This window comes from Streptomyces sp. ERV7 (assembly GCF_001653515.1).
In the GTDB taxonomy this organism is placed as follows: Bacteria; Actinomycetota; Actinomycetes; order Streptomycetales; family Streptomycetaceae; genus Streptomyces.
This window is the reverse complement of the sequence record NZ_LYOY01000040.1, coordinates 1,356,059-1,761,277: the sequence shown is the minus strand read 5'-3', so window position 1 is coordinate 1,761,277 and position 405,219 is coordinate 1,356,059. Positions and strand designations below refer to the sequence as shown.

The following is a 405,219-nucleotide window of genomic DNA, read 5'->3' as shown; positions in this document are numbered from 1 at the left end:
CCCACGCAGCCGTGGCTGGTGTTGGTGTTGCCGAACACCGAGGGGTCGCCCCAGTAGTTGCCGTGGAGGAAGGTGCCCGAGCTGGACAGGCGCATCGCGTGCGGCACGTCCTTGATGTCGTACTCGCCGCCGAAGCCCACGGTGGCGCCGTTCATCCGGGTCACCTGGTACTTCTCGCTGATCACCATCTGGCCGTTGTACGTGGTGTTCGCCGGGGCGCCCGCGCTGATCGGGAGGGTGCGCAGGACCTTGCCGTCGCGCACGACGGACATGGTGTGGGCGCTCGCGTCCACCGTGGAGACCTGCGAGCGGCCGACGGTGAACTTCACCGTACGGGTCTGCTTGCCGTAGACGCCCGGGCGGCCCTCGACGCCGTCCAGGTTGAACTTGACGGTCACCTTGGTGCCCGCCGCCCAGTACTTCTCCGGGCGGAAGTCCAGGCGGTCGTTGCCGAACCAGTGGCCCTCGACCGGCACCGACGGCTCGGCCGTCACCTTGATGGCCTTCTCGACGGCCTGCGGGTTGGTGATGCCGCGGCTGAAGTTGATCGACACCGGCATGCCGACGCCGACGGTGTCGCCGTCCTCGGGGGCGTAGGTGCCGATGAAGGTGTTCTTGGGGACGAGCGTGGTGAAGGTGGTGTCCTTGGCGGACTCGCGGCCCTCGTCGTCCTTGGCGACCGCGTGGACCTTGTACTTGGTGGCGGAGGCGAGGTGCTGGTCCGGGGTCCAGGCGCTGCCGTCGGCGGAGATCTTCCCGGCCACCGCGTTGCCCTTGGTGTCCGCGACCGCGACGGCGGTGAGCTTGCCCTGGCTCGCGGAGACCTTCAGCGCGCCGCTGGTCGCCACGTCGCCGGAGCCGTCCTTGGGCGCCACGGTCACGACCGCGGCCGAGGCCTTGGTGTCCTCGCCCGCCTTGCCGGCGCCGGCCTTGCCCTTGCCGTCGCCGCCCCCGCCTGAGGCGGAGTCGTCGCCGCCGCACGCCGAGACCAGCAGGAGCAGCGCCCCCAGCAGCAGAGCCAGCAGACCCGGCGTACCGCGCCGCCGCCCCGCCGCCCTCTTCGGAGCCCCCGATATGTGCTGCCCGTTCACGACAGTTCTCTCCCCTCGCACGGCCTGGATCACGCCACGGCCCGCACTGAAAAACACCCCCGCGCGCGTCCTCGCGCGCACACGATTGCCTAGGTAATCACACGGGACGCACACTCAACGCCACGCGAATGTCACCGTTCAGTCCCAATGGTCCTGTGCGTTCGCTGTGGCGACATCACGACGTCACCGGGGGTGTGTACGGGCCGGGCCGGCCGGCGAGGGTGGGTCAGAGGGCCGAGCCCGCCCTCCACTTCGCCCAGTCCAGGTTCCAGCCACCGAGCCCGTTGTCGGCCGCGACCGTTTTGTCCCGGGAGTTGACGACCTCCACCACGTCCCCGACGAGCGTGCGGTCGAAGAACCAGCCCGCCGGGGTGTCCGGGCTGCCGCCCTTCACATCGCGCAGGCCCACACAGCCGTGGCTGGTGTTGCTGGAGCCGAAGGTGCCCGAGGAGGCCCAGTAGTTGCCGTGCAGGAAGGTGCCGGAGGCGGTCAGCCGGATGGCGTGCGGCACGTCCGGGATGTCGTACTCCCCGCCGAAGCCGACCGTACGGCTGTTCATCCGGGTCACGTCGAACATCTCCGTGACGACCATCTTGCCGTTGTACGTGGTGTTCTTGGGCGATCCCGCCGAGATCGGGACCGTACTGACCAGCTCGCCGCCGCGGCGCACCTCCATCGTGTGCGCGTCGGCGTCCACCAGGGACTCCTGGTCGCGCCCGATGGTGAAGCCGACCCGCTTCTCCTGGACGCCGTAGACCCCCGGGGCGCCGGGGACGTCGCGCAGCCGCATGTCCACGGTGACCTTGGTGCCGGGCTTCCAGTACTCCCTGGGCCGGAAGTCCAGGCGCTCCTTGCCGAACCAGTGGCCCACCACCTCGACCGGCGGCCGCGAGGTGACCCTGATGGCGCGCTCCACGGCCGCCCTGTTCTCGATCGCCTGGTTGAAGTTGAACGAGATGATCATGCCGACGCCGACCGTCGAGCGGTTCTCCGGCTTGAAGTAGCCGATGAACCGGTGCTCGGGCACCAGTGTGGTGAAGCTGGTGTGCCGGGCCTGGCGGTGGCCGTGGCCGTCGAGCGCCACCGCGTCCACCGTGTACTTGGCGGCGAGTTCCAGCCGGGCCGCCGCGCCCTCGGCCGGCTCCCAGTGGAGCCCGTCCTCGGTGATCCGGCCCGGCACCTCCTCGGGCTGCGCGTCCTCGGCCTTCATCACCCTGACCCGCTCCAGGCGCCCGCTGGGCACCCGCACCTCGATCCTCCCGTCCGCCTTGACGCCCTTGGCCCCGTCGTCCGGGGTCACCAGGATCACGTCGCGGGGCGAGGGCGCCTTGCCCGCGACGACGTCCTTGACCCCGTCGACCCCGCCGATGTCCAGGTGGTCCCCGCTGCACCCGGCCGCCCCGGCCACCAGTGCCGCCGTCAGTGCCACCCATGCCAGGGCGGCCGCGGTGCTCGCCCCTGCCCGCTTCAGTACGAATCTCACGACCGGTCAACGATCGCGCCCCGCCGGGGGAAACGTGAGTACGAGCCGGGTAACGGGAAGAAAACCTGCGAGACACGCGTGGGGAGCCGCGGCCGGGACGCCGTGCTCCGTCCAGGCGCCGAGCCGCGGGAGGCTGAGGGGTGTCGAGCGCAGCCGAGCAGGAGGCAGAGCGGGGGGTGGGGCGCCCGGCTCCGCACGGGGAAGGGCACCGGGAACTGAACGGGCACCGGGGCCGTCGGGGCGGACCCGGCGGGCTGCTGCCGCCGGTCTGGCCGGGCGCGCCGACCCCGCTGGGGGCCCGGTTCCGGGTGGGGCCGGGCCACGTACTCCCCGTCCCCGCCCCAGACATAGACGAAGGCGGGATTCCCGAAGTACGTACGGTTGGCGTCGTCCATGTCCGGCAGGTGCAGCGACTCGCCGACGGCGACCCTCACCCCGGCCGGCGCCGCGTCGGCCGCCCGTACATAGGCGTCCTTGACCGCGTCCTCGACGACCAGCACATAGTCGGCCGTCGCCTCCTCGGACAGGGCACGTGCGACGGCGTGCGCGTACTCCCCGGCGATCTGCCGGGAGACCGCCGCCATCGCCGCGTACTCCGCCTCGTCCCCGAGCCGGGCCGCGCGAAGCCACAGCTTCTCCTCGCGCGACCGGAACCAGCCGGGCTCCTGGGTGGGGATCCTGCTCCGGCCCAGCTGCCAGTCGACGTGACCGGCGTAGCGGTCGACTTCCTCCCGCAGCCGTGCGAGGAACTTGCCTCCCGGATTGCCTCCGAGCCCCCAGGCGCAGTGGCTCAGGATCGCGGCCGCCTGGTACGGGTAGTACGCCTCCCCCGTCGGGGTCTCGTCCTCCGCGTCCAGCGCCTCGTCGACCAGGCTCTCCAGCGCGGCGACGTCCCGGGGGGACGGCGGGGTGGTCGCCCACCCCTGAGCCGCCCCGACGGCCGGGCGGTACCCGGAGGGCACCGCCCCGTTCCACCAGGCGGAGACGTCCAGCAGGGCGAGTGGGGCGAACCGGGCGACGGCCAGTCGGGCCACCTGGTCGGATTCGCCGTCACTCAGCGAGTTGAGAACCTCAGCCACACCCACAGTCACTCCTGAACGAGAAGCCCCGGTGTCCGTACGGATACCGCTGGCGGACAGCACCGTCCAGATTGAACACCACGCGCTGTCGCCACGATGTGGGCCCGCCCACGTGACCGTCGGCATTGCGGATGGCGTTCTCGCAGAACGGGCAGACATTGCGGCTCACACCGCCGTCCACCTTAGTCCAGCCGTTCTTGTCGATGTGTTCCATGGCGTTGGTCTCGGCGTGGAGGTTCGGATTGTTGACCGCGGCCTCCTCGCCGTCGCGCAGCATGTTCCGCTGCGCCTGGGACAGACCGTCACCGTTGGCGGCGACCACGTCCACGTAGTCGGGCTTCTCCGCGGTACCGCGGTTCGCCCGGATGATCGCGACCGTGCCGTTCTTGACCGCCCGCTTGCCCGCCTTCGTACCGTCGTCGAGAGCCTTGTTGATCTCGATCGCGCGGTCGCGCAGCTCGGGGTTGCAGTTGTGGACCAGGAGCTCGGCGTCACCGGCGACCACGTAGTACGTGTGCAGTCCGTCGACCGTGAGGTCGTAGGTGACCTGGTGGTCGCTGTAGCCGAGGGCCTGGGTGACCCGGGCGTCCGAACCGTCGGCCGTCTGGACCTTGTCGCCCTCCTTGAGGTCCTGCGCCCGCGTCCACTCACCGGTGGTCGCGTTGTAGATCTGGTGCAGGGCCGTGGTGTGGAGGGTCTTGGAGCCTTCCTTCGTCGCGATGGTCACCGCGACGAAGTCACGGTCGTGGGTGGTCACATGGAGCTCGGTGACCCGGTGCGCCTCCTGCCCCTTCTTGCCGGTCTTGCCGGGCTCGGCGGTGAGGACGTAGTCCCCGACCTTCACCTGGCTGATCGCCTTGGTCGCGCCACTGGCCAGCACCACGGAGGTGGCACCGGTGAAGCTGTGGCAGGCGCCCTTGCTCATCTTGCCCGCCGCGGCACCGAAGATCCCGCCGGTCGCCGCGCCGATCGCGGTGGCCTTGGCCACGCCGCTGACGCTGCAGCCCTCCTCACTCACCCCGCAGGTCACGCCGTAGCTGGCGGCTCCTTCGGCCATGCCGCCGACCGCGCCCTGGATACCGCCCCGGATCGCGTTGCTGGCGATGCCGCCGAGCAGCCGGCTCGCGGCGCTCGTGGCGAGACCGCCCGCCGCACCGCCGATGAGGCCGGTGGCCGCACCGATCGCGACGGCTCCGAGGAAGCCGCCCAGGGTCTTGGGCCCGTCGCTCATGGCATAGCCGACGGCGTTGGCCGCCGCACCGGCGAGCGCGGCGCATCCGAGTGCTCCGGCTCCCGCGGTCAGTGCCGTACATCCGGCGAACACCGCCACACCCGTGGCCACCGAGGCGATCGTCGAGGCGTGTTGCTTGACGAAGTTGGCTGTCGCCTTGGCCGCCTTCTTGACGGCTCTGCCGACCTTCTTGGCCGCCTTGACGACCTTGTGCGCCACGTGCTTGACGGCCTTGGCCACCGCCTTGGCGGCCCGCTTGACGGTCCGGACGACCTTGTGGACGTACTTCTTGACCCGCTTGTACGTCCTCTTGACGTATCTCTTGACCTTCTTGACGGCGTCATGGACGTAGTGCACGGCCTTGCGGACCACGTGCTTGACCTTGTGGACCGCCTTCTTGACGGCCTTCTTGATCTTCTTCGCGGCCTTCTTGACGGCCTTCGCGACGTGCTTGACGGCCTTCTTCGTCTTGTGCCAAGCGGACTTGGCGACGTGCTTGACCTTCTTCTTGAACTTCTTCCAGGCGCCGCCGAAGCTCCAGTGACCGGTGGGGTCGGTCATGGTCATCGGGTTCTGGTCGCCGTAGGCGAACTTGTTGGCGCCGACCGAGTCCGGCAGCGGGTCCAGGTTCACCGTGTCGCGGCTGTTGAACTGGCCGGTCTGCGGCGAGTACCAGCGCGCGGCCATGTTGACCTTGGCCGTCTCCGGGTCGGTCCAGCCGGACTGGTAGCCGAGGCGGCCGAGCATGGTCGCGCTCTGCAGGACCTCGCCGAAGGGCGAGTACGTCGTCGAGCCGGTCAGTGCCTCGCCGGATGCCGTGAACTGCGCGATGAGGTCGGTGTGCAGATCCGTCATCGCCAGGGCCGACTGCGTACCGCTTCTGACGCCGAGCAGTGAGCCGTCGGCGTCGCGGCTGTAGGTGGACGAGCCGTCCGAGGCGACGTCGTTGCCGGCGCCGCTGTACTGGAAGCTGAACACCGGACCCGAGCCGGGGTCGCCGGCGGCCAGCACCCGGTCCAGACCGTCGTAGGTGTAGGTGCGGTCCCCTTCGCTGATCACGCGGTTGAAGGCGTCCGCCTTGACGTCGGTCTGCTTGCCTCCCTCGTCGGTGGTGGTGCTCATCGTGCCGCGGGCCGAGTACGTGTACGTGTTGTGGCCGTCGGAGGTGAGCTCGTTGCGGGCGTCGTAGGTGTAGGTGTCGCCGCCCACCCGCGTCCGGTTGCCGGAGGCGTCGTAGCCGTAGCTCTCCGTCGTCGTCCCGTTGTTCCAGGACGACAGGCGGTTCGCCCAGTCGTAGGTGTACGTGTTGGCGGACGCGCCCGCGACCCCGGTGGTCGTCTTCGACGTCTCGTTGCCGTTCTCGTCGTACCCGTAGTTCACCGAGGCCAGCGTCTTGCCGGTCGGGGAGGTGAGGGTGTCCGACTTGAGCTGCTCCAGGGCGTCGTAGCCGAAGGCGCGCTTGGCCTTGCCGGTGCCGTAGTCGATCGACTTGAGGTTGCTGTTGACGTCGTAGCCGTAGCTCAGCGACGAGCCGGTGACCGCGTCGTTGGCCGTGGACAGGCGTCCGGCGGTGTCGTAGCCGTAGGTGGAGGTGCCCGACGCGTCGGTGCGCGAGGTCAGTCCGCCGTCGGCGTTGTAGGCGAAGGACGAACTGCCCGACGGGCCCGTGGTCGACAGCAGCTGGCCGCGGTCGTCGTAGCCGAAGGTGTCCTTGCCGGTGTCCGAGTCGGTCCCGGTCACCGCCACCAGCCGGTCGTCCGCGTCATAGCTGTAGCTGTGGTCCACGGTCGCGGCCTCGGCGCCGGTGCCGGTCTGCCGGGTGAGCCGGTTCCTGGTGTCGTACTCGTTGGTGACGACCACGCCGCCGGGCGAAGTCTGCTGCCTCACCCGTCCGTTGGCGTCGTACGCCGTGGTGAAGGTACGGTCCGCCGCGGCCGGGTGGGCCGGAGTCGACGGCTCGATCTGCGCCTCGGGCAGGCCCCACGAGTTGTACGTCTTGACGAAGGCGTTGCCGCGGCCGTCGGTGAACCGGGTCGCGTTGCCCGCGGCGTCGTACCCGAAGGACGTGGTGATCGACTCGGTCGCGGAGACCGGCTGCACCGCCTGGGTGACCAGACCCGTCGGGTCGACCGTGAAGCTCGTGGTGTGCCCGCGGAAGTCCTTCGTCGTGAGCGGGTTGCCCATCCGGTCGTAGGTGGAGCTGGTGGTGCGCAGCACGGCACCGTTGGTGTCCAGGTCACTGATCGCGGTGAGCCGGCCGAACCCGTCATACGTGTTCTTGGTGCTCGTCCCGTCCGGATCCGTGGACGTGAGCATCTGCCCGTCCTGGTCGTACGTGAACCGCGTCGTGTTGTTGGCCCCGTCCGTGGTGGACGTGACCTCGCCGAGCGCGTTGTACCCGTAGGACTCGCTCACTCCCGCCGGGCTCACCACCTTGGACAGCTGCTGCCCCGGCGCGTCGTAGTAGTTGATCGCCGTGAACGCGCGCTGGGTGGGCTGGCGGACGATGTCCGTGTTGGTGACCTCGCGGCCCAGGTAGTCGAAGGTCGACTCCTGGCGTGCGCCGTTCGGCCGGGTCGCCGAGAGCTGGTCGCCGTTGGTGTCGTAGGTGTACTTGGTGGTGTCGCCGCCCGGCTCCTTCACCGAGGCCAGGTCACCCAGCTGGGTGTAGCCGTACTCGGTGCGGTTGCCCAGCGGGTCGACCTCCGCGGAGACCTGGCCGAGGTGGTTGTACTCGTTCCAGGACACCGCCTTGATCGGGGTCGAGGCGCCCGGCGGGGTGTAGTCGGGAAGCGCCGTGGACGCCTCCTGGCCCTCGCCGTCGTAGGCCGTGACCGTGACGTTGCCGAGCGGGTCCGAGGACTCGGTCTGCTCGCCGAAGGTGTTGTAGCCGGTGAGCGTGACCGGGCGGACCGACGACGGGGTGCCGCCGTTCTGCTCGGCGTTCACGGCCGGCTCGGTGACGCTGGTCTGCTGACCGGACTCGTCGTAGCCGTAGTCGGTGGTGACGCCGTTGGCATCGGTCGTCGCCAGCGGCATACCGCGCTGGTCCAGCTTCCAGCTGGTGCCGCGCACCGAACTGCCCGCCGCCGGCAGCGTCTTGCCGTAGACGCCGGAGACCTGCGACGCGGTGAGCGCCTCGCCGTAGACCTGGACGTCCGCGAGGGAGCCCTTGTGGTACTCGCCCTGGGTGCCGCCCGACATACGGCGGCCGATCTGGAGCGGCCCGGTGGCCTCCCAGGAGCCGCTGTACGGGGTGGTCGCCTTGAGCGCGCCGTTGACGTAGAGGCGGATCTCGCCCGCCGCCGCGTCGTAGACACCGGTCAGATGCGTCCAGGTGTTGGCCGTGACCGCCGCCGTGCCGGAGGTGGCACGGGCCAGCGTCGGGCTCGCCACATCACCGGAGGTGCGGTTGAAGGACCAGCCGTACGCCGTCGAGTAGTACAGCTGGAAGCCGTGGTCGGCGGTGCCGTCCTGGGAGACGAACGTGTGGTTGGCGGTGGTGTCGGCCAGCTTCACCCAGGTGGAGACGGTGAAGCCGCCGTTGGTGTTGACGGCGGGGCCGGTGCCCTGGCCGTAGGCGCCCGCCGTGCCGTCGAAGACCGCGCTGCCGCCCTGCTCGGTGGAGCGGGTGACGCCGGTGCCGAAGGTGACCTTGTTGTTGCCGCCGGAGGAGTCCGCCGCGTTGGTGCCGCTGGTCTCGTTGAGCTTCCAGCGGCCGACCGGCGCGGTGGTGCCGTCGTGGGCGGTGGTGCCGGTGACGTTGCCGAGCGCGTCGTAGCGCGTGTCGGTGGTGCTGGTGGCGCCGGTCGGGTCGTAGTCCGTCTCGGACACGACGTTGTCGTCCGGGTCGTAGGAGACCTTGTTGGTCCGGGCGAGGCCGCCCGGGTCCATCGTCGTCGACGTCGTACGGTCCGCCGCGTCCACCGTGAACGAGGTGGTCGTGGTGCCGTCGTTGGTCACCTGCTTGGTCAGGTTCCCGGCCGCGTCATAGGTGTTCGCCTGCTCGGTGAACGACTTGCTGTTCTGCGGGTCCTTGCGGACCACCGTCGCGGACAGACCGTCGTCGGTGTAGGTGTACTCGGTGACCCAGCCCATCGCGTCGGTGATCGACGCGAGCCGGCCCGCCGGGTCGTAGGCCCGCGACTCCTGCACCAGCTTGGTGGGAGCGGACGGGCTGTTGGGGTCGCCGGTGTAGTTGAGCAGGCTCGTGGTGAGCGGCTTGCCCTCGGCGTCGAAGGTGTACTCGTTGACGTTCCCGGCCGGGTCCGTCTCCTTGACCTTGTTGCCGTAGACGTCGTACTCGAACGCGGTGCTGTCGCCGCCCGGGTCCGTCCGGGTCGCGACCCGGTTGTACGCGTCGTACGTCATCGAGGTGACCCGGGAGGTGTCGCCGCCGGTGGTGTCCGCGACCGTCTGGGACTGGACGTTGCCGTCCGGGTCGTAGACGGTCGTCGACTTCGCCTGGTGGACGGCGCCGGTGACCCGGTTGGTGACCTTGGGGCTGATCTCCGAGACGACCTGGTCGTCCTTGTCGTACCCGAGCGTGGTCGTCAGACCGGCCGGGTAGGAGTCGGAGATCTCGGTCTTGGTGATCTGGCGGCCCAGGTTGTCGTACGTGTACTTCACCGAGGCGCCGTTGGCGTCGGTGATCTGCGCCAGGTCGCCGTTCTTGAAGTAGGTGTACGAGGTCGAGCGCCCACCGGGCGTGCGCACCGAGGCCACCAGTCCCGCCGGGGCGTAGTTGGTGCCGCCCTCGGCCGCGACCGTGGTCGCGGTGGTGTACACCGTGGAGGCCGTACGGCCCGCGGGCGAGCCCGGCACCGGCGGGGTGGTCACCGAAGTGACGTTTCCGCCCGTGTCATAGGTGTAGCTGGTGAGGTAGGTGTTGTCGGTGGGCCCGGAGGAGCGACCGTCCCGCTCGGTGAGCATCAGGTCGTTGCGCGCGTCCATCGCCGGGAAGAGCGTGGTCGCGTCCGGGTAGTACGTGTAGTACTCGGTGGCGCAGGTGTTGGCCGCCGTGTTCTGGCAGGTGGTCGTGGAGACCGTGTTGCCGCGCACGTCGTGGCCGCTCACCGAGCGGTTGCCGTTGGCGTCCGTCACCGTGTGCAGGAAGCCCGAGGTGTCGTAGCCGTAGGTGGTGCGCTGCCCGGTGCTGTCGACCGCCGCGAGCAGGCGGTTGCCGAGCTCCGCGTCGTACACGTAGGTCAGCGTCTTGTCGGTCGGGTCGGTCAGCTTGACCGTCCGGACCGGGGCGGTGCCGGACGACGACTTGGCGGCCGAGTAGTGGCGGCCGACCTCGTCCTCGGTCAGCGGCGCCGAGTAGAAGGCCACCTCCGCGATCGAGCCGTCGAAGTAGCTGACGTCGGAGGGCGAGCTGATCCAGCCCTTGGTGAAGCCCGCGCCGATGAAGGTGCGGGTGGTCGTCTGGTCACCGGCGGCGCCGGTGTAGTCGGCCTGCTTCTCACCGTCCAGGTAGAGCGTCTGGGTGGTGCCGGAGGCGGAGAGGACCGCGTGGTGCCAGGCGTTGTCGGTGACCGTCGACTTGGAGCCGAAGTCGGTCGTGCCGCTGCCGGTGGCGCTCCACCAGTGGCCGCGCAGCTTTCCGTCCGCGCCCACGTACATCAGCGGCGAGTAGGCCGCGCCCGCGCCCGCCGGGTCATTGGGCACCCGGGCCTGGTCGGCCGCGATCACACCGGGCTTGGCGGTGCGGAACCACAGCTCGACGGCCCGGTTGCCGGAGCGGTGCAGCGGGGCGTAGGGCAGCTCGGCGAACGAGGTGGCGCCGTCGAAGTCCACCGCCGTCGCGTCGTCGGGCCCGAACGGACCCTCCGCGCCCTGGGTGACCGTGTTGTACGTGCCGAAGCCGGTGTGCACCTCGTTGGCGGCCTGCGGCGCGCCCTGGACGTCACCGAGACGCCAGTACCCGGACGGGGCGGAGCCCATCACGGCCGAGCGGTAGACCTGCGAGGAGCCGGTCACGGTGGCCGGGTTGAGCTTCCAGGTGCCGCCGTCGCCGTCCACGGCCTGGGTGACCGTGTCGTCGGCGGTGGAGTAGGTGACGGAGCTCTGGTTCTTGCCGTTCGGCGTGGTGATCTTGTTGAGCAGTCCGGCCGGACGGGTCGCCGCCTGGTACTGGGCGGTGATGACGTCCTGGCTCAGCGGCTCGGAGTAGATCGCCGCCTCGGCGAGCTGGCCGGCGAAGTGGCCGAGCGGGTCGGCCGCGTTCATGTTCGGCCAGCCGTCGGTGTTCACCCCGGCGCCGAGGGTGAGGTAGGGCTGCGCCCAGTCGTTGATGGTGCCGGCCTTGGTGCCCTGGGAGACGCCGTCCAAGTAGAGCGACATGGTGGTGGCGGCGCCGGTGAGGACGGCCTGGTGCCACTTGTTGTCGTTGACGGCGGCGGCGGAGACGATCGTGGTGTTGCAGCCGGGCGACGAGGCGAAGCAGCCGTGCAGCTTGCCGTCGGTGCCGACGTAGACCGCCGGGGTGTTGTGGGTCGTGGTGCCCACCGGGTCGGGGTCGCTCAGCGGCTTGTCGCCGTAGTAGAAGAGGACACCGCCCGTCTGGGAGGTCTTGAACCAGAGCGAGACCGTCGCGTACGAGGGGGTCGCGCCCGGGGCGCTGGGTATCTCCACATAGCTGCTGGTGCCGTTGAACGTGGCGGCCGGCTGGGTGGACCCGGCGAGCACGCCGGTGCCCCCGGTGGTCACGTTGTGGTAGATGCCGTTGTACTTGCCCTGGTTGAGGTCGACCGCGTCCTTGGCGACCGGGTCACCGGCCGCCTCGCCGAGCCGCCAGTACGCGAACGGGTCCTCGTCCAGGACCGTGGTGCGGTAGTGGTTGCCGGTGGCGTAGCCGTAGCCGATGCACTTGGACCAGTCGGCGGGCGGGCAGACCTTGTTGAGCTGGTCGCCGGTGTAGCTGTACTGCCAGGTCTGCGCGGTGGCGGAGTCGCCCGCGGTCGACGGGTCGGTGGCGACCGTGGCGACGTGCGCGGCGGTGGCGCCCGCGGGGGTCTGCCAGCTGAGGCTCAGCGAACGGTTGGACGTGGTGTTCGTGATCTTGGTCAGCTGGTTGCCGGTGTAGGAAAACGTTTCGCCACGGTTGGCGAAGTCCGTGATCGTCTTGATCGCGTAGACGCCCGCCCGGGCCGTGGCCTGGGTGAAGGTGTAGGTGGTGAAGTCCTTGTCGACCAGCGTGTAGCCGCCGGTGACCGCCTGGAAGCGGGCGTAGCGGCCGAGCGGCGGGACGAAGGTGCCGTCGCTGTTGCGGCCGAAGGCGACCTGCTCACCGCCGGGGTAGGTGATGACCACGCTGGTGACCGCGCCGGCGCTGTCCTTGACCTCGGCGGCCTTCATGTCCGCGATGGTCGCCCAGCCCGCGCCGAACGCGCTGTCCTGGCGCGGGTCGAGGCTGTTGTAGGAGCGCTCGATGGAGAGCGAGGGCCCGGTGACCTCGACGTCCGCGTCGGTGTCGTCGGTGGTGTAGTTGCCGTCGCTGGGGTCGAACTCATGGCCGTCGGTGTTCTGGGCGAGCCCCGAGGTCACCGGCGGCTGCGGCACCGCGGTGGTGAACCGGCTGTCGTACACGACCGCGTTGGTGCCGTCGCTGACGGTGGCGAACCAGAGGTAGTTCTTGCTCCACTTCAGCTTGCCGGCCGGGATCGCCCAGGCGCCCTTGGTCAGGGCGCCGGAGCTGGCCACCGCGGTCTGGCCGGCGGCGTCCGCGTCGAAGACGTCGAAGGAGTACGACAGGGCGCTCGGCCCCTTGTCGGCGTCGGTCGCGTAGACCGTGAGCTCCGGACGGAGCGTGTTGGCCTGGTAGTTCTCCGGCGGGTACTGGGCGTTGACCTGCGGGGCCACATTGGCCGTGTAGGTCAGGTCCAGCGCCGGGCGGAAGCCCGCGGTGGTGGAGTTGTCCGAGTGGAACTTCTTCCAGTGCAGCATGTCACTGGTGATCGCGGTCATCGCGAGGCCGTAGTTGGCGCCGCCGCCCGCGACCGTGTTGAACCAGCTGGTGTTGAGCGGGACGGGCATCTTCACGCCGACGCTCGTGGAGCTGGAGGAGTTGGTGCAGGACGCGCCGGGCGCCACCGTCGCCGAGCCGATGGCCGCGCCATAGGTCGGGCCGGGGTAGCTGGTGACCGCGGAGGGCGTCCAGGCCTTGGTGACCGGGTGGACGTTGAACGGCTCGGCGGTGCAGGTCGAGGACCAGACCGCGTAGACGTTCAGGCTCGCCGCGGTGACCTTCTGGCCGGCCAGCGTGGTGCCGAGCGAGGAGAACTGGAGGAACGAGTTCGCCTTGTTGGTGCCGGAGTCGTACGACCCCACCTTGATCATGTTCTCGGTGGAGTGGTCCCCGCCGATGGTGTTCTGGGTGTAGGTGGAGTTGCTGGCCGTCACCGTCGGGTCGACCGTGACCGGGAAGACCCGCTTCGGGTCGTCCAGCCAGGTCCGGTCCGCGGTCATCCGCAGCGCGGGGGCGCCGTCCAGGGTGGTGAGCTCATAGCTGACCGCACGGGACTGGGCGGCGTCGCCCGAGCGCGGGTCGATCTTCGAGTCCTCCATGAACGCGTGCGGGACGGTCGCGGTGACCTTGCCCTCGGCGTCGGTGAACACCACGTCGCCGTTCTCGGCGACCTTCGGCGTGAGCCCCTTCGCCTTCAGCGGGAAGACCCAGCTGGTGGGCGCGCTCGCGGACTTGAGGACGATCCGCTCCTTGAAGCCCTCGGTCAGCGGTGAGAGCTTGAGGTCGGTGTCCTTGAGGACGTTCCTGTACGTGGCGGTGGAGTCGCCGTCGACCACCGGCTCGCTCCTGGCGGCGCCGTGCAGCCCGTACGACAGCGCGCGCCCGGAGCCGAAGTCGACCGAGGCGAGGTCGGGGGTGACCGCGTCGGGGGCGAAGGCGACGCCGAGCGAGTTGGCGTTCTCGACCAGCCGGCCGCCCTTCTCCTCGCGCAGCTTGGTGTCGATCTGCTTCCAGCTGCCGTCGGCGCCCTTGAAGTTGGAGCGGCCGGTGTAGTGGCGCACCGTGGTGGAGCCGTCGGTGTTGGTGAAGAAGTCCGAGGTCGCCGTCGACTTCTTGGCGTCGCGCTTGCTGGTGCGCGCGTCGAAGCTCTTGGCGTTCCCGGCCGCCTTGCCGGTCTTGGTCAGCTCGGCCTTGTCCTCGGGCCGCCGGTACTCGGCGAGCTCGCCCTTGCCCTTGCCGGGCTTGTGGCCGCTGCCGCCCTTGGCGCGGGTCTGCTTGGCGGCGGCGCTGTGGCTCTTGCCCTTGGCCGTACCGCTCTGCTGGTCCGGGGTGTCCAGCGGGGACTTGTTGGCCCACTCCCACAGACCGGACAGGGACCACTTGGGCATCGACAGCCGGGGCAGCGTCGCCCCCGTGGCCTCCGCCGTCTCCGTGGTGAGCATGAAGGAGAAAGCCAACAGGACCAGGAGGGAGATCCTCCTGGTCCTGCGGCGCCCGGTACTACCGGGTGGAAACAACAGACGGGAACTTCGAGCCCATCGAGCACGCATTGAGGCAGCCTTTACTTACGCGAGGCTTACAGAAGACAAAGCCCCGTGATCGTGCCTCACGTTTTTGGAAGGGTTGCTTCCACCCCATGATCCTTTAGCATTTCTTTGCCATGTTCATGCGGGGCGGAACAACAAATTCCGGGCTATCCGGGTGTATTGACCCCCCGCTCGACGGCCCGGGCGACATCGGCCCGCACTCCGTCACCCGGCTTCACCGCCGTCACATTGGCCCCCGCGGCCTGGCCGCCGACCACGACGAAGCGGACCGCGGGGTGCGCCTTCGCCGCCGACTCGGCCGCCGCCACCGGAGCCTTGCCGACCGCCACGACCACATCGCAGGAGCGCTGGATGAGGCTGTTGACGAACGGGGTGGCGTTGGCGGCGGTCTGCTCGCCGGTCACCGGGACGAAGCTGACCCGGGCGCGGGTGGCCTTGGAGGCGTCCTGCATCCCCGCCCAGGCCGGGGCGGCCTCGGTGCCCTCGGTGACGCCCTTGTCGCCGGTCAGCAGACAGGCGTCGACGTTCTTGTACTGCCGGGCCCGCGGATCCGGCGGCCCCGGCTTGTCGTCCCCGCCCAGCACCGAGACCAGGACGGCCGCGACGACGACGGCCGCCACCGCGCCCGCGGCGATCCAGACCCGGCGCCGGTGCACCCGCGCGAGCGCGGTGAGCCTGGCGAACCGCAACCGGTAGCGCGCGTACCTGCCCTGCTTGTCCTGCCCCTCGCGGGCGGCCTTCGCCCGCTGGGCCTGACGTACCTGCTTGACCTGCTTCACGCGCTCTTGCCGTTCTCGTTCGGGGACTGCCGGGCCGCCGGCCACGCCTTCCAGGCGTGCGTGGCCGCTCCGGCCGTGGACAGCCCGATGAGCAGCACGTCGGCCGCGAACCGCGTGCCGTGCGTGGTGTCCGGGGTGGTCGCCAGCTGGAGCACCCAGGACACCCACACCGCGCAGAAGACCGCGAAGGCGACCCAGTCCGCGCTCCGGTGCCGCCGCAGGGCGATCACCAGCGACGGCACCGGGCACAGCAGCCCCAGGGTCGCGAAGGGCAGCAGGGCGAGGCCCGCGCGCGCCGCCCAGGTCCCATACGGACGTATGGGACGAGCAGCGACATTCTCGGCAGGATTCACAATCGGACCTCGCAGTTCCGTACGGGGTGCATGGCAGCGGCCGACGTACGGTACAACCCATTCGCCCTCAGCGCATCAGCACCCCCGCCCCCTCCCCCGTCGCCTCGGTCGGCAGCGCGACCAGGCCGAGATCGGCGCCGTCGGCGAGGAGCCGGTGGGCCGGCAGGACGCGGACCGTGTAGCCGTACGGGCCGGTGCGGTCCAGGGCGAGCGGGCCCTCGTAGACCCAGCGCCCCTCCAGGTCGGGGCCGCCCGCGGGCTTCAGGGCGACCGTCCGGGCCTCCGCGAGGGTGTCCGCGGCGTCCACCCGCCCCGCGACCGCCTGCACCTCCACATCGTCCGGCTGGAGCCCGCCGAGCCCGGCCCGCACCCGCAGGGCGAGCGTGGAGCCGAGCTCCGCGTGACCGTTGACGGCCGTCGCGGCCACCGCCTCCACATGGTCGACGGCCACCTGCGGCCAGGCCGCCCGCACCCGGGCCTTCCAGGCCGCCAGCTCCCGGGCCGTGTCCGGCGCCAGCTCGCGGTGGGCCAGGGCGGCGGGCGCGTACAGCCGCTCCACGTACTCGCGCACCATCCGCCCCGCCAGCACCTTGGGGCCGAGCGAGGCCAGGGTCTCGCGGACCATCTCGATCCAGCGGCCGGGCAGCCCGCCCGCGCCCCGGTCGTAGAAGCGCGGCGCCACCCGGTCCTCGATCAGGTCGTACAGGGCGGTCGCCTCCAGCTGGTCCCTGCGGTCCTCGTCGGTGGCGGAGCCGTCGGCGGTCGGGATGGCCCAGCCGAAGTCCGGCTCGAACCACTCGTCCCACCAGCCGTCCAGGACGGACAGGTTCAGACACCCGTTGAGCGCGGCCTTCATCCCGCTGGTCCCGCACGCCTCAAGGGGCCGCAGCGGATTGTTGAGCCACACATCGCAGCCCGGGTAGAGCTTCTTGGCCATCGCCATCCCGTAGTCGGGCAGGAAGACGATCCGGTGGCGCACCCGGGGGTCGTCGGCGAACCGCACCAGCTCCTGGACCAGCCGCTTGCCGCTGTCGTCGGCGGGGTGCGCCTTGCCCGCCACCACGATCTGCACCGGCCGGGTCGGATGGAGCAGCAGCTCCATCAGCCGGTCCCGGTCGCGGAGCATCAGGGTGAGGCGCTTGTAGGAGGGGACGCGGCGGGCGAAGCCGATGGTCAGGATGTCGGGGTCGAGCACCCCGTCCACCCAGCCCAGTTCCGCCGTCCCGGCCCCCCGGGTGCGCCACGACGCGTACAGCCGCTCGCGCACTTCGAGGACCAGCTGCTCGCGCAGCTCGCGCCGGAGCTCCCAGATCTCGGTGTCGGGGATGTCCGCGACCGCGTCCCAGCGCGGCGAGCCGCCCACGGCCAGCGCGTCCTCGGCGCGCCCGGCGCCGATCTGCCGGGCGCCGAGCCGGAACACCTCGGGCGCGACCCACGTCGGCGCGTGCACGCCGTTGGTGACGGAGGTGATCGGCACCTCCGAGGGGTCGAACCCGGGCCACAGGCCCGCGAACATCTCCCGGCTGACCTCGCCGTGCAGGGTGGAGACGCCGTTGGCGCGCTGGGCCAGGCGCAGCCCCATCACGGCCATGTTGAAGAGGTTGGGCTCGCCGCCCGGGTAGGTCTCCATACCGAGCTGGAGGATCTTCGACACGTCGACGCCCGGCAATTCGCCGTCGTCGCCGAGGTGGTGGGCGACCAGCTCGCGGTCGAAGCGGTCGATCCCGGCGGGGACCGGGGTGTGGGTGGTGAAGACGGTCCCGGCCCGCACCGACTCCAGGGCCGCGTCGAACTCCAGTCCCTCTCCGGCCAGTTCGCGGATCCGCTCCAGGCCGAGGAAGCCCGCGTGGCCCTCGTTGGTGTGGAAGACCTCCGGCGCGGGGTGCCCGGTGATCCGGCAGTACGCCCGCACCGCCCGCACCCCGCCGATGCCGAGCAGCATCTCCTGGAGGAGCCGGTGCTCGCTGCCGCCCCCGTACAGCCGGTCGGTGACGTCGCGTTCGCCCGGGCCGTTCTCCTCCACGTCCGAGTCGAGCATCAGCAGCGGGACCCGGCCGACCCGGGCGATCCACACCACCGCGTGCAGCGCGCGGCCGCCGGGCAGGTGCAGCGAGATCCGGGCGGGCTCGCCGTCGGCCTCCCGCAGCAGCGCGAGGGGCAGTTCATTGGGGTCGAGTACGGGATAGTGCTCCTGCTGCCAGCCGTCGCGCGAGAGCGACTGGCGGAAGTAGCCGTGCCGGTAGAGCAGCCCGACGCCGATCAGCGGTACGCCGAGGTCGCTGGCGGACTTGAGGTGGTCGCCGGCGAGGATGCCGAGGCCGCCCGAGTACTGCGGCAGCGCGGCGGTGATCCCGAACTCCGGCGAGAAGTAGGCGATGGCGCCCGGCAGCCCCTCGGGCTGCTGCTGGTACCACCGCCGCCCGCCCAGATAGTCGGCGAGGTCGTCGGCGCAGGCGGTCAGGGCACGGACGAAGCGGCGGTCCTCGGCCAGCGCGGCGAGCCGGGCGGCGGAGACCGACCCGAGCAGGCGCACGGGGTCCTCTCCGGCCGCCCGCCATCCCTCGGGGTCGACGGACTGGAACAGTTCTCTGGTCTCGGGATGCCAGGACCAGCGCAGATTGCGGGCCAGCTCGCTCAGCGGCCGCAGGGGCTCGGGGAGGACGGGGCGGACGGTGAACCGACGGATTGCCTTCACGTGTTCCACCTTCGCAGGGGAGGTACGCAACAAGGGGGACGTACAGCTCTGTTCGACTGGCCTTCACCCTCGAAGGTAGTGGGCGGGCGTCCCGCACTACCACGGCGCACGGAAGCGACCGCCCCCGGCGTGCGCCCTTGTGGACGTCCCCCCGTGGGCGGGAGGCTGCGAAGGGGGCCGCCGGAGGGGGAGGACCACGGCATGGGAGCGACACGCACCACGCGCCTGCGCACGGCCGGGGCGCTGACCGCGCTGGGCACGGTGGCGGCGCTGGCCCTCGCCCTGCCGGCCCGGGCCGCGCCGCCCGAGGGGCACGTGCTCGGCGCGGACGCGCCGGGCGCGGTCGTCGGCAGCTACATCGTCACGCTCAAGGACTCCACCGGCGCCTCCTCCGAGGCGGGCCGCGGCCTCGCCGCCAGGTACGGGGCACGGATCAGCCGTACGTACGGGACCGCCCTCAACGGCTACGCGGTGCGCCTGGACGCCGAGCGGGCCCGGCGCCTCGCGGCCGATCCGGGCGTGGCGTCGGTGGCGCAGGACAGCGCCGTCTCGCTGGAGCACCGCCAGGACGACCGGCCGGCCCCGCCCGAGGTGCCGTCGGCCGAGGCGTACACCTCGCCGCAGGACGGCGGCGCGGGCGTCACCGCCTATGTGATCGACACCGGGGTGCGCACCACCCACCGGGAGTTCGGCGGCCGGGCGAGCAGCGGCTGGGACTTCGTGGACGGCGACGCCGACGCCGAGGACGGCAATGGACACGGCACCCATGTGGCGGCGACCCTGGCGGGCGCCACCACCGGCACGGCGAAGCGGGCGGCGGTGGTGGCCGTGCGCGTCCTGGACGACCGGGGCACCGGCACCACCGCCCAGGTGATCGCCGGGATCGACTGGGTGACCCGCACCGCCCGCCGCCCGGCCGTCGCCAATCTGAGTCTGGGCGGCGCTCCCAGCCCGGAGCTGGACCGGGCGGTGCGCGGCGCGGTCGCGGCCGGGGTGACCTTCACGGTCGCGGCCGGCAACGACGGGGAGCCGGCCGAGCGGTACTCCCCGGCCCGGGTGCCGCAGGCGCTCACCGTCGGCGCGAGCGACCGCGACGGCGCCCGGGCGCCGTTCTCCAACTGGGGCCCGGCAGTGGATCTGTTCGCGCCGGGTGTGGGCATCGCCTCGGCGTGGAACACGGACGACACGGCGTACCGGACCCTGTCGGGCACGTCGATGGCGGCCCCGCAGGTCGCGGGCGCGGCCGCGCGGTACCTCGGCGGGCATCCGGCGGCGGATCCGGCCGAGGTGGGCGCGGCCCTGACCGCACCGGCCGCCACCGGAAGGATCACCCGTGCCGGTCCCGGCTCGCCCGACCGCCTGCTGCGGGCGGGCGGCGGTCCGGGCGCCAACTGAACTTGTGGGTAGGCAAATTCTGGTGCGGTCCCGCCGAAAGACGGGGCCGTTTCCTTGTCTGAACCGTTACGCCCAGGTAGTTAACAAACCACCGGAATGCCCACTCGGACCCCGTGGAAGGCTCCACCGTGAGGACGCCGTCCGTGCAACCGCTGACCGCCACCCGAGTGAACGCGGACAGGAGCGGCCATGCCCCCAGCCCGTCACCCGTCGACGGAGCAGTTACAAAGAGCAGACCCCGCCACGCCCCGTACCCACCAGCCACCAGGTGAGCCCGTGAATCTGCCCATCGGCCGTATCCCCGTCCTGGACGTCCGCCCCGCCGTCGACTGCGGCAGAAGGCCGGCGAAGGCGGTGGCGGGCGAGACCTTCATGGTCACCGCCACCGTCTTCCGAGAAGGCCATGACGCGGTCGCCGCCAACGTGGTCCTGCGCGACCCCCGCGGGCGGCCCGGCCCGTGGACGCCGATGCGCGAGCTGGCGCCCGGCAGCGACCGCTGGGGCGCCGAGGTCACCCCGGCGGCCGAAGGGCACTGGTCGTATACGGTCGAGGCGTGGAGCGACCCGGTGGCCACCTGGCGCCGGCACGCCTCGATCAAGATCCCGGCGGGTCTGGACACCGAGCTGGTCCTGGCGGAGGGCGCGGCGCTGTACGAGCGGGCCGCGCGCGGGGTGCCGAAGACCAAGGGGCGCGAGGCGGTGCTGGCCGCGGTGGACGCGCTGCGCGACGGCTCCCGCCCGTCGGCCGCCCGGCTCGCCGCGGCCCTGGCCCCCGAGGCGGCGGCCGCCCTGGCCCGCCATCCGCTGCGCGAACTGGTCAGCGCCAGTGAGCCGTTGCCGCTGCTGGTCGAGCGGGAGCGGGCGCTGTACGGCTCCTGGTACGAGCTGTTCCCGCGCTCCGAGGGCGCGGTCGTCGAGCCCGGGAAGCCGCCGGTGAGCGGCACCTTCCGGACCGCCGCCGAACGGCTTCCCGCGGTCGCCGCGATGGGCTTCGACGTGGTCTATCTGCCGCCCGTGCACCCCATCGGCACCACCTTCCGCAAGGGCCCCAACAACAGTCTGTCGGCCGCGCCCGGCGACGTCGGCGTGCCCTGGGCCATCGGCTCGCCGGCCGGCGGGCACGACGCGGTCCACCCCGACCTCGGCACCCTCGACGACTTCGACCACTTCGTGCGCACGGCCCGCGATCTGCGCATGGAGGTCGCCCTCGACTTCGCGCTCCAGTGCTCGCCGGACCACCCCTGGGTGGACAAGCACCCCGAGTGGTTCCACCACCGGGCCGACGGCACCATCGCGTACGCCGAGAACCCGCCCAAGAAGTACCAGGACATCTTCCCGATCGCCTTCGACCGCGACATGCCCGGTCTGGTCGCCGAGACCGTGCGGATCCTGCGGTTCTGGATGGACCACGGCGTGCGGATCTTCCGCGTCGACAACCCGCACACCAAGCCGGTGGTGTTCTGGGAGCAGGTGCTCGCCGAGGTCAACGGGTCCGACCCGGACGTGGTGTTCCTCGCCGAGGCCTTCACCCGGCCCGCGATGATGCACACGCTCGCCCGGATCGGCTTCCAGCAGTCGTACACGTACTTCACCTGGCGCAACGGCAAGCAGGAGCTGACCGACTACCTCACCGAGCTGACCGGCGAGACGGCCGCGTACATGCGCCCCAACTTCTTCGTGAACACGCCGGACATCCTGCACGCCTACCTCCAGCACGGCGGCCGTCCCGCCTTCGAGGTGCGCGCGGTGCTCGCCGCGACGCTCTCCCCCAGCTGGGGCGTGTACGCGGGCTACGAGCTGTGCGAGGGCACGGCGCTGCACGACGGCAGCGAGGAGTACCTGAACTCGGAGAAGTACGAGCTGCGGCCCCGCGACTGGGAGGCGGCCGAGCGGGCGGGCCGTTCCCTCGCCCCGCTGCTGACCTCGCTCAACCGGATCCGCCGCCGTCACCCGGCACTGCGGCAGCTGCGTTCGCTGCGCTTCCACCACACCGACAACGACGCGGTGCTCGCGTACAGCAAGCGCTCGGGGTCGAACACCGTTCTGGTGGTCGCCAACCTCGACCCCCACCACACCCAGGAGGCCACGGTCTCGTTGGACATGCCGGAACTCGGCCTCTCGTGGCACGAGTCCGTCCCGGTGCGCGACGAGCTCACCGGTGAGACCTACCACTGGGGCAGGGCCAACTACGTGCGCCTAGAGCCGGGCCGCGCGCCCGCGCACGTCCTGGTCCTGCGACCGTCCCCGCCGATCGGAGGGTCACCCACACCATGATCGTCAACGAGCCCGTCCACGACACCTTCGAGGACACTCCCGCCAAGGACCGCGATCCCGAATGGTTCAAGCGGGCCGTCTTCTACGAGGTGCTCGTGCGGTCCTTCCAGGACAGCAACGGCGACGGCGTAGGGGATCTCAAGGGCATCACCGCCAAACTCGACTACCTGCAGTGGCTGGGGGTGGACTGCCTCTGGCTGCCGCCCTTCTTCAAGTCACCGCTGCGGGACGGCGGTTACGACGTCTCGGACTACACCGCGGTCCTCCCGGAGTTCGGCGACCTCGCCGACTTCGTGGAGTTCGTGGACGCCGCCCACCAGCGCGGCATGCGCGTGATCATCGACTTCGTGATGAACCACACCAGCGACCAGCACCCGTGGTTCCAGGAGTCGCGGAAAGACCCCGCGGGCCCGTACGGCGAGTACTACGTCTGGGCCGACAACGACAAGCAGTTCCAGGACGCCCGGATCATCTTCGTCGACACCGAGACCTCCAACTGGACCTTCGACCCCGTACGCAAGCAGTACTACTGGCACCGCTTCTTCTCCCACCAGCCCGACCTCAACTACGAGAACCCGGCCGTCCAGGACGAGATCCTGGCCGCGCTGCGGTTCTGGCTGGACCTGGGCATCGACGGCTTCCGCCTCGACGCCGTCCCGTACCTCTACCAGGAGGAGGGCACCAACTGCGAGAACCTGCCCGCGACCCACGACTTCCTCAAGCGGGTCCGGGCCGAGATCGACGCGAGCTACCCGGACACGGTGCTGCTCGCCGAGGCCAACCAGTGGCCCGAGGACGTCGTCGACTACTTCGGCGACTACGCCGCGGGCGGCGACGAGTGCCATATGGCGTTCCACTTCCCCGTGATGCCGCGCATCTTCATGGCCGTGCGCCGGGAGAGCCGCTACCCGGTCTCCGAGGTGCTCGCCAAGACCCCGGCCATCCCCAAGACCTGCCAGTGGGGCATCTTCCTGCGCAACCACGACGAGCTGACCCTCGAAATGGTCACGGACGAAGAGCGCGACTACATGTACGCGGAGTACGCCAAGGACCCCCGGATGCGCGCCAACATCGGCATCCGGCGCCGGCTCGCCTCGCTGCTGGACAACGACCGCAACCAGATCGAGCTGTTCACGGCCCTGCTGCTCTCCCTGCCCGGCTCGCCGATCCTCTACTACGGGGACGAGATCGGGATGGGCGACAACATCTGGCTGGGTGACCGGGACGCCGTACGGACCCCCATGCAGTGGACGCCCGACCGCAACGCGGGCTTCTCGTCCTGCGATCCAGGACGCCTCTTCCTGCCCACGATCATGGACCCGGTCTACGGCTACCAGGTGACCAACGTGGAGGCCGCCATGGCCTCGCCGTCGTCGCTGCTGCACTGGACCCGCCGGATGATCGAGATCCGCAAGCAGAACCCCGCTTTCGGTCTCGGCTCGTACACCGAGCTCCCGTCCTCCAACCCGGCGGTCCTGGCGTTCCTGCGGGAGCACAACGACGACCTCGTGCTGTGCGTGAACAACTTCTCGCGGTTCGCCCAGCCCACCGAGCTGGATCTGCGGGCCTTCGCCGGAGCCCATCCGGTGGAGCTGATCGGCGGGGTGCGCTTTCCGGCCATCGGCCAGTGGCCGTATCTGCTCACCCTCGCGGGGCACGGCTTCTACTGGTTCCGGCTGCGCAAGGACTGCATCGTGATCGGCTGAACCCACCCGGCCGGGGGGCGCTTTCGGGCGGCCCCCGGGCCTCCCCGGGCGGGCCGGTTTCCTGCCGCCCGCCCGGGGCACTCTCCTCAGCGACGCTCCGGACCGCTCCCAGTGGCACACCGGACGCTCCGCGCGCCGCCGGACAGCCCATGCCGCAATCCGGGACACTCTGCGCACATCCTGCTGTGAGCCCGGGGAAAGGACGCGCTGCCATGCCCAAGGCCGCACCCACCCTGACTCCTGTCGCGCTGCTGCCCTCGCTGGCGCCCCTGCTGCACGAATGGCTCCCCAGACAGCGCTGGTTCGCGGGCAAGGGCCGCCCCGTCACCGGCTTCTCGCTCGCCTCGGTCACCGAGCTGCTCCCGGGCACTCTGCATCTGCTCGTCCGGGCCGAGCAGCCGGCCGCCGCCCCCGAGCCCGGCGATGTGTACCAGCTGCTGCTCGGCGTACGGAAGGTGCTGCCGCCGCCGCTCGCCCCCGCGCTCGTCGGCCACGCCACCGCCGGACCGCTGACCGGGCTCACCGTCTACGACGCCCTCCAGGACCCCCAGGTCGCCGCGCTGCTCCTGGAGCGGCTGCGCACCCCGGGGCGGCTGGGCCCGCTGCGCTTCGGCTGCGACGCCGGCCTCCCCGTCCCGGCCGGGCTCGCACCGCGCCTCCTCGCCGCCGAGCAGTCCAACTCCTCGCTGGTGTACGGAGATACGTTCATCCTCAAGGTATTCCGTCGGATCCACTTCGGGGTCAACCCCGACCTGGAGCTTCCGCTGGTCCTGGCGCGGCACGGGTGCGCCCGGGTGCCCGCGCCCGCGGCCTGGATCCAGACGGAGCGGCCCGAGAACGCCACGCTCGCCGTGCTCCAGCCGTTCCTGCGCGGCTCGCAGGACGGCTGGCAGCTGGCGCTGCGCGCGCTCGCCGACCGGCGTGACTTCACCCGCGAGGCCCATGCGCTCGGCCGGGCCACCGCCGAAGTGCACACCGCGCTCGCCGACGCGCTGCCGGTGGTCACCCTCGGCCGTGCCCAGACCGAGCTGCTCGCCACCGCGATGCACGAGCGCCTGGAGGCGGCGGCCCAGGCGGTGCCGACGCTGCTGCCCCATGTGCCCGGGCTGCGCGCCGCCTTCGACGCGGTGACCCGGGTGGCCGGGCCCCGGCCCGCCCAGCGCGTCCACGGCGATCTGCATCTGGGCCAGACCCTGCGCACCGACGGCGGCGAGTGGGCCGTCATCGACTTCGAGGGCGAGCCCGCCCGGCCGCTGGCCGAGCGCCGCCGCCCGCAGCCGCCGGTCCGCGACATCGCCGGCATGCTGCGCTCCTTCGACTACGCGGCCCGCACCCAGCTCCCGTGGCGCCCCGAGTGGGCCGAGTCCTGCCGGGACGCGTACTGCACGGGCTACGCGGCGGCCGCGGGCACCGACCCGCGCGACGAACCCGAGCTGCTGCGGGCGTACGAGACCGACAAGGCGGTGTACGAGGTGCTGTACGAGGCCCGCCACCGCCCCGACTGGCTCGCCGTCCCGATGGCGGCGGTCCGCCGACTGGCCCAGGACTGACCCCTACCCCGCACCACCCCGAGGAGGCCGTACCCGTGACCGCCCGCTCTCCGCCGAGGACCGCGCCCGGCTGCTCGCCGGGGCGCACCACGACCCGCACGCGCTGCTCGGCGCCCACCCGGTGCGCGGCGGCGTCGCGTTCCGGGTGCTGCGCCCGTACGCGCGGGCCGTGACCGTCCTGGCGAAGGGGCTGCGCGCCGAGCTGCACGACGAGGGCGACGGCCTGTTCTCCGGGGTGCTGCCCCTGCGCGAGGTCCCCGGGTACTCCCTCCTCGTCACCTATGACGACAACGAGATCGAGGCCGAGGACCCGTACCGCTTCCTGCCCGCGCTCGGCGAGCTCGATCTGCATCTGATCGGCGAGGGCCGCCACGAGGAGCTGTGGACGGCGCTGGGCGCCTGCCCGATGACGCACCAGGGCGTGCCCGGCACCCGGTTCACCGTCTGGGCCCCCAACGCCCTCGGCGTCCGCGTCACCGGAGACTTCTGCTACTGGGACGGCACCGCGTACCCGATGCGCTCGCTCGGCTCCACCGGGGTGTGGGAGCTGTTCCTGCCGGGCGTCGGCGAGGGCGCGCTCTACAAGTTCGAGATCACCCGCCCCGACGGCTCGCACACCCTGCGGGCCGACCCGATGGCGAGGCGCACCGAGGTGCCGCCCGCAACCGCGTCGATCGTGACCGGGTCGCACCACGTGTGGCAGGACGAGCTGTGGATGGCGGCGCGCGGCGACCGGCCGGTCCACGAGTCCCCGTTCTCGGTGTACGAGGTGCACCTGGCGTCCTGGCGCCCGCGCCTGACCTACCGTCAGCTCGCCGAGCAGCTCCCGGCGTACGTACGCGACCTGGGCTTCACCCACGTCGAGTTCCTGCCGGTGGCCGAACATCCCTTCGGCGGCTCCTGGGGCTACCAGGTGACCGGCTTCTACGCCCCCACCGCCCGGATGGGCACCCCGGACGACTTCCGCTTCCTGGTGGACGCGCTGCACCGGGCCGGGATCGGGGTGATCGTCGACTGGGTGCCCGCGCACTTCCCGAAGGACGACTGGGCGCTGGCCTCCTTCGACGGGCGCACGCTGTACGAGCACGAGGACCCGGCGCGCTCCGAGCACCCCGACTGGGGCACCCTGGAGTTCGACTACGGCCGCAAGGAGGTCCGCAACTTCCTGGTGGCCAACGCCACGTACTGGTGCGAGGAGTTCCACATCGACGGCCTGCGGGTGGACGCGGTCGCCTCGATGCTCTATCTGGACTACTCGCGCGAGGCGGGCCAGTGGTCGCCCAACGAGCACGGCGGCCGGGAGAACCTGGACGCGGTGGCCTTCCTCCAGGAGATGAACGCCACGGTCTACCGCCGCTGCCCCGGCGTGATCACCATCGCCGAGGAGTCCACGGCGTGGGACGGCGTGACACGCGCGACCCACCATGTGGGCCCCGGTGGCTTCGGCGGGCTGGGCTTCGGCCTGAAGTGGAACATGGGCTGGATGCACGACTCGCTGGGCTACGCGGCCCACGAGCCGGTCCACCGCAAGTACCACCACCACGAGATGACCTTCTCGATGGTGTACGCGTACAGCGAGAACTACGTCCTGCCGATCTCCCACGACGAGGTCGTCCACGGCAAGCGCTCACTGGTCTCCAAGATGCCCGGCGACTGGTGGCAGCGGCGCGCCACCCACCGCGCCTATCTGGGCTTCATGTGGGCACACCCCGGCAAGCAGCTCCTGTTCATGGGCCAGGAGTTCGCCCAGGGGGCGGAGTGGTCGGAGACGCACGGCCCCGACTGGTGGCTGCTCGACCCGTCCTACTCGGCCGAGCCCGACCACCGGGGCGTACGCGACCTGGTCCGCGACCTCAACACGGTCTACCGCGACGCCCCGCCGCTGTGGCAGCGCGACACCGACCCGGACGGCTTCGCGTGGATCGCGGGCGACGCGGCGGAGGACAACGTCTTCGCGTTCCTGCGCCACGACGCCTCCGGCGCGCCCCTGCTCGCCGTCTCCCACTTCTCCCCGGTGGTCCGCCACGACTACCGCCTGGGCGTCCCCGACTCCGTCTCCGCCTGGACGGAGGTCCTCAACACGGACGCCGCGCGCTACGGCGGCGGCGACATCCGCAACGAGGACCCCCTCAAGCCGGACTCCACCCCGAGCCACGGCCGGCCGGTCAGCATCCAGCTGACCCTGCCGCCGCTGGCCACGGTGTGGCTGCGGCCGGTGTGAGCGCGTCCGCCAGCGCCTCGGACAGCGGCGCCGAGTGCAGCACGCCGAGCCGCTGGGTGGCCCGGGTCAGCGCCACGTACAGATCGCTCACCCCGTACTCGCCCGGCTCCACCACCAGGACCGTGTCGAACTCCAGGCCCTTGGCCTGACGCGGGTCGAGCAGGACCACCGGGCGGGTCAGATCGGGCTCGCCCGGCGGGACGTCCGGGAGCGCGGCGTGCAGCGCGGGGTGCAGGGTGCGCGGCGCGATCACCGCGAGGCGCCCGGCCTCGGGGGTCTCCGCCTTCACCGCCTCGGCGACGGCGTGCGCGAGCGCGTCCGGCGCGGCCTCGCGCGCCCAGGGCCGCACGCCGGTGGCCCGTACCGAGCTCGGCGGCTCGAACGCCGGGTCCACCGCACGGCAGACCCGCGCCGCGACCTCCATGATCTCGGCGGGCGTACGGTAGTTGACCCCGAGGCGCGCATGCTCCCAGCGGTCCTCCACGTACGGCTGAAGAATCCGCTGCCAGGAGCCGACGCCAGCGGCCTCGGCGGTCTGGGCGGGGTCGCCGACCAGGGTGAGCGAGCGGGTCGGGCAGCGGCGCATCAGCAGTCGCCAGGCCATCGCGGAGAGCTCCTGCGCCTCGTCCACGATGATGTGGCCGAAGGCCCAGGTGCGGTCGGCGGCGGCGCGCTCGGCGGCGCTGCGGTGGTCGGCCTCCTCGTGGCGGTCCGCGAACCGCTCGGCGTCGATGATGTCGTGGGCCGCGAGCACCTCGGACTCCTCGTCCTCGAACTCGAAGCTCTCCGAGCCCGCGGAGAGGTCGAGGACGCCCTGCGCGTACGCGATCCGGTCCTGGCGCTCGGCCTCGGCGGCGGCACGGGCGGCCGAGTCGTCCTCGCCGAGGAGTTCGGCGGCCTCGTCGAGCAGCGGCACGTCGGCCGCCGTCCAGGCCCCGCCCTCGCGGCGGATCACCTCGGCGTCGCACGCGTCCAGATGGACGGGGTCGGCCAGGAAGTCCGCGACGAAGTCCTGCGGGGTGAGCGCGGGCCAGAACTCGTCGATGGCGGTGTGCACCTCGCGGCTGGTGGCGATCTCCTTGCCGAGCTGGGCGAGGTCGTCGGGGCCGAGCAGGTTCTCGCCGCCGAGCGGATCGGCCCCGATCCGCTCGGCCAGCTGCGCGGTGAGCGCGTCGATGATGTGGAAGGCGAAGTGCGGACGGGCCAGGTTGTGCGGCAGTCCGCTCTCGCGGGCCCGCCAGCGGGCGTCCTCGGCCATGGCCCGGTCGAGGCTGAGCGTCCCGTACCCCTCGTGGTCGATCTCGGCGGCGGTGTGCGGCACGGTCTGCCGGTCGCGTACGGCCTTGGCGAGCACCTCGGCCATCTCGGCCCGGCCCTTGACCTCGGCGGCGGCCGGGGTGTCGGTCCCCTCGGCGCGCACGCCGGGGAAGAGCTCGCCCAGGGTGGCGAGCAGCACGCCGGTCTCACCGAGCGCGGGCAGCACCTCGCCGATGTACCCGAGGAAGGCGGGGTTGGGGCCGACGATCAGGACGGCACGCCGGGCCAGCTGCTCGCGGTAGGCGTAGAGCAGATACGCCGCCCGGTGCAGCGCGACCGCCGTCTTGCCGGTGCCGGGCCCGCCCTCGACGACGAGCACCCCGCGCTGCGGGGCCCGGATGATCCGGTCCTGCTCGGCCTGGATGGTCTGCACGATGTCGTGCATCCGGCCGGTGCGGGCCGCGTCGAGCGCCGCGAGCAGCACCGCGTCGGCGTCCGCGCCCTCGTGCCCGGTGCGGGCCGCGTCGGTGAGGTCGAGGATCTCGTCGTGCAGCGCGGTGACCGTACGCCCCTGGGTGGTGAGGTGCCGCCTGCGGCGCAGCCCCATCGGCGTGTATCCGGTCGCGAGATAGAACGGGCGCGCCACATCGGCCCGCCAGTCGATCACGAGCGGCGTGCGTTCCTTGTCCTCACGGCGGATTCCGATACGGCCGATGTGGTGGGCGCGGCCGTCGGAGAAGTCGAGGCGGCCGAAGCAGAGTCCGTTCTCGCCGCCGTCGAGCGCGCTGAGCAGTCCGGACTGCTCGGCCACCAGCACATCGCGCTCAAGCCGCGCCTGGAGACCGGTCCCGACCTGCGCGAGGGCGCGTCGCACCGACACCTCGGCCTGCGCGCGCAGGTCTTCGAGGCGCGCGTAGAGGCTGTCGATGAATTGCTGTTCTTTCCGAATTTCCTCGGTTGACAATTCCGCTCCTGACGCGATACAGTGCTTTCTGTAAGGGTTCTTCATGTGTTTGTTATTCACGCACACACGAAGAGTCCAATATACGCAGAGAAAACCCCCGGCCGCAATATCGGACCGGGGCTTTTTGTTTCTCTGGCACTTATCGCCTACTACAGGACGTCTTCCAGCTCCTGCATGAGCCGGCGCTTGGGGCGCGCGCCCACCATCGACTTCACGGGCTCGCCCGCGCGGAAGACCATCAGCGTCGGCATCGAGAGCACCCCGTACTTCAGGGTCGTCTCCGGGTCCTTGTCCACGTCCAGCTGCACCACCTTGAGCCGGTCGCCCTCCTCGAAGGCGATCTGGCTCAGCACCGGCGCGAGCTGGCGGCACGGGCCGCACCACTCGGCGGTGAACTCCACGAGCACCGGCAGATCCGCCGCCAGCACCTCCGCCTCGAAGGTCGCGTCCGTCACCACGTCCACACCCACGGCCTGAACCGTCATCCCAACCCCTCCGTCATTCCTGTCAGTTCGCACCCGGGAGCCCCGGGCGTCGACGAACCGGCCTCCAGCTCGGCACGGGCCGTCTCGGCCCGCGCCAGCTGCACGCCGACCTGGTCGCGTACGGACCGGAGCTGCCCGATGAGCCCGTCGAGCTCGGCGAGCTTGCGCCGGTACACGGCGAGCGAGGCGGGGCAGGTGTCCCCGGCCTCGTGGCCCGCCCGCAGACACTCCACGAACGGCCGGGTCTCCTCCAGCTCGAACCCGAAGTCCTGCAGGGTCCGGATCTGCCGCAGCAGCCGCAGGTCGTCCTCGTCGTACGCCCGGTACCCGTTCTCCGCCCGCCGCGCGGTCAGCAGCCCGCGCGACTCGTAGTAGCGCAGGGCGCGGGTGGTGGTGCCTGCCCTTGCGGCCAGTTCGCCGATTCGCATGAGCCGACGGTAATCCTTGACGCGGACGTCAAGGCAAGGGAGGAGGCCCCACCCCGCCCCTTCACCTGGACCCTCCGGGGGTTGCAGTGGGCTTCCCGGCGGCTACACCCCGGCCCCCTTTGCGGCGCCTGCGTCCCCTGCACCCCGCTCTGTGTCGGCCTGCGGCCCTGCATCCTGCTTCGCGTCGCCCTGCGGGCCGGTGGGGACTGGCCGCGCAGTTCCCCGCGCCCCTGGAGCGGGGCCTGCGGCCGGCCCCCTAGGGGCGCGGGGAACTGCGCGAGCAACCCAGTGCGGTCCGCAGACGAAAAGAAGCGGGGTGCAGGGGGCGGAGCCCCCGCAACCGGCTACACCCCGCGCCAGGCCGCCACCGCCCGCCGCGTCTTCGCCCACCGCACCCGACGCTATGTGATGACGTCGACGGTCGAGGTGTACGAGTACGAGGACTCGGCCGAGCCCGTGCGCGAGAGCGCCGTCGACCCCCGCCACATCGACGTCGACCTCGAACTCCCCTGGGATGACCACGAGTTCCTCGACTCGCACTACGGCGACGGCAAGCGGCAGGCCGAAGCCGTGTTCGCCGCCGCGCCCGCCTTCCCGTACGTCTCCGTCCGCGTCGCCCACGTCCTCGGCGGCGCCGACGACTTCACCGGGCGGGTCGCGCACTACGCCGACCGGCTGCGCGACAGCGAGCCCATCGCCGTGGCCGCCCCCAACCAGCCCGCCACGTACGTCAACGTCGACGAGATCGCCGACTTCCTCTTCTGGGCGGGCGGGCAGGACTTCACCGGGCCCGTCAACGCCGCCTCGCACGGCCCGCTCACCACCGAGGACATCGTGGCCGCGATCGACGGCGGGCCCGCACGCTACCGGGCGGTGGAGGTCGGCGAGGTCTCGCCGTTCTCCTTCCGGCGCTCGTACGGCATGGACAACACCCGCGCCGAGCAGCTCGGCTTCACCTTCTCGCACACCGGGGACTGGCTCGGCGACGCCGTGACGCAGACCCTGGTCGCCACCCAGGGGGACAACTGACATGCGGTACCGCACACTTGGAGAAGTAAAGGTCAGCGCCATCGGGTACGGCGCCATGCCCCTGTCCATCGAGGGGCGGCCCGACGAGGCCCGCGCCCTCGCCACCGTCCACGCCGCGCTCGACGCGGGGATCACCCTGCTCGACACCGCCGACTCGTACTACGCGCCCGGCGGCGAGCCCGGTCACAACGAGCTGCTCCTCGCCCGCGCGCTCGCCTCGTACGGCGGTGACACCTCCGGCGTCCTCGTCGCCACCAAGGGCGGGCGCGGGCGCACCGACAACGGGGACTGGAGCGTCGACGGGCGACCGGAGCACATCGAGCGCGCCGCGAAGGAGTCACTGCGGCGGCTCGGGACCGAGGCGATCGGCCTCTACCAGCTGCACAAGCCGGACCCGGCCGTCCCGTACGCGGACTCGCTCGGCGCCCTGCGCGAGCTCCTCGACGACGGTACGGTCCGGCTCGCCGGGATCTCCAACGCGGACCCGGAACAGATCCGGCTGGCCCGCGACATCCTCGGGGAGCGGCTGGTCTCCGTGCAGAACCGCTACTCCGCCGCCGTCCGCGACGCCGAGCCCGAGCTGCGGCTCACCGCCGAGCTGGGGCTCGCGTTCCTGCCGTGGAGTCCGCTCGGCGGTATCTCGCGGAGCTCGCTGGACGGGCCGTCGGCAGTGGCCGCCGACTCCGCGTACGACGGCTTCCACACCGTGGCCCGTGCACGCGGGGTCAGCCCCCAGCAGGTCGCCCTGGCCTGGCTGCTCGACCGCTCCCCGAACGTGATCCCCATCCCGGGCGGCAGCCGCCCCGAGTCCGTACGGGACTCGGCGGCGGCCGCTGATCTGGTCCTCGACGAGCAGGAGCTGGCGCTGCTGCCGTGAGGGGCGGGTACGTCAGCCGGCGCGGCGCCTGCGGATCCGGCGCACGATCAGCCAGATCACCAGGACGACGAACGCCACGAAGAGCAGGAAGATCACCAGCAGGAAGATGCCCAGCTTCTTGAGGAAGCTCTTCTTCTTTTTCTTCTTCTTGGGCTTGGCCAGGGTCACATGCGAGGCGTGTCCGAACGCCTGGTGCGCCGCCGCCGGTGCGGCGGCGGGCGCGAGCGCGCCGGACGCGGGCGGCGCGGACACCGTCCGCACCACCGCGCCCGGCGCCGCCTCGGCCGCCGCCGGGGCCACCAGGGCCGTGCCCAGGAGCAGGGCCAGTACCACGGCGAACTTCTTGCTCGTGTTGCTCATCGTGCGGCTTCCCTTCACGTCGTCCCCACCGCGAGGCCGGCCGTCGCCTCGACCTCCATCAGCGACGCGCTGTGCCTCTCCGCCTCAAAGGCTGCCCGCCCGCCGCGCAGGCCGAACAGGCGCTTGGAGAGCAGGATGTAGAGCACGGCGAGGACATTGAGCCCCAGCGTGGCGATCTTGAGGTAGCTGATCTTCTCGGTCAGCTCGTAGATCTCCAGCGGCAGGAACGCCGCCGTGGCCACCACGGTGAGGTACTCCGCCCAGCGCTCGGCCCGCCACAGCCCGACGGCCTCCACGATCTCGATCAGCGCGTACACGAGCAGCGCCGCAGCGACCGCCACCAGCGTGGAGTGCTTGTAGCCGAAGGACTTCTGGATGGTGTCCACGACCGGCGAGTGGTCGAGGTCGTAGTGGAAGTGCTGGAACACCGGGCGGAAGACGTCCAGGTTCTCGTCGAAGAGCCTGCGCACCGAGTCCTGGCTGTTGCTGAACTTCCACACCGCGGCCGCCACCAGGACGATGAACACCCCGCGCACCAGCCGCTCCACGGCCAGGAACCGCAGGATGAACAGATCCCGCAGCACCTTGCCGCGCGGCACCAGCGGCGCGTCGTCGGCGGGCCCCGAGCCGTGCGGGGTGCCGAGGGCGAAGTCGCCGCAGCGCAGACAGCGCCAGGCCTCGCCGAGCCCGGTGTGGGCGCGCAGCCGCTCGCGCAGCTCCGTCTCGCTCGGCTCGTACGTCACATGGCCCTTGCGCGCGCAGGTGCGCCGGTCCCAGTCGATCTTCATTCCGCTCGCTCTCCCCGCCACCCGCTGCCGGACGGACGCCCCGCACGGTAGTGGACACCTGTCCGGACGCGGTCAGCGGGTGGCGGGTTCCCGCTGCTCGGGAACGTCCGGGGCGGCGGTGTCCTTGGCGAGCGTGACCTCCGGCTTCTCCGGGGCGGCCGCCGCGTGCGGGTCGCTCGCCGCGAACGCGAGCTCGTCGAACGGGACGCGGCCCGCGAGGACCTCCTCGACCCGCGCCGTGTCGATCTCCTTGGTCCAGGTGCCCACCAGGACCGTGGCGACCGCGTTGCCCGCGAAGTTGGTCAGCGCCCGTGCCTCGCTCATGAAGCGGTCGATGCCGACGATCAGGCCGACGCCGTCGACGAGTTCGGGGCGGTGCGACTGGAGGCCGCCGGCCAGGGTCGCCATGCCCGCGCCGGTCACTCCGGCGGCGCCCTTGGAGGCGACGATCATGAACAGGAGCAGGGAGATCTGCTGTCCGGCGCCGAGCGGGTCACCCATGGCGTTGGCGATGAAGAGCGAGGACATCGTGAGGTAGATCGCGGTGCCGTCCAGGTTGAAGGAGTAGCCCGTCGGCACCGTGATGCCCGCCACCGACCGGCTCACGCCCAGGTGCTCCATCTTGGCGATCAGCCGGGGCAGCGCCGTCTCGGAGGAGGAGGTGGAGAGGATCAGCAGGAACTCGCGGCCCAGGTACTTCAGCAGCCGGAAGATGTTCACCCCGGCCAGCAGGCGCAGCAGCGTACCGAGGACGACGAAGACGAAGAGCGCGCAGGTGATGTAGAAGCCGACCATGATGACGGCCAGTGACTTCAGGGCGTCCGTGCCGGTCTCGCCGACCACCGCCGCGATGGCGCCGAACGCGCCGAGCGGCGCCGCCCACATCACCATCGACAGGATCCGGAAGACCAGCTTCTGGATGTGCCCGACGCCGCGCAGCACCGGCTCGCCCGCCGAGCCCATCGCCTGCAGCGCGAAGCCCACCAGCAGCGCGATCAGCAGGGTCTGCAGGACCTGGCCCTCGGTGAAGGAGGAGACCATCGTCTTGGGGATGATCCCGAGCAGGAACTCCGTGGTGGACTCGCCGGCCCCGGCCGCCTGCTTGGCGCCCGCGTGCCGGGTCGCCTCGGTGAGGTGGAGGCCGGAGCCGGGCTCCAGGATGTTGCCGACGACCAGGCCGATGGCGAGCGCCACGGTCGACATCACCATGAAGTAGCCGAGCGCGAGCCCGCCGACCGCGCCGACCTTGGCGGCCTTGCGGACCGATCCGATGCCGAGCACGATCGTGCAGAAGATGATCGGCGAGATCATCATCTTGATCAGGTTCACAAAGCCGGTGCCGATCGGCTTGAGCTCGACGGCCACCCCGGGGGCGGCGAAGCCGACGGTGATACCGGCGAGCACCGCGGCGATCACGGCGAGATACAGATAGTGCGTACGGTCCCGGCGTGCGGCTGCTGGGGTCACGGGGGTGCCTCCTCCTGCTTCCGTACGCGTCCCGCGTACGTGCGTCTGTGTTCCGGTGGCCCGATGGATCTCCGCGACTATCGCCCAGGCTGTGACGCCGGTCACCCTTGCGTGCATTTCGTTCACGCGCCTTGTCCGAACGGTGATGTGCGCGGGTGCACACTGTCCGGCATGCGCATACCCCGTCCCCGCAGCCTCGCGGGCCAGCTCTTCGCCATGCAGGTGGTGCTGGTCGCGGCGATCGTGGCGGGCTGCGCGCTCTACTCGTACGTCCAGGACCGGGCCCAGGCCGAGGAGACCGCGCGGCGCCAGACCACCGCCATCGCGACCGCCGTCGCCACCTCGCCCGCGGTGGTCGAGGCGGTCCGCTCCGAGGACCCGACGTCGGTCCTCCAGCCGTACGCGGAGACCCTGCGGCACACCTCCGGCGTCGACTTCGTGGTGATCCTCGCGCCGGACGGGACCCGCTGGACGCATCCCGTGCCCGGCGAGATCGGCCGCAAGTACCTCGGCGACATCCGGCCCGCGCTGCGCGGCGAGACGTTCAGCGAGACGCACATGGGGGTGCTCGGCCCTTCCGTACGGGTCGTCTCGCCGGTGCGCGACCACGGCCGGATCACCGCCCTGGTCAGCGCGGGCATCACCATCGACAAGATCAGCGAGCAGGTGCGCAAGCAGGTGGCGGCGCTGCTCGCGGTCGCCTCCGGAGTGCTGGCGTTCGGCGGCCTCGGCACATATGTGATCAACGCGCGGCTGCGGCGGCACACCCACGGGATGAACGCGGCCGAGCTGAGCCAGATGCACGACTATCACGAGGCCGCGCTGCACGCGGTGCGCGAGGGGCTGCTGATGCTGGACGGGCAGCGCAGGATCGCGCTGATCAACGACGGCGGCCGGGAGCTGCTCGGGCTCGGCGAGGACGCGGTGGGCCGGTCGGTGGCCGAGCTCGGGCTGCCCGCGCCGCTCGCCGGGGCGCTGCTCGCGAGCGAGCCGAGGGCGGACGAGGTCCATATGACGGCCGACCGGATCGTCGTGGTGAACACCCGGCCGGTCTCCAGCGGCGGCCGCCGGGGCACCGTGGTGACCCTGCGCGACCACACCGAACTCCAGCACCTCTCGGGCGAGCTGGACTCCGAGCGCGGGTTCACCCAGGCCCTGCGGGCGCAGGCGCACGAGGCCGCGAACCGGCTGCACGCGGTGGTCTCGCTGATCGAGCTGGGCCGGACCGAGGAGGCCGTGGAGTTCGCGACCGCCGAGCTGGAGCTCGCGCAGGCCCTCACCGACCAGGTCGTCACCGCCGTCGGCGAGCCGGTGCTCGCCGCGCTGCTGCTCGGCAAGGCGGCCCAGGCCAACGAGCACGGCGTCGAGCTGAGCCTGACGCAGGGCAGCGCGATCGAGGACGGGCTGCTGCCGCCGACCCTGCCGCCCCGCGATCTGGTCACGGTCCTGGGCAACCTGGTGGACAACGCGGTCGACGCGGCCCAGGGCAGCGTGGGCGCCCGGGTCGCGGTCACCCTCACCACCGAGGACGAGGAGCTGGTCGTCCGGGTCGCGGACAGCGGACACGGGGTCGATCCGGCCGCCGTGGAGGCCGTCTTCGAGCGCGGCTGGTCCACCAAGAGCCCGGGGCGCGGCATCGGGCTCGCGCTGGTGCGGATGACGGTCGCACGGCACGGCGGAAGCGTGGCGCTGACGCAGGGGCCTTACGGGGGCGCCGAGTTCACCGTCCGGCTGCCGCTGCGCGGTGAGGAGGTGCCGGTATGACGGCCGACGCGGCGCCCATCAGAGTGCTGGTGGTCGAGGACGACCCGGTCGCCGCCGACGCGCACCGGCTGTACGTCGGGCGGGTGCCCGGCTTCACGGTGGCCGGGACCGCCCACTCGCGCGCCGAGGCGCTGCGGGTGCTCGACCGCGTCGAGGTCGACCTGCTGCTGCTCGACCTCTATCTGCCCGACGGACACGGCCTCCAGCTGGTGCGCTCGCTGCGGGCCGCCGGGCACGGCGCCGATGTGATCGCGGTGACCTCGGCCCGCGATCTGACGATGGTGCGCGAGGGCGTCTCGCTCGGCGTCGTCCAGTACGTCCTGAAGCCCTTCACCTTCGCCACCCTGCGCGACCGGCTGGTGCGGTACGCCGAGTTCCGCGCGACCGCGGGCGAGGCCAGCGGGCAGGAGGAGGTCGACCGGGCCCTGTCGACCCTGCGCGTCCCGCAGCCGACGGCCCTGCCGAAGGGGCTGAGCGCGCCCACGCTCCAGGCGGTGACCCGCACCCTGCGGTCCTCGCCGACGGGCGTCACCGCCTCCGCGGCGGCCGAGGCGGTCGGCATCTCGCGCATCACGGCACGCCGCTATCTGGAGCACCTGGTCACCACGGGGCGCGCCGAGCGGACCCCGCAGTACGGGCAGATCGGACGCCCGGAGCTCCAGTACCGCTGGGTCGACTCCCGCCGCTGACAAGCTATTTGACGGCTCGTCAGGCATTCACGGTGGCCGACGGGCCCCATTGACCATGCCCCGGGGCGGCTTTACGTTCACCGGGCAGCCACTCGCTGCCCGAGGAGGTCGTGCCGTGCGCCCCACCGCCGTTGCCCCGCTGGTCCTCGCCACCGCGCTCGCCGCCGGTTCGCTCGCCGCCTGCGGCGGCGGCTCCGGCGGTGGCTCCGACACCGTCAAGGTCGCCTACAACCGCTCCACAGACAACAAGGTCCGCTTCAAGGACGCCTTCCTGGAGTCGGTGAAGCAGCAGTTCGAGAAGGACCACCCCGGCAAGAAGGTCAAGCTCGTCCCCATCCAGGCCCCGGACAACGACTACGCCACCAAGGCCCAGCAGATGATGCGCTCGGCCAAGACCGCGCCGGACCTGATCTACGAGGACACCTTCCGTATCAACTCCGACATCAAGGCCGGATATCTGAGACCCCTCGACGACAAGCTGGCCGCCTGGGACGCCTGGAGCCGCTTCGTCCCCACGGCGAAGGCGGCGGCCAAGGCGGAGGACGGCAGGACGTACGGCGTTCCCGACGGCACCGACACCCGGGGCCTGTGGTTCAACAAGCAGATCCTCGCCAAGGCGGGGCTGCCCGTCGACTGGCAGCCGAGGAACTGGGCGGACATCCTGGACGCCGCCCGCACGATCAAGAAGAAGGTTCCCGGCGTCATCCCGCTCAACGTCCTCACCGGCAAGGCGGTCGGCGAGGCGGCCGTGATGCAGGGCTTCGAGATGCTGCTGTACGGCACCGGCGAGAACCCGCTGTACGACCCGGCCGCCAAGAAGTGGGTCACCGGCTCCCAGGGCTTCAAGGACGCCCTCGACTTCGTACGGACGGTGTACGCGGAGAAGCTCGGCCCCGACGTCTCCGACGCGCTCGACCCCAATGTGAACACCCGCGTCGGCACCGAGTGGCTGCCGGAGGGCAGACTCGCGATCGCGCTGGACGGCTCGTGGCTGGGCCAGTTCTGGAGCGGCAAGGGCGCCAAGGACTGGCCGCAGTGGTCGAGCGTGCTCGGCCAGGCCGCGATGCCGACGAAGGACGGCGGGGCGCCCGGCCGGGTCTCCATGTCCGGCGGCTGGACCTGGGCGATCCCGCAGAAGGCCAAGAACCCCTCGCTGGCCTGGGAGTTCGTCCAGCAGATGCAGACGCCCGCGAACGCGGTGCAGTGGGATGTGGTGGACGCGCAGATCGCGGTGCGCGACGACGTGGCCGCCGACCCGGCGTATCTGCGCTCGACCCCGGGCATCGCCTTCTTCACCGGCCTGGTCAAGTACACCCACTACCGCCCCGCGCTGCCGGTCTATCCGCAGGTGTCGACGGCGATCGGCGAGGCGATGGAGGCGGTGACGACGGGTGACTCCTCGGCGGACGCGGCCAAGGCGTACGACGGCCAGGTCCGGACGATCACCGGGGGCGCGGTGACCTCACGGTGAGGGGCGCGGGGCGCCTGGGCGGGTATTGTCAAGGGGGCGAGGCTGCCCCGACATGATTTTTTTCGCCCTCGGGAGCCCCCGCCGCACCGCCCGCCCGAACCGCCCACCAGTACGACCGAGAAGCACGACGACGTACGACGACGAAGACAGAACGGGAGAGCACGCGTGACGCGCAGCGTGTACGTGACCGGGATCGACCGGGGGGACGGCCGCCAGGTCGTCGAGCTGGGAGTCATGGAGCTCCTGACCCGCCAAGTGGACCGCGTGGGCGTCTTCCGCCCCCTCGTGCACGACGGCCCGGACCGCCTCTTCGACCTGCTCCGCGCCCGCTACCGGCTGTCCCAGGACGCCGCGACGGTGTACGGGATGGACTACCACGAGGCCTCCACGCTCCAGGCCGAGCGCGGCACCGACGAGCTGGTCTCCCAGCTAGTCGAGCGCTTCCACAAGGTCGCCCGCGACTACGAGGTCGTCCTGGTCCTCGGCACCGACTTCGCCGCCACCCAGCTCCCGGACGAGCTGTCGCTCAACGCGCGGCTCGCCAACGAGTTCGGCGCGTCCGTGATCCCGGTGGTCGGCGGCAAGGGCCAGCCGGCCGAGTCGGTGCGGGCCGAGGCGCGCAACGCCCACCGCGCCTACGAGGCGCTGGGCTGCGATGTGCTGGCGATGGTCGTCAACCGGGTGAACCCGCAGGACCGCGAGGCCATCGCGGAGCGGCTCAAGGCCCGTCTCCCGGTGCCCTGCTACGTACTGCCCGACGAGCCCGCGCTGGCCGCGCCGACCGTCGCCCAGATCACCTCGGCGCTCGGCGGAACGGTTCTGCTCGGCGATGACGCCGGGCTCGCCCGGGACGCGCTCGACTTCGTCTTCGGCGGCGCGATGCTGCCGAACTTCCTCAACGCCCTGACCCCGGGCTGTCTGGTGGTGACCCCGGGCGACCGCGCCGACCTGGTGGTGGGCTCGCTGGCCGCGCACAGCGCCGGTACGCCCCCGATAGCGGGCGTCGTGCTGACCCTGGACGAGCGGCCCGGCGAGGCCATCCTCAAGCTCGCCGACCGCCTCGCGCCCGGCACCCCGGTGGTCGCCGTGACCGGCGGCTCCTTCCCGACGGCCGGCGAACTCTTCGCGCTGGAGGGCAAGTTGAACGCCTCGACCCCGCGCAAGGCGGAGACCGCGCTCGGTCTCTTCGAGCGGCACACGGACACCGCCGACCTGCTGGCCCGGATGTCGGTGGCCCGCAGCGGCCGCGTCACCCCGATGATGTTCGAGCACGAGCTCCTGGAGCAGGCACGGGCGAACCGCCGCCGGGTGGTGCTCCCCGAGGGCTCCGAGGAGCGCGTGCTGCGCGCCGCCGACGTGCTGCTGCGCCGCGACGTCTGCGAGCTCACCCTCCTCGGCGACGTCGAGGTCATCCGCAAGAAGGCCGCCGACCTCGGCATCGACGTCACCAAGTGCGAGATCGTCGACCCGCACACCTCCGAGCTGCGCCAGCGCTTCGCCGAGCGGTACGCCCAGCTGCGCGCGCACAAGGGCGTGACGGTGGAGCTCGCGTACGACGTGGTCGCGGACGTCAACTACTTCGGCACCCTGATGGTCCAGGAGGGTCTGGCCGACGGCATGGTCTCCGGCTCGGTGCACTCCACCGCCGCCACCATCCGCCCCGCCTTCGAGATCATCAAGACGAAGCCGGAGGCCTCCATCGTGTCGTCCGTCTTCTTCATGTGCCTCGCCGACAAGGTGCTCGTGTACGGCGACTGCGCGGTCAACCCGGACCCGAACGCCGAGCAGTTGGCCGACATCGCGGTCCAGGCGGCCGCCACCGCGGCCCAGTTCGGCGTGGACCCCCGGATCGCGATGCTCTCGTACTCGACCGGCACCTCCGGCTCGGGCGCCGACGTCGACAAGGTCCGTGAGGCCACCAAGCTGGTCCGCGAGGCGCGCCCGGACCTGCGGATCGAGGGGCCGATCCAGTACGACGCGGCCGTGGAGCCCTCGGTGGCCGCGACCAAGCTGCCGGAGTCGGAGGTGGCCGGGCAGGCCACCGTCCTGATCTTCCCGGACCTCAACACCGGCAACAACACCTACAAGGCCGTGCAGCGCTCGGCCGGCGCCGTGGCCGTGGGCCCGGTGCTCCAGGGTCTGCGCAAGCCGGTCAACGACCTCTCGCGCGGCGCCCTCGTCCAGGACATCGTCAACACCGTCGCCATCACGGCCATCCAGGCCCAGGCACAGGCAAAGGGGCAGGAGACCTCCGCATGACCAGCACCGACCCCACTCCGTCGCGCGTCCTCGTACTCAACTCCGGCTCCTCGTCGGTGAAGTACCAGCTGCTCGACATGGCCGACTCGGCGCGCCTCGCGGTGGGCCTGGTCGAGCGGATCGGCGAGGAGACCTCCCGTCTGGCGCACACCCCGCTGGCGACCGGCGGCGACCGGCGCGAGACGACCGGCCCGATCGCGGACCACGCGGCCGCGCTGAAGGCGGTCGCCGAGGAGCTCGCCAAGGACGGCCTGGGCCTCGACTCGCCCGAGCTCGCCGCGATCGGCCACCGGGTGGTGCACGGCGGGCTGAAGTTCAGCGCGCCCACCGTGATCACCGAGGAGGTCATGGCGGAGATCGAGCGGCTCGTCCCGGTCGCCCCGCTGCACAACCCGGCGAACATCACCGGCATCCGCACCGCGCAGTCCCTGCGCCCGGACCTGCCGCAGGTGGCCGTCTTCGACACCGCCTTCCACACCACGATGCCGGAGCACGCGGCCCGGTACGCGATCGACGTGGAGACCGCCGACGCACACCGCATCCGCCGCTACGGCTTCCACGGCACCTCGCACGCGTACGTCTCGCGCGAGACCGCGAAGCTGCTCGGCAAGGATCCCTCCGAGGTCAACGTCATCGTGCTGCACCTGGGCAACGGCGCCTCGGCGTCGGCCGTGCGCGGCGGGGTGTGCGTGGACACCTCGATGGGGCTCACGCCGCTGGAAGGCCTGGTCATGGGCACCCGCTCGGGCGACATCGACCCGGCGGTGACCTTCCATCTGGAGCGGGTCGCCGGGATGTCCACGGACGAGATCGACGTGCTGCTCAACAAGAAGAGCGGGCTCGTCGGGCTCTGCGGCGACAACGACATGCGCGAGATCCGCCGCCGGATCGACGCGGGCGACCAGCGCGCGGCGCTCGCCTTCGACATCTACATCCACCGGCTGAAGAAGTACATCGGCGCCTACTACGCGGTGCTCGGCAAGGTGGACGCGGTGGCCTTCACCGCCGGGGTGGGCGAGAACGCGGCGCCGGTGCGCGAGGCCGCCGTCCTGGGTCTGGAGGAGCTGGGGCTCGCGGTCGACGGCGAGCTCAACGCCGTACGATCCGACGCGCCGAGGCTGATCTCGCCGGAATACGCGCGGGTGGCCGTGGCAGTGGTACCCACGGACGAGGAGCTGGAGATCGCGACGCAGACGTACGCGCTGGTCCGGTCCGGCGACGGCGCGAGCGGTGCGGGCGCCTGAGACGAGGACCGGTCCTCGGGCCACGCCTGAGCGCGCCTCCGCCCATTTGTACATTCCACCAGACGGAATATTCCGGAGCGAAACAAACCGATAGGATCGCCTCATGCGCCGTTCCAAAATCGTCTGCACACTGGGCCCCGCCGTCGACTCCTACGAGCAGCTGACTGCTCTGATCGAGGCCGGTATGAACGTGGCCCGCTTCAACTTCAGCCACGGGACCCAGGCAGAGCACCAGGAACGGTACGACCGTGTCCGCAAGGCCGCCGCCGACACCGGTCAGGCGGTCGGTGTGCTCGCCGACCTCCAGGGACCCAAGATCCGCCTGGAGAAGTTCGCCGAGGGACCGGTCGAGCTGGTGCGCGGTGACGAGTTCACCATCACCACCGAGGACGTCCCGGGCGACAAGTCGATCTGCGGCACCACCTACAAGGGGCTGCCGGGCGACGTCTCCAAGGGCGACCCGATCCTGATCAACGACGGCAACGTCGAGCTCAAGGTGACCTCCGTCGAGGGCCCCCGGGTCAAGACCATCGTCATCGAGGGCGGTGTCATCTCCGACCACAAGGGCATCAACCTGCCCGGCGCGGCGGTGAACGTCCCGGCCCTGTCCGAGAAGGACGTCGAGGACCTGCGGTTCGCCCTGAAGATGGGCTGCGACCTGGTCGCGCTCTCCTTCGTCCGCGACGCCGACGACGTCAAGGACGTCCACAAGGTCATGGACGAGGTCGGCCGCCGGGTGCCGGTCATCGCCAAGGTGGAGAAGCCGCAGGCCGTCGAGCACATGGAGGGCGTCGTCATGGCGTTCGACGGTGTGATGGTGGCCCGTGGCGACCTCGCCGTCGAGTATCCGCTGGAGCGGGTCCCGATGGTGCAGAAGCGCCTCATCGAGCTGTGCCGCCGCAACGCCAAGCCGGTGATCGTGGCGACCCAGATGATGGAGTCGATGATCACCAACTCGCGCCCGACCCGCGCCGAGGCCTCCGACGTGGCCAACGCCATCCTGGACGGCGCGGACGCGGTCATGCTCTCCGCCGAGTCCTCGGTCGGCGCCTACCCGATCGAGACGGTCAAGACGATGTCCCGCATCGTCGAGGCCGCCGAGGAGGAGCTCCTCTCCAAGGGCCTCCAGCCGCTGGTCCCCGGCAAGAAGCCGCGTACGCAGGGCGGTTCGGTGGCCCGCGCGGCCTGCGAGATCGCGGACTTCCTGGACGGCAAGGCGCTGGTGGCGTTCACCAAGTCGGGTGACACCGCCCGCCGGCTGTGCCGCTACCGCACGGCCCAGCCGATCCTGGCCTTCACCACGGACGCCGGCACCCGCAACCAGCTCGCGCTGAGCTGGGGCGTCGAGTCGTTCGTCGTCCCGCACGTGGACAACACCGACGCGATGGTGGACCTCGTCGACGCGGAGCTGCTCAAGCTCAACCGCCACCACGAGGGCGACACGATGGTCATCACCGCCGGCTCGCCCCCCGGTGTCCCCGGCACCACCAACATGGTCCGGGTCCACCACCTGGGCGGCGGCCAGCAGGGCTGAGCCGTAAGGGCGTTCCCTCTCACGGCACCGAGGGCGGTACTCCGGAATCCTCCGGGGTACCGCCCTCGCCCGTACGCGAGAAGGGTTCTCCTCGAAGTCCGTTGCCCAGTCGCGGAGTGCCCGCAACAGGATCTACATATTCCGTGGGGTACGTTCGCGTTCATGCGTGCCCCGATAACTGTGCAGTTCAGCCGCCCGCTGGCCATCGCGGCCCTCACCGCGGCGGCGGTGGTCTCCGCTGTCGCCCCGGCGGCGGCCCACCCAGTGAAGCCGGGCACGCCCTCGCCCGGCAAGCCGACCCCCGGGGTACCGCGCGCCGGAGCCCCCAAGGAGCCCCCGGCGGCCATGTCCACGCTCGGCGGCGAGCAGTTGGGCCGCCCGGGACCCCAGACGGGCGTGGGCGCCCCCGCGCTGCCCGCCGGCCTCTCCTCCCTCGCCTGGATGGTCTCGGACGCGGACACGGGCCAGGTGCTGGCCGCCAGCAACGCCCACTGGCCGCTGCCGCCCGCCTCCACCCTCAAGATGCTCTTCGCGGACACGGTGCTGCCGGTGGTGCCGGGCACGGTGAGCCACAAGGTGGAGCCGGCGGAGCTGGCCGGCATGGGCGACGGCAGCAGCGCGGTGGGGATCGTCCCGGGCCAGACGTATCTGGGCGCGGACCTGTGGCGGGGCGTGTTCCTGCGCTCGGGCAACGACGCGGTGCACGTCCTGGCCGCCATGAACGGCGGCGTACCGAAGACCGTGACGGACATGCAGGCGAAGGCGGAGTCCCTGGGCGCCAAGGACACCCACGTCCGCAGCCCCGACGGCTACGACGCGGAGGGCCAGGTGTCCTCCGCGTACGACCTGACGCTGTTCCTGCGCTCCGGCCTGCGCAACAAGGACTTCAAGGAGTACTGCGCGACGGCGGACGCCAAGTTCCCCGGCGGCCCGAACACCAAGGGCAAGCCGTTCGGGATCTCCAACACCAACCGCATGCTCTCGGGCATCGGCGGCGTGTCCAAGTACCCCGGCCTGATCGGCGGCAAGAACGGCTACACGACCCACGCGGGCAACACTCTCGCGGAGGCGGCCACCCGCGACGGCCACACCATCCTGGTGACGGTGATGAACCCCCAGGAGAACAAGCACGACAAGGTCTACACGGAGACCCGCGCGCTGCTGGACTGGGGCTTCGCGGCGGTGGGCAGGGCCAAGCCGGTGGGCACCCTGGACCCGGCGAAGCCCACGCCCCCGGCCAAGCCGAAGGGCACGGCCTCGGCCACGACGGACTCCTCCGGCCTGGGCGTCCTGGGCTGGACGGGACTGGGCGCGGGGGCCGCGGTCGCGGCGGGGGGCGGCGTATGTGGTGCTGAAGCGGCGGCCGGTGAAGCGGCGGCGGGTGTGAGGGACCGAACGAGCAGTGGCCCGCACCTGATGGGGTGCGGGCCACGGCCCGACTGCGGCTCCCGGATGGGTCCTTGTACGGCGGCGTGCTACTCGGGATTGCCGTCCGTGATGTAGTTCTGCAGGCCCGGGACCGTCAGCGTGCCGCCGAACTGGCCCGCCTGGTGGACCGTCGCGTTCGTGAAGAACACGAGCGGGATGTTCAGGGGCGGCGGGGTCTGCGGGCTGAACGTGATCGGGATGAGGCCGAAGAGGTTGCCCTTCAGCTCCTCCGTGTACATCGTCACCGGACCGTCGGTAATGGTCGATGTCGAGCCCGAGCGCCCCTTGACGTGGGCGGTGGTCGGCTTGCCGTTCAGCTCCGGGCCGTACACCAGCTGGTGCAGGTTGTCGATGCCCACGTACGACGCCGTGAACTTCAGCACCTTCTTGACCTTGCCGCTGCCCGTCTTGACCTCGACGATGCCCTTGTAGTCGAGACCGCGCAGGTCCAGCTTGGAGGTCTTGAGGATCCACGGCTGGTCCGGCAGCAGCGGGACGTCCGAGGCAAGCTTGGCGTTGGCGAGGGCCTTGGGGTCCGCAGTCGGGCACGGGAAGGGCTGCTTGGCGCCGTCGGGGACGTCGGTGTCCTTCTTGGCCTCCAGGCCCTTGGCGCCGTCCGCCAGGTCCTCGACCTTCTGGCCGGCCTGCCCGGCCGCCGCACGGATCGCGTCGGCCGTCTTGTCGGCGGGCGAGGTCACCGGCTTGGTGGCCGGCTTGCTGGGCGTGGTCTTCGGCGCCGGAGCCTTGGTCGTGGGCTTCGACGTCGGGGCCGTGGCGGACGGCGTCGGGGTCGCCGCCGTCGCCGACTTGCTCGGGTGTACGCCCAGGATGTCGCCCAGCACGTCCCCCAGGCCCAACGGGTCCAGCGGGTTGGTGGACTTGGTGGGCGCGGGCGCCGTGGACGGCTTGGCCGTGGGCGCCTGGGTGGGCGTGGACCCGGAGGAGCCGGACTGCGGCTTCGCCTTGTCCGCCGACGGCGTGGTCGACGGGGTCGGCTCCTTGTCCTTGTCCGAGGACGGCGAGGACGAGGACGACGGACTCGGCGTGCCGGTCTTGCTCGACGACGGGCTGGGCGACTTCGACGGGCTCGCCGACTCGCTCGGCTGGTCGGAGCGCGTCACACAGGGACCCGGCGCGAACGGGATGTCCGTCTTGTCGTCCGCCATCGCCAGCTTGGGCGTGAGGCTCATCCCGACGAACATGGCCGTCGGCATGGCGGCCAGCGCCATCGCCTTGCCCGCGGGCATGTGCAGCTTCGTCAGCAGCGACTTCCGCGGGGCCGCGTGCCGCGGCCCGCCTCTCTCACGGGAGTCGCCGCCTCCGGTCGAGTCCAGCTGCGTCTCGTCACCCCGCACTGTTCCTCCCGCCATTGGCGTCGACTGTCGTTTCGGTGACGGCGGTTCCGGACTCCTCCTCGCGCGGGCCGGGGACGGTCTGGCCGTCCGGCTCGTCGCCCGAGGGGTCGCCCGCCTGAGCGCGCCGGTCGCGCCGCTTCGGCTTCGCCGGCACCCACGACAGCGCGAGCGCGCCGCCGAAGAGAGCGAGCAGGAAGCCCATCAGGAAGCCGCCGATGTTCGCCACGGGCAGGGAGATCAGCGCGAGCAGGATGGCCGCGACACCCGCGAAGACCCTGACCTGCTGGTGGTACCAGATGGTCAGGCCGAGCGTCATCAGCAGTACGCCGATGATCAGCGAGCCGGCGCCCGCCGTGGTGGACATGGCCAGCGTGATGTTCCCGAGGTGGAGATTGGCGTACGGGAAGTACGCGATGGGCACGCCACCGGCCATGGTGTACAGGCCCGCCCAGAACGGACGGCTGCCCCGCCAGGCCCGGAAACGAAGCCGCCAGTAGGTGAAACCGCGGGAACCTGTGGTCTCGGCGCTCATGGAAAACAGCTCCCTGGTACCGCTGTTGCTGTGAAAGTGAAGAGGTCCCGGTGGCCGTGAGGCCGTGCTCTCTCAGCGGCCACCGGGGGAAGTGCCTAGTGCTTCAGCTGGCACTCGTTGGCGCCCGTGGACAGCCGCAGCTTGAGGCCACTGAGCTTGAAGCTGCCGGCGGTGGTCGCCCACGCACGCTGCTCCACGTTCCTCAGGGTGGCGTGCTCGGCGCGCTGCGCGAACCCGTACGGGTTCGACTTCGGCGTCGCGTTCCCCTGCATCTTCGTCTTGCCGTTGGCCGAGCCCTCGCCGGCCGCGACACCGATGTCGATGTTCTTGAACTCGGCGTCGGTGTCGAGCTGGGACACATCGAGGTAGATGTTGTCCGCCTTGACCGGCTCGCTGCCGCCGCCCGCGTTCAGCGTCATCGTGATGTTGCCGAAGATCGGGACCTTCGGCGTGACCACGGACTGGCACATGTTGTAGATCTCGGCGTGGCTGAAGCCCGAGACGACAACGGGGTGCGCGGCCTTGTTGCCCTCAAGGTCCGTACCGGTGGCGACCGACCCGTACTGGAGGAGGTCGTCACCTTCCAACCGGTCCGCCGTGACCTTGAAGTCGACCCCGGACACACTGAACGACGCCGCCAGCGCACCCTGGGCGAGCCCGATGCCTATCGCCGCCGTGGCAGCCACGCTGGGCACCATGACCAGCGCGAACCGCTTCCATCTGGTCCCGCCACGAACTTGGGACTCCATGACTTTCCTCCTTCTCGGACGTACATCTCCGGGACGGACCCTCGCAGGCTGTCCAGGGATGGGAGAAGTGCTACGTCCTCGGGAAGGAGCGCCCGAGCCTCAGGCGCGTACCGCGTCCGAATCACCGGCGATCACCCCCGAGCGACAACCACTGGTCGCGCCTGACGCATCACGCACAACCTGCTGGACAGGCCCCGCCGTACGGCAGAGACCCCCCTGTCCACGGTCGGCGGGACTGGCCGCCGGCCGGCTCGGTGGGGACCCAGGAAACGCCCAGCGCCGAGTGGGTGTCGGGCTGGTGCGTTATTGGACCGAGCGTGGCCGATCGTGGTCCATTCGGAGGAGGGGCGCAAGGGGGTTCGTTACTTGCCAGTAACGGAGGGATAACCGTGGTACGACAGCCCGGCATCGGGCCGCCACACTTCGTACCCCCAAGTCACTGGACAGAAGGGGAAATAGACGTCTCAATACGGACGTAAGAAGCAGTTCAATTTACTGCCAGTAACAGCGACCGCGTTTACCAAGTTTTGGTAAAGCGCGGTCGCCGCTTGTCTCCGTGTCGCCAAATCGTCAGCGGTGTACACACGCGCGATGACAGCTCAGCGCCCCTGGAGCGGCCCGGGCACGGGCCTCGGTTCAGTAAAGAACTCGCGCCAGCGCGCTCCGCGCCTTGGACACCCGCGGGTCGTCCGGGCCGACCACTTCGAAGAGTTCGAGCAGTCGCAGCCGCGCCGCGTTGCGGTCGTCGCCCGCGGTCACCCGGGCGGCCTCGACGAGCCGGCCGAAGGCGTCCTCGACGTGTCCGCCGACCAGGTCCAGATCCGCCGCGGCGATCTGGGCGGTGACGTCGGCGGGCTTCTCGGCCGCGTCCTTGCGGACCTGCTGCGGGTCCATGTCCTGGACCCGGCGCAGCAGTTCGGCCTGGGCGAGGCCGAGCTTGGCCTCGGGGTGGCCGGGGTCGTCGGCGAGCACGTTCTTGTACGCCTGGACCGCGCCGGCCAGATCGCCGGAGTCCAGGGCCGTGACGGCCGCTTCGAGCAGGGCGTCGTAAGGGCCGACCGGAGCCGCCGCGGGAGCCTGCGAGAGCTCCGCGTCCGCGTCGACGGCGATGCCGGTGAGACCGAAGCGCTCCTCGGCCACCTGGATCAGCTGGTCGAGGGTCTCGCGGATCTGCTGCTCGGGGGCCGCGCCCTGGAAGAGGGGCAGCGCCTGCCCGGCGACCACCGCGAAGACCGCCGGGATCCCCTGGATCCCGAACTGCTGCATCAGCATCTGGTTGGCGTCGACATCGATCTTGGCCAGAAGGAAGCGGCCGTTGTACTCCGCGGCCAGCCGCTCCAGGAGCGGGCCGAGCTGCTTGCACGGCTCGCACCACTCGGCCCAGAAGTCGATGACGACCGGCACCTCGGCCGAGCGCTGGAGGATGTCGCGCTCGAACCCGGCCTCGTCTACATCGATGACGAGGGCCGACGGCGGTACGGCCGCGCCCCCGCCCTGGCGGGCGGCCTCGACTCGGGCCTGCTCCGCCTTGGCCTTGGCCTCACCGGCCGCCTTCACCGCGGCGAGGTCGACGACGCCGCTCATGGACATGTTCCTAGGCTGCATGCGTACATCCTCCCCCTTCCGCGCGCGTGTGTGGTCAACCGGTGGCAGGATCCCGGCGCACCCGGGTCCCCACCCGGCGCCTGCGGTCCTGCGGTACTGCTGGTTCGTGGTCGTCGCTCAAAGACCGTCCGAGTCTTTCGCTACGAGTCGTAGCGTAACTGGAGTCGCTACGGGAGACCCTCCGGGGGGCCGTGATCTCCCCCACAGCGCGCCCCCCGGCACTTTCCTTACTGGCCGGTATGGTCGTACGTCATGTGTTCCGAACCCAGCCCCGGCAGAACCGCCCGCCCCGGCCGCCCCCGCAGCGCCGAGGCGGACGCGGCGATCCTGCTGGCGACCCGGCAGGCGCTGGTGGAGCTGGGCTGGTCGAAGCTGACGATGGGGGACGTGGCGACCCGCGCGGGCGTCGCCAAGACGACGCTGTACCGGCGCTGGGCGGGCAAGAACGAGCTGGTCGTGGACGCGGTGGCGGTCCTCTTCGACGAGCTCGAACTCCCCGACCTCGGCAGCCTCGCGGCGGACGTGGAGGGCGTGGTGCTCCAGTTCGCGTCGATCCTGGAACGCCCCGAGACGAAGACGGCGCTGATGGCGGTGGTCGCGGAGTCCACGCGCGACGACGCCCTGCGCGGACGGATCCGCTCGGCGATCGTGGACCGCCAGAAACGGCTCGTACTGATCGGCCGTGAGCGGGCGCAGGTGCGGGGCGAACTCCCCTACGAGGACGACGCGGCCGCCTCCGCGCGCCACGCGGACCTCATCTTCGACGTGGTCGCGGGGGCGGTGGTGCATCGCGCTCTGGTGAGCGCGGAGCCGGTGGACCGGGAGTGGGCCCGGGAATTCACCCTCCTGATCTGCACGGGCCTACAGACCCCCACCCCGCTCTAGCCCCCCTCGGCGCCCGGCCTTTGCCTGCGGCCCGGTGGGGACTGCCCCCTTGGGCCCGGCCTCTGCCTGCGGCCCAAGGGGGCTGCCCCCTTGGGCCTGGCCTCTGCCTACGGCCCGGTGGGGGCTGGTCGCGCAGTTCCCCGCGCCCCTTTTCGGCCCGGACTTTGCCTGCGGCCCGGTGGCGGGTTGCTCGCGCAGTTCCCCGCGCCCCTAACCCCGTGGTCTTCTGCGGACCGTGGTCGGCTGGTCGCGCAGTTCCCCGCGCCCCTTAGGTAGCCCGGCCCCAGCCACGTCCAGCCCCTCGGGCGGCAGTGATTCGGCCCCTCCGGTTGCGCGTCCAGTACCTCGGGCGGCAGCGAGTCAGCACCTCCGGTTGCACAATCCAGCCCCTCGGGGCGGCTGCGATTCAGCCCCTGCGGCTGCCCATCCAGCCTCTCCGGCGCGTGCATTCAGCCCCAAGACCGGGCCAAACAAGCCCCCACCGGCCCGCAGGTGAAGTCCGGGCACAAAACGCGCGCGCTAGAACCCCGCCGGCTCCGTGTAGATGCCCCACTCGTCGCGCAGCACCCCGCAGATCTCGCCCAGCGTCGCCTCCGCCCGCACCGCCTCCAGCATCGGCGCGATCATGTTCGAGCCGTCGCGCGCGGCGGCGAGCATCGCGTCCAGAGACGCCCGCACGCGTGCCTCGTCCCGGCCCGCCTTGCGGTCCGCCAGGGCCCGGACCTGCTCCCGCTCCACCTCGTGGCTGACCCGCAGGATCTCCAGGTCCCCGGTGACCGAGCCGTGGTGCACGTTGACACCCACGACCCGCTTGTCGCCCTTCTCCAGGGACTGCTGGTACTGGAACGCCGACTCGGCGATCTCGCCGGTGAACCAGCCGTCCTCGATGCCGCGCAGGATGCCCGAGGTGATCGGGCCGATGGGGTGCTGCCCGTCGGGGTGCGCCCGCCGCCCGCGCTCCTTGATCTGGTCGAAGATCTTCTCGGCGTCCGCCTCGATACGGTCGGTGAGCTGCTCCACGTACCAGGCGCCGCCCAGCGGGTCGGCCACATTGGCCACACCCGTCTCCTCCATGATCACCTGCTGCGTCCGCAGGGCGATCTCGGCGGCCTGCTCGCTCGGCAGGGCGAGCGTCTCGTCCAGGGCGTTGGTGTGCAGCGAGTTGGTGCCGCCGAGGATCGCGGAGAGCGCCTCGACCGCCGTCCGTACGACGTTGTTGTACGGCTGCTGGGCGGTGAGCGAGACACCGGCCGTCTGGGTGTGGAAGCGCAGCCACTGCGCCTTGTCGGACTTCGCCCCGTACACCTCCTTCATCCAGCGGGCCCAGATCCGGCGCGCGGCGCGGAACTTGGCGATCTCCTCGAAGAAGTCGAGGTGCGCGTCGAAGAAGAAGGACAGACCGGGCGCGAAGACGTCCACGTCGAGGCCGCGGCTGAGGCCCAGCTCGACGTAGCCGAAACCGTCCGCAAGGGTGTACGCCAGCTCCTGCGCGGCCGTCGCCCCGGCCTCGCGGATGTGGTAGCCGGAGACCGAGAGCGGCTTGTAGGCGGGAATCCCGGCCGCGCAGTGCTCCATCAGGTCGCCGATGAGGCGCAGATGCGGCTCGGGCTGGAAGAGCCACTCCTTCTGGGCGATGTACTCCTTGAAGATGTCGGTCTGGAGCGTGCCGTTGAGGATGCCCGGGTCCACGCCCTGCCGCTCGGCGGCGACCAGGTACATGCAGAACACCGGCACGGCGGGGCCGCTGATCGTCATCGACGTGGTGACGTCACCGAGCGGGATGTCCTTGAACAGGACCTCCATGTCGGCGGCCGAGTCGATGGCGACACCGCAGTGGCCGACCTCGCCCAGCGCGCGCGGGTCGTCGGAGTCGCGGCCCATCAGGGTCGGCATGTCGAAGGCGACGGAGAGGCCGCCGCCGCCCGCCTTGAGGATCATCTTGTAGCGCTCGTTGGTCTGCTCGGCGTTGCCGAACCCGGCGAACTGCCGGATGGTCCAGGTCCGGCCCCGGTAGCCGGTCGCGTGGAGACCCCGGGTGTACGGGTACTCGCCGGGCCATCCGATCCGCTCGAAGCCCTCGTAGGTGTCCCCGGGGCGGGGGCCGTAGACCGGGTCGACCGGGTCCCCGGAGAGCGTGGTGAAGTCCGCGTCCCGCTTGCGGGCCTTGTCGTAACGGGCCTGCCAGCGTCGGCGGCCCTCCTCGATGGCGTCAGCGTCCATACCTTCGAATTTACTAGGACGTCCTAGTAAATGTCGATGGCCGACCGCCCACGGTTCTCCGTGGGCGGTGGGGTTACGCCTGGGCCGCGACCGGCGCCGGGTCCGTGACCAGGGCCTCTACCTCGCGGGAGACCTTGCGCTCGACGAAGAAGGCGGCGGTGGGAATGGTGCCCGCGATCAGCACCCACAGCTGCTTGCCGACCGGCCACTTCGCCTTGGAGCCGAGATCGAAGGCGCAGACCAGGTACAGGACGTACAGCCAGCCGTGCGCGATGCCCACGATCTTGGTGAAGTCGGCCGCGCCGTCCATGTCCAGCAGGTACTTGGCGATGACGCCGAGGGTCAGCAGGACGAGGAGGACGCCCGTGATGTAGGCCATCACCCGATACCGGGTCAGCACGCTCTTTTTCATGCCTACGAGCGTAACGGCCGCCAACCCGCGATCTTGGCCGGGCCCGCCTTCGGGGGCTACTCGTCCTCGAAGTCGCGCGCCGAGACGCGAAGGGGCCGCAGCAGGGCGAAGATCTCGCCGCACTCCTCGGAGTCGTACACCCCGAGCCCGAAATCCATCTCCATCAGATCCCGCGTCGCGTTCTCGACGACCTCGCGCCCCTTGTCCGTGATGGACGCCAGCGTGCCCCGCCCGTCGTTCGGGTTGGGACGCTTGTCCACCAGACCGGACCGGACCAGCCGGTCCACCGTGTTGGTCACCGACGTCGGGTGGACCATCAGCCGCTCGCCGATCTTGGACATCGGCAGCTCACCCGCCTTGGAGAAGGTGAGCAGCACCAGCGCCTCGTACCGCGCGAAGGTCAGCCCGTACGGCTTGACGACCGCGTCGACCTCGGCGAGCAGGATCTGGTGCGCGCGCATGATCGAGGTGATCGCCCCCATCGAGGGGACCGGTCCCCAGCGCTGCTGCCAGAGTTCGTCGGCGCGGGCGATGGGGTCGAACGGGAGGCTGAGCGGCTTCGGCACGGATCGACCTTACCGACTGGTCATATGCCGGTCAGCCCCGTCTCACAGTTCGGCCCGTGGCGCTCCCCCGCGGGGAGTGACCGTTATGTCACGATTGCTGCCGTCCTGTGTACGCCTGTGACCCCAGGGAGCCGCATGTCCCGGCACAGAAATGCCCGGCACCGCACCCTCCTCGCCGCCGCCCTGCTCACCGTGGCGGTCGGCTGCTCGGGCTCCCCCGACCCGGACCCGGACCCCGGCGCCACCTCCGCCCAGCGCCACTCCACCGGCGAGGGCGCCGAACCGGCGCCCGGCGGGCCCTTCTGGGTCGATCCGGACAGCAGCGCCGCCCAGCAGATCAAGATCTGGGAGGGACAGGGGCGCACCGCCGACGCCGAGGCGCTGCGGCGGATCGCGGACCGGCCGATGGCGGACTGGCCCGCGTGGGACAACCCCGGGCCCGGGATCCGCAAGGCGGTGGCGGGCGCCGCCAAGGACCGGCGCACGATCCTGCTGGTGGCGTACAACATCCCGCACCGCGACTGCGGCGGGCTCTCGGCGGGCGGCGCCGCGGACGTGGCCGCGTACCGCACCTGGTACGGCATGTTCGGCGACGCGATCGGGGATGCCAAGGCGATCGTGGTCCTGGAGCCGGACGCGGTGGCCCACATGGTCGACGGCTGCACCACGCCCGATCACTGGGACGAGCGCTACCAGCTGCTGAACGAGGCGATCGACCACTTCAAGAAGCTGCCGAACACCAAGGTCTACCTGGACGCGGGCAACCCGGCGTGGATCCCCGACCCGGCCAAGCTGGTCGAGCCGCTGACCCGGGCCGGGGTGGCCCGCGCCGACGGGTTCGCGCTGAACGTCTCCAACTTCCAGACCGACGAGACCGTACGCGCGTACGGCGCCAAGGTCTCCCAGGGGCTCGGCGGCAAGCACTTCGTGATCGACACCAGCCGCAACGGCGCCGGGCCGCTCCTGGACGAGCGCGACCAGGCCTGGTGCAACCCGCCCGGCCGGGCGCTCGGCACCCCGCCGAGCACCAGCACCGGGGACCCGCTGCTGGACGCGTATCTGTGGATCAAGCGGCCCGGTGACTCGGACGGGACCTGCCGGGGCGGGCCGGCGGCGGGCGCCTGGTGGCCGGAGTACGCGCTGGGCCTGGCCCGCCGCTCGACGGCCTGAGCCAGGGGCCACTCCCGTCAGTCGATCAGCAGCCACTTCGCCTCGGACGGCGTGCCCTCGGCGTCCGTGACGAAGAGCATGTACCAGCCGGGCGGGACGAGGGCCTTGTCGCGCGGCACCTCGACCGTCACCGAGTTCCCGTCCTTGGTCAGGCGTACGTCGATCGAGCGCTGCTCGACGTCCGTGGTGTGGGTGACGGCGCTGGGCCGCATCAGCCGGGCCCTGGCGATCCGCTCGGGGTGGGCGGTGGGGAAGGTGGCGCGGCGGTCCTGGCCGACCGCCTGCGGGCCGTCGCCGAGGGCCGGGCGCTTGTCCTTGTCCCGGTAGAGGTAGGGCGGGGTGTAGATCTCCATGCGCTGCTCGAACTTGCCGAGCTTGGTGTTGTCCTTGTCGCCGAAGAGCGAGTCGGAGCCGAAGGTGGCGACCCGGCCGTCGGGCAGCAGCAGCGCCTCCGAGTGGTAGTTGCGGCCGACCGTGGGGTCGGCGGCCTCGCGGAAGGCGTTGCTGCCCGCGTCGTAGAACTGCGCCTTGAGGATGTTGCTGGCGCCCCGGCCCCGGTAGTCCTCGGAGCCGCCGCTGGTGAAGACGGAGTCGTCGGGCAGGATCACGCTGTTGAGGTAGCGGGTGCCCTGCGGGAGGGCGGGCCCGGCCTTGAAGGCGGGGCTTTCCTGGTTGAGGTCGATCAGCGCGGTGCGGGGCGTGGACTTCTTGGACTCGCCGACCCCGCCGCCGCCGAGCAGCATGAACCGCTGGGCCTGGGCCGGGGGCAGCAGCAGTGAGCTGGCCGTCTCCAGCTGGTCGCCGTCACCGAGACCGTCGATCTTCTTGAAGGTGTTGGTGGCGATGTCCCACAGACCCGGCTCGCGGCCCTTGTCGGCGGGCCCGTAGCCCGCGTTGGCGCCGGAGTAGAAGAGCTTGCCGCTCTTGGTGAGGAAGAGCGAGGGGTAGGTCGGGAAGTACCGGAACGGGCCCTTGCCCCACTTCTTGGTCCTGGGGTCGTAGATCTCGTTCTCGCCCGTGAGGATCGTGCCCACGTCGTCGAGCCCGGAGACGGCGAGGACCCGGCCGTCCTGGAGGGTGGTGAGCGTCGGGTACCAGCGGGCCTCCTGCATGGGGGCCACGGGGAGGTACTTCTCCGCCTTGGGGTCGAACTCGTACGCCGCCCTGATGCCCTGGAAGTCCTGCTTGTCCATGGTGATCTTCTCGGCGAGGCCGTACGTGTTGTCGGCGTCGACCCCCTTGAGACCCTCGATCTCGTACTGGGCCTGGTCGACGGCCACGGACTTCGGGCCCTCGGCGGCGGCCTCCACGAACACCCGGGCCTCGGCCGCGGTGACCTTGGTCTTCCACGGCTTCATCTGGCCGGTCGCGTAGTAGCCGACCACGAACTCGCGTTTGGCCCGGGGCACGGTGACGTCGAACTTGGACAGGTACTCCACGCCCGACGGGGAGCGGAACCGGGTGCCCTTCTTGATGGTGACGGGCTTGTCCGGGTTCTCGTTCTTGACCCGCATCCCGCCGCCGGCCCGCTTCACCTGCTCGTCCAGGACCTCGTAGCGGGCAGTGCCGCCCGCCACCAGGAGGCGGCCGTCGGGGAGCTGGGCGTGGCCGGAGCAGAAGAAGTCCTCGGGGGTGGGGACCTTCTTGAACGAGTTGTCCTTCGGGTTCCACAGCACGGTGTCGAAGGAGCCCGCGTCGAACTTCTCCTGCTTGTTGCCGGACCCGGCGATGATCAGGACCTTGCCGGTGTGCAGCAGGGCCGCGTGGATCGCGTTGGTGCGGTACTTCGCGGGGATGTCCACGGTGTCCCAGGCCCCGTACTTGCGCATGTAGTCGGGTTGGCGGATCTGGTACGCGTGGTACTGCTCCTCGGCGAAGGAGAGCGCGGCCGGGGCGTTGAGCCCCGCGAGCAGCACGACGGCGCCGCCGCCGAGGAGCGTCTTCTTGGTGCGCGGGGAGGGCCGGTAGGCCATGGTTCAGTTCCCTCCGGTCGTCGTGGCAGCCGGTGCGGGGGCGGCGAGGCCGGTCTCCGCGTCAGCGGGCTCGGCGGGCCGCGCAAGGGCCCGTCTGCGGGCGGCCGCGCGCTCGCGCCGGGCGGTGAGGGACCAGACGGCGACGGGGGCGAGCGCGATGCCGAGGGCGAGGACCGCCCAGGTGCGCATCGCCGCATGGGTGTGGCCGTAGTGGACCGAGGCGCCGAGCGAGGCGATGAGCACCGCGGCCCAGAAGAGGTGGATGCGGAAGGTCCACAGCCGGTCGGGGCTGGCCTCGCCGCCCTTGGGGGTGACGACGAACCGGCCGCGCGTGCGCAGCACCGCCGAGCCGAGCGACTTGAGGTAGATGGGCGCGGAGAGCGCGGACATCCCCATCCCGGCGAGCCCGCCGGAGCCCTGGGGTTCGTGCGGCGAGACGTTGTGGCGGCGGTTCCAGAGGTAGAGCCCGATCTGGAGGGCGGCCGCGTCGCTGTAGAGCATCAGCCAGACGGAGGCGGAGACCTGGGTGCCGGAGGCGCCGAACCAGAGGAACAGGACGCAGCTGACGATGCCGAGCAGCCAGTTGACGGCGGTCATCGGGTAGTAGACGAGCATCAGCGTGTACGAGAGGAGCCGCCCGGGCGGGACCCGGAACAGCGCCTTCCAGTACTGCTTGAGCAGCGTCTCGTACGTTCCGCGCGACCAGCGCGTCTGCTGGGTGAAGAAGTCGGTCCAGGACTCCGGGCCCTCGCCGACGGCGAGCACGTCCGGGGTGTAGACGGACCTCCAGAAGTGGCCGGTCCCGGGGTTCTTGCGGCGGTGCAGCTCGAAGCCGGTGGCCATGTCCTCGGTGATCGAGTCGTAGAGCCCGCCGACCTGGCGCAGTGCGGTGATCCTGACGATGTTGTTGGTGCCGACGAACATCGGGGCGCGGTAGCGGTTGCCGGCCCGCTGGATCAGCGCGTGGAAGAGGAACTGCTGGGACTCGGCGGCCTTGGTGACGGGCGAGTCGTAGTTCCCGTAGACCTGGGGGCCGACCACGAACGCGACGTCGGGGTCGCGGAAGTAGCCCATCATCCGCTCCAGGAAGTTGGGGAGCGGCACGTGGTCGGTGTCGACGGAGGCGAAGAAGTCGTAGGCGCCGCCGTGCATGGCGAGCCAGGCGTTGTAGTTGCCGTGCTTGGTACGGGCCTTGTGCGGGCCCTTCTCGCGGTTCCACTCGGGGACGCCGCTGCGGGTGAAGTGGCGCACCCCCAGCTCCTCGCAGAGCGCCTTGGCCCGTTCGTCGTCGCCCTCGTCCAGGAGCCAGACGTCCAGGGGGCCGGGGTGGTGCAGGCGGACCGCGCCCTCCAGGGTGGCCCGGACCATCGCCATGGGCTCCTTGCCGGGCACCCAGGTGGTGAGGAAGGCGACCCGGGTGCCGGGCTCGGGGTACACCGGTATGGGGTCCCTGGCGACCATCGTGGCGTGGGCGATCGAGATGACGTTGACGACCATGAAGAGCTCGATCAGGCCGATCGCGACGAGCATCGCGATGTCCAGGCCGACCAGCCACTCGTCGCCGCCCTCGCGCTCCACCCAGTGGGTGGGCCAGACGAGGTAGACGAGGAGGACCGCGGTGAGCACGGGCGCCAGCGTCATCAGGAGCACCGCGCGTATTCGGCGGGGTTCGGCGGAGAGGAGACTTCGGTACCGCACCCGGTAGGCGGCCCTGTCCGGTTCCGTGAGCGGTCCGGCGAGCCGGCTGTGGGTCTCGTAGTCGTACTGCTCCGACGGACTCTCCGACCGCACTGTGCCCTCCAGCTGATCGAGCCAGGTAGATATCCCCACAAAAGTGGAGATTCTTCGGCGTGTCGACTGGAGTACTCCGAGTGAGCGGTTCTTGTTTCAGGTGCCGCGTCACCGTTTTGGCCCGGCGTGCGCGGGCTCGGCCCGGCGTGCGCGGCACAGCTGAGCCCCCGGTGCCGCGCGGGGCGGCCGGGGGCTCGGGCGGGGCGGCGGTCAGACGGAGAGGTGGCGCTCGACCGTCTCCACCTTGGAGGTCAGCCCGTCGGTGACACCCGGACGGATGTCGGCCTTCAGGACGAGCGAGACGCGCGGGGCGCGGGCCTCCACGGCGGCGACGGCCCGCTTGACCACGTCCATCACCTCGTCCCACTCCCCCTCGACGGAGGTGAACATGGCGTCGGTCCGGTTCGGGAGCCCGGACTCGCGTACGACGCGTACGGCGTCGGCGACGTACTCCCCCACGTCCTCGCCGACGCCCAGCGGGGTGACCGAGAAGGCGACGATCACGCTCCGACCACGCCTTCCTTGCGGGCGCGGGCGGCGATCAGGGCGTCCTCGGCCTGGCGCTTGAGCTTGCGCTCGGCCACGAAGCCGCCGAACGGCAGCACGGACAGGACGAAGTACAGGGCGGCGGTCTTCACCGGCCACTTCGCCTTGTTCCAGGCGTCGGCCCAGAAGATCACGTACAGGATGAAGAGGATGCCGTGGATCGCGCCCATCACCGGGACGGCGTTGACGTCGGTCGTCCGCTTCAGCACCGAGCACACGAGCAGCAGCAGGAAGGAGACGGCCTCGGGGGCCGAGACCAGCCGGAGACGGTGGAAAGCGGATGCGGTCTTGATGTCCACGGGGGCACCTTCGGTGGGAGGGTCGGAGGGTGTTGCTTGTGAACGCAAGCACAAACGTTCTCCATTGTGACATCGGCGGTGCCGGGATCTTGGCGGGGGTCCCCGCGGGCAGCGGGGGTTGCCCCCGGCCGGGATCCCGGGGCCTGGTCGGGCGGGGGCCCGGCCGCTAACGTCAGCGCGTGGCAACGTTCCGACTCCAGGGCAGCAAAGTGCTTGCCGTCGACATGACCGGCGACGCCGTCAAGGCGAAGAACGGCTCGATGGTCGCCTACGACGGCCAGATGGCCTTCAAGAAGATGTCCGGCGGCGGTGAGGGCATCCGCGGCATGGTGACCCGCCGCCTGACCGGCGAATCCATGACCGTGATGGAGGTGAAGGGAAACGGCACCTGCTACTTCGCCGACCGGGCCTCCGAGATCAACCTGGTCTCGCTCCAGGGCGACAAACTCTGGGTGGAGGCGAGCAATCTGCTCGCCACCGACGCGGGGCTGCGCACCGGCACCACCTTCACCGGGCTGCGCGGGGCGACCCAGGGCAACGGCCTGTTCACGACCACGGTCGAGGGCCACGGCCAGGCGGCGATCGTCTCGGACGGCCCCGCGGTGGTGCTGCGGGTCTCCGCGCAGTACCCGCTGTCGGTCGACCCCGGCGCGTACATCGCCCACCAGGGCAACCTCCAGCAGCACTTCCAGTCCGGGGTGACCTTCCGCACCCTGCTCGGCGAGGGCTCGGGCGAGGCGTTCCAGATCCGCTTCGAGGGCGAGGGACTGGTGTACGTACAGCCCAGCGAGCGCAACACGATCGGAGGGGACGTCTGATGCCCTTCCGCGAGATCAACTCCAAGATGGTCGAGGCCACGGTGGCCCCCGGCCAGAAGATGTTCAGCCAGCGCGGGGCGATGCTCGCGTACAAGGGCGAGGTGTCGTTCACGCCCAATATGCAGGGCGGCCAGGGCGGGCTGATGTCGATGATCGGCCGGCGGGTGGCCAACGAGGCGACCCCGCTGATGACGGTCGAGGGCAGCGGCACGGTGATGTTCGGCCACGGCGGCCACCACATCCAGGTCATCAACCTCGCCGGGGACACCCTCTACGTGGAGGCGGACCGGCTGCTCGCCTTCGACGGCACCCTCCAGCAGGGCACGATGTTCATGGGCTCGCAGGGCGGGGTCATGGGCATGGTCCGGGGCCAGGTGACGGGCCAGGGCCTGTTCACCACGACGCTCAAGGGCCACGGGGCGGTCGCCGTGATGGCGCACGGCGGAGTGATCGAGCTGCCGATCACCCCGCAGCGCCCGGTCCACGTCGACCCGCAGGCGTACGTGGCCCACCACGGCGACGTACGCAACAAGCTGTCCACGGCGCTGGGCTGGCGGGACATGGTGGGCCGGGGCTCGGGAGAGGCCTTCCAGCTCGAACTGTCCGGCAACGGCGCGGTGTACGTCCAGGCCTCGGAGGAGAAGCTGTGAGCACCCCTCAGCCCGGCGGGCCGGCGGTCTTCGACCCCTACTCGCTCCCCTCCGACGACAACGTCAACAAATACACCTTCTGCGTGGAGCTCAAGTCGAGCCAGTGGTTCCTGCAGAAGGGGAAGATGATCGCCTACTACGGGCAGATCGAGTTCAACGGCATCGGCCACGGCCGCCTCGACCGGCTGCTCCGTACGAGCTTCCACTCGCCGCTGCACGCCAGCGACTGGGTGGTCGCGGACGGCTCCGGCAAGATGCTCCTCGCGGACCGGGCCTTCGACGTCAACTCCTACGACCTGGAGAACGGCAACCTGACGATCCGGGCGGGGAACCTGCTGGCGTACCAGCCGACGCTGGCGCTGAAGCAGTCGATCGTGCCGGGTTTCCTGACGCTGATCGGAACCGGGAAGTTCGTGGCGGCGTCCAATGGACCGGTGGTCTTCATGGAGCCGCCGATCCGGGTGGACCCCCAGGCTCTGGTGGGCTGGGCGGACTGTCCGTCGCCCTGTCACCACTACGATCACGGCTATATGACGGGCGTAGTGGGCGGAATCCGGTCACTGACGGGGCTCGGCGGAACGTCCGGCGAGGAGCACCAGTTCGAGTTCGTGGGCGCGGGCACGGTGCTGCTCCAGTCCACGGAGGTGCTGATGGCCGAGCAGACGACGGGGCAAGTGCCCGCGGAGCCGGGCGTTCCGGGCGGCGGGGTGCCGGCCGGGGCGCAGGGTCCGGCGGGTTCGACACCGCGTCTTCCCGGCCAGCTCGGAGACCTCCAGCGTCGCTTCGGCCTGTGAGCGGTAGTCTGCGGAGTGTGACGTCGAACGCGTGCACCCTTGCCGGGCGCTGACCACGACCCTTGGGCCGGTGCGTGCGGGGCGTCACACTCCGACGCTTCGTTCAGAATTCAACTTCTTAGGTAGAATCCACATATGGAGACCGAGACGGCCACCAACTGGCTGACCGATAGCGAGCAGTGCGCCTGGCGTACCTATCTGGACGTCAACAGGATGCTGACGCACCAGATGGAAAAGGACCTGCAGCCGTTCGGCCTGACCAACAACGACTACGAGATCCTGGTCAACCTCTCGGAGGCCGAGGGGCAGCGGCTGCGGATGAGCGACCTCGCCGCCGCGACCCTTCAGTCCAAGAGCCGCCTTTCGCACCAGATCACGCGGATGGAGAACGCGGGGCTGGTGCGCCGGGAGAACTGCGAGTCCGACCGGCGGGGGCTGTTCGCGGTGTTGACCGAGGCGGGGGTGGAGACGATGGAGAAGGTGGCGCCGCACCATGTGGCGTCGGTGCGCAAGCACTTCATCGACTTGCTGTCGAGTGAGGCGCTGTCGGATCTGCGGGCGTCGCTGACGCCGGTGGCGGAGCACTTGCGCGGCCACCGCGCCAAACTCTGAGGCCTTCGTCCCCCACCCCGCCCCTTCCCTAGACCCTCCGGGGGTGGGCTCCTCAAACGCCGGAGGGGCTGGATTTCCCGCCGGAGGGACAGAAATGTAGCCGCCCCGAGGGGCTGGATGTGCAACCCGAGGGGCTGGGTCACTGCCCCCCGAGGGCTAGAGGTGCCTGAGGCCGGAGATGCCTAAGGGGCGCGGGGAACTGCGCGGCCAGCCCCCACCGGCCCGCGGGTCAACGCGAAAGCGGGTGCAGGGGCCGCAGGCCCCGCGAAGGGGGTTCGGGGGGCGCAGCCCCGCCCAGGGGTGCAGGAGCGCAGGCCCCGCAACGGGGTCCCGGGGGCGTAGCCCCCGGGCAAACCGCCTCCCCACCCTCCCCCGGAGGGTCTGGCGGGGTGGGGTAGGTCACGTGGTCGTCGTCAGGACCGCTACCAGTTCGTCCGCCGCCGCGTACGGATCCAGCTCGCCCCCGACGATGCGGGACGCCAGCGCGTCCAGGCGGCGGTCCCCCCGCAGGTCACCGATCCGCTCCCGCAGCGCCGTGACCGCGATCGTCTCCACCTCACGAGACGCACGCGACAGCCGCCGCTCCGCCAGCACCCCCCGCTCCTCCATCCACGCCCGGTGCTTCTCCAGCGCCTCGACGAGCTCCTCGATGCCCTCGGAACGCGCCGCCACCGTCTTGACGATCGGCGGACGCCAGTCACCGGGGCCCCGGGCCTCCCCCAGGCCCAGCATGTGGTTCAGCTCGCGCGCGGTCGCGTCCGCGCCGTCCCGGTCCGCCTTGTTGACGACGTACACGTCCCCGATCTCCAGGATCCCCGCCTTCGCGGCCTGGATGCCGTCGCCCATGCCGGGCGCGAGCAGGACCACCGACGTGTCCGCCTGCGAGGCGATCTCGACCTCGGACTGGCCGACGCCGACCGTCTCCACCAGGATCACGTCGCAGCCCGCCGCGTCCAGTACCCGGATCGCCTGCGGGGCCGACCAGGCGAGGCCGCCCAGATGCCCCCGGGTCGCCATCGAGCGGATGTAGACCCCGGGGTCGGAGGCGTGGTCGGACATCCGGACGCGGTCGCCGAGCAGCGCGCCCCCGGAGAACGGCGAGGAGGGGTCGACGGCAAGGACCCCGACCCGCTTCCCGGCCCGCCGGTACGCCGTCACCAGCGCCGACGTCGATGTCGACTTGCCGACACCCGGCGAGCCGGTGAGACCCACCACGTATGCCCCGCCCGTCAGCGGAGCCAACTGCGCCATCACCTCGCGCAGTTGCGGGGACGCCCCCTCGACCAGCGAGATCAGCCGGGCCACCGCACGCGGCCGGCCCTCCCTCGCCTGTGCCACCAGCTCGGGGACGTCCACCATTGCCGCTCCGTTCGGTTCAGTGACCAGTGATCAATGCGTACGTACCGCGGGAACAGCGCCTACTTGCCCGGAACCTTGATGATCAGGGCGTCGCCCTGGCCGCCGCCACCGCACAGCGCCGCCGCACCCGTACCGCCGCCGCGGCGCTTGAGCTCAAGGGCGAGGTGGAGCACCACGCGCGCGCCCGACATGCCGATGGGGTGGCCCAGGGCGATCGCGCCGCCGTTGACGTTCACCTTTTCCGGGGAGACGCCGAGGTCCTTCATTGACTGGACCGCGACCGCCGCGAAGGCCTCGTTGATCTCGATGAGGTCGAGGTCCTCGACGCCGATGCCCTCCTTGCCCAGGGCGTGCTGGATGGCGTTGGACGGCTGCGACTGGAGCGAGTTGTCCGGGCCCGCCACGTTGCCGTGGGCGCCGATCTCCGCGATCCACTCCAGGCCCAGCTCCTCGGCCTTGGCCTTGGACATGACCACGACCGCGGCCGCGCCGTCCGAGATCTGCGAGGAGGTGCCCGCCGTGATCGTGCCGTCCTTGGCGAAGGCCGGGCGCAGCTTGCCGAGGGACTCGGTGGTCGTCTCCGCGCGGATGCCCTCGTCCTTGGCGAAGATCACCGGCTCGCCCTTGCGCTGCGGGATCTCGACCGGGGTGATCTCGGCCTCGAACAGCCCGTTCTTCTGCGCGGCGGCGGCCCGCTGGTGGGAGGCGGCCGCGAACGCGTCCTGCGGGGCGCGCTCGATGCCGAGGCGGGTGTTGTGCTTCTCCGTGGACTCGCCCATGGCGATGTTCTCGAAGGCGTCGGTCAGACCGTCGTACGCCATCGCGTCGAGCATCTCGATCGCGCCGTACTTGTAGCCCTCGCGGGACTTCGGCAGCAGGTGCGGGGCGTTGGTCATCGACTCCTGGCCGCCCGCCACCACCACGTCGAACTCGCCGGCGCGGATCAGCTGGTCCGCGAGCGCGATCGCGTCCAGGCCCGAGAGGCAGACCTTGTTGATCGTGAGCGCGGGCACGTTCATCGGGATGCCGGCCTTGACGGCGGCCTGGCGGGCCGGGATCTGGCCCGCGCCGGCCTGGAGCACCTGGCCCATGATCACGTACTGGACCTGGTCGCCGCCGATTCCGGCCCGGTCGAGCGCGGCCTTGATGGCGACGCCGCCGAGGTCGGCGCCCGAGAAGGTCTTGAGCGAGCCGAGCAGTCGGCCCATGGGCGTGCGGGCGCCCGCGACGATCACTGAAGTGGTACCGGTCGTTCCAGACATGAGGCACAGCCCCTTGGGAGGTGAGAAGTGAACGAGGGTTTACTGGAAATGTACTGAGCGGTACCGGCGGCGTCATCGGCCGGCCGGTGTGATCGCGCGCACGTTGCGTAACCACCTCCCGGGGCGCTGCACTGGACCCATGCTGACGCGAATCGACCACATCGGGATCGCCTGTGCCGACCTCGACAAGACCGCCGAGTTCTATCGTGCTACGTACGGATTCGAGGTGTTCCACTCCGAGGTGAACGAGGAGCAGGGCGTACGCGAGGCCATGCTCAAGATCAACGGTACGTCGGACGGCGGCGCCTCGTACATCCAGCTCCTGGAGCCCACCAGGGAGGACTCCGCGGTGGGCAAGTGGCTGGCCAAGAACGGCGAGGGAGTGCACCACATCGCCTTCGGCACGGCCGACGTCGACGGGGACGCCGAGGCCATCCGCGGCAAGGGCGTCCGGGTCCTCTACGACGAGCCGCGGATCGGCTCGATGGGCTCCCGCATCACGTTCCTGCACCCCAAGGACTGCCACGGTGTACTGACCGAACTGGTCACCTCGGCAGCGGAGCACTGACCCCGGGATTCCGGGGCCGGTACAGTGGGCCCTTCCGGGCCGGGGTCGGGTCGGGGCCTGGGACCCACGCCCCCTTGTCGATCTGACACCATTCACCGGGGGCCCGTCCGTCGTCGGACGGTGCTCGTACGGGCAGTGTTCGCGACCAGGGGACGGATGGGACCGCGCAGTGCGGGGCTACGAACGCCAGGACAGCCACCGGCCTGACGACCACCTCTCGCGGTTCGAGGCCGAGATGGACCGGCTGAAGACCGAGCGGGAGAAGGCCGTCCAGCACGCCGAGGACCTCGGCTACCAGGTCGAGGTGCTGCGCGCCAAGCTGCACGAGGCGCGCCGCAACCTCGCGACGCGCCCTGCCTACGACGCCGCGGACATCGGCTACCAGGCCGAACAGCTGCTGCGCAACGCGCAGATGCAGGCCGAGCAGCTGCGCACGGACGCCGAGCGCGAGCTGCGCGACGCCCGTGCCCAGACCCAGCGCATCCTCCAGGAGCACGCCGAGCACCAGGCCCGGCTCCAGGCCGAGCTGCACGCGGAGGCGGTCAACCGCCGCCAGCGGCTCGACCAGGAGCTGGCCGAGCGGCGCGCCACCGTCGAGTCGCATGTCAACGAGAACGTGGCGTGGGCCGAGCAGCTGCGGGCGCGGACCGAGGCGCAGGCCCGGCGTCTGCTGGAGGAGTCGCGCGCCGAGAGCGAGGCGGCGCTGGCATCCGCCCGCGCGGAGGCCGCCCGGGTCGCCGAGGAGACCCGCCAACGGCTCGGCTCCGAGGCCGAGTCGGCCCGTGCGGAGGCCGAAGCGACCCTGCTGCGCGCCCGCAAGGACGCCGAGCGGCTGCTGGCCGCCGCCTCCACGCAGGCCCAGGAGGCCACCTCCCACGCCGAGCAGCTGCGCTCGTCCACCACCGCCGAGTCCGACCAGGCGCGCCAGCAGGCGACCGAGCTGAGCCGGGCCGCCGAGCAGCGGATGCAGGCGGCCGAGTCGGCGCTGCGCGAGGCGCGGGGCGAGGCCGAGAAGGTGCTGGCCGAGGCGAAGGAGTCGGCGAGCAAGCAGCTCGCGGGCGCCGAGTCCGCCAACGAGCAGCGCACCCGTACCGCCAAGGCCGAGATCGCCCGGCTGGTCGGGGAGGCGACCAAGGAGTCCGAGGCGCTCAAGTCCGAGGCCGAGCAGGCGCTCGCCGACGCGCGCGCCGAGGCCGAGCGGCTGGTCGCGGAGGCCGCCGAGAAGGCCCGTACCAGCGCGGCCGAGGACACCGCCGCCCAGCTCGCCAAGGCCGCCCGGTCCGCCGAGGAGGTGCTCACCAAGGCGTCCGCGGACGCCCAGGAGACCACCCGCAAGGCGTCCGAGGAGGCCGAGCGGATCCGCCGCGAGGCCGACGCCGAGGCGGAGCGGCTGCGCTCGCAGGCCGAGGAGCGGGCCGACGAGCTCAAGGGCGCGGCCAAGGACGACACCAAGGAGTACCGGGCCAAGACGGTCGAGCTGCAGGAGGAGGCGCGCAGGCTGCGCGGCGAGGCCGAGCAGCTGCGGGCCGAGGCGGTCGCCGAGGGCGAGCGCATCCGGGGCGAGGCGCGCCGCGAGGGTGTCCAGCAGATCGAGGAGGCGGCCAGGACCGCCGAGGAGCTGCTGACCAAGGCGAAGGCCGACGCGGAGGAGCTGCGCACCTCGGCCGGGGCCGAGTCGGAGCGGGTCCGCGGCGAGGCCATGGAACGCGCCACCACGCTGCGCAAGCAGGCCGAGGAGACCCTGGAGCGCACCCGGGCCGAGGCCGAGCGGATGCGCGCGGAGGCCGAGGAGCAGGCCGAGGCCGTCCGCACGGCCGCCGAGCAGGCTTCCGCCGTGCTGCGCGAGGAGACCGAGCGGGCCGTCGCCGCCCGCCAGGCCGACGCCGCCGACGAGTTGACGCGGCTGCACACCGAGGCCGAGCAGCGGCACGCCTCCGCCGAGCAGGCGCTCACCGAGGCGCGGGGCGAGAGCGAGCGGATCCGGCGCGAGGCCGCCGAGGAGACCGAGCGCCTTCGTACGGAGGCCGCCGAGCGCGTCCGTACGCTCCAGGCGCAGGCCGAGCAGGAGGCCGAGCGGCTGCGCACCGAGGCCGCCGCCGACGCCTCGACCGCCCGTGCCGAGGCGGAGGGCGCTGCCGTACGGCTGCGGGCCGAGGCGGCCGCGGAGGCCGAGCGTCTGAAGTCCGAGGCGCAGGAGACCGCCGACCGGATGCGCGCGGAGGCCGCGGCCGCCGCCGAGCGGGTGGGGGCGGAGGCCGCCGAGGCGCTCGCCGCCGCCCAGGAAGAGGCCGCGCGCCGGCGCCGCGAGGCGGAGGAGACGCTGGACTCGGCGCGTACCGAGGCCGGTTCGGAGCGGGCCCAGGCCCGCGAGCAGAGCGAGGAGCTGCTGGCCTCCGCCCGCAAGCGGGTGGAGGAGGCGCAGGCCGAGGCACAGCGCCTGGGCGAGGAGGCCGACCGGCGCGCCACCGAGCTGGTGGCCGCCGCCGAGCAGACCGCCCAGCAGGTGCGGGACTCGGTGTCGGGGCTGCGCGAGGAGGCCGAGCAGGAGATCGCCGGGCTGCGCTCGACGGCCGAGCACGTGGCCGAGCGCACGAAGACGGAGGCGCAGGAGGAGGCGGACCGGGTCCGCGCCGACGCGCACGCCGAGCGCGAGCGCGCCGCCGAGGACGCCCAGCGCGTCCGCGCCCGGGCCCAGGAGGAGACCGAGGCCGCCAAGGAGCTCGCCGAGCGGACCGTCGCGGACGCCATCGCCGAGGCGGAGAAGGCGCGTTCGGACGCCTCCGAGTACGCGCAGCGGATGCGCACCGAGGCCTCCGACGCGCTGGCCTCCTCCGAGCAGGACGCCTCGCGCACCCGGGCGGACGCCCGCGAGGACGCCAACCGCATCCGGGGCGACGCCGCGAGCCAGGCGGACCGTCTGATCACCGAGGCGACCTCGGAGGCCGAGCGGCTGGCCGCCGAGTCGACGGCGACGGCCGAGCGGCTGGTGGCGGAGGCCCAGCAGCTGCACGACGAGGGCCAGTCGGAGCACGACCGGCTGCTCGCGGAGGCCACCGCCCACGCCGAGCGCACCACGTCCGAGGCGGACACCTACGCGGAGCTCGTCACCACCGAGGCGCGCGCGGACGCCGGTTCGGTCCTGGGGGCCGCGGCCGCCGAGGCCGAGCAGACGGTCGCCGACGCCCGCGAGCAGGGCGAGCGGATCCTCGGCGAGGCGCGTACGGAGTCGGAGCGGCTGCTCGACGAGGCGCGCAAGGCCGCCGACAAGCGCCGCGCGGACGCGGCCGGCCAGGCGGACCAGCTCGTCGCGGAGGCGAGCAGCGAGGCCGAGAGGGTGCTCACCGAGGCGAACGGGGAGGCGGAGCGGCTGCGTGCCGAGGCCGCCGAGACCGTGGGCTCGGCCCAGCAGGCCGCCGAGCGGATCCGCGCGGAGGCCGAGAAGAGCCGCGCCCGGACCGAGGAAGCGGCGGAGAAGACGCGTACGGAGGCCCGCGAGGAGGCCGACCGGCTGCTCGACGAGGCCCGTACGGCCGCGGCCAAGCGCCGTTCGGACGCGGCCGAGCAGGCGGACCAGCTCATCGCCAAGGCCCAGGAGGAGGCGCTGCTCGCGGCCACACTGGCCGAGGAGCAGGCCGACACGATGGTCGGCGCGGCCCGCAAGGAGGCCGAGCGGATCGTCGCCGAGGCGACCGTGGAGGGCAACTCCCTGGTGGAGAAGTCCCGTACGGACGCGGACGAGCTGCTCGCCGGGGCGCGCACGGACGCCACGGCCATAAGGGAGCGCACCGAGGAGGTGCGCACCCGGACCGAGGCGGACATCGAGGAACTGCACGAGCGGGCCCGGCGGGAGAGCGCCGAGCAGATGAAGACGGCGGGCGAGCGCGTCGACAAGCTGGTCAAGGCCGCCACCGAGCAGACGGCGGAGGCCGAGGCGAAGGCCAAGGAGCTGCTTTCGGACGCCAACTCCGAGGCGAGCAAGGTGCGTATCGCGGCCGTGAAGAAGGCCGAGGCGCTGCTCAAGGAGGCGGAGACCAAGAAGGCCGAGCTGATCCGCGAGGCGACGAAGCTGCGCGACGACGCGGAGGCCGAGGCCCGGCGCACGGTCGACGAGGGCAAGCACGAGCTGGACATGCTGGTCCGGCGCCGCGCGGACATCAATGCCGAGATCTCCCGTGTCCAGGACGTACTTGAGGCGTTGGAATCTTTTGAGGCCCCGTCCTCCGGCGGCAAGGAGGCGGCCAAGGCGGGAGCCGCGGCCGGAGGGACACGTTCGAGTGGCAAGTCTTCGGAGGGGTAGCCACTCAAAAGGCTGGACATTCTCCAGATCAAACGGGCATACGCTCGATGACACGCCGCCTGGGCCCCTAGGATTCCCCCTATCACCTCACCGGTCTCATTCGACAGGAACCCCATGAGCGACACTTCCTCCCCCTTCGGCTTCGAGCTCGTGCGGCGTGGTTACGACCGCGGTCAGGTGGACGACCGCATTACCAAGATCGTCTCCGACCGCGACAGCGCTCTGGCACGGATCACTTCTCTGGAAAAGCGCATCGAGGAGCTGCATCTCGAAACGCAGAACGCCCAGGCCCAGGTGAGCGACGCGGAGCCGTCGTACGCCGGCCTCGGCGCGCGGGTCGAGAAGATCCTCCGTCTCGCCGAGGAAGAGGCGAAGGACCTGCGCGAGGAGGCCCGCCGGGCCGCCGAACAGCACCGCGAGCTCGCCGAGTCGGCGGCCCAGCAGGTGCGCAACGACGCCGAGTCGTTCGCCGCCGAGCGCAAGTCGAAGGCGGAGGACGAGGGCGTCCGCATCGTCGAGAAGGCGAAGGGTGACGCCTCCACGCTGCGCTCCGAGGCGCAGAAGGACGCGCAGTCCAAGCGCGAGGAGGCGGACGCCCTCTTCGAGGAGACCCGCGCCAAGGCCGCACAGGCCGCGGCCGACTTCGAGACGAACCTCGCCAAGCGCCGCGAGCAGTCCGAGCGCGATCTGGCCTCGCGTCAGGCGAAGGCGGAGAAGCGTCTCGCCGAGATCGAGCACCGCGCCGAGCAGCTCCGCCTGGAGGCCGAGAAGCTGCGTACGGACGCGGAGCGCCGGGCCCGTCAGACGGTCGAGACGGCCCAGCGCCAGGCCGAGGACATCGTGGCCGACGCCAACGCCAAGGCCGACCGCATCCGTTCGGAGTCCGAGCGCGAGCTGGCGGCGCTCACCAACCGCCGCGACTCGATCAACGCGCAGCTGACCAACGTCCGCGAGATGCTGGCGACCCTGACGGGCGCGGCGGTCGCGGCGGCCGGCTCCCCGGTCGACGACGAGCCCGTCTCGCGCGGCGTCCCGGCACAGCAGTCCCGCTAGTCCCGTTGGTGCCGCAGCCTCTCCCCCGTGGGCTGCGTTCGTACGGTCGAGAGCCCCTCGCCACTCCGGTGGCGGGGGGCTTTCCGCGCCTTTAGCGTGGCGACATGATCGAGCTAGCCGGTCTCACCAAGCGCTTCGGTTCCAAGACCGCGGTCGACGACCTGTCCTTCCAGGTCAGACCGGGTGTGGTGACCGGCTTCCTGGGACCCAACGGCGCCGGCAAGTCCACCACCATGCGGATGATGCTCGATCTCGACAACCCGACCAGCGGCACCGTGCGCATCGACGGCCGGCACTACCGCGACCTCGACGAGCCGCTGAAGTACATCGGGGCGCTCCTCGACGCCAAGTCGATGCACGGCGGCCGCAGCGCGTACAACAACCTGCTCTGTCTGGCGCAGTCGAACCGGATCCCGGAGCGCCGGGTCGCGGAGGTCCTGGACACGGTCGGTCTGACGGCGGTGGCGAAGAAGAAGTCGAAGGGGTTCTCGCTCGGCATGGGCCAGCGGCTCGGAATCGCCTCCGCGCTGCTCGGCGACCCCGAGATCCTGATGTTCGACGAACCCGTCAATGGTCTGGACCCCGAGGGAATTCACTGGATCCGCAATCTCATGAAAGCCCTCGCGGCGGAGGGCAGGACGATCTTCGTCTCGTCTCACCTGATGAGCGAAATGGCGCTGACGGCGGATCATTTGATCGTCATCGGCCAGGGCCGACTGCTCGCCGATACATCGATGGCGGATTTCATTCGGCAGAATTCACGGAGTTTCGTACGGCTGCGCTCACCCCAGTGGGAACACCTGCTCGATGTGCTGGCGCGGGGCGGGATCCCGGTGACCCAGACCGCCGACGGCGCCCTTGAGGTCGACAACGGCAGGATCGAGCGGCTCGGCGAGCTGGCCGCGCAGCACCAGATCGTGCTGCACGAGCTCTCCGGCCAGCAGGCCTCGCTGGAGGAGGCGTTCATGCAGATGACGGCGGGTTCGGTGGAGTACCACGCGCACTCGGACACCTCCCACGGGCCGCCGCCCCCGGCCGCCGCCCCGGACTGGGGCGAGAGCTACCGGGCGAGGACCCGGGGCGGCGCCCCCGAGAACGCCCGGGCCGACGGCGAGGGGGTCTGACCCATGGCTTCGGTACCCGCGGTCCTCAAGTCCGAGTGGACCAAGATCCGTTCGGTCTCCTCCACCTCCTGGACGCTCGTCTGCGCGCTGATCGTCACGGTCGCGGTGAGCGCGGCCCTGTGCGCGCTGATGAAGTCGCAGTTCGACGACCTCAAGCCGGCCGAGCGGCTGACCTTCGACCCGACCTTCATCAGCTTCTCCGGGATGGTGCTCGGCCAGCTGGCGATGGTGGTGTTCGGCGTCCTGGTGGTCGGCACCGAGTACAGCTCGGGCATGATCCGCACCTCGCTCGCGGCCGTGCCGCAGCGGGCCACCTTCCTCTTCGCCAAGCTCCTGGTCGCCACCGCGCTCGCCCTGGTGGTGGGCATGGCGACCAGCTTCCTCTCGTTCTTCCTCGGCCAGGCGCTGCTCGGCCCGCACCGCACCACCATCGGCGAGCCCAACGTGCTGCGGGCGGTCTTCGGGGCGGGCCTCTACATGGCGCTGATCGCGCTCTTCTCGATGGGCGTGGCCACGATGCTGCGCAGCTCGATGCTCTCGCTCGGCATCCTGATGCCGTTCTTCTTCCTGATCTCGCAGATCCTGTCGGCGGTGCCGGGCGCCAAGAAGGTGGCCCGCTACTTCCCCGACCAGGCGGGCTCCAAGATCATGCAGGTGGTGCCGAACGCGATGAACAGCGAGCCGCCGCCGTACGGGCCCTGGGCCGGGCTCGGGATCATGGCGCTGTGGGTCGTCGCGGCGCTCGCGGGCGGCTACGCCGTACTGAAGAAGCGCGACGCCTGACCGCCCGCGGCAGCCGGCAGCAGCCCGCGACAGCCCCTCCGACCTGCGCAAAGGCAAGAACGTAACGGACAAAAGCGAACGTCATCCAACTGTCATCGCTTGGCCGGAACCGTAAAGTCCTGGATAAGCTCCTCACTCATACGGGGGCACCCTGGCGATCGGCCACCGCCCCGACGACCCACACCGTCGATGGGGCTGGAGAATGATCGAGGCAGTCGGCCTGACGAAGCGCTACGGCGCCAAGACAGCCGTGTACAACCTTTCCTTCCAGGTGAGGCCCGGCGCCGTCACCGGCTTCCTGGGGCCCAACGGCTCCGGCAAGTCGACGACCATGCGCATGATCCTCGGCCTGGACCAGCCCACTTCCGGCCATGTCACCGTCGGCGGCCACCCCTTCCGTACGCTCCCCAACGCGCCCCGCCAGGTCGGCGCGCTGCTCGACGCCAAGGCCGTGCACGGCGGCCGCAGCGCCCGCAACCACCTGCTCTCGCTCGCGCAGCTCTCCGGCATCCCGGCCCGCCGGGTCGACGAGGTGCTCGGTGTCGTCGGCCTCCAGGAGGTGGCGGGCAAGCGCTCCAAGGGCTTCTCGCTCGGCATGGGCCAGCGGCTCGGCATCGCCGCGGCGCTGCTCGGCGACCCCCAGGTGCTGCTCTTCGACGAGCCGGTCAACGGCCTCGACCCCGAGGGCATCCTGTGGGTGCGCAACCTCATGAAGCAGCTCGCCGCCGAGGGCCGGACCGTCTTCGTCTCCTCGCACCTGATGAGCGAGATGGCGCTGACCGCCGACCACCTCATCGTGATCGGCCGCGGCCAGCTGCTCGCCGACATGAGCGTCAAGGACTTCATCTCGCACAACTCCGCCGACTTCGCGCGCGTACGCACCCCCGAGCCGGCCGCCCGGGAGAAGCTGACGGCCGCGCTGACCGAGGCCGGCGGCCAGGTCATGCCGGAGCCGGACGGCGCCCTGCGGATCACCGGCCTCGCGCTGCCGCGCATCAGCGACCTCGCGCACGGCGCGGACGTACGCCTGTGGGAGCTCTCGCCGCACCAGGCCTCCCTGGAGGAGGCGTACATGCGGATGACCCAGGGCGCGGTGGACTACCGCTCCACGGCCGACCAGAAGGCCGGTCTGATGCAGCCGCTGCCGCCCGGGTACCAGCCGCCGCCGGTGATCCCCGAGGTGCCGACCCAGGGCTGGTACGCCCCGCCGCCGCCCGGACAGAACCCGTACGCGGCCCCGCACGCCCCCGGACCCGGCGGCCTGAGCGAGCGCTCGCGCTCGGTGCGTTCGGCGGCGGACCGGCGTTCGGGGCGGCCGGGTATCTCGCCGGGCGGGCAGGGCTCGATCTCGCTGCCGTCGACGGGGTTGACGGTGAGCAGGAAGTCGCCCGAGACGAGCTGGACCGTGCGCGCGAGCCCGGCGGCGCGTGCCGCGGGCTCGGGGGTGAGGGCGTCGCGGTCGCGCTCCTTGCGCTGCGCGGCGCCCGGGCCCGGTCCGTTCTGCTCGTCGTCGAACTCGTCCGGTCCCCGGGTGTCCATCGGGTTCATGGTGAAAGCCCCCCAGATACGCCTGCGTAACCTTGCCCCACCCGGCCGCTACGCACTGCGCTGTCGCTCTGGTCCGGTACCCGCCGCAGGGATGTCGACCGGCGGGAGACCGCACCCTAAACCTTCGCCCAGTATCTCCGAACGGGCGGGGTGCCACCCCGCCCAGAGCGTCACAGTCCGGTGAGGATTGCGTGCGGAGGACCGGCTTCCACATCACCTGCACAACTGCCGCACAGGTCGTGCTCAACCGCGCCGTACGAGGCTCGTACGGCGGTGGCGCCGCGCACGCTCACACGCGCGGCAGCGCCTCCGCCGCGATGCCGCCCTCGATGGCCAGGATGCGGTGCAGCCGGGTCGCCACCAGCAGGCGCTGCATCTGGGGCGGCACGCCCCGCAGCACCAGCCGCCGGCCGCAGCGGCCGGCCCGCCGGTGGGCGCCCATGATCACACCGAGGCCGGTGGCGTCCCAGGAGTCCAGCTCGGTCAGGTCGAGCACCAGGTCGCCGGCTCCGTCGTCGACGGCGGAGTGCAGGACCGTACGGGCGTCCGCCGCGCTGCGGACGTCGAGGCGGCCCCCGACGACCAGCTCGACGTGGTCGCCCCTGATGTGCATAAGTACTCCCCGGAGTGCTCCGTATGCCTGTCTGCCTGTCGTCTCTTACTGCACCAACTGACTGCACAGACCGCAGGGAAGTTGCCGTCTGTAAGCGAACCGATACCTAATTCACCCCATGGAGTGATCTGGGGCGAGGGGAGGTGAGGGTGCGTCAATCAGTGCTTGTAGAAGCCCTGCCCGCTCTTGCGGCCGATGTCACCCGCGTCAACCATCCGGCGCATCAGCTCGGGTGCCGCGAACTTCTCGTCCTGGGACTCGGTGTAGATGTTGCTGGTGGCGTGGAGCAGGATGTCCACGCCGGTCAGGTCGGCGGTGGCCAGCGGGCCCATCGCGTGGCCGAAGCCCAGCTTGCAGGCGAGGTCGATGTCCTCGGCGGTGGCCACGCCCGACTCGTACAGCTTCGCCGCCTCGACGACGAGCGCCGAGATCAGGCGGGTGGTGACGAAACCGGCGACGTCGCGGTTGACGACGATGCAGGTCTTGCCGACGGACTCGGCGAACTCCCGGGCGGTGGCCAGGGTTTCGTCGCTCGTCTTGTAGCCGCGCACCAGCTCGACGAGCTGCATCATCGGGACCGGCGAGAAGAAGTGGACACCGACGACCCGCTCGGGGTGCTCGGTGGCCGCCGCGATCTTGGTGATCGGGATGGCGGAGGTGTTGGAGGCGAGCACGGCGTCCGGACGCACGATCTTGTCGAGCGTACGGAAGATGTCGTGCTTGACCTCCAGCTTCTCGAAGACGGCCTCGACGACGATGTCGGCGTCGGCGGCCGCGTCCAGGTCGGTCGTGGTGGTGATGCGGGCGAGCGCGGCCTCCGCGTCCTCGGCGGCCAGCTTGCCCTTGCTCACAAACTTGTCGTACGAGGCCTTGATGCCGTCGGTGCCACGGGCCAGCGCCGCGTCGGTGACGTCACGCAGAACGACGTCCCAGCCCGCCTGGGCCGAGACCTGCGCGATGCCCGAACCCATGAGTCCGGCCCCGATGACGGCGAGCTTCCTGGCCACTTCACACCCCTTTGACGGCTTACTGATACGGCTCTCCGGCGGAGGCTATCGGCCGTGAGGCATCTTGGGAGCCGTAAGAGATGCGCGTCACGTCTCAGATGACGGACATCACACCAAGACGGGTGAGCGGCGTCTCACCGAGGGCCCCGTCGGCCCCCATCGCTCGTCCCGTACCGCGTACTTGGGCGGGGAATGTCCGTGCTGTCGGGCGGGCCCGTACCAGGGCGCGCGGCGGCCCGTGACGGTCGGCACAGAAGCGTGGCGGACGGCCCTCGCGTAACTAGGCTGACCCCATGGTCAATCTGACGCGCATCTACACCCGCACCGGCGACAAGGGCACCACGGCCCTGGGCGACATGAGCCGTACCGCCAAGACGGATCTGCGGATCTCGGCGTACGCGGACGCCAACGAGGCGAACGCGGTGATCGGCACGGCGATCGCGCTCGGCGGTCTCGCCGAGGAGGTCGTCCAGGTCCTCACCCGGGTGCAGAACGACCTGTTCGACGTGGGCGCGGACCTGTCGACGCCGGTCGTGGAAGACCCGAAGTACCCGCCGCTGCGGGTCGAGCAGTTCTACGTCGACCGGCTGGAGGCGGACTGCGACCTGTTCAACGAGCGGCTGGAGAAGCTGCGCAGCTTCATCCTGCCCGGTGGCACCCCCGGAGCCGCGCTGCTGCACCAGGCGTGCACGGTGGTGCGCCGCGCCGAGCGCTCGACCTGGGCGGCCCTGGAAGTGCACGGCGAGACGATGAACCCGCTGACCGCCACCTATCTGAACCGCCTCTCCGACCTGCTGTTCATCCTCGCGAGGACGGCGAACGTGGAGACCGGGGACGTGCTGTGGGTGCCGGGCGGCGAGCGGTAGAGCGGCTGGGTCAGCGGCGGGACCGGGCCGCCTCCACCTTCTTCGGGAACAGCGTGTAGCTGAGCGCGATGACCAGGTTGATGCCGATCAGCCACAGCATCCGCTGCCCCCGCCCTGACCAAGCCCGAGGACGCCCGATGACCACCCCCTACCAGCAGCAGGCACCGGGTGCGCCCCTCGGGACGTACACCTCGCCGATCCCGGTGCGGCCCGCCTCCCTCGGCGACGCCCTCGCCTCGGAGTGGACCAAGATCCGCTCGGTGCGCTCCACGATGTGGACGCTGGGCGTGCTCATCGTGCTCGTGCTCGGCATCGGGCTGCTCGCGGCGGTCGCGGTCAACGCCTCCGACGCGCACATGGGCGACACCCCGCTGCTCACCCTGGGCTTCTACGGCGTGCTGCTCGGCTCGATCTGCGTGATCACGCTCGGCGTGATGACCATCGCCTCCGAGTACGGCACGGGCATGATCCGTACGACGCTGACCGCGTGCCCCAGCCGGGCCCGGATCCTCGCCGCCAAGGCGATCGTGTTCTTCCTGCTGTCCTTCGTCATCGTGACGCTCTCCACCGGCCTGGTGGCGCTGATGCAGATGGGGATGGTGGACACGGCCGAGCAGCCGAGCGGCTCCGAGCTGTTCAAGGCGACGGTCGGCGTCGGCCTCTACGTCTCGGTCCTCGGGCTGCTCTCGCTCGCGGTCGGCGCGCTGATCCGGCACTCGGCGGGCGCGATCACCGTCATGATCGGCGTGGTGCTGCTGCCGCTGGTGATGGCGCTGTTCATGTTCGCGCCGTCGCTCGAATCGGTGCGCGAGGCCCTGCTCGAGTACTCGATCCCCAGCCAGCTGGCCGTGTTCTACGGCTCCTCGGTGAGCGACTCGGGCCCGACCGGCTGGACCCCGCTGCTGATCCTGGGGGCCGTCGCGGCCGCCGCGCTCGGCGGCGCGTTCGCCGTGCTGAACAGCCGGGACGTGTGAGCGCGCGGGCCTAGTACCTCGGCGCGTTCCTGGACCGCTGCACCCTGCTGGTGCGGCGGTCCTTCGCGTTCCAGCACGCCTTGTGCCAGTGCCGGCGGTCGTCCACGCCGCCGTACTCCGGCCAGGCCACCACGTGCGGGACGCCGGAGGGGATCTCCTGGTCGCACCCCGGGCAGCGGTAGCGCTTGCCCTGCGCGCTCGCGCCGCTCACATGCCGGACGGACCACTCCTCGCCCTGGTACGTCTCGGAGCGCTGGAGGCCGAAGCGCTCCCCCGCCCCGCCGGTCGGTTCGGTCGGCTGGTCGCCGCCCTTGGGGCGGTTGCGGCGCGGGGACACGGAAACACCTCACGGGGCCGGGCGGACTGACCTCTCCAGCGTAGAGGTACTTGCCCCGGGTACCCGAGCCCGTACAGGGGTGGCACGGTAACTCGTACGGGGGACACTTACCGGACTATCGCAAGAAGTTCGCGCTGGGCCGTGCCCTTGGCACTTGTCAGACGTTGTTGCCGGTAAGAGGGGGAGCCGCGTCGGCCGCGAGGAGGCATGAAGGCGATGCGTGTCGGAGCTTTTGTACTGGCAGCCCAATTCCCGGGCCAGGGACAGGGGGAGGCGCTGCACCGGGCGGTGCGATCCGCCGAAGTGGCCGAGGAAGCGGGCCTGGACGCGGTGTGGCTCGCCGAGCACCACTTCGTTCCGTACGGGGTGTGTCCGTCGGCGGTGACACTGGCGGCGCTGCTGCTCGGGCGCACCCGCCGGATCCGCGTCGGGACGGCGGTCAGCGTGCTGCCCAGCGCGCACCCGGTGGCCCTGGGCGAACAGGCGGCGCTGCTGCATCTGACGTCCGGCGGCCGGTTCTCGCTGGGCGTGGGCCGGGGCGGCCCCTGGGTCGACCTGGAGGTCTTCGGCTCGGGCCTGAAGGCGTTCGAGGAGGGCTTCCCGGAGTCGCTCGACCTGCTGCTGCGATGGCTGAGCGAGCCCCGGGTGGGATCTTTGGGCGAACGTTTCGCCTTCCGGGAGGTCCCGGTGGTGCCGAGGCCCGACGAGCTGCTCTCGGACGGTCCCGCCGGCCCCGAGGTCATCGTGGCGTGCACCTCGCCGAAGAGCGTGAAGCTGGCGGCCGAGCGCGGGCTGCCGATGCTGCTCGGAATGCACTGCGGCGACGAGGAGAAGGCGGAGATGGTCGCGCTGTGGCGGTCGCACGCGCTGGCGTCCGGCGTCGCGCCGGAGGCGGTGGCGGCCGCGCCGCATGTGTCGGCCGGGGTGGCGCAGATCGAGGACCACGGCTCCCAGGCCGCAGAGACGCTGCTGAAGGCGATGCCCGGCTGGCTGAAGCAGGGGCTGGACGCCCATGTGACGGTCGACGGCCGCCACCGGGCCATGCGCGACCCGGTGATGTACACGGAACTGCTGTGCAGCCTCCACCCGGTCGGCACCCCCCGTCTCGCGGCGGACCGCATCGCGGCGACGTCGGAGAAGACGGGCATCACGCGCTTCGCCTTCCTGGTGGAGGGATCGGGAGACCTGGCCGCGACGGAGGAGAACGTACGGAGGCTGGGCGCGGAAGTGCTGCCGCTGCTGGGGTGAGGGGCCCGAGGGGGACGGCGCCCGTGGGGGCGCGGGACTCGGGGCCCCGCGAAAGGCCCCCGCTCCGCATCAGTTGTACCTCCCGCGATGCGGAGCGGCGGCGAAGACCTCAGCAGTCCCTCAACTCCGGGGACTGGTTGAGCAGTTGACCCCGGACCGAGGTGAAGCGGGCGAGCCGCTCGTCGGCCGACGGGTCCAAGGGGAACACCGCTACGCGGTGGCAGTTCTGGAACGCCAGACGGACACCGAAGTGCCGCTGCAGCGCACCGCGTATGGCGTCACTCGCGAGCGCACGAAGAAGCTGGCCGCGCGCCTGCTCGTCCGGCGGAGGCGTCTGGTTGTCGGCGAACTCGCCACCGTCCACCTTCAGCTGGGCCACCAGAGAACTGATCATCTCCCATGCGTACGGCAGGGAGGTCCGGACGCAGTCGACGAAATCGGCTTCGTCGACCTCGCCTCGCTCGGCCTGTTCGAGTAGGGCCGGTGAGACGTCGAGCGACATGGTTTCTCCTCTCGCGACCCCGGAGAGGGGGTCTTACGGCCAGGGAAAGGGACGAAGTCGGCCACGCAGCGTGCCTGACCGACAACCTCCCGCTTACACGGTAGGCGCGGCATGGTGGCTGCGACAGGTACTTGGCACGTAACCGGCCAATAACGAACAGTGCTTTGCCGGACGAATCGCGTTCGGCGGGGGGATTCGAGTAGCGTTGCCGACCATGCGTCTCGTCATCGCCCGCTGCTCCGTCGACTACGCGGGCCGCCTCACCGCCCATCTGCCCTCCGCCACCCGGCTGATCCTGGTGAAGGCGGACAACAGCGTCTCCATTCACGCGGACGACCGGGCGTACAAGCCCCTCAACTGGATGTCTCCGCCCTGCACCCTCAAGGAGGGGACGGGGGACGATTCGGGCGTCTGGACGGTCGTGAACAAGGCGGGCGAGAAGCTCATCATCACGATGGAGGAGATCCTCCACGACTCGTCCCACGAGCTGGGTGTGGACCCGGGTCTCATCAAGGACGGCGTGGAAGCGCACCTCCAGGAGCTGCTCGCGGACCGGATCGAGACGCTGGGCGAGGGGTACACGCTGATCCGCCGCGAGTACCCGACGGCGATCGGCCCGGTGGACATCCTGTGCCGGGACGCGTCCGGCGGGACGGTGGCGGTCGAGATCAAGCGGCGCGGCGAGATCGACGGGGTCGAGCAGCTGACGCGCTACCTCGATCTGCTGAACCGGGATCCGCACCTTGCCCCCGTGCGGGGGGTGTTCGCGGCGCAGGAGATCAAGCCGCAGGCGCGGGTGCTGGCGACGGACCGGGAGATCGGGTGCGTCGTTCTTGACTACGACGCGCTGCGGGGCATCGAGGACGACAAACTCCGCCTGTTCTGACCCCCGGGGGTGTCGGCCCCTCCCCACCCCTTCCCCAAACCCTCCGGGGGTGGGTGGGGGCCGATGCACCCTTCCTGTAGAGCGGCTGGGTCAGCGGCGGGACCGGGCCGCCTCCACCTTCTTCGGGAACAGCGTGTAGCTGAGCGCGATGACCAGGTTGATGCCGATCAGCCACAGCATCCGCTGCTGCCACATCCGCAGCGAGTCCACGTCCCCGTCGCCGCCCACGTACCAGATGCCGCCCTGGAGCAGCCCCATCGCGATGACGGCGGCGAGCACCCAGCGCCCGGCGGTCCGCCACTCGTGGACCGCGCGGGCCGTGCCGCCCGCCGGCGCCTTGGCGGGGCGGGGCCCGCCCGCGAAGCGGTACGCGAACCAGGCGTCGCCCCACTTCACCATGGAGTGGCCCAGCGCCACCGAGAAGCCGATGTACACGGCGGCGAGGCCGTGCTTCCAGTCCGGCTCGGCGCCGTTCTTCAGGTCGATCACGGTGACGACGAGGAGCAGCAGTTCGAGCAGCGGCTCGCAGAGCAGCACCGCCACCGACGCCCTGGGCATCTTCGCGAAGTAGCGCAGTGCCAGGCCACCGGCCAGCAGCGCCCAGAAACCGACCTCGCAGACGACGATCAGTGTGACGATCACGGCGTTCTCCTCGCTCAGGCTCTCTTTCGGGCTCCCTTTCGGGGCTCCCTTTTCCGGCTCCCTTCCAGCGTCGGCCCGTGATCGCTCCCGCTCGTCGTCGGCGTTGAGGAAACGCCACTGCATCCTTCGATGTAGTGGCGGATCGCCCGGTACGAGGACGCCCGGGGCCGCGACCACGTGTTTCATGGGTATGTGAACCCGTTCCCCCGGCCCCACCGCTTCGACGTCGTCATCGCTGCCGTCGGGCTGGCCGGCGGTCTGCTGATGTGGGCCCTCGGGCTGTTCTCCGGGGGCAGCGGGCTCCTGCGCTGGGGCTGGACGCTGGTGCCGCTCACCGCGATGGCGGCCCTGGAGCTGCTGCGCCGCACCCGCCCGCGGATCGCCCTGCTCGGCGGTACGGCCGCGGTGGTCGCCGACCAGTTCACCTCGGGCAACCTGGCGACGGTCCTGATGTTCACGGACGTCGTCTACGCCGCCGTCCTCTACGGCACCCCGGCGGCGGCCCGCCGCATCCCGGTCACCACCGGGCTGATCACGGTGACCACGACCATCGGCTACCTCGCCTGGTTCCGCACCCCCCAGGCCCTGCTCCTCGGCATCGTCACCGGCCTCGTCTGCTTCGCGCCCGCCACCACCGGCGCCCTGGTGCGCAACCACCGGGACGCGGCCGAGGCGGCCACCCTGCGCGCCGAGCAGACGGCGCTGCTCGCCGAGATGGACCGCGCCCAGGCGGTGGTGGCCGAGCGCGCCCGGATGGCCCGCGAGCTGCACGACATGGTCGCCAACCACCTCTCGGCGATCGCGATCCACTCCACGGCGGCGCTCTCGCTCGACGAGCCGGCCACCACCCGCCGGGCGCTCACCGTGATCCGTGAGAACAGCGTGGACGGGCTCGCCGAGATGCGCCGGCTGATCGGGCTGCTCCGGGACAGCGGCGCCGCCACCGAACCGGCCGCCGCGCCCACTCTCGCCGGGCTGGACGCGCTGGTCGCCCAGGCCCGTACCAACGGCGCCTCCAGCGGACTCGACTTCACGCTCCGGGACGAGCGCCCGGCCGGGGCCGCGCTGCCCGCCCCCGTCGAACTCGCCGCGTACCGGATCGTCCAGGAGTCGCTGACCAACGCCCTCAAGCACGCCTCCCCCGGCACGGTCACCGCCGCGCTCGCGCACACCGGGCGGGCGCTGACGGTCGAGGTGAGCAGCCCGTACGGTGACGGTGAGCGTCCCGGGCCGCGTGCGCCGGGCTCGGGTGCGGGGCTCGTGGGGATGCGGGAGCGGGCCGTACTGCTCGGCGGGACCTTCGCGTCGGGGCCCGAGCCCTCGGAGCAGGGCCGCGAGATCTGGTGGGTACGGGCCGAACTGCCCGTCCAGGAAGGCGAGTCGCAGAGATGACGATCCGGGTGCTGGTCGCGGAGGACCAGTCGTCGGTACGGGCCGGTCTGGTCCTGATCCTGGGGAGCGCCCCGGACATCGAGGTGGCCGGGGAGGCCGCGGACGGCGAGGAGGCGGTGCGCCTCGCGCGTGAACTGCGGCCCGATCTGGTGCTGATGGATGTGCAGATGCCCCGGCTCGACGGGGTCTCGGCGACCCGTCAGGTGGTCGCGGAGCGGCTCGCGGACGTCCTGGTGCTGACGACGTTCGACCTCGACGAGTACGTGTTCGGGGCACTGCGGGCGGGCGCCGCGGGGTTCCTGCTGAAGAACACCGACGCCAGGGACCTGATCGAGGCGGTACGGACGGTGGCGCGCGGCGAGGGCATGATCGCCCCGGCTGTGACGCGGCGGCTGATCGCGGAGTTCGCGGCCCCGGCGGCGCGGACCCCGGCCGAGCCGCCGGCCGCGCTGGGCACGCTCACCCGGCGCGAGCGCGAGGTGCTGTCCTGCCTGGGCGAGGGCCTGTCGAACGCGGAGATCGCCGAGCGTCTGGCGATGGCCGAGGCCACCGTGAAGACGCACGTCAGCCGACTGCTGGGGAAGCTGGAGCTGCGCAGCCGGGTCCAGGCTGCCGTACTGGCACAGGAGTTGGGCGTCTGAGGGCGACTTCCGGCCCTTGGTCTGGACCTCTTGACGCTTGGTCCAGACCTTTCTACGCTCACGGCACCGCTGGGTGAGCGTGCCCCCTTATGCCGTGTGCTCACCGGGCGGAGCAGGGTCCCACCCCACACCCGTCGGACCTCACTCGAGGAGCTTCCTTGAGCACTGCCACGCGCATCCGCACCCGCACCCGCTTCCGCACCAGAGCCGCCGCATGTCTGACCGCGCTGGCACTTCCCCTGGCCGCGGTCGTCGGCCTGGCCGGCGCCTCTCCCGCCGCGGCCGCCGCCTCGGCCACCGCCACCTACGTCAAGACCCAGGACTGGGGCTCCGGCTTCGGCGCCCAGTGGACCGTCAAGAACACCGGCACCACCTCTCTCTCCTCCTGGACCGTGGAGTGGGACTACCCGTCCGGTACGTCCGTGACCTCGGCCTGGGACGCGGACGTCACCCATGCCGCCAACCACTGGACCGCCAAGAACAAGTCGTACAACGGCACGCTCGCGCCCGGCGCCGGCGTCACCTTCGGCTTCAACGGGGCGGGCCCCGGCGCCCCTTCGGGCTGCAAGCTCAACGGCGGCTCCTGCGACGGCACCACCACCCCGCCCGGCGACAACCCGCCGTCCGCGCCCGGCACCCCGACCGCGAGCGGTGTCACCAACACCTCGCTGAGCCTGTCCTGGACCGCCGCCACCGACGACAAGGGCGTCAAGAACTACGACGTCCACCGCGGCTCCGCGAAGATCGCCACGGTGACCGGTACGACGTACGCCGACTCGGGCCTCACCGCCGGGACGGCCTACACGTACAGCGTGACCGCGCGCGACACCGCCGACCAGACCGGCCCCGCCTCCGGCTCGGTCACCGTCACCACCACGGGCGGCGGCGGCAACCCCGACCCGGGCGCCGCGGTCAAGCTCGGCTACTTCACCGACTGGGGCGTCTACCAGCGCAACTACCACGTCAAGAACATCGTCACCTCGGGCTCGGCGGCCAAGCTGACCCACATCAACTACGCCTTCGGCAACGTCACCAACGGCGGCTGCGCCATCGGTGACGCCTACGCCGACTACCAGAAGACGTACGACGCCTCCTCCAGCGTCGACGGCACCGCGGACACCTGGGACCAGCCGGTCGCGGGCAACATCAACCAGCTGCGCGAGCTGAAGAAGAAGTACCCGAACATCAAGGTGCTGTGGTCGTTCGGCGGCTGGACCTGGTCCGGCGGCTTCGGCGCGGCGGCGGCCAACCCGACGGCGTTCGCCAACTCCTGCTACAACCTGGTCGAGGACCCGCGCTGGGCCGACGTCTTCGACGGCATCGACATCGACTGGGAGTACCCCAACGCCTGCGGGCTCTCCTGCGACACCAGCGGCCAGGCCGCGCTGAAGAACCTGCTGGCCGCGCTGCGGGCCAAGTTCGGCTCCTCGGCGCTGGTGACGGCGGCCGTGACGGCCGACGGCTCCGACAACGGCAAGATGGACCAGGCCGACTACGCCGGGGCAGCGCAGTACGTCGACTGGTACAACGTGATGACGTACGACTTCTTCGGCGCGTGGGACGCGAAGGGGCCGACGGCTCCGCACTCGCCGCTCACCTCGTACAACGGGATCCCCATCGCGGGCTTCCACACGGACGCGGCGATCCAGAAGTACCGGGCCAAGGGAATCCCCGCGAGCAAGCTCAATCTGGGGATCGGGTTCTACGGGCGCGGCTGGACCGGCGTCACCCAGGACGCACCCGGCGGCACGGCGACGGGCCCGGCGCCCGGCACGTACGAGCAGGGGATCGAGGACTACAAGATCCTCAAGAGCGCCTGCCCGGTGACGGGGACGATCGCGGGCACGGCGTACGCCCGCTGCGGCTCCAACTGGTGGAGCTACGACACACCGTCGACGATCGCGGGCAAGATGTCGTACGTGAAGACGCAGGGCCTGAAGGGCGCGTTCTTCTGGGAGTTCAGCGGAGACACGTCCGGGGGCGAGCTGATGTCGGCGATCGACAGCGGCCTGAGGTAGCCGAACCAGATTCCGGGCAGGCGGCCCGCCCCCGCTTGCCCGGACCCCCTGCATCTAGGGGCGCGGGGAACTGCGCGACCAGCCCACGACGGCCCGCAGACAAACGGAAAAACAGGTGGTCTCTCGGCCGCGGACCGTGCGTGGCTGGTCGCGCAGTTCCCCGCGCCCCGCCCGGCGGTCCGCCACGCGTGGCCCGCGCGGGCCGTGCCGCCCGCCGGCGCCTTGGCGGGGCGGGGCCCGCCCGCGAAGCGGTACGCGAACCAGGCGTCGCCCCACTTCACCATGGAGTGGCCCAGCGCCACCGAGAAGCCGATGTACACGGCGGCGAGGCCGTGCTTCCAGTCCGGCTCGGCGCCGTTCTTCAGGTCGATCACGGTGACGACGAGGAGCAGCAGTTCGAGCAGCGGCTCGCAGAGCAGCACCGCCACCGACGCCCTGGGCATCTTCGCGAAGTAGCGCAGTGCCAGGCCACCGGCCAGCAGCGCCCAGAAACCGACCTCGCAGACGACGATCAGTGTGACGATCACGGCGTTCTCCTCGCTCAGGCTCTCTTTCGGGCTCCCTTTCGGGGCTCCCTTTTCCGGCTCCCTTCCAGCGTCGGCCCGTGATCGCTCCCGCTCGTCGTCGGCGTTGAGGAAACGCCACTGCATCCTTCGATGTAGTGGCGGATCGCCCGGTACGAGGACGCCCGGGGCCGCGACCACGTGTTTCATGGGTATGTGAACCCGTTCCCCCGGCCCCACCGCTTCGACGTCGTCATCGCTGCCGTCGGGCTGGCCGGCGGTCTGCTGATGTGGGCCCTCGGGCTGTTCTCCGGGGGCAGCGGGCTCCTGCGCTGGGGCTGGACGCTGGTGCCGCTCACCGCGATGGCGGCCCTGGAGCTGCTGCGCCGCACCCGCCCGCGGATCGCCCTGCTCGGCGGTACGGCCGCGGTGGTCGCCGACCAGTTCACCTCGGGCAACCTGGCGACGGTCCTGATGTTCACGGACGTCGTCTACGCCGCCGTCCTCTACGGCACCCCGGCGGCGGCCCGCCGCATCCCGGTCACCACCGGGCTGATCACGGTGACCACGACCATCGGCTACCTCGCCTGGTTCCGCACCCCCCAGGCCCTGCTCCTCGGCATCGTCACCGGCCTCGTCTGCTTCGCGCCCGCCACCACCGGCGCCCTGGTGCGCAACCACCGGGACGCGGCCGAGGCGGCCACCCTGCGCGCCGAGCAGACGGCGCTGCTCGCCGAGATGGACCGCGCCCAGGCGGTGGTGGCCGAGCGCGCCCGGATGGCCCGCGAGCTGCACGACATGGTCGCCAACCACCTCTCGGCGATCGCGATCCACTCCACGGCGGCGCTCTCGCTCGACGAGCCGGCCACCACCCGCCGGGCGCTCACCGTGATCCGTGAGAACAGCGTGGACGGGCTCGCCGAGATGCGCCGGCTGATCGGGCTGCTCCGGGACAGCGGCGCCGCCACCGAACCGGCCGCCGCGCCCACTCTCGCCGGGCTGGACGCGCTGGTCGCCCAGGCCCGTACCAACGGCGCCTCCAGCGGACTCGACTTCACGCTCCGGGACGAGCGCCCGGCCGGGGCCGCGCTGCCCGCCCCCGTCGAACTCGCCGCGTACCGGATCGTCCAGGAGTCGCTGACCAACGCCCTCAAGCACGCCTCCCCCGGCACGGTCACCGCCGCGCTCGCGCACACCGGGCGGGCGCTGACGGTCGAGGTGAGCAGCCCGTACGGTGACGGTGAGCGTCCCGGGCCGCGTGCGCCGGGCTCGGGTGCGGGGCTCGTGGGGATGCGGGAGCGGGCCGTACTGCTCGGCGGGACCTTCGCGTCGGGGCCCGAGCCCTCGGAGCAGGGCCGCGAGATCTGGTGGGTACGGGCCGAACTGCCCGTCCAGGAAGGCGAGTCGCAGAGATGACGATCCGGGTGCTGGTCGCGGAGGACCAGTCGTCGGTACGGGCCGGTCTGGTCCTGATCCTGGGGAGCGCCCCGGACATCGAGGTGGCCGGGGAGGCCGCGGACGGCGAGGAGGCGGTGCGCCTCGCGCGTGAACTGCGGCCCGATCTGGTGCTGATGGATGTGCAGATGCCCCGGCTCGACGGGGTCTCGGCGACCCGTCAGGTGGTCGCGGAGCGGCTCGCGGACGTCCTGGTGCTGACGACGTTCGACCTCGACGAGTACGTGTTCGGGGCACTGCGGGCGGGCGCCGCGGGGTTCCTGCTGAAGAACACCGACGCCAGGGACCTGATCGAGGCGGTACGGACGGTGGCGCGCGGCGAGGGCATGATCGCCCCGGCTGTGACGCGGCGGCTGATCGCGGAGTTCGCGGCCCCGGCGGCGCGGACCCCGGCCGAGCCGCCGGCCGCGCTGGGCACGCTCACCCGGCGCGAGCGCGAGGTGCTGTCCTGCCTGGGCGAGGGCCTGTCGAACGCGGAGATCGCCGAGCGTCTGGCGATGGCCGAGGCCACCGTGAAGACGCACGTCAGCCGACTGCTGGGGAAGCTGGAGCTGCGCAGCCGGGTCCAGGCTGCCGTACTGGCACAGGAGTTGGGCGTCTGAGGGCGACTTCCGGCCCTTGGTCTGGACCTCTTGACGCTTGGTCCAGACCTTTCTACGCTCACGGCACCGCTGGGTGAGCGTGCCCCCTTATGCCGTGTGCTCACCGGGCGGAGCAGGGTCCCACCCCACACCCGTCGGACCTCACTCGAGGAGCTTCCTTGAGCACTGCCACGCGCATCCGCACCCGCACCCGCTTCCGCACCAGAGCCGCCGCATGTCTGACCGCGCTGGCACTTCCCCTGGCCGCGGTCGTCGGCCTGGCCGGCGCCTCTCCCGCCGCGGCCGCCGCCTCGGCCACCGCCACCTACGTCAAGACCCAGGACTGGGGCTCCGGCTTCGGCGCCCAGTGGACCGTCAAGAACACCGGCACCACCTCTCTCTCCTCCTGGACCGTGGAGTGGGACTACCCGTCCGGTACGTCCGTGACCTCGGCCTGGGACGCGGACGTCACCCATGCCGCCAACCACTGGACCGCCAAGAACAAGTCGTACAACGGCACGCTCGCGCCCGGCGCCGGCGTCACCTTCGGCTTCAACGGGGCGGGCCCCGGCGCCCCTTCGGGCTGCAAGCTCAACGGCGGCTCCTGCGACGGCACCACCACCCCGCCCGGCGACAACCCGCCGTCCGCGCCCGGCACCCCGACCGCGAGCGGTGTCACCAACACCTCGCTGAGCCTGTCCTGGACCGCCGCCACCGACGACAAGGGCGTCAAGAACTACGACGTCCACCGCGGCTCCGCGAAGATCGCCACGGTGACCGGTACGACGTACGCCGACTCGGGCCTCACCGCCGGGACGGCCTACACGTACAGCGTGACCGCGCGCGACACCGCCGACCAGACCGGCCCCGCCTCCGGCTCGGTCACCGTCACCACCACGGGCGGCGGCGGCAACCCCGACCCGGGCGCCGCGGTCAAGCTCGGCTACTTCACCGACTGGGGCGTCTACCAGCGCAACTACCACGTCAAGAACATCGTCACCTCGGGCTCGGCGGCCAAGCTGACCCACATCAACTACGCCTTCGGCAACGTCACCAACGGCGGCTGCGCCATCGGTGACGCCTACGCCGACTACCAGAAGACGTACGACGCCTCCTCCAGCGTCGACGGCACCGCGGACACCTGGGACCAGCCGGTCGCGGGCAACATCAACCAGCTGCGCGAGCTGAAGAAGAAGTACCCGAACATCAAGGTGCTGTGGTCGTTCGGCGGCTGGACCTGGTCCGGCGGCTTCGGCGCGGCGGCGGCCAACCCGACGGCGTTCGCCAACTCCTGCTACAACCTGGTCGAGGACCCGCGCTGGGCCGACGTCTTCGACGGCATCGACATCGACTGGGAGTACCCCAACGCCTGCGGGCTCTCCTGCGACACCAGCGGCCAGGCCGCGCTGAAGAACCTGCTGGCCGCGCTGCGGGCCAAGTTCGGCTCCTCGGCGCTGGTGACGGCGGCCGTGACGGCCGACGGCTCCGACAACGGCAAGATGGACCAGGCCGACTACGCCGGGGCAGCGCAGTACGTCGACTGGTACAACGTGATGACGTACGACTTCTTCGGCGCGTGGGACGCGAAGGGGCCGACGGCTCCGCACTCGCCGCTCACCTCGTACAACGGGATCCCCATCGCGGGCTTCCACACGGACGCGGCGATCCAGAAGTACCGGGCCAAGGGAATCCCCGCGAGCAAGCTCAATCTGGGGATCGGGTTCTACGGGCGCGGCTGGACCGGCGTCACCCAGGACGCACCCGGCGGCACGGCGACGGGCCCGGCGCCCGGCACGTACGAGCAGGGGATCGAGGACTACAAGATCCTCAAGAGCGCCTGCCCGGTGACGGGGACGATCGCGGGCACGGCGTACGCCCGCTGCGGCTCCAACTGGTGGAGCTACGACACACCGTCGACGATCGCGGGCAAGATGTCGTACGTGAAGACGCAGGGCCTGAAGGGCGCGTTCTTCTGGGAGTTCAGCGGAGACACGTCCGGGGGCGAGCTGATGTCGGCGATCGACAGCGGCCTGAGGTAGCCGAACCAGATTCCGGGCAGGCGGCCCGCCCCCGCTTGCCCGGACCCCCTGCATCTAGGGGCGCGGGGAACTGCGCGACCAGCCCACGACGGCCCGCAGACAAACGGAAAAACAGGTGGTCTCTCGGCCGCGGACCGTGCGTGGCTGGTCGCGCAGTTCCCCGCGCCCCTTGAGGGCGACCGGCGCCCGCAGGGATTCAGGGAAGGGGCGGGGTGGGGAAAGCTACTACGCCACGTTCACCCGTTGGCCCGGGGGCGCCGCCTCCAGCCACGCCAGGAACCCCGTGAGCGCGTCCTCGCTCATCGCCAGCTCCAGGCGCACGCCACGATGCGTACAGCCGAGAACGATCGCGTCGGACAGGAGCGCCAGCTCCTCCTCCCCCGCCGGCTTGCGCCGCGCCACGACCTCGATCGCGGAGCGCTCAAGGAGCCGCCGCGGCCGAGGCGCGTAGGAGAAGACACGGAACCACTCGATCCGGTCACCGCTGTACCGCGCGACTCCGTACACCCAGCCCTTGCCGCTGGGGTCGCCGCCCTCGGGCACGTCCCAGCGCAGACTGCAGTCGAAGGTCCCGCCGGAACGCTGGATCAGCCGCCGGCGCAGACCGAAGACGAAGAGTCCCACCAGTACCAGCGCGACGACCAGGCCGCCCACAAGCAGAACGAGGGTCATCTACACCGACCTCCTCGCTCCATTTCGGGGCCGGGGGATCGCCCCGGTCACTTGTGCCTGCATCGCCTCAGCCGCGGCCGGGTCCGGAAGATTCCAGACCCGTGACCGCGGCTGAGGGCAAAACTCTTCGGCGGGGTGCTAGCGCACCGACACCGTACGCAGCCGGACCTCGGCGCGGCGCTCGGCGGCGCCGTCCTCGACCGACTTGGCGCTCTCCAGCGCACGCTCGGCACGCTGGACGTCGATCTCGTCCGCGAGCTCCGCGATCTCAGCGAGCATGGAGAGCTTGTTGTCCGCGAACGAGATGAACCCGCCGTGCACAGCGGCGACGACGGTGCTGCCCTCGCTCGTACGGATGGTCACCGGGCCCGACTCCAGCACTCCGAGGAGCGGCTGGTGACCGGGCATGACGCCGATGTCGCCGGACGTGGTGCGCGCGACGACCAGGGTGGCCTCGCCGGACCAGACACTGCGGTCCGCGGCGACGAGCTCGACGTGCAGCTCAGCAGCCAAGGTGGGCTCCTCGGGTCACCACCCGGCGGTTGCTGCCGGGTGTTGGGTCAAAGTCTAGTGGGCGTGAGAGAGGGGGCGGGACGCACCCGCCCCCTCGTCGTCACGAAACCGGGCTCGGGTCAGGAGACGCCGAGCTCCTTGGCGTTGGCCTTCAGGTCCTCGATGCCACCGCACATGAAGAACGCCTGCTCGGGGAAGTGGTCGTACTCACCGTCGCAGATCGCGTTGAACGCGGTGATCGACTCCTCGAGCGGCACGTCCGAACCGTCCACGCCGGTGAACTGCTTGGCGACGTGGGTGTTCTGCGACAGGAAGCGCTCGACACGACGGGCACGGTGGACAACGAGCTTGTCCTCCTCGCCCAGCTCGTCGATACCGAGGATCGCGATGATGTCCTGGAGGTCCTTGTACTTCTGAAGGATTCCCTTGACGCGCATCGCGGCGTTGTAGTGGTCCGCCGCGATGTAGCGGGGGTCCAGGATCCGGGACGTGGAGTCCAGCGGGTCCACGGCCGGGTAGATGCCCTTCTCGGAGATCGGACGGGAGAGAACCGTCGTCGCGTCGAGGTGGGCGAAGGTGGTGGCCGGGGCCGGGTCGGTCAGGTCGTCCGCGGGGACGTAGATCGCCTGCATCGAGGTGATCGAGTGACCACGGGTCGAGGTGATGCGCTCCTGGAGGAGACCCATCTCGTCGGCCAGGTTCGGCTGGTAACCCACCGCGGAGGGCATACGGCCGAGCAGGGTCGACACCTCGGAACCCGCCTGGGTGTACCGGAAGATGTTGTCGATGAAGAAGAGGACGTCCTGCTTCTGGACGTCACGGAAGTACTCCGCCATCGTCAGACCGGCCAGCGCGACCCGAAGACGGGTGCCCGGGGGCTCGTCCATCTGGCCGAAGACCAGGGCGGTCTTGTCGATGACGCCGGAGTCGCCCATCTCCTCGATGAGGTCGTTGCCCTCACGGGTACGCTCACCGACGCCCGCGAACACCGACACACCGTCGTGGTTGTTGGCGACGCGGTAGATCATTTCCTGGATCAGAACGGTCTTGCCGACACCGGCACCACCGAACAGACCGATCTTTCCACCCTTGACGTACGGGGTGAGGAGGTCGATGACCTTGACGCCGGTCTCGAACATCTCGGTCTTCGACTCGAGCTCGTCGAAGTTCGGCGCCTTGCGGTGGATCGGCCAGCGCTCGGTGACCTCGGCGTTCGCCTCGGGGTAGTTGAGCACCTCGCCCAGGGTGTTGAACACCTTGCCCTTGGTGAAGTCACCGACGGGGACGGTGATGCCCGTGCCCGTGTCGGTCACCGCGGCCTGGCGGACCAGACCGTCGGTGGGCTGCATCGAGATCGTGCGGACCATGCCGTCACCCAGGTGCTGGGCGACTTCCAGGGTCAGCGTCTTGAGCGCGCCGTCCTCGGCCGGGTCGGCGACCTGGACCTTGAGCGCGTTGTAGATGTCGGGCATCGCGTCGACGGGGAACTCCACGTCGACGACCGGGCCGATGACCCGGGCGACGCGGCCCGTGGCGGCGGCCGTCTCAACAGAGGTCGTCATTACTTGTCACTCCCCGCGGTCGCGTCGGCCATGGCGCTGGCGCCACCGACGATCTCGCTGATTTCCTGGGTGATTTCGGCCTGGCGGGCCGCGTTGGCAAGCCGGGAGAGGCTCTTGATGAGATCCCCGGCGTTGTCGGTAGCCGACTTCATCGCGCGGCGGCGGGCGGCGTGCTCGGAAGCGGCCGACTGCAGCAGTGCGTTGTAGATACGGCTCTCGACGTAGCGCGGCAGCAGGGCGTCGAGGACGTCCTCCGCCGACGGCTCGAAGTCGAACAGCGGAAGGACCTCGCCCTTCGCACCGCCCTCTTCTTCGACCTTGTCGAGGCTGAGCGGCAGCATCCGGCCGTCCACCGCGTTCTGCGTCATCATCGACACGAATTCCGTGTAGACGATGTGCAGCTCGTCGACGCCACCCTCGGCCGTGTCCAGTTGGATGGCCTCGATCAGCGGCGCCGCGACGCGCTTGGCGTCCGCGTAGGCCGGGCTGTCGGTGAAGCCGGTCCACGACTCCGCGACCTTGCGCTCACGGAAGCCGTAGTAGGCGACACCCTTGCGGCCGACGATGTAGGCATCGACGTCCTTGCCCTCAGCACGCAGCCGCTCGGTGAGCCGCTCCGCCTGCTTGATGGCGTTCGAGGAGTAGCCGCCGGCCAGACCGCGGTCGCTCGTGATGAGCAGGACCGCGGCCCGGGTCGGCGTCTCGACCTCGGTGGTCAGGGCGTGGTTGGTGTTCGAGCCGGTCGCGACCGCCGTCACCGCACGGGTGAGCTCGGTCGCGTACGGCATCGACGCCGCCACCTTGCGCTGCGCCTTGACGATGCGCGAGGCGGCGATCATCTCCATCGCCTTGGTGATCTTCTTGGTCGCCGTGACGGCACGGATGCGACGCTTGTAGACCCGGAGCTGCGCTCCCATGAGTCAGGTCCCTTCCGTCGTCACTTGGAGACGTTGACGGCCGGCGCGTCGTCGCCCAGGAGCTTGCCGTCCGAGGTCTCGAACTGCCGCTTGAAGGCCGTGATCGCGTCGGCGACCGACTGGAGCGTGTCGTCCGACATCTTGCCGCCCTCGGCGATGGAGGTGAGGAGCTCCTTGCGCTCGCGGCGCAGGTACTCCAGCAGCTCCGACTCGAAGCGGCGGATGTCGGCGACCGGGACGTCGTCCATCTTGCCGGTGGTGCCGGCCCAGACGGAGACGACCTGCTCCTCGACGGGCATCGGCTGGTACTGGCCCTGCTTCAGCAGCTCGACCATGCGCTTACCGCGCTCCAGCGAGGCCTTCGACGCGGCGTCCAGGTCGGAACCGAAGGCGGCGAACGCCTCCAGCTCGCGGTACTGGGCGAGGTCCACGCGCAGTCGGCCGGAAACCTGCTTCATCGCCTTGTGCTGCGCGGAACCACCGACTCGGGAGACGGAGATACCGACGTTCAGCGCGGGGCGCTGACCGGCGTTGAACAGGTCCGACTCCAGGAAGCACTGGCCGTCGGTGATGGAGATGACGTTGGTCGGGATGAACGCCGACACGTCGTTCGCCTTGGTCTCGACGATCGGCAGACCGGTCATCGAGCCGTTGCCCATGTCGTCGGACAGCTTCGCGCAGCGCTCCAGCAGACGGGAGTGCAGGTAGAAGACGTCACCCGGGTAGGCCTCGCGGCCCGGCGGGCGGCGCAGCAGCAGCGACACGGCGCGGTAGGCGTCGGCCTGCTTCGACAGGTCGTCGAAGATGATCAGGACGTGCTTGCCGGCGTACATCCAGTGCTGGCCGATGGCGGAACCGGTGTACGGCGCCAGGTACTTGAAGCCGGCCGGGTCGGACGCCGGGGCGGCGACGATCGTCGTGTACTCGAGCGCGCCGGCCTCTTCCAGGGCGCCGCGAACGGACGCGATGGTCGAGCCCTTCTGGCCGATGGCGACGTAGATGCAGCGGACCTGCTTGTTCACGTCGCCCGAGCGCCAGTTGTCGCGCTGGTTGATGATCGTGTCGACGGCCAGCGCGGTCTTGCCGGTCTGACGGTCGCCGATGATCAGCTGACGCTGGCCGCGGCCGATCGGCACCATCGCGTCGACGGCCTTGTAGCCGGTCTGCATCGGCTCGTGCACCGACTTACGGACCATGACGCCCGGGGCCTGCAGCTCGAGGGCGCGGCGGCCTTCGGTCGCGATCTCGCCGAGACCGTCGATCGGGTTGCCGAGCGGGTCGACGACGCGGCCGAGGTAGCCCTCGCCGACGCCTACGGAGAGGACCTCACCGGTGCGCTGCACCGGCTGGCCCTCCTCGATACCGCTGAACTCGCCGAGGACGATCGCACCGATCTCGCGCTCCTCGAGGTTGAGGGCGAGACCGAGGGTGCCGTCCTCGAACTTCAGCAGCTCGTTCGCCATGGCGGAGGGCAGGCCCTCCACCTTCGCGATGCCGTCGCCGGCAACGCTGACCGTACCGACCTCCTCGCGCGAGGCCGCGTCCGGCTGGTACGACTGGACGAAGTTCTCCAGTGCGTCCCGGATCTCCTCCGGCCGGATCGTGAGCTCCGCCATCTGGGTTCCCTGCTCTCCTTGTTGGGCCTGAAGCTTCTTAGGGGGTCTGGGGGCGACCCCCAGGAATCTTCTGCAAGTTCTGCACGGCCCAACCGGGCCGCTGTGATGCTTGTGTTGTTGGTGACGCTGCCGAGGCAGGTCAGCCGGCCAGTCGCCGGCTCGCCTCGTCGAGACGCTGGGCGATGGTGCCGTCGATGACCTCGTCGCCCACCCGCACCGTGATCCCGCCGAGGACCGTCGGGTCCACGTCCAGGTTCAGGTGCATCTGGCGGCCGTAGACCTTCGCCAGAGCGGCGCCGAGGCGCTGCTTCTGCACGTCGGTCAGCGGCACCGCCGAGGTGACCACGGCGACCATGCGGTCGCGGCGCTCCGCGGCGAGCTTGGAGAGGGACTCCAGTCCCGCTTCCAGGCTACGTCCACGCGGCTTGGTGACAAGCCGGGTCACGAGGCGCTCGGTGGCCGCGTTGGCCTTGCCGCCGAGCAGGCTGCCGAGCAGCTCGCCCTTGGCGGACGCCGTGGCGGCGCGGTGGGTGAGCGCGGAGCGCAGGTCGGCGTTGGAGGTGACGATCCGGCCGAACCGGAACAGCTCGTCCTCCACGTCGTCCAGCGCGCCGGCCTTCTGCGCGGCGGTGAGGTCGGCGGTGTTCGCCAGCTCCTCCAGCGCGTCCACCAGGTCGCGCGACTGCGACCAGCGGGAGCGGACCATGCCGCTCACCAGGTCGGCACTCTCGCCGCCGACCTGGCCGCCGAGCAGGCGCCCGGCCAGCTCGGCCTTGGCCTCGCCGGCCTGCGCCGGGTCGGTGAGGACCCGACGCAGCGACACCTCGCGGTCGAGCAGCGCGGTGACGGCCGCCAGCTCCCCGGCGAGCTTCGCCGCGTCGACGGACGTGTTGTCCATCAGCGCGTCGAGCTGCTCGCGCGCGGCAGCCAGTGCCTCGCGGCTCGCTCCGTTCATCGCGTGGCCTCGGCCTTCGAAGCGCTGTCCTCGAGACCCTCGAGGAAGCGGTCGATGGTACGGCTCTGCCGGGCGTGGTCCTCGAGGGACTCGCCGACGAGCTTGCCGGCCAGGTCGGTGGCGAGCTTGCCGACGTCCTGGCGGAGCGCGTGCGCGGCGGCCTTGCGGTCGGCCTCGATCTGAGCGTGACCGGCAGCGATGATCTCCTCACGCTGCCGCTGGCCTTCCGCCCTCATCTCCTGGATGAGCACGGTGCCCTGCTCGGTCGCCTCCTGGCGCAGGCGGGCGGCCTCGTGGCGGGCCTCGGCGAGCTGGGCCTTGTACTGCTCCAGCACGCTCTGAGCCTCGGTCTGCGCGGCCTCGGCCTTCTCGATACCGCCCTCGATGGCTTCGCGGCGCTCCTCCAGCGTCTTGTTGATACGCGGGAGCAGCTTCGTGGCGAAGACGAAGAAGACGATGGCGAAGGCGATGGCGCCGACGAGCAGCTCGGGGCCCGCGGGTACGAGCGGGTTCTGCTCTTCCTCGGCCGCCAGTGCAGCCAGGTTGGCGATCACATCAGTGCCTTTCGTCGATGTGTGTCAGTAATAGGTGCTTACTTACCGAACACGAACGGCATAACGATGCCGATGAGGGCGAGCGCCTCACAGAAGGCGAAGCCCAGGATCTGGTTGGCGCGGATCAGGCCGGCGGCCTCGGGCTGACGGGCCATGGCCTGGGTGCCGTTACCGAAGATGATGCCGACGCCGACGCCGGGGCCGATGGCCGCGAGGCCGTAGCCGATCGAGCCGAGCGAGCCGGTGACTTCGGAGGCAGCGAGGATCTGGGACATGCCAGTTCTTCCTTCTCTTTCATGGACCGGTGGGGGTTGGCCACCGGACGACTGGGGGTTTGCGGGGCGGGCCAGGACTCAGTGGTGCTCGGCCAGAGCGCCCTGGAGGTACGAGCAGGCCAGCAGCACGAAGACGTACGCCTGGACGGCCTGCACGAAAAGCTCGAAGAGGATCATGACGATGGTCATGACGAACGAGACACCGGCGGCCGGGATCATGTAGCTGTTCATCAGGTACCAGGAGGCGACCGTGAACATGACCAGCATCAGGTGACCGGCGAACATGTTCGCGAACAGTCGCACCGCGTGCGTGAACGGCCGGACGAACAGGTTCGAGAGGAACTCGATGACCATGACGAGCGGCAGCACGCCACCGAGCGACTTGTCGTAGCCGGTGATGTTCTTCAGGCCGCCGACGAAGCCGTGACGCTTGAACGTCACGCTCACCCAGAGGACCCACACAAGGCCGGCGAGCACCATCGGGAAGGCGATGACCGAGGACACCGGGAACTGTGCCAGCGGAATCACGGACCAGATGTTCATGATCCAGATGAAGAAGAACAGCGAGACCATGAGGGGGACGTACTTCTCGCCCTCCCGCTTTCCGAGCGTCTCGTACACGATGTTGCGGCGTACGAAGTCGTAGCCGGCCTCGCCGACCATCTGGAGCTTGCCCGGGACCACCTTGGCCTTGCCGAAGGCCGCCCAGAAGAAGCTGCTGACGAGCACCGTGGTGACGAGCGCGAGCAGCATCACCTTGTTGAACTCATAGCCGCCGACGGTGAAGAGCGGCTTGAAGAGGAAGGAGTGCAGGCCCGGAGCCGGAAAGCCACAGCCGTTGTCAGACAGGATGCGGCAGTTCCAGTCGAAGGCGAGCTGGGTCTGGTCAGCACTCACCGCGGGCTCCTTCAGCGTGGCGCATAGGTACGGCAACCTCGTTGTGTCGGCGCGGCGCGCAGCCGCGGTTCGGCACTGGACTGGTGTTACGGATGATGGGGCGGCGGTCGGGCATCAAGCCTCGCGTTCGAGCAGGCGTCAGCTCAGATGCCCGCGCCCGCAGTGCCGCAGTTGGCACCGGACGATAGCAGGGTCTCGAACTCGCATTTATTCCGCCCCTACCTTTCACGACGAAGACCCGGATTTCTGGGGCTTCTCAGCCTCCGAATCCGGCTCGACGTAAAGGATCTTGGCCTTCATGTGCGCACGTGCCTGCATGCCGATCCAGACGAGGGTCAGCGCGATGAGCGTGGCGGCGAATGCCTTGGGGTTGAACAGCGTCGTGTCCTTGAAGACCGCGACGAAGATGAAGAGCAACAGCAGCTGAGCGGTGTACAGCATCAGCCCCATGGCCTGGAACAGGTGGGGCAGGTTCTTTGCCGTGCGTTCCAGGATGAGCAGCCCGATACCCATGAAGCCGATGACCACTACCGTCGCGATGACGGCGCCGATGGCCCCCTTGCCGCCCGCGACCCCGGCGCTGACGGCGACGGCGATCGCGCCGGCGGCAGCGGTGGGTAGGGCGGTCCGAAGGAGGGTGCGGGCGTCGTTGGACGGCATGGCGGCAGCTCCGCTTACTGGTGGGGGCAGGGTGTCGTCATGGACGAGCGTAGGCCCCGGCCGAGGGGGTCCCTCGGGCCAATGGGCCGTCGCACTACGGTCCTTCGGCTCTGTTGCCGGGTCTCGTGAACCGTATCACAAACTATTTGATGAGGTCTTTACCAAGATGGTGTGCTGCCCGTCACACATGAGAGTGAACGCGCGCGCATGTGCAAGACGGGCGGCAACTTGTCTGCTATTGGGGCCCGATGCGGCAATTCGTCAGCGCGACGCGCCGGTCTTCCGCCGGTCGGGGAAGCGCGAACGGGGGCCGATGGCGGTCGCCCCGTTGACGCCGGAGACACCCGCGCCGACCGGTGTGCGCTCCTCCTCGTCCCCGTCCCACTCCTCGGTGCCCTCCGCGGCCGCGGCCGCCGCGGCGAGCCGGGTACGGCGCCGGTAGCGCGGCGGGACGAACGCCTCGGCCCAGCGCGGGGCGCGCGGGGTGAAGCGCGGGAGCAGCAGCAGGACCAGACCGACGGCGCTCAGGGCGACGATGAGGAAGACGATCCACATCGACGCCGAGTGCACCGAGTACGCCAGCGTCCCGAAGGCGATCAGCGCCGCCCAGAAGTACATGATCAGCACGGCCCGGCTGTGCGAGTGGCCGATCTCCAGGAGCCGGTGGTGCAGATGCCCGCGGTCGGCCGCGAACGGCGACTGGCCCTTCCAGGTGCGGCGCACGATCGCCAGCACCAGGTCGGCCACCGGGATCGCGATGATGGTCAGCGGCATCAGCAGCGGGATGAAGACCGGGAGCATCGCATGGGTCGCCTCGCGCTCACTGCCGCTGAGGCTGAGGTTCATCCGCAGCGCGTCCGGGTCGACCTGACCGGTGATGGAGATCGCGCCGGCGGCCAGCACGAGCCCGATCAGCATCGAGCCCGAATCGCCCATGAAGATCCGCGCGGGGTGCATGTTGTGCGGCAGGAAGCCCAGGCACATGCCCATCAGGATGGCCGCGAAGAGGGTGGCCGGGGCCGCGGCCTCGATGCCGTACCCGAACCAGATCCGGTACGCGTACATGAAGAACGCCGCGGCGGCGATGCAGACCATGCCCGCGGCGAGGCCGTCCAGGCCGTCCACGAAGTTCACCGCGTTGATGGTGATCACCACCAGGGCGACCGTGAGCAGCGTGCCCTGCCAGGAGGTGAGCGAGACCGCGCCGACGCCCGGGACGGGCAGCCACAGGATCGTCAGACCCTGGACGACCATCACACCGGCGGCGATCATCTGGCCGCCCAGCTTGATCAGGGCGTCGATCTCGAACTTGTCGTCCAGGACGCCGATGATCCAGATCAGGGCGGCGCCGGAGAGCAGTGCGCGCGGTTCGTTGGAGCGCTCGAAGACGCCGTTGAGGCTGTCGAGGTGGTCGGCGACGAGCAGGCCCGCGCACAGTCCGCCGAACATCGCGATGCCGCCGAGCCGCGGCGTCGGTTCGCGGTGCACGTCTCGGGCGCGGATCTCCGGCATCGCACCGGTCGCGATGGCGAACTTCCGCACCGGCCCGGTGAGCAGGTAGGTCACCGCGGCCGTGACGCAGAGCGTCAGCAGGTATTCACGCACGGGCTGCCCCAGAGGTATCGCTGGCCATCTCAGCCCCACACACTAGCTTTGCGACCACATGGTTGAGGACATGCGGGTGCACGAGATGGTTGCGGTCAACCCAATCTAATGCGGATACGGGGGAAATCTCCCCGCCAGTTCCCGCACTTCGGCGCGGACCTCGCCGCCGGTCCCGCGGTCCTCGCGCAGCGCCGCCGAGAACAGCACCGCGAGCCTCGCCATCTCCGCCTCGCCCATCCCCTGGGTGGTCACGGCGGCCGTACCGAGCCGGATGCCGCGCGCTTCGTCGTACGGCAGGGCACAGGTGTCCAGGACCAGCCCGGCGCCCGCCAGACGGCCCCTGGCGGCCCTTCCGTCGGCTCCCAGGGGGCCCGGGTCGGCCAGGATGATGTGGGTGTCGGTGCCGCCGGTGATGACGGCGAACCCCTCGGCTGCCAGCCCGGCCGCGAGCACGCGCGCGTTGGCGATCACCTGATGGGCGTACCCGGTGAACGCCGGTGTCGCCGCCTCCCCGAACGCGACCGCCTTGGCGGCGATGGTGTGCATCTGGGCGCCGCCCTGGGTGAACGGGAAGACCGCCCGGTCGATCCGGGCCGCCAGCTCCGCGCCGCACAGCAGCAGCCCGCCGCGGGGGCCGCGCAGCACCTTGTGGGTGGTCGCGCAGACCACGTCGGCGTACGGGACGGGGCTGGGCGCCGCTCCCCCGGCCACCAGGCCCATGGGGTGCGCCGCGTCCGCGATGAGGTAGGCGCCCACCGAGTCCGCGATCTCGCGGAACGCCTCGTAGTCGGGGTGGCGCGGGTAGCAGATCGAGCCGCAGACGATCGCCTTGGGGCGGCGGCGCTCGGCGAGGGCCGCGACCTCCTCGTAGTCGATGAGGCCGGTCTCCGCGTCGACGCCGTAGCCGACGAAGTCGAACCAGCGGCCGGAGAAGTTGGCGGGCGAACCGTGGGTGAGGTGTCCCCCGTACGGGAGGCCCATGGCGAGCACGGTGTCCCCCGGCCGCAGCAGCGCCGCGTAGGCCGCGAGCACGGCCGAGGAGCCGGAGTGCGGCTGTACGTTGGCGTGCTCGGCCCCGAAGAGCGCTCTGGCCCGGTCCACGGCGATCCGCTCGGCCACGTCCACGATCTCGCAGCCGCCGTGGTGGCGGGCGCCGGGGTAGCCCTCGGCGTACTTGTTGCTGAGCGGGGAGCCCAGCGCCGCGAGCACGGCGGGCGAGGTGAAGTTCTCGGCGGCGATGAGCTGGAGCGAGGTGGCCTGCCGCCGCGTCTCGCCGAGCAGCACGTCGGCGATCTCGGGATCCTGGCGCCGCAGGGCGTCGAGCGCCCCCTCGGGGGCGGCGGCGCGGGCAGCGGACACGGCTGCGGTGGTGACCGTCATCGGGGTCTCCGGGCCTGGCAGGAGGGTGGTGTGAGGCGTCAGATCCAATGTAGGCCGACGCGCCCCCCGGCGCCCGACGGATTCCCGTCAGCGGATTCGCGTCAGTGCGGCGCGCGCACACCCGTCAACGCCGTCACCACCGGCTCCAGGGCCGTGTTGATCTCGTCGCCGATCGAGCGGAAGAACGTGATCGGGGCGCCGTACGGGTCGTTCACCTCGTCCGCCTCCGCGCTCGGCGCCAGCAGCCAGCCGCGCAGGGCCGCGGCCGCGCGGACCAGGGCGCGGGCGCGTTCCACCATGCCGTCCTGGAGGGGGTCGGGCAGCGTCGCCGGGTCTATGGCGCGCACCAGCCGGGTGAACTCCTTCAGCGTGAAGGTGCGCAGACCCGCCGAGTGGCCCATGGAGATGACCTGGGCGCGGTGATCGCGGGTGGCCGTGAGGACCAGGTCCGCGGTGATGACGTGCTCGTCCAGGAGCTCGCGCCCCGTGAAGCCGGCGGCGTCCGCGCCGAAGTCCGCGAGGACGGCCGCCGCGTTGGCCTCCATCGGGGCGCCCTCGTGGCCCCAGGTGCCCGCGCTCTCCACGATCAGGCCGCCCGTGAAGGGGTCGCCGAGGCGATCGGTCAGGGCATGCCGGGTCAGCCGCTCGGTGATGGGCGAGCGGCACACGTTGCCGGTGCTGACGTGGAGGATGCGGAAGGTGGTGCCGGTGAGCCCGGTGCCTATGCCACGCCCCGTCTCAGGGGCTGTCAATTCGCCACCTCGAGGTCGGGTACCACCTTGCGCAGCTCGTCGGCGTCGAGCGCGCCCGCGCGCAGCAGCACCGGCACCTTCCCCGTGACGTCGACGATCGACGACGGGACGATGCCCGGGGTGGGGCCGCCGTCCAGGTACACCGAGACGGCGTCGCCCAGCATCTCCTGCGCGGCGTCGCAGTCCTCGGGCGAGGGGTGCCCGGTGAGGTTGGCGGAGGAGACGGCCATCGGGCCGACCTCGGTGAGCAGCTCGATGGCGACCGGGTGCAGCGGCATCCGGATGGCGACCGTGCCCCGGGTGTCGCCCAGGTCCCACTGGAGCGAGGGCTGGTGCTTGGCGACCAGCGTCAGGGCGCCCGGCCAGAACGCGTCGACGAGCTCCCACGCCTGCTCGGAGAAGTCCGTGACCAGGCCGTGCAGCGTGTTCGGGGACCCGATCAGGACGGGGGTGGGCATATTGCGGCCCCGGCCCTTGGCGTCCAGCAGGGCAGCGACGGCCTCGGAGCTGAACGCGTCGGCGCCGATGCCGTAGACGGTGTCCGTCGGGAGGACGACGAGCTCGCCGCGGCGCACTGCGGAGGCGGCCTCGCGCAGACCGGTCGTGCGGTCGGTCGCGTCGTTGCAGTCGTATCGCCGAGCCATTTAACGGGCCTCCTCGTACACGTACGCGGTCGTGAAGCGGTTGGGGGTCGGGACGGTCACGGCAGGGCCTTGCGGGCCGTGGCGAAGCGCGGACGGTTGTTCAGGTCGGGGTGGTCGGCGGCGTCCGCCCAGCCGGCCTCCTCGTTGAAGATCCACGGCACCTGGCCGCCCTGGGTGTCGGCGTGCTCGATGACGACGAGGCCGCCGGGCCGCAGCAGCCGGTGGGCGGTGCGCTCGATGCCCCGGATCGTGTCGAGGCCGTCCTCGCCGGAGAAGAGGGCGAGCTCGGGGTCGTGGTCCCGGGCCTCGGGGGCGACGTACTCCCACTCGGTGAGCGGGATGTACGGCGGGTTGGAGATGACCAGGTCGACCTGGCCGTCGAGCTCGGGCAGCGCGGTCAGGGCGTCGCCCTGGTGCAGCACGACGCGCGAGCCCTCGACGTTCTTGCGGGTCCAGTCCAGCGCGTCCTCGGACAGCTCCACGGCGTGCACCCGCGAGCGGGGCACCTCCTGGGCCATGGCGAGCGCGATCGCGCCGGAGCCGGTGCACAGGTCGACGATGAGCGGCTCGACCACGTCCATGGCGCGCACGGCGTCTATGGCCCAGCCGACGACCGACTCGGTCTCGGGGCGCGGCACGAAGACGCCGGGGCCGACCTGGAGCTCCAGATAGCGGAAGAACGCCCGCCCGGTGATGTGCTGGAGCGGTTCGCGCGCCTCACGACGGGCGATCGCCTCCCAGTAACGGGCGTCGAAGTCGGCGTCCTTGACCAGGTGCAGCTCTCCCCGCTTGACGCCGTGGATGTGCGCGGCGAGCTCCTCCGCGTCGAAGCGCGGCGAGGGCACGCCGGCGTCGGCCAGCCGCTGGGTGGCCTGGGCCACCTCCGCGAGCAGCACACTGCGGGGGCCTGGGGTTCGCCCCCCAGAATGTTGCGGCACGCTGGTCCTCCGGGCTGCAATGGGCCTCCCCCGCCCCGTCGTGCGGCGGGGGAAGTACCGGGTGTCTTACGGGTGTCAGCTCGCCGCGGCGAGCTTGGCGGCGGAGTCGGCGTCGACGCACGCCTGGATCATGGCGTCCAGGTCGCCGTCGAGCACCTGGTCCAAGTTGTACGCCTTGAAGCCGACCCGGTGGTCCGAGATGCGGTTCTCCGGGAAGTTGTACGTGCGGATCTTCTCGGAGCGGTCCACGGTACGCACCTGGCTGCGCCGGGCGTCGGCGGCCTCCTGCTCGGCCGCCTCCTGGGCCGCGGCGAGCAGCCGCGAGCGCAGGATGCGCATGGCCTGCTCCTTGTTCTGGAGCTGGCTCTTCTCGTTCTGGCAGGAGGCGACGACACCGGTCGGCAGGTGCGTGATGCGCACGGCCGAGTCGGTGGTGTTGACGGACTGGCCGCCGGGGCCCGACGAGCGGTACACGTCGATGCGCAGGTCGTTCATGTTGACCTCGACCTCGACCTCCTCGGCCTCGGGCGTGACGAGCACGCCGGCGGCGGAGGTGTGGATACGGCCCTGCGACTCGGTGGCGGGCACGCGCTGCACGCGGTGCACCCCGCCCTCGTACTTCATCCGCGCCCAGACGCCCTGGCCGGGCTCGGTGGCGCCGTTGCCGCCCTTGGTCTTCACGGAGACCTGGACGTCCTTGTAGCCGCCCAGCTCGGACTCGGTGGCGTCGATGATCTCGGTCTTCCAGCCGACGCGCTCGGCGTAGCGCAGATACATCCGCAGCAGGTCGCCGGCGAACAGGGCCGACTCGTCGCCGCCCGCGCCCGCCTTGATCTCCAGGAGGACGTCCTTGTCGTCGCTGGGGTCGCGCGGAACGAGGAGAAGGCGCAGCTTCTCCGTCAGCTCCTCGCGCTGCTTCTCCAGCTCCTTGACCTCGGCCGCGAAGTCGGGGTCGTCCGCCGCGAACTCCTTGGCCGTCTCGATGTCCTCGCCCGCCTGCTTCCAGGAGCGGTACGTCCCGACGATCGGCGTCAGCTCGGCGTAGCGCTTGTTGAGCTTGCGCGCGTTCGCCTGGTCGGCGTGGACCGAAGGGTCGGCGAGCTTGCTCTCCAGACCGGCGTGTTCGCCGATCAGTTCCTCGACCGCCTCGAACATCGGGTGCTCCTGGGTTTTCGTTAAGTGGCTGCTGCGGGAGACGGCAAAGCGCCGGTCCCAGCCGCCCCGCACGGGGGCGGCCGAAGACCGGCGCAGTGGCTCGCTACTTGGCGGCAGCAGCCTTGCCGAAGCGGGCCTCGAAGCGGGCCACACGGCCACCGGTGTCGAGGATCTTCTGCTTGCCCGTGTAGAACGGGTGGCACTCGGAGCAGACCTCGGCACGGATGGTGCCCTCGGCGAGGGTGCTACGGGTGGTGAACGACGCGCCACAGGTGCAGCTGACCTGCGTCTCGACGTACTCGGGGTGGATGTCGCGCTTCAAGGTGTCTCCTATGTTCATGGAGGGCGCCGGGTCGTCCGCGCGGGAATGCGCGCACGTGAACCGGGGCCGACGTACCAGTCTGCCAGGACTGGGCGTATCTCCCAAAACCGGGGTGGGCCCCGATCTATTCCACGCCCCGTCCCGTCCAGCGAAAGTGCAGGTCAGCCGGTTTTCACCACGGTACCCGCGTCACCCTTGTCGCCCGCGGAGTCCTTGGTCGCGGAGGCCGGGATCGGCTGGTCCTTCAGCAGGGCGTCCCAGACCTGCTGGGACTGGGCCTGCTGCGGCAGTACGCGGTTGGGGTCGGCCGGGTCGTACATCACCGGCAGGGTGACCATGTGGACGTCGTCCGCGCCCAGGCCCTTGAGCCCGTTGCCGAAGCCGATCAGCTTGTTGATCGAGTTCAGGTCGGAGTCGGTGGTGATGGCCTTGGTGGCGGCGTCGGCGAGCCCGTAGAGCTTGGTGGGGCTGGTGAAGACGCCCACGCCCTTGACCCGCTCGATCAGCGCCTTGATGAAGGCCTGCTGGAGCTGGATGCGGCCGAGGTCGGAGCCGTCGCCCACACCGTGCCGGGTGCGCACCAGGCCGAGCGCCTGCTCGCCGTTGAGGGTGTGCTTTCCGGGCGGCAGGTCCAGATGGCTCTTGGTGTCCTTGATCGGCTTCGCGGTGGTGACGGGCACCCCGCCGAGCTCGTCGATGAGCTTCTTGAAGCCGGTGAAGTCGACCTCGATGTAGTGGTCCATCCGGATGCCGGACATCTGCTCGACCGTCTTGACCGCACAGGCCGGGCCGCCGACCTCGTACGCGGTGTTGAACATCTGGCGCTTGCCGCCGGGGTCGGTCCCGCCGCCCGTGGTGGTGCAGGAGGGCCGGGTGACCAGGGTGTCGCGCGGGATGGAGACGACGCTGGCCGTCTTGTGGCCCTCGTAGACGTGGATGACCATCGCGGTGTCGGAGCGGGCGCCGCCGTCGTCCTTGCCGTACTCCTTGTTGGCGCCGGCCCGGGAGTCGGAGCCGAGGACGAGGATGTCCATGGATCCGTTGTCGACGTCCTGGGGGCGGTCGGTGCCGAGCTGGGCGTTGATGTCGACGCCCTTGATGTTGCCGTTCAGCTTGAAGTAGACGTATCCCAGACCCGCCCCGCCGGCCAGGACCACGCCCGCCGCGGACCAGGCCGCGATGGTCAGCGCTCGGCGGCGCGGGGTCGGGCGCCTGCGGCGCCTGCCACGGCCACCGCCGGATATTCGGTCGCTGCCGCTCTCGCTCTGCTCGGCCATGTTCTCCTCAGTCCTCGCTGCCGCTCCTGGTACCCCCCGCCGTGTCTGTCAGGCACGGTTTGTCGACACTTGTCAGACGGAGAAGCACCAAGAAGGGTTGCACAGGGTTCTAAGAAGCCCTTAAGAACGCCCGGGGCGTGTGGTGAAGCTCTCGGCGCCCCCGGATACGCGAAAACGCCCCCGGCACCGAGGTGCCGGGGGCGTTCGCGCAGGTCGCGGCGGCGACGTCAGTCGTTGCCGTTGCCCGGGGTGGTCTTCTGGATCTGGAGCAGGAACTCGGCGTTCGACTTCGTCTGCTTCATCTTGTCCAGGAGCAGCTCGATCGCCTGCTGCTGGTCGAGCGCGTGCAGCACGCGGCGCAGCTTCCAGGTGACGGCGAGCTCGTCGCTGCCGAGCAGGATCTCTTCCTTACGGGTGCCGGACGCGTCCACGTCCACCGCCGGGAAGATGCGCTTGTCGGCGAGCTTGCGGTCGAGCTTGAGCTCCATGTTGCCGGTGCCCTTGAACTCCTCGAAGATCACCTCGTCCATGCGCGAGCCCGTCTCGACCAGCGCGGTGGCCAGGATGGTCAGCGAGCCGCCGTCCTCGATGTTGCGCGCGGCACCGAAGAAGCGCTTCGGCGGGTACAGCGCGGTCGAGTCGACACCACCGGACAGGATGCGGCCGGAGGCCGGTGCCGCCAGGTTGTACGCACGGCCCAGACGGGTGATCGAGTCGAGCAGCACGACCACGTCGTGGCCCAGCTCCACCAGACGCTTGGCGCGCTCGATGGCGAGCTCGGCGACCGTGGTGTGGTCCTCGGCCGGGCGGTCGAAGGTCGAGGAGATGACCTCGCCCTTCACCGACCGCTGCATGTCGGTGACCTCTTCCGGACGCTCGTCGACCAGGACGACCATCAGGTGGCACTCGGGGTTGTTGGTGGTGATCGCGTTGGCGATCGCCTGCATGATCATGGTCTTGCCGGTCTTCGGCGGGGCCACGATCAGGCCTCGCTGGCCCTTGCCGATCGGCGACACGAGGTCGATGATCCGCGTGGTCAGCACACCCGCGTCGGTCTCCAGACGGAGCCGGTCCTGCGGGTAGAGCGGGGTCAGCTTGTTGAACTCGGGACGGCCACGGCCGGAGTCGGCCGCCATACCGTTCGCGGAGTCCAGCCGGACGAGCGCGTTGAACTTCTCGCGGCGCTCGCCTTCCTTCGGCTGGCGGACCGCGCCGGTGACGTGGTCACCCTTGCGCAGACCGTTCTTGCGGACCTGGGCGAGCGAGACGTACACGTCGTTCGGGCCCGGCAGGTAGCCGGAGGTCCGGATGAACGCGTAGTTGTCGAGGATGTCCAGGATGCCCGCGACGGGGATCAGCACATCGTCGTCGTTGACCTGCGGCTCGACGCCGAACTCGTCCCGGCCACCGCGGCGGCCGCGGCGGTCCCGGTAACGGCCACGGCGGCCGCGGCGGCCCTCGTCGTCGTAACTGTCGTCCTGGGGACCGTTGTTCTGCTGGCCCTGACCGCCCTGGCCGCCGCCCTGGCGCTGCTGGCGCTGGCCGCCCTGGCCCTGCTGGTCGTCGCCCTTGCCGCGGCGCTCCCCCCGCTCGCCGCGGTCGCGGTCGCCCCGCTCACCCCGGTCGCGCTCGCCGCGCTGGCGGCCCTGGCGGTCGCCCCGCTCGCCGCGCTCACCGCGGTCGCGGCGCTCGCGCCGGCCCTCGGCGCCGTCGACGGCGTCGGTCGCCTTGGCGTCCGGCTGGACGTCGGTCTTCTGCTCGGCCCGGGCGTCCGTCTTGGCCTCGGCCTTGGCGGTCTGCGGCTCGGCGGCGGCGGTCGCGGACTCCGGGGAGCCGGCGGCCGCGGTGGCGCGCCGACGGCGGCGCTCGCCCGCGGGCTGGTCGTCTCCCCCGAGCTCTCGGCCTCGCTCGGCCTGGGGGGCGCCCCCGGCCGGCTGGCCCGGGATCTCGATCTGCTGCTGGGCGGCAGCCTTCTCGGCGGCCTCGTCACCCGTACGGGCCTTGGAGGTGGCGCGGCGCTTGGGCTTGGTCTCGGCCGCGTCGGCGCCCTTGGCCGGGGCGGCGGAGCCGGAACCGGCCTGCGCCTCCTTGATGACCTCGATCAGCTGGCTCTTGCGCATCCGCGCGGTGCCCCTGATGCCGAGGCCGGACGCGACCTGCTGCAGCTCGGCCAGGACCATGCCGTCGAGGCCGGTGCCGGAGCGGCGGCGCCGTGAGGTGGTGCCAGAGGCAGCACCTGCGGCGGGCGCGGCGTCGCCGACAGAAGTGTCGGCAGTCACGCCCATCAGATCGGTGGTGTCGCTCACGAAGGGTCCTTCCCTGGAGCGGACGTCGGCCTGTCTGGCTCGGCGACCGGTTGTGCTGTCCGAACATGGCCTGTGACCTGGGGTCACTGACCGTGCCGGGGCGGTGGTCCGCCGCGTACGGCGGAGAGATAAACGTGCGTGGGGTCCGGCCCGAGTTCCCCTACTCGGCCCCCTGAGGAAAAGCGGGGGGTGTCGTGCCGGTTCCGGAGCGTGCTCGGAAACTGCTCAGGCAGGCTGCGCTGGCGGTTTGGGAGGCTCCCGGAAGAAAGGCGGTCCCTGAAGGGGACACGAAGCACCGCGCCACAATGACGACCGATGCAGACTTGAGGTTAACACTACCGGATCCAACAAACATTCCCCCTCTCATCACCGGCAAGCCGCGCGTCCCGCCCTGACGCCCCTATGACCCCATGGCCTAGGACCCCAGGGGCAGGACACTCGCGCCCGAGGCGTCGAGGCGGAGCCGGTTCGCGGCCCACCCGTCGCCCGCCAGCCGTGCGACCTTGTCGGCCGCACCGTCCTCGACCAGCGCCAGGACCGTGGGCCCCGCGCCGGAGATGACCGCGGGGACGCCGTCCGCCCGCAGCCGGTTGACCAGCGCCACGCTCTCGGGCATCGCGGGTGCCCGGTATTCCTGGTGGAGCCGGTCCTCGGTGGCCGGGAGCAGCAGCTCGGGGCGCCTGGTCAGCGCCTCCACGAGCAGGGCCGCACGCCCGGCGTTGGCGGCCGCGTCCCCGTGCGGGACGGTACGCGGCAGCAGCCCCCTCGCGGTCTCCGTCAGCACCGGCTTGCCGGGCACGAAGACCACCGGAACGACGGAATCCGCAGGGTCCATCCTGATGGCCCGCGCAGCTCCCCCCTCCATCCAGGAGAGCGTGAACCCGCCGAGCAGACAGGCCGCGACGTTGTCGGGGTGGCCCTCGATCTCGGTGGCCAGCTCCAGCAGCGCGGCGTCGTCGAGCCTGGCGTCGCCGCCTATGGTCACCGCGCGCGCGGCGACGATGCCGGCGCAGATGGCGGCCGACGAGGAGCCCAGGCCCCGGCCGTGCGGGATGCGGTTGGCGCAGACGACCTCCAGGCCGCGCGGCTGCCCGCCGAGCAGGTCGAAGGCGGTGCGCAGCGACCGTACGAGGAGGTGGCTCTCGTCGCGGGGCAGCGTCTCGGCGCCCTCGCCCGCGATGTCGATGTGCAGGCCGGAGTCGGCGACGCGGACCACCACGTCGTCGTAGAGCCCCAGTGACAGGCCCAGGGAGTCGAAGCCCGGGCCGAGGTTGGCACTGGTGGCGGGGACGCGCACCCGTACGGCGGCGGCGCGGAATGCGGGACCGGCCATCGCTCTGATGACTCTCCTTGTGAGACTGCTGCGAGATTTTCGAAGAGGTACCCAAGAACCCGACGGCCACGTGGGCAACTGCACCGCGGCATATGCGGCGGGGCGGGTTGGGTACAGCCTATCGAAGGAAGGTTGAGTGGCGACATAGGGCGCACAGGAGGCGCACGATGCGTGTCGCGAGCCCCCTGCGCCCCTACGTGCCGAGTTACTCGGGGTTGTACGGGTTTTGACTTCCGGGTGTCGGCTACGCCAGACCGAGGCGCTCGGCCGCGACCGCCGCGTCCACCGGCACCGTAACGGGCTGCGGAGCGCCCGCGACGGCCCAGTCCGGGTCCTTGAGGCCGTTGCCGGTGACCGTACACACGATCTTCTGGCCGGGGTCCACCAGGCCCTGCTCGGCGGCCTTGAGCAGACCGGCGACCGAGGCGGCGGAGGCGGGCTCCACGAAGACGCCCTCCTGGGCGGCGAGGAGCCGGTAGGCCCGCAGGATCTCACGGTCCGTCACCTCGTCGATGAGACCGCCCGATTCATCGCGCGCGGCCTCCGCGAACTGCCACGACGCGGGGTTGCCGATGCGAATCGCGGTGGCGATCGTCGACGGGTCCTTGACCACCTCGCCGCGCACGATCGGCGCCGAACCGGAGGCCTGGAAGCCCCACATACGGGGCGTGCGGGTGGACACCTCGTCCGCCGCGTACTCCCGGTACCCCCGCCAGTACGCCGTGATGTTGCCGGCGTTGCCGACGGGAAGGACGTGAATGTCGGGCGCGTCGCCGAGCATGTCCACGATCTCGAACGCGGCGGTCTTCTGGCCCTCGATACGGACCGGGTTGACCGAATTGACCAGCGCCACCGGGTAGTTGTCGGAGAGGCCGCGCGCCAGCGTCAGACAGTCGTCGAAGTTGCCGTCCACCTGGAGGATCCTCGCCCCGTGGACCAGCGCCTGGCCCATCTTGCCGAGCGCGATCTTCCCCTGCGGCACCAGGACGGCGCACACCATTCCGGCCCGTACCGCGTAGGCGGCGGCGGAGGCGGAGGTGTTGCCGGTGGAGGCGCAGATGACCGCCTTCGCGCCCTCCTCCTTCGCCCGGGTGATCGCCATCGTCATCCCGCGGTCCTTGAAGGACCCGGTCGGGTTGGCGCCCTCGACCTTGAGGTGGACCTCGCAGCCGGTGCGCTCGGAGAGCACCTGCGCGGGCACGAGCGGCGTACCGCCCTCGCGCAGGGTGACGACCGGGGTCGTAGCGGAGACGGGGAGCCGGTCCCGGTACTCCTCGATGATTCCGCGCCACTGGTGGGTCATTGCTCGTTACTCCCCTTCAACACGCATGATGCTGGCGACACCCCGCACGGTGTCGAGCCCCCGCAGGACGTCCACGGTCCCGGTGAGGGCCGCGTCGGCGGCGCGGTGGGTGACGACGACGAGGGAGGCCTCACCGTCCTTGCCCTGCTGACGCACGGTGTCGATGCTGACCCCGTGCTCGGCGAAGACCGTGGCCACCTGGGCGAGCACACCCGGCTTGTCGGCCACGTCGAGGCTGATGTGATAGCGCGTCACCACGTCGCCCATGGGGCTCACGGGCAGCTGGGTGTACGCGGACTCACCGGGGCCGGTGGACTCGGCGAGCTTGTTGCGGCAGACCGCGACCAGGTCGCCGAGAACGGCGGAGGCGGTCGGCGCGCCGCCCGCGCCGGGCCCGTAGAACATCAGCTGTCCGGCGGCCTCGGCCTCGACGAAGACGGCGTTGTACGCGCCGCGCACCGAGGCCAGCGGGTGGTCGAGCGGAATCATCGCCGGGTGCACGCGCGCGGTGACGGACCCGCCGTCGGCGGCGCGCTCACAGATGGCGAGCAGTTTGATGGTGCAGCCCATCTCCTTCGCCGAGGCGAAGTCGGCGGCGGTGACCTCGGTCATGCCCTCGCGGTACACGTCGTCGAGGCGTACGCGGGTGTGGAAGGCGATCCCGGCGAGGATGGCGGCCTTCGCGGCGGCGTCGAAGCCCTCGACGTCGGCGGTGGGGTCGGCCTCGGCGTACCCGAGCGCGGTGGCCTCGTCGAGGGCCTCCTGGTACCCGGCCCCGGTCGAGTCCATCTTGTCGAGGATGAAGTTGGTCGTGCCGTTGACGATGCCGAGCACCCGGTTGACCTTGTCCCCGGCGAGGGACTCGCGCAGCGGCCGGATCAGCGGGATGGCGCCGGCGACGGCCGCCTCGTAGTACAGGTCCCGCCCGTGCTCGACGGCGGCGGCGTGCAGCGCCGCGCCGTCCTGGGCGAGCAGCGCCTTGTTGGCGGAGACGACGGAGGCGCCGTGCTCGAAGGCGGTGGTGATGAGCGTACGAGCGGGCTCGATGCCCCCGATGACCTCGACGATGACGTCGATGTCGCCGCGTTTGACGAGGGCGGTGGCGTCGGTGGTGATGAGCGCGGGGTCGATGCCCTCGCGCACCTTCGAGGGCCGGCGCACGGCGACACCGGCGAGCTCGACGGGCGCGCCGATGCGCGCCGTGAGGTCGTCGGCGTGCGTCGTCATGATGCGCGCCACCTCTGAGCCGACCACTCCACAGCCCAGCAGCGCCACCTTCAGCGGACGCGTACGCATCATCCGACCTCGTTTCCTTCTACCAGCTTGAATGCGAACCAGTCTCACTCACCGGACGGAGGTTTCTGCCCTCCGTCCGGATCCTGAGACACATATTCCACTATTTATTCATCGTTCTATTCATTTATTCATCATCCGACGTCGAGCCGCAGGAGATCTTCCTCGGTCTCGCGCCGGACGATGACGCGCGCCTCGCCGTCGCGGACCGCCACGACGGGCGGGCGCAGGGCGTGGTTGTAGTTGCTGGCCATGGAGCGGCAGTACGCCCCGGTGGCGGGCACCGCGATGAGGTCGCCGGGCGCCAGGTCGGCGGGCAGGAACGCGTCCCGTACGACGATGTCGCCGCTCTCGCAGTGCTTGCCCACGACCCGTACCAGCATCGGCTCCGCGTCCGAGGTGCGCGAGACGAGCGCGACGGAGTACTCGGCGTCGTACAGGGCCGTCCGGATGTTGTCGGACATGCCCCCGTCGACGCTCACATACGTCCGCAGCCCCTCCAGCGGCTTGATGGTCCCGACCTCGTACAGCGTGAACGCGCTGGGCCCGACGATCGCGCGCCCCGGCTCGACGGAGATGCGCGGCGTACGCAGCCCGGCGGCCTCGCACTCACGGGTGACGATCTCGTTGAGCGCCTTGGCGATCTCGTGCGGCTCGCGGGGGTCGTCGTCGGAGGTGTACGCGATGCCGAGCCCGCCGCCGAGGTCGATCTCGGGCAGCTCGACCCCGTGCTCGTCGCGCACGTCGGCGAGCAGCTGCACCACCCGCCGGGCGGAGACCTCGAACCCCGCCATGTCGAAGATCTGGGACCCGATGTGGGAGTGAATCCCGATGAGCTCAAGACCATCCAGCTTGAGCGCCCGCCGGACGGCCTCGGCGGCCTGTCCCCCGGCGAGGGCGATACCGAACTTCTGGTCCTCGTGGGCGGTGGCGATGAACTCATGGGTGTGCGCCTCGACGCCGACGGTCACCCGGATCTGGACACGCTGGCGCTTGCCGAGGCTCTGGGCGATGTGGGCGACGCGAACGATCTCCTGGAAGGAGTCCAGAACAATCCGCCCGACACCGACCTCGACAGCTCGCCGGATCTCTTCCTCGGACTTGTTGTTGCCATGGAAGGCGATGCGCTCGGCGGGCATTCCGGCCGAGAGGGCGGTGGCGAGCTCGATGCCGGAGCAGACGTCGAGGTTGAGCCCTTCTTCGTGCAGCCACCGCACGACAGCACGGGAGAGGAAGGCCTTCCCGGCGTAGAACACATCGGCGTCCTTGCCGAAGGCCTCGGCCCAGGCGCGGCAGCGGGCGCGGAAGTCGCTCTCGTCGAGGAAGTACGCGGGGGTCCCGAACTCCTCGGCCAGCGCGGCGACATCGAGCCCGCCGACGTGGGCGACACCGTCGGCGTTGCGCCCGACGGTCTGCGACCAGACCTTCGGATCAAGGACGTTGAGATCGGCGGGCGGCGCCGAGTAATGCCCTTCGGGAAGGACATCGGCGTGACGGGGCCCGGCGGGATGTGCGGAACGGCTCATGCTGTCACTCTCACAACTCTTACGACTCTCACGAGTTCACAGGAATTCAGGGGTGTCGATACCGAACAGGGACAGGCCACCGGCCAGCACCGCCCCGGCGGCTTCGGCGAGCGCGAGCCGGGCACGGTGGGCGGCCGAGGGTTTCTCGTCCCCGAGCGGCAGCACACGGTGCTGGAAGTCGAGCAGGGCGTCGGCAATCCCTTCGAGCTGCCGGGCGACCCGGTCGGGGGCACGGAGCTCGGCGGCGCGGAGGAGGGTGCTGGGGTGGTCGGCGAGGAGGGCCCCAGACCTCATCCACTCCCACGACTTCCCTCCCACCACTCCCCTCCCGCCCACTGTCATCCGCTCTCATCCGCGGGAGGTGCCGGCCGCGCGGCCGGCTCGGCCGGGCTGCCTGTTGCCGTCGGGAGACGGCGGAGCCTCCCGGTGCATCAGCTGCCGTACGACCTTGACCAGCTCGGCCGGCTCGAAGGGCTTGGCCAGGAACGCGTCCACACCGGCCGCGAGCCCGTTCTCGACCTCGTACTGCGTACAGGCACTGATGATCGCGAGCGGCAGATGCCGCGTACGCGCGTCGGCCCGCAGCCGCGCGGCCGTACGCAGCCCGTCGAGCCGAGGCATCACGACGTCCAGAGTGATGACATCCGGACAGACCCGGTGCACCACTTCCAGACACTCGGCACCATCGGCCGCGGTCACGACCTCGAAGCCCTCTAGCTCAAGGTTGACCCTGATCAGCTGTCGGATGACCTTGTTGTCGTCGACAACAAGCACCCGGCCGGACACGCCTGACACATCTCGAGGTTAGGTCCGCGAACGTCGCCGCGTCCGGGTTTTCCCCACTTCCGCCCCCTGCGGGGGACCCGACCCCCGCCGACCACGGGAAATACCTGTTCACAGCCACCCCATGGGAGCTGGTAGGGTTCTACCCGTCGCCGCCAAGCGCGACGAACGCCCCCGTAGCTCAGGGGATAGAGCAACGGCCTCCGGAGCCGTGTGCGCAGGTTCGAATCCTGCCGGGGGCACTCGCCAGTCAGCCAGCAAGAACCATGCTCTGACCAGTGCGAATGCCGACTTGAGAGAGCGGGAGTCAGTCTCACTGACTCCCGCTCTTTCTCGTTGTCTCTCACCGCTCGCGCACTATCTGCGATACACGCGACACAGTGACGTATGGACGTCACGCGGCGGCGGAAGGATAGGGCTATGCCCCAGCCGAAGAGCTTCACTGTGTGGTTGAAAACTCACACCGATCAAGACAATGCCATTGGTGATCTCGCCCGGGACATCTCGCGCGATCCCGACTGGCCCTCACGCAAGAGCCTGCCAGGCCAGCGCACTTACCTTGAAGAGCGCGGCGCCATTCCGACCGCCATAGAGACACTCGAACGTGCCTGGACTCAGTACGAACAGTACAAAGCCGCTCAACATGAATGACGGTGCCCCGACCCATCACAGCTAGGCGTCGCCGTCTTCTTCCAGCGCCTTTGTGATCTTCGCGTTGGCCGCTTCCTCGTGGCCGTCGATGCAGCCGTGATAGCGGCGGTGGATCACCTCGGGAGAGTTGCCGACCCGTCGAGCCACCTCGGCGATCGGCACACCCGCGTTCAGCCAGCGCGTGATGCAAGCGTGCCGCAGGTCGTACGGGCGCCCGGCCAACGGCGAGTCGACACGCTCAGGCGGGAGGGCGAGCAGCCGCGCTTCCTCCCACACGCGCCAGTACGTTGATGAGCCGACGACTCCCCCGCGCTCGTTGCCGAACACTCGCCCTTCCTTGGCGGTCCCGAACTCCTTCAGATGGTTCCGCAGCACCGCGACCAGGACGGGCGGGATAGGGACCGGACGATCCGTGTCCGCCTCTCGTGCCTTCAGGCCCCGGCGGTCGTGCCGCTCCCCTGAGTCAGTCCACTGCTTACCGGAGACGGGACGCGTCTCCCGCAGCGTCAGCGTGCCCCAACCCGCCTCTGGTAGATGGCAGTCAGAGAGCCTCAGCCCGACCGCCTCAGCGGGCCTGAGCCCCGCGTAGTACAGGACTGCGTAGAAGGCCACCAAGCGGCGCCCACGGTTGCGGTCCCACGAACCGACGTAGGAGACGGCGGTGAGCAACTGGCGCCCCTGTACGGCGTTCACCAGGACGCGCCGGTCCACCACCCCACCGGAGCCTCCGCGCTTCTTGTGTGCCCCTTGGAGTGGGTTCTCCGGTAGCTCCTTCGTGGCCACTGCGTGTTCGAGGGCCGTGTTCAGGACCCGCCGGCGCCGCTTGTTCGTCTCCCCCGCCGCCGGGGTGCCGTCCAGTCGATAGCTGAGGCGGTACAGCACGTCCTCGAACACCTCAAGGTCAACCAGGTCGGCAACCGGCCGGTCCTCATTCGTGAGCCACTCGTATGCGGCTTTCAGTTCGGCAGGCGGGTCCTGTCCCGCGTTCGCGGGGACGATCGCCCACCGGAACGCAAGCCGCAGGTGCTTGTCCTCGGGAGTCTTATCGCTTCGCTTCACCATGGCCAGCGCCACGGCGGCAAGTCCGTCCGCCATGCCCTCACGGGTCTTGGCGGCGCTCATACGCCACCGTCCGGCGACGTACCTCCGGCAGAATTCGAACCACCGCACCGACGGTTTGGCCTCAGCCGCAGTTGCCGCCGCTTCATCCGCCGCACGGACCTCAGACTCAGGCTGCCCACTTGCGATCTCGAACGCTTCGCCCCGGCGCATGGCCTGCCGCAACTCCGAGCGTCGGTTATCGGCAAGAGCCGACGTCGCGAACGTCGCGCTGCTGACCTTCCCGCCTACGACCCACCGAAGCTGATACGGGCGTGCCTTGCGGTCGACCTTCGTGACCTTCCACAGCCGGACATCGAGCGAGTACCCCGGCCGGGCCTCCCCGTGCGGGCGGAGAGGCGGAGTGCCTTCGGTCGTGCTCACGCGGCGTCCTCCCGCTCCGAAAGCCACCGCTCGTACTCCGACCTGCGGATGCGGACATCGCCGTTCGGTAGCTTGATCGAGCGGGGGCCCTTCCCGAGTTGGCGCCACCGGTAGAAGGTCGACGGCGCGACCTTCAGATCGGCGAGAACCTCCTGAACGGTCATCTTCTCGTCCACCGTTCGAGCGCTCATGCCGCCGTCCTCTCAAGGATCGGGGGGTTCCGGGTCGATTCGGGCAGGTGGCGGGTCGACCGGTTCGTGTAGGCGAGTCGGGCCAGTAACGGCAGGTCGACCGGGCGGATGACGGGACGGGTCGGGTCGACCGACCGCAGCAACAGCAGGGCGATCGAGAGGGGGAAGCGGTCGGCCTTGCGGTCGTTGCAGGACCGGCAGGCCAGTACGAGGTGCCGGGCCGACCAGGTGCGGAACAGGGAGACCGGGGCCACGTGGTCCAACGTCGCTTCCAGCGGCGTGGCGAACGGGCTACGGCAGTAGGCGCAGTGCTGTCCGTCGCGCTCGGCAAGGCGCGCCTTGCGGTTGCGGCGGGTCTTGGCCTTGAGCTTGTAGGTGGCGTGCAGGCTCACGGCTACCACCCCACCCGTACGGGCCGCAGCCACGTGCCGTCAGGACCCGCCGGCGGAGTCGCCCCGAGCGCGTAGCCGGCGCCGTCCAACCGCACGATCAGCGGCGAGGGTTGGCAGACGTCGGCCCACAGCAGGGCGAAGCAGAACCGGCGGCGGTGGTAGTCCGGCAGCGCCTGCCGGTACAGCCAGTCCCTCCCCGCCGTGACGACTTCGCCCGGCGACGCGGGAGCGGCGAACTCCCGGCCCATGGCCTCCCCGAGGCGCATGAGCGTCGGGGTGGGGAGCAGGGCGGCACCCTGCCGGATCGCGCGGGAGACCAGCAACGGGGCCCGCCGCGCGGTGACCGCGTCGACCTGGTGGTGCCGGTAGGCGTCCGACAGGTACAGCGCCACGGCCGCCTCCCCGGCCGTCATGGGGCGGGAGCGGGCCCCGGCGTACCAGAAGGACAGGGCGAGCCGGTAGGCGAACGTCCGGCAGGTGTCCGTCTCACGGAACTCCCCCAGCTCGAACACTGCGAACGTCGCGACGACTTGGGCGAGCCCGGCCGGTCCCAGCACGGCCACGGAGGCGCGCAGGACGCGGTACAGGTCGTCCGTGGTCGGCACCCGCCCGCCGAGTTCGTTGTCCGCGCCCGCCTCGAACAGGGCGGCGGCCACCTCCATCGGAGACCATTCCAGACCCCCGGCGGGGACGGTGGGGAAGCCCTCACCGCCCCGGCGGCGCTCCCGCCGTGCCAGGGGCACGGCGGGAGCGGCCGGGGCCGTCACGCGGGCGTACAACGCGTTCAGGCCGTCGGTGTTCACGCGGCGCTCTCCTGAACCGTCGGCCCGCTGACGTACTGGAGCAGCGCGTTCACGGCCTGCGTGTGCAGGCCACGGGCGCGGTCATAGGTCAGGTCGAGGCGGGCGGCGGCCTTGCGGACGCTCAGGCCGTCCTGGATAACCAGGGTGATGAGCTGGCGCTGTACGGCGGGCAGGATCGCCAGCATGCGGTGCAGGTCGAGGGAGGCCGAGACGGTCTCTTCCGGCCGGGACAGTTCGTCGGCGGCGGGGAAGTCGAACGGGCGGTCGTCGTCATCGATCGGGCTGGCGAGCCGCTCGTGACGCTGCGGGTCGTGGTGGCGGCGGTAGGTGCCGATCACCCACCGGGCGTGCATGGCCAGCCACGGGTGCAGCTCTTCCGCGTCCTTCCACTCCTCCACCTTGTCCAGGGCCAGACCCGCGTTGATGAACGTGTCGTGGGTCAGGTCCTCGGCAAGGTGGTAGTCGCCCACGATGCGGTGGATGCGCGCCAGCAGCCACGGCTGGTAGCGGGCGTAGATCCGGCCGAGCCGTTCGGCGTTCAGGGCCTGCGGCTCGGTCGGCTCGGGCAGGCCGAGCACGCTCGCGGACTCGCCGTAGACCGCCGTCAACAGGCGGCGGTACAGGGCGTTCGGCGTCTTGTCGCCGCTCTCCCACGTCCTGATGATCGAGGCCACTGACCGGTAGTGCACCGAGATGCTCACGTCCTGCGTGACAGCCTCGCGACGCAGACGCATCACCAGCTCAGGCAGGTCCCACCCACGCGCCTCACGTGCCGCGCGCAGCGCCGTCATCAGCGTCGCGGGAGCGGGCGCTAACGACGTGTTAGCTGCACTCTCGACACACCGTTCCGTCATGGTTCCAGGCATCATGGAGACACCCCTTCTGGGTCGGGGAGCGGCTATCTGCTTGGCGGTAGGGAGCCGCTCCCTGTTGCGTGTCCCGGTTGTCCCGGGCACGACGAACTGGACCCAACCCTCAACTGGCTTGCGCCAGTTGGGCTGGTGAGACTCAGTGAACTGGCTCACGCCAGTTGCGTCAAGCACTCGCACCAAACTGGCTTGCGCCAGTACGTACACTGGCGGGAGCCACTTAGAAGGGGTCGGCATGGCCAACGAGGACAGGACTCCAGCAAGTCAGCGCATCGCCGCAGAGCTGCGCGACGCCATCGACGTCGGCACGTACGCACCAGGCGCACGGCTTCCATCCACGCGGACCCTGGCGGAGCGATATGGAGTCGTCCGCAACACCATCGATGAAGCGCTGAAGATTCTTCAGCAGCAAGGCGTAATCACGGTGGAGTGGGGCCGGGGTGCGTTCGTTCGGGAAAGGACCCGGCTAATCCGCTTGGGAAGCGATCGGTACTCGCCAAAGTATCGTGAGAGCGGCCTCTCCCCATTCTTGATTGAATGCGCGAAGCAGGGGAAAACTGGCCGCTTTGAAGTGCTGTCAGTCGGAAAGGCCAAGCCGGATGCAGGGGTCGCCGACCGCCTCTCCCTCTCACCCAGCAGGGAATCTGCGCTGCGACGTGAAAACGTATTCTACGCCGACGATGTCCCGGTCTACCGGGTCACCACATGGATTCCCTGGGATGTCGCGCAGGGTACGGGATTGCTCGAAGCCGAGGTTCCCCATCAGTACGGAATTCACGGCGTTCTCGAAGAGCAGGGCCACACAATGGCCCGAATCAACGATGAAATCAGCGCGCGCATGCCCAACCCTGATGAAGCCCGCTATCTGGCCCTCCCGCCTGGTGTGCCGGTCATTGAGGTCGTGCACACGAGCATTGACCAGCAGGGAAGCGCTTATGAGGTGACGAGCTTCGTCATGCGGGCCGACATGAACGGACTCGCCTACAACGTCCCCGTCGAATAGCCCCAGGAGGACACGATGGGCCAACCTGAGCAGCATGGTGACATCGTCATTCGCCCACGGACAGCACACGACGTAGCAGCGGCCGGCGAAGTGCTGCGCGAGGTGTTCGCCATCGACGGCTACCCGGTCGAAGGGGTAGCGGACCCGATTGCCTGGCTTACGCCTCCACGCCTAGTCAGAGCGTGGGTGGCAACCGAGGCAGCCTCGATAGTCGGCCACGTTTCCGTAAGTGAAATCTCGGGAGATTCTGTCCCGCTCTTCCCCGAGTCAACAGAGCGCGCCAGTGGGGAACAGAGTGCCGTGCTTGAAAGGCTGTTCGTGAGCCCAGCAGCCAGAGGGAAACAGGTCGGCGCGCAGCTCGTAGTAGCTGCGACGGAGTACGCCGTTGAGACCGGGGTGCGCCTTTTCTTGGAAGTTCTGGCTAAAGACAAGGCTGCCATCCGGCTCTACGAACGCCTTGGTTGGACGTTTATCGGGGCTGCCTCCCACGCGTACGGCAACGCGGAGCGCGCCGAATCTAGGTGGTACAGAGCACCTTGAGCGGCCGTAGCGATCGCTAGCAGCACCGAGCGACCCGGCCAAGCTCCGTTTTCGGCGAGAAACCGGGGCTCGGCGCTGTGAGGTGCTAGGCGCTAGCTCCCTGCTCACAGGGCAAATGAGGTGCTAGCAGGGGTGCTAGAGCTAGCAGCCCGTGGTGCTAGCTCTAGACCGGCCAGCGCGCCCTGTCTGGCTACGCAAAGCGATGGAAGGAGCGGCCTACGGCCGCGAGACCCTTGGCGGCTCGCTGCGCTCGCGCTGCGACGGCCGCCGTCCGGGCCCGGCAGCGTTGCGCGGGCGGTCGCCGTCCGGGGAAGAGACCACTCCGCCGGCGCGGGTGACCTCTTCCCTTCTCCCCCGCCGGGTGCCAGGTGGGGTGCTTCCTGCTGACCACGGGTTCTTGGGCAGGACGCTCACCCCTGAATCGGTGCCGCCCATGCAGTGACGGAGCGTGGCGGGGAACCCCCTTCGGCCCCGGAACCCCGCCGCACAAACCGCAGAATACGCAAAAATAGCCTGACCTGCGGAAACGTGGCGCCCGGGAGCTCCCGCGTTAATCCCAGAAATTCCGCAAAAATAGCTGAGGGCCCCCGATCCGCCGTTCACCCCCGAGGGGTGGACACTGTACGTGACGGATGCCTGCCAGCCCGAGTCACCCACCGGCCGACGGCACGCCGCGAGCGCAGCGAACCAACAGACGCCCGTCCGCAGGGAGGTCCGTATAGCACTCTCTGTAGTCACCAGAAGGGCCCAAAAGGTCGCTTGCGGTAGCAAGGGGGGTCGCTAGCGCTAGCGACCCTGCTAGCGACCCAAACAGCACCTGATCAGGTTGCTAGCGACTAGCGACTGACGTGCGAGAACACGGTTCCCGCGCCGGAACGAGGGTTCTCGGGCGTTCGGAGTGTCGCTAGCGCCTCACGAGAGACGGTCACGTGGAGTTACGTCGACTGTGCGGGGTCCGTTCCCCTCCGGTGATCGTTGCACCCTGTGACTGTCCGTCGGGGACACGCGGCCGTCCGGGGGCCCTCAGCTATTTTTGCGGAATTTCTGGGATCCCCGCAGTCCGCGCCCCCGCCCCGACCGATCGCCCAGGCGATCTGCGGGGCGGCTTCCTGTGCGGCCGTCGCCGGGCTGTGACCTGCGGAAAGTCACACCCCCAGACCCTGTGTCGTCATCTTGGCGACGCAGTTTTTCCTGCCGCTGTGGCAAGGAGACCCGCAAATGGCACTCGTCTCATCACGCTCCATCCGTCACGACCGGGCTCGGACGGCCTCGGTCACCACGATCGGCCAGAGGTAGAAACGCCATGACTCACGACACCCACGCCGGAGCCGACCAGCCCGGTGGAAGCCGTGCGGGAGACGCGTCCGGCGAAGCGCCGGCGCTCGACCCGCGCCGCTGGCTCGCCCTGATCATCGTTCTGGTGGCCGGGTTCATGGACATGCTCGACGTGACGATCGTCAACGTCGTCATCCCGAGCATCCAGAAGGACCTGCACGCCGACTACACCCAGATCGAGTGGGTCGTGGCCGGCTATGTACTGGGCTTCGCCGCCCTGCTGATCACCGGCGGCCGGCTCGGTGACATCTACGGCCGCAAGAAGATGTTCCTGATCGGCGTGGCGGGCTTCACCATCGCCTCGACGCTCTGCGGTGTGGCGAGCGGCCCCGGCATGCTCATCGGCGCGCGCTTCTTCCAGGGCACCATGGCCGGACTGATGGTCCCGCAGATCCTGGCGATCATCCATGTCACGTTCCCGTCCGAGGAGCGCGGCAAGGTGCTCGGCATCTGGGGCGGTGTGCTCGGCTCCGCGTCGGTGGCCGGTCTGATCGTCGGCGGTGTGCTGGTCGACGCGAACATCGCGGACCTGGAGTGGCGTCCGATCTTCCTGGTCAACATCCCGGTCGGCATCGCCGCCCTGATCGCCGCCTGGTTCTTCGTAGGGGAGTCCAAGTCGGCCGCCGCGCCCAAGCTGGACCCGATCGGCGTGGTGATCGCCGTGACCGGCATCCTGATGCTGGTCTACCCGCTCGCCGAGGGCCGTGCGCTCGACTGGCCGGCCTGGACGTTCGTCCTGATGGGCGGCTCGGTCGTGGTGTTCGGCGTGCTGGTCGTCTTCGAGCGCTACCGCACCCGGACGGTGGGCTCACCGCTGGTGGTGCTCAGCCTCTTCAAGGAGCGGGCGTTCACCGCGGGCATGCTGGTGTGGACACTGTTCTGGATCGCGCTGGGCGGCTTCTTCCTGGTGTGGACGCTGTACATGCAGCTCGGGCTCGGCTGGTCGCCCATGCGCGCCGGTCTGACCGGCGCGGCCTTCGCGGTCGGCGCCGCCGCGGGCTCCGGCCTCGCGGTCGAGGTGTTCACCCCGCGCATCGGACGCCTCACGCTGATCGGCGGGGCGCTCCTGAACGCGCTCGGCTTCGCCGCGTACATCTTCGTCGCCCACCACTACGGCCCGGACATCCCGTCCTGGCAGATGATCGCGCCGCTGGTCGTCACCGGCTTCGGCTTCGGTCTGGTGGTCGCCCCGATGATCGACGCGATCCTCACCAAGGTGCCCGCCAAGGACGCGGGCTCCGCCTCCGGTCTGCTCGGCACCACCCAGCAGGTCGGTATGGCGCTCGGCGTCGCCCTGGTCGGGGTGCTCTTCTTCGGCCACCTCGCCAGCGACTCCGACCACGGCGTCGACAAGGTCACCCCGGCCCTGCGCCAGGAGCTGGTCACCGCCGGGGTCCCGGCGGGCGGCGTCGACGACATCGTCAATGGCTTCCGGGCGTGTGTGCACGACCGGTCGGCCGAGTCGGACCCGACCAAGGTCCCGGCCAGCTGTCAGCCCTCCTCGGTGGCGGGCGCCGACAAGGTCCAGTCGATCCTGACCGAGCAGGGCCAGGAGGCCGTCAGCCACAACTTCGTCAAGAGCTTCGACCTCAGCCTCTGGTACGGGGTCGGGATCCTGGTGCTCGTGGCGCTCGGCATGTTCGCGCTGCCCCGCGAGGTGCACGCGCGCGACCTGGACGCGGAGTTGGAGGCACTGGGCGAGCCGGTCGCCCGGGGAGTGTGAGGCGGCGGCGCTGACGCAGGACCGCTCTGCCGTACGACAGCTCTGACGCAGGACCGCTGCGACGCAGGACCCGAACTCCCCGTAGGCGTACGCCGGTTGATCAGGCCGACGCGCGCTTGCGGGGAGTCGTCTTCTTCGCGGCCGCCTTCTTGGCCGTCGTCGCGGTGGACTTCTTGGCGCCCGCGGCGGAGGACTTGGGGGACGCGGCCGACTTCTTGGCGGCGGCCTTGGAGGTCGACTTGGCGGCGGTCTTGGAGGTCGTCTTCGTGGCGGTCCCGGCCGTCGTCTTCGTGGCCGCCTTCGCGGTCTTCTTCGCCGGGGCCGTCTTGCGGGCGGCCGTCTTGCGCGGCTTGAGCTCGGTGACCTCGGCCGGCTCCGCCGCCTCCTCGCCGCGCGCCTCCTTGGCCGCGCGCACGCTCTTCTCCAGGGCGGCCATCAGATCGATGACCTTGCCGCCGCCCTTGGTCTCCGGGGCCTCGGCCGGGGGCAGCGCGCCGCCCGCCTTGGAGGCGATGAGGGCCTCGACGGCCTCCCGGTAGTCGTCGTGCAGCGTCTCCACGTCGACCTCGCCGAGGGTGTCCATCAGAGCGTCCGCCAGATCGAGCTCGGCGTCACGGACCTTCACGTCGCTCTCCGGGGCGACGCCCTCGGGGGCGCGGATCTCGTCCGGCCACAGCAGCCCGTGCATCGCGATGACGTCGTCCACCACCCGCAGCATCCCGAGCCGCTCGCGCCCGCGCAGCGCGAACTTGGCGATGGCCACCTTCCGGCTCCGCTTGAGCGCCTCTCTGAGCAAGGTGTACGGCTTGGCCGCCGGGACACCGCTGGCGCTCAGGTAGTACGCCGTGTCGATCTGGAGCGGGTCGATGGAGTCGGCCGGCACGAAGGCGACGATCTCGATGGTCTTGGCGGTGGGCAGCGGCAGCGCGGCCAGGTCGTCGTCGCTGATCGGGACCAGCGACCCGTCCGCGTCCTCGTACGCCTTGCCGATCTCGGACGCGTCCAGCTCCTCGCCGTCCAGGTCGCAGACCTTGCGGTAGCGGACCCGGCCGCCGTCCTCGGTGTGGATCTGCCGGAACGAGATCGAGTGGCTCTCGGTGGCGTTGAAGAGCTTGATCGGAATACTGACCAGCCCAAATGAGATCGCACCATTCCATATGGATCGCACTCTTCATCCCCTTTGCCGGGATTAGTGGGATTCTCATCGTATGACGCCGATCACATGGGTGGAGGGGCGGCGGATCGCGCTCTCCCGCCTGGAGAAGGTGCTGTATCCGGCGACCGGCACCACCAAGGGCGAGGTGCTGCACTACTACGCCTCGGTCGCCGGTGCGCTCCTCGCCCATCTGCACAACCGGCCGGTGTCGTTCCTGCGCTACCCGGACGGCCCCGAGGGCCAGCTCTTCTTCACCAAGAATCCCCCGCCCGGCACACCCTCCTGGGTGAAGACGGCCCCGGTCCCGCGCTCCGAGGACAGCGGCGCGCGCCAGGTGACGGTCCCGGACCTGTCGACCCTGATGTGGGCGGCCAACCTGGTGGTGGAGTTCCACACCCCCCAGTGGCAGGCGGACGCGCCCGCGCGGGCCGACCGCATGGTCTTCGACCTGGACCCCGGGGCCCCGGCGACCGTGGTGGAGTGCTGCGCGGTGGCCCGCTGGCTGCGCGAGCGCCTGACTTCGGACGGCCTGCACGCGTACGCGAAGACCTCCGGCTCCAAGGGCCTCCACCTCCTCGTCCCCCTCGAACCGACCGCCTCCGACCACGTCTCCCGCTACGCCAAGGGCCTCGCCCAGGAGGCCGAGGCGGCGCTCCCCGAGCTGGTCACGCACCGGATGGCGAAGGCACTGCGCCCCGGCAAGGTGTTCGTGGACCACAGCCAGAACGCGGCGGCGAAGACGACGGCGGCGCCCTACACACTCCGGGCGAGGGAGCGGCCGACGGTGTCGGCGCCGGTGTCGTGGCAGGAGGTGGAGTCCTGCCGCGCCCCGGAGGACCTGGTCTTCCTGCTCGCGGACATCGAGCCGCGGCTGGCGGCGGACGGGGACCTCCTCGGCCCCCTGATCAACCTGAACCGGGCGGGGCGGGTGCCGTGAACGCGCCGCGGCCGCCGGTACGGGTGGCGCTGGCGCAGTCGGTACGGGAGCACCAGGAGCCCGCGCAGCAGCGGGGCGCCGGACGGGCGCACCACGGGTCGTACCACCGCTCGGGTGGGCCGGATGAACATGGCTCAGCCTTCCTCTCGTACCGCGGCCAGGGCCGCCCTGACCTCCGCCAGGCGCTCCGGCGGGATCCGGACCGACCCGGCGACGTGGCCGCCCGCGGCCCGCACCCCCTTCGCCGCCTCCTCGGCCCACAAGTGCTCGATCAGGACGACCAGCGCACAGCTGCCCAGGTCGAGCAGGCCGGCCGCCTCCTTGACGTCCTCCGGCCCGATCAGCCGCTCGACGCCCTCGCCGACCAGCACCCCGGCGAGCTCCTCGAACGCGTCGAGCTCGGCGGCCAGCACCTCACCGGCGGCGGTCCTGGTGACCACCAGCGCGTCGACCATCCGTACGGCGCGGGATCTGCGCACGCCCACCAGCGAGTCGACGGCCTGCACCCGAAGCTGCTCCTCGGGGAAGGCGAGGACGATGAACTCCACGGGCCCCATGGCCGTACTCCTCAGTGACGGTCCGTCAGTTTCCCCACCCCTCGGCACACTATGACATAAGGGGACATAGGCGTCCTCGCTTGCTACGTTGCCCGCTATGACCGCACCGACGGCGGCGGACGAGCCCCCGCCCGCCCCCCGCCTCGCCAGACGCCGGGGCGTCGAACTCTCGCTGCTCGTCTGCGCCGTCCTCGCCTCGGTCTACGGATACGCGGACGTCGGACTCGCCAGGAGCGGCGCCGTCCCGCCCGACGCGGCGCGCCACGGCGCCGGGCTCGGGCTGCTCGCCCTGCTCGCCCATCTCGCGGTCCGCCGGCGCGCCCCGCACGCCGACCCGCTGCTGCTGCCCATCGCGGTGCTGCTCAACGGGCTGGGCCTGGTGCTGATCCACCGCCTCGACCTGGAGACCCCGCACAGCACGGCCGCCGCCACCCAGCTCGTCTGGTCCACGATCGGCGTCGGGCTCTTCACCGCGGTCGTCCTGGTCCTGCCCGACCACCGCGTCCTGATGCGGTACACCTATCTCTCGGCCGCCTCCGCCCTGGTCCTGATGGTGGTGCCGATCCCGTTCCCCGCCGTGAACGGCGCCAAGATCTGGATCCGGCTCGGCGGACTCTCCTTCCAGCCGGGCGAGTTCGCCAAGATCCTGTTCGCGGTCTTCTTCGCCGGCTACCTGGCCGCCAACCGCCACGCGCTGGCGTACACCGGCCGCCGCGTCTGGCGGCTCCAGCTGCCCACCGGCCGGGTGCTCGGCCCGATCGTGGCGATCTGGGTGCTCAGCGTCGGCGTGCTGATCCTGGAGCGCGACCTCGGCACCTCGCTGCTCTTCTTCGGCCTCTTCGTGATCATGCTGTACGTGGCGACGGGCCGCACCGGCTGGATCGCGGTCGGGCTGCTGCTCGCGGCCGTCGGCGCGGCGGCCGTCGGCGCGCTCGAACCGCACGTCCACAGCCGGGTGCAGGACTGGCTCCACCCGTTCGCCTCCATCGACGCGGGCCAGGGCCCCGGCCAGCTCGCCCAGTCGCTCTTCGCCTTCGCGGCGGGCGGCATGTCCGGCACCGGCCTGGGCGCGGGGCACTCCGTGCTGATCGGGTTCGCCGCCAAGTCCGACTTCATCCTGGCGACGGCGGGCGAGGAGCTGGGCCTGGCCGGGCTGACCGCCGTCTTCCTGCTGTACGCGCTGCTCGTCGCCCGGGGCTACCGCGCCGCGCTCACCCTGAGCGACCCGTTCGGGCGGCTGCTCGCCGTCGGGCTCGCCTCGATCCTCGCCCTCCAAGTGTTCGTGATCGCGGGCGGCGTCACCGGGCTGATCCCGCTCACCGGCCTGGCCATGCCGTTCCTGGCCCAGGGCGGCTCCTCGGTCGTCACCAACTGGGTGATCGTGGCGCTCCTCATCCGGGTCAGCGACAGCGCGCGCACCCCGCACCCGGCCGTGGAGAGCGGCACGATCACCCCCGTCCGGACGGGAAGCCGATGATCCGCCACATCCGCCGCGCCGCCGCCTGCTGTCTGCTCCTGCTGGTGGCGCTCCTGGTGAACGCGGCCCGCATCCAGGTGCTCCAGGCCGACGCGCTCGACGAGAACCCGGCCAACCGCCGTACCACGCTGGCCCGTTACGGCCAGCCGCGCGGCGACGTCCTGGTGGACGGCGACTCCGTCACCGGCTCCAAGGACACCCGCCAGCCGCTGCGCTACGAGCGCACGTACACCGACGGACCGCTGTACGCGCCGGTCACCGGCTACTCCTCGCAGGTCTACGGCACGACGCTCGTCGAGGCCGCCGAGGACCCGGTGCTCTCCGGCACCTCCTCGCTGCTCACCCCGCTGTGGGGCTCCCTCACCCGCAAACGGCAGCCGGGCGGCGACGCGGTCACCACCATCCGGGCCGCCGTGCAGCGGGCCGCCTTCCGGGGCCTGGCCGGCAAGCGGGGCGCGGTCGCGGCCGTGGAGCCGGCGAGCGGCCGCATCCTCGCGCTGGTCAGCAGCCCCTCGTACGACCCGGGGCGGCTGTCGGGGACCGGGCGGGCGGTCAAGGGCGCCTGGGCCGCGCTGAACGCGGACCCCGGCCGGCCGATGCTCAACCGGGCGATCCGGCAGACCTATCCGCCGGGTTCCGCCTTCAAGATCGTGACGGCGGCGGCCGCGCTCGACGCGGGCGCCGTCACCGATGTGGACGCGCCGACGACCACGCCCGACCCGTATGTGCTGCCCGGCACCAGCACCACCCTGCCCAACGAGGCGGACGGCTGCGGCAAGGCCTCGCTGGCGTACGCCGTGCTGGTCTCCTGCAACACGGTGATGGCGCACCTGGGGGTGAAGGTGGGGCTCGCCGGGATGCTGGAGGCGGTGGGGCGGTTCGGCTTCAACGACACCCGGCTGCGGATCCCGTCGGCGGTGGCCAAGTCCAACTTCGACAAGAAGATGGGCCCGGACCAGCTGGCGCTCTCCTCCATCGGCCAGTTCGACACCACGGCGACCCCCTTGCAGATGGCGATGGTCGCGGCGGCGGTGGCCAACGGCGGGGAGCTCAGACATCCGTACCTGGTGGAGCGGACGACCACCGCGCGCGGCACCACGGTCGCCCAGAACGGCCCCCGCGCCTACCACCAGGCGATGAACCCGGCGACCGCGATGCGGCTCCAGCAGCTGATGGTGGACGTGGTGGAGAAGGGCACCGGCACCAACGCGGCCATTCCCGGGGCGAAGGTGGGCGGCAAGACCGGCACCGCGCAGAACGGCGTGGGCAACCGGGGCCACCCGTACGCCTGGTTCATCTCCTGGGCGCAGGCCGCCGACGCGGGCCAGCCGGCGGTGGCGGTGGCGGTGGTCGTGGAGGACGCGGAGGCCAACCGGGCGGACATCAGCGGCGGCGGCGACGCGGCCCCGATCGCCAAGGCGGTGATGGAGGCGGCGCTGGCCGGGTGAGCGCCGCCGCCTCTGCCTCCCGGCGGGACTCCGGTCAGCCCGTCGCGCCCTCCGCGATCGCCTCCTCGACCTCCGCGACCCGCGCCGTCTCCTCCTGGGCGAACCGCTCGGCGTCGAGCCGCTCGGCGATCTCCTCGTCCTCGGCCATCAGCAGGTCGAGGTTGGAGTCGCCCAGTTCCAGGACGCCCATGTCCACGTACGCCTGCTGGAGGCGCTTGCCCCACAGGCCGATGTCCTTGACGCAGGGGACGATGCGGCTGAACAGGAGCTTGCGGAACAGGTGCAGGAACTCGTTCTGCTCCGAGAACTGCTCGGCCTCGGCCTTGGGGATGCCGAAGTTCTCCAGGACCTCGACCCCGCGCAGCCGGTCGCGCATGAGGTAGCAGCCCTCGATCACGAACTCCTCGCGCTCGCGCAGCTCAGCGTCGCTGAGCTGCCTGTAGTAGTCGCGCAGGGCCATCCGTCCGAAGGCCACGTGCCGGGCCTCGTCCTGCATCACATACGCCAGGATCTGCTTCGGCAGCGGCTTGTCGGTGGTGTCGCGGAGCATGCCGAACGCGGCCAGCGCCAGCCCCTCGATCAGGACCTGCATCCCGAGGTAGGGCATGTCCCAGCGCGAGTCGCGCAGGGTGTCGCCGAGCAGTCCCCGGAGGTTGTCGTTGACCGGGTAGAGCATCCCGACCTTCTCGTGCAGGAACCGGCCGTAGATCTCGGCGTGCCGGGCCTCGTCCATGGTCTGGGTGGCCGAGTAGAACTTGGCGTCCAGGTCCGGCACCGACTCCACGATCCGCGCCGCGCACACCATCGCGCCCTGCTCGCCGTGCAGGAACTGGCTGAACTGCCAGGCGGTGTAGTGCTTGCGCAGCTCGCCCTTGTCCTTGTCCGTCATCTTGGACCAGTAGCGCGTGCCGTAGAGGGTCATCGCCTCGTCGGGGGTGCCCAGCGGGTCGTACGGATCGACCTCTTGGTGCCAGTCGATGCGTTTGGCGCCGTCCCACTGCTTGTCCTTGCCCTTCTGGTACAGGGCCAGGAGGCGTTCGCGACCGTCGTCGTAGTCCCAGCTGAAGCGGGCCGCGCCCGAGGCGGGGACTTCCCAGAGGGGGTCCTGCGGGCCGTTCACATACAGGTCGTGCGTCGACACGTGCGGCTCCTTCGCGTCGCGGAATTCCCTGACTGACCGTTACACGCGGGTTCCTTGGCAGGCTCACACGTTGGTAGACGCCGGGTCAACAAGTCGGGCCCAAGGGATTGACGAGCTTGCTGACAAGCAGTCTCATAAGAGTTGACCGCCGGTAACCCCCTTTCGAGGCCGACTCACCGAGGTGCCCCAGCCATGACGACCGTGACCGACAGCGAAGTGCTCCGCGACGCGCTCGGACTGCTCCGGGACCGCGAGGAGGTCGCCGAGCGGCTCCTCGCCTCGTCCGCCAAGCACTCCTTCGACCCCGACAAGGAACTGGACTGGGACGCGCCGTTCGAGGACGGCAAGTGGTTCTGGCCCCCGGAGCTGCTCTCGCTCTACGACACCCCGATGTGGCGCAGGATGTCCGAGGACCAGCGTCTGGAGCTCTCCCGCCACGAGGCCGCCTCGCTCGGCTCGCTCGGCATCTGGTTCGAGATCATCCTGATGCAGCTGCTGGTGCGGCACATCTACGACAAGCCGGTGACCAGCAACCACGTCCGCTACGCGCTCACCGAGATCGCCGACGAGTGCCGCCACTCGATGATGTTCGCCCGCGTGATCAAGAAGGGCGGATCGCCCACCTACCCGGTCCCCCGGCTCTACCACAACCTGGCGCGTGTCCTGAAGACCGTCTCCACCACGCCGGGCTCCTTCGCCGCCACCCTGCTCGGCGAGGAGATCCTGGACTGGATGCAGCGGCTGACCTTCCCGGACGAGCGGGTGCAGAGCCTGATGCGCGGGGTCACCCGTATCCACGTGGTCGAGGAAGCCCGTCATGTCCGGTACGCCCGCGAGGAGTTGCGGCGCCAGATGGTCAGAGCCTGATGCGCGGGGTCACCCGTATCCACGTGGTCGAGGAAGCCCGTCATGTCCGGTACGCCCGCGAGGAGTTGCGGCGCCAGATGGTCACCGCGCCCGCCTGGGAGCGGGAGCTGACCCGGGTCAGCTGCGGCGAGGCGGCCCGGGTCTTCTCCACCTGCTTCGTCAACCCGCAGGTGTACGAGAACGTGGGCCTGGACCGCCGCGAGGCCGTCGCCCAGGTGAAGGCCAGCGGCCACCGGCGCGAGGTCATGCAGAACGGCGCCAAGCGGCTCACCGACTTCCTCGACGACATAGGCGTCCTGCGCGGGGTCGGCCGCCGGCTGTGGGTGAGCTCGGGACTCCTGGCCTGAGCGCCTCCCATGCCCTTCACTCCAGGCCAACCGCACGCGCGCACCCGCCTCATGCACCCGTCCGGGGATTACGCTGCCCGTATGACCTCACCGGCCGCCACCCCCGCGTACCGCAGGCTCAGCGTCGAGGAGCGCCGCACCCAGCTCCTCGACGCCGCGCTGTCGCTCTTCGCGCACCGGGCGCCCGAGGACGTCTCGCTCGACGACGTCGCCGAGGCCGCCGGTGTCTCGCGCCCGCTGGTCTACCGCTACTTCCCCGGTGGCAAGCAGCAGCTGTACGAGGCGGCGCTGCGCTCGGCCGCCGACGAGCTCGAACTCTGCTTCGCCCAGGCCCAGAGCGGCCCGCTCACCCAGCGGCTGACCCACGCCCTGGACCGTTATCTCGCCTTCGTGGACGAGCACGACGCCGGGTTCTCCGCGCTGCTCCAGGGCGGCAGCGTCGCCGAGACCTCGCGGACCACCGCGATAGTCGACGAGGTGCGCCGGGCCGCCGCCGAGCAGATCCTCCTCCACCTGGGGGTGCAGAACCCGGGTGCACGGCTGCGGATGATGGTCCGCACCTGGATCGCGGCCGTCGAGGCCGCCTCGCTGATCTGGCTCGACGAGGAGAAGCAGCCGCCGCTGCCCGAGCTGCGCGACTGGCTGGTCGACCATCTGGTGGCCCTGCTCACCGCGACCGCCGCCACCGACCCGCAGGCGGCCGCCGTGGTCCGGGCCGCGCTGGCCCTGGAGTCGGGCGACGGCCCCGCCGGAATCCTCGCCCGCCGGGTGATCCCGGTCCTCTCCGAAGCCGCCCATCTGCTGTGACGCGCGCGGTGCGGACCGCACCGGTGTGACACTTGAGGCGTGCAGAGCGAGAACACCCTCTTTGTGGGCGGCCCCCTGGACGGGCGCGTCCTGCCCGTCCTGGTCGGCCCCACCGGCAAGCCGCCCCAGTGGTACGAGGTCCCCGTCCCGGACGCCGACGGCGGTCCCGCGACCGTCCACGCGTACCGCCTCGAACCCGCGAGCCACACCAAGCGGCTCGGGCTGCCGCGCGGCTGGAAGTACACCTACGTCCCCGAGGGGCGCGAGCCGCGCCGCTGGCCCTGGAGCAAGCCGAGGCCCCGGGCATAGGTGCGCGCTCACGGTGTCCGCGGGGCGCGATAAGCTCGCTGGTCCACGCCGTGCCGCAGGGGGAGTTGAACCATGGAGGCGCTGACCGCCGAGGAACCGCGCGAGCTGGGTCCGTACCGGATGCGGGCCAGGCTGCGCGAGACCGGCACCGCCCGGGTCTATCTCGCCCACGGGGCGGACGGGCGCGGGGTCTGCGTCACCGCCGCCCGCCCGGACCTGGCCGCGCTGCCCGCCTTCCGCAGCCGCTTCCGCGCCGAGGCGCGGGCCGCCGAGCGGCTCGCCGGGCCCTGGGTGCCGCCGGTCCTCGCCACCGGCCCCGAGGAGTGGCTGCCCTGGCTGGCCACCCCGTTCACGGCCGCGCTCACCCTCGCCGAGGCGGTGGCGCTCGCCGGACCGCTGCCCGAGCCCGCCGTGCGCACCCTGGGAGCGGCGCTGGCCGCCACCCTGGAGCGGGCGCACGCGGTGACCGGCGAGGCCTTCCAGGGCCTGGGCCCCGACGTCGTGCTGCTCACCGCGGACGGACCGCTGGTCACCGCCTTCGGCGTGCTCGGCGGCGCCAGCGCGGCGAGCGCCGGGGAGGGCGGCCGCCTCGGCGTCACCGTCGGCTATCTGACACCGGAGCAGGTCGCCGGGGAGCAGCCCGGACCCGCCGCCGACGTCTTCATGCTGGGCATGCTCCTCGCGTACGCGGCCGGGGGCGCGGGACCGTTCGACTCCGGCCCGGCCGACGCGGCCGCGCACCGCATCGCGCACTCGGTCCCCGACCTCACCCCGGTCCCGGCCGCCCTGCGCCCCCTGCTCGGCCGCTGTCTGGCCAAGTCGCCGGGGGCGCGTCCGGCACCGGCCGAGGTGGCCGCCGAGCTGGTCCCCGGTGGGACGGCCCCGGCGCCCGGGGCGGGGTGGCTGCCGTCGCGGGTGACGGCCGCGATCGCCGAACGGGCCGTGCGGGCCCAGGAGTTGCCCGGTGCGGCGGTCGCCGACCGGGTGCCGGAGCCCGCCGCCGCACCGCCGCCGCCCGTGCCGAGCGCCAACGGGCGTCTGGACCGGGATCTCCGCCGTGCGCTCCGCCCGTTCGGGCAGCATGTTGGAGTTGGCCTCCGCCAGCGCGCCCGGCAGGGTGAAGCGCGGCGCGTCGCCCTGCACCGGCGCCACGTGCGGCGGCGCGGCCGGGGGCGTCTTCGGCAGGATCGCCTCGGGCAGTACGACCACGGCCGCGAGCCCGCCCTGCTTCTGCTCGCGCAGCTCGATCCGCACCCCGTGGCGCCGGGCGAGCAGCGCGGCGACGTGCAGCCCGAGCCCCCCGGTCTCGGTGCCGGGCTCCCCCGGCTCGTACGTGGAGGGGTCCGCCAGGCGCATGTTGAGCTCGGTGCGGCGGGCCGGACCGACGCCGATGCCCTCGTCCTGGACCGAGAGCATGACCTCGCCGCTCTCCAGCTGCCAGCCGGAGAGCTGGACCTGGGCGTCCGGCGGGGAGAACGAGGTGGCGTTCTCCAGGAGCTCGGCGACCAGGTGGCTGAGGTCGTCGGCGGCGAACCCGGCCACCTGGGCGTGCGGCGGCAGCGCCTGGATGACGACCCGCTCGTACCGCTCGATCTCGCTGACGGCGGCCCGCAGCACATCGACGAGCGGGACCGGGCCGGGGTGGTTGTGGTGGTGTTCGGCGCCCGCGAGGACCAGCAGGTTCTCGCCGTGGCGGCGGATGACCGTGGCCATGTGGTCGAGCTTGAAGAGCGTGGCGAGCTGGTCCGGGTCCTGCTCGCGCTCCTCCAGGCCCTCGATGATGCCGAGCTGGCGCTCGACCAGGCCGAGGCTGCGCAGCCCGAGGTTGACGAAGGTGTGCTGGACGGTGCCGCGCGCCCGCTCCAGCTGCGCGGTCAACTCCCGTACGGAGTCGGCCAGTTCGGCGTTCTCGGCGGCGAGTGCGGTCTGCCCCTCGCGGGCCTCGTCCAGTTGGGCGCCGAGGGTGTCGGCGCGGCCCGCGTGGTCGCGCAGCCGGTCGTGGAGCGTGTTGAGGGACCGTACGACCTGGGCGAACTCGTCGTTGCGGCCGGTGAAGCGGACCGGCTCCTCGCTCTCGGGGGCGGCCGCGAGCCGGGCCGCGCCGCGCCGCAGCACGGCGAGCGGCCGGGTGAGGCTGCGCGCGCCGGCGGAGGAGACGCCGACGGCGAGCAGCAGCAGCGCGCCGACCAGCGCGACGCGCAGTTCGAGGCCGGTGACGTCGTCGTCGCGCAGCGCCTCGAACCGCTTCACCTCGGCGGTGGCGAGCGCCGACTCGGTGCCGCGCATCCGGTCGATCCGCGCGGTGAGCGCGGCGGCGACCTTGTCGGCGCCCAACTTGCGGTCGGAGGAGCTCAGTTGGGGCTGGTCGGTGAGGCGGGCGAGATAGCGCTCGGCGGCGTCCACGTCCGGGCCGGTGACCGTGGTGGAGAGCTTCTCGCGCGCGGTGGCGGAGGCGGCCTGGTCGAAGTCGGCGAGCGCGGACTGCTCGCGCACCCGCGCCTGCTGCCCGGCGGCGCTCAACGCGTCCCGGGTGCGCCCCTCTTCGCCGTCGCTCGCGTCCTTCTGTACATACCGCCCGGTGACCGGGTCGTAGACCGTGATTCCGGGCTTCTGCGGCACGGAGAGCGCGGCGACCAGCAGGCCACGGGCGGCGGAGGCCTGCTCGACGGCGCGGCCGAGCTCGGCCGGGGCGCGGGTGGCCTCGGCGGCGCGCGGAGGCGTCCTGCCGGCCAGTTCGTCGGCGAGGCCGAGCAGCTTGGCGATGACGTCCGAGTAGGTGCGGTGCGCCTCCAGGGCGGTGCCCTTGCCGGTCAGGGCGGTGCGGCGCAGCGAGGGCACGGTGGCCAGGTCGCGGCCGAGGGCGGCGGGGGCGGTGGCGCGGATCTCGTCGATGCGCCGGTCGACGCGGGTGGCGCGGTCCTTGAGGGCGGCGTCCTTGCGCGGGTCGCGGCCGCCCGCGATGTACGCGGTGACGTCGTCGCGTTCATCGGCGAGGGCGTGGGCCAGGGTGACGGCCTGCTGGTTCAGCTCGGCCAGGGTGACCAGGCGCTGGGACTCGTTGAGGTCCGAGGAGGCGGTGAGCAGCGTGGGGGCGCCCGCGCCCAGGACGGTGAGCGAGACCAGGGCGACCGAGGTGACCAGCCGGGTCCTCACGCGCACGGTGCGTGCGGCGGCTGGTTCCGTGATGGCGTGCGCGGCGCCCTTGACGGTCTCGCCGTCCTTGCCCCGAGGCCGCTTGTTCTGCACCGGTGCTCTCAATCTTGACTCGTCCACCCATGAAGCCGAGGTGACGACCGGTCATGCGTCTCTTGCGCCGTGTGCGACGCGTTCCCACCCCTGCACGGCTCCCGACCATTCCAGTGGTTTTGGGAGGGAGGCATGCAACATCCACTCCGCCACCCGAACGAGTGAACAACACTCGGGAGTTGGCCATCAACTCCCGCGGAATGGCCGCCACCGCTCGTCTGGAAGGCCGGTTGGAACTTCCGCGCGGGCTTTGGCAGGATGCCCGCCCACAGCTTCCCGGAGGGCCGCCTTCCAGGGCCACAGGGCGCGTTCCGGTCCAGTGGTCCAGGCCAATTGGCCGCCATGGAGGCCGGGTGAAGGCGTCATGCAGACTGGCTCCATGCGCATCGAACTGGCCACGGCCCCCGGTGACCCCGCACGCCCCAACGAGGACTGGGCCGCCACCGCGCTGCCCGCCGCCGGACGGGGCGGGGTCCTCGTGGTGCTCGACGGGGTGACCCCGCCACCGGGCAACGGCGACTGTGTGCACGACGTGCCCTGGTACACCGCGCGGCTCGGCGGCGCCCTGACCGAACTGTCCGGTTCGCGGCGCGACATACCGCTGACCGAGATCCTCGCCGAGTCCATCAGGCGCACCGCCGACGCCCACCGCGACACCTGTGACCTTTCTCACCCCCGTACGCCACAGGCGACCGTGGTCCTGGCGCGTTGGGACGAGGAGGCCGTGGAGCATCTGGTGCTCTCCGACTCCGCCCTGCTCCTGGAGTCCCCCGAGGGCGTGGTCCGGGCGGTCCTGGACGACCGGCTCGACCGCCTCCCGAGCGACCGGCTCGTCTCGGACGAGGTCGCCGACGCGGTCGCCCGCAACAAGGAGGGCGGCTTCTTCACCGCCGCCGCCGACCCGTCGGTGGCCGGGCGCGCGGTCACCGGACGTACCCCCGCGGGGGACGTACGGGCGCTCGCCGCGCTCAGCGACGGGGCGAGCCGCTGGGTGGAGACGTTCCGCGAGGGCGACTGGGCGGGGTGTCTGGCGCTGCTGGCCAAGACGGGCCCGCAGGGCCTGATCGACCGGGTGCGGGAGCTGGAGCTCGCCGACACCGACCGCACGTATCTGCGGCGCGGCAAGACCCACGACGACGCGACGGCGGTGTACGTGGAGCTGTAGCTCCGCTACGGCCGCGCCGCCCCCGGCTCCTGCATGTCCGCCCTCGCGTTCAGCTGGTGCAGCAGCCTCGCCAGCTCCGCGATCTCCCTGCGGTCCCAGTCGGCCAGCTTGGTGACGTACTGGGCCCGGCGGGCGTCGCGGACCCGGCGGAAGCGCTCCAGGCCCTCCTCGGTGAGGCGCACCAGCGAGGCGCGCCCGTCGGCCGGGTCGGGCTCGCGCGCCACCAGGCCCAGGTCCTCCAGGGCGCGCAGCTGGCGGCTCATGGTCGCCTTGCCCACGCCGAAGTACGCGGCGAGCTCGGTGGCCCGCTGCGGGCCGCCCTCCTCCAGGCGTACGAAGAGCCCGTAGGCCGCGGCCTCCAGCTCGGGATGGACCGCGCGGGCCATCTCGCCGGAGGATGCCCGGGCACGCCGCAGGAACACCGCCAGCTCGCGTTCGAGTGCGAGAAACTCCTGGTCCGGACCGTGCACATCAGCTCCCATCCCACGCTGCCTAGACGGGACAGTATTTCCCAGTCCCCTGTGGACAGGGGCCCCCGGTGCCGGACACCGGGGGCCCTTTGGCTCAATCACGCGTCACGCGGGGTGGGGGTCCCCCCTGTTCGAGCGGAGTCGAGAACTCGGGGGAGCGTTCAGCAGGTGCCGGCCGGCCGTTCCCGGGTGACCAGGTCCGTCCAGCCGGTGGTGCCGTCCAGCCACACGACCTGGCGGCCGCCCGCGGCGGACGGGTACAGCTGTTCGCCGCGGTTGCAGGAGAGGCGCTCCTTGCGCGTGCCGTCGGCGCTGAGCTGCCACAGCTTGGGCAGGGTCTCATTGCGGTACTGGGTGTCCGGCAGCAGGGTGTTCACGGTGACCGCGTCGTCCGACGCCGTCAGGTCGAACGCGATCAGCGCGCCGGGTCCGGACTCGGCGCTGATGTCCACCGTGCCGGTGCCCTCCAGGGTGGAGCGGCGCACCGCCAGCTGCCCCTGGTCGGCGAGGTTCTCGTCGGCCAGCCAGAACACGTTCTTGCCGGTGATGCCGGTCTGGCCGATCCCCTGCGGCTCGCCGAGCTGCTGGGTGAGCCCGGCCTTGCCGGTGGCGAGGTCGTACGTCTCGACACCGAGCTTGTAGTCGCTCTCGCCCGGGTAGAGCTTGGCGTACGCGATCTTCCCGTTCTTCAGCGAGGGCAGCGCGGTGCCGAGCTCGTACCGGCCGCCGTCCACCCAGGTGGGCTCGCGGTCGCCGGGCTTGAGGAAGCCGACATGCCGTCCGCCGAACGGGTCGGAGGACTCGAAGACCACCGTGCCGTTCTCGACGCGCAGGTTCTGGACGTTCGTGGTCGAGCTGTACAGCGTCTTGATCGGGCCGCCCGCGAGCGGCCGGGAGAGGATGTCGACGCTGGACGTGCCGAACGCGGCCCACACCGCCGTCCTGCCGTCGGTGGCCGGATACACGTGGTAGCGCCCGTCGTTGGGGCTGATCAGCTTGGGCGCGCCCGTGCCGTCGACCCGTCCGGCGTAGACCGAGTAGGCCTCGCTGCCGTCGTCGTTGGACTTCGACGTCGCCCACCAGCCGCCGCCCGCGGCCGTGCCCGTACCGGCGATGTTGAGCTTGCCGAAGAGGCGGTCGGAGTCGACGCCGATGGCGTTCTCCCAGCCGGGCACGATGCCGTGGGCGTTGAACGACCGCTTGACCACGTTCTGCTGTCTGGCGGAGAGCCCCATCTCCTTGGCTGCCGCGACCACCGCGTTACGGGCCTCGGTGTAGCCGTCCAGCGGGGTCATGTACGTGGAGAGCGCCTTGTAGACCAGCCGGTCCGCGAGGAAGGGGTCCTTCGGGTCGAGGTCCTGGCGGATGTCCCACAGCGCGCCGGAGAAGATCGTCGAGTTGAGGTGGACACCGCCGTTGTCGGTGGAGAAGGTGACGCCGAGGTAGTCCTTGGACGTGGTGCGGCCGTCGTTGAGGTCGCGGAAGGCGCACGCGCGGGGCTTGGCGGTGCGGCACAGGTCCTCGCCGAGGAGCCCGGAGTCCGGGGCGTCCATCTTCGTGCCGCTCGCGGTGACGTCGATGGCGTTGCCGAAGTAGTCCGCCAGCGCCTCGTTGAGGGCGCCGGACTGGCCCGCGTAGACGAGGTTCGCGGTGTTCTCGACCACCCCGTGGGTCATCTCGTGGCCGACGACGTCGAGGTCGGCGGAGAGTGTCTTGTACTGGTCGTCGCCCGCGCCGTACACCATCTTCTGGCCGTCCCAGAAGGCGTTGACGAACGGGCCGCCCGCGTACGTCACGCCGACCAGCGAGTTGATGGCCATGCCGCGCCCGTCCAGGCTGTCGCGGCCGTGCACGTTCTTGTAGTAGTCGTAGACCTGCCCGGCCGCCCAGTGGGCGTCGACCGCGCCCGCCTCGGTGGCGTCGCCGCTGTAGTCGGGGGCCGGGTTGGCGAACTCCTTGAGCCCGTCCGGCCAGCGGCCCGAGGCGTCCTCGACGTCGACCGCGCGCGCGTCCCAGGTGTGCAGGGTGTTCTTGCTGGTGGACGCCATGCGCGCGTAGTCGACGAGGCTGTACTGCTTGGCCGCGTCGTCGAAGTAGATGTCCAGCGGGACCTGGTCGCCGTTGTACTTGACGCCGGTGCCGCTGGTACCGGGGTCGCCCTTGGCGGCGGGTGCCTGCCGGGCCTTCGGTGCGGCGGCCTTCCCCGTCGGGGACGTCTTCCCCGTCGAGGCCGCGGGCCGGTCCGCGGTGACCGTCTTGATCAGGCTGTACTGGAGCACCGGGAATCCCGCGCGGGCGTCGACGTACACGTCCTGGAGGACCGGGCGGCCGGTGGCGGTGTCGGTGCCGCGCACGGTGACGCGGTAGGTGAGGACGCCGGGGCCCTTGGGGATGACGACCAGGCCGCCCGCCCGCCCGGTGAGCGCGGCGGCGGCCTTGGTCTTCGCGCCCTCGGAAGGCTGGATGTCCTTCTTGCCGAGGGTGGCGCCGCCGAGACGGGCGGCGACCGAGGAGACGGCCCGGCGCACGGCGACGTCCTCGGCGACCGTGGCCCGGGTGGTGGCGGTCAGACCGGTGAAGTACTTGCCGGAGGTGCCGGTGACGACGCGTTTGCCGTCCTTCTTCTCCATCCGCACCACGTACTGGCCGCCGAGCACCTCGACGCCGTGGTGCTTCTGCTGGAGCCGAACGGTCTCGTCCTCGCCCTGCTTCAGGGTCTGTACGGGGGTGAGGTCGCGGCCGGGGTCGGCTATCCGGTAGCGCCCCTCCTTGGCGGCGAGGTGGCCGCGGGCCGCGTCGGCGGGTGCCGCCTTGGCGTCGGCGCTCTCGTGGAGGCCGTCCACGAGGGCGGGCGTCTCGGTGCCGGTGCCGGGGACGACATCGGCGGCCGGCGCCTGCGCCGGGGGCGCGGCGTGGGCCGCCGGTACCGCGGTGGCGAGGAGGGCCGCCGCGCCGAGGAGCGCGGCGACTCCCGCGCCCCGGGCCGGTAAGCCGGCCGTCCCCCGGGTGCTGCCTGCTCCGGCTCTGCCTGCTCTGGGCTTGTGCAAGGTCTTTCCTCCACGGGCCGATGCGAGATGCCTCCCGCGGACGGCGTCGGCCGCGCGGGAGGCCGGTGGCGCCGGTGGGCGCCGACTGGTCATGACCATGCAAGCCTGTGGGGCCTGAACTCCTCAATGGGGCCTCTGTGTTGACATGAGGACTTTGGCGCGAACGCGACCCGGGGGAGCGGGCGCGGAGGCGGGCGGCGCGGCTCGGACGGGCTGATTGGCCGTCAACTGCCCACGGCTGAAAGTTACTTGCAGCCGCTCACGGTCGGCGCAGCTCGCACCCGCCTCCGTCGCCCTGCCAGAGGCCTGGGCCAATGACAGTTCCAGAACCTCTTTCGCGTCACGGTCTACGTGCGTAGCTTTTCCGTGTGACATGTCCACAACGACATGTCGACTCACCCGGCACATCCCCCCACCCACGCCTTTCGGAGGCACGCAATGCCCGTGCACAGACCCGGAACGGCCCGTCGCGGTCCCCTCGCCGCGGCCGGAATCCTCCTCTCGGCCCTCACCCTCCTGCTGACCGCCCCCGGTATCTCCGGCGCGGCCCAGACCCCCGCCCGCGGCTCCGCCACCATGGGCATGGGCGTGGCCGCCCACGACGGCACCGGCGGCCCGCCCCGCTCCACCCGCGCCGTCCAGGCTGTGCAGGCTGTGCAGACGGAGGGTGTCGACACCAGCAGCCACAACGGCAACGTCGCCTGGAGCACCCTGTGGAACAGCGGGGTCAAATGGGCCTACGTCAAGGCCACCGAGGGCACGTACTACACCAACCCGTACTTCGCGCAGCAGTACAACGGCTCGTACAACGTCGGCATGATCCGCGGCGCATACCACTTCGCGACGCCGGACACCACGAGCGGCGCCACCCAGGCCAACCACTTCGTGGACCACGGCGGCGGCTGGTCGCGCGACGGCCGTACGCTGCCGGGCGCGCTCGACATCGAGTGGAACCCGTACGGCGCCGCCTGCTACGGCAAGTCCGCCTCCGGGATGGTCAGCTGGATCCGCGACTTCGTGAACCAGTACCGGGCCCGCACCGGCCGTGACGCGGTCATCTACACCGCCACCAGCTGGTGGACCCAGTGCACCGGCAACTCCGCCGCCTTCGGCACCACCAACCCGCTGTGGATCGCCCGCTACAACACCGACCCGGGCGCCCTCCCGGCCGGCTGGGGCTACTACACGATGTGGCAGTACACCTCGTCCGGCCCGACGGTCGGCGACCACTCCAAGTTCAACGGGGCCTACGACCGGCTGCAGGCTCTGGCCAACGGTTAGTGCGCGTGTGCGTGAGGCCCCCGGCGTGCCGACGCGCGCCGGGGGCCTCCTCGTCGCTCGTCCCGTCATACGACAGGATGGTCGCCATGCGCGTGCTGCGAAGGGTGGGGCGGGTGTCCGCCATGGGGATGCTGGCCCTGGTCACGGGGTGCGGCTGGTCGGCCGCGTCGGCGCCCCAGCAGGACCGGCCCGACGAGGTGCCGCCCGCGCCCGCCCCGCAGGTCCTCCGCCGCCCCCACCGCCGGGCTGCCGTCCGTGGGCGTCCTGGTCGACGGCGACCGGCACTGGTGCACGGCCAGCGTCGTCGCCAGCCCCAAGGGCAATGTCGTCGCCACCGCCGCGCACTGCGCGGACGCCGGGTCGGCGGGTTCGATGGAGTTCGCCCCCGGCTTCTCGGGCGCGGTCAAGGGCTCGTATCCGTACGGGACCTGGAAGGTCCGGGCCGTACAGACCGACGAGCGGTGGTCCGGGGACGGCGACGACTCCTTCGACTACGCCTTCCTGACCCTGGAGCCGGACGCCAGGGGCCGCAGTGTGCAGAGCGTGGTGGGGGCCGCCCAGCCCGACTGGGGCTCGGGGCCGCGCCGCCGCGTGACCGTCTTCGGCTATCCCGACGAGGACCACAACCCGGAGAACCGGCCCATCTCCTGCACCACCGACACCCGCCCGGACGCCGATCTGAAGAGCGACGTCCGGATCGACTGCGCCGGGTTCTGGACCGGCACCAGCGGCAGCCCGTGGCTGGCGGACCACCGGGGCCCGGACCACCTCGGCCGCCTCATCGGCGTGCTGAGCGGCGGCGACACCGATGTGGCCTCCACGGCCGTGCTCTTCGACGCGCGGGCGCGGCGGCTGTACGAGAAGGCCGCACGGGCGTAGTTCCCGCGCGGCCCTCTCCCGCCGGCTCCTCGTTACGCCGCCACCGGCACCGGCACCTCGGCCGGGGCCAGCGCGATCTCCAGGACGTGGCGGACGTCGCTGACCGGGTGGACCTCCAGCTTCTCCAGGACCTCCGCGGGCACGTCGTCCAGATCCGGCTCGTTGCGCTTGGGGATCACCACCGTGGTGATGCCCGCCCGGTGCGCGGCGAGCAGCTTCTGCTTCAGCCCGCCGATCGGCAGCACCCGGCCGGTCAGCGAGACCTCACCGGTCATCGCCACGTCGGTGCGCACCAGCCGGCCGCTGAGCAGCGAGGACAGGGCGGTCACCAGGGTGATTCCCGCGCTCGGGCCGTCCTTGGGGACCGCGCCCGCCGGGAAGTGGACGTGCACGCCCCGGTCCTTGAGGTCGGCCACCGGCAGCTCCAGCTCGGCGCCGTGCGAGCGCAGGAAGCTCAGCGCGATCTGCGCCGACTCCTTCATCACGTCGCCCAGCTGGCCGGTGAGGGCCAGACCGGCCGCGCCCGTCTCCGGGTCGGCCAGGGATGCCTCGACGAACAGGACGTCGCCGCCCGCCCCGGTGACGGCGAGGCCGGTGGCCACCCCGGGCACCGAGGTGCGCCGCTCCGCCGGGTCCTGGGCGGACTCGGGGACGTGGTGCGGGCGGCCGATGAGCGCGCGCAGGTCGTCGGGCGTGATCGTGAGCGGCAGTTCGCGCTCGCCGGTCTCGTGCTGGGCCGCGACCTTGCGCAGCAGCCGGGCGAGCGAGCGCTCCAGGTTCCGTACGCCCGCCTCGCGGGTGTACTCCCCCGCGAGCCTGCGCAGCGCGCCCTCCTCCAGGACCACCTCGCCGCTGTCGAGACCGGCCCGCTCCAGCTGGCGCGGGAGCAGGTGGTCACGGGCGATGACGACCTTCTCGTCCTCGGTGTAGCCGTCGAGGCGGACGAGCTCCATCCGGTCGAGCAGCGCCTCCGGGATGGACTCCAGGACGTTGGCCGTGGCCAGGAAGACGACGTCGCTCAGATCGAGCTCGACCTCCAGGTAGTGGTCGCGGAAGGTGTGGTTCTGCGCCGGGTCGAGGACTTCGAGCAGGGCCGCGGCCGGGTCGCCGCGGAAGTCGGAGCCGATCTTGTCGATCTCGTCGAGCAGCACCACCGGGTTCATCGACCCGGCCTCCTTGACCGCCCGGACGATCCGGCCGGGCAGCGCGCCCACGTACGTACGCCGGTGGCCGCGGATCTCGGCCTCGTCGCGGACGCCGCCGAGGGCGACACGGACGAACTCGCGGCCCATGGCATGGGCCACGCTCTCCGCGACGCTCGTCTTTCCCACACCGGGCGGGCCGACGAGCGCGAGCACCGCGCCCCCGCGCCGCCCGCCGACCACGCCCAGACCGCGGTCGGCGCGCCGCTTGCGGACCGCCAGGTACTCGGTGATGCGCTCCTTCACGTCCTCAAGGCCCGCGTGCTCGGCGTCCAGGACCGCCCGGGCGCCGCCGATGTCGTAGACGTCCTCCGTCCGCTCCTGCCACGGCAGTTCCAGGACGGTGTCCAGCCAGGTGCGGATCCAGGAGCCCTCGGGGGACTGGTCGCTGGAGCGCTCCAGCTTCTCGACCTCCTTGAGGGCCGCCTCGCGGACCTTCTCGGGCAGGTCGGCGGCCTCCACCCGGGCCCGGTAGTCGTCGGACTCGTCGCCCTCCGCCTCGCCGTTGAGCTCGCGCAGCTCCTTGCGTACGGCGTCGAGCTGGCGGCGCAGCAGGAACTCGCGCTGCTGCTTGTCCACGCCCTCCTGCACGTCCTTGGCGATGGACTCGGCCACGTCCTGCTCGGCGAGGTGCTCGCGCAGGTGCTCGGTGGCGAGCTTGAGCCGGGCGACCGGGTCGGCGGTCTCCAGGAGCTCGACCTTCTGGGCGGTGGTGAGGAACGGCGAGTAGCCGGAGTTGTCGGCGAGGGCCGAGACGCCCTCGATCTGCTGGACCCGGTCGACGACCTGCCAGGCACCGCGCTTCTTCAGCCAGTCGGTGGCGAGCGCCTTGTACTCCTTGACCAGTTCGGTGACCTGGCCGGGCAGGGGTTCGGGGACGGTCTCCTCGACCTTGCTTCCCTCCACCCACAGGGCGCCGCCGGGGCCGGTGGTGCCGGCGCCGATGCGGACCCGGGCCACACCTCGGATCAGCGCGCCCGGGTCGCCGTCGGAGAGGCGGCCGACCTGCTCCACGGTGCCGAGCACGCCGGTCGCGGCGTAGGCCCCGTCGATGCGCGGGACGAGCAGCACCCGGGGCTTGCCCGCCGAGGGGCCGTCGGAGCGGACGGCCGCCTGGGCGGCCTCGACGGCGGCCCGGACCTCGGTGTCGGACAGGTCCAGTGGCACGACCATCCCGGGCAGCACGACCTCGTCGTCGAGCGGCAGCACAGGCAGGGTGAGCGGTGCGGACGAGTGAGCCATGATCTCCCCTTCGGCAGTCAAGTTGAGCTATGCCGACTCAATGCATGTGAGCCCAGGAATGTTCCCCCCCAGGTGTTCGCTCTGAGCGATCATCTCTTGTAAGAGTCACCAGCAAAGAAAGACCATTACTTTCATCGTCACTGCGCAAGGGGGCAGCCATGGAGTCGGTTCCGGAGCTCGTCGAGGCCTGGACCAAGGGGTGGGTGGTGTCGCGCGGCGCGGCGGCTCCGGTCGCCGAGCCCTGGGGCTGGACCGTCGACGTCGGCCAGGTCAAGCAGGTCTCCCGGCACGTCCTGCCCGAGCCCGACCAGGCCTCGGTGCGCAAGCTGGTCGAGGCGACGACCGCCCCCCACACCTGGCTGAAGCTCTTCGCCGACGACGACACGGTCCGGCCGTGGCTCGGCCCCGGCTGGCAGTACGACCAGCCCGGCTTCCTGATGACGGTGCCGCTGGCCCCGGCCGACCCGGAGGTCCCGGCCGGCTACACGCTCACCCGCTGGACCACCGGCGGTGTCCTGCGCGTCCTGGTGCGCACCGGGGCGGGCCACTTCGCCGCGCGCGGCCAGATCGCCCCCACCGGCGCGACCGCCGTGGCCGACCAGATCGAGACCTCGCCCGGGCACCGGCGCCGGGGCCTGGGCGGCCTCGTCATGCGCACGCTCCAGAGCGGCGCCCACGCGGCGGGGGCCACCACCGGCGTCCTGGTCGGCACCCCCGAGGGGCAGGCGCTGTACGGATCACTCGGCTGGACGACGCATTCGCCCATGGCCAGCCTGTACTTCGCTCCCACTGATCCGGCATCCTCGGCTGCATGAGCCTCACGAGCAGGACCACGACCGCCGGAGCGCTGCTGCTCGTCACCCTGCTCGCGGCGACGGCCTGCGACTCCGACAGCTCCACCGCGGACGGCGCCTCCAAGTCGCCCGCCCCGTCGGCGAGCGCCACCCTGAGCGCGCAGCCCCCGTCGCCCACCACCTCGCCGAGCACCTCCCCGCAGGACACCCCGCCGGCGGGCACGCCCACGCCGCCCGCCCAGGACGGGCAGCTGCTCGGGCTCGTGGTGAGCGGCGGGTTCGCGGGGCTGCACAACGAGCTGGTGGTGAAGGCCGACGGCTCGTACACCTCGACGCGCCGGGACGGGCAGAAGACGACCGGCAAGCTCACGCCCGAGGCCCTGGCGGGGCTCCGCGCGGCCCTGGAGCGCGCCGACTTCGCGCATCTGCCGCCGCGCCCGACCGGAAAGCCGGTGGCCGACGCGCTGATGTACCAGTACACGTACGGGGGACACGTCGTCCTGATCGACGACTTCCACCAGACCCAGGCGCTACGGGACGTACGAGCCAACCTGCCCCTCGGCTACCGCTGACCGCTCCCGCGCACGCCGGGCGGACCCGCGCCGGTCCGCCCGGCGCAGCACCGGCCAGCACAGGACGCCGACGAGCAGCGCGGTCGGATGGCCCCAGCTGGCCAGCGGATCCACCATGTCCAGCAGGTCCTGGACGAGGAGCACGGCCATCACACCGAGCAGCGGCCACCTCAGCAGCGGGGGCAGCAGCCCCGCGAGCGCGCCGACGCTCGCCATCAGCCCGAAGCTGATGCCGTAGTCGAGCCGGTGCAGCGAGGAGTCCGGCAGCCGGCCCGCCAGGACGGAGACGCCCACCGGCACCTCGGTGACCAGCGTCGCCACCACATGGCCGAGCAGGAACACCCCGGCCGTGCGCAGCCCGCCGACGCGCCGTTCGAGGGCGGTGAGGATGAAGACGAAGCCGACGGCCCACGGCGAGGAGATACCGCCCGCGATCCACAGCGCGCTGGCGAGCAGCACCAGCACCGGGGTGCGCGTCAGATGCTGCACATCGGTGCTGGAGCCTTCGAGCAGCGTGCGGACCGTGTCCGGGTCGGCGAGCTCCATGTAGAGCGACGTGGTGAACAGCAGCAGCATGTACGCGAAGGTGAAGGGCGTGCCCGTCGGCGTCGGCAGCAGCTGGACGGCGCGGCGCAGCCAGGCGCGCACCGGCGGCCCGGCGGGCGCTCCGGCCGGCCCAGGGCTCTTCGCGATGTCCCCGCCCTCCGGCGTCTCGTCGGCCGTCTCCTCCCGAGCCGTCGGCCGCTGCCGCGGGATGCCGTTGAGCAGGCCCGCGTGGTCCCGCGTTCTTTCAGGGTGCACCGGTGAGGCCCCTTCCACCGGGCGCCGCACACTCGCGCCCGGAACCACAAGCCACGCCGGTGATCGTCCGGCCTTGCTGCTTACGCTTGTACAACGCTCACCCTCTGCGAACGCTCCCGTCCGCGTCTATGACTTGTGCCACATTGGACAACCATGGGCGCAGGCCGCGCGTCGGCCCCGAGCCGCTCGCTCCGCTTCACGAGGAGGTCCTTCGATGCCCATCGCCGACCCGATCGCCGCCCCGGTCGTCCTCGACCGGCGCGAGGGGCCGTACGGAGAGGTGGTGCTCCGGCGGCGCGGCCCGCACTTCGAGATCATCTCGAACGGCACGTTCCTGATGGACACCTCCGACGGGCGTTCGGAGAGGCTGCTCGTGGACGCCGCGTACGAGGCGCTGCCGGCCGGCCGCGCGCGGCCCTCGGTGCTCATCGGCGGGCTCGGCGTCGGCTTCTCGCTGGCGCACGCCGCCGCCGATCCCCGGTGGGGCCGGATCGCGGTGGTGGAACGCGAGTTGGCCGTCATCGACTGGCACCGCTCGGGCCCCCTCGCGCCGCTCTCGCGAGGCGCCCTGGCCGACCCCCGCACCGAGGTCGTGCACACCGATCTGGTCGCTTACGTGACGAGGGCCCAGGACACCTTCGACGCGCTCTGCCTGGACATCGACAACGGGCCCGACTGGACCGTCACCCGGAGCAACGACAGCCTCTACTCCCCCACCGGCCTCGCGGCCTGCCGGGACCTGCTCACTCCCGGCGGAGTGCTCGCCGTCTGGTCCGCGCAGCCGTCGGCCGCCTTCGAGGAAGCTCTCCGTAATGCCGGATTCCACGGGGTTAGGACCGAAGAGATCACAGTTGCCCGGGGAGTCCCGGACGTGGTCCATCTCGCCGTTCGCCCTGCGTAGCCGGGACGCGGCCGGTGCCTCTAGTCTCTGACCGACACAGGGGATCACCCCACGGATCCCCGGAAGCAATATCAGGGCGGGGCGATGGAGCAGGCACACACCACCCACAACGGCGTCGCGGCGACCCCCGGCGCCCAGCGCCGGGTGCTGGTCGTCGAGGACGACACGACGATCGTCGACGCCATCGCGGCACGGCTGAGGGCCGAGGGCTTCCAGGTCCAGACCGCCCTCGACGGCCCCGCGGCCGTCGACACGGCCGAGGCATGGCAGCCGGACCTGATGGTCCTGGACATCATGCTGCCGGGCTTCGACGGCCTGGAGGTATGCCGCCGGGTACAGGCCCGCCGGCCCGTCCCGGTGCTGATGCTGACGGCCCGCGACGACGAGACGGACATGCTGGTCGGGCTCGGCGTCGGCGCGGACGACTACATGACCAAGCCGTTCTCCATGCGGGAGCTGGCGGCCCGGGTGCACGTGCTGCTGCGCCGGGTCGAGCGGGCCACGCTGGCCGCGGCCACCCCGCGTACCGGGATCCTGCGCCTCGGCGAGCTGGAGATCGACCACGCACAGCGCCGGGTGCGGGTGCGCGGCGAGGACGTCCACCTCACGCCGACCGAGTTCGACCTGCTCAGCTGTCTGGCGAACACCCCGCGCGCGGTGCTCTCGCGCGAGCAGCTGCTCGCCGAGGTCTGGGACTGGGCGGACGCCTCGGGCACCCGGACCGTGGACAGCCACATCAAGGCGCTGCGCCGGAAGATCGGGGCCGAGCGCATCCGCACGGTCCACGGCGTGGGCTACGCGCTGGAGACCCCGGCGCCATGAGCCGGGCGGCGGCCGGGGCGGTGAACGGGCGGGCCCGGCGGAACGGGCCCCGCGCCCGGGCCCGCGACCGGGTGCGCGAACGGCTGAGGGGCGGCCTGAGGGAGGTATCCATCTCCATCAAGACGAAGCTCGGCTCACTCGTCGTGGTCTCGGTGTTCATCACCACCGGGCTGCTGATGGTGGCCGTACAGACCCGTACCGAGCTCCGGTTCATCACCGTCTTCTCGGTGATAGCCACCCTGCTGATCACCCAGTTCGTGGCGCACGGCCTGACCGCGCCGCTGGACGAGATGAACACCGTCGCCCGGGCGATCTCGCACGGCGACTACACCCGCCGGGTGCGCGGCGCCGACCGCCGCGACGAGCTCGGCGACCTCGCCTCCACGATCAACCGCATGGCGGACGACCTGGAGGCCGTGGACCGTCACCGCAAGGAGCTGGTGGCGAACGTCTCACATGAGCTGCGCACGCCGATCGCGGCCCTGCGGGCGGTCCTGGAGAACGTGGTGGACGGCGTCTCGGCCGCCGACCCCGAGACGATGCGCACGGCCCTGAAGCAGACCGAGCGGCTCGGGCGGCTGGTCGAGACCCTGCTGGACCTCTCCCGCCTCGACAACGGCGTCGTCCCGCTGCGGGCGCACCGCTTCGAGGTCTGGCCGTACCTCTCCGGGGTGCTCAAGGAGGCCAATCTGGCCGCCTCCCGGCGCGGGCTCTCCTCCGGTTCCGGCAACCACACCCGTACCGACGTCCATCTGCACCTGGACGTCTCGCCGCCGGAGCTGACCGCGCACGCGGACCGGGAGCGCCTCCACCAGGTGGTGGCCAACCTCATCGACAACGCGGTCAAGCACTCGCCGCCGCACGGCCGCGTCACCGTACGGGCCCGGCGCGGCCCGCAGCCCGAGTCGCTGGACCTGGAGGTCCTGGACGAGGGCCCGGGCATCCCGAAGTCCGAGTGGCACCGGGTCTTCGAGCGGTTCAACCGGGGCGACGCCTCGGCGCCGCACGGGCCCGGCAGCGACGGCGGCACGGGCCTGGGCCTGGCGATCGCCCGCTGGGCGGTGGATCTGCACGGCGGCCACATCGGCGTGGCCGAATCGTCGCGCGGATGCCGCATCCAGGTCACCCTTCCGGGGGCACCCCGGACGACTAATTGACGTAGGGTTCGAACCGGAAGCACACGTTCTGCGTGTGGGTAGGTGTGGGGCGTGCGGTCTTCGGGCCGTGGCCGCTGCGAGGCGTACCCACTGAGCAGCAGAACCTGATCTGTTTCCCGCCAAATCCTGCCCTGAAACTCGCTTTCCGGTGTGACTTACACGACTGTGGCACGCCCGGTCTGCACCTCCAGGCCAGGGAGGCGTAGCCTTAATTCCCGCTGTCCATCACCTTGTGAAGCGGAAGAGGGCGGTTGCCGCCGTGTCGTCTCAGTCCCCCAGTAATTCGAGCGTCTCGACCGACCAAGACGGGCAGGGCAAGAACCCTGCAGCCGGCTTCGGTGCCAATGAGTGGCTCGTCGACGAGATCTACCAGCAGTACCTCCAGGACCCCAATTCGGTCGACCGTGCCTGGTGGGACTTCTTCGCCGACTACAAGCCGGGTTCGACCGGCACGGCGGACAAGCCCGTAGAGGGTGCTCCCGCCGCAGCCGCGGGGGCTGCGGTGGCCGCCCCTGCCGCCCCGGCCCCGGCGCCCGCCGCGCAGGCTCCGGCCGCGCCCGCGCAGCCCGCGGCCGCCGCCCCGGCTCCGGCGCAGGCCACGGCCCCGGTTCAGGCCCCGGCTCCCGCGAAGGCCGCTCCCGCGCCCGCCGCGAAGCCCGCCGCCGCGGCCAAGGCCCCCGGTGCAAGCACCGGCTCCACTGGAGCGGCTAACGCCGCGCAGCCTGCTGCCGAGGCCCCGGCCGGTCCGGAGTTCGTCACGCTGCGCGGCCCCGCCGCCGCCGTGGCGAAGAACATGCACGCCTCCATCGAGGTCCCGACGGCCACGTCCGTCCGCGCGGTCCCGGTGAAGCTGCTGTTCGACAACCGGATCGTCATCAACAACCACCTGAAGCGCGCCCGGGGCGGGAAGATCTCCTTCACCCACCTCATCGGGTACGCGATGGTGCAGGCCATCAAGGCCATGCCGTCGATGAACTACTCCTTCACGGAGAAGGACGGCAAGCCGACCCTGGTCAAGCCGGAGCACATCAACTTCGGTCTCGCCATCGACCTGGTGAAGCCCAACGGCGACCGCCAGCTGGTCGTCGCGGGCATCAAGAAGGCCGAGACGCTCAACTTCTTCGAGTTCTGGCAGGCGTACGAGGACATCGTCAAGCGGGCCCGCCAGGGCAAGCTGACGATGGACGACTTCTCGGGTGTGACGGTCTCCCTCACCAACCCGGGCGGCCTCGGCACCGTCCACTCCGTGCCGCGTCTGATGCCCGGGCAGTCGGTCATCATGGGCGTCGGCTCGATGGACTACCCGGCCGAGTTCCAGGGCACCTCCCAGGACACCCTGAACAAGCTGGGCATCTCCAAGGTGATGACGCTCACCTCGACGTACGACCACCGGGTCATCCAGGGCGCCGCCTCCGGCGAGTTCCTGCGGATCGTCGCCAACCTGCTCCTCGGTGACGGCGACTTCTACGACGGCATCTTCGAGTCGCTGCGCATCCCCTACGAGCCGGTCCGCTGGCTCAAGGACATCGACGCCTCGCACGACGACGACGTCACCAAGGCCGCGCGCGTCTTCGAGCTGATCCACTCCTACCGGGTCCGCGGCCACGTCATGGCCGACACCGACCCGCTGGAGTACCGCCAGCGCAAGCACCCCGACCTGGACATCACCGAGCACGGCCTCACCCTGTGGGACCTGGAGCGCGAGTTCGCGGTCGGCGGCTTCGCCGGCAAGTCCCTGATGAAGCTGCGCGACGTCCTCGGCGTCCTGCGCGACTCGTACTGCCGCACCACCGGCATCGAGTTCATGCACATCCAGGACCCGAAGCAGCGCAAGTGGATCCAGGACCGCGTGGAGCGCCCGCACTCCAAGCCGGAGCGCGAGGAGCAGCTGCGGATCCTGCGCCGTCTGAACGCGGCGGAGGCGTTCGAGACGTTCCTGCAGACCAAGTACGTCGGCCAGAAGCGCTTCTCGCTGGAGGGCGGCGAGTCGGTCATCCCGCTGCTCGACGCGGTCATCGACAGCGCCGCCGAGTCGCGTCTGGACGAGGTCGTCATCGGCATGGCCCACCGCGGCCGCCTCAACGTCCTCGCCAACATCGTCGGCAAGTCGTACGCGCAGATCTTCCGCGAGTTCGAGGGCAACCTCGACCCGAAGTCGATGCACGGCTCCGGCGACGTCAAGTACCACCTGGGCGCCGAGGGCACCTTCACGGGCCTGGACGGCGAGCAGATCAAGGTCTCGCTGGTCGCCAACCCCTCGCACCTGGAGGCGGTGGACCCGGTCCTGGAGGGCGTCGTCCGCGCCAAGCAGGACGTCATCAACAAGGGCGGCACGGACTTCACGGTCCTGCCCGTCGCCCTGCACGGCGACGCGGCCTTCGCGGGCCAGGGCGTGGTGGCCGAGACCCTGAACATGTCGCAGCTGCGCGGCTACCGCACCGGCGGCACGGTCCACATCGTCATCAACAACCAGGTCGGCTTCACCGCCGCCCCGGAGTCCTCGCGCTCCTCCATGTACGCCACGGACGTGGCCCGCATGATCGAGGCGCCGATCATCCACGTGAACGGCGACGACCCGGAGGCCGTGGTCCGGGTGGCCCGGCTGGCCTTCGAGTTCCGCCAGACGTTCAACAAGGACGTCGTGATCGACCTCATCTGCTACCGCCGCCGCGGTCACAACGAGGGCGACAACCCGCAGTTCACCAACCCGCAGATGTACAACCTGATCGACAAGAAGCGCTCGGTGCGCAAGCTGTACACCGAGTCGCTGATCGGTCGCGGCGACATCACCCTGGAAGAGGCGGAGCAGGCGCTCCAGGACTTCCAGGGCCAGCTGGAGAAGGTCTTCGCGGAGGTCCGCGAGGCCACCGCGCAGGCGGGCGAGATCCAGTCCTCGGAGCCGCAGGCCGAGTTCCCGGTGGCGGTGACGACCGCGGTCTCCCAGGAGGTCGTGAAGCGCATCGCCGAGTCGCAGGTGAACATCCCCGAGCGGACCAAGGTCCACCCGCGGCTGATGCCGCAGCTCCAGCGCCGCGCCGCCTCGGTCGAGGACGGCACGATCGACTGGGGCATGGGCGAGACCCTGGCCATCGGCTCGCTGCTGATGGAGGGCACCCCGGTGCGCCTCTCCGGCCAGGACACCCGCCGCGGCACCTTCGGCCAGCGCCACGCGGTCCTGGTCGACCAGGAGACGGGCGAGGACTACACCCCGCTGATGTACCTCACCGAGGAGCAGGCGCGGTACAACGTCTACGACTCGCTGCTCTCCGAGTACGCGGCGATGGGCTTCGAGTACGGCTACTCGCTGGCCCGTCCCGAGTCGCTGGTGATGTGGGAGGCGCAGTTCGGCGACTTCGTCAACGGTGCGCAGACGGTGGTGGACGAGTTCATCTCGTCGGCCGAGCAGAAGTGGGCGCAGACGTCCGGCGTCACGCTCCTCCTCCCGCACGGCTACGAGGGCCAGGGCCCGGACCACTCGTCCGCGCGCCCCGAGCGCTTCCTCCAGATGTGCGCGCAGAACAACATGACGGTCGCGATGCCGACGCTCCCGTCGAACTACTTCCACCTCCTGCGCTGGCAGGTGCACAACCCGCACCACAAGCCGCTCATCGTCTTCACCCCGAAGTCGATGCTGCGTCTGAAGGCCGCGGCGTCCAAGGTGGAGGAGTTCACCACGGGTGGCTTCCGCCCGGTCATCGGCGACGAGTTCGTCGACGCGGCCGCGGTCCGCAAGGTCGTCTTCTGCGCCGGCAAGGTCTACTACGACCTCAAGGCGGAGCGCGACAAGCGCGGCGCGACGGACACGGCGCTGATCCGTCTGGAGCGTCTGTACCCCCTCCCGGGTGCGGAGCTCCAGGCCGAGATCGCCAAGTACCCGAACGCCGAGAAGTACCTGTGGGCGCAGGAGGAGCCGGCGAACCAGGGTGCGTGGCCCTTCATCGCCCTCAACCTCATCGACCACCTCGACCTGGCGGTCGGCGCGGACGTCCCGCACAGCGAGCGCCTGCGCCGCATCTCGCGGCCGCACGGCTCGTCCCCGGCGGTGGGTTCGAAGAAGCGGCACGAGCAGGAGCAGGAGCAGCTGGTGTCGGAGGTCTTCGACGCCTAGTCTCCGGCCGCTGCGGCCGTGGCTGTACGGAGGGCCCGGCGCCCCGAGGAATCGGGGTGCCGGGCCCTCCGGCGTACGCGCGGCGGCTAGGAGCCTGTCCTTGAACCCCCGTCGTCCCCGTCCTCGCGTGCGCTCTCGTCCTCGGCGGGCCTGGGCGGCACCCGTATGGTCACGATCCCGCTGGACAGGTCTATGGGCCCGCGCCCGGGGTCGGCGTCCCCCGCCTCGTCGAGCGTGATCTCCAGCCGCCGCCGCTCCTCCTCCTCGTGCCGTTTGCCGGGCGCGAAGAGCTCGTTCAAGGCCGAACCGAACACGATCGGTCACCTCCGGTATGTGGTCCCGTACCCACATAACGCTGTGCGGGGGCTGTCAGATCCCGATCATGGACGCGAGATGCCCGGCCACCGAGGTCAACCGGCGGCCGGGCTCAGACGCGTCCGTGCGGCACCCCTACGCCAGCCCCAGCGCCTTCTTGCTGTCCACGTACATCTGGATCAGCTGCGGGCGGTGGGAGCGGAGGGCCGGGGGGAAGCTGGCGATGATCTCGTCGTAGCCCTCGGCCTCCTCGGGGTCCTCCAGGAGGCCGAAGACCAGGTGGGCGCCGGACTTGGGGTTGCCCTCCATGATGGCCGTACGGAGGCGGTCGATCTCGTCGGCCGGGACGCCGGGGAAGAGGTCGCGGACGACGGGCTCCTCGGTGTCGAGGTGGCCCGCCAGGATGTCGCGGACCTTGCGCGCCGCCGCCGTGCCGGCGTGGGCCACCTCCGTCACCGCGGCGGCGCCGACCTGCTCGCCCGCCTCGTGGGCGGCGGTCAGGAGCTCCACCGCCCGGGTGAGGCCGCCCAGTTCCCGGTCCAGCTCCGTGTGCTCCTCGTTGAGGGTGTCGAACGCCGCCACCGAGTCGGGGTAGAGCGCGTGCAGGACGGGCCAGAACAGCTCGTCCTCCGACTCGTGGTGGTGGTGGGTGAAGTCGATGAGCCACTGCGTGGTGTCGATGAGTTCCTTGACGCTGACCTGGTCGCCCTCGCTCAGGCGCTCGAACGCGTTTGCCACCAGTTCCGTTCCCCGCCGCAGGATCGCGTGCACGGCGAGGAACTCCTGATACATACGGGCGCCCGGGTTGTCTGTCGCGGCGGTCATGTCTGGTTTCCCCCAGTTATTTGACGCTAATGGACCGATCACTGCCGCGAGGGTACGCAAAAGCTCCGCGCGCCCCATAGGGCCGTTCGACTGCGATCACCCCGCAGTTGAACGCGCGCGCGGTCTCCGTCGCTTTCTTCCGAAAGACGACCGTGTTTCCACCGTACCTATTTTTTGATTTCTTCCACAGAGCTGAGCTCTGTGCAATTCTTGATCCAACCCCCCGTACTCGCTGCGGACAAGTTCGGTGCAGTCGAGAAACGCACAAGCGATGCTCTAGTGAAACTCTATTTCACTGGAATTGGGAAGGACGACATTCGATGACTCGGCCCGTCGTGGCGGTGACCGCCGACCTGACAACGGTGAATTGGAACATCTGGGGAGACGTCCATGTGGCGCTTCTCCCCTGGGAGTACATGGAGAAGGTGCACCAGGCGGGCGGCGCCCCGGTTCTCGTGCCGCCGATTCCGGACGCGGTCGATGATGTGATGGCCCGCGCCGATGCCCTGCTGATGAGCGGCGGCGCCGATATCAACCCGGCTCTTTACGGTGCCGAGCGCGAGAAGTTCACGTTTCCCCCGCATGAGGCGCGGGACACCGCGGAACTGGCGACGCTCGCCGTCGCGGAGCGGCGCGGGATTCCGGTGCTCGGCGTCTGCCGCGGGCTCCAGCTGATTTCCATCACCCGCGGCGGCACGCTCGACCAGCACCTGCCCGAGCATTCGCCCGCCGTACCCGGGAAGTACGAGCCGCGCGAGATCCAGGTGAAGCCGGATTCGCTGCTCGGCAGCGCTCTCGGGCCGACCGCCACCGTCTACTGCCACCACCACCAGGGCATCGACAAGTTAGGCGCCGGTCTGGTGGCCACCGCGTGGTCGGACGACGGGATCATCGAGGGCGCGGAGGCCGAGGACCCCTCGGCCCCGTTCCTCGCCGGACTCCAGGCGCACGGCGAGCTCGGAACCGACACCCTCCCCCTCTTCGAGGCCTTCATCGAGGCCGCGAGGAAGAAGCAGGGGAAGTAGGCGCGGAGCAGCGGAGGGGAGGGGTGCGGTTCCTCCGGGAACCGCACCCCTCGCCTCCCCTCTTCCGCGCCGGCGACGGCATACAAAAGCGGCCCGGTCACCGCAACGTCCTTGCGGTGACCGGGCCGCCCGCCGTCGAGCCGTCCGCCCGACCTGCCGGCCGTCGGGGGTGTCGGCCGGCACCAGCAGCTGTACGGGGGTGATCAGCTGTTGGGGTCGGCAACCTGGCCGATGGCCACGTGCAGACGGTTCCACAGGTTCGCGGTGGCGACCGAGAGGACGATCGCCGCGAGCTGCTGCTCGTTGAAGTGCTTGGCCGCGTCGTTCCACACCTCGTCCGAGACCGCGTCCTCACGGTCGGCGAGACGGGTCACGGCCTCGGAGAGCGCCAGGGCGGCACGCTCGGCGTCCGTGAAGTACGGCGTGTTGCGCCAGGCGGCGACGGCGAACAGACGCTCGTCCGAGGTCTCGCCGGCGGCCTTCGCCAGACGCGGGTGACGGTCCGCGTTGGCACCGTCGCCGTTGATCTGGCTCGCACGCAGATGCAGCAGCTCAAGCAGCTTCACATCGACGCCGGGAACTTCCTTGCTGGCCTTTCCGAGGGCCACCAGAGCGTCAATGGCACCGGGAACGACAAAAGCAGGGTGCTTGGCCCGAGCAGTCATGATTTGCTCTCCTCAAAAGATCTCACGTAAACGCCGAACACTTCACACAGAAACAGTGACGCCGGACGCCGACCGGCCCTGCCAGAACATCCACACCGGTCGGCTTCCTCCGTCACAGCTATGACGAAACGTGGCTCGTGAATGTGACGGGAGTCAGGTGTGACCCACGCCACATCTGGACGAGGAGGGTGCCCGCGTACTGGGCGCTTACCTAAGGACCGCGTAAGATCCGGATCCCGGAGCACCACGGGAGCGGGGTCGAGGCGGGAGCGGGATCCGGATCTTACGCGGTCCTTAGGTTCCAGCCGCGCAGGGTGAGCGTGCGCCCCCGCTCGTCGGTGAGGCGGGGGATGCCGCCCGCCTCCCGGGCGTCGGCGGCGGGCACCACCGCCCCGGCCGCGAGTACCGCACAACAACCCGCTGCGGCAAGGAACTTGTCCGTACGCAAGGGACACCTCCGGCACGTCGTCGGATGACCGTGCCGGAGATCAGATCAGGGTTTCTGACGAACCATCAAGAGGCTGTCAGGACGATCTTCCCGAAGACGTCCCCGGACTCGATCTTCTCGAAGCCCTCGCGCGCCCGGTCGAGCGGCAGCACCTCGTCGATCACCGGCCGGACCCCGGTCGCCGCGCAGAACGCGAGCAGGTCCTCCAGCTCCTCCTTGGTGCCCATGGTCGAGCCGACCACCTTCAGCTCCAGGAAGAAGATCCGGGTCAGCTCGGCATGCGCGGGCCGGTCGCCGCTGGTGGCGCCCGAGATGACCAGCGTGCCGCCGGGCTTGAGCGACTTGACCGAGTGCGACCAGGTGGCCGCGCCGACGGTCTCGATCACGGCGTCCACCCGCTCCGGCAGCCGCGCGCCCGGCTCGTACGCGTCGAGGGCGCCCAGCTCGACCGCCCGCTTCCGCTTCGCCTCGTCACGGCTGGTGGCGAAGACCCGCAGGCCGGCGGCCCTGCCAAGGACGATCGCGGCGGTCGCGACCCCGCCGCCCGCGCCCTGCACGAGGACGGAGTCGCCGGGCCGCACGCCCGCGTTGGTGAAGAGCATCCGGTACGCGGTGAGCCAGGCGGTCGGCAGACAGGCCGCCTCGGCGAAGCTGAGCTCCTTGGGCTTGGGCAGCACGTTCCACGTCGGCACGGCGACCTGCTCGGCGAAGGTGCCCTGGTACTTCTCGGTGAGGATGGAGCGGCCCTCGCCGGGCCCCACGCCGTGGCCGGTCTGGCCGATCACGGAGTGCAGGACGACCTCGTTGCCGTCCTGGTCGACCCCGGCCGCGTCGCAGCCAAGGATCATCGGCAGCTTGTCCTCACCGAGGCCGACCCCGCGCAGCGACCACAGGTCGTGGTGGTTGAGCGAGGCGGCCCGGACGTCGATGAGCGACCAGCCCGGACGTACCCCGGGGGCGGGCCGCTCCCCCAACTCCAGACCGGAGAGCGGCTGGTCACGGTCGATGCGTGCGGCATAGGCGGCGAACATGGCCTTGACGATAGGGGCGCCCGCGCCCCGGCCGGAACCACCACCGCGTGTGACGCGCCGCACCCGCGCCCCGTGAGGGGCGCGGGTGCGGCGCGACCAGCCACGCACGGGGCGCGGCGGCGGAACGGACGAGGCCGCGGCGGACCCGTCAGCGCCGGGCCACACCCTCCGCGCGTGCCGCGGCGGCAACCGCCGCCGTCACGGCCGGGGCGACCCGCTCGTCGAACGGGGACGGGATCACATAGTCGGCCGCCAGCGCGTCGCCGACGACGTCGGCCAGCGCGTTGGCCGCGGCGATCTTCATGCCTTCCGTGATCCGGGAGGCCCGGACCTGGAGGGCGCCCGCGAAGATGCCCGGGAACGCCAGCACGTTGTTGATCTGGTTCGGGTAGTCCGAGCGGCCCGTGGCGACCACCGACGCGTACTTGTGCGCGATGTCCGGGTGGACCTCGGGGTTCGGGTTGGCCATGGCGAACACGAACGCGCCGGGCGCCATCGAGGCCACCGCGGGCTCCGGCACCGTACCGCCGGAGACGCCGATGAAGACGTCCGCGCCCGCCAGCGCGGTCTCCAGGGAGCCGGACAGACCCGCCTTGTTCGTGATCTCCGCAAGCTCGCGCTTGACGTCGGTCAGGTCCTGGCGGTCCCGGCTGACGATGCCCTTGCGGTCCGCGACCGCCACGTCGCCGAGGCCCGCCTCAAGGAGGAACTTGGCGATGGCCACACCGGCCGCGCCGGCGCCCGAGATCACGGCCCGCAGCTCGCCGAGCGTGCGCCCGGTGAGCTTCGCCGCGTTGCGCAGCGCCGCGAGGGTGACCACCGCGGTGCCGTGCTGGTCGTCGTGGAAGACCGGAATGTCCAGGGCCTCCTGCAGACGCCGCTCGATCTCGAAGCAGCGCGGCGCGGAGATGTCTTCCAGGTTCACTCCGCCGAAGGACGGCGCCAGGCGCACGACCGTCTCGATGATCTCGTCCGTGTCGGTGGTCGCGAGCGCGATGGGCACCGCGTCGACCCCGCCGAACTGCTTGAAGAGGATGGCCTTGCCCTCCATCACGGGAAGGGACGCCTCGGGGCCGATGTCGCCCAGCCCGAGCACGGCCGTACCGTCCGTGACCACGGCGACGACCTGGGACTTCCAGGTGTAGTCGTGGACCAGGTCCGGGTTCTCCGCGATCGCGGTGCACACCTTCGCGACGCCCGGCGTGTAGGCCAGGGACAGGTCGTCCTTGTCCCGGATGGGCACGGTGGCCTGCACGGCCATCTTGCCGCCCCGGTGCAGGGCGAAGGCCGGATCGAAGGGCTCCTCCGCGGAGCCCTGGTCGGTACTGCTGTCGCTGCGAGGATTGACGATCTCCGCTGCCATTTTGATTTGACCCCTTAAGTCTTCATCAGTTGAGGGTGGCCACTCCTTGTTGAGGAGGGGTGGGTGGGCACCACATACGTTCCCCGCGGGAAGCGGTTGGCCCGCCCCGCAGGGAGGAGGTACGTACGCGCGGGCGCGCCGCACAACGCGCCCTGAGCCCCGGATGAGGGGTGTAAGGATCCTTCTTACCGGACGGAGGCGTCCGCCGAGTAGTCCATTTCGACTGCGGAACACCGTGGTGACACGACTCATAGCGGCATGTCGGGACAAGTGAGCTATGCGGCATGAAACGTGTCCACAACGCGAGATGAACCGCAGATTTTCCGGCCGGTAAAGGTAAAACCCGCACATGGTCCGGCCTTGATGTACCGGCCCGTTGGGGTTGGGGGGTGACCCGTTATCCGATTTTGACATGCGCGCCCCCCTGATTCCGCAGGTCCGAATGGCAAGATGCCGACACAACACGGTCGTGTCGCCCAACGATGGGCACCACGGCTCACTGTTCACTCACTGGCCACTCCATCACCCGCCGGAGGAACCCGACCATGACCGCAAGCACCACCCGTCGTACGACCGCCGCCTCGTCCCGGATTGCCGCGGTCGGCGCGATCGCGGTCGCCGGTGCCCTCCTGCTCACCGGCTGCGGAGACCAGACGAAGAGCAAGGACGGCGGCGGCTCCAGCTCGGCCGCCACCAGCAAGGCCCCGCTCTTCTCGAAGCTGCCCAAGGCGATTCAGGACAAGGGCGTCATCAAGGTCGGCTCGGACATCGCGTACGCCCCGGTCGAATTCAAGGACAAGGACGGCAAGACCGCCGGTATCGACCCGGACCTCGCCGACGCCATGGGCAAGCAGCTGGGCGTGAAGTTCCAGTTCGAGAACGGCACCTTCGACACCCTGGTCACCGGCCTGCGCGCCAAGCGTTACGACATGGCCATGTCGGCCATGACGGACACCAAGGACCGCCAGAACGGCATCGACTCGGAGACCAAGAAGAAGGTCGGCGAGGGCGCCGACTTCGTGGACTACTTCACGGCCGGTGTCTCGATCTACACCCCGAAGGGCAAGGACCAGGGCATCAAGACCTGGGACGACCTCTGCGGCAAGAAGATCGTGGTGCAGCGCGGCACGGTCTCCGAGGACCTCGCCAAGAAGCAGTCCGAGAAGTGCGGCGACAAGGGCAAGATCTCGATCGAGGCCTTCGACACGGACCAGCAGGCCCAGACCCGACTGCGCTCCGGCGGCGCCGACGCCGGCTCCTCGGACTTCCCGGTCGCCGCGTACGCGGTGAAGACCTCGGGCGGCGGCAACGACTTCCAGATCGTCGGCGAGCAGGTCGAGGCCGCTCCGTACGGCATCGCGGTCTCCAAGGACAACACCCAGCTGCGCGACGCCCTCAAGGAGGCGCTCGACGCGATCATCAAGAGCGGTGACTACGACAAGGTCATCGCGAAGTGGGGCGTCGAGGCCGGCGCCGTCAAGGAAGCCAAGATCAACGGCGGCGTCTGATCCTCCCCGCTCCAGGGTCACTCCGCCCCGTCCCCGGGCGGAGGGCCCGAAGGCTTCTGAAAGGCAACACCCGTGACTGTTGACGTCAACAAGGCGGAGCCGGCGGACACCCCGCCTCCCGCCGCTCCGGAGAGCATCAAAGCGATCCCGGTCCGCCACTACGGACGCTATGTCTCCGCCGTGATCGCGATCGCCCTGCTGGGCGCGATCATCTACGCGTTCAGCCAGGGCAAGATCAACTGGGGCGCCGTCCCGGACTACTTCTTCGACGACCGCATCCTCGACGGCGTCGGCCAGACCCTGCTGCTGACCGTCCTGTCGATGGCGATCGGCATCGTGGGCGGCATCCTGCTCGCCGTGATGCGCCTGTCGAAGAACCCGGTGACCTCCTCGATCGCCTGGTTCTACATCTGGTTCTTCCGGGGCACCCCGGTCCTGGTCCAGCTGATGGTCTGGTTCAACCTGGGCCTGGTCTTCGAGTACATCAACCTCGGCCCGATCTACAAGGACTACTGGTCCTCGTTCATGACGCCGCTGCTCACGGCGCTGCTCGGGCTCGGGCTCAACGAGGCCGCGTACATGGCGGAGATCTGCCGGGCCGGTCTGCTCGCGGTCGACGAGGGCCAGACCGAGGCCGCCCACGCGCTGGGCATGAGCCACAGCAAGACCCTGCGCCGGATCGTGATCCCGCAGGCGATGCGCGTGATCGTGCCGCCGACGGGCAACGAGGTCATCAACATGCTGAAGACCACCTCGCTGGTCTCGGCGGTGCAGTTCTACGAGCTGCTGCGACAGGCCCAGGACATCGGTCAGACGTCCGGCGCCGCGGTGGAGATGCTCTTCCTCGCCGCCGCCTGGTACCTGATCCTGACCACGGTCTTCTCGATCGGCCAGTACTACCTGGAGCGCTACTACGCCCGCGGGTCCACCCGCGCGCTCCCGCCCACCCCGTTCCAGCGGATCAAGGCCAATCTGGCCGTGCTCCGTCGCACCCCCAAGGCGGTGACCCGATGACCGCCATGGTGAAGTCCGAAGGCGTGCACAAGTCCTACGGCGCCGTCGAGGTCCTCAAGGGCATCGACCTGGAGGTGGCCGAGGGCGAGGTGTTCTGTCTGATCGGCCCGTCCGGCTCCGGCAAGTCGACCTTCCTGCGGTGCATCAACCACCTGGAGAAGATCAACGCCGGGCGCCTCTCCGTCGACGGCGAGCTCGTCGGCTACCGCCAGAAGGGCGACAAGCTCTACGAGCTGAAGGACAGCGAGGTCGCGCTCAAGCGCCGCGACATCGGCATGGTCTTCCAGCGCTTCAACCTGTTCCCCCACATGACGGCGCTGGAGAACGTCATGGAGGCGCCGATCCAGGTGAAGGGCGAGTCCAAGGCGGTGGTGCGCGAGCGCGCGCAGAAGCTGCTCGACCGGGTCGGCCTGGCCGACAAGGCGCGCAGCTACCCCTCGCAGCTCTCCGGCGGCCAGCAGCAGCGCGTGGCGATCGCCCGTGCACTGGCCATGGAGCCGAAGCTGATGCTCTTCGACGAGCCGACCTCCGCGCTCGACCCGGAGCTGGTCGGTGACGTCCTGGACGTCATGCGGGGCCTGGCCGAGGACGGTATGACCATGATCGTGGTGACCCACGAGATGGGCTTCGCCCGCGAGGTCGGCGACTCGCTGGTCTTCATGGACGGCGGTGTGGTGGTCGAGTCCGGCCACCCGCGCGACGTCCTGACCAACCCGCAGCACGACCGGACGAAGTCGTTCCTGTCGAAGGTCCTGTAGACACTCGGGCCCTGGGAGTACGGAAAGGGGCGGTACGGGCCTGGTCGGCCCGTACCGCCCCTTTCGCCGTCGGCGACCCCTTTCGCCGGTGGCCGACTTCGTACCCGGAGGACAGTTCGGCGTAATACCCTCGAAGCGCGCCCAGCCGTTACTGACCGCCGTAAGGATTACACGTGGAACTGGCCTATTACTCGGACTACGCCGTGCGCCTGGTCAACACCGAGGAGCCGGCCCGTAACAAGGACTCCCTGACGTCGGTGGAGGTGATCCGCGAGCTGTTCACCTCGGATTCGACGACGGCCCGCCGCGCCACGGAGGCCGATGTGCCCCGGCTGCGGGCGGTACGGGCGCGGCTGCGGGCGGTGTTCGAGGCGGCGGACGCGGCCGAGGAGGCGCAGGCGGTGGACCTGCTGAACTCCCTCCTCCTGGAGTTCCCGGTCAGCCCGCAGATCTCCGGGCACGACCACCGGGCCGAGGACGGTACCCCGCTGTGGCACATGCACCTCGCGGACCACACCTCGAACGCGACGGCGGGCTATGCGGCGCTCGCGTCCATGGGTCTTGCGTTCCATCTGACCGAGTACGGGGTGGACCGCCTCGGCCTGTGCCAGGCGGCGCCGTGCCGCAACGCCTACCTCGACACCTCCACCAACCGCTCCCGGCGCTACTGCTCGGACCGGTGCGCGACCCGGGCGAACGTGGCCGCCTACCGGGCGCGCAAGCGCCTGGAGACCGACCGGTCCGCGAACACCGGCCGCAGCGCCGAGACCGCCCAGGAGAGCAGCACCCCGAACGAGCGCTGACGCCCGCGCGTCAGCGGCCGGTAGCGGGCGCGCACCCGCCCGAGCACCAGCTCGCCGGGGACGGTGCCGAAGGCCCGGCTGTCGACGACCTCGTCGTCGGGGTTGTCGCCGAGCACCCACCAGCCGCCCTCGCGCAGCTCGATCAGCCGCTTGACGATGAGCAGATCCTGCTGGAGCGGATGCCGCAGCACCGCGATGTCACCGGCCCGGAGCTCGGTCCCGTAGTGCACCAGCAGCTGATCCCCGTGGAGCAGCGTCGGCACCATCGAGGTCCCCGTCACCTCCGCGATCCCCAACGGCACCCTCGGCTCCCGCCCCTGATCCGTCATCCGCCACCCACCTCCCGGTACCCGGTCCACTCCCACGGTACGTTCCGCCACGAGTCCCATGGTGACCCTGGACTTTTGTCCTAAGCCCCCGGGGGCACTCGCGAAAACGGGCCTTCCACCGAGTAATGTCCCACCTGAGAAGACGATCACGAGGAAGGACAGCTCAATGCTTTCCCGCCTGTTTGCCCCCAAGGTGAAGGTCAGCGCCCACTGCGACCTGCCCTGCGGTGTGTACGACCCGGCCCAGGCCCGTATCGAGGCCGAGTCGGTCAAGGCCGTGCAGGAGAAGTTCCAGGCCAACGAGGACCCGCACTTCCGTGCGCGTGCCGTGGTCATCAAGGAGCAGCGCGCGGAGCTCGCCAAGCACCACGTCTCGGTGCTCTGGAGCGACTACTTCAAGCCCCCGCACTTCGAGAAGTACCCCCAGCTCCACCAGCTGGTCAACGACACCCTGAAGGCCCTCTCGGCCGCCAAGGCGTCGACGGACCCGAAGACCGGCGAGAAGGCGCTCGAACTCATCGCCGAGATCGACCGCATCTTCTGGGAGACGAAGAAGGCGTAACGCCCCTTCGCCGCTCCGGCAGCAGCACCTGACAGCACCCGGCATCCGCGCGGAGCCGGGTGCTGTCGGCGTGTGCGGGGCCGCCCACCGACGCTTTCCGGCCTTGCTGTCCGGCCTCCCGGAAGATGATCCTCCGGGGTAGGTTCGGAGTCATGGCACCTCTCGAACCCCCTTACACCCGGCTCCTGGTGGAGCGTTACGAGTCGACCTTCCGCTTCTACGCGGCCGTGCTGCCCAAGCTGAGCGGGTGTTCGCTGGCGCGCGGTACCGAAGGGTCGGGGTACGCCAGCTGGGACGACTGTGAGGGCCGTACGACGTTCGCGTTGTTCTCCCGGGCCGCGATGGCCGCGGCCGTCGGTGAGGAGAACGTGCCCGTCGGGGCCTCCGTCGTCATCCATGTGGACGGGCCCGAGGCGCTGGACGCCGGGGTCGAGCTCTGCACCTCCGCCGGTGCCACCGTGGTCGCCCCCGCGCAGGACCGGCCGCAGTGGGGTCCGACGATGCGGGCCGCCCATCTGCACGACCCCGACGGCAACCTGGTGGAGTTGCAGACGTACTAGGTCAGTGGAGGCCGGTGCGGACCAGGTCGAGCAGTTCGTCCTCCGACAGGCCCAACCGCCTGGCCTCCTCGACCAGTTCGCGCACCCGCACCAGGAGTCCGGCCCGGGCGCGGGACGAGGCCGCCTCGACGACCACCGCGCCCCGGCCCCGCCGCAGCTCGATCAGGCCCTCCTCGCGCAGGCGCTGGTAGCCGCGCAGGACCGTGTGGACGTTGACGCCCAGCGAGTCCGCGAGGACGCGGGCGGCGGGCAGGCGCTCGCCCGGCTCCACCGCGCCCTCGGCGATGGCGCGGCGCACCGACGCGGCGATCTGGTCGCCGAGCGCCACCGCGGACCCGGGGTCCACCCGGAACAGCATCAGCGCACCGCCGCCCGCTCGGCCAGCGTGTTGAGCAGGGCCGCGGCCGTCGCGGAGTCGGAGACCGTCACGGCGAACTCGCGCCCGCCCGTGCGCCGCACCACGATCGCCTCGCCCGAGCGCAGGATCAGCCCCGAGCGCCCGGGGCGCACCCGGTAGCCCCAACCGCCGTACTCGGAGAGCGCCTTCACCTCCCGGCTCACCGCCCGGTCCACGTCGGTGAGCGGTATCCGCACCCTCGGCCAGGGCAGCACCGTCGGGCGGGTCGTCAGCCCGTGCCGGTCCACCGTCACGTACGGGCAGGAGCAGACGAGGATCAGCAGCCCGCATGCCAGCGGCGCGGCCGCGCGCCCCCAGCCGTACACGTACGTCAGCGCGCCCCCGAAGACGAGCAGTGCCACGCCGGCCGCGCACAGCGTCCGCGAGGGGGCGCGTCGGGCCCAGCCCGCCACCTCGCCCTCCGCGAGGTCGAGCCGCTCGACCCTGCCGGGGCCGGGCGGCGGCACATACGCGGGCAGGTCGAGGCGCCGCAGCAGCAGCGTCCCGGCCGCCGCGGCGAGCGCGGCCACCGCGAGGCCCGCCGCGAGCTGCCACAGCGGCAGCCGGGCCGCGCCGCCGTCGGCCACGTCGAGGTTCGCGTACAGCGCGGCGGCCATCACATACCCGGTCAGGCCCGCGGTCGCGTATCCCGCGCCGAGCAGCCGGCGCGTGCCGCGCACCGCGAGGTCCGCGGTGGCCGCGATGATCGCCCAGACGGCGGCGAGGCCGCCCGCGAGGCCGAGGTTCACCGTCACGTACGCGCTCCGGTCCGCGTAGCCGTCGGCCGCGCCACCGCCGTCGAAGTGGGTGGCCAGCCGCGTCGGCAGCCGGTCGTGCAGGGCGGCGAAGAGCAGCAGGTCGACCGCGAGCGCCAGCAGGAACGGCAGCACGGCGACGGCCACCAGTTGGTAGCGGGCCCGGTTCATCGAAACCTTCATTGTTCGCACAGTAGTAGAACAATGAGGCCGGGGGGAATCCCAACGGCCCTCTCTTGACACCTTTCTGACGGTGGCACAAAAACAGGGACGCGACCGTCCGTACCGAGGGCGTGTCTCGGTGCGGACGGCCGCGTCGGGGGTCAGATGCTTTCGAGGACGGACGTCTGGAGGTGCTCCCCGTACGGGAGTTGGCGGCGGATGTCGTCCAGTACCGACCCGAAGTCGAGCTCGGCGCGCCCCGAGGCGTACACCGCTCCCCCCAGGTGCAGCGCGAGCCCCAGATCGGGCTCGGGCGGCTTGAGGGAGAGCAGACAGCTCAGCGTGGCCTGGTGGAGCGCGCCGTCGGCGGAGGCGACCGGTACCGGCATGTCCCATTCCAGGACGAAGTCGCACAGGGCACCGCCGTCGAGCGGGAACGAGCCCTCCGTCGGTATGCCCGGCACCGACACCGGGCCGAGCGAGTCGAACCCCGCCCCGGCGAAGTCGACTCCCCTGATCCGGGTGTGCAGTTGGGTCCCGTCGGCGGTGATCGTCAGCGCTTCGGATCCATGGCGGTCTCGGTACCAGCCCGCCCAGGACTGTGTGGTCATGGGCGGGAGATTAGCGGCGCAACCTGCTGTTCGTCACAGGGCGTGACCGAAATGGGAGTTAGCGCTTCCTTGTGTAAGTGGTGACGACTGTACCGTTTTCGAAGGAACGGCTGTCCGTCGGCACGAAGGAGCGGGGCGCGAACTCCGCCCGGAACAAGGGGATTCCGGCGCCCGCCACGATCGGATAGCTCTTGATGACGAGCTCGTCGATCTCCTCGATGAGCTGCCCGGCGAAGTCGGCACCGCCGCACAGATAGATGTCCAGGCCCTCCTCGCGCTTGAGCTCGCGCACGAGCGCCACCGGGTCGCCGGAGACGACCTCGACGGCCGGGTCCGGGGACTCGCCCAGGCTGCGAGAGAAGACGATCTGGCGCAGATGGGCGTACGGGCTGGTGATGCCGTCCTTGAGGGCGGGCTCGTACGTCCCCCGGCCCATCACCACCGTGTCGTACCGCCGGTTGGGCGCCTCGTCGATGCCGAGGGCCCGGCGGAGGGTGGTCGGCAGGGTCTCGGGGAAGTCGGCGGCCATGAAGCCGACGACCTCCTCGCTCAGCGGATAGAAGTCGTACGACCCGTCCGGGGCGGCGATGAAGCCGTCGATGGTGAGGGCGATGTAGTACGAAAGCTTGCGCAAGCTGGCCTCTTCTGGCTCGGGGGGTGGCCGGTCGATCAACCACTCCGCATAAAGTACTTTGTATGTAGTGGTTGCGCAAGGCCCCGCGGCAACTCGACAGGAACGCAGCAGAAGGAGCTCGGATGGTCAGGAACCCGGAACGCAGAACCGCCCTCGTGGACGCGGCGATCGAAGTGCTGGCGCGCGAGGGAGCGCGCGGGCTGACCTTCCGCGCCGTCGACACCGAGGCCGGGGTGCCGCCCGGCACCGCCTCCAACTACTTCACCAGCAGGGACGATCTGTTCACCCAGGCCGGGCGGCACATCCACGTACGGATGACACCGGATCCGGCCGAGGTGAGCGAGGCGATGCGGCCCGCGCCCTCGCGGGAGCTGGTCGCCTCGCTGATGCACTGGCTGCTGCAGCGGATGGTCAAGGAGCGCACCGGCTATCTCGCGATGCTGGAGCTCCGTCTGGAGGCGACCCGCAGGCCGGAGCTCCGGGAGGCGCTGACCGACGCCATCCGCGCCGATCTGGAGGCGAACATCGCGTTCCACCTGGAGGCCGGGCTGCCGGGCGACGCGGACACGGTACGGCTGCTCTACTTCGCCATGACCGGCCTGCTGATCGAACACCTCACACTGCCGGAGGTGCTCGGCGAGGACACGACCGAGCGGCTGGTCGAGATGGTGGTGGACCGGGTGCTCGGGAGCTGAACCCCCGGCCCGGTCCCGTACGGTGGTGAATCGTTTCAGCCGCGCGGCTCGCGCCACATCGGGTACATCAGCGGCCCGCCCGGCAGCCGCAGCGGCTCACCGAGGTGCGCGAAGCCGAGCCGCTCGTACAGCAGGGAGCTGCGCGCGCTGCTCGCCTCCAGATAGGCGGGCAGGCCCTCCCGGTCGCACCGCTCCAGGACGGGCGCGACGAGCGCGGCCCCCACGCCCCGGCCCTGGCGGTCCGGGGCGACCGCGATCAGCAGCAGATACGTGTGCGCCCGGCCGTGCGGATGGACGCCGGCGGTGAGCCGGCCGATCAGCTCCACCCGCTCGTTCCCGGGGTCGACGGCGGCCCTCAGCTGCGCCGGGCCGTCCTCCTCGGCCTCTTCAGGCTCGGCGGGGACATCGACCCACAGGGCCGTCGCCGTGCCGTCCTCGGCGAGGTCGACACGGCCCTCGGCGAGCGAGATCTCCAGGAAGGCGCGCATCAGATGGCGGTGCGTCTCACGGCGGTGCGCCGGGTCCGGGAAGACCCAGCTGCTCACCGGGTCCTCCTGGAACGCCTCGTCGAGCAGGCGCACCGCCGCCTCGACCGCCTTCTCGTCGTCCGGCTCCACCCGCCGTATGCCCGTGCCCGGTCCCGTGCCCATGTCGGCCGCCCCTGTTCGCATTCCGGTCATCCTCAACTGATCGGAACGATCCTAGAGTTGGCTCTCCCCGAGTCAGGGCGCGAGGGGCCCCGGAGGCAGCCCCGGGACCCCTCGGCCCGTCCCCATCGGGCCCCGGTACAGCTCGGCGAGTTCGGCCGCCGCCGGGGTGCCCGAGGTCAGGGCGGCCACCACCGGCAGCGACTTCTTGTGCGAGGCGAGATCGGCCCCGGCGGGTTTGCCGGTACGCCCGGGGTCGCCCCAGATGCCGATCAGATCGTCGATGAGCTGGAAGGCGAGCCCGGCCTCGCGCCCGAACGCGTCGAGCGCGGCCACCTCCTCGGCCCCCGCCCCCGCGTACAGCGCCCCCAGCGAGCAGGCGCAGCCGAGGAGCGCGCCGGTCTTGGCCATCGCCATGTCCAGGCACTCGTCCAGGGAGACCTCCTGGGGGCCGCGCTGCTCGAAGGCGCAGTCGGCCTGCTGTCCGGCGCAGAGCTCGATCACACAGGCCGCGAGCCGGGCGGAGGCGGCGGGAGCCGCCGGGTGGCCGTCCTCGGCGAGCAGCCGCAGCGCCAGCGCGAGCAGCGCGTCCCCGACGATGATGGCGTCCGGGGTGCCGAACACGGTCCAGGCGGTGGGCCGGTGGCGCCGGGTGGCGTCCTCGTCGATCACGTCGTCGTGGAGCAGGGTGAAGTTGTGGACGAGCTCGACGGCGGCGGCGGCCCGCAGCGCCTGCCCGGGGTCGCCGCCCAGCGCGGCGGTGGCGGCGAGTACGAGCGCGGGCCGGATCGCCTTGCCCGCCTGCCCGGCGGCCGGCGTACCGTCCGCGTGCTCCCATCCGAAGTGGTACATCGCCACGCGCCTTATCGAGCCCGGCAGCGACTCCACGGTGTCCCGCAGTCGCGGGTTCACCACCACGCGGGTCCGTTCCAGCAGGTCCACTGCCTCGCGCCCCTCGACGGCTTCCCCCATGACCAACTCGACATTCCTCTCGCCGTGTTCGATACGCGGTCTTTCCTGCGCCATGGCGGGTGCGCGCGTTCACGCGCCGCTCGGGTACGCGGTTTGCCGGACGGGCGGCCGGGGGACCTCCCCGACCACCGGCCACCCGTCCGGGGCTCTCGGAACCGTCAGCGCCAGCGGCTGACTTCCACGTTCTCCAGGACGCCGAGGGCGTCGGGAACGAGGATGGCGGCCGAGTAATAGGCGGTGACCAGGTACGAGATGATCGCCTGCTCGTCGATGCCCATGAACCGCACCGACAGGCTCGGCTCGATCTCGTCCGGGATCCCGTCCTGCCGCAGACCGATCACACCCTGCTCGTCCTCACCCGTACGCATACACAGGATCGAGGTCGTACGGGCGTCGCTGACCGGGATCTTGTTGCACGGGAAGATCGGCACACCGCGCCAGGTCGGGATGCGGTTGCCGCCGACGTCGATGCTCTCGGGGACCAGACCGCGCTTGTTGCACTCACGCCCGAAGGCGGCGATGGCCTTGGGATGCGCGAGGAAGAGTTTGCTGCCGCGGCGGCGGGAGAGGAGTTCGTCCATGTCGTCGGGGCTGGGCACGCCGTCGTGGGGCTGCAGGCGCTGGCCGTAGTCGCAGTTGGCGAGCAGGCCGAACTCGCGGTTGTTGATGAGCTCGTCCTCCTGGCGCTCGCGGAGCGCCTCCACGGTGAGCCGCAACTGCTGTTCGGTCTGGTTCATGGGCTGGTTGTAGAGGTCCGCGACGCGGCTGTGGACCTTCAGGACGGTCTGGGCGACGGAGAGTTCGTACTGGCGCGGGGAGCTTTCGTAGTCCACGTAGGTGTGCGGGATGACCGCCTCGCCGACGTGGCCGGACGCGAGGTCGATGGCCGCTTCGCCGTACTTGTTGGTGCGCTGTTCGGGGATGAGGGCGTAGGCGGCCAGGTGCTCGCCCAGGGAGGTGGCGCGTTCGGCGAGGTTGAGGACGTCGGCGCGGCTCAGCGCCAGCACCGTGCAGGCGGTCGCCGCGCGGGCGGTGGCGTCCCAGGTCGCCTCGCCGGAGACCAGGGCCTGCTCGCCCAGGTGTGCGCCGTCGGCCAGGACACCCAGGACGGCCTCGCCGCCGTAGGGGCCGGTGCCGATGCGCTCGACGCGGCCGTGCGCCAGCAGGTAGACGGTGTCCACCGGGTCGCCCTCGGCGGCCAGGACGTCCCCGGCGGCGAACTCGCGCTGCTCGCAGCGGTTCGCCAGCTCGGTCAGCGCCGACTCGTCCTCGAACCCGCGCAGCGCGGGCAGCTCCCCCAGCTCGGCCGGGATCACCGCCACCCGACGCCCGGTCTGCACAAAGGTGATCTTCCCGTCACCCACCGAATAGCTCAGTCGCCGGTTGACCCGGTACGTACCGCCCTGCACCTGCACCCACGGCAGCATCCGCAACAGCCACCGAGAGGTGATCTCCTGCATCTGGGGGGCGGACTTGGTGGTGGTCGCCAGATTCCGCGCGGCTGCGGTGCCAAGACTCTGCTGCGCGCGGGCCTCGGGCCCTGCCTCGACCGACATGTGTTTCCCTCTCGATCTTCCGATCATGAGCTGACCTGCGCGAGAAGCCTTCCAGCACGGACCGTGCCCGCGCCATTACACAAATGAGTGGGACTAGAACCGCTTCGGCGGGGCATGTTGCGCATCCCGGCGAGGGCACCCTCGGGGTTCCGGCCACAAAGTTGCACGGCATATGCAAGTTATCTACGCTGACGCCATGCGGCTGACGAGATTCACCGACCTGGCGCTTCGGGTACTGATGCGTCTGGCCGTCGCCGACGAGGGCGACCGGGAGGCCCCGCCCACGACGCGCGAGGTGGCCGAGACCATGCGGGTGCCCTATACGCACACCGCGAAGGTGGTCGCCAGGCTCCAGCACCTCGGCCTGGTCGAGGCGCGGCGCGGCCGCGGCGGCGGGCTCGCGCTCACCCCGGCGGGCCGCAGGGCCTCGGTCGGCGGCCTGGTCCGCGAACTGGAAGGCCCCGGCGACGTCGTCGAGTGCGAGGGCACGGTCCCGTGCCCGCTCAACTCGGCATGCCGGCTGCGCGGGGCGCTGCGCCGGGCGCAGGAGGCGTTCTGCGCCTCCCTCGACCCCGTCACCGTCGCCGACCTCGTCACCTCGCCCACGGGCCCGCTGCTCATCGGGCTCACGGGCGGCCGCCGGACGGACGACTGAGGCACCACCGCCCGCCCAGGGCCGCCGCCCGTATCCAAAAATACGAGTCTTAGATTCCAATTAAAGACGAGTTCACAGAGGAGTCCTCTTGCTGTCCGAGAAGTCGGCCGCGACCGTACGCGCCACCCTGCCCGCCGTCGGCGCGGCCCTCCCCGCCGTCACCGAGCGCTTCTACGCGGGGCTGTTCGCGGCCCACCCCGAGCTGCTGCGCGACCTGTTCAACCGGGGCAACCAGGCCGCCGGGTTCCAGCGGCAGGCACTCGCCGGGTCGATCGCCGCCTTCGCGACCCATCTGCTCGACCACCCGGACGAGCGCCCCGACGTGATGCTGGGCCGCGTCGCCCACAAGCACGCCTCCCTCGGCGTCACCGCCGAGCAGTACGAGGTCGTCCACGAGCACCTGTTCGCCGCCATCGCCGAGGTGCTCGGCGAGGCCGTGACGCCGGAGGTCGCCGCCGCCTGGGACGAGGTGTACTGGCTGATGGCGAACGCCCTGATCGCCATCGAGTCCCGGCTGTACGCCGCCCGGGGCGTGGCCGCCGGGGACGTGTGGCGCGAGTGGACGGTGGAGGGGCGCACCGAGGAGACGGCCGATGCCGCCACCTTCCGGCTGCGCCCCGCCGACGGCGCCCCGGCGCCCGGCTTCCGCCCCGGCCAGTACGTCTCCGTCCAGGTCGAACTCCCCGACGGCGCCCGCCAGATACGCCAGTACAGCCTCAGCGGCGCCCCCGGCTCCGCCACCCGCTCGATCACGGTCAAGCGGGTCAGGGGCGAGGCCCCGTCCCCCGACGGGGAGGTCTCCCTCCATCTGCACGCGCGCGTGCGCGAGGGCGACCGGCTGCGCGTCTCGGCCCCGTACGGCGATCTCGTGCTCGACGCATCCGTCCTCGACGGCGGTGGGGCGCCGCTGCTGCTCGCCTCGGCGGGGATCGGCTGCACCCCGATGCTGTCGATGCTGGAGCACCTGGCCGGCGCCGGTCACCGCGCCCCGGTGACCGTGGTGCACGGCGACCGCTCCCCCGCCGACCACGCCCTGCGCGCGGACCACGCGGCGCTGACGGCCAAACTCCCGGACGGCACGGCGCACTTCTGGTACGAGCGGCCCGAGCCGGGGCACCCCGGCGACCGTACGGGCCTGGTGGACCTGGCCTCGGTCGCGGTGCCGTCGGGCACGCGCGCGTACCTGTGCGGTCCGCTGCCCTTCATGCGGTCGGTGCGCACCCAGCTCCTCGGCAAGGGCGTCGCGGCCGCCGACATCCACTACGAGGTGTTCGGCCCCGACCTCTGGCTCGCACACGACTGACCGTAATCGGGCGATCTGTCCGGATCGGCTCGCACGCCATCCGAACAGATCGCCCATATGCGGAAGTTCCGGTAGAAGACGGCAGGGCGCATCCGCCCCAACCGCACCAGGCGCCCCGCAGCGGGGTGCCGCTCTTCGAAGGAGTCCGCCGTGGCCCCACCCATGTCGGCCGACCAGTTCCTCTCCGCCCTGCGCGCCGAAGGCCTCCACGTCGTCGAGGTCGACGGCTGGCGCACCCACAACCGGGCCGGGCACGGCGCCTGGGGCCCGCTCAACGGCGTGATGATCCACCACACCGTCACCCGGGGCTCCGACGCCACCGTTCGCATCTGCTACGACGGCTACGAGGGCCTGCCGGGCCCGCTCTGCCACGGCGTGATCACCAAGGACGGCACGGTCCATCTGGTCGGCAACGGACGCGCCAACCACGCCGGCGCGGGCGACGGCGACGTGCTGCGCGCGGTCGTCGCCGAGAAACGTCTGCCGGTCTGCGACGAGGCCGACACCGACGGCAACGGCCGCTTCTACGGGTTCGAGTGCGAGAACCTCGGCGACGGCGATGATCCCTGGCCACAGGTCCAGCTGGAGGCGATCGAGAAGGCCGCGGCGGCGGTCTGCCGCCACTACGGCTGGAGCGAGCGGTCGGTCGTCGGCCACCGGGAGTGGCAGCCCGGCAAGGTCGACCCGCGGGGCTTCGGCATGGACTGGCTGCGCGAGCGGGTCCACGAGCGTCTGAAGTGAGGGCGCCGGTCACAATGGACAGGTGACCGAAGAAGCGCCCGACCCCACCACCGCCTTGCAGCCGCGCATCCCTTCGCCCCTGCAAGCGGTCGAGGACGAGCGCTTCACCCGCCACGGCGTCCGCCTCCTACTGAAGCGCGACGACCTGATCCATCCGGCCCTGCCCGGCAACAAGTGGCGCAAGCTCGCCCTGAACCTGCGCGAGGCGGCCGGGCGGCCGGTGCTGACCTTCGGCGGGGCCTACTCCAACCATCTGCGCGCCACGGCCGCGGCGGGCCGGCTCCTGGGCTTTCCCACCGTCGGCGTGGTCCGCGGCGACGAGCTCGCCCACCGGCCGCTCAACCCCTCGCTCGCCCGGTGCGCGGCGGACGGCATGCGGCTGCACTTCGTGGACCGCGCGACCTACCGGCGCAAGGCCGAGCCCGAGGTGCTGGCCGCGCTGCGCGAGCGCTTCGGCGCCGCCGCGTACGTCGTCCCGGAGGGCGGCAGCAACTCCCTGGCCGTCCGGGGCTGCAGGGACCTCGGGCGCGAGCTGCACGGTCTCGCCGACGTCGTGGCGGTGGCCTGCGGGACCGGCGGCACCCTCGCCGGACTCGCCGCCGGGCTCGCCCCGGGGCAGCGCGCCCTCGGCTTCCCGGTGCTGCGGGGCGGCTTCCTCGCGCGCGAGATACGGCAGTTGCAGCACGAGACCTTCGGGGCGGGCGGGGACAACTGGTCGCTGGACGAGCGCTTCCACTGCGGCGGGTACGCCCGTACCACCCCCGGACTCGAACCACCGCGGCTCCCGCGACCAGTGCCACCAGCGGCAACGCGTCCATCCCAGCCACCTCACAACCGGACCGTCGTAACCTGGCAATCATGAGCGAGTGCCCGCACGTTGCCGAACTGCCGCGCCCCGAGCCCGCCCCGCGCACCGGGACGTGCCCGCAGTGCCTGGCCGCCGGCACCCATCACGTACAGCTGCGGCTCTGCCTGGTCTGCGGCTATGTGGGCTGCTGCGACTCCTCGCCGATGCGGCACGCGACCGCCCACCACCTTCGGACCGGGCATCCGGTGATGCGCACCCTGGAGCCGGGCGAGGACTGGCGCTGGTGCTTTGTGGACAACGCACTGGTGTGACGCGGGAGGTCAGGAGGATCCGGACGGTTCGACGGCCCCGGGCCTGGGTACGTCAACCCGGCGTCGGTTCACAGCAATTGGGCACCGCACACCTCTAGCCACTGTCCGTGCTCATATGCTTACCATGAGTGACACCTGTCGGGAGGGGTCCCGGCGACACGACACCATGGATCGCGATAGCGTCGCCCCCCGAGCACCACGATCGCGTGGACGACGCACGATCACCGCATTTCGTACCGCATGGCCCCGGAGGCGTCCCCTCCGCCGGGGCCCGAGAGAGCTTGTGCCACCTTGGAGGTGAGGGTGTCCCAGATCGCAGGCGAGCCCGGGAACCAGGACTTCGTGGAAGTCCGGCTGCCGGCCGCGGGTGCCTACCTGTCGGTGCTGCGTACGGCCACGGCCGGCCTCGCGGCACGTTTGGACTTCACCCTCGACGAGATCGAGGATCTGCGTATCGCGGTCGACGAGGCCTGCGCGATCCTGCTGCAGCAGGCCGTCCCCGGCTCCGTACTGAGCTGCGTCTTCCGTCTCGTCGACGACTCCCTGGAGGTCACGGTCTCGGCCCCGACCACGGACGGCCGGGCGCCCGAGCGCGACACCTTCGCCTGGACGGTGCTCTCCGCGCTCGCCGGCAAGGTCGACTCCTCGGTCGCCGACGACCGTACGGTCTCCATCAGCCTGTACAAACAGCGCGGCGCGGGACCCGGACCGGCGTGAGCGGGGACGGTCCGGTGCGGGACGACAGGCGCATCCCCGAGTCGCACCCGGAGATGCCGCGCTCCGTCGGTATTCCGGAGCAGCAGGCCCGGCCGCACCCGGTGGACGGACTTGACGGCCTTGAGGCCGTGGCGGAGCAGACGCGGCAGGCAGAGCGGGCGGCCCACATGAGCGAGCACATCGAGCACACGCAGCACCAGCAGCATCCACAGGACCGCAGCGGGGCGCGGGCGATGTTCATCGAGCTGCGCAAACTTCCGGACGGCTCGCCGGAGAAGGCCGAGCTGCGCAACAAGCTGGTCCGGATGCACCTTCCGCTGGTCGAGCACCTGGCCCGGCGGTTCCGCAACCGCGGTGAGCCGCTGGACGACCTGACCCAGGTCGCCACCATCGGCCTGATCAAGTCGGTCGACCGGTTCGACCCGGAGCGCGGGGTCGAGTTCTCGACGTACGCGACCCCGACGGTCGTCGGCGAGATCAAGCGGCACTTCCGCGACAAGGGCTGGGCGGTCCGGGTGCCGCGCCGCCTCCAGGAGCTGCGGCTCGCCCTCACCACGGCCACGGCCGAGCTCTCCCAGCAGCACGGGCGCTCGCCCACGGTGCACGAGCTGGCGGAGCGGCTGGGGATCTCCGAGGAGGAGGTCCTGGAGGGTCTGGAGTCGGCGAACGCCTACTCGACGCTCTCGCTCGACGTCCCGGACACCGACGACGAGTCGCCGGCGGTCGCGGACACGCTGGGCGCGGAGGACGAGGCGCTGGAGGGCGTCGAGTACCGGGAGTCGCTCAAGCCGCTCCTGGAGGATCTGCCGCCGCGCGAGAAGCGGATCCTGCTGCTGCGCTTCTTCGGGAACATGACCCAGTCGCAGATCGCGCAGGAGGTCGGCATCTCCCAGATGCACGTCTCCCGGCTGCTGGCCAGGACCCTGGCGCAGCTGCGGGAGAAGCTGCTGGTGGAGGAGTAGGACCACGGACGGCGCGCGGTCGCACGACCGCGCGGCCGGCGGAGCGCTACCGCGTCCCGCCCGTCCCGCGGACGCCGAGCGCCTCCGCCGTCGCCGGGTTGACCAGCTGGACCAGCCCGGTCACCGCGAGCGCGGCCGTCACGATCCCCACCGGGATCGCCGGCCCGTCCGAGGTCAGGAACATATAGGCGACCGGCAGCGCCAGGATCTGGGTGATCAGCGCGGGCCCCCGGCTCCAGCGGCGCCGCAGCAGCAGCCCGCGCGCGGCGACCAGCGGGATGATCCCGAGGGCGATCAGCGTCACACCGCCGGTCACGGCCTGCCGCGGCTGGTCGGGCTTGCCCATCAGGCCCATCACGAGCATGAAGAGGCCGCCGCCGACCAGGGCGAGGCCCTCGACCGCGGCGATCGCGGCGGCCGCGGTCAGCCGGCCGGGGCGCGGCCCCTCGGGGGTGCCGGCGCCGGTCTCGCTGTCAGGGTGCTGCTCAGTACTCACCCCAGCAGGGTAGCCCTCGGCGCGGACCCTCCCCCGGGGCCCTCGGGGCGTCCGGGACCGGGGGGCTGGACTGTGCCCGGTACCGCCCGGTAGGTACTCTGGCGGTCATGCGTGCACTTCTCGTGGTCAACCCGGCGGCTACCACCACCAGTGCCCGCACCCGTGATGTCCTCATCCATGCGCTGGCCAGCGAGATGAAGCTGGAGGCCGTGACGACGGAGTACCGGGGCCACGCCCGCGACCTCGGGCGGCGGGCGGCGGAGAGCAGCGACATCGACCTGGTCGTGGCGCTCGGCGGCCGGAGTACCGGGGCCACGCCCGCGACCTCGGGCGGCGGGCGGCGGAGAGCAGCGACATCGACCTGGTCGTGGCGCTCGGCGGCGACGGCACCGTCAACGAGGTCGTCAACGGTCTGCTCCACAACGGCCCCGACCCGGAGAACCTGCCGAGCTTCGCGGCGGTCCCCGGCGGCTCCACCAATGTCTTCGCACGCGCGATCGGACTGCCCAACGAGCCCGTCGAGGCGACCGGCATACTGCTGGACGCCCTGCGCGAGGGCCGCGGCCGCACGGTGAGCCTGGGCCTGGCGGCCGGCACCCCGGGCACCGAGGACGAGGGCGTACCGGACCGCTGGTTCACGTTCTGCGCCGGATTCGGGTTCGACGCCGGGGTCGTCGGCCGGGTCGAACAGCAGCGGGAGCGCGGCAGACGCTCCACACACAGCCTCTACATCCGTCAGGTGGCCCGCCAATTCTTCGCGGAGCGGCACCGGCGGCACGGCACGATCACCCTGGAGCGGCCCGGGCAGGACCCGGTCGAGGACCTGGTGATGTCGATAGTCTGCAACACCTCTCCGTGGACCTACCTGGGCAATCGCCCGGTGTACGCGACCCCGGAGGCGTCCTTCGAGACGGCCCTGGACGTGCTCTCGCTCTCCCGGCTGTCGACCCCCTCGGCGGCCCGGTACGCCACTCAGCTGCTGACCTCGACCCCCGAGAAGGGTCCACACGGCAAGCACGCGGATTCACAGCACGACCTCACGGACTTCACCTTGCATTCCAAGGCCCCGCTGCCCTTCCAGATGGACGGCGACCACCTGGGTCTGCGTACGAGCGTGACGTTCACAGGCGTACGCCGGGCACTGCGTGTGATTGTGTGAGTGGAAGGGCCGAAAGTCCTTTAACTCGAACGTTTGGGCTGGGGCCCACCCCATAGAAGTACGACTGTGACCCAGTCGACACCGAGGAATCAAAAAAAACTTTCCTGAAGGGGTTGTATCCGCCGCCGAGGTTTGCGAATCTCTACATGGCGATCGGGACGGCCCGCAACACCGGCCTCCGTGAGAGCCAGAACCCCTCCTCAACTCAGGACCACAACCAGTCCAACTGGAAGTCGGCCCTTCCCTTGCGGGGGGATTCGTGAAAGCGTTCACATTCACAAGCACCGTCACACATACCAAGAGAGGTAGCAGCCATGGACTGGCGTCACAACGCCGTTTGTCGTGAGGAAGACCCGGAGCTGTTCTTCCCCATCGGCAACACCGGTCCTGCGCTGCTGCAGATCGAGGAAGCCAAGGCCGTCTGCCGCCGCTGCCCCGTCATGGAGCAGTGCCTGCAGTGGGCGCTCGAGTCCGGCCAGGACTCCGGCGTCTGGGGTGGCCTCAGCGAGGACGAGCGCCGCGCGATGAAGCGCCGTGCCGCTCGCAACCGGGCGCGTAACGCGACCGCCTGATCCCCCCTCCTGCCTAGGCCCGCGCGGCGCGTACAGCGAGTACGCACTCACCGCCCCCCGAGCCGCAGCGCGCAGCAGTAACCCACAGCATTCGAGCCCCGGACCGTTCTCGGTCCGGGGCTCGCTGCTGTCTGTGGGGCCTGCTGCCCGCGCGTACCGGCTACTTGTCGGCGCGCACCGGCACGTCCAGTACCACCTGGGTGCCCCGCTCCGGCGCCGCCAGCATGTCGAAGGCGCCGCCCAGCTCGCCCTCGACCAGGGTGCGGACGATCTGGAGGCCGAGGTTCCCGGCCTTCTGCGGGTCGAACCCCTCGGGCAGCCCCCGGCCGTCGTCGCGCACGGTGATCAGCAGCCGGGCGTCGTCGCGGGTGCCGCCGCGCACCGCCGAGACCTCCACCGTGCCCTGCTCCCCCTGGGCGAAGGCGTGTTCGAGCGCGTTCTGGAGGATCTCGGTCAGCACCATCGCCAGCGGGGTGGCGACCTCGGCGTCCAGGATGCCGAACCGGCCCGTACGGCGGCAGGTGACCTTGCCCGGGGAGATCTCCGCCACCATCGCGAGGACCCGGTCGGCGATCTCGTCGAACTCGACGCGCTCGTCCAGGTTCTGGGAGAGCGTCTCGTGCACGATCGCGATCGAGCCGACCCGCCGCACCGCCTCGTTCAGCGCCTCGCGCCCCTGCTCGGAGTCGATCCGCCGGGCCTGCAGGCGCAGCAGCGCCGCCACCGTCTGGAGGTTGTTCTTCACCCGGTGGTGGATCTCCCGGATGGTGGCGTCCTTGGTGATCAACTCGCGCTCGCGGCGGCGCAGTTCGGTGACGTCCCGCAGCAGGACCAGCGAACCGATCCGGGTGCCCTTGGGCTTGAGCGGGATGGCGCGCAGCTGGATGACCCCGCCGCTGCCCTCGACCTCGGTCTCGCGCGGGGCGTAGCCGCTGGCCAGCTTGGCGATGGCCTCGTCCACCGGGCCGCGCGAGGGCGCGAGTTGGGCGGTGAGCTCGCCCAGGTGCTGGCCGACCAGGTCGGAGGCGAGGCCGAGGTGGTGGTACGCGGAGAGGGCGTTGGGCGAGGCGTACTGGACGATGCCGTCCGCGTCCAGCCGGATCAGCCCGTCGCCGGCGCGCGGCGAGGCGTCCATGTCGACCTGCTGCCCCGGGAAGGGGAAGGACCCGGCGGCGATCATCTGCGCCAGGTCGGAGGCGGACTGGAGATAGGTGAGCTCCAGGCGGGAGGGTGTACGCACGGTGAGCAGATTGGTGTTGCGCGCGATCACCCCGAGGACGCGGCCCTCCCGGCGTACGGGAATGGACTCGACCCTCACCGGCACCTCCTCGCGCCACTCCGGGTCGCCCTCGCGCACGATCCGGCCCTCGTCGAGCGCGGCGTCGAGCAGCGGGCGGCGGCCGCGCGGGACGAGATGGCCGACCATGTCGTCCTGGTAGGAGGTGGGGCCGGTGTTGGGCCTCATCTGCGCGACGGAGACGTACCGGGTGCCGTCGAGGGTGGGCACCCAGAGCACGAGGTCGGCGAAGGAGAGGTCGGAGAGCAGCTGCCACTCCGAGACCAGCAGATGGAGCCACTCCAGGTCGGATTCACTGAGAGCGGTGTGCTGACGTACGAGGTCGTTCATGGAGGGCACGTCAGCGAGGGTACCCGCGCGGGCTACGGCGCCGGGGCGGGACCCTCGGCCCGTCCGGCACCGCAGCCCGGAACTGCCGGCCGACGGGTGTGCGGTGCCCCTCGGCCTTACGGGAGGTCCTCGGCGCTGTCAGGGCAGAGAGCGCCGCGTACCTCTGTCCGGCCTCCTGTGCGGGGAGGCCGGAGGCCTGCTCGGGCCATTGTGGACTAGACCATTATTCGTGTCCATCCGTTTACCGGCCCTGCTCCAGGCGGGTATGAGACTGCCATGCGCGGCGCGCCACGCCTAGTCCGGTCCACTCCCCGGCCCGGCGCGGCCCCGCGTCAGCGGGTCTCCGTCACCTTCGCCAGGGCGCGGGGCGCGTCGGGGTCCTGGCCCCGGGCGATGGTCACCTCGTACGCGAGGAGTTGCAGCGGGAGGATCTCCAGGACCGGCTGGAGCTCCTCGGGGACGCCCTCGACCGGCAGGACGAATCCCGCCGAGGCCGCGTCCACCTGCGGTTTGGGGCCGACGACGAAGAGGTCGGCGCCCCGGCCGCGCAGCCGGTCGAGCACCGGCTGGAGCGCCTGGCCGCCGCGGCCGTCGGTGACCACCGCGATCACCGGCGAGATGTTGTCGACCATCGCGAGCGGACCGTGCAGCAGATCGGCACCGGAGTAGGAGAGGGCGGGGATGTAGCTGGTCTCCATCAGTTTGAGAGCGGCTTCCTTGGCCGTGGGGTAGCCGTAGCCCCGCGAGGTGATGACCATGCGCTCGGCGAAGCGGTAGCGCGAGGCCAGCTGTCTCACCTCGTCCTGCCGCGCCAGGATGCGGTCGGCGAGCTCGGGCAGCGCCTCGGCGGCCGAGACGTCGCCGCCGCGCAGCCCCTCGACGAAGAGGTAGAGGGCGAGCAGCGAGGCGGTGTACGTCTTGGTCGCGGGCAGCGCCTTCTCCGGTCCGGCCAGGATGTCGATGTGGTGCTCGGAGACGGCCGCGAGCGGCGAGTCGGCGTTGTTGGTGACGGCCAGGGTGAGGGCGCCGGCGCTCCGGGCGGCCCGGGTGGAGTCGACGAGGTCGGGCGAGCCGCCGGACTGGCTGACGGTGATCACCAGGACGTCGCTGAGGTCGGGGCGGGCGCCGTACGCGGTGGTCGTGGACATCGAGGTGAGCCCGCAGGGCATCCCGAGCCGGATCTCCAGCAGGTACTTGGCGTACAGGGCGGCGTTGTCGGAGGTGCCGCGGGCGGTCAGCAGGACGAAGCGCGGTCTGCGGGCGGCGATCGCGGCGGCCACTTCTCGGATGCGGGGCGCGCCTTCGGCGAGGATGCGGCGCAGTACGGCGGGCTGCTCCGCCATCTCGCCGCGCATGATCCGGCCGGGCTGCTCGCTGTGCGCCTCACGGTGGGCCGGCGAGGTCGGGGACGACATACGGAATGCCTCCAGAGGGCGGTCTCTGTACGCGTTGCCGAAACCCCTCCAGTCGACCATGACAGAAGGCGCGACCGCCAGCGGGAGAGCGGCCCGCTCTGCTAGATTGGTCTATACCACCCTGGTTAGTCTACGTCTCCAGATCGGCAGGCCCACGTGGAAGTTGTCATCGTCCCGGACGCCAAGGCGGGCGGCGAGCTCATCGCGGAGTCCATCGCGGCACTGTGGCGCCGCAAGCCCGACGCCCTGCTCGGCGTGGCCACCGGCTCCACCCCGCTGCCCATCTACGACGCGCTGACGGCGAAGGTCGCGGCGGGGGCCGTGGATGTCTCGCGGGCGCGGGTCTGCCAGCTCGACGAGTACGTCGGGCTGCCGACCGGGCACCCCGAGTCCTACCGCGCGACCGTGATCCGCCAGGTCGTGGAGCCGCTCGGGCTCGGCGCGGACTCCTTCATCGGGCCGGACGGCTCGGCGGCGGACGTCCAGGCGGCGTGCGAGGCGTACGACCGGGCGCTGGTGGCGGCCGGGGGTGTGGACCTGCAGATCCTCGGGATCGGCACGGACGGGCACATCGGCTTCAACGAGCCGTGCTCGTCGCTGGCGTCCCGTACGCGGATCAAGACGCTGACGGAGCAGACGCGGGTGGACAACGCGCGCTTCTTCGACGACGACATCGAGCAGGTGCCGCACCATGTGATCACCCAGGGGATCGGCACGATCCTTGAGGCGCGGCATCTGGTGCTGCTGGCGACGGGTGAGGGCAAGGCGGAGGCGGTGGCGCAGACGGTGGAGGGGCCGGTGGCCTCTGTGGTCCCCGCGTCGGCGCTTCAGCTGCACGCGCACGCGACTGTTGTGGTGGACGAGGCGGCGGCGTCGAAGCTGAAGCTGGCGGACTATTTCCGCCACACATACGCGAACAAGCCGGCGTGGCAGGGCCTGTAGTTCCCCCACCCAACTGCGCGACCAGCCCACCACCGGAGCCGCGGACGCAACACAGCGGGGTCCGGGGGCGTGGCCCCCGGTAGCGCGGGCCCGAGCCGCCCCCGGCCGCCCGCCAGAGGGGTTCAGGTGACGGGTGGGGTGGGGGTGAGGAGCTCTGCTGCCGCTCGGCCGCATACCCTCGCCGCCCCGTGCGTGGCGATGTGCACCGCACCCCGCGCGGGAGCCTGCGGGACCCCCATCTCGATCACCGCCGTGTCGGGGCGCGCCGACAGCAGTGCGTGGAGGGCCGCGCCCATCCACGGATGGCGGTGCTCGTCGCGGACGACCGCCACGATCCGGCGCGAGCCGGCCGCGGCAAGCACCGAGGACGGGTCCGCGGACGGACCGTACGTCCCCGTCGTCGTTCCCGGCAGCAACGCGCCCAGCTCCGCCGCCACCCCCCACGGCGTCTCGTCGCCGACCGCGATGTTCGCGACGGGGGTGAACGCCGCCACATAGGGCGGCGAGGTCAGCGGGAGCGCGTCGCCCGTCACCCGCAGGGCGCGGCGGGCCGCGACCAGGCCGATGTCGGTGCCGGGCGCGGTCCCCTCCTGCACATCCGCGCCCGGCCCCGCGGCGTTCCCCCTGGCCTGCCGCGTCCAGGACGCGAGCGCGCGTACCCGCCGCGCCGCGTCCGCCAGGCGCGACTCGGGCAGTTCCCCGGCCCGTACCGCCGCGACCAGCGCGTCCCGCAGCCGCAGCACGGTGTCCTCGTCCGCCAGACCGCCGCCGACGCACAGCGCGTCGGCCCCGGCCGCGATCGCGAGGACCGAGCCGCGCTCGATCCCGTACGTCGAGGCGATGGCCTGCATCTCCACGGCGTCGGTGACGATCAGCCCGTCGTAGCCGAGCTCCTCGCGGAGCAGTCCGGTCAGCACGCGCGGACTCAGCGTCGCCGGGCGGGCCGGGTCGAGCGCGGGCAGCAGGATGTGCGCGCTCATCACCGACTTGGAACCCGCGGCGATGGCCGCGCGGAAGGGCACCAGTTCACGGGCGTGGAGCGTGTCGAGGTCCACGTCGATGCGCGGGAGCGCGTGGTGCGAGTCGACCGCCGTGTCGCCGTGGCCCGGGAAGTGCTTGGTGCAGGCGGCGACTCCGGCGGCCTGGAGCCCCTCGATGTACGCGGCGGTGTGCCGCGCCACGAGGTGCGGGTCGGCGCCGAAGGACCGTACCCCGATGACCGGATTGCCGGGATTCGAGTTCACGTCGGCCGAGGGGGCCCAGTTCAGGTCCACCCCGCAGGCCGCCAGCCGGCGGCCCAGCTCGTGCGCCACCGCGCGGGTCAGGCCGGTGTCGTCCACCGACCCCAGCGCCAGGTTGCCGGGGAAGGACGAGCCCGTACGGACCTCCAGGCGGGTGACGTCCCCGCCCTCCTCGTCGATGGCCACCAGGACGTCGTCCCGCTCGGCCCGCAACTGGGCCGTCAGCGCGGCCAGTTGGTCCGCCGTGGCGATGTTGCGGCCGAACAGGCCCACCGAGGTGAGGCCTTCGCCGATCCGGCGCAGCAGCCAGTCGGGCGCGGTGGTGCCGACGAAGCCGGGCTGCAGGACGGTCAGGGCGTCGCGCGTGAGTGTGTCGGTGCCGCGTGCGATCGTCGTCATGGGCGGCGTCATCATCCCTTCACCGCGCCGGCCGTCAGACCCGCGGCCATCTTGCGCTGGACGAGGAGGAACAGAGCCACGATGGGGACGGCCATCATGGTGGAGCCGGCCATCATGGGGGCGAACTCGGTGCCGTGCTGGGTGGTGAAGTTGGACAGCCAGACGGTGGCCGTCTGGTGGTTCTGGCTCATCAGCATGAGGGCGTAGAGGTATTCGTTCCACGCCTGGATGAAGCCGTAAACCGAGGTGGCCACCATGCCAGGGGCCAGCAGCGGGAACACCACGCGGACGAAGGCGCCGGTGCGGCTGCACCCGTCGACCATCGCCGCCTCCTCCAGCTCCTTGGGGACGTTGACGATGAAGCCGCGCAGCGTCCAGACCGTGAAGGGCAGGATGAAGGTGAGGTAGGTGAGGACCAGACCGGACAACTTGTCGTACTGGCCGAGGTCGTTGAGGAGCAGGAAGACCGGGATGATCATCGCGACCAGCGGGACCATCTGGACCGCCAGGATGCCGACGATCACGATCTTGCGGCCCCGGAAGGCGAACCGCGAGATGGCGAGCGCGGCGAGCAGTCCGACCGCGATGCCGATCACCACGACGACGACGGAGACGATCAGCGAGCGGCCGATCGCGCCCCAGAAGTCACCGATGTCCAGCGCCCGGCGGAAGTTCTCCAGGGTGAAGGACCGCGGGAAGAAGTGCGGGCTCGGGTCGATCGCGTCCTTGGCCGGCTTGAGCGCCGTGTTGAGCATCCAGTAGACCGGGAAGCCCGCGGTCGCGAAGACGAGCAGACCGAGCAGGTTCCAGCCGAGCTTGGACTTCTTCTTGCGGGGACGCGCGAGCGCGTTGGAGGCAGCCATCGGTTACTCCACCTCTCCGATCTTGAGCATCTGGCGCATGTACACGGCGATCACACCGAGCAGCAGGAGCACGGTCAGCAGCGCGATCGCGGAGCCCTGCGAGTAGTCGTTGACCACGAACGCCTTGTCGTACGAGTACGTGGTGAGGAGCTGGAACTCGGGCTCGGGGTGGTTGCCGCGCATCACGAAGACCTGCGGGAAGACGCCCATGTCCCAGATGACCGAGAGCGTCGCCAGCATCACGATGATGGGCTTGAGGATCGGCAGGGTGACGTGCCGGAAGACGCCCCAGGCGCCGGCGCCGTCGAGCCGCGCGGCCTCTTCGAGCTCCTTGGGGACCTGGGTGAGGCCCGCGCTCAGCGTGATGACGACGAACGGCACCGCGCCCCAGACCACGAGCAGCATGATGACGGCGAGGCCCTGGGTGCCGCTGGCGAACCAGTTGTGGCCGATCATGTCGACCCCGGGCAACTGGCTGAGCAGCCAGTTCAGTACGCCGAAGTCACTGTCGAACATCCACTTGAAGATGGTGATGGCGACGACGATCGGCATGCCCCAGCTCGCCACCAGGGCGATGTTCACCAGGGTCTTGACCCAGCCGGAGACCCGCTGGAGCAGCAGGGCGATCAGCATGCCGAGCACCATGGTCAGCACGACCGCGGTGAAGGCGAACAGGACCGTACGGATGACGACGGTCCAGAACTCGCTGTCGCTCAGGACCTTGGTGAAGTTGTCGAAGCCGACCGACTCGGGGTCCTTGAACCCCCACAGCTGCGGCTGGCCGAACTTCTGGAAGGACAGGGTGACCAGGCGTACCAGCGGATAGCCGAGTACGAGGGCGAGGGCGAGGAGGCACGGGGCGAGCAGTGCCCAGGGCACCGCCGCCTGTCCGATGCCGCGCTGTGCGCGCGGCTTCTTCGGCTTCCCGGATCCCCCAGCCGGTTGTGGGTCGCGCCGCGCCGGCGGCACCTTGGCGGTGGTTGTCTCTGCGGCACTCATCGCGCGCTCCTAGCGGTCCCTCTCCGGTACTGGCCGGGCGAGGGCCCCGTCGCTCTCCGACGGGGCCCTCGCCCACAGGTCACTTGGTGTTGATGACCTTGTCGATCGCGGTGTCCGCGTCCTTCGCGGCCTGCTCGACCGACTTCTTGCCGGTGCCGATGGCCTGCAGCATGTCCTGGAGGACCTTGGCCTTCTCGACCTGGCCCCAGCCCGGGGCCATGGGCACGAACCAGCTGGACTCGGCCGCGGTGGCCGCGACGGCCGTCTTCGGGTCCGACTTCAGCGGAGCCAGGTCCGTCTTGTTGTTGGGCAGGTTCTGCTTGGCGATCAGACCCTTCTGGCCCTGGGTGCCGGTGAACGCGTTGATCCACTCGGCGGCGAGCGCCTGCGCCTTGGACTTGACCGGGACCGCGAGGTCCGAGCCGCCGAGGAAGACCGGCATGGCCTTGCCGGACGGGCCGGGCATCACGAACGACTCGATCTTGTCGGCGAGCTTGCCGACCTTGTCGTTCTCGGGGAGCGCGGCGCTGCCGCCCTCCCAGGCGGCGCTGAAGATCAGCGCGGACTTGCCCTGGCCGTAGACGATCGGACGGTCGGCCTCGTCCTTGGTCTTGTCGCCGTGCATGTACTTGCCGAGGATGTTCTTGTACTCGTTCAGGCCCTTGAGGGACTCCGGCGAGGACAGGTTCGCCTTGAACTTGCCGCCGTCCTCCTTGGCGATGGAGCCGCCGGCGTCGTACACGTACGACATGGCCGCGTACCAGTCGCGGGTCGGCTGGTACCAGGAGCTGAACTTGTCGCCCTTCTTCTCCTGGATCTTGTCCAGGTCGGCGGTCAGCTCCGTGTACGTCTTCGGCGCGGCGGTGACACCGGCGTCGGCGGCGACGTCCTTGCGCCAGGTCGCCGTGCGGCCACCGGCGTAGTAGGGGACGCCGTAGGTCTTGCCGTCGTACGTGACCGAGGCCTTGAGGCCGTCGAGCCACGCCGAGGAGTTGTCGAACTTCGACGGGTCGACCTCGGCGAAGGCACCCTTGACCGAGTAGGCGAGCATCTCGGTGTTGCCCATCTCGACCACGTCGGGGGCCTTGTCGGTGGCGAGCACCGCGTCGAGCTTGGCGTTCTTGTCCGGCCAGCCGTAGTACTCGTGGTTGATCTTCAGGCCGGGGTGCTTGGCGACGATGGCGTCGTCGGCCGCCTTGACCAGGTCCGGCCAGTTCTTCTGCGCGTCGACCGTCAGCCAGACCGTCAGCGACTTGGCGTCGCCGCCCTTGGCACCGTCGTCCTTCTTGTCGTCGTCGCCGCACGCCGCGATGCTGACCAACATGCCCGCGACGCCGATCGCCGCGATGAGCTTGCGCTTCACGCCACCCTCCTCAGGGATGCTGCAACCCCCCGCCCACCGCGAAGACATACGACGTGTACTGCCTGTGGGGCTGGGACCTGGTCTTTAATGGTTTAGACCAGTACCCGGAGCTTGGCCTAGACCTTTAGGGGTGTCAAGGGTGTATAAGAAGGGCTGTCGCGTCCGTTATCGGACCGACACCTGAGGGAGGGCGACGACCCGTGACCGGTCCGTGCCACCATGTGAGCCGCGACAGACGGAGGAGCCGGTGACGGCAGCAGCGCAGCACTCGGGAAGGCGGGCCATGGCCACCGACGGGAGCGGTACGGAGACAGAGGCGGGCGCCGGCGCCCGGACCGCTCGCGTGCCCAAGTACTACCGCCTCAAGCGGCATCTGCTCGACATGACGGAGACCCTGCCGCCGGGCACCCCCGTGCCGCCCGAGCGCACCCTCGCCGCCGAGTTCGACACCTCCCGCACCACCGTGCGCCAGGCCCTCCAGGAGCTGGTGGTCGAGGGGCGTCTGGAGCGCATCCAGGGCAAGGGCACCTTCGTCGCCAAGCCCAAGGTCTCCCAGGCCCTGCAACTCACCTCGTACACGGAGGACATGCGCGCCCAGGGCCTGGAGCCCACCTCGCAGCTCCTCGACATCGGCTATGTGACGGCCGACGACACGCTGGCGGGGCTGCTCGACGAGCCGATGGCGATCGAGACGACGCACCTGTCGGCCAAGCGCTTCCCCGCACTGCGCCGCTCGCTCGTCAAGTACACCTCTCTCTACACCGCGCTCAACGAGGTGTACGGGGTGCGGCTCGCCGAGGCCGAGGAGACCATCGAGACATCGCTGGCCACCCCCCGCGAGGCCGGGCTGCTCGGCACGGACGTGGGCCTGCCGATGCTGATGCTCTCCCGCCACTCCATCGACGGCGACGGCGAGCCGGTGGAGTGGGTGCGCTCGGTGTACCGGGGCGACCGCTACAAGTTCGTCGCGCGGCTGAAGCGGCCGACAGACTGACATAGCCGGAAATAGCCTCCGGCCTGCACCGACTCCGCACTCTTTCGCCACGTCCGCTATCCGGACGGGGGTTTCGCGACGGTTATCCGTCCCCTAGATTTCCTGCGCATTACACAGGTGAAGTGAGGGGACGGAGCCAACGTATGCCGGAATCAACGCAAGAGCGGAGACCGGTGATCACGCCCGCGCGCGTGGTCATCGCCCTCTGCCTGACAGCGCCCTTCGTGGCGATGCTCTGGGTCGGTTCGTACGCGAAGGCCGACCCGGCCCTCGCGGGGATCCCGTTCTTCTACTGGTACCAGATGCTGTGGGTGGTCATCTCGACCGCGCTCACGATGCTCGCGTACAAGCTGTGGCAGCACGACCAGCAGGGCCGCAAGGCGGGTGAGGGCAAGTGACACTCGCAGCCAACGACGGGGTGAACGGCGTCGCGCTCGGCGTCTTCATCTTCTTCTTCCTGGCCGTCACGGTCGTCGGGTTCATGGCCGCGCGCTGGCGCCGCGCCGAGAACGAGAGCCTGGACGAATGGGGCCTCGGCGGGCGCTCGTTCGGCACCTGGGTCACCTGGTTCCTGCTCGGCGGCGACCTCTACACCGCGTACACCTTCGTCGCGGTCCCCGCCGCGGTGTACGCGGCGGGCGCGGCCGGGTTCTTCGCGGTCCCGTACACGATCCTCGTCTATCCGCTGATCTTCACGTTCCTGCCGCGGCTCTGGTCGGTCTCGCACAAGCACGGCTATGTGACGACCTCGGACTTCGTGCGCGGCCGGTTCGGCTCCAAGGGCCTCTCGCTCGCGGTCGCGGTCACCGGCATCCTCGCCACGATGCCCTACATCGCGCTCCAGCTGGTCGGCATCCAGGCGGTGCTCGACGTGATGGGCATCGGCGGATCCGGCAACTGGTTCCTCAAGGACCTGCCGCTGCTGATCGCGTTCGCGGTGCTCGCCGCGTACACCTACTCCTCGGGGCTGCGCGCGCCCGCGCTGATCGCGTTCGTGAAGGACACGCTGATCTACATCGTCATCCTGGTGGCGATCATCTACATCCCGATCAAGCTCGGCGGCTTCGACGACATCTTCGCGGCGGCCCGGCACAAGTTCGAGACGCCCAACGCGGCCGGGAAGCCCACCGGCGCCCTGGTGCCCGGCGACGCGGGCCAGTGGACCTACGCCACGCTCGCCCTCGGCTCGGCGCTGGCGCTGTTCATGTACCCGCACTCGATCACGGCGACCCTCTCCTCCCGCAGCCGCAACGTCATCCGCCGCAACACCACGATCCTTCCGCTGTACTCGCTGATGCTGGGCCTGCTCGCGCTGCTCGGCTTCATGGCGATCGCCGCCGGGGTCAAGGTCAAGAACGGCCAGCTGGCGATCCCGCAGCTCTTCGAGGACATGTTCCCGGACTGGTTCGCGGGCGTGGCGTTCGCGGCGATCGGCATCGGCGCGCTCGTCCCGGCGGCGATCATGTCGATCGCGGCCGCGAACCTCTTCACCCGCAACATCTACAAGGACTTCCTCAAGCCGGACGCCACGCCCGAGCAGGAGACCAAGGTCTCCAAGCTGGTCTCGCTCCTGGTGAAGGTGGGCGCGCTGGTCTTCGTCCTCACCATGGACAAGACGGTCGCGATCAACTTCCAGCTGCTCGGCGGCATCTGGATCCTGCAGACCTTCCCCGCCCTGGTGGGCGGTCTGTTCACGCGCTGGTTCCACCGCTGGGCGCTGCTCGCGGGCTGGGCGGTCGGCATGGCGTACGGCACGCTCGCCGCGTACGGGGTCGCCTCCCCCACCCAGAAGCACTTCGGCGGCAGCTCCAAGAACATCCCCGGCATCGGTGAGATCGGCTACATCGGCCTCACCGCGTTCGTCCTGAACGTCGCCGTCACCGTCGTCCTCACGGTCGCCCTGCGGGCCCTGAAGGCCCCCGACGGCGTCGACGAGACGTCCCCCGAGGACTACACGGCGGACGCGGGCGACCCGGGCGTACAGACCGAGCTGCCCCCGGCGACGGCGGGCTCCGCGCACTAGCCGACCCCTCCTCGTACGCGACGACGGGCCGCCGGGAATCCGGCGGCCCGTTGTCGCGTTCCTGGAAGACGAGTTGACACACCGACACCCTCCGAAGCCGACACGACACAACATGTGGGGGTGCCGCCGAAGCCCGGCACAAGATGTATGCTCGTGCTCGCTGTCGCCGCAGGGGAATCCGGTGCAAATCCGGAACTGTCCCGCAACGGTGTACTGGTACGTGTTTGCGTACTTGTTCAGTCCGAGGACCTGCCGAACAGCGCGCCCTGGCCGTCCGGTCCGGGTGCCAGACGTCCGGGCCTCGCGGAATGGGCAGTGGACGCGGCGTACCCCCGAGGGGGTGTGTCCGTGTGCCCGCACACTCCCCAAGGCCCCGTGCCGAGCGAGGAGTGCCCCCACGTGACCATCGCCCCTGCGGATCCCGCTTCAGCGATCGCCGAAGAGCCGGCCGATGCCCCCGGGACCGCCCTGCTGCGGACCCTGACCGACCTCACCGCCGATCTGCCGGACACCGACCCCGGCCGTGTCGCCGCCGCCGCGCTGCGCGGCCGCAACGCGCGTTCGGACGAGGCGGAGTTGCGTGGGCTCGCCACCGAGGCCGCCGCCGGTCTGATCTCCGAGGACCCGGCGTACTCCCGCCTCGCCGCCCGGCTGCTGACGCTCACGATCGCCGAGGAGGCCGCGACCCAGGGCTCGGTCTCGTTCTCCGAGTCGGTCGAGGTCGGCCACCGCGAGGGCCTGATCGCGGACCGCACCGCCGACTTCGTACGGCTGCACGCGGCCCGTCTGGACGCGCTGGTCGAGGCCTCCCTCGCGGACGGCGCCGACGACCGCTTCGGCTACTTCGGTCTGCGCACCCTCTACTCCCGCTACCTGCTGCGGCACCCGATCACCCGCCAGGTCGTCGAGACCCCGCAGCACTTCATGCTCCGGGTCGCGGCGGGCCTGGCCGAGGACGACTCGGCGCACGCGCTGGACGAGGTCGCCTCGCTCTACGGCCTGATGAGCCGGCTCGACTACCTGCCGTCCTCGCCGACGCTCTTCAACTCCGGCACCCGCCACCCGCAGATGTCCAGCTGCTACCTGCTGGACTCCCCGCTGGACGAGCTGGACTCGATCTACGACCGCTACCACCAGGTGGCGCGACTGTCGAAGCACGCGGGCGGCATCGGCCTCTCGTACTCCCGCATCCGCTCGCGCGGCTCCCTCATCCGGGGCACCAACGGCCACTCCAACGGCATCGTCCCGTTCCTGAAGACGCTGGACGCCTCGGTCGCGGCCGTCAACCAGGGCGGGCGGCGCAAGGGCGCGGCCGCGGTCTACCTGGAGACCTGGCACTCCGACATCGAGGAGTTCCTGGAGCTGCGCGACAACACCGGTGAGGACGCCCGGCGCACCCACAACCTGAACCTGGCGCACTGGATCCCGGACGAGTTCATGCGCCGGGTGGACGCGGACGGCGTCTGGTCGCTGTTCTCCCCCGCCGACGTGCCGGAGCTGGTCGACCTGTGGGGCGACGAGTTCGACGCCGCCTACCGCAAGGCCGAGGCGGCCGGTCTCGCCCAGAAGACGATCCCGGCGCGGGACCTGTACGGCCGGATGATGCGCACCCTGGCGCAGACCGGCAACGGCTGGATGACCTTCAAGGACGCCTCCAACCGCACCGCCAACCAGACGGCGGAGCCCGGCCACACGGTCCACTCCTCGAATCTCTGCACGGAGATCCTGGAGGTCACGGACGACGGCGAGACGGCCGTCTGCAACCTCGGCTCGGTCAACCTCGGCGCCTTCGTCCTCGCCTCCGGCGAGATCGACTGGAAGCGTCTGGACGAGACCGTCCGCACCGCCGTGACCTTCCTCGACCGCGTCGTCGACATCAACTTCTACCCGACCGAGCAGGCCGGCCGCTCCAACGCCAAGTGGCGTCCGGTGGGCCTGGGCGCGATGGGTCTGCAGGACGTCTTCTTCAAGCTGCGCCTGCCCTTCGACTCCCCCGAGGCGAAGGCCCTGTCCACGAAGCTGGCCGAGCGGATCATGCTCACGGCGTACGAGGCGTCCTGCGACCTCGCCGAACGCCCCCAAGCATCTCCGACAAGCTCCGATGCAGGGGGGACCCCCACGGGCCCCTTTCCCGCCTGGGACAAGACCCGCGCCGCGCGCGGTGTGCTGCACCCCGACCACTACGACGTCGAGCTGAACTGGCCGGAGCGCTGGGCGGCGCTGCGCGAGCGGATCGCCTCGGTCGGCATGCGCAACTCGCTGCTGCTCGCGATCGCCCCGACCGCGACCATCGCGTCCATCGCCGGTGTCTATGAGTGCATCGAGCCGCAGGTCTCCAACCTCTTCAAGCGCGAGACGCTCTCCGGTGAGTTCCTCCAGGTCAACGGCTATCTGGTGGAGGACCTGAAGAAGCTCGGCGTGTGGGACGCGCAGTCCCGCGAGGCGCTGCGCGACGCCAGCGGCTCGGTACAGGACTTCAGCTGGATCCCGGCCGACGTGCGCGCGCTGTACCGCACGGCGTGGGAGATCCCGCAGCGCGGTCTGATCGACATGGCGGCGGCCCGCACCCCGTTCCTGGACCAGTCGCAGTCGCTGAACCTGTTCCTGGAGACGCCCACCATCGGCAAGCTGTCGTCGATGTACGCGTACGCCTGGAAGCAGGGGCTGAAGACGACGTACTACCTGCGCTCGCGCCCGGCCACGCGGATCGCCCGCGCCGCCCAGGCCGCCGCCCCGATCCCCGTCCAGCAGGCGGCCCCCGACGCCGACGCGATCGCCTGCTCCCTTGAGAACCCCGAGTCCTGCGAGGCCTGCCAGTAATGAGCACCACCGACAAGAACCTTCTCGACCCGGGCTTCGAGCTGACTCTCCGTCCGATGCGCTACCCGGACTTCTACGAGCGCTACCGGGACGCGATCAAGAACACCTGGACGGTGGAGGAGGTCGACCTCCACTCCGACGTCGCCGACCTCGCCAAGCTGTCCCCGGGTGAGCAGCACATGATCGGCCGTCTGGTCGCGTTCTTCGCGACGGGCGACTCGATCGTCTCCAACAACCTGGTGCTCACGCTCTACAAGCACATCAACTCCCCCGAGGCGCGGCTCTACTTGAGCCGTCAGCTCTTCGAGGAGGCCGTGCACGTCCAGTTCTATCTGACGCTGCTCGACACCTACCTCCCCGACCCGGAGGACCGCGCGGCCGCGTTCGACGCGGTCGAGGAGATCCCCTCCATCCGCGAGAAGGCGCAGTTCTGCTTCAAGTGGATCAACGAGGTCGAGAAGCTGGACCGCCTGGAGACCAAGGCCGACCGCCGCCGTTTCCTGCTGAACCTGATCTGCTTCGCTGCGTGCATCGAGGGCCTGTTCTTCTACGGCGCCTTCGCGTACGTGTACTGGTTCCGCTCGCGCGGCCTGCTGCACGGCCTCGCGACCGGCACCAACTGGGTGTTCCGCGACGAGACGATGCACATGAACTTCGCCTTCGAGGTCGTGGACACCGTCCGCAAGGAGGAGCCGGACCTCTTCGACGATCTGCTCCGGCAGCAGGTCACCGACATGATGAAGGAAGCGGTCGAGGCGGAGCTGCAGTTCGGCCGCGACCTGTGCGGCGAGGGCCTGCCGGGCATGAACACCGAGTCGATGCGCGAGTACCTGGAGTGCGTCGCCGACCAGCGCCTGCAGCGCCTCGGCTTCGCCCCGGTGTACGGCTCGTCCAACCCGTTCTCGTTCATGGAGCTCCAGGGCGTCCAGGAACTCACGAACTTCTTCGAGCGCCGCCCGTCCGCCTACCAGGTGGCGGTCGAGGGCTCGGTGGGCTTCGACGAGGAGTTCTAGTCCCCGCGTACGGCGAGGGGCCCCGCACCATCCGTGGTGCGGGGCCCCTCGTGTGCGTACGCGCGACTAGGCGTTCGGGACGACCTCGTACCGCGGCGTGTTCTCCGCCATCTGCTTCAGCGCGTCCTTGCGGTCGCGCTTGGAGAGGCGGTCGATGTACAGGTAGCCGTACAGATGGTCCGTCTCGTGCTGGAGGCAGCGGGCGAAGTAGCCGGTGCCGCGCACCCGGATCGGGTTGCCCTCGGCGTCCTGGCCGCTGACCACCGCGTAGTCGGGGCGGGCGAGCTCCGCGTAGGCGGTCGGGACCGACAGGCAGCCCTCGTTGGACTCGTCCAGGACCCGGCGGTCGGCCGGCAGCTCCTCCAGGACCGGGTTGCACACGACGCCGACGTGGCGCACGCCCTCGTCGTCCATGCAGTCGTAGACGAAGACCTTGAGGTCGACACCGATCTGGTTGGCGGCCAGGCCCACGCCCTCGGCGGTGCGCTGGCTGGCGAACATGTCGTCGATCAGCGCGGCGAGCCTGTCGTCGAACTCGGTGACGTCCTTGCACTCCTTGTGCAGCACCGGGTTGCCGACGACCGTGATCGGCCGGGACGTGCCCCGCTCGCGGTACGCCTGCTCGCGCGCCTCGCAGTCCTCCGTGTCGACGACGAACCCGTCGTTCTCGACCTGCTGGTCCGTCTCCTGCTGCGACATGTCCGCCGTACGCCTTCCTCAAAAACCCGATTCCGAACCCGTACAGCCTACGGGCACGGTCAGCAGACTTCTTCGAGATCCCGCCACTCGCGGCTGTCCGGGCTGTCCGCGACCCAGCCGTCGAGCAGCCCGCGCACCAGGCCGGGCGGCGCCGCGATGCCGCACTCGCGCTCCGGCACCCACAGGTCACCGGCGGTGCGGTGGCCCAGCGGGCCGGGGTGGCCCGGCTCGCTGTGGTCGTGCGGGTCCAGGTGCTCGCCGTCGCCCTCGTCGCTGGGCATCCGCGACTCCGAGCAGGCCCGGCACAGCAGCCGCACCGACGACGACCAGTCCTCGGCGGCGAAGCCCGCGTCGGCCGCGAGCCGCTCAAGGGCGTCCCGGTCGGCCTCGGTGGCGGCCTCCAGGAGCACCACCCAGGTGGGCACCGGCGAGGGCGCCCAGAGCTCGATCTCGTCGAAGACCGGGAAGGAGGGCCCGGCCGCGACCGTGCGCTCGCCGTGCGGCACCCCGTCGTGCAGGACCACCTCGCCCCAGCGCCGCCCGGAGGACGGCAGCGGGATCGACAGGACCTCGATCCGCGCCGGGTCGAGCCTGCGGCCCCACACGACCTCGGCCTCGCCCTCGGGCGAGAGCCGCACGGCGGCGCTGCCCAGCTCCATCCCGGACGGCTCACCGGTGCCGGTGGCGGTCTCCTGGTAGCCGCGCGCCTTGAGGCCGTACGCCTGCCAGGCGCGGCGGGCCAGCGGCCAGTCCTGGAGCGCGGTGGCGGCGATGCCCACGTTCCACCAGTCGGGGGCTCCGGTCTCCTTGTCGAGCAGCGCCACGGCCCGCAGGCCCGCGGCCCGCGCCTGCTCCCAGTCGTGCCGGAACTTGTGCAGCAGCGCCAGGTTGAACCAGGACTCGGAGAGCCACGGTTCCAGGTCCGCGGCGCGCGTGAGCAGCGCGCCGGCGTCCTCGTACCTGCCGTCGCCGATCAGCGTGAACGCACGGTCCGTGGCCTGCCGCCACGAGGCGGAGGGCCGGTGCCGTCCCTTGCCGAAGATCCTCACGATTCCCGCCTGCCCAGACCGACCTGCCTCCGAGCCGGTCTTCGGTCTCCCAGTTTTCTGGGTTCTTTCGCATCCAACCATGCCCGGCCGGAAGGCCGCTCATTACTCCTGGGTTACCCAGGTGCCGCCAGGGTCAGACAGCCCCTGGCCAGGACGCGTGCGAGGGATTCCACGACCTCGGGCTGGTAGTCCCGGCCGGTCCCGAGCCGCAGCTGCTCCAGGGCGCTCAGGGAGCTGCCCGGCCCGCCCGGGGAGCCCGCCAGATCGTCGTAGGCGTTGACCGCGCGCACGATCCGGGCGGGCAGCGGCTGCTCGCGGTACGGGTCGGCCTGCCGCTCCACGATCACCGCGACCTCGGTGCTCCCCCCGGTCTGGCGCACCACGGCCCCGCCGAGGAGCGCTATCCGGCGCTGCTCGGCGGCGGGCAGCGGCGCGGTGGCCCCGGCGGGCACCGGGTCCACCAGGGAGAGCTGCCCGATGTCGTGCATCAGGGCCGCGTACTCCAGGACGGTCAGCTCGGACTCGGAGAGCCCCAGCTCGCGCCCGACGGCCCGGCTGAGCACCGCGACCCGGCGGGCGTGGCCCGGCTGGGTGTACCCGGCGATCTCGGTGGCGCGGGCGAGCGAGGTGATGGTCTGCCGGTAGGTGGTGCGCACCGCCGCGTACCGCCGGAACGCCAGCTGGGTCAGCAGCAGCGGCACACAGAACAGGGGCAGCGCCCACAGCCCCGCCACGGCGACCGCGAGCGCGATGACGGCCCCGGTGGCGCAGACCGCCGAGCCGACGCCGAGCAGCGCGCGCAGCTCGTCGCGGAGCAGCGGGCCGTACGGGAAGGAGGTACGGGCCCGCAGCAGCGCGGCGGCCAGGACCGCGTCGCACAGCGCGGTGAGCACCAGGACGAGGAGCAGGAACAGCGCGTAGTACGGGCCGTGCCCGACCCACAGCCCCAGCGTGCCGGAGTTGTAGAGCGGCTGGAAGCAGGCGGCGGCGAAGGCGACGGTGAGCACCCGCCGGGCCACCTGGTCCAGGCTCGGGCCCCGGCCGAGTGCCACGTGCGGCACGGCGCCGACCAGCGCGGCGGCCAGGACGACGGCGACGGACTGGAGGACGCCGTGGTGGGTGGCGTGCCCGGCGTTCTGGCCGAGCAGGGCGTACGCGAGGGCGCCCGCCGATCCGAGCGGCGCGGACTCGCGCGCCGTGTCCTCACCGGCCCGGTCACCCCAGCGGGCCAGCTCCCCGACGGCGACCAGGGCCCCGAAGGCGAGCGCGACCCCGGGCTCCACGACCCCGTACCAGAGGGTGGCGGCCAGCGCCCAGGCGGTGAGCGCGGCGGCGGCTCCGTACACCCCGGCGACGGTGAACGGCACCGCGCGCGTCCGCACGGGGCTCACGCGTGCCCGGCCGGGGCGGCGTCGCACGCCGGGACGTTTCCGCGTCCCGCGCCCCCGCCCCGGTCCGGCTCGTCCGCCGTCACCGCCGGGTGCCAGCCGTGCCGGTCGAGCGCGCGCACCAGGGCCCGCACCATCGCGGGGTCGAACTGGCGCCCGGCGCACCGCTCCAGCTCCTCGACCGCCGCCTTCACCGGCCGGGCGCGGCTGTAGGAGCGGGTCGAGGTCATCGCGTCGAAGGCGTCGGCGACGGCGACCACCCGGGCGAACTCGGGGATCTGCGGCCCGGCGAGCCCGTACGGATAGCCGCTGCCGTCGAGCCGCTCGTGGTGGTGCAGGATCGCGGCGCGCGCCTCGCCGAGGAAGCCGATCCCGCGCACCATCTCGTGGCCGTACTCGGGGTGCAGCTCGATCACCGCGCGCTCCTGCGGGGTGAGCGGCCCGTCCTTGCGCAGCAGCCGGGTCGGCACCCCCAGCTTGCCCACGTCGTGCAGGATCCCGGCGAACCGCAGCACCTCCAGACGGCCCTCCTCCATGCCGAGTTCCCGGGCGATCAGCACGGAGGCCAGGCCGACGCGCTCGCTGTGGCCGCGCGTGTAGGTGTCCTTGATGTCGACGGCCTGCACCAGGGCGCGGATGGTGGCCTGGTGGGCGGCGTGCTCGCGGTGGTACTGGGCGAAGACCCAGCACGAGACGTACATCGGGAGCAGCACCAGAAGGGCGGCGGGCGGGCCGTACGGGCTGCGCCAGAGCACCGCCATCATCAGCCCGGCGAGCCCGTGGACGCAGTACGGGGCGAGTGAGCGCAGCAGCAGCCCGCGCCAGGCGGTGCGTACGGGCAGCCGCTCGGCGGTCCACAGGATCAGCCCGTCGAGGGCGGCCAGGACCGCGCAGAAGACCAGCGCGGCCGCCCCGGCGGGCAGCAGGACGTACGGGAAGTCGGGGGCGAGGGCGGCCCGGGCGCCGCCGAGCGCGGCCCGTCCGCCGAGCCGTTCGTGCACCGCGGCGGCGGCGCCCACGGCGAGCGCCAGCTGGGCGGCGCGCCAGAGGCGGCGCGGGCACCGGGGTGCCTGTTCGACCCGGGCGAGGAGCGCGCCGGGGACGGCGGCCAGCGCGGCAGCGGCGGGCGGCAGCAGGAACGCGGCGGCGAGCAGGACGGGGAAGAAGGAGCCGGAGCCGGTCGGCACGGGGACCCGGCCGCGCGGGAAGGGGGAGCGTACGGGCCGTTCACCGAGCGCGTACAGACCGGCGAGCAGCCCGAACGCGCCCCAGGGGACGCCTCCGCGCGCCACGGGTAACACGCACGCCCCGGCGGCCACGACGGCGCCCAGGAGAGCGGCACGCGCCCCCCGGGGCAGGGTCCGCCGCTGCGGTCCGTCCATGGCACGCCTCCCTCCTGCTCCGGATCGGGAGGATAGGCCCGCGCGGGACGGCAAGTAGGCGCATTGTCGGATTGAACCGTTTCGGTCCCACCGGATTAGCACCTTCGAGTGACAGAAATTTCGGGCGCCGGAAGCATCGTCGGAAGCACCGGGTGACAGAAGCTTCGGGGCACAGAAAAGGGCCGCACCCCGTGGTTGCGGCCCTTCCTCCGATGCGGCTGTGAACGCTGCCCGGCTCAGCCCTCGGCGACGATGTCCTGGTCCGGCACGGCCTGGCCGGAGCGGATCAGGTCGATCCGGCCCATGACCTTGGACCGCAGATCGGCGGGGACGTCGTCCGACCCGCAGCACCGCTTCACCAGCTTCTTCACGGCCTGTTCGAGCCCGTACTTCTCCAAGCAGGGCGAGCATTCCTCAAAATGCACCTCGAACTTGTTGCAGTCACTGTCGGGCATCTCGTGGTCGAGGAACTCGTAGAGATGGTCCAGGACCTCAGAGCAGTCCGTCTCGTGCGGATCTCCGCAGCTCATGAGCCCGAGCCTTTCGCTTCGTCCGACTCGCCGGCGCCGGCCGGGACGAGCCCGCGGTCACGGGCGTAGTCCTCCAGCATTCCGCGCAGTTGGCGGCGGCCCCGGTGCAGCCGGGACATCACCGTACCGATGGGTGTACCCATGATGTCCGCGATCTCCTTGTAGGCAAAGCCCTCTACGTCCGCCAGATACACGGCGATACGGAACTCCTCGGGGATCGCCTGGAGGGCCGCCTTCACATCGGAGTCGGGCAGGTGGTCCAGCGCCTGCGACTCGGCCGACCGCAGTCCGGTCGACATGTGCGACTCGGCGCGCGCGAGCTGCCAGTCCTCGATCTCCTCGGCGGCGCTGCGCTGGGGTTCGCGCTGCTTCTTCCGGTAGGAGTTGATGAAGGTGTTGGTGAGAATCCGGTAGAGCCAAGCCTTGAGGTTCGTCCCCTCCCGGAACTGGTGGAAGGATCCGTACGCCTTCGCGTAGGTCTCCTGCACCAGGTCCTCGGCATCGGCGGGGTTGCGCGTCATGCGCAGCGCGGCCGAGTACATCTGGTCGAGGTAGCCGAGGGCATCCCGCTCGAAGCGCGCGTTTCGCTCGGCGGTCGACTCTTCCACGTGGCCGTCGTCGGTCCCTGTGACCGGACCCACCTCCTCGAACGGTGTGTCGAGTCCGAAGCTGGACCCGCTCGAATCGGAGGCCGCCGCTCGAATAGTGGCGGTCTTGGCCGCCGACAGCACCGTCCACTCCAGGTCAGCGGCGCGCGAGCGGCTGGGGCAGATGGTCGAACCCATGCGACGGACTCCCTCTCCACGAAATTCCGGGCCTGCGGATGTTTACGTCCGTCACAACAGCGGGCCGGTACGGGTCATTCCCGCAGGGCGCGCGCCCACCGGCCGACGCCCTCGGTGATGATCCCGAGGGCCGCGTCCTGGGTGAGGGAGGCCCGTTTGGGGACGGCGAACCCGTGATCCCCGAACGGCACTTCCACCAGCTGGTAGTCCCCCTCGGGAAACTCCCCGGGCCGCCCGAACGGATCGTTCCCGCCCTGTACGACGAGGGTGGGCACGCCTGCCCCCAGCAGCTCATCGGCCCGGGACTTCTCGGGCTTCCCCGGCGGGTGCAGCGGAAAACTCAGGGCGAGCACGGCGACGGCCCCGAGCTCCTTCGCGGTCCGGCAGGCGACCCGGGCGCCGGCACTGCGTCCCCCGGCGACGACGGGCACCCCCGCCGCGGCGAGCGCGGGCCACACCCCTCGCCACCCCGCGTCGAGCGTCCTGGGCGCGGGCGCCACCTTCTTCCCGGCGACGCGCCAGGGCTGCTCGACGAGGGCGACGCGGAGGCCGAGGGGTGGCAGGGCGGCGGCGACGGCTTGCAGGTCACGGGCTTCGATGCCGCCGCCGGCGCCGTGGCCGAGGGCGAGGACGAGGGGCGCGTCCTCGGGCCCGTGCCAGGTGATCCGGGCGTCTCCGGCGGGCGTCTCGACGAGATCGATATGGGTCACGGCCCCCATACTGCCGCGCGCAACGGGGCCCACCGGGTAACCCCACCCACCCCCGGAGGGAGGCGCTCAGAACAGCGTGGCCTCCTCCGGGCCCGCCAGTTCCGTCAGCAGCTCCGGCCCGTTGTTGCGGACGTTGCTGACCGCCGTCGACACCGCGTACGCCCGCATCAACCCCTCCGGAGGAGCCGCCAGCAGCCCCCGGAGCGACTCCACGGACGTCGTCCCCGGGTCCAGCCACGCGTCCCACCGAGCGCGCGGCAGCATCAGCGGCATCCGGGGATGGATCGAGTGCAGGGTGGCGGGGCCCTCCGCCGGGGCCACCCCCAGCGGCCCCGTCTCCGCCTCCGTAGTGATCACCGAGCAGGTAGCCCACCAGGCCGCCGGATGGTCGTCCGGCAGCGTACGGTCGCGCCAGAACTCGTAGAGCCCGGCCATGGCGAACACCGACCCGTCCACCGGCGAGATGAAGTACGGCTGCTTGCGCGGCCGCTTCTTCTTCCCCTCGACTTCGAGTTCGCGCTCGTCCACCCCCGTGACCCACTCGTAGTAGCCGTCCGCCGGGACGATGCAGCGCCGGGCCGCGAAGGGCCGGCGGAACGACGGCTTCTCGTGCACCGTCTCCGCCCGCGCGTTGATCATCCGCGCCGCCCCGTCCGGCGACTTCGCCCAGGACGGAACCAGCCCCCACTTCAGCTTGCGCAGCTGGCGAACCGGACGGCGGTCGTCCGCGTCTTTCAGTGGACGCTCAAGGACCGCGTAGACCTCTTTGGTCGGGGCCACGTTCCAGTCGGGCGCCAGCGTCTCCCGCGGATCGGGGTCCCACTTCTCTATCTCGAAGACTCCCGCGAGATCCTCGGGGCTACGACTCGCTGCATACCTCCCACACATGACCGCAACCCTGCCACGCGGCAGCCGACCACAGAGGAGCCGTCCCGGAAATGGCCGACGAAATGCCCGACCTGCACGTCTTCGGCACCCAGGCCGCACCCGACCAGTGGCTGGTGATCGCCGCCGGGATAGCCGCCCTCGCCGTCGTCCTGCCGCACGGCGTCTGGCGCCTCTCGCGCAACGCGATCACCATCGCCCACGAGGGCGGCCACGGCCTGGTCGCCCTGCTCACCGGCCGCCGCCTGGACGGCATCCGGCTGCACTCCGACACCAGCGGCCTCACCGTGAGCCGGGGACGCCCGACCGGTCTCGGCATGATCCTGACCGCCGCCGCCGGCTACACCGCTCCCCCGCTGCTCGGCCTCGGCGGCGCCTGGCTGCTCGCCGCCCACCACGTCACCCTGCTGCTCTGGCTCGCCACCGCCCTGCTGCTCGCGATGCTGGTGATGATCCGCAACGCGTACGGCGTGCTCACCGTGGTCCTCAGCGGCGCCGCCTTCCTGCTGGTGTCCTGGCTGACCTCGCCCGATGTGCAGTCCGCGTTCGCGTACGCGGTGGTGTGGTTCCTGCTGCTCGGGGGCGTGCGGCCGGCCTTCGAGCTCCAGGCCAAGCGCCGTCGGCACAACAGCGGCTCCGTCAACGACACAGACGCCGACCAGCTGGCGCGGCTCACCTCCGTACCACCGGCGCTCTGGTTGTTCCTCTTCCACGCCGTCTCGATCTGCTCGCTCATCGGCGGCGGACGGTGGCTGCTCGGACTCTAGGTTCTCCCCCCACTAAAGTGAGGGTCATGACCGAAACGCCCGTGCACCCCGCCCTCTGGCCCGCCCCCGTCGCGAGCGGAGCCGTCGACGCGACGGTCACCGTGCCAGGATCGAAATCGGTCACCAACCGTGCGCTGGTGCTGGCCTCCCTCGCCGCCGAGCCCGGCTGGCTGCGCCGCCCCCTGCGCTCCCGGGACACCCTGCTGATGGCGGAGGCACTGCGCACCCTCGGCGTCGGCATCGAGGAGGGGGTGGGCCCCGACGGCTCCGGCGAGGCCTGGCGCGTGATCCCCGCCGGTCTGCACGGCCCCGCCACGATCGACGTCGGCAACGCCGGTACGGTCATGCGCTTCCTGCCCCCCGTCGCCGCCCTCGCCGACGGCCCCATCCGCTTCGACGGCGACCCCCGCTCGTACGAGCGGCCCCTGAACGGCGTGATCGACGCGCTGCGCGCGCTGGGCGCCCGGATCGACGACGACGGCCGGGGCGCGCTCCCGCTGACCGTCCACGGCGGCGGCGCCCTCGACGGCGGCAGGGTCCGGATCGACGCCTCCTCCTCGTCCCAGTTCGTCTCCGCGCTGCTGCTCTCCGCGCCCCGCTTCAACCAGGGCGTGGAGGTGCGGCACACCGGCGCCACGCTGCCGTCCATGCCGCACATCCGGATGACCGTCGACATGCTGCGCTCGGTCGGGGCGCAGGTGGACGAACCCGAGACCGGCGGCGAGCCGAACGTGTGGCGGGTCTCCCCGTCCGCGCTGCTCGGCCGCGATCTCACCGTCGAGCCGGACCTCTCCAACGCGCAGCCGTTCCTGGCGGCCGCCCTGATCACCGGCGGCAAGGTGACCATCCCGGACTGGCCGGAGCACACCACCCAGCCGGGCGACCAGCTGCGCCGGATCTTCACCGAGATGGGCGGTTCCTGCGAACTCACCGCCACCGCCGAGGGCCGTTGCCTGGTCTTCACCGGCTCCGGCGCGATCCACGGCATCGACGTGGACCTGAGCGAGGTCGGCGAGCTCACCCCGGGCATCGCGGCGGTCGCGGCACTGGCCGACTCGCCCTCGACGCTGCGCGGTGTGGCCCATCTGCGGCTGCACGAGACGGACCGCCTGGCGGCGCTCACCAAGGAGATCAACGAGCTCGGCGGCGATGTCACCGAGACCGCCGACGGCCTGCACATCCGCCCGCGCCGGCTGCACGGCGGCATCTTCCACACGTACGACGACCACCGGATGGCCACCGCCGGGTCGATCATCGGCCTCGCCGTGGAGGGCGTCCAGATCGAGAACGTGGCGACGACCGCCAAGACCCTGCCCGACTTCCCGCGGATGTGGACCGAGATGCTGACCGGGGCCGGAAACTGAGCGGGGCCTGAGCAGATGCGCCGCTACGGCAAGAACCCCGACGAGGACGACATCCGGGTCCGCCCCAACCGCAAGGGCAACCGGCCCCGTACCAACATCCGCCCCAAGCACGAGGACGCCTCCGAGGGCATGGTCCTCACCGTGGACCGGGGCCGGCTGACCTGTCTCGTCGGGGACCGCACGGTCACCGCGATGAAGGCCCGCGAGCTGGGCCGCAAGGCCGCGGTGGTGGGTGACCGGGTCATGATCGTCGGCGATCTCTCGGGCGACAAGGACACCCTGGCGCGCATCGTCCGCATCCAGGAGCGCAGTTCGGTGCTGCGCCGCACGGCAGACGACGACGACCCGTTCGAGCGGGTCATCGTCGCCAACGCCGACCAGCTGGCGATCGTCACCGCCCTCGCGGACCCCGAGCCGCGCCCGCGTCTGATCGACCGCTGTCTGGTCGCCGCGTACGACGCGGGGCTCTCGCCGCTGCTCGTGCTCACCAAGTCGGACCTGGCCCCGGCGGACGAACTCCTGGAGATGTACGGGGCGCTGGGCGTCCCGCACGTCGTCACCTCGCGCGAGGAGCTCTACAGCGGCGACGCGGCGGACCGGGTGCGCGCGCACCTCGACGGCAAGGCCACCGCGTTCGTCGGCCACTCCGGTGTCGGCAAGACGACGCTGGTCAACGCGCTGGTCCCGGAGGACCGCCGCCGGGTCACCGGCCACGTCAACGCGGTCACCGGCCGCGGCCGGCACACCACCACCTCCGCGCTCGCCCTGCCGCTGGCCAGCGACGACGGCGGCTGGGTGATCGACACTCCGGGCGTACGGTCGTTCGGTCTGCACCACGTCGACCCGTCCCGGGTCATCCTCGCCTTCCCGGACCTGGTGCCCGGCACCGAGAACTGCCCGCGCGCGTGCAGCCACGACGAGGCGGAGTGCGCGCTGGACGCCTGGGTCGAGGAGGGGCACGCCGACCCGGCCCGGCTCTACTCGCTGCGCCGGCTGCTCGCCACCCGGGAGCGCCACGAGGGCGACTGACGGGCGCCCCGTGCATAATCGCATCTAGCGTTGACGAGCAGTCACTTATCCATTGCGGGAGGCCCTGGACATGGCGTGGCTGCTGGTGGTGGTCGCCGGAATCCTGGAGACGGGGTTCGCCGTCTGTCTCAAACTGTCGCACGGCTTCACCCGGATCGGCCCGACCCTCGCCTTCGCGGCCTTCGCGCTCGGCTCCTTCGGTCTGCTGACCCTGTCCCTGAAGAAGCTGGACGTGGGTCCGGCGTACGCGGTGTGGACCGGCATCGGCGCCGCGGGCACCGCGATCTACGGCATGGTCTTCCTCGACGACGTGGTCTCCACGCTGAAGCTGGTGTCGATCTCGCTGGTGATCGTGGGCGTGATCGGCCTCCAGATCTCGGGCTCGGCGCACTGAGTCCCGGGCCCGGCGCACCGCCGCGGCCCCGGGCTCAGGACACCGGCCGCATCGCCGTACGCGCCAGGACCGCGCGCACATGGGCCGCGTGCGCGCCTCCCCCCGGCGCCCCGGGCGCACCCGGATCCGGTGCCGTCACATACGACAGGGCGAGCCGCACCACCGTCTCGCAGCAGCGTGCGAGCTCCACCGGCTCCACGGCGGGCAGTTCCTTCTCCAGCGCCGCGAGCGAGCGGTCCCGTACCGTCGCCACCAGCTCGGACGGGCCCGGAACCCCGGCGTCCGCGCGCCGCTGCGCCGGTACGGGAGAGTGCGCGCCGAGCGTGCGGCGAGCCCGTGGGGCGGGCAGTCGCTCGCCCCAGCAGCCGGTGAGCAGCGCCCGGATCAGCGCGCTGGTGCGGGCCGAGCGCACGGTCCACTCGGCTAGCGCGACCAGCCGGTCGGCCGGGAGCGCCCGCTCGGCGAGGACGCGGTCGACCCCGCGCAGATAGACGTCGGCCTCGCGCCGCACCAGGGCGCGGGCCAGGCCCTCCTTGCTGCCGAACTCGTTGTAGAGCGTCTGCCGGGACACCCCCGCGGCCGAGGCCACGTCCACCATCCGCACCGCCGACCAGGGCCGTGCGGTGAGCGCCGAGAGTGTGGCGTCCAGTAAGGCTTCCCGCGCTGTGGGCATCGCGCCTCCCAGGGCCGTGCGAGCGGGCCGTCCTCAGAGTTGACGCGCGCCCCCGCACTGTCAATAGCCGCGGCGGGCGGTACGGGGCGCCGGCCGGTGTCCGCATCCCGGGCCATGTGGTCGCCGGAGGTGCTGGTCTATACGGTGGTGGCCATGCCCGACTACCACGATGATCTGCGTCTCGCCCACGTCCTCGCGGACGCCGCCGACGCCGCCACGATGGACCGGTTCAAGGCGCTCGACCTCAAGGTCGAGACCAAGCCGGACATGACGCCGGTGAGCGAGGCCGACAAGGCCGCCGAGGAGCTGATCCGCGGCCATCTCCAGCGGGCACGGCCACGGGACGCGGTCCTGGGCGAGGAGTACGGCCTGGAGGGCACGGGTCCGCGCCGCTGGGTGATCGACCCGATCGACGGTACGAAGAACTACGTGCGCGGGGTGCCGGTCTGGGCGACGCTGATCGCGCTGATGGAGGCGGGCGAGGGCGGCTACCGGCCGGTGGTCGGCGTGGTGTCGGCGCCCGCGCTCAACCGGCGCTGGTGGGCGGCGAAGGGGCACGGCGCGTACACCGGCCGCAGCCTGTCGCAGGCGAGCCGGCTGCGGGTCTCCAGCGTGTCCAGGCTCTCGGACGCCTCGTTCGCGTACTCCTCGCTGAGCGGCTGGGAGGAGCGCGGCAAGCTGGATGACTTCCTGGATCTGACCCGGGCGTGCTGGCGCACGCGCGCGTACGGCGACTTCTGGCCGTACATGATGGTCGCCGAGGGCTCGGTGGACATCTGCGCCGAGCCGGAGCTGTCGCTGTGGGACATGGCGGCGAACGTGATCGTGGTGCAGGAGGCGGGCGGCGTCTTCACCGGTCTGGACGGCCTGGAGGGCCCGCACAGCGGCAACGCGGCGGCCTCCAACGGCCTGCTCCACGACGAGCTGTTGAACCACGTGGGCACGGCGGACTGAGGCACGTCCCCGGCGCGGTCCCGCCGCTGGGGCGCGAGAGGGGCGTGGGTCGTACTTTTACGCGCCCCTCAACTGACCTCTACCACCCTCTTGTTGACGCGCATCCCTGATGCGACTCTAGGAGTCCCCCCACTTGTGAACTTGTGAATCCGTTCTCGTTTCCCGTACTCCGTACGGGACCACGGGGGTTCACCAAGGAGGTGGCTCCATCCATGCTCGTCCGTGACGCCATGAGCACGGTGGTCCTCACCATCGGACCCGCGCACACTCTCCGCCAGGCGGCCCGGCTGATGGCCGCGCGCCGCGTCGGAGCGGCCGTCGTCCTCGACCCCGACACCAGCGGGCTCGGCATCCTCACCGAGCGCGACATCCTCAACTCCCTCGGCCAGGGCCAGGACCCGGACCGGGAGACCGCGAGCAAGCACACCACCACCGACGTCGTCTTCGCGGCGCCGGGCTGGACCCTGGACGAGGCGGCCGACGCGATGTCGCACGGCGGCTTCCGGCATCTGATCGTCCTCGACGGGCACGGCCCGGTCGGCGTCGTCTCGGTCCGGGACATCATCCGCTGCTGGGCGCCCACCCGCCGCCACCCGGCCGAACTGGTCGGCTGAGCCGGTCCGCCGAGCCGTCCGCGCACGCGCAGAGGGCCGGCCCCCGCGGGGAACCGGCCCTCTGACTGCCTACGGCAAGCGATCCAGTGCTGTCAGCCGCGCAGGGCCTGGACCGCGGCCTCCAGCCGCTTGCCGAAGTCCGCGTCCGCCTTGCGGAAGTTCTCGATCGCGCGCTCGGCGATGTCGTCGCGCGAGACCTTGGCGATGAACCCGGACAGGTTCTCGATCAGACGGGTCTTCTCGTCCTCGGAGTACATCCGGTAGAGATTGCCCGCCTGGACGAAGTCGTCGTCCTCGGCGTGCAGCGGGGCGACGTGGTTGCCCGTCGCGTCGGTGACCGCGACCGGCTGCCACAGCGGACGGCCGGTCTGCTGCGGGCCGCCGAAGCTGTTCGGCTCGTAGTTCTTCGCGCCCTTGTGGCGGCCGTCGTACAGGTAGCCGTCACGGCTGTTGGTGCGCGCCTCGGTGGCGTGCGGGCGGTTCACCGGCAGGTGGTCGGCGTTGATGCCGACGCGGTAGCGGTGCGCGTCGCCGTACGCGAAGAGGCGGCCCTGGAGCATCTTGTCCGGGGACGGGCCGATGCCGGGCACGAAGTGCGCCGGGCTGAAGATGGACTGCTCGACCTCGGCGAAGATGTTCTCCGGGTTGCGGTTGAGCTCCAGCTTGCCGATCTCGATCGGCGGGTAGTCCTCGTGCGGCCACACCTTGGTGAGGTCGAACGGGTTGAAGCGGTAGGTCGCGGCGTCGGCGGCCGGCATGATCTGCACCTGCACGGTCCAGCTCGGGAACTCACCGCGCTCGATGGCCTCGCGCAGGTCGCGCTGGTGGCTGTCCGGGTCCTCACCGGCGAGCTGGTTGGCCTCGGCCTGGGTGAGGTTCTTGATGCCCTGGTCGGTCTTGAAGTGGTACTTGACCCAGAAGACCTCGCCCGCCTCGTTGTTCCACTGGTACGTGTGCGAGCCGTACCCGTTCATGTGGCGCAGCGTGGCCGGGATGCCGCGGTCACCGAAGAGCCAGGTGACCTGGTGGGTGGACTCGGGCGACAGCCCCCAGAAGTCCCAGACGTTGTCGGCCTCCTGGGAGCCCGAGTACGGGTCGCGCTTCTGGGTGTGGATGAAGTCGGGGAACTTGATGGCGTCCTTGATGAAGAAGACGGGCGTGTTGTTCCCGACGAGGTCGTAGTTCCCCTCCTCCGTGTAGAACTTCAGCGCGAAGCCGCGCGGGTCGCGCACGGCGTCGGCGGAGCCGAGGTTGCCGGCCACGGTGGAGAAGCGCAGAAACGTCTCGGTCTGCTTGCCGACCTCGGAGAGGAAGCCCGCCCGCGTCCACTGCGTGACGTCGCGGGTCACCGTGAACGTGCCGTACGCGCCCGCACCGCGCGCGTGGACTATGCGCTCCGGGATGCGCTCCCGGTTGAAGTGCGCGAGCTTCTCCAGGAGCGACTGGTCCTGGACGAGCACCGGACCGCCGACGCCAGCGGTCTCGCTGTTCTGGTTGTCGGCCACCGGCGCGCCGGCCTCCGTGGTGAGCGGTCCCTGCGTCACGTGCGCCTCCTGCGTCATTACCTGCGAGTCCTGTCCCTTGGCGTTTGCCGTTTCCGATCCTACAATGGACATTGTCTAAGTCAAGTGACCATCCAAAGTCACACCCGTTCGGGATACGCTCCCCCGGCTGTTAGGCTGGCCCTTATGAGTGACCTGTTGGAACGACTTCGCGGACGCGGCTGGCGCATGACCGCCCAGCGGCGTGTCGTGGCCGAGGTCCTCGACGGGGACCACATGCATCTGACGGCGGACGAGGTCCACGCGCGCGCGGTGGCCAAGCTCCCCGAGATCTCCCGGGCGACCGTCTACAACACGCTGGGTGAGATGGTGACGCTCGGTGAGGTCATCGAGGTCTCCACGGACCGCCGCGCCAAGCGGTACGACCCGAACGCGCACCAGCCCCATCAGCACCTGGTCTGCGCCCGGTGCGGCGCGATCCGCGACGTCCACCCCAACGGGAACCCGCTGGCGGACCTCCCCGCGGCGGAGCGCTTCGGCTTCACCGTTTCCGACGTCGAGGTCACGTACCGGGGCGTCTGCCCGGACTGCGCGAAGGCCTAGAGCGGCCGGCGGTACGGGGGCGGTCGACGCCGTCCCGTACGCGGCCGGTACCCGGAAACGACTCAGGGCCCGGATCCATTGGATCCGGGCCCTGAATACTTGGTAGCGGGGACAGGATTTGAACCTGCGACCTCTGGGTTATGAGCCCAGCGAGCTACCGAGCTGCTCCACCCCGCGTCGGTGAACCCAACAGTACGTCACCCCGCCGACCAGCGCAAACCCGATTGGCGCACCCCCGCTTGCGCGGCGCCTACGCCGTCAGCTCCTGGTGCAGCGCCTCCCGCAGCCGCGCCGCCCGCTCCGCCACCTCGGCCGGTCCGAGCTCCACCGCCCGCGCACACCACCGCTGCCCCTCCGCCAGTTCCCCGCACCGCGCGGCGAGCAGCGCGAGCCGCAGCGCGGCCCGCCCGTGCCCCGCGTGGGCGGCCCGGGTCCACCACAGCGCGGCCTCCCGCTCCCGCCCCTCGCGGGCCAGCAGCAGCCCGAGGTTGAAGGCGCCGTTGCGGCTGCCCGCCTCGGCCGCCTCCCGGTACCAGCGCGCGGCGCCCTCCTGGTCGCCCCGGGCCGCCGCGAGCATGCCCACCCGCACCTGGGCACGCCGGTGCCCCTGTGCGGCGGCCCGCTCGTACCACTCCTCGCACTCCGTCTTCTCGGCCACCGGCTCGCCGAGCACCGGCGCGCCCGGCGGCGGCTGGCGCGCGTCGAGGACGGTGGCCAGGCGGAACGCCGCCTCCGCGCTGCCGCCGCCCGCCGCGCACCGCAGATGCCGCTCGGCGGCGGCCTCCTCGCCGTCCCTGAGCAGCGCCATGCCGACCTGGAGGGCCGCCTCGGTGTGCCCGGCCGCCGCCGCCCGCTCGTACCACTGCAGGGCGGCGCGGTCGTCGTCGCGGCTGGCGAAGAGGATGCCCAGGTTGAAGGCCGCGTCCACGCTGCCCGCCTCGGCCGCCTTGGAGAACCACGGCTCGGCGCCGGTCGCGTCACCGGCCTGGAGCAGCAGCACGGCGAGCGCGTTGGCCGCCTCGCGGTGCCCCGCGTAGGCGGCCCGGCGGTACCACTGCTCGGCCTGCGCCGTCCGCTCCTGGGCGGCGCAGAGCAGCGCCAGGTTGTACGCCCCGTTGTCGTCCCCGGCGTCCATCGCGGCCCGGTACCAGCGCTCGGCGGTCTGCGGCTCGCCCCGGGCCGCGTGCAGCGCGCCCAGCGCGTTGGCGGCGTTGCCGTCGCCGTCCTGGGCGGCCCGCAGCCACCACACGGCCGCGCTCTCCTCGTCGCCCGCGTCCCGCAGCAGGAACCCGAGCGCGCAGGCCGCCTTGGCCTCGCCGTCCTTGGCCGAGGTCAGATACCAGCGCCCGGCCTCCTTCAGCTCGCCGCGCTTCTCCAGGATCGCGCCGAGGTGCAGCGCGGCCCGCCGGTGCCCGCGCGCGGCGGCCTGGCGGTACCACTGCTCCGCCTCGGCCCCCCCGGCCTCGGTGTCCGTCTCCGTCTCGACAGCGATGTCAGGCTCGCCACTGTCACGCTCGGCCCGCTGGTCGATGAGCCGGGCGAGGCGGTACGCGGCCTCCCGGTGCCCCTGCTCGGCGGCAGCGCGCAGCCAGCGCTCGGCGCCCACGTCGCTACGGTGCTCCAGCAGGTCCGCGAGGGCGTACGCCCCCAGCGCGTGGCCCTGCTCGGCGGACTGGCGCAGCCAGTACTCGGCCGCCGGCTCGTCGCCGCGCTCGCGGTAGTGGCGGCCCAGCGCGTGCGCCGCGGCGGCGGAGCCCGCGACGGCGGCGATGCGCCACCACCCGGCCGCCTCGTCCGCGTACCCGCGCTGGTGCAGCAGCACGCCCAGGTTGTTGGCCGCGGCGCGGTCGCCCTCGGCGGTGGCGCCCCGCAGATAGGGCTCGGCGCTGTCGAGGTCGCCGCGGCGCAGCAGCAGGGATCCGAGAACGCTCATGGACGCGGCGTCGCCGCCGTCGGCAGCACGCCGGTGCCGTGCCTCGGTCTCGGCATCGGCGGCGTCATCGGAGCGCATCTGCGCAAACCGCCCTGTCTCCAACAGAGTTGCCCTGTCCCCCATAAATACCATCGTCGCACCACCCGCAACCCGCGTACACCTGGTATACCGCAGCCAGTGAGGTCACTTCAGCGTTTTGTCGACATGCCCACAGAGAGATAAGCCAAACGCAGCAGGGGCACATCCGGACACGCAAATCGACGAGGGCCCGGATCCTGATGGATCCGGGCCCTCGTCTGTCAGTAGCGGGGACAGGATTTGAACCTGCGACCTCTGGGTTATGAGCCCAGCGAGCTACCGAGCTGCTCCACCCCGCGTCGGTGAATACAACGTATCACGACGCGGAACGGAGCCCGACCGGATTACCGGCCGCCGGGGTCGCCGCTCAGCCGCTTCCTCCCCCGGTGGAGCCGCCGGCCGGGGATCCTCCGGAGGATCCCTTGGCCTTGGACTCGGCGTCGGCGGCCCGCTGAAGCGCCGCCTGGAGCTCCTGCTGGGCCTTGCCGTACGCCGCGAAGTCGCCCTTCTGCAGCGCCTTCTGGCCGTCGTCGTACGCCTTCTGCGCGTCCTTGATGGCCTGCTCCACCGTGGCGTTCGTCCCGGTGGACGGCGGCTTGGTGGTGTCGGCGGGCGGCTTGGTCGCGGGCGGCTCGGCCCCGTCGACGCCGAACACCGCGTTCAGTGCCTGCGCCAGGGTGTCCTTGAACACGGTCTTGTCCCCGTAGGAGACGCCGACCTTCTTCAGGAGGGGGTAGTTGGCGGAGCCACCGCGCGCGTACACCGGCTCGATGTACAGGAACCCGCCGCCCAGCGGCACGGTCAGCAGATTGCCGTAGTCGATCTCGGAGTCGCTGCCGCGCAGGTTCCGCACGAACTCGGCGACCTCCGGCAGACCGTTCAGCTTGCTCTGCACCTGCTGTGGGCCCTGGACGTTGTCCGTGACTCTGAGCAGTCTGATCGTGCCGTAGTCCTTGCTGGCCGCGTCCGCGTCGATCGCCATGAACCCGCCCAGGTTGGGCCGTCCGTTCGGCGTGAACGTCGTGGTCAGGGAGAACTTGTTCCCCTGGGTCTCGGCGCCCGGCATCTTCATCGACAGGTAGTACGGCGGTACCGCGACGCCGTCCTTGTTGGTCGGGTCGTCCGGCACCTGCCAGGCGTCACTGCCGCTGTAGAACTGCACGGGGTCGGTGACGTGGTACCGGGTCAGCAGCTCGCGCTGGACCTTGAACATGTCCTGCGGGTACCGCAGATGGGCCAGCAGCTCCCCGGGGATGTCGGCCTTCGACTTCACCGTGCCCGGGAACGCCTTCATCCAGGTCTTCAGGACCGGGTCCTTGGTGTCCCACTGGTACAGCGTGACCGTGCCGTCGTACGCGTCGACGGTGGCCTTCACCGAGTTGCGGATGTAGTTGACCTGGTTCTGCTGCGCCACCACCGCGCGCTGGCGGGTGGTCAGCGAGTCCGCCGTCGTCTCACCGAGCGTCGTACGCGAGGCGTAGGGATAGCCGTTGGTCGTGGTGTACGCGTCGACCACCCACTGGATCCGCTTGCCGATCTTGGCGGGGTACGGGTCGCCGTCGATGGTCAGCCACGGGGCGACCGCCTCCACGCGCTGCTTCGGGGTGCGGTTGTAGAGGATCTTCGAGCCCTCGCCGATGGCTCCCGAGTACAGGATCTGCGGCTCGCTGAAGGCCACCGCGTACGCGGCGCGGTTGAAGGGGTTGGACAGGCTGACCCCGCCCTTGCCCTTGAAGCTCGTCGTCTTCTGGCCCTTGCCCTCGGACTCGTAGTCGAGCTCCTTCTGCGGACCGCCGACGATCGAGTACTGCTCGGTCTTCTCGCCGTAGTAGATCCGCTGCTCGTACTCACCGAGCTGGCCCGTGGTGGGCAGACCGGACTGGGTGAAGTCCGGGGAGCCCGTCGAGTCCACGCTGGTGCCCTTGGCCGCGATCACTCCGTAGCCGTGGGTGTAGGTGAAGTGGTCGTTGATCCAGTTGCGCTTGTCGATGCCGTTGAGGTTCAGCTCGCGCAGACCGACGACCGTGTCCTGCTCCTTGCCGTCCTTGTCCGTGTAGCGGTCCACGTCCAGCGGTACGGCGAACTGGTAGTACTTGCGCTCCTGCTGGAGCTGCTGGAAGGCGGGGGTGACGACATTGGGGTCGATCAGCCGGTAGCTGGCGGCCGTGTCGGCGTCGGCGCGCAGCTTGGCGTTGGCCTCCACCGCCGTCGTCCCCTTGTAGTCCCGCACCTCGGTGGCGTCGATGCCGTACGCCTTGCGGGTGGCGTCGATGTTCTTCTGGATGTACGGCGCTTCCTTGGCCTGCTCGTTCGGCTGGACCTGGAACTTCTGGACGATCGCCGGGTAGAGCCCGCCGATCAGGATCGCCGAGAGGACCATCAGGCCGAAGCCGATCACCGGGAGCTGCCAGGTGCGGCGCCACAGCGTCGCGAAGAAGAGCAGCGCGCAGATGACGGCGATGCAGAACAGGATCGTCTTCGCCGGAAGGTAGGCGTTGGCGTCCACGTACCGCAGGCCCGTCCAGTTACTGCTGGCCTTGAAGTCGCTGGACTTCACCGCGAGCCCGTACCTGTCCAGCCAGTACGCCACGGCCTTGAGGGCGACGAAGACGCCGAGCAGCACCGAAAGGTGCCCGGTGGCCGCGCCCGTGGCGCGCGCGCCGGGGCTGGTGATCCGCAGCCCGCCGTACAGGTAGTGCGTCAGGGCGGCGGCGATCAGCGAGAGCACGGTGGCCGCGAAGCCGAAGCCGACCAGGAACCGGTACCAGGGCAGGTCGAAGGCGTAGAAGGACACGTCCAGGTGGAACTGGGGGTCCTTCTGCCCGAACGGCACCCCGTTGACCCACAGCAGCCAGGTGCGCCACTGCCCGGAGGCGGAGGCTCCGGCGATCAGGCCGACGAGCGCCGTGATTCCCAGGAGCAGCCACTTCTTGAACGGGGCGATGCCCATCCGGTAGCGGTCGAGGCTCTGCTGCTCCAGCGACATCGCGCTGAGCGGCGGCCGCAGCCGGTGCGCCAGCCAGATGTTCAGGCCGACGGCCGCGGCCATCACTACGCCGAAGAACGAGAAGAGACCGATCTTGGTCCACAGGGTGGTGGTGAAGACGGATGAATAGTGCACCGAGCGGTACCAGAGCCAGTCCGTCCAGAACCCGGCGAACATGACGAACGCCATGGCCAGCACGGCCAGGATGCCCAGTGTCATGAGCAGGGTCCGGACCCGGCGGGACGGCCGGCCGACTCTGATCCGTGGCCCGGACGGGCCTCCGCCGCGGTCCGGCATCTGGAAAGCCAAGGTGCGCACCTCGAAGTTCGCTGTCGATTGAGCAGGCCCCGCGATCGTAGAGCCCACTCATGCAACTTACTGAGGCTTTACTCAGTTCCCGATTCGGGGGTGAAAGAGGGCAGGATGTTGCTCATGTCCAACGTTTCCCCCTCCGGCCCCCCACCCGCGCCGTGCTCGAAATCGACGAGTACGCCTCCGGCCTCGGCTGGGACCAGCCGGCCCGCCTGTTCGCCCTCGTCGACACCGCCAAGCTCCGTACCCAGGAGCCGGGGCTCGCCGCCCAGCTCGGCCTCGACCAGGGCGACGCGGCCGCGCCCCTGACCCCGATCGAGCAGGACGAGATCCCGGCCGGCCAGGCCCTCGACGAGTTCCTCGGCACCATCGCCTGGCCGGACGCGGTGGTCGGCTGCGCGCTGACCGTGGAGCGCCTGATGCTTCCGCCGTCGGCCGAGACGTCCGTGCCCGAGGGCCTGAACGACAAGCAGCTGGCGAAGTGGGTGGCCAAGCACCCGGACCGCCAGGAGGTCCGGATGACCGTGGCGGTGCTGCGCGACGGCGCCCGCGACTCGGCCGTACGGCTGCGCGAGAAGGACTCGCCGACCGAGGTGCTCACCGGCGCCGGTCTGGTCCCGGGCCTCGCCGAGGCGCTCTCGGCGACCTTCGCCGACTAGCACGCGGCAGCGGCACCAGCACCGGAACTACGGGCAGGGTGCGCCCACGCGCGCGTGGGCGCGGCCGGTCACTTCGCCGAGCAGCTCGGCAGACCGGCCGTGTCCCCCTTGCGGATCTTCTCCAGCGCCTTGGTCGCGTCGTCGATGGTGGAGACCTTCACCAGGGTCAGCCCGCCCGGCGTGTCCGAGGCGGCCGCCGCGCAGTTCTCGGCGGGCGTCAGGAAGTAGCGGGCGCCCGCGCCGCGCGCGCCGATCAGCTTCATCTCGATGCCGCCGATCGGGCCGACCTTGCCCGCGTCGTCGATCGTCCCCGTACCGGCGATGAACTTGCCGCCGGTCAGATCACCGGGGGTGAGCTTGTCGACGATGCCGAGGGCGAACATCAGACCCGCGCTCGGGCCGCCGACGTCGGCGAGCTTGATGTCGATGGAGAACGGGAAGGTGTGGTCGGTCCCGGCCTGGATCCCGACGATCGCCCGGTCGGCGTCCTTGGCCTTCTCCGTGGTGATCGTGACGTTCTCGGCGCCCCCGGGCTCCTTGCCCGCCTTCTCCGCCGCGGCCGCCTCCTTGGCCGGGACGACCGAGAAGACCACGTTCTGGCCCGGGCGGTGCTTGGTGACCAGCTTCGCCACGTCCGCGGGCTCCTTGACGGGCGAGCCGTCGACGGACCTGATCACATCGCCCGCGTGCAGCTTGTTCTCGGCCGGGCTGTCCTTGACCACGGACGCCACGACGACCCGGGACTTCACCGGGATCTTCAGCTCCTTGAGCGCGGCGACCTTGGCGCTCTCCTGGGACTGGCTGAACTCCTCGGCGTTCTCCTGCGAGGACTGCTCCTCGGTCTTGCCGTCCGGGTAGAGCGTGTCGTGCGGCACGACCTTGTTGTCGTGGGCCAGCCAGCCGTAGACCGCCTCGACCAGGTTCATGTTGTAGCCCGCACCGGTGACCCTGACCGTCGTCATGTTGAGGTGACCGGTCGTCGGGTAGGTCTTGTGCCCGGAGATCTGCAGCACCGGCTCGCCACGCGCCTCGCCGAGGGTGTTCACCGTGGGGCCGGGCGACATCTCCGAGTACGGCACTTTGATGAGGACGCCTGCGCAGAGCAGCGCGATCAGGATCAAGGTGGAGGCGAGCATCGTCGCGGTGCGGCGTGGCATGGAACGACAGTACGGGACGTGCCTGTCAGTGCACCGCCGGGGCCGGTCCGTACGGGGAGGGTGGGCATCCTCGTACCGGCCGGGGCGCGAGAGGCGCGCCGAAGGGGGTCAGGCGGGCTCGGTTCCGGCTTGGGACTTCTCCATCGCCTCGCGGAACCGGCTGTAGCCGGCGAGTTCCGCGACGTCGCCGGTCGTGCGGTTGCGGGCGGCCCAGCTCGCCCATATCGCCGCGCCGACAGCAGCGAAAAGCGGAATCAGCAGCCATGTGAGTGCAGCCATTCCGTCCTCCCGTCCCCAGATGAGCTACCGCAACTGACAGATCAGCAGATTAACCATCTGCGAGATCAACGCTCGCGGCAGGGGTGCGGTTACGCAAATCGGGGCGGATCCCCCCGACAGGGTTTCAGACACCCTGGCGGGGCGGCCCGTTCACCCGTTGGAGGCGGCCCGGAGGGTCAGCAGGCGCCGACCCATTCGTCCGTGCCGTCGGAGAACTGCTGGTGCTTCCAGATCGGGACCTCGTGTTTCAGGTCGTCGATCAGCTTGCGGCACGCCGCGAACGCCTCTCCCCGGTGCGGACAGGAGACCGCCACGACGACCGCCAGATCGCCCACGCCCAGTTCGCCCACCCGGTGGACGGCCGCCAGCGCGCGGACCGGGAACTCGGCGACGACCTTGTCGGCCACTCGGCGCATCTCCGCCTCGGCCGTCGGATGGCACGAGTACCCGAGCGCCGCCACGTCGGCGCCGCCGTCGTGATCGCGCACGGTGCCGACGAAGAGCGCGGTGCCGCCCGCCGAGGGGTCTCCCACGGCGCGGAACACCTCGTCCAGGGAGAGCGGGGTGTCACGGATCTCGAGCAGCCGGATCGGGTCGTCCGCCGCCAGCTCGCCGGGGTGATCGGGGTGGGTCTGTGCCATGGACCCATCGTGCCGTACCGCACTGACATCGCGGTATAGCTCTTTCACCCCGTCACCGACACCCTCCGTAGGAGGGTCCTACAGCCCTCGGCGCTTGCGGGCGCGGCGGATCGCCGCGGCCGCTCCGAGCAGGGCGACCGTCGCTCCGGCGGCCCCGGCGGCGGTTGCGTCCTTCCGGCCCAGCCGGCGCCCCGCCACGGTGTGTCGTCCCGCGGCCTCCTCCAGGAGCTCCGCGAGGACCTCCTCGTTGGTCCACTGGGGCCGCCACCCCGCGTCGTGCAGCCGCCCGACGCTGACCACCCAGGGGTGCATCGTGTACGCCAGGTCGCCCGCCGGGGACGGGGTGAGCCCGATCCGGTGCAGCCGGGCGGCGGCGCCGAGCGCGACCGCCGAGGGCAGCTCCATCCGCCGGATGCCGCTGAGCTCCTCGACCTCCTCCTGTTCCAGCCACCCGTCGCAGCCCACCGCGAACTCGCCGTCGACCTTTTCCAGAGCCGCGTACTCCAGAGCGCTGCACAGGTCCTCGACATGGCAGAACTGCCAGGTCGGACGGGATCCGGCGACCACCAGGAGGCGCGGCGACTCGAAGTACCGGGTCAGGGCGGTGTCAGTACCGCCGACCAGGACGGCGGGCCTTACCACCGTGACGTTGAGCCCGGGGTGGGCGCGCGGGGCGCGGCGGCCCAGGCGCTCGATCTCCAGCAGGTCGCCGACGCCGGTCGCCTCGGCGGTGGCGCGCAGCTCGGCGTCCTCGGAGAGGGGGATGTCGTTGTCGGGCAGCGCTCCGTAGACCATGGCCGAGGTGCACAGCACGACCCGGTGGACCCCGGCCGCCGCGGCGGCGGTCAGCACGGTCTGCGTACCGCGGACGTTGTACGCCGTACGGGCGGCCGCGTCGGTCTCCAGGTCGAGGTCGAGCGCCAGGTGGACGACGACGTCGGCGCCGCGCAGCTTCTCGGCGATCGCCGGGTCGCGCACGTCCAGGATGTGCCAGGTGGCCTCGGACACCTCGCCCCGGCGCTCGTCGATGGCGATGACCTGCTTGATCTCCTCGGATGCGGCGAGCCGCGCGGTGAGCAGCGCGCCGATTCCGGCCGCGGCACCGGTGACCGCGACTACGGGACCCCGCGCTGCTGAGGGGGAAGGGTTTCGCGCTGCGCGAACCTGCGGATCTGGGGAACTCACCGGGCGTCTCCAGCGGTTGTCTTCAGTACGTACACGAATGACGCGTACGGACCAGGTGACGTCCATCCTGCCGCAGGCCAAGAGTCGGCGGAGCACCGAGCCCTTATCCGGCCCGGATGTCTACGCTGGTGGTGTTGGTGGGCAGTCGCCGTCGGCAGGAGCCGGCGGCCCTAGGAGCCGAGGAAACCCGTGAGTGACAACCCATTCGGATTCGGCCTTCCGCCGGAGGAGCCGGAGAACGGCGACGAGGGCAAGGAGAAGGGCAAGGGCAACCAGGGCGGCCCGGCGAATCCGTTCGGGTTCGGCGGGGCAGGCGGCGCGGACAACCCGTTCGCGGCGATGTTCGGTTCGCTGAACCCGAACGACCTGGGAGCGGCCTTCCAGCAGCTCGGCCAGATGCTCAGCTACGAGGGCGGTCCCGTGAACTGGGACATGGCCAAGCAGATCGCGCGCCAGACGGTCGCCCAGGGCACCGCCGACGGCACCAAGGACGAGAGCGTCGGCCCGGCCGAGCGCTCCGCCGTCGAGGAGGCCGTGCGCCTCGCCGACCTGTGGCTGGACGGGGTGACGTCGCTGCCCTCGGGCGCGTCGACGGCCGTGGCATGGAGCCGCGCGGAGTGGGTCGAGGCGACCCAGCCGGCCTGGAAGGAGCTCGTCGACCCGGTCGCCGAGCGCGTCGGCGCGGCCATGGGCGGGGTGCTGCCCGAGGAGATGCAGGCCATGGCGGGCCCGCTGATCGGCATGATGCGCTCCATGGGCGGCGCCATGTTCGGCCAGCAGATCGGGCAGGCCGTGGGCGTCCTCGCGGGCGAGGTCGTCGGCTCGACCGACATCGGCCTGCCGCTCGGCCCGGCCGGCAAGGCCGCGCTGCTGCCGCTGAACATCGAGGCGTTCGGCAAGGACCTGGGCGTCCCGAAGGACGAGATCAGGCTCTATCTGGCGCTGCGCGAGGCGGCCCACCACCGCCTCTTCGCCCATGTGCCGTGGCTGCGCTCGCACCTGTTCGGCGCGGTCGAGGGCTACGCGCGCGGGATCAAGGTCGACACGGCGAAGCTGGAGGACGCGGTCGGCCAGCTCGACGTGTCCAACCCCGAGCAGCTCCAGGAAGCCCTTCAGCAGGGCATGTTCCAGCCGGAGGACACCCCGGAGCAGAAGGCCGCCCTGGCCCGTCTGGAGACGGCCCTGGCACTGGTGGAGGGCTGGGTGGACGCGGTGGTGCACGAGGCCGCCAAGCCGCGCCTCACCTCCGCCGACGCCCTGCGCGAGACCCTGCGCAGGCGCCGTGCGACCGGCGGTCCCGCCGAGCAGACCTTCGCCACCCTGATCGGCCTCCAGCTGCGCCCGCGCCGGCTGCGGGACGCCTCGCGCCTGTGGGCCTCGCTCACCGACGCGCGCGGGGTCGACGGCCGCGACGGTCTGTGGGAGCACCCGGACATGCTGCCGACCGCCTCCGACCTGGACGACCCGGACGGCTTCGTCCACCGCGAGCAGCTCGACTTCTCGGAGCTCGACAAGATGCTCGGCGAGGCGGCCTCCCGCAAGGACGAGCCCAAGGACGGCCCCGGGGCCGAGGGCGACGACAGCAAGGACGACGACGGCAAGTGAGCCTGCACGAAGACGCGGTCCTCGTACTGAAGACGTACGAGGACCAGCCGGAGCTGCGCCGGACCTACCTCGACCATCTGTCGGCGCACCCGGACGGGATGTGGAAGGCCTGCGAGGCCGGCCACCTCACGGCGAGCGCGCTGGTGATCGCCCCGGAGCGCGGGCAGGTGCTGCTGACGCTGCACCGCAAGCTGAACATGTGGCTGCAGATGGGCGGCCACTGCGAGCCGCAGGACGTCTCCCTGACGGCCGCCGCCCTGCGCGAGGCGACCGAGGAGTCCGGTGTGTCCGGTCTCACACTGCTGCCGGGCGGGCCCGTCCGGCTCGACCGGCATCCGATCCCCTCGCCCTGCAACTGGCACCTGGACGTCCAGTACGCGGCGCTGGCCCCGGCCGGAGCGGTCGAGGCGATCAGCGACGAGTCGCTGGACCTGCGCTGGTTCGGCTACGACGAGGTGGCCGAGGTCGCCGACGACTCGGTGGTGCGCCTGATGGAGGCCGCGCGGGCCCGTCTGTGACGGGCTGACGGACCGACGTACCCACCGGCGGCACGGACCGACGGGTAAGGGGCGGCCGCCCATGGCGACCGCCCCTTACCGATGATCGATGACCGAGACGCCGATACCCGGTCAGCTCCAGGCGTTGCCCTGGTTCTGGGCGTGGGCGCCCTGCTGGCCCATGCCGTACTGGGCCCGCATGCCCTGGCCGATCACCGCGTTCTGCGGCGGCAGCACCTCGCTGGGCTGGACGAGCGCGAAGCCCTGTCCGAGGAAGCTGAGCTCCCAGCCCTCGCCCGTGTTGCCGCGGCGCCGCCACACGCCCGTGGAGTGCGTCTGCGCCTGCATCTGGACCCGCAGCGAGGTGGACCAGGCCACGATCGCGTCGGCGTCGGCGTTGACGTACTTGTCGGGGGTGACCTGGAGCATCAGGGGCTGACCCGAGGTCATCAGGACGACCTTGCCGGTGCCGGTGATGTTGAGCTGGAACTTGCCGGTGCCGGAGATGCCGTACTGGCTGTCCACGGCGACGACCTCGTAGTGCAGCGAGGAGTCCATGGCCAGGACGTAGCCGCTGTCCACGGTCAGCCCGTCCCGGTCCACGTCCACCACGTGGACGTACTGGGCGAGGTTGGCGAGGTAGACGGTGCCCTGGCCGGACACACGCATCAGATCCAGGCCCTCACCGGTGCGCGCGTGGGCGTTCTGGTGGCCGCGCGACTGGTACTCGCCGTCGAACTCCATCAGCCCCTGGTAGGCGACCATCGAGCCCTTGCGGGCGAGGATGTCGTCGTGGCCGGTGAGCACGACCCGCAGCATCTGCGAGTTCTGGGCGCTGTAGCGCTCCTGGGACTGCTGCTCGGTGTAGCTGAAAAGCGGGCTCTGCATGGTGTTCTCGCTTCCCCTCAGCCCCGGGCCCGCAGGCGGTCGGTGCTGTCCTCGCTCGGCTGTACGACGACGATCCCCTGGCCCGAGAAGGCCATCTGGTACGCCTCTCCGCTGCCCCGGCCGATCAGCGAGGACGCCTTGAAGCTGCGCTTGCCCTTCACCTTGAGGTTCGGGGACCAGGCCACCAGGGCGTCCGGGTCGACGTACGTCTCGTCCTCGCCGCTTCCGCAGTCGACGACGACGGGTGTGCCGCGCGAGGTCAGGGCGACCCAGCCGGTGCCGGAGATCTTCACGTTGAACAGACCCTGGCCGGCGAACTTGGCGAGGCCCTTGACCCGCTCGACGCCCCACTGGAGGCTCGCGTCGAAGGCGAGCACATTGGTGCCGTTGACGGACAGCGCGTCGTTGTTGAGCTGGACGACGACCACATTGGCCCCGTAGTCGGCGAGGTAGAGCAGTCCGTCGCCGGTGCACTTCATCAGCGGGGCGCCCTCGCCGGTGATCCAGTCGCGGGCGATCTGGCGCACGGCCGGCGGGTTCGGCTCGTACTGGATGAAGCCTTCGTAGGCGACCATCGAGCCCACGCGCGCGAAGAGGTCCTGTCCGGTGGCCATGGCCACCTTGAGCATGGCGCTGCCGTGGTTCTCCATCCGGGCGGCGACGGGGGTGGGGGCATAGCCCGCGAGCTGCTGGTTCATTCTTCGGGCTCCCTCAGACCTCGTACGGCTGGACGACGATGAAGTTCCCGGGCGCGCCGCGGAACTGCAGGTTGACGGACTCGCCGCTGTGGCCGGGGTAGGCGTTGCGGCGCAGCCGGACCTGGCTGGAGACGATCACCTGCGAGGCGGACGACCAGGCCACGATCGCGTCGCTGTCCGCGAACGTGGTCGGGGTGACCGGCAGGACCACCGGGGTGCCGTGGGTCATCACCACGAGCGTGCCGGTGCCCTGGAACTGCATCGTGAACAGCGCCCCGCCCGGGATCCCGTGGCCCTCGATCCGGCGGACCTCGTACTGGAGGGACTCGTCGAAGGCCAGGACGTGCTCGGCGGAGACGCAGATGCCGTCGCCCTGGAGCTCGATGGGGTGCAGATGGGCGCTGTTCTCGGCGAGGAACACCTGGCCGCGGCCGCTGCAGCGCATCAGCTGCATCTCCTGGCCGGTCGCGTTGCCGACGATCCGGCCGGCGAACCCGGCGCCCTTGTAGCCGAAGTCGACCTTGCCCTGGTACATCACCATGCTGCCCTGGCGGGCCAGCACCGGGGAGCCGCCGGCACCCAGGTCGACCCGGACGAGCTGCTTGTTCTGCGGGGTCCAGCGCTGTCCGGTGGGCAGCTCCCTGTACTGCTGGATGGCACCCGCGAGACCACCGCCGGGCTGCGGCATCCCTTGCGGGACACCGGGCTGCTGACCGTACGGGGCGGGCTGGCCGTACGGGCCGTGCACTCCGGGCCGGCGAGGGCGACGAGCCGACGGGTCTGTCGCTGATCGTGGTGACCCCCAGGGACGGCCTTGATGTGTACGCGCCGGATCCGGTGACGGCCGGTGAGTGGGTGGCGGCGGGTATCCCCCATCTGTACGCGGGAGTTGTGGAGACGACCGGGCTCGTGGGGCCGCTGGTCCTGCCCGGTGGCACCGGGTGCGCGGGCTGTCTGGCGCTGGAGCGGGCCGAGCGCGATCCCGGCTGGCCCCGGATGCTGGCGCAGTGGCGCTCCGGCCGCCGCCGGGGAGCCGTGCCGGCCTGTGACCTCGCGCTCGCGACCGCCGTGGCGGGACTGGCCGCGGCGCACGCGCTGGCCTTTCTGGACGGCGACCTCCCGGCGAGTACGGGCACGCGGTGGGAGGCGTCGCTGCCCCTGCTCGGCTGGCGGCCACGGCGTCTCGCGGCCCGGCTCGACTGTCCCTGCGGCGCTGGTGGGAACAGTGAAGGGGAGGACACCTCGGGGGGCGCTCGGCCGCAGGACACAATGGCCCCGGTAACCGCTGTCAACGACGCACTGCCGCGAGGCGCGCGGCACGGCCGGCTGGGAATTGGAGGGGCGCATGTCTGATCTTCCCCGGAAGGCGGTCACCCGGACCGCCAAGTTGGCCGCGCTGCCACTTGGTTTCGCCGGGCGTGCCACCTGGGGCCTGGGCAAGCGGATCGGCGGCAAGTCCGCGGAGATAGTCGGCCGCGAGCTCCAGCAGCGCACCGCCGAGCAGCTCTTCAAGGTCCTGGGCGAACTCAAGGGCGGGGCGATGAAGTTCGGGCAGGCCATGTCCGTCTTCGAGTCGGCGCTGCCCGAGGAGGTCGCCGGGCCCTACCGGGCCGCGCTGACCAAGCTGCAGGAGGCCGCGCCGCCCATGCCGACCCGCACCGTGCACACGGTGCTCGCGGAGCGGCTCGGGGAGGAGTGGCGCGAGCTGTTCCTGGAGTTCGACGAGAAGCCCGCGGCGGCGGCCTCGATAGGGCAGGTGCACCGGGCGGTCTGGCACGACGGGCGCGAGGTCGCGGTCAAGGTGCAGTACCCGGGCGCCGGGGAGGCCCTGCTCTCGGACCTCACGCAGCTGAGCCGGTTCGCCCGGCTGCTCGGGCCGCTGATCCCGGGCATGGACATCAAGCCGCTCATCTCCGAGCTGCGCGACCGGGTCTCGGAGGAGCTGGACTACGAGCTGGAGGCGCGGGCCCAGCGGGAGCACGCGGCGGAGTTCGCGGACGACCCGGATGTGGTGGTGCCCGATGTGGTGCACCAGCGCGACCAGGTCCTGGTGACCGAGTGGATCGACGGAACCCCGCTGTCCGAGGTGATCGCGGACGGTACGGAGGAGCAGCGCGACCGGGCGGGCCAGCTCCTGGCGAGATTCCTCTTCTCGGGGCCGGCCCGGACCGGACTGCTGCACGCCGATCCGCATCCGGGCAACTTCCGGCTGCTGCAGCCGGAGAAGGAGGGCGGGCCCTGGCGGCTGGGCGTGCTGGACTTCGGGACGGTGGACCGGCTGCCGGGCGGGCTGCCCCGGACGATCGGCGACTCGCTGCGGATGACGCTCGACGGCGACGCCGAGTCCGTCTACGCGCTTCTGTGCGAGGAGGGCTTCGTGAAGGAGTCCATAGACCTCGACCCGGACGCGGTCCTGGACTATCTGCTGCCCATCATCGAGCCCGCGCAGGCGGACGAGTTCACCTTCACCCGTGCCTGGATGCGCGGGCAGGCCGCGCGGATCGCCGACCCGCGCTCCCCCGCGCACCAGCTGGGCAAGCAGCTCAACCTGCCGCCCGCGTATCTGCTGATACACCGGGTGACGCTCTCCACCATCGGCGTGCTGTGCCAGCTGGACGCGACGGTCCGCCTGCGGGACGAGCTGGAGCAGTGGGTGCCCGGGTTCCTGCCCTCGGACGAGGAGGAGCCGGCCGGGCCGGGGAACCTGACGGTCCTGGAGGCAGGGGAGCGGGAGGACGAGGAGGACGAGCAGCCCGCCGGGGCGTGAGTCCGCCGGGTCCGGGCGGGGTGGTGCCCCGCCCGGGTCACCACCACACAGAGTCGAGTCTGCTCTCGATCGCCCGGATGTGGGCGCGCGCGCAGGCGTCGCAGAAGTAGAGACGGTGGCCGTTCTCGACGGAGTAGGTCCACGTCGGCGGGGTGCTCTCGGCGGGGGTGCCGCAGCGCGAGCACACAACGGTCTCGGCAACCGGCTGAGTCGGGTCGTCCATTTCGTGACGATACCGCCGCGACCGGTGGTTGCGGGCACAACGCACCGCGGGGGCCGGTCCGTTCGGACCGGCCCCCGCGGGCTGATTCATCAGTTCACACGCTGTCTGGCGGTGCCGTCGTTACTGCATGACGGCCATGGCCAGGGCGCGGCGGGCACGCATCGACACGCGCTCGGCGCGGCGCTGCATCCGCCGGGCGGCGATCAGGCGCATGGCCTGCCGCTCGGCCTCGGCTTCCCGCATGCGCTCGTGCATATGGGCACGGGCGAGGGCTTCTGGCATGAGTTGCATTTCGAGGGTCCTGTTCTGACGCGAGGCGTTCGCGCCGGTGGTGGTGAAGTCTGGGGTCGCGGAGCCCATGAGCTCGCTGGCGGACGTCGTCATCGGGGCCTGCTTCTGGGGGTCGTTCGTGAGGGGGCGGTCGATGGTTCCCGGGCGGTTCATGCCGCGACCGGGTTCTTGCGCGGGCGGCCACGGGGCCGCTTGCGGGCTACGACCACACCCTGGACGAAGAGCTCGCCACCCCAGACACCCCAGGGCTCACGCCGCTCCTTGGCCCCGGCGAGGCAGGCCTCGACCAGCGGGCAGGTACGGCAGAGGGACTTGGCGTACTCGACATCTGCCGGGGACTCGGCGAAGAAGACCTCCGGGTCGTACGAGCGGCAGGGGACGGGTACGCCGAGGTTCTCGATGGCGTCGTCGAGCGCGGTGAGCGCGGTGAGGGGAGTCAAGGCGGGGTCCTCCGTGAGACCGGGCGGGGGGATCGTCTGGGCGGGCGGTACGGACGGGGCGTGCGCTTCGAGTTGCACGGTGTTTTCTTCCTCGTCTTTGTCGTCGGTCCGGCCGGTCGGCCGGGATTCGGCTGGTACCGAGACCCCTTCGCGCTGTCGTCCCCGTTCGGGGACAAACAGAAGGGCCGCGGATCCCTGGTGGGGTTCCGCGGCCCTGAAGGCGCCTGCCTGATCCTGGATCAGGCTGGATCACTCCAGGGTTCGAGCCCACGGAAGGCCCACATCGTGTGGTGCTGCGTCGTCTGGTGCTGCTTGGTCTTCTTCTCGGCTCCGGCACCGGCTGCCGCGACGGCATAGGCCGCCTCGGCCTGTCCCTTCACTACTGCTGCTTCCGGTGCCTGGGTCGGTCGCTCATTGCCGTTCCGCACGGGGAGGCTCGCCAGGGGAGACGGAATGACGACCGAGAGGCCGAGCAGACCGGAGACACCGGTGGACAGACCGGTGCCCTGGAACGAGGAGCCGAGCGGGCAGGTGGCGACGACCGAGCGATCGGTCACTTTGGTGGTCCGGATGCTGGTGAAGTTCATGAAGCTGGTCACTGGTCTCGCCTCCTCTCGGCGTCTCGGGGAGCTGGGGCCCGGGGGCCTTGATCCCATGCGTATTCGGATAAGTACAGCAAGTAGAGCACGGACGCAGGGCCTCTGAGAAGCCGCTGTTTCCGTGGTTAAGAACCTATGGGGATTCCTGGGGCGGGCGCAAACTATTTTTCCCACGAGTTTTCAAGAGGGCTCCTCATCGCTTCCGCCAACCTCCTGGCCTGCGCAGATGGCCAGGACATCAGTGCCGAAACGGTCCATCTTGCGGGCGCCGACACCCGAGATCACCGCGAGCTCCCCGCCACTGGACGGCACGGCCTCCGCGATCGCCATCAAGGTCTTGTCGGTGAACACGCAGTACGGCGGCTGCCCCAGCAGGCTCGCCTGGCCCGCCCGCCAGTCGCGCAGCCGCTCGTACAGACCCTCGTCCATGTCGGAGGGGCAGTCCTCGCAGCGCATCAGTTTCATCTCACCGGCTTCGGTGAGCGTCTTGCCGCACACCCGGCACAGGACCGGGCCGCGCCGGGTCCTTCTGCGGACGGCGCCGCGCTCCACCCCGCCCGTGGAGCCCGTGGACCCCGTGGCCGACGAGCGGGCGCCGAGGGCCGCGGAGCCCGGCCGCAGGCCGTTCAGGAAGCGGCTGGGGCGTCGTGAGGGACGCCCGCCCGGAGACCGCGAGAGCGACCAGGACAGCGCCAGGTGCACGCGGGCCCGGGTGACGCCCACATAGAGGAGCCGGCGCTCCTCCTCGACCTGCTCGTCGGTCTTCGCATATGTGATCGGCATCATGCCCTCGGTGAGACCGACCAGGAAGACGGCGTCCCACTCCAGACCCTTCGCGGCGTGCAGCGAGGCGAGGGTGACGCCCTCGACCGTCGGCGCGTGCTGTGCGGCCGCGCGCTCGTCGAGCTCGGCCACCAGGTCCGAGAGCGTCGCACCCGCCTTGGCACGCGCGAAGTCCTCAGCCAGCCGGACCAGCGCCGCCAGCGATTCCCAGCGGTCGCGGACCGCGCCGGAGCCCGCCGGGGGCGCGGAGGTCCAGCCCTTGGTGCCGAGGACGGCCCGCACCTGGGACGGCAGGTCCACGGCGTCGTCGAGCAGCGAGTCATTGCCCCCCGCCCGGGCCGCGCCGCGCAGGGCGACGCCCGCCTCCCGGACCTCGGGCCGCTCGAAGAAGCGCTCGGCGCCGCGCAGCTGGTAAGGCACGCCCGCGTCGGCGAGGGCCTGCTCGTAGATCTCCGACTGGGCGTTGATCCGGTAGAGCACGGCGATCTCGCCGGCCGAGACCCCGGAGGCGATGAGGTCGCGGATGCGCCGGGCCACGCCCTCGGCCTCGGCGGGCTCGTCCCCGTACTCCGTGTAGACCGGCTCGGGGCCCGCCTCGCGCTGGGAGACCAGTTCCAGGCGGTGCTCGGCGGCACGGCCGCGCGCCTGGCCGAGCAGGCCGTTGGCGAGGTGCACCACCTGGGGCGTCGACCGGTAGTCCCGGACCAGCTTGACCACGGTCGCGTTCGGATGGCGGGTGCGGAAGTTCAGCAGGTGGTCGGGGGTGGCGCCGGTGAACGAGTAGATCGTCTGGCTGGCGTCGCCGACGACGCAGAGGCTGTCCCGCTCGCCGAGCCACAGCTCCAGGAGGCGCTGCTGGAGGGGGCTGACGTCCTGGTACTCGTCGACCACGAAGTGCTGGTACTGACCGCGGATCTGCTCGGCGATGTCGTGCCGGTCCTGGAGCACGCCCACGGTGAGCAGCAGCACGTCCTCGAAGTCGATCATTCCGCGGTCACGCTTCAGTTCTTCGTACGCCCCGTAGATCTGGGAGATCTCGGCCGGGTCGCGCGGGGCGTCGCGCAGGGACTTGGCGACCGCCGCCGGGTAGTCGGCGGGGACGGTCTGGGTGACCTTGGCCCACTCGATCTCGCTCGTGACGTCCCTCAGCTCGCCCCGGTCCAGCCGGACGCGGCAGCGCGCGCCCGCCTCGGCGACCAGCTGGACCTTGCGCTCGACCAGCCGGGGCAGCTCACCGCCGACCGCCTTGGGCCAGAAGTACTGGAGCTGGCGCAGGGCGGCCGAGTGGAAGGTGCGGGCCTGGACGCCGCCCGCGCCGAGCTGGCGCAGCCGGCCCCGCATCTCGCCCGCCGCGCGGTTGGTGAACGTGACGGCCAGCACACTGCTCGGCTGCAGGATCCCGGCCCGCACCCCGTACGCGATCCGGTGGGTGATCGCGCGGGTCTTGCCCGTCCCGGCTCCGGCCAGCACGCACACCGGTCCGTGCAGGGCCGTCGCGACCTCGCGCTGCTCGGGGTCGAGGCCGTCGAGCACCGCGTCCGCCGACTCGGGGACCTGTGGGAAGAGGGAGGAGTGCGTTGCTGATGTCACCCCGCCATGCTGCCAGGTCGGCGGAGGCGGACGGGACGCGTTGTCCACAGGGGGCGCCATTGGTCGTACTAATGCGGGAGGGGCGGACCGGTCGCGCATGCGGGAATGGCGGCCCGGTCGCGTACGTTCACCCCTTGGCGCGCACCCACCGGACTCCACCCGGTGAGCGCCACCACCGGGATCCACCCATCGAGCCGAACATGAGGAGTGCGAGAGCATGCCGGGCACTGTGACGATGTACAGCACCACGTGGTGCGGCTACTGCCGCCGGCTGAAGAGCCAGATGGACCGCGAGGGCATCGCGTACAACGAGATCAACATCGAGCAGGACCCGGAGTCGGCGGCCTTCGTCGAGAAGGCCAACGGGGGCAACCAGACGGTGCCGACCGTGCTCTTCCCCGACGGCTCGACGCTGACGAACCCGTCGCTCGCGCAGGTCAAGCAGAAGATAGGCGCCTGAGCCTCCGCTCCACGCGGGGCTTCGCGCTCCACGCGGGGCTTCGCGCCCCACGCGGGGCTTCGCGCCACGCGCGCGTAGAGGGCCCCCACCGAGTCGGTGGGGGCCCTCCGTGCGTCGGGGCCCGGGGCCGCCCGGCTCAGTGCGTGGGCCTGGGCAGCGGCTTGCCGTACCAGAGCTCGATGAGCCGGGCCGCGATCGAGATGCCGTACGGCGGCAGGACCTCGCCCGACTCGAAGGCGGCGCGCAGGTCCTCGCGGGAGAACCAGCGGGCCTCGTGGATCTCCTCGCCGTCCACGTTGATCTCGGACGACGTGGCGTGCGCCATGAAGCCGAGCATCAGGCTGGACGGGAAGGGCCAGGGCTGGCTGGCGACGTACTCGACCTCGCCGACCGTGACGCCCGCCTCCTCGAAGACCTCGCGGCGCACCGACTGCTCGATGGACTCACCGGGCTCGACGAAGCCCGCCAGGGTCGAGAAGCGGCCCTCCGGCCAGTGCACCTGGCGGCCGAGCAGCGCGCGGTCCTCCTCGTCCGTGACCAGCATGATCACGGCCGGGTCGGTGCGCGGGTAGTGCTCGGCGCCGCACGCCTGGCAGCGGCGGATGTGGCCGGCGGCCGCGATGACCGTGCGCTCGCCGCAGCGGGAGCAGAAGCGGTGCAGCCGCTGCCAGTTCTCCAGGGCGACCGCGTGGACCATCAGGCCCACGTCCCGGGGCGACAGGAGCAGCCCGGCCTCCCGCAGACCCGCCGCGCGCGCGGACTGGTCCATCCGGCCCGGCAGGGAGTCCTTCTGGAGCGCGAAGTAGCTGACGCCGTCGTCGTCGGTGCCCAGGAAGTAGCGGTGGGTCTCGGTGACGGGGGCCTCGAAGGCCGGGGTCATCACCAGTTCCGTACGGCCGTCGGCGGTGTCGTCGATCAGGACCTGTCCGCCGGAGACCACGAAGACCCTGGTCGTCGGGTGGCTCCAGGCGGCCGCCAGCCAGGCCTCGTCCAGGCGGTGGTGGGCCGCGCGGTCGATGCCGCTGGGCTCGGTGAGGCTGATGGGTGTGGCGAGGCCGATCGGCCGGTCCGCGGCGGCGTCACTGCTGGTGGTGCTGGTGGTGCTCACAGGTGCTTCCAACTCCCCCGGTGGATGGGTTCAGCGGTGTTCGTTCGGCGGTGGTGCCGCGGGGCGCGCGGCCCTTCACCGCCCTGCGGCGGCGAGGTCGCCCCACAGGTGGGCGGTGATCTCGACGCCCTTGAGGAGCAGGTCGACCTCGACCTTCTCGTTGGGTGCGTGCCAGCCGTCGGACGGGACGGAGATCCCCAGGAAGAGCACCGGCGCGCCGAGCACGTCCTGGAGGTCGGCGGCCGGTCCCGAGCCGCCCTCGCGCGTGAAGCGGACCTTCTGGCCGAAGGCACGGCCCATGGCCCGGACGACGGACTGCAGGGCCGGGTGGTCCAGCGGCGTCAGACAGGGGCGGGTGCCCGCACTGAAGGCGATCTCGTGCCGGACGCCGGCCGGGACCTGGGTGGCGACCCACTCCGTGACCAGCTTCTCGATGCGGTCCGGGTCCTGCCCGGCGACCAGCCGGAACGACAGCTTCACCATCGCCGACGAGGGGATGATCGTCTTGCCGCCGGGGCCCTGGTAGCCGCCGCCGATGCCGTTGACCTCGGCGGTCGGGCGGGCCCAGACGCGCTCCAGCGTCGAGTACCCGGCCTCGCCGTGGGCGGCGCGGGACTTGGCGGTGCGCAGCCACTCGGCCTCGTCGAAGGGCAGCTCGGCGACGAGTGCGCGCTCGGCGTCCGTCAGCTCGGCGATGCCTTCGTAGAAGCCGGGCACGGCGACCCGCTCATCGGCGTCGTGCAGCGCCGCGACGAGGCGGGCGGCGGCGGTGGCCGGGTTGGGCACGGCGCCGCCGAAGGAGCCGGAGTGGATGTCCTGGTCCGGTCCGTACAGCCGGATCTCGCACTCGGCGAGGCCGCGCATGCCCGTGCACACCGTGGGCGTCGTCTCCGACCACATGCCGGTGTCCGAGACGATCACGGCGTCGGCCGCGAAGCGGTCGGCGTGCGCCTCGACGAGGGCGCGGAAGTGCGGCGAGCCGGACTCCTCCTCGCCCTCGACCAGGAGCTTGAGGGTGACGGCGGGCGCGGTGCGGCCGGTGGCGGCGAGGTGCGCCCGCACGCCCAGGGTGTGGAAGAACACCTGGCCCTTGTCGTCGGCCGCACCCCGCCCGTACAGCCGCCCGTCGCGCAGCTCCGGCTCGAACGGCTCGGTGTGCCAGCCGTCCTCGCGCGCGGCGGGCTGCACGTCGTGGTGGCCGTAGACCAGGACGGTGGGGGCCTCGGGGTCGTCGGAGGGCCACTCCGCGTAGACGGCCGGGGCGCCTGCGGTCTCCAGGACCTCGGTGACCGGGAAGCCGGTCTCCTTGAGCTTGGCCGCCAGCCACTCGGCGCTGCGCCGTACGTCGCCGTCGTGCTCGGGCTGGGCCGACACGGACGGGATCCGCAGCCACTCGGCGAGGTCGCCGAGGAAGGCGGCGCGGTGCTGCTCGATGTACGCGCGCACGGTGTCGTCGGCTGCGGTGTGGACGGCGCTGTCCGGGGTCTCGCTCATGCCATTGAGCCTATCCGGCCGGTGGTGGTGGCATGTCCGCCGGTGTCCCGGCCGGGCCCTGGTGGGGAGCGAGGGCGGCCTCCTCGCGCGCGTGCCCGCGCTCGGTCCCGCCGCCGCTCTCCCCCAGCAGGATCCGCTCCAGCTCGGCACGGCCGGGGAGGCGGGCCGGGCGGACCGTCTCCCCCGTACGTACGTAAAGGAAGGCGGCCGTGACGGACTCCGGGGGGACGCCGTGCTGTTCGGCCCAGGCGAGCCGGTAGACGGCGAGCTGGAGGGGGTCGCCGGTGGCGCCGCGGCCGGTCTTCCAGTCGACGATCTCGTACGTGCCCGGCCGCTCGCCCCGGTAGACCGCGTCGATACGGCCGCGGATGACCCGGCCCGCCAGGGTGAGCTGGACCGGCGCTTCGATGCGGAGCGGGGTGCGTCGGGCGTACGGGGAGCGCTCGAACGCCTCCTTGAGGGCTGCCAGGTCGCGCTCGTCCGCGATGTCGGCGTCGCTCTCGTCGCCGCCGGGGAGCTCGTCCGGGCCGAGCATGGGCAGCGGCAGCTCCTCGAAGCGGGACTCCACCCAGGCGTGGAAGCGGGTGCCGCGGCGGGCGGCGGGCTGCGGCGGCTTCGGCATGGGGCGGGCCAGCTCCTGGGCGAACCCGTCCGGGTCCGCGGCCAGCCGCAGCAGGTCCGAGGCGGTGAGCGAGGGCGGCACCCGCACCTCGCGGCTGGTGGCACGCGCGCGGCGGAGCTCGGTGGTGAGGGCCTCCATGTCGCGGTCCCAGGAGGCGATGGCCCTGCGCTCCTCGGAGGTGAGGGCGCGGTCGTGCGGAGCGGGCTCCGCGTCGGGGCGGGTGTGCTGGACGGGCGTCAGACCTTCAGCCCGCCGGTCCCTCCGGAGCCCGAGCCCGAGCCGGGCTTCATGCCGAGCTTCTCCATGTCCATGACCTGGTCGGCGGGCGGAGGAGTGATCGTCACCGGCTTGTCGTAATCACTGAAGGTGACGGTGCCCGGCTCGTCGCCGCCCGTCTCGGCGACCTTCAGCAGATGGGCCGGCCCCTCCTTGGCGACGTACATCGTCACGGCGGAGCCGTCGCTCTTCTTCTTGGTGAGCGTGACGGCGGGCACACCGGCGACGACGGTGTCGGCGCCCTTGGTCATCCCGGTGCGGTCGCTCTTGTCGTCGTCCATGCCCGAGACCAGCTGGGAGAGCACACAGAACTGGCCCATGCCGTCGCCGGAGCTCTTGCCGTGGCGCTTCCTGGACTTCGACGGGGCGTCCGCCGGCATCTTCATCCAGCGGCCCTTGAGGACCTCGACCATGGCGTCGGTCTGCCGCTTGGGGGTGCCGTCCGCCTTGGCGATGGCCCGGTAGAACTTCTCGTCGCCCTGCATGTAGTAGGACTTGGCGTCGGCCTTGAGCAGGTGGGCCGTGCCGCCCTTGACGGTCACGCTGCCGGAGCAGTTGCCCACACGGGTGACCGTGACCTCCAGGCTCATGTGCTCACCGTCGGACACGCCCGCCCCGGCCACCTTCACGGTGTTCGCCGCCTTCGTCACGCCGACCGCCTTCTCGGCGATCGCGTCGGCGGTCATCCCGGCGAACGGGTCCACGGGTGTCGCGGAGGCCGTCGGGGACGGCTTCTTCGCCTCGGAAACGCCCTTGGCCTTCGTGTCACCGTCCTTGCCGCAACCCGCAAGACCGGCGACCGCGGTCGCGCAGACCACCGCGACGCCCAGAACCTTCCGACTGACCCGCATCCGTCTCTCCTCACGACTGGTGAACGGAGACAACGTGCGACTGTCGTGCCCCCGTCACTACAGCGGCCCCCAGCCCCAAAACGTCACTCCAGCACCTGCCGCCCCTCCGGCTGGGCCGAGCACGACGTACGGAAGGCGCAGTTCGTACAGTGCTGGCCCGTTTTCGGGGTGAAGTGCTCGTCCAGGACGCGGCCGGCGGCCGTGGCGAGCAGATCGCCGACCCACTCCCCCGCGAGCGGCTCCTGCGCCTGGACCTTCGGGTACGCTTCGCCGCCCTCCTTCTTGGGGGCGGGCTGACGCAGATGGACCAGCTCGGCACCGCCGGGCGCGGGGCGCTCGCCCGCGAACGCCTCGTCGACCGCGCCCCGCTCGACCGCGAGCTGGTAGACCGCCAGCTGCGGATGCGCGGCCACCTCGTTCGCGGTGGGCGCCTGCTTGCCGGTCTTGAAGTCGACCACGTAGGCGCGGCCCGCCTCGTCCCTCTCCACGCGGTCCATGGAGCCGCGGATGCGGACCTCGTACTCGCCCGCCTCCAGCGTCACATCGAAGTCGTGCTCGGTGGCCACGGGGGTGCGGCCCGTCCGGTCGAGGGTGTGCCAGCGCAGGAACCGCTCCAGCGCCACGCGCGCGTTGTCCTTCTCCTGGGCGGACTTCCAGGGCGCGTCGAAGGCCAGCGCGTCCCACACCGAGTCCAGCCGCTCCATCAGCACGGCCAGGTCCGCGGGCGTACGCCCGGAGGCCACCTCGTCCGCCAGCACGTGCACCACGTTGCCGAAGCCCTGCGCGGCGGTCGCGGGTGCGTCGGCCTTCACCTCGCGGCCCAGGAACCACTGCAGCGCACAGGTGTTGGCGAGCTGGTCGAGCGCGCTGCCGGAGAGCACGACCGGGTGATCGCGGTCGCGCAGGGGAACCGCGGAGCGCGTCGGCTCGTTCAACCCCCACCAGCGGTACGGGTGGGCCGCGGGGACGAGCGGCTGGCCCTCGTCGTCGGTGAGGGCGGCGAGGCGGGCGAGGCGGCGGGCGGCGGCGTCCCGCAGCGCCTCGGACGCCTCGGGGTCGACGGTGGTGGCGCGCAGCTCCGCCACCAGCGCGGCGACGGCCAGCGGGCGCCGGGGGCGGCCGGTGACGTCCTTCGGCTCCTCGCCGAGCTCGGAGAGGAAGCGGGAGGGCTGGTCGCCGTCGTCCGCCGGGGCCTTGACCGCGGTCACGACGAGCCGGTCGCGCGCGCGGGTGGCGGCGACGTAGAAGAGGCGGCGCTCCTCAGCCAGCAGGGCGCCGGGGGTGAGCGGTTCGGCGAGCCCGTCGCGGCCGATGCGGTCGGCCTCCAGGAGCGAGCCGCGGCGGCGCAGATCGGGCCAGAGGCCTTCCTGGACGCCCGCGACGACGACCAGGCTCCACTCCAGGCCCTTGGAGCGGTGGGCGGTCATCAGACGTACGGCGTCGGGGCGCACGGCGCGGCGCGTGAGGGTGTCGGCGGCGATGTCCTGGGCGTCGACCTCCTCCAGGAAGTTGAGCGTGCCCCTGCCGCCGGTGCGCTCCTCGGCGCGGGCCGCGGTGTCGAACAGCGCGCACACCGCGTCCAGGTCGCGGTCGGCGTTGCGCCCGGCCGTGCCGCCGCGCAGCGCGGCGCGTTCCAGGCGCTGGGGCCACGGGGTGCCGCTCCACAGCTCCCACAGGGCCTCGGCCGCGGTGCCGCCGCCCTGGAGGAGCTCGCGGGCCTTGCGCAGCAGCGCGCTCAGGCGCTGGGCGCCCCGGGCGTACGCGGGGTCGTGCGCGACGAGCCGCTCGGGCTCGGCGAGCACGCGCGCGAGGAGGACGTCGGAGGGCGGCGGCACGCGGTTGCCCGCGGCCCGCTCCTCGTCGCGCAGGGCGCGGCCGAGGCGGCGGATGTCGGCGCTGTCCATACCGCCGAGCGGCGAGGTGAGCAGGTCCAGGGCGGTCTCGGGGTCCAGCCACGCGGGCGGGACGGCGCCGGCGGACGCGTCGGCGCCGGGCGTCGCCCCGCGCGTCGCCTCGCCGTCGTCAGCCGCGTCACCGTCGGGGCTCGCCTCGCCGTCAGCCGCCTCGCCGCCCTCCTCGCCCCCCTCCGCCGGTCCGGGCAGCGCAGCCGTCGCCACCGCCCGCAGGGCCGTCAGCAGGGGCGTCACCGCGGGCTCGTGGCGCAGGGGGACGTCCGTGCCGTCCACTTCCACCGGGACGCCCGCCGAGGTCAGGGCGCGGCGCAGGGCGGGCAGGGCGCGGGTGCCCGCGCGGGTCAGGACCGCCATGTCGTGCCACGGAACGCCCTCTTCCAGATGGGCGCGCCGGACGATGTCCGCGATGTTCTCCAGCTCTGTGGAGGCGGTCGGGTAGGTGTACGCCTCGACGCGCCCGCCCGCGCGCACCGCCGCGAGCTCACGGTGGGCCCGTACCTTCTCGGACGGCAGACGGGGCATCGGCATCCGCCGGGTCAGCAGCCGGGTCGCCCCGAGCAGCGTCTCGCCCGAGCGGCGGGACGTCGTCAGCACCTCGACCGGCGCCGGAGTGCCGTCAACGCGCCGAAAGGTGTCCGGAAAGTCGAGGATCCCGTTGACGTCGGCGCCCCGGAACGCGTAGATCGACTGGTCCGGGTCGCCGAAGGCGACCAGCGTGCGGCCACCGCCCGCGAGGGCCCGCAGCAGGCGGACCTGAGCCGGGTCGGTGTCCTGGTACTCGTCCACGAACACGGCGTCGTACGCATCGGCCGGAGCGGGCCCGTACGACGGGGCGGAGGAGGAGACGTGGGACGACGTGCCGGAGTGCGGGCCGCGCTCGGCGAGCAGCACCGCCCGGTGGACCAGTTCCGCGTAGTCCAGTACGCCCTGGAGGTCCAGGACGTCGAGATATTCGGCCAAGAAGGCGGCCGCCGCACGCCAGTCGGGGCGGCCGGTGCGCCGGGCGAAGTCGGCCAGCGCGTGCGGGCCCAGGCCCAGCTCGCGGCTGCGGGCGAGCACCGCGCGCACCTCGTCGGCGAAGCCGCGCGTGGTCAGACAGGCGCGCAGTTCGTCGGGCCAGCGGACGGGGTCGAGCCCCTCGCGCTCCAGGCCGAGCTGGCCGGCCAGCAGATCGCGCACGGCCACGTCCTGCTCGGGGCCGGACAGCAGCCGCAGCGGCTCGGCGAACAGGTCGGCGTCCTGGTGGGTGCGGACCAGGGCGTAGCAGTAGGAGTGGAAGGTGGTGGCCTGCGGGCCCCGGGCGCCGCCGAGCCGCAGCGCCATCCGGTCTCGGAGCTCCACCGCCGCCTTGCGGCTGAAGGTGAGGACGAGGATGCGCTCGGGGTCGGTCCCGGCGGCCACCCGGGCCGCGACCGCCTCGACGAGCGTGGTGGTCTTGCCGGTGCCCGGCCCGGCCAGGACGAGCAGCGGCCCCCGGCCGTGGTCAACCACCGCCCGCTGGCGTGCGTCCAGCAAAGGGGGGTCCACCGGCCTCAGCGGGGTACGTACCAGTCGGTACGCGCCGGCGGACCGCCGTCGTACCTGGGGGTACGTCGTACGCCCGGTGAAGGAGGAGGAGCTCACGTGGATCGCCGGTCCTGGTGGGTGTGCTGGTGATGAGGGTGCGGACGGGGGCCGTGCCGACTGTCGACGGTACGCCGAAGCGCGCCCGGCACGCAGCGAGTCATCCGTACGGGCCTGCGGCCGCCCCCGGCGACGCCCGATGGCCGAAGCTGTCAGATATGAGCCGCCCCGCCGCCGACCTCGCGTTCCGCGCCCGCCGCCCGCGCGGCGCCCGCCCTGTCCCCGGCGCGCCCGGAACGGCTCCCGGCGCCTTCGGTGCCCTGCGCGCCGCCGTCCCAGCGCGCCCGGCGCATGTCGAGGCGCGGCAGATGGCCGTCGGCTGCGCGGCTCGCCTCGCGCAGCGGCGTGGACTCCTCGCGGTAGTGGCCGAGGGCGCGCAGCTCGTGGCCGGGCAGCAGCGCCCCGTCCGAGCGCACCACACGCCACCAGGGCGCGGCGGCGCCGTACAGCGCCATGACGCGGCCGACCTGGCGGGGTCCGCCCTCGCCCAGCCATTCGGCGACGTCCCCGTACGTCATCACCCGGCCGGGCGGGATCTGCTCGGCGACGTCCAGCACCCGTTCGGCATACTCCGGGAGTTCCGGCAGCTCATCGCTCACCCTGTCCATCCTGCCGTACGCCACCGACAGTGGAGCCGGGAGCGGGCTGCCGCCGACCGCGCGCACCGTGCCCGTAAGGCGCGTGCCGCACGGCGTACGTCCTCCCGACGCACCCTGATGCCTCCCCGGGGAGCCCGGTCATGCCACCATCATGCGGGCGGTGACCGGTGATACGAGAGCACGAAGAGCAGAGCGAAGACCAGACCGGCGAGACAGCGGACCAGACGGCGAAGGAGCGGGGCGTGCAGCCACCCGAAGCGGCGGCCGGCAGCACCCCGGAGACGGGGGCGCGGTCCGACGCACCCGCTTCCGGCGCGAAGCCCGCGCCCGGCGCCAGGACCTCCTCCGTGGCCCCCTCCGGCGCCACGGCCGCCTCCGCGCTGAACGGGGCGGCGCAGAAGGGCGCCGGGGCCGGCTTCGAGGCCTGTGAGGCCGCGGGCACCATCGAGCGCGTCTCCGTGGACGAACCCCTGCTCCCCGCGCGCGTGCACCGCCCCTCCGACCTCGTACGGCTGATCAGCGGTGTGCTCGCCATCGCGATCGTGCTCACCATCGCCGCCATCGCCCACCACACCACCTCCGGCCTCGAACAGGACATCAGCAAGGGCTCGGACCAGGCGCCGGACGTACTGATCCGGCTGGCCGGTCTGGTCTCCTCCATCGCCGTGCTGATCCTGCCGGTCGCCTTCGCCATCGAGCGGCTGATCAAACGCGACGGGCTGCGCATCGCGGACGGGGTGCTCGCGGCCGTGCTCGCCCACGGCGCGGCCCTCGCCACCGATCTCTGGGTGGCCAAGTCGGCGCCCGAGTCGATCACCAGCGCGCTCACCCAGCAGTCCGGCACGGGCGGTCTCACCGACCCCGTGCACGGCTATCTCGCCCCGGTCATCGCCTATATGACGGCCGTCGGCATGGCCCGCAGACCACGCTGGCGGGTCGCCCTGTGGGCGGTCCTGCTGCTCAACTCGTTCGCCGTGCTCGTCGGCGGCCAGACGACCGCCTTCTCGATCCTGGTCACGGTCCTGATCGGCTGGACGGTCGCCTACGGAACGCTGTACGCGGTGGGGTCGCCCAATGTCCGGCCCACCGGCCAGACCCTCCTCGCCGGGCTGAGCAACGTCGGCTTCCGGCCGCTCACCGCCATGCGCGCCGAGGACGTCCCGGACTCCATGGAGCAGGGCGACCGGGGCCGGCGCTACTTCGTGACCCTGGAGGACGCGCCGCCGCTCGACGTCACCGTCGTCGACCGCGAACAGCAGGCCCAGGGCTTCTTCTACCGGGTCTGGCGCCGGCTGACCCTGCGCTCCATCACCACCCGCCGCTCCATCCAGTCGCTGCGCCAGGCCCTGGAGCAGGAGGCGCTGCTGGCGTACGCGGCGATCGCCGCCGGGGCCCACGCGCCGAAGCTCATCGCCACCTCCGAGCTCGGCCCGGACGCCGTGATGCTGGTGTACGAGCACACCGGCGGACGCTCTCTGGACTCGCTCGGCGACGAGGAGATCACCGACGAGCTGATGCGCAGCGCCTGGCGGCAGGTGCGCGCGCTGCAGTCGCGGCGCATCGCCCACCGCAGGCTCGCGGGGGACGCGATCCTGGTGGATCGTTCCGGCACGGTCATCCTCACGGATCTGCGCGGCGGCGAGATCGCGGCCGGCGATGTGGTCCTGCGCATGGACATCGCGCAGCTCCTGGTCACCCTGGGGCTGCGGGTCGGCGCCGAGCGCGCGGTCGCCGCCGCCGTGGACGTGCTCGGCCCGGACACTGTCGCCGACAGTCTGCCGCTGCTCCAGCCGATCGCGCTGAGCCGCTCCACGCGCGCGACACTGCGGCGCCTGGCGCGCGAGCAGGCGCAGCGCGAGCGCGAGGCCGTCATCGAGGCGTCGCTCGCGGCCAAGGAGGCACGGGCCGCCGAGGCGGCCCAGGCGCGACACCGCGAGGCCGAGGTGGCGAGCGCCCCCGAGCAGCCGTCGGCCGCCGGGGAGGAGCGCAAGGCCGTACGGGCCGAGAGCAAGGCCGTGCGCGCCGAGAAGAAGGCCGAGAAGGAGGCCATCGACGAGGCCCTGGAGAACGCGCGCGAGGAGGATCTGCTCACCCAGATCCGCGCCCAGGTGCTGCTGATCCGCCCGCAGGCGCCGGTGGAGCCGGTGCGCCTGGAGCGCATCAAGGTGAAGACGCTGCTGACGTTCGTCGCCGGTGCCATCGCCGCGTACTACCTGCTGGTGCAGATCACCCACATCAAGTTCGGCGACCTCGTCGCGAACGCGCAGTGGGGCTGGGTGGCGGCGGCCGTGCTCTTCTCGGCGCTCTCCTACCCGGCGGCGGCGGCGAGCCTGCTGGGCTTCGTCCCCGAGAAGGTGCCGTTCGGCCGGGCGGTGATCGCGCAGGTCGCGGGCTCGTTCGTGAAGCTGGTCGCCCCGGCGGCGGTCGGCGGTGTCGCCCTGAACACCCGGTTCCTCCAGCGCGCCGGGGTCCGCCCCGGCCTCGCGGTGGCCAGTGTGGGCGCCTCGCAGCTCTTCGGACTCGCCTCGCACATCTCGCTGCTGCTGGTCTTCGGCTATGTGACGGGCACCGAGAAGACGCCGGACCTCTCGCCCTCCCGGACCGTGATCGCGGGGCTGCTGACGGCGGCCGTGCTGATCCTGGTGGTCACCGCCATCCCCTTCCTACGGAAGTTCGTCGTCACCCGGGTCCGGTCGCTGTTCGCCGGAGTGGTGCCGCGCATGCTGGACGTGCTCCAGCGGCCCCAGAAGCTGCTCACCGGCATCGGCGGCATACTGCTGATCACCGGCACCTTCGTGATGTGCCTGGACGCGTCCATCCGGGCGTTCGGATCCGGCACCAACACCCTCAGCTACGCGAGCGTCGCGGTGGTCTTCCTCACCGCCAACGCGCTGGGATCGGCCGCCCCGACTCCGGGCGGTGTCGGCGCGGTCGAGCTGGCGCTCTCCACGGCCCTGACCATCGCGGGCCTGCCGGCCGAGACGGCGGCCTCCGCCGTGCTGCTCTACCGGCTGCTCACCTTCTGGCTGCCGGTGCTGCCGGGGTGGCTGTGCTTCAACTACCTGACCCGCAGGGGCGAGCTCTGACGGACCCGCGCGGACGCCCCGGCCACCCGCATGGCCTGCGGTTTCGCGCGGGTCCCCGCTGACGGGCCCACGATGGGGAGCATGGAGAACCCCGTCGCCCCGCGTGCCGCCGCTCTCGCCACCGCCACCGCCGCCCTGCTGCTCGCCGCCACCGGGTGCTCCGACAGCGGGACCAAGGACTCGTCCCCGGCCACGGCCGCGGCGCTCGCCTCCCAGAAGCTGAGCTGGCAGAAGTGCGGCGCGCCCTCCCAGGCGGAAGGGAGCGGGGACGCGCCCTCGCCGCCGCCCGGCGGAGGCGAGTGGAAGTGCGCCACCCTGCGCGTGCCCCTCGACTACGACAACCCCGAGGCCGGGTCGGTCAAGCTCGCGCTCATCCGTGCCGAAGCCCTCGACAAGGACAGGCGCATCGGGTCGCTGATCTTCAACTTCGGCGGGCCTGGCGGCTCCGGGGTGACCACCCTGCCCGCCGCCGCGGGCGACTACGACAAGCTCAGGGCCCGCTACGACCTGGTGAGCTTCGACCCGCGCGGGGTCGGCTCCAGCGCGCCCGTGCAGTGCGAGAGCGACAGCCAGCTCGACCGCTACTTCGCACAGGACTTCACACCCGACGACGCGGCCGAGGAGAAGTCCCTCACCGACAACATGAAGTCGTTCGCCGCGACCTGCCAGTCCAACTCGGGGCGGGTCCTGCCCCATGTCGGCACCACTGGCGCCGCGCGCGACATGGATCTGATGCGCCAGGTCCTGGGCGACGACAAGCTCTATTACTTCGGCATCTCCTACGGGACCGAACTGGGCGGGGTGTACGCCCACTTGTTCCCCAAGAACGTCGGCCGGGCCGTCTTCGACGCCGTCGTCGACCCCACCAGCACCTCCGAGCAGGGCGCGCTCGGGCAGGCCAAGGGCTTCCAGCTCGCCCTCGACAACTTCGCCCAGGACTGTGTGGACCGGGGCGACAAGTGCCAGCTGGCCGGGGCGAACGTGAAGGAGGTCGAGGACGGCATCGTCAAGCTCCTCGCCGGCCTCGACAAGCAGCCGATCCCGGGCAGCGGCACCCGGATGCTGACGCAGACCGAGGCGACCAACGGCATCGCCCAGGCCCTCTACTCCAAGGAGTACTGGCAGCTCCTGGAGCAGGGCGTCGACGAGGCGCAGGGCGGGAACGGCGCCCTGCTCCTCGCCCTCTCCGACGCGATGAACGGCCGGGCCAAGGACGGCACGTACAGCAACATCCAGGCGGCCAACACCGCCATCAACTGTGCTGATTTCAAGGATCGCTACTCACTGGACCGAACGAAGGCCAAGCTGCCCGAGTTCCGCAAGGTGTCCGCGGTCTTCGGCGACTTCCTCGGCTGGGGGCTGCTGGGCTGCACGGCCTGGCCCGTGCCCGGGCAGTGGAGCACCCCCGAGGTGAGCGCGCCGGGTGCGGCGCCGATCGTGGTCGTCGGCAACACCGGCGACCCCGCCACGCCGTACGAGGGCGCCAAGCACATGGCGGAGAAGCTCGGACCTGGCGTCGGCGTGGAGCTGACGTACAAGGGGCAGGGGCACGGCGCGTACAACAGCGGCAGCAAGTGCGTGCAGGACGCGGTGAACACGTATCTGCTGGACGGCCGGGCTCCGGCGGCCGGGACGGTCTGCCAGTGACTCCCCGCCCGGCCGGGGGCTCGCGGGGCGTTGTCAGTGGGGCCGCCTACGATGACTGGACTTGATTCGCTTGATCGAATCTCGCCGGCCGGATCTGCCTGACGGACGATCCGCGGCGGGGCCTGTGGGGGGCGTCCATGAACAGTCTTGTACGTGTACGGGCAGGAGCGCTGGCCGTCGTCGCCATGCTGGCGGCCGGGCTTCTGGCGGGCTGCGACTCCGACGGGAAGGCCTCGGGCGCCACCGCGCCACCGAAGAGCTCGGCACCGGCCGCGCCGACGCCGAGCGCGGACGACAAGGCACGGGCGCTGCCGGAATCGCTCACCGGACAGCGGCCGAGCTGGAGTTCGTGCAAGAGCTCGGGGTGGCAGTGCGCCGAGGTCAAGGTGCCGCTGGACTACGCGAAACCGGCCGGTGACACCATCTCGGTCGCGCTCGTGCGCAAGCAGGCGCGCGACAAGGACAAGCGGATCGGCTCGCTGCTCTTCAACTTCGGCGGGCCCGGCGGCTCGGGCGTCGAGATCCTGCCGCGGGCAGCGGACACCTTCAGCTCCCTCAACTCCCGCTACGACCTGGTCGGTTTCGACCCGCGCGGCGTCGCCAAGAGCTCCGGCGTGGTGTGCCGCGACGACAAGGAGCAGGCGGAGGCCGAGCGGCGGATCGACGCCACCCCGGACACCGCGGCCGAGGAGGCGGCCTTCCTCAAGGACGGCGCCGACTTCGGCGCGGGCTGCGCACGCCGCTCCGGGAAGGTCCTGCCGTATGTGGGGACGAGCAACGCGGCCCGGGACATGGACCTGCTCCGCCAGGTCCTCGGCGACGCGAAGCTCAACTACTTCGGAATATCGTACGGAACCGAACTGGGCGGCACCTACGCCCACTTGTTCCCGCAGCGGGTGGGGCGCGCCGTCCTGGACGCGGTGGTCGACCCGACCGCCGACTCGGTGGGCCACGCCCGCAACCAGGCCACCGGATTCCAGCGGGCGCTGGAGGACTATCTGAAGTCGACCGGCCAGGACCCGAAGCAGGGCACCGAGCGGATCGCCGGGCTGCTGTCGCGGCTCGACGAGCGGCCGCTGCCCACCGCGAGCGGCCGCAAGCTCAACCAGACCCTCGCGCTGACCGGCATCGTCATGCCTCTGTACTCGAAGGAGAGCTGGCCCTACCTCACCCAGGCGCTCGCGGAGGTCCAGGAGCGCGGCACCGGCAATCTGCTGCTCGCGATGGCCGACTCGTACAACGACCGCTCCAAGAGCGGGGGCTACGGGACGCAGAGCCACTCGCAGCGGGCGATCTCCTGCGACGACACCAAGGCCCGTCCGACCGCCGCGCAGGCGAGGGCGCTGCTGCCGGAGTTCCGGCGGATATCGCCGGTCTTCGGGGAGTTCCTGGCCTGGGACACCGCGGGCTGGTGTGCGAACTGGCCGGTGGCGGGCGAGCGGGACGTGCCGGAGGCGAGCGCCCCGGGGGCGGGTCCGGTCCTGGTGGTGGGCACCACCGGCGACCCGGCGACCCCGTACGAGGGCGCGAAGAAGATGGCGGACAAGCTGGGCGCGGGTGTGGGGGTGCTGCTGACCAACAAGGGCGAGGGCCATGGCGCGTACACCAAGGGCAACACCTGTGTGCTGCGGACCGTCGACGCGTATCTGCTGGAGGGCAAGGTCCCGGCGAACGGGAGCGTCTGCTCGTCCTAGCGGACCGGGCGCGGCCGGGCTCCGCTCCGGCCGGGCGGCCGTCAGGCCCGCGCGCGCTTGAGGGTGCGCAGGATCAGCCACTGGTCGCCCCAGGCCATCGCCGTGCCGAGCACCGCCATCAGGACGCCGACGACGAGGCTGCCGCTCGCCGCGCCCATCGCGAGGCCGGCCAGACCAAGGCCGAAGCGGACCGCGAAGCGGACGCCGAGCAGGCCGAGGGCGAGCAGGCGGGTGCGCTTGTTCTTCCAGAGCGCCTTCATGTAGCGCATCCGCGCCCTGAGCACGGTGAGCGTGAGGGCGATGTTCAGGGCGGCCACGACCGGGATCAGCCAGTAGACCACCGGGTAGGCGCGGGCGATGTCGAAGACCCCGGCGAAGCAACCGACCAGCGGGAAGTACCAGGTGGGCAGGCCCTTGATCTCCGGCTGAGCCGCGGACCCGGCCCGCACCCCGTGGTGGGCCTGGGCCCCGGTCTCCGTCGGAGCCTCGACCTCGGCCTCGGCCGTGCGGACCTGGTTCTCGATTGCCACCGTGCTCATCACAGTGCCCCCTTCGCGTGCGCTCTCCCGCTGACAGGAAAGAGCTTCGCTCAGGGGGCACCGGCCACGGCAGAGACGGCCGTCCCGGGTCCCGCAGGACAAATGTCCTGCGGCCCGGGACCGGCATCAGTAGACGGGCTTCTCCGGCTCGATCTGGTGGACCCAGCCGATCACTCCGCCACCGACGTGGACCGCGTCCGCGAAGCCCGCGGACTTCAGGACCGCGAGCACCTCGGCCGAGCGGACGCCCGTCTTGCAGTGCAGCACGATGCGCTTGTCCTGCGGCAGGTCCTGGAGGGCGTTGCCCATCAGGAACTCGTTCTTCGGGATCAGCTTGGCGCCCGGGATGGAGACGATCTCGTACTCGTTCGGCTCGCGGACGTCGATGATCTCGATCTTCTCGTCGGCGTCGATCCACTCCTTGAGCTGCTTGGGAGTGATGGTCGAGCCGAGCGCCGCCTCCTGGGCCTCCTCGGACACGACGCCGCAGAAGGCCTCGTAGTCGATGAGCTCGGTGACGGTCGGGTTCTCGCCGCAGATCGCGCAGTTCGGGTCCTTGCGGACCTTCACCTGGCGGTACTGCATCTCCAGGGCGTCGTAGATCATCAGTCGGCCGACCAGCGGGTCGCCGACGCCCGCCAGGACCTTGATCGCCTCGGTGACCTGGATGGAGCCGATGGACGCGCAGAGCACGCCCAGGACGCCGCCCTCGGCGCAGGAGGGGACCATGCCCGGCGGCGGGGGCTCCGGGTAGAGGCAGCGGTAGCAGGGGCCGTACTCGGACCAGAAGACCGAGGCCTGGCCGTCGAACCGGTAGATCGAGCCCCACACGTACGGCTTGTCCAGCAGCACGCACGCGTCGTTGACGAGGTAGCGGGTGGCGAAGTTGTCCGTGCCGTCGACGATCAGGTCGTACTGGCTGAAGATGTCCATCACGTTCTCGGCTTCGAGCCGCTCTTCGTGCAGGACCACGTTCACGTACGGGTTGATCCCCAGCACCGAGTCCTTGGCGGACTCGGCCTTGGAGCGGCCGATGTCGGCCTGGCTGTGGATGATCTGGCGCTGCAGGTTCGACTCGTCGACCTCGTCGAACTCGACGATGCCGAGCGTGCCGACACCGGCGGCGGCCAGGTACATCAGGGCCGGCGAGCCGAGGCCGCCGGCGCCCACGCACAGCACCTTGGCGTTCTTCAGCCGCTTCTGCCCGTCCATCCCGACATCGGGAATGATCAGGTGGCGCGAGTACCTGCGGACCTCGTCTACGGTGAGCTCGGCAGCCGGCTCGACCAAGGGTGGCAGCGACACGGAATCTCCGTCGGTCGGTATGTCAGTACGGTTGTTCTTCCCGTAACACTGCCACGCGGATTCTCATTCCGAGATACCTGGTCCGATCCGCGAGACGATTTCGTCCCAGTAACCGGGCAGTGTCTCGAATGGGTTCATTTGTCCTCCGCCGTCGCCCCGGTCGGTGAAGTAGATCGTGCCCGCGCCCTGCCAGCGGGCGATCCGCAGGGCCTCGTCGAGGTGGCTGCGGGGCACCCCGTGGACGAAGTGGCAGAAGCGCTCCGCCGGGAAGTCGGCGGTCCACTCGGCCACCTGGGACCACCGGTACTCGCTCCACGGGCCGGTGAAGGTGACCAACTGGTCGGCGGTCTCCGCGTAGCCCGGGTACGGGTGGGCGCCCTGGCCGAGGACCAGATGGGCGCCCTCGCGCAGGGCCCGCAGGGTCGACAGCGTGCGCCGCACCTCGGGCAACGCGTCCCGGTCCGTGGGACAGCGGTCCAGGAGGAAGCCGTCGACGCGGTACCAGTCCAGGAAGCGGTGCGCGTCGGAGATCTGCTCCCCGAGGGAGCGGGTCCCGTACGCGGTGTCGAGGTGGCCGAGCACGCGGATGCCGGCGTTGCGCAGCTTTCCGGCGGCCTCCAGGCAGTGCGGGTCGGGCCGGCTGCCCGGGCCGTCCGCGACGTTCAGGACCGCCCAGTGCAGCGGGGTGCCGGGCCGGGTCAGCTCGGCCCATTCGACCGGGGCGACCAGGGGGTGCGCACAGCCGGGGACGCCGAACCCGAGCCGCCCCGAGGTCGCCGCGCGCGGGGCGCCGGTGGTGGTCAGATGCGGCACGCCGCCTCCATCCAGATGTCCGCCAGGGACTCCTCCAGGTTGATCCGGGGCCGCCAGCCGAGCCTGTCGCGCGCGGTGCGGACGTCGGCCTGCTGCCAGCTGCCGCAGCCGTCGGGGTACGGGGCCGGGGACGCCGCCAGATGTTCCAGGACGGCGTCGGCGGACGGGCGGGGGGCGCCGATGACTCCCGGCCGCAGGCCGGGTCCGGCGTCCAGCTCGTGCAGCGCGCCGCCGTACCCGGCGACCCGGGCGAGGACGGCGGCCGCGTCGCGCAGCTTCACCGAGCGGCCGGTCCCGATGTTGACGACGCCCTGGGCGGCCGAGAGGGAGGCGGCGTGCACGGCGCGGGCCACGTCACGGACGTCGACGAAGTCGCGCTGCACTCCGAGCCCCGCGAGTTTGAGCTCTCCGTCGCCGGACTGCATGGCCCGGCGCATCGCCTCGGCGAGGCGGCCGAGCGGGGATCCGGCGGGGGTGCCGGGCCCGACCGGCGAGAAGACCCGCAGCACGATGGCGTCCAGGCCGGAGCCGAGGACCAGCTCGGTCCCGGCGAGCTTGCTCACGCCGTACGGGCCGCCGGGGCGCGGCACGGCGTCCTCGGCGGTGGAGGACCCCGGCTGGGAGGGCCCGTATTCGGAGGCGCAGCCGAGCTGGACGAGGCGGGCGCCGCAGCCGCTGCGGCGCAGGGCCTCGCAGACGGTGGCGACGGCGACCGTGTTGTGCCGGGTCAGCTCGCGGGCACCGCCGCGGGTGGCACCGGCGCAGTTGATCACGACCCCGGGGTGGACGGCGTCCAGGAAGCGGGTGAGGGCTCCCGGGCTGCCGGAGGCGAGGTCGAACCGTACGTCGGCGTCGTCGCCGCGCCCGAGCGCGGTGAGCTGGACGGCCGGGTCGGCGAGCAGGCGGTCGGCGACGAAACGGCCCAGATATCCGTTGGCACCGAGCAGTAGCACCCTCATCGCACGGCCTTTCCGTGCGGTCGGCAGGAGGCCGGGGGCAGGGCGGTCATGTGTCTCGTTCTCCTTCGGGCATCAGTGCGCGTCAATGCGTGTAGTGCTGTTCGGGGGTCGATGGGCGTACGGAGTGGGCCGAGGCGCGGGCGAGGACCGCGGTGGCCCGGGCGAGCAGGGCGAGGGCGGCGGCGCCGCAGATCGCGGCCGGGACGGCGCCCGCGCCGCCCGCCTCGACGGCGGCGGTCACCGGGCGGGCGAGGGCGTCGCAGCCCGGCAGCCGGCCGGCGAGCACCAGGGCGAGGGCGGCCGCCTCGGCGCAGGCCGCCGCCCGCAGTGCGGCGGTGGCGGCCGGTGCGAAGCCGTGCAGGACGAGCAGCCGTGCCAGGAAGAGCAGCGCCCCGGGTGCGGCGGCGGACGCGAACGAGCCGTGGCCGTAAGCGAGTCGGCCCGTCAGCAGGACGGCGGTGAGCGCGGCCAGGAACACGGCGACCGCGCCGAGCAGCAGCGGGCGGGAGCGCCCGGTGAACTCGTCCAGACGTCACCGTCACGGTCGGCCGGACCCGCCGCACCCGCGTCGCGCCCCCCGCCCGGCGCGTCGCCGTACCACCCGGGCCCCGGCCCGTGCGGCGCGTCGCCGTACCACCCGGGCCCCGGCCCGTGCAGGTGCGTCCCCGGGGCGGCTCCCGACGCCTGGCCCGCGTAGAAGATCCGCAGCCGGGCGTCCGGTTCCGCGCGCCGGACCTCCGCGAAGGCGTGCAGCAGGGCGATGAGGTCCTTCGTCGGGTCGATGCGGCCGACCCAGACCAGCGTGGTGGGGTCGCCCGCGCCGGTGTCCTCGCCCACCGTCTGGAAGCGGTCGGCGGCCATGCCCGGGTACACCGTGCGCAGCTTGGCGCGGTCGGCGCCGCACTTCTCCTGCCAGCGGCGGGTGTGGGTGTTGCCGGGGGTGATGAGCGCGGCCCGTTCGTACACCTCGGCGGCGAGCCGCCGGTGGAACGCGGCCATCAGCGCCCGCACCGGGACGCGCGCGTCGCCCGCCGCGAGGTACTGCGCGCGCAGCTGCACCCCGTACTCGGTGACCAGCAGCGGAACGCCGAAGAAGCGTTTGGCCAGCAGCCCCGGGAGGGCGGCGGAGCCGCCTCCGGCCGCATGGCAGAGGTCGACGTCGCCGAGGCCCGCCGCGTCGTACCAGTCGAGCGAGAGGGGGCGCAGGGCGCGCTCCAGCAGGTCGGCGAAGGCCAGGTAGTCGGGGACGCGCGCGGCCTGCACCGCGCGGCTCGCTCCGGGGGTGCGGCAGGCGGCCTCCAGGACCCGCACGGCCGTCTCGGAGCGCAGGGCGGCGGACAGCCCGCCGCACTCCCTGGCCAGGTCGGCCAGTCCGTACAGCGCGTCCGCGAACCGCGACGGGCCGCCCGTGGGGGCGCCGCCGGGCACGCCCGTCGCGACGGCGTCGAAGGCGACGGTGAGGGCGTCCGGGTCGCAGGCGCGACCGGCGACCCGCCCGTCGGCAGGCGCTCCGCTGCCGCCCGGCCGCTGTCCGGGCACGCCTCCCAACAGGCCTTCCCGGGCCGGAACTCCGGCCCGCGCGCGCTTCGCGGGCGCGCCGGGCAGCCCGCCGTCGCCGTCCGCCCCGCCCGGTCCCGCCATACAGATCGCGCCCGCCAGTTCGCGGAAGCAGGTGGCGAAGCGGTGTCGCTCGCGGCGGCCGAGACGGCGGCTCCCCTGAGCGCTCTCGGGAAAGCGCCCCGGCTCCTCCGCCGCCCACAGCGGGGCCGTGCGCACCCGGCGGACCTGGGGCGGCAGGGCCACCCAGCCGCGTTCCTCCTGGGCCGCCGTGCGGCTCAGCGCGTATATGTCGAACTCGTGCCGCGCGAGCCCGCGCACGAGCCGGTCGCACCACAGCCTGGACTCGCCGGTCGTGTACGGATAGCCGCCGTCGGTGAGCAGTCCGATCCGCATGTACGCACCCCCGATCTCCCTGGTGGGCGGCCGCCGTTGCTCCGGCGACTCGCAGCGGGATGAACGTAAGCGGATACGACGGTGGCGCGATGGACGGTTGTCCATCGCGCCACCGGAAGGGGTGAATGCACGTAACTTTCCCACCCCGGTCGCGTTCCGTCGCGCTACGGGGCGGGAGAGTAACGGAGCGTCAGGCCACGGCCACCTCGTCGCGGTTCTGCTCCCGCAGCTGCTCCCGCAGCTCCTTGCGGGCGGCCCTGCGCACCGCGGCGAGCACCGGGTCGACGGTCGGCACGGCGGCCAGGAGCTGCCGCGTGTACGGGTCCTCGGGCGATCCGTACACCTCGTCCACCGCGCCCTCCTCCACGATCCGGCCCCGGCGCATCACCGCGACCCGGTCGCTGACCTGCCGTACGACGGCGAGGTCGTGCGCGATGAAGACGAGCCCGAGCCCGAGTTCGCGCTGCAACTCGGCCAGGAGCTCGGTGACATGGGCCTGGGTGGTCACATCGAGCGCGGAGACCGGCTCGTCGCAGACGATCAGCTGCGGTTCGGCCGCGAGCGCCCGGGCGATGCCGACGCGCTGGCGCTGGCCCCCGCTGAACTCGTGCGGGTAGCGGTCGTAGCGGTCCGGGTCGAGGCCGACCCGCTCCAGGAGCTCGCCCACGCGCGCGCGGATGCGCTTGTCGTCCCGTACGCCCGAGGCGCGCAGCGGGTCGGCCACCGACTCGCCGATCGAGCGCCTCGGGTTGAGCGAGGCGACCGGGTCCTGGAAGACCATCTGGACGGCCGTGCCGTCGCGCCGGATCGTGCCGGAGGTGGTGTCGAGCAGGCCCACCAGCATCCGGCCCAGCGTCGTCTTGCCGCTGCCGCTCTCGCCGACCACGCCGAGGGTCTCGCCGCGCCGCACGGTGAGCGAGACACCGTCGACGGCGGTGAACGCCGACTTGCCGCGCCCGAACACCTTGCGCAGGTCACGGGCTTCGAGCAGCGGCTCACCGGCGGCGGAGGCGGCGGGCTTGGCCACGTCGAGGCGCGGCACCGCCGACAGCAGCTCCTTGGTGTAGGCGGCCTTCGGCGCGCCCAGCACGTCCCGTACCGGCCCGCGCTCCACCGCGCGCCCCTGCCGCATGACCAGGACGTCGTCGACGCTCTCCGCCGCGACGCCCACGTCGTGGGTGACCAGCAGCAGCCCCATCCCGGTCTCCTGGCGCAGCCCGTGCAGCAGGTCGAGGATCTGGGCCTGGACGGTGACGTCGAGGGCGGTGGTCGGCTCATCCGCTATCAGGAGCTTGGGCTCGCAGGCGAGCGCCATCGCGATGAGCGCGCGCTGGCGCATTCCGCCGGAGAACTCGTGCGGGCGCGAGCGCGCCTTGCGGGCCGCGTCCGGGATGCCGACGCGGTCGAGCACCTCGACGGCACGCGCGCGTGCCGCCCGCCGGGAGCCGCCCCGGTGCACCCGGTACACCTCGGCGATCTGGTCGCCGATGGCGTAGTACGGGTCGAGCGAGGAGAGCGGGTCCTGGAAGACCATCGCCGCCACTCCCCCGCGCAGCCGCCGCAGTTCGGCGTCGGAGGCGTTCTGGACGTCGGTGCCCGCGACCCGCACGCTCCCCTCGACCTGGGCGCCGGTGCCCCGGTGCAGGCCGAGCAGGGCGTACGCGGAGGCGCTCTTGCCGGAGCCGGACTCGCCGACCACGCCGAGCGCGGCGCCGGGCGCCAGGCTGAAGGAGAGCCCGTCGACGGCCCGGGTCTCACCGAAGGCGATGGCGAGGTCGGTGACCTCCACCAGCGGAGCGGAGCCCCGGGGAGCGGACACCGGCTGCGCGGAGCCCTCCGTCTGCCGCTCGGTCATGACAGCACCACCCGTCGGTCCGCCATCGCGTACAGCGCGTCCGCGAGGGCATTGGCCAGTACGACGAAGAATCCGGTCGTCATGACGACGCCGACCACGACGGGCAGGTCGACCTGGCGGACCGAGTCCACCAGGAGCTTGCCGATGCCCTGGATGCCGAAGAGCGACTCGGTGAGCACGGCGCCGCCGAACATGGAGCCCGCGTCCAGCGCGCTCAGCGCGATGACGGGGGCGACCGCGCCGCGCAGGGCGTGCTTGCCGACGATGGCCCGCTCGGTGAGCCCGTACGCCCGGAAGGTGCGCACATGGTCCTCGGCGAGGGTCTCCAGCATCGAGCTGCGCACCAGGCGCGCGTACTTGGCGCTCTCGATCAGCGCCAGCGAGATCCACGGCAGCAGCAGTCCCCAGAACCACTGCTCGGGGTTGTCCGAGAAGGGTGTGTACTGCGGGAACGGCAGCCAGCCGAGCGTCGAGCAGAAGACGATGATCAGTACCAGGCCGATCACGAAGACCGGGGTGGAGAAGCCGACGAGGGTGAGCCCGGTCAGCGTCCGCTCGACGGCGCCGCCGCGCTTCCACGCGGAGAGCAGTCCGGTGCCGACGCCGAGCAGGATCCACAGCACGAACGCGCCGATCACCAGCGAGCCGGTGACGGGCAGCTTGTTCACGAGGATGTCGGTGACCGGCGAGTCCTGGCGGTAGGACAGGCCCAGGCACGGCGCGTCGCAGTGGACGACGCCGACGCCGGAGGAGAAGTCCCGGCCGGCGAAGAGCCCCTGGAGGAAGTGCCCGTACTGCACGTGGATCGGGTCGCCGAGCTGGAGGCGGTCGTGCACCTGGGCCACCTGGGCCGGGGAGCAGCGCTCGCCGCAGACGATCTGGGCGACGTTGCCGGGAGCGGCGTAGAAGACGAGGTAGACGACGACGGAGAGGGCGAGCAGCACGAAGACCGCGCCCGCGAGCCGCCGCAGCAGAAAGCCCGTCACTTCGAGGCCTCCTTGGGGGACTTGGCGCCCTTGCGGGACTTGACGCCGACCTTGAGCCGGGAGGCGGCCCTCGGGTCGAGCGCGGTGCGCACGCCCTCCCCGACGACGGTGAGCGAGAGCACGGTGACGAACAGGAAGCCGGCCGGCAGCAGCAGATACGTGGGCGCCGACTGGTACCAGGTGTTGGCCTCGGTGAGCATCTGCCCCCACGACGGGGTGGGCGGCTTGATGCCGACGCCGAGGAAGGAGAGGGCCGCCTCGATGGAGACGTTGGCGGGGACGAGCAGCACTCCGTAGGTGATGACGGGCGCGGCCAGCGCGGGCAGCAGCTCGCGCCGGGCGATCGCGAGGCGGCCCCAGCCGCTGAGCCGGGCCGCCGAGACGTAGTCGAGCGACTTGAGGCTGAGCGCCGAGGAGCGCACGATCTTGGAGGTGCCGGACCAGCCGACGACGGAGATGACGAAGGTGATCAGCACCGGGCGCGGCACCGAGTCGGGCACGATCGCGATCAGACCGAGTCCGATGACGAGCAGCGGCAGCGCCACCACCACGTCGGTGAACCGGCTGATGACCTGGTCGGCCCAGCGCCCGCCGAGCGCGGCGAGCAGACCGAGGCTCACCCCGATGAACACCTGCACCAGGGTGGCGATGAAGGCGACGCCGAGCGAGACCCGGGCTCCGTAGACGAGCCGTGCGAACAGGTCGCGGCCGGTCTGGGGCTCCACGCCGAGCCAGTGGTCGCCGCTGATCCCGCCGAACGAACCCTTGGGCACGCCGCCGGCGGCCGAGTCGACCAGGGCCGGGTGGAAGGCGTTGGGGTCCTGCCCCTCCAGGGCGGTGAGCAGCGGCGCGGCGAGCGCGACGAGCACGAGCAGCGCGAAGACGACGGCGGCGACGGTCACGGCGCGCTGGGCGCGCAGCCGCCGCCAGAAGCGGCCACCTGGGCCGCTCCCGCCTCCGAGGCCAACAAGGCCTCACTCATGGCTACTTGACCGCGACCTGGGAGATGTCGAGCACACCGGTCCAGTCGCTGATGACGACGTTCTTGATGTCCTTGCCGACCAGGCGCTTGTAGACCGGGTGGAAGAGCGGGACCACGACGGCCTGCTCACCGATCTTCTTGTCCAGGGCGCCCCAGCGCGGCGCGGCCGCCGCGAGGTCGGTCAGCTTGTTGATCTCGTCGACCTCCTTGTTGACCGCCGGGTCGTCCAGGAAGCCGGTGTTGAAGTTGGCGCCGCCCTTGACGATCTGGCGGCCGTCGAAGATCGGCGCGAGGAACGGGCCGCCGGACGGCCAGTCCGCGCCCCAGCCGCGCAGGAAGAAGCCGGGCTCCTTGTCCACGCTCTGGATGGTGTCGTTGTAGTCGTTGGCCTCCAGGCCCTGGAGCTTGACCGTGATCCCGGCCTTCTTCAGGGCGTCCTGGAGGGCGGTCGCCACCTCGGGGCCCTTGGGGCCGCCCTTGGCGTTGGTGTGGGTCAGCGTGACGGTGAGACCGTCCGCGTGGCCCGCCTCCTTCAGGAGCTCCTTGGCCTTGGCCGCGTTGCCGGAGGCGCCCGCCGGGAAGTGGTCGAACTCGGTGTAGCCGAACGCCTTCTGGTTGGGCAGGAAGGTGGTGGCGGGCTCGGCGAGCGAGGAGCCGCCGACCGCGTTGACGACCGAGCTGCGGTCCACCGCGTACGCGATGGCCTGGCGCACCTTCGGGTCGTCGAACGGCTTCACCTTCGGGTTGAAGCCGATGTAGTTGGTGTAGCCGAAGTGCCCGGTGCCCACGCGCGCGGCGAGCGCCTTGTCGCCGCCGATCTTGGAGAGCTCGGCGGGGCCGAGGTTGGTGTCGGTGGTGACGGCGGCCGAGTCCGGCCCCTGGGAGGCGGAGAGGCGCTGGTTGACGACGGAGGCGTCGAGCCCGGAGCGCACGTCGATGCTGTCCGGGTACGCCTTGCGCTCGGCGTCGGTGGCCTCGGACCAGTGGGGGTTGCGCTCCAGGACCAGGTGCTCGCCGTCGTTCTCGTTCTTGACGACCTTGTACGGGCCGGAGGAGACCGGGTGCGACTCGTACTTGGTGCCGGTGTCCTTGGCCTTGGGGACCGGCGCGAACTGGGTCTGGGTCGCCAGGTACGGGAACTCGCCCTCGGGCTTGTTCAGATGGAAGACGATGGTCTTGGCGTCGGGCGTCTCGATGGAGGCGAGGCCCTTGCCGCCGTCCTTGTAGGGACCCTCGTACTTGTCGCCGCCGACCAGCCAGTCGCGCAGGTAGGGCGCGCCGCCGGAGAGCTCGGCCGCGAAGGACCGCTCGATGCCGTACTTGATGTCGGCCGTCGTGATGGCCGTGCCGTCCTCGTACTTGAGGCCGTCCTTGAGGGTGTACGTCCACACCGTGGCGTCGGCGTTGGGCTTGCCGGTGTCGGTGGCGAGGTCCGGGACGACCTTGGTGCCCTCGGCGCCGGCCTCGCGGTTGCGCGTGGTGAGCGTACGGAACACCAGGGACGGAACGTTTCCGCCGCCGGAGGTGTAGAGCCGCGCCGGGTCGAAGTCGGTCTGCGGCTCGTTGTTGAGGACGGAGAGGGTGCCGCCCTTGGCGGGCTTGGCGTCCGAGCTGCCGCCGGCGTTCTTGGCGCCGCTGTCGTCGGGGCCGCAGGCGACGGCGCCCACGGCGAGAACCACGGCTATCGCTGCCGCTCTTGCGACGTTTCCGGACATCTGACGCATCGGAATGAAGACCTCTCGGGTGACTGCCGGACAAGGGCAAAAGGGACGCGGGCGTCTGCCTCGGCCCATGACGACGTCATGGTCTTCGAACAAGAGGGAGTGCTGCGCCCGCGCGGATGAGCAAAGACGGAAGTACCCGGGCGCAAGTGGAAGGAAACTGCGCGCGAGTGGGCGTCAGCAACAGTGAATGTCGGCAACGCAGAGCCCGGTCACGCCGATCAGCGCCAGCTCGATGGCGGCGCGTGCGGGGGTGAAGGGGCGGTGCGGCATGCCGAGAACTATGCAAAGCCCCGCTGTCCACTGTCAACCGAGATTGAGACGGTTGTCCCACACTGTGGACAGCGGGGTCGGACTGGTCTCAACCAGTCGGGAAGGGCCAGGCGTTGGGACGGCACTTGATCCCGTCTATGTCCAAGGACTTGGTCTGCTGCTGCATCACCGGGGCGAGCGCCCCCGGAGTGCGACAGCTCACATGTCCGTGGCCGAGCCGGTGTCCCACTTCGTGGTTGATGAGCATCTGCCGGTAGGCGTACATCGCCTGGGCGCCGAACGTCTCCGAGCCCTGCGCCCAGCGGAACGCGTTGATCATCACGCGCTCGGTCACGGCCGAGTCGCAGGAGACGTTCTCCTCGGTGACGTCCAGCTCCGACTTGGCGCACCAGACCCCGGTGGTGCCGGGGCTGGCCAGCGTGACGACGAAGTCGGGCTTGCCGGAGGAGATGCGCTCGAAGGTCTTCGCCCCGTCGTGCGACCAGCTGCGGTCGTCGTTGAGGGTCTTCTGCACGGCCTCGGCGAAGAGGGCGCCGTCCAGGTCGAGGCCCTTCTCGATGTCCACCCGGTAGCGGTACTTGCGCCCCTTGCCCGGGGCCGCCGCGAAACCGGGCACGGCCTCGAACGAGCCGGACCCCTTCAGCTTCGGGTCGATCGGGTACTGCAGCGCCATCTTCTGCTCGTACGTGGCGGGCTTGGCCGGGGCCGCCTGCTGGGGCGTCGACCGGCCCTTGGAGCGGGAGGCGGGGCCGTCCGAGCCGCCCCGGGCGTCGTCGTCGGCCGACTGCGCGCCGGTCCGGTGGCCGCCGTCGGAGGTGACCTGACCGGCCACCGCGACCGCGAGCACGGTGGTGACGGCCGCCGCCGCTATCCCGGTGAGGGTGCGGCCCTTGGCGGACTTCCCCTTCTTGACGGTCTTCTGCTCGGGTTCCGGCTCGACCCGCTCGGGGGCGGGGACCGGCCGCGACACGGAGGGCGCGGGAACGATCCTGCGCTGCGCACCGGTGTCGGCCACGACCATCCGGCGGTGGGAGCCCGTGTCCGTCGGGTCCACCCTGCGATGCGAGCCGGTGTCGACCGGGGAGACCCGGCGGTGGGTGCCGGTGTCCGTGGGCGCGACCCTCGGGTACGAGCCGGTGTCCGTCGGCCCGGCCGGGCGGTAGGTACCGGTGTCCGTCGGACCGGACATTCGGTGCGCGCCGGTGTCCGTCCACTCGGCGCCGTCGAAGGCGTCCATGTACTCGCGCCGGGGTCCCGGTATTCGGACACCGGGACCGGGCCCGGCCGGGGCCGGGGAGCCGTACCGGTCGCCGGGGTGCGGCGCGGCGGGCTCGCCCCAGCCGCCCCCGCCCTCGTGGTGCTCGGGGTGGCCGCCGCGCACCTGGTGCACGCCGTGCGCGGGGGTGGCGCCGCCCTGGTGCTGGGCGGCGGGGCCGCCCTGGACGGGGCGGATCCTCGGTACCTGGCCGGTCGGCGGGCCGTCGGCGCGGCGGCGTCCGCCCGCCTGCTGTACGCCCTCCACCACGGGCATGTGCCCGGTGGTGTCGGCGGCGCGGGTGGCCTCGGGAGTGCCCCCGGGTGCGCCCTTGGGTCGGCTGTGTCGTCCCACGCCCCGGATCAGCTCCTGTTTCCGCAGTCGTCGACCAGGTCCCGGAAGGCCTGCGCGACCACCTCCGGGTACTCCATCATCGCCACGTGCCCGGCGTCGGGCAGGGTCAGCAGTCTCGACCCGCGGAACGCCGCGGCCGCTCTGCGGGCCATCCGGAACCCGACGAGCTGGTCCCGGCCGCCGTACACCAGCAGCGTCGGGGCGAGCACCCGCTCGGCCTGCCGCCAGAGCCCGTGCTGCCCGCCCAGGGTGTACGCGTCGACGACGCCCCGCGCCGAGCGGGTCATCGCGTCCCAGAAGTACGGCAGCCGGAGGCGGCGCTCCATCTCCTCGACCGCGGCCCGGAAGGCCTCGGGGCTCACCCGGCCCGGGTCGCCGTAGCAGAGGGCCATCACTCCGCGGGTACGGTCCTCGGCCGTCCAGTCCTTGGTCATCCGCGTGAACAGCGAGGCCACGCCCGGCACCGCGAGCAGGGCGGTCGGCCAGGCGGTGCGCTGGGCGCGGATCTCGGGGAGCGCGGGCGAGACCAGGGTGAGGGTGCGCACCAGGTCCGGGCGGACCGCCGCGACCCGGGTGACGACGGCGCCACCCAGCGAGTTCCCGAAGAGGTGGACGGGCCCGCGCCCTTCGGCGTCGAGCAGCCGGATCACCGCGCGCGCGTGGCCGGTGACCGAGTAGTCGCCGTCGTCCGGCGGCGCGGAGTCCCCGAAGCCGGGCAGGTCCACGGCCTCGCAGTCCACCTTCTCCGCGAGCAGCGGCATCAGGCCGGACCAGTTCTGCGAGGAGCCGCCGAGCCCGTGCACGAACAGCGCCGGGTCGAGTCCGGGTCTCGTACTCGGACGGGTACGGATGTTCAGCGTCAGTCCGGGCAGACTCACCGAGCGCAGCTCTTCACCGTCCGCCACCCGGACCGCGCCCACCCGGGGTACCGGGGCGACAGCGGCGGCAAGGGTTTCCGGCAGCTCGGTCGAAGACATGCGGCAATGTTACGAGACGATCACACCGTGGTTCATGTGTTCGCCGTCACAGATCGCATAGCGGTGCGCAGAGCTAGCCCATAGGCTCGTAACCAAGCCCTCCAAAAGGGAGCAATCATGCCCGTCGACCCCAGTGATCCCGAAGTGTTCGAGGAAGAACCCGACGCGGTGGAACTCGACGAGGAGACACCCGAAGCGGACGCGGCCGAGCAGCACACCGACGTACGGCAGGACCACGACGAGCCACTCACCCATGTCGACCCGGACGCGGCGAACGTGGCGGATGTGGCCGAACAGGCCCGGGTCGTCTCCCTCGACGAGGACGACTACCGCTGATTTGTTCGGATAACCGGGCGTATCTCCAGCTACCCAGCGCGTCCGGTCCGTGAAATTCTGCGTGCGCACCGCGCACAGCCGGGTTACCCAAAAGTACGATGGCGGCGCGCGTACTCGCGCACGAGATCAATTTTTGGGAGGCGGCGTGACAGCCATCGAGCAGACCGAGGCAGCGCGCCCGCGAGGCACGCGTCTGCCCCGCCGGGCCCGCCGCAACCAGCTTCTGGGCGCGGCCCAGGAAGTCTTCGTCGCACAGGGCTACCACTCGGCCGCGATGGACGACATCGCGGAGCGGGCCGGCGTCTCCAAGCCGGTCCTCTACCAGCACTTCCCCGGAAAGCTGGATCTGTACCTGGCCCTGCTCGACCAGCACTGCGAGGCACTGCTCCACGCCGTGCGCACCGCGCTCGCCTCCACCAGCGACAACAAGCTGCGCGTCGCCGCGACCATGGACGCCTACTTCGCGTACGTGGAGGACGAGGGCGGCGCCTTCCGCCTCGTCTTCGAGTCCGACCTGACCAACGAGCCCGCCGTGCGCGAGCGCGTCGAGCGGGTCAGCCTCCAGTGCGCCGAGGCCATCTCGGACGTCATCGCCGAGGACACCGGCCTGTCCAAGGACGAGTCGATGCTGCTGGCCGTCGGCCTCGGCGGGGTCTCCCAGGTGGTCGCCCGCTACTGGCTCTCCAGCGAGTCGACGATCCCCCGCGAGAAGGCGGTGCAACTGCTCACCTCGCTGGCCTGGCGCGGTATCGCGGGCTTCCCGCTGCACGGCACCGAAGGCCACTGAACAGCGCTTGCGGGGTGCGGGTGTTCGCTCCTAGCGTGCGGCGCCGCGCCCGTCCGGGTCCCCTCTCCGGGCTAATGTGTGCGGGGTACGGCGCGGCTGACCGCGCACCGCAGACCGTCGGAGGGACATAGCCGTGGAGGTCAAGATCGGCGTGCAGCACGCACCCCGGGAGATCGTGCTGGAGAGCGGGCAGTCCGCCGAAGAGGTCGAGAGCGCCGTTGCCGACGCCCTCGCCGGCAAGGCGCAGCTGCTCAGCCTCCAGGACGACAAGGGCCGCAAGGTCCTCGTGCCGGCCGACCGGATCGCGTACGTGGAGATCGGCGAGCCGACGGTTCGCCGGGTGGGCTTCGGCCAGCTGTAGCCCGTAGAACGCGTGGCAGAGGGAGCGGCCCGGCGGTCATCGACCGCCGGGCCGCTCCCTTTCGCGCTGTGCGGGCGCCGTCCGAGCCCTCTTCGGGCGCTGTGCGCCGGGCGGGCGCTTCCTGTGCCCGTGCTGTGCTCCACACGGTGAGTGGAGGATTGCGCTCCGTCGGCGTCGGGTAGGACGGGCTGTGACCTGATACGCCTGGCCACACCGCGGGAGGGGACGTACATGCTCCTGGAAGCGCTCGGCTCCGTAACGCTCGGAATCGCCCTCGCCTGGACTGCCGCGTCCCGTCTGCCACACCGTCTGCCCGAGCGCCGAACCGTTTTCGCGGTGGGCTCGCTCGGCGCCCTGTTCGGCGCCTTCCTGACCCACTCGGCGGTCGGCCCGGGGCACGCGGTGACGACGGTGGTGGGCGCCACGTTCATCGCGGTGGTCGCACTGTCGCTGCTGCTGCGCCCGAGGGGCCGCCTGCGCCGCTCAGCGGCGTAGGCGGCGACGTCACACCGTCCGTCAGGCGGCCAGGCCGAGCGCGGCCATGCGCTTGGTGTGGGCCTTGGTGATCCGGGCGAACATCTCGCCCACCGCGGCCAGGTCGAAGCCGTCCGCCATGCCGCCGACCAGCATCGTCGAGAGCGCGTCACGCTCCGCGACCACGCGCTGGGCCTGCGACAGGGCCTCGCCCATCAGCCGCCGCGCCCACAGCGCGAGCCGGCCGCCGAGCCGGGGGTCGGCCTCGATCGCGGCGCGCACCTTCTCCACCGCGAAGTTGCCGTGGCCGGTGTCGTCGAGGACCGCGAGCACCAGGCCGCGGGTGTCCGCGTCCAGCCGGGCCGCGACCTCGCGGTAGAAGTCACTGGCGATCGAGTCACCCACGTACGCCTTGACCAGGCCCTCCAGCCAGTCCGACGGCGCGGTCTGGTGGTGGAAGTCGTCCAGCGCCTTGGCGAACGGCTCCATCGCGGCGGTGGGCTCCGCGTCGATCTCCGCGAGGCGGTCGCGCAGCCGCTCGAAGTGGTGGAACTCGGCCGAGGCCATCTTCGCCAGCTCCGCCTTGTCGGCGAGCGAGGGCGCCAGCTTGGCGTCGTCGGCCAGGCGCTCGAAGGCCGCCAGCTCGCCGTACGCGAGCGCGCCGAGCAGATCCACCACGGCGGCCCGGTACTGGGGCTCGGCGGAGGCCGTGGCCCAGTCCTGGGCGGCGATCCCGGTGGGTTCGGCGGCGGGCGCGTCGGCTTCGGTTCCGGCCGCGTTGGCGTTGTCAGACGTCTCCATGCAGCGCACAATAGCCCGCTCCCGGCGGGGAGGAAGGGCCTGGTCAGCCAGAGCGCCCGGCCGGTTCCCGGGAATTCGCCCAACACACATGCGCGAATCCGGGGTACAGTGGTAATGAGCCTGCCGAGGATCATGTATTCGGCGGGCGGCTTGATGAATGAGGATGCCCGGTCGGTCGCCCGGTCGGCTCCGACCCGACAGCCCTCCAGTGCGGCACGTGACAGTGCGTAACCGCAGATGAGGGACCCTCAGCGGCACGAGCGCTTGAGCGACGGCAGTGGTCCCGCGCCACCCGACCCGGTCGATTCCCGACTCCGGCCGGATGTACCCGGCACGGTACGACCCGCCGCGTTCGCCTCCGTACCGCGTCTCACAGAAGAGGCAGCACCCTGACTACGTTCCGAGATCTCGGCATCCTTCCCGAGACCGCCGAGGCCCTTGAGGCCGTCGGCATCGTGTCCCCGTTCCCCATCCAGGAGATGACGCTCCCCGTAGCGCTCTCCGGCACCGACATCATCGGCCAGGCCAAGACCGGCACCGGCAAGACCCTCGGTTTCGGCCTGCCGCTCCTGGAGCGCATCACCGTCCCCGCGGACGTCGAGGCGGGCCGGGCCAAGCCCGAGCAGCTCACCGACACCCCGCAGGCGCTCGTCGTCGTGCCCACCCGCGAGCTGTGCCAGCAGGTCACCAACGACCTCCTGACCGCCGGCAAGGTGCGCAACGTCCGGGTCCTCGCGATCTACGGCGGCCGTGCGTACGAGCCCCAGGTCGAGGCGCTCAAGAAGGGCGTCGACGTGATCGTCGGCACCCCCGGCCGGCTGCTCGACCTGGCGGGCCAGCGCAAGCTGGACCTCTCGCACGTCCGCGCGCTCGTCCTGGACGAGGCCGACGAGATGCTCGACCTGGGCTTCCTGCCCGACGTCGAGAAGATCATCAACCTGCTTCCGGCCAAGCGCCAGACGATGCTGTTCTCGGCGACCATGCCGGGCGCCGTCATCGGCCTGGCCCGTCGCTACATGTCGCAGCCCACGCACATCCGCGCCACCGCGCCGGACGACGAGGGCGCGACCGTCGCCAACATCTCGCAGCACGTCTTCCGCGCCCACTCGATGGACAAGCCGGAGATGGTCTCGCGCATCCTGCAGGCCGAGGGCCGCGGACTCGCGATGATCTTCTGCCGTACGAAGCGGACGGCCGCCGACATCGCCGAGCAGCTCGCCAAGCGCGGCTTCGCCTCCGGCGCGGTCCACGGCGACCTCGGCCAGGGCGCCCGCGAGCAGGCGCTGCGCGCGTTCCGCAACGGCAAGGTCGACGTGCTGGTCTGCACCGACGTCGCCGCCCGCGGCATCGACGTCGAGGGCGTGACGCACGTCATCAACTACCAGTCGCCGGAGGACGAGAAGACCTTCCTGCACCGCGTCGGCCGCACCGGCCGCGCGGGCAACAAGGGCACCGCCGTCACCCTGGTCGACTGGGACGACATCCCGCGCTGGCAGCTGATCAACAAGGCGCTGGACCTGAAGTTCCACGACCCGGTCGAGACGTACTCGACGTCCGCGCACCTCTTCGAGGAGCTGAGCATCCCGGCGGGCACCAAGGGCATCCTGCCCCGCGCCGAGCGGACCCGTGCGGGTCTGGCGGCGGAGGAGCTGGAGGACCTGGGCGAGACCGGCGGCCGCGGCCGCAAGTCCGCCGCCGCCGCTCCGGTCGCCACCGAGGAGCGCGCGCCGCGTACGCCGCGTCAGCGCCGCCGCACCCGTGGTGGCTCGACGCTCGACGCGGGCGCCGAGGCGCCGGTGGCCGTGGAGCCGGCCGCCGAGGAGACCGAGCCGCGCACCCCGCGCCGCCGTCGCCGCACCCGTGTGGGCGTGGCCCCGGTGGAGGCGGCCCCGGTCGCCGAGGCCGTGGCCGTCGCCGAGCCGGTGGCCGCACCGGTCGCCGAGGTCGTGGTGGAGACCGTGGTGGAGGCCGAGCCCAAGCCGCGCCGCACCCGGGCCCGCAAGGCCGTCGCGGCCGTCGCCGAGGCGCCCGTCGTCCCGGCGCCCGCCGCCGAGACCGCCGTCGCCGTCGCCGAGCCGGTGGCCGCCCCGCGCCGCCGCACCCGCAAGGTCGCGGAGCCGGTCGTGGCGGTCGTCGCCGAGGCGCCGGTCAAGCCCCGTCGGCGTACGCGCAAGGTGGCGCCGGTCGCCGAGGTCGGCTTCATGACCCCGGAGTCCGCCGCCCTGGAGATCGCCGCGGCGAAGGCCGCGGAGGCCGCCGCCAAGCCGGCCCGTTCGCGCAAGAAGGCCGTCGCGGCCGAGCCCGAGGCGTCCGTCGCCGTCGAGCCCAAGCCGCGTCGTACGCGCGCGAAGAAGACGGCGGAGGCCGCCCCCGAGGCGGCGGCGGAGCCCAAGCCCCGCCGTACCCGCGCCCGTAAGACCGCGGCGCCCGAGGCGTAAGCACCACGCTTCTTCGGCCCGGCATCCCCCTGGGGTGCCGGGCCGAAGTGCGTCCGGGCCCGGCCGCCCGGGGCGGCGCTCCGGTGCCCGCGCACCCCGGTTACGCTCGGCATATGAGCAAGCCCCGGTCCCTGGCCCTGCCCTCCGGCACGCGCGCGTACCCGCTGGAGACGCCCCGCGGCCGCTTCGCCGTGCTCGACTGCGAGCCCGCCGGGCCCACGCTCGGGACCGCGCTGCTGCTGCCCGGTTTCACCGGGAGCAAGGAGGACTTCCTCGCGCTCCTGGAGCCGCTCGCGCGGGCCGGGTACCGGGCTGTGGCGGTCGACGGACGGGGCCAGCACGAGAGCCCCGGGCCGCGCGGCGCGTCCGGCTACACCCCCCGCGTCCTCGCCGAGGACGCCGTCGCCCAGGCGGCGGCGCTCGGCGACGGGCCCGTCCACCTCGTCGGCCACTCCTTCGGCGGTCTGGTGGCCCGCGCGGCCGTCCGCCTCTCCCCCCGCTCCTTCGGCTCGCTGACCCTGCTGTCGTCCGGGCCGGGGCACGTCGGCCCGGAGCAGCGCGCCAAGATCCGGCTGCTGCGGGCCGCGCTGCCCGTCCTGCCCCCGGCGGTGGTGTGGGCGGCGACTCGGTGGCTGGACAGCCGTGACCCCGCGTACGAGCCGGACGCCCCGGATGTCGCCGCGTTCCTGCGGCAGCGGTGGTTCAACACCCGGCCGGGCCAACTCATCGCCGCGGGGCGGCAGTTGAGGACGGAGCCGGACCGCACGGAGGACATCGCCGCCCTGCCCGTGCCGCTGCACGTCGCGTACGGGGACGAGGAGTCGGTGTGGACCGTGTCCGAGCTGGCCGCGCTGGCGCGCTCCACGGATGCGCGCCACACGGTGATCGCGGGCGCGGGCCACTCCCCCAACGTCTCGCACCCCGCGCGGCTGGCGGGGGCCCTGACGGACTTCTGGGCGACGGCGACGGCGCGCAGCACGTAGCTCACCTGCGGGCCGGCGGGCGGTTGCTCGCGCCCCTTTTGGGCCCGGACTCCACCTTGCGGCCGGTGGGGGCCGGCCGCGCAGTTCCCCGCGCCCCTCAGGGGGTCCGCCGCAGCCGGAGAACCCAGCTCAGCCACAGGCTTTTTAGGGGCGCGGGGAACTGCGCGAGAACCACCCACGGTCCGCGGATCCAAAGGGTTCAGGGGCGCGGGGAACTGCGCGAGCAACCCAGCACGGTCCGCGGATCCAGAGGGTTCAGGGGCGTCCCCGCGCCCCTCAGGGGGTCCGCCGCAGCCGGAGAACCCAGCTCAGCCACAGGCTTTTTAGGGGCGCGGGGAACTGCGCGAGAACCACCCACGGTCCGCGGATCCAAAGGGTTCAGGGGCGCGGGGAACCCAGCTCAGCCACAGGCTTTTTAGGGGCGCGGGGAACTGCGCGAGAACCACCCACGGTCCGCGGATCCAAAGGGTTCAGGGGCGCGGGGAACTGCGCGAGCAACCCAGCACGGTCCGCGGATCCAGAGGGTTCAGGGGCGCGGGGAACTGCGCGACCAGCCACCCACCGGCCGCAAGGTGAAGTCCGGCCAAGAAGGGGCGCTGGGGACCGCGCCCAGCCCCCACCGGCCCGCGGGCAAAGTCCGGGCACCCCACCGAGCGCTCAGTACTGCGACTGAAGGTGCTGCCAAAACCCGTCCCGCAGCGCCCGCCGCAAATCCGCGTGCCCCCGCAGCGACCGCTGCAGCAGGCGTTCCGCCTCGACCAGGAGGTCCTGGTCCACCGGGCCGGGCAGGTACGGGTGCCCGGGGAGCAGCTGCGCCAGCGCCGCGCGCCCCCGCTCCGACAGCCACGTCGCCGCGATCTGCGCCCCCACGAACCGCACATCGTCCCGCGTCGGCGCGGGCCCGCTGTCCTCGTACATCGTCACCGGCCGCCGGGTGACGTACGGCTTGCAGAAGTCCAGGTCGAACGTGCGCTGGCTGTCGACCTCCCACAGCAGCGGCTCCGCCTGGTTGCGCCCCTCCGCCGCCTCGATGCCCCAGAGGTGGACCCGCGCGCCGTACCCCTGCGCCGCCTCGACCGCCGAGACCAGGTCCTCGTCGCCGCCGATGAGCGCCGCGTCGCTGATGGCGCGGTGCCGGGCGAGGGACTCCAGGTCGGAGCGGATCAGTGAGTCGACGCCCTTCTGCTGGTTGTTGGCGTTGAGGTTGCCGAGGCGCACCTTCACGTCCGGCAGCTCGGCGATCGACTGCTGCTCGGCGGTGTGGATGCGCCGGCGCGCGCCGTCGTACCAGTACACACGGAGCAGCCGGCTGTCCGCGAAGATCGTGCGCGCCTTGTCGATGAAGGCCTCGATCAGCCCCTCGGCGTCGAGGTCGAAGGACCGCCGGTCCTCCGTCCCGGCGACCAGGAGGCCCGCCGCCGCGTACACATAGCCCGCGTCCACGAAGATCGCGTGGGTGGAGGGCGTCTTCGCCACCTCGGCCAGCATCCGCCGCAGCAGCTGGTTGGTGCGCTCCAGCCGTACGGCGATGTCGGACACGGTGGACGCGCCCGGGTCGGCCGGGTCGCTCGGGCCGTCGGAGATGCCTGGGATGTCGCCTGGTTCGCTCATTGCCCTCATTCTCGGTGGCGTGAGCGACCCCACACAACCGGTGCCTTACCTGCCAGTATTTAGTTCGTGAAAAAATTTCCTTAGCGTAGGGAATGTTTGCCAAGGGCAACCCGTTGTACCAGTCGTAACGGGGCTGAGTCCCCCGCGCACCAGTACCAGTAGTTCTCCTTCAGGAGGATCAGACGAAGGGAGAAGCCATGCGCTTCGAAATCATGCGCCTCAACGACGTCGACGGCTCCGCCGTGGACAGCACCGTCGTGGACGCCGCCTCCGTCAACCGGATCGTGCAGCAGGCCGCCGCAATCGGCCAGCGCATCTACATCCGCCCGGCCGAAAGCTCGGCTTCGTAACGCGTAAGGATCTCCTACGCGGCAAGCCGAAGCGCCCCCGCACCGAACGTCGGTGCACGGGGGCGCTTTTTGCTGGGCCGGTGGGGGTTACGCGCCCTGGATCACCTGGGTGACGCCGTTGATGATCTGCTGCACCGCGAGCGCGGAGAGCATCATGCCCGCCAGCCGGGTCACCAGGACGACGCCGCCGTCCTTGATCACCCGGATGATCAGCAGCGAGTACCGCATGACCAGCCAGAGCACGATGTGCATCGCCAGGATCGCCGCCCAGACCGCGACCTGTCCGCCGAACGTGTCGTGGTTCTGGACCGCCAGGATCACCTGGACGATCGCGCCGGGCCCGGCGAGCAGCGGCATGCCCAGCGGCACCAGCGCCACATTGACGTCCTTGGTCTGCTTCGGCTCCTCCATCTTGCCGGTGAGCAGGTCGAGCGCGATGAGCAGGAGGAGCAGACCGCCCGCGATCATCAGCGCGGGGACGTCGATGTGCAGATACGCCAGGATCTGGTTGCCCACCAGACCGAACACGGTGATCACACCGAGGGCGACGGCAGCGGCCTGCCAGGCCATCTTGCGCTGCACCTTGGCGGGGCGGCCGGAGGTGAGCGCGAGGAAGATCGGTGTGATCCCGGGGGGATCCATGATGACGAAGAGGGTGAGGAACAGGGAGCCGAAGACGGCAGCGTCGAACACGGTGGTGCCTTGCAGGAAGAGGGGTGTACGGAGCAGAAGGGGGACCCCGCCGGGCGGAGTCCTCCCGGGGAGGAGATGCGAAAGGGCCGCGGCCCTGGGCTAGCGGCCGGTTCCGCCCGCGCCCGGGACGGGGAACGCGCCCGTCGCACGGCGGGTGATCTCGCCGTAGATCTCGGGGTCGGTGGTGCACTCCCCGAGCCGCACGGCCTTGCGGCCACCGTGGTAGTCGCTGGAGCCGGTGGTCAGCAGACCGAGCTCGGCGGCCAGACCGCGCAGCCTCGCGCGCGTGGGCGCGTCGTGGTCGGTGTGGTCGACCTCGATGCCGTCGAGGCCGGCCGAGGCGAGCTCGGCTATGACCGTCTCGGGCACGACCCGGCCGCGCTTGACGGCGAGCGGGTGGGCGAAGACGGTGACCCCGCCGGCGGCCTTGACCAGCCGGATCGCGTCGAACGGGTCGAGCTCGTGCTTGCCGACGTACGCGCGTCCGCCGTCCGCCAGCCACTCGGGCACGAACGCCTCGGACACCGAGCCGACGACGCCCAGCTCGACCATCGCCTCGGCGACGTGCGGACGGCCGATGGAGCCGTCGCCCGCGATCCGCGCCACCTGGTCCCAGGTGACCGGGACGCCCAGCTCCTGGAGCTTGGCGACCATCCCCCGGGCGCGCGGCACCCGGTCGTCGCGGACCAGCTCGCGCTCGCGCGCCAGCTCCGCCTCCTCGGGGTCGAAGAGGTACGCCAGCATGTGCAGCCCGATGCCGTCGACACGGCAGGAGAGCTCGGCGCCGGTCACCAGGGTCAGACCGGCGGGCAGCGCCGCCGTCGCCTCCGCGTGACCGCGGGTGGTGTCGTGGTCGGTGAGCGCGATGACGTCGAGACCGGCGGCGGCCGCGTTGCGGACCAGCTCGGCCGGGGTGTCCGTGCCGTCGGACGCCGTGGAGTGGGTGTGCAGATCGATGCGCACGCGTGGCTCCAGGGCGTAGGGGCTGACAGGGGACAATCAAGGATAACTGCGCGTAGCCCCTGTCCCGCCCGCAACGGCTGTGGCGGTCACCGCACTCGGGGCGCCCGGCCACGCGCGCGTCACGACAGGATCCGGGGCGACAGCGCCCCGCACGGCACCAGTTCGACCTCGGCGCCCGCGTCGCGCAGATCGGTGAGGACCAGCTCGTCGTAGAGCAGCAGACCGGACTGCTCGGGCCACAGGATCGCCCACAGCCACAGGCCGCGGGCCTCGCCCGCGAAGACCGCGCGGTCGTCGGGCGTGCCGGTCACGTGCCAGAGCGGGGTGGGGCGCCCGGCCGCGAGGACCTTGGCCTGCGGGGGTTTGTCGACGCTCATGTACGGGCCGGGGTCGGGGCCGTCGATGCCCGCGTACCGGGCGCCGAGGCCGACGCCCAGCTCCTCCGCCACGAGCAGCAGCTCACCGATGCCGCCGAGCGGTCCGGGGCCCGAGCAGGCCACGGCGGTCGCGCGGCCGCCGCTGCGGTCGTCGCCCGCGCACGCCACACCCGTGAAGAGCCAGCCGATCGGCAGCGGCCACGGCATCCAGACGGGCACCTTCGCCCGGTGCACCACGACGCCGAGCGCCTCGACGCTCGGGGGGACCACCGGCTGCAGCGGGTGCACCGTCCCGTGGATGTCGCACTGCCAGGTGTCGGCAAAGAGACCGGGCGCCCTGACCCGGCCTCCGCACTTCGGGCAACTGGGTTCGCCCCTCATACATGCCAACGGTCCTCCCCGTCCCGCGCCGCGTCAAGGACGATCACCCGGTCGGCGTGTGGCAACAGGGGCGGGCGAGGGCTCCCGGGCTAGTCGAGCCGCACAGACGTACGCAGCGGATCGCGCAGATCCGTCCCGTTGGCCAGCCAGCGCTCCTCCAGCTGCTGCGCCCCGTGCACCCGCTTCCAGGCCGCCTCGTTGGCCGTCATCGGCAGCAGCGGCAGGAAGCGGACCGGCTCCATCGGGTCGTCGAGCTCCAGGTCCTCGACCAGCCCGCCCGGCTCCGCGACCAGGACCGAGGCGAACGGCGCCCCGGGCCACAGCGGTTCCCCGATGTCGAGCGAGGCGCCGGGGGCCACCACCACGCCCTCGACCTGCGGGGTGGAGGCGAGGACGGCGAGCGGGCGCAGCACCTTGTCCGTGTCGGCGAGAGCGGCCCGTACGGACAGGACCAGCTCGGCGCGCGGACCCTTGACCGGGTCGGCGAGAGCGGCGGCCGGGTCGGTCATGGGCTGCGCCGACATGCCGAGCGTGGCGTAGCGGACGATGTCCCCGTCGGCGAAGCGCAGCACCTCGACGCGGTCCGTGCCGAGGAAGGTCACCGCGGCGCGCGCGTCCGGTTCACCGAGGGCGGTACGCAGCCTGGCCTCGACGAGAGCAAGAACATCAACCATGAGTTGAGCATAGAAGCCGTATCGAACGAGCAAAGTACGGACTTGACACTTGCGCCGGCTGATAGTCTTGGCCGCTGTTCAGGGCAGCAGGAAGTCCCTCACGGGGGACCGGCCGGAGGAGGTGGGGCTGCGATGGATCGAAGTCGGCCTGGCAGTACCAACCGCTCTTCCGTGCGCCTTCGTTGTTCCCTGTGATCGAGACCTCCTTACCCGGCCGTTCCACCGGGAAACATCTGAGTCTCATGGCATGTCGCACGGCGGAAGAGCACATCGCCTCGCCCAGTCCGTTTCAGTAGCGCACGCCGTCACCGCATCCCGCGGTTCCGCCCGCTTTGCGGACGTACGCAGATGTACGCAGTCCTCGCGTCACGTCCCCATTCCGGGCAGTGCCACGCCCGTCGGCGGCCCCTCCGTGAAGGAGTCCTGCCATGTCCATGATCCGTGACCTGCGCGCCGCGGTCCGCCCCTCCCTGCGTCCGTCGCTGCGCAAGAACACCGCCCCGTACAACTCGTACGACCCCACCCGCGACCCGTCCGCGAGCAGCGCGGTCGTCGACTGCGCGGTCTACCGCGACGGGCTGCGCACCCAGGCCGACTCCTGCCTGTCGCCGCGCGAGGCGATGCGGCGGGTACGGGAGGACGGCGGGTTCGCCTGGATCGGACTGCACGAGCCGACCGAGGCCGAATTCGCCGGTATCGCCGCCGAGTTCGGGCTGCACCCGCTGGCCGTGGAGGACGCGGTCCACGCCCACCAGCGGCCCAAGCTGGAGCGGTACGACGACACGCTGTTCACCGTCTTCAAGACCGTCCACTACGTGGAGCACGCCGAACTCACCGCCACCAGCGAGGTCGTGGAGACCGGCGAGGTGATGTGCTTCACCGGCCGGGACTTCGTGATCACCGTCCGGCACGGCGGCCAGGGCTCGCTGCGGGCGCTGCGCAAGCGCCTCCAGGACGACCCCGAGCTGCTCGCCAAGGGCCCGTCGGCCGTGCTGCACGCCATCGCCGACCAGGTCGTCGACGGCTATCTGGCGGTCGTGGACGCGATGCAGGACGACATCGACGAGGTCGAGATCGATGTCTTCTCGGCCCCGTCCAAGGGCAGCCCGCGCGGCACGGACGCCGGGCGGATCTACCAACTCAAGCGCGAGGTGCTGGAGTTCAAGCGGGCTGTCTCACCACTGCTGCGGCCGATGCAGCTGCTCAGCGAGCGGCCGATGCGGCTGGTCGACCCGGACATCCAGAAGTACTTCCGCGATGTGGCCGACCACCTCGCGCGCGTGCAGGAGCACGTCGTCGGCTTCGACGAGCTCCTGAACTCGATCCTCCAGGCCAATCTGGCGCAGGCCTCGTTCGCGCAGAACGAGGACATGCGCAAGATCACCTCATGGGCGGCGATCATCGCCGTACCGACGATGGTGTGCGGGGTGTACGGCATGAACTTCGACCACATGCCGGAGCTGCACTGGAAGTACGGCTATCCGCTCGTGCTGGCCGCCATCGCCGGCAGCTGCCTGGTCATCCACCGCACGCTCAAGCGGAACGGCTGGCTCTGACGACGAGCGCGAGCCCGGCGAGGATCACCACCAGCGCGGGCCAGGCCAGCGCGGGCGGCTGCTGGCCCAGCCAGAGCGCGGCGATGAGGGCCGCACCCGGCGTCTCCAGGAGGATCGCCGTGGACGTCACGGACGCCCCCAGGCCCCGCACCACCCGGTTGAGCAGCGAATGGCCGAGCAGCTGGGCGGCGACGGTGAGCGCGGCCAGCTTGGCCCAGGTCACTCCGGAGTACGAGGTGAGGTCGGCGCCGCTCGCCAGACAGGCGGCGAGCAGCCCGGCGGCGGCCGTCCCGTAGCAGAGGTAGGTGTACGGGACGGTGTCCACGGTCCGCCGGACCTCGGCGCCGAGCAGCACATAGCCGGCGGCCGCGATACCGCCGCCGAGCGCGAGCGCGTCCCCGGCTAGGGCGCGCGGCGAGGTGGTCATGTCGACGCCGGTGAGCATCACCACGCCCACGCAGGCGACCAGCGTCCCGGCCCAGACCATCGCGGGCGGCCGGTGCCCGCGCAGCCGCAGCGCGAGGGTGGTCCAGATCGGCGTGGTGGTGCACAGCGCGGTCGAGGACGCCACCGACGTCATCCGCAGGCTCGGCAGCCAGAGCCCGAAGTGCAGCGCGAGCAGCGCCCCGGCGGCGACCGCGAGGCCCACCTCGCGCCGGGTCAGCCCGCGCAGCTGTGCCCGGTACTTGAGCGCGGCCAGCGGGGTGAGCGCCCCGACGGCCATGGCGTTGCGCCAGAACGCGATGGCCAGCGCGGGAGCCGTCGTCGCGGCGATGAGCGGCGCGGAGAGCGACACGCTGGCGATGGCGACGGCGAGCAGCGCGAAGTCGACCCGGTGGGCGGCCGGAGCGGCGGTCGGGGTCGGGGCGGCGAGCGCGGTGGTGGTGGGCACGACAAGAGGGTAAGGGCTGACAGGTAAGGCGCTAAACATATTTACGGAACTGTCGGTCCATGCTGTGGACAACGCCGTGGGCCGCGTCGGTGCCGTCCCATAAAGTGGCCCCATGACACCTGCGCTGCTCGACCGGGCCCTCGTCGAGGAGGCCACCAAGAAGTCCGGGCTGATCTGGGTGCGGGGCACCGGGACCGCCGACCGCGCCCTGTGGCACGTGTGGCACGAAGGCGCCGCGTATGTGGTGGGCGGCGGCCCCGGCGAGCAGCCGCTGGAGGGCCTGGCCGACGGCGGCACCGCCGAGGTGACCGTCCGCAGCAAGGACAAGGGCGGCCGCCTGGTGGCCTGGACGGCCGCGGTGAGCGAGGTCGCGCCGGACGGTGAGCTGTGGGCGGCGGTGGCCGTCGAGCTCAAGGCCAAGCGGCTGAACGCGCCGGACGGCGAGGCGGTGACGGCCCGCTGGGCGCGGGAGTGCCGGGTGCTGTGCCTGACGCCGCGTGAGGCGCACACGGAGATGCCCTCGGGCTCGCTGGCCGCGCGGCCCGTGGAGACCCCGGCCACCACGCGCCGGCCGATCCCGGCGGCACTGCCGAGGCTGCTGCGGAAGCGGAAGCACAAGCGCGGCTGAGCGGGGCGGCGCCGGACGGGGCGCCGTGCGCCCGCGGACCGCCGTGGGCCCTACGTCTTGGGAAGCCTGCTCCCGTAGTCCACCGTCGCGTCCTTCGACGGGGCCGCCAGGGTGAAGTCCTGGTTCCAGTCGCCCAGTTCGAGTACGCCCGCGCCGCCCGCGCGCTCGAAGCGCAGCGGGTACGGCGTGCCCTGGAGCGAGACGTCGAGCGTGCCGCCCTCGCCGTCCTCGCCCGCCTTCACACGGATGGTGCCGACGCCGCCGACCTTGGACCGGTCGCCCTTGGAGAGCTCGCCCTGGAGCCCGAGCATGCCCTTGAGCAGCGCGCTCTTGTCCGTGAAGCCGCGCAGCTCCTGGTACGAGGGGTCACCCGAGGGCACCTTGACGTACTTGTCGTCGAGCTTGCCCGCGGCGGCCGCGCTCCCCGAGTCGGCGTGCTTGTCGTCCCGGTGCGCCCAGAACCCGGCGTCGGCCTTCAGATAGAGCTCGTCGCCCACCCGCAGCAGCCCGAACGTGGTGTTCTTCGAGGTGACCGTGCCGGTGGCGCCGGTCCCCTTCAGCCGCATGTCGATCTTGTACGAGCCGCCCTTGCTCACCAGCGTGCCGCTGAGGTGCACCGCGTCGGCGCCGTCCGCAGCCGTGCGCGCCTTGCCCTCGATGTCGGTGGCGGAGAGCCTGCCGACGCCGTTGGTCCCCTCGTCCGGGTCCGAGGCGCACGCCGTGACGGCCGTGGCGAGCCCCGCGCAGAGCGCGACGGGGAGCGCGGCCCGGCGGGCCCGTACGGACAGGGAGCGAGTGGTCACCGGCACACGGCCTTTCGTCGGAGCGCGCGAGGTGGGGGGCGCGAAGTCGGGGTCGGCAGAGGGCACCCTACCCGGGCCGTCTACGCTGCCCGGCAGAGAGCCGTACGGACGCCCCTCAAAGGCGCCCCGCATGGTCACCGGCTAGCCTGAATCAGATATTCAGCGCCATTTCAGGCCACGACAAGGTCGGATCACGCCCAAGAGGAGGCGCTCAGCATGGCGGCAGGCGCCCCCCGGATCTTCGTCTCCCACCTCTCCGGCGTCGCCGTCTTCGACCCCAACGGCGACCAGGTGGGCCGGGTCCGCGACCTGGTGGCGATACTGCGGGTCGGCCGCCGCCCGCCCCGGCTGCTCGGCGTCGTCGTCGAGGTGGCCGGCCGCCGGCTGATCTTCCTGCCGATGACCCGGGTCACCGGCGTCGAGTCCGGCCAGGTCATCACCACCGGGGTGGTCAACCTGCGCCGCTTCGAGCAGCGCCCCACCGAGCGGCTGGTGCTGGGCGAGCTCCTGGACCGCCGGGTCACCCTCGTCGGGCGCGACGAGGAGGTGACGGTCCTGGACGTGGCCATCCAGCAGCTCCCGGCCCGCCGGGACTGGGAGATCGACAAGGTCTTCGTGCGCCGCGGCAAGGGCGGCGCCCTGCGGCGCAAGGGCGAGACCCTGACCGTCGAGTGGTCCGCGGTCACCGGCTTCTCCCTGGAGGAGCACGGCCAGGGCGCCGAGAGCCTGCTCGCCACCTTCGAGCAGCTGCGCCCCGCCGACCTCGCCAACGTGCTGCACCACCTCTCCCCCAAGCGCCGCGGCGAGGTCGCCGCGGCCCTCGACGACGACCGGCTCGCGGACGTGATGGAGGAGCTGCCGGACGACGACCAGGTGGAGATCCTCGGCAAGCTGAAGGACGAGCGGGCCGCCGACGTCCTGGAGGCGATGGACCCGGACGACGCCGCCGACCTGCTCTCCGAGCTGCCCGAGGAGGACAAGGAGCGCCTCCTCACCCTGATGCAGCCGGACGACGCGGCCGACGTGCGCCGGCTGCTCTCCTACGAGGAGCGCACCGCGGGCGGTCTGATGACCACCGAGCCGATCGTGCTGCGCCCGGACGCCACGGTCGCCGACGCCCTCGCGCGCGTACGCCAGCAGGACCTCTCGCCCGCGCTCGCCGCGCAGGTGTACGTGTGCCGGCCGCCCGACGAGACGCCGACCGGCAAGTACCTGGGCACGGTCCACTTCCAGCGGCTGCTGCGCGACCCGCCGTTCACCCTGGTCTCCTCGATCGTGGACAACGACCTGCCGCCGCTGTCCCCGCAGACCCCGCTGCCCGCCGTGACCGCGTTCCTCGCCGCGTACAACATGGTCGCCGCGCCCGTCGTGGACGACAGCGGCTCGCTGCTCGGCGCGGTCACCGTCGACGACGTCCTGGACCACCTGCTCCCCGAGGACTGGCGCGAGGCGGAGTTCCACGCCGCCGAGGGGGGCCGGCATGGCTGACCGGACCGAGGAGCGCGACCGCACGCGCGCGGCGGGGGCGAGCGCCGTGCCCCGCGGCCCGCGCGCCCGTCTCGACAGCCGGTACGCGGACTCGTCCTCGACGGGCTCCCCCTGAGCCAGCGAGTAGGGCGCCTCCCGCTCGACGGAACCTTCCGCCGCCCCCGGAACCTGCGCGTCCGGCGCCACCGGCGCACCCGGAACCGAGCCCTCGGGCACCGCGCCCTCGGGCGGGGCCAGGTCGTACGTCTCCTCGGCCGCGGAGCCGTCCCCGCGCGGGGCGGGACGGCTCCACCATCTCGCCTTGGGCCCGGTGGACTTCCCGTCGTTCATGCTCTCCCCGCAACTGTCCTGCGTGCCCCTCGGGGGCACCCCTCCCGGGGATTCAACCAGGTTTGCCGGGAGGAGCGCAGGGCACGGTCAGTGCCGGGGAGCCACCGGCCGCGTCGGCGACGCGGACGGGGTCGCGCCGGGGAGCGCGGGCAGCGGTGAGACCGGGCGCACCGCCAGGGTGGCGACCGCAGGACGTATCAGCGGAGGCAGGGACGAACCGCTCAACAGCGCGGCACGGAACGGGTTGCCGAACTGCTGCGGGGACGGCTGGGCGGGGATTCCGTTGAGCCCGGCCAGCCCCATCGCGGCCGGCGCCGTGGGCTCCGGGGCCACCCGTGCGCTCGCCGAGCCGCCCCGTCTGCGCTCCGACTCCATGGACAGGGACGTCCCCGAGGCAGAACCGGGTGACGGGCTCTGGGACCGCAGCGGGGTGACATTGCGGCCCGAGCCGTCGCCCCGGGCGCTCGTCTCCGCTCCCGAGCCCGACGGGACCGCGCCGCCGAGCGCGATCGCGGCCAGGGAGACCGCGCTGGCCGCCGCGAAGGCGATCCTGCGCCCGCGCCACGGCGAGCCCGAGCGCTCCTCGGGCCGGGCCACCTCGTGGATCCGGAAGCCGCGGCCTGGCAGCCCGCCGCCGAGGACGGTCGCATGGGCCCCGCCGGGCACATAGCCGAAGCCGCCGACCGGGTCACGCGGATCGTTCAGGGATCCGGGGGTGAAGACCCCGCCGGGCAGGCGGCCCCCGCCGAATGGGCCCCGACCGTCGTCGTCACCTCCGGGTCCCCCGGGCAGCCCCTGGAGCCGGGCCAGCAGCCCCTCGGAGGGGGCGGGGGGCGCCGTCTGCGCGAAGACGCTCTTGACGCGGCGCTGCGCGTCGGCCTCGGCCTTGCACTTGGGACAGGTCACCAGATGCGACAGGACGCGCTCGCGCGCGTCATGGCTGAGCTCGCCGTCGACCAGGGCGGCGAGGCGGTCCCCGAGATGCTGCTCCGCGGGGGTGGGACCGGTGCCGGTCACGCGGTCCCCTCTCCGACCGCCCCCGGGGCGCCGGGCGCCACCCCCGCGAGGGCACGCTGCTGCTCGGCGCGGGCCTCGGGCGAACGGTGCTTGAGGGCCTTGCGCAGATGCGAGCGGCCGCGGTGGATGCGGCTGCGCACGGTGCCGAGCTTCACGCCGAGGGTGGCGGCGATCTCCTCGTACGACAGGCCCTCGATGTCGCAGAGGACGACGGCGGCGCGGAACTCGGGCGCGAGGGTGTCCAGCGCCTGCTGGACGTCGGCGTCGAAGTGCGCGTCGTTGAAGACCTGCTGGGGGGAGGGGTCACGGCTGGGGAGCCGCTCGGCCGCGTCGTCGCCCAGGGCATCGAAGCGGATGCGCTGGCGGCGGCGGACCATGTCCAGGAAGAGGTTGGTGGTGATCCGGTGCAGCCAGCCCTCGAACGTGCCCGGCGTGTACGTCGACAGCGAGCGGAAGACGCGGACGAAGACCTCCTGGGTGAGGTCCTCGGCGTCGTGCTGGTTGCCCGTCAGGCGGTAGGCGAGGCGGTAGACGCGGCCGCTGTGCGTGCTGACGATCTCCTCCCACGTGGGAGGAGTCCACGCCGGGGATTCCGCGTCGGCGAAGGTCGCGGTGGGTGCGGAGCTGGCGGCGGTGGAACGGTCAGCGGTGTAGGTCACGGATTTCGGCTCACCCGCCGACCTGAGAAAGCGCCGGAGCACTCCTCCCCGATCCACAGGCGCAGCCGCACCTCCCCTGTCGGCTCTGGTGGTGTCCAGTGGAGCCCCTACCATAGCCACCTCGCCCGTTAGCTCCGGATAAGAATCTTTACGCGCATTTGGGACTGGCTTCGTGTCCCTCGAACCGCGCTGCTTCCCGGACCGCTCGGGGACCGGGATTTCGTACTCGTCCATGTCGCCCCCCGCCCTTCATAACGCCCGGTCCCATCTGCGGGTTCCCGGGTGCAGCGGATACAGTCACCGTTGCGCGCCAACTACGGGGACAGGAGAGGGCCATTACCGCCAACCGGCAGACGAGCTGGGCGTTCGCCGACGCCTTTGTCGCCGAGGACGACGCGCTGCGCTGGGCCCGCGAGCGGTCCCGGGAGGCAGGACTGCGTTCGGTGTCCCCGGGGACCGGCGCCGCGCTGCGCCTGCTCGCTGCCACCGCCGACGCCAAGGCGGTCGCCGAGATCGGCACCGGCACCGGCGTCTCCGGGATCTATCTGCTCCAGGGCCTGCGGCCGGACGGCGTGCTGACCACCGTCGACCCCGAGGCGGACCGCCAGCAGTTCGCCAAGCAGGCGTTCCGCGCGGCGGGCTTCGCGGGGAACCGGGCGCGTTTCATTCCCGGGCGCGCCCTGGACGTCCTGCCGCGGCTGGCCGACGGCGGATACGACCTGGTGTTCTGCGACGGCGACCGGACCGAGTCCCTGGACTACCTCGCTGAATCGTTGCGCCTGCTGCGGCCCGGCGGAATCGTCTGCTTCGAAGGGGTCTTCGCCGACGGCCGCACGGTCGACTCAGGCGTCCAGCCGGCCGAGGTGCTGCGGCTGCGGGACCTGCTGCGGACCGTACGCGAGAGCCAGGAGCTCGTCGGGTCGCTGCTGCCGGTGGGCGACGGGCTGCTGTGCGCGGTGAAGCGGGCGTAACGCGTCACTCCGGGCGCCGCCGCTTTCCCCTTCCCGCCGCGTGCGCGGGTTTCCCTCCGGCCGCGTACGTGGTGCCGGAAACTACTCCGCCCCGGGCCGGTACATGCGTACCGGCCCGGGGCGGGGGCAGATTGTGGGTCAAGCCCGCTGAATCAGCCGACGACCTTCTTAAGAGCGTCACCGAGCGCCTCGGCCTCGTCGGGGGTCAGCTCGACCACAAGCCGACCGCCGCCTTCGAGCGGAACGCGCATGACGATGCCCCGCCCCTCCTTGGTCACCTCGAGCGGGCCGTCGCCCGTCCGCGGCTTCATGGCCGCCATGCTGTTTCCCCTTCCTGAAACCAGCTCATCGCAGCCGGCGGCCCCATGACAGGCACCGTGTTACCGGCATCGAACACATTGCTTCCAGGTCATTATCCCGCATCGCAGGACCCGATGACCAACATCGGTCGGCATCGCTTGCGCAACGCGCTCTATCAAAACCACCCAATTCGGCGATCCGCCTGCGATACTTCGCCACCCTCGGTCCGGGTGGTGGCCTGGATTGTTTGACGCAGGTCACATGTGCGGCGCCGATGATCTCCGCCATGCTGGGCGGACACGACACCGCAACGGAGGGGATCCATCCCAATGGCCGACACCGTGCTCTACGAGGTGACCGACGGGCTCGCGACGATCACGCTCAACCGTCCCGACGCCATGAACGCCATGAACACCGAGGCCAAGGTCGCCCTGCGGGACGCGGCGCGGGCCGCCGCGGACGACCCCGGGGTACGGGCGGTCCTGCTGACGGCGACCGGCCGGGCGTTCTGCGTGGGCCAGGACCTCAAGGAGCACGTGGCCCTGCTCGCGGCGGACCGCGAGGCGGGCACCGGCTCCACGATGAGCACGGTCCGCGAGCACTACAACCCGATCGTGAAGGCCCTCACCGAGATGCCCAAGCCGGTCGTGGCCGGGGTGAACGGGGTCGCGGCGGGCGCGGGCTTCGGCTTCGCGCTGGCGGCCGACTACCGGGTGGTGGCGGACACGGCCGCCTTCAACACCTCGTTCGCGGGGGTCGCGCTGACCGCCGACTCGGGCGTCTCCTGGACGCTCCCCCGCCTCATCGGCCACTCGCGCGCCGCCGATCTGCTGCTCTTCCCGCGCTCCGTCTCCGCGCAGGAGGCGTACGAGCTCGGCATCGTGAACAAGCTGGTCCCGGCGGCCGAGCTGGCGGCCGAGGCGGCGGCCGTGGCGCGCGCGCTGGCCGACGGCCCGACGCTCGCGTACGCCGCCCTCAAGGAGTCGCTGGCGTACGGGGCCGGGCACTCGCTGGCCGAGGCGCTGGAGAAGGAGGACGAGCTCCAGACCCGGGCGGGGGCGTCCGAGGACCACGGGATCGCGGTGGCGGCGTTCCTGGCGAAGGAGAAGCCGAAGTACGTGGGCCGTTGAGCCATCCGTGGCGGGGTGACCCGGCCGCGCCCCCTCAGGGTGTGCGGCCGGCCCGGGCCACGCAGTTCTCCAAGTGGTCGTCCACCAGGCCGCACGCCTGCATCAGGGCGTAGGCGGTCGTGGGGCCGATGAACCGCAGGCCGCGCTTCTTCAGGGCCTTGGAGAGCGCCGTCGACTCGTCGGTCACCGGGGGGACGTCCGCCAGGGTGCGGGGGGCCGCCCACCCGGCCCGGCTGCGCTACGACCGCGCCCAACTCCTGGTCCAGCGCGGTGACTTCCTCGCGGGGGCGGCGGAACTCGATCTGTACGCGGACGTCCTGGAGCCGGTGGAACCCCGTACCGCCGAGACGATCCGGGGGCGGGCCCGGGCGGCCAGGGCGATGCTGAACTGACTCCGCGAGGAGATCAGAGCCAGCCCTTCTCGCGGGCGATGCCCACCGCCTCGGCCCGGTTGCGGGCCGCCAGCTTCTGGATCGCCATGGAGAGGTAGTTGCGGACCGTGCCCTGGGAGAGGCAGAGGGTGCGGGCGAGTTCCGCGTTGGTGGCGCCGTTCGCCGCCGCCCGCAGCACATCGCGCTCGCGCTCGGTCAGCGGGTTGGCGCCCTCCGCGAGCGCGGCCGCGGCCAGCGTCGGGTCGATCACCCGCTCCCCCGCGAGCACCTTGCGCACCGCGGCCGCGAGCTGGGCGGCCGGGGCATCCTTCACCAGGAAGGCGTCGGCACCCGACTCCATCGCGCTGCGCAGATAGCCGGGGCGGCCGAAGGTCGTGAGGATGACGATCCTCAGCTCCGGCAGCTCGCGGTGGAGGGCGGCCGCGGCCTCGATGCCGGTCATCCCGGGCATCTCGATGTCCAGGAGCGCCACGTCGACCTGGTGGGCCCGCGCGGCGGCCAGCACCTCGTCGCCGCGCGCGACCTGGGCGGCCACCTCGAAGTCCGGCTCCAGGCCGAGCAGCGCCGCGAGCGCCTCACGGACCATGGACTGGTCTTCGGCCAGCAGGAGTCGGATCATGCACCGGATTTTAGAGGGCCGCGGGACCCCGGCCGACCTCCTGTCCTGCCTCCTGACCGGCCTCCTGGGCCAGGGGGATCCGCGCGGTGAGCGTGAAGCCCCTGCCGCACGTCGCCTCGACGCTTCCGCCGACCTTCGCCAGGCGCTCCGCGAGCCCCGTCAGACCGTTGCCCGGGACCGGGACGCCGGGGCCGCCCCGGCCGTCGTCGGCGATCCGCAGCTCCACGAACCGCCCGTCGAGCGTCTGCCGTTCGCCGAGCGTGACCAGACACCGCTTGGCCGCGCTGTGCCGCACCACGTTGGTGATCGCCTCGCGGACCACCCAGGCCAGCGCCTCCTCGGCGCCCGGCGGCGACCCGGGCGGCAGCTCGGACCCGGCCTCGGCGGGCAGGTCGGCCGCGACCCCGGCCGCCGTCAACGCGGTGCGCGCGCCCGCCAGTTCCCCGGCGAGGGTGGCCCTGCGGTAGCCGGTCACCGCCTCCCGTACGTCCACCAGGGCCTGGCGGCTGACCTGTTCGATGTCGGCGACCTGCTGGGCCGCCTGGTCGGGGTGGTTCGGGAGCATCCGGCCCGCCAGCTCGCTCTTGAGCGTGATCAGCGAGAGCGAGTGGCCCAGCAGGTCGTGCAGATCGCGGGCGAGGCGCAGCCGCTCCTCGTTGGCCGCCAGCTGGGCCACGGTCGCCCTGGCCTGGCGCAGCTCCACGGTCGTACGGACCAGATGGCGTACGCCCGTCATGGCGAAGCCGCCGAGCAGGGCCGGGATCGCCAGGCCCGGCACGAAGTCGCCCCAGTCGCCCTCGGTGGTCAGGCCGATCAGGGCCATCGCGACCGTGGCGCCCGGGATCGCCCACCGCGCCAGGGGCAGCGGCAGCACCGCCCCGCAGCCGACCGAGACGTACACGAACAGCACCAGCCAGGGCGAGTCCAGGGTCAGCGAGGTGACCACCGCGATGCCGGTCAGGAAGACCAGCATCGAGGCGACCGTGGCGCGGGCGAAGGGGCGGGCGGTGTGACGGAAGACCAGGGCCAGATAGACCCCGATGAACGCCACCAGGGCGAGCCAGCCCAGCGCCGTCGCCCAGGCCGTGTGCTCCTCCTTGAGGAGGTCGGACACCGGGGCACCGAGGAACGCCAGCCAGATGCCGATCCACAGCAGCTTGCGCAGCGCCTCCTGGCGGTTCTCCGGCGGGCGGCCCGGAAGGGGTCCGCGGTGGTCTTCCCGCACGCTCGTCACGCCTTCAGGGTGTCCTTCCGGTACAGCCAGGCCGCGCCGCCCGCGAAGAGCACGAAGTAGGCGACGAGGACGGCCACGTCCTTGGTCTCCGGGGCGTTGCCCGCCTCGATGGCCTGCCCGAGCGCAGCGTACGCGTGGGTGGGCAGCCAGGTGGCGAGCGACCGCAGCCACGGCGCGAACGTCGTCGTGGGCATCCACAGACCGCCCAGGATGGAGAGGCCGAAGTAGATGATCATCGTGATCGGGCGGACCGCGTCACCGCTGGCGAGGTAGCCGATGGCCACGCCGAGCGCGGCGAAGCAGAGCGAGCCCGCCCAGATGGCGCCGGTCAGCGCCAGCCACTGCCAGGTGTCGAACCGTACGTCCTTGACCGTGGCCGCGGTCAGGAAGACCACCACGATGCAGGGCAGGGTGACCACGGCGGCGCTGGCGATCTTCGCCAGGACGTAGCCGCGGCCGGGCAGCGCGGTCAGCCGCAGCTGGCGCACCCAGCCCTTCTCGCGCTCCTTGGCGATCTTCTCGCTGTTGCCCATCAGTACGGCGGTGATCGCGCCGAACGAGGCCATCGAGACCATGAAGAAGGCCGGGAAGGTCAGATCGGTGTCGCCGATGGTGTCCGTGGTGTTCTGCGAGCCGGAGATCAGCAGATAGAGCGCGGAGGGGTAGATCACCGAGAAGAACATGAACTTCTTGTTCCGCAGGGTGCGGGCGATTTCCAGCTTGATCAGGGTGTTCACGCGGTTCTGGCCTCCTCGGCCTCGGTGATGGCGACGAAGGCCTGCTCCAGGCCCAGGCCTGCGACTTCGAGGTTGCGCGGGTACAGGCCGAGCCCGTACACCGCGTGGACGGTGGCGTCGGCGTCGGTCGACTGGAGGCGGACCGTGCGGCCGGAGATGTCCAGGCCCGCCAGGAACGGCAGCTCGCGCAGGACGCCCTCGTCGATCGCGCCCTCCAGGTCGAAGGCGATCCGGCGGGCGCCGGCCTTCGCCTTGATCTCGGACGCGGTGCCGTCGGCGAGCAGCCGGCCCTTGTGCAGGACGAGGACGCGGTCCGCGATCGCGTCCGCCTCCTCCAGGTAGTGGGTGGCGAACAGGACCGTACGGCCCTGCTGCGCCTGCTCGCGCATGGTCGCCCAGAACGCCTGGCGGGCCGTGACGTCCATGCCCGTGGTCGGCTCGTCCAGGACGATCAGGTCATTGGCGCCGGCGGTGGCGAGCGCGAAGCGGACGCGCTGCTCCTGGCCGCCGGAGAGCTTGTTGACCAGCCGGTCGGCGATCTGCGCGATGCCCGCGCGGTCCAGGACCTCCTCGACCGGGTGCGGACGCGGGTGCAGATCGCAGGCGAGCTTCACCAGCTCGCGGACCTTGACCTCCTCCATCAGACCGCCGCTCTGGAGCATCGCCCCGACCCGGCCGTCCTTGATGGCCTGCTCGGGCGTGGTGCCGAAGAGGCGCACCGCGCCCGCGTCGGCCTTGCGCAGCCCGAGCAGCAGGTCGAGCGTGGACGACTTGCCCGCGCCGTTCGGCCCGAGGAGCGCGACCGTCTCGCCGGGGTGCAGCTCCAGGGAGAGGTCCGCGACGGCCCGGACGTCGCCATAGCTCTTGCTGACGCGCTCGAAGCTCACCACGGAGGTGGCGGTGGAGGTCGTTGTGGTCATGACCCCAGGTTCGCCCGCGGGGCCGGTCCGGGGTCAGTGCCGGCTGTCGTGACTCCCGGATGACAGATGTCACGCGGACGGCATGACACGGCCCCGGCACGCCTGGGGCGTACCGGGGCCGGGCAGGGAACCGCAGGTCAGCTGGGGTTCAGCTCGATCGTCACGATGCGCTGCGCCGGGGTCTTGCCGCGCAGGGCGCTCTGCATCGCCTTGGCCACGTCGTCGGACGTCAGCTGGTGCTTCTGACCGTCGCCCTTGGTGATCATCACGCCGGTGAAGGCGCTGCCCATGAGCTGGTCGATCGCCTTCTTGTCGTAGACCTCGACCAGCTTGCCGTCGATCGGCTTCATGGAAAGGATCTTCGGGAGCGACTTCACCGGACCGAAGTCGATCTTCTTGCCGCCCGCCTTGATCGTGATCAGACCGGACATCGCGGGCTTGGCGAACTCGTTCATCGCCCGGTCGATCTCGGCCTGGTTGATGGTCGGCTGACGTCCGGTGACCGGCAGCCCCACCTCGTTGGGCTTGCCCGTCTCGACCTGTGCCCGGTACGCGTCCTTGACCGCGATCATCGAGCGCGCGACGTCGAGGCTCTTGCCCGCCTTGCCGGGGACGGCCACGGCCTTGCCCGGGACGAACTTGATCGTGCCCTCGACCGCCGAGCCCGAGGCGCCCGCCAGGTCGGTCAGCGCGACGCCCAGCTTCTCCTCGTCGACCGGCATGACCGGCTGGGCGACCCGCTTGCCGCCGAAGAGCGAGGAGATCACGGAGACCGGGTTGTAGTCGCTGCCCGCCGCGCCCCGCACGGTCGCCTGGCTGTCCAGGACGAGGCCCGCCTTGTCGGGGGCGAGCGTCGTCTTCTTGCCGTCGACGCTGAGCCGCAGCGGCTGGGCCGCGCGCTTGCCGAGCGTGGCGTCGAGCTTGGCGACGCCCTGCTCCTTGGTGCCGCCGCCGATGTCGACGCCCAGGACCGTGGTGCCCTTGGGGACCTCGGAGTGATTGAGCAGCAGACCCGCGCCGTACGCGACCACGGCCGCGCCGACGGCCGCCACGGCGAGCAGGACCAGCTTGGAGCGGCCCTTCTTCTTCTTGGCGGGCGCGGGCGTGCTCGTACGGGCCGGGGCGGCCGGCTCCTCGGCCGGGCGCGGCCCGTCGGGCAGCCTCGGGGTGAGGTCGGGCCCACCCGCGCCGGGCGCGAACGGGGAACGATTCTCCGCCGGTACGACGGGGATCCCGCTGGTCAGCGTGTCCCCGGAGACATGGCCCGCCGGCGGATGCACCCCACCGCCCCCGGCACCCGGCACCGGAGCCGGGGCCTGCGGGGTCAGGATCGCCGTGTCGTCGGACATCTGGGGCACCGGCGGCGCCATGGGCCCGGGCCGCACGCCCTGGGCGCCCAGGACCGGGGTGCCGTGACTGGGCGTGCCACCGGGACCCTGCGCACCCAGGACCGGGGTCCCGTGGCTCGGGGTCCCGTGGCTCGGGGTGCCGCCCGGCGCGCCGCCGAGCCGCTGCTGGCCCTTGCGGGCGCCGACCGGGCGGCGGCCTCCCAGCCCAGCTCCAGGTAGCACTCGTCGGAGAAGACGAGCACGCCGTGCTCGCGCGCCCAGGCGACGATCCGGACCAGTTCGTCCTTGGCGAGCACCCGACCGGTCGGGTTGGACGGCGAGTTCAGCCAGAGCAGCTTGAGGCCGGCGGGGTCCAGCTCGGTCGGGTCGTCGTAGACGACGGGCGTCGCGCCGCAGAGCCGGGCGCCCACCTCGTACGTCGGGTACGCGAGCCGCGGGTAGGCGACCTTGTCGCCCGCGCCGAGGCCCAGCTGGGTCGGCAGCCAGGCCACCAGCTCCTTGGAGCCGACCACCGGCAGCACGTTGCGGTGGCCGACGCCGACCGCGCCGAGCCGGCGCCCGACCCATCCGCTGAGCGCGTCGCGCAGCTCCGGGGTCCCCCACACCGTCGGATAGCCGGGCGAGTCCGCGGCCGCGACCAGGGCTTCGCGGATCAGCGCCGGGACCGGGTCGACCGGGGTGCCGACGGACAGGTCCACGATGCCGTCCGGGTGGGCCGAGGCCGTCGCCTTGTACGGCTCCAGCTTGTCCCAGGGGAAGACGGGCAGGCGTGCGGAGACTGCGCCCACGGAGGTGCTCACTTTCTCGTACTCGGTTCCGTACGGAGGAAACGCCTCGGTCCCGTAGGGCGGTGGGCGCCGTACGGGACCGGGGGGACACACGGTGTCGGTGTCAGTGCTCGCTGTCGGCGTTGATGTCGGCGGGCAGCGCGGCGATGAAGGGGTGATCGCGCTCGATCAGGCCGAGCTTGGAGGCACCACCGGGCGAACCGAGCTCGTCGAAGAACTCGACGTTCGCCTTGTAGTAGTCCTTCCACTCCTCCGGGGTGTCGTCCTCGTAGAAGATGGCCTCGACCGGGCAGACCGGCTCACAGGCACCGCAGTCGACACATTCGTCCGGGTGGATGTAGAGGGACCGCTTGCCCTCATAGATGCAGTCGACCGGGCACTCTTCGATGCATGCCTTGTCCTTAAGGTCGACACAAGGCTCCGCAATGACGTAGGTCACGCTGTCGTTCCTCCTCGATAGGGCGCGGCGGGCCGGTCTGCGGCTCCGTCCACGTGGCGCGCGGGAGCGCGGCGTCGTCGATGCCCACACCTAGTATCTCCGTTCCGGGGCGCGATCCGAACAGGAGGGGCGAAGAGAGCTGTGGAGTTCACCACCGGCGGACGGCTGGTCGTCAGAATCACGCCTGAAGATCAGGGCAAACGCGTATCAGTCAGACACCTGGCGAGGTCCGGGGAGCGGGGCGAGAAGTTCACCGACACGGTCGGCGTTCTCACATCGTGGGACGCCGGAGTGCTGTCGATCGTGCGCAGGAACGGGGAGACGGTCCACGTCCCCGAGCACGAGATGGTCGCGGGCAAGGTCATCCCGGCCGAGCCCGCCCGGCGTCGCGGCCCGGCCGCCACCTTCCGGGAGTTGGCGCTGGTCAGCGCACGCGCCTGGCAGCCGGTGGAGAGCGAGGCGCTGGGCGAGTGGACCCTGCGGGCAGCCGGCGGATTCACCCGCCGGGCCAATTCGGTGCTGCCGCTCGGCGACCCCGGGATGCCCCTGGAGGACGCCCTCGCGTACGCGCACGCCTGGTACACGGCCCGCGATCTTCCCACGTACGTACAAACGTCCACCGGCGCCGAGGGGACCCAGGAGAGCCTCTGTGTCGATCTTGAAAAGTTTGGGTGGGTTCGCGAAGTAAGCGCCCAACTGCGGATCGCCGCACTTGCCCCGATCGGGGACCTCGACGCGGACGTCTCACGGGTCGAGCTGTCCCGTTCCGTCGGTTCCGCCTGGCTCGGCCGCTACCAGCGCACGGGCACGCCGGGAGCCCCGGCGCTGAAGGTGCTGGAGAGCGGCCCCTCGACGTGGTTCGCGACGGTGGCCGGGGACGGGGGCGCGGCGCCCGCCGCGATCGGCCGGTGCGTGGTCGACGGCCGCTGGGCGGGGTTCATGGCGGTCGAGGTGGACCCGGCGCAGCGCCGCCGGGGGCTCGCCACGGCGGTGATGACCGCGCTGGCCCGCCGGGCGCTCTCCGAGGGGGCGTCGGCGGCCTGGCTCCAGGTCGAGGCGGACAATGAAGGGGCCAGGGCCCTCTACGACGCCCAGGGCTTCGCCACCCACCACACCTACCACCACTTCCGGCACGGGTAGGTCAGGTCCGGTGCGCCGGCACCGCACGGTCGGCGTGCCGGCCCCGCACGCCGACCGGACCCGCCGGACAGCACCTGGGTCCGGTCCGGACTTTCCGATCTCCACGAACGGGTACGAGGCGGTTATGGACCACGAAAGCCCCGGCGCCGAGGACTGGCGGCGGCAGTTCGCCGACGAGGCCAGGTCCGGGCGGCCGGACCTCGCGACGCTGTGCCTGCTGATCGGCGCGGTGGCCGATCCGGAGCTCGGGCAGCCCGGTCTGGACGCGGCGCAGATGGAGCTGGACCGCCTCGCCGGACTGCTGCCGTACGGCGTCGCCGGGGCCCGCCCCTGGGCGCTGGCCCTGGCCGAACTGCTCGGCCGCGGCTGCGACTTCCGGGGCACCCCGGCCGAGTACCAGCGCCTGGAGTCCTCACTGCTCCCGGAGGTCCTGCGCCGCAGGCGGGGGCTGCCGATCCTGCTCTCGGTGGTCTGGATGGAGGTGGCCCGCAGGGCCGGGGCCCCGGTGTACGGGGTGGCCCTGCCCGGCCACTTCGTGGTGGGCTTCGGCCGCCCCGAGGAGCGGGTGCTCGCGGATCCGTTCGACGGGGGCCGGCCGCTGACCGGGGCGGACGCGGAGCTCCTGGTGGCCGGGGCCACCGGCGCCCCGCTCGACCCGTCGATGCTCACCCCGGCCGACCCGCCGACGATCGTGCTGCGCATCCTCAACAACATCCGCGCCTGGGCGGCGGCGCGCCCGGAGCACAGCGACGTGGCCCTGTGGGCGCTCGACCTCTCCCTGCTGCTGCCCGCCCACCCCCCGAAGCCCGGGGGCGGCGGCCCGAAGCCGCCGTGGCTGTCCTGCGGCGGCTGCGGCGAATAGGGCGCGTACGGCGGGTACTGCGGGGCCCAGGGCGTCCCGGGCGCGCCCGCCGGATCCTCGGGTCCGCGTCTGGCGAGCACCGGGACCAGGGCGAGCCCGACGGCCAGCTGGAAGAACCAGGTCACCACCTGGAGCTGGGGTCCGGTGTCCAGGTCCCCGAAGTGGTCGAGCAGTTCGAACCGTACGGCCAGGGCGACCCCGATGGCGCCGGAGGCGGTGAGGATCGCGGCGGCCACAAGCCCGAGCGGCCGTACGTGGACGGCCCGCGCCGGACCGCCCCCCGCGGCCGTCAGCGCGATCGCCGTGAGGACGAGGGCCGCCCAGCCGCCGGGTATCCAGAGCAGCGGCAGATGCGCGCCGGTGAACCGCGCCCGGTACTGCTCCCCGGGCAGCTCCACGGCCCAGTAGATCTCCCAGGCGATCATCACCAGGCCGGCCGTGCCGAGCAGCACCAGCGCGGCGATCCCGGCGCCCGCGCCCGGCCGGGCCGCCGGTTTCGGGCCCGGGGTGGCGTCGGGCCGGCGGCCGGCGGCGGCCGTGATCACCAGGGCGAGCCCGGCCGCCAGCGCCGCGAAGGTGCTGAGCAGGGCCCGCCGGTGCAGATCGTGCAGGGCGGTCGAGTCCGTCCAGTCGTCGTGGTGGAGCACCCACAGGGACGAGACCCGCAGCGCCGCGGTGACGGCCCCGACGCCGGCCAGCACGGCGGCGGCGGACGGCGAGCGGGGCACGACCGCGGCCGCCACCGCGTAGACCAGGAGCAGCACGGGGTCGAGGATGCCGGTGGTCAGCGGGGTGCCGCCGCGGTGCTTGGGCGCGCCGGTCCAGAACCACCAGAGGTCCGGCAGGCTGCGGGCGGCGTGGATGTCGCGGGCCAGCCAGGCGGCCGTGATCAGCGCGAGGAAGGCGCACAGGACGGCGCCCGTCAGCCGGGCTCCGGCCGTGAGTGTCTGTGGCTGCGTCATGCCCCTTGCCGTCCCCCCGGTTGGCGTGGCGAGCGCCTGCTCGGGCGAATCCTCCACCCGCGGTGCGCGGATGGACAAGAGGGGTGCGTGGCCCGCGCGTTGCGGAGTCGGTCGGCCGAGACGGCTTGCGCCGCCCCGGCCGACCCAACGGCACCCGCACGGCCGTACGGTGTTCAGCGTGACGCGTTCGTATATCGGTGTTGCGTCAGTCAAGTTGCCTGCTTGTTAACGAAATTGATGGGCATTTATGGAGTCATGTCGCCCGCTCCGACGCCCTGTCAAGCACGCAGTCGCCTCGATGTGCGAAATCTTGTGCCAAGTTCTCCCGTGATCACACACAAGCATGCTCAAACCTCTTGACGCACAAGGCCGGGCCCATGAATGTTCCGGTCAATCAATGACGCCTTCGGGCGCCGTTCGACTCTCTCGGTGCGGGGGCTATGCGCGATGACGAGTTCAACCCAGGCCGCCACTGAACCAACTGATCCCCTTCCGCCTGGCGGGGATTCCGGCACGGGCACGGGACTGACGGCGACGGAACTCATTGGACGCTCTCCCGGACGGCTCGCCTGGGCGCGGTTCAAACGCGACCGGGTGGGCATCGCCTGTGCCGTCACGGTGCTCTCCTTCATTCTCGTCGCCTTCGCGGCACCCTTGATCGCGAAGCTGTACGGAAAAGATCCCTATCAGCTCTACGGCCAGGACCGCGGGCTGCTGAACAGCTACGGCATTCCCCTGAAGCCCAACGGCGGCATCGACGGCGACTTCTGGTTCGGTGTCGAGCCGAACCTGGGCCGCGACGTCTTCACGCTGCTGATCTACGGGATCCGGACCTCGCTGTTCATCTCGCTGGCCGTCACCGTGGTCTCGGTGGCCACCGGGGTGCTGATCGGCCTGGTCCAGGGCTATATGCACGGCAAGGTCGACTACTTCCTCGGCCGGTTCTCGGACCTGATGCTGTCGTTCCCCCAGCAGCTGTTCTTCATCGCCTTCACCCCGGTGATCGTGGCGCTGTTCGTCTCACCGCGCGACGAGGAGCCCACCTATGTGCGGATCGTGGCACTGATCCTGGTGCAGTTCCTGCTCGGGTGGATGGTGGTGGGCCGCCTTGTGCGGGCCCAGGTGCTCTCGCTGCGGGAGCGCGAGTTCATCGAGGCGGCCCGGCTGAGTGGTGCCTCGAACTGGCGGATCATTCGAAAAGAGATCTTGCCGAACATCTGGTCGACCGTTCTCGTCCAGGCCACACTCCTCCTTCCGGCCAATGTCACGGCGGAGGCGGGACTTTCCTTTCTGGGCGTCGGAATCCAGCCGCCGACGCCGGACTGGGGACTGCTTTTCCAGTCGGGTGCCTCGTACTTCGAGTCCGACGTCACCTTCATGTTCTTCCCCGGCATCGCGATGCTGATCTTCGTCGTCGCCTTCAACCTGCTCGGGGATTCGGTCCGGGACGCACTCGACCCCAAGACCGTCCGCTGAACCGTCCACATCCTGACAGGCAGGAATCAATGAGAACTCGCAAGGCGCGCTACGCCTCCGCGTTTCTGGCGGTGGGGACCCTGACACTGTCTGCTGCGTGCAGCAGCGGCGGGGCCGATGACGGGAAGAAGCCCTCGGGCGATGAGAAGAAGGCGACGGTGCAGAACTTCGGCCTCGGCACCAAGGCCGACTCCGCCGGCCCGGCGGTGGCCGTCGAGGGGGCCAAACCGGGGGGCACGGCCTACGACCTGGACCAGGCGGGCTTCGACTACCTCGACCCGGGCCAGCAGTACGTGAGCGACATGCTCTCGCTCCAGCTGCTCTACAACCGCTCGCTGACCGGCTACAAGATCGACGCCAAGACCGGCAAAACGATTCTGGTGGGCGATCTCGCCACCGACACCGGCACCTCCTCGGACGGCGCCAAGACCTGGACGTACACCCTCAAGGACAACCTGAAGTTCGAGGACGGCACGCCCATCACGTCCAAGGACGTCAAGTACGGCATCGAGCGGCTCTTCGCGGACTACCAGACGCAGGGCCCGCAGTACGTCCAGAAGTGGATGCTCGGCCAGGACTACCGCAAGGCCTACGCGGGCCCGTACGAGGGCAAGGAGCTGCCCGACACGGTTCTGGCGACGCCCAACGAGAAGACGATCGTCTTCCACTTCAAGGACGCGCACGCCGACGCCCCGTACGCGATGTCGATGCCCAACGTGTCGCCGGTGCCCAAGGCCAAGGACGACAAGCAGAAGTACAACAACCACCCGGTGGCGTCCGGCCCGTACAAGATCGCCGACTACAAGCCGGGCAAGTCCCTCTCCTTCGTGCGCAACACCAACTGGGACCCCAAGAGCGACCCGATCCGCAACGCCTACCCCGACAAGTGGGAGTTCCAGCTCGGCATCGCCGAGCCCGGCCTCACCAACCGGATGGCCGCCCAGTCCGGGCCCGACAAGTACGCCGTGAACATGTCCGGCTCCGCCGACCCGTCGAAGATGCAGACGCTGACGACGGACGCGCAGTACAAGTCGCGGATCGTCAACGAGTACCAGCCGTACGTCGAGGTCATCAACATCAACACCAAGCGGATCACCAACCCCAAGGTCCGCCAGGCGCTCATGTACGCCTTCCCGATGCAGCAGGTCCAGCAGGCGTTCGGCGGTGGCGCGCAGGGTGAGCTCGGCACCACGCTGATCAGCCCGACGGTGGCCGGATGGCAGAAGTTCGACCCGTTCGGCAAGCTCGCCAAGCCGATGGGCGACCCGGAGAAGGCCAAGGCGCTCCTGAAGGAGGCCGGGGTCACCACACCGGTCAAGCTCAGTTACGCGTACGCCAACACCCCGCGCTGGCAGAACGTCTCGCTGACCCTCGCCAAGGCGCTGGAGAAGGCCGGCTTCCAGGTGGAGCGCAAGGCCATCGACCCGACCTCGTACTACACGGTGGTCGGCAAGGTGAACACGCCGTACGACATCTACCGCACCGGCTGGGGCGCCGACTGGCCGAGCGCCTCGACCGTGGTCCCGCCGACCATGGACGGCCGCAACCTCCAGGACGGCACCAACAACTACGCGTTCCTCAACGACCCGAAGGTGAACTCCGAGATCGACCGGATCATGGCGCTCACCGACATCACCAAGCAGAACGAGGAGTGGCGCAAGCTCTCCGAGTACGTGCTGCAGACCGACACGTCGCAGATCCCGTTCATCTACGACAAGTACTTCAACCTGCACGGCGACGGCCTGGGCGGCGTCACCTACAACCAGGTCTTCGGCACCATCAACCCGAGCACCATCTTCGTGAAGCAGTAGCAGTGGCGGCCCGGTCCCCGGCCCGCCTCACGGGCCGGGGACCGCATACAGACGGAAGAGTCCGATGCTCCGTTTCCTCGTGCGACGACTGCTCGGCGCCGCGGTCATCCTGCTGCTGATCAGCGCCATCACCTACTTCTTGTTCTTCTTCCTGCCCTCCGACCCCGCGCTGCTCTCCTGCGGCAAGAACTGCGACGCGCAGAACGTCGCGCTGATCCGCAAGAACCTGGGGCTCGACCATCCGATCTGGGTCCAGTACTGGCACTTCATGGTGGGCATCTTCGCCGGGCGCGACATGCCCGTCGGGCACTGCCCGGCGCCCTGCTTCGGCTACTCCTTCGCCGACCAGCAGCTGGTGTGGAGCACCATCTCCGACCGCTATCCCACGACGCTCTCGCTGGGCGTCGGCGGCGCGGCGATCTTCCTGACCGTCGGCGTCGGCCTCGGCCTCGTCTCCGCCTGGCAGCAGGGCAGGCTCTTCGACCGGATCGCCAGCGCGGCCTCGCTGCTCGGCCAGTCCGTGCAGATCTACTTCATCGGCCCGATCGCGATCCTGCTGCTCTCCACCAAGATGGGCCTGCTCGACCGCGGCCACGACCCGCACTGGAGCAGCGACCCGGCCGGTTCGGTGTCGGGACTGCTGCTGCCCTGTCTGATCCTCTCGGTGATCTTCTGGTCCAACTACAGTCGGCAGACCCGCTCGCTGATGGTCGAGCAGATGTCGGAGGACCATATCCGCGCGGCCCGCGCCAAGGGCATGAGCTCGCGCTACGTCTTCCTGCGGTACGCGCTGCGCGGCGCGATGGCCACCGTCGTCACCATCTTCGGCGTCGACCTCAGCGCGGTGCTCGGCGGCGCGATCATCACCGAGGTCACCTTCGGCCTCCACGGCCTCGGCTCGCTCTCCGTGCAGGCCGTGCTCCGCAGCGACCTGCCGCTGGAGATGGCCGTGATGCTCATCGGCGCCACGATCATCGTCCTCTGCAACATCGTCGTGGACATGGCGTACGCCTTCATCGACCCGCGGATCCGGCTCTCCTGAGAGCGTCTCGCCCCTCACGGTCCCGGAACCCCGGGGCCCAGGAACCTCCGGAGGAGAACCGTCCGTGAGCACCCTCAGCAAGCCCGAGGCGAAGCCGGTCGCCGACGCGTCCCGCGGCTTCCTCTCGGTCCGTGACCTGTACGTCCACTTCGCCACCGAGGACGGCACCGTCAAGGCCGTCGACGGGCTCTCGTTCGACCTGGCGCGCGGCTCGACGCTGGGCATCGTGGGCGAGTCGGGCTCCGGCAAGTCCGTCACCAACCTCGCCGTCCTCGGTCTGCACAACCCGCGCAACACCACGATCCGGGGCGAGATCCTGCTCGACGGGCAGGAGCTGACCGGGGCCTCGGAGCGCCGCCTCTCCCAGTTGCGCGGCAAGAAGATGGCGATGATCTTCCAGGACTCGCTGGCCGCGCTCTCGCCGTACTACACGGTGGGCCGCCAGATCGCCGAGCCGTACATGAAGCACATGGGCGCCTCCCGCAAGGAGGCCAAGGAGCGGGCGATCCAGATGCTCGGCAAGGTCGGCATCCCGCAGCCACGGCTGCGGGTCGACGACTATCCGCACCAGTTCTCCGGCGGGATGCGCCAGCGCGCGATGATCGCCATGGCGCTGGTCTGCGACCCCGAGCTGATCATCGCGGACGAGCCGACCACCGCGCTCGACGTGACCGTCCAGGCGCAGATCCTCGACCTGCTCAAGGACCTCCAGCGGGAGACGGGTTCGGCGATCATCATCATCACCCACGACCTGGGCGTGGTCGCCAAGACCGCGGACGACGTGATGGTGATGTACGCGGGCCGCTGCGTGGAGCGCGGCACGGTACGGGAGATCATGCGCACCCCGCGCCACCCCTACAGCTGGGGGCTGCTCGGCTCGATCCCCCGGCTGGACTCGCCCGTCGACCTGCCGCTGGTGCCGATCCCGGGCACACCGCCGAGTCTGCTCGCGCCGCCGCCGGGGTGCCCCTTCCATCCGCGGTGCGCCTTCCCCGACCAGGTGCCGGCCGGTGCGTGCGGCTCCGTGCGCCCGGTGATCCCGGAGGACGAGCCGCACGGGGCGGCCTGCCATCTGACGTCCGATCAGAAGTCCACGATCTTCGCCGAGCAGATCCGGCCGCGGCTGCGCTGACGCCGACCAGGAGTCGAGAACACATCATGAGCGAACAGCTGAGCCTCACCAAGGTTCCGGGGCCCCGCGACCAGGAGGGGCCGGAGCCGTCCGCCCCCCTGCTCGAAGTGGCCGGGCTCGTCAAGTACTTCCCGATCACCACCGGCCTCGTCCTCAGGCGCCATGTCGGGGACGTACGCGCGGTGGACGGTGTCGACTTCGCCATCGGGCAGGGCGAGAGCCTGGGCCTGGTCGGTGAGTCGGGGTGCGGCAAGTCGACGACCGGGCGGCTGATCACCCGTCTGCTCGAACCGACCCGGGGCACCATCACGTACGACGGCCGGGACATCAGCCATGCCTCGCGCAAGGAGCTGGCGCCGATCCGGTCCGAGATCCAGATGATCTTCCAGGACCCGTTCGCCTCGCTGAACCCGCGCCAGACGGTCGGCGACATCATCTCCAACCCGATGGCCGTCAACGGCGTCAATCCGCCGGGTGGCCGCGAGAAGCGGGTGCGCGAGCTTCTTGAGATCGTCGGTCTCAACCCCGAGCACTACAACCGCTTCCCGCACGAGTTCTCCGGCGGGCAGCGCCAGCGCATCGGGGTCGCACGGGCGTTGGGCCTCAAGCCCCGGCTGATCGTGGCGGACGAGCCGGTCTCCGCGCTCGATGTGTCGATCCAGGCGCAGGTGGTCAACCTGCTCCAGAACCTCCAGCGGGAGATGGGGATCGCGTTCCTGTTCGTCGCCCACGACCTGGCGATCGTGCGGCACTTCTCGCAGCGGGTGGCGGTGATGTACCTGGGCCGGATCGTGGAGATCGGCGACCGGGCGTCGATCTACGACGGGCCCCGCCACCCGTACACGCACGCGCTTCTCTCCGCGGTGCCGGAGGCGGTGGTGGACGACGAGGGCGAGGGGCGGGAGCGGATCCGGCTCGCCGGTGACGTGCCCTCCCCGATCGACCCGCCGTCCGGGTGCCGGTTCCGGACGCGGTGCTGGAAGGCGCAGTCTCGCTGCGCTTCGGAGACCCCGCCGCTGGTAAGGATTGAGGGAAACCGGGAAGGGCATCTGACCGCGTGCCACTTCCCCGAGGAACCGACGGTCGCGGCGCGGGACGAGGATGTCGTGCTCGATCCCGCGCTCGCCGCGATCGAGGAGGCGACGGACACAGCCCATTGACCCGAGCCCGGGCCTCCGCTCGGAACCGGTGCCCGCGCCCGCACACCCCAGTCACCACGGCGGGCGCGGGCTTCGGCGCGGCCGTTGCGGCGTGACTTAACCTGCGGCCCGGCGGCGGGCTGGCCGCGGGCGAAGGGCTACTCCGGTGGGACCACCTGCTTCTCCTCTGCGAAGTGGCATGCCGAGGGGTGCTGGGCCGGGCCGGAGGCGAGGCGGAACACGGCGGGGACCGCCAGCTCCGGTACCTCCAGGGTGCACCGCTCCTGCGCCTTCCAGCAGCGCGTACGGAACCGGCACCCGGAGGGGATGTTCGCCGGGGACGGCACATCCCCGGTGAGGATGATCCGCTCCCGGTGCTCCCGCGCCGACGGATCCGGCACCGGCACCGCCGAAAGCAGCGCCTGGGTGTACGGATGCGTGGGGTGGTCGTAGATCTCCGCGTCCCGCCCGATCTCCACGATCCGGCCGAGGTACATCACCCCGACCCGGTCCGAGATGTGCCGCACGATCGACAGGTCGTGCGCGATGAACACGTACGCCAGCGAGAACTCGTTCTGCAGGCGCTCCAGCAGGTTGACCACCTGTGCCTGGACCGAGACGTCGAGCGCGGACACCGGCTCGTCCGCCACGATGATCTCGGGCTGGAGCGCGAGCCCCCGCGCGATCCCGATGCGCTGGCGCTGACCGCCGGAGAACTGGTGCGGGTACCGGTTGATGTACTCGGGGTTGAGCCCCACCACGTCCAGCAGGTCCTGGACCTTGCGGCGCCGGTCGCCCTTGGGGGCGACCTCGGGGTGGATCTCGTACGGCTCCCCGATGATGTCGCCGACCGTCATCCGGGGGTTCAGGGACGTGTACGGGTCCTGGAACACCATCTGGATGTTGCGGCGCACGGACCGGAGCGCCTTGCCGGACAGCTCGGTGATGTCCGTGCCCTTGTACTTGATCTGCCCCGCCGTCGGCCGCTCCAGGTTCACCAGCATCTTGGCGACCGTCGACTTGCCGCAGCCCGACTCCCCCACGATACCCAGCGTCTCGCCGGCCGCCAGGTCGAAGGAGACCCCGTCGACCGCCTTCACCGCGCCGACCTGCTTCTTGAAGAGGATGCCCTGGGTCAGCGGGTAGTGCTTGACCAGATCGCGCACTTCCAGAATCGCCTCAGCCATTCAGGCACTCCTTCCAGAAGTGGCACGCACTCCTGCGGCCTTCGGAGACGTGTCCCAGCGGCGGCACGTCGGTGCGGCACACGTCCTGCGCCATCGGGCAGCGCGGATGGAAGGCGCAGCCGGACGGGATGTGCATCAGATTGGGCGGCAGGCCCTTGATCGCGTACAGCTCCTGGCCCTTCTGGTCCAGGCGCGGGATCGATTCGAGCAGGCCCTTGGTGTACGGGTGCGCCGGGGCCTTGTAGATCTCGTGGACGGGGGCCTCCTCGACGATCCGGCCCGCGTACATCACCGCGATCCGGTCCGCGACGTCCGCCACCACCCCGAGGTCGTGGGTGATCAGGATCAGACCCATGTTCATCTCGCGCTGGAGCTCCGCGAGCAGGTCCATCACCTGCGCCTGGACGGTCACGTCGAGCGCGGTGGTCGGCTCGTCCGCGATGATCAGCGCGGGCTCCAGCGCCATCGCCATGGCGATCATGATCCGCTGGCGCATACCGCCGGAGAACTGGTGCGGATACTGCCCGACCCGCTCCTTGGCGGCCGGGATCCGCACCCGGTCCATCAGCTCGATGGACTTGGCCTTGGCGTCCGCCCGGGACATCCCCCGGTGCACGGTGAACATCTCCGCGAGCTGCGCGCCCACGCTCAGCACCGGGTTGAGCGAGGACAGCGCGTCCTGGAAGACCATCGCCATCCCGGACCCGCGGACCTTGCGCCGCTCGTCCTCCTTGAGCTTCAGCAGGTCCTGGCCCTGGAAGACGATCTCGCCGCCGGTGATCCGGCCCGGCGGCATGTCCAGGATGCCCATCACGGCCTGCGCGGTCACCGACTTGCCGGAGCCGGACTCGCCGAGCACGGCCAGCGTCTCACCGGCCGCCACCGAGTAGGTGACCCCGTTGACGGCACTGGCGATGCCGTCCCTGGTCCTGAACTCGACCTGGAGGTCGCGCACTTCGAGCAGCATGGCGTCCAACTCCTCAGCGCAGCTTGGGGTCGAGGGCGTCGCGCACCGCGTCGCCGAGCATGATGAACGCCAGCACCGTGACCGCCAGCGCCCCGGCCGGCCACAGCAGCATGTGCGGGGCGTTGCGGATGTACTGGGAGGCGGCCGAGATGTCGATGCCCCAGGAGACGGACGGCGGCTTCAGGCCGACGCCGAGGTAGGAGAGCGTGGCTTCGAGGGAGATGTACGTACCGAGCGCGATGGTCGCCACGACGATCACCGGGGCCACCGCGTTGGGCGTGATGTGGCGCAGCAGCATCCGCGAGTTGGAGGCGCCGAGCGCGCGGGCCGCCTGGACGTAGTCGTTCTGTTTGGCGGTGATCACCGAGCCGCGCGCGATCCGGGCGATCTGCGGCCAGCCCAGCAGGATCATGAAGCCGATCACCGGCCAGACGGTGGTCGAGGTGACCACGGACAGGAAGACCAGACCGCCCAGGACCACCGGGATGCCGAAGAAGATGTCGGTGATCCGGGAGAGCAGCGCGTCCCAGCCGCCGCCGAAGAACCCGGCGAGCCCGCCCAGGACCGAGCCGAAGAGCGCCACCCCGAGGGTCGTGCAGACGCCGACGGTGACCGAGGCGCGGGCCCCGTAGACGGTCCGGGTGTAGACGTCGCAGCCCTGGCCGTCGTAGCCGAAGGGGTGGCCGGGACGGGAGCCCAGCTGGGCCTTGGAGAGGTCGCACTTGAGCGGGTTGCCGCTCGCGATCAGGGACGGCCACAGCGAGATGACGACCAGGAAGAGGATGATCAGGCCGGAGACGATGAAGACCGGGTTGCGCCGCAGGTCCCGCCAGGCGTCGCCCCACAGGCTGCGGGGCTTGCCCGCGGGGCCCGTGCCTTCCGGGCCTCCCGGGGTCTTCTCCAGGGTCGCTCCCTCGCTGATCGCGAGGTCCATCGCGGCGCCGGTGCCGGTGGGGGCGATGGCTCCCTGGCCGATGCCGCCCGCGCCGGTCGCGGAGATCGCACCTTCGTCGAAGTCGGGCTCAGGCATAGCGGATCCTCGGGTCGAGTACGGCGTACAGGAGGTCGACGACGAGATTCGCCACCAGGAACACCAGCACCAGAACGGTCACGAAGCCGACGACGGTCTGGGTGCTCTGGCGCAGGATGCCCTGGTAGAGCTGGTAGCCGACGCCGTGGATGTTGAAGATCCGCTCGGTCACGATCGCCCCGCCCATCAGGGCGCCCACGTCCGTACCGATGAAGGTGACCACCGGGATCAGCGAGTTGCGCAGCAGATGCCGGGTGATCACCCGGTGTCTGGGGAGGCCCTTGGCGACGGCGGTGCGGACGTAGTCGGCGCGGGAGTTCTCCGCGATCGAGGTCCGGGTGAGCCGGGTGACGTACGCGAGCGAGACCGAGGCGAGGACCAGACCGGGGATGAGCAGCTCGTCGAACGGCGCCTCCGGGGAGACCGAGGGCTTGATCCACCCCCACTCGACGCCGAGCAGCAGCTGGAGCACCAGACCGGTGACGAAGATCGGGATCGCGATGACCACCAGGGTGAGGATCAGCACCACGGTGTCGACCGGGCGGCCGCGCCGCAGACCGGTGACCACGCCGAGGCTGATGCCGATGACGATCTCGAAGAGGATCCCGATGATCGTGAGCCGGATGGTGACGGGGAAGGCCGTCGACATCAGCTCGGTGACCTTCTGGCCGTTGAACGCGGTCCCGAAGTCACCGGTGAACACGTTCCCCATGTACGTCGTGTATTGCTGCCAGACCGGCTTGTCGAGGCCGAACTCCCGCTTGAGGCGGGTGGCGGTCGCCGGGTCGCACGCCTTGTCGCCGCAGAGCCCCGCGATGGGGTCGCCCATCACGTTGACCATGAGGAAGATCAGCAGCGTGGCGCCGAAGAAGACCGGGATCATCTGCAGCAGACGCCGGATCACATAACGTCCCATGAACTGCTCCGAGAGTCGGGGAAGGGGTCCGGCCCGGCGCGGGACGCGCGCCGGGCCGCACCTCCGCCGGCGTCAGCTGACCTTGATCTCGTTGTAGACGGGGACGCTGAACGGGTTCAGGGCGACGTTCGAGACCCGGGTCGAGTAGCCGGCGCTGCCGTTCTGGTACCAGAGCGGGATGGCGCCCATCTGGTCCCGCAGCACCCCTTCGGCCTTCTGGAAGAGGTCGACGGCCTTGGCCTTGTCCGTCTCGGCGTTGGCCTCGTTGACCAGCTTGTCGAACTCGGCGTTGGTCCACTTGCCGTCGTTGGAGGAGGCGTTGGTGTAGTACAGCGGCTGCAGGAAGTTCTGGATCAGCGGGTAGTCCATCTGCCAGCCCGCCCGGAACGGGCCGGACATCTTGCTCTGGGTGATCTGGCTGCGGAAGTCGGCGAAGGTGCCGACCGGGTTGCCCACGCACGCCCTGTCGTTGCCCAGCGCGTTGTTGACGCTGTTGCAGATGGCGTCGACCCACTCCTTGTGCGAGCCGGTGTCCGCGTTGTAGGAGATCTTCACCTGGCCGCCGGGGATCCCGCCGCCCTCCTCGATGAGCTTCTTCGCCCCGGCCGGGTCGTACTTGCAGGCGTCCCCGCAGAGCCCGTCCTTGTAGCCGCCGTCGGCGCCGAGCACCGGCGAGGTCCAGTCGGTGGCCGGGGTGCGGGTCTTCTGGAAGATCGTGTCGGTGATCTGCGCGCGGTTGATCGCCATCGACAGGCCCTTGCGGACCTTCACCGCGCCCGGGGTGTTCCAGGCGTCGTCGTAGAACGGGAAGGCGAGCGTCTGGATGATGCCGGCCGGGGTGTTGATGTACCGGTCGCCGAGGTCCGCCTTGACGTTCTTGAGCTGGGAGGCGGGCACGTCGTCGACGAGGTCGAGGTTGCCCGCGGTCAGATCGGTGTAGGCGGTGTTGTTGTCGGTGTAGACCTTGAGGTCGACGCCGCCGTTCTGCGCCTTGTCCGGGCCGGGGTAGCCGTCCCACTTGCGCATCTCCAGCTTGGAGCCCTTGGTGTACGAGTTCACCGTGTACGGGCCGTTGCCGACCGGCTTGGACAGCCACGCCGAGTGGTTGTCGAAGAAGGCCTTGGGCAGCGGGGCGAAGGCGTTGTAGCCGAGGGTGTCGGGCCAGGTGGAGAACTTCTGGTTGAGCTTGACGGTGAAGGTGCGCTCCCCGGTGACCTTCAGCCCGGAGAGGGTCTCCGCGCTGGGGTCGCCCTTGTCGGGGTGGACCTTGTCGTAGCCCTCGATGTACCCGAAGAAGTAGGCGTTCTTCTGGTTGTGCCGGAGGTCGGCGCCGTAGTTCCAGGCGTCCACGAAGGACTTCGCGGTGACCTTCTCGCCGTCGGAGAAGGTCCAGCCGTCCTTGACGGTGACGTTGAAGGTGGTCGAGTCGGTGGTCTCGATCTTCTCGGCGAGCATGTCCTTGGCCTCGCCGGTCTTCGGGTCGTACCGCTTGAGCCCCCGGAAGAGCATGTCGAGGACCTTGCCGCCCTGCACCTCGTTGGTGTTGGCGGGCTCCAGCGGGTTCTGCGGATCACCCCAGGACGAGCTCACGATGCCGGAGGCACCACTGCCGCCGCCGCTGTCTCCGCCGCCGCAGGCCGTCGCCGCCAGGGCGACGACCACCGCACATGCGGTCCACTTGGCATGCGTGGCTCCGCGCATGGAGTCCTCCTAGAGTCCCAAGTCTCACTTAGGCCCAAATATCACCCCAGAAGAGGACGGAGCGCACGTTCACCGCGCCCGGATGGGCGTACGGAACGCGTCGGAAGGCCGCGGAAGGCCGCCCTCACACCCCCAGCCGTACCTCCCATGTGTCCACCGCGTAGTGCACGCCCATGCCGTGGGACTCGTACAGGCGCAGCGCGCCCGTGACGTTCTCGGTGTCGACGCCGAGGCCGATCGTGTCGCGGCCCCGGAGTGCGTACACCGCGAAGGCGTGGCGCAGGAGGTGGCTGGCCAGGCCCCGGCCGCGGACCTGTTCGAGGACGCCCAGGGTGCGGATCCACCCCATGCCCTCGCGGTCGTCACGGGTGATCAGGACCGCCGCGTCGCCGATGCCCTCGACGGCCGCGATCCAGACGAGGGGCCAGTCGGGGGCGACCTGCCGCAGCCACTGCTCGTACCCCTGCGGGCGGAAGTCGAAGTGGCGGGCGAACGTCTCCTGGTGGAGGCGGTGCGCGGCCCGGCGGTCGGCGTCGTCCGCGCAGGGGCGCAGCCGCACCCCGGCGGGCGGCTCGGGGACCGGGTCGGCCCCGGGGGCGATCGGGCGGGTCAGCACGTGGTGGCGGCGCACCGTGCGCCAGCCGCGCCCGGTGAGCAGGGCGGCGTCCATGGTGGGAGCCGCGTTGAGATGGAGGTGGACCACCGCCTCGGGCGCGCCCGCCTCGGCGGCGAGCTCGCGCGAGCGCGCCTCGGCCAGGTCGAGCAGGCGGATGCCCGCGTCCTGGCGGTCGGGCAGCACATAGTGGTCGATGTCGACGCCGCCGTCCGCGCCCGCGTCGAGGATCGCCGCGTACGCGACGGTGCGGCCGCCCTCGACGGCCACCCACGCCTCGCGCGCCTTCGCCAGGTCCTCCTCGACCTCGCCCAGCGCCGTCTCGGGCGCCCCGATCTCGATCTCGTCGACGGCGTTCAGCAGCGCGCACACCGCTTCCGCGTCCTCGGTCGTGGCGGCCCTGACCCGCGTCCCGTTCTCCATCCGCCCACTGTCGGGCCCAAGTCGCCCGCCCCGCAACGCAATTACCCGGGTACCCGGGCACACGGAAGGGGCGCCCGGAACCGTGAGGTTCCGGGCGCCCCTTCCGTGCGAACGTGTGGGTGGGACGCGGTCAGGCCGCGCCCACGACGTCCTTCTCCTCGGCGAAGTGGCACGCCGACTCGTGCGCGGCCGGGGTGTCCTGGCCCCGGAAGCGCTCGGGCACCGCGAGCAGCGGGACCTCGGTGGAGCAGCGCTCCTCCGCCTTCCAGCAGCGGGTGCGGAAGCGGCAGCCCGACGGCGGGTTGGCCGGCGACGGGACGTCACCGGTGAGGATGATCCGCTCCCGGTGCTCGCGCGCGTCCGGGTCCGGCACCGGCACCGCGGAGAGCAGCGCCTGGGTGTACGGGTGCGTCGGGTGCTCGTAGATCTCCTCGTCCGAGCCGATCTCGGCGATCTTGCCGAGGTACATGACTCCGACGCGGTCCGAGATGTGCCGGACGATCGACAGGTCGTGCGCGATGAAGATGTAGGAGAGGTTGAACTCGTCCTGCAGCTTCGCCATCAGGTTGATGACCTGCGCCTGGACCGACACGTCGAGCGCGGAGACCGGCTCGTCGCAGATGATGATCTCGGGGTTGAGCGCGAGGCCGCGGGCGATGCCGATGCGCTGGCGCTGACCGCCGGAGAACTGGTGCGGGTACCGGTTGATGTACTCCGGGTTGAGGCCCACGACGTCCAGGAGCTCCTGGACCTTGCGGCGCCGGTCGCCCTTGGGAGCCACCTCGGGGTGGATCTCGAAGGGCTCCCCGATGATGTCGCCGACCGTCATCCGCGGGTTCAGGGACGTGTACGGGTCCTGGAACACCATCTGGATGTTGCGGCGGACGGCCTTCAGCGCGCGGCCGGACAGCTTGGTGATGTCCTGGCCCTTGTAGAAGACCTCGCCGGCGGTCGCCCGCTCCAGCGTCATCAGCAGCTTGGCGACGGTGGACTTGCCACAGCCGGACTCGCCGACGATGCCGAGGGTCTCACCCTGGTAGAGGTCGAAGGAGACCCCGTCCACGGCCTTGACCGCGCCGATCTGCTTCTTGAACAGGATGCCCTGGGTCAGCGGGAAGTGCTTGACCAGGTTGCGCACCTGCAGGATCGGCTCGCCGCGGTCGACCTTGACGTCGAGGAGCGCCTCGACCTCGGTCGTCGTCGAGGCGTCCTTCTTCACGACGTCGGTGACGCTGGGAGTCGCGTCCACGGCCTCGTCCTTCTTGGCCGGCTCAGCCATGGATCGTCTCCTTCCAGAAGTGGCAGGCGCTGCCGCGGCCGGTCAGCTCCGAGCCGTCCCGCTCGGTGACCTGGAGCAGCGGCGGCGTGTCCGTACGGCAGATGTCGTCGGCCTTGGGGCAGCGCGGGTTGAAGGCGCAGCCGGCCGGGACCTTGAGCAGGTTGGGCGGCAGGCCCTTGATCGCGTAGAGCTCCTGGCCCTTCTGGTCCAGGCGCGGGATCGAGTCGAGCAGACCCCGGGTGTACGGGTGCGCCGGGCGCTTGTAGAGCTCGTGCACCGGTGCGGTCTCCACGATCCGGCCCGCGTACATCACGGCGATCTTGTCCGCGACGTCGGCGACCACGCCGAGGTCGTGGGTGATCAGGATCAGACCCATCTGGAACTCGCGCTGGAGCTCCGCGAGCAGGTCCATGACCTGCGCCTGAACCGTCACGTCGAGCGCGGTGGTCGGCTCGTCCGCGATGATCAGGTCCGGCTCCAGGGCGAGCGCCATCGCGATCATGATGCGCTGGCGCATACCGCCGGAGAACTGGTGCGGGTAGTCGTTCACCCGCGCGCTGGCCGCCGGGATCTTGACCTTGTCCATCAGCTCGATGGACTTGGCCTTGGCCTCCTTGCGGGAGGCGCCCTGGTGGACCCGGAACATCTCGCCGAGCTGGTAGCCCACGGAGAGGACGGGGTTCAGGGAGGAGAGCGCGTCCTGGAAGATCATCGCGATCTTCTGGCCGCGGATCTTCCGCCGCTCCTCGCCGGACATCTTCAGCATGTCCTTGCCGCGGAACAGGATCTCGCCCTGCGGGATGCGGCCCGGAGGCATGTCCAGGATGCCCATGATCGCCTGCGCGGTCACGGACTTGCCGGAGCCGGACTCGCCGAGGACGGCGAGGGTCTCGCCGGCCGCGACGGTGTAGTTGACGCCGTTGACGGCCTTGGCCACGCCGTCCCGGGTGTGGAACTCGACGTGCAGATCGCGGACTTCGAGGAGCGGCGCGGAGTCGCCCTCGGAACGCGGGGCGGGTACACCCGCCGTTTTCTCAATGGTGGTCATGGAGTACGCCCTCCCTAGCGCATCTTCGGGTCGAAGGCGTCGCGGACCACGTCGCCGAGCATGATGAACGCCAGCACGGTGATGCTGAGCACGGCGGCGGGGAAGAGCAGGGCGTGCGGGGAGGTCAGGAACCGGTCCGTCGCGTCACTGATCATCAGGCCCCACGAGATGTTGGGGTGCTGGATGCCGATACCGAGGTACGACAGGGCCGCCTCGGCCGAGATGTAGACACCGAGGTTCATCGTCGTGATGACGATGACCGGGGCCAGCGTGTTCGGCAGGATGTGCCGGAACGCGATCCGCGAGGTGTCGGCGCCGAGCGCCTTGGCCGCCATCACGTAGTCGTTGTGCTTGTTGGCGATGACCTCACCGCGCATGATGCGGTAGACCTGCGGCCAGCCGAGCGCGGCCATGATCAGGGCCACCGACCAGGCGTCGCCGCCACCGACGATCGACATGATCAGCAGCGCGCCGACGATGAGCGGCAGCGCCGAGAACACCTCGGTCACACGGGAGAGGACGGCGTCGAGCCAGCCGCCGCGCAGACCCGCGATGATGCCGAGCACACCGCCGAGGGCGGTCGTCGCCAGCGTGGTGACCACACCGACGATGATCGAGTTCCGGGTGCCGAAGACGGAGCGCGTGTAGATGTCGCAGCCCTGGACGTCGTAGCCGAACACATGGCCCGACGACGGCGGGTTGAGCGAGTTCTGGAGCTGGCAGAAGCCGTCGCTGAACGGGCTGCGCGAGGTGAACAGGCCGGGGGCGATCGCCAGCGCCAGCAGGATCACGATGACCGCGGCGGAGATGATGAACATCGGCCGCTTGCGCAGGATCTCCCAGCCGTCGCGGAGCAGGCTCGCCTGACGGGCCGCCGCCTTCTCCTCGGCCTCGGTCGTCTTGTCGCTCACCGCGCCGTCGGCCGGCGCGGTCTTCTCGATGGTCTTCTCACTCATAGCGGATCCTCGGGTCGAGCACGGCGTAGAGAAGGTCTACGACGAGGTTGGCCACCAGGTAGATCAGGACGAGCAGGGTGACCAGACCGACCACCACGGGCCGCTCGCGCAGGTAGACGGACTTGGCGAGCTGGCCGCCGATGCCGGGCAGGTTGAACAGCCGCTCCGTGATGATCGCGCCGCCCATCAGCGCACCGAGGTCCATACCCAGGAAGGTGACCACGGGGATGAGCGAGTTGCGCAGCGTGTGGATGCCGATCACGCGGCGCCGGGGCAGGCCCTTGGCGATCGCGGTGCGCACGTAGTCGGCGCGGATCGACTCCGTCATGCTCGCTCTGGTCAGTCGCGCGATGTACGCCATCGACGTCGACGCCAGCACGATGGCCGGAAGGATGTAGCTGGTCGGCCAGCCGTCGTCGATGCCCGCGACCGGGGTGATCCCCAGCTTCACGCCGAGCTCCAGCTGGAGCACGCTGCCGAGGACGAACACGGGGATCGAGATCAGCAGCAGCGTGCTGACCAGGACCAGGTTGTCGACGAACTTGCCCCGCTTCAGCGCCGCGAAGATACCGGCGGTGATGCCGAGGACGGCCTCGATGCCGAACGCGGTGAGGGCGAGCTTGAGGGTGACCGGGAAGCGCTCGCTGACGATCTCCGAGATCGGGCGACCGGTGTACGTGGTACCGAGGTCACCGGTGAAGACACCGGTGATGTAGTGCCAGTACTGCACGATCTTCGGGTCGTTGAGGTGGTACTGCTCACGCAGCATCGCCGCGACATTGGGGTCGGCGCGCTTCTCGCCGGCCAGGGCCTGGATCGGATCGCCCTTGAGTGCGAAGACCAGGTAGAAGATGAGGAACGTAACGCCTATCAGTACAGGGATCGCCTGCAGGATACGGCGCACGACGAATCGGCCCATCGGTTCTCCAGAGGGGTGCTGACTCGCCCGGTGCCGGTGAGGGGTGGCAGAACGGACAAGGCGGACGGCAGACAGGGTGGGCAGGGAGAGACCCGGACCGGACTCCCCCTGCCCACCCTCGGCCCGCAACTACTTCACGGGACTTGAGCTGGATCAGCTGAGCTTGACGGTGTCCCAGAGGACGTTGTGACCGGCAACGCTGATGCTCTTGATCTTCGAGCTGAAGCCCGCGTTGAGCTTGTAGAAGTAGACCGGGATGTACGGCAGGTCCTTCGCGAGGATGTCGTCCGCAGCCTGGTACTTCTTGATGGCCTCGTCCTTGGACGGGGCCTTGTCGCCCTCGACGAGGAGCTTCTCGAAGTCCTCGTTCACGTAGCCCGCGTAGTTGGAGCCGTTCTCGATGGCGTCCTTGGAGAAGATCGGACGGAGGTAGTTCTCCATGTCCGGGTAGTCCATGTTCCACGCCATGCGGAACCCGCCCTGGTACTTCTTGGCGTCGAGGTCGTTCAGGATCGCCTGGAACTTCTCGAACGGCTTGGCGGTGACCTTGAGGCCCAGGTTCTGCTGCAGCATGTTGGCGACGGCCTCGACCCACGCCTTGTGGCCGCCGTCGGCGTTGTAGCCGATCTCCAGCGTGTTGTTCGGCAGACCGCCGGCCTGGTCGAACAGCGCCTTCGCCTTGGTCGGGTCGAAGGTGCACGCCTCGCCGCAGGCGCCCTTGCGGTAGCCCTGGATGATCGGGCTGATGAAGTCGTCGGCCGGGGTGCGGGCACCCTGGAAGATCTTCTCCGCGATGGTCTTCCGGTCGATCGCCATCGACAGCGCCTTGCGCAGCTCAGGCTTCTTGAAGGCCTCGTTGTACTTCAGCGGGAAGCCGATGAAGCCAACGCTGGAGTCCGGCGTGTCGATGACACGGTTGTCCAGGTCCTTCTTGTACGTCGCGAGCGCCGAGTCCGGGATCGCGATGTGGAAGTCGATGTTGTTGGCGAGGAGGTCCTTGTACGCCGTGTCCAGGTTCGAGTAGATCTTGAAGTCGACACCCTTGACCTCGATCTTCGAGGCCTCCGGGTACTTGTCGTACTTCACGACGCTGATCTTCTCGTCGTGCTGGAACTTGCCCGACATCTTGAACGGCCCGTTGCCGATCGGGGCCTCGCCGAAGCCCTTCGGGTCGTTGAAGAACACCTTCGGCAGCGGCGAGAACGCCGAGAAGGAGAGCTGGGCCGGGAACGCCGAGAACGGCGCTTCCAGCGTCACCTGGAGGGTGTTGTCGTCGACGGCCTTGAGGCCGGACATCTCCTTGGCGGCGACCTTCTTCTTCGGTCCGGGGTTGAGGTCCTTGTAACCCTGGATGTGCGAGAAGAGGGGGTTCGTCTGCTGGGCGTTGTCCTGGTTGGCGCCGTAGTTCCAGGCGTCGATGAAGGACTTCGCCGTGACGGCCTCACCGTTGTGGAAGGTGAAGCCGGGCTTCAGCTTGATCGTCCAGACCTTGGAGTCCTTGGTCTCGACGGACTGCGCGAGGTCGTTGACGACCTCGCTCTTCTCGTTCAGCTTGGTGAGCCCGGTGAACAGGGCGTGAATGACCTGTCCGCCCTCGGTCTCGTAGGTGTTCGAGGGCACGAGCAGGTTCTGCGGCTCGCCGATCTCCATGGAGATGACGCCGTTCGAACCCCCCTTGCCCTTGCTGTCACCGTCGCCGCCACCACAGGCAGTCGCAGCCAGGGCGACGACCGCCGCACCCGCGACCCACTTGGCGCTCTTGGCACCACGCATGGGTTCCTCCTCATGAGTCCACTTGTCACAACAAGAGGGGCACAAAAAGATCGCCGACACCCCTGACGGCGATCGTTGAAGCGCCCCGAGTGTGCTCGTGAGTCGGCACTCCCCACAGTGCGTGACCCATTGACCCGAGCTCAATGGAGCCAACTATTAAGTACGGCCGGGCTGTAAACCACACTTAAAGGGTCTCGTTTTGACAACATCAGCTCAGGCCAACAGTCCGAAATCCGGACAAACAGAGCACAGACAGACACGCCCGAAACGGACCGTTAACACATCTTCCGGAGAGCGGCGCTCGATATCCGAACAGGATGTAGGGGAAAACAACTTGACCCCGCGACAGGCGGAAGGCAGTCTGCGCGACCGCACGCGGACCCACCGTACGACAACGGCCCGGCGCCCCGCGAAGATCGCGGAGAGCCGGGCCGTGGAGACCGACCGGACTACGCTCAGCCGTGCTTGGCGCGCGAGGCCGTGCGGCCGCGCTCCTTCTGGTCCAGGACGACCTTCCGGATACGGACGGCCTCCGGGGTCACCTCGACGCACTCGTCGTCGCGGCAGAACTCCAGGGACTGCTCCAGGGAGAGCTTGCGCGGGGGCACCACGTTCTCGGTGTTGTCCGCGGAAGCCGCACGCATGTTGGTGAGCTTCTTCTCCTTGGTGATGTTCACGTCCATGTCGTCGGAGCGCGAGTTCTCACCGACGATCATGCCCTCGTACACCTCGGTGCCGGGCTCGGTGAACAGCACACCGCGCTCCTGGAGGTTGATCATCGCGAACGGCGTGACCGCACCGGCGCGGTCGGCGACCAGCGAGCCGTTGTTACGGGTCACCAGGTTGCCGAACCACGGCTCGTGGCCCTCGTGGATCGAGTGGGCGATGCCCGTACCGCGGGTGTTGGTCAGGAACTCCGTACGGAAGCCGATGAGGCCGCGGGACGGGACGACGAACTCCATGCGGACCCAGCCGGAGCCGTGGTTGGACATGTTGTCCATACGGCCCTTGCGGACGCCCATGAGCTGCGTGACCGCGCCCATGTGCTCCTCGGGGACGTCCACCGTGAGGCGCTCGACCGGCTCGTGGGTCTTGCCGTCGACCTGCTTGGTGACCACCTGCGGCTTGCCGATGGTCAGCTCGAAGCCCTCGCGGCGCATCTGCTCGACCAGGATGGCGAGCGCGAGCTCACCACGGCCCTGGACCTCCCAGGCGTCGGGGCGCTCGGTGTCCAGCACGCGCAGCGAGACGTTACCGACCAGCTCGCGGTCGAGGCGGTCCTTGACCTGGCGGGCGGTGACCTTGCGGTCCTTGACGGCGGACTTGGCGTCCGCGCCCTTGCCGGTGCCGCCACGGCCGACGAGCGGCGAGGTGTTGGTGCCGATGGTCATGGAGATGGCCGGCTGGTCGACCGTGATCAGCGGCAGCGCGATCGGGTTCTCCGGGTCGGCCAGCGTCTCGCCGATCATGATGTCCGGGATACCGGCGACGGCGCAGATGTCACCGGGGCCCGCCACCTCGGCCGGCTTGCGGGTGAGCGCCTCGGTCATCATCAGCTCGGAGATGCGGACGTTCGAGATCGAGCCGTCGCGCTTGATCCAGGCCACCGTCTGGCCCTTGCGCAGCTCGCCCTGCTCGACGCGGAGCAGCGCGATACGGCCGAGGAAGTTGTCGGCGTCGAGGTTGGTGACGTGGGCCTGGAGCGGCGCGTCCTCCTCGTACGTCGGGGCCGGGACGTGCTCCAGGATCGTGGAGAAGAACGGCTCCAGGTTGGTGGAGTCCGCCGGGACCGTGCCGTCGTCGGGCTTGGTCAGCGAGGCGATGCCGTCACGGCCGCAGGCGTAGACGATCGGGAACTCGATCTGGTCCTCATCGGCGTCCAGGTCGAGGAAGAGGTCGTACGTCTCGTTGACGACCTCGTCGATGCGGGAGTCCGGGCGGTCCGTCTTGTTGATGCAGAGGATGACGGGCAGCCGCTGCTGGAGCGCCTTGCGCAGCACGAAGCGGGTCTGCGGCAGCGGGCCCTCGGAGGCGTCGACGAGGAGCACGACGGCGTCCACCATCGACAGACCGCGCTCGACCTCACCGCCGAAGTCGGCGTGGCCGGGGGTGTCGATGATGTTGATCGTGATGGGGGCCCCGCCGTCCTTGGGGTGGTACTTGACGGCGGTGTTCTTCGCCAGGATCGTGATGCCCTTCTCACGCTCCAGGTCGTTCGAGTCCATCATGCGGTCGTCGAGGTGCTGGTGCGCGGCAAACGCACCCGCCTGCTTGAGCATGGCGTCGACGATGGTCGTCTTACCGTGGTCGACGTGGGCGACGATGGCGACATTGCGGATGTCGTGGCGCGTGGGCATGCTGGCTGGCGCTTCTCTCGATCGGGAATCAGGCGTCAGACGGTCGAAGCCTCGTCCGCCCGCCGGGCGCGGACACGCCACGGCTAGTCCTATGGTACGGGGCTGGCGCGCCGGAGGCCTCCCGGGCCGAACCTATGATCGTTTCGCGGGGTGCGGGGAGCTGCGAGGAGCCCTGGTCGAGGCAGCCTCAAGGCCGGGTCAAGGGCAGGTACGACCTTGCCCGCCGGCGGACCGGCGGGCAAGGGACTTGAGCCAGTTCTGAGGTTCTGACCTGCTACTTCTCCAGACGATCGCTGATCACTTCTGCTACTTCTTCGGACCCTTCGGGGCGCTTTCCGCCTTCTTGAAGCCGATGTCCTGGAAGTACGGGGCGGCGAAGCCGAACGCTCCCGCATTGGCGACGTTGGGCTTCACCGCGACCAGCTGGGGGCGCTGGTAGAGGGGGATGGATCCGGCCGCCGCCCAGATCCGGGCGTCCGCCTTGCGCACCAGATCGCGGGCCTCGTCCTCGTCGAGCTCCCCGGCCGCCTGATCGAACAGCTGATCGATATGGTCGGTGCCGACCCGGGTGTAGTTCTGCTCCACGACCAGTGAGCCGTCCGAGGCGGGCTCCGGCTTGGCGAAGACCGGCCGGTCGTCGGTGGCCGGGTAGGCGGTGCCGGGCCAGGAGTAGAGCGCCAGGTCGAAGTCGCCCGAGGCGATGTGGTCCTTGAAGTAGCTGTCGTCGGCCACCTTGGAGATCTCGGTGCTGATCCCCACGGCCTTCAGCATCTGGGCGATCCGGTCGCCCACCGCCCGCAGCGACTCCGAGCCCGCGCCCGACGGCAGGACGAAGCGGAGGGTGAGCGGCTTGCCGTCCTTGCCGAGCGGGCCGCCCGCCGCGGGGGCGGCGGTGCCCTTGGGGGCGTACGCGCCGGGGGCGCCGCCCTTGTGCTGGGCCTCGGTGCGGCGGGCCCCCTCCCCCCCCCCCCGCCCCGCCGCGGTGGCCGTGGGCGGAGTCGTCCAGCGCGTCCGCCTGGCGCATCAGGGCGATCTCCTGGAGCGCGGCCGCGCGGGCCGGGGCGAGCACATGCGTGTCGGCGCCGGGGCCGGAGCCGCCGGGGCGGTTGTCGCCGGGCCGGTCGTCGCCGCCCGCCGCGTCCAGGCCGTCCTCGGAGGAGGCCGCGGGCCTCCCCCCGTCCGCGTAGTAGGGACCCTCGCCGACCCTCGCGCCGCCCAGGACGTACAGATCGGGGCCCGGCCGGACCCTTCTGCCCTTGTCGTCGCCGACGATGTACGTGCCGTCGTCGTTCGAGCCGCCGTCCCCGGCGCTCTCCCGCTTGGCGTCGTCGTCCGCGTTGGCGCCGGACGCCTTGCTGCCCGCCTTGGTCGTGCCGGGCTTCTGCCGGGCGCCGCCCGGGGTCCAGCCCGCGTCCCCGAGCAGGGCCTGCGCCTCGTGGGTGTCCTGGCCGCCGAGCGCGTCGCTGTTGTCGGCGTACGCGGGCTGGCCCGCCAGCGCCAGATGGCTGCCGGGCGGCCGGGCGGGCAGCCCGAGCGGCTTGAGCACGATCTCCGCGAGCTCCTGGCGGTCCAGCGCCCGGGCCACCGCCCGGCGCACCCGTTCGTCGGCGAGCGGGCCGGAGCTGCCGTTGAGGGCGAGCTGGGTGTAGGCGGGCTCAAGGGACTTGCGGATGGTGAGCCCCGCGAGCCCCTCCTGCTCGTCCGCGTACCGCTCGACGGCCTCGCGGGTCTGCCTGCGCGCCCGCACCTCGCTCTCGGCCCGCTCCTCGTCGGAGCCGTGCGCGATCGCCCAGGAGCGCAGCGCGGAGGCCGGGGTGATGGCGGAGCCGGGGCCGTGCGTGAGCCCGGGGCCGTCGTTGCCCCGGCCCGCGCCCTTGTCGCGCCCGGCCAGGGTGATGCGGTCGGCGGCGGACCGGTCGATCTCGGCCACGTCCAGGCTGCCCTCGGCGAGGGCGGCAACCCGCTTGTCGCGCGGCACGGCCCGGAGGACCAGTTCGTCGAGCTTGCTCGGACGGCCCCACCAGCGCGGGTTGCGGGCCAGGGTGAAGGTGCCCTTGTCGCGGTCCGACGCCTTCAGGAGAAACGGTCCTGCGGTGGCCTTCAGCTTGGTGCGGGCGCCGTCGTTGAAGGCGTCCGGGGTACCGGTGACGTCCTTCGGGTAGAGCGGGCTGAACAGGGCGCGCCAGTCCGCGTACGGCTTGGCGAAGGTGACCTTGACCTCCAGGTCGTTGGCGCCCTTCTCGATCTTCTCGATCCGCTCGTACCCGGCGTTGCGCGCGGTCCAGTACGCCGTGTCGCGGCCGCTCAGCGCGCGCCACTGGGCGACGAAGTCGGGTGCGCCGACCTCCCGGCCGTCGCTCCACACCGCCTTCTGGTTCAGCTTGTAGAGCACGACCTGCTTGGGCTCGCGCTGCACGATCTCCGCGCGCTCCAGATAGTCCGGGTTGCGCTGCGGGCGGCCGCGTTCGTCCAGGGTGAAGAGGGACGGCAGCACCGCGCCGGTGATCCGGGTGGTGGCGGCGTCGGCGTCGGCCTGGAAGACGTTGAGCGTCTGGGGCAGCGCGTCGACGGCCCAGCGCAGGGTGCCCCCGTCGGCGATCTGGGGCCGGGCCGCCGCACCGATGTCCTGGGGGGCGGTGACCGTGCCGGCCTCGTCGTCACCCGAGGAGCAGCCGGCCAGTGCGGGCAGCGCCAGCACACCGGAGGTGAGGAGCGCGACGGACCGGAGCGACGCGGCGGTGCGGATCGCGGCGACGGTGCGGACCGCCCGGGATGCCCTCCCGCGCTGGACGCCGACGTGGGGCATGTTTGTACCTCTTCGTCAGTTTTTGTTTGCTTGGTGGCATTTCGCGATGATCACACGTATTGCCCACTCACTGAAGAGGACGGCGCCCCCGCCCGTACGGCGACACGGCGCGGCGGCGGCCGGATCCCACCCGTGCGGCGCAATGACGGCGCGTACGGGTCGGTGTGCGCCCCCGGAACCCGGTGCACACACCTTCACAATCACCGAAGTGACGCGCGACACTCTCAGGCGCATGACCTTTCGGGGGGATCCGGAGGTCGCCCTCCGGAATGACCGGTCACCGCCCGCCACTGCGGAAGGTAGGGCACGTCATGTCCCTGCAGGACGAGTTGACGGCAGTTCAGCGCTGTCTCGACGACCTGGTCAGGTCGGTGGGGCGGCTGGAGAAACAGGTCGGCGACGACGGCCTGGACATCCGCCGGATACGGACCGACACCGACCATCTGCGCGAGAGCGTCGCGCTGCTGCGCCAGACCGCCGCCCCGGCCGTCGAGCCACGCCCCGACCTGGTCACCATCCCGGACACGCCGTACGACACCTCCTTGTGGACGGACTCGGACGACGAAGGTCTGGGCGCCCGCGACCGGCGCGCCCCCTGACTCACGCGACTGGAGCCACTGTTGGCCACAGGCACCGAACCCCAACCGCTCACCGGCGTTCACGACGCCTCGCGCGCCGCCATCGCGCCCCGCCATCTGCGCACCGACCGCTGGTGGCTGGCGCCCGCCGTGACCGCCGCCGGACTGCTCGCCTTCGTCGTCTACTCGACCTGGCGGGCCTTCGTGAACGACGACTACTACGCCGCTCCGTACGTCTCGCCGTTCTACTCGCCGTGTGTCTCCGACAACTGCGTCCCGATGCGCGGCGGCCCGAACGCCGATCTGATCGGCAGCTGGTGGGGCCTCTCCCCCGCCCTGCTGATCCTGATCTTCCCGCTCGCCTTCCGCGGCACCTGCTACTACTACCGCAAGGCCTACTACCGGGGCTTCTGGGCCTCGCCGCCCGCCTGCGCGGTGGCCGAGCCGCACAAGAAGTACTCGGGCGAGACCCGCTTCCCGCTCATCATCCAGAACATCCACCGGTACACGTTCTACTTCGCGCTGCCGGTCGCCGCGTTCCTCACGTACGACGCGGTGCTCGCCTACCGCGACGAGCACTACCGGTGGGGCCATATGGGCCTCGGCACCCTGATCTTCACCGTCAACATCGTGCTGATCTGGGCGTACACCCTCTCCTGCCACTCCTGCCGGCACATCGTCGGCGGCAAGCTGCGGCACTTCTCCAAGCATCCGGTGCGCTACCGGCTGTGGGGCTGGGCCGGAAAGCTGAACCAGCATCACATGCTGCTCGCCTGGGCCTCGTTGATCAGTGTCTCGCTGGCCGACCTGTACGTGTACTTCCTCGCCACCGGGGCGTTCGACGATCCGAGGTTCTTCTGATGACGCAGCTCGAACGGCAGCAGTGGGACGTGGTCGTGGTGGGCGCGGGCGGTGCGGGACTGCGGGCCGCCATCGAGGCCCGGGAGCAGGGCGCCCGCACCGCGGTGATCTGCAAGTCCCTCTTCGGCAAGGCCCACACGGTGATGGCCGAGGGCGGCATCGCCGCCTCCATGGGCAACGTGAACTCCGGGGACAACTGGCAGGTCCACTTCCGCGACACCATGCGCGGCGGCAAGTTCCTCAACCAGTGGCGGATGGCCGAGCTCCACGCGCGCGAGGCGCCCGACCGGGTGTGGGAGCTGGAGACCTGGGGCGCCCTGTTCGACCGTACGCCCGACGGCCGGATCTCCCAGCGCAACTTCGGCGGCCACGAGTACCCGCGCCTGGCCCATGTGGGCGACCGCACCGGCCTGGAGCTCATCCGCACCCTCCAGCAGAAGATCGTCTCGCTCCAGCAGGACGACAAGCGCGAGTTCGGCGACTACGAGGCCCGTCTGAAGGTCTTCCAGGAGTGCACCGTCACCCGCGTCCTCAAAGAAGACGACCGCGTCTCGGGCGCGTTCTGCTACGAGCGCGAGTCCGGCCGGTTCTTCGTCCTGGAGGCCCCGGCCGTGGTCCTGGCGACCGGCGGCATCGGCAAGTCCTTCAAAGTGACCTCCAACTCCTGGGAGTACACCGGAGACGGCCACGCGCTCGCGCTGCTCGCCGGGGCACCGCTGCTGAACATGGAGTTCGTGCAGTTCCACCCCACCGGCATGGTCTGGCCGCCGTCGGTCAAGGGCATCCTCGTCACCGAGTCCGTCCGCGGTGACGGCGGCGTGCTGCGCAACTCCGAGGGCAAGCGCTTCATGTTCGACTACGTGCCGGACGTCTTCAAGGAGAAGTACGCGGAGTCCGAGGCGGAGGGCGACCGCTGGTACGAGGACCCGGACCACAACCGCCGCCCGCCCGAGCTGCTCCCGCGCGACGAGGTCGCCCGCGCCATCAACTCCGAGGTGAAGGCGGGCCGGGGCTCGCCGCACGGCGGCGTCTTCCTGGACGTGTCGACCCGGATGCCCGCCGAGGTCATCCGGCGACGGCTGCCCTCCATGCACCACCAGTTCAAGGAGCTGGCCGACGTCGACATCACGGCCGAGCCGATGGAGGTCGGCCCGACCTGTCACTACGTGATGGGCGGCATCGCCGTCGACTCGGACACCGCCGCCGCACGCGGGGTGCCCGGCCTTTTCGCGGCGGGCGAGGTGGCCGGCGGGATGCACGGCTCCAACCGCCTCGGCGGCAACTCCCTCTCCGACCTGCTGGTCTTCGGCCGCCGTGCGGGGCTGCACGCCGCCGAGTACGCCTCGGCCCTGGCCGGCGCGCGCCCGGCCGTCGACGAGGCCCAGGTGGACCTGGCGGCGGCGGAGGCGCTGCGGCCGTTCAGTGCCGAGCCGCAGGAGGGCGCGGCGCCGGAGAACCCGTACACCCTCCACCAGGAGCTCCAGCAGGCCATGAACGACCTGGTCGGCATCATCCGCCGGGACGCGGAGATGCGGCAGGCCCTGGAGAAGCTGGCCGAGCTGCGCGTACGGGCCCGGCGGGCCGGGGTGGAGGGGCACCGCCAGTTCAACCCGGGCTGGCACCTCGCCCTCGACCTGCGGAACATGCTCCTGGTCAGCGAGTGCGTGGCACGCGCGGCCCTGGAGCGCACCGAGAGCCGGGGCGGCCACACCCGCGAGGACTGGCCCGCGATGGACCGGGGCTGGCGCCGCGCCAACCTGCTGTGCCGGCTCGCCGACCCCACGGGCGGCCTCGCGGCCACCGACCCGGTGCGGGGCCAGATCCGGCTCGAACGCGCAGAGACCGAACCCATCCGTGCCGACCTGCTCGCCCTCTTCGAGAAAGAGGAGCTGGTCAAGTACCTCGCCGAAGAGGAGCTCTACGAGTGACCACGTATGACGCGAGCTTCCGGGTCTGGCGGGGCGACACCGGCGGCGGCGCCCTCAAGGACTTCACGGTCGAGGTGAACGAGGGCGAGGTCGTCCTCGACATCATCCACCGCCTCCAGGCGACCCAGGCCCCGGACCTGGCGGTGCGCTGGAACTGCAAGGCGGGCAAGTGCGGTTCGTGCTCGGCGGAGATCAACGGACGGCCGAGGCTGCTGTGCATGACCCGGATGTCGGTCTTCACGCGCGAGGAGACGATCACGGTCACCCCGCTGCGGGCGTTCCCGGTCGTCCGCGACCTGGTGACCGACGTCACCTTCAACTACGAGAAGGCGCGGGAAGTTCCCGCCTTCGTCCCTCCGAAGGGGGTCGCGGCGGGTGAGTACCGGATGCAGCAGATCGACGTGGAGCGCTCACAGGAGTTCCGCAAGTGCATCGAGTGCTTCCTGTGCCAGGACACCTGCCATGTGGTGCGCGACCACGAGGAGAACAAGGCCGCCTTCGCGGGCCCGCGCTTCCTGATGCGGATCGCGGAGCTGGACATGCACCCGCTGGACTCGGCCGGCGAGACGGGCCTGGACCGCAAGGCCACCGCCCAGGACGAGCACGGCCTGGGCTACTGCAACATCACCAAGTGCTGCACGGAGGTCTGCCCCGAGCACATCAAGATCACCGACAATGCGCTGATCCCGCTCAAGGAGCGGGCGGTGGACCGCAAGTACGACCCGCTGGTCTGGCTCGGCAACAAGATCGGGCGCCGGTCCGGGAGTTAGGCGCGGCGCGGACACGGCGGCGGGGCCCGGCATCAGTGGATGCCGGGCCCCGCCGCCGTACCGCCGTACCGCCGTGCCTCAGTTCCAGTCCTTGTCGTACGCGGCCCAGTCGCGGTCGCGCGCGGTGAAGTCGACGTAGAGGGCCACGCCGAAGTGCTCGCGGTGGCGGTCGGTACGGCCCAGGCCGAGCCGTACACCGCGCACGGCCGCCTTGACCGTCTCGGCCGAGGCGTGGTGGCCCATGGTCTCCGCCTGGAAGAAGGGCAGTCCCATCAGCAGATCGGTGTCCTTGGGCGTCACCTCCAGCGCCAGCGCCGCCTGCTGGGCGACATAGCCGCCGTACAGGGACTCCAGCGGCATCGAGGTGTCGTACGACATGACGGCGATCTGGTCGACGCGCTTGGCCACCTGCCCGAAGTACGCCTGCGACCACCACTTGGGGTGCCCGGCGATCCTGCGGGCGGCGGAGTGCAGCTTGGGCACCGGGTCGATCTGGTGCGCGGCGACCGACAGCGTCGCGTGCCCCGCGCGCGTGACGGGCCGTACCGCGTCGAGCAGTTCGAGGAAGTGCCGGTTGCCCGAGGGCATCGGCTCCAGGTCGAAGTGGACGCCGTCGAACCCGCCGCCCGCCAGGACCTGGCGGGAGGAGTCGACCATCGCGGCGCGGGTGGCCGGGCGCTCCAGACGCAGCCCCCTGGGGGACTCGGTGGCGAGCTTGTCGCCGAGCCAGGCCTGCACGCGCACGCCGGGCAGCCTGCGGTGCACGCCGTCGACCAGCCAGCGCGCCTTGGGGTAGCGGGCCGCGGGCAGCGTCCCGTCGTGCTCCAGGGGTCCGGCGTGGACGTACAGGTCGCGTATCCCCGTCTCCCGTACGCGCGCGGCGAAGGTGTCCAGGTCGGCCTCGCCCTTGCGGCCGTCGACCCAGGCGTGGCCGAGCCAGATGGCGTCCCGGCCGCGCGTCCTGGTGCCGTCGCCGGGGTCGCCCGCGTAGCTGCTGCGCAGCGCGACCGCGCCGACCACCATGGGCGCCATGACGAGGAGCACGGCCGCCAGCGCGGCACGCCGCACCCACGTCCGTGCCGGGCGCCGGAACCACCGGCGCAGGCCCTCGACTCCGGCCGATATTGCTGTCCGCACTAGTACCCCTGACTGTCAGTGTGCCGTGGAAGTATGACCTCCCGGTGGCGTGGCGCCTAACGAACGGGCCGTGGATTCCCCGGGTCGGCGGCGCCCGTCCGGTCGCGGAGCGGCAGATACCGCCATACGCTCACAAATGTGACGCCGTGTGTCAGTCGCACCGGGCCCCGCACAGCCGTCCGGGCCGTCCGGGCCCTCGTGGCCGTGCTGCTGGCCACGTGCTGGACCGCACTGCCCGGCGCGACCTCCGCGCGGGCGGAGGACCCGGTGACCCTCACCGCGAGCGGGTGGATCACCGATCGCGCGCACGCGCTGGGCGACCGCGCGCCCGAGGTGGCCGCCGCGCTCGACCGCCTCCACGAGGACCGCCTCGTCCAGCTCTTCGCCGTGTACGTGGACGACTTCTCCGGCCGCACCGCCCAGAACTGGGCCGACACCACCGCGCAGCAGAACGGGCTCGGCCGCGACGACGTCCTGCTGGCCGTGGCCACCGGCACCCGGCAGTACGCGTACTCGGTCGACCAGGACTTCCGGCTCAGCGACCAGGTGCTGGGCGAAGTGGCCCGCGAGTCGGCCGAGCCCGCGCTGCGGCGCGGCGACTGGGCCGGGGCCGCGATCGGCACGGCCGAGGGTCTGGACACCGCCCTGGCCGAGCCCGGCCGGCGCGACGGCTCGGTCTCGGCGAGCGACTACGTCCTGCCCGTCGCCGTCCTCGTCGCCGCGGGCGCGGTCGGCGCCTACGCGTACGCGCGCAGGAAGCGGCGGTCCGCCACCCGGACGACACCGGCGAGCACCCAGGGCGCGGGCGCGCAGGGCGCGGGCCGGGACGGTGCCGCGCCGCAGGACCTCGACGCGCTGGAGGCCGAGGCGGACCGGACCCTGGTCGCCACCGACGACGCCATTCGTACGAGTGACGAGGAACTGGGTTTCGCCGTCGCCCAGTTCGGGGAGACGGCGACCCGGCCCTTCGCGCGGGCCGTCGCGTACGCCGGGTCCGAGCTGGCCACCGCGTTCCGGCTGCGCCAGCAGCTCGATGACGACCCACCGCCGGAGGGGCTCGCCCTGCCGGAGGGGCCCGCCCCGCCCGACGAGCCCGAACTGCCGGAGGAGGGCGGCGAGGCGCGGCGGCGGATGCTGTGGGAGATCATCTCGCGCTGCGCGGAGGCCGGCCGGCGCCTCGACGCCGAGTCGGAGGCCTTCGACGCGCTGCGCGCCCTGGAGCGCGACACCCCGCGTGCGCTCCAAGCCGTCGAGACGGCCTTCCGTACGCTCACCGGACGCACGGCCGCGGCGGACTCGACCCTGACCGCACTGCGCCAGCGGTACGCGGACTCCGCGACCGCGCCCGTCTCGGGCCATGTCGAGGAGGCCAAGGAGCACCTGGTCTCCGCCACGGCCTCACTCAACGCGGCCCACCAGGCCGTCGACGCGGAGGACCGGGGCGAGGCCGCGGCCCAACTGCGCGCCGCCGAGACCGCCGTCACCCGGGCGACCACGCTGGTGGACGCGGTGGACCGCCGCGCCCACGAACTCACGGCCGCGGTGGAACGCTTGCCGGAGGCTGTCGCCGCGACCGAGGCGCTGCTGACGGAGGCGGGGGCGACTCCGGCAGGAGCCCCTACCGCCGCCACGGACACCGCCCTCCCCCCACCCCACCCCCCCTCCGCTAGGAGTGAACCAGCATGGGCATCAAGGACGAGATGCAGGCCAAGGCCCAGCAGGCCAAGGAGAAGCTGCAGGGCAAGCAGGACGAGTCTAGGCAGCGCGGCCAGAGCGAGCAGGAGCGCCTCCGCCAGCGCGCCGACGAGGCCCGCCAGCAGGGCCAGCGGTCCTTCGACGACATCCAGGACGAGATGGACGACCGCACCTGACGTCCCGGCGTCCCAGTCCGCCGGCACTGATCTGGACTCAGAGGCGCGAACCCGCCTCCGTGGCCGCCTCCAGGACGCCCGCACGGGCGGCCGTACGGTCGTCGTCGGCGCGCGCGTACTGGACGTGGACCACGACGTTGCTGCGGCGGAAGGTGATCTCGGCGGTGACGGAGCCGCCGAGATCCCTGCGGAAGCGCAGATACGCCTCGTCACCGATGCCCCGCAACGGCTGGACCGAGTCCCTCTCCCAGCCCAACTCCTCGTCCCGGGAGGACCGGAAGCCCTCCTTCGCCCCGGCCACGTAGGTACGGAAGGCGAGCACGTGGATCCATGGGCTGGTCCGCGAAGAACCCTTCTTCTTCGGCGTTGACCAGGTACAGATCTCCTTCTGGCCCGGCCGCTCACCCAGGTTCTCCGGCACCAGCCGGTGAACCGTCTCTCCGGATATCAGCCCGCAGGCGCGCGGTGCCGCGTCGAACACCCCCTTGCGTGCGTGGTCCCACGCCCGATAGCCGACGACGGCACCGATGAGGGCTACGACAACCGCGGCGAGGGCGAGGAGCGGGACGAGGCGCAAGGAGGATCTTGATGGTGTGGTCACGCGCGCAGACTAGATCAAGGGGGAGGCTACGACGACAGGTCGTGGACCGCGCCCGCCTCGACGGCGCCGGGTACGAAGCACAGCACGGATGCCGGGTCGGCCGAAGGGTAATTCGCTTGACCTGACCGCACGGCAACGCTGCACTGTGGCGGGACACCACACGTCGTGGTGCCGGTATCTCGGGGAGACAGTGGCAGCAGATGGAGATCCGTCCCACCACCGACCAGGACTTCGACCTTTTCGTCGACACGCTCCACGCCCCGTTCGCGCGCTTCCCGGCGACCCCGGCCGAGGGCGTCGGGGCCTGGTGGTCGGCGCTCGAAATGGATCGCGGCCTGTTCGCCGTCGCGGCGGACGGGCGGCCCATCGGCACCACCGGCTCGTACTCCTTCGAGCTCACCCTGCCCGGTGAGATCCTCGTCCCGGCCGCCGGGGTGACCGCCGTCGGTGTGCTGCCCTCACACCGACGCCAGGGCGTGCTCAGCGCCATGATGCGGCATCAGGTCGCCGAGCTCCGGGCCCGAGGGGAGTTCGTCTCCGTACTGCTGGCCTCCGAGGCGCTGATCTACCGCAGGTTCGGCTACGGACCGGCCACCTACACGCAGCGGATCACCGTGCCGCGCCACCAGGCGACCCTCGCCGTTCCCCGGGCACGCGCGACGGCCGACGCCCCGGCGACCGGTTCGGACACCGGCTCGGTCGAGCTGCTGCGGCGCGCCGAGTGCGGCGAGATCCTGGAAGAGGTCTACGACCGGTACCGCCGCGCGCAGCCCGGCGCGCTGTCGCGGCCGCACCGCTGGTGGGCGCTGGGCGCGGGACAGCCCCCGGTCTCGGCGGCGGCGCGCTTCATCGCCCTCCACCGCGACGCCGACGGAGTGCCGGACGCGTACGCCAGTTACTCGCTCCACGAGCCCGACACCTTGACGGTCGACGAGACCATCGCCACCGACGACGCCGCCTGGACGGCCCTGGCCCGGTTCGTGCTCGGACACGACATGGTCAAACACATCGTCTTCAAGCACGTCCCGCCCGAGCACCCGCTGCGCTGGCAGCTCGAGGACTTCCGTGCCGGCGCGGTGAGCAACGACACCGACTGGCTCTGGGTGCGGCTGCTCGACATCCCGCGTGCGCTGACCGCACGCGGCTACTTCACGGACGGCGAGCTGGTCCTCGACGTCGACGACCCCTTCCTCGGCGAGCACGGCCGCTACCTGCTGACCGTCCAGGACAGCAAGGCCGACTGCGTCCCCACGGACCGCGAGCCCGACCTGTCCCTGGACATCAGCGACCTCGGCTCCCTCTACCTCGGCGGCACCGCCCCGAGCACACTCGTACGAGCCGGACACATCCGGGCCCACCGCCCGGGCGCGGCCGCCCTCGCCGACGCCCTCTTCCGCGCCGAGCGCCCCCCGCACTGCCTGCACTGGTTCTGACGCACGCTCACCGCCCCGGCACCTCACCGCACTCCGGGCCGCCGCCCGCGAGGGCCGCCCGCGAGGGGGACGCCGGTGCGTCGGGCCTGTTCCAGGGATGCCTTGGAGTCGGTGCTTCGGGCTGCCTCCTGCGGGATCCGGGCGGGCCGCGCCGGGTGATCGGGCGGCGGGACGTATCCGGGCAGGCGCAGGGTGCCCCAGACGTAGGGGTCGGCCTGGGCGCTGCCGAAGGGGGACCAGGCCAGGCGCGTCTGACCGGTCCGGTCCGCGGTGTCGGAGTCGTAGAGGAGGACGTTGACGGCGAGGCGGTCGGGGTCGACGGGGGCGGGCAGGCCGACGAGCGGAATCCTGACCTCCACCGAGTAGCCCCGGTACGGAGCGGTCATGGACGAGGCGACGGCCATGCCCGGGGCGGTACTGCTCGCGGGTCCCTGCCAGTTGTCCGCGTCGCGCTCCGCGCAGGGTCGGTCGCCATCCTTGGTGAAGGGCAGGATGCCGGTCTTGAAGGTGGTCGAGGTGTCGTCGGAGTGGCCTCGCGGGTCGAGGGCGATCTCGACGGCGTCGGTCCGCCAGTGGCGTTTGCAGTCGGCCACGGCGTCCAGCGCGTACCCCTTGACGTCATCCGTGGCGCGGATGAACACGTACAGGTCATCCCCAAGGCGCGAGAAGCGGACGTCTGCCGCGCAGTCCTTCTCGTCGGCGCATCGCGCGCCCTCCCAGTGGGTGAGCCGCAGTGCCGGGCCGGGGTACTCGCGCGGTCCCGCGATGCCGTCCACGACGGGAGACTCGACCACCGCGGGCACATCCGTGGAGGGGTTGGCCGGATACTCGGGCTGGGCGTCATGGGCGAGCCACGGCATCCGCATCCGCCGCGCCCAGGCGCCGAAGTCGGCGTACAGCGGGCGCAGGCCCAGCTGGTCGCGTGTCGCCGGGGCTTGTGGGGTGCTGCTGTCGGCCAGGACGGTGAACCACTCGCAGGGCAGTCTGTCCCGCGGGGTGTCCACCTTGGGCGGCAGGGAAGCGAACCCCTGGGTGACGTACTCGCGGGCGGCGTCCCGCTCGATCTGGGCCCACGTCCTGCCTGGATGTCTACGGGATATCGTACCGGTCCACACACCGATGACGGGAAGGCCGGTGTGCGGGTCCCCGGCCTGGTGGCTGCCGCACTTCTGCCCCACGGGCCCCTGGAATCCCCCGTTCTGGGCGAGCAGTCGGGAAGGCTTCCAGGCCGGGTACCCCTCCCGCGTGATCTGCTCGGGGAACGCCGTCGGGTCACCGGCGATCCGGAAGGCCTCGACGGCCAGACGCGCCGCCTCCTGATGTCCTCCGTGCTGGTGGAACGGGCGCGGGTCCATGACCACCACCTCCCGCGGAGTGGTCGCCCGGATCAGCCGGACGAGCCGCGAAAGGGTGTCCGTCGGCGGCTGCGGCGGCGGGTTCCAGACCCCGGCGGTCAGCGGAGCCGACAGTGTGTACCAGAAGTCCGGCTTGTCGAGGTAGAAGACATTGCGGATGCCGGCCCGCCGGACGGCCCTGCGCTCCTCGCCCTCACGGATCAGGCCGAGCGCGGCGCCCTCCTGGGTACCGACAGCGTTCCCGCCGCCCTCACCCCGGGTGACGGTGACGACACCCGTGCTCAGCCCCCGCCGCTCCCCCCACTGACCGAACGCGGCCAGGGACGAGGACTCGTCATCCGGATGGGCTCCGACGAACAGGACGTCGGTGTGCGCCGGATCCGCCCTTCCCGAGGAGGAGGCGATCGACGCCGGACCCACCCGTGCTGTGTCTGCCACGCCAGGCAACACGCTCCCGACCACACCGAGCGCCGCACACCCCGCCCACAGCGCATGTCGAAGTCCGCATCGCAGCAAGGCAGCCCCTCCCTGTCCCGGCCAGTGTGCGACGAGCGGCGCCTCATGTCACCAGCGCCCGCACGCCATCGGGCCAGCCTGCCGGACCGCGGGTGCCTCTTCTCGTTTTCACCCGCGCGAGGTCGAGCCGCCTGCCGCGCGGCCCCGTGGTGCGAGCGGCACGGCAGCGACGGCAGGGGCGTCCGAGGCGGACGCACAGCCGTCAAGGGCCGAGTGCGGGACGCGCCACCATTCGGGTGACGATCACCCAACACAGCGGCCCGACAGGGTAGTTGTAGGCAAGTGATCACACGTACCTGGTGGCGTCGAGCCGCCGCCACCGCCACCGTCCTGTGCCTGTCGGCCACCCTCGCCCCCGGCGCCCAGGCGGCCACCGGCGACTTCACCTATGTCAACGTGAACGACGACGACTTCACCCTCCACAACCCGGAGAGCGGTGAGTGCCTCCTCCTGGTCAGCGGGGCGAAGAGCGCGACCAACGGCACCGGCGGCAGGGCAGTCCTGTTCGCCGACCAAGGCTGTGAAGAGCCGCTCGGCGTCATGGCGCGCGGCACTTCGAGCCGCTTCATTGCCCGTGTCCCGCACAGCGTCAGGTTCGACTGAATCAGCCGCCCGCACGCCCCAGTGCCGAGCAGCTGCGGGAACGAGCCTCTTACTGCCGTTTCGGCCTAGCGAACGGCTGACTGCCGACGCGGGCGGGTTCAGTAACCGATCGTGAAGCGGCGCTGGACGAAGCGGGGCAGTTCCGTTTCGTCCAGCAGGGCGACGGCCGCGTCCTCCGCGGAGATACGGCTGAGTCCGGCGGCGTCGCGGACCAGTTGGTCGGTGCCGATCCGGAACCGGCCGGTGCGCTCTCCGGGGGCGATGTCCTCGGCGGGGCTGAAGTAGGTCCAGAGCCGGTTCGACGTACGCAGGACGTTCAGGCCGTCCCGGGCCCCGCGTGCCGCCGCCGCGTACTCACGGGGCAGTCCGAGCCCGTCGAGGGTCTCGTGCATCTGGTCCTCGTTGTCGGCCAGCACCGCTCCGGGCTCCGTCTCCAGGCTGCCGGCGCCGCCGATCACGATCAGCCGGGTCCTGGGGTGGCTCTCCAGGGCCTTGATCAGTGCCCGGGCGGCGGTGGCGTGCACCGTGGGGTCGGCGATGGAACGCCGGACGGTGTCCGCGAAGTCCTTGGACGCGTTGCCCGGCTGGAATCCGCTGATCAGTACGTCCAGGCCGGGCAGGATGGCGGCGATGCTCTGGGGATCGAGGATGTCGACGCTCTCCCAAGTGACGTTCGCACGGCTCTCGTTGATCTGTGAGGCGTCGCGGCTGAGCGCCCGGATGTGGTGCCCCCGGCCGAGTGCCTCCGTGACGACCCGGCTGCCGATGGTGCCGGTGGCACCGATCACTCCGATGTGCATGGTTCTCCCCTGTTTCTCATGCCCGGACATGACGGCTGCCGCCGCATGTCCGAACGCCGTGCGAAAACTATACGGTGTGAAGTTTCTACACGGCAATCACTACCGTGACGCTGTAGAGTGACCGCATGGCAGAAACCGGGACCAGAGGGCGGCGTGAGCGGCTGCGCGCCGAGACGACGGCCGAAATCAAGCGCGTGGCACTGGAGTTGATGGCCTCGGGCGGACCCGGCGCGATCACGCTGCGCGCCATCGCCCGCGAGATGGGTATGACCGCCAACGCCATCTACGGCTATTTCGCCACCCGCGACGACCTGGTCACCGCGCTCATCAACGACGTGTACACCTCGCTCGCCGACGCTGTCGACGCCGCTTGGGGCGCCGCCCCCGCCGAGGACCCGGCCGACCGGATCCAGGTGTGGGCCCAGGCCTTCCGAGGCTGGGCACTGGCCAACCCCGAAGGCTTCCGCCTCATCTACGGCGACCCCGTACCCGGCTACATCGCCCCCGAGGGCGGCGCCGCACCGGACGCCGCGCAGCGTGTCTGCACGGGTCTGACCGCCCTGGCGGCGGCCGCCTGGCCGCGCGCCCAGCACCTCTACGCGGACAGCGACTTCCAGTGGTCCGACTTCGACGCGGGGCTCCTCGACAAGGTCCGCCCCGCCTTCCCGGACCTCCCCCCTGCCGCCGTGGCACTCGCCCTGCGGATCTGGGGCCATCTGCACGGCCTGGTATCACTGGAGATCTACGGCCACCTGCACACCCAGACCGTGAGCCCGGACAAACTCTTCCGCGAGGAACTGACCCAGCTCGTCAGGGCATGGGGGCTCACGCCGAGCAAGTGACGAGTCCGGGAGACCGCACGGCGCCGCGCCTGTCCGCGATCCGGTGTCCGCGGAATACGGCTCTCCGTCAGTGCGTGGACGGCGCGGGCGCCGGGCCGTCGGCCCCGCGCTCATCCCCCTCGCCCTCCACATCACCGGCATGCCGGCGCAGCGTCGCGGTGGCGATGTCCAGGAAGTCCCGTACGGGGCCCTCGCAGCTGTTCTCCGGTACCGCGAGGCAGGTCTCCACGGGCAGGGCATCGGTGACGGTCCGGTAGACGAGGTCGGGGCGGGAGTACGAGCGCGCGACACTGACGGGGACGAGCGCGACGCCCTGGCCAGAGGCGATGAGCTCGAACTTCTCCTCCAGCGAGGACGTCCGCCGCGTACTGGCGCCGAGGATGGGTTCGCCGTCGAGGTCGGCCGATGTGAGGGCGGGGCGGCCGGCCAGCGGATGCGTCACCGGCAGGCACACCACCTTGGTCTCGTGGCCGATGGGGATGGTGCACAGCCCCGCGTCATCGAAGGGGCGTCGCAGATACGCGACATGCGCGCGTCCGTCGCGGAGCGGCGCGTCGCGTTCCCACCAGCGCAGCGGGAAGACGTCGATCTCGACCGTGGGATGGCCGCCGGTGAACATGCGGATCGCCTGCGAGACGTGCAGGCCGGGCGAGAAGGCGACGACGAGCCGCTGTTCGCCGCGCCGGGCCTCGTACACACGCCGCAGCGCCACGTCCACCACCGTGGTGATCCTTGACGCCTCGTCATAGAGCTGTCTTCCCGCAGGGGTCAGCTCCACGCTGCGCGTGGTCCGGGTGAACAGCGGGCATCCCAGCTCCTGCTCGAACGCGCGGATCTGCCGGCTGAGGACCGGCTGCGCGATGAACAGCGCCTGTGCCGCCCGCCCGAAGTGACGGTGCTCGGCCACCGCGACGAAGTACCGGAGCTTTCGCAGATCCAGATCCATGCCCCGACGGTATCAATGCGGTCCGAAGGGTATTGGACGCCCCGGTCGCCCCGCTCGGAGACTTGCCACGTGATCGCCGCCAACACCTCGACGGTAGGCAGCGACAGTCCAAGCAGCCCTGGCGAGGCCACCGGCCGCTTCGCGACGGACCCGACACCCCGACCACGCAAGGAATCACATGCACGACACCCGCAAGACCGCGCTCATCATCGGCGCCTCACGAACCCTGGGCCTCGGACTCGCCTCCGAGTACCTCCGACGCGACTGGAACGTCATCGGCACGGTCCGGGGCAGTGGGCGTACCGGCCTCCACGACCTGGCCGACGCATCCGCAGGGCGGCTGACCATCGAGTCGCTGGAGATGACCGAGCCGGAGCAGATCTCGGCGCTGCGCGACCGACTCGCGCGGCGCACGCTCGACCTGCTCTTCGTCAACGCCGCCATCACGCGCGGCGACATCCCGATCGGCGACGTCTCCACGGCCATGTTCACCGAAGTCATGGTCACCAACGCACTCAGCCCGATGCGCGTCGTGGAATCCCTGCGCCCGCTGGTCGCACCGACCGGAACCATCGGCGTCATGTCCTCTGACCAGGGAAGCATCGCCCTGAACACCGAGGGCGGACAGGATCTGTACCGGGCCAGCAAGTCCGCGCTGAACCAGTTGATGCGCAGCTACGCCGCCCGCCACGCCGCAGACACACGGACGCTGCTGCTGATGGACCCGGGCTGGGTCCGCACCGAACTGGGCGGGCCCGACGCCGAGCTCGGTGTGGAGGAGAGCATCCCCGGGGTGGCGCAGACGATCGAACACCACCAGGGGAAGCCCGGCCTCTACTTCGTCGACCACCTGGGACAGGTCGTGCCCTGGTAGGCGGCGACACTCACAGACCGGAGCCCCCGGTCGCGTCGATCACCTGCCCGGTCACCCAGCGCGCGCCGTCCGAGGAGAGGAAGGCCACGATGTCGGCCACGTCCTGCGGCTGGCCGACGCGGCCCAGGGCGGCCAGCGAGGCCGCGTGGGCTTCGGCCTGGGGGTTGCCGCGCAGCCAGGACGCGTTGACGTCCGTGTCGATGATGCCGGGGGCGACCGAGTTCACCGTGATCCCCCGGGGACCGAGACCCTTGGCGAGGTTGAGGGTGAAGTTGTCGAGGGCGCCCTTGGTGGCGCTGTAGGCGATGATCTCCGGCATGGCCAGACGGGCCGCACCGCTGGAGATGTTGATGATCCGGCCGCCGTCGCGCAGACGCTTCAGGCCCTCCTGGACGATGAAGAACGGTGCCCGGACGTTCACCGCGAAGACCTCGTCGAAGCCTTCCTCGGTGAGTGCGGCCAGATCCGCGCTGCGGCCGATGCCCGCGTTGTTGACGATGATGTCGACGCCGGCGTCGGGCGCGTACGCGGCGACCTCGGCGTCGAAGGCCGCCCACAGGCCCGCCGCGTCACCGTGCCGGCCCAGCGTCGCCTTGAGCGCGACCGCCCGGCCGCCGTCCTTCTCGATACGTGCGACCACTTCGCGCGCCGCCGGCTCGTCACTGGTGTAGGTCAGGACGACCAGGGCGCCGTCCCCGGCGAGGCGCTCCGCGATGGCCCGGCCTATGCCTCTGCTGCCGCCGGTGACCAGGGCGACCTTGCCCTCAAGCTGCCGCGTACCCATGGGTGTTGACGTGGTGGTGGACATGATGGCTGACCGCCTTCTATTTGTTGGTGGATCGCTCAAGAAAGAAACTAACACGTTTGTTGAGCGGTCGCTCTAAAATGGTGGGCATGAGTGAGAAACCACCAGCGAAGCGAGGGCGGCCACGGACCTTCGACCGCGCCGAGGCACTGACGGCCGCCACCCGGCTGTTCTGGGAACGCGGCTACGAGGGCACCTCGATCGGCGAGCTGACCGAGGTGCTGGGCATCAGGCCCGGAAGCCTCTATGCGGCGTTCGGGGACAAGAAGTCCCTGTTCAGGGAGGTGGTGGACTGCTACGGCCGGTCCCCCGTCGGCGCCTTCATGGGTGTGGCCCTCAAGGAGGAGCCCACGGCGTACGGCGCGTTCGCCCGCATTCTGCGCGAGGCAGCCGTCATCTACCCCGACCCCTCCCACCCGGCCGGGTGCCTGACCATCAGCGCGGCCACCAACGTCACCCCGCAGGACAGCGAGGTGGCGGCGTTCCTGCGCGATCTGCGCAACGGCAACCTGCCCACCTTCGAAGCCCGGCTGCGCCGGGGACAGCAGGCGGGCGAACTGGCCGCCGACGCCGAACCGCAGGCGCTGGCCGCGTACTTCGCCGCCGTGATCCAGGGCATGTCACAGCGTGCCCAGGACGGCGCCACGGCGGCCGAACTGACCGAAACCGCCGAGCTGGCGCTCGCCGCATGGCCGGCGGCCTGACCCTCGACGGCAGGATCGCCCGCCGGTCAGCGATCGCCACTGCTCGTGATCGGTAGGGATGATGGCGGCGTCCCTGAAGACATCCCGCCTGTGTCGCTCCAGAATTGGGCCGTTGGGCCGTTGGGCCTTTCTGATGACCGGTGCGTCGGCGTTCGCCCGACCGTCAGGGTGGCGCTCTGTGACCCGGGAGGCGTGTGATCGTTGCTCTCCGTGAAGACCTCGGGCGGGACGGGGCTACTGACTAGGAGCCGGAGCGATGACCCATGTGACCGATGTCCACTACCGGCAACACGTCCTGCCGTACTACCGGGCGTTCGGGTCACGCTTCGGGTACACGGCGCTGCTCGGCCGCACGCGCCACTTCGGGTGGTACGAGCCGGGCCATTCCCCCTGGGCGTTCACGGCGGCCATGCGGCGCATGGAATGCGTCGTGGCCCGGAAGCTGGCCCTTCCCCGGGAGTCGTCGGTGCTCGATGCCGGATGCGGGGTCGGCGACACAGCGCGCACGGTCGCACGGGCGAGCGGGGCGCACATCACGGGGATCGACGGGATCGAGCCGGACGTCGCCATCGCACGGCAGCGGTCGTCCCGTGCCGACGAGCCGGGTGGGCGCACGCGTTTCCTGGTGGCCAACTATCACGCGCTCCCGTTCGCCGACGCCTCCTTCGACGGCGTCTACACCATGGAGTCCTTCGTCCACTCCCCCGACCCCCGGCAGGGACTCGCCGAGTTCTTCCGCGTCCTGCGCCCGGGCGGAAGGCTGGTGATGTCCGAGTATTCGAGCACCCCACAGGCCCACCTGCTGCCGAAGGCCCGGTCCGCGCTGCTCAGGGTCTGCGAGCTCTCCGGCATGCCGGGCATGCTCACCATGACCCACGGGCACCTGGAGCACCTTCTCCAACAGGCCGGTTTCGATGTCGAATCGGCCTGTGACGCGACCGAGAACATCCTGCCCATGCTGCGGTGCTTCTCGGTCCTCGGCCGACTTCCCTATGCGTTCGCACGCGGCGTGGGCCGAGGAGACAGTCTGGTCAACGCGATGAGCGGGGTGGAGATGTACCGGCACCAGGAGACATGGCGGTACAACATCTGCGTGGCCACCCGGCCCTGATCCTCCTACCCCGGAAGGCTTTACCGAACGGTCGACCAGCAGCGCGCCGCCCTGTCGTAACGTCACTGCATCCACTGATCACGATCGCGGGCGTCTCCGGCGGCTCATCCAGCCATGTCGGGAGGCGGGCCCGCCGGGAGGCATGACATGAGCGTCGTCGACATCCACCGCACAGCCGCACAACTGCCGCAGGCCTGGGACTCGCTCCTGCTCGGGCAGGCCGGGAGCGCGGGGGTGAAGGTGCTGCGGATGGACGGACGCCCCGTGGAAGCGGAGTCCCATGACACGGCGGAGGCCCTGCTGGTGGTGGAGGGCACACTGCGGCTGGTGGTCGAGGACACCGAGATCGACGTGCGTACCGGGGAGATGTACATCGTCGAGGCGGGCGCGAAGCATGCCGTACGCCCTGCCAGTCGAGGCACCCTCCTCATCATCGAGCACATTTCCTCCTCGGCCTGAGAACCTCCCACCCAGGAGGAACAACCCCTCTCCCCCGCACCGAACAACCCACCTCCCCTACAGGGATACCGTGTACGACAGTGGGCGAAGGGTTGGCTTGCCGGCCCGGATCAGCCGTCTTTGGCGTGGGGGTTGATCACCCACCGGAACGGTCAATTGCACAGGGGGATGCGGTGGCACGGCCCGAAAAGTCCTTGGACCCGGATGCGGGGCCCGTCGCGGAGTTCGCCGACGCCCTGCGCCGACGGCGTCGGGATGCCGGGATGTCCTACCGCGTACTGGCGAAGAAGACCGGATACTCTCCTTCCACACTCTCCCAGGCAGCCGCCGGCGAGAAGCTTCCCTCCCTGGCCGTCACCCTCGCCTACGTGGAGGCCTGCGGCGGCGACGCGGACCGCGAAGCGTGGGAGGCACGCTGGCACGAAGCCGAGCAGGCGGCGCGCCGGGAGACCGCGACCGCCCGCACCGAAGCCGATAGGGACGCTCCCGCTCCGTACCGTGGGCTGACGCGCTACGAGCCGGGCGACAGCGCCCTGTTCTTCGGCCGTGGCGCACTGACCGAGCAACTGGTCGAACTGGTGGCCAGGGAGCGCGTGAGTGTGGTCGTGGGGCCCTCCGGCAGCGGCAAGTCCTCGCTCCTGCGTGCCGGGCTCCTCCCCCGACTCCAACACCCCGACCCGGCCGACTCATCGCGTATCGCCGCCCTGCGGATCTGCACGCCGGGCCCCCGCCCGGCCGCCGAGCACGAAGAGCTCTTCACCCCTGCGGACCGCCCCCACGACACCTGTCTGATCATCGATCAGTTCGAGGAGGTCTTCACCCTCTGCCAGGACGCGGGCGAGCGCGACGCGTTCCTCGGGCAGATCCTGGCCGCCCGGGACCCCGGCAGCCGCCTGCGCGTGGTCCTGGGGGTACGCGCCGACTTCTACGCCCACTGCCTCCAGCACCCCGGCCTCGCCGACGTGCTCCGGGACGCGGATCTGCCGGTCGGCCCCATGGCGCCGGAGGAACTCCGGGAGGCGATCACGAAACCCGCCGCCGCCCACGGCGTGATCGTGGAACGCGCCCTGACCGCCCGTCTGATCGAGGACGTCTCGGCCGAGCCGGGCGGGCTGCCGCTGATGTCGCACGCGCTGCTGGAAACCTGGCGTCACCGCACCGCCCGCACCCTCAGCCTGCGGGCATACGAGGCGGCAGGCGGACTCGACGGCGCCGTCGCGCACACGGCGGAGGACCTCTACACCGGCCTTTCCCCGGACCAGGCCGTGAGCACGCGGCGGATCCTGCTGCGCCTGATCACTCCCGGCGACGGGACACCCGACACCCGCCGACCCGTCACCCGCGCCGAGGTCGAGGCCGACCACTCCGGCGGCACCACCACCGTCCTCGACCACCTGGCCCGGGCCCGACTGATCACCCTCGACGACGACCGGATCGACCTCGCCCACGAGGCCCTGATCACCGCCTGGCCCCGGCTCCAGGCATGGATCAACGAGGACCGGGACCGGCTGCGACTGCACCGCCGGCTCACCGACGCCGCCCAGGGATGGCAGGAACAGGACCGCGACCGTGGAGTGCTCCTGCGGGGCGGGCGGCTGGAAGCGGCGTGGAAGGCGTTCGCCACGGGCGGCGGTATGGCCGAACTGACGGGCCTGGAGCGGGAGTTCCTCACAGCGAGCCGTGCGGCGGCCACCCGGGAGCGCAGACTCAGACAGGCGGCCACGGTGTCGTTGGCGGTCCTGCTGGTGCTGGCGCTGGTGGCCGCGGGGCTCGCCTGGGGCCAGCGCAAGGACGCCGAGGCCGCCCAGCGACAGGCGCAGTCGCGCCAGTTGGCGGCCCAGTCGCAGACGCTCCTTGCCACCGACCCCGATCTCGCCTCCCTGCTGGCCGTCGCCGCCTACCGCGCGAGCCCGACGGCGGAAGCGTCCGCCGGTCTGTACGCGGCTGCCGCCCTTCCGCTCCGGCGCCGTCTCGCCTTCAGCAGCGCGGAGGGCGAGGCGAGTGTGGTGGCCTTCGCCCCCGACGGCCGGTCGCTGGCGGTGGGCAGCAGCCGTGGGGCGGTGCGGCTGTGGGACGCCGTGACGGGCCGCTCCCGCCCTCTGGCCAGGACCGACGGCGCCGTGAGTGCCCTGGCGTTCACCCCCGACGGCCGCTCCCTGGCCGCCGGCAGCGAGCACGGCGTACGCGTGTGGGACAGCGCCTCCGGCCGTACACGAGCCCAGGTCACCTTCAAGGACCTGCCCAACCAACCCGACACCCTCGCGTTCGACAGCGACGGCCGCACGCTCACCCTCACCCTGGGCCACGGCACCGTACGGCAGTGGGAGCCGTCGACCGGCCGTGCACGCACCCTGATGGTCGGCGCGGACGACCTGCCCGCGGTGAGCGGCGACCCGCACACCACCGCCCCGGACGACTACGACGCGACGGTACGGCTGAAGGATCCGGCCGACGGCCAGGTGCGCACGCTCCTGGTGGGAACCCACATCGGCATCCCCCCGGCGGTGAGCCCGGACGGACGCACCATCGCCCTGGGCCATCACGACGGGACGCTGCGGCTGAGGGACGCCCGCACCGGACGCACGGAGACGACGCTGCGGAGGGACTTCGGCCAGGTCCAGGTGCTGCGGTTCAGCCCGGACGGGCGCACGGTCGCGGCGGGGTACCGCAACGGGCCCGTACGACTGTGGAACCCCGCCGGCGGCGACATACGCACGCTCAAGGACAGCACGGGGATGTACGACTTCGTGTTCAGCGCCGACGGCGGGACCTTCGCCGCCGGGACCTCCGACAGCCTCCAGAACCAGGGGGCTTCCTCCGTATGGGAGGTGGCCACCGGACGCCTCGCGGCCACCCTCCCCGGATACACCGGCCGGCCCGGAGCGCTGACGGCCGCCCCTGACGGTCGTTCCATGGCCACCATCGGCGGCGACGGCACGGTCCGCCTGAACGACCTCACTCACCACCTCCGCACGCGCACCCTCTACACCACCGATACCGATCAGATACGTGCCCTCGCCCTCAGCCCCGACGGTCACAGCCTGGCCACCGGCGATGCCACCGCGCGCCTGTGGGACACCACGACCGGACGTCTGCGCGCCACCTTGCCCGACCGCGCGCGCATGGAGGAATTCCAGGAACTGGCTTTCACCCCGGACGGCCGCAGCCTCGCGGCCACGGGCGCACTGAACGTACGCGTGTGGGAGCCCGCCTCCGGCCGTGTCCTCGCCGGCAGAACGGACGACCACACCGGAGTCCAGGACACGGCGCTCAGCCCGGACGGGCGCACCAGGGCCACGTCCTCGGTGCGCACGGAAACCGTGAGCCTGTGGGACATCGCGGCCGGACGCCTGCGTGTCACCCTGCCCGACAGCAGGAAGTGGCCCAGGGCCCTGTCGTTCAGTCCCGACGGCCGCACCCTGGCCGCCAGCGACGGCACCGCGCTACGCCTGTGGGACACCACGACCGGGCACCTGCGCACCACGCTCACTCCTTCCCGCCGGGCAGGCCCATCGCCCTCCTCGAAGAAGTCCGTCACAGACGGCCTGTGCGAGGGCGTACGCCAGATCGTGTTCAGCCCGGACGGCCGCACCCTGGCTACCAGTGGCGGCGAAGAGGTGCGGGTCTGGGATTTCGCCACGGGCCGTGTCCGCACCGCCTCCACCGGCCCGTGCGGCGACCCCGGACCGCAGCGGTTCGGCGGCATCGGCCCCATGGTGTTCAGCCCGGACGGCCGCACCCTGGCCATGTCGTACGGCAAGCAGGTGCGGGTGTGGGACGTGACCGCGGGCCGTGACCTCGCCGTCCTCACCGGCCACAGCGGCACCGTCGAGGCCCTCGCCTTCAGCCCCGACGGACACACCCTGGCCACCGCCAGCAGCGACCGCACCGTACGCCTGTGGAACGTGGCCGAGCACCACGCCTACGCCACGCTCACCGGGCACACCGGCGCGGTGACCAGAGTCCTCTACAGCCGCGACGGCCACAGCCTGTTCACCGTCAGCGACGACGGCACCCTGCGGCAGTGGGGCGTATCGCTCACCGACCCGGCAGCGGCGGTAGACAAGATCTGCACAGCCTCCGCCCGCGAGCTGACCTCGTTGGAGCAGTCCACCTACTTCCCCGGCCGGCATCCCCGGTCCCCCTGTTCCACGGGGTGACGACGACCGGCTGACCCGAGGGCCCGGAGGACGCTGTTGTTCGGCACCGCAAGAAGCCGAAAACAAAATCTCCCGACGATGTCGAGAACCCGTGCCTGGCTCCGTCCCTGTAGTGAACGCACCCACAATGGGTCGCACCAGTACCGAGGAGAGTCATCATGGCCAAGTACCTGCTTCTCAAGCACTACCGCGGCGCCCCGGCTCCGGCCAACGACGTGCCCATGGATCAGTGGACGCCGCAGGAGATCGCGGCGCACATGCAGTACATGCAGGACTTCGCGGACCGGCTGGAGAAGACCGGCGAGTTCGTCGACGGCCAGGCGCTGGCCCCCGAGGGAACCTGGGTCCGGTACGACGGCCAGGGGCGGCCGCCCGTCACCGACGGCCCGTTCGCCGAGACCAAGGACCTCATCGCCGGCTGGATGGTGATCGACGTCGACACCTACGAGCGCGCCCTCGACCTCGCCGGGGAGCTGTCGGCCGCCCCGGGAGCGGGCGGGAAGCCGATCCACGAGTGGCTGGAGGTACGCCCGTTCCTGGCCGCCCCGCCCACCATCACGGAGTGACCTCGTCCATGGACCAGGCCCTCCTCAGGAGCCTCACGCCGAGCGTCCTCACCGTCCTCGTCCGCCGCGGAGCCGACTTCGCGGCGGCCGAGGACGCGGTGCAGGACGCGCTGGTGGAGGCGGTCCGCGTCTGGCCCGCCGACCCTCCGCGCGATGCGAAGGGCTGGCTGGTCACCGTGGCGTGGCGCAAGTTCCTCGACCGGAACCGGGCGGAAACCGCCCGCCGCCGGCGCGAGGAGATCCTCGACCAGGAGCCCGCGCCCGGGCCCGCGCCCGCCACGGACGACACGCTCCAGCTCTACTTCCTGTGCGCCCACCCGTCGTTGACGCCGTCGTCCGCCGTCGCACTCACCCTGCGTGCCGTCGGCGGGCTCACCACCCGCCAGATCGCCCAGGCCTACCTGGTGCCCGAGGCGACCATGGCGCAGCGCATCAGCCGGGCCAAGCGCACCGTCTCCGGCATACGGTTCGACCAGGCGGGCGACGTCGCCACCGTGCTGCGCGTCCTCTACCTGGTCTTCAACGAGGGTTACTCGGGCGATGTGGACCTCGCCGCCGAGGCCGTCCGCCTCACCCGGCAGCTCGCGACCCAGGTCGACCACCCCGAGGTGGCGGGGCTGCTCGCGCTGATGCTCCTCCACCACGCCCGGCGCGCCGCCCGCACCGCGCCGGACGGCGGCCTGGTGCCGCTCGCCGAGCAGGACCGGGGCCAGTGGGACACCGCGTCGATCGCCGAGGGCGTCGGGATCCTGCAGGCGGCCCTCGCCCGCGACCGGTTGGGCGAGTTCCAGGCCCAGGCGGCCATCGCGGCCCTCCACGCGGACGCGCTCACCGCCGAGGAGACCGATTGGGTGCAGATCGTCGAGTGGTACGACGAACTCGCGCGCCTGACCGACAGTCCCGTGGTCCGGCTCAACCGCGCGGTGGCCGTCGGCGAGGCCGACGGACCGCGCGCCGGACTGGCCGCGCTCGCGGCCCTGGACGACGCACTGCCCCGCCACACGGCGGTGGCCGCGTACCTCCACGAGCGCGACGGCGATCCGGCCACGGCGGCACGGCTGTACGCCGAGGCGGCCCGCAAGGCCCCCAACCTCGCCGAGCGCGACTACCTGACGCGCCAGGCCGCCCGCCTCAACGCCCGCCGGGATCCGTGACGCGGGTGGGGAAGACCGGCCAGCAGATCTCGGTCCGCCACAGCGCGCTGTCCGGGGTCTGGCGCCGGCCGACCACGTAGTACTCGCGGATCGGGCCCTCGACGGCGAGCGTGTGGCGCGACACATACGCGGCCAGCGCACCGTACGCGCGGTCGACCTCCGAGGGCGGGCCGCAGTGCTCGATCACGGCGAGCTCGGCCGGGGGCACGAGCAGTGGCTCGACCCGGCCGACCGGCCGGACGAGTCCGTCGCAGGGGAGGAAGATCGTGACAGACCCGCGGTGCGTGGTGAACAAGTCGTCCGCGTACACACCGCCGGCGTAGCCGCTCTCGCTCAGCCCCTGGGCCGCCACGGTCGCGAACAGTTCACCGAGGGCACCCTGGAACCAAGCCCCCATGTCCTGGGCGTCGACTGTCGCCGTGACCGCCGCGGCGGAAACCGCGCCGACGCTGCGCAGCTCGATGGCGGGCGCGTCGGCGGCGGGCGGCGTCAGCAGATCGTGCAGCGCGGCGACCGCGCGCCGGGTCCGGCCGAGATCGTCCTCCAGCCTGCGCAGATGCGCGGTGATGTGCTGGTTGCGGACCGCCGCGTCCGACGCCGTGAGGACGCTCCTGATCTCCTCCAGCGGCATGCCCAGGTCCCTGAAGCGGCGCACCACCTGGGCGGTGGGGATCTGGTGGGCCGAGTAGCGCCGGTAGCCGGTCCGCGGATCGACGTCGGCCGGTTCCAGCAGACCCGTCTCGTGGTAGTGGCGCAGGGTCTTGACGGTCATGTGGGTGGCACGCGAGAAGTCGCCGATCGACAGGTAGCTCGTCACCCGTCGATTGTGCGCCCTCCCCCAAGGGGAGAGTCCGGCGGGACCGTCCCCCCTTGCCCCCCCCCCGCCGCCGCGGGCAATCGTGCCGCTGGGGCGGCACGGGTGGGCGCGGCGGCACCCCGTTCCCGCCGGGCTGCGGATACCCCTGCTCCCGCCCCCGTCGACCTGCACAGCCGGGTGGCCGCGGCCGAGACGGTGCTCCTCGGCGTAGGCCGGGCGCGGGCGGCCGGCCCGTACGACCCGCTCGACGCGCTGCGCCGACTCGGCGAGGCGGAGGCGTCGCTGGACGAGGCCCTGGCCGACATGGGCGCACAGGAGCACGAGGACAGCGCGCAGCGCACCCGCACGCTCCTGGAGCGGACCACCCTGACGGCCCGCGCAGCCGTCGCGGCGGCGGACGACCGCATCACCGAACACCGGGACGCCGTCGGCAGCCCGGCCCGCACCCGCCTCGCGGAGGCCCGCCGCCACCTCGCCCAGTCCGAGGAGACGGCCGGACCGGACGCACCGGGCGCCCTCGTCGAGGTGCGCCGGGCCGACACTCTGGCGCGGCAGGCGCTCGCCCTCGCGGACGCGGACGTACACGCCTACGAGCACGATCCACAAACCTCCGGCGAGATCGGGAACCCGAACGGGCCGGGCGGTGTATCAGGAGCAGAAGACCTTCCGGGGCGAGGAGAGCTTTCGGGACCAGGGGACCTTCCGGCGCAAGGAGAAGAGCCATGAGCGACAGGCAGTCGGTACTGGGCCGGGTCGGCCGGCTGGCGAAGGCCAACGTCAACGCGCTCCTCGACCAGGCCGAGGACCCGCAGAAGATGCTGGACCAGCTGATACGGGAGTACACGGGCAATATCGCGGAGGCGGAGCGGGCCGTCGCCTCGACCATGGACGAACTGCGGCTGATGGAGCACGACCGGCACGAGGACCTGGCCGCCGCCAAGGAGTGGGGCGACCAGGCGGTCGCGGCCAGCAGGAAGGCCGACGGGCTGCGCGCGGGCGGATCGGCGGACCAGGCCGACCGGTTCGACCATCTGGCCAAGGTCGCGCTGGGCAGACAGGTGCAGTCGGAGAGCGAGGCGCGGGCGGCGGAGCCGACGATCACCGCGCAGACGGAGGTGGTGGACAGGCTCAAGTCCGGCCTGGCCCGGATGAAGTCCCAGCTGGACGTACTGCGGGCGGAGCAGGGCGAGTTGGCGGGCGCGGCCCCGTCGGCACCGGAGGACCGGCCGCCGGACGGGCTGGAGAGCGTCGACCTGCTCGACCCGACCAGCGAGATACGCCGCTTCGAGGACAAGCTGCGACGCGAGGAGATACGGGCGCGGGGCGGACAGACGCTCGCCGCCTCCGTCCTGGACGCCCAGTTCGAGCAGCTGGACGCCCCGGGCGAGACGGCCGAGGTGGAGGCACGGCTGGCGGCCCTGAAGGCGACGACGTAGGGGCGGCACGGCGGCGGGCCGGTGCGGCCCCGGGTCAGAACATGCTGAGCAGCTGCTCCTCCGTCAGCTCGACGGCAGGGCTCGACTCGCCGTCCGGGAGGGCGAGTTCGAACCAGACCGTCTTGCCGCGCGGGGTGCGCCGCGAGCCCCACGCCGCGCTCAGCAGGCCGACGAGCTGGAGCCCCCGGCCGCCCTCGTCCGTGTCCCTGGCGCGCCGCCGTCTCGGCTGGACCAGACCCGCGTCCCACACCTCGCAGACGAGCGTGCGGTCCCGCAGCAGCCGGAGCCGCACCTCGCCCTCGCCGTACCGAAGGGCGTTGGTGACGAGTTCGCTGACCAGCAGCTCGGTGGTGTCGACGAGGTCGTCGAGGTCCCAGGCGAGCAGCTGGGTGCGGGCCAGCTCACGGGCGCGGCCGACCGAGCGCGGCGAGCGCGGCAGCAGCCAGTCGCCGACGGCGTCCGCGGGCAGGCCCTGGATCCGGGCCATGAGCAGGGCGATGTCGTCCTCGCCGTGGCGCGTGTCGAGGGTGTTGAGGACCTGGTCGCAGACGTCCTCCAGGCCCGCGACCGGGTCGCTGATGGCCTTGCGGAAGGCCCGCAGCCCCTCGTCCAGGGGGTGGTCGCGGGACTCCACGAGACCGTCGGTGTAGAGCGCGAGCAGGGCGCCCTCGGGGAGGTCGACCTCGATCTCCTCGAACGGCTCCCCGCCCACGCCCAGCGGCAGCCCGGGCGGCATGTCCAGGAACAGCGCGGGCTCGCCGGGCTCGACCAGGACGGGCGGCAGATGGCCCGCGTTGGCGATGGAGCAGCGCCGTGTCACCGGGTCGTACACGGCGTACACACAGGTCGCCAGATAGACCTCGGAGAGGTCGGCCTCGCGGGACTTGTGGGCGGTGCGGGAGCCGGGGCGACCCCGCCGGTTGCCGCCCGCCGCGCGGTCGGGGCCGCCGGGGTCGCCCAGCCCCCGGGCGATCTCGTCCAGGTGCGAGAGCACCTCGGCGGGCTCCAGGTCGAGCATGGCCAGGGTCCGTACGGCGGTGCGCAGTTCGCCCATGGCGACGGCGGCCCGCAGACCGCGGCCCATCACGTCGCCGACGACCAGGGCGGTGCGGTGGCCGGGGAGTTCGATGACGTCGAACCAGTCGCCGCCCACCTCGGTGGCGGCGTTGCCCGGCAGATAGCGGCAGGCGATGTCGAGCCCGGCGGCCTCGGGGTCGCCGGGCGGGAGCAGGGAGCGCTGCAGTATCAGCGCGCGCTCGTGCTCCCTCCGGTAGAGGCGGGCGTTGTCGATGCAGACGGCCGCGCGGGAGGCGAGTTCGGTGGCGAGGGCGCGGTCGCGTTCGCCGAAGGGCTCGCTGCCCTTGGCACGGGAGAACTGGACCAGGCCCACGACGGTGTCGTGGGCGACCATCGGGACGGCGAGCGTGGTGTGCACCAGGCTCCCCTCGTCGCCCGGTACGGCGTGCAGCCGGCCGGTGCGCAGGGCGCCGGCACAGGGCGAGTGGAAGGAGTACCGATGGACGTCCCCCACGGAGACGGACGCGGTCGGGGCGGTGCCGCCGGCGAGGGTGGGCGGCGCGTCCGAGACGGCGCTGGCGAAGGCGACCCGGCGCAGCTCGGCGCTGCCGTCGGCGCGGTTCTGGATGGCGTCGTCGCCGGCGAGCAGCGCCTGGTAGAGGTCGACGGAGGCCAGGTCGCAGAAGCCGGGTACGGCGACGTCGAGGAGTTCGCGGGCGGTGGTCTCCAGGTCGAGGGAGTTCCCGATGCGGTTGCCCGCCTCGTTGAGCAGGGCGAGGTTGCGGCGGGCGTCGGCGGCCTCGCGGGCGGCGTTGTGGCGGCGGGTCACGTCGATGCCGAGGCTGGCGACGCCGATGGGCCGTCCGGTGCCGCTGTGCACCCGGTAGAGGTTGATCGACCAGTGGCGGCGGGCCGGGTCGCCGGGTGCGGTGCCGACGAGTTGGAGGTCGGTGACCGCCTCGCCGGTGTCGAGCACGCGCCGCAGGGCGGCGGCCATCCGGTCGGCCTCGGTGCGGCTCAGATAGTCGTGGACGGTGCGGCCGCGGTGCTGGTCGGGTTCGCCGCCGAAGACGGTGGCGAACCGCCTGTTGGCACGCAGGACGGTGAGGTCCGTGCCGAACAGCAGGAAGCCGAAGGGAGATTGGCCGAAAATGGCCTGCGAGGCCGCGAGGTCCGTCTCTATGCCGCGCAGCGCCCGGACGTCGACGACGATACAGAGCGCGCCGCGCTCCCCGGCCGCCGTCTCACTCGGCATCACATACAGCTCGGCGAGCCCGTGCCGCCCCTCGCGTTCCGGCGTACGGAAGGGGACCAGGCCGGTCCACTCGCGCCCGTCCAGGATCTCGGCGATCCGTCGGTGACCTTGGGAGCGCAGCTCAGGAGGCATGAAGGCGTCGACCGGGTCGATTCCCACGACCTCGCGGGCGGACAGCCCGAACTGCTCCTCGGCCCGCAGGCTCCACTGCTCGACCAGCCCGTCGGGCCCGATCGAGAACGAGGCGACCCTGATGTAGTCATAGATCGAGCCAGGCGGGCTGCTCTGCCACACCACGCCGCCAGCCGTCTCAGGTATCTCGCTCACGCGACCGTCCCCTCCAGCTCACCGCACCGGACCGGCCTTGACCGCAGTATTCAGTACTACGGCCCCCACCGACACGGCGTTCACGATCACATCCCGGTCTCGTTCTTTTCCGGCCGTCTTCCGACTTCGCCGTCCGAACGGGTCGTGATCGTTCGTCCCTCCCTCCTTCTAACCCGGCAGGGCCAGCTCGAACCACACGGTCTTGCCCGTCCTGCCGCGCCGGGTCCCCCAGCGACGTGCAGAACAAGCCACCAACTGAAGGCCCCGGCCCCCTTCGTCGTCCGGTCCGGCGTCCCGCTCGACGGGCTCCTCCGGCAGCGGGTCGGAGACCTCCACCAGCAGGGCACCGGGGTCGAACCGGGCCATCCGGACGCCGATGGGGCCCGACGCGTACCGCAGGGAATTGGTCACGAGCTCACTGACCAGCAGCACCGCCACATCACTGACGGCCGGGTCCAGCTTCCAGCCGCGCAGCGTGTCCCGGACGGCGTGGCGCGCGGTGCGCACGGCGTTGGCCTCCGCCGGGAAGGTCCACTCGGCGCAGCCGCCGGAGGTGTCGATCACGCCGCTCACCCGCATCCGACTCTTCGGGGGGTTTAAAGGATTAATAGCCACATACCCGATATTTGGGGTCAGCTATCCCCTGATGGGGCGCATGGTGGCACGAACGGCGTAGGGGCGTACGGGAAGGGAGGGGCGTTCAGCGCCCCGGTGCGCCCTTCGGGCGACGGCGGGAAGGTGACGACAGGCCCTAGTGCGCGGCCCGGACGCGCGCCGCGAGCATGCGCGCGGCTTCCGCCACCGCCGGCCGGTCCTGGGGCAGCCAGTCGACCTCGTCCGTCTCGTCGGGGCCGAGCCAGCGCAGCGCGTCGTGGTCCTCCAGGGGCCGGGGCTCGCCGGAGACCAGCCGGGCGGTCCACACCCGCAGTACAAGCCCGGGCTTCAGCGGCCACTCCCCGGGGATCCGCTCCAGCGGCTCGGCCTCCACGCCCAGTTCCTCGCGCAGCTCGCGCACCAGGGCGTCCTCGGGGCGCTCGCCCGGCTCCACCTTGCCGCCGGGCAGTTCCCAGCGCCCGGCCAGCTCGGGCGGGGCGCTGCGGCGCGCGGCGAGCAGCCTGCCCCGGTCGAACACGGCTCCGGCCACCACCACACGAACGTCCATGCGCCGGAGCGTAACCCGCGCCCGGCGGGGTCCGGTCCGGCGGGCCGTCGCCCGGCCCCGCCTCCCCGTTCGCACCCGCCGGGCACCCCGCTACTGCGCCGGCTGGGCGATCCGCTCGACCCAGTAGAGGCGGTGAGGTCCCAGCTCGTCGAGGCTGTCGATGATCTTCTGGGCCTCGGCCCTGGTGGCGTACCTTCCGACGCGGTAGCGGTTGCCGTTGTCGTCCTGCCGTATGACCTGCCAGGAAAGCACCACGCCACCGTCGTTCATCGCGCCCCTCCCGCTGTCGGCGTGCAGGTCGGTGAAGATCCCCAGGAAACCGCATTCCGCATATGCCCGAGCCTACGCCTGACCTTCACTCAGCGGATCCGCGTTTACACAAAGAGATACGGATCCGGCCACACGAGGGCAACACCACGGGGGCGCACCCCTTCGAGTGCGCCCCCGTTACGGAAGTTGACCCTGCGTCAGCCCTTCGCCGACACCGCCACTTCACCGGCAGGTGGTAGGCGGCTACTTCACCGGCAGGTGGTACGCGATCCGGTACCGGTCGGCGGGGACGACGACGTCGGCCGTCTCCACCGCGCGGCCCGACGCGTAGTACGTCCGCTCGATGACCAGCACCACATGGCCCGGGACGCCGCCGAGCGTCATGAGCTCCTCCGCCAGCCCCGGGCGGGCGCCGACCTCTTCCACCACGTTGTCCACGACCACGTCGATCGCAGCCATCCGCTCGACGACGCCGCACCCCCCGAGCGGCCCCTCCTCGGGCAGCATCACGGGGGTGCGCCCGGTCACCGCGAGGGGCTCCCAGGAGGTGGAGAGCATCATCTGCTCGCCGGCGTCCCGGTACACGTACCGGGTGCGCATCACGCGGTCGCCGGGGGGGATGCCGAGCCGCTCGGCGATCTCGGCGGAGGCGTCCTCCTGCTCGCTGCGCGACTCCCAGGTGCCCCGGGTGCCCTCCTCGGCCTGCTCCTGCCGGAACGGGCTGGCCCCCTTGGCCGGACGGAAGCCGGAACGGGCCACCCGGCGCGGGACGGGGCGCTCCCTCACATACGTACCCGACCCGGAGCGGCCCTCGACCAGGCCCTCGGCCATCAGGACCTTGCGGGCCTCCAGGGCGACCGTGTCGGAGACGCCGTACTCCTCACGGATACGGGCCTGTGAGGGGAGGCGGGTATGCGGTGGCAGTGAACCACTGACGATCTTCTGCCGGAGATCGCTGGCTACACGCAGATAAGCCGGCTGCTCACCGAAAGTCACTGGCCACTCCCATCAGGTTGACAGACTGCAACAGCGTGGCAACCGTGGGTTGTGCGCTGCAAGCCATGGCCAGATATTCACCCGAAGTGATGACCTGCCCGTGCCCAGGGGGTACCGCGGGTACGGATACCCCTCTCAGACCTCCTTGGAACCGTCGCCTCCGGTTCCGGTTCCGGAGCCCGGCCCGTCCTCGGTCCCGCCGCCGTCCGTACCGCCGTCGGCGCCGCCCGTACCGCCGGCGCTGTCGCCGGAGTCGGTGCTGGGCGGGGTGGTGGCCAGCCGCAGGGAGCGCCGGGCCTCAACCTCCGTGGACCGGCGCAGGGCGCGGTCGGCCGCGCCCGAGTGGAGGTAGAAGGCCTCGGCGTCGGCGGCCCCGGCCGCCTTCGCCCACTCCTTGCCCGCCAGCTCGGCCTCATCGGCGCGGGCGCGTACCTTCGCCTCCGCGGCGGCGGGCCAGTCGCGCCCGCGCAGCCGGACGCTCTCCTGCGCCAGCACCTGGGAGACCTGCCCCGCCCACTTCTTGAAGGCGGGCAGATCGTCCTCGACCCTGTCCCGGTCGGGGCCGGCGGCCAGCGCCCGGTCATAGGCGTTGGAGGCGCGCAGATAGGTCATCTGGTCGGCGTCGAGACGGCGGGCGTCATTGCGCACCGAGCCCCTGAGCTTGCCACTCGTGGTGGCGAAGGAGCAGGTGACCGAGTGGTCGCCGAGCCGCCAGCTGCGGCTGCTCGGCGTGTAGTAGTACGACTCGGCCTCGACCGGCAGCGCCCAGCCGTCCATCGCGTACTCCTGCTCGACGGCCCAGCACTTGCGGTCGGCCAGCGCGGTGATCGCCTTGTCGCCGGGGAAGGAGGAGCCCTCCAGCTTGAAGGAGCCGGAGACCTCGCCGTCGTGCGGCTTGTCGCACGACAGGATCCTCACGTTCACGACCTCGCGCTCCAGCTCGCCGCCCGGGACGTCGAAGCAGTCGCCCTTGCGCAGGTCCATGGTGCTGCGGGTGCCCCTGGCATCGTCGATGCCGTCGCGGAACCCGTCCCAGAACGCGCTCAGCGCACCGCTCACGACGAGGACGACGGCCAGGACCGTACTGATCGAGGAGAGCACCACACCGGTGATGGCCATGCCCTTGCCGCGCTGGCCCCTCTTCCTGATCCGCCCCAGGGCGACGGCGCCCAGGACCAGGCCGAGCGGCGGCACACAGCAGACGATGCCGGTGACCAGCGAGGCGATGGCCAGACCGCTGGTTTTGGCCGGCTCCTGGAACGGCTGCGGATACGGGTACCAGGGCTGCTGCGGTCCGGGATAGGGCGGCGGCCAGCCGGGGCCGTGGCCCTGACCCGGCTGCGAAGGCGGCTCGGGCGCGGGCGGCGGCGGTATGTCCACGGGTGGGGCTCCTCGTCGAGGTCAGGCGAACTGCTGCGCGAATCGTACGCGGGCGCGGGGAGGGCGGGGGCGGGCCCGGCCAGCGCCCGCGCGGAGAGAGGGGAATCGGGGGAGCCGGCGGAGTCAGCGATGCGCGGGCGGCTGCGTCCCACGACCGTCCGGGCCAAGATCGTGTCGCTGCTGATGGTTCCGGTCGTGTCGCTCCTCGCCCTCTGGGGGTTCGCCACCGTCACGACCGCGCAGGACGTCTCGGCGCTGCGCCAGCTGCGCCGTGTCGACGAGCAGGTGCGTACGCCGGTGGCCGCAGTGGTCTCCGAGCTCCAGGCGGAACGGCGCGCGGCGGCACGGTACATGGCCGCCCCGGCCGACGACCGAGCGGCCGCACTCACCCAACAGGCGAAGAGAACCGACGGCGCGCTCGATCAGCTCCGCCTGGGGGACAAGAACACCGTCGCCGACGGCGGCGACCTTCCGGGCGACGCGGCTGGCCGGTTGCGTCGGTTCGTGGCCCACGCCCAGCAGCTGTCGGACCTGCGCGCGAAGGCCGTTGGCCGGAAGGAGAGCTGGGACGCCGTCTACCAGCAGTACACCGACACCATCGCTCTCGCCTTCGATGTGACCGGCGCGCTCACCGGTATGAAGGACGGCTCACTCGGCTCCGACGCGCGCGTGGTCAACGAGTTCAGCCGTGCGGCGGAGATGCTCGCCCGTGAGGATGCCCTGCTCGGTTCGGCCCAGCTCGCCCACACGTTCACCTACGCCCACCACACCGCATTCGCCGGTGCCGTCGACTCGCGCCGTACCCTCACCGACGCTGCCACGGCTGACCTGAGCGGCGCGGAACGCGCTGCCTGGCGCACCCTGAGCGGTCAGCCCGCGTACACCGCGCTGCGCGCCGCCGAGGACAAGGTGCTGACCGCCACGCCCGGACGCGACGCGGCCCAGCCCGTACCGGCGTCCTCCTGGGACGACGCGTTCACCACGGTGCAGAAGGGCATGCGCGGGATCGAGTCCGGCGCCGCGCGCGACGTCGTGGGCCGCGCCGATCCGTTCGCCCGGGGCCTGTTCACCCCGGCCGGGGTGGCCGTGCTCTTCGGGTTGGTGGCTGTGGCCGCCTCCTTGGTCATCTCCGTCCGCATCGGTCGCGGTCTCGTCGTCGAACTGGTCAGCCTTCGCAACACGGCTCTGGAGATCGCCCGGCGCAAACTCCCGGCCGCCATGGGTCGGTTGAGGGCGGGCGAAGACCTGGACGTCGAAGCCGAAGCGCCCCGGGGTCCGGCGTCCGAGGACGAGATCGGGCAGGTCGGTGAGGCGCTCGGCACCGTTCACCGGGCCGCGCTGGCCGCCGCGGTGGAACGCGCCGAACTCGCCAGCGGCATCTCTGGTGTCTTCGTCAACCTCGCCCGCCGCAGTCAGGTCCTCGTCCACCGGCAGCTCAACCTGCTCGACAGCATGGAACGCCGCGCCGAAGACCCCGGGGAACTGGGCGACCTGTTCCGCCTCGACCACCTCACCACCCGGATGCGACGTCACGCGGAAAGCCTGATCATCCTTTCCGGAGCCGCCCCAGGGCGTGCCTGGAGCGTGCCCGTGCCGCTCACCAGCGTCGTACGAGCGGCGGTGTCCGAAGTCGAGGACTACGCGCGCGTAGAGGTGCGACCCCTTCCCGAGGCGGCCGTCACCGGAGGAGCCGTCGCCGACCTCACCCACCTTCTGGCGGAACTCGTCGAGAACGCCGCGCAGTTCTCACCACCGCATACCAAGGTGCGCGTCAGCGGCGAGCCTGTCGGAAACGGCTACGCGCTGGAGATCGAAGACCGCGGCCTGGGTATGGGCCGAGAGAGCCTGGACGAGGCCAACCACCGGATCGAGCACTCCGAAGCCGTCCACCTCTTCGACACCGACCGCCTCGGCCTGTTCGTCGTCAGCCGGCTCGCCGCACGGCATGGCATCAAGGTCCAGCTGCGCACCTCACCGTACGGCGGCACCACTGCCGTCATCCTTCTGCCCACGGGGTTGCTGGACAGCTCCGTCACCGCCGTCGTGCGCCAAATGGCGCGGTCCGGCACCGACGCAGAGCGTGTGCCCCTTGCCAGGTCAGCCCTTGCCGAGTCGGGCGCCGAGCACGACGACCGGGTGCCCGGGGCCGCGCGGCAGGAACGCCTCGGACCGCTGACTCCGGCGCCGGGCTATCGGCCCGAACGGGCAGACAATGATCTCCCCGAACGCCCCGCGACAGCCGTCTCCACGACCTCTCCCACGACTCCCTCCATGGAGCCGAACGTGGTACGCTCCGCCATCGTCGCCCCGCCCGACACTCCCTCCACGCGCGCGATGACCGCGCCCGCGACGGACCCCACGCCACCGCCCGGTGTCGCCACACTGCGTCAGCGGGCCCTGACGGTGGCTCCCGACAGCGCTCATGGGGACGGACTCCCGCGCCGCGTACGCCAGGCGAGCCTGGCCCCCCAACTGCGCGAAGCCCCCACCGAGGAGCTCCCGGCCGACGAAGCCGCCGACACCCGCACTCCGGAGCTGGTCAGGGACCGCATGACCGCGTACATGGGCGGCTGGGCCCGCGGCGGCGCCTCCCACAGAGGCGAATCCCGTACCGGCGCCGCCGAAGAAACCGCCCCTGCGGGCGGCCGTGACACCGATCGCACCACCACCGGCACTCTTGCCGCCGAAGGCGCCGGCGACGATCACACGAGCGAAGGAGACCACGCATGATCGACCACCAGAGGCTCGACTCCCCGCTCCGCGCCGGGGAGGTCGACTGGCTGCTCGACGACCTGGTCCTGCGGGTCCGAGAAGTCCGGCACGCCGTCGTACTGTCCAACGACGGACTGGCCGTCGGCGCGTCCAACGGCCTCAGCCGCGAGGACGCCGAGCATCTCGCGGCCGTCGCCTCGGGGTTCCACAGCCTCGCCAAGGGAGCCGGGCGTCACTTCCACACCGGCGGTGTGCGACAGACGATGGTCGAGATGGACGAAGGTTTCCTCTTCGTCGCCGCCGCCGGGGACGGCTCCTGCCTCGCGGTACTGAGCACCCTCACCTCGGACATCGGGCTCATCGCCTACGAGATGGCCCGCCTCGTCAGGCGTGTCGGCGAGCACCTGCACACCCCGCCCCGACACACCGCGCGGCCGTCGGCCGCCGGTTGACCGGACGACGAGGGACGCACCACCCATGACCGAGCACGAGGAGGCCGCCCCCAAGCCGGCGGGAGGCCGCTGGTACGACGCCGACGCCGGCCCACTCGTCCGCCCCTACGCCATGACGGGCGGCCGCACCGAACCGGCCGCCGGTGGCATCCGACTCGACTTCATCGCCCTGGTCTCGATGGCCGCCGACGCCCCGGGCGCCGCTGAGGAATCGTTGCTGGGGCCCGAACACCGGTCCCTGCTCGCCCTGTGCCGGACGGAAACCCAGTCGGTCGCCGAGCTGGCCGCCGACTCCGACCTGCCCGTCGGGGTCGTCCGGGTCCTCATCGGCGACCTCCTCGAAGCCGGTCACATCAGCGTGCACCGGCCCGTACCGCCGGCGCAGTTGCCCGACGAGAAGATCCTGAGAGAAGTGATCGATGGCCTCCGAGCACTCTGACCCCACTCCCGCACTCGCGCTGAAAATACTGGTCGCGGGCGGATTCGGGGTCGGCAAGACCACCCTCGTCGGCGCCGTGAGCGAGATCCGGCCCCTGCGCACCGAAGAACTGCTCAGTGAGGCGGGCGAGAGCGTCGACGACACCGACGGCGTCGACCACAAGACGACCACCACGGTGGCCATGGACTTCGGCCGCATCACCATCCGGTCGGGTCTGTCGCTGTACCTGTTCGGCACCCCTGGGCAGGACCGCTTCTGGTTCCTGTGGGACGAGCTGTCGCAGGGCACGCTCGGTGCGGTCGTCCTGGCCGACACCCGTCGCCTGGAGGACTGCTTCCCCGCCGTCGACTACTTCGAGCACCGCCGCATTCCGTTCGTCGTCGCCGTCAACTGCTTCGCGGGCTCGCGCGCCTACGGCGCCCACGAGGTCTCCCAAGCCCTCGACCTCGACCAGGGCACACCCGTCGTGCTGTGCGATGCCCGCGACCGCGACTCCGGAAAGGAGGTCCTGGTCCGCCTCGTCGAGTACGCCGGGCGCGTTCACACCGCCCGGCTGCTCGACTCGGTCGGCTGAGCGGTGCCGTTACCGCGGGGAACCCCTCCTTGCCCCCACGCGAACCATGGGTAAGGCTTGCCGCAGACCTGGGGGGAACGGGGAACACATGAGTGGGGTGAGGCTGTAATGGCGCTGAACAAGGAACTCGACTGGCTGCTCGACGACCTGACCAAGCGGGTCGAGCACGTGCGGCACGCCATCGTCCTGTCGAACGACGGTCTGGTCACCGGTGCCAGCGCCGATCTGCCCCGAGAGGACGCGGAACATCTCGCCGCGGTGTCCTCGGGCCTGCACAGCTTGGCCAAGGGGTCCGGCCGCCACTTCCAGGCCGGCCGGGTGCGACAGACGATGGTCGAGTTCGACGAAGCGGTTCTCTTCGTCACGGCGGCGGGCGACGGGAGTTGTCTGTGCGTGCTGGGCACCGCCGAGGCGGACATCGGCCAGATCGCGTACGAGATGACGCTGCTGGTCAATCGGGTCGGTGAGCACCTCGGCGTCGCGGCCCGTCGCCCCGGGCCCCCGGTTTCTGGCCGCTGAGCAGCGGTTCTGCGGCGCAGACGGTCCCGCTGGCGAGAGTTATCCACAGGCCCAGCGGGATGTCCGCACGCAGAGCTACGGTCGTCACCGAGAGTATTCGCAACTCGCGGGGGAGGACCTCATGACCACCACGACCACGACCGAAGTGAGCGGAAGGACAGTCGCCTTGGGCCGAGCGGCCCAGCAACTGGATCTGAAGCGGGGCGAATTCGAGCTGGCTGTCCAGCTCGGCCATGTCCGCACCACGCGGGAAGACCTGAGCGCGCGCCCACGGGTCCCGCAGGAGGAGATCGAGCGGATCCGCTCGGCCGAGGGCTTTCCGGAAGCCCTGCGTGAACGAGTCCGCGTGGTGGGCACGGCCGAGGCGTCGCAACTGCTCGATGTTCCCGCACACCGCTTCACGCGGCTCGCCCGCGGCGGCCACTTCACGCCGGTCAAGTGCTATCTCAACCGCTACCGGGCCGTCGTGTGGCTCTACCTAGCCGAGGAGGTGACCGACCTGGCCCTTCGGTATCCCGAGTTGCTCACCGATCGACAGCTGCCCAAGGAGACGCTGGTGCGGCTGGGAGCGGGAGAGGACCGGCGGCCGCGTAACTGGCGTGGTCGCCGCGCCGCCATGCTGCTGCGGCAGACCGAGGATCCCTGGGAGCGTGCCGCAGGCATCGCCGCCGCCCTGGACCCCGCGCATCTGTCAGAAGTGGTCACAGACCCGTACGAGCGGGCCTATCTCAGCCGGCTTCGGCCCGAGGCGATCCGGGTCGGCCCGGATTCGCCCGCCGCTCGGGAGGTCATCGAGCGGCTGCAACTGGCCCAGGACCTGGACGAGGTCCTGTGGTACCGCATGGATCTCGCCCAGCACCTGAGCATCGCCCGCTCCACCCGTCCGGCGCCGCGGCCGGAGAAGGAACGCCCCGCGTTCGCTGCGGTGGGCGCCGCGCGTCCGGTCCACGTCCCCGCACCGACTTCTCCTCCCGGACAGGTGGAAGGCAAGCAGAGCGAACCCACGGGGAGGCCACTTGGGCCGGTCGGAGTCGAGCGGGTGCAGCCGAGGGCCGGCCGGGGACGGCTGAGGCGCGGCCTGGCACGTCTGCGGCGGCCCAGGGCCGCCGCCCGATCGGCGACCACCACGCCCTGACCTCGGTGGCAGCGATGACACAGACAGGGTTTCTGAAAGGGATCAGGGCTGCGGTCGGGTCAGCTCTGCACCGAATGCTGTGCGGTGGCCGGAGGCCGCCCTCGGCGCCCGCGTCCGCGCCTGCGGGTACGGTCCCGCTGCGGCCACGCCAGTACGTACGTCGTGGAGATCACGACGAACGCGAGACGGATCAGGCCTCGTGTCGAGTCGTCCGGGACGACGAAGACGCTGCCGTACAGGGCGATCAGTGCGAGCCAACTCCACCACGGCACCAGTCGGCGCTGCCCGATCACATCCCAGAGAAGTGTGCCGAGCAGGACGGACGCGGTGTAGTACGTGTAGACGCTGGGGTCCAGGACGATGCGGGCGTTGGCACCCAGCAGCACGACGGCTGTCCAGCGTTTGCGCCAGACCGCGATGGCGCCGAGCATCAGGCTCAGCGCGGCTTGGGCGGGGCGGTCCCAGCCGGGGGTCTCGGCATCGCCGACGCCCAGCCAGCGCAGCGCGGACGCGGGTTGGTTGGGTATCGCGAATCCGGTGGCGGCGAAACTGTCCGCGTTGCCGATGAAGAACGGCAGCCAGGCCACGGCGACGAGGCCCGCGCACCACAGCCCGGCCCGCAGCCACGACTGTCTGGGCAGCGCGAAGAGCAGCATGGCGAAGCCCAGCGCGGTCGGTTTGGAGTCCATGGCCAGGGCGAGCCAGATGCCTGTTCCGGCCGCGTTGCCACGGGTGACCGCCCGCACGGCGAGGGTGGTGAAGAACAGCGTCAGCACATCGTCGAGGTGGCCGAACCGGACCGAGACCTCGATCCACATCGGGATGAAGGCCAGTCCGGCGATGAGGACGCGCCGGCGCAGTCTCTGGTGGTTGGTGCCCGTGCCCAGGAAGTGCCAGGCGGCGCTGCGGCCGACCAGCACCACGATCACCAGGCCGAGCACCGACATCAGCGCCGCGGCGAGGAACTGTCCGGTCGAGTCGGGGAACGGGTTGAACAGCCCGGCGATCAGAAAGCTGACCGGCCCCATCTGGAGCTCGGGGTGGTGGGCGTACAGGTTGAGCCCGCCGTCACCGGACGGCCCCTGGTAGATCAGCTCTCCGCCGGTGCGCAGGTAGTGCCAGGAGAAACCGCCGTTCGGCTCCACCACGGCGAACCAGAGAACGGTCCATGCGGTGAGCAGCACGAGGTGCATCCGCTGGCTGATGGCCGGCACGTGTGTTCAGCTCCTGTTTCCCCGCCGGGTACGTCGACAGCTCGCAGGGGCCTGCGGAGCCCGGCAGGGAAGACGGGAGTCCCGGACGACTCGTTCATCGGGGGACGCATGTGTGCTTCCCCCCACACCCGAAGGGTGACGAATGGGTCAGCCCACACTGATCACCTTGGCGACACTCGGTACGCCGTCTGTATTGAGGGCGAACAGAAGATACGTGCCGGGGAGCGCGACTCCGGGGTCGCTCGGGACGGAGAGTTCGTAGGAGCCTTCGCCGACCTGCCGGTACGTCAGCGGAACCCGGCGCTGGTCGTTGTCGGTGGAGTGGGTCGCGGCCCCGGAGCGGACCAGGGCGAACGCGCTGACGGGCGAGCCCGTGGAGACCGGCAGCGTCGAGCCGAGCGCCACATGGCTCGGTGGGGTGCTGGTGATCACGGGCCGGGGTCTCTCGCTGCCGTCCGGATTCAGCAGGTAGGGCGGGGTGAAGATCGCGCCGTCCAGGTGGTTGGTCGCGCAGTCGCCGCAGAGTCCGCCTCCGCCCGAGAAGATCCGTCCGTCGGGCAGCAGGTTCACGGTGCTGTGGTAGTTGCGGGGCACCGCCATGGTGGCGAGTGGTGTGAAGCGACCGGTGCCCGGATCCCAGATCTCCGGGGTCATGACCGACTTGGCGTCGCTGAACGGCACTGGGGTCTCCTGGCCGCCGAAGACCGCGACCTTTCCGTCCGGCAGCACCACGCTGTTGCTGAACGCCCTGGCGGCGGCCATGTCGCCGGTGCGGGTGGCCGTGGGCCGGCCGCCTCCGTTGAGGTCGACCGTGTAGGCGCGGCGGGTGGCGGGGGTGTCCTGGTAGGCGGGCGCGCCGCCCAGGGTGAGCAGCTTGCCGATGTCGTACGAGACGGCGTTGCCGTTCATCGCGTCCGGGCTGTCGGCCCGGGTGCCGGCCGGGGTGATGCTGCCGGTGCCGTCGGTGGTGATCCAGTTCATCTGCTTGCTGGGGCCGAGCTGGAGGACGCGGCCTTGGGAGGCGGCGTGCAGCCACATGTGGTTGTCGGCCCGGTAGGCGCCTTTGGGGTCGGAGGTCATCGCGCTCTCGGTCGGCACTCCCGGGAGTCTGCGCCAGGTGTGGGTGGCAGCCGACCACACTTCGCCGTCCCTGGGGCCGTCTCCGCCGCTCCAGGACCCGCCGAGGACGAAGGCGTCACCGTTGGAGAGCAGCGTCATCGCCTGGTAGCCACGGGCGATGTTCATATCGGCCGTCGAGGACCAGGTGTCCGTACGGGGGTCGTAGATGCTGGCGCGGGAGGCGTTGCTGCCGCCCGTGACCAGCACCCGCCCGTCGGCGAGCATGGCGATGCCGGGGCAGAACATGTCGTGGCCGGTGTTGTCGACACGGCGCTGGGTCACGCGGCCGGTGGTGAGGTCCATGACGGCGGTCTGGGTGTAGCCGTTGCTGCCGCCGTACCGGTCGACGGCGTAGGCCGACCACGCCAGCAGCTTGTTGCCGGGCAGGACGGCGGTCGCGACCGGCACCAGGGGGAATCCGGTGACCGGGCCCCAGGAGCCCGCCACGGAGGGGTCGCCCGGGCCGCTGAGCCGGATCTCGGCGGCGGAGCTCCAGGGTCCCCGCTGCCCTGCCTCACTGAGGGCGACGAGCCGTACATAGCGCGCGGAGACGGCGCGGGTGAACGTGGCGGTCTTCGTGGTCGCGTCGTCCCTCCAGTGGCCGCTCGCCACCGGCGCGTCGAACGAGGTGCCATCGAGGCTGGTGGAGACGGTGTACGTGCCGATGCGGCCGTTCACGCCGGTCTGGCGCGGCTGATAGGTGAGCGCGGAGACGGTGGTCGTGCGGTGCATGTCGATGACGAGCGCGTGCGGGAGCCTGACGGTCTTCGGCGACCATCTGCTGTGCCAGAGAGTGGTGGGATCCCCGTCCAGGACGTTGGCGGCGCGGTCGTTTCCCTCGGCTGTCTCCTCGTCGGTCGCGGAGGCTGTCCAGCCGTCGACCGGTAGGAAGGCGGTGGACGGCGCCCGGAGGCCGGGGTCGCCCAGGAGCCGGACAGTGGCTCGGGAGGCGAGGGGCTCGGGCGGGGAGCTGGGGGCTGTTCGCTCCGTTCCGGCGGCCCAGCCGTTGCGGCCACCAGCCGCCGTGGTGGCCGAGAGCCGTAGGTAACGGGTGCCCTGAGCCGCGAAGTTGAGGGTCTTGGCGGTGAAGTCGTCAGCCAGGGTTCCGGTGGCGACAGGTTTGGTCCATTGCCGCCCGTCCGTACTGAGGCGGATGGCGTACTCGGTGACACGGCTGCCGCCGACGTCCTTGCGCGGTTGGTAGACGAGCGCGGAGACAACGTCCGTCCTGTGCATGTCGATGGTGAGGGAGGTGCCGCTCGCGGTGACACTCCAGCCGGACCCGTCCAGGACGGGCGCGGTGGGGCGCATGGCGTCGGCCGGTGTCACTCCGTGGTGGGGAGACATCGGAGCGGCGTTGAGGTCGACCACCGGGGGAGTGGGGCGTCGGCCGCCGACCGCGGCGTCGCTCGGCGCCAGCGGCAGCAGCGCGGCGGTCGTCGTGGCCGTCGCGAGCAGAACGAGCACGCGAGGTCTGAGGCGGGTGAGACGGAACGACGTACGCGAGAACCGGAATGTCACATGAGCCCCCCGGCTGAGATGTGGCGGTAATGGTCCGGCTGAAACTAGGACATCTGGATGCCATGTCAAGGTCGGCGACGGAATTGCCCCCGGGATTTGGACAAGTTCCCGTTCAGGAGCAGCGGGTGGCCCACCCTTGACCCTTGATGGTCCAGACCAATAGCGTCGCGGGCGTACGCGCACCGCACGTCTCTTCGCACCCTTCTTCGCACCCCCGGACACCGTCCGCGCACCCTTCGGCAGACGAATCCATCCGCATACGTACAGAAGAGAGCCTCATGCGTCGAAGACTTCTCGGCAGAGCGGCCGTCACCGGCTGCGCCCTCGCCCTCCTCGCCGCGATCGCCCCGGCGGCGTCGGCCCACGATGCCCACGGCACGGAACAGGCCATGGGACCCGGCTCCGGCCACGGAGTCTCGTACAAGAAGGTCGGCTACTTCACCCAATGGGGCGTCTACGGGCGGAACTTCCAGGTGAAGGATCTCGACACCAGCGGTACCGCCGACAGGCTGACCCACGTCAACTACGCCTTCGGGAACGTCTCGGCCGACGGCAAGTGCTTCACCGGCAACGTGCCGGGCGAGGCCGACGCCTGGGCCGACTACGTCCGGCCGCTGGATGCGGCGAGCTCCGTCGACGCTACGGCGGACACCGCCGGGCAGCCGCTCGCGGGCAACTTCAACCAGCTGCGCGAGCTCAAGGCCAAGCACCCCGGGCTCAAGGTCATGATCTCGCTGGGAGGCTGGAGCTGGTCCACGCACTTCTCCGACGCTGCTCGCACCCCGGAATCGCGCAAGGCGTTCGTCTCCTCCTGCATCGACCTCTACATCAAGGGCAATCTGCCGGTGGACGGGGCGAGGGGCGGAGCGGGTGCCGCCGCCGGGCTGTTCGATGGGGTCGACATCGACTGGGAGTGGCCCGGCTCGGCGGGGGACACGGACACGGTGTTCCGGCCGGAGGACAAGGGGAACTTCACGGCACTGGCGCATGAGTTCCGGACGCAGCTCGACGCGTACGCGCGCTCGCAGAGGTCGCGCAGGCACTACGAGCTCTCGGCGTTCGTACCGACCGCGCCCGCCAAGATCGACGCGGGGTTCGAAGTACCCAAGATCATGCGGGACTTCGACTTCGTCAACCTCCAGGGATACGACTTCCATGTCTCCGGGGAGGCGACCACCAACCAGCAGTCGGCGCTCTATGCCCGCGGCGACTTCAGTGTGGACGCAACGGTCGACGCATGGCTCCGGCGCGGTGCGCCCGCGCGCAAACTCGTCGTGGGCATACCGTTCTACGGGCAGGGCTGGACCGGTGTGACAGGGGGCGGTGACGGCCTCCACCAGCCGGCGGCAGGCCCCGCCGCCGCCACCTGGCAGGCGGGGTACGAGGACTACAAGGTGCTCAAGAAGCTGGCCGGATCCGGGGTGTACAAGGTCTACCGCGACCGTGGGGCCGGGTCCGCCTGGCTCTTCGACGGCACGACGCTGTGGACGTACGACGATCCGCAGGTGCTGCGGACCAAGACGGCGTACATACGCGGCCGGGGGCTGGGCGGGTCCATGGTCTGGTCGCTGGACGGCGACACGGCGAACGGCGAGCTGATGGCGGCCATCGACCGCGGGCTCTCCCACCGGTGAGCCACCCGCCGGGCGCGGTCCGAAGGGGGGACCACGCCCGGCCGGGCACCCTCGCAGGTGGGAGGCTGTGGACCAGGCACTGGCCCCGAACTGCCTGGACGGGTGCTAGCCCGCCGCCTCGTACACCGCCACGCCCGCACCGCGGCGGCCCGCGAGGGCCAGCAGGGCGACGCCCGTCAGGGTCCCGGCGACGAGCACGGTCGCCCCGGTCCACGCGGCGTAGCCCACCGCGTCCGTGAAGGCCGCGCCCGGGTTCTTGGCACCTGCCGCCAGGCGGTCCGTGAAGTGGGAGGTCATCAGGGTGCCCAGGATGCTGGTGCCCAGGACCGCGCCGACCTGGCGGGCGGCGTTGACCGTGCCGCTCGCCTCGCCCTCGCGGCCGCGCGGCACATGGCTGACGCCGAGTGCGGTGGAGGGCGCGTTGGCCAGTCCGCAGCCCAGGCCGAAGACGACGAGGGCGGCGGCGTACCCGGTGAAGGTGTCGCCCGGCTCGACCGTGGCGAACAGTCCCGCACCGAGGGCGGCCAGGAGGAGCCCGGCGATGATCAGCGGCCGGGGACCCCACTTGCGAACGAGCACGCCTGCCACGACCGACGCGGCGATGAACGTGCCGAACTCCGCCAGGAGTTGGATGCCGACCTCCAGTGCGCTCAGACCGCGCACCCGCTGGAGCCACAGAACCTGCAGAAGGGTGACCCCGACGAAGCCGAAGAGGACGGTGGCGGCGAGCAGCAGGGAGGCGCTGTAGGACGGGTCGCGCATCAGACGCAGGTCGACCATGGGGTGATCGCGGCGCAGTTCGACGGCGACGAAGACGCCGAGGAGTACGAGTGCTCCGGCGAGTGAGGAGAGTGCGCGGGCGGAGGCGTAACCGTGGTGGCCACCGTCGATCAACCAGTAGATGAGCAGGGCGAGTCCGGCTGTGCCGAGTATCTGGCCGGCCCAGTCGGGTCGGCCGCCGGGAACGCGGGACTCCGCCACCCAGGTCAGGGCCACGAGGACGGCCAGGGCGCCGAGCACGAGGTTGAGCCAGAAGGCCTCGTGCCAGGTCCACCACCGCAGTGCGAGTCCGGCGGTGAGCGGGCCGATCGCCAAACCGAGCCCCGAGGCCGCGGCCCAGGCGGAGATGGCGCCCGCCCGGCGGCGCGGGTCGGGGAAGGCGTGGCTGACCAGCGCGAGCGAGCTCGGTGTGATGAGCGCCCCGCCGAGGCCCGCGAGGCCCTGGCCGGCCAGGACCGTCGGCAGGTTGGTCGCGAGGACGAGGACCAGTCCTCCCGCGCCCATCGCCACCGCACCGGCGAGAAAGACCCTGCGGCGGCCCCATCGGTCCGAGAGGGCGCCGGCGCCGAGGACGAAGGAGGCGACGACCAGGGTGTACATGCTGGGCACCCAGACGAGGTCGGCCGGGGCGATGCCGAGGTCGTCCTGGACGGCGCTGAGGGTGCCGATGGTCTGCGTGGTCTGGAGGAAGACGGTGAACAGGCCCAGACAGGCCGCCACCAGGGCGGCCATGGGGCTGCCCTTGGAGCGGAGTTCAGCGCGTGGCATGCGGTACTCCCGAGAGCGTGGCCTTGACCTGGCGGGTGATCTCGTCGGCGAGTACTTCCTCCCGGCCCGCCTCGACCGCGTCGAGCACTTGGTGGGCGACGTCGACGGGGCTCGTCTTCGGCTGGTCGACGCCCGCCGCCATGTCGGTGTCGATGAAGGCCGCGTGTACGGCGACGGTCAATGTGCCCTGCGGGCGCAGCTCTTCGCGTATCGCGTTGGTCATCGAGAGGGCGGCTGCCTTGGAGACACCGTACGAGCCGACCTGCAGCAGGGTGTGCCAGGACAGTACGGAGAGCATGTTGACCACGGCGCCGCCACCGTTCTCGGCGAGTACGGGGGCGAAGGCGCGGCACATCGCGAGGGTGCCGAACAGATTGGTCTCCAGCTCCGCCCTCGCCCCTTCGAGTGAGTCCGCGCCGATCAGGGAACTACCGCTCAGAATCCCCGCGTTGTTGAGGAGAAGGGAGGTGTCGGAGCAGCGTTCTGCGGCCGCGGCGACCTGGGCGGGGTCGGTGATGTCGAGGGCGATCGGGGTGAGGCCCGGGTCGGTCACCGTACGCGGATCGCGCGCCGCCGCGTAGACGGTCTTGGCGCCCCGCTCCAGCAGGGCGAGGGCGAACGCACGCCCCAGCCCTCGATTGGCGCCGGTCACGAGCGCCGTGGTGTCGCGCATGCGTGTCTTCTTTCGGGAGTCGTGGAAGGCCGTTTGACCCGGAGACGAGTGAGTTGGAAATCTGGACTCACCATAGCGGAGTGGGTTGGATATTCAAATGGAGGAGGTTTCCCGTGGGTGCGGTTCGGCTGGTGGATGCGAGGGGGGTAGGGGAGAGGCCTGTGGCGGGTCAGGCGCGGTTGAGGGGGAGGTCGATGTGGTGGTGCGCGGGGACGGCGGTCAGGTCGCCGCCTCGACCTCCAGGTAGCGGTGGCGCCGCGCACCCCGGTATTCCAGCGCCTCCCAGCCCAGCGGACGCAGTGCGTCCGCACAACGGCGCAGTGCTTCGGGTTCCTCCTGGGCGGCGCCGCTCCCGGCAGGGCCCAGCCACTCCACGCGGACGACCGCCGGCTGGTCGGCCGGGCCCACTCGGTAGCCCGTCGCGGTTCGCTCTCCGGCGGCGCCCACGGTCGACGGCGGAATGCCTGCGGCCTCCAGTGCCAGGGCGATGGCGCGCACCATCTGGTTCCGCTCCCAGGAGGCGGGTGCGGAAAGCGGGTCGGGGTGCCCGGTGTTCATCAGGCGGCGGATCTGTAGCAGCCCCTCGAAGGCGACCCGTACCGCGGCCTCCCGCTGGGCGGGTGGTTCGGTCGGTGCCGGGCCGTCGCCGGTCGCCGCCTCGAAAGCCGCTGCCGGGGCCCGCTCGCCGTGCTCTTGGGGAGGCGTCACCGTGATCCCTTCTCCGGGTGCCGGGGAGGGCAAGTGTCGCCGAATCGGCGCGGCGCGTGGAGCCTGCGGGTTGCGAGGGCATCTCGGTGAGTAAGTTTTGCGCCATGTGAGACAAATTTGTATCATGTGAGGCATGGAGGGATCGTCATGCTGAAAGAAGAAGCGCTGCTCGATGCGGCAGCGCGCGTACTCGCGGACAATCGCGGTGCCTCGCTGGTCCAGGTCGCCACCGGGATCGGCATCAGCCGCGCGACGCTGAGCAGGCGCTATCCGACTCGGGAAGCGCTGATCAGGGCCGTCGCCGCGCGGGCCATCGAGGTCATCGACGAACGGCTGGCCGCGACCGACCTGCCCGACGACGCGGACGCGGCCGCCTTCGATGCCTCACTCGAACGGTTGATCGCGGACCTCGCGCCGGCCGTGGACCTGTACGGCTTCACCGCCCACGACGGCCTCGTCCTCGCGGATCCCGTCTTCCGGGCCGGCCTGGAGGGGCACGACCAGCGGGCGCTGCGCTTCGTGACCCTCGGGCAGCGCCTCGGGCGCCTCCGCGGCGACCTGCCGCCGTACTGGATCTGGTACATGCTGTGGGGACTGCTCGACGCGGCCGCCGAGGGCGTCCGTGACGGCCATCTCGGGCATCGGGAGATCCGCCGTCTGGTCGGCACGGTGTTCCGCAACGGTGTGGAACCGCCGGACGCCTCGCCCTGACAACAGCGTCCCCATTGACCCGTGTCGCCCGGCGGCACCTCGTGGGCCGGTGCGGCCTTCGCACCGACCACTTCCGGCGAACCACTTCCAACGAACCGCTTCCTTGCAGCTATAGCTCCAGCTCCGAACGGAACCCCCATGTACGCCCCTGTCTCCCGGCCCGCCGCCGACCTCACCGAGCGCCTGGATCCCCGGCGTTGGATCGTCCTGACGATCCTCTCCGGGAGCCTTCTGCTGATCGCCATGGACACCACGATCCTCAACGTGGCCTTCCCGTCGCTGGTGGCGGACCTCCAGCCCGGCTCGGTCGAACAGCTCTGGATCATCGATGTCTACGCCCTGGCCCTCTCGGGCCTGCTCGTCACCGCAGGTGGCCTCGGCGACCGCTGGGGGCGCAAGCGCCTGCTCCTGGTCGGCTTCGGGATCTTCGCGCTCGCCTCGCTGCTCGCCGTGTTCGCCACCGAGGCCTGGCATGTCATCGGCGCGCGAGCCCTGCTCGGCGTCGGCGGCGCGGCGATCATGCCGTCCACGCTCTCGATCCTGCGGGACGTCTTCACGGACGCGCGCGAGAGGGCGTTCGCGTACGCGGTGTGGGCCGCGGTCCTCGGCGGCGGAATGGCCCTGGGGCCGATCATCGGCGGTCTGCTCGTCCAGGACCACGGCTGGCAGTCGGCGTTCCTGCTCAACATCCCCGTCGCGGCGCTGGTGATCGGGTTCGGCCTGTGGTTCCTGCCCGAGTCGCGTTCCGCGCGGAGCGGCAAGTGGGACTGGTGGGGCGTGGGGCAGTCGATCGTTGGCATGCTCGCCCTCGCGGGCGGGATCAAACAGCTCGGCAAGAGCGGTGTCGACGACCCGTTCCCGTGGATCCTGCTGGCCGTCGCGGCGATCTCCCTGACCGTGTTCGTACGCCGGCAACTCCGCCTGGAGGTGCCCCTCCTCCAGGTCCGGCTGTTCGCCAACCGCTCCTTCAGCCTCGCCGCCACCGCCATCTTCCTCGGCATGGTCGGCATGGGCGCGGTGCTCTTCCTGGTGACGCAGTGGTTCCAGTACGCGCAGGGGTACACCCCGTTGCAGGCCGGTGTGCGGCTGCTGCCCGCGCCGCTCGGCCTGATCGTCACCTCGATGACCACGCCCGTGCTGATGCAGCGCTTCCCCATCCGGCATGTGATGGGCGCCGGACTGGTCGCGATGGCGGCGGGGCTCGCCCTGCCCTGGGTCGTCCAGCAGTTCGCGACGGTGGGATACCCGGCCTTCGGCACAGCCCTGGCGGTGCTCGGACTCGGCGTCGGTGTGGCCACCACGGTGGCGTCCGTGACCCTCATGGCCGCCGCGCCCACGGACGACGTGGGCGGAGCGGCGGCGATCGAGGAGACCTGCTACGAACTGGGCGCGGCCATGGGCGTGGCCATCCTCGGCAGCCTCGCCACCGCCCTGTACACGGCCGGGCTGCCCTCGCTCGACCTGGCAGGGCCGGCCGCGGACAAGGTGCGTGACTCCGTCGGCGAAGCCGCGCACATGGCCGACGAGATAGGCGGCCCGGCCGGCAAGGCGCTGCTCGACACCGTCTCGTCCGCCTACAGCGCGGCGGTGACGCCAGCCTTCCTGGTCGCCGCGGGTCTCGCGCTCGCCGCCGCCGCGATGGTCTGGGCGTGGATACCCAGGGACCTGCGCCCCACGGAGAACGCGCACTGAGGCGCACTGACGCGCACTGACGCGCACTGAGGCAGCGGGCCCTCGCCCTCGGCCCGGTCAGTCGCCGTGGCCGGGCCGCAGACCGGCCAGCTTGTCGGGGTTGAACTGGAAGCACAGCTGGTGGATGCGTCCGTCCAGCAGGTCGAAGCAGAGCGCGCCCACCGGGCGGCCGTCCACGTGGAGGAGCAGGCCGCGCTCGCCGTTGAGGAGCGCGGGCCGGACCCTCAGGGCTTCGACACCCGGCTTGGCGAGGACGCCGAGCACCCAGCGGGCCACATGGTCGGCGGTGTGCACCGGCCGGCGGGCGGCGGTGACCTTGCCGCCGCCGTCCGACCAGGCGGTCACATCGGGGGCGAGCAGTTCCATCACGGCGTTGAGGTCGCCGCCCTGGCAGGCGGCGATGAAACGACGGGTGACCAGGGAGCGCTGCTCCGCGTCGGTGTCGTACCGGGGGCGTCGCGCCTGGACGTGCGCGCGGGCGCGGTGGGCGATCTGACGGATCGTCGGCTCCGGGCGGTCGAGGACCTCGGCGATCTCCGCATGGCTGTAGCCGAAGACCTCGCGCAGCAGGAACACCGCCCGTTCGACGGGGCTGAGGGTTTCCAGGACGACCAGCATCGCCATGGAGACGGTGTCGGCCAACTCCGCCTCCTCGGCGATGTCGGGAGTGGTGAGCCAGGGTTCGGGCAGCCAGGGGCCGACGTACGCCTCGCGGGTGACCGCGGCCGAGGTGAGCCGGTTCAGCGAGAGGTTGGTGACCGTGCGTATGAGATACGCCTTGGCGTGCCGGACCCCGCTCCGGTCGGTCTGGGACCACTTGAGCCAGGTGTCCTGGAGGATGTCCTCGGCGTCGCTGACACTGCCGAGCATGCGGTAGGCGGTGGCGAACAGCAGGCGTCGGTGTTCGTCGAACGGGTCGGGGGCGGCGTCTTCGGCGGTCGCATGGATCACGGCGGTCAGGCTGTCAGACACCCAGGGTGCGGGCAAGCGAGCGAACCCCTTCGACGCTGTCCGCCTGGCTCGGCTGCCAGCCCAGCTCTTCCTTGGCCTTGCTGCTGTCCAGACGCAGATTGGTCGCCATGACGGTGTGGGCGAGCGGGGCGGCCCTGAGCAGCCACAGCGGGACGCGCAGGGGAGCCGGTGCGCCGAACGCCTCGGCGACGGCGCGGACATGGGTGCCGAAGCCGGTCGGCAGATCGTCGGCGATGTTGTACGCCCCCGAGGGGCGGCCGCGTTCGACGGCGGCCGCGAGCGCGCGGGCCGCGTCGTCCACGTTCACCCACGCCAGCTGCCGGCCGTGGTCGGCGACGACCGGGAGCCTGCGCTTGCGCAGCATGGTGAGAATGGTGGTGTCGGTGACGTCCTTGCCGTAGAAGAGGCCGAAGCGCAGGCTGACCGCGTCGATCCCGTCGGCGGTGAAGGCCAGCTCCTCCTTGGCGCGCATGGCGCCGACGTGCTGCTCCAGCCAGGCGTTGGTCCCCGCCGGGCCGAAGCGTGTGCCGTCCTCGGTGAGGGGCCGGGCGCCGTGGTCGCCGTAGCCGTAGCCGAACATCATGTTCTCCAGGACGATCCGGCGGGCGCCGGTGGCCCGGGCGGCGGCCAGCAGGTTGGCCGTGCCCTTCACCCGCAGGGCGTTGGTGCCCGCCATCTCCTGGTGGCGGATCAGGGACGTGCCCTGGAGCGCGGTGGCGGCGTGGATGACGACGTCGAACGCCATCCCGTCGACCGCGCGCAGCACCGCGTCCCCGTCAAGCAGGTCCGCCCGTACGGTGTTGGACGCGCCGCGTCCGAGTCCGGCCACCTCGTGGCCCGCGGCGGTCAGCTCCCGCACGGCCCGCTGCCCCAGCACCCCGCTCGCCCCTGCCAGCAGAATCCTCATCGCCTTGTCTCCCTCTCGCGTTCCTGCCGTGGTGATGCTCATGGGACAAGCGGAGGCGCGCGGACGTGACAGGCCGAAAGGTGACCTGCGTCATACCTTCAGGTGATCGATTCCGATCCTGTCGGTGGCGTCGGGGTCGCCGCCGAGCCGGTGGACGAGGACCCAGGTGCCGTTCGGCAGGGCGCCCGCGAAGACGGAGGCGTCCTTGGTCGCCCCGTTGTGCCAGAGCAGGCGCCCGGCCCGCTGCCAGGACGGGGCGGGCTCGCCGAGGCGGCGTTCGACGAGCAGCGAGGTGACCAGCTGGGAGGCGGCGACCGGGGTGGCCCACAGGCCTCCGGCCGGGAGGATCGCCCCGGTCATGGTCCACGGTCGGACGGGGCGGCCGAAGAGCCCCCGTGCGACCAGGCGCCGCTCCGGCGCCGGGGTGGAGGTGACGTCGGTGAGGTCGATCGGGCCCAGTACGTACTCGCGGAGCAGTTGCTCGTAGGGGGCGCCTCCCGCGGCGGCCAGGGCCGAACCGAGCACCGCGTAGCCGAAGTTGGAGTACTCCTCGCGCTCTCCCGGCGGTGTGGTGGCCAGGGTGTCGAGGCGTCGGACCAGGGCGTCGAGCGCCTCGGCGTCGAACGGGGCATACGGGTCACGGCGGTTGAGGCCCGGAGGCAGCCGGGGCAGGCCGGAGGTGTGGGCGGCCAGATGCCGCAGGGTGATGCCGGCGCCCGCGGGTGCGGGCAGAAAGCGTTCGATCGGATCGTCGAGCCCGAGCGCGCCCGCGACGGCGAGGCGGACCAGCAGGGTGCCGGTCAGGGTCTTGGTCAACGAACCTATCTGGACGAACAGTTCGGGGTCATGGCCGTGCTCCACGCGAGGCGGGGCGGAGCTGCTGAGGACGCAAAGGGGTACGGGGCGCACCCTTCCATGATCACCGACGCCGGTCCGGCGGTGTGCGGCGGGGCCGCCCGGCATGGGTGGGGCGGCCCCGGTGAACTGCTGCCCGGCGTCAGCCTCGGGGCAGCGTCAGGCCCTGGACCTGGGGAAGCGCGGTCCAGTCGTTGGAGGCGATGGTCGCGTGGGACTTGGCCAGCAGGGCGATACGGGCCTGGGCGTCGGCCGGGGGCGGGTTCTTGCCGTCCAGGGCCGGTGCGACGCTGTGGGCATCGGTCATCACCAGCAGATAGTGGCGGGCGTCGTACCAGGCGGTGTCGATCGTGCCGTTGAGGTAGGTGGCGGCGTCACCGTCGAACAGGACGAACCACGGGCGCAGTGAGGCGTCCGCGTAGCGGGTGCGCGGGTCGCCGGGCCGGGCGCCGTGGACCGTGGGGAAGATCTGGGCCTGGGCGGTGCGCCCGGCGGAGTGCAGATCGCGCAGATACGTCGCGTACTCCTTGTCGGTCCACAGGGTGTCGGTCGGATTGCCCTCCTCGACCGTGCCGGGGATGATCTCCAGGATCACCTTTCCGGCGAGCTGCTCGCGGGTGGGCCAGTTCCCGGCCGTGGCCGCCTCGTCGAGGGTGGCGTACTGGCCGCCGCCCGGCTTGGCCAGCAGGTCGGCCGGGCGGAAGACGGCCGAGCCGAGGTGGGCGCTGATCGCCTGGTCCAACTGGGCCGGGCCGAGGCCGAAGCGGGACTGGAACCCGGCCTTCATCTCCAGCTTGATCATGAGTGGGCCATGCCCGGGGTGGGCCGCGAGCCAGACCCGTACGTCGTCCAGACAGCTCTCCAGGTTCTTGTTGGCGCTGCCGGAGTAGAGCTGGGCGGGTGTGCTCGCGTTGACACAGTTGTTGCTGTTGCCCAGGGGGTTGGAGTGGCTGACCTTCCACTCCTTGGTGATGAAGTCGTCCCACACATCGAGCTCGATCATGGAGGTGCCGGTGTCGAGCGCCTGCGCCAGATAGCGGAAGGCCGCCGGGTCATAGGTGTTGTGCAGGCCCGACGAGGTGGCGCCGGACAGCGGCAGGCTCTCGCCCGCGGCGGCGGAGGCGCTGGAGCCGCCGCCCGCGCCGACGAGCGCGAGGCCCAGGCCGATGGCGACGGCACCGGCCAGCGCGGAGCGCAGGCGGGTGACGGGGCGTCTGGGCAGGGATTCCGGCACGGGGACCTCCTGTGGGGGGCGACTGTTCGTCGGACGGTGACAGCAGAGTGTGAATCGACGGAGTCATGACAAGCAAGACGAGGTGCATTCCGGTTGTCACCGACGAAACCCGCGTCGGCGGAAGGGCATTGGCCGACGCCCCGTCCTCGGCCGTTCCGGCCACGGTCGTCCCGCGCTGACCGAAAGGTGCTCTGGCCGCCACCCGGTCCGCACGCCAGGATGCTGTCCGGCTCGGAGCCCGCGCTGTCCCTGGGCGAGGTGCCCGGGCCGGATGCCGGACTCAGTGAGCCGGTCACGGTCACCGAACTCCCCGACGGTCGGCTGCATGTACGCGAAACCCGCACATCCCTCAACCGGCTGGGAGGCCGAGTCCATGACCCGTACCGCACTCCGCACCAGACGGAGACGCGCGCTCCTCGGCGCGGTCGCCGTCTGCGGCACCCTCGCGCTCGCCCTCGTCGGCGCGCAGCCCGGCTCGGCCGCCCCCGCGCCCGACGGGCCCACCCTCAAGGTCGACCGGACGACCGGCATCCGCGACGGCGACATCGTCAGCTTCGGGATCACCGGCGGCCCGCCGAAGGAGTACGTCTGGGTCGAGCAGTGCGTGGCCACCTCCGGCGGGGGCACGGCGTGCGACGAGAACACCGGGCGGCAGTTCCGGGTCTACCCCGACGGCACCTATCAGCTCTCGCCCAAGAAGCTCTACACGATCCTGGACACCCCGGCCGGACCCGTCGACTGCCGGACCGCGACCGCCGCCGACAGGTGCCTGCTGGCGCTCACCGACAACGCGGGCGCCGTGCTCACCACCGTGCCCCTGAAGTTCCTGCCGCACGCGCCGCTGGAGGCGCGGCCCACCCTGCGGGCGACGCCGAACAGCGGGCTGACGGACGGGCAGAGCGTCCATATGAGCGGACAGCGGTACGAGCCGCAGTACCACATCCCGGTCCTGGAGTGCCTGGCCGGCGCGACGGACACCTTCGCCTGCCGCCCGGGCAGCCGTCCGCCCGCCACCACCGACCAGGGCCGGATCGACCAGGACCTCACGGTCTCCGTCGCCTTCACGACCATCGACGGGCGCGCGGCCGACTGCCGTAAGGACAACTGCGAGCTGGTCGCCTTCGCCTCGCGCTACCACGGCCCCTCGACGGTCCGTACGCCGATCGGCTTCGCCGCCACGCCCGCCGCGCGCTGATCGGGCCCGGAAGGGCCCGCGGAAGTGGGCCCACCCGGATGGCCACCCCGGCCGTGTCGTACGGCCGGGGCGGGCTCTCGCACGTCGATGATGCGCAAATGCGCAGGTTCAATGCCAAACAGGTACTGGTCGGGCGTCCGCTGGACACCTCACGGCTCGGCGAGACGCTGCTGCCCAAACGACTGGCCCTGCCCATCTTCTGCAGCGACCCGCTCTCCTCGGTGGCGTACGCGACCGAGGAGATCCTGCTCGTCCTGGCGCTCGGCGGGGTCACGCTGCTGCACCTGGCCTGGTACGCGGCGGCCGCGATCGTCTTCCTGCTCGTCGTGGTGGTCGCCTCCTACCGGCAGACCTGCCACGCCTATCCCGGCGGGGGCGGCGCCTATGTGGTGAGCGCCGAGAACCTGGGCGCCACCGCCGCCCTGACCGCGGCGAGCGCCCTGCTCGTCGACTATGTACTCACCGTCGCCGTGTCGGTCGTCTCCGGGGTCGCGGCCATCACCTCGGCCGTGCCCTCGCTCCACGACCACCAAGTGGCGCTGTCCGTGGGCTTCGTCACCGTCCTGACCCTGCTCAATCTGCGCGGTGTGCGCGAGTCCGGCCGTATCTTCGCCATTCCCACCTACGGCTTCGTCGCGGTCATCTATGTGATGTTCCTGGTCGCCGGCATCCGCCTGGCCACCGGCACCACCATCCGGGCCGAGTCGGCGCACCTGCCGATCCACCAGGCCGGTACCTACACGGGGATCGCCCTGGTGCTGCTCGCGATGCGGGCGTTCGCGTCCGGCTGTACGGCGCTCACCGGCGTCGAGGCGATCAGCAACGGGGTGCCCGCCTTCCAGAAGCCCAAGAGCCGCAACGCGGCCGCGACCCTGGCCGCGATGGGCTTCCTGTCGGTGACGATGTTCGTGGGCATCACCACGCTGGCCCTCACCTACAAGGTGCATGTGACGGCGGACCCGACCGAGCTGGGGCTGCCGCCCGGCACCGCCACCTCGACCGCGCTCGCCCAGATCGCCCGGGCCACCTTCGGCCACGTCGACTTCCTCTTCTACCTGGTGCAGGCGTTCACCGCGGGCGTCCTGGTCCTCGCCGCCAACACCGCCTTCAACGGCTTCCCGATGCTCGCCTCGATCCTCGCCCGGGACCGGTACGCGCCGCGCCAGCTCTACAACCGGGGAGACCGGCTCGTCTACTCCAACGGCGTCGTGCTGCTGGCCCTCGCCGCCGTCGCCCTGATCATCGCCTTCGACGCCGAGCTCACCCGGCTGATCCAGCTCTACATCATCGGCGTCTTCGTCTCCTTCACGCTCTCCCAGGCGGGCATGGTCCGGCACTGGCGCAAGGAGCTGGCCACCGGCCCGGAGGCACCGAGGCGGCGCGAAATCCACCGCTCCCTCGCCATCAACGCCGTCGGCGCCACCCTCACCGGCCTGGTCCTCGTCATCGTGCTCATCACCAAGTTCACCCACGGCGCCTGGCTGGTGATCATCGCGATGCCGGTGCTGTTCGTCGGGATGAAGGGGGTGCGGCGGCACTACGAGCAGGTGGCCCGGCAGGTGGCCGTCTCGCCGCGGGACAGGCCGCGCAAGCCCGCCCGCCACCATGTGCTGGTCCTGGTCGCCTCGGTGCACGCGCCCACCCTGAAGGCGATCGGCTTCGCGCAGGCGCTGCGGCCCAGCACGCTGACCGCCCTCACGGTCGCGGCGGACGAGGACGCCGAGCGGCTGCGGCGGCAGTGGGACGAGCACGACCTCGACGTACCGCTGAGGATCCTGCACTCGCCGTACCGCGAAGTGGTCTCCCCGGTCATCGCCTACGTCCAGGAGCGGGCGTCGGCCGACCCGGACGCGATGGTCTCCGTGGTCATCCCCGAGTACATCGTGGGCCACTGGTGGGAGCAGCCGCTGCACAACCAGAACGCGCTGCGGCTCAAGGCGAGGCTGCTGTTCACCCCGGGCGTCGCCGTCATCGACGTGCCGTATCTGCTCCAGTCGGCGCGCCCGGAGAGCCGCGCGGGGCTCTCCGGGACGGGCGGCGGCGTCAGCCCGTGATCGAGAAGACGACCCGTATGCCGGTGGTGGAGTTGATGCGCTCGTTGATGCCCCAGATCCGGCCCGTGTCCGGCGAGTAGCCGAGGTTCTGGGTCAGCACCGGGGAGGTGGTGTACACGTGCGGGGCGTCGTTGGGCAGCGCCCGGTGGATGCACGAGTAGTCGATGGCGTCACCGGATCCGCCGCCGGTGCCGGTGGGGCAGGTGCCGCTCATGTACCAGTACTGGCCGTTGGTCGCGGCGCCCTGCATCGCCCAGACCGGCGACGAGTAGCCGACGGTGGCGTGGCTGACGCCGTGACCGGACGGGTCGGTGGTGGTGGGGAGCGCGGTGAGGTAGTTCAGCGGCCAGCGCACGACGCGGCCGCCCGCGCCGCCGGACTTGTACTCGGCGGAGACCAGGCCGTCCTGGCCGGTGCGGTCCAGGCTCAGCGAGTTCAGGCAGGGGCTGGTGCCGGTGGTCACCACACAGGCGGTGCTGTCGTCGGCGGTGGTGCGGTAGCGGCCGACCATCGGCAGCGCGTAGTTGCTCCAGCGCGCCGAGGACGTGGTGCCGGTGATGCCGACCGACTCCTGGCTGGAATTGACCTTCCAGATGTGCTGGAGGTCGTACACCTGCAGCCAGCGGCCGTTGGCGACGAAGACCTTGTTGCCGTACCAGACCACGCCGTCGGCGTGGGTGCCCTGGACGGCCCGGAAGTCGCCGTCGCCGCCCGCGCGGGTGCCGGTCGGCTCGACGAGCAGCAGATGGTTGTACGAGATCTTGTTGTTGTCGGCGTTGACCAGACTGACCCGGGCGAACTCGTTGGGCACCGGGTTCGCCCCGCCCAGGCCCCGGCTGAAGTGCCAGGAGGCCAGGAACGCCTTGTGGCCGTCGACGAGACCGCCGGGCTGGGCGTCGTACGAGCCGGTCAGGCCCTGCGGCGTCCAGCCGCCCGCGTCGGTGTACGAGTTGGACGTGTCGTCCGCCTTGTCCCAGCAGAAGCCCGTGGGGCTGAGACTCGACGCCAGGCCGGTGCTGTGGCACAGGCCGTTGGTGCCGGTGCGGCCGCCCGAGGTGAGCACGCTCGTGGCGTTCACCTGGGCGACCGCGCCCTTGGCCTCGACCGCCTTGATCGCCTCGTCGTAGACGTCGAAGGTGTTCTGGCGCTGCCCGCCGAAGTCCGCGACCGGGTCGAGGGCGAACTGGCCGACGACGGCGCTGTCGATCGAGCCGAACGGGGTGGCCGCCTGGGCGGGACCGGCCGTCGCCAGGGATCCGGTGACGGCGGCGAACCCGGCGGCCAGGGCGGTGAGCCCTGTCTTCCATGATCTGGTCATGGGCAGGAAGGGTAGGCGTCAGAGTGGCGGACGCACATCCCGGGCCGGGGACGTGAAGTGATATATCGGGCCTTGTTCGGCATGGGGGAAGGTCAGCAGGGTGATCTCCACGGTGCGGTGGTGCTGGTCGCGCACCTCGCGGTGGATCTCCAGCTGCGGGACGCCGTCGGAGCGGGCGTCGCCGGGGGCCATGGTGAGCTGTTCGTTGTGCTCCAGGCTGAGCCCCGCGTCCGCCGCCCAGGCGTAGAGCCGGCGCAGATCGCTGTGGGTGTGGTGGGACAGCGTCCGCTCGTAGCGGGCGAGGAGCGGGATCTGGGCGATGAGGCTGGGGGAGAGGTAGCTGACCGCGTGCTGGATCACCCTGTCGCCGGCCGAGGCCGTGTAGTAGTGGACGAGGGTGCGCACGCCGGGCCGCAGGCCCAGCTGTGTCGCGTAGGCGGCGGGAGCGGCCTCCCAGACCAGCCGGGTTGCGGCTGCGATGCCCGCGCGGGGGCTGAGCGCGCCCAGCGGGAACTGTGCCTCGGGGGGCGCCTGGAGCAGCCGTGCGTGCGCCTCGCCGGGGCGGTCGCCGCGGACGAACGAGCCGCGCTTCTCGGTGCTGATGAGCCCCTCCTGCCGCAGGACGTCCAGGGCCTGACGGATCGTCTGGCGGTTGCTGCGGTAGTGCTCGGCGAGGATCCGCTCGGCGGGCAGCCGGTGGCCGGGGGCCGAAGTGCCGGACTCGATCGTGGACTTGAGGTCGTGGGCGATCTCCAGGTAGCGGGGGACGGGGGGCAGGGAATGACCATGTGTGCCGGGCATGTGTCTCCCTAGATCGATCACTGCGGGTGTCTGAGTGGTTCTGTGGAGCGACTGCCTTTGTATCATTGGTCTAGACCGCCAGGGTGATCCGGAGGCGGTCATTGGCGAGATTGCCACACGCGAGCAAGGTGGCGCGCGGGTCACGCGGTCAGGAATGGCCGGAGCGCGTCGTTCGCGTCCGGAAATCCGCGCAGGTCCGCCTCTGTCGCGAACTCGTGGTCCGCGTAGTCGAAGCCGGGGGTGACCACTTCGGCGACCAGGCCCTGTTCGGCGCCGTCGACCAGCTGGGACGCCTTCCAGTGGCCGCCGGGGACGAGCAGGAATCTCTCGTCGTCCGCGCCGAGGCGGACGCGGCCGAGGGTGCCGTCCGGGGCGAGCGTCACGTATTCGAGCGGTCCGCCGTCGATGAGGAAGTGCAGGATGTCGCTGCGATTGCGGTGCAGGCGGCCGCGGGGCGCGTCACGGGTGAGCAGATAGTGGATGGAGGTGGCGGCCGGTCTGGGGCCCCGGGGCAGCGACAGGGTGTGCGCGCTGGTGTAGATCCGGCGGAAGTATCCGCCCTCCGTGTGGGGTTCGAGCCCGAGCTCGGCGACCCAGTCCCGCATGACGTGCACCCTTTCCCCTTGCCGTCGCCCCCGGAGCCCCCATAGTGGCAGGTGCGGCCCGGCCTCATGGACCCGAGGCGCAGGTATCGGTCTGGAGGTCGTCCACGAGGGCGAACAGTCTGGCCTCGTTGCCCGCCAGGCCCGCCGCCCGCAGGGATTCCTCGGCCTCGGCCATCGGCCCGGTGAGCAGCGCGAGGGCGCGCGGGGCCGTCGCCGGGTCGGCGAGCACGGCCTGCGCGGTCCGCAGCAGCCGGACGTACGCCTTGGCGGCCGTGCGCTCCGGTTCGGTCATCTCGGTTTCTCCCTCGTGTCCGGAAAAAGGTGTCGGACCGTCAAGCATCCCTCGCGGCACTGACAACGAGGGTCGCGCGGCGCGCGGGCGTGGCGGAGGGCGGCGCGGTCGGGCGGGGCGCGACCGTCCCGTACGGCTCGTCGGGCCAAGTGGTGGACCCGGAGCGGGGAGCGGGGATCGCCGGCCAGTGGGGCGTGTGGCAGGGCGAGGGGGCGTGTTGAGCCGTCCCGACGCCTTCGTGTGTCCGGCGCGCCCCCTTGACTGTGGGCGCGCCTACACGTTTTCGGGTTCCGATGGGGGCAGTTGAGCAGGTTCGGGCGCGCGGGGCGTATGTGAGGTGGTGGAATCCGTCACTAACACCACTGTCCATTTCGTCATAGAGGACATAGAGACGACGCTGGTGCCCGTCCCGAGGGGGGAGACATGGAAGAGATCTGCGTACCGCTGTATGTGGAGCTGCTGCACGAGGGGGGTGATGCCATGACACCGGTGGAAGCCGTGATGACCTATGACTCCGACGATCCGCTCGCGGTGTCCGTGGACTTCGTGTGCGGCAACGGCACCCACACCACCTGGACGATGGGCCGCGACCTGGTGGCCGAGGGGCTGACGTCCCGCCGCCCGGTGGGCATGGGGGACGTGCGGGTCTGGTACTGCGGCGAAGGGGGGTTACGGATCAGGCTGGATTCGGACGAAGGGAGCGCCGATCTGCTCGCCGGTCTGGAGGACGTCGCGGAGTTCCTTTCCCGTACGTACCAACTCGTTCCGGAGGGAAGCGAGTTGGACGGCTACGACGTGGACGCGGTCCTGGACCTGTTGTTCGCGCCGACCCCGTTACCGGCCCCGGCCTGCCGCTTGTGCGGGCGGGAGTGTCCATGTCTGGACCACGGCGCCCAGTAGAGCCGACGGGGGGAACGGATTCCTGAGTCCGCCGCCCGCCCCGGCTCTCCGGAGCGGGCGCGGCTCGAAAGCATCTCGCGTGAACGTGTGTGGCTCCTGCGGCTATTGACAGTTCTGTCAATGACATGAACATTACTAGTCGCTCACCCGGTTCCGCCGCGGCGCACCATCCCGCGCCGCCGCCGGACCGTGCTCCCACCCCCACCGTCGTACCCCATGACGTCCGGACCCCGGTCCGGTCTGGAGGAGCCACGTGAACAGACACACGCCCACCCGAGCGAGATCTGCCGGATCCGCGAGAACCGCCCTCGCGGCCGCCCTGCTCGTCGCCGCGGCCCTGGGCACCGCCCAGAGCGCCGGAACCGCCGCCGCCCGGCCCGCCGGACACCCCGGCACGGGTCCAGACAACAAACAAGGCCCCGGTCATGGACCAGGGCCTTTGTCATGGAGCGAGTGACGGGAATCGAACCCGCGCTCTGAGCTTGGGAATCAACGGGTGCTGCGTGGCCGGTGTGCTGTCTGACCTGCGAAAACAGGGCTGCCAGGGCTTCTGGCGCGGACCGGCTTGCACCGCTGTAGACCGGGATTTTCCGGTCCGGAGGGCACGGCTGGGGCACGCGGTGGGCGAAGCGGCCTGCTGAGATGCGATGGCCTCGTGCCCGTCGAGCGCGAGCTGCAGACCTTGATCGAGCGGAACATGGAGGCGATGCTCGGCGTACGCTTCCTGGCGTCCGAGTTCACCATGGGCGAGCGACACGGCGGCCGGATGGATTCACTTCCAACCTGCGGTGGCGTGGGACGAGGCGGCGCCGCCCGGAGACGGTGAACAGGCATGGCTCAGGGGCAGTTCTCGGCGGTCTTGACCACCTTGAACGTGATGGGCTGGCCGTTCCACCTGCTGGCGGCCGCCGGAGTCTGCGAGCAGATCTTCCAGTGGCTCTCCATCAGGACGGCGCGGTCCCGGCCGCTGACGTCTTCGGCGGTGATGGACGCGGAGGTGTCCAGGGCCCGGCGGGCGGCTTGGACGCTCTTGCCGGTGAAGTCGGGGAGGGAGCCGCCTGTCTCGGCGCCTGCCGGGTTCAGGTCCGTCGAGGGGCAGCTCTCGTCGGTCTTCACCGCTCCGAACTCGATCTTCGCGCCGGAGGGCACCTGTCCGGCGCGAGGAGTCTGGAAGCACACCTTCCAGTTGCGGTCGAGGACCTGATAGCGGCCCTGGCCGGTGGCGTCGTGGGAGGCCAGGTTGTAGAACCCCGCGGCCTGGGCTTGGTCCTGGGCGCTCTGGAGACCGATGCCGATGAGGTCGGGCAGCGGATTGGCCGCAGGGGCGGCAAGGGTGGGCTGCTTGTCCGGCTTGGTCGCGGGCTGCGCCGACGGTGTGGTCGCGGGGGTCGGTAGTCCGGTTGCCGTACGGACGCTCTTAGCGGTCTCGGCCTTGTTGTCGTCCTTGCCATCGTCACCCTTAGGGCTCAGGCTGCCGATGACGATGAGCAGCACCACACCGCCGCCGACGCCCATGGCGATCTTCTTGCCCTTGCCCATGGGCTTCTTCGGTGGCGCAGGCGTCAGCTGGGGATCGGGGTCCCGCTGCGGGTACGGGGAGCTCATGTCTGTGTCCTGTTCTTGCTCGGGTTTCGCCGTTTTCGCTGGTCTGGATGAGGTCGCAGGCGGGGTGGAACGGAGAAAGCCCGTGGTGGCAGTGGGTAGACGGGAGTAGCACCGGTGGATCCCCCCCCCAGGAGTCGGGTTACAGCACCGCACCGTCGATGTTCCTCTCATCTCCCTGCCCTTAACGCTGACTTGGCCAGCCTGGTACCGCTTGTGACCTCATCGGTCTGTGAAAGCAGAAGGCAAGTGGTCAGCTCCTCGAAGGCATTGCCAGGCCTTGTGAAGGGATGAATGGCTCCTATTGCCAGCCGTCGAGGGAGACCTGAGGGCCTTCGGACAGGTACCGATGGAGGGCGCTGGCGGTGGTGGCCATGAACTCCCCGGGGATGGCGGCGGCGTCGACCCAGCTGACTTGGGAGTGCTTGCGGGGCTCGCGGTTCTCGGGCTCGCCGTCCCATTCGTGGGTTACGAAGACGACCGTGAGGAAGCCGTTGGGGGCTTCGACGCCCCAGGCGCCGTGGATGATGTGGGCGACCTTGAGGGCATCCGGCTTCACGGTCAGGCCGGTTTCCTCGTAGAGCTCGCGGACCGCGGTCTGGGTGATGGGTGGTGGCGAAGGGGCGACCGTCCACCCCTTCCTCTCACGCCCGTGCGGCACGGCCGATGAGTCAGCCGTGCGGGAAGCCTGAGCACCCGCAGGGCTGGGCCGGCGTCCCGCCGGTCCTGTCCACTAGCGACTCCCGCTGGGAGCGGGTTCTGGTGCGGCTTGGAGCGGCGTTGCGGCGGGTCAGGCGATCAGGAACAACGCCTGTTCGGGGCTGGAGGGGCAGACCCAGGCCGCACTGTCGTCCACTGCGGCAGCAGACATCGGGTGCGGGTGCCCTGGACATGGCGGCAGGGCCTGGCCATGGGTCAGTTCAACGGCCCAGTCCTGCAGCCGGTCAGCCAGGAGCACCAGAGTTTCGACGTCCTCCATGTCCGGTGGCAGGTGGACCCGCGTCGACTCGTCGGCGCTGGTTACCAGCACGTGGACGCCTTCGTCCAGGGGTGGCTCATCGTCGAGCGGCTCTGGCCCCGACTGCACGGTGAGCCAGGAGCTGTACGCCTCCGTCGTGAAGGGCGCAGTAGCGGTTTCCCTCGTGAGGGCTGTGGGGTCGTACCCAACGGTCACGACCGAGATCTCGCACCGGCCCGTCAGGCCGAGACGGTCAACGATCGCCTCGGCCTGACGGGTCACCAGCTCAGTGGGATGCATGCGGGGATTATCTGCGGACCGGGACGACGCCGCCCGCGAAGGTGAGCGTGCCGCGGCCGGTGCGGCCACCGATATCGGGCACGCAACGGGCACGCGATGCCTGATGTGGTCCGGACAACAAAAAAGCCCCGGGCCGATGGCCTGGGGCTTTCTGGTGGAGCGAGTGACGGGAATCGAACCCGCGCTCTGAGCTTGGGAAGCTCATGTTCTACCATTAAACTACACTCGCGCGACGAACCCCCCGAAGGGGACTCGCATCGTTGCTCACCCTACCCCATGCCAGGCCCCCGGCGTATCCGCCCGGGGGCTTCGCGCGTTCCGTGTGGCGGGATTCGGGTGCCGGGGGCCGGAGTTGGGGCGTACGGTGCGGGCTCCGGGGCCCGCCGTGGACACCGCCAGGAGCTTCAGCGTCTCCGCCTGGGTACGGCTCACCGCCACCAACGGATACCAGACCTTCGCCTCCGTCGACGGCACCCAGGTCAGCGGCTTCTTCCTGCAACTGCGCGACGACACCGGCGCCTTCGCCTTCACCCGGCTGCCCTCCGACGCCACCTCGGCGAACGGCTCCGCCGCCGTGGCCGGTGCGTCCTTCGCTCCCGCGACCGGCGTCTGGTACCACCTCCTCGGGGTCGACGACACGGCGGCCGGGGCCATCCGGCTCTACGTCGACGGGATCCTGGAAGGCGAGGTCCCCCACCCCGGCGGCTGGCGCGCCACCGGCACCACCGCCGTCGGGCGCGGTTTCTTCGCAGGCGCCGAGGCCGATCAGGCGCACGCCCTCATCGACGACGTCCAGGTCTTCGACACCGCCCTCACCGCCGAACAGGCCGCGGCCCTCGCGGGCGTGCCGGTCGATTCCACCCGGCCCCTGCTGGCCGTCGACGCCACCCGGCCGGGCCCGGTGGTCAGCCCGGAACTCGGCGGGATCTTCTTCGAGGACATCAACCACAGCGGCGAGGGCGGCCTCTACGCCGAACTCGTCAACAACCGCAGCTTCATGGCCGCGGCCACCCCGCTGCACTGGTCCACCGTGGGCGCCGCGACCTTCGCCGTGGACACCGCCCAGCCACTCAACCAGGCCCTCACCCAGTCCCTGCGCGTCACCACCAGCGCCGCCGGAGACGGCGTCGCCAACGAGGGCTTCTGGGGCATCCCGGTCCGTCCCTCCACCACCTACCGCGCCTCCCTCCACATCAAATCGCCCTCCGTGACCGGCAAGGTGACCGTCGCGATCGTCGGCACGGACGGCACGGTCCACGCGAGCGCGACCACGGGAGCGCTCACCACCTCGTGGCACAAGCACGAGCTGACCCTGCGGACCGGACCCGGCGCCCCCACCACCCTCAACGCCCGCCTGGTCGTCACCGCCCCGGCCGCCGGCACGCTCTGGCTGAGCCAGGTCTCCCTCTTCCCGCCCACGTACAAGGGCAGGCGCAACGGTCTGCGCGTGGACCTGATGGAGAAGCTCGCAGCCCTGCGGCCCGCGTTCCTGCGGTTCCCCGGCGGCAACTACCTCGAAGGCAACGTCATCGCCGACCGCTTCGACTGGAAGAAGACCATCGGCCCCGTCGAGGAGCGGCCCGGACACCGCAACTCGGCCTGGGGATACTGGTCCACCGACGGCCTCGGCCTGCCCGAATACCTCCAGATGACCGAGGACCTGAACTGCGTCCCGCTGCTGTGCGTGTACGCCGGATACTCCCTGCAGGGCGCCCATGTCACCGGTGACGCCCTGAAGCCCTTCGTGCAGGACGCCCTCGACCAGATCGAGTACATCACCGGGCCCGCCACCTCCACCTGGGGCGCCAGGCGCGCGGCCGACGGGCACCGGGCGCCCTTCCCCCTCACCCATGTGGAGATCGGCAACGAGGACTGGTTCGACAGGTCGGGTTCGTACGAGGAGCGCTACGCGGCCTTCCACGACGCGATCAGGGCCCGCTACCCGGCGCTGAAGCTGATCGCCACGACACCGGTCGCCTCCCGCCCGTACGACCTGATCGACGAGCACTACTACCAGTCGCCGTCCGCCTTCCAGGCGGGTTCCCACAAATACGACGGCCGGGACCGCCGCGGCCCCAAGGTGTTCGTCGGCGAGTGGGCCGCGCAGGAGGGCCGCCCCACCCCGAACCTCGACGCGGCACTCGGCGACGCGTCCTGGCTGGCCGGGCTCATCCGCAACTCCGACCAGGTCCTCATGGAGTGCTACGCGCCGCTGTTCAGCCACGTCAACGACAACACCTGGGCCACCAACCTCATCGCGTACTCCGGTCTGGCCAGCTACAACTCGCCCAGCTACTACGCCCAGCAGCTGCTGCGCACCCACCGGGGCACGGTGGTCCTGCCCACCGAGGTGCGCGCGCTGCCCGGCCTCAACGTCGTCACCACCCACGACCCGGACACCCACCGCATCTACCTCGCGGTGGTCAACACCGGCGGCACGGCCCGCAGGACGGCCGTCACCCTGAAGGGAGTCGCCCGCACGGCGTCGACCGGGACCGTCACGGTTCTGGCCGCCGCGGACCGCAAGGCCACCAACACCCTCGCGAACCCCGAGGCGGTGATCCCGCGCAGCAGGTCCGTCGGCGGTATCACCCCCGCCTTCACGGCGACCTTCGCCCCGTACTCGGTCACGGTCCTGGAAGTGCGGACGAACTGAGATGACCGGCGGCGCGGGGCTTCGCGGGCGGGCGGCGAGTGACGCTGTATCACGACTGTGACGAAGCGTGTGGTCTTCACCATTGCCGGGATGATCTCCTCGCTGATGGGGTGGGGCGTATGCGTTCCGCCGCCCTGCTCACCGCCGCCCTCCTCGCCGCGAGCGCCGCCCTGGTCGCCGGATGCGGATCGGAGGACGCCGTATCCGGCTCCTCCGCCGCGTCCGGTTCGCCCATGTGCACCCCCCGCCCGCTCACCGGCGATCCCGCCGACCTGAAGCGGGACGGTGTGCGGATAGTGCGGCTGGGCTGCCGCCCGTCGCCGGGTGCGGCGATCGACTTCGAGGTCACCAACACGGAGACCGAGCCGTTCACTTACACCCTCACCTTCGAGCTCAGGAAACCCTCCGGAGAAGTCACCTCCTCCCCGAGCCGGACGGTGGTGGCCGTGGCGCCGGGGCGGACCGTCCGGGACACCGTCGAGCTGGGAGAGGTCCCCGACGCCGGTGCGGACCCACGCGTACGCATCGCCAAGGTGCGCGCGGTCCCGGCGGACGAGGCCTCCGCCGACTCCGCGAAGTGCCCGCCCTCGGGCATGCGCGTCACCACCGACAAGGGCGATGCGGCCATGGGGCTCCGCGTCGTAGGACTCCACCTGACCAACTGCGGGACCGGAGTCGTACGGACCAGCGGCTACCCGCGCCTCCAGCTCCTCGACGAGAAGCGGCGGCCGATCGCGGGCGTACGGATCCTCGACGGCACCGGCGCGATCTCCACGGCAGGGGGCCCGGACGTTCCGCCCCGCCCCGTGACACTGAAGCCGGGGGAGACGGCGTACGCGTCCCTGATGTGGCGCAACACCACCGAGTCGGGCGACCCCGTGAATGTCCCTTATGTCCGGGTGACGGTGAACCCCGGCTCACCTGCCGCCATCGTGACCCCGGAACTGGATCTCGGAACCACGGGCAGGCTCGGCGTCGGCCCCTGGACGAAGGACACGGAGAAGGCCTCCCGCCCGGCGGGCCCCGACGACTACCCCGCACCCAGGCCGAGCCGCACCGCGCGCTCCACGGGGGAGTAGGCGCCGTCCGGAAAGCGGAGGGCGGGCTCAAACCGGCGAATCGCTCACAGTGGACGCACGGGGGGCCCGGTGTCACCTGTCACCCCCCGCTGCCTCATGATGGCGCGCATGTCCCACACCTCCAGGCGCAGCCTGCTCGGTATTTTCGCGGCCTCGGCCGCCTCCGTTCCGCTCAGCGGTCTGGCCGCCGCTCCGGCGCGCGCCGCCGCCACCACCGTTTCCGCCGGCTCCGTGGCCGCGCCCGCCGGGCTCGCCTCGCCGCGCTCCTCCGTCACGCTGCCGCCGCTGAACGCCTCCTACTTCAGCCAGCTGACGCTGAACACCCCGCTCACCGCCGCCGTGCTCTCGGGCACCCCGACGCGTACCGAGGTCACCTCCGGCGGCAAGCGCGTGGCCCTGCTGACGCACGGCGCCCGTACCGTCGTCCTGCCCGGCCCGCAGCGCACCTTCACGGAGAACAAGAAGTCCTTCGCGGACGACTTCGTGCGCACCCTGCCGGACCTGACGCTGCCCGTGGCCGACCGCTCGTACTGGGGTACCTCCCCGGGCGGCGGCAGCTGGTCGACCCTCGGGCCCACCGCCACGGACTACTCGGTCGTGCCCGGCGCCGGCGTCATCAGCCTGACCACCGACTTCGCCAGCCGCCACGCCACCCTTCGCGACGGCGAGATCACGGACCTCGACGTGCGGTCCGTGGCGCACTTCGACAAGGTGCCCACCGGCCAGGCGTGCTCCTATGCGCTGTCCTTCGGCTACCAGGACACCAGCAACAACTACCGGGCCCGGCTGTCCTTCCTGACGACCGGCGCGGTCGAGCTGCGCGTCGAGAAGGAGGTCGCCGACAAGGTCGACCTGCTCCCCGGCTCGACCGCCCTCACCCTCGCCACGGGCGTGGCCGCCGGCACCGACTGGACGATCCGGGTGCGCCGCGAAGGCACCCGTATCCAGGTCAAGGCCTGGCGTACGTCCTCCGCGGAACCGGCAGCCTGGACCGTCGACGTCAGCGACGACACCTTCGGCAAGGGCCGGGTCGGTCTGCGCGCCCTCGCCAACGACGGCTGCACCAACCTGCCGGTCAAGCTCTCCGTCAAGCGCTTCCAGGTGGACGAGTCCACCTGGGCCACGCCGCCGAGCGTCACGCACGGCGACTGGGTGCGCGTGCTGGCCGAGCCCTTCGACGGGAACTGGACGCCGGACCTGGAGAAGACCGTCCGCGCCTGGGCCGGCTCGACGGCTCCGGACGTGCTGGCGTACGCGGCGATGTTCCTCGCCGGCGGCCCCGCGGTCACCAGCGGCTCCGGGCCCGCCAAGGACAAGCAGGTCCTGGGTGAGGCGGGGTACGGCTACCTGGACCCGCAGGGCTACCGCTACGAGGGCGCCGACTTCCACGAGTACATGAACACCGGCTGGACCTTCCCCGACGGCACCTACACCGGCCCGTCGAGCAAGCAGGTCGGCAACCTGGACTGCTCCGGCTTCACGCGCATGGTGTACGGCTACCACATGGGCGTGCCCCTGGCCGCGGGCGCGGACACCACCCACACCCGCCTCCCGCGCAAGTCGCGGGACATGGTCGACTACGCGCCCGGTGCCCGCATCGACCAGACCGACGGGACGAACCCGCCCGCGGCGGCTCTGCTCCAGCCGGGCGACCTGGTGCTGTTCAACGCCGACTCCGGCGACGACAACCCGACGGTCACCGTGGACCATGTCGGCATCTACCTGGGCCTGGACGCGGACGGCAAGCGCCGCTTCTTCTCCAGCCGCAAGACGAACAACGGCCCCACCATGGCCGACATAGGCGGCGCCTCGCTGCTCGACGGCACGGGCACGTACGCCAAGAAGCTGCACACCGTGCACCGCATCTGACGACCGGCCGCCCGGGTCGTGCCTCGGCACGGCCCGGGCGGAGGGCCGGCGTCCACCGCTCCGACCGGTGTCGCGAGGGGAGCGCGGTGATCCTTCTTTTTTGGTCCGACCGTTCCAAAACCTGTTAGTGTGCTGTCCATGGGGCGACCACGGCAGTTCGACGAGCGGCAGGCGGTGGCCGCGGCCTGTCAGGCGTTCTGGGCGAAGGGTTACGAAGCCACCTCCACCCAGGACCTGTGCGAGGCCACCGGCCTCGGGCGGAGCAGTATCTACAACACCTTCACCTCGAAGGACCACCTCTTCCGGCGTGCGCTGGGCCACTACATCGACACCATGACGGCCCGTCAGATCGCCATTCTCGAAGAGGAGGGGGGCAGCGGTCTGGAGCGGATCCGGGCCCTGTTCGCGATGCTCCTCGAAGGGGAGCTGGAGAACCGCCGTCTCGGGCGGGCCATCGGCTGCTTCACCGTCAATACCCTCACCGAGCCGGTGGCGGAGACCGACCCCGAGGTCGCCCGGCTCCTGGCCAAGGACCTGGAGCGGCGCCTGGACGCCTTCCGTGCCGTGATCGCGCGGGGGCAGCGGGACGGATCCGTGCGCTCCTCGCGCGATCCCGCCGGGCTCGCCTGGTATCTCACCTCGGTGATCGCCGGGATGCGCATCGCCTCCCAGGCCGGTGCCGACCGCTCCGCGCTGGAGCAGATCATGGCCGCAGGGGTCGACTCGCTGGCCCACTGACCGCCCGCCGGCTGACCCTCCGCCCGCCGCGCCGGGGGCTCATTCCTCGTACCCGCTCGTCTCTCGCCGTACCCGCATTTTGGACTGATCAATACAGAACAGGGGGGCGTTTCCCGTGCCCAAGTCCGTCCATCTCATGGCTTTCGGTATCTTCGCCATGGTCACCAGCGAGTTCCTGGTCGGCGGCCTCATGCCGCAGATCGCCGACGACCTGCACGTCAGCGTGGCCCAAGTCGGCTACCTCATCACGGCGTTCGCCCTCGCCATGGCCATCGGCGGGCCCTTCGCCACCGTCGCCGTCCTCCGGCTGCGCCCCAAGACGGCGCTGATGACCCTGTTCGCCGTCTTCCTCGCCGGAAACGTCCTGGCCGCCACCGCGGACAGCTACGGCGTCATGCTCGCCGCCCGGGTCGTCACGGGCACGGCCTCCGCCGCGTTCTTCGGCGTCGCCCTCTCCGCCGTCGCCCAGCTCACCTCGCCGGACGTACGCGGGCGTGCCATCGGCGTGGCCATGCAGGGCCTCATGGTGGGCACCCTCCTGGGGCTGCCGCTGTCCACCCTCGTCGGCCAGCAGTGGGGCTGGCGGGCCGGTTTCGTCGCGGTCGGAGTCGTCACCGTCGCCGCCGCCGTCGCCACGGCGGTCGCCGTACCCTCCCTCGAACCCGCCGACGGGGCGGGCGAGTTCCGTGAGGAACTCGCCGTCTTCCGGGACGCGCGGCTCTGGCTGGTCATGTCCACCTCGACGCTCATCATCGGCGCGACCTTCTCGGCCTTCTCCTACTTCACGCCGATCCTGACCGACCTCACCGGCTTCTCGCACGGAACGGTCCCGCTGCTCCTGCTCGTCTACGGCGCCGCCACAGTGGTCGGCAACGCGGTCGTCGCCCGGCTCGCCGACTCGCACACCATCCCGGTTCTGGTGGCCGGACTCGCCCTCAACATCGTGTTCCTGAGCGCCTTCGCCCTGTTCGCGGACCACCGGGTCCCCGCTGTCCTCGCGATGACCGGTATCGGGCTGGTCGGCGTCACCCTCAACCCGGCGATGATCAGCCGAGTGCAGCGCACGGCGAACGCCCGCCCCCTCGTCAACACCGTCCACTCCTCCTTCATCACGCTGGGCGTGGTGATCGGCTCCGGCCTGGGGGGCGTGGCCATCGATCTCCAGGGACTCCGGGCGCCGCTGTGGCTCGGGGTGGGCGCGGCGGTGCTCGCGCTCCTCACGCTGATACCCGATGCCGTACGGGTGCGGCGTGGTGCCCGGCAGGGCGGGCGGGCCGTGGTGCTCACTTCACCGGCAGGCCGGTGAGCCCCGTCAGTACGGGAGCGGGCGCCCGCTGGGCGTACGAAGGTCCAGGGGCGGCCGGGGCGCCGGGGGCTGCGGCCTCCTGATGACTGTCTGTCGCATCGCGATCACCACCTGAACCGGACCGTCCCCGGCCCCTCGGGCTCACCCGTTCCGGGAGGTGAATACCCCGAAATCCGGAGCGCAGTCATATGCGCCCGTGCGACACCGCGGGAATGACCGACCGCTCGCCGGGGGCACCCGGTGGGCGACCGCGGAGTGGCAGGGGGCTGACCCTGAGGGAGGAGCGGGCGGAGCGGTACCGCGTCCCTGACCTGCGGTCAGGGACGCGGTACGGCACGGCGGATGCGCGCGTCCGCTCCGGGGAACGACCCCGTGCTGTGGTTACGCGGGGTTGGCGGCGTAGAAGCCGGGGTCGTGGATAGGGGTGATCTCGGCCTTCTCGCCCTCGGCGGCCAGCCATTCCGCGCGCAGGCGCGTGGCCTCGTCGTCGGCCTGGGAGGCGGGGACGAGGCGGCCGTCGGGGGTCAGACGCATCGGCGTGTCGCCGGCGGGACGCCAGTCGAAGCGGGCGGCGATCTTGAAAAGGTCTTCCTGGGTGAGCGGGCCGCCGTTGTCCTTCTCGGCCTGGAGGGCGGTCGGGTGGTAGTCCTCGTAACCGCCGGGCATGTGGAGGGTGAGGAAGTGGCAGCCTTCACCGGGCGGAGTGGCCCAGGTGTGGCGAGTGCCACTGGTGATGTGGGCGAGAGCGCGCGGGCGCAGCTCCACGACCTCGTCGTCGACCTGGACCAAGAGGGTGCCGGAGACGACGTAGTAGGTCTCCGTCGACTCGGCGTGGGTGTGCAGCGGAGGGCCCGACCAGGCCGGGCCCTGACGGGTTTCCACCCAGGAGGCCGCTTGACCGGTCATCTTGCTGGAGAGGACGATCTCGAACCCGCGGCGGCCTTCGGGGCGCTGGCCGGGGAGGACGATGTGCGTCATAAGAGGTCTTCTCTTTCCGCTTGATAATGGCTTGAGTTCTGATCTACCCCATATCGCGCCTGTTCGTCTGCGGGTACTTCTCCGCAGTCGAACGGGGACCCCTTGCCAACCCGGGCCGCTTCATCATCGACTGGGACTTCCGTCACGTCCCGGGATTCCCTGGGGACGGCACGGGTGACGCTTCGCGGAAGTCGCTCCGCGGCGGACACCCCTGTGATGAGGTGGGCTTCCTGTCTGTTCTACCCGTCCCGGGAGCCCGCTGTGTCCAGTTCGCCACAGGAAATCTTCAGGAACCTCGTCTACGCCGGCACACTGACGCGGAACGCCGACGCCCTTGCCGAACTGTTTACCGAGGACGGCGTCCTGGAGGCGCCGCTCGTGGACGCAGGCGCGGCCTTCCCCCGGCGCATGGAGGGGCGGGAGCAGATCCGCAGCGCGATGGCGGCGTACTACGCACGGCAGACGAGCGACGGGGGAGCGCCGAACACGGAGAAGTCCGGGTATGTGCTGCACCTCACCGATGACCCGGACGTGTTCATCGCCGAGATCGACGCGGTCTTCGACGGAGGGGGAGCGGACACGACGGTCTCGCTGGTCCAGATCTTCCGGGTCCGCGACGGCAAGATCGCCCGGCTGCGGGACTACTTCGCGCCGGGGCAGGTGAGTTGAGCGGCTTCGCCGGGAGCCTGCCGCGAGCAAGGCCGGACCTCACGGCTGAACGTCGGCGACGCTCTTCTGTACGGGCCGCACCCACAGCAGCACCGCCGTCGTGGCCGCCAGCAGGGCGACGCAGGCGCTGAAGATCAGGCCCGAGGTGCGCAGGCCCAGGGTGACGGCCATGATCCCCACTCCGACCACGGGGATCGAGATCGCCACGTACAGCACGACGAACAGCGCGGAGGTGATCTCCGCCCGCCGCTCCGGCGGGCTGTGCTCGCCCACGTCGGTGACACCGGCCCTGAACGAAAGACCCTGCCCCGCGCCCGCGGTGAGCGCCCCCACCACCAGCAGCGGCAGGGAGGCCGCGAGCAGCGCGCAGGAGATCAGCGCCATGCCCGCCACCAGGACCACACAGCCCCATGGCAGCGCCCGGCGCACACCGAAGCGTCCCATCAGTAGCTGACCGGCCGTCGACGCCGCGAACACCGTGAAGACCACCGTGCCGGACACCGCCGGTTCGCTCACCCCCACCACCTCGCTGAGGAAGCTCGGTGCCACCGAGGTGAACAGCCCCATGGTGGCGAACCCGGCGAAGCCGGCCATGGCCGCCGGGACGAAGGCGGGGCGCACCGACGGCGGCACGCGCAGCCGGCGGGCCCCAAAACCACCCATTCTGTGACGCCAGTCACCCAGGGCCCCGTTTAGTTGAAGCTTAACCTAACTCCGTCGTACGGTGGCGTCGCCGCTTGAATCCCCCGCAAGCGGAATCCCCGTAAGTCCGGAAGGTTCGTTATGTCTCTCGCCCTTGACTCCGCCGCTCAGGACCTCCTCTTCCGCGAGGCCCGTACCGCCAACACGTTCACCGACGAGCCGGTGAGCGAGGAGCAGGTGCAGGCGATCTACGACCTGGTCAAGTTCGGGCCGACCGCCTTCAACCAGACGCCGCTGCGGATCGTGCTGGTGCGTTCGGCCGAGGCGCGGGAGCGGCTGGTCTCGCACATGGCCGAGGGCAACCGGGCCAAGACCGCCACCGCCCCGCTGGTCGCCATCCTCGCCGCCGACAACGAGTTCCACGAGGAGCTGCCGACGCTGTTCCCGGCCTTCCCGCAGGCCAAGGACGTGTTCTTCAGCGAGCGTCCGGTCCGTGAGAACGCCGCCGGTCTGAACGCCGCGATGCAGGCCGCGTACTTCATCGTCGGTGTCCGCGCCGCCGGGCTCGCCGCCGGCCCGATGACCGGCTTCGACGGCGCCGGGCTCCAGAAGGAGTTCCTGGACGGCGACCACACCCCGCTGATGGTCGTCAACATCGGCAAGCCGGGCGGGGACGCGTCCTACCCGCGCAGCCCGCGCCTGTCGTACGACGACGTCGTCACCACCGTCTGAGCCGCGGCCCGGCGAAGGGCCCGGCACACGAAAGGCCGCCGCACCCCGCTCGGGGGTGCGGCGGCCTTCGCCGTACCGGTGCGCCGGACGGGCGTCACGCCTTCTTGAGCTCCAGCGCCGCCGCCATCCGCTCCAGCTGGGCGAACCCCGCCGTGCCGGTCACCACGGTCGTGGAGCCCTTGTCCTCGCGGACGAGGGCGTCGTACTTGGGACCCTCCCAGCGGCGCCAGGTCGCGCCCGCGATCTCCTGGGTGCGGTCGGTCTTCGCCGCCCTCTTGGCGACGGACTTCACGAACTTGTCCCGGTCGGGCGCCGAGGACTGCTCGATCGCCACGTACTCCTTGTCCGGGTCCAGGAAGCCCAGGTGCCAGGCGTTGTCGGCCTGGCCGTCGTAGGTGACCGAGGTCGCCTTCCACTTGTCCTGGTCCGGGAGCCCGACCGGCGCCGCCACCGGGTACGGCGCGGCGCGCCGGACCGTCAGGAGCTCGACGCGGTAGTCGACCGCCTTGACCGGATCCTTCTTGCCGTCGTGCGGGACGAACATGTAAATCACAGCCACGGCGATACCGATCACCGCCAACGACTGCAGCATGTTCCGCACACTCTGCTTGCCACGTGTTCCTGCCACGCACCCATGGTCTCAGGTCATGTCGCTGCTCATACGTGGCCCCCACTGCTCATTTTGTCGACGTAACGATAGAGTCCAGGCACCCTCTTTTCCCGGCCGTCGCCGTACAGAAAGGTGCGCTCCGATGACCGAGCACAACTTGCCGCCCCAACTCGAGGTCTCTCCCGAGGCTCCTGATCGCAACCTCGCAGGCACCCTCTTTTCCCGGCCGTCGCCGTACAGAAAGGTGCGCTCCGATGACCGAGCACAACTTGCCGCCCCAACTCGAGGTCTCTCCCGAGGCTCCTGATCGCAACCTCGCCCTGGAACTGGTCCGGGTCACCGAGGCCGCCGCCATGGCAGCGGGCCGCTGGGTGGGACGCGGCGACAAGATCGGCGCCGACGGCGCCGCGGTCAACGCCATGCGCACCCTCGTCTCCACCGTCTCCATGAACGGCGTCGTCGTCATCGGAGAGGGCGAGAAGGACGAAGCTCCGATGCTCTACAACGGAGAGCGCATCGGCGATGGCACCGGACCCGAGGTCGACATCGCCGTCGACCCGATCGACGGCACCACCCTCAACGCCAAGGGCATGCCCAACGCCATCGCGGTGCTGGCGGCGGCCGACCGCGGGACCATGTTCGACCCCTCGGCCGTCTTCTACATGGACAAGCTCGTCACCGGGCCCGAGGCCGCCGACTTCGTCGACATCAACGCCCCCGTCTCGGTGAACATCCGGCGCGTCGCCAAGGCCAAGAACTCCTCCCCCGAGGACGTCACGGTCGTCATCCTCGACCGCCCGCGTCACGAGGGCATCGTCAAGGAGATCCGGGAGACCGGCGCCCGTATCAAGTTCATCTCCGACGGAGACGTCGCCGGGTCGATCATGGCCGTGCGCGAAGGCACGGGTGTGGACCTGCTGATGGGCATCGGCGGCACGCCGGAAGGCATCATCTCCGCCTGCGCCATCAAGTGCCTCGGCGGCACCATCCAGGGCAAGCTCTGGCCCAAGGACGACGCCGAGCGGCAGCGCGCCCTGGACGCGGGTCACGATCTGGACCGCGTGCTGTCGACCAACGACCTCGTCTCCGGCGACAACGTGTTCTTCGTCGCCACCGGCATCACCGACGGCGAGCTGCTGCGAGGCGTCCGCTACCGCGCGGAGACCGCCACCACGCAGTCGCTGGTCATGCGCTCGAAGTCGGGCACGATCCGGCAGATCGACTCCACCCACCGGCTGTCGAAGCTGCGCGCCTACAGCCAGATCGACTTCGACCGGGCGAAGTAGCGGCCCCGGAGGTCACGCGGATACGTGAAGGGGCGCCCCCGTTGTGCGGACGGGAGCGCCCCTTCGCGTACGTACGCGCGCGTCAGGCGGCGGACGCGGCCTTCTTCAGCTCGACCTCGCGCCGGCGCCGGCGGGCCAGCACCACGCGCCGCTCAGCCGCCGTCAGACCGCCCCACACCCCGTACGGCTCGGGCATCAGCAGGGCGTGCTCGCGGCACTCGACCATGACGGGACAGCGGGCGCAGACGCGCTTGGCGGCCTCCTCGCGCGACAGGCGCGCGGCCGTCGGCTCCTTGGAGGGAGCGAAGAACAGCCCCGCCTCGTCCCGGCGGCAGACCGCCTCCGTGTGCCACGGGCCCGCCTGGTCCTCCCGAGCTGGGCCGCGCTGCGGCGGGACTGCGACGGCGACCTGCAGGGACTGATGCGGCGGATGCAGCACGGCCAACTCCTGACGACGGCTGACGACGGCTTCGCGAGCGAGCGACGATGCGACAGTCCCTACCCGCTGTGCGCGTGCCTATGCACTGAGTTCCGTTGTCCGAAATCGCAATCGCGCGCCGATGACCAAAAGTGTGCGGACGCGACGCGTCAGGAGTCGAGGCGTTTGCGCAGGCGGTCGTGGAGGTCGGCGATCCGCTTGCCGCGCTTGGGCTTGGCCTCGATGTTGCCGAATACCGAGTATCCATTGACGACGACCACGGGTGCCTCGGGGTGTTCGGCCTCCAGGGTGTCCACTTCGAAGTTGCCGAAGACGCCGGTGCCGCTGCCCCGCAGCGTGAGGTTCTCGGGGACCCGGACCTCGATGTTGCCGAAGATCGACGTGGCGTTGATGACGGAAAGCCGCTGTTCGAAATAGGCCTCGGTGAGATCGATCTCGACGCTGCCGAAGAGCGCGAACGCGTTCGTGCGGCGGCCGATGCGCCAGCGCCCCTTGCGGGTGGAGCTGGAGAAGACGGCGACCAGATTCTCGGCGGCGACCGGCCCCGCGGCCTCGTCCGGAGCGTGTGCGGTCGCATACGCGGGCGTGGGCGACGCGGAGGAGGACGCGCCGAACCGGTGCGCGCCGCCGGCTGCCGCGGGCAGGTCCCGTACGAGCGGTTCCAGTTCGCCCATCGTCTTGGCGCGGTAGACGCCGTCGATGCGCTCGGCGTGCTCCTCCGCGTCCAGCCGGCCCTCCGCGAGCGCCTCGCGCAGGATGTCGGCGACCCGGTCGCGGTCGGCGTCGGAGGCGCGCAGAGGGGCGGCCTCCAGGGGCTTCACCGGCTGCGGCCCGGCGTGCTTTTCGAGGTCCACGGAATCGTCCACGGATTCAGCGTACCCAAACGCGATAGATCGCGACTAGGGGCACGCGAGGGTCGGCGCGGCGGCGCCCGGAGCATGCCCCGCGCCCCCTTTCGCAACTGAGCCCTACCTCACAGGATCGGCGCCGTGACGGCCGCATACGCTTGAGGGTGCTGTGCCAATGGAGGTCAGCCGCCGTCTGCCGAGTGAGGAATGGCCGAAATGCCAGAGTTTGCGTACTCCGATCTGCTCCCCCTGGGTGAGGACGCCACGCCGTATCGCCTGGTGACCTCCGAGGGTGTCTCCACCTTCGAGGCCGACGGCCGTACGTTCCTCAAGGTCGACCCGGAGGCGCTGCGCAAGCTGGCCGCCGAGGCGATCCACGACATCCAGCACTATCTGCGCCCGGCCCACCTGGCCCAGCTGCGCAAGATCATCGACGACCCCGAGGCGTCGAGCAACGACAAGTTCGTCGCCCTCGACCTGCTGAAGAACGCGAACATCGCGGCGGCGGGCGTGCTGCCGATGTGCCAGGACACCGGCACGGCGATCGTGATGGGCAAGCGCGGCCAGAACGTGCTGACCGAGGGCGGCGACGAGGAAGCCCTCTCGCGCGGCATCTTCGACGCGTACACCCAGCTCAACCTGCGCTACTCGCAGATGGCTCCGCTCACCATGTGGGAGGAGAAGAACACCGGCTCGAACCTGCCCGCGCAGATCGAGCTGTACGCGACGGACGGCGGCGCGTACAAGTTCCTCTTCATGGCGAAGGGCGGCGGCTCGGCCAACAAGTCGTTCCTCTACCAGGAGACGAAGGCCGTCCTGAACGAGGCCTCCATGATGAAGTTCCTGGAGGAGAAGATCCGTTCGCTCGGTACGGCGGCGTGCCCGCCGTACCACCTGGCGATCGTGGTCGGCGGCACCAGCGCCGAGTTCGCGCTGAAGACCGCGAAGTACGCCTCGGCGCACTACCTCGACGAGCTGCCGACCGAGGGCTCGGCGACCGGTCACGGCTTCCGCGACCAGGAGCTGGAGCAGAAGGTCTTCGAGCTGACGCAGAAGATCGGGATCGGGGCGCAGTTCGGCGGCAAGTACTTCTGCCACGACGTGCGCGTGGTGCGCCTGCCCCGGCACGGCGCCTCGCTGCCGGTCGCGATCGCCGTGTCCTGCTCGGCGGACCGCCAGGCGGTCGCGAAGATCACGGCCGAGGGTGTGTTCCTGGAGGAGCTGGAGAAGGACCCGGCGCGGTTCCTGCCGGAGACGACGGACGAGCACCTGTCGTCGGGCGAGGAGGATGTCGTACGCATCGACCTCAACCGGCCGATGGACGAGATTCTGGGCGAGCTCACCAAGTACCCCGTCAAGACCCGGCTCTCGCTGACCGGGCCGCTGGTCGTGGCGCGCGACATCGCGCACGCCAAGATCAAGGAGCGGCTCGACGCGGGAGAGGAGATGCCGCAGTACCTGAAGGACCACCCGGTGTACTACGCCGGTCCTGCGAAGACGCCCGAGGGGTACGCGTCGGGGTCCTTCGGGCCGACGACGGCCGGGCGCATGGACTCCTACGTGGAGCAGTTCCAGGCGGCGGGCGGCTCCAAGGTGATGCTGGCGAAGGGGAACCGGTCGGGGCAGGTGACCAAGGCGTGCGACGCGCACGGCGGGTTCTACCTGGGCTCGATCGGCGGGCCGGCCGCGCGGCTCGCCCAGGACTGCATCAAGAAGGTCGAGGTCGTCGAGTACGAGGAGCTCGGGATGGAGGCGGTGTGGAGGATCGAGGTCGAGGACTTCCCGGCGTTCATCGTGGTCGATGACAAGGGCAACGACTTCTTTCAGGTGCCGGCTGAGCCGCCGACGTTCCTGAACATCCCCCTGCGGGGTGCTGCGCAGCAGTAGGCGCCCCACCCCGCCCCTTCACCGGCGGGGACAGCGCGGCCGTGGCCCGCCGCGAGGGCGACCGGCTGCGGTTCGTGGGCGCCGCGACCCGCAGGATCGCGCGCGGGATAGACCTCGACGAGATCGTGCTCGGGCTGTGCCGGGCCACCGTCCCGACCTTCTCGGACGCGATACTCGTGCATCTGCGCGACCCGCTTCCGGTCGGGGACGAGCGGCCCGCCAGCCCCTTCGTGCTGCGGCTGCGCCGAACCGACCGGCTGCGTTTAGTCGACGAGTCGCTGCAGGAGCCGGAGGCGATCGACGCCCTGTCCCTGCTGAACGCCCAGACCGACCTGACCCCGGCCGCCGAGCTCTGCGAGGTCCGCACCGGCGGCGCCCTCGCCGAGGTGCTGCGCGGGGTGCGGCCGGTCTTCGGCGACTCCGTGCCCGCCCGGCTCGCCCTGGCCGAGCTGCTCGGCCCCGACCGCCAGGTCCCCGGCGGCCACCGGACGATACTCGCGCCGCTCCGGGGACGGCGGCGCGTGATCGGCGCCGCCGTGTTCGTGCGCGGCCTGGAGCGGCCCGCCTTCGAGGCGAACGACCTGCTGGTGGCGGCCCAGTTGGCGACCCACACCGCACTCGGCATCGACAAGGCCGTGCTGTACGGGCGCGAGGCGTACATCGCGGACGAGCTCCAGCGCACCATGCTGCCGGACTCGCTGCCCCAGCCCACCGGCGTACGGCTGGCCTCGCGCTATCTGCCGGCCGCCGAGACCGCCCGGGTCGGCGGCGACTGGTACGACGCGATCCCGCTGCCCGGCAGCCGGGTGGCGCTGGTTGTCGGCGATGTCATGGGCCACTCCATGACCTCGGCCGCGATCATGGGCCAGCTGCGCACCACCGCGCAGACCCTGGCCGGGCTCGATCTGCCGCCCCAGGAGGTCCTGCACCACCTCGACGAGCAGGCCCAGCGCCTCGGCACCGACCGGATGGCGACCTGCCTGTACGCGGTGTACGACCCGGTCGCCCACCGGATCACCATCGCCAACGCCGGGCACCCGCCGCCGGTGCTGCTGCACCTGGGCGGGCGCGCCGAGGTGCTGCGGGTGCCGCCGGGCGCGCCGATCGGCGTGGGCGGGGTCGACTTCGAGGCGGTCGAGCTGGACGCCCCGGCGGGCGCCACCCTGCTGCTGTACACGGACGGGCTCGTCGAGTCCCGGCTGCGGGACGTGTGGACCGGTATCGAGCAGCTGCGGGAGCGCCTCGCCGCCACCGCCCAGCTGACCGGCCCGGACCACCCGCCGCCCCTTGAGGCGCTCTGCGACGACGTCCTGGACATGCTGGGCCCCGGCGACCGGGACGACGACATCGCGCTGCTGGCGGCCCGCTTCGACGGGATCGCGCCGAGCGACGTGGCGTACTGGTTCCTGGACCCGGAGGACTCGGCCCCCGGCCGGGCCCGGCGCCTGGCCCGGCGCGCCCTGGACCGCTGGGGTCTGGAGGAGCTCACGGACTCGGTGGAGCTGCTGGTCAGCGAGGTGGTCACCAACGCCGTGCGGTACGCGGAGCGCCCGGTGACCCTGCGGCTGCTCAAGACGGACGTCCTGCGCTGCGAGGTCGGCGACGACTCCCCGCAGCTGCCCCGGCAACGGCGGGCGCGGGACACCGACGAGGGCGGGCGCGGCCTCTTCCTGGTGAACCGGCTGGCCAGGCGGTGGGGCGCGACCCGGCTCTCGGGCGGCAAGGTGGTCTGGTTCGAGCTGGCGACCCGCCCCTGAGGCGGGCCGCCCGGCCCCGTACGGAGCGGGATCCAGATGTTGCCGACACCTTGTCGGCGGAGTTGACTGGCTCGTGGACGAAGCGACCCACCCATCCCCGATGGGGGCCATCCCCCGCGACACCCACCGCTACCGGATCGGCCCCAACTACGCGCAGCTGCCGCCCAACCGGGCCCGCTCGCAGGTCAACGGTTACGCGAAGGACGGGCCGATGCGCTACGAGCCGTCCCGCGCCGGGGCGCCGTACGCGCCCAACTCCCACGGCGGCCCCCCGGCGGCCGTGGAGGGCTTCGGGGACCCCACCGGGTGGCGGACGGCCGGTGAGATGGTCCGCGAGGCCTACCGGCCGCACAGCGAGGACGACGACTGGGGCCAGGCGGGCACCCAGGTGCGCCAGGTGCTCGACGACGCCGCGCGCGAGCGGCTGGTCTCCGACATCGCGGGCCACCTCAAGGACGGCGTCAGCGGGTCCGTCCTGGAGCGTGCGTGCCGGGCGTCGGGGCGCAGGCGGGGGTTCAAAGACAGGCTCTCAGCGCCCCGCCGACGTTTCGGCCCCCCGCCCTGACGGGTGGGGGGCCGAAACGTGTGCCACGGGCCCGGGCTACGGCGTGGTGCCGCCGCCCTGGATCGTGCCCTGGGTCGTCCCGCCGTCGGTGGTCCCGGTGGTGGTACCGCCGTCGGTGGTCCCGGTGGTGGTACCGCCGTTGGTCTGCCCGGTGGTGGTACCGCCGTTCGTCTGACCGCCGTTGGTCTGGCCGGTGGTGGTACCGCCGTTCGTCTGGCCCCCGTTGGTCGGGTTGCCGTTGGTCCCACCCGTCGTCGGCGTCTTCGTCGGCGTCTTGGACGGCGTGTGCGAAGGCGTCTTGGACGGCGTCTTGGACGGCGTGTGCGAGGGCGTGTTGGACGGGGTGCCGCTCGGTGTGGTCACCGGCGTCACGTCCTTCTCCACGGCCGCGCCCTGGTCGGTGTCCAGGTCGAACTTGGAGTCGTCGCTGCCGACCGCGTCGAAGGTGTACGCGGCCCAGATCCGGGCCGGGATGGCGCCACCGTTGATACGGCCGTTGGCGATCCCCTCGTTGCCGGTGGCACCGGCGATGCTCACCTGGCCGCCCTTGGGCACGGTCTTCCCGTCCACCTGGCGCGGCGCGGAGGCCTCGCCCCAGAGTCCGACGGACGTCACCAGCGAGGGCGTGTACCCGGTGAACCAGGCCGACTTGTTGTCGTCGGAGGTACCGGTCTTGCCCGCGACCGGCTGCCCGTCGCGGTTGTCCGCGTCCCGCACCGACCTCTTGGCCGTACCGTCGTCGACCACGCCGGTGAGCACCGAGGTGACGGCGTCGGCCGCGTCACGGCTGACCACCTGGTCGCCGATCGGGTCCGGCTTGTTGTACTTGGCTTCCTTGTGCTGGGCCGACTTGACGATGGACGGCGTGATCTTCTTGCCGTGGTTGTCGAGCGTGGCGTACGCGCCGGCCATCTCCATGGGGCTCGCGCCGTAGGAGCCAAGGGTCATGGCGGGCTCGGCGCTGACGCCCTTCATGTGGTTGAGGCCGAGCGCGACCGCGGTGTCCCGCAGCTTGGGCAGCCCCACGTCCACGCCCATCTGGGCGAAGACGCTGTTGACGGACTTGTTCATCGCCGTCTGGACGGTGATGGGGCCGTAGCTCTCGTCGTCCTCGTTGGGCGGCGCGTAGCCGTTTCCGCCCTCGCCCTTGACCGGGCGCTTGTTCTCGCCGCTGTAGATGGTGTTGGCCCGGATCTCCTTGCCGTCCTGCGTCTCGGACTTCTCGTTGAGCGCGGCGGCGAGGATCAGCGGCTTGAAGGTCGAGGCGGGCTGGTAGGTGGCCGTCGTGGCATTGCTGATCTGGTGCTTCATATAGTCCTGGCCGCCGTACAGCGCGACGACCGAACCGGTCTTCGGGTCCACCGAGACGGCACCCGCCTGGATGTCCTGGTCGACCTTCCGCTTCTTGTCCAGCTTGCTGGTCAGCTCCTGCTTCACCGAGTCCTCAAGGAGCTTCTGCTTCTTGGGGTCGATGTTGAGGGTGATGGTCCAGCCGCCCTTGGCCAGGTCCGCCTCGCTGATGCCGTTGTGGATCAGCTCCTTCTTGGCGGCCTGGACCAGATAGCCGGTCTGGCCCTCCATGCCCGGGTCGGGCTTGGGCTCGACCGGCACCGGGAACTTCATCGCCGCCCGCTGGGCCGCGTCCAGTTCCTTCATCTTGACCATGTTGTCGAGGACGTAGTTCCAGCGGTTGGTCACCAGCTTCTTGCCGGTCTCCGTGGCCACCGCCCAGTCGTACTGGCTGGGCGCCTGGAGCAGCGCCGCCAGATAGGCGCCCTGCTCCACGGTCAGCTTGGAGGAGTCCACGCCGTAGTACGCCTGCGCCGCGGCCTGGACGCCGTAGGCGTTGCGGCCGTAGAAGCTGGTGTTGATGTAGCCGGCCAGGATCTCCTTCTTGGAGTACTTCCGGTCGACCTTGAGGGAGATCACCAGCTCCTTGAGCTTGCGGGTGACCGTCTGGTCCTGGCTCAGATAGAAGTTCTTGACGTACTGCTGGGTGATGGTCGAGCCACCCTGCTTGCCCTTGCCGGAGAGGGTGTTCAGCAGACCTCGGGTGGTGCCCTTGAAGTCGACGCCGGAGTCCTTGTAGAAGGACATGTTCTCGGCGGCGACGAAGTCCAGCTGGACCTTCTCCGGGATCTTGTCGAGCCCGACGACCTCGCGGTTGAGCTGTCCGGTCCGGGCGATGATCTTGCCGTTGGAGAGCTTGTAGACGTTGCTCTCCATCCGGGCCTGGGCGTTCGCCTCCGGGATCGGCGTCATCAGGTAGATGACGTAGAAGCCGCCCATCGCGAGCAGGACGAGGCCGAAGAAGGTGCCGAGCATCTTCTTCCAGGTGAAGAGCCTGCGTATTCGGCCGCCCTTCGTCTGCTTGGTCCGGCGCGCACCGCGCTGCCGGGCCCGCCGCTCTTCCGCTCGGCCCATAACCTCAGTCGCTCGCCTTCTTGACTCGCCAGATCAGCTCAGAAAACTAACACCGCACGTGTGGACAAAGGGGAGCCGATCACGTCTTTTCCGTACGTGAGAATCAGCACCCGGCCCATGGGAACCGACTGACAAACAGCCCCGAGGGTTGCCAGAACCCAGGATCCTGCCCGTTTTTGCCAGGGAATGTCATGTTCCTCAAGGAGCTATGCACCAGGGGTATACACACCGCGTATACCTAGTGCGTATAGTCCTCCTCATGTCACTCGGCTCGTCATCCGGTCCCGCGTCCGGACCCCTGCTCAGCGCGAGCGGGCTGCGCAAGGCCTTCGGCTCCACGCCCGCCCTCGACGGCGCGGACTTCTCCCTCTCCCCCGGCGAGGTCGTCGCCGTCATGGGCCCCTCGGGCTCCGGGAAGTCCACGCTGCTGCACTGTCTCGCCGGGATCGTCCGGCCCGACGCGGGGACCATCACCTACGACGGGCGCGAGGTGACCGCGATGAGCGATGTGCGCCGCTCGGCGCTGCGCCGCCGTGACTTCGGGTTCGTCTTCCAGTTCGGCCAGCTGGTGCCCGAGCTCACCTGCGCCGAGAACGTGGCGCTGCCGCTGCGGCTCGACGGGGTGCGTCGCAAGGACGCCGACCGCGCGGCCGTGCACTGGCTGGAGCGCCTGGAGGTCGACCAGGTCGCCCGGCGCCGCCCCGACCAGATATCCGGCGGCCAGGGCCAGCGCGTCGCCGTCGCCCGCGCCCTGGCCACCGCGCCCCGGGTGGTCTTCGCCGACGAGCCGACCGGCGCCCTGGACTCGCTCAGCGGCGAGCTGGTGATGCGGCTGTTCACCGAGGCCGCCCGGGACACCGGCGCGGCGGTGGTCCTGGTCACCCACGAGGCGCGGGTCGCGGCCTACTCCGACCGCGAGATCACCGTCCGCGACGGCCGCTCCCGCGACCTGACCGCCGCCCCGGCCGGTTCCCGGTGAGCCGCCGCCCCCGCGAGCTGGCGCTCGGCGCCAAGTTCGCCTTCACCGGCGGCCGCGAGGGCTGGATCCGTACGCTGCTGACCGCCCTCGGCGTCGGGCTCGGGGTCGCGCTGCTCTTCGCGGCCGCCTCGATACCCCACGTCAACCAGGCGAGCAGCGCGCGCGGGGACGCCCGGGTGCCGGCCGCCTCGGGCAGCAGCAAGGCGTTCGAGCGCTCCGAAAGGTCGCTGCTCTTCGACATGGTCGGCACCGAGTACCGGGGCGAGAGCATCGGCGGCCTCCTGCTGCGCCCCGAGGGCGCGCACCCCGCCGTACCGCCCGGGCTGCGCACGGTGCCCCGGCCCGGCGAGATGGCCGCCTCCCCCGCCCTGCGCGACCTGCTCGACTCGCCCAGGGGCGAACTGCTGCGCCAGCGCCTCCCGTACAGGATCACCGCGAGCATCGGCGACGCCGGGCTCCTCGACCCCACCGAGCTCTTCTTCTACGCGGGCAGCGACACGCTCAGCCGGGACACCGGCGCCGCCCGCACCGACGCCTTCGGCGGCGAGGTCGAGAAGCTGCCGCTCAGCCCGGTCCTCGTGGCGCTCACCGTGGTGTCCTGCGTGGTGCTGCTCATGCCGGTGATCATCTTCATCGCCACCGCCGTACGGTTCGGCGGCGAGCGCCGCGACCGGCGGCTCGCGGCACTCCGGCTGGTCGGCGCCGACACCGGGATGACCCGCTGGATCGCGGCCGGGGAGGCGCTCGCGGGCTCGGCGCTCGGCCTGCTGGTCGGCACGGCCCTCTTCCTCTTCGGCCGCGAACTCGTCGGCGGCGTCCGGTTCTGGAGCTTCGCGGCCTTCCCCGCCGACTTCACCCCGGACCCGGCGCTCGCCGTGCTCGTGCTGCTCGCCGTGCCGCTCGCGGCCGTCGTGGTCACCCTCTTCACGATGCGCTCGGTGGCCGTCGAGCCGCTGGGCGTCGTACGGGCCGCCAAGCCCCGCAGGCGCAGGCTGTGGTGGCGGCTGCTGCTGCCCGCCGCCGGGATCGGCGTCCTCGCCCTGTCCCCCAGGGCGGGCGTCGACAACGGCGTGACCGACCCGAACCTGGTCGCCCTCGGCGCGATCCTCACCCTGACCGGACTCGCCACCCTGCTGCCGTGGCTGGTGGAGGCGGCGGTCGCCAGGCTGCGCGGCGGCCCGGTCGCCTGGCAGCTGGCCGTACGCCGGCTCCAGCTCAGCGGGGGCACCGCGAGCCGGGCCGTCGCGGGGATCACCGTGGCGGTGGCGGGCGCGGTCTCGCTCCAGATGATGACCACCGGCATCCACGCCGACTTCGTCCGCACCACCGACCAGGACCCCAGCCGCGCCCAGATCGACGTCGTGGCGGACTTCCCCAGCGGCGAGCGCGCCCAGCGGATGATCCACGACTTTCGCGCCACCAAGGGCGTCGAGGCGGTCATCGGCACGATCGAGACCTACGCGACCCGGCCGGGCCACTACACCCGGGACCAGCTCCGGCCCACCACCGTGCTGACCGTGGGCGACTGCGCCACCCTCGCCGAGCTCGCCCGCATCCGCTCGTGCCGCGACGGGGACACCTTCGTCGTCCACCCCGAGGGCGACAAGCGGCTGAGCGACTGGGTGGACCGGAGCGCGCGGCCCGGCGAAGCGGTCAACCTCGACACCGACGCCGACTACGACCCGTCGGTGAAGCCGGTCCTGTGGACCGTGCCCAGGTCGGCCCGTTCGGTGCTCTCCCGGCCCGACCCGATGGGCGAGGCCCGGCACGGCATCTTCGCCACCCCGGGCGCCGTCGACATCGGCAAGCTCGCCTCGGCCGAGACCAAGGCCATGATCCGGGTCGACCGGAAGGTGCCGGAGGCCGCCGAGTACGTACGCAACACGGCCGCCGCCATCGACCCGGTGATGTCCGTGCGCACCATCGACAAGGTCGAGCGCGACAAGCAGTACGCCAGTGTCCGGAGCGGGCTGCGGACCGGGGCGATCGCCACCATGCTGCTGATCGCGCTGAGCCTGCTCGTCTCGCAGATCGAGCAGCTGCGCGAGCGCCGCAGGCTGCTGTCGGTCCTGGTCGCCTTCGGCACCCGGCGCTCCTCGCTCGCCCTGTCCGTGCTGTGGCAGACCGCGGTGCCGGTCGTCCTCGGGGTGGTGCTCGCGGTCGCGGGCGGCACCGCGCTGGGCGTGGCCCTGCTCGACATGGTCGGCAAGGAGGTCACCGACTGGTGGCTTTTCCTGCCGCTCGCGGGCACCGGTACCGTCGCCGTCCTGGTGGTGACGCTGCTCAGCCTGCCCCCGCTGTGGCGCCTGATGCGCCCCGACGGCCTCCGTACCGAGTGACCCGCCCACCCCGTCCGCAGACGTACCAGCAGAAAGGCATCTGAGCATGTCCATCGGCCACACCCTCCTCGGACTCCTTGAGTCGGGCCCGCGCCATGGGTACGACCTCAAGCGCGCCTTCGACGAGAAGTTCGGGCACGACCGCCCGCTGCACTACGGGCAGGTCTACTCGACCATGTCGCGCCTGCTGAAGAACGGCCTCGTGGAGGTCGACGGCGTGGAGGCCGGCGGCGGCCCCGAGCGCAAGCGGTACGCGATCACCGAGGCCGGCATCACCGATGTCGAGGCCTGGCTCAGGCAGCCGGAGAAGCCCGAGCCGTACCTCCAGTCGACCCTCTACACCAAGGTCGTCCTCGCCCTGCTCACCGGCCGCAGCGCCGGTGACCTGCTCGACACCCAGCGTGCCGAGCATCTGCGGCTGATGCGCATCCTCACCGACCGCAAGCGCCGCGGCGACCTCTCCGACCAGCTGATCTGCGACCACGCCCTGTTCCATCTGGAGGCGGACCTGCGCTGGCTGGAGCTGACCGCCGCCCGCCTCGACCAGCTCGCCACGGAGGTACGCGCATGACGCCCGCCGGCTCCCTGCTCCTCGCCAAGGACCTGCGCAAGTCGTACGGGTCCACGCCCGCGCTCGACGGGGCGGAGTTCTCGATCCACCCGGGCGAGGTCGTCGCCGTCATGGGCCCCTCCGGCTCGGGCAAGTCGACGCTGCTGCACTGCCTGGCCGGGATCGTCACGCCCGACTCGGGATCGATCCTCTACAACGGCCGTGAGCTGTCCTCGATGAAGGACGCGGAGCGCAGCGCGCTGCGCCGCAGCGAGTTCGGCTTCGTCTTCCAGTTCGGCCAGCTGGTGCCCGAGCTGACCTGCACGGAGAACGTCGCACTGCCGCTGCGGCTGACCGGGGTGCGGCGCAAGGAGGCCGAGCGCACGGCCCTGAAGTGGATGGAGCGCCTGGAGGTCGACGACCTGGGCGGCAAGCGGCCCGGCGAGGTCTCCGGCGGCCAGGGCCAGCGCGTGGCGGTGGCCCGCTCGCTGGTCACCTCACCGCGGGTGATCTTCGCGGACGAGCCGACCGGAGCGCTCGACTCGCTCAACGGCGAGCGCGTGATGCAGCTGCTCACCGAGGCGGCCCGGTCCGCCAGCGCGGCGGTCGTCCTGGTCACCCACGAGGCGCGGGTCGCCGCCTACTCCGACCGGGAGATCGTCGTACGCGACGGCAAGTCCCGCGACATGATGCTGGAGCACGCCGTATGACCGGGGCACTCCGTCTGAACAGGCTCCGGGACCTCTCCCTGGGTGCCAAGTTCGCGCTCACCGGCGGCCGCGAGGGGTGGACGCGCACGCTGATGACGGCGATCGGCGTCGGGCTCGGCGTGGCGCTGCTGCTCGCCACCACCGCCCTGCCGGGCGCGCTCGCGGCGCGGGACGCACGCGACAACGCGCGCAACGACTTCGGCGCCGGGCAGCAGATGCCCGCGGGCGCCGACACCATGCTGCTGGCCCGTACCGACACCGTCTTCGACGGGGAGGACATCCGCGGCCGGCTGCTGCAGCCCGAGGGGAAGCGCGCGCCGGTGCCGCCGGGGCTCTCCGCGCTGCCCGCGCCCGGCACCATGGTGGTCTCGCCCGACCTGCGCGACCTGCTGAACTCGCCCGGCGGCAAACTGCTGCGCGAGCGCGTCCCGTACAAGATCACCGGCACCATCGGCGACAGCGGGCTGCTCGGCCCGCACGAACTCGCCTACTACGCGGGCAGCGACGTGCTCAAGGGCCAGGAGGCGCTCAACTCGGAGCGGGTCGACATCGAGCGGATCAACTCCTTCCCCGACAAGCAGCCCACCGAGCCGATCGACCCGATCCTGGCCCTGCTCATCGTGATCATCTTCGTGGTGCTGCTGCTGCCGGTCGCGGTCTTCATCGCGGCGGCCGTGCGCTTCGGCGGCGACCGGCGCGACAAGCGCCTCGCGGCGCTGCGCCTGGTGGGCGCGGACAGCCGGATGACACGCTGGATCGCGGCGGGCGAGGCGCTGGCGGGCTCGGTCCTGGGACTCGCCCTCGGCACGGTGTTCTTCCTGATCGCCCGCCAGTACGTCGGCGAGGTCACCATCGCCCGGCTCAATGTCTTCCCCGCCGACCTCGACCCCAGCGCCGCTCTGGCGGTCCTGGTGGGTCTGGCGGTGCCGGCGGCGGCGGTCGGGGTGACGCTGTTCGCGCTGCGCGGGGTGGTGATCGAACCGCTGGGTGTCGTACGGACGTCGGTGCCGCGCCCCCGGCGCCTGTGGTGGCGGCTGCTGCTGCCGGTGGTCGGACTCGGCCTCCTCGTCCCGATGTTCGACAAGGGCCGCGACCAGGGCTTCTACAACCAGGGCCAAGTGATCGGCGGTACGGTCCTGCTCCTCATCGGGGTGACGGCACTGCTGCCGTGGCTGATCGAGACGGTGGTGCGGCGGCTCGGCGGAGGCGGGGTGGGCTGGCAACTCGCGGTCCGCCGCCTCCAGTTGAACTCCGGCGCGGCGGCCCGCCTGGTGAACGGCATCGCGGTGGCGGTGGCCGGGGCGATCGCGCTCCAGATGCTCTTCAGCGGCATCGAGGGCGACTATGTGACCTCCAGCGGCGAG

Annotated in this window: 345 protein-coding genes, 4 tRNA genes, 16 pseudogenes and 1 riboswitch (1 of these 366 running past the window's edge); of the genes and pseudogenes, 163 read left to right on the top strand and 202 right to left on the bottom strand. The window is 71.1% G+C overall.

All coding sequences use genetic code 11. The features are described from left to right. The 7 genes from A8W25_RS22535 to glgP form a co-directional block, all read right to left on the bottom strand. The coding region (locus A8W25_RS22535; protein WP_067164060.1) for a L,D-transpeptidase at window positions 1-1,091 on the bottom strand (1,091 nt) is incomplete at its 3' end. A 226-nt stretch (window positions 1,092-1,317) separates the two neighbouring features. Beyond that, the gene (locus A8W25_RS22530; RefSeq protein WP_067164059.1) at window positions 1,318-2,574 is read right to left on the bottom strand and encodes a L,D-transpeptidase; all 1,257 of its coding nucleotides are present in this window, start codon (window positions 2,572-2,574) and stop codon (window positions 1,318-1,320) included. Further along, entirely contained in the window at window positions 2,571-3,653 is a 1,083-nt protein-coding gene (locus A8W25_RS34080; protein ID WP_158942644.1) for a hypothetical protein, read from the bottom strand. The genes A8W25_RS22530 and A8W25_RS34080 overlap by 4 nt, the downstream gene beginning before the upstream one ends. Then, window positions 3,646-14,310 carry a LamG-like jellyroll fold domain-containing protein gene (locus A8W25_RS22520; protein WP_158942642.1) on the bottom strand — a complete coding sequence of 3,555 codons (10,665 nt, stop codon included), beginning with the start codon at window positions 14,308-14,310 and terminating at the stop codon, window positions 3,646-3,648. Before A8W25_RS22520 ends, A8W25_RS34080 begins: the two co-directional genes overlap by 8 nt. Before the next feature lie 236 nt (window positions 14,311-14,546). Further along, complete coding sequence (locus A8W25_RS22515) at window positions 14,547-15,179, bottom strand: BMP family ABC transporter substrate-binding protein (RefSeq protein WP_234386528.1); 633 nt, start codon at window positions 15,177-15,179, stop codon at window positions 14,547-14,549. After that, a complete protein-coding gene (locus A8W25_RS22510; RefSeq protein WP_067164055.1) occupies window positions 15,176-15,532 on the bottom strand; it encodes a hypothetical protein in 357 nt (118 codons plus the stop codon). The genes A8W25_RS22515 and A8W25_RS22510 overlap by 4 nt, the downstream gene beginning before the upstream one ends. A gap of 67 nt (window positions 15,533-15,599) precedes the next feature. After that, complete coding sequence (glgP, locus tag A8W25_RS22505) at window positions 15,600-18,227, bottom strand: alpha-glucan family phosphorylase (protein WP_067164053.1); 2,628 nt, start codon at window positions 18,225-18,227, stop codon at window positions 15,600-15,602. Window positions 18,228-18,428: 201 nt separating this feature from the next. On the opposite strand from glgP, the gene A8W25_RS22500 reads away from it, so the two are divergent. The 5 genes from A8W25_RS22500 to glgB all read left to right on the top strand — a co-directional run bounded on the left by A8W25_RS22500 (window position 18,429) and on the right by glgB (window position 27,373). After that, window positions 18,429-19,622, top strand: coding sequence for a S8 family peptidase (locus A8W25_RS22500; protein ID WP_067164051.1), 1,194 nt, complete (start codon window positions 18,429-18,431; stop codon window positions 19,620-19,622). 276 nt (window positions 19,623-19,898) lie between these two features. Further along, entirely contained in the window at window positions 19,899-21,896 is a 1,998-nt protein-coding gene (locus A8W25_RS22495; protein ID WP_324616272.1) for an alpha-1,4-glucan--maltose-1-phosphate maltosyltransferase, read from the top strand. Next, window positions 21,893-23,602, top strand: a complete 1,710-nt coding sequence (gene treS, locus A8W25_RS22490) for a maltose alpha-D-glucosyltransferase (RefSeq protein ID WP_067164050.1) — start codon at window positions 21,893-21,895, stop codon at window positions 23,600-23,602. Before A8W25_RS22495 ends, treS begins: the two co-directional genes overlap by 4 nt. Before the next feature lie 212 nt (window positions 23,603-23,814). Beyond that, on the top strand, window positions 23,815-25,152 hold the full coding sequence (locus A8W25_RS22485; protein ID WP_067164048.1) for a maltokinase N-terminal cap-like domain-containing protein: 1,338 nt from the start codon (window positions 23,815-23,817) through the stop codon (window positions 25,150-25,152). 70 nt (window positions 25,153-25,222) lie between these two features. After that, the gene (glgB, locus tag A8W25_RS22480) at window positions 25,223-27,373 is read left to right on the top strand and encodes a 1,4-alpha-glucan branching enzyme (protein ID WP_067164046.1); all 2,151 of its coding nucleotides are present in this window, start codon (window positions 25,223-25,225) and stop codon (window positions 27,371-27,373) included. Here the strand turns inward: glgB and A8W25_RS22475 are convergent. The 3 genes from A8W25_RS22475 to A8W25_RS22465 all read right to left on the bottom strand — a co-directional run bounded on the left by A8W25_RS22475 (window position 27,318) and on the right by A8W25_RS22465 (window position 30,507). Then, window positions 27,318-29,639 carry a HelD family protein gene (locus A8W25_RS22475; RefSeq protein WP_079126254.1) on the bottom strand — a complete coding sequence of 774 codons (2,322 nt, stop codon included), beginning with the start codon at window positions 29,637-29,639 and terminating at the stop codon, window positions 27,318-27,320. The two genes, glgB and A8W25_RS22475, sit on opposite strands and share 56 nt — an antisense overlap. Window positions 29,640-29,743: 104 nt before the next feature. Beyond that, on the bottom strand, window positions 29,744-30,079 hold the full coding sequence (gene trxA, locus A8W25_RS22470) for a thioredoxin (RefSeq protein WP_067164045.1): 336 nt from the start codon (window positions 30,077-30,079) through the stop codon (window positions 29,744-29,746). Continuing rightward, window positions 30,076-30,507 (bottom strand): MerR family transcriptional regulator, encoded by a 432-nt coding sequence (locus tag A8W25_RS22465; protein ID WP_067164043.1) that lies wholly within the window; start codon window positions 30,505-30,507, stop codon window positions 30,076-30,078. Before A8W25_RS22465 ends, trxA begins: the two co-directional genes overlap by 4 nt. A 288-nt stretch (window positions 30,508-30,795) precedes the next feature. On the opposite strand from A8W25_RS22465, the gene A8W25_RS22460 reads away from it, so the two are divergent. Both A8W25_RS22460 and A8W25_RS22455 read left to right on the top strand, forming a co-directional pair. Then, window positions 30,796-31,536 carry a reductase gene (locus A8W25_RS22460; protein WP_234386527.1) on the top strand — a complete coding sequence of 247 codons (741 nt, stop codon included), beginning with the start codon at window positions 30,796-30,798 and terminating at the stop codon, window positions 31,534-31,536. A gap of 1 nt (window position 31,537) precedes the next feature. After that, window positions 31,538-32,413, top strand: a complete 876-nt coding sequence (locus tag A8W25_RS22455) for an aldo/keto reductase (RefSeq protein WP_067164041.1) — start codon at window positions 31,538-31,540, stop codon at window positions 32,411-32,413. Between the two features lie 12 nt (window positions 32,414-32,425). On the opposite strand, the gene A8W25_RS34490 is transcribed toward A8W25_RS22455, so the two are convergent. From A8W25_RS34490 to A8W25_RS22440, 3 genes are all read right to left on the bottom strand, one after another. Then, window positions 32,426-32,773, bottom strand: a complete 348-nt coding sequence (locus A8W25_RS34490) for a hypothetical protein (protein WP_199831791.1) — start codon at window positions 32,771-32,773, stop codon at window positions 32,426-32,428. 14 nt (window positions 32,774-32,787) lie between these two features. After that, on the bottom strand, window positions 32,788-33,561 hold the full coding sequence (locus A8W25_RS22445) for a DUF2127 domain-containing protein (protein ID WP_067164038.1): 774 nt from the start codon (window positions 33,559-33,561) through the stop codon (window positions 32,788-32,790). Window positions 33,562-33,633: 72 nt separating this feature from the next. Beyond that, complete coding sequence (locus A8W25_RS22440; protein ID WP_067164036.1) at window positions 33,634-35,028, bottom strand: cation:dicarboxylate symporter family transporter; 1,395 nt, start codon at window positions 35,026-35,028, stop codon at window positions 33,634-33,636. A gap of 171 nt (window positions 35,029-35,199) precedes the next feature. Here A8W25_RS22440 and A8W25_RS22435 point away from each other — a divergent pair, with 171 nt between their 5' ends. The 7 genes from A8W25_RS22435 (at window position 35,200) to A8W25_RS22405 (ending at window position 45,492) form a co-directional block, all read left to right on the top strand. Beyond that, on the top strand, window positions 35,200-36,792 hold the full coding sequence (locus tag A8W25_RS22435; RefSeq protein WP_067164035.1) for a sensor histidine kinase: 1,593 nt from the start codon (window positions 35,200-35,202) through the stop codon (window positions 36,790-36,792). Continuing rightward, window positions 36,789-37,481 carry a response regulator gene (locus A8W25_RS22430; RefSeq protein ID WP_067164033.1) on the top strand — a complete coding sequence of 231 codons (693 nt, stop codon included), beginning with the start codon at window positions 36,789-36,791 and terminating at the stop codon, window positions 37,479-37,481. Before A8W25_RS22435 ends, A8W25_RS22430 begins: the two co-directional genes overlap by 4 nt. 115 nt (window positions 37,482-37,596) lie before the next feature. Next, complete coding sequence (locus A8W25_RS22425) at window positions 37,597-38,952, top strand: extracellular solute-binding protein (protein WP_234386526.1); 1,356 nt, start codon at window positions 37,597-37,599, stop codon at window positions 38,950-38,952. Between the two features lie 165 nt (window positions 38,953-39,117). Next, window positions 39,118-41,211 carry a phosphate acetyltransferase gene (gene pta / locus A8W25_RS22420; RefSeq protein ID WP_067164029.1) on the top strand — a complete coding sequence of 698 codons (2,094 nt, stop codon included), beginning with the start codon at window positions 39,118-39,120 and terminating at the stop codon, window positions 41,209-41,211. Beyond that, window positions 41,208-42,455, top strand: coding sequence for an acetate kinase (locus A8W25_RS22415; protein WP_067164027.1), 1,248 nt, complete (start codon window positions 41,208-41,210; stop codon window positions 42,453-42,455). Before pta ends, A8W25_RS22415 begins: the two co-directional genes overlap by 4 nt. Window positions 42,456-42,558: 103 nt before the next feature. Continuing rightward, window positions 42,559-43,989: a pyruvate kinase gene (gene pyk / locus A8W25_RS22410; RefSeq protein ID WP_067164025.1), complete on the top strand. Its 1,431-nt coding sequence runs from the start codon at window positions 42,559-42,561 to the stop codon at window positions 43,987-43,989. A gap of 162 nt (window positions 43,990-44,151) precedes the next feature. After that, complete coding sequence (locus A8W25_RS22405) at window positions 44,152-45,492, top strand: D-alanyl-D-alanine carboxypeptidase family protein (RefSeq protein ID WP_079126252.1); 1,341 nt, start codon at window positions 44,152-44,154, stop codon at window positions 45,490-45,492. Here the strand turns inward: A8W25_RS22405 and A8W25_RS22400 are convergent. From A8W25_RS22400 to A8W25_RS22385, 4 genes are all read right to left on the bottom strand, one after another. Then, complete coding sequence (locus A8W25_RS22400) at window positions 45,465-46,772, bottom strand: hypothetical protein (protein WP_067164022.1); 1,308 nt, start codon at window positions 46,770-46,772, stop codon at window positions 45,465-45,467. The two genes, A8W25_RS22405 and A8W25_RS22400, sit on opposite strands and share 28 nt — an antisense overlap. Then, window positions 46,762-47,304, bottom strand: a complete 543-nt coding sequence (locus A8W25_RS22395; protein WP_067164020.1) for a DUF6114 domain-containing protein — start codon at window positions 47,302-47,304, stop codon at window positions 46,762-46,764. Before A8W25_RS22395 ends, A8W25_RS22400 begins: the two co-directional genes overlap by 11 nt. Window positions 47,305-47,399: 95 nt before the next feature. Then, window positions 47,400-48,053, bottom strand: a complete 654-nt coding sequence (locus A8W25_RS22390; RefSeq protein WP_067164018.1) for a DUF6230 family protein — start codon at window positions 48,051-48,053, stop codon at window positions 47,400-47,402. Between the two features lie 636 nt (window positions 48,054-48,689). Next, window positions 48,690-49,658 (bottom strand): tetratricopeptide repeat protein, encoded by a 969-nt coding sequence (locus A8W25_RS22385; protein ID WP_079126251.1) that lies wholly within the window; start codon window positions 49,656-49,658, stop codon window positions 48,690-48,692. 252 nt (window positions 49,659-49,910) lie between these two features. On the opposite strand from A8W25_RS22385, the gene A8W25_RS22380 reads away from it, so the two are divergent. Then, window positions 49,911-50,543, top strand: coding sequence for a TetR/AcrR family transcriptional regulator (locus tag A8W25_RS22380; RefSeq protein WP_067164014.1), 633 nt, complete (start codon window positions 49,911-49,913; stop codon window positions 50,541-50,543). Window positions 50,544-51,062: 519 nt separating this feature from the next. On the opposite strand, the gene A8W25_RS22375 is transcribed toward A8W25_RS22380, so the two are convergent. The 3 genes from A8W25_RS22375 to A8W25_RS22365 all read right to left on the bottom strand — a co-directional run bounded on the left by A8W25_RS22375 (window position 51,063) and on the right by A8W25_RS22365 (window position 53,741). Beyond that, window positions 51,063-52,763, bottom strand: a complete 1,701-nt coding sequence (locus A8W25_RS22375) for an acyl-CoA mutase large subunit family protein (protein WP_067164012.1) — start codon at window positions 52,761-52,763, stop codon at window positions 51,063-51,065. 73 nt (window positions 52,764-52,836) lie between these two features. Continuing rightward, complete coding sequence (locus tag A8W25_RS22370) at window positions 52,837-53,175, bottom strand: DUF3817 domain-containing protein (protein WP_067164010.1); 339 nt, start codon at window positions 53,173-53,175, stop codon at window positions 52,837-52,839. Window positions 53,176-53,231: 56 nt separating this feature from the next. After that, window positions 53,232-53,741 carry a MarR family winged helix-turn-helix transcriptional regulator gene (locus tag A8W25_RS22365; protein ID WP_067164008.1) on the bottom strand — a complete coding sequence of 170 codons (510 nt, stop codon included), beginning with the start codon at window positions 53,739-53,741 and terminating at the stop codon, window positions 53,232-53,234. Window positions 53,742-53,876: 135 nt separating this feature from the next. On the opposite strand from A8W25_RS22365, the gene A8W25_RS22360 reads away from it, so the two are divergent. Further along, complete coding sequence (locus A8W25_RS22360; protein WP_067164007.1) at window positions 53,877-54,911, top strand: glycoside hydrolase family 6 protein; 1,035 nt, start codon at window positions 53,877-53,879, stop codon at window positions 54,909-54,911. Window positions 54,912-54,928: 17 nt separating this feature from the next. Here A8W25_RS22360 and A8W25_RS22355 read toward each other — a convergent pair whose 3' ends face one another. The 4 genes from A8W25_RS22355 to A8W25_RS22340 all read right to left on the bottom strand — a co-directional run bounded on the left by A8W25_RS22355 (window position 54,929) and on the right by A8W25_RS22340 (window position 59,520). Further along, window positions 54,929-56,884, bottom strand: a complete 1,956-nt coding sequence (locus A8W25_RS22355; RefSeq protein WP_067164005.1) for a kelch motif-containing protein — start codon at window positions 56,882-56,884, stop codon at window positions 54,929-54,931. A gap of 3 nt (window positions 56,885-56,887) precedes the next feature. Next, a complete protein-coding gene (locus tag A8W25_RS22350) occupies window positions 56,888-58,714 on the bottom strand; it encodes a glycosyltransferase family 2 protein (protein ID WP_067164003.1) in 1,827 nt (608 codons plus the stop codon). A 171-nt stretch (window positions 58,715-58,885) separates the two neighbouring features. Beyond that, entirely contained in the window at window positions 58,886-59,179 is a 294-nt protein-coding gene (locus tag A8W25_RS22345; RefSeq protein ID WP_067164001.1) for an MTH1187 family thiamine-binding protein, read from the bottom strand. Further along, window positions 59,176-59,520 (bottom strand): DUF3817 domain-containing protein, encoded by a 345-nt coding sequence (locus tag A8W25_RS22340; protein WP_067163999.1) that lies wholly within the window; start codon window positions 59,518-59,520, stop codon window positions 59,176-59,178. Before A8W25_RS22340 ends, A8W25_RS22345 begins: the two co-directional genes overlap by 4 nt. Before the next feature lie 179 nt (window positions 59,521-59,699). On the opposite strand from A8W25_RS22340, the gene A8W25_RS22335 reads away from it, so the two are divergent. The 4 genes from A8W25_RS22335 to A8W25_RS22320 all read left to right on the top strand — a co-directional run bounded on the left by A8W25_RS22335 (window position 59,700) and on the right by A8W25_RS22320 (window position 62,394). Next, window positions 59,700-60,338 (top strand): AIM24 family protein, encoded by a 639-nt coding sequence (locus A8W25_RS22335; RefSeq protein ID WP_079126250.1) that lies wholly within the window; start codon window positions 59,700-59,702, stop codon window positions 60,336-60,338. After that, window positions 60,338-60,988 (top strand): AIM24 family protein, encoded by a 651-nt coding sequence (locus A8W25_RS22330; RefSeq protein WP_067163995.1) that lies wholly within the window; start codon window positions 60,338-60,340, stop codon window positions 60,986-60,988. The genes A8W25_RS22335 and A8W25_RS22330 overlap by 1 nt, the downstream gene beginning before the upstream one ends. Beyond that, the gene (locus A8W25_RS22325; RefSeq protein WP_067163993.1) at window positions 60,985-61,782 is read left to right on the top strand and encodes an AIM24 family protein; all 798 of its coding nucleotides are present in this window, start codon (window positions 60,985-60,987) and stop codon (window positions 61,780-61,782) included. Before A8W25_RS22330 ends, A8W25_RS22325 begins: the two co-directional genes overlap by 4 nt. A gap of 135 nt (window positions 61,783-61,917) precedes the next feature. Next, on the top strand, window positions 61,918-62,394 hold the full coding sequence (locus A8W25_RS22320; protein WP_067163991.1) for a MarR family winged helix-turn-helix transcriptional regulator: 477 nt from the start codon (window positions 61,918-61,920) through the stop codon (window positions 62,392-62,394). 399 nt (window positions 62,395-62,793) lie between these two features. Here A8W25_RS22320 and meaB read toward each other — a convergent pair whose 3' ends face one another. Together meaB and A8W25_RS22310 are read right to left on the bottom strand one after the other, a co-directional pair. Then, window positions 62,794-63,753, bottom strand: a complete 960-nt coding sequence (meaB, locus tag A8W25_RS22315; protein WP_067163989.1) for a methylmalonyl Co-A mutase-associated GTPase MeaB — start codon at window positions 63,751-63,753, stop codon at window positions 62,794-62,796. 59 nt (window positions 63,754-63,812) lie between these two features. After that, the gene (locus tag A8W25_RS22310; protein ID WP_079126249.1) at window positions 63,813-65,015 is read right to left on the bottom strand and encodes an acetyl-CoA C-acetyltransferase; all 1,203 of its coding nucleotides are present in this window, start codon (window positions 65,013-65,015) and stop codon (window positions 63,813-63,815) included. A 139-nt stretch (window positions 65,016-65,154) separates the two neighbouring features. Between A8W25_RS22310 and mce the strand changes: the two genes are divergently transcribed. From mce to A8W25_RS22280, 6 genes are all read left to right on the top strand, one after another. Further along, window positions 65,155-65,583, top strand: a complete 429-nt coding sequence (gene mce / locus A8W25_RS22305) for a methylmalonyl-CoA epimerase (protein ID WP_067163985.1) — start codon at window positions 65,155-65,157, stop codon at window positions 65,581-65,583. A 169-nt stretch (window positions 65,584-65,752) separates the two neighbouring features. Continuing rightward, window positions 65,753-69,880 (top strand): polarized growth protein Scy, encoded by a 4,128-nt coding sequence (scy, locus tag A8W25_RS22300; RefSeq protein WP_067163984.1) that lies wholly within the window; start codon window positions 65,753-65,755, stop codon window positions 69,878-69,880. Between the two features lie 114 nt (window positions 69,881-69,994). Beyond that, on the top strand, window positions 69,995-70,933 hold the full coding sequence (locus A8W25_RS22295) for a cellulose-binding protein (protein WP_067163982.1): 939 nt from the start codon (window positions 69,995-69,997) through the stop codon (window positions 70,931-70,933). 104 nt (window positions 70,934-71,037) lie between these two features. Continuing rightward, window positions 71,038-72,057: an ABC transporter ATP-binding protein gene (locus tag A8W25_RS22290; RefSeq protein WP_067163981.1), complete on the top strand. Its 1,020-nt coding sequence runs from the start codon at window positions 71,038-71,040 to the stop codon at window positions 72,055-72,057. 3 nt (window positions 72,058-72,060) lie between these two features. Next, window positions 72,061-72,840 carry an ABC transporter permease subunit gene (locus tag A8W25_RS22285; RefSeq protein ID WP_067163979.1) on the top strand — a complete coding sequence of 260 codons (780 nt, stop codon included), beginning with the start codon at window positions 72,061-72,063 and terminating at the stop codon, window positions 72,838-72,840. Between the two features lie 202 nt (window positions 72,841-73,042). Then, window positions 73,043-74,572: an ABC transporter ATP-binding protein gene (locus A8W25_RS22280; RefSeq protein ID WP_234386525.1), complete on the top strand. Its 1,530-nt coding sequence runs from the start codon at window positions 73,043-73,045 to the stop codon at window positions 74,570-74,572. Between the two features lie 105 nt (window positions 74,573-74,677). On the opposite strand, the gene A8W25_RS22275 is transcribed toward A8W25_RS22280, so the two are convergent. Both A8W25_RS22275 and A8W25_RS22270 read right to left on the bottom strand, forming a co-directional pair. Further along, window positions 74,678-75,001, bottom strand: coding sequence for an STAS domain-containing protein (locus tag A8W25_RS22275; protein WP_067163978.1), 324 nt, complete (start codon window positions 74,999-75,001; stop codon window positions 74,678-74,680). Window positions 75,002-75,159: 158 nt separating this feature from the next. Further along, a complete protein-coding gene (locus A8W25_RS22270; RefSeq protein ID WP_067163976.1) occupies window positions 75,160-76,008 on the bottom strand; it encodes a 3-hydroxyacyl-CoA dehydrogenase family protein in 849 nt (282 codons plus the stop codon). A gap of 293 nt (window positions 76,009-76,301) precedes the next feature. On the opposite strand from A8W25_RS22270, the gene A8W25_RS22265 reads away from it, so the two are divergent. Both A8W25_RS22265 and A8W25_RS22260 read left to right on the top strand, forming a co-directional pair. Then, on the top strand, window positions 76,302-76,874 hold the full coding sequence (locus tag A8W25_RS22265) for a cob(I)yrinic acid a,c-diamide adenosyltransferase (protein ID WP_067163974.1): 573 nt from the start codon (window positions 76,302-76,304) through the stop codon (window positions 76,872-76,874). Between the two features lie 137 nt (window positions 76,875-77,011). Then, a complete protein-coding gene (locus tag A8W25_RS22260) occupies window positions 77,012-77,848 on the top strand; it encodes an ABC transporter permease (RefSeq protein ID WP_067163973.1) in 837 nt (278 codons plus the stop codon). A 10-nt stretch (window positions 77,849-77,858) separates the two neighbouring features. Here the strand turns inward: A8W25_RS22260 and A8W25_RS22255 are convergent, their stop codons facing one another. Then, entirely contained in the window at window positions 77,859-78,185 is a 327-nt protein-coding gene (locus tag A8W25_RS22255; protein ID WP_067163971.1) for an ATP/GTP-binding protein, read from the bottom strand. Window positions 78,186-78,401: 216 nt separating this feature from the next. Between A8W25_RS22255 and A8W25_RS22250 the strand changes: the two genes are divergently transcribed. Next, on the top strand, window positions 78,402-79,433 hold the full coding sequence (locus tag A8W25_RS22250) for an LLM class flavin-dependent oxidoreductase (protein ID WP_067164365.1): 1,032 nt from the start codon (window positions 78,402-78,404) through the stop codon (window positions 79,431-79,433). Between the two features lie 109 nt (window positions 79,434-79,542). Here A8W25_RS22250 and A8W25_RS22245 read toward each other — a convergent pair whose 3' ends face one another. Then, window positions 79,543-79,935: an SCO5389 family protein gene (locus tag A8W25_RS22245; RefSeq protein ID WP_067163969.1), complete on the bottom strand. Its 393-nt coding sequence runs from the start codon at window positions 79,933-79,935 to the stop codon at window positions 79,543-79,545. 214 nt (window positions 79,936-80,149) lie between these two features. Here A8W25_RS22245 and nucS point away from each other — a divergent pair, with 214 nt between their 5' ends. Further along, complete coding sequence (nucS, locus tag A8W25_RS22240) at window positions 80,150-80,821, top strand: endonuclease NucS (RefSeq protein WP_067163967.1); 672 nt, start codon at window positions 80,150-80,152, stop codon at window positions 80,819-80,821. Window positions 80,822-80,911: 90 nt separating this feature from the next. Here nucS and A8W25_RS22235 read toward each other — a convergent pair whose 3' ends face one another. Beyond that, window positions 80,912-81,463 (bottom strand): hypothetical protein, encoded by a 552-nt coding sequence (locus tag A8W25_RS22235; protein ID WP_067163965.1) that lies wholly within the window; start codon window positions 81,461-81,463, stop codon window positions 80,912-80,914. A gap of 192 nt (window positions 81,464-81,655) precedes the next feature. Between A8W25_RS22235 and A8W25_RS22230 the strand changes: the two genes are divergently transcribed. From A8W25_RS22230 to A8W25_RS22205, 6 genes are all read left to right on the top strand, one after another. Continuing rightward, window positions 81,656-82,855: a sensor histidine kinase gene (locus A8W25_RS22230; protein WP_067163963.1), complete on the top strand. Its 1,200-nt coding sequence runs from the start codon at window positions 81,656-81,658 to the stop codon at window positions 82,853-82,855. Continuing rightward, entirely contained in the window at window positions 82,852-83,496 is a 645-nt protein-coding gene (locus tag A8W25_RS22225; protein ID WP_067163961.1) for a response regulator, read from the top strand. The genes A8W25_RS22230 and A8W25_RS22225 overlap by 4 nt, the downstream gene beginning before the upstream one ends. 89 nt (window positions 83,497-83,585) lie before the next feature. Further along, window positions 83,586-85,514, top strand: coding sequence for a glycoside hydrolase family 18 chitinase (locus A8W25_RS22220; RefSeq protein ID WP_079126248.1), 1,929 nt, complete (start codon window positions 83,586-83,588; stop codon window positions 85,512-85,514). A gap of 719 nt (window positions 85,515-86,233) precedes the next feature. After that, window positions 86,234-87,433: a sensor histidine kinase gene (locus tag A8W25_RS22215; RefSeq protein ID WP_067163963.1), complete on the top strand. Its 1,200-nt coding sequence runs from the start codon at window positions 86,234-86,236 to the stop codon at window positions 87,431-87,433. Beyond that, on the top strand, window positions 87,430-88,074 hold the full coding sequence (locus A8W25_RS22210; RefSeq protein ID WP_067163961.1) for a response regulator: 645 nt from the start codon (window positions 87,430-87,432) through the stop codon (window positions 88,072-88,074). Before A8W25_RS22215 ends, A8W25_RS22210 begins: the two co-directional genes overlap by 4 nt. Before the next feature lie 89 nt (window positions 88,075-88,163). After that, window positions 88,164-90,092, top strand: coding sequence for a glycoside hydrolase family 18 chitinase (locus A8W25_RS22205; protein WP_079126248.1), 1,929 nt, complete (start codon window positions 88,164-88,166; stop codon window positions 90,090-90,092). A gap of 225 nt (window positions 90,093-90,317) precedes the next feature. Here A8W25_RS22205 and A8W25_RS22200 read toward each other — a convergent pair whose 3' ends face one another. The 25 genes and pseudogenes from A8W25_RS22200 to A8W25_RS22080 all read right to left on the bottom strand — a co-directional run bounded on the left by A8W25_RS22200 (window position 90,318) and on the right by A8W25_RS22080 (window position 115,342). Continuing rightward, a complete protein-coding gene (locus tag A8W25_RS22200) occupies window positions 90,318-90,764 on the bottom strand; it encodes a DUF2550 domain-containing protein (protein ID WP_067163959.1) in 447 nt (148 codons plus the stop codon). A 138-nt stretch (window positions 90,765-90,902) separates the two neighbouring features. Beyond that, window positions 90,903-91,277 (bottom strand): F0F1 ATP synthase subunit epsilon, encoded by a 375-nt coding sequence (locus A8W25_RS22195; RefSeq protein WP_067163957.1) that lies wholly within the window; start codon window positions 91,275-91,277, stop codon window positions 90,903-90,905. Window positions 91,278-91,396: 119 nt separating this feature from the next. Continuing rightward, window positions 91,397-92,839 carry a F0F1 ATP synthase subunit beta gene (gene atpD, locus A8W25_RS22190; RefSeq protein WP_067163955.1) on the bottom strand — a complete coding sequence of 481 codons (1,443 nt, stop codon included), beginning with the start codon at window positions 92,837-92,839 and terminating at the stop codon, window positions 91,397-91,399. Further along, entirely contained in the window at window positions 92,839-93,756 is a 918-nt protein-coding gene (locus tag A8W25_RS22185; RefSeq protein WP_067163953.1) for a F0F1 ATP synthase subunit gamma, read from the bottom strand. Before A8W25_RS22185 ends, atpD begins: the two co-directional genes overlap by 1 nt. Before the next feature lie 20 nt (window positions 93,757-93,776). Beyond that, window positions 93,777-95,372 (bottom strand): F0F1 ATP synthase subunit alpha, encoded by a 1,596-nt coding sequence (gene atpA, locus A8W25_RS22180; protein ID WP_067163951.1) that lies wholly within the window; start codon window positions 95,370-95,372, stop codon window positions 93,777-93,779. 139 nt (window positions 95,373-95,511) lie between these two features. Further along, entirely contained in the window at window positions 95,512-96,327 is an 816-nt protein-coding gene (locus tag A8W25_RS22175; protein WP_067163949.1) for a F0F1 ATP synthase subunit delta, read from the bottom strand. Continuing rightward, a complete protein-coding gene (locus A8W25_RS22170) occupies window positions 96,324-96,881 on the bottom strand; it encodes a F0F1 ATP synthase subunit B (RefSeq protein ID WP_067163947.1) in 558 nt (185 codons plus the stop codon). Before A8W25_RS22170 ends, A8W25_RS22175 begins: the two co-directional genes overlap by 4 nt. A gap of 38 nt (window positions 96,882-96,919) precedes the next feature. Continuing rightward, window positions 96,920-97,156 (bottom strand): ATP synthase F0 subunit C, encoded by a 237-nt coding sequence (atpE, locus tag A8W25_RS22165; protein WP_067163944.1) that lies wholly within the window; start codon window positions 97,154-97,156, stop codon window positions 96,920-96,922. Window positions 97,157-97,234: 78 nt separating this feature from the next. Then, on the bottom strand, window positions 97,235-98,005 hold the full coding sequence (gene atpB, locus A8W25_RS22160) for a F0F1 ATP synthase subunit A (RefSeq protein WP_067164360.1): 771 nt from the start codon (window positions 98,003-98,005) through the stop codon (window positions 97,235-97,237). A 273-nt stretch (window positions 98,006-98,278) separates the two neighbouring features. Then, window positions 98,279-98,713 carry a hypothetical protein gene (locus A8W25_RS22155; protein ID WP_067163942.1) on the bottom strand — a complete coding sequence of 145 codons (435 nt, stop codon included), beginning with the start codon at window positions 98,711-98,713 and terminating at the stop codon, window positions 98,279-98,281. 261 nt (window positions 98,714-98,974) lie between these two features. Continuing rightward, entirely contained in the window at window positions 98,975-100,330 is a 1,356-nt protein-coding gene (locus tag A8W25_RS22150) for an MraY family glycosyltransferase (RefSeq protein WP_199831806.1), read from the bottom strand. 93 nt (window positions 100,331-100,423) lie between these two features. Then, entirely contained in the window at window positions 100,424-101,698 is a 1,275-nt protein-coding gene (gene glyA / locus A8W25_RS22145; protein WP_067163938.1) for a serine hydroxymethyltransferase, read from the bottom strand. A 101-nt stretch (window positions 101,699-101,799) separates the two neighbouring features. Then, window positions 101,800-102,450 carry a protein-tyrosine-phosphatase gene (locus tag A8W25_RS22140; RefSeq protein WP_067163937.1) on the bottom strand — a complete coding sequence of 217 codons (651 nt, stop codon included), beginning with the start codon at window positions 102,448-102,450 and terminating at the stop codon, window positions 101,800-101,802. Further along, entirely contained in the window at window positions 102,447-103,094 is a 648-nt protein-coding gene (locus A8W25_RS22135; protein WP_067163935.1) for an L-threonylcarbamoyladenylate synthase, read from the bottom strand. Before A8W25_RS22135 ends, A8W25_RS22140 begins: the two co-directional genes overlap by 4 nt. Before the next feature lie 56 nt (window positions 103,095-103,150). After that, window positions 103,151-104,032: a peptide chain release factor N(5)-glutamine methyltransferase gene (gene prmC / locus A8W25_RS22130; protein WP_079126247.1), complete on the bottom strand. Its 882-nt coding sequence runs from the start codon at window positions 104,030-104,032 to the stop codon at window positions 103,151-103,153. Window positions 104,033-104,107: 75 nt separating this feature from the next. Next, window positions 104,108-105,187: a peptide chain release factor 1 gene (gene prfA / locus A8W25_RS22125; RefSeq protein WP_067163933.1), complete on the bottom strand. Its 1,080-nt coding sequence runs from the start codon at window positions 105,185-105,187 to the stop codon at window positions 104,108-104,110. Window positions 105,188-105,290: 103 nt separating this feature from the next. Then, window positions 105,291-105,509, bottom strand: coding sequence for a 50S ribosomal protein L31 (gene rpmE, locus A8W25_RS22120; RefSeq protein ID WP_067163931.1), 219 nt, complete (start codon window positions 105,507-105,509; stop codon window positions 105,291-105,293). Window positions 105,510-105,670: 161 nt separating this feature from the next. Continuing rightward, the gene (locus tag A8W25_RS22115; protein WP_067163929.1) at window positions 105,671-106,786 is read right to left on the bottom strand and encodes an LCP family protein; all 1,116 of its coding nucleotides are present in this window, start codon (window positions 106,784-106,786) and stop codon (window positions 105,671-105,673) included. A gap of 227 nt (window positions 106,787-107,013) precedes the next feature. Then, window positions 107,014-109,092: a transcription termination factor Rho gene (gene rho / locus A8W25_RS22110; protein WP_067163927.1), complete on the bottom strand. Its 2,079-nt coding sequence runs from the start codon at window positions 109,090-109,092 to the stop codon at window positions 107,014-107,016. A 415-nt stretch (window positions 109,093-109,507) separates the two neighbouring features. Further along, a complete protein-coding gene (gene thrB, locus A8W25_RS22105; protein WP_067163925.1) occupies window positions 109,508-110,425 on the bottom strand; it encodes a homoserine kinase in 918 nt (305 codons plus the stop codon). A 244-nt stretch (window positions 110,426-110,669) separates the two neighbouring features. Beyond that, window positions 110,670-111,728, bottom strand: coding sequence for a threonine synthase (gene thrC / locus A8W25_RS22100; protein WP_067163923.1), 1,059 nt, complete (start codon window positions 111,726-111,728; stop codon window positions 110,670-110,672). Between the two features lie 6 nt (window positions 111,729-111,734). Further along, the gene (locus tag A8W25_RS22095) at window positions 111,735-113,024 is read right to left on the bottom strand and encodes a homoserine dehydrogenase (protein ID WP_067164356.1); all 1,290 of its coding nucleotides are present in this window, start codon (window positions 113,022-113,024) and stop codon (window positions 111,735-111,737) included. Between the two features lie 131 nt (window positions 113,025-113,155). Continuing rightward, entirely contained in the window at window positions 113,156-114,547 is a 1,392-nt protein-coding gene (gene lysA / locus A8W25_RS22090) for a diaminopimelate decarboxylase (protein ID WP_067163922.1), read from the bottom strand. Between the two features lie 36 nt (window positions 114,548-114,583). Then, window positions 114,584-114,826 (bottom strand): annotated as a pseudogene (locus A8W25_RS22085) (DALR anticodon-binding domain-containing protein); the annotation flags it as partial. Between the two features lie 69 nt (window positions 114,827-114,895). Then, entirely contained in the window at window positions 114,896-115,342 is a 447-nt protein-coding gene (locus A8W25_RS22080) for a response regulator (RefSeq protein ID WP_199831790.1), read from the bottom strand. A 158-nt stretch (window positions 115,343-115,500) separates the two neighbouring features. On the opposite strand from A8W25_RS22080, the gene A8W25_RS22075 reads away from it, so the two are divergent. Together A8W25_RS22075 and A8W25_RS32770 are read left to right on the top strand one after the other, a co-directional pair. Continuing rightward, a tRNA-Arg gene (locus A8W25_RS22075) sits at window positions 115,501-115,572 on the top strand. A 178-nt stretch (window positions 115,573-115,750) separates the two neighbouring features. Further along, the gene (locus A8W25_RS32770; RefSeq protein WP_079126246.1) at window positions 115,751-115,981 is read left to right on the top strand and encodes a YozE family protein; all 231 of its coding nucleotides are present in this window, start codon (window positions 115,751-115,753) and stop codon (window positions 115,979-115,981) included. A 21-nt stretch (window positions 115,982-116,002) separates the two neighbouring features. Here A8W25_RS32770 and A8W25_RS22070 read toward each other — a convergent pair whose 3' ends face one another. The 5 genes from A8W25_RS22070 to A8W25_RS22050 are packed head-to-tail and all read right to left on the bottom strand — an operon-like array spanning window position 116,003 to window position 119,583. Next, window positions 116,003-117,463, bottom strand: coding sequence for a tyrosine-type recombinase/integrase (locus tag A8W25_RS22070; protein ID WP_199831789.1), 1,461 nt, complete (start codon window positions 117,461-117,463; stop codon window positions 116,003-116,005). Then, on the bottom strand, window positions 117,460-117,654 hold the full coding sequence (locus A8W25_RS22065; protein ID WP_067163915.1) for a helix-turn-helix transcriptional regulator: 195 nt from the start codon (window positions 117,652-117,654) through the stop codon (window positions 117,460-117,462). The genes A8W25_RS22070 and A8W25_RS22065 overlap by 4 nt, the downstream gene beginning before the upstream one ends. Continuing rightward, window positions 117,651-118,046, bottom strand: a complete 396-nt coding sequence (locus tag A8W25_RS22060) for an HNH endonuclease (RefSeq protein WP_079126245.1) — start codon at window positions 118,044-118,046, stop codon at window positions 117,651-117,653. The genes A8W25_RS22065 and A8W25_RS22060 overlap by 4 nt, the downstream gene beginning before the upstream one ends. 2 nt (window positions 118,047-118,048) lie before the next feature. After that, window positions 118,049-118,849 carry a hypothetical protein gene (locus tag A8W25_RS22055; RefSeq protein ID WP_234386524.1) on the bottom strand — a complete coding sequence of 267 codons (801 nt, stop codon included), beginning with the start codon at window positions 118,847-118,849 and terminating at the stop codon, window positions 118,049-118,051. After that, entirely contained in the window at window positions 118,846-119,583 is a 738-nt protein-coding gene (locus A8W25_RS22050) for an RNA polymerase sigma factor (protein ID WP_067163913.1), read from the bottom strand. The genes A8W25_RS22055 and A8W25_RS22050 overlap by 4 nt, the downstream gene beginning before the upstream one ends. Window positions 119,584-119,953: 370 nt before the next feature. Between A8W25_RS22050 and A8W25_RS22045 the strand changes: the two genes are divergently transcribed. The 3 genes from A8W25_RS22045 to A8W25_RS22040 all read left to right on the top strand — a co-directional run bounded on the left by A8W25_RS22045 (window position 119,954) and on the right by A8W25_RS22040 (window position 124,319). Next, window positions 119,954-120,721 (top strand): GntR family transcriptional regulator, encoded by a 768-nt coding sequence (locus A8W25_RS22045; RefSeq protein ID WP_067163911.1) that lies wholly within the window; start codon window positions 119,954-119,956, stop codon window positions 120,719-120,721. Between the two features lie 15 nt (window positions 120,722-120,736). After that, a complete protein-coding gene (locus tag A8W25_RS32765) occupies window positions 120,737-121,261 on the top strand; it encodes a GNAT family N-acetyltransferase (RefSeq protein WP_079126243.1) in 525 nt (174 codons plus the stop codon). 1,303 nt (window positions 121,262-122,564) lie between these two features. Then, on the top strand, window positions 122,565-124,319 hold the full coding sequence (locus A8W25_RS22040) for an MFS transporter (RefSeq protein WP_067163909.1): 1,755 nt from the start codon (window positions 122,565-122,567) through the stop codon (window positions 124,317-124,319). A gap of 100 nt (window positions 124,320-124,419) precedes the next feature. Here A8W25_RS22040 and A8W25_RS22035 read toward each other — a convergent pair whose 3' ends face one another. Continuing rightward, window positions 124,420-125,487, bottom strand: a complete 1,068-nt coding sequence (locus tag A8W25_RS22035) for a Ku protein (RefSeq protein WP_067163907.1) — start codon at window positions 125,485-125,487, stop codon at window positions 124,420-124,422. A gap of 40 nt (window positions 125,488-125,527) precedes the next feature. On the opposite strand from A8W25_RS22035, the gene ligD reads away from it, so the two are divergent. After that, window positions 125,528-126,412, top strand: coding sequence for a non-homologous end-joining DNA ligase (ligD, locus tag A8W25_RS22030; RefSeq protein ID WP_067163905.1), 885 nt, complete (start codon window positions 125,528-125,530; stop codon window positions 126,410-126,412). Between the two features lie 134 nt (window positions 126,413-126,546). On the opposite strand, the gene A8W25_RS22025 is transcribed toward ligD, so the two are convergent. Beyond that, on the bottom strand, window positions 126,547-126,969 hold the full coding sequence (locus A8W25_RS22025; RefSeq protein ID WP_067163904.1) for a DUF6325 family protein: 423 nt from the start codon (window positions 126,967-126,969) through the stop codon (window positions 126,547-126,549). 97 nt (window positions 126,970-127,066) lie between these two features. Between A8W25_RS22025 and A8W25_RS22020 the strand changes: the two genes are divergently transcribed. Beyond that, entirely contained in the window at window positions 127,067-128,446 is a 1,380-nt protein-coding gene (locus A8W25_RS22020; protein ID WP_067163902.1) for an FtsW/RodA/SpoVE family cell cycle protein, read from the top strand. Further along, window positions 128,443-129,894 carry a penicillin-binding transpeptidase domain-containing protein gene (locus A8W25_RS22015; protein WP_067163901.1) on the top strand — a complete coding sequence of 484 codons (1,452 nt, stop codon included), beginning with the start codon at window positions 128,443-128,445 and terminating at the stop codon, window positions 129,892-129,894. Before A8W25_RS22020 ends, A8W25_RS22015 begins: the two co-directional genes overlap by 4 nt. Before the next feature lie 34 nt (window positions 129,895-129,928). Here the strand turns inward: A8W25_RS22015 and A8W25_RS22010 are convergent, their stop codons facing one another. Then, the gene (locus tag A8W25_RS22010) at window positions 129,929-131,035 is read right to left on the bottom strand and encodes a ferritin-like domain-containing protein (RefSeq protein ID WP_067163899.1); all 1,107 of its coding nucleotides are present in this window, start codon (window positions 131,033-131,035) and stop codon (window positions 129,929-129,931) included. A gap of 192 nt (window positions 131,036-131,227) precedes the next feature. Between A8W25_RS22010 and A8W25_RS22005 the strand changes: the two are divergent. The 3 genes and pseudogenes from A8W25_RS22005 (at window position 131,228) to A8W25_RS35080 (ending at window position 133,365) form a co-directional block, all read left to right on the top strand. Next, window positions 131,228-132,249: pseudogene (locus tag A8W25_RS22005) on the top strand (AurF N-oxygenase family protein). 81 nt (window positions 132,250-132,330) lie between these two features. Continuing rightward, window positions 132,331-133,056, top strand: coding sequence for a TetR/AcrR family transcriptional regulator (locus tag A8W25_RS32760; protein WP_079126242.1), 726 nt, complete (start codon window positions 132,331-132,333; stop codon window positions 133,054-133,056). A 39-nt stretch (window positions 133,057-133,095) separates the two neighbouring features. Beyond that, the gene (locus A8W25_RS35080) at window positions 133,096-133,365 is read left to right on the top strand and encodes a hypothetical protein (RefSeq protein WP_079126241.1); all 270 of its coding nucleotides are present in this window, start codon (window positions 133,096-133,098) and stop codon (window positions 133,363-133,365) included. Window positions 133,366-134,613: 1,248 nt separating this feature from the next. On the opposite strand, the pseudogene A8W25_RS32745 reads toward A8W25_RS35080, so the two are convergent. Further along, a pseudogene (locus A8W25_RS32745) lies at window positions 134,614-136,518 on the bottom strand (nitrate- and nitrite sensing domain-containing protein); the annotation flags it as partial. A gap of 472 nt (window positions 136,519-136,990) precedes the next feature. Here A8W25_RS32745 and A8W25_RS21995 point away from each other — a divergent pair. Next, a complete protein-coding gene (locus tag A8W25_RS21995) occupies window positions 136,991-137,776 on the top strand; it encodes a hypothetical protein (protein ID WP_067163895.1) in 786 nt (261 codons plus the stop codon). Window positions 137,777-137,781: 5 nt separating this feature from the next. Here the strand turns inward: A8W25_RS21995 and A8W25_RS21990 are convergent, their stop codons facing one another. Together A8W25_RS21990 and A8W25_RS21985 are read right to left on the bottom strand one after the other, a co-directional pair. Continuing rightward, window positions 137,782-138,258, bottom strand: a complete 477-nt coding sequence (locus A8W25_RS21990) for a MarR family winged helix-turn-helix transcriptional regulator (protein ID WP_067163894.1) — start codon at window positions 138,256-138,258, stop codon at window positions 137,782-137,784. A gap of 149 nt (window positions 138,259-138,407) precedes the next feature. After that, window positions 138,408-141,293 carry a M4 family metallopeptidase gene (locus A8W25_RS21985; protein ID WP_067163892.1) on the bottom strand — a complete coding sequence of 962 codons (2,886 nt, stop codon included), beginning with the start codon at window positions 141,291-141,293 and terminating at the stop codon, window positions 138,408-138,410. 438 nt (window positions 141,294-141,731) lie between these two features. Here A8W25_RS21985 and A8W25_RS21980 point away from each other — a divergent pair, with 438 nt between their 5' ends. Together A8W25_RS21980 and A8W25_RS21975 are read left to right on the top strand one after the other, a co-directional pair. After that, window positions 141,732-142,574, top strand: a complete 843-nt coding sequence (locus A8W25_RS21980) for a lysozyme (protein ID WP_067163890.1) — start codon at window positions 141,732-141,734, stop codon at window positions 142,572-142,574. A gap of 255 nt (window positions 142,575-142,829) precedes the next feature. Then, window positions 142,830-143,453 (top strand): trypsin-like serine peptidase, encoded by a 624-nt coding sequence (locus A8W25_RS21975; RefSeq protein ID WP_067163888.1) that lies wholly within the window; start codon window positions 142,830-142,832, stop codon window positions 143,451-143,453. A 32-nt stretch (window positions 143,454-143,485) separates the two neighbouring features. Here the strand turns inward: A8W25_RS21975 and lon are convergent, their stop codons facing one another. Then, window positions 143,486-145,897 carry an endopeptidase La gene (gene lon, locus A8W25_RS21970; RefSeq protein WP_067163886.1) on the bottom strand — a complete coding sequence of 804 codons (2,412 nt, stop codon included), beginning with the start codon at window positions 145,895-145,897 and terminating at the stop codon, window positions 143,486-143,488. A gap of 158 nt (window positions 145,898-146,055) precedes the next feature. Here lon and A8W25_RS21965 point away from each other — a divergent pair, with 158 nt between their 5' ends. Together A8W25_RS21965 and A8W25_RS21960 are read left to right on the top strand one after the other, a co-directional pair. Beyond that, complete coding sequence (locus A8W25_RS21965; RefSeq protein ID WP_067163885.1) at window positions 146,056-146,712, top strand: GNAT family N-acetyltransferase; 657 nt, start codon at window positions 146,056-146,058, stop codon at window positions 146,710-146,712. Beyond that, a complete protein-coding gene (locus tag A8W25_RS21960; RefSeq protein WP_067163883.1) occupies window positions 146,709-147,263 on the top strand; it encodes a hypothetical protein in 555 nt (184 codons plus the stop codon). The genes A8W25_RS21965 and A8W25_RS21960 overlap by 4 nt, the downstream gene beginning before the upstream one ends. Here the strand turns inward: A8W25_RS21960 and A8W25_RS21955 are convergent. After that, window positions 147,222-148,064 (bottom strand): rhomboid-like protein, encoded by an 843-nt coding sequence (locus A8W25_RS21955; RefSeq protein ID WP_199831788.1) that lies wholly within the window; start codon window positions 148,062-148,064, stop codon window positions 147,222-147,224. The two genes, A8W25_RS21960 and A8W25_RS21955, sit on opposite strands and share 42 nt — an antisense overlap. 214 nt (window positions 148,065-148,278) lie before the next feature. On the opposite strand from A8W25_RS21955, the gene A8W25_RS21950 reads away from it, so the two are divergent. The 4 genes from A8W25_RS21950 (at window position 148,279) to A8W25_RS21935 (ending at window position 155,052) form a co-directional block, all read left to right on the top strand. Next, on the top strand, window positions 148,279-148,965 hold the full coding sequence (locus A8W25_RS21950; protein WP_067163881.1) for a spermidine synthase: 687 nt from the start codon (window positions 148,279-148,281) through the stop codon (window positions 148,963-148,965). An 84-nt stretch (window positions 148,966-149,049) separates the two neighbouring features. Further along, a complete protein-coding gene (locus tag A8W25_RS21945) occupies window positions 149,050-149,787 on the top strand; it encodes a response regulator transcription factor (protein WP_067163879.1) in 738 nt (245 codons plus the stop codon). Beyond that, window positions 149,784-150,944, top strand: coding sequence for a sensor histidine kinase (locus tag A8W25_RS21940; protein WP_234386523.1), 1,161 nt, complete (start codon window positions 149,784-149,786; stop codon window positions 150,942-150,944). Before A8W25_RS21945 ends, A8W25_RS21940 begins: the two co-directional genes overlap by 4 nt. 259 nt (window positions 150,945-151,203) lie before the next feature. Continuing rightward, a complete protein-coding gene (locus A8W25_RS21935; RefSeq protein ID WP_067163877.1) occupies window positions 151,204-155,052 on the top strand; it encodes a multifunctional oxoglutarate decarboxylase/oxoglutarate dehydrogenase thiamine pyrophosphate-binding subunit/dihydrolipoyllysine-residue succinyltransferase subunit in 3,849 nt (1,282 codons plus the stop codon). A gap of 86 nt (window positions 155,053-155,138) precedes the next feature. Here A8W25_RS21935 and A8W25_RS21930 read toward each other — a convergent pair whose 3' ends face one another. Next, on the bottom strand, window positions 155,139-155,351 hold the full coding sequence (locus tag A8W25_RS21930; RefSeq protein ID WP_234386522.1) for a DUF6191 domain-containing protein: 213 nt from the start codon (window positions 155,349-155,351) through the stop codon (window positions 155,139-155,141). A gap of 151 nt (window positions 155,352-155,502) precedes the next feature. Next, complete coding sequence (locus tag A8W25_RS21925; RefSeq protein ID WP_067163873.1) at window positions 155,503-156,192, bottom strand: hemerythrin domain-containing protein; 690 nt, start codon at window positions 156,190-156,192, stop codon at window positions 155,503-155,505. A gap of 320 nt (window positions 156,193-156,512) precedes the next feature. Between A8W25_RS21925 and A8W25_RS21920 the strand changes: the two genes are divergently transcribed. After that, window positions 156,513-157,217, top strand: coding sequence for a gamma-glutamyl-gamma-aminobutyrate hydrolase family protein (locus A8W25_RS21920; protein WP_067163871.1), 705 nt, complete (start codon window positions 156,513-156,515; stop codon window positions 157,215-157,217). Window positions 157,218-157,420: 203 nt separating this feature from the next. Here A8W25_RS21920 and A8W25_RS21915 read toward each other — a convergent pair whose 3' ends face one another. The 4 genes from A8W25_RS21915 to A8W25_RS21905 form a co-directional block, all read right to left on the bottom strand. Further along, window positions 157,421-157,882 carry a carboxymuconolactone decarboxylase family protein gene (locus A8W25_RS21915; protein WP_067163869.1) on the bottom strand — a complete coding sequence of 154 codons (462 nt, stop codon included), beginning with the start codon at window positions 157,880-157,882 and terminating at the stop codon, window positions 157,421-157,423. Between the two features lie 283 nt (window positions 157,883-158,165). Then, the gene (locus A8W25_RS33585) at window positions 158,166-158,330 is read right to left on the bottom strand and encodes a hypothetical protein (protein ID WP_324616266.1); all 165 of its coding nucleotides are present in this window, start codon (window positions 158,328-158,330) and stop codon (window positions 158,166-158,168) included. Between the two features lie 65 nt (window positions 158,331-158,395). Beyond that, window positions 158,396-159,361, bottom strand: a complete 966-nt coding sequence (locus A8W25_RS21910; protein ID WP_067163867.1) for a zinc-binding dehydrogenase — start codon at window positions 159,359-159,361, stop codon at window positions 158,396-158,398. 148 nt (window positions 159,362-159,509) lie between these two features. Next, window positions 159,510-160,724 carry an NAD(P)-dependent malic enzyme gene (locus A8W25_RS21905; RefSeq protein ID WP_067163866.1) on the bottom strand — a complete coding sequence of 405 codons (1,215 nt, stop codon included), beginning with the start codon at window positions 160,722-160,724 and terminating at the stop codon, window positions 159,510-159,512. A gap of 545 nt (window positions 160,725-161,269) precedes the next feature. On the opposite strand from A8W25_RS21905, the gene A8W25_RS21900 reads away from it, so the two are divergent. The 4 genes from A8W25_RS21900 to A8W25_RS21885 all read left to right on the top strand — a co-directional run bounded on the left by A8W25_RS21900 (window position 161,270) and on the right by A8W25_RS21885 (window position 164,807). Further along, window positions 161,270-162,232, top strand: coding sequence for an ABC transporter substrate-binding protein (locus A8W25_RS21900; RefSeq protein WP_067163864.1), 963 nt, complete (start codon window positions 161,270-161,272; stop codon window positions 162,230-162,232). Window positions 162,233-162,304: 72 nt separating this feature from the next. Next, window positions 162,305-163,246: an amino acid ABC transporter permease gene (locus A8W25_RS21895; protein WP_067163862.1), complete on the top strand. Its 942-nt coding sequence runs from the start codon at window positions 162,305-162,307 to the stop codon at window positions 163,244-163,246. After that, window positions 163,243-164,004 carry an amino acid ABC transporter ATP-binding protein gene (locus A8W25_RS21890; protein ID WP_067163861.1) on the top strand — a complete coding sequence of 254 codons (762 nt, stop codon included), beginning with the start codon at window positions 163,243-163,245 and terminating at the stop codon, window positions 164,002-164,004. The genes A8W25_RS21895 and A8W25_RS21890 overlap by 4 nt, the downstream gene beginning before the upstream one ends. A gap of 173 nt (window positions 164,005-164,177) precedes the next feature. Beyond that, window positions 164,178-164,807: a CGNR zinc finger domain-containing protein gene (locus tag A8W25_RS21885; RefSeq protein ID WP_067163859.1), complete on the top strand. Its 630-nt coding sequence runs from the start codon at window positions 164,178-164,180 to the stop codon at window positions 164,805-164,807. Here the strand turns inward: A8W25_RS21885 and sodX are convergent. Beyond that, window positions 164,711-165,136 (bottom strand): nickel-type superoxide dismutase maturation protease, encoded by a 426-nt coding sequence (gene sodX / locus A8W25_RS21880; protein WP_067163858.1) that lies wholly within the window; start codon window positions 165,134-165,136, stop codon window positions 164,711-164,713. The two genes, A8W25_RS21885 and sodX, sit on opposite strands and share 97 nt — an antisense overlap. A 166-nt stretch (window positions 165,137-165,302) precedes the next feature. Between sodX and sodN the strand changes: the two genes are divergently transcribed. Both sodN and A8W25_RS21870 read left to right on the top strand, forming a co-directional pair. Next, window positions 165,303-165,698, top strand: a complete 396-nt coding sequence (gene sodN, locus A8W25_RS21875) for a superoxide dismutase, Ni (protein ID WP_067163856.1) — start codon at window positions 165,303-165,305, stop codon at window positions 165,696-165,698. A gap of 152 nt (window positions 165,699-165,850) precedes the next feature. Beyond that, on the top strand, window positions 165,851-166,258 hold the full coding sequence (locus A8W25_RS21870) for a VOC family protein (RefSeq protein ID WP_067163854.1): 408 nt from the start codon (window positions 165,851-165,853) through the stop codon (window positions 166,256-166,258). A 1-nt stretch (window position 166,259) separates the two neighbouring features. Here A8W25_RS21870 and A8W25_RS21865 read toward each other — a convergent pair whose 3' ends face one another. From A8W25_RS21865 to A8W25_RS21850, 4 genes are all read right to left on the bottom strand, one after another. After that, window positions 166,260-166,616: a GntR family transcriptional regulator gene (locus A8W25_RS21865; RefSeq protein ID WP_067163852.1), complete on the bottom strand. Its 357-nt coding sequence runs from the start codon at window positions 166,614-166,616 to the stop codon at window positions 166,260-166,262. Continuing rightward, on the bottom strand, window positions 166,616-167,593 hold the full coding sequence (locus A8W25_RS21860; protein WP_234386521.1) for a DUF1648 domain-containing protein: 978 nt from the start codon (window positions 167,591-167,593) through the stop codon (window positions 166,616-166,618). The genes A8W25_RS21865 and A8W25_RS21860 overlap by 1 nt, the downstream gene beginning before the upstream one ends. Window positions 167,594-167,733: 140 nt before the next feature. Beyond that, entirely contained in the window at window positions 167,734-168,183 is a 450-nt protein-coding gene (locus A8W25_RS21855) for a DUF6304 family protein (RefSeq protein WP_067163849.1), read from the bottom strand. A gap of 58 nt (window positions 168,184-168,241) precedes the next feature. Next, window positions 168,242-168,817: a dihydrofolate reductase family protein gene (locus tag A8W25_RS21850; RefSeq protein WP_067163847.1), complete on the bottom strand. Its 576-nt coding sequence runs from the start codon at window positions 168,815-168,817 to the stop codon at window positions 168,242-168,244. Between the two features lie 122 nt (window positions 168,818-168,939). On the opposite strand from A8W25_RS21850, the gene A8W25_RS21845 reads away from it, so the two are divergent. Beyond that, window positions 168,940-169,512, top strand: coding sequence for a TetR/AcrR family transcriptional regulator (locus A8W25_RS21845; RefSeq protein WP_067163845.1), 573 nt, complete (start codon window positions 168,940-168,942; stop codon window positions 169,510-169,512). A 35-nt stretch (window positions 169,513-169,547) separates the two neighbouring features. On the opposite strand, the gene A8W25_RS21840 is transcribed toward A8W25_RS21845, so the two are convergent. From A8W25_RS21840 to A8W25_RS21830, 3 genes and pseudogenes are all read right to left on the bottom strand, one after another. Then, window positions 169,548-170,162, bottom strand: coding sequence for a GNAT family N-acetyltransferase (locus A8W25_RS21840; protein ID WP_079126237.1), 615 nt, complete (start codon window positions 170,160-170,162; stop codon window positions 169,548-169,550). 105 nt (window positions 170,163-170,267) lie between these two features. Beyond that, a pseudogene (locus A8W25_RS21835) lies at window positions 170,268-171,131 on the bottom strand (polyprenyl synthetase family protein); the annotation flags it as partial. 158 nt (window positions 171,132-171,289) lie between these two features. After that, the gene (locus A8W25_RS21830) at window positions 171,290-172,687 is read right to left on the bottom strand and encodes a family 2B encapsulin nanocompartment shell protein (protein ID WP_067163843.1); all 1,398 of its coding nucleotides are present in this window, start codon (window positions 172,685-172,687) and stop codon (window positions 171,290-171,292) included. Between the two features lie 196 nt (window positions 172,688-172,883). Between A8W25_RS21830 and A8W25_RS21825 the strand changes: the two genes are divergently transcribed. The 7 genes from A8W25_RS21825 (at window position 172,884) to A8W25_RS21795 (ending at window position 178,184) form a co-directional block, all read left to right on the top strand. Then, on the top strand, window positions 172,884-173,342 hold the full coding sequence (locus A8W25_RS21825) for an RrF2 family transcriptional regulator (RefSeq protein ID WP_067163841.1): 459 nt from the start codon (window positions 172,884-172,886) through the stop codon (window positions 173,340-173,342). An 88-nt stretch (window positions 173,343-173,430) separates the two neighbouring features. Continuing rightward, entirely contained in the window at window positions 173,431-174,645 is a 1,215-nt protein-coding gene (locus A8W25_RS21820) for a globin domain-containing protein (protein ID WP_067163839.1), read from the top strand. A 150-nt stretch (window positions 174,646-174,795) separates the two neighbouring features. Continuing rightward, window positions 174,796-175,386: an N-acetylmuramoyl-L-alanine amidase gene (locus A8W25_RS21815; protein ID WP_079126235.1), complete on the top strand. Its 591-nt coding sequence runs from the start codon at window positions 174,796-174,798 to the stop codon at window positions 175,384-175,386. Window positions 175,387-175,408: 22 nt separating this feature from the next. Beyond that, window positions 175,409-176,248: a 1-aminocyclopropane-1-carboxylate deaminase/D-cysteine desulfhydrase gene (locus A8W25_RS21810; protein WP_079126234.1), complete on the top strand. Its 840-nt coding sequence runs from the start codon at window positions 175,409-175,411 to the stop codon at window positions 176,246-176,248. Next, complete coding sequence (locus A8W25_RS21805; protein ID WP_067163835.1) at window positions 176,245-176,505, top strand: UBP-type zinc finger domain-containing protein; 261 nt, start codon at window positions 176,245-176,247, stop codon at window positions 176,503-176,505. The genes A8W25_RS21810 and A8W25_RS21805 overlap by 4 nt, the downstream gene beginning before the upstream one ends. Window positions 176,506-176,808: 303 nt before the next feature. Then, a complete protein-coding gene (locus tag A8W25_RS21800; protein WP_067163834.1) occupies window positions 176,809-177,222 on the top strand; it encodes an anti-sigma regulatory factor in 414 nt (137 codons plus the stop codon). 53 nt (window positions 177,223-177,275) lie between these two features. Next, entirely contained in the window at window positions 177,276-178,184 is a 909-nt protein-coding gene (locus tag A8W25_RS21795) for an RNA polymerase sigma factor SigF (protein ID WP_067164341.1), read from the top strand. 46 nt (window positions 178,185-178,230) lie between these two features. On the opposite strand, the gene A8W25_RS21790 is transcribed toward A8W25_RS21795, so the two are convergent. Next, window positions 178,231-178,680 carry a hypothetical protein gene (locus tag A8W25_RS21790; protein WP_067163832.1) on the bottom strand — a complete coding sequence of 150 codons (450 nt, stop codon included), beginning with the start codon at window positions 178,678-178,680 and terminating at the stop codon, window positions 178,231-178,233. A 107-nt stretch (window positions 178,681-178,787) separates the two neighbouring features. On the opposite strand from A8W25_RS21790, the pseudogene A8W25_RS21785 reads away from it, so the two are divergent. Together A8W25_RS21785 and A8W25_RS21780 are read left to right on the top strand one after the other, a co-directional pair. Continuing rightward, window positions 178,788-179,839: pseudogene (locus tag A8W25_RS21785) on the top strand (diacylglycerol/lipid kinase family protein). A 314-nt stretch (window positions 179,840-180,153) separates the two neighbouring features. Then, window positions 180,154-180,411: a WhiB family transcriptional regulator gene (locus A8W25_RS21780; protein WP_004937597.1), complete on the top strand. Its 258-nt coding sequence runs from the start codon at window positions 180,154-180,156 to the stop codon at window positions 180,409-180,411. Between the two features lie 160 nt (window positions 180,412-180,571). On the opposite strand, the gene A8W25_RS21775 is transcribed toward A8W25_RS21780, so the two are convergent. Together A8W25_RS21775 and A8W25_RS21770 are read right to left on the bottom strand one after the other, a co-directional pair. Continuing rightward, on the bottom strand, window positions 180,572-182,038 hold the full coding sequence (locus A8W25_RS21775; RefSeq protein WP_067163830.1) for a sensor histidine kinase: 1,467 nt from the start codon (window positions 182,036-182,038) through the stop codon (window positions 180,572-180,574). 332 nt (window positions 182,039-182,370) lie between these two features. After that, a complete protein-coding gene (locus tag A8W25_RS21770) occupies window positions 182,371-183,453 on the bottom strand; it encodes an SIS domain-containing protein (RefSeq protein ID WP_067163828.1) in 1,083 nt (360 codons plus the stop codon). 156 nt (window positions 183,454-183,609) lie between these two features. On the opposite strand from A8W25_RS21770, the gene nagB reads away from it, so the two are divergent. Then, complete coding sequence (nagB, locus tag A8W25_RS21765; protein WP_067163826.1) at window positions 183,610-184,395, top strand: glucosamine-6-phosphate deaminase; 786 nt, start codon at window positions 183,610-183,612, stop codon at window positions 184,393-184,395. Between the two features lie 122 nt (window positions 184,396-184,517). On the opposite strand, the gene A8W25_RS21760 is transcribed toward nagB, so the two are convergent. From A8W25_RS21760 to A8W25_RS21745, 4 genes are all read right to left on the bottom strand, one after another. Continuing rightward, window positions 184,518-186,035 carry a glycoside hydrolase family 3 protein gene (locus A8W25_RS21760; RefSeq protein ID WP_067163824.1) on the bottom strand — a complete coding sequence of 506 codons (1,518 nt, stop codon included), beginning with the start codon at window positions 186,033-186,035 and terminating at the stop codon, window positions 184,518-184,520. A gap of 11 nt (window positions 186,036-186,046) precedes the next feature. Next, window positions 186,047-186,898 (bottom strand): carbohydrate ABC transporter permease, encoded by an 852-nt coding sequence (locus tag A8W25_RS21755; protein ID WP_067163823.1) that lies wholly within the window; start codon window positions 186,896-186,898, stop codon window positions 186,047-186,049. 3 nt (window positions 186,899-186,901) lie between these two features. After that, window positions 186,902-187,897 (bottom strand): carbohydrate ABC transporter permease, encoded by a 996-nt coding sequence (locus tag A8W25_RS21750; RefSeq protein WP_067163821.1) that lies wholly within the window; start codon window positions 187,895-187,897, stop codon window positions 186,902-186,904. 79 nt (window positions 187,898-187,976) lie between these two features. Then, window positions 187,977-189,260 (bottom strand): extracellular solute-binding protein, encoded by a 1,284-nt coding sequence (locus A8W25_RS21745; protein ID WP_067163820.1) that lies wholly within the window; start codon window positions 189,258-189,260, stop codon window positions 187,977-187,979. A gap of 283 nt (window positions 189,261-189,543) precedes the next feature. On the opposite strand from A8W25_RS21745, the gene A8W25_RS21740 reads away from it, so the two are divergent. The 5 genes from A8W25_RS21740 to A8W25_RS21720 all read left to right on the top strand — a co-directional run bounded on the left by A8W25_RS21740 (window position 189,544) and on the right by A8W25_RS21720 (window position 196,110). After that, on the top strand, window positions 189,544-190,254 hold the full coding sequence (locus A8W25_RS21740; RefSeq protein WP_067163818.1) for a GntR family transcriptional regulator: 711 nt from the start codon (window positions 189,544-189,546) through the stop codon (window positions 190,252-190,254). Window positions 190,255-190,397: 143 nt separating this feature from the next. Further along, window positions 190,398-190,652, top strand: coding sequence for a DUF3311 domain-containing protein (locus A8W25_RS21735; RefSeq protein WP_079126233.1), 255 nt, complete (start codon window positions 190,398-190,400; stop codon window positions 190,650-190,652). Window positions 190,653-190,672: 20 nt separating this feature from the next. After that, a complete protein-coding gene (gene mctP / locus A8W25_RS21730) occupies window positions 190,673-192,277 on the top strand; it encodes a monocarboxylate uptake permease MctP (protein ID WP_067164337.1) in 1,605 nt (534 codons plus the stop codon). Between the two features lie 117 nt (window positions 192,278-192,394). Then, window positions 192,395-192,549: riboswitch (cobalamin riboswitch) on the top strand. Window positions 192,550-192,676: 127 nt separating this feature from the next. After that, window positions 192,677-195,097, top strand: coding sequence for a ribonucleoside-diphosphate reductase subunit alpha (locus A8W25_RS21725; protein WP_067163815.1), 2,421 nt, complete (start codon window positions 192,677-192,679; stop codon window positions 195,095-195,097). Continuing rightward, on the top strand, window positions 195,097-196,110 hold the full coding sequence (locus A8W25_RS21720) for a ribonucleotide-diphosphate reductase subunit beta (RefSeq protein ID WP_067163814.1): 1,014 nt from the start codon (window positions 195,097-195,099) through the stop codon (window positions 196,108-196,110). The genes A8W25_RS21725 and A8W25_RS21720 overlap by 1 nt, the downstream gene beginning before the upstream one ends. Window positions 196,111-196,176: 66 nt before the next feature. Here the strand turns inward: A8W25_RS21720 and def are convergent, their stop codons facing one another. The 8 genes from def to A8W25_RS21680 all read right to left on the bottom strand — a co-directional run bounded on the left by def (window position 196,177) and on the right by A8W25_RS21680 (window position 203,541). Next, window positions 196,177-196,809: a peptide deformylase gene (def, locus tag A8W25_RS21715; protein ID WP_067163812.1), complete on the bottom strand. Its 633-nt coding sequence runs from the start codon at window positions 196,807-196,809 to the stop codon at window positions 196,177-196,179. A gap of 59 nt (window positions 196,810-196,868) precedes the next feature. Then, entirely contained in the window at window positions 196,869-197,858 is a 990-nt protein-coding gene (locus tag A8W25_RS21710) for a tetratricopeptide repeat protein (protein WP_067163810.1), read from the bottom strand. Window positions 197,859-197,971: 113 nt separating this feature from the next. Further along, complete coding sequence (locus tag A8W25_RS21705; RefSeq protein WP_107470770.1) at window positions 197,972-199,225, bottom strand: HD-GYP domain-containing protein; 1,254 nt, start codon at window positions 199,223-199,225, stop codon at window positions 197,972-197,974. A 20-nt stretch (window positions 199,226-199,245) separates the two neighbouring features. Then, window positions 199,246-200,628, bottom strand: a complete 1,383-nt coding sequence (locus A8W25_RS21700) for an HD-GYP domain-containing protein (RefSeq protein WP_067163808.1) — start codon at window positions 200,626-200,628, stop codon at window positions 199,246-199,248. A 236-nt stretch (window positions 200,629-200,864) separates the two neighbouring features. Continuing rightward, a complete protein-coding gene (gene rsrA, locus A8W25_RS21695) occupies window positions 200,865-201,158 on the bottom strand; it encodes a mycothiol system anti-sigma-R factor (protein WP_067163807.1) in 294 nt (97 codons plus the stop codon). Continuing rightward, window positions 201,155-201,799, bottom strand: coding sequence for a sigma-70 family RNA polymerase sigma factor (locus A8W25_RS21690; protein WP_067164333.1), 645 nt, complete (start codon window positions 201,797-201,799; stop codon window positions 201,155-201,157). Before A8W25_RS21690 ends, rsrA begins: the two co-directional genes overlap by 4 nt. Window positions 201,800-202,017: 218 nt before the next feature. After that, a complete protein-coding gene (locus A8W25_RS21685) occupies window positions 202,018-202,662 on the bottom strand; it encodes an alpha/beta family hydrolase (protein WP_067163805.1) in 645 nt (214 codons plus the stop codon). 57 nt (window positions 202,663-202,719) lie between these two features. Continuing rightward, window positions 202,720-203,541 carry an SOS response-associated peptidase gene (locus tag A8W25_RS21680; protein ID WP_067163803.1) on the bottom strand — a complete coding sequence of 274 codons (822 nt, stop codon included), beginning with the start codon at window positions 203,539-203,541 and terminating at the stop codon, window positions 202,720-202,722. Window positions 203,542-203,591: 50 nt separating this feature from the next. On the opposite strand from A8W25_RS21680, the gene A8W25_RS21675 reads away from it, so the two are divergent. From A8W25_RS21675 to A8W25_RS21660, 4 genes are all read left to right on the top strand, one after another. Then, window positions 203,592-204,305, top strand: coding sequence for a M50 family metallopeptidase (locus A8W25_RS21675; protein WP_107470739.1), 714 nt, complete (start codon window positions 203,592-203,594; stop codon window positions 204,303-204,305). Between the two features lie 26 nt (window positions 204,306-204,331). Next, window positions 204,332-205,669 (top strand): 3-phosphoshikimate 1-carboxyvinyltransferase, encoded by a 1,338-nt coding sequence (gene aroA, locus A8W25_RS21670; RefSeq protein WP_067163801.1) that lies wholly within the window; start codon window positions 204,332-204,334, stop codon window positions 205,667-205,669. Window positions 205,670-205,684: 15 nt separating this feature from the next. Then, a complete protein-coding gene (gene rsgA / locus A8W25_RS21665; RefSeq protein WP_067163800.1) occupies window positions 205,685-206,698 on the top strand; it encodes a ribosome small subunit-dependent GTPase A in 1,014 nt (337 codons plus the stop codon). Between the two features lie 70 nt (window positions 206,699-206,768). Continuing rightward, the gene (locus A8W25_RS21660; RefSeq protein WP_067164329.1) at window positions 206,769-207,092 is read left to right on the top strand and encodes a DMT family transporter; all 324 of its coding nucleotides are present in this window, start codon (window positions 206,769-206,771) and stop codon (window positions 207,090-207,092) included. Between the two features lie 34 nt (window positions 207,093-207,126). Here A8W25_RS21660 and A8W25_RS21655 read toward each other — a convergent pair whose 3' ends face one another. Beyond that, window positions 207,127-207,765, bottom strand: coding sequence for a TetR/AcrR family transcriptional regulator (locus A8W25_RS21655; protein ID WP_067163798.1), 639 nt, complete (start codon window positions 207,763-207,765; stop codon window positions 207,127-207,129). Window positions 207,766-207,918: 153 nt separating this feature from the next. Here A8W25_RS21655 and hisN point away from each other — a divergent pair, with 153 nt between their 5' ends. Next, window positions 207,919-208,719, top strand: coding sequence for a histidinol-phosphatase (gene hisN / locus A8W25_RS21650; protein WP_067164327.1), 801 nt, complete (start codon window positions 207,919-207,921; stop codon window positions 208,717-208,719). Window positions 208,720-208,931: 212 nt separating this feature from the next. Continuing rightward, window positions 208,932-209,333, top strand: a complete 402-nt coding sequence (locus tag A8W25_RS21645) for a cyclic nucleotide-binding/CBS domain-containing protein (protein WP_067163796.1) — start codon at window positions 208,932-208,934, stop codon at window positions 209,331-209,333. 92 nt (window positions 209,334-209,425) lie between these two features. On the opposite strand, the gene A8W25_RS21640 is transcribed toward A8W25_RS21645, so the two are convergent. Next, the gene (locus A8W25_RS21640) at window positions 209,426-210,895 is read right to left on the bottom strand and encodes a catalase (RefSeq protein ID WP_067163795.1); all 1,470 of its coding nucleotides are present in this window, start codon (window positions 210,893-210,895) and stop codon (window positions 209,426-209,428) included. Between the two features lie 126 nt (window positions 210,896-211,021). Between A8W25_RS21640 and A8W25_RS21635 the strand changes: the two genes are divergently transcribed. Beyond that, the gene (locus tag A8W25_RS21635; RefSeq protein ID WP_067163793.1) at window positions 211,022-211,438 is read left to right on the top strand and encodes a Fur family transcriptional regulator; all 417 of its coding nucleotides are present in this window, start codon (window positions 211,022-211,024) and stop codon (window positions 211,436-211,438) included. Between the two features lie 100 nt (window positions 211,439-211,538). Here the strand turns inward: A8W25_RS21635 and A8W25_RS21630 are convergent. From A8W25_RS21630 to A8W25_RS21615, 4 genes are all read right to left on the bottom strand, one after another. After that, a tRNA-Met gene (locus tag A8W25_RS21630) sits at window positions 211,539-211,615 on the bottom strand. A gap of 73 nt (window positions 211,616-211,688) precedes the next feature. After that, window positions 211,689-213,503: a tetratricopeptide repeat protein gene (locus A8W25_RS21625; RefSeq protein WP_067163791.1), complete on the bottom strand. Its 1,815-nt coding sequence runs from the start codon at window positions 213,501-213,503 to the stop codon at window positions 211,689-211,691. Window positions 213,504-213,674: 171 nt separating this feature from the next. Continuing rightward, window positions 213,675-213,748 (bottom strand) — tRNA-Met (locus A8W25_RS21620). 68 nt (window positions 213,749-213,816) lie between these two features. Continuing rightward, the gene (locus A8W25_RS21615) at window positions 213,817-216,732 is read right to left on the bottom strand and encodes a UPF0182 family protein (protein ID WP_079126231.1); all 2,916 of its coding nucleotides are present in this window, start codon (window positions 216,730-216,732) and stop codon (window positions 213,817-213,819) included. A 173-nt stretch (window positions 216,733-216,905) separates the two neighbouring features. Here A8W25_RS21615 and A8W25_RS21610 point away from each other — a divergent pair, with 173 nt between their 5' ends. Further along, a complete protein-coding gene (locus A8W25_RS21610) occupies window positions 216,906-217,406 on the top strand; it encodes a PPA1309 family protein (RefSeq protein WP_067163787.1) in 501 nt (166 codons plus the stop codon). Between the two features lie 68 nt (window positions 217,407-217,474). On the opposite strand, the gene A8W25_RS21605 is transcribed toward A8W25_RS21610, so the two are convergent. From A8W25_RS21605 to A8W25_RS21595, 4 genes are all read right to left on the bottom strand, one after another. After that, window positions 217,475-218,563: a PDZ domain-containing protein gene (locus A8W25_RS21605; protein WP_067163786.1), complete on the bottom strand. Its 1,089-nt coding sequence runs from the start codon at window positions 218,561-218,563 to the stop codon at window positions 217,475-217,477. Window positions 218,564-218,671: 108 nt separating this feature from the next. Further along, on the bottom strand, window positions 218,672-218,842 hold the full coding sequence (locus A8W25_RS34485) for a hypothetical protein (RefSeq protein WP_180357258.1): 171 nt from the start codon (window positions 218,840-218,842) through the stop codon (window positions 218,672-218,674). A 176-nt stretch (window positions 218,843-219,018) separates the two neighbouring features. Beyond that, the gene (locus A8W25_RS21600) at window positions 219,019-219,483 is read right to left on the bottom strand and encodes a molybdenum cofactor biosynthesis protein MoaE (protein ID WP_067163784.1); all 465 of its coding nucleotides are present in this window, start codon (window positions 219,481-219,483) and stop codon (window positions 219,019-219,021) included. 78 nt (window positions 219,484-219,561) lie between these two features. Further along, window positions 219,562-220,668, bottom strand: a complete 1,107-nt coding sequence (locus A8W25_RS21595) for an SDR family oxidoreductase (protein WP_067163783.1) — start codon at window positions 220,666-220,668, stop codon at window positions 219,562-219,564. Between the two features lie 189 nt (window positions 220,669-220,857). On the opposite strand from A8W25_RS21595, the gene A8W25_RS21590 reads away from it, so the two are divergent. Together A8W25_RS21590 and A8W25_RS21585 are read left to right on the top strand one after the other, a co-directional pair. After that, window positions 220,858-222,273 carry a zinc-dependent metalloprotease gene (locus A8W25_RS21590; RefSeq protein ID WP_067163781.1) on the top strand — a complete coding sequence of 472 codons (1,416 nt, stop codon included), beginning with the start codon at window positions 220,858-220,860 and terminating at the stop codon, window positions 222,271-222,273. Then, the gene (locus tag A8W25_RS21585) at window positions 222,270-222,791 is read left to right on the top strand and encodes an NUDIX hydrolase (protein WP_067163779.1); all 522 of its coding nucleotides are present in this window, start codon (window positions 222,270-222,272) and stop codon (window positions 222,789-222,791) included. Before A8W25_RS21590 ends, A8W25_RS21585 begins: the two co-directional genes overlap by 4 nt. 111 nt (window positions 222,792-222,902) lie before the next feature. Here A8W25_RS21585 and A8W25_RS21580 read toward each other — a convergent pair whose 3' ends face one another. From A8W25_RS21580 to A8W25_RS21570, 3 genes and pseudogenes are all read right to left on the bottom strand, one after another. Further along, complete coding sequence (locus tag A8W25_RS21580) at window positions 222,903-223,658, bottom strand: AIM24 family protein (protein ID WP_067163777.1); 756 nt, start codon at window positions 223,656-223,658, stop codon at window positions 222,903-222,905. 17 nt (window positions 223,659-223,675) lie between these two features. Beyond that, window positions 223,676-224,356, bottom strand: a complete 681-nt coding sequence (locus A8W25_RS21575; RefSeq protein ID WP_067163775.1) for an AIM24 family protein — start codon at window positions 224,354-224,356, stop codon at window positions 223,676-223,678. 13 nt (window positions 224,357-224,369) lie between these two features. Continuing rightward, window positions 224,370-225,098 (bottom strand): annotated as a pseudogene (locus tag A8W25_RS21570) (AIM24 family protein); the annotation flags it as partial. Here A8W25_RS21570 and A8W25_RS21565 point away from each other — a divergent pair. Then, window positions 225,023-225,709, top strand: a pseudogene (locus tag A8W25_RS21565) (ThiF family adenylyltransferase); the annotation flags it as partial. The pseudogenes A8W25_RS21570 and A8W25_RS21565 overlap by 76 nt on opposite strands. Beyond that, a complete protein-coding gene (locus tag A8W25_RS21560; protein WP_067163773.1) occupies window positions 225,702-227,123 on the top strand; it encodes an ABC1 kinase family protein in 1,422 nt (473 codons plus the stop codon). The pseudogene A8W25_RS21565 and the gene A8W25_RS21560, both read left to right, overlap by 8 nt. Before the next feature lie 37 nt (window positions 227,124-227,160). On the opposite strand, the gene A8W25_RS21555 is transcribed toward A8W25_RS21560, so the two are convergent. From A8W25_RS21555 to A8W25_RS21535, 5 genes are all read right to left on the bottom strand, one after another. After that, on the bottom strand, window positions 227,161-227,346 hold the full coding sequence (locus A8W25_RS21555) for a hypothetical protein (RefSeq protein ID WP_067163772.1): 186 nt from the start codon (window positions 227,344-227,346) through the stop codon (window positions 227,161-227,163). Between the two features lie 120 nt (window positions 227,347-227,466). Beyond that, window positions 227,467-227,790 carry a hypothetical protein gene (locus A8W25_RS21550; protein ID WP_067163770.1) on the bottom strand — a complete coding sequence of 108 codons (324 nt, stop codon included), beginning with the start codon at window positions 227,788-227,790 and terminating at the stop codon, window positions 227,467-227,469. Then, window positions 227,787-228,155 (bottom strand): WhiB family transcriptional regulator, encoded by a 369-nt coding sequence (locus tag A8W25_RS21545; protein WP_067163768.1) that lies wholly within the window; start codon window positions 228,153-228,155, stop codon window positions 227,787-227,789. The genes A8W25_RS21550 and A8W25_RS21545 overlap by 4 nt, the downstream gene beginning before the upstream one ends. Before the next feature lie 161 nt (window positions 228,156-228,316). After that, on the bottom strand, window positions 228,317-228,664 hold the full coding sequence (locus A8W25_RS21540) for a hypothetical protein (protein ID WP_067164325.1): 348 nt from the start codon (window positions 228,662-228,664) through the stop codon (window positions 228,317-228,319). A gap of 192 nt (window positions 228,665-228,856) precedes the next feature. Next, window positions 228,857-231,109 carry an ATP-dependent DNA helicase UvrD2 gene (locus A8W25_RS21535; RefSeq protein WP_067163767.1) on the bottom strand — a complete coding sequence of 751 codons (2,253 nt, stop codon included), beginning with the start codon at window positions 231,107-231,109 and terminating at the stop codon, window positions 228,857-228,859. 157 nt (window positions 231,110-231,266) lie between these two features. Here A8W25_RS21535 and A8W25_RS21530 point away from each other — a divergent pair, with 157 nt between their 5' ends. Further along, the gene (locus A8W25_RS21530) at window positions 231,267-231,509 is read left to right on the top strand and encodes a mycoredoxin (RefSeq protein WP_009293545.1); all 243 of its coding nucleotides are present in this window, start codon (window positions 231,267-231,269) and stop codon (window positions 231,507-231,509) included. A gap of 136 nt (window positions 231,510-231,645) precedes the next feature. On the opposite strand, the gene nudC is transcribed toward A8W25_RS21530, so the two are convergent. The 6 genes and pseudogenes from nudC to A8W25_RS21500 form a co-directional block, all read right to left on the bottom strand. Further along, entirely contained in the window at window positions 231,646-232,617 is a 972-nt protein-coding gene (nudC, locus tag A8W25_RS21525) for an NAD(+) diphosphatase (protein WP_067163765.1), read from the bottom strand. 75 nt (window positions 232,618-232,692) lie between these two features. After that, on the bottom strand, window positions 232,693-234,111 hold the full coding sequence (locus tag A8W25_RS21520) for a dipeptidase (RefSeq protein WP_067163763.1): 1,419 nt from the start codon (window positions 234,109-234,111) through the stop codon (window positions 232,693-232,695). Between the two features lie 10 nt (window positions 234,112-234,121). Then, window positions 234,122-234,937 (bottom strand): annotated as a pseudogene (locus tag A8W25_RS21515) (PD-(D/E)XK nuclease family protein); the annotation flags it as partial. Between the two features lie 32 nt (window positions 234,938-234,969). Further along, the gene (locus A8W25_RS21510; RefSeq protein ID WP_079126230.1) at window positions 234,970-235,860 is read right to left on the bottom strand and encodes a hypothetical protein; all 891 of its coding nucleotides are present in this window, start codon (window positions 235,858-235,860) and stop codon (window positions 234,970-234,972) included. 83 nt (window positions 235,861-235,943) lie between these two features. Next, entirely contained in the window at window positions 235,944-239,396 is a 3,453-nt protein-coding gene (locus A8W25_RS21505) for an ATP-dependent helicase (protein ID WP_067163760.1), read from the bottom strand. A gap of 152 nt (window positions 239,397-239,548) precedes the next feature. Continuing rightward, window positions 239,549-240,004: an MGMT family protein gene (locus A8W25_RS21500; protein WP_067164321.1), complete on the bottom strand. Its 456-nt coding sequence runs from the start codon at window positions 240,002-240,004 to the stop codon at window positions 239,549-239,551. Between the two features lie 233 nt (window positions 240,005-240,237). Between A8W25_RS21500 and A8W25_RS21495 the strand changes: the two genes are divergently transcribed. The 3 genes from A8W25_RS21495 (at window position 240,238) to A8W25_RS21485 (ending at window position 246,422) form a co-directional block, all read left to right on the top strand. Next, on the top strand, window positions 240,238-243,081 hold the full coding sequence (locus A8W25_RS21495) for a lysylphosphatidylglycerol synthase transmembrane domain-containing protein (protein WP_067163758.1): 2,844 nt from the start codon (window positions 240,238-240,240) through the stop codon (window positions 243,079-243,081). An 81-nt stretch (window positions 243,082-243,162) separates the two neighbouring features. Then, window positions 243,163-244,728 carry an alpha/beta hydrolase gene (locus tag A8W25_RS21490; RefSeq protein WP_067163756.1) on the top strand — a complete coding sequence of 522 codons (1,566 nt, stop codon included), beginning with the start codon at window positions 243,163-243,165 and terminating at the stop codon, window positions 244,726-244,728. Between the two features lie 137 nt (window positions 244,729-244,865). Then, window positions 244,866-246,422 (top strand): alpha/beta hydrolase, encoded by a 1,557-nt coding sequence (locus A8W25_RS21485; RefSeq protein ID WP_067163754.1) that lies wholly within the window; start codon window positions 244,866-244,868, stop codon window positions 246,420-246,422. Between the two features lie 41 nt (window positions 246,423-246,463). On the opposite strand, the gene A8W25_RS21480 is transcribed toward A8W25_RS21485, so the two are convergent. From A8W25_RS21480 to A8W25_RS21425, 13 genes and pseudogenes are all read right to left on the bottom strand, one after another. After that, window positions 246,464-246,961 carry a hypothetical protein gene (locus A8W25_RS21480; protein ID WP_079126229.1) on the bottom strand — a complete coding sequence of 166 codons (498 nt, stop codon included), beginning with the start codon at window positions 246,959-246,961 and terminating at the stop codon, window positions 246,464-246,466. A gap of 126 nt (window positions 246,962-247,087) precedes the next feature. After that, entirely contained in the window at window positions 247,088-248,266 is a 1,179-nt protein-coding gene (gene moeZ / locus A8W25_RS21475; protein ID WP_067163753.1) for an adenylyltransferase/sulfurtransferase MoeZ, read from the bottom strand. 63 nt (window positions 248,267-248,329) lie between these two features. Continuing rightward, complete coding sequence (locus A8W25_RS21470) at window positions 248,330-249,079, bottom strand: spherulation-specific family 4 protein (RefSeq protein ID WP_067163751.1); 750 nt, start codon at window positions 249,077-249,079, stop codon at window positions 248,330-248,332. Beyond that, complete coding sequence (locus tag A8W25_RS21465) at window positions 249,067-250,038, bottom strand: NAD-dependent epimerase/dehydratase family protein (protein ID WP_067163749.1); 972 nt, start codon at window positions 250,036-250,038, stop codon at window positions 249,067-249,069. The genes A8W25_RS21470 and A8W25_RS21465 overlap by 13 nt, the downstream gene beginning before the upstream one ends. 82 nt (window positions 250,039-250,120) lie before the next feature. Next, complete coding sequence (locus A8W25_RS21460; RefSeq protein WP_067163748.1) at window positions 250,121-250,516, bottom strand: hypothetical protein; 396 nt, start codon at window positions 250,514-250,516, stop codon at window positions 250,121-250,123. A gap of 176 nt (window positions 250,517-250,692) precedes the next feature. After that, window positions 250,693-251,991: pseudogene (locus tag A8W25_RS32740) on the bottom strand (DUF3492 domain-containing protein); the annotation flags it as partial. Window positions 251,992-252,181: 190 nt separating this feature from the next. Next, entirely contained in the window at window positions 252,182-253,846 is a 1,665-nt protein-coding gene (locus tag A8W25_RS21450; protein ID WP_079126228.1) for a dipeptide ABC transporter ATP-binding protein, read from the bottom strand. Next, window positions 253,843-254,832 (bottom strand): ABC transporter permease, encoded by a 990-nt coding sequence (locus tag A8W25_RS21445; RefSeq protein ID WP_067163746.1) that lies wholly within the window; start codon window positions 254,830-254,832, stop codon window positions 253,843-253,845. The genes A8W25_RS21450 and A8W25_RS21445 overlap by 4 nt, the downstream gene beginning before the upstream one ends. Then, a pseudogene (locus A8W25_RS21440) lies at window positions 254,829-255,814 on the bottom strand (ABC transporter permease). The gene A8W25_RS21445 and the pseudogene A8W25_RS21440 overlap by 4 nt, the downstream one beginning before the upstream one ends. Before the next feature lie 2 nt (window positions 255,815-255,816). Beyond that, the gene (locus A8W25_RS21435) at window positions 255,817-257,538 is read right to left on the bottom strand and encodes an ABC transporter substrate-binding protein (protein WP_067163744.1); all 1,722 of its coding nucleotides are present in this window, start codon (window positions 257,536-257,538) and stop codon (window positions 255,817-255,819) included. 174 nt (window positions 257,539-257,712) lie between these two features. Further along, the gene (locus A8W25_RS35615) at window positions 257,713-257,808 is read right to left on the bottom strand and encodes an Ms4533A family Cys-rich leader peptide (RefSeq protein ID WP_324616262.1); all 96 of its coding nucleotides are present in this window, start codon (window positions 257,806-257,808) and stop codon (window positions 257,713-257,715) included. An 88-nt stretch (window positions 257,809-257,896) separates the two neighbouring features. Continuing rightward, window positions 257,897-259,339, bottom strand: a complete 1,443-nt coding sequence (locus A8W25_RS21430) for a DUF3152 domain-containing protein (protein ID WP_079126305.1) — start codon at window positions 259,337-259,339, stop codon at window positions 257,897-257,899. 86 nt (window positions 259,340-259,425) lie between these two features. Then, window positions 259,426-260,394, bottom strand: a complete 969-nt coding sequence (locus A8W25_RS21425; protein WP_067163741.1) for an alpha/beta fold hydrolase — start codon at window positions 260,392-260,394, stop codon at window positions 259,426-259,428. 117 nt (window positions 260,395-260,511) lie between these two features. Between A8W25_RS21425 and A8W25_RS21420 the strand changes: the two genes are divergently transcribed. The 4 genes from A8W25_RS21420 to A8W25_RS21405 all read left to right on the top strand — a co-directional run bounded on the left by A8W25_RS21420 (window position 260,512) and on the right by A8W25_RS21405 (window position 262,373). Continuing rightward, entirely contained in the window at window positions 260,512-260,730 is a 219-nt protein-coding gene (locus tag A8W25_RS21420; RefSeq protein WP_067163739.1) for a hypothetical protein, read from the top strand. 145 nt (window positions 260,731-260,875) lie between these two features. Continuing rightward, window positions 260,876-261,517, top strand: coding sequence for a TetR/AcrR family transcriptional regulator (locus A8W25_RS21415; protein WP_067163737.1), 642 nt, complete (start codon window positions 260,876-260,878; stop codon window positions 261,515-261,517). A 133-nt stretch (window positions 261,518-261,650) separates the two neighbouring features. Further along, window positions 261,651-261,878 carry a DUF3107 domain-containing protein gene (locus A8W25_RS21410; RefSeq protein ID WP_067163735.1) on the top strand — a complete coding sequence of 76 codons (228 nt, stop codon included), beginning with the start codon at window positions 261,651-261,653 and terminating at the stop codon, window positions 261,876-261,878. A gap of 231 nt (window positions 261,879-262,109) precedes the next feature. Beyond that, complete coding sequence (locus A8W25_RS21405; RefSeq protein ID WP_067163734.1) at window positions 262,110-262,373, top strand: hypothetical protein; 264 nt, start codon at window positions 262,110-262,112, stop codon at window positions 262,371-262,373. A 21-nt stretch (window positions 262,374-262,394) separates the two neighbouring features. Here A8W25_RS21405 and A8W25_RS21400 read toward each other — a convergent pair whose 3' ends face one another. Further along, window positions 262,395-263,153, bottom strand: a complete 759-nt coding sequence (locus A8W25_RS21400; protein ID WP_067163732.1) for a ferritin-like fold-containing protein — start codon at window positions 263,151-263,153, stop codon at window positions 262,395-262,397. A gap of 479 nt (window positions 263,154-263,632) precedes the next feature. Here A8W25_RS21400 and A8W25_RS21395 point away from each other — a divergent pair, with 479 nt between their 5' ends. Together A8W25_RS21395 and A8W25_RS21390 are read left to right on the top strand one after the other, a co-directional pair. After that, window positions 263,633-265,591, top strand: coding sequence for a DEAD/DEAH box helicase (locus A8W25_RS21395; RefSeq protein WP_234386519.1), 1,959 nt, complete (start codon window positions 263,633-263,635; stop codon window positions 265,589-265,591). Between the two features lie 113 nt (window positions 265,592-265,704). Further along, window positions 265,705-266,574, top strand: coding sequence for an alpha/beta fold hydrolase (locus tag A8W25_RS21390; RefSeq protein ID WP_067163728.1), 870 nt, complete (start codon window positions 265,705-265,707; stop codon window positions 266,572-266,574). A gap of 657 nt (window positions 266,575-267,231) precedes the next feature. Here the strand turns inward: A8W25_RS21390 and A8W25_RS21385 are convergent. Continuing rightward, a complete protein-coding gene (locus tag A8W25_RS21385; RefSeq protein ID WP_067163727.1) occupies window positions 267,232-268,185 on the bottom strand; it encodes an NYN domain-containing protein in 954 nt (317 codons plus the stop codon). 197 nt (window positions 268,186-268,382) lie between these two features. Here A8W25_RS21385 and A8W25_RS34480 point away from each other — a divergent pair, with 197 nt between their 5' ends. After that, window positions 268,383-268,535 (top strand): hypothetical protein, encoded by a 153-nt coding sequence (locus tag A8W25_RS34480; protein WP_199831786.1) that lies wholly within the window; start codon window positions 268,383-268,385, stop codon window positions 268,533-268,535. 87 nt (window positions 268,536-268,622) lie between these two features. Here the strand turns inward: A8W25_RS34480 and A8W25_RS21380 are convergent, their stop codons facing one another. From A8W25_RS21380 to A8W25_RS21365, 4 genes are all read right to left on the bottom strand, one after another. After that, window positions 268,623-269,228: a MarC family protein gene (locus tag A8W25_RS21380; protein WP_067163725.1), complete on the bottom strand. Its 606-nt coding sequence runs from the start codon at window positions 269,226-269,228 to the stop codon at window positions 268,623-268,625. Window positions 269,229-269,327: 99 nt separating this feature from the next. After that, the gene (locus tag A8W25_RS21375; protein WP_067163723.1) at window positions 269,328-270,191 is read right to left on the bottom strand and encodes a PHP domain-containing protein; all 864 of its coding nucleotides are present in this window, start codon (window positions 270,189-270,191) and stop codon (window positions 269,328-269,330) included. A gap of 119 nt (window positions 270,192-270,310) precedes the next feature. Then, window positions 270,311-270,949: a DUF6758 family protein gene (locus A8W25_RS21370; protein ID WP_067163721.1), complete on the bottom strand. Its 639-nt coding sequence runs from the start codon at window positions 270,947-270,949 to the stop codon at window positions 270,311-270,313. 89 nt (window positions 270,950-271,038) lie between these two features. Next, window positions 271,039-271,623, bottom strand: coding sequence for a suppressor of fused domain protein (locus A8W25_RS21365; protein WP_067163719.1), 585 nt, complete (start codon window positions 271,621-271,623; stop codon window positions 271,039-271,041). Between the two features lie 428 nt (window positions 271,624-272,051). Here A8W25_RS21365 and A8W25_RS21360 point away from each other — a divergent pair, with 428 nt between their 5' ends. Next, complete coding sequence (locus A8W25_RS21360) at window positions 272,052-273,179, top strand: magnesium and cobalt transport protein CorA (RefSeq protein ID WP_067163717.1); 1,128 nt, start codon at window positions 272,052-272,054, stop codon at window positions 273,177-273,179. On the opposite strand, the gene A8W25_RS21355 is transcribed toward A8W25_RS21360, so the two are convergent. Then, a complete protein-coding gene (locus tag A8W25_RS21355) occupies window positions 273,157-274,071 on the bottom strand; it encodes a DMT family transporter (protein WP_067163715.1) in 915 nt (304 codons plus the stop codon). The genes A8W25_RS21360 and A8W25_RS21355 overlap by 23 nt on opposite strands. Before the next feature lie 112 nt (window positions 274,072-274,183). Here A8W25_RS21355 and A8W25_RS21350 point away from each other — a divergent pair, with 112 nt between their 5' ends. After that, window positions 274,184-274,699: a hypothetical protein gene (locus A8W25_RS21350; RefSeq protein ID WP_067163713.1), complete on the top strand. Its 516-nt coding sequence runs from the start codon at window positions 274,184-274,186 to the stop codon at window positions 274,697-274,699. A gap of 50 nt (window positions 274,700-274,749) precedes the next feature. Here the strand turns inward: A8W25_RS21350 and A8W25_RS21345 are convergent, their stop codons facing one another. Then, window positions 274,750-275,502, bottom strand: a complete 753-nt coding sequence (locus tag A8W25_RS21345; RefSeq protein ID WP_067164316.1) for a hypothetical protein — start codon at window positions 275,500-275,502, stop codon at window positions 274,750-274,752. A gap of 216 nt (window positions 275,503-275,718) precedes the next feature. Here A8W25_RS21345 and A8W25_RS21340 point away from each other — a divergent pair, with 216 nt between their 5' ends. After that, window positions 275,719-276,990 carry a magnesium transporter MgtE N-terminal domain-containing protein gene (locus A8W25_RS21340; RefSeq protein ID WP_067163712.1) on the top strand — a complete coding sequence of 424 codons (1,272 nt, stop codon included), beginning with the start codon at window positions 275,719-275,721 and terminating at the stop codon, window positions 276,988-276,990. Next, window positions 276,983-277,105, top strand: a complete 123-nt coding sequence (locus A8W25_RS35465) for a hypothetical protein (RefSeq protein WP_267890384.1) — start codon at window positions 276,983-276,985, stop codon at window positions 277,103-277,105. The genes A8W25_RS21340 and A8W25_RS35465 overlap by 8 nt, the downstream gene beginning before the upstream one ends. A gap of 302 nt (window positions 277,106-277,407) precedes the next feature. Here the strand turns inward: A8W25_RS35465 and A8W25_RS21335 are convergent, their stop codons facing one another. Together A8W25_RS21335 and sigE are read right to left on the bottom strand one after the other, a co-directional pair. Continuing rightward, window positions 277,408-278,337, bottom strand: a complete 930-nt coding sequence (locus A8W25_RS21335; RefSeq protein ID WP_067163709.1) for a zf-HC2 domain-containing protein — start codon at window positions 278,335-278,337, stop codon at window positions 277,408-277,410. After that, complete coding sequence (gene sigE / locus A8W25_RS21330; RefSeq protein ID WP_199831785.1) at window positions 278,334-279,110, bottom strand: RNA polymerase sigma factor SigE; 777 nt, start codon at window positions 279,108-279,110, stop codon at window positions 278,334-278,336. Before sigE ends, A8W25_RS21335 begins: the two co-directional genes overlap by 4 nt. Window positions 279,111-279,262: 152 nt before the next feature. On the opposite strand from sigE, the gene A8W25_RS21325 reads away from it, so the two are divergent. Then, on the top strand, window positions 279,263-279,967 hold the full coding sequence (locus A8W25_RS21325; protein ID WP_079126304.1) for an O-methyltransferase: 705 nt from the start codon (window positions 279,263-279,265) through the stop codon (window positions 279,965-279,967). Window positions 279,968-280,119: 152 nt separating this feature from the next. On the opposite strand, the gene A8W25_RS21320 is transcribed toward A8W25_RS21325, so the two are convergent. After that, window positions 280,120-280,287, bottom strand: coding sequence for a DUF3117 domain-containing protein (locus tag A8W25_RS21320; protein WP_009997451.1), 168 nt, complete (start codon window positions 280,285-280,287; stop codon window positions 280,120-280,122). A 309-nt stretch (window positions 280,288-280,596) separates the two neighbouring features. Between A8W25_RS21320 and A8W25_RS21315 the strand changes: the two genes are divergently transcribed. Then, window positions 280,597-281,397, top strand: a complete 801-nt coding sequence (locus A8W25_RS21315; protein ID WP_067163705.1) for an enoyl-CoA hydratase/isomerase family protein — start codon at window positions 280,597-280,599, stop codon at window positions 281,395-281,397. A 34-nt stretch (window positions 281,398-281,431) separates the two neighbouring features. Here the strand turns inward: A8W25_RS21315 and A8W25_RS32735 are convergent. Continuing rightward, window positions 281,432-281,614: pseudogene (locus tag A8W25_RS32735) on the bottom strand (DNA-3-methyladenine glycosylase I); the annotation flags it as partial. Here A8W25_RS32735 and A8W25_RS21310 point away from each other — a divergent pair. Beyond that, entirely contained in the window at window positions 281,604-281,789 is a 186-nt protein-coding gene (locus A8W25_RS21310; protein ID WP_158942636.1) for a tetratricopeptide repeat protein, read from the top strand. The pseudogene A8W25_RS32735 and the gene A8W25_RS21310 overlap by 11 nt on opposite strands. Before the next feature lie 13 nt (window positions 281,790-281,802). On the opposite strand, the gene A8W25_RS21305 is transcribed toward A8W25_RS21310, so the two are convergent. The 7 genes and pseudogenes from A8W25_RS21305 to fdxA all read right to left on the bottom strand — a co-directional run bounded on the left by A8W25_RS21305 (window position 281,803) and on the right by fdxA (window position 287,875). Then, on the bottom strand, window positions 281,803-282,408 hold the full coding sequence (locus A8W25_RS21305; RefSeq protein ID WP_067163701.1) for a response regulator transcription factor: 606 nt from the start codon (window positions 282,406-282,408) through the stop codon (window positions 281,803-281,805). A 10-nt stretch (window positions 282,409-282,418) separates the two neighbouring features. Continuing rightward, window positions 282,419-283,633: a sensor histidine kinase gene (locus A8W25_RS21300; protein WP_079126303.1), complete on the bottom strand. Its 1,215-nt coding sequence runs from the start codon at window positions 283,631-283,633 to the stop codon at window positions 282,419-282,421. A 5-nt stretch (window positions 283,634-283,638) separates the two neighbouring features. Continuing rightward, window positions 283,639-284,379, bottom strand: a complete 741-nt coding sequence (locus A8W25_RS21295) for an ABC transporter permease (RefSeq protein WP_067163697.1) — start codon at window positions 284,377-284,379, stop codon at window positions 283,639-283,641. Further along, window positions 284,376-285,299 carry an ABC transporter ATP-binding protein gene (locus tag A8W25_RS21290; RefSeq protein ID WP_067163695.1) on the bottom strand — a complete coding sequence of 308 codons (924 nt, stop codon included), beginning with the start codon at window positions 285,297-285,299 and terminating at the stop codon, window positions 284,376-284,378. Before A8W25_RS21290 ends, A8W25_RS21295 begins: the two co-directional genes overlap by 4 nt. 137 nt (window positions 285,300-285,436) lie before the next feature. Further along, a pseudogene (locus A8W25_RS21285) lies at window positions 285,437-286,795 on the bottom strand (hypothetical protein); the annotation flags it as partial. Between the two features lie 47 nt (window positions 286,796-286,842). Then, window positions 286,843-287,436: pseudogene (locus A8W25_RS21280) on the bottom strand (aminotransferase class I/II-fold pyridoxal phosphate-dependent enzyme); the annotation flags it as partial. Between the two features lie 103 nt (window positions 287,437-287,539). Then, complete coding sequence (fdxA, locus tag A8W25_RS21275) at window positions 287,540-287,875, bottom strand: ferredoxin (protein WP_067163693.1); 336 nt, start codon at window positions 287,873-287,875, stop codon at window positions 287,540-287,542. Window positions 287,876-288,016: 141 nt separating this feature from the next. Here fdxA and A8W25_RS21270 point away from each other — a divergent pair, with 141 nt between their 5' ends. From A8W25_RS21270 to A8W25_RS21235, 8 genes are all read left to right on the top strand, one after another. Further along, window positions 288,017-289,015, top strand: a complete 999-nt coding sequence (locus A8W25_RS21270) for a GNAT family N-acetyltransferase (RefSeq protein ID WP_067163691.1) — start codon at window positions 288,017-288,019, stop codon at window positions 289,013-289,015. Between the two features lie 124 nt (window positions 289,016-289,139). Next, a complete protein-coding gene (locus A8W25_RS21265) occupies window positions 289,140-289,877 on the top strand; it encodes a transglutaminase-like domain-containing protein (RefSeq protein ID WP_079126223.1) in 738 nt (245 codons plus the stop codon). A gap of 438 nt (window positions 289,878-290,315) precedes the next feature. After that, window positions 290,316-290,627, top strand: coding sequence for a hypothetical protein (locus A8W25_RS21260; protein ID WP_067163689.1), 312 nt, complete (start codon window positions 290,316-290,318; stop codon window positions 290,625-290,627). Window positions 290,628-291,286: 659 nt separating this feature from the next. After that, window positions 291,287-292,315, top strand: coding sequence for an ABC transporter permease (locus tag A8W25_RS21255; RefSeq protein ID WP_067163687.1), 1,029 nt, complete (start codon window positions 291,287-291,289; stop codon window positions 292,313-292,315). A gap of 29 nt (window positions 292,316-292,344) precedes the next feature. After that, window positions 292,345-294,126 (top strand): ABC transporter substrate-binding protein, encoded by a 1,782-nt coding sequence (locus tag A8W25_RS21250; protein WP_067163686.1) that lies wholly within the window; start codon window positions 292,345-292,347, stop codon window positions 294,124-294,126. A gap of 64 nt (window positions 294,127-294,190) precedes the next feature. Beyond that, the gene (locus tag A8W25_RS21245; RefSeq protein WP_067163684.1) at window positions 294,191-295,168 is read left to right on the top strand and encodes an ABC transporter permease; all 978 of its coding nucleotides are present in this window, start codon (window positions 294,191-294,193) and stop codon (window positions 295,166-295,168) included. A gap of 64 nt (window positions 295,169-295,232) precedes the next feature. Further along, window positions 295,233-296,300, top strand: coding sequence for an ABC transporter ATP-binding protein (locus tag A8W25_RS21240; protein ID WP_067163682.1), 1,068 nt, complete (start codon window positions 295,233-295,235; stop codon window positions 296,298-296,300). A gap of 26 nt (window positions 296,301-296,326) precedes the next feature. Then, a complete protein-coding gene (locus A8W25_RS21235) occupies window positions 296,327-297,460 on the top strand; it encodes an ABC transporter ATP-binding protein (RefSeq protein ID WP_067163681.1) in 1,134 nt (377 codons plus the stop codon). A 137-nt stretch (window positions 297,461-297,597) separates the two neighbouring features. On the opposite strand, the gene A8W25_RS21230 is transcribed toward A8W25_RS21235, so the two are convergent. From A8W25_RS21230 to A8W25_RS21170, 13 genes and pseudogenes are all read right to left on the bottom strand, one after another. Next, complete coding sequence (locus tag A8W25_RS21230) at window positions 297,598-298,626, bottom strand: ABC transporter ATP-binding protein (RefSeq protein WP_067163679.1); 1,029 nt, start codon at window positions 298,624-298,626, stop codon at window positions 297,598-297,600. Continuing rightward, window positions 298,619-299,593: an ABC transporter ATP-binding protein gene (locus A8W25_RS21225; protein ID WP_067163677.1), complete on the bottom strand. Its 975-nt coding sequence runs from the start codon at window positions 299,591-299,593 to the stop codon at window positions 298,619-298,621. Before A8W25_RS21225 ends, A8W25_RS21230 begins: the two co-directional genes overlap by 8 nt. Window positions 299,594-299,606: 13 nt before the next feature. Next, the gene (locus A8W25_RS21220) at window positions 299,607-300,623 is read right to left on the bottom strand and encodes an ABC transporter permease (protein WP_067163675.1); all 1,017 of its coding nucleotides are present in this window, start codon (window positions 300,621-300,623) and stop codon (window positions 299,607-299,609) included. Further along, a complete protein-coding gene (locus A8W25_RS21215) occupies window positions 300,616-301,539 on the bottom strand; it encodes an ABC transporter permease (RefSeq protein WP_067163674.1) in 924 nt (307 codons plus the stop codon). The genes A8W25_RS21220 and A8W25_RS21215 overlap by 8 nt, the downstream gene beginning before the upstream one ends. Before the next feature lie 72 nt (window positions 301,540-301,611). Continuing rightward, the gene (locus A8W25_RS21210; RefSeq protein WP_067163672.1) at window positions 301,612-303,240 is read right to left on the bottom strand and encodes a peptide ABC transporter substrate-binding protein; all 1,629 of its coding nucleotides are present in this window, start codon (window positions 303,238-303,240) and stop codon (window positions 301,612-301,614) included. A gap of 124 nt (window positions 303,241-303,364) precedes the next feature. Continuing rightward, the gene (locus tag A8W25_RS21205) at window positions 303,365-304,276 is read right to left on the bottom strand and encodes a GNAT family N-acetyltransferase (RefSeq protein ID WP_067163670.1); all 912 of its coding nucleotides are present in this window, start codon (window positions 304,274-304,276) and stop codon (window positions 303,365-303,367) included. A 130-nt stretch (window positions 304,277-304,406) separates the two neighbouring features. Beyond that, window positions 304,407-305,555, bottom strand: a complete 1,149-nt coding sequence (locus A8W25_RS21200; protein ID WP_067163668.1) for an ABC transporter ATP-binding protein — start codon at window positions 305,553-305,555, stop codon at window positions 304,407-304,409. Then, window positions 305,548-306,603, bottom strand: coding sequence for an ABC transporter ATP-binding protein (locus A8W25_RS21195; protein WP_067163666.1), 1,056 nt, complete (start codon window positions 306,601-306,603; stop codon window positions 305,548-305,550). The genes A8W25_RS21200 and A8W25_RS21195 overlap by 8 nt, the downstream gene beginning before the upstream one ends. A gap of 14 nt (window positions 306,604-306,617) precedes the next feature. Then, window positions 306,618-307,559, bottom strand: a complete 942-nt coding sequence (locus tag A8W25_RS21190; protein WP_067163665.1) for an ABC transporter permease — start codon at window positions 307,557-307,559, stop codon at window positions 306,618-306,620. Beyond that, the gene (locus tag A8W25_RS21185; protein WP_067163663.1) at window positions 307,552-308,478 is read right to left on the bottom strand and encodes an ABC transporter permease; all 927 of its coding nucleotides are present in this window, start codon (window positions 308,476-308,478) and stop codon (window positions 307,552-307,554) included. The genes A8W25_RS21190 and A8W25_RS21185 overlap by 8 nt, the downstream gene beginning before the upstream one ends. A gap of 153 nt (window positions 308,479-308,631) precedes the next feature. After that, the gene (locus A8W25_RS21180; protein ID WP_067163661.1) at window positions 308,632-310,251 is read right to left on the bottom strand and encodes a peptide ABC transporter substrate-binding protein; all 1,620 of its coding nucleotides are present in this window, start codon (window positions 310,249-310,251) and stop codon (window positions 308,632-308,634) included. 455 nt (window positions 310,252-310,706) lie between these two features. Further along, window positions 310,707-312,608, bottom strand: a complete 1,902-nt coding sequence (gene typA, locus A8W25_RS21175; protein ID WP_067163660.1) for a translational GTPase TypA — start codon at window positions 312,606-312,608, stop codon at window positions 310,707-310,709. 306 nt (window positions 312,609-312,914) lie between these two features. Next, window positions 312,915-315,414, bottom strand: a pseudogene (locus tag A8W25_RS21170) (ABC transporter family substrate-binding protein). A 311-nt stretch (window positions 315,415-315,725) separates the two neighbouring features. On the opposite strand from A8W25_RS21170, the gene A8W25_RS21165 reads away from it, so the two are divergent. Genes A8W25_RS21165 through A8W25_RS21150 form a run of 4 tightly spaced genes read left to right on the top strand, consistent with a single transcriptional unit; the run spans window position 315,726 to window position 319,551 of the window. Continuing rightward, window positions 315,726-316,013 (top strand): hypothetical protein, encoded by a 288-nt coding sequence (locus A8W25_RS21165; protein WP_067163658.1) that lies wholly within the window; start codon window positions 315,726-315,728, stop codon window positions 316,011-316,013. A 21-nt stretch (window positions 316,014-316,034) separates the two neighbouring features. Continuing rightward, the gene (locus A8W25_RS21160; RefSeq protein ID WP_067163657.1) at window positions 316,035-316,853 is read left to right on the top strand and encodes a hypothetical protein; all 819 of its coding nucleotides are present in this window, start codon (window positions 316,035-316,037) and stop codon (window positions 316,851-316,853) included. Further along, complete coding sequence (locus A8W25_RS21155) at window positions 316,853-318,781, top strand: fumarate reductase/succinate dehydrogenase flavoprotein subunit (protein WP_067163655.1); 1,929 nt, start codon at window positions 316,853-316,855, stop codon at window positions 318,779-318,781. The genes A8W25_RS21160 and A8W25_RS21155 overlap by 1 nt, the downstream gene beginning before the upstream one ends. Further along, complete coding sequence (locus A8W25_RS21150) at window positions 318,778-319,551, top strand: succinate dehydrogenase/fumarate reductase iron-sulfur subunit (RefSeq protein ID WP_067163653.1); 774 nt, start codon at window positions 318,778-318,780, stop codon at window positions 319,549-319,551. The genes A8W25_RS21155 and A8W25_RS21150 overlap by 4 nt, the downstream gene beginning before the upstream one ends. A gap of 78 nt (window positions 319,552-319,629) precedes the next feature. Here A8W25_RS21150 and A8W25_RS21145 read toward each other — a convergent pair whose 3' ends face one another. After that, a complete protein-coding gene (locus tag A8W25_RS21145) occupies window positions 319,630-320,583 on the bottom strand; it encodes a glycosyl hydrolase family 18 protein (protein ID WP_107470767.1) in 954 nt (317 codons plus the stop codon). Between the two features lie 309 nt (window positions 320,584-320,892). Here A8W25_RS21145 and A8W25_RS33580 point away from each other — a divergent pair, with 309 nt between their 5' ends. Together A8W25_RS33580 and A8W25_RS21135 are read left to right on the top strand one after the other, a co-directional pair. Beyond that, window positions 320,893-322,929: a TPM domain-containing protein gene (locus tag A8W25_RS33580; RefSeq protein WP_234386518.1), complete on the top strand. Its 2,037-nt coding sequence runs from the start codon at window positions 320,893-320,895 to the stop codon at window positions 322,927-322,929. A gap of 431 nt (window positions 322,930-323,360) precedes the next feature. Then, window positions 323,361-324,593, top strand: a complete 1,233-nt coding sequence (locus tag A8W25_RS21135; protein WP_067163649.1) for a GNAT family N-acetyltransferase — start codon at window positions 323,361-323,363, stop codon at window positions 324,591-324,593. A gap of 23 nt (window positions 324,594-324,616) precedes the next feature. Here the strand turns inward: A8W25_RS21135 and A8W25_RS21130 are convergent, their stop codons facing one another. After that, window positions 324,617-326,386, bottom strand: coding sequence for a PIG-L family deacetylase (locus A8W25_RS21130; RefSeq protein ID WP_234386517.1), 1,770 nt, complete (start codon window positions 326,384-326,386; stop codon window positions 324,617-324,619). A gap of 360 nt (window positions 326,387-326,746) precedes the next feature. On the opposite strand from A8W25_RS21130, the gene A8W25_RS21125 reads away from it, so the two are divergent. After that, window positions 326,747-327,067: a hypothetical protein gene (locus tag A8W25_RS21125; RefSeq protein WP_067163646.1), complete on the top strand. Its 321-nt coding sequence runs from the start codon at window positions 326,747-326,749 to the stop codon at window positions 327,065-327,067. 98 nt (window positions 327,068-327,165) lie between these two features. Here the strand turns inward: A8W25_RS21125 and A8W25_RS21120 are convergent, their stop codons facing one another. Beyond that, window positions 327,166-327,867, bottom strand: coding sequence for an NAD(P)-dependent oxidoreductase (locus A8W25_RS21120; protein ID WP_067163644.1), 702 nt, complete (start codon window positions 327,865-327,867; stop codon window positions 327,166-327,168). A gap of 125 nt (window positions 327,868-327,992) precedes the next feature. Here A8W25_RS21120 and A8W25_RS21115 point away from each other — a divergent pair, with 125 nt between their 5' ends. After that, entirely contained in the window at window positions 327,993-328,709 is a 717-nt protein-coding gene (locus A8W25_RS21115; RefSeq protein WP_067163642.1) for a TetR/AcrR family transcriptional regulator, read from the top strand. Between the two features lie 67 nt (window positions 328,710-328,776). Here the strand turns inward: A8W25_RS21115 and A8W25_RS21110 are convergent, their stop codons facing one another. Then, a complete protein-coding gene (locus A8W25_RS21110; RefSeq protein WP_079126218.1) occupies window positions 328,777-329,655 on the bottom strand; it encodes a LysR family transcriptional regulator in 879 nt (292 codons plus the stop codon). A 178-nt stretch (window positions 329,656-329,833) separates the two neighbouring features. Here A8W25_RS21110 and A8W25_RS21105 point away from each other — a divergent pair, with 178 nt between their 5' ends. After that, the gene (locus A8W25_RS21105; RefSeq protein WP_067163640.1) at window positions 329,834-330,529 is read left to right on the top strand and encodes an SDR family NAD(P)-dependent oxidoreductase; all 696 of its coding nucleotides are present in this window, start codon (window positions 329,834-329,836) and stop codon (window positions 330,527-330,529) included. A gap of 10 nt (window positions 330,530-330,539) precedes the next feature. On the opposite strand, the gene A8W25_RS21100 is transcribed toward A8W25_RS21105, so the two are convergent. Next, window positions 330,540-331,313, bottom strand: coding sequence for an SDR family oxidoreductase (locus A8W25_RS21100; protein ID WP_067163639.1), 774 nt, complete (start codon window positions 331,311-331,313; stop codon window positions 330,540-330,542). A gap of 101 nt (window positions 331,314-331,414) precedes the next feature. On the opposite strand from A8W25_RS21100, the gene A8W25_RS21095 reads away from it, so the two are divergent. From A8W25_RS21095 to A8W25_RS21070, 6 genes are all read left to right on the top strand, one after another. Then, a complete protein-coding gene (locus tag A8W25_RS21095; RefSeq protein WP_067163637.1) occupies window positions 331,415-332,038 on the top strand; it encodes a TetR/AcrR family transcriptional regulator in 624 nt (207 codons plus the stop codon). A 256-nt stretch (window positions 332,039-332,294) separates the two neighbouring features. After that, window positions 332,295-333,149, top strand: coding sequence for a class I SAM-dependent methyltransferase (locus tag A8W25_RS21090; protein ID WP_067163635.1), 855 nt, complete (start codon window positions 332,295-332,297; stop codon window positions 333,147-333,149). A 147-nt stretch (window positions 333,150-333,296) separates the two neighbouring features. Then, the gene (locus tag A8W25_RS21085; protein ID WP_067163633.1) at window positions 333,297-333,608 is read left to right on the top strand and encodes a cupin domain-containing protein; all 312 of its coding nucleotides are present in this window, start codon (window positions 333,297-333,299) and stop codon (window positions 333,606-333,608) included. A 173-nt stretch (window positions 333,609-333,781) separates the two neighbouring features. Then, a complete protein-coding gene (locus tag A8W25_RS21080; protein ID WP_234386516.1) occupies window positions 333,782-337,768 on the top strand; it encodes a helix-turn-helix domain-containing protein in 3,987 nt (1,328 codons plus the stop codon). Window positions 337,769-337,926: 158 nt separating this feature from the next. Continuing rightward, window positions 337,927-338,334 (top strand): YciI family protein, encoded by a 408-nt coding sequence (locus tag A8W25_RS21075; protein ID WP_067163630.1) that lies wholly within the window; start codon window positions 337,927-337,929, stop codon window positions 338,332-338,334. A gap of 8 nt (window positions 338,335-338,342) precedes the next feature. After that, the gene (locus tag A8W25_RS21070) at window positions 338,343-339,488 is read left to right on the top strand and encodes an RNA polymerase sigma factor (protein ID WP_067163628.1); all 1,146 of its coding nucleotides are present in this window, start codon (window positions 338,343-338,345) and stop codon (window positions 339,486-339,488) included. Here the strand turns inward: A8W25_RS21070 and A8W25_RS21065 are convergent. Next, window positions 339,466-340,305, bottom strand: a complete 840-nt coding sequence (locus A8W25_RS21065; protein WP_067163627.1) for a MerR family transcriptional regulator — start codon at window positions 340,303-340,305, stop codon at window positions 339,466-339,468. The two genes, A8W25_RS21070 and A8W25_RS21065, sit on opposite strands and share 23 nt — an antisense overlap. 177 nt (window positions 340,306-340,482) lie before the next feature. Between A8W25_RS21065 and A8W25_RS21060 the strand changes: the two genes are divergently transcribed. Together A8W25_RS21060 and A8W25_RS21055 are read left to right on the top strand one after the other, a co-directional pair. Next, the gene (locus A8W25_RS21060) at window positions 340,483-341,031 is read left to right on the top strand and encodes a hypothetical protein (RefSeq protein WP_067163625.1); all 549 of its coding nucleotides are present in this window, start codon (window positions 340,483-340,485) and stop codon (window positions 341,029-341,031) included. Continuing rightward, on the top strand, window positions 341,028-341,741 hold the full coding sequence (locus A8W25_RS21055) for a PspA/IM30 family protein (protein ID WP_067163623.1): 714 nt from the start codon (window positions 341,028-341,030) through the stop codon (window positions 341,739-341,741). Before A8W25_RS21060 ends, A8W25_RS21055 begins: the two co-directional genes overlap by 4 nt. A gap of 34 nt (window positions 341,742-341,775) precedes the next feature. Here the strand turns inward: A8W25_RS21055 and A8W25_RS21050 are convergent, their stop codons facing one another. From A8W25_RS21050 to A8W25_RS33575, 6 genes are all read right to left on the bottom strand, one after another. Next, complete coding sequence (locus tag A8W25_RS21050) at window positions 341,776-344,340, bottom strand: SpoIIE family protein phosphatase (RefSeq protein ID WP_067163622.1); 2,565 nt, start codon at window positions 344,338-344,340, stop codon at window positions 341,776-341,778. A 168-nt stretch (window positions 344,341-344,508) separates the two neighbouring features. Next, window positions 344,509-344,913: an ATP-binding protein gene (locus A8W25_RS21045; protein ID WP_107470766.1), complete on the bottom strand. Its 405-nt coding sequence runs from the start codon at window positions 344,911-344,913 to the stop codon at window positions 344,509-344,511. A gap of 178 nt (window positions 344,914-345,091) precedes the next feature. Then, entirely contained in the window at window positions 345,092-345,502 is a 411-nt protein-coding gene (locus tag A8W25_RS21040) for a (deoxy)nucleoside triphosphate pyrophosphohydrolase (RefSeq protein ID WP_067163618.1), read from the bottom strand. A gap of 90 nt (window positions 345,503-345,592) precedes the next feature. Then, the gene (locus A8W25_RS21035; protein WP_067163617.1) at window positions 345,593-345,772 is read right to left on the bottom strand and encodes an SPOR domain-containing protein; all 180 of its coding nucleotides are present in this window, start codon (window positions 345,770-345,772) and stop codon (window positions 345,593-345,595) included. Between the two features lie 243 nt (window positions 345,773-346,015). Next, window positions 346,016-346,768 carry a GntR family transcriptional regulator gene (locus A8W25_RS21030; RefSeq protein WP_067163615.1) on the bottom strand — a complete coding sequence of 251 codons (753 nt, stop codon included), beginning with the start codon at window positions 346,766-346,768 and terminating at the stop codon, window positions 346,016-346,018. A gap of 135 nt (window positions 346,769-346,903) precedes the next feature. Further along, window positions 346,904-348,148 (bottom strand): DUF4190 domain-containing protein, encoded by a 1,245-nt coding sequence (locus tag A8W25_RS33575; RefSeq protein ID WP_067163613.1) that lies wholly within the window; start codon window positions 348,146-348,148, stop codon window positions 346,904-346,906. A gap of 129 nt (window positions 348,149-348,277) precedes the next feature. Here A8W25_RS33575 and A8W25_RS21020 point away from each other — a divergent pair, with 129 nt between their 5' ends. The 6 genes from A8W25_RS21020 (at window position 348,278) to A8W25_RS20995 (ending at window position 353,979) form a co-directional block, all read left to right on the top strand. After that, entirely contained in the window at window positions 348,278-350,878 is a 2,601-nt protein-coding gene (locus A8W25_RS21020) for an ATP-binding protein (protein ID WP_067163611.1), read from the top strand. Continuing rightward, the gene (locus A8W25_RS21015; RefSeq protein ID WP_067163610.1) at window positions 350,875-351,312 is read left to right on the top strand and encodes a roadblock/LC7 domain-containing protein; all 438 of its coding nucleotides are present in this window, start codon (window positions 350,875-350,877) and stop codon (window positions 351,310-351,312) included. The genes A8W25_RS21020 and A8W25_RS21015 overlap by 4 nt, the downstream gene beginning before the upstream one ends. Window positions 351,313-351,337: 25 nt before the next feature. After that, a complete protein-coding gene (locus tag A8W25_RS21010; protein WP_067163608.1) occupies window positions 351,338-351,751 on the top strand; it encodes a DUF742 domain-containing protein in 414 nt (137 codons plus the stop codon). Beyond that, window positions 351,732-352,325 carry a GTP-binding protein gene (locus A8W25_RS21005; RefSeq protein WP_067163607.1) on the top strand — a complete coding sequence of 198 codons (594 nt, stop codon included), beginning with the start codon at window positions 351,732-351,734 and terminating at the stop codon, window positions 352,323-352,325. The genes A8W25_RS21010 and A8W25_RS21005 overlap by 20 nt, the downstream gene beginning before the upstream one ends. 108 nt (window positions 352,326-352,433) lie before the next feature. Next, window positions 352,434-352,844, top strand: coding sequence for a roadblock/LC7 domain-containing protein (locus A8W25_RS21000; protein ID WP_067163605.1), 411 nt, complete (start codon window positions 352,434-352,436; stop codon window positions 352,842-352,844). A gap of 121 nt (window positions 352,845-352,965) precedes the next feature. After that, complete coding sequence (locus tag A8W25_RS20995) at window positions 352,966-353,979, top strand: DUF6397 family protein (protein ID WP_079126300.1); 1,014 nt, start codon at window positions 352,966-352,968, stop codon at window positions 353,977-353,979. Window positions 353,980-354,038: 59 nt separating this feature from the next. On the opposite strand, the gene A8W25_RS20990 is transcribed toward A8W25_RS20995, so the two are convergent. Both A8W25_RS20990 and A8W25_RS20985 read right to left on the bottom strand, forming a co-directional pair. Further along, complete coding sequence (locus tag A8W25_RS20990; RefSeq protein ID WP_067164310.1) at window positions 354,039-355,172, bottom strand: hypothetical protein; 1,134 nt, start codon at window positions 355,170-355,172, stop codon at window positions 354,039-354,041. A 168-nt stretch (window positions 355,173-355,340) separates the two neighbouring features. Then, window positions 355,341-357,779 (bottom strand): discoidin domain-containing protein, encoded by a 2,439-nt coding sequence (locus tag A8W25_RS20985; protein ID WP_234386515.1) that lies wholly within the window; start codon window positions 357,777-357,779, stop codon window positions 355,341-355,343. Window positions 357,780-358,111: 332 nt separating this feature from the next. Here A8W25_RS20985 and A8W25_RS20980 point away from each other — a divergent pair, with 332 nt between their 5' ends. Next, entirely contained in the window at window positions 358,112-359,467 is a 1,356-nt protein-coding gene (locus tag A8W25_RS20980) for a glycoside hydrolase family 18 protein (RefSeq protein WP_067163602.1), read from the top strand. A 105-nt stretch (window positions 359,468-359,572) separates the two neighbouring features. Here A8W25_RS20980 and A8W25_RS20975 read toward each other — a convergent pair whose 3' ends face one another. The 3 genes from A8W25_RS20975 to A8W25_RS20965 form a co-directional block, all read right to left on the bottom strand. Continuing rightward, window positions 359,573-361,015 (bottom strand): MFS transporter, encoded by a 1,443-nt coding sequence (locus tag A8W25_RS20975; protein WP_079126216.1) that lies wholly within the window; start codon window positions 361,013-361,015, stop codon window positions 359,573-359,575. Then, on the bottom strand, window positions 361,002-361,688 hold the full coding sequence (locus A8W25_RS20970) for an SDR family oxidoreductase (RefSeq protein WP_067163598.1): 687 nt from the start codon (window positions 361,686-361,688) through the stop codon (window positions 361,002-361,004). Before A8W25_RS20970 ends, A8W25_RS20975 begins: the two co-directional genes overlap by 14 nt. A gap of 219 nt (window positions 361,689-361,907) precedes the next feature. After that, window positions 361,908-362,396 carry a hypothetical protein gene (locus tag A8W25_RS20965; protein ID WP_067163597.1) on the bottom strand — a complete coding sequence of 163 codons (489 nt, stop codon included), beginning with the start codon at window positions 362,394-362,396 and terminating at the stop codon, window positions 361,908-361,910. Between the two features lie 147 nt (window positions 362,397-362,543). On the opposite strand from A8W25_RS20965, the gene A8W25_RS20960 reads away from it, so the two are divergent. Further along, complete coding sequence (locus tag A8W25_RS20960) at window positions 362,544-363,107, top strand: TetR/AcrR family transcriptional regulator (RefSeq protein WP_067163595.1); 564 nt, start codon at window positions 362,544-362,546, stop codon at window positions 363,105-363,107. Window positions 363,108-363,245: 138 nt separating this feature from the next. Further along, window positions 363,246-364,799, top strand: coding sequence for an MFS transporter (locus tag A8W25_RS20955; RefSeq protein WP_067163594.1), 1,554 nt, complete (start codon window positions 363,246-363,248; stop codon window positions 364,797-364,799). 57 nt (window positions 364,800-364,856) lie between these two features. Here the strand turns inward: A8W25_RS20955 and A8W25_RS20950 are convergent, their stop codons facing one another. The 4 genes from A8W25_RS20950 to A8W25_RS20935 form a co-directional block, all read right to left on the bottom strand. Beyond that, the gene (locus tag A8W25_RS20950; protein ID WP_067164306.1) at window positions 364,857-365,750 is read right to left on the bottom strand and encodes an RNA polymerase sigma-70 factor; all 894 of its coding nucleotides are present in this window, start codon (window positions 365,748-365,750) and stop codon (window positions 364,857-364,859) included. A 13-nt stretch (window positions 365,751-365,763) separates the two neighbouring features. Beyond that, on the bottom strand, window positions 365,764-366,678 hold the full coding sequence (locus A8W25_RS20945) for an NAD-dependent epimerase/dehydratase family protein (protein ID WP_067163592.1): 915 nt from the start codon (window positions 366,676-366,678) through the stop codon (window positions 365,764-365,766). Between the two features lie 90 nt (window positions 366,679-366,768). Then, window positions 366,769-367,539 (bottom strand): serine hydrolase domain-containing protein, encoded by a 771-nt coding sequence (locus A8W25_RS20940; RefSeq protein ID WP_324616258.1) that lies wholly within the window; start codon window positions 367,537-367,539, stop codon window positions 366,769-366,771. 136 nt (window positions 367,540-367,675) lie between these two features. Continuing rightward, window positions 367,676-368,767, bottom strand: a complete 1,092-nt coding sequence (locus A8W25_RS20935) for a phosphatidylinositol-specific phospholipase C domain-containing protein (RefSeq protein WP_234386514.1) — start codon at window positions 368,765-368,767, stop codon at window positions 367,676-367,678. 373 nt (window positions 368,768-369,140) lie between these two features. Between A8W25_RS20935 and A8W25_RS20930 the strand changes: the two genes are divergently transcribed. Beyond that, window positions 369,141-369,962, top strand: coding sequence for a neocarzinostatin apoprotein domain-containing protein (locus tag A8W25_RS20930; protein WP_067163589.1), 822 nt, complete (start codon window positions 369,141-369,143; stop codon window positions 369,960-369,962). A gap of 98 nt (window positions 369,963-370,060) precedes the next feature. Next, window positions 370,061-372,016, top strand: coding sequence for an APC family permease (locus A8W25_RS20925; RefSeq protein WP_067163587.1), 1,956 nt, complete (start codon window positions 370,061-370,063; stop codon window positions 372,014-372,016). Here the strand turns inward: A8W25_RS20925 and A8W25_RS20920 are convergent. The 4 genes from A8W25_RS20920 to A8W25_RS20905 form a co-directional block, all read right to left on the bottom strand. Beyond that, window positions 372,006-373,334, bottom strand: a complete 1,329-nt coding sequence (locus A8W25_RS20920) for a hypothetical protein (protein WP_067163585.1) — start codon at window positions 373,332-373,334, stop codon at window positions 372,006-372,008. The two genes, A8W25_RS20925 and A8W25_RS20920, sit on opposite strands and share 11 nt — an antisense overlap. Window positions 373,335-373,352: 18 nt before the next feature. Then, a complete protein-coding gene (locus A8W25_RS20915; RefSeq protein WP_067163583.1) occupies window positions 373,353-374,135 on the bottom strand; it encodes a GntR family transcriptional regulator in 783 nt (260 codons plus the stop codon). Between the two features lie 140 nt (window positions 374,136-374,275). Next, window positions 374,276-374,740, bottom strand: a complete 465-nt coding sequence (locus A8W25_RS20910; RefSeq protein WP_067163582.1) for a cupin domain-containing protein — start codon at window positions 374,738-374,740, stop codon at window positions 374,276-374,278. Window positions 374,741-374,804: 64 nt separating this feature from the next. Further along, window positions 374,805-375,032, bottom strand: a complete 228-nt coding sequence (locus A8W25_RS20905; RefSeq protein ID WP_067163580.1) for a hypothetical protein — start codon at window positions 375,030-375,032, stop codon at window positions 374,805-374,807. A gap of 423 nt (window positions 375,033-375,455) precedes the next feature. On the opposite strand from A8W25_RS20905, the gene A8W25_RS20900 reads away from it, so the two are divergent. Both A8W25_RS20900 and A8W25_RS35075 read left to right on the top strand, forming a co-directional pair. Beyond that, a complete protein-coding gene (locus tag A8W25_RS20900) occupies window positions 375,456-375,932 on the top strand; it encodes an SsgA family sporulation/cell division regulator (RefSeq protein ID WP_067163578.1) in 477 nt (158 codons plus the stop codon). A 655-nt stretch (window positions 375,933-376,587) separates the two neighbouring features. Continuing rightward, window positions 376,588-376,758, top strand: a complete 171-nt coding sequence (locus tag A8W25_RS35075; protein WP_234386545.1) for a hypothetical protein — start codon at window positions 376,588-376,590, stop codon at window positions 376,756-376,758. A gap of 11 nt (window positions 376,759-376,769) precedes the next feature. Here A8W25_RS35075 and A8W25_RS35070 read toward each other — a convergent pair whose 3' ends face one another. The 4 genes and pseudogenes from A8W25_RS35070 to A8W25_RS20880 all read right to left on the bottom strand — a co-directional run bounded on the left by A8W25_RS35070 (window position 376,770) and on the right by A8W25_RS20880 (window position 379,021). Continuing rightward, entirely contained in the window at window positions 376,770-377,537 is a 768-nt protein-coding gene (locus A8W25_RS35070; protein WP_234386513.1) for a hypothetical protein, read from the bottom strand. A gap of 298 nt (window positions 377,538-377,835) precedes the next feature. After that, window positions 377,836-378,144 (bottom strand): annotated as a pseudogene (locus A8W25_RS20890) (NUDIX domain-containing protein); the annotation flags it as partial. Window positions 378,145-378,324: 180 nt separating this feature from the next. Further along, a complete protein-coding gene (locus A8W25_RS20885; RefSeq protein WP_158942634.1) occupies window positions 378,325-378,792 on the bottom strand; it encodes a hypothetical protein in 468 nt (155 codons plus the stop codon). Between the two features lie 155 nt (window positions 378,793-378,947). Further along, a tRNA-Gly gene (locus A8W25_RS20880) sits at window positions 378,948-379,021 on the bottom strand. Window positions 379,022-379,177: 156 nt separating this feature from the next. On the opposite strand from A8W25_RS20880, the gene A8W25_RS20875 reads away from it, so the two are divergent. The 5 genes from A8W25_RS20875 to A8W25_RS20855 all read left to right on the top strand — a co-directional run bounded on the left by A8W25_RS20875 (window position 379,178) and on the right by A8W25_RS20855 (window position 386,440). Next, the gene (locus A8W25_RS20875; protein ID WP_234386512.1) at window positions 379,178-381,448 is read left to right on the top strand and encodes an alpha-L-arabinofuranosidase C-terminal domain-containing protein; all 2,271 of its coding nucleotides are present in this window, start codon (window positions 379,178-379,180) and stop codon (window positions 381,446-381,448) included. Window positions 381,449-381,567: 119 nt separating this feature from the next. Next, a complete protein-coding gene (locus A8W25_RS20870; protein WP_067163575.1) occupies window positions 381,568-382,527 on the top strand; it encodes a DUF4232 domain-containing protein in 960 nt (319 codons plus the stop codon). Window positions 382,528-382,635: 108 nt separating this feature from the next. Then, complete coding sequence (locus tag A8W25_RS20865; protein ID WP_067163573.1) at window positions 382,636-384,396, top strand: NlpC/P60 family protein; 1,761 nt, start codon at window positions 382,636-382,638, stop codon at window positions 384,394-384,396. Window positions 384,397-384,534: 138 nt separating this feature from the next. Continuing rightward, window positions 384,535-385,134 (top strand): TetR/AcrR family transcriptional regulator, encoded by a 600-nt coding sequence (locus A8W25_RS20860; RefSeq protein WP_067163571.1) that lies wholly within the window; start codon window positions 384,535-384,537, stop codon window positions 385,132-385,134. A gap of 115 nt (window positions 385,135-385,249) precedes the next feature. Then, window positions 385,250-386,440, top strand: a complete 1,191-nt coding sequence (locus tag A8W25_RS20855; RefSeq protein ID WP_067163570.1) for an MFS transporter — start codon at window positions 385,250-385,252, stop codon at window positions 386,438-386,440. A 381-nt stretch (window positions 386,441-386,821) separates the two neighbouring features. Here the strand turns inward: A8W25_RS20855 and A8W25_RS33570 are convergent, their stop codons facing one another. Beyond that, on the bottom strand, window positions 386,822-387,418 hold the full coding sequence (locus tag A8W25_RS33570) for a cupin domain-containing protein (RefSeq protein WP_067163568.1): 597 nt from the start codon (window positions 387,416-387,418) through the stop codon (window positions 386,822-386,824). 261 nt (window positions 387,419-387,679) lie between these two features. On the opposite strand from A8W25_RS33570, the gene A8W25_RS20845 reads away from it, so the two are divergent. Beyond that, window positions 387,680-388,087: a nuclear transport factor 2 family protein gene (locus A8W25_RS20845; protein ID WP_107470734.1), complete on the top strand. Its 408-nt coding sequence runs from the start codon at window positions 387,680-387,682 to the stop codon at window positions 388,085-388,087. A 39-nt stretch (window positions 388,088-388,126) separates the two neighbouring features. Here the strand turns inward: A8W25_RS20845 and A8W25_RS20840 are convergent, their stop codons facing one another. Continuing rightward, entirely contained in the window at window positions 388,127-388,750 is a 624-nt protein-coding gene (locus A8W25_RS20840; protein WP_079126208.1) for an MFS transporter, read from the bottom strand. A 120-nt stretch (window positions 388,751-388,870) separates the two neighbouring features. Between A8W25_RS20840 and A8W25_RS20835 the strand changes: the two genes are divergently transcribed. Next, complete coding sequence (locus tag A8W25_RS20835; protein ID WP_067163564.1) at window positions 388,871-389,461, top strand: malonic semialdehyde reductase; 591 nt, start codon at window positions 388,871-388,873, stop codon at window positions 389,459-389,461. A gap of 94 nt (window positions 389,462-389,555) precedes the next feature. Here the strand turns inward: A8W25_RS20835 and A8W25_RS20830 are convergent, their stop codons facing one another. After that, entirely contained in the window at window positions 389,556-390,089 is a 534-nt protein-coding gene (locus A8W25_RS20830; RefSeq protein ID WP_067163563.1) for a DUF4245 domain-containing protein, read from the bottom strand. Window positions 390,090-390,325: 236 nt separating this feature from the next. Here A8W25_RS20830 and glpX point away from each other — a divergent pair, with 236 nt between their 5' ends. Further along, window positions 390,326-391,357, top strand: coding sequence for a class II fructose-bisphosphatase (gene glpX, locus A8W25_RS20825; RefSeq protein WP_067163561.1), 1,032 nt, complete (start codon window positions 390,326-390,328; stop codon window positions 391,355-391,357). A gap of 82 nt (window positions 391,358-391,439) precedes the next feature. Here the strand turns inward: glpX and A8W25_RS20820 are convergent, their stop codons facing one another. Together A8W25_RS20820 and A8W25_RS20815 are read right to left on the bottom strand one after the other, a co-directional pair. Then, window positions 391,440-391,796 carry a WhiB family transcriptional regulator gene (locus tag A8W25_RS20820; RefSeq protein ID WP_067163559.1) on the bottom strand — a complete coding sequence of 119 codons (357 nt, stop codon included), beginning with the start codon at window positions 391,794-391,796 and terminating at the stop codon, window positions 391,440-391,442. 149 nt (window positions 391,797-391,945) lie between these two features. Next, window positions 391,946-392,650, bottom strand: coding sequence for a DUF1707 SHOCT-like domain-containing protein (locus A8W25_RS20815; protein WP_067164295.1), 705 nt, complete (start codon window positions 392,648-392,650; stop codon window positions 391,946-391,948). A 210-nt stretch (window positions 392,651-392,860) separates the two neighbouring features. On the opposite strand from A8W25_RS20815, the gene A8W25_RS20810 reads away from it, so the two are divergent. The 3 genes and pseudogenes from A8W25_RS20810 to A8W25_RS20800 form a co-directional block, all read left to right on the top strand. Continuing rightward, window positions 392,861-394,531 carry a fumarate hydratase gene (locus tag A8W25_RS20810; protein ID WP_067163557.1) on the top strand — a complete coding sequence of 557 codons (1,671 nt, stop codon included), beginning with the start codon at window positions 392,861-392,863 and terminating at the stop codon, window positions 394,529-394,531. 41 nt (window positions 394,532-394,572) lie between these two features. Continuing rightward, complete coding sequence (locus A8W25_RS20805) at window positions 394,573-396,288, top strand: ATP-binding SpoIIE family protein phosphatase (protein WP_234386511.1); 1,716 nt, start codon at window positions 394,573-394,575, stop codon at window positions 396,286-396,288. A 118-nt stretch (window positions 396,289-396,406) separates the two neighbouring features. Further along, window positions 396,407-396,775: pseudogene (locus tag A8W25_RS20800) on the top strand (catalase); the annotation flags it as partial. 114 nt (window positions 396,776-396,889) lie between these two features. On the opposite strand, the gene A8W25_RS20795 reads toward A8W25_RS20800, so the two are convergent. Then, window positions 396,890-399,277: a transglycosylase domain-containing protein gene (locus A8W25_RS20795; RefSeq protein ID WP_067163554.1), complete on the bottom strand. Its 2,388-nt coding sequence runs from the start codon at window positions 399,275-399,277 to the stop codon at window positions 396,890-396,892. 259 nt (window positions 399,278-399,536) lie between these two features. Here A8W25_RS20795 and A8W25_RS20790 point away from each other — a divergent pair, with 259 nt between their 5' ends. The 5 genes in view from A8W25_RS20790 to A8W25_RS20770 are tightly spaced (at most 46 nt apart) and all read left to right on the top strand, a layout consistent with a single transcriptional unit that may run on beyond the window. Then, entirely contained in the window at window positions 399,537-400,256 is a 720-nt protein-coding gene (locus A8W25_RS20790) for an ABC transporter ATP-binding protein (protein ID WP_067163552.1), read from the top strand. Then, on the top strand, window positions 400,253-402,595 hold the full coding sequence (locus A8W25_RS20785; RefSeq protein WP_067163550.1) for an FtsX-like permease family protein: 2,343 nt from the start codon (window positions 400,253-400,255) through the stop codon (window positions 402,593-402,595). The genes A8W25_RS20790 and A8W25_RS20785 overlap by 4 nt, the downstream gene beginning before the upstream one ends. Before the next feature lie 46 nt (window positions 402,596-402,641). Continuing rightward, the gene (locus tag A8W25_RS20780) at window positions 402,642-403,166 is read left to right on the top strand and encodes a PadR family transcriptional regulator (protein WP_067163548.1); all 525 of its coding nucleotides are present in this window, start codon (window positions 402,642-402,644) and stop codon (window positions 403,164-403,166) included. Then, entirely contained in the window at window positions 403,163-403,855 is a 693-nt protein-coding gene (locus tag A8W25_RS20775) for an ABC transporter ATP-binding protein (protein ID WP_067163547.1), read from the top strand. Before A8W25_RS20780 ends, A8W25_RS20775 begins: the two co-directional genes overlap by 4 nt. Then, a protein-coding gene (locus A8W25_RS20770) for an ABC transporter permease (RefSeq protein WP_067163545.1) crosses the window boundary here: on the top strand, window positions 403,852-405,219 show its 5' portion. 1,056 nt of this gene lie beyond the right edge of the window; 1,368 of the gene's 2,424 nt are visible here — the first part of the coding sequence; the start codon lies at window positions 403,852-403,854; the stop codon falls past the right edge of the window. Before A8W25_RS20775 ends, A8W25_RS20770 begins: the two co-directional genes overlap by 4 nt.

Coding starts and splice junctions, on each gene's coding strand:
- A8W25_RS21190 (WP_067163665.1), bottom strand. CDS start 307,559: ATGAGTGAGAAGACCATCGAGAAGACCGCGCCGGCCGACGGCGCGGTG.
- A8W25_RS22200 (WP_067163959.1), bottom strand. CDS start 90,764: ATGACCCTCGTTCTGCTTGTGGGCGGCCTGGTCGTCGCGCTGGTACTG.
- ligD (WP_067163905.1), top strand. CDS start 125,528: ATGACGCCGATCACATGGGTGGAGGGGCGGCGGATCGCGCTCTCCCGC.
- A8W25_RS34480 (WP_199831786.1), top strand. CDS start 268,383: ATGCGCTTCGAAATCATGCGCCTCAACGACGTCGACGGCTCCGCCGTG.
- A8W25_RS21120 (WP_067163644.1), bottom strand. CDS start 327,867: ATGCACATCGGAGTGATCGGTGCCACCGGCACCATCGGCAGCCGGGTC.
- A8W25_RS22065 (WP_067163915.1), bottom strand. CDS start 117,654: ATGAGCGCTCGAACGGTGGACGAGAAGATGACCGTTCAGGAGGTTCTC.
- A8W25_RS21940 (WP_234386523.1), top strand. CDS start 149,784: ATGAGCCGGGCGGCGGCCGGGGCGGTGAACGGGCGGGCCCGGCGGAAC.
- A8W25_RS21645 (WP_067163796.1), top strand. CDS start 208,932: ATGCTCGTCCGTGACGCCATGAGCACGGTGGTCCTCACCATCGGACCC.
- A8W25_RS22175 (WP_067163949.1), bottom strand. CDS start 96,327: ATGAACGGAGCGAGCCGCGAGGCACTGGCTGCCGCGCGCGAGCAGCTC.
- A8W25_RS22435 (WP_067164035.1), top strand. CDS start 35,200: ATGCGCATACCCCGTCCCCGCAGCCTCGCGGGCCAGCTCTTCGCCATG.
- A8W25_RS21910 (WP_067163867.1), bottom strand. CDS start 159,361: ATGTTCGCCGCCTATGCCGCACGCATCGACCGTGACCAGCCGCTCTCC.
- A8W25_RS20910 (WP_067163582.1), bottom strand. CDS start 374,740: ATGCGGGACTGGGTCGCCGAGCTCGGGCTCGAACCCCACACGGAGGGC.
- A8W25_RS21085 (WP_067163633.1), top strand. CDS start 333,297: ATGAGCGTCGTCGACATCCACCGCACAGCCGCACAACTGCCGCAGGCC.
- A8W25_RS21535 (WP_067163767.1), bottom strand. CDS start 231,109: ATGGCGCCCCCTGTGGACAACGCGTCCCGTCCGCCTCCGCCGACCTGG.
- A8W25_RS21735 (WP_079126233.1), top strand. CDS start 190,398: ATGCCGGAATCAACGCAAGAGCGGAGACCGGTGATCACGCCCGCGCGC.
- A8W25_RS20920 (WP_067163585.1), bottom strand. CDS start 373,334: ATGACCAGATCATGGAAGACAGGGCTCACCGCCCTGGCCGCCGGGTTC.
- A8W25_RS21215 (WP_067163674.1), bottom strand. CDS start 301,539: ATGGGACGTTATGTGATCCGGCGTCTGCTGCAGATGATCCCGGTCTTC.
- A8W25_RS22475 (WP_079126254.1), bottom strand. CDS start 29,639: ATGAAGAACCCTTACAGAAAGCACTGTATCGCGTCAGGAGCGGAATTG.
- A8W25_RS21755 (WP_067163823.1), bottom strand. CDS start 186,898: ATGGCTGCCTCCAACGCGCTCGCGCGTCCCCGCAAGAAGAAGTCCAAG.
- A8W25_RS21555 (WP_067163772.1), bottom strand. CDS start 227,346: ATGGACGACCCGACTCAGCCGGTTGCCGAGACCGTTGTGTGCTCGCGC.
- A8W25_RS21550 (WP_067163770.1), bottom strand. CDS start 227,790: ATGAACCGCCCGGGAACCATCGACCGCCCCCTCACGAACGACCCCCAG.
- A8W25_RS21290 (WP_067163695.1), bottom strand. CDS start 285,299: ATGACCACAACGACCTCCACCGCCACCTCCGTGGTGAGCTTCGAGCGC.
- A8W25_RS21615 (WP_079126231.1), bottom strand. CDS start 216,732: ATGCCGGACCGCGGCGGAGGCCCGTCCGGGCCACGGATCAGAGTCGGC.
- A8W25_RS22115 (WP_067163929.1), bottom strand. CDS start 106,786: ATGGCCGAGCAGAGCGAGAGCGGCAGCGACCGAATATCCGGCGGTGGC.
- A8W25_RS21685 (WP_067163805.1), bottom strand. CDS start 202,662: ATGGGGGCCGTGACCCATATCGATCTCGTCGAGACGCCCGCCGGAGAC.
- aroA (WP_067163801.1), top strand. CDS start 204,332: ATGACCGAAACGCCCGTGCACCCCGCCCTCTGGCCCGCCCCCGTCGCG.
- A8W25_RS21230 (WP_067163679.1), bottom strand. CDS start 298,626: ATGGCTGAGGCGATTCTGGAAGTGCGCGATCTGGTCAAGCACTACCCG.
- A8W25_RS22020 (WP_067163902.1), top strand. CDS start 127,067: ATGACCGCACCGACGGCGGCGGACGAGCCCCCGCCCGCCCCCCGCCTC.
- A8W25_RS21575 (WP_067163775.1), bottom strand. CDS start 224,356: ATGAACCAGCAGCTCGCGGGCTATGCCCCCACCCCCGTCGCCGCCCGG.
- A8W25_RS21660 (WP_067164329.1), top strand. CDS start 206,769: ATGGCGTGGCTGCTGGTGGTGGTCGCCGGAATCCTGGAGACGGGGTTC.
- A8W25_RS21420 (WP_067163739.1), top strand. CDS start 260,512: ATGCCCGTCGACCCCAGTGATCCCGAAGTGTTCGAGGAAGAACCCGAC.
- A8W25_RS21605 (WP_067163786.1), bottom strand. CDS start 218,563: ATGCCACGCCGCACCGCGACGATGCTCGCCTCCACCTTGATCCTGATC.
- A8W25_RS20975 (WP_079126216.1), bottom strand. CDS start 361,015: ATGCCACGCGCTGAACTCCGCTCCAAGGGCAGCCCCATGGCCGCCCTG.
- A8W25_RS21680 (WP_067163803.1), bottom strand. CDS start 203,541: ATGTGTGGGAGGTATGCAGCGAGTCGTAGCCCCGAGGATCTCGCGGGA.
- A8W25_RS21780 (WP_004937597.1), top strand. CDS start 180,154: ATGGACTGGCGTCACAACGCCGTTTGTCGTGAGGAAGACCCGGAGCTG.
- A8W25_RS21075 (WP_067163630.1), top strand. CDS start 337,927: ATGGCCAAGTACCTGCTTCTCAAGCACTACCGCGGCGCCCCGGCTCCG.
- A8W25_RS21035 (WP_067163617.1), bottom strand. CDS start 345,772: ATGAACGACGGTGGCGTGGTGCTTTCCTGGCAGGTCATACGGCAGGAC.
- A8W25_RS21200 (WP_067163668.1), bottom strand. CDS start 305,555: ATGGCTGAGCCGGCCAAGAAGGACGAGGCCGTGGACGCGACTCCCAGC.
- A8W25_RS20905 (WP_067163580.1), bottom strand. CDS start 375,032: ATGACCGAACCGGAGCGCACGGCCGCCAAGGCGTACGTCCGGCTGCTG.
- A8W25_RS21945 (WP_067163879.1), top strand. CDS start 149,050: ATGGAGCAGGCACACACCACCCACAACGGCGTCGCGGCGACCCCCGGC.
- A8W25_RS22375 (WP_067164012.1), bottom strand. CDS start 52,763: ATGGACGCTGACGCCATCGAGGAGGGCCGCCGACGCTGGCAGGCCCGT.
- A8W25_RS21600 (WP_067163784.1), bottom strand. CDS start 219,483: ATGGCACAGACCCACCCCGATCACCCCGGCGAGCTGGCGGCGGACGAC.
- A8W25_RS20980 (WP_067163602.1), top strand. CDS start 358,112: ATGCGTCGAAGACTTCTCGGCAGAGCGGCCGTCACCGGCTGCGCCCTC.
- A8W25_RS22360 (WP_067164007.1), top strand. CDS start 53,877: ATGTCCCGGCACAGAAATGCCCGGCACCGCACCCTCCTCGCCGCCGCC.
- A8W25_RS33570 (WP_067163568.1), bottom strand. CDS start 387,418: ATGACGCACATCGTCCTCCCCGGCCAGCGCCCCGAAGGCCGCCGCGGG.
- A8W25_RS21405 (WP_067163734.1), top strand. CDS start 262,110: ATGCTCCTGGAAGCGCTCGGCTCCGTAACGCTCGGAATCGCCCTCGCC.
- atpA (WP_067163951.1), bottom strand. CDS start 95,372: ATGGCGGAGCTCACGATCCGGCCGGAGGAGATCCGGGACGCACTGGAG.
- A8W25_RS22295 (WP_067163982.1), top strand. CDS start 69,995: ATGAGCGACACTTCCTCCCCCTTCGGCTTCGAGCTCGTGCGGCGTGGT.
- A8W25_RS21655 (WP_067163798.1), bottom strand. CDS start 207,765: ATGCCCACAGCGCGGGAAGCCTTACTGGACGCCACACTCTCGGCGCTC.
- A8W25_RS22320 (WP_067163991.1), top strand. CDS start 61,918: ATGGAGACCGAGACGGCCACCAACTGGCTGACCGATAGCGAGCAGTGC.
- A8W25_RS22015 (WP_067163901.1), top strand. CDS start 128,443: ATGATCCGCCACATCCGCCGCGCCGCCGCCTGCTGTCTGCTCCTGCTG.
- A8W25_RS21960 (WP_067163883.1), top strand. CDS start 146,709: ATGAGCCTCACGAGCAGGACCACGACCGCCGGAGCGCTGCTGCTCGTC.
- A8W25_RS21135 (WP_067163649.1), top strand. CDS start 323,361: ATGGAGATCCGTCCCACCACCGACCAGGACTTCGACCTTTTCGTCGAC.
- rsrA (WP_067163807.1), bottom strand. CDS start 201,158: ATGAGCTGCGGAGATCCGCACGAGACGGACTGCTCTGAGGTCCTGGAC.
- sigE (WP_199831785.1), bottom strand. CDS start 279,110: ATGGTAGGGGCTCCACTGGACACCACCAGAGCCGACAGGGGAGGTGCG.
- A8W25_RS21465 (WP_067163749.1), bottom strand. CDS start 250,038: ATGAGGGTGCTACTGCTCGGTGCCAACGGATATCTGGGCCGTTTCGTC.
- A8W25_RS21265 (WP_079126223.1), top strand. CDS start 289,140: ATGGACCACGAAAGCCCCGGCGCCGAGGACTGGCGGCGGCAGTTCGCC.
- A8W25_RS21855 (WP_067163849.1), bottom strand. CDS start 168,183: ATGACCACACAGTCCTGGGCGGGCTGGTACCGAGACCGCCATGGATCC.
- A8W25_RS20775 (WP_067163547.1), top strand. CDS start 403,163: ATGACGCCCGCCGGCTCCCTGCTCCTCGCCAAGGACCTGCGCAAGTCG.
- A8W25_RS21005 (WP_067163607.1), top strand. CDS start 351,732: ATGGCCTCCGAGCACTCTGACCCCACTCCCGCACTCGCGCTGAAAATA.
- A8W25_RS22210 (WP_067163961.1), top strand. CDS start 87,430: ATGACGATCCGGGTGCTGGTCGCGGAGGACCAGTCGTCGGTACGGGCC.
- A8W25_RS21920 (WP_067163871.1), top strand. CDS start 156,513: ATGACTCGGCCCGTCGTGGCGGTGACCGCCGACCTGACAACGGTGAAT.
- A8W25_RS21185 (WP_067163663.1), bottom strand. CDS start 308,478: ATGGGCCGATTCGTCGTGCGCCGTATCCTGCAGGCGATCCCTGTACTG.
- A8W25_RS22455 (WP_067164041.1), top strand. CDS start 31,538: ATGCGGTACCGCACACTTGGAGAAGTAAAGGTCAGCGCCATCGGGTAC.
- A8W25_RS21195 (WP_067163666.1), bottom strand. CDS start 306,603: ATGACCACCATTGAGAAAACGGCGGGTGTACCCGCCCCGCGTTCCGAG.
- A8W25_RS21805 (WP_067163835.1), top strand. CDS start 176,245: ATGAGCGAGTGCCCGCACGTTGCCGAACTGCCGCGCCCCGAGCCCGCC.
- A8W25_RS22285 (WP_067163979.1), top strand. CDS start 72,061: ATGGCTTCGGTACCCGCGGTCCTCAAGTCCGAGTGGACCAAGATCCGT.
- A8W25_RS21340 (WP_067163712.1), top strand. CDS start 275,719: ATGGCGGCAGGCGCCCCCCGGATCTTCGTCTCCCACCTCTCCGGCGTC.
- A8W25_RS21055 (WP_067163623.1), top strand. CDS start 341,028: ATGAGCGACAGGCAGTCGGTACTGGGCCGGGTCGGCCGGCTGGCGAAG.
- trxA (WP_067164045.1), bottom strand. CDS start 30,079: ATGACGGTTCAGGCCGTGGGTGTGGACGTGGTGACGGACGCGACCTTC.
- A8W25_RS22265 (WP_067163974.1), top strand. CDS start 76,302: ATGGTCAATCTGACGCGCATCTACACCCGCACCGGCGACAAGGGCACC.
- A8W25_RS22050 (WP_067163913.1), bottom strand. CDS start 119,583: ATGCGTCTGCGTCGCGAGGCTGTCACGCAGGACGTGAGCATCTCGGTG.
- A8W25_RS21235 (WP_067163681.1), top strand. CDS start 296,327: ATGAGCGAACAGCTGAGCCTCACCAAGGTTCCGGGGCCCCGCGACCAG.
- hisN (WP_067164327.1), top strand. CDS start 207,919: ATGCCCGACTACCACGATGATCTGCGTCTCGCCCACGTCCTCGCGGAC.
- A8W25_RS21305 (WP_067163701.1), bottom strand. CDS start 282,408: ATGATCCGACTCCTGCTGGCCGAAGACCAGTCCATGGTCCGTGAGGCG.
- thrC (WP_067163923.1), bottom strand. CDS start 111,728: ATGACCCACCAGTGGCGCGGAATCATCGAGGAGTACCGGGACCGGCTC.
- A8W25_RS21915 (WP_067163869.1), bottom strand. CDS start 157,882: ATGACTGCTCGGGCCAAGCACCCTGCTTTTGTCGTTCCCGGTGCCATT.
- A8W25_RS21425 (WP_067163741.1), bottom strand. CDS start 260,394: ATGTCTTCGACCGAGCTGCCGGAAACCCTTGCCGCCGCTGTCGCCCCG.
- A8W25_RS22135 (WP_067163935.1), bottom strand. CDS start 103,094: ATGGCTCGGCGATACGACTGCAACGACGCGACCGACCGCACGACCGGT.
- A8W25_RS22185 (WP_067163953.1), bottom strand. CDS start 93,756: ATGGGAGCGCAGCTCCGGGTCTACAAGCGTCGCATCCGTGCCGTCACG.
- A8W25_RS21250 (WP_067163686.1), top strand. CDS start 292,345: ATGAGAACTCGCAAGGCGCGCTACGCCTCCGCGTTTCTGGCGGTGGGG.
- treS (WP_067164050.1), top strand. CDS start 21,893: ATGATCGTCAACGAGCCCGTCCACGACACCTTCGAGGACACTCCCGCC.
- A8W25_RS35465 (WP_267890384.1), top strand. CDS start 276,983: ATGGCTGACCGGACCGAGGAGCGCGACCGCACGCGCGCGGCGGGGGCG.
- A8W25_RS21530 (WP_009293545.1), top strand. CDS start 231,267: ATGCCGGGCACTGTGACGATGTACAGCACCACGTGGTGCGGCTACTGC.
- A8W25_RS22225 (WP_067163961.1), top strand. CDS start 82,852: ATGACGATCCGGGTGCTGGTCGCGGAGGACCAGTCGTCGGTACGGGCC.
- A8W25_RS21400 (WP_067163732.1), bottom strand. CDS start 263,153: ATGGAGACGTCTGACAACGCCAACGCGGCCGGAACCGAAGCCGACGCG.
- atpD (WP_067163955.1), bottom strand. CDS start 92,839: ATGACGACCTCTGTTGAGACGGCCGCCGCCACGGGCCGCGTCGCCCGG.
- A8W25_RS22380 (WP_067164014.1), top strand. CDS start 49,911: ATGTGTTCCGAACCCAGCCCCGGCAGAACCGCCCGCCCCGGCCGCCCC.
- A8W25_RS21750 (WP_067163821.1), bottom strand. CDS start 187,897: ATGAGTGCCGCAGAGACAACCACCGCCAAGGTGCCGCCGGCGCGGCGC.
- A8W25_RS21350 (WP_067163713.1), top strand. CDS start 274,184: ATGACACCTGCGCTGCTCGACCGGGCCCTCGTCGAGGAGGCCACCAAG.
- A8W25_RS21825 (WP_067163841.1), top strand. CDS start 172,884: ATGCGGCTGACGAGATTCACCGACCTGGCGCTTCGGGTACTGATGCGT.
- atpE (WP_067163944.1), bottom strand. CDS start 97,156: ATGTCCCAGATCCTCGCTGCCTCCGAAGTCACCGGCTCGCTCGGCTCG.
- A8W25_RS20790 (WP_067163552.1), top strand. CDS start 399,537: ATGTCACTCGGCTCGTCATCCGGTCCCGCGTCCGGACCCCTGCTCAGC.
- A8W25_RS20780 (WP_067163548.1), top strand. CDS start 402,642: ATGTCCATCGGCCACACCCTCCTCGGACTCCTTGAGTCGGGCCCGCGC.
- A8W25_RS21100 (WP_067163639.1), bottom strand. CDS start 331,313: ATGGGTACGCGGCAGCTTGAGGGCAAGGTCGCCCTGGTCACCGGCGGC.
- A8W25_RS21115 (WP_067163642.1), top strand. CDS start 327,993: ATGGCAGAAACCGGGACCAGAGGGCGGCGTGAGCGGCTGCGCGCCGAG.
- mce (WP_067163985.1), top strand. CDS start 65,155: ATGCTGACGCGAATCGACCACATCGGGATCGCCTGTGCCGACCTCGAC.
- A8W25_RS22465 (WP_067164043.1), bottom strand. CDS start 30,507: ATGCGAATCGGCGAACTGGCCGCAAGGGCAGGCACCACCACCCGCGCC.
- A8W25_RS21865 (WP_067163852.1), bottom strand. CDS start 166,616: ATGCTGTTCCGGGTGGACCCCGGGTCCGCGGTGGCGCTCGGCGACCAG.
- A8W25_RS21520 (WP_067163763.1), bottom strand. CDS start 234,111: ATGAGCGAGACCCCGGACAGCGCCGTCCACACCGCAGCCGACGACACC.
- A8W25_RS20810 (WP_067163557.1), top strand. CDS start 392,861: ATGCCAGAGTTTGCGTACTCCGATCTGCTCCCCCTGGGTGAGGACGCC.
- A8W25_RS21950 (WP_067163881.1), top strand. CDS start 148,279: ATGCCCATCGCCGACCCGATCGCCGCCCCGGTCGTCCTCGACCGGCGC.
- A8W25_RS21385 (WP_067163727.1), bottom strand. CDS start 268,185: ATGAGCGAACCAGGCGACATCCCAGGCATCTCCGACGGCCCGAGCGAC.
- A8W25_RS20970 (WP_067163598.1), bottom strand. CDS start 361,688: ATGCGCGACACCACGGCGCTCGTGACCGGCGCCAATCGAGGGCTGGGG.
- A8W25_RS21905 (WP_067163866.1), bottom strand. CDS start 160,724: ATGGCAGCGGAGATCGTCAATCCTCGCAGCGACAGCAGTACCGACCAG.
- A8W25_RS21105 (WP_067163640.1), top strand. CDS start 329,834: ATGCACGACACCCGCAAGACCGCGCTCATCATCGGCGCCTCACGAACC.
- A8W25_RS21390 (WP_067163728.1), top strand. CDS start 265,705: ATGAGCAAGCCCCGGTCCCTGGCCCTGCCCTCCGGCACGCGCGCGTAC.
- typA (WP_067163660.1), bottom strand. CDS start 312,608: ATGCCCACGCGCCACGACATCCGCAATGTCGCCATCGTCGCCCACGTC.
- A8W25_RS21315 (WP_067163705.1), top strand. CDS start 280,597: ATGGCCGACACCGTGCTCTACGAGGTGACCGACGGGCTCGCGACGATC.
- A8W25_RS22040 (WP_067163909.1), top strand. CDS start 122,565: ATGACTCACGACACCCACGCCGGAGCCGACCAGCCCGGTGGAAGCCGT.
- sodX (WP_067163858.1), bottom strand. CDS start 165,136: ATGACGGATCAGGGGCGGGAGCCGAGGGTGCCGTTGGGGATCGCGGAG.
- A8W25_RS22095 (WP_067164356.1), bottom strand. CDS start 113,024: ATGCGTACGCGTCCGCTGAAGGTGGCGCTGCTGGGCTGTGGAGTGGTC.
- A8W25_RS20960 (WP_067163595.1), top strand. CDS start 362,544: ATGCTGAAAGAAGAAGCGCTGCTCGATGCGGCAGCGCGCGTACTCGCG.
- A8W25_RS20930 (WP_067163589.1), top strand. CDS start 369,141: ATGACCCGTACCGCACTCCGCACCAGACGGAGACGCGCGCTCCTCGGC.
- A8W25_RS22370 (WP_067164010.1), bottom strand. CDS start 53,175: ATGAAAAAGAGCGTGCTGACCCGGTATCGGGTGATGGCCTACATCACG.
- A8W25_RS21760 (WP_067163824.1), bottom strand. CDS start 186,035: ATGACGACGATCGCACGCGGCACCGACACACTCACGCGCGACGCCCTG.
- A8W25_RS21370 (WP_067163721.1), bottom strand. CDS start 270,949: ATGAGGGGCGAACCCAGTTGCCCGAAGTGCGGAGGCCGGGTCAGGGCG.
- A8W25_RS21010 (WP_067163608.1), top strand. CDS start 351,338: ATGACCGAGCACGAGGAGGCCGCCCCCAAGCCGGCGGGAGGCCGCTGG.
- A8W25_RS21900 (WP_067163864.1), top strand. CDS start 161,270: ATGACCGCAAGCACCACCCGTCGTACGACCGCCGCCTCGTCCCGGATT.
- lysA (WP_067163922.1), bottom strand. CDS start 114,547: ATGAGCCGTTCCGCACATCCCGCCGGGCCCCGTCACGCCGATGTCCTT.
- A8W25_RS21980 (WP_067163890.1), top strand. CDS start 141,732: ATGCCCGTGCACAGACCCGGAACGGCCCGTCGCGGTCCCCTCGCCGCG.
- A8W25_RS20885 (WP_158942634.1), bottom strand. CDS start 378,792: ATGCATCCCACTGAGCTGGTGACCCGTCAGGCCGAGGCGATCGTTGAC.
- A8W25_RS21095 (WP_067163637.1), top strand. CDS start 331,415: ATGGTGGGCATGAGTGAGAAACCACCAGCGAAGCGAGGGCGGCCACGG.
- A8W25_RS21395 (WP_234386519.1), top strand. CDS start 263,633: ATGACGCTCCCCGTAGCGCTCTCCGGCACCGACATCATCGGCCAGGCC.
- A8W25_RS21320 (WP_009997451.1), bottom strand. CDS start 280,287: ATGGCGGCCATGAAGCCGCGGACGGGCGACGGCCCGCTCGAGGTGACC.
- A8W25_RS21000 (WP_067163605.1), top strand. CDS start 352,434: ATGGCGCTGAACAAGGAACTCGACTGGCTGCTCGACGACCTGACCAAG.
- A8W25_RS21540 (WP_067164325.1), bottom strand. CDS start 228,664: ATGAACTTCACCAGCATCCGGACCACCAAAGTGACCGATCGCTCGGTC.
- A8W25_RS22275 (WP_067163978.1), bottom strand. CDS start 75,001: ATGCACATCAGGGGCGACCACGTCGAGCTGGTCGTCGGGGGCCGCCTC.
- A8W25_RS22220 (WP_079126248.1), top strand. CDS start 83,586: ATGCCGTGTGCTCACCGGGCGGAGCAGGGTCCCACCCCACACCCGTCG.
- A8W25_RS21070 (WP_067163628.1), top strand. CDS start 338,343: ATGGACCAGGCCCTCCTCAGGAGCCTCACGCCGAGCGTCCTCACCGTC.
- A8W25_RS22025 (WP_067163904.1), bottom strand. CDS start 126,969: ATGGGGCCCGTGGAGTTCATCGTCCTCGCCTTCCCCGAGGAGCAGCTT.
- A8W25_RS22245 (WP_067163969.1), bottom strand. CDS start 79,935: ATGTCGCTCGACGTCTCACCGGCCCTACTCGAACAGGCCGAGCGAGGC.
- A8W25_RS20865 (WP_067163573.1), top strand. CDS start 382,636: ATGTCCCACACCTCCAGGCGCAGCCTGCTCGGTATTTTCGCGGCCTCG.
- A8W25_RS35070 (WP_234386513.1), bottom strand. CDS start 377,537: ATGAGCTCCCCGTACCCGCAGCGGGACCCCGATCCCCAGCTGACGCCT.
- A8W25_RS22415 (WP_067164027.1), top strand. CDS start 41,208: ATGACCAGCACCGACCCCACTCCGTCGCGCGTCCTCGTACTCAACTCC.
- A8W25_RS22395 (WP_067164020.1), bottom strand. CDS start 47,304: ATGAGCGCCGAGACCACAGGTTCCCGCGGTTTCACCTACTGGCGGCTT.
- A8W25_RS20870 (WP_067163575.1), top strand. CDS start 381,568: ATGCGTTCCGCCGCCCTGCTCACCGCCGCCCTCCTCGCCGCGAGCGCC.
- A8W25_RS21485 (WP_067163754.1), top strand. CDS start 244,866: ATGAACAGTCTTGTACGTGTACGGGCAGGAGCGCTGGCCGTCGTCGCC.
- glyA (WP_067163938.1), bottom strand. CDS start 101,698: ATGACGGTCACCACCGCAGCCGTGTCCGCTGCCCGCGCCGCCGCCCCC.
- A8W25_RS22155 (WP_067163942.1), bottom strand. CDS start 98,713: ATGCCGTCCAACGACGCCCGCACCCTCCTTCGGACCGCCCTACCCACC.
- A8W25_RS20860 (WP_067163571.1), top strand. CDS start 384,535: ATGGGGCGACCACGGCAGTTCGACGAGCGGCAGGCGGTGGCCGCGGCC.
- A8W25_RS21110 (WP_079126218.1), bottom strand. CDS start 329,655: ATGGATCTGGATCTGCGAAAGCTCCGGTACTTCGTCGCGGTGGCCGAG.
- A8W25_RS32770 (WP_079126246.1), top strand. CDS start 115,751: ATGCCCCAGCCGAAGAGCTTCACTGTGTGGTTGAAAACTCACACCGAT.
- A8W25_RS21450 (WP_079126228.1), bottom strand. CDS start 253,846: ATGACCGAGCGGCAGACGGAGGGCTCCGCGCAGCCGGTGTCCGCTCCC.
- A8W25_RS21480 (WP_079126229.1), bottom strand. CDS start 246,961: ATGAGCACGGTGGCAATCGAGAACCAGGTCCGCACGGCCGAGGCCGAG.
- A8W25_RS21840 (WP_079126237.1), bottom strand. CDS start 170,162: ATGGGCACGGGACCGGGCACGGGCATACGGCGGGTGGAGCCGGACGAC.
- A8W25_RS20990 (WP_067164310.1), bottom strand. CDS start 355,172: ATGCACCTCGTGCTGCTCACCGCATGGACCGTTCTCTGGTTCGCCGTG.
- A8W25_RS21635 (WP_067163793.1), top strand. CDS start 211,022: ATGAGTGACCTGTTGGAACGACTTCGCGGACGCGGCTGGCGCATGACC.
- A8W25_RS21245 (WP_067163684.1), top strand. CDS start 294,191: ATGCTCCGTTTCCTCGTGCGACGACTGCTCGGCGCCGCGGTCATCCTG.
- A8W25_RS34485 (WP_180357258.1), bottom strand. CDS start 218,842: ATGGCTGCACTCACATGGCTGCTGATTCCGCTTTTCGCTGCTGTCGGC.
- A8W25_RS21500 (WP_067164321.1), bottom strand. CDS start 240,004: ATGGACAGGGTGAGCGATGAGCTGCCGGAACTCCCGGAGTATGCCGAA.
- A8W25_RS21145 (WP_107470767.1), bottom strand. CDS start 320,583: ATGGCGCCCATGGTGGTCGGCGCGGTCGCGCTGCGCAGCAGCTACGCG.
- A8W25_RS21965 (WP_067163885.1), top strand. CDS start 146,056: ATGGAGTCGGTTCCGGAGCTCGTCGAGGCCTGGACCAAGGGGTGGGTG.
- A8W25_RS21090 (WP_067163635.1), top strand. CDS start 332,295: ATGACCCATGTGACCGATGTCCACTACCGGCAACACGTCCTGCCGTAC.
- A8W25_RS22045 (WP_067163911.1), top strand. CDS start 119,954: ATGGCCAACGAGGACAGGACTCCAGCAAGTCAGCGCATCGCCGCAGAG.
- A8W25_RS21775 (WP_067163830.1), bottom strand. CDS start 182,038: ATGAACGACCTCGTACGTCAGCACACCGCTCTCAGTGAATCCGACCTG.
- A8W25_RS22355 (WP_067164005.1), bottom strand. CDS start 56,884: ATGGCCTACCGGCCCTCCCCGCGCACCAAGAAGACGCTCCTCGGCGGC.
- A8W25_RS22485 (WP_067164048.1), top strand. CDS start 23,815: ATGCCCAAGGCCGCACCCACCCTGACTCCTGTCGCGCTGCTGCCCTCG.
- A8W25_RS22430 (WP_067164033.1), top strand. CDS start 36,789: ATGACGGCCGACGCGGCGCCCATCAGAGTGCTGGTGGTCGAGGACGAC.
- A8W25_RS21180 (WP_067163661.1), bottom strand. CDS start 310,251: ATGCGTGGTGCCAAGAGCGCCAAGTGGGTCGCGGGTGCGGCGGTCGTC.
- A8W25_RS35615 (WP_324616262.1), bottom strand. CDS start 257,808: ATGCCGCACCGCCCCTTCACCCCCGCACGCGCCGCCATCGAGCTGGCG.
- sodN (WP_067163856.1), top strand. CDS start 165,303: ATGCTTTCCCGCCTGTTTGCCCCCAAGGTGAAGGTCAGCGCCCACTGC.
- A8W25_RS22405 (WP_079126252.1), top strand. CDS start 44,152: ATGCGTGCCCCGATAACTGTGCAGTTCAGCCGCCCGCTGGCCATCGCG.
- A8W25_RS21995 (WP_067163895.1), top strand. CDS start 136,991: ATGCGCATCGAACTGGCCACGGCCCCCGGTGACCCCGCACGCCCCAAC.
- A8W25_RS21365 (WP_067163719.1), bottom strand. CDS start 271,623: ATGGTTGATGTTCTTGCTCTCGTCGAGGCCAGGCTGCGTACCGCCCTC.
- A8W25_RS20835 (WP_067163564.1), top strand. CDS start 388,871: ATGTCTCTCGCCCTTGACTCCGCCGCTCAGGACCTCCTCTTCCGCGAG.
- A8W25_RS20915 (WP_067163583.1), bottom strand. CDS start 374,135: ATGCCCGGCACACATGGTCATTCCCTGCCCCCCGTCCCCCGCTACCTG.
- A8W25_RS21640 (WP_067163795.1), bottom strand. CDS start 210,895: ATGACGCAGGAGGCGCACGTGACGCAGGGACCGCTCACCACGGAGGCC.
- A8W25_RS22390 (WP_067164018.1), bottom strand. CDS start 48,053: ATGGAGTCCCAAGTTCGTGGCGGGACCAGATGGAAGCGGTTCGCGCTG.
- thrB (WP_067163925.1), bottom strand. CDS start 110,425: ATGGCCGGTCCCGCATTCCGCGCCGCCGCCGTACGGGTGCGCGTCCCC.
- A8W25_RS21210 (WP_067163672.1), bottom strand. CDS start 303,240: ATGCGCGGAGCCACGCATGCCAAGTGGACCGCATGTGCGGTGGTCGTC.
- pyk (WP_067164025.1), top strand. CDS start 42,559: ATGCGCCGTTCCAAAATCGTCTGCACACTGGGCCCCGCCGTCGACTCC.
- A8W25_RS21020 (WP_067163611.1), top strand. CDS start 348,278: ATGCGCGGGCGGCTGCGTCCCACGACCGTCCGGGCCAAGATCGTGTCG.
- A8W25_RS20840 (WP_079126208.1), bottom strand. CDS start 388,750: ATGGGTGGTTTTGGGGCCCGCCGGCTGCGCGTGCCGCCGTCGGTGCGC.
- def (WP_067163812.1), bottom strand. CDS start 196,809: ATGTCGCAGCAGGAGACGGACCAGCAGGTCGAGAACGACGGGTTCGTC.
- A8W25_RS21770 (WP_067163828.1), bottom strand. CDS start 183,453: ATGTCGTCCCCGACCTCGCCGGCCCACCGTGAGGCGCACAGCGAGCAG.
- A8W25_RS22260 (WP_067163973.1), top strand. CDS start 77,012: ATGACCACCCCCTACCAGCAGCAGGCACCGGGTGCGCCCCTCGGGACG.
- A8W25_RS21435 (WP_067163744.1), bottom strand. CDS start 257,538: ATGCGTCAGATGTCCGGAAACGTCGCAAGAGCGGCAGCGATAGCCGTG.
- rsgA (WP_067163800.1), top strand. CDS start 205,685: ATGCGCCGCTACGGCAAGAACCCCGACGAGGACGACATCCGGGTCCGC.
- A8W25_RS21990 (WP_067163894.1), bottom strand. CDS start 138,258: ATGGGAGCTGATGTGCACGGTCCGGACCAGGAGTTTCTCGCACTCGAA.
- nucS (WP_067163967.1), top strand. CDS start 80,150: ATGCGTCTCGTCATCGCCCGCTGCTCCGTCGACTACGCGGGCCGCCTC.
- A8W25_RS22500 (WP_067164051.1), top strand. CDS start 18,429: ATGGGAGCGACACGCACCACGCGCCTGCGCACGGCCGGGGCGCTGACC.
- A8W25_RS22310 (WP_079126249.1), bottom strand. CDS start 65,015: ATGTCTGGAACGACCGGTACCACTTCAGTGATCGTCGCGGGCGCCCGC.
- A8W25_RS21220 (WP_067163675.1), bottom strand. CDS start 300,623: ATGCCTGAGCCCGACTTCGACGAAGGTGCGATCTCCGCGACCGGCGCG.
- A8W25_RS22445 (WP_067164038.1), bottom strand. CDS start 33,561: ATGAAGATCGACTGGGACCGGCGCACCTGCGCGCGCAAGGGCCATGTG.
- A8W25_RS21890 (WP_067163861.1), top strand. CDS start 163,243: ATGACCGCCATGGTGAAGTCCGAAGGCGTGCACAAGTCCTACGGCGCC.
- A8W25_RS21795 (WP_067164341.1), top strand. CDS start 177,276: ATGCCGCGCTCCGTCGGTATTCCGGAGCAGCAGGCCCGGCCGCACCCG.
- A8W25_RS20925 (WP_067163587.1), top strand. CDS start 370,061: ATGCGCAGGTTCAATGCCAAACAGGTACTGGTCGGGCGTCCGCTGGAC.
- A8W25_RS21225 (WP_067163677.1), bottom strand. CDS start 299,593: ATGCTGCTCGAAGTGCGCGACCTCCAGGTCGAGTTCAGGACCAGGGAC.
- A8W25_RS21675 (WP_107470739.1), top strand. CDS start 203,592: ATGGCCGACGAAATGCCCGACCTGCACGTCTTCGGCACCCAGGCCGCA.
- A8W25_RS22290 (WP_067163981.1), top strand. CDS start 71,038: ATGATCGAGCTAGCCGGTCTCACCAAGCGCTTCGGTTCCAAGACCGCG.
- A8W25_RS21015 (WP_067163610.1), top strand. CDS start 350,875: ATGATCGACCACCAGAGGCTCGACTCCCCGCTCCGCGCCGGGGAGGTC.
- A8W25_RS22385 (WP_079126251.1), bottom strand. CDS start 49,658: ATGCAGCCTAGGAACATGTCCATGAGCGGCGTCGTCGACCTCGCCGCG.
- A8W25_RS21740 (WP_067163818.1), top strand. CDS start 189,544: ATGGCCACCGACGGGAGCGGTACGGAGACAGAGGCGGGCGCCGGCGCC.
- A8W25_RS22330 (WP_067163995.1), top strand. CDS start 60,338: ATGCCCTTCCGCGAGATCAACTCCAAGATGGTCGAGGCCACGGTGGCC.
- A8W25_RS21165 (WP_067163658.1), top strand. CDS start 315,726: ATGTCCCTGCAGGACGAGTTGACGGCAGTTCAGCGCTGTCTCGACGAC.
- A8W25_RS21925 (WP_067163873.1), bottom strand. CDS start 156,192: ATGACCGCCGCGACAGACAACCCGGGCGCCCGTATGTATCAGGAGTTC.
- A8W25_RS34490 (WP_199831791.1), bottom strand. CDS start 32,773: ATGAGCAACACGAGCAAGAAGTTCGCCGTGGTACTGGCCCTGCTCCTG.
- A8W25_RS22205 (WP_079126248.1), top strand. CDS start 88,164: ATGCCGTGTGCTCACCGGGCGGAGCAGGGTCCCACCCCACACCCGTCG.
- A8W25_RS22280 (WP_234386525.1), top strand. CDS start 73,043: ATGATCGAGGCAGTCGGCCTGACGAAGCGCTACGGCGCCAAGACAGCC.
- A8W25_RS21830 (WP_067163843.1), bottom strand. CDS start 172,687: ATGTCGGTCGAGGCAGGGCCCGAGGCCCGCGCGCAGCAGAGTCTTGGC.
- prfA (WP_067163933.1), bottom strand. CDS start 105,187: ATGTTCGAGGCGGTCGAGGAACTGATCGGCGAACACGCCGGTCTGGAG.
- A8W25_RS21155 (WP_067163655.1), top strand. CDS start 316,853: ATGACGCAGCTCGAACGGCAGCAGTGGGACGTGGTCGTGGTGGGCGCG.
- glpX (WP_067163561.1), top strand. CDS start 390,326: ATGACCGAGCACAACTTGCCGCCCCAACTCGAGGTCTCTCCCGAGGCT.
- A8W25_RS21490 (WP_067163756.1), top strand. CDS start 243,163: ATGGAGAACCCCGTCGCCCCGCGTGCCGCCGCTCTCGCCACCGCCACC.
- A8W25_RS21255 (WP_067163687.1), top strand. CDS start 291,287: ATGACGAGTTCAACCCAGGCCGCCACTGAACCAACTGATCCCCTTCCG.
- A8W25_RS21360 (WP_067163717.1), top strand. CDS start 272,052: ATGTCCATGATCCGTGACCTGCGCGCCGCGGTCCGCCCCTCCCTGCGT.
- A8W25_RS21560 (WP_067163773.1), top strand. CDS start 225,702: ATGTCTGATCTTCCCCGGAAGGCGGTCACCCGGACCGCCAAGTTGGCC.
- A8W25_RS21040 (WP_067163618.1), bottom strand. CDS start 345,502: ATGGACGTTCGTGTGGTGGTGGCCGGAGCCGTGTTCGACCGGGGCAGG.
- A8W25_RS21860 (WP_234386521.1), bottom strand. CDS start 167,593: ATGAAGGTTTCGATGAACCGGGCCCGCTACCAACTGGTGGCCGTCGCC.
- A8W25_RS20995 (WP_079126300.1), top strand. CDS start 352,966: ATGACCACCACGACCACGACCGAAGTGAGCGGAAGGACAGTCGCCTTG.
- meaB (WP_067163989.1), bottom strand. CDS start 63,753: ATGGTGGACGTCCCCGAGCTGGTGGCACAGGCGAGGGAGGGCCGGCCG.
- A8W25_RS21870 (WP_067163854.1), top strand. CDS start 165,851: ATGGCACCTCTCGAACCCCCTTACACCCGGCTCCTGGTGGAGCGTTAC.
- A8W25_RS21580 (WP_067163777.1), bottom strand. CDS start 223,658: ATGCAGAGCCCGCTTTTCAGCTACACCGAGCAGCAGTCCCAGGAGCGC.
- A8W25_RS20900 (WP_067163578.1), top strand. CDS start 375,456: ATGGAAGAGATCTGCGTACCGCTGTATGTGGAGCTGCTGCACGAGGGG.
- A8W25_RS21845 (WP_067163845.1), top strand. CDS start 168,940: ATGGTCAGGAACCCGGAACGCAGAACCGCCCTCGTGGACGCGGCGATC.
- A8W25_RS22250 (WP_067164365.1), top strand. CDS start 78,402: ATGCGTGTCGGAGCTTTTGTACTGGCAGCCCAATTCCCGGGCCAGGGA.
- A8W25_RS21700 (WP_067163808.1), bottom strand. CDS start 200,628: ATGGACGGACCGCAGCGGCGGACCCTGCCCCGGGGGGCGCGTGCCGCT.
- A8W25_RS21430 (WP_079126305.1), bottom strand. CDS start 259,339: ATGCCCGTGGTGGAGGGCGTACAGCAGGCGGGCGGACGCCGCCGCGCC.
- lon (WP_067163886.1), bottom strand. CDS start 145,897: ATGGCTCACTCGTCCGCACCGCTCACCCTGCCTGTGCTGCCGCTCGAC.
- A8W25_RS32760 (WP_079126242.1), top strand. CDS start 132,331: ATGACCTCACCGGCCGCCACCCCCGCGTACCGCAGGCTCAGCGTCGAG.
- A8W25_RS20945 (WP_067163592.1), bottom strand. CDS start 366,678: ATGAGGATTCTGCTGGCAGGGGCGAGCGGGGTGCTGGGGCAGCGGGCC.
- A8W25_RS20955 (WP_067163594.1), top strand. CDS start 363,246: ATGTACGCCCCTGTCTCCCGGCCCGCCGCCGACCTCACCGAGCGCCTG.
- A8W25_RS20795 (WP_067163554.1), bottom strand. CDS start 399,277: ATGGGCCGAGCGGAAGAGCGGCGGGCCCGGCAGCGCGGTGCGCGCCGG.
- A8W25_RS21720 (WP_067163814.1), top strand. CDS start 195,097: ATGAGCACCACCGACAAGAACCTTCTCGACCCGGGCTTCGAGCTGACT.
- A8W25_RS21510 (WP_079126230.1), bottom strand. CDS start 235,860: ATGCGGGTCAGTCGGAAGGTTCTGGGCGTCGCGGTGGTCTGCGCGACC.
- A8W25_RS21205 (WP_067163670.1), bottom strand. CDS start 304,276: ATGGAGAACGGGACGCGGGTCAGGGCCGCCACGACCGAGGACGCGGAA.
- A8W25_RS32765 (WP_079126243.1), top strand. CDS start 120,737: ATGGGCCAACCTGAGCAGCATGGTGACATCGTCATTCGCCCACGGACA.
- A8W25_RS21625 (WP_067163791.1), bottom strand. CDS start 213,503: ATGGTATTTATGGGGGACAGGGCAACTCTGTTGGAGACAGGGCGGTTT.